The organism is Salinisphaera sp. LB1 (assembly GCF_003177035.1).
Lineage (GTDB): Bacteria > Pseudomonadota > Gammaproteobacteria > Nevskiales > Salinisphaeraceae > Salinisphaera.
In genome coordinates this window covers 1,142,904-1,604,276 of sequence record NZ_CP029488.1, presented here as the reverse complement: position 1 = coordinate 1,604,276, position 461,373 = coordinate 1,142,904, and the positions used below count along the sequence as shown (strand labels likewise).

Here is a 461,373-nt window from a genome sequence, read left to right as displayed (position 1 = left end):
CAGCACGAGATCGCCATAGCCCTGGGCGGCATTGCCGATGCTGATATGTCCTACGTTAACGCTAGAGGCAAACTTCTGATAAACACCCTGGTTACCGGCGGTTACGTTGAGCAGGCCGCCAGTCAGCGACCCCAGAAGGGGCCGGTCGGCGGCGGCTATACCGTCATTCGCATTCAGGGTCAGACCGTTGGAGATGATATTGCCCTGCAATCCTTCATTGATCGCGCCGCCGGCGTCAATTTCGGTCGGACCGCTGGGATTATAGATCTTACCGGCGATCAATACCGTGCTGGGGCTGGCGATATTTACCTGCCCCTGGGCATTGCCAGTGAACGATATTCCGATCGGATAATCCGCTTTCACCGAAGAAGTCAGATTCAACTGTGCCTGGGTGGGGTAGATGTACTCGAAGGCTCCACCCATCTTCCGCCCACTGCCGGTGTCGTAATAGCCGGTTTCCGGAAATCCGTAATTGCAGGTGCCCTTGTCGCAGCCGTGATAAATCACGTGCTCCACGGACGCTATATTATGACCATTGCCTAAGCCGGAAAATACGCCGTAGCTCGCAGTGCCGGTGATGCTTTCCTCGAATTCCGGCGCGTCAGCCGAGTTTCCGGGGGTGATGGTCACGCCGGTGAGCTTGTACTGCGGCGTATTGGTCGCGTTGTTGTTCGCGTCCTGATAGTGCCAGGGGGAAAAGGTTGTGAGCGTGGACAGATCCCGCGCCAGTTTGACCTGTTGCGTCCATTGATAGCGCAGGCCTGTTTCCGGCATGTACTCCAGATTGGCGGGTGCGCTGTTGTAGGAGGCGTCAAGATGCGCATTATCCACGGAGGCGGCGCCGTTGGAGTTGTCATATACATTGAGGCCTACTCCCTGCTGATCGATATACCAGTGGGTCTGGGCTATATCCTTCCCGTTCACTGAAAAAGTCTTTTCCGTGTCGGTGATCTTGATCTGACCCAACGTATTGCTGCCCGTGTTGATGTCACGCACCTCCACCGGCAGCGTGCTTTTACTGTCCACGGTGACGTGGCCGTAGCCGTCATTTATATTGATATTCCCAATTGTGGTGGTATTGACGATGCCACCGTTCAGCACCACGACACCCCCACCCGAGGCATTGATATTGTTCACCACGACGCGCTTGTTGGCCACGTCGTACTGCACTTGTGCCGGCAGGCCGGGTATGGAGGCCTGATTGACCGACCAGAGTTGTTGTCTGGTGCCATCCATCATGTAGTTCTGCGGCACATCCACGATGCCGCTGGACGCCGGCTGATCGCTTAGGTACTGATCGATATAATCCTGAAAATATGGGCTAACAGAGACCTGATAGTCTGTCGGACGCCCCGCGTCCAGTTCACCGGAAATATTGATGTCCTTACCGGTAATGGAAATAATTGCCGCAGAAATCAGTGAACCGCTGTCGCCACCGTTGCTGGGCGGTGCATTGTTGTTACTGGCGTTAAGGGCAAGTTGTTCCAGCTCGGGGAAGTAGGCGTCACCGGCATAGCCCTGCGGCAGGCCGCTATAGGCGCCGCCCACGGGACTCAAAGCCTTGGCAGTACCCTCGCTGCAGTCGGCCCCGGAAACAGCGGATGCGCACTGGCCCAGAAAGACGTAGGCCGACCCTGACGGTGTGTAGGTTGTACCGCTGCCGTCGGGGTCTTTGTCCCAAAACAGAATATTGTTGTCGTTCAGGGCCCTCCTGGTGAGCATGTTGTTGTACGAGCCGCCGAACATGGCATTGGCCACATAGTCCACCGCCTTGTTGGCGTTACCTAAATCTATCTGCCAGCTTGCAAAGACCCCGAGTGGGTCACTGCCGGCGTTGAGGACGCTGTTTGGCTTGTAGATGGCCACGGCGCCGTTGGGCGCAATCTCGGTGACCTGCAGGGCGGAGATGAGTGCGAACTGACCAATGGAACCGCTGGCGTTGGTGATGTTCACCTGGCCGGAATCGTTGGTCACGTTGCCGCCTATGAAAATGGCCGCGCCCTGATTCAATGTACTGGGATCGCCCGGCACTTTCACGACATTGTCACTGGTGTTGTTGATATTAATGACCGGCTTGGCGCTATCGGAAGTTGGCGTCAATTGCAGGGCTGTATCGCTGCTCTGCGAAGCCGCCCCGGTGAAGACAACCTGCCCGCCATCCGAACCCGGAATCTTGATACCGCCCAGAACCAGATAGTCGTCACTGGCGTTTTCGACGTTGATCTGTGGGCCGCCTTGGGCCGTGATATGGCCGCTACCGGAGAGCTGGTCGGCATGGACCGTTACGTTACCGCCAGCCGCGTAAAGAGAGCCCAGGGTGGTTGCTGAGGTCGGCCCCTGAGTCGTCGTCATGGCCAGGGAATCCAGCGGCGAGAGCTTATCGGCGGAGGGCTCGGTGGGGTTACTGCCGCTCGAGGATGTGTCGCCGCTGCCCCCAGTGCTTACCGCCTCGCCAGCCGTGCCTGCAGGCGAGACGCCTGTCGGCGGCTGAAGCGGGCCGGACTCGGTAGAGGTCGGGTCCGTATTGCCCCCCTGCGGATTGTTGGCATCAAAGCCGCTGGAATGAGCTTGAATGTAGTCCTGCGGTTGAAAATCATTCTGTTGGTAGTAATACAGCGGAGCTCCGTGATCGTGGGTCAGTCTTCCGTTGGCGCCGATGTTGACTTCGTCGTCGGCATAAATGCCGGCAGTGACCGATCCGTCGAGGGCCACGTCTCCGGAGTGCGCAGAGGTGGCATGACTATCGTGGTTAGTGACCGGGACGAAGCCCGCCTCGAACCCTTGGCCCGTGCCATCGGCATTCACGGCCGGCTGGCTCTCGTAGGCGCCCAGCGTGACATCGCCACCGCCGAGCAACTGGCTGCCGTTGCCCACATTGACGTGCGCATTGCTGGTTCCCTGTGTGGTCGCGCTGGCGGCCGGAATGGCGATGATGCCGCGCACGTAGGAGGCGGCCAGGGAATCAATGCTTAAGAGGGTCGGAATATTGCCAGCCGGGTCAAAACCGGCTGTCACGTTGATGGCGCCGAAGGCCAGCAGTTCGTCATTGCCGGCCAGGTTCACCGTCTGATCGGTACCGACGATGGTGCTGGCGTTGGCATCGCCCACGGCGCCGCCGCCGTAGGTATGATCCTCTGCATTCTCTGTGACCTCGCCCTGGGTGAAGGTGCCAAGCCCGACGTTGCCGCTGGCTACGAGCTTATCCGAATCGCCCAGCTGTACTTTGTTGTTTAAGGTCGCGCTGAGGCTGGACGCAGTACCGCTGCCACCCAACACGCCGCCTACATCCATAGTCACCGTGTCGTCGGCGTGCAGTATGCTGCTGGCCGTGATGATCACGTTGCCAACTCGGGCGAACGGATCGTTGCCGCTGGTATAGGAATAGCCGTCATACTGGGTCAGTAGTGCCTCGGCGACAGCCTGATCCAGTCCGGCATCCAACGTCACGCCATCAGCAACCAAGACATCGGCGTTGCCGGTCAGAACGGTTTTACTGGCCGCTGCAGCACCCGCTAGCACGCCCCCGCTGCCGCCGGTCACGGCAGCATCCGGATTATTATCCATGAAATGATTTTCGGCAGTGATCAGAATATTGCCGGTGGCGTAGAACTTGTTGCCCGCATCGATCTGCGTCAGCACCGTGCTGCTGGCGTCATTTTCTGCAAACGCCCCGCTGGCGCTGGCCGCACCCGCACTGCTTGAGTTGGCCGTGGCTGCATACTGGTCGGTATGCGCCGCATCCACTCCGATATTGCCGGCCGCCAACTCATTGCCCTGTGCAATGGTGGCCGTCACCGTAGAGTTATCAGCGGTGTTCGACGTGGCGGCATTGCCGGCGACCACCCCGCCACTGCCGGCAGTGGCATCGGAGACGTCCGTATCCGTTCCCACAGCCATTACATTCAGGTGGCCGCTGCGTGGCCCGGCCGAAGCGGTTTCTTGGCCGATGTTGGAAGCGCCCAGAGTCGCCGCAGTCGTGGTCTTTGCGTTGGCATGGGATACTGTGGCCCCCGATTCCGATGAAGCCCACGCCGACGCCGGTGGCCGAAGCCGACTGGTCGGTGGTGTTTATTGCGCTGATTGCCACCGCGCCCAGTGGCAGCCCCACGCCGTTGCCGGTTTGGGCGACTACCGTTGCATCTGATGAGGCCGCGGCCACGCTCGCATCGGCACCGAACAGCACCCCGCCGGCACCGCCCACGGCATGGGCATAGGCGCCGTGCTCATCAGTCAGCGGCGCATTCGTGGCCGCGACTTTAAGGGCAGTAGCGCCGGCGCCCTCGATCGTGGCTTCGTCCCCGATCATCGCAGTCACGGTGGGCGAATCCGCTGCTGTGGCGACCGACGCTCCCAGGCCCACATAGCCGCCAATACTCAGCCCGAATGCGTCGGCTTCGGTCTGTGGATGATCGGTAGCTTCCACATCCACACCACTGCTCCCGGCCGAAACAGAAGCGCTATGCCCCACACCCGCGGTCACTTTGGCCACATCGGAACTGTTGGCGTCCGCTGCGTTGGCCGCAGCCGTCAGCCCTGCCGCTACACCCGCCGCCCTGGCGACGGATGCACCGCCGTCACTGGCGTGCAGCGTAATGCCGTACAGCTGATCCGCGGTGGTATTCGAGCCGTCCAGGCTGATGCCTGTATCCGACTGGCTGTCTGCCGTAACGGTGCCGATTGCCGCGACGACGCTGCTGCTCTTTTTGGCCTGTGCCACGACAACGCCGGCGGCCAGACCGCCCACACTGGCGCCGCCACCGGTCGCGGTGACGCCGCTCTTGTCGTTGGCGTCTATCTCCAGCGTATTGGTGTCATTGCCATGAATCGTGCCCGCCACGTTGGCCTGTACCGTATTGTCGATCTCGGAGATTGCGACCGCGGCGCCGAGACCGACGCCGCCGGCAGCCCCCTGCACGGCGATGGTCTGCACCGCATAACGGTTGCCGTCATTGATCACCGGCAGGCCGGATATGCCGCCTTGCCCCTGACTGCTGTCGAGCCCGTTGAGCGCATCGGCAATGGTGCCGTTGTCCACCTCGGCGTCGATGAGTACGGTGCCGGTGGCATTGAGCACCGAATCGCTGTCCACCGTGGCGCCCACGGTATCGTAGACCAGTGTGAACCCCACCGCGCCGCCCGCCCCCAGGAAACCGCCGGCGGCCAGATTGCCGACGATGTTGGACACGGCATTGGTGTCCGTCGCCTGCACGGTGAGCCCAGCGCTGTCGACGTGACTGTGGGTGATATTCGCTGTCGTGCCGTCGGTGCCCTGATTCAGGTTGCCGTTACCGTCCAGCAGGGAAACCTGGCTGGCAGAGTTGACCTGAGTGAGCTCGCTGGAGGACAGCGTATTGCCAGTTTCATCACCGCTCACCGGCGAACTGGTGCCGAAGCTGCCCAGCTTGGACAACGTGCCGTCGCCGCCCTTGTTGAGTTCGTCGTTGGGGTCGTCGCCCTGGTCGTTGTTGGCCAGACTGCCCTGGCCGAAGACGATCACACCAGCGGCACCGCTGATGCCCAGATCTGCTCCAAGCGCCCCCGAAATAGTGGTCATGTTGATGGTCTTATCGCTTTCGGCAGTCACTGCAACCGCACCGCCCTTAGCGTTGACCTGACTGTTTTCGATGGCTGCGCTCACCTGGCTGTCGAGCACGATGACGTTGGCCGACGCGCCGGCTGCGTGCCCACCCCCACCCACCGCCACCGAGCCGGCCGTGGGCGAGAGATCCAGCGTTTCCTGGGCCGCCACCGTCACCGAGTGGGCCGCGTCGTCATTTGTATCCTGATCCAGCTGAACGCCGTTGAGATACGCGTTGGTATGGTTGCCGACCACGGTGACTGCGGCCATGCCTGCGATCGCGTCGCTGCCAGCCGAGGCGGTCAGGGTGGTGCTGCTCAGATTGGTGACGGAATCTGCCCGGACCGTCACGCTGCCCGGCACGTGCAGCGTCGTATCCGCGTTTTCGTCCCCGATATAGGCATCGGTGGTGTTGTTGCTGATGCCGAGCAGAAAAGTGCCCGCCAGTCCGGCAGCGCCGAAAGCGCCGGAGCCGCCGTCCAGGTTGGCGTCGTTTTCGCTCTTCGCCTTCACCGACAGACTGCCGGCGTTAATGGTGCTGGCGACCCAGGCCAGATCCGGGGGCGGGGTGGCGTTATCGACGGAGTCACCGACAACGTAGGCTTCGGTGTCGGCGTTGAACAGGTTGAGAATGCCGGTACCGGCGCCGCCCGTGATCGCAGCGGCCAGGCCCGCCGCGATGCCCACGGCGCGCTGGCTGGCCTCGGCGTCTATGCCGGTTTCACCTTTGCTGGTTAGGGTGACCCCGCTCAGATAGGCCTGGGTGGACTGGTCGAAAGCATTGACGTCGACCGCGCCGGCGGCGGCAACATCGCCTGTGCCGCCGGCGAAGCCGGCCACGAAGTTGGCAGCGTAGGTATGGCTGCTGCCGATGACGCTGACTCGCTGATCGGTGCCGGCGCGGTTCTGATCATCGCCCTGATTGATCTGGGCGTCCTGAATATAGGCCTGGGTCGTGCCGCCCAGCACGTTGGCGCCAATCATGGCCGACAGTGCCGCCGACCCCTCGGGATCGAACGACACGGCCAGGCTCAAGCCCAGTGTCGCCACGCTTTGCTGGCTGGCGGCGTTCACGGCCAGACCCGTGACGTTGACCGCGGCTTCGCTCAAATCCGGCGCGGCGTAGTCGCCACGGCTGTGGACCTGGGTGACATCCAGGCTGTCGGGGTGGGAGAGCTGGCCGCTGGCAACATTGAGCTGATCGCTGCTGTGCTTGGCCAGCGCGTTCACGTGGGTGTCTGTCCCGTCGATATAGGCCGACGTGGTGCCCTGCAGGTCGTTCACCACCAGGCCGAAGCCCAGTCCGGCCGTCACCCCGATCCCCAGACTGCCGGCGAAAACATCAATGCCCTGGCGGTTGTGCGCCGTGACGGCGACGTTGTCCTCGGCGGTCACGTCCGCGCCGCCGGTGATGTCCGCGGTGACCGAGCCGGTTTCTACATTCACCGCCACCGAGGCAGCACCGCCCACTTCGCCGCCACCCCCCACACCGGCAGCCAGGGTCTGGATATTGGCGCTGTTGGCGCTGTTCGGATTGCTGCTGTCCGCCGCTACTGTCACGTTCCTGGCGTGGTATGTACCCCCCGAAAGCTCGGCGGTCACGCCGTTGCCGATATGGTTGACCGCAACCGCGGCGCCGCCGCCGCCATCGGCCCCGACCCCGGCCGAATCCGCCGACGAGGTAATGGAGGAATCGTCACTGGCGCTGATCGTGGTGTCATTGCTGGTATCGTTAACAGCGACGTTGCTAACCTTGGCGCTAATAGTGTTACCGATGGTATTGGTCGTCGCTGCGCCGGCCAGCGCGACGCCGCCCGAACCCGCAGCGGCGACCGCCAGGGTCTGAATATCGCCGGAGGAATCCGCTCTGACGTCGGTGGTGCCCGCCACGTCCAGGGCCGACTTCTCCAGCGTCGCGCTGGTGGTATCAGTGATCGCGTTGAAGCCCGCGGCACCGCCCACGGCGCCATCGCCCGCGGCGAGGGCAACCGCGCCGGCAAGCGACTGGATGGTCGCGCTGTCCGTGGCCTTGACCGTCAGCGACTGCATGGATGCCTTGGTGGACAGCGCGATACCAGCCATCCCGCTAGCATCGGCGGTCGTGGTGTTGCCGATGAGGTTATCCGTCAACGAGCCTGCTGCGGCGAAGCCGTCGGAGACCGAGCCGCCCACGGAAATACCTTTGATTTTGCCGCTGCTGTCGGCAGTCACCTGCACGGCATCATTTATGTCCAGCTCGCTGTCCGCAAGGCTGGCCGCGGTATTGGCGGCAATGTTGTCGATGGAGAAGGCCGCGCCGACGCTACCCTCGCCCGCCGATGCGGCGATGCCGCCCGACAGTGTCTGGATGGTGGCGCTGTTGGTCGCATCCACGCCCAGGCTATGGGCAGTGACAGTGCTATTGCCCACCGTGGCGTGGGTATAAGTCTCGCGCAGATCAGCCAAAGGCGTGGCATCTTCCGTGCCGATGTCGTTGATGCTGAAAGAGCCCGCCAGGGCAATGCCGTCACCCACGGCGCCGGCCACCGCCGCCGACTCGATATCGCCGCTGGAACAGCCCTGAACCAGGACATTGGCGCTGACGGCGCTGTCGCAGCCGGTCGCGGTGTCGGAGCCGGTGGTAGTCACCTGGGAGTGGGTGATGCTGGCTTTCGTCTGGTTGCCGATTTCATTGAACGAGATCGCCACACCTGCCGCTGCACCGTTGGTGGCAATCGCTACGCTGCCGGCCAGTGTGTCGATCTGCGCGCTGTTGTCGGCGACCACTTTCAGGCTGGCGGCATTTATAGTGGTGGTGTTCGTGACCGCGGCCGAATCACCCACGGTGGCGGTGACGTTGTCATTGACCAGATTGGCGGTGGCCGAGCCCAGGCCGGCGAAATCGCCGTCGGACAGACTCAGCCCCACCCCCAGCCCGATTATGCGGGTGTCGTCGGTCGCCTCCACTGCCACCGCACCGCTGGTGGAGATATCCGCGTGCTCGATGCCGGCCGAGAAGGTATCGCCAATATCGTTGTAGGCGAAAGAGACGCCCACGTTGTTGGAGGACGCGCCGACCGCCCCGGCCACGGCAAAGATGGCCGTACCCTTGGCGTCATCGCCGCCAATCGCCGCGCCGGTGAAATCCACGAGTGAGACGATCGGATCGGCGGTGCCGCCGTCTATAATGTTGTCCAAATCGTCATCGGGGGCTTCACCGGCCCCGCGCACCGTCACGTCGCCGCCGATGTCGGTCAACGTCGCCGCACCACTGCTATCACCCTGAATCAGGCCTTTCGTAGTGTTGGTAATTTGGTTGACGACGAAGGCGCCTTCCAGACCGGTGCTCTTGCTTTGCGAACTGGCTTGAATCGTGGCCGCACCATCGGCGATGCGGCTGGCGGACAGGCCCTTTACCGAAACGTCGTTGTAGCCGTCCAGGCTGCCGCCCTGAAGCAGGGAGGAGGCGACATTTTTAATGTCGCTGTAGGTCACTGCGACACCCACGCCCCCCTTGCCGCCCACCGCCAGACTGCCGCCCCCGGCGCCGATGTCGGTGTGATCGTAGCCCGTGATAGTGACGTCGCCGCCGCCCGTGAGGCTGGAATCCGCCACTGTGGCGGCAGTCGTGTTCGTGACCTGGCTGATCGAAGCCGAACCCGCCACGGCGGCGCTGCTGTTGCCGCCGGAGGTATTAACCGACAGGCCCAGGCCCAGGTCCAGTTCGCTGCCACCGCTGAGCGCCTGTACCGTCACGTCCCCCGTATTGGAAAGGGTCGAGCCGCGAATCAGTGCGCGGGTGGGATTTTCGATGAGGCTATAGGCCACGGCCCCGGCGATACCGGCGCTGAAGTTGCTGCTGGAGTTCTTGGCCGAGGCTAGGGCGCCGGCGCCGCTGGCGCTGATCAGTTGGGTATTGTTGATGGCATTGACGGTGACTTCGCTGGCCGTGCCGGAGGCTGACTGGTGGACCGTCGCGCCGTCCAGGTCGGCGGTGGTGCCCAGTTTGGCCAGGTTCACCGTGGCGCTGCCGGAAACGGCCAACCCGAACTTGGGTTTTTTCTCGCTCCCACCGCCGCCGCTATCGCTCTGGCCTTCTTCCTTATTGGCGGAGCTGAACAGCTGGGTCAGCAGCGGCAAGCTGGAAAGGACGTTCTCCGGCGTGAAACCGCTGGTCTCGGAATCGGGATTGAAGAGGAAGTTCTGCGTCAGGTCGAGAAACACAGGACCTTTCTCACCCACGAGTTTGCCGGCACTTCCTCCGGAGCCGGAACCACCTCCGCCACTGCCGCCTTGACTGCCACCCTCCTTGTTGCTGCTGGAAGCCGCCGCGCCCGAGACCGCGATGGCGCCGCTACGCCCGTCCGTCCTGGCCTTGACCGTAAGTTTGGCAGTATTAACCGAGCCGCTGCCGACCGTGCCGGCGGTCAGGACAGCATCGGCGATATTGGGCGGTGTCGTCGCGGTGTCGCCCACAAACTGGGCATCCGCGCTGTTGTCGGCGATGTAGGCCGCGGTATCGGTCTTGAGGTTGTTGACGGCGATACCGACACCAACGCCCGCCGAGGAGCCCTGTGAAATAGCGCCGGCGATCGACCATGCGCCCAGCCCCTGATGCGCGCTGACATCCACGGCGTCGGCGTTGACATTGGCGGACGAATCGATGGAAGCATGGGTGTGATCGTCCACGTTTGCCATGGCGAAAATCACGTTGGCAGAGATACCCGACCCGCGCCCCGCGCTCGGTGTAATGGTGATGAGCTGATCCGTGGCGTCGGCGTCTACGGCCAGCGTAGAGGCCGTCACCGTTGCACCACTGCCGATACCGGCCAGCGTTGTGTTGTCGAAATTCACCAGGTCGACGCCGCCGCCCACCGAGGTGGCGCTGCCTTCGCCGCCGGTGCCGTTCAGGCTAAGCAGCTTGAAATTGCCGGCGTCGGTGATGACCTGCGCCAGGCTCTCAGCGGCGATGTCGACCGCAGCTTTCCATTTGAACTCGTCCTGGATTTCTTTGCTCGGATCGCTCTCGTCGGGGCCGATGTCCACCGTGGTGCTCCAGGTTGCGTGGTCGGCTGCGTTGCTGATGAGCTGGGCGCCAGTGCCCACCCAGGCGGTGGCGTCGTCGTTGACAGCGAGGAAGTTGACGGCACCGGAGACGCCCACATCGCCGGTGTCCGACTCGGCGTCGGCATAGCCGGTGGTAAGCGGGGCGCCGCTTTGCTTGAGATCATCGTAGATCGTGGACAGGGTCTCGGGCACATTGCTGAAATCGGAGACGCTGGCGAGGTCCCAGGGCAATTCCACATGGCTGCCCACACCAATGTGATCCGCCGTGATGTCGGCATCGTTGCCGATCAAGGCCTGGGCGTTGTTGTGGTACAGCCCCACGGCGACGGCCAGACTGATGGACAGATCAGCCGAATTGCCATCCCCGGAGGTGGTTTCCGAACCCGCCGAATTATGTACGTCCTCGCTGGTCGTGGCGGCGAGCACGGCCACCTGACCCGAGGCGTTCACGGTGGTATCGTCGCCGATTTTGGCGGTGGCTTTTTGAGTACTGTCCGTCAAGGCCACGGCAGAGCCCAGGCGCAAGCTGCTGGAATCCTCCGAGCCGCTGGTCTGACCGGTCTCACCGGCCGTGGACGTATCGGCCTTGGTGAAATAGTCGCTCAGCTTGCCTTCCAGAAACCCGGGCAGGTCACCTCCGCCGGAGCCCACGACATCGATGGGGCTCGAGCCGTCGGATTCGTTGCCGGCGGCGGTTTCCGTGCCTACTTCGGTCTTTGCTGTGCTGGAACTGGCATCCACGACGAGAGAGCCGATGGTATTGTCGGACGTGCCGAGATTGGCATTCTCCTCGGCGTCGGCGGCTGTATTAATAAAGGCCAGGGCCGCGGCCAGCCCCGCCGTGCTGCCGTCGGCGACGTCCACCTTGGCTTCCACCCCGAAACTGTTGCTGTTGTGGGCAAGCACGGTGACATTGCCGGCGCTGATGTCGGCGCCGGAGTCGATGGTGGCAGTGGCGTTGATATCGGCGGCGCCGATGGCGGCGGTGAGGCCCACGGTGCTCTGGCTGCCGCTGGCCTCGGCGGAAATTTCCAGTTCGTCGTTATTGATGGCCTTGAGGCTGAAATCCTGTCCGGCCTGCACGTTGGCGCTGGAGGCGACGGTGGCAGTGGCATGGCCGGTCACTTCGCCGAAGACGCCGGCGGCCAATACGCTGTTCTGGGTCAGTTCCAGGCTGTTCAGCGCGGACGTGGCTGCCTTGGTGTTGGTCTCGGCCTCAATGTCCACATGACCGTCGGCTTCTATATCGGCGGTTGCGCCAATACTGATTTTCGCATTGGCATTGGCTATTTCCACGCCTAACGGAGGTGGCGGCACGCCATTGCCGACGACCTTGGAGATGAGATCCGTCACGGCGGTCGGGATGCCCGTGACGCTGGCCACCTGATCCAGGGTATCGCTGATCGACTGTTTCAGGTCGCTGTAGTCCGCCGTGGCTTCGGAGCTGGCGGCGATATCGATATTGCCGCCCTTGAGCGTGCCGTTGACGGTGATGGCCGTCTCGGCATCGGCGAGCCCGAATGGCTGGTTGTCAGTGGCCTCGGCGGTGAGGCTGATATCCCCCGCGGTATACCCACCGCTGGCGAACGCGAGCAGTTGGGCGCCCGAGTTCAGGGTAATGATGGGCGCTTCGAGCGATATATTGCCGGAATCACCCTTCGACAGATCGGACACATCGTTGGGTGCCGCCTTGGCTGCCGACGAACCCGAATCGCTCGTCATGCGAGTGTTGATCACGCCGCCATTCTCGACAGTAATAGTGCCGGCCTTTATCTGTGTATAGACAGCCCCGTTGGTATTCACTTGTCCGCTGATGGTCAGATCATCAGGGTCGAACGACAGCAAACCACCCGTGCCTTTGGGCGCCGAGAGGTCGAAGCTGGCACCGGACAGCATTTCGCTGTGGATGGCGCTGACTTCCACGGTACCGCCATGCCCGCCTTGATCTCCACCACGGGCGCTGACCTGAAGATTATCGACCGTTGCGTCATGGCCAGCCAGAACGGTGATCGTGCCACCATCGCCGGTTGTACCCGCGTTGGCACTGATATCGGTGTTTTTCAGTCCCAAATCATGGCCGACCGTGACGGTTACGGCCCCACCATCGGCGTCGCTGCCCCAACGATCGGCCTGGATTGTGGCACCGTTGAGGGTCGCATCGCCGTCCGCCGCGACGAGCACGCTGCTACCGCCCGTGGTCTGAGCGCCGTCGGCTCGCAGGGTTCCGGATAAATGCACATCACTGGCGGCAATGATCTGGATGCCGCCGTCATTGCTGCGTGCCAGCATCGGCTGAGCCGCGGTCTGGCCGATATTAACCGCCGCGCCAGCGCTCAACGTGTCGGCGCCGGGTTGCTGCTGGATCAAGATGACGCCGGAGGCATCGACGGTACGCGCGTGAATCCGCACGCCGTGCGGGGCATTGACCTGACCCTTGATATCCACAGTCGCATCAGCCGCCTGCGGTGCCGTGCCGGCTTTAAGTGCGCTGACCGAGGCCGCGTTGATGATGCCGCTCGGGCCGATGACCCCGTCCACGAACTGCTGGGTCGGCGTACTCACCGACAGCGTGCCCACGTTCAGTACGCCCTCCGTGCCCACTAGCATACCGTGCGGGTCGGCAAAGAAGACGTGGCCGCCGAGCTCGCCGTTCTTGAGACTGTTGAGCGTACCGTTGATTAAAATCTTTCGGTCGTGAACCAGATTAATGAGGTTGTCAGTGCCGCCCGGTAGGTGCAGGTTGACGGTGCTGCCGTCGGCTTCTTCGAAGCGATGGAAGGAGTTGAAGCCGTCCTTGCCGCTGACGGTTTGCGTGTTGATGTCGGTGATCTGGCCGTGGACGTCCAGCCGGGTTTGGGTTCTACCGTCCGGGGTAATGACGTTCGGGCCGGCCCAAGCGGGAGCACTCACACCGAAGGAGGCCAGTATCGCGGCGGTCAGCGGCGCCAAGCGAAACGACGGCACACTGGTGACGACCGGCTGCGCCATATGGCGCGCGTGTCCACTGCGCGATTTTTTCTGCGCGGTTCGACAGATGCGGGCGATCTTGTTACTACGTTTCATCGTTATACCCCCCCCAGCCTAGACGTTCCACTGTCTCGGTCGGTTTTTGCTAATCAGTCACCGGGCAAATTAATTCTCTATTCAAATCAGGGTCTAAAGTTCTGGCGCTTAGGGTTGGAACGACGTGTCGCCCTCGGCCTTCAGCCGTTGAGACAACGCATCGACATTGGCCAGCGAAATCAGGTGGGCATAGATCCAGGCGAGCTCGCCGTTGACCAGCAATTGGCGCAGCGCGGCGTCCGTGAGCTCTTGCAGCTTGTTTTCGTTGATCACATGAAAACCACGCAGGGTGACCGGCTCACTGCCTTCGCCCATCCGGCTCTGGATGACTTTCGCTTCCAGCAGGCCGAGTTCGTTCAACCGCGCGACAAACGACTGCGTCCGTTTCATCTGCCCCTGGAAGTGACGCAAAAATGCGATGGCCCGGGTGAGGAACGCACCCTCGCTGCCATCGTCCTCGAACAGCAGCTCCCCTTCCTGCTCATTCAGGCCCGGATAGTGTTCATCCACGCAGACGGTGAAGTCTTCGCCGTTATCCTGTTCGGCAAGCACGAACGGATAGCGCCGCACAAATGCGGGGATATAGCCGCGGGGCCAGTCGCCGTCGGTGTCGACAAACAGGTTCTCGTCCGCCCGCAGCCCTAGCAGTACCGCGGGAACGCTATTTTCCGGCGCGTCGCCGGCAAACACGATCGGATAGTGGCGCGCCGCTTCGCTGAATTCAGCTGCGGCGATAGGAATGGAATTGGTCGCGCGCGCAAACTTATAACTGGCCGTCCCGGATTGCAGGCGCAGCCTAAGGTGCCTGTCGCGGTTCAAGGGTACCGGCTTTTCGTAAAACAGCAGTGCCTTGACCGGCGCTTGACGGCCCTCTTCAATTACCGGGTCAGATTCATTTGCGGTATTGCTCATAAACTCGCGTCCTATTCCAGCGACAACCCGGCCTCACCTGAGGGCTACGCGTACGCGCCGCCGATTGCCTGCATTGCATCAGTAATATCACGGTCCGGCACCAAGATAGCGGAAAATTCGGTTAAATTATTTCCGCCACGGCAAGCTGCGACCAAAAAATAGTCTTGGGAGCTTCTGGATCAAGACATAAGGGCACAAAGCCGCCCATGGCGCTCGATAGCACAAGCCTCCATAAACAATCTGTCTGCAATGAATGTCCAGACGCTGCGCAACAGCGGCGGCGTACTCAAGGCTGAAGCCCAACGGCTTGATGAACACCCCGCCACCGAGCCAGCACCTCAAGCTTGGTCCTAAGCAGAAACCAGAAGCGGCCCGACTGGTCGATGCCGACGCAGCCGGGACCCAAAGGCGTCGAATGGATCTCAAGCAGGTCATTCCGGGCCGCTACGGTGTCGATCTCGATGAGACCACAGAGACACTTACACAAGGAACTGGGCTTTGCCCACGTCAGCGTCCGATCGTCAGCTCGCACACCGCGAACCCAGCGCACCACGATCTCGTTTCGTCAGTCCCGAAAGTTTCCCGAGGAGCCTTAACATCAAGGTCTCGGGCTGAGGATGCACACTACAAATATTTCGCGGCCCGTCCGCCCACCGAACCATCACCACCGTGGCACACCCGCCACGCTCAACCGCACGTCCACCGCGCAATGTGCCTTGTTATCGATAATCTGTGGGACCCGGAGTCTGTCAACGTAGTTGACGCCTCGTTGCGCTGACGACGTGCTTTGCGTTTTCAGCGAACAGCCCTTGCAGGCGGAGCTCCAGTAACAGTGCAGCGTCTGGCCTTTTCCCACCGTGCTGAAACGCCAGATCAGTGTCGGACCGGCCGGGCAGCGATAGGTGTCGCTATCGGGTTCGTAGATGAAGTCGCGTGTGCCGAACCGGCATCGGGCCTGGCGGTTGGAAGTCTGCGGCTTGGGCACATGAACCTGGATGCCGGCCGTCTCGCAGGCCACGATCTGCTCGCCGTTGAAGTCACCGCGGTCGGCGACTACGGCAAGTTCATCGGTTTGCATCGCCGAACGGGCTCGATCCGCCATCGGCTGCAGTTGCGTGCGATCGTGGCCGACGTGGGTGACCTCATGATCGACGATCAGGTGATGTTCGGCATCGACGCCGATTGGACGTTGTAGCCCACCATCCCGGAGCCTTTACCACGCGTCGACATGGAGCGCGCATCCGGATCGGTCAATGAGATCTGCTGGTCGGGCGCCTCATCCATCGCCTTCGCCATGGCCTGCATGCGCTGCATTTCCGATCGCAGCGTGTCGATCTTGTTCCGAAGCCTTGTCGTTCGGACCTCAGTGGTATCGCTTTGGCGCTGGCGATCGGCACCGTCGAGTTCTGACAGGTAGCGGGCGACGCTGGCTTCGATCTGCTCGATGCGCCGCTTGACCTTGGTGCGGGTGCAGTTGCGCTCGAAGCCAAGATCGGCGAGGTCGAGGCTATCGACAGAATATTGACCACTCAGACCCGGTTATCTTCGGTAACGTAGTCATCAAGAGACGCTGGACGCAGCGTGCTCTGGGAACGATCCTTACCTACGACAAAACGACTATCCAGCGCTCCGCGCGCTCCTTGAGCAGGTTAGCCGGCGAAAGACGTTTTCACACAGCCTGGCCCCGGACCCCGAAGCGGCCCTTACAGACTTCGGCTCGCTCAGCCACCGTGCGGCTCGTGCTGCGGGCTTTACTGGCCAACCGCGCCAGCCGCGGCCGGAGGTGTGTTGCCCGCATTGCGCTACGCCGATGGCCATCATCGGGATCGCCTATCGACTGCGGCCCGATCCATAGATTGGGAAACGCGGACTCCTCGCCTACCGCAAGATCCGCCGGCCCCGTGCATCCACCGGCCACGAGCGATACCGGAGGACTCGATCTCCGATGAACGTCGCTGTTCTTCTGAGACGTCCTCCGGCGCTCGGCCGCGCTCGTCCCGCGATCGGTTTACAACACGCCAGCCTGTTTCGCTTTGTGCGTCGAAATCAAATCCATCAATTCGGGCGATAGGGTGTCGTAGGGTGGCAATCCCAGCTCGTTCAGGCGAGCGCGCACCGCATCCATCTGGTCGGGGTCGGCACCGGACTCGATGATTGAAGACACGAAGGCGGCAAACTGCGGGGGTTGCCAACCGTCGGCCTCGGAGAGTTCGGTGTGAATGAAATCCAATCCATGGAACGGGTGATTGGCATCTTCAATGTGGCCATACATATGCACGCCACAATCGCGACAGGCGTGCCGCTTGATCACCGCATCGGGATCAACCACCTGCAGTTTTTCAGCGTTGCGCGTCACTTCAACCGCGTCGCTGGGCACAACCGCCACCTGCGCAAACAATGCACCGTCCGGTTTCCAGCACTGCGTACAGCCACACACGTGGTTGTGGGCGCACTGGGAACTGACGGTGACTTCGACCGGATCGCTGCAGTGACACCTTAGCGTGCCGCCGGTAAACGATTCGTCCGCCGGGGTCATGCCCCGATCGACTTCGGGGTGGATCGATACACTCATAATGAGCCTCCGTTAGCTTCCATTAATTCAGAGTGCGCGCGCCCCCGATCGAACCAAGAGACGGCGATCCGGTCGAGTTCGCGCCGCAAAAACGTCAGTTGCTCGTCGATGAAACTTCCGATGAACCAACACCTGTGGTCATAGCTGGCCCGACGATTGATCCGGACGTCGGCGCCAATTGCGCGGGCCGCCTCTTCGGCCCGATGTGGTCCAAGCTACTCCTCAAGGAAATTGTCGTCGAGACTCTGCTCTACTCGGATCGACGGAAGCAGGGCCACATCCGATGTGGCACGAATCATCTCGCGCTGGCACTTGGCGCAAGAGGGCGCGTGCCGCAGCTGTCAGCCGTCAACATATCCGGCGCAGCCGCAGACAGACGCCGTCGCCCAGATCGAGCTCGATCGTCCAGCCGCTGGCGGACTCGGAAGCCACCAGTGACTCGGCCAGCGGCATGAACAACGCCTCGACCGGCGATGCCGGCGGCTCCAGCGCTGGAATGTCTTCAGCGCCAGTCCGTGCTCAGCACAGAATTCGGGCCGCTCTCCGCCTGCTGCGCGATCAGACACTGCCATTGTTCGAGTGAACGACGCCGCCGCACTGGACTCGTCATGAAATACTCCCCTTCGGTTGGAACGGGTCTCAGATTAGACACCCCGACAACCCGCGAGAAGCACGTCTCCGTTTGAGCGGTTGCAGTGCTGATGATGTCATGCACAACCTGGAATCGTTCAGGGAGACCTTGGCCACTCGAAAATAGCGAAACGCCGGCGCCGATCAGATGATCGTCGAGTGATCGCTGCATGGAGCCGGAAGACAACCAGCACGTTAGGGCGTATTCCAGCAGGCGAGGGTAACTCGGCGGCGTCTGTCAACGACCCGAAGCAGCCATCAGCCAAGTGTCCGTTGAACCATCCAAGACAGCGACCGGCTGCTCTGTATTTATGCGGGTTTGCGGGCGGGTGTTTCCGTAGGGTTTGCTGAACCCCCGATAGCTGCCTTGCGGTAGGTCTCAGACAGCCCCACAGGCGCGGGAGAACCACCCGCCCGCAACCCTTCATCTAATCAACCCGACCAGCCACGGCGGCCAGCGAACGGGCGCGGGCTTGGGTCACGCCGACAGCTGAAAAGTCGGCCGTCGACTCCCGGCCATCGACGGCAGCGCAAAGCTACGCCGATCCCGACCACCGATAGTCAGCAACGAATCAGCGCGACCGACCGCAATTTGACCACGGACAAACAGCCGGGGCCACGGGGGGATTACTCGCGGCGCATTTTTATCAATGAGGGCTCGTAAATTTGCGGCAGAAACAAACCGGGTCGAGCCGCCGTAGTGCAGTCGCCCCAGTGCGAAGGGTCAAGCGTGCATAAGTCGGCCTTCACGTCTTCGAGTCGGGCTTGTTCAACACGGGATCAGGTCGCGGCTACGGGCGACATATGCTTCCGTTAGCTGTGGCCTTACTGTCTGCTAATCCTCAAAACATAACTATCAATTCTTGTTTTTTTGATATTGAAAGCGATTCTGGCCTTCCCGGAGGTAATGATGAAGGGGCTGCCCTTCCGAATTTTCGCAAGCATTGAGTTCGATAAATGGAAGGCAGTGTTTCCAGCCAGTGTCTTCGCATAGGTTGCCATCATCTTTAAGCTCTTAGATCGATAGCCCGTGTTATTCACGTTGTAGCGCAGTTCAACCTCTTTTGCCATTTCATAGACGTCTCCGCTAACCATATACTGGTATGTCGATGGAAGGCTTGTGCTTGAATTTCGTGGCCCATATTCCTTCAGATCGGAAATACAGCCCCAGCCCATAAAATCATGGTGCCATCCATGCGTTGGCAGATACACAATAGCATCGCACAATCCATGTGGGTCATCGAATGAAGGTCCATTTGCTCCTTTCGAGTCGGCGAATGCCGAGTTACTCATTATTCCGATTCCCAAACAAACGACCAATGCAGCGGACGGAATGCATTTTGATACTCGATCTATTTTCATGGTTCCCCCTTCGATGGTGTAGACAAACCCTTATTCCGCCTACCGAATTTAAAAACAATGCCTTGACGGTAGGTCGGATTAGCGCGCAGCGCGTAATCCGACGCTCAATCGGCGAGTTCCGAGGCTCGGCTGTCGGATTACGGTGCAAGCACCTAATCCGACCTACATAACTGTCTGATATTGCGTTTATCACCGGCAGTTAATTTGTCTACACCCTCTTTTGAATCTCAAGCTAACGCCGAAGCTCTGTCACCGCCGGGGGCGGTCGCAGGCTGCGGAGGAAATTCGAGGCGCGGCAGGACTCTGGACAAACAACTGCAGCACCCTGTTAGCTGTTAGCAAGATTACTAAGTTCGATACCAAGCTGCTTCCAAATCTGCTGCACTTCCGTTTGCATCTCCTGACATTTCCGAAGTGCGTTAGTTGAATCAAGTACGTACCAGTCCCATTGAGATTGATAACCCACATCTGCCACATGCGACAATCTAACAAGCAAGTCGAATTTTTCTGGTTACTCAGGCTTGTATTGAGATAACATCCATTTGGAATACGCCTCAAATTGGATGTGTCCTCAGCTAAATGAGGAGGGTTACTACACATATTCTCCCGGCGACCGTCCAAAGTAATTCCTGCCATTACCAAGGGCAATTCTGGCTATCCTTTGGTCTGGGTTTGAAAAGACGTCTGGTATTGGTCGGATGAAATGCTCTACGAACCAGATGAACCCTCCCTTAGCCGTTGCAAAATCCTTAGTTTCTCCTTGAACCGCGGCACGGTTATAGCTTGCCCCACCGGACCTGTTCTTCTTAGGCTTGTCCCAAGTCGGGTACGTGGAATCAAGTTTCTGAAGCACCAAAAATCTTCGAATTCCTCGTGGCCTTTCTTTCTTACATTATTGAGTAGCGTAAGCAACCCCGATTTATCTTGTCGGTTTAGAATCTCTGCGAACTTCTCTTTATCCATGTCTATAAGTTACGAGTGCCAGCTAACGCCGAAGATCCATTCGCGCCACGCCGACGGGCCGAGCAGGAAAGCCAAAGCGAGACAGCGCTTTGAGCGGTCGACTGCAGCGAGTCGTTGGAGCCCAGACTACTTCACTCTCGTGACCATCCCGTTTTTGATTTCGATTACTCCGTCCATGGAATCTCCGTTTCCACTGCAGATCACTCGAATTTTGATCGTGCCGTCTGCTAAGGCGTAAGCATAGCTTCTGGAGCATGCCGATGGTATGGAAGCGAGAAACTTGTTCGCTTGAGCAACATCAGACTGGTTTGCGTTGGACGCATTTCGAACGCCTGCGGATGCAGCACCTTCACAAAGCAAAGCAACAGAAATAAAGGCTAGCTTGATCTTCAATTTTGTCTCCAATGGACAAGTCTGAGGTCGAGGTACTCTTAACGCATCTTGCCATGGATCGACGCATTGCGACATCGACGCGGAATGCGCCGCTGTTCCTTTACACAGCTAGGCACTGAGTTGCTGTCGATGGGTAACGTGCGCAATTGGCGCCCGGCGCGCATAACGGAGGCGTTGAGTGCTTCAAGAGGTCGCGCGCGGCCCCATTGCGGCTCTAACCGACGCGCAGCCGAAGGCGGCCGGGCTGGGTACCGGCTACCGATTCCGACGACCACAGACGGCCAATGAGTGGCGCTATGCGCGGATCTTGGTTCTGGAGGGCGGGCCGCTGGCCGGACTCCGGCGCGACGATTCGCAAGGCTGGGTCGGCAGCTACCTGAAACCGCCGATGCTATCGCGCAAGCGCAAGCGCAAGACGGGCGGCGCTGTTGAGCAAGAGTTTTTCGAAGCGCCCCCCTCTACGGTAGATGCGACGCGCATCAATTCAGCCGGGTACAGATCTGCGCGCGGGGACGTGCACCGACCTTTCAGCGTGTGGGGGAAACGTGTGGGGAACTGTCTAAACGCGTTCGGCTAACGCCCGGATTCAAACGACAAATCAGGGCTTCTGACCAATTGGCGTCCCCAGGGGATTCGACTCGATATAGCGTTTTCTTAATAGTCATCTGCATTTGCTATCGGCGAGTAACGGCGAAAACCGACCCAGAGCTGACATCTGCAACCTTGATTGAAACCGTTATTTCGCGGCCGAGTCGCCTAGGACATCTGACGACATACTGATACGTTACCGATTTGTTCAAACAAACAGCACCTTGAGTAGATTGTCGTCATGCTGACTTGGAAGCCGAAGACGAATAACGCTGAACAAAATGCACGCTATATCGTGTCCGCTGCGATGTGGCTGCATACCACCTTCTCGGAGGAGGTTTGGTTGTGGCGTGGTCAAGCACAGAAGAAGTACGGGATCGAACCCGGGGTGCATACTCGTGTTTTGAATACGAAGAAGTTCCCGCACACAGAAAATACTGTCGAGCACGCAACGGCTGGATTGCTCAATATTTCCAGGCGCATTGGACTTGACCGTCAGGGCGATACGAAGCTTCCCGATCTAGCAATGCTCGCCCATTTGCAACACCACGGTGCCGCTACGCCTCTCCTGGATGTGACTACAGATCCATTGATAGCTTTATGGATGATTGCATTCGCAAACGCAAAGGAACCAGGAAGTCTTGATGGAGTGTCGGGAATATTGTACGGAATTCGCAAACCACTGCCGGAGCTTTGGATTTCTCCACTTGATGCTCGTCCTTATAGCAGTAAGAACAGACCTTCGATCAGCGGGTCATTAGGTAATGCGGTTTGGTGGTATCAAGCTCCAGACGTCACTGAGCGGTTGAGGATTCAACGTGGCTCATTCTTACTGGGCCAGCTGCCCGATACGGTAGACCGAAAAATCACGACTATCCCACTAGACTCGGGAGAAACGTTGGAAAACCATTGGCTTAAGGAGCGAATGAAAAGGCGTGGTCAGCCATCCAATACTACTCGTGCCCGCAGTGATGTATTTGGAATAGTAGTCACAGGCTCAACAAAAAGACATCTGCGCAAGCTTTTAGAAGATAGGTCGGGCCTCTCGGTGGAAACCGTCTATCCGACGCCGTGGCATCGTCCCTTTATTGGCCAATTTGCAGAAGCCTATGGAAGGAACCGCCCGTTAGAACTAGACATTTAAGTCTTGCTCCCATGCAACCAAGCCCACAAATCCCCGCGAGCCAATCGGTCGAAGTATTAGCCTACAAAATGTCCGCTTCTGGCCGATATCTGGCGCTGCAGACGGTCTTCTCATCCGCGCTTAGCCGTTATCGCCGGGCGACTGCACTGCCACGTCTCGGCCGGCTCACTGTGCGACTACTTACTCAGGTGGTAACCAAGCAATCATTGCAGGGTCCGTGCAGAAAAATTTCCGCAACGGACCACCATAAATTTGTCGACATTTTCGACCCCTTTTAAAATCATATTGTTAGAGACGACATTGCGACGGTCTTTATTTTTTGTTTTCAACAAAGGATTCGAGCGGCAGCTCACTACTCCACGGTTACGCTTTTTGCCAAATTCCGGGGCTGATCCACATCCGTGCCCTTGGCGACGGCGACGTGGTAGGCGAGTAGCTGCAGCGGGATGGTGTAGGCGATCGGCGCGAGGATGTGCGGTACGTGGGGCATGTCGAGCACGGTGATGCCGGGCTCGGTATCGAGGCCGGAATTCTCATCGGCGAAGACATACAGCTTGCCGCCGCGGGCCCGGACTTCCTGCAGGTTGGATTTGACCTTCTCCAGCCATTCGTTGTTCGGTGCCACGGCCACGACCGGCATGTCTTCGTCGACCAGGGCCAGCGGGCCGTGCTTGAGTTCGCCCGCAGCGTAGGCTTCCGCGTGGAGATAGGAGATTTCCTTGAGCTTGAGCGCACCTTCCATGGCGATCGGGTACATCGGGCCGCGGCCGAGGAACAAGGCGTGCTGCTTGTCGACGAACTGTTCGGCTAGGTGGCTGATCGCGGTATCGAGTTCGAGCACACGGGTGACGGCGGCTTCTACGCCGCGAATATCATCGACCATGGCCTTCGCCCGCTCCGGGCCGCGCCCGAGCAGGCCGGTGAGCATGCGCAGGCACATGAGCTGGGTGGTGAAGGCTTTGGTGGAGGCCACCCCGATCTCGGGCCCGGCCCGCGTCATCATGACCAGGTCGGACTCGCGTGTCATCGAGGTTTCGGGCTTGTTGCAGATCGCCAGCGTGGCGAGATAGCCGGCGCCGGCGCCGAGGCTCTTGGCGTAGCGCAGCGCGGCGAGGGTATCGGCCGTTTCGCCCGACTGGCTGAGGGTGATGAACAGGCAGTTCCTGGGCACCACCGGGTCGCGGTAGCGATATTCACTGGCCAGTTCGACGCTGCAGGGAATACGCGCCTCCGCCTCGATCCAGTAGCGGGCGACCATGCCGGCATGGCTGCTGGTGCCGCAGGCCACGATATGGACGGCCTCGACGCGGGCGAACAGGCTTGCGGCCTCGGGGCCGATACTGGAGGCCAGCACGCCGTCGTCGGAAAGCCGGCCCTGCCAGGTTTCGGCCAGGGCGCGCGGCTGCTCGTGGATCTCCTTGAGCATGAAGTGCCGGTAGCCGCCCTTTTCGGTGGATTCGACCGAGAGCCCGGATTCCTGCACCGGCCGATCGAGTCTCTGGCCCTGGGCATCGGTGACTTCGAAATCGGCGGGCGTCAGCATCACGACATCGCCTTCCTCGAGGTAGACGAAGCGGCGCGTGACCGGCAACAAGGCGGCCACATCCGAAGCCACAAAATGCTCGCCGATCCCCACGCCGAGCACGAGCGGCGAGCCGCGGCGGGTCGCCACGAGCGTGTCCGGATCGCCGATGGCGACCACGGCGAGGGCGTAGGCGCCGTGCAGCTCGGCCACGGCGCGCCGCACCGCCTCGGTCAGCGTGGCGGAGGTCTGGCGATAGCTGTCGATGAGATGGGCGACGACTTCGGTGTCGGTTTCCGACTCGAAGCGATAGCCGGCGTCGCGCAGACGCGCGCGCAGCGCCTCGTGGTTCTCGATGATGCCGTTGTGCACCACCGCGATCCGATCGTTGGACACATGCGGGTGGGCGTTGATCTCGTTGACGCCGCCGTGGGTCGCCCAGCGCGTGTGGGCGATACCGAGCATGCCGGGGTTGTGCTGGCCCAGCCGCTGGGCCAACGCGGCCACCTTGCCAACCGCGCGGGTGCGCTCGATGCGGCCGTTGTCGACCAGCGCCATGCCGGCCGAGTCGTAGCCGCGATATTCGAGCCGGCGAAGCCCTTCGAGCAGGATGGGCGCGACGTCGCGCTGCGCACTGGCTCCCACGATTCCGCACATAGCTGTCTCCTGATACGCCTCTGGGCTACTGATGGCCTGGCGTGTGTTTCTTCGGCCGCTGCCAGCCGTCGAGCGTGGTCTGGCGGGCGCGTCCGACCGTGAGCTTGTCGGCCGGGGCGTTACGGGTCAGCGTGGTGCCGGCGCCGATGGTCGCGCCGCGCTCCACCGTGACCGGGGCGATCAGCTGGCAGTCGGAGCCGATGAAGGCGCCGTCGCCGATTCGGGTGACGTGCTTGTTCGCGCCGTCGTAGTTGCAGGTGATCACCCCGGCGCCGATGTTGACGTCGCGCCCCACCCGGGTGTCGCCGACATAGCTCAGGTGGTTGATCTTGCTGCCTTCGCCGATGTCGCTCTTTTTCGTCTCGACGAAATTGCCGATCTTCGCGCGGTCGGCCACACGGGTGTCCGGCCGCAGCCGGGCGAACGGGCCGATCTGGCAGCGAGCACCGATCTCGGCATGTTCGATCACGGTATGCGAAGCGATCTGGGTATGATCCTCGATCGTGCAGTGCCGCAGCACGCAGTTGGGGCCGATGGTCACCCCTTCGCCGAGCACCACGTCGCCTTCGATTACGACATTGACGTCGATCGCCGCATCGCGCCCGGCCCGCAGACTGCCGCGCAGGTCGAACCGGTCGGGATCGCGCAGCGTGAGCCCCTGGGCCATCAGGGTCTCGGCCTGGCGCCGTTGATACAGGCGCTCGGCCCGCGCGAGATCGAGCTTATTGTTGATGCCTTGCGTCTCGGCCGCGGTGCCGGCTTGGCCGGCCACCACGGGCACGCTATCCACGGCCGCCAGGCCGATGCAGTCGGTCAGATAGTATTCGCCCTGGGCATTGCGGTTGGTCAGCCGCGCCAGCCAGTCGCGCAGGTGGCGCGCCTGGGCACAAAGCAGGCCGGTGTTGGTCTCGTGAATATGCTTCTGCTCGCGAGTGGCGTCCTTGTCCTCGACGATACCAATCACGCGGTTGTCGTCGTTGCGCAGCACGCGCCCGTAGCCGGCGGGGTTGTCGAGCACCACGGTCAACAACGCCAGCTTGTTCTCACCCGCGGCCGAGACCAGATGCGACAGGGTTGCGGCCCGTACCAGCGGCACGTCGCCATAGAGTACGAGCACGCGCGCGTCGTCCGGGATGGCGTCCATCGCCTGGGCCACGGCATGACCGGTGCCGAGCTGCTCGGCCTGATGTACCCAATTGACGTCGAGATAGCCCAGTGCGGACTGCACGGCCTGGCCGCCGTGGCCATAGACGACGTGAATCCGCGCCGGCTCGAGTGTCTGGGCCGCCTCAACCACATGCTTGAGCAACGGCCGGTCGCCCAGCGGCTGCAGCACCTTGGGCAGGGCCGAATTCATGCGCTTACCCTGGCCGGCCGCCAGAATGACGATATGCAGACTCATGATGTGGTGCTCCCCCGAAGCGGCTCGCTGGCGCGACTATACCGCTGAAGCGGTGACCGACGTAAGCGCGGGCTGGCGCTGCAACCGCCCGACCACCCAGTCGGGCAGGATCTCGGCCGTCCACAGCGCGCGATGCAGCCAGTCCAGCCGCTGCGGGTCCGCGAGCAGATCCCGTTGCTCGCGCGCGTTCAGGCCGCCCGGCCCGTCGTCCAGCGCGCGCTGGGCCAGTTCGTCGCGATAGCGCGCCACCTCCGGATCCAGCCGCCGCGGGCTGCCCTGCAACCCGACATGCAACGCCGCCAGACTCGGATCGACGAGGACATCGGCGAAGTCCGCTGCCACGGTCTCGGCCTCGATCTCGATGACCCGGCGCAACTCGGCCGGGGGGTTCCATTCCTCGGGGATGAGCTGCAGTCCGTTGTTACGCATCCACACGCCGATATCCACGCGGGACGTGATCACGGTCACTACAGGGGCGCAGAACAGCGGCAACAGAATCGGCAGCAACCAGGGGAAAAAGCCCGGCGTGTAGATATACAGCACCGCCCCCCAGGCCGCCGCCAGCAGCATGCCCGGCAGATGAAACCGAAGGGCCGCCAGCCATGGCACCTGGGCGTCCGCGCGCTGCTGGCTGTTCCATTTCACCTGTTTGCCGATCAGCGTCGTGAATACGAACAGCGTATGCGACAGCATGCGCACCGGGGCCAGCAGCGATGTGAGCACGATTTCAATCAGCGTGGAACCGATCAGATTGCCGACGCCGCCGAAATCCTTCTGCTGCCCGCGCGCAATGATCATGGCCATGCCCAGAATCTTGGGCAGAAACAACACCACCATCGTGGCGCAGAACAGGCTGACCGCCCAGATCGGCTGCCAGACCGGCCACGACGGGAACAAGGCACCGGGCGAGGGAAAGTAATCCGGCGTCGTGATCGCTTCGAGCACGGCCTCGGTCGAGGACAGCACCAGAAACACGAACCAGATCGCCGCCGAGGTATAGGCCATCACCCCGTTGGCAAACAAGGCCCGGTGCGCCGGCGCGAGGTTGTCCGAAAACAGCAGGCGCAGATGCTGGATATTGCCCTGGCACCAGCGCCGGTCACGGCCCAGCTCGTCGATGAGCGTCGGCGGCACTTCCTCGTAGCTGCCTGGCAGATCGTAGGCGATGTACACGCCCCAGCCGGCACGCCGCATGAGCGCGGCCTCGACGAAGTCGTGCGACAGGATCTCGCCGGACAGCGCCCCTCGGCCCGGCAAGCGCGGCAACGCGCAGTGCGCCATGAACGGTGCGATGCGGATGATCGCGTTGTGGCCCCAGTAGTGGGCGTTGTCCAGATGCCAGTAGTGCAGCCCGGCGGCGAACATCCGACCGTACACGCGCGTGGCGAACTGCTGCACACGCGATAGGAAACTCGAGCGATTGACCGCGGTGGGCGGCGTCTGGATCAGACCCACGCTGGGGTTGGCCTGCATCCGGTCGACCAGGGCCGTGAGCGTGGAGCCCACCATGAGCGAATCCGCGTCGAGCACGATCATATAGCGGTAACGCCCGCCCCAGCGCCGGCAGAAATCGGCCAGGTTGCCGCTCTTGCGCTTCACACGGGCCCGGCGCCGGCGATAGAACAGACGATCGAATGCATCGAGCGCACGACAGGTTTGGGCCCAGGTGCGCTCCTCGGCAGCGATCGTGTCCGGCTTGACCGAGTCGCTCAGCACGAAGAAATCGAACTCGCCCAACCGGTCGGTCGCCTTCAACGACTCGTAGATGGCAGCCAGCCCGGCGAACGTCCGCGCGACATCCTCTTCGTAGATCGGCATCACGATCGCGGTTCGCGCATGGTCTGCGGCCGGCGCGGCGTCATCGGCCGAAATGAGATACTTGTCGCCCCGCCAGAGCACCAGAAAACCGGCCATGGCGGTCCAGAAACCGACCAGGATCCAGGCGAACAACAGTGCGGCCAGTGCCAGGATGACCGCTTCCAGCGGCGACCGGCCCTGATGTGGCAGCGTCGTGAGCATGTAGAAGGTGGCCCCGGCGGCCGGCAGTGCCACCAGGAAGAACAAAAAGACCTGCCGCAGGCGAACGATGTTGCGCAGCCGGCTGGGTACCGCCTTGGGCAGGCGCCGTCGGCGCTCCATGCTCGGCATGATGCGGCCGAGAAAGCGCCATGGGCGGCGATCCATGCTGGCCGGCGACATCGACCAACGACTCAGGCGCGGCATGGACGCACCGCGATAGCCGCCACCCCCGACCGCATGGCGCCGCTGCGCCAGCTGCGGGTAAGCCGCCTCAATGCGGGCGGCCAATTCGGCCTCCGCACCTTCGTCGCCATCACCGGCCAGCGCCTCGTAGAGTCGCGCGATCGCATCGGCCGTTGAGGCAGGGGCCGCCGCGGCGACGGCGGCGCGTAATTCGCGCTTGCGCGCCGACGCCAGATTCAACCCGGATAGATAGGCATCGACCCGGCCGAGCGGCGTATCGAAAGCTTCGTTCGTACAACTCACGGCGTGGCCAGCAGGTAGCTCCAGGTCTCGGTCAGGCCGCCGCCGTTGGCGTCGGCCAGATAGGCCCGCAGTTCCAGCGGCTTATCGAGGGCGCTGGTCGGCACCAGGAACGTCAGTCGCCAACCGCCGGTATGCGGATTACGCACAGCCTTGATGTTGTTGAGGGTGACGTCCCGCGAGGCATTGACCTTAGGCTGCACCGAGTTCGCGTCGGTGAGCTTGGAAAGTTCGCCGCCGACGAAATCGATCGCGACCCGCACCTGATTCTTCTGCTGGCCCGGCTTGACCGCAGCCACGCCCACGCGCGTGGCTACCGTATGGCCCAGCGAGTTGGGTACGGCCAGATCGCTCGACCACTTGATGTCATAGGCGAAGTGCAGCCGCTGGCCGGCCTTCACCGGGGCGGCCGGCACCCAGTACAACGAGATATTGTCGTTGACTTCGCTGTCCGACGGGATCTCCACCAGTTCGAGATGGCCCTTGCCCCAGTCGCCGTCGGGCGTCACCCAGGCGTTGGGCCGCTTCTGGTAGTCGTAGTTCAAATCCTGGTAATGATCGAACTTGCGATCCCGTTGCATGAGACCGAAGCCGCGCACATCGTTGGCATCGAACTGATTCATCCACAGCTTCTGCGGATTGACCAGCGGACGCCACAGCCACTCGCCGTTGGCCGACGAAATGACCATGCCATCGGAATCATGGGCCTCGGGACGGTAGTCCTTGAGGCGCGCGAGGCTATTCTCGCCCCAGGTGAACATGCTGGTCAGGGGGGCGATGCCGAGCTTGGCGATGTCCTTGCGGGTGAACAGCGTTTCCTCGACATGCGTGTGCGTGGCCTTGCCCGGCGTGATGACGAACTTGTAGGCGCCGGTCGCGCTCGGCGAATCCAGCAGCGCATACAGTGTCATCTGCTTGGATTTGTCGCCCGGATCGACCAGCCAGAACTGGGTGAAGTTCGGAAATTCCTCGCCCTTGTTGGTATTGCCGGTATCGATTGCCAGGCCGCGCGCGGACAGGCCGTAATGCTCGTCAGCGCCGAGCGCGCGGAAGTAAGAGGCGCCAAGAAAGGACACCACTTCGTCCATCTTGTGGGGATCGCCCAGTGTATGCAGCAGCTTGAAACCGGCGTATCCCAGATCGTCGGGCACTTTTTTCTTCAGGGCGTCGCTGGGATAGTTGAAGTCGTTCTTGTCGAACTTGACCGTCCGAGTTTTGCCATCCTTGATCACATGGATGGTGACCGCGTGATCGTAGTACGAACCCGGGTGATAAAACATGACCTGGAACGGCAGTTTCTGCTCGTGCCAGAGCGCATCGTCACGCTTGAAGGTGATCTCGGAGAGCTGGTCCGCGCTCAGGCTGGTAAGAAACTGCGGGACCTTGGCCGGCGCCTGGTAGGCCTTCTTCGACAACGCCTTGGCACGCTCGATCAGCTGGTCGTAGGAGAACGGGGCGCTGTTGCCGCTCTGATCCGTCGATTTGCTCTGGCCGTTGTTCTGGCCGTTGTTGTTGGCGCTCTGGCCCGCGTTCTTTTTCTTGTGGTCGCTCGTGGCGCCGGCCTTGTCGGCATCGGAGTGGACAGCGGTGCCGTTTTTTTGCGCGGACGCGCCGGCCGACTTGCCCTGATCCGAGCCGGCGGATTGACCCGTGTGATCGGCCGACGCATCGGCCGCGACCGCCAGCCCCGGCAACACGAGTCCCACACCCAGCAGCAGCACGCTGACACAGCGTGCGATACGCCGAGTTTGGATCGAAAAAATGCGCATGAAGACGAAATCCTTTGCTATGACGCAACGCCTGCTTGCCCAGGAGCGCAGCGCGGCCAATCGAGTGTCGTGCAGAGGCCGGAGCCAGCGATGGGCGGCCTATGACACGCGAAACCCGATGACCGGAAAATGAACGTGCCCCCATGGCCGCTGACTGTCATCGTTGCAACCCCAGAATAACCCGTGCCGCGACGCGCGCTGAACCGGGCCAGCGCGACGGTTGTCCTGAGCGGCGCAATCCAGCGCAAAAAGGCGGCATCTCGGTCCGGTCAGTCGCGCCCGAACCAATGGCCACGCAGCCGATCGACCATTGAGCCGAGCCGCGGCACCACCGCGCCAGCATTCTGGCGAATGCTCAGCGTCATCTGCATATCCGGGCGATCGTTGCTCGGGCCCCAGCCGGGCGACAAGTAGTCCACGCTGAATGCCACATTGTCCAACAAACCCGGAAAGCCCATGGCAAGCCCGGTGCGACTACCAAGTAAGCGGTCGTCATACTGACTGCCGCCGATGGAAAAGCTGGGCTGAAGCCGCGTCTGTAGGCCGGCTAGATTCAGGTTGCGGCTTGCCGAGACCTCCCAGAGACCGCCGTTGACCGGCATCGCATGGGGGGCGGCCACATCGCCCTGATACCAACCGAGCGCCGAGTCGACGTGCCAATCCCGCCAGCGACGCGTGCGTGACGCCAACTCAATCCACAGCGGCGTCCGGTGTTCGGTGTCGGAAACGCCGGCCTTGCCGAACTGCGCAATCAGCCGCCAGGGCCGGCCGAGGGCGGTCGGCGACGTCACGCCGCTCACGCGCCACTTATCCACCACCCCATACGGCGTCCCGGTGGCGATATCGCCCCGGTGCACCCTCAAGCTATTGCTGAGACGCCAACGGCGCCCCAGATCGTAGGTTCCGGACATTTCCATCCCGCGATCGCCGGCGGCAAGCGCACTGCCCCACGGGCTGTAGTCGTTGTCGGCCTGAAAGTAAGCGATACGATATCGACTTCGGCCGAAATCATGCGCGAATCCGACATGGGTTGCGCGCCCACCCAATGCCGAGCCGGCAGCGCCACTACTCGACAACTGATCGGTCTCCAGGGTCAGATCAGGCAGATACCAGCGATCACCCAGCGCGAGGCGGGTCTCGGCACGCATCAAGGTCTGGCTGCCGACATTGGCGCCGCGCGCCACCGTATGCATGGCGCCCACAGTCAAAAGCGGCGTGCCGTGGCGCGTACTACGCCATTGCAGGCCGCTGGTCAGATAGTGGTTGGCATCGTCGCTAAGCGAGTCGACGCCAAAAAACGCCGACGCGTCGCCGAGGCGCATGGGGCCGGCGGCCAGGTCGACGTCGCTTTCGCGGCCGTGGATCTGACGATTGAGACCGGGAGAGTCGAACACCGAAAATGTATCGACGCTGGCCGCGTGCGCGCTACCGAATACACAGAAAAACGCCACTGCCACAGCGGCAGAACCAGGACGAGCGGCCAGATCGGCGGAATACTTCATGGCGGGCACGGTACGCACCGCATATCAACACGCCGCCACAATATAATCCGGCCCGGCACCGTTCTCAACATGCCGGGTCGACCCAAGCGACTGATTCGCCGAGTTTAAGCGATTGCTCGGCGCTATCGTCCGCTACGTATCCGGCGCGCCATCTCAAGACGAGCAGCCGCTTCGGTAAGCTCGTTCCGGGCCCGCTCCATATCCACCTCGTCGGAGGCCTCCGACATCGCTTGCTCGGCGCGTTCCTTGGCTTTCTCCGCCTCGGCCTCGTCGATATCCTGGGCACGCTCGGCAGTATCGGCCATGACCGTGATCAGATGCGGCTGGACTTCGAGCAGGCCACCCGACACGAACACCTGCTCTTCGTCGTCGTTCTCGTCACGAATACGGAGATTGCCAGGCTTGAGGCGGGTCAGTAACGGCGCATGGCTCGGCATGATGCCGATCTCGCCCATTTCGGCGGGCGCGAACACGATGCTGGCCGAACCGGAGAAGATCTCGCCTTCCACGCTGACGACATCGACGTGAATTTTCATAACGCTTGCCTATGCCACGATTCAGGCAGCGGCCGCAGGTCGCGGCCGCCGTGCGACGAAGACGCCTGGATCAGGCCGCCTTCTCCTTCTTGGCCATGTCCTCGCCCTTGGCGACCGCTTCGTCGATGGTCCCGACCATGTAGAACGCCTGCTCGGGCAGATGATCGTACTCGCCGTCGACAATGCCCCGGAAACCGCGAATGGTCTCCGACAACGGCACATACTTGCCGGGCGCGCCGGTGAATACCTCGGCCACGAAGAACGGCTGCGACAGAAACCGCTCGATCTTGCGGGCACGCGATACGGCGAGTTTATCGTCTTCGGACAACTCGTCCATGCCCAGAATCGCGATGATGTCCTTCAATTCGCGATAACGCTGCAGCGTCTGCTGCACACCGCGCGCACAGTTGTAATGCTCGTTGCCGATGATGTTCGGATCAAGCTGACGCGAGGTCGAGTCCAGCGGATCAACCGCCGGGTAGATGCCGCGCTCGGCAATGGAGCGGGCCAGCACGACGGTGGCGTCCAGATGCGCGAACGTGGTCGCCGGAGACGGATCGGTCAGATCGTCCGCGGGCACATAGACGGCCTGCACGGAGGTGATCGAACCGGTCTTGGTCGAGGTGATGCGCTCCTGCAGCAGACCCATTTCCTCGGCCAGCGTTGGCTGGTAACCCACGGCCGACGGCATGCGGCCCAGCAGGGCCGAGACTTCGGTCCCGGCCAGCGTGTAACGATAGATGTTGTCGATGAACATCAGCACGTCGCGGCCTTCATCACGGAAGAACTCGGCCATGGTGAGGCCAGTCAGCGCGACGCGCAGGCGGTTCCCCGGCGGCTCGTTCATCTGGCCGTAGACCAGCGCCACCTTGTCCAGGACGTTCGACTCCTGCATCTCGAAATAGAAGTCGTTGCCCTCACGGGTGCGCTCGCCCACACCGGCAAACACCGAGTAGCCCGAGTGCTCCGCGGCGATGTTGCGGATGAGCTCCATCATGTTGACGGTCTTGCCCACGCCGGCGCCGCCGAACAGGCCGACCTTGCCACCCTTGGCGAACGGGCACAGCAAGTCGATGACCTTGATACCGGTCTCCAGCAACTCCTGGCTCCCGGCCTGTTCCTCGAACGTCGGCGGATCGCGGTGAATCGGCGCCGTGTCCTCGGCGCCGATGTCACCCTTGTTGTCGATCGGCTGGCCGAGCACATCCATGATGCGGCCCAGCGTCTTCTGGCCGACCGGCACCGAAATCGGATGCCCGGTGTTCTCGACTTCGCCGCCGCGGGTCAGGCCCTCGGTCACGCCCATCGCGATGCAGCGCACCACGCCATCGCCGATCTGTTGCTCGACCTCGAGCACCAGACCCGTCTCCCTGTGCTTGAGCGCATCGAAGATATTCGGCAGCGATTCGTGATCGAACTCGACGTCCACCACCGGGCCGATGATCTGTACGACTTTTCCAAGACTCATAGCGTTTCCTCAGACTGGGCAGCGTCGGCTGCCGCGTATCTTGTTCTTTCGTTGCGATGGCCCGCGTGGGCCGCTGCAGTCAGGAGACCGCGGCCGCGCCGGCCACGATTTCCGACAGTTCCTGGGTAATCGCCGCCTGGCGCTGTTTGTTGTACTCCAACTGCAGGTCGTCGATGATATCGCCGGCATTATCCGAGGCCGACTTCATCGCCACCATCCGCGCCGCCATTTCGCAGGCCACGTTCTCGACCGCCCCCTGGTAGACCTGCGACTCGACGAAGCGCACCAGAAGGTCATCCACAAGTCCATTGTCTTCGGGCTCGTAGATATAGTCCCAGCGATCCGGCAGTTCGTTGTCGTCGCTTTCCGCGACCGGCAGCAACTGCTGGCGATACGGGCGCTGGGTCATCGTGTTCACGAACTCGTTTCCCATGACGAACACACGATCGAGATTGCCTTCCCGGTAATCGTCGAGCATGACCTTGACCGTCCCGATCAGATCCTGCAGGTGCGGCCGGTCACCGAGATCCACCACATCGGCTCTGACCTTGGCAAAGCGCTTGAAAAAACTCAGCCCCTTACGCCCGATGACGACCAGGTCCACCTCGACGTTCTCGGCGTTCCAGTCGCGAATCTCGCCCAGAACACGGCGGAACAGGTTGATGTTCAGGCCGCCGCACAGACCGCGGTCGGTCGAAATCACGACGATCCCGACCCGCTTGGCTTCACGTTCGATCAGAAACTCGTGCCGGCCACCGATACTGGCCTTGGCGACATGCCCCACCGTACGCCGGATCTTCGCCGCGTACGGGCGCGCCGCCTCGACACGCTCCTGAGCCTTGCGCATCTTGGAGGCCGCGACCATCTCCATGGCCTTGGTGATCTTTTGCGTATTCTGAACGCTCTTGATCTTGGTCTTGACTTCCTTGGCACCGGCCATTTAGCGAACTCCGTTGAACGGCATCACGCGGCAGCGTTTCACCACGTGTGCGAATCCTTGAAGGACTTGAGCGCCGAATGCAGGCCGTCCTTGATCTCGTCCGAGTAGTCGCCCGTTTCGTTGATCTGGTCGACCAGCGCCTTCTGCTCAGAGGTCATGTACTGATGCAGCGCGGCTTCGAAATCCTGCACCTTGTCGGCATCGACATCGTCCAGATAGCCCTGCTCGGCGGCAAACAGCGATGACGCCATCAGCGCCACTGACAACGGCGAATACTGGTTCTGCACCATAAGCTGCGTGACGCGCTCACCATGCTCGAGCTGCTTGCGGGTTGTCTCATCGAGATCGGAGGCAAACTGCGCAAACGCGGCCAGCTCGCGGTACTGGGCCAGCGCCAGACGGATACCGCCGCCCAGCTTCTTGATGATCTTGGTCTGGGCCGAGCCGCCGACGCGCGAGACCGACAGACCGGCGTCCACCGCCGGGCGGGAGCCCGAGTTGAACTTGTCGGTATCCAGATAAATCTGGCCGTCGGTGATCGAGATCACGTTGGTCGGCACGAACGCGGACACGTCGCCGGCCTGGGTCTCGATGATCGGCAGCGCCGTGAGCGAGCCGGTCTTGCCCTTGACCTCGCCGTTCGTCAGCTGTTCGACGTAATCGGCATTGATCCGCGCGGCCCGCTCGAGCAAGCGGGAATGCAGATAGAACACGTCGCCCGGATAGGCTTCACGGCCCGGCGGGCGCCGCAGCAGCAGCGAGATCTGGCGATAGGCCACCGCCTGCTTGGACAGGTCGTCATAGACGATCAGGGCATCTTCGCCCTTGTCGCGGAAGTATTCGCCCATCGAGCAGCCGGCGTAAGGGGCCATGTACTGCAGCGCCGGCGAGATCGCCGCCCCCGCGGCCACCACGATGGTGTGCTCCATCGCGCCATGTTCCTCGAGCTTGCGCACGACGTTGGCAACCGAGCTGTTCTTCTGCCCGATGGCCACGTAAATGCACTTGATGCCCGTGCCCTTCTGGTTGATGATCGCGTCGATCGCAATCGCGCTCTTGCCGATCTGGCGGTCGCCGATGATCAGTTCGCGCTGGCCGCGACCGATCGGCACCATGGCGTCGATCGCCTTGAGCCCGGTCTGCACCGGCTGGTCGACCGACTGGCGTGCGATAACACCGGGCGCCACCTTCTCGATCGGCGACGTGCGGGTCGTGCCCAGCTCGCCCTTGCCATCGATCGGGTTGCCCAGCGGGTCGACCACGCGGCCGAGCAGTTCCTCGCCGACCGGCACTTCCAGCACCTTGCCGGTCGTCTTGACCTCGCAGCCTTCCGAGATGTGGCGGTAGTCGCCCATCAGCACGGCGCCGACCGAGTCACGTTCGAGGTTGAGCGCCAGCCCGTAGGTGCCGCCGGGGAATTCGAGCATCTCGCCCTGCATCGCGTTCGCCAGCCCGTGGATACGGGCGATGCCGTCGGCCAGGCTTACCAGCGTGCCGACATTGCGCGATTCGGTGACGGTCTCGAAGTTCTCGATCCGTTGCTTGATCAGATCCGAAATTTCCGCCGGATTGAGTTGCATTGATGTCTTCCTCTTTATCCTTCTCGCCGCGTGCGCCACGCGACGGCGTCCACCTTAATGGGCGAGAGACTGGCGCATTCGCGCGAGCTGGGCTGTCAACGAACCGTCGATCACGAGGTCACCGGCGCGAATCACCGCACCACCGATGACCGAATCGTCCTCGGCGAACGTCATCGAGATACGGCGGTTGAAATGCTTCTCGAGCGCCTGACCGAATGCCGTGCGCTGGCCCTCGGACAATGCCACGGCCGAGGTGATCTCCACGTCGAGCCGATCCTCGGCCGCCGCGCGCTCGGTCTCGAACAGCTCCGCAATCTCCGGCGCCAACGACAATCGATTGTTGTCGATCAACAGCCGCACGAAATTACGCGCCTGATCACCGAAGTCGGCCGCGCCGGTTTCGATGATGGCCTCGGCGAGTACCGTGTCGGAGACACGCGGATTGTTCATCAGCGCAGCGACCGACTCGTTGGCGACGATGGCGGACAACGCGGCCAGCGCATCCGACCATTGCGACAAGCCGTCGCCGCCGGATGCCTGAGCCAATTCGTAGACCGCCTCGGCGTAGGGCCGGGCCAGGGTGTAGCGCTCAGCCATGACTATCGGATCTCCGCCACGAGGTCGTCGATGATGTCGTTGTGCGCCTGGGCGTCGATCTCGCGCTTGAGGATGCGCTCGGCACCCGTGACCGCGAGTTCGCCGACTTCGCGACGCAGCTCTTCCTTGGCGGAAGCCACGGCCTGATCGATCTCTTCACGGGCGGCCGCAACGATGCGATCGCCTTCGGCGCGCGCATCGTTGCGCGCCTTGTCGAGCGTCTCGTTGGCCTGACGCTGCGCATTGGCGAGCAGCTCGCGGGCTTCTTCCTGCGCCTTGGCCAGACGCGACTCGGCCTCCTTGACGGCCTCGTCGAGTTCGAGCCGACCGCGTTCCGCCGCGGCCAGACCTTCGCTGATCTTCTGGCGACGCTCGTCGATCGTCTTCGTCACCGGCCCCCATAGCACCTTCTTGACAAAGAAGACGAGGGCCAGAAAGACCAGTATCTGGACGAACAGTGTTCCGGTAATAGCGACCATGACGCGCTCCGGGCTTAACCGCCGGCCAGGCTAGACAGCGTACCCACAAACGGGTTGGCGAACAGGAACCACATGGCCACACCGAACAGGATGAACGGGAAGGATTCCATGAGGCCGGCGAAGATGAACATGTTGACCATCAGCTGCGGACGCATCTCCGGCTGCCGGGCGATGCCTTCCAGCGCCTTCGAGGTGATCAGGCCCCAGCCGATCGCCGAGCCGAGACCGGCGGCGGCCAGCATGAGACCCACGGCGACGGCCGTCGCGGCGACGATCTCAGCAATTTGTTGTGGATCCGAATGCACGATTGCTACTCCTTATCGACGTTTCTTGGCTTAACGATGGACGAGATCGGCTTCCCTGTGCGACCCCGTCCCAGCGATGTTCGGATCTCGCGACCCGTTTCCTCTTGCCGGCACGGCGGCCGGCGCGACACCCGATGCCGACAACTCGTGGAGATCTGCCGGCGTGACTGTGGCTCTCCGGCCGCGTGCTCCGGCGGCCGGCGGTAACGACGCCGGGGAACGCCCGACGGGTGAAACCTTGTCAGTGATCCGTCTGCTGCGCCATCCCCAAATAGACGATTGACAGCACCGCAAAGATAAAGGCTTGCAGAACGCAGATCAGCAGATCGAACACACTCCAGACGAAACCGCCCACAAAGTGTAGCGGCGCCCACACCGCCACCATCGCGCTCGGCGGCGACAGGGCGGAAAGCGTGAGCATCGCCAGCAAGGCAAAGATCAGTTCACCGGCGAACATGTTACCGAACAGTCGCAGCGCCAGGCTGACCGGCTTGGACAAGTCATCGATCAACGTTGTGAGGATGTTCGCAGGGGCCGCGTATTTACCATATGGATGCGTCAGGAACCGCTTCACATAGCCCTTCATGCCGTTGGCACGCAGCTGGTAGTACACCATGATCACGAACACGACTATCGCCATCGCAAACGGTGTATCCAGCGCAGCGGTAGGCAGAATACGGAAATATACATGCTCGAAGCCGAGCAGATGACCGATGGCACCCAGTACACTCGGCACGAGATCAACCGGGATGAGGTCATTCAGATTCATCACGGTGACCCACAGAAAGATGGTCAGTGCCATCGCGCCAACAAAATCGTTGCGCTTGTGGAAGACCTGACCCACCTGGTCGCTGACGTATTCCACGCCAGCTTCCATGGCCATCTGAATGCCGCTCGGATCCTCGACGGTCAACCGCTTGCGCACGAACAGCGCGAGCAACGCCACCAGACCGGCGCAGATCAGCCCGACAATGATCAGATCAATCGTGAAGGCGCCGAAATCAAGCAGCCCGGACGGCTGGTGATCGGCCCCGCAGCCAACACACCAGTCGGTGAGATGATGCCTGATGTATTCAGCCGAACCGCTGCCGCTATTGGCCATCGTATCGTCTTCCCATCAATTCGAGCATGTATCGACGTAACGGCCCGGCCGCCAGGTAGTAGGCCAGCTGAGCCCCGCCGAACCCGATCAGCATCGGCACCGGCACAAAGCCGATCGCACCGATTCCGACCGCGAACGCGATACATACCATGATCATACGCTCAGCCGCACCCAGCACCAGCCATCGCATGGCGGTGTCCGAGCGCGACGCCTGACCGATTCGCCAGGCCAGCATCAACGTCATGATCAAAGCGACAAGCCCACCGTAGATCGCGGCTACGGCAGCGCTACTCCCATAAATCACGCTGACCAGGATCGCCACACATACAGCGGCGACCGACTGCATGAGCAGCAATCGAGTCACAACATTTCGCATCGATTGTCGCTCGCTGAGGCTGCGTTCCTGGACGCGCTATTCCCTTTGTTTGAGCCGCGAGGCTACCTTGTTTCACTCACGCATTTCAACAATTTTTCGGACCGCATTGAAGAAATTGCAAGTTCGCTCCAGTTGGCGCGCAGTTACGCGCACACTCCATGTGCATGACAGCCACATCGCTACCAGAACGGCCCCGATGTCACGCCGGGATGGTGTCAGTCGAAGCGCCCCACGAGCGCATCGAGCTCCTCGGCCGATTTATAGCGGATGACGACGCGGCCACCGCCGCGGCGATCGGGCTCGATGCGCACCCCGGCCTCCAGCCGTCTCGCCAGGCTCGACTCGAGCCGTTCCACGGTCGCGTCGCGTTCGGGTTGCGGCGCGGCAGGGGTTTCGCCGGAGAGCAGGGTTCGCACCAGCGACTCGGTCTGACGCACCGTCAGCCGCCGCGCGACGACGCGCTCGGCCGCCCGGGACTGGTCGTCGCCGGTCAGGGCGAGCAGCGCCCGGGCGTGCCCCATCTCGATCTCGCCGGCACGCAGACGATCGGCTACATCGACATTGAGATCCGCCAGCCGTAACAGATTGGACACCGACGCCCGCGACCGCCCGACCGCTTCGGCGCAGGCGGCATGGGTCATGCCGTATTCCTCGATCAGGCGCTTGAGCGCTGCCGAAATTTCCAGGGGATTGAGGTCCTCGCGCTGGATATTCTCGATCAGCGCGATCGCCATGGCCGCATCGTCGGCGAGCTCGCGCACCACCGCCGGCACCGTGGCCAGCCCGGCCATGCGCGACGCCCGCCAGCGCCGCTCGCCGGCGATGATCTCGTAGCGCTGCGGGTCGTCGTCGCGCCGGCGCACGACCAGCGGCTGCACCACGCCCTGGGCCCGGATCGAGGCCGCCAGCGCTTCCAGCGCGTCGGCGTCCATGTCGCGGCGCGGCTGATAGCGGCCGGGCGACAAATCGTCCAGCGCGACCTCGGTCAGGGCGCCGGACGCCGCCGCCTGTTCGTAGTCGTTCGCAAGCAGGGATTCCAGGCCCCGGCCGAGGCCCCGCTTCTTCTGTGCCATAAGCATCGCCCTGGTGGTCCGGCCCCGCCGCGCCTCATACGGCACGGCGATGGCCCGATCGGCTGTTGCAATCCATTGTAATAAACACGCCCCGGCCGTGATCCGGCCGATCCCCGCAGCCATGCCTGCCGCGGTTCGCGCGCCCGGCGCTAGCTCCTGCGCCGGCGCCCGAACAACGAGGATACCGCACGCCGGGCGCCGCCGGTCGGCGCGTCGACCACTTCGTTGTCGTCGCGACCCAGCAATTCGGCAGCCAACGCCCGGTAAGCGGTCGAGCCGGTGGCGCTGCTGTCGTATTCGAGCACCGACAAACCATGACTCGGCGCCTCGGCCAGGCGGACGTTGCGCGGGATCACGGTCTTGTAGACGGAATCGCCGAAATAATTGACCAACTGGGCCGAGACATCGCCGGTCAGGCGGTTGCGCCCGTCATACATGGTACGCAACACGCCCTCGACGGCCAGCTCGGGATTGATCCGCTGGCGCACGCTGTCGATCGTCTCGAGCAGCGCCGAGAGCCCTTCCAGTGCGTAATATTCACACTGCATGGGGATGATTACCCCGCGCGCGGCGACCAGCGCATTGACCGTGAGCATGGACAGCGCCGGCGGACAGTCAATGACGACATAATCGAAGCTGTCGGCGATCGAGGACAGCGCGTCCTTCAACGCGGACCGTCCGCCGCCGCGCTCGCGCAGCCCCACTTCGGCCGCCGTCATGTCGCCGTTGGCGCCCAACAGGTAAAACTTGCCATCGGCGACGACTTCCAGCGCCTCCGCCACGCCCTTGTCGCCGAGCAGGAAATCGCACACCGTTGCCTCGAGCGCGTTCTTGTCCACGCCCACGCCCATGGTGGCGTTGCCCTGGGCATCCATGTCGACCAGCAGCACGCGTTGCTCGGCCTCGGCCAGCGCGGCGGCCAGATTGATGGCGGTGGTGGTCTTGCCCACACCGCCCTTCTGGTTGGCTATGGCGATGATGTTGCTCATAAAAACAGCCTGGCGGTTGGCGCCGGGTTAAATGGCCCCGAGTCGTGTGCGAAACGAGTTTATCGTATGCGGGAACAGGCCGGGGCCGCCCCGCGCGCACCGCCTAGATCAGCCCGGGCTCGAGAATCGCGACATGTCGCTCCGCACCGAGCCCCGGCACGGTCACGCGCACGGTTTCGACATGCCGAAAGTCCAGCGGCAGGTCATCCATTTCGGCAGCCGGGTCGCGCCCCTTCATGAGCACGAAACGCCCGCCCGGCGCGATCAGATGGCCGGCGCCGCGCACCGTGTCGCCGGCGGTGGCGAACGCTCGCGTGACCACGCAGTCGAAACGCTGCGGCGGCCGGAAGTCCTCGACCCGCGACTGGACCACATCGACGCGCTCCAATCCGAGCTGGCGGCGCACATGGCGCAGAAACGTGGCCTTCTTGCGGTTCGATTCCACCAGCGTGACCGCGAGCCGCGGCCGGGCGATCGCCAGCACCAGCCCCGGCAACCCCGGCCCGGCGCCGACATCGGCGAGGTTCGCCCCCACCACGAAATCGGCAATGGCCAGACAATCCAGCAGATGCCGCGTGACCATCGCCTCCGGGTCACGCACGGCAGTGAGGTTATAGGTGGCGTTCCAGGTGTTCAGTTCGCGCAGATAAGCGACCAGACGATCGCGGACATCGCCGGCGCCCGCCATACCCAGGGCCTCCATGCCGGCGCCCAGCCGCTGTCCGCATGCGTCCCAGTCGGTCATGGCCATGGCGATCGATCCCCCGATGTGATCCGGCAAAGCCCGGCAGGATACCGGTTTTCAGACGGGCGCGGGACCGGCCTTGATCGCGCATGATCGCCGCCCGCTCGATCCGGCGATCCGGCCACGGACACACCGGCCAAGTCCGCGCGTCACCGCCGATCCGTGCCGCCCGCCGGGCTCACGATTCGCCGCGTGCTTCGATCTTGGCCCAGGTGTCGCGCAGGGCGACCACGCGATTGAACACCGGCGCCCCCGGCGAGTGGTCGTAGCGATCGGCGACGAAATAGCCGGTGCGCTCGAACTGCAGCCGGGTTTCCGGCGCGACCTCGGCCGCACCCGGCTCGATCCAGCAGCCGGGATGCACGCTCAGGGACAACGGATTCAGCCCGTCGAGCAGATCGTCCTCGCGGCCCGGGTTCTCGACCGAGAACAGGCGGTCATAGACCCGCACCAGCGCCTGCTTGCCGTGGCTGGCCGAAACCCAGTGGATGACGCCCTTGGGCTTGCTGCCATCCGCGGGATTGGCGCCGAGGGTATCGGGGTCGTAGGTGCAGTGCACCTCGACGATCTCACCGGCATCGTTCCTGACCACGTCGTGCGCCTCGATGACATAGGCATTGCGCAGCCGCACTTTCTTGCCGAGCACCAGCCGCTTGTACTTCTTGTTCGCCTGCTCGCGGAAATCCTCTTGCTCGATATAGATCTCGCGCGTCAACGGCAAGGCGCGCTCGCCCATGTCGTCGCGGTTGGGATGGCCCGACGCGGCCAGCGTCTCGACGCGGCCCTGCTCCCAATTGGTGATCACCACCTTCAACGGCTCGATCACGCACATCGCTCGCGCCGCGTTGGTGTTCAGGTCATCGCGGATCGCGTGTTCGAGCATGGCCGCGTCTACGGTGCCGCCGCTGCGCGACACCCCCACCATCTCGCAGAAACGCCGAATGGATTCCGGGCTATAGCCGCGCCGCCGAATACCGGCAATGGTCGGCATGCGCGGGTCGTCCCAGCCGTCGACGATGCCCTCGTCGACCAGCCGACGCAGCTTGCGCTTGCTGGTGATGGTGTAGTTGAGATTGACCCGGGCAAACTCGTACTGCACTGGCCGGCTCGGCACCGGCAGGTGCTCGATCAGCCAGTTGTACAGCGGGCGGTGATCCTCGAATTCCAGCGTGCAGATGGAATGCGTCACGCCCTCGATCGCATCGGACTGGCCGTGGGCGAAATCGTAGGAGGGATAGACGCACCACTTGTTGCCGGTCTGGTGATGGGCCTTGTTGCGGATGCGGTAGATCACCGGATCGCGCAGGTTGATGTTACCGGACGCCATGTCGATCTTCGCGCGCAGGCTGGCGGCACCTTCCGCGTAGTCGCCGTTCGCCATCGCTGCGAACATGGCCCGGCTCTCGGCCGGTTCGCGATCGCGGTAGGGGCTGTTGCGACCGGGCTCGGTGAGCGTGCCGCGGTACTCGCGGATCTGCTCGGGGGTGAGCTCGTCGACATAGGCCAGCCCGGCATCGATCAGGGTCAGGGCATAGTCGTAGAGCGTGTCGAAATAATCGGAGGTATAGCGCACCTCGCCGTCCCATTCGAAGCCCAGCCAGTGGATGTCGGCCTGAATGGAATCGATGTATTCCTGGTCCTCGGCGTCGGGATTGGTGTCATCGAAGCGCAATCGGCAGCGGCCATCGAAATATTCGGCCAGCCCGAAGTTGAGGCAGATCGAGGCGGCATGGCCGATGTGCAGATAACCGTTCGGCTCCGGCGGAAACCGGGTCACCACCTCGCCCTGATGCTCGCCCGAGGCGATCTGCTCGGCGATCAGCGTGCGCAGAAAATTGGTGCCGCCAGTCTTTTCGGCGGCGGCGTCGTGGGCGTTGTTGTTGCTCATAGCGACCGGCTCATCGTTACGCAGCGCGAAGATCGACGGGCATGGCGTCCCGTCACGAAACAGCGCCGAATTATAACGGGTTGTGCCTGATCCCTGGCGACACGGACACGCCCTACGCGCGCGGCGACACCGGTCGATGTCCATCGCCGACCGTACGTTCAATTGTTAATGAACGATTCATACAAACAGTATAAAGTCGATCTGAAATCACGAAACGGGCCGTAAGCGCGCCCAGGAGATCCCCATGAACAACCCCACCTCAACCCGCCGTTCGCGCGGGTTCGTGCGGCTGGCCGCGCCGCTGGCCGGCCTGGCGCTGCTCGGCGCCGGCATCGGCGCCGCCCAGGCGCATGATTTCGACCACCACGATCGGGCCAACGCGGACCTCCACCGTGATCGGACCGTTCATCGTGACCACGATCGCTATCGGGATTATGACCACCGCGACCATGGCGACCACCGCTATCATCACGAGGATCGCTACGGATGGCGCGGCGAGCGGCGCGATCACGATCACTACCGCCACGATTACCGGCGCTACCCGGATCATCGCTACGCCCGCGATGGCTGGTACGACCATGATCGCGACCGTGGCGTGTTCGGCCGCTGGTAAGTCGCGGAAAACGGCCGGCGGCCAATCCGGATCATCAGGATCGGGCGCCGGCCGCCCCCCGGAAAATAAGCGTGTTCCACGAAATCCGCCACCCTTGCGTAGCGGTCGTGCTCTAGTGTCCTTTCGTACACTTGCCGCGTTGGAGACCGCAAATCCGTCGAGACAAGGCGCGCGTCGCCGTATCGGCGCTCTGATTGATTTTATGGGCGGCCCAACCCGAAGGGCCAAGCGCCCCATGGTTGACAACACGACCGCAATTCAGCGTTGCAACTCGCTCGCTTAGACTCACTACGCCGCACTCGTGGCGCTGTCTTGCGGCAAAACAGCGCTTGGCGCCGACGAAACGGCAACAGGCCCTAGACCACGAACAAGTCGGTGAAATCGGGCACCGGCGTGGCCTCGGTCGTCGCCTGATCGGCCACGATTTCGTGGATGCGGGCCGCATTCTTGGGCGCGATCTTCAACGCAAGATTGGCTTCGAACTTCTTCTTCAATTCCGGAATGCCCTCGGCGCGACGTCGGCGATGGCCGATGGGGTAGTCCACCGACACCTTCTCGGTCGCCGAGCCATCGCTGAAAAACACCTGCACCGCGTTGCCGATGGCGCGCTTTTCAGCCTCGAGATATTCGCGGGTGAAGCGCGCGTTCTCGGTCACGGTCATCCTGTCGCGCAGGGCATCGATACGCGGATCGGCCGCGACTGCGTCCTCGTAATCGGCGGCGGTCAGACGGCCGAAGATCAGCGGCACGGCCACCATGTACTGCAGGCAATGGTCGCGATCGGCCGGATTGTCCAACGGGCCGGTCTTGTCGATGATGCGCACGCCGGATTCCTGGGTCTCGATCACGATCTTTTCGATATCGTCGAGCCGATCAGCCACCTCGGGATGCAGGGTGAGTGCCGCCTCGACCGCGGTCTGGGCATGGAATTCCGCCGGGAAGCTGATCTTGAACAGCACTTGTTCCATGACATAGCTGCCGAATTCCTGGCCGAGGGTGAGCGCCTCACCCCGGAACAGCGCGTCCTGGAAGCCCCAGGTCGGCGCGGTCAGCGCCGAGGGATAACCGATCTCGCCGCGCAGCACGCGCAGGGCCAGCAGGACACCCCTGGAAGTGGCATCGCCCGCGGCCCAGGACTTGCGCGGGCCGGTATTCGGGGCATGCCGATAGGTGCGCAGCGCGCCACCGTCGATAAAGGCATGCGACACCGCGTTGGTCACTTCTTGCTTGTTACCGCCGAGCATCCGCGTGACAACCGCGCAGGTGGCAATGCGCACGAGCAGCACGTGGTCGAGCCCGACGCGGTTGAAGCTGTTTTCCAGCGCCAGCACACCCTGGATCTCGTGTGCCTTGACCATGGCCACAAGCACGTCGCGCAGCGTCAGCGGTGCGTCACCCTTGGCGATATTGCGGCGCGAGACATAGTCGGCGACCGCGAGAATACCGCCGAGGTTGTCGGAGGGATGGCCCCATTCGGCGGCCAGCCAGGTGTCGTTGAAGTCCAGCCAGCGGATCATGCAGCCGATGTTGAAGGCGGCGGTAACCGGATCCAGCGCATAGGACGTACCCGGCACCCGGGCGCCGTGTTCGAGTGTGGCCCCTTCGACCACCGGCCCCATGAGTTTGGTGCAGGCCGGATAGGACAACGCCTGCAGGCCGCAGCCCAGGGTGTCGATCAGGCAGTAACGCGCAGTTTCCAGGGCTTCAGCGCTGTCGATCTCGACATCGCAGACATAATCCGCGATTTTTGTGAGAACGGTATCGAAGGGGACGCGTGAGGCGGAACGGATATCGTGACTCATAACACCTGCAGTTCGTTGTCGCCGGTTGGGCGGCTAGGATTCATCGGCACGGCCGGACGAGCGCTTCTTGGCTGTCGTGCCCCGGGGCTTGTTCTTCGCCGCATCGCCGCCGCGCCCGGTCTCGCTATTTCCGGCGGTCTTGCTGGGCGGGCTCTGGCGTTTCGACTGCGCCGGGCTCCCCGTCCGCCGGGGTTTCGCCGTCGTCTTGCCGCCCGATGTCCGCCGGGCTGCCGGCTTGTTGCCGACGGTTGCCGCCGGGCTCGCGGATGCGACGGCGGCCGGCGCCGCCTTCTCCGGGCCGTAGAGCTGGCGCAATTCGTCGAGCGCCTCGCCGGCATACACGGCGATATGCTGCAGCGAGGGCAGGCTGTCGCGGCAACCGATGAACCCGAAGCCAAGCGTGTCGGCATAGCCGTGCACGGTGATATTGAGCGCCTGCCCGTGGGTGACGAGCGATGTCGGATAGAAGGCTTCCATCTCGGCACCGTTGATGAACAACGGCTTGCGCGGCCCCGGCAGGTTGGACACCGTGACGTTGAACAGCGGACGCGTGCGCCCGGCCATACCCGAGACCAGGGACAGAATATACGGCGACATCAGGGCGATGGTGTACTGGGTGATCGCCGAGGCCGACAGTTTCTCCAGGCTCGTTTTCGCTGAACGTGTCGAGGCAGCGATCGTTTCGAAGCGTTTGCGGGTGTCGGGCTCGTCCGTAGCCAGGGTCGAGATGATGAAGGTGATCGCGTTGCCGTGTTCGTCTTCCTTATTGCTGTCGGCGGTGCGCACGGAGACCGGGATACCGGCGGTGAGCGACTTCTTCGGCAAGGCGTCGATCTCGATCAGATAACGCCGCAGCGCAGTGCCGCAGATCGTGAGCACGATGTCGTTGACCGTACCGCCGGCGCCCCGCGCCAAGCCCTTGAGCTCGGTCAGCGAATACAGCTGGGTGGCATAGCGACGGGGCGCGGTGATGCGGCCGTTGAGCACCGAACTGGGCGCAGCAAACGGCAGCCCCATCGCATTCTTGCCGGAACGCGCGGCGCGCAGCATATCGCGGACCACGCTGGCGAAACCCGACAGCGATGTGACCTGTTCGCTCGCGCCGGCGACGATCTGGGCCGCGGCCCGATACAGGCCGGGTTGATGTTCTTCCGGCGATTTTCGCCGGCGTTTTTTCGGCTCGATGGCCCAGAACGGCGGCCGCCCGCGGGTTTCGGCGGTGCCGTCGAGCGCGCGCGCCAGCAGCCGCATGCCGGCCACGCCATCGATCAACGAATGGTGGATCTTGAGATACAACGCAAAGCGCCGGTTTTCCAGCCCTTCGATCAGGTGACATTCCCAGGGCGGATAATCGAAATCGATCGGGTGGCTATGCAAGCGCGAGGTCAAGGTACCGAGTTCGACCTCGCCTCCCGGCGACGGCAATGCCGAATGCCGAAAATGATAGTCGACATCGATCTCGTCGAGCAGCTCCCACTCGGGCACTACCGTGCGCAGGCGGCCCGAGCGCAGGCGCTGATTCCACGGGCGATACGCGACCGAATAACGACGCCAGTGCGCGACCAGCCGCTCACAGAAATCCGCCGGTGCGTCGTCGGGCAGCCTGAACGTCAGCAGGCCGCCGACCTGCATCGGTGCGTTGGGGGTTTCCACATTGAGCCAAGCGGTATCCACCAGATTGAGTCGTTTCGTCTGCATCGCGCACCTCACGCACGCCACTGTTTTCTCGACCCCGGTTCCGATACGAACCGGTACTCAGATTCGAGCATACGCCGATCCCCGGTCGCGATATCGGGCCTTCGCCCGATAACGTGACCGCGTCGGCCGGCCCGGCTCAGCCCACCGCGGCCGTAATGAACAGGCCCACCGTGCAGGCCGTGGCGGCGAACCAGACCAGGCTGCGCAGGCTGGCGCGATCAGTGATATAGCACCAGCCGTAACCCAGCCGCAGCACGATGAACAATACCGCCAGGGTGTTGATCGCACTGATCGCGCCGCCGGCGATCGCGGCGATGATTACACCGGCGGCGAATGGCGGGAAAGCCTCGAAGCTATTGAGCTGGGCCCAGTAGGCACGTTTTTTCGCGCCCTGGGTGGCCTCCAGCCATTCACGCGGGTTGTGGTTTTCGCGCGGGCCCATCTTGCTTTCGCCGGCGAATTTCGCATAGCCGATGAAGGCCAGCGGCATGAAGGCGGCGATCAGAACACACCAGTAAGCCAGAATCATGGCATTCCCCCTTGTGGTTGTCGTTTTGCGGCGGGCCGCTCAGCCACGCGACTCGATCGGCACGAACTCGCGTGTCTCCGGCCCGACGTATTCCGCGCTCGGGCGGATCAGGCGATTGTCGGCGCGCTGCTCGAAAATATGCGCGCCCCAGCCGGTCAGACGCGAGATCACGAAGATCGGGGTGAACAGCTCGGTCGGAATGCCGAGGAAATGATAGGCCGTGGCGTGATAGAAGTCGGCGTTGGGGAACATGCCCTTTTCGTCCTGCATGACCTGCTCGAGCCGCTCCGAGATCGCGTACAGATTGCGCCGGCCGTCGTCGTCGCCGGCCAATTGCTCCGACCAGGCCTTGATGATGGGATTGCGCGGGTCGCCGGTCTTGTAGACGCGGTGGCCGAAGCCCATGATTTTTTCCTTGTTCGCCAGCATGCGGCGCAGGCCGGCCTCGGCGTCATCGGGATCGGAAAACGACTCGATCAGCGCCATGGCCTTTTCATTCGCACCGCCGTGCAGCGGCCCGCGCAAGGCGCCGATCGCGCCGACCACGGCCGAGTAGAAATCGGACAACGTCGCCGTGATCACCCGAGCGGTGAAGGTCGAGGCATTGAATTCGTGCTCGGCGTACAGAATCAGCGAGGTCGACATCGCCTTGACGGCTTCTTCGTCCGGGCGCACCCCGTGCAGCAGGTGCAGGAAGTGGGCGCCGATCTTGTCGTCGTCGGTCTCGACCTCGATGCGCTCGCCGGAATGCGTGAAGTGGTACCAGTACAACAGGATCGACGGGAAAGCCGCGAGCAGGCGATCGGCCACATCGTGCTGCTGGCCCTCGGGGTCGTTTTCCTGTTCGATGGTGCCGAGCACCGAGGCGCCGGTACGCATCACATCCATGGGATGGGTGTCGGCCGGCAACACTTCCAGCGCAATCTTCACCCCGTCGGGCAGGCCGCGCCGTGCCGCCAGACGCCGCTTGTAGTCGGCCAGCTGCGACCGCGTCGGCAGCGCCCCGTACAGCAGCAGATACGCCACTTCCTCGAACTCGGCACGGCGGGCCAGATCATCGATGGCATAGCCGCGATAGGTGAGTCCGACGCCGGCCTTGCCGACCGTACAGATCGCCGTCTTGCCGGCGGTTACGCCTGCCAGCCCCGCAGTATTCTGGCTCTCGGCCATGACAAATCTCCTCGTGTTTCGTGTATGCCGTGAATCAGCGTGTGACGTCGACCACGGTGCGACCGCTATGCTCTCCCGCGATGATCGCATCGCAGACGGCATGGACATCCTCCAGCCCGATCGTCTCATGGGCGATGCGATCGAGCTGTGCCGGCTTGAGCGCACCGGCCAGTTCGCCCCAGACGGCATCGCGGCGCGATGCCGGGCATTCCACGGAATTGATGCCGAGCAACGACACGCCGCGCAGAATGAAAGGCAGGACCGTCGTCTCCAGCCCGGGGCCGGCGGCCAGACCGATCGCCGCCACGTTACCGAACTGGACGATCTGGCCGAGCATGTCGGCGAGCACCCGGCCGCCCAGCGCATCGATCGCGCCGCCATAGCGCTCCTTGCCCAGCGGTTTGCCGCCGAGGTCCAGATCGGCCGGCGCGATCACGTCGTGGGCCCCCAGGTCGCGCAGCGCCCCGCCCTGGGCTTCGACCCGGCGCGTCACGGCGACCGGCGAGAATCCGGCCTGGGCCAGCATCTGGATGGCGAACATGCCGACACCGCCGGAAGCGCCGGTGACCAGGATCGGGCCGGCCGCCGGCGTCTGGAAATTATCCTGCAGCCGCGCGATCGCAAGGCCCGCAGTGAACCCGGCCGTGCCCAGCGCCATCGCCTGCCACAGCGTCAGGCCGTCCGGCAGCGCGGTCACGCAGTCCCCCGGTACGCGCACGGTCTCGGCCAGCCCGCCATCGCGCGTTTCGGACAACTGCCAGCCGGTCACCAGCACCGCGTCCCCGGGCGCGAAGCGCTCGTCCTCGCTCGCGTGGACCACGCCGGCCACGTCGATACCGGCATTGAGCGGCCGCTTGCGTGCGATCCGGCCCGCGCCGGTGATCGCCAGCGCATCCTTGTAGTTCAAACTCGAATAACGGGCCTCGATCACCACCGTCCCGGCGGTCAGCTCGGCCGGGTCCATCTCGGTGATCCGGCCGCGTGGGCCGTCGTCGGTGTCAATGATCCGCAGCGCTCTCACGGCGGGCTCCCGATGTGCAAGTAAAAACACTACTTTTTTAACACAGCAAGCCGGCGATCTGTTGCGCCGCTGCCCCGGACGAGCTCCGATGCGGCGGGACAAGGCCGCACGCCGCGCATTCACACGCCGTGCGGGCTCGATACCGCACGGGCCCGCGCGGGCAGGCTTGAGCGCGAATCAGGCTCGGCGTAGGCTTGCGGCATCATCCAACCACCGCTGATCTGCGATGAGCGACAACGTTTACAAATCCATCGAACTGACGGGCTCCTCCGAGACCAGCCAGGAAGATGCCGTGCGCAAGGCCGTCGCCGAAGCCGCCAAGACCATCAAGCACATGCGCTGGTTCCAGGTGGTGGATACCCGCGGCCACATCGACGGCGACGAAATCGCGCACTGGCAGGTGACCGTGAAGATCGGATTCACCCTCGATCACTGATCGAGCCATGTTGCCGAGGCGATGCCGATGAGCGACCAGCCCAGTCCCTGGCAGGGTGATCTTGACCGTGCCGATCTGATCGAGGCCAATGCGCCGCCCGATCCGCTCGCGCTTTTTGCCGACTGGTACGAGGCAGCGGCCGGATGCGGCCTGCGCGAGCCCACCGCGATGACCCTGGCCACGGTCGACCCGGATGGCACGCCGTCGGCGCGGATCGTGCTTCTGAAAGGCTTCGACGACACCGGCTTTCGGTTTTATACCAATTACGAGAGCCGCAAGGGCGCTGCGCTGGCCGCAAACCCGCAGGCCGCCCTGGTGTTCTGGTGGGAACCGATCGAGCGTCAGGTTCGGGTGACCGGCCCGGTCACCCGGCTCGATCCCGCCGTATCCGATGCCTATTTCGAGCGCCGCTCGCGTGGCAGCCGGCTCGGCGCGCATGCCTCCCCGCAGAGCCGGCCGCTGGCCGGGCGCGCCGAGCTGGAACAACGTCTGGCCGAGGCCGAAGCCCAGTTCCATGATCGCGAGGTGCCGCGCCCCAGCCACTGGGGCGGCTATCTCGTGGTGCCCGAAGCGATCGAGTTCTGGCAGGCCCGGCGCAGCCGTCTGCACGATCGACTACGCTATGTCCGGGACGCACAGGCCGGCTGGCACCTCGAACGCCTCGCGCCCTGATCGCGCACCCCCGATGCGTCCCGCCGCGCGGCCCACCCGGGCCGCCGTTGCCGTTTGGAGATGAAATGAGTCCGTTGCGTTTGGTTGCCCGGCTGGCTTGCCTGTTGTTCGTATTCATCACGGCACCGGCGCTGGCAGCGATGTACGACATGCCGCCGCCCGGATCGGATGTGATCGGCCACATTCAGCACATCAAGACCGAGAAATCCGACACGTTCGTGAAGCTGGCGCGCAAATACGACGTCGGCTACCGCGATCTGCGCGAGGCCAACCCGAACGTCGACCCCTGGCTGCCGGGCGACGGCACGCCGCTGGTGATCCCCACCGAGTACGTGCTGCCCAATGTGCCGCGCCGCGGCATCGTCATCAACCTGCCCGAGATGCGGATCTACTACTTCCCGCCCAAGGGCAGCCGGTATGCCGGCAAGGTGTTCACCTTCCCGGTCGGCATCGGTCGCCAGGGATGGGCCACGCCGGTAACCCATACCCACGTGGCGCAAAAAATCCCGCATCCGACCTGGACGCCACCGCCGTCGATCAAGGCCGAACACGCCAAGAAAGGCGACCCGCTCCCCGACGTCGTGCCCGCCGGCCCGAACAACCCGCTGGGCCAGTACGCGCTGCGCCTGGGCCTGCCCTCGTATCTGATTCACGGCACCAACAAGCCGGCCGGTATCGGCATGCACGTGTCGCACGGCTGCATCCGGCTGTTTCCGGAAGATATTGCCGCGCTGTTTTCGATGGTGTCGAAGGGCACACCGGTGAACATCGTCAGCGAGCCGTACAAAGTCGGCTGGAAGGGCCATACGCTGATGATGGAAGTGCACCCACCGAACCCGGAAGGCGGCAAGCCAGTGCAATCCTATACGCCCTGGGTTCAGGCGCTCATCGCGGCGACCAAAGATGAACCCAATGCGCCCGTGAACTGGAACAAGGCCGAGAAGGTCGTGCACGACGCCGATGGCATGCCGGAGGCGATCGGTACCGATCCGCACAAGCACGACCCGAATACCACCGCCCATGCCGATGCCGCCTCGCGTTGATCGCGCCTGGACACGGGCTTCGGCCCGCCGCGATAGCCACAAAAAAAGCCCCGCCAAAAGGCAGGGCTTTTCTCAAGCGGGTGGAACCCGCTGACGCGCGTGCTTACTTCTGCTGAGAAGTCTTGAACATACGCTCCATGCGCTGCGAGTTCGACTGCGCCATCGACTTCGCCTGGTTGGCCGTCTGCAGGGCCTGGTTGGCCGTCTGCTGAGCCTCATTGGCGGTCGACTGAGCCGATTCGGCCTTGCGCGTGGCCTGATCTACCTGCGATTTCAGCGCGCCATTCTGGCTGGCACAACCCGCGGCGGCCGCGACGATGCCGACAGCAAAGGCAGTCTTCAAAACCGTCTTGATCATAATAGCAACTCCTAATTATTGCTTTGCCCCGACCGGAAACCCCCGACCGTGCTGATTAAATCTAGCATAACTTCGTATCGTTGTTGATACGATCAGGCCTTCCGGCCCATGTCTTTTTAACCGAGGAGCACACGCATGAGCGACCGTCGGGTACACGAAACTGAAATTAAACTGAACAATGGCACCCGGCTCGGCCACCTCACACTGGATAACCCGTCGGCACTCAATGCCTTGCGTCTGGACATGGTCGAGGCCATCCAGGCTGCAGTCAAACGCTGGGAGGCTCGCGAGGATGTGGTTGCGATTCTGATCGATGCCGATTCGGACAAGGCTTTCTGCGCCGGCGGCGACGTCGTGAACCTGTACCGCTCGGCCATCGGCGACGCCGATCCGGACTATCCGCGCCACTTCTTCACGCATGAATACCAGCTCTGCCACGATCTGCACCGCCTGAAAACGCCGTGCATCGCGTGGGGGCACGGTATCGTCATGGGCGGCGGCATGGGCGTGTTCTCCGGCGCGAGCCACCGGGTGGTCACCGAAACCACGCGCCTGGCGATGCCCGAGATCAAGATCGGTTTGTTCCCAGACTGCGCGGCGACCTGGTTCTTCAATCGCCTGCCGCGTTATCTCGCCCGTTTCATTGCGCTGACCGGCGCCACGCTCAACGCCGCCGACAGCCTGTTCGCGGGGCTGGCGGATCACGCGATCGCGCATGCGGCCAAGCGCGACGTGATCGATGCGCTGACCGCGGTCGAGGACTGGTCGGATCCGCAGGCGGCGGTGGCCGATGTGCTCGGCCGCGCCGAAGGAAATCGGCCGGCCGCGACCGCCGGCGACGCCCGTCTGGTCACGCATCTGGACACCCTGCGCACGGCCGCCAACGGCCCCGATCTCGTCACGATCGTGGATCGCCTGTCGGCACTGGCCGAAGCCGAGGACCCCTGGCTGGCAGAAGCCGGGGCCAACATCGCCGCCGGCTGCCCGGTCACAGCCCATCTCGTGCATCGCCAGCTCGAGAGCGGCTGCTTCCTCTCGCTGGCCGAAGTCGCGCGCACGGAACTGGCCATGGCGCTGCAATGCTGCGCGCGTCCCGATTTACCGGAAGGCGTCCGCGCGCTGCTGGTCGACAAGGACCGTCAGCCCCGCTGGCGGTATGCGAGCGTGGCCGACGTGCCGCCCGATTACGTCGACGCGCATTTCCAGCCAGCCTGGAGCGGGGCTCACCCGTTGGCGGCGCTCTGAATGATGTCGAGCGCCGCGACTACGACGAACAGCTCAACACCAGACCGCGCGCCCAGTCCGGCGGCAGGCGCGCGTAGTCGGCGTGCTCGGGCTGTTCATCGAAGGGGCGGCGCAGAATCGCGTGCAAACGCTCGATTTCACCGTAGTCGCCCTGCTGAGCACGCTCGATGGCGTCCTGCGCCAGATAGTTGCGCAACACATACTTCGGATTGACCAGCCGCATGCGCTCGGCCCGTGGTGCGTCGTCGGCGTCGGTGGCGCCGAGCCGCGCCCGCCAGTCGGCCAGCCAGGACAGTGCCGCGTCGCGCTCGACGAATTCATCGACGAACGGGGCGCCCGTGGCCTTCGGGTCGGCCGAGACATGGCCGAGCGCACGAAATGTGCGCGTAAAGTCCGCACCGTCGGCCGCCATGATCCTGAGCAGCTGTTCGATCAAATCGGCATCGCCCTCGGCGCTATCGAACAGCCCCAGCTTGGCGCGCATGCGTGCTTGATACGCCTGGTCGTAAAGTCCGCGATAATCCGCGAGCAGTTGCTGGCCGATTTCCACCGCGGCTTCCGGCTCGTCGGCCAGCAGCGGCAGTATGGCCTGCACGAACCGGCCGAGATTCCACAGCCCCACCGCCGGCTGCTGGTTGTAGGCATAGCGGCCGGCTTCGTCGGTATGGTTGCAGATCCACTGCGGATCGAAGCTGTCCATGAAGCCGAACGGGCCGTAGTCCAGAGTCAGGCCGAGCACCGACATGTTGTCGGTGTTGAGCACGCCATGGCAGAAACCCACGGCCTGCCAGTCGGCCACCAGCTCCGCGGTCACGCCGATCACCTCCGCCACCCAGGCCCGGTAACGCTCGGCATTGCCGTCGATGGCGGCGATCCGGGGGTGGTGACTGGCGATGACGTGATCGGCCAACGGCGCGAGTTGGTCGAACTGACGGTTGTAGAACAGCATCTCGAAGCTGCCGAAGCGCACCAGCGAGGGCGCGACCCGGGTAAGTATCGCCGAGGTCTCGACCGTTTCCCGATAGACCGGCGCATCGCTGCCGACGATGGCCAGCGCGCGCGTGGTGGGAATGCCCAGCCCGGCCAGCGCCTCGCTGGCCAGATACTCCCGCACAGTCGAACGCAGCACGGCACGGCCATCGGCGAAGCGGGAATACGGCGTCCTGCCGGCGCCCTTGAGCTGAATGTCGTAACGCTGGCCGCGGGCGTTGACGACATCGCCCAGCGTGATCGCCCGACCATCGCCGAGCTGGCCCGCCCAGACGCCGAACTGGTGGCCGCCGTAGCGATGCGACACGGGCGACGCGCCGGCCGGCACGCGGTTGCCCGACAGTACCTCGGCATAGCCTTCCCGGCGCGCGCACTGGCCATCGATATCGAGCAGCGCCGCCACATCGTCGTTGAACACCACCGGGTACGGCGCGTCGATCGCGGTGGGCTGCTGGCGCGTGTACCACGGCTCACCCATCGCCGCGCCGTGATTACGCCAATCCAGCGCCCAGATGTCGGTTGTATCGCTGACTGTGCTCATGTTTCGACCCTTGCGGCGACGCCGCCATCACACAAGTCGTGGCCGCCGACATCGCCACGGCGCATCATTGGCTCTTACCGTCGCTGCCAGAACCAGCGCCGGCCGGCGGCATCTGGCAATACACGGCATCGGGATCGCCAGTGCCGTCATGGATGCGTACCAGTTTGGCGTTGGGCTGTTTGCGGCACTTTTCCTGCTGGTCGCGCAGCCGCGCCGCCTGAATGGTCTGGCTGTGTTCGTAGGCCTCCCGCGCGTCGCGCAGATGCGCGATGTCGTCCGACAACGGCTGACCGGCGCCCTTCGGCGCGCTCGGATCATACGGCGCGTTGGTGGCATCGAAGGCATCCACCGGGTTCTTGTACGGCCCCGGATGGCGCGGTGGCGGCGGATGGTTCATACAGGCCGTCAACATCAACGCCAGCATGGCCGCGGTCAATATGGTTATGGCGCCCCGGTTCATGGTCTTTCCCCGCGGAGTTGGGTTCTGTGTCAAGTCTAGGGCCTGTGGCCGTTTCGTACACGTGCAGCGTGGCCGCCCCAATCCTATCGGCCAAGGCGCAGGGCACCGGCCGCAGTCATTCTGCGGTCAAGCGCTGTAACGCCGAATGGCGCGATCTGGGCCTCCGGTCACGCCGAGTGACGACAGCCCGGGCCCAAACGCGCTAGGATGCGCCTCTTTTAACGCGAATCGAACCATGCATACGCTACACGTCTGCCGTGATTTCGACGCCGATGCGGCCACGATCTTCGACGTCGTCGCCGATCATGCCGGCTATGCCAACCTGCCCGGAGTGCGCGCCGCCTGGCTGCGCACGCCCGGCGAGACCGAGCGTGGCGGCGTCGGCGCGGAACGAGTGATCCAACTCCCCGGCATGCGCTTTATCGAACGCATCACCGAATACGAACCGGGCGAGTCGCTGGGCTACCGCATCATCGAATGCCCGCTGCCGATCGACCATATCGGCGCGCGCATCATGCTGCAGTCGCTGGGTACCGACGGCAACCGGACCCGCGTGCACTGGACGTCCCGCCTGCGCGGCACCACGCCCCTGGCCGCCGACCTTACCGCCGCAGTGTTCGCCACCCAGATGCGTCTGGCTTATCGCGGCGCGCTGGAAGTCTGGGCGCGCCGGCTGCGCGGCTGAGACCTATTCCAATAGGCTCCGCCCGACCGGTGGCTAATCTGCCGGGCCGCCCCCGTTGCGCTCTCGCAGGGCGTCGCGGATTTCGGTCAGCAACACTTCCTCGCGCGAGGGCGCGGGCGGCAGGCTCGGCGCATCAGCTTCCTTGCGCTTGAGCTTGTTGAGCAGGCGCACCACGACGAAGATGGCGAAGGCGATGATCACGAAATTGATCATCGTCTGGATGAAGCTGCCGTAATTGATCGTCACCGCGGGGTTGTGGCCCACAGCCTGTCGCAGCGTGACCTTGAGGTTGGCGAAGTCCACGCCGCCGATCACGATGCCCAGCGGCGGCGTGACGATATCGTTGACCAGCGACGTCACGATCTTGCCGAAGGCTCCGCCGACGACCACGCCGACCGCCAGGTCGATCACGTTGCCGCGCACCGCGAAACTCTTGAACTCGCTCCAGAAGCTCATGCTGGCTGTCCTGCCGGGATAACCGGCCGAGTGTAGCGCCGTTCGCGCGCCCGCGGGGTCAGTGCCAGCCGACCGGCTGGTAACCGCGCTCCCGCAGACAACGATCGACGTAGGCGCGATAGGCAGGCGCCGGGCCGCCGTCGTGATGGAATATGTCGCGTACCAGCCCGGCGGCGACGCCACCGGCTGCGCCGGCCGCCGCCCCGCGCGCCGCGTTGCCGTAGATCGCACCGGCGGCCGCGCCCCCGGCCCCGCCTACGGCGCCGTTTTCGACAGCACTGCGCCCGATGTGGCCCTTGGAATAATCCAGGCCGGCGTTGTGCGCCTGTTGCGTACAGGCCGCCACGGCCCGCTCGCCGCCCGGCGGCATGCCCCCGCCGTGGGCGTAGAGGACCGGCTTGTGGCTGGCGCAGCCGGACAGGCCGAGTACGGCCGTTGTCGTCATGATCAGTGCACAACGATTCCACATAGCAACAATCTCCAGCAACGACAGCGTCCGGACGACGCGATCAGGCGTAATGCGTTTTCAGATGCTCGGCGATGGCGGCCGGCTTGAACAGGGCATGTTCGGTATTCGGATCGATCATTGACGGCACCGGCGGGTGCGCGCCGTCGACACAATCGGGCGCGGCGCGGCGGATCCACGCCGCCGGCGCCGGCGCGTCGGCCAGCGCCTCGGGGCTGCGCAGTACATATGGCAACTCCAGGGCCGCCAGCAGACCGCGGACGGCCCCGGCATGCCTATCGCGTTCATCGCTGAACAACTCGAACAGCCATGCCGGCGGCAGGCGGCCGCGGTCGTCGGCCACCTGCATGCCGTACAGGTCGCGAACCCACGCACCGGCCGCCATGCCCAGCGCACCCGCGGCTGCGGGCGGCGCGCGGCGTGTATCCCGCCGATCGAGATGTCGGATGATGTCGCCGGATTCGTACAACACCGTGTCGGTATCGTCATCGACCAGCAGGGGAAACTGCTGGCGCCCGCCCACCGCTTCCGCCTGCGGCCGAAACCGTCGCCCGCCGCGCGGACACGGGAACACCACGGCATCGAGCACGCGATCCATCAGCGCTTCGCGTACCCGGCCGCAGAATGGGCAACCTTCATACTCGTACAGATACAGCATGCTTTCGATCATACCGCATGGCGCGGCGCATGCCCGGCGCCCGGCGGCTTGTTCGCCAGGCGCCGCCCCGCCACAATCGCCGCGCCACCGCCGGACGACGATCATGGACAAGCACGATTTCGATTACATCCTGCCCGAGGCGTCGATCGCCCAGGCACCGCTGGCCGAGCGCCGGGCCTCCCGTCTGCTCCGCCTCGACCGGCGCGACGGGACATGGGCCGACCGCCGGGTCGTGGATCTGCCCGAACTGCTCGGCCGCAACGACCTGCTGGTGTTCAACGACACGCGGGTACTGGCCGCGCGCATGCACGGCCGCAAGGCCACGGGCGGTGCGGTGGAGGTCATGCTCGAGCGTATCCTCGACAGCGCGCGCCTGACCGCCAAGATCCGGGCCAACAAACCCCCGCGCATCGACGCCGAAATCATCATCGGTGCAACTCGCCTGACCGTGGCCGCGCGGCACGGCGAGCTGTACACACTCGTACTGGCGGACCCGGCATCGTCGGTACACGACCTGCTCGATGCGCATGGCCACATGCCCCTGCCGCCCTATATCCGGCGGCCGGACGAAATCGCCGATCGCGAACGCTATCAAACGGTCTGGGCCCGTCATGACGGCGCCGTGGCTGCGCCCACGGCGGGCCTGCATTTCGACGCGGTGCTGCTGGACGCCCTGGCCGGGCGCGGTGTGGATTTCGGTACCGTCACGCTGCATGTGGGCTCGGGTACCTACCAGCGCCTGCGCGAAGGCGATGTGCGCGCGCAGCGGTTGCACGCCGAGCGTCTGCAGGTCGGCCAGGCCTTGTGCGATCAGGCCGCGGCGGCGCGCGCGGCCGGCGGGCGCGTGATCGCGGTCGGTACCACCGCCGTGCGCAGCCTGGAGACCGCGGCCCGCGCCCACAACGGCCGGCTCGGTCCGTACGCAGGTGAAACCCAGCTATTCCTGAAGCCCGGTGACGACTTCCACGCGGTGGACGCCATCTTCACCAACTTCCACGAACCACAGTCGAGCCTGTTGATGCTGGTATCGGCGTTTGCCGGCCGCGATAACGTGCTGGCCGCCTATGCCCACGCGGTGGAAGCGGGCTATCGCTTTCTCAGCTATGGCGACGCCATGTTCATCGCCTGAGCACGCATCACACCGCCGCGCCCCTTGACGCGACCGGTGTCAGGCCGACCAATCGTCGTGATCCGTATACTCCCGCGCTGGTCGAATATCCAACCCGGAGGCCCGCCTGTGGCGCACCACACACTGCCGTTTGGGTTATTGATCGGCATGCTGGCAGTGCTGCTGCTTGCGGGCCGGCTGCTGGCCGGGCTGATCCGGTGGGCGATCCGGCGCGCCACGCCGGCCACGCGCCGTATGGCTATCCGCACCGGAGACGCGCTGGTGCGCCGCCGGCCCGGGTTCGACGCGATCAGCCGCCGTTTCCCGCGTCCCCGCGCCTGGATCGCCGGGCGCTTGGCCACCGATCGCTTCACCGGGCTGCCGTTGACGCTGATCGTCGTCGCGGCCGGCACTCTGGTGGCACTCGGCAGCGATCTGGCCGAAGACGTGATCCAGCGCGAGCGGATCGTGCAGTTCGATGCCCGGGTAAACACGGCCCTGGCGCCGCTGCGTCACCCCGATCTGCTGCATGTATTCGCCGGGATCACCCATCTGGCCGACCTCACCACCCTGGTGGCGGTGGTGCTGGTGGCCACCGCCTTTCTCTGGGCCAACCACCGCCGAACCTATATTCCCGGCCTGCTGCTGACGGTACTCGGTTCGCAGGCGCTGACCTATGCCGGCAAATACGCCATCGATCGCCCGCGGCCAGAATTCCTGACTTTTGCCAGCGCGGCCACGCCCTCGTTCCCCAGCGGACACGCCACCGCGGCCATGGCGGTCTACGGTTTCATCGCCTATGCCATCGCGCGGGTGCGGCCCGATACCCGGCTGCGCTTCGAACTGGTCTACGGGTGCGGCGCGCTGATCGCTCTTATCGCGTTCAGTCGCCTGCTGCTGTCGGTGCATTTCGCCAGCGATGTGGCCGCCGGGCTGCTGGTCGGCGGCTTCTGGTTGCTGGCCGGTTTCGCGCTGACCGAGTACCTGAATGATCGCGCCGCCCGGCGCTGACGCATTCAGCGGCCGCCGGACTGTTCCCCGGCGGCCTCCACCTCGTCGCGCTCGAACAACGCTTCCAGTTCGGCCGCGGCTTCCCGCACGCGTTTTTCCAGCCGTTCCTGATCGTTGGCTACCTCGTAGTGCTCGGCCAGCCGTGCCTCGTCGTGGGCCTTGAATGTCTTCTGCACACGCTCGACTTCCGCGCGCGGCAGGCCGAGCGCGCGCATGGTGTCGCCGGCCAGCGCGATGCTGGAGAGAAACGTATCGCGCTGGAACACGGTCACGCCCAGATCCATCAACCTATAGGCATGCTGACGGTCGCGGGCCCGCGCGACGATGGTCAGATTCGGGAAATGGCTCTGCACCATGTGCACGGTCCGCAGCGAGACTTCGACATCGGCGATGGCCAGCACCAGCACACGTGCTTCCTCCGCGCGTGCGGCGCGCAGCATGTCGACCCGGGACGCATCGCCGTAATAGACCTTGGCGCCGAAGCGGCGCACGAAGTCCACCTGGGCCGGATTGGCCTCAAGCGCGACGAAGCCGATTCGCTTGGCCCGCAGCATGCGCGCCACGATGCCACCTACGCGGCCGAAGCCGGCGATGATCACCGGATGCTCGGATTCGGCGGGCGTTTCGTAGTCGGGCGTGTCGGCGGCCGGCGCGCGCCGGGCATTGAACCAGGCCACGCCCTGCACCGCGAATGGGGTAAGCACCATGGACAACGTCACCGTCGCCACCAGCACATCGGCTTCGGCCTGCACGAACAGATGCCCGGCCACGGCCGTCGACAGAATCACGAAGGCGAATTCACCGCCCTGGCCGAGATAGGCCGCCAGATTGCGCGAGGCGGCCCAGGACAGCCCGTGCCGACGCGCCAGGACCGCCAGCATCAAGCCCTTGATCGCCACCAGACCCAGCGTGAGCTCGATCAGATAGACCGGCTGCGAGGCGAACAGGCCGAGATTGATCGACATGCCCACCGCGATGAAGAACAGGCCGAGCAGCAGATCCTTGAACGGATCGACGTTGGCCTCGAGCTCATGGCGATATTCCGAGTCGGCCAGCAGCACGCCGGCCACAAACGCCCCAAGCGCCACTGAAATACCGGTGGCTTCCATGATCGCGGCGGTGCCGACCACGATCAACAGCGTCATGGCGATAAAGATTTCCTGCATGCGCGTGGCCGCCACCACGCGCAGCACCGGCTTGAGAACATAGTGACCACCGATGACCAGCCCGGCGATCACCGCCGCCACCTTGGCCGTTTTTTCGATCCCGCCGAGCAGCGTGACCTCGGCATGGCCGACCGACAGCAATGGCAGCAGTGCCAGAATCGGAATCACCGCCAGATCCTGGAACAACAGGATGGCGAAGGCCGAGCGGCCGTGGCGCGAGGTCAGCTCACCGCGTTCGCCGAGCATCTGCAGCGCAAACGCGGTCGATGACAATGCCAGCGAGAAGCCGGCCACGACAGCGGGTGCGGGCGGCAGGTGCATGATCCAGGTCGCGCCCAGCGACAGCACGACACCGCTCGCCAGAACCTGCAGTCCGCCGAGGCCGAGAATGGTCTTGCGCAGCGCCCAAAGACGGCGGGGCTGCATCTCCAGACCGATAATGAATAACAAAAAGACCACGCCGAACTCAGCCAGATGCAGTACCTCGTCGACCCGGCCGATCAGGCCCAGGCCCCACGGCGCGATCACCACCCCGGCGAGCAGATAACCGAGCACCGAGCCCAGGCGCAATTTCTGGGCGATCGGCACCGCGATGACCGCTGCCGCGAGAAACACCACCACTTCGACCAGCGACACGCTCAAAACGATTACTCCTGAATAGGCTGCGGCTAGCTTAGAGCCTGCCAAGGTTGGCCACGAGCCCCCGGGGCGGGCCGGCGCCGCACGCCCACCCCGCGTCAAATCACAGCAAGGCCCGGGCCAGGCGCGGCCCGCCAACGCGCATTCATACCGCACACCGGTGACGGTGTCATGGCGTCGCCGCCGGATTTCGGGCGCCCTGCCTGTTCCGGTCTGCGGGCCGCAGTCGATATCGAAGCATGCGGGGCTCGGGGCGAGACGCCGCCCGGGGCGTGGGCGCCGAGGGCGGCGATACCGTCGGGCTCGGGTTGCCCTTCATCCCCTGGGGCCTGTTGCCGTTTCACGCGACGCCGCGGGTAGCGCGCCCCCCAACGGTCTTTACTGGATACTGTAGCCGCCGTCGATGACCAGATTGGCGCCGTTGATCATGTCGGCGGCGTCGCTGGCCAGATACAGCGCACAACCGGCGATCTCTTCCGGGTAGACGAAGCGCCGCGCCGGAATCTTCTCCTTCATGCGCTCGCCGACCTCGCCGGCCCAGGCGCGGCGGCCCAGCTCGGTCAGCGCCACGGTCGGCGAGATGGCGTTGACGCGAACACCGCGCGGGCCCCATTCGGAGGCCAGGACCTTGGTCAGGCCGACCACCCCGGCCTTGCTGGTGCAGTAGGCCAGATGCTTGTCGAGCGCGACCTCGGCCGCCTGCGAGGCCATGTTGATGATGCGCCCGCCGCCGGCTTCGAGCATGTGCCGGCCCACGGTCTGGCACATCAGAAACACGCCTTTCAGGTTCACGTTCAGCGTGAGATCCCAATCCGCCTCGCTGAGATCCTCGGCCCAGTCCAGCGCCACCACACCGGCATTGTTGACCAGCACATCAATCCGACCGTATTCAGCCAACGCTTGAGCGACCGCCGCCTGTACATCGGCGCTGTCGGTCACATCCGCCTGGATGCCGATCGCCGACTCGGTGCCGATCGCGCGGGCCGTGGCTGCAACCTGTTCGCTGCGATCGACCAGCGCCACCCGCGCTCCTTTCTCGACATAGAGCTCGGCGATGGCCCGCCCGATGCCGGCCGCGCCCCCGGTGATCAGCGCGATCCGGCCCGCGAGCGCGAAGTTCTTGTCATAGCCTTGATATTCCATGGGAATCACCGCGTCAGAATTGCCCCATCGCCGGCCCAGGCACGGCCGATCCCGTACCGGAGCGAACCCGGCGAACGAGCGATCGATGTGGCGGGCGGCAACCGCGGCCGGGCTTCCGCTGGGAAACGACAGCCACGGCGCCGCCTAGGCGTTTACTGGTGGCCGTAGTGGCCGGAGGCCAGGTTCTTGTTGATCAACTCGGGCAGGCCGTCAATGAACTGCTGGCGGTTGTCGTACATCTGCTTCATGTACTGGTCGGCGTTGTCCTGGGTCACGACCGGCATGTGGATCATGATCTTGTCGGGCACCGACTGACCCCGCACCGCATTGACCGCGACCTGCAGGGCCATGCCGAGCTGTAACGGCGCGTTCTGCAGGTTGGTCACCAGCTGACGACCCGAGGCCACATTCTTCAGCCCGGCCTCGATGCCGTCCACGCCGACCACCGGCACGTTGGTGATCCGGCGCTGGCGCATGGCCCGGATCGCGCCCACCGCCATGTCGTCATTCTCCGAGATGATGCCGTCGATTTGGGTGCCATAGCGCGACAGCCAGGAGGCGGTGATGTTGTAGCCCTTCTCGCGCTTCCAGTCGCCCGGACGCTGGGCCAGCACCTTGATGCCTGAATGCTGCTTGAGCACGTTCTCGATGCCCTGGGTGCGGTCGATGGTCGCCGACTGGCCGAGCGGGCCCTTGAGGATCACCACGTTGCCCTTGCCGCCGATCTTTTTGACCAGCGCCTTGGTCTCGTTCTCGCCGGCCAGCACATCGTCCGGGCCGACATAGGAGGTCAGATATTGTTCACCGGGCGGGAAGATCTTCACGTTGGTGCCGATCACCTTGATACCCTTCGACTTGGCCTCCTTGATCTGCGGACCGAGCGCGGAGGAGTCGACCGGATCGATCACGATCGCATCCACATGCTGCCCGATGAACTGCTTGATCTGGGCCACCTGACTGGCGACCGAGCCGTCGGCGCTGGCCCAGCGCAGATCGACGTTGTCGGCCTTGGCCACCGCTTCGACGCCTTCCTTGCCCGACGAAACCCAGCCCGACATGCCATAGACAGTGAAGCCGACCGTGATCGGCTTGTCCTGCGCGGCCAGGCTCGGCCCGGCCATCGCCACGCAGCCCAGCGTCAATAGCGCGGCCGCAGCCCGCTTGAGGAATGATGATTTCATGAGGGTCCTCCTGTTTTCTCGCTCGAGATCACAGCCACAACGGCTGTGGTTTGTTGTAATCGATGCCATCCCGGCCGCTCAGACCAGCTTTCGCCGGCTGGCGATGGTGTCCAGAAAGACCGCCAGGATGATGATGAAACCGCGGATGATGTGTTGATAGAACGGCGAGACATTGAGAATCGTCAGGCCGTTGTCGATGGTGCCGAGCAGGATCACGCCGAACAGCGCGCCGGCGATCGAGCCGCGCCCGCCGGCCAGGCTGATGCCGCCGATCACGGGGGCGGCGATCGCGGTCAGCTCGTAGCCGGAGCCGGTCGAAGCGATGCCGGCGGTGATCTGGGCGGCCAGCAACACGCCGGCCAGCCCGGACAATCCACCGGAGATCACGAACGCCGAGATCAGCACACGCCGGATCGGCAGGCCGGCGACGAACGCCGCCTGGATATTGCCGCCCACGGCGTAGATGTAGCGGCCGAAGCGGGTCTTGGCCAGCACCAGCCACAGCAGCAGGAACACGATGAACATGATGTAGATCGGGATCGGAATCCCGAGATACGCGTTGATCGAGATATTGAGAAACGGATCGTTGTCGATCGAGATCTGCTGGCCGGCGCTGAAGACATAGCCGATGCCGAGCGCGATCGACAGCGTGCCGAGGGTCGCCACGAACGACGGAATATTGAGCAGGGCGACCGCGATCCCGTTGAAGGCCCCGATCAGCACGCCGGCCAACACGCCGCCCCCGATCGCGACCAGACACCAACCGACGCCGGAATGACCGGTCAGGATTACGGCCGCCACCACCCCGGCCAGACCCACGATGCTGCCCACCGACAGATCGATGCCGCCGGAAAGCACCACCACGCCCTCGCCGAAACCGATCAGGGCATAGACCGAGATCAGCATCAGGATGGAGATGATGTTGTAGAAGGAGATGAACTGCGGCTGCGCGATCGCCAGCGGAATGACGTAACAAGCGAACGCGATCCACACCACCAGCGAGGCCAGTCGCTGGCGATTGAACAGCACACGCCGACGCGCGGGCAGCGCCGCGGCCTCGGGGCTCGATGATGTCTGGGCTGTGCTCACGTGGGTCATCCTCTTTCTGATCCGTGCAATCGCGTCGTCGCGGTCACGCGCCGATCGCGGTCCGGACGATGTCGGCCTCGCGGAAATCGTTGCGTTCGAAGGTCCTGGCGATGAAACCGTCCTTGAACACGGCGATGCGATGCGACAGCGTCATCAGCTCCGGCAGTTCGGAGGACGACACCACGATCGCCACGCCCTCACGCGCCAGCTCGACGATGATTTCGTAGATGTCGGCCTTGGCACCGACGTCGATGCCACGCGTGGGCTCGTCCAGCAGCAACACCTTCGGCTCGTCGGCGATCAGGCAGCGCGCGACCAGCGCTTTCTGCTGATTACCGCCGGACAGCTGGGCCACCGACGAGCTCGTGGATTCATACTTGGTGCGCAGCGCTTCCAGCGCTTCGCGGGTCAGATCGTGCTCGCGGGCGGTCTTGAGCCAGCCGGCCAGCCCGGAGAAACGGCCGAGATTGGCCAGAATCGCGTTGGCCGCGATGCCCTGCGACATCACCAACCCGGATTCCTTGCGGCTTTCGGGGATATAGATCAGACCTCGGGCCAGCGAACGCGAGGGCGAACGCTCGGTATAGTTCGCGCCGTCCAGGCGCACCTGACCGCGCCGGGCCGGGTGCAACCCGTAGACGGACTTGAGAAACGCGGTGCGCCCGGCACCGGCAATGCCGGCCAGACCGACGATCTCGCCCGGGCGGATCGCGAAATCGAAGGGCTGCTCGGCGCCGCCGTCCGGCTGGCGCGTGGCATAGCCTGCCACCGCCAACGCTGGCGCAACGTCTTTAATTTCGGGCAGTACCAACCGCTGCTCGGCCAGCTTGCGGCCGACCATGGCGTCGACCACTTCGGCCGTGGACAGGTCACGGGCCGTGGCAGTCAGCGTGATTTCACCATCGCGCAGCACCGTGATGTCGTCGGCCATTTGCTCGACCTCGTCCATCTTGTGGGTGGTGAACACGACCGTCGTGCCGTCGGCGCGCAGGGTGTCGACGATCTCGAACAGATGCCGGGTTTCGTTGCTGGTCAGCGACGAGGTGGGCTCGTCGAGCAGCAGAATGCGCGGGCGGCGATGGTAGGCGCGGATGATCTCCACGATCTGGGCATAGGACAGACTGATCTGATCGACCCGGTCGCGGGCGTCGATCGGCACACCGAAGGCATCGATCGCGGCCTGCGCCTGGTCGAACATCCGGCGCGCCTGTAGATAGCCGATGCGCTTGGAGCCCGCGGTGAGTTCACGACCGAGGAAGATGTTGTCGGCCACCGTCAGATGCGGCACCAGCGACAATTCCTGGGTCACGATCTGAATGCCGCGGGCCTGACCGGCGCTGGGGGTGAATTCGCGCACGGCTTCACCATCGACCCGCAGCTCACCCGAGGACGGTGCGATCAGGCCCGCGATGATGTTGAGCAACGTCGACTTGCCGGCGCCGTTCTCGCCCATCAGCGCGGTCACGCGACCGGCCTGCAATGCGAGATCGATGCGATCGAGCACCGCCGTGGTGCCGAAGCTTTTGCCGATCTCCACACATTCGAGAATGTTCGCGGTCATCGCTGTCACGCGTGTTGCGTGTTCCTCCATTCGCCTTGCCGGCCAAACCGGCCCTCGTTTTCAACGTGTAGACCGCGCGTTCGCTACGAGCACGGGGCGTCGATCACGAATCCGTAGCGGCTGATTTCTTTTCTGCTCATAATAGCAACACATTGCTCATATGAGCGCTATGCCCTATTGGTCGCAGGCGCTATCCTTAGCGTCATGCCCATCGATCCCGACACCGGCGTCCTGGCTGCGACCGTCGCGCAGCGGTTTTATATCGACGGTGCGCCGAAGACCGTCATCGCCGAAGATCTCGGTCTGTCGCGCTTCAAGGTCGCTCGCCTGCTCAATCTCGCGGTCTCGGAGGGGATCGTGCGCTTCACCATCAAGGCGCCGCTGGCCTACGACACGCATCTGGCCCGCGACATCCAGCGGAAATTCGACCTCAAGCAGGTGATCGTGGTCCGCTCGTCCGAGCACGACCGCGAACCGGCCGCGATCCGCCAGCGCGTGGGCGCGGCGGCCGCGAACCTGCTCGGCGAACTGGTTTCGCCCGACGATGTGCTGGGCATCGGCTGGGGGCGCACGACCAGCGCCATGGCGCTGCAGATCGAACGGCTGGCGCGTTGCAGCGTGGTGCAGATGGGCGGCATCGTCGGCTCATCGAGCGAGAATTCGCTGGATGTCGTGCGCCGGGTGAGTGAAATCGGCGGCGGCGATGCGTACCCGATCTTCGTGCCGCTGGTGGTGGCCGACAAGACCACCGCCGACGGGCTGCGCAAGGAACCGAGTGTGGAAGCCGCGTTTCGCTTGTTCGGCTCGATCTCGGTCGCGGCGGTAGCTGTCGGCAGCTGGGACCCGCCGGCGTCACAGATGATGCAAAGCCTGAGTGCCGCCGACCGCCAGCGACTCAGGGAGGCCGGCGTGATCGCCGAAGTGCTGGGGACATTCATGCGCGCCGACGGGTCGCTGGTGACCCTGCTGGATGATCGCACCCTCGCACTCGGCTACCCGGACCTGTTGCGCATCCCCAACCTCATTCTCGCCGTGGGCGGTGCGGAAAAAGCCGATGCCCTGCTGGCGGTCTTTCGCGCCGGCATCGGCAAGACACTGGTCACCGACGACAGCCTCGCCCGCCGACTGCTCGCCGCCGACTGACCCCGGCCGTTGTTGTTGCAACCCCTGGCATGATGCCGCAAACGCTCGCATCATCAATGGTCGGCAATCCAACACCACAGCAACTCGGACGCCGGCCTGGGCTGGACTTCGCTTGAGTGCCGGGTCGTGACACGCTCGCGGCCGCTACGCCGTAGCAGCCGGCACGAGCGATCAACCGAATCGGACGGATGACTTCGATAAAAAAACAGAGAAGCCTGACAAGGCTCACGCAACTGCTCTTCGGCGCGGCGGAAACGCCCGAGCAGCGCATGCACCTGACGTTTCTGTTCTTCGCGCCCTGGGGCTGCTATTTCAGCGCCGTGTTCAACGCCGCGACTGGTATCACCGACACGCTTTACGTGGCGGTACTGTTAAGCATCGGGCTGGTGGTGCACGCGCTGTGGTTTCGCGCACGCCGAACCCTGCATACGCACGGCATGGCAGCACTGTTCTGTCTGTTGATGCTGTTCGTCATTCTGCCGTTGAGCTGGTTCTATAACGAGGGTGCCGACGGCCCGACCCTGTTGTTTTTTCTCCTGCTCGCGGCCTATGCGTTGGGCGCGATCGTGCTGCGCCCCTGGCAGCGCGCCGCCCTGATCGCCAGTTTCGTGGTCGTACCCACCGTGCTGCTGGTTACCGGCTATCGCCATCCAGCCTGGGTACCGGCCTATGCCGCCCCGCAACAGCGCCTGCTCGATCTGACCGTGTCCTACAACTTCTCGATCGTGCTGTTGCTTATCCTCATGGGCGGCTATTTCCGACGCTTCGAAAACGAGCACCGCGATGCCCGCGATTCGGCACGGCGTGACAGCCTCACCGGCCTGCTCAACCACGGCGCCTTCCACGGCGTACTCGATCAGTACGAGCTCGAACGCTCGCCGGACAACAGCGCCATGCTGCTCACCTACGATCTGGATCACTTCAAGCAGGTCAACGACAGCTACGGCCATGCCTATGGCGACGAGGTGCTGTGTCATTTCTCGCAGCTGCTGAACGAGACGGTCGCGGACTATGCAGGCGTCGCCGGCCGTTGCGGTGGCGAGGAATTCAATCTATTCATTCCGTACGCCACACGCGACGATATCGTCGCGCTGGACAGCCGGCTGCGCGAGCGCTGTATGAAACAGCCGCTGCGTCATGGGCCCATTTGTTTCAGTGGCGGCGCCGCGCTCGATTCCGCCGAGACTTTTTCCGTCGACGAATGGTTCGCACGCTCGGATACGGCTCTTTATGCCGCCAAGTCGGCCGGACGTAACCGCTCACTGTTCGATGACGGCCAGCCCATGGCGATAGTGTCGACGGACAGGCGATAAATCGATAATCCGGTCAACAAAAAAGCTAACTTCATCAGCTGTTTTCAACGCCTTCAAAAATAAAAGCCGGCGCTTCTCCGTCTTTTATTTTCAAAGGCTTCGCGGCCAATGGCCGCGGCGAGCATGCGGTCGCATACTCGCGCTACTAACCCGAAAAATCATCTATTTTTGTGCCGGGTTAACACAACAAGATCGCCCCGTGCCAAGTGACCTGCACCTTGCCGAAACGGCGGTAGCCCCGATGGCATGGCCGATGCGATTCGGCCGTCCGCCGGCACGGGCCGCGCTGTATCGCCGGGCCCGGCGCGCTACTCGATGATCGCAGCGAATCGGTCGTTGGCGCGCATGACCGCGCGGGCGAGCGCGTTGTCATAGCCGCGCCGCAGCAACGACTCCTCGGTCGCATACGATGCCGAGATGGTCTGGGCCGCCAACCAACGCAGTGGCTCCGGCTCCCAACGCCGCAGCAGGGCGTCGATCGCGACGTCGCGATGCGCCCAGGGCGCGCGCGTGCGCGGCGTATCCTGGCCCGCGATCAATTCGGCCGTGGTCCGGCCCATGAGATGCGAGGCCGCCACGCCTTCCCCGGCATAGCCGCCGGCAGTGGCCAGGCCGGTCTTCGAATCCAAGATCGCGTGCGGGCGAAAACGTCGCGACAAGCCCAGCGAGCCGCCCCAGCCGTGGGTGACGGCCAGATCGGCGGGCAGGCCGGGAAACAGATCGAGCAGCAGGCGCCGCCGCAGCTCGATATCGGCCGACGAAATCGCATGATCCTGTTTCGGCGCGCCGCCCAGCGGATAGGCCCCACGGGCCCCGAACACGAGCCGGCCGTCGCGACTGCGATGGCCGTAGTTGATCATGCGGCTGGCATCGCAGAAGGTCGGCCGGCCCGCCAGCCCGACACGAGCCCAGACGGCTTCCGAGAGCGGCTCGGTGGCGATCACCAGACTGCGCACCGACAATACGCGGTGCCCAAGCCCGGCCAGTTCGCCACTGTAGCCTTCGGTGGCCTGGACGATATGCCGCGCGCCGAACTGGGCGCCGACGTCGGTGATCACGTGATGCGGCGCCAGATAACGCACGCGGCTATGCTCGTGGATTGTCACGCCACGTCGTTCCGCGGCCCGGGCCAGCCCCTGCACCAGTTTCATCGGGTGCACGGTCGCGGTTTGGCGAAAGAACAACGCGCCGTAACCGCGGCGAAATACCGCGCGCTCGGCCAGCGCCGGACCGTCGAGCCAGAGACAATCCTCCGGCGCGTGGCCGAGTTCGATCAACGCGGCGCGATGCGCTTTCTGGATTGCGACCTGCTGGGGATAGCGCGCGGCGGCGTCCAGCGTGCCGCCCTTGTGGAAATCAGCCGCGATCGCCTCGCGCGCGGTCACGCGCCCGATCTGATCGACGTTGTCAGCCAGTTGGGCACAGATCGCGCGACGCGCGGGCGCATCCATATCCCCGACCAGGCGTTCCAGACCGGCGAGATTGCCGATCACCCAGCCGCCGTTGCGGCCCGAGGCACCGTGGCCGACGGTTTCGGCCTCCAGCACGACAATGTCGAGCGCCGGCCGGATGCCGGCCAGATAATAAGCGGTCCACAGCCCAGTGAAGCCGGCGCCGACGATGACGACATCGGCTTCGTGACGGCCCGCCGCCGGCGGCCGCGCTGCGGCATCGCCGGCACTGTCGACCCAGTAGTTGGAGGCGGCATCCGGGGTGGTCATGAAACCGGCCTCAACGAATGGTTTCGAGCAGCCGATACCAGGTCATGCCGAGCGCCAGCAGCGTGTTGCCGAAGCGCTCGCCGAACGGCACCCGGCCGTGCGGCAGGCCGGCGAAGGCATCGAACTCGGCGGCCTGGCCGTCAATCGCCTCGGCCAGCACGCTGGCGACGATATGCGAGGTGGCCACGCCGTGGCCGGAATAGCCCTGAGCGTAATACACGTTGTCGCCCGCCCCCGTACGACCGAGCATGGGCATGCGATTGGGCACGATGCCGGCCATCCCCTGCCATTGATAATCGATGGCCACGCCTGCGAGCGCCGGGAAGGTCGCTTCCAGTCGTGGCCGCAGATAAGCGGCGACATCCTCGGACTCGCGGCCAGAGTAGTTGGCTCCGCCGCCGAACAACAGTCGCCCATCGGCGGTGAGTCGGTAGTAATCGAGCACGAAACGGGTGTCGTAGACCGCCAGATCCTCGGGATTGATCCGATGCGCGGTCTCGCCGAGCGGCGCGGTGGTGACGATGCCGAGCGCGGCCGGGAACAGCTTGCCGGCCAGATCCCGGCGCGCCAGCTTGTGATAGGCACCGCCGGCCAGCACGACGGTATCCGCCGTGATCGAACCCTGCGCGGTCACCACGCGCGCGGGCGCCCCGTGCTGGATGTCGACCACCGGCGAGCCCTCGAAGATGGCCACGCCCTGATCGGCGGCGGCCCGCGCCTCGCCGCGCACGAGGTTCAGTGGATGCAGATGCAGATTGGCATCGTTGCGCAACGCGCCGTGGTAGAGCGGCGTATCAAGCAGTTCACGTAATTCGTCTTTTTCGATCCAGCGCACCCGATCGCCCATGCCACGGGCCTGGGCGGCTTTGAGGTCGGCCTTGAGCGCCGCCACGTGCCCCTGCTTCCAGGCCGCCTGCAGATGCCCGTGCTTGAGATCACAGTCAATGCCGTAGCGTTGGACGCGCTGCTCAATGATGCGCTGGCCGCGCCAGCGCAGATCCCAGACGAAGGCCTCAACATCGCCGCCCGGCACGTCGCGCAAGTGTTTCTTAAGCCCGGCCTCGCCGGACAGGCTGCCGGTGACCTGGCCGCCGTTGCGTCCGGACGCGCCCCAACCGATCCGGTTGGCCTCGATCAGCGCCACCGAGTGGCCGCGCTCGGCCAGTTCGAGCGCCGTCGCCACGCCGGTGAAACCACCGCCAACGACGGCCACATCAACTCGAAGATCGGCGTCCAGCCCTGGGTAGTCGCCGGGCTCGGCGATGGAGGCCGCGTAATAGGAACCGGGATAAGCTGCGGCCTGGCTAGCCATGTTCAAAGCCCGTGAGCACGTTGACGACGTTGACGCCGATCTCCTCGACCGCGTAGCCGCCTTCCATGAGAAACAGCGTGGGCCGGTTCATGCCGGCCAGGCGACGACCGTAGTCCGTGAAATCGTCTGAAGCGAGCTTGAAGCGGCCGATGGGGTCGCCCGCGAAGGTATCCACGCCCAGCGACACGATGACCAGATCGGGATCGTATTCGTCGATACCGTTCATGGCGGTCTCAAGCTCGGCCCGCCAGGCCGCGTAGCCCGAGCCGGGCGGCAGCGGATGGTTGCGATTAAAGCCCTCGCCGGCCCCGGCACCGATCTCGTCGGCGCGGCCGAGATAATGCGGGAACTCCTCCAGCGGATCGCAGTGCAGCGACACGAACAGCACATCGTCGCGTTCGTAGAGAATCTGCTGGGTGCCGTTGCCGTGGTGGTAGTCGACATCCAGGATCGCCACGCGCGCCGCACCCGCCTCTCGGGCGGCCTGGGCGGCGATGGCGGCATTGTTGAAAAAACAATAGCCGCCGTACTGGTCGACCGCCGCATGGTGGCCCGGCGGCCGGCACAGGCCGAAGGCGGCCTCGCCGGAGGCCTGGACATGATCGAGCGCGGTGAGCGCGATATCCACGCTCGCCCGGGCCGCTTCCCAGGTACCGGCCTCGATCGCGGTCTCGGCCGCCAGCGCGTAGTAGCCGAGCTTGCCGTCGATATGGCGGGGCACGAAGTCGCACCGGGTGCGGCGCGTCGGCCAGACCGTAGCGATCGCCTCGCCGGTATAGCCGGCCGCCCGCCAGTCGGCCCAGGCGTTTTCGACAAAATCGATGTACGCCGGATCGTGCACCGCGGCGATCGGCTCCAGTCCGTGCATGGTCGCGCCCCGGATCTCGCCGAGTCCGACCTCGCGGATACGAGCGGCGATCATGTCGACCCGTTCGGGGCATTCCAGCGGCGCGATCAGCCGCCCGCCGGCCAGCTCAGTGGTCGAACGCCGATTCTGCGTACGGTTGTCATGAAACGTCAGCATGCCGCAGGGCTCCATTGAAATCGGCGGCCGGATGGCCGCCGCGAATTTGTAAACAGGCCCACGCCGCAGCGACGGGCTGCCGGTGCATCAGACGCGCAGCAGCAGGTACTCCCGCTCCCAGGAACTGATCACCTTGAAGTGTGCGATCTCCTCGGTGCGCTTGACCGCCAGATAGGTATCGATGAAACGCTCGCCGAGCAACGCCTTGAGCGGCATGCAGTCGGCCAGGGCTTCCAGCGCCCGGCCCATGTCGGACGGCAGGCGATGGCCCCGGGCATGGGCCGAATCGGCCACCGGCGCACGCGGCTCGAGCTTGTCGCGAATGCCGAGATAACCACAGGCCAGCGATGCGGCAATGGCGAGATACGGATTCACGTCGGCCCCAGCGATACGGTTTTCCACGCGCTTGCCGCGACGCCCCGAATGCGGCACGCGCAGACCGACGGTGCGGTTGTCGTAGCCCCACTCGGTGTTGATCGGCGCCGAACCATTGGACAGATCGGGCATCAGGCGCCGATAGCTGTTCACGTTCGGCGCCAGCAGCGCCAGAGCGGGCGGCAGATAAGTCTGCATGCCGGCAATGAACTGATAGAACAACGCGGTCGGTTCGCCCGCCTCGTCGGCGAACGCGTTGTCGCCGCTGGCCACATCGACCAGGCTCTGATGAATATGCATCGAGCTGCCCGGTTCGTCCGCCATCGGCTTGGCCATGAACGTACCGTACATACCGTGGGCGAGTGCCACCTCGCGCAGGGTGCGCTTGAACAGGAACGCCTGGTCGGCCAGATCGAGCGGGTCGCCATGCTCGAAGTTGATCTCCATCTGGCCCGATCCTTCTTCGTGGATCAGGGTGTCGATGTCGAGCGACTCAGCCTCGCAGTAGTCGTACATATCCTCGAACAGCGGATCGAACTCGTTGACCGCGTCGATGCTGTAGGCACGCCGCGAGATCTCGCGCCGGCCCGAGCGGCCGGCCGGCGGCTGCAACGGATAGTCGGCATCCGTGTTGCGCTGGACGAGATAGAACTCCATTTCCGGCGCAATCACCGGCCGCAGGCCAAGCTCGTCGTACAAAGCAAGCACCCGTCGCAGCACGTAGCGCGGGCTGACCAGCACCGGCTCACCATTGAGATAACTGCATTCGTGGATGATCTGGGCCGTCGGCTCGCGCGCCCAGGGCACCAGGCGACAGGTCGACAGATCGGCGTCCAGCTGCATGTCCAGCTCAGCCGGATCGACGATTTCCTCGTCGTCTTCCGGATAATCGCCGGTCGCGGTCTGGATGAAGATGGAATCGGGCAACCGCGGACGTTCGCCGTTGAGGTAGCGGGCTGCCGGCATGATCTTGCCCTTGGCCTCGCCGGTGATGTCCGGCACCAGGCATTCGACCTCGCTGATGCGATTGGTGTTGAACCATTCGCGGATCTGCGGATCGCTCGTATCCTCGCTCATAAATCTCCCGGGTTTGCAGAGTCCGGGCCGGCGCGACGCCGGCCCGGTACCATCGCTAGCGCGACTGCACTTCCGTCCAGAGTTGCTGGACGAACTGCAGGTTGTCGCCTTCGATCGCCGGCGTGAAATGCAGACGCTTCATCTGCGCGTCGGTCGGCATGACCGGTGGCTGGGTCAGCGACTTGTCCAGATACGGCTTGGATGCCTTGTTCGGGCTGGCATAGGCGTTCCAGTTCGACAGCTCGGCGCCGATCTTGGCCTTCAGGATGAAGTTGATGAACTCATTGGCCAGCTTCGGATGCGGCGCATGGGCCGGAATCGCCATGTTGTCCACCCAGAGCTCGGCGCCTTCCTTGGGCACGACGAACTTGATGTTCTTGAAACCGTCCGGGTTCTGGCTCTTATCGAAGGCATAGTCGCCGTTATAGGCCATGCCGGCCGCGATATTGCCGCGCGCGAGCTGTTTCAATGTCGGCGTGGCGTCCTGGAAGCCACTAAAGTTGGACCGCTTCTTGGTCTTCAGGATGAGTTTGGCCGCCTTGGTCCACTTGTCGCGCCCTTGGCAGTCGTATTTGTAGCCGAGATAGGCACAGGCTGAACCGAACATCACCTGGGCGTCGGTACCGATCTCGAACGGATATTTCGAATTGGCCTTGGGATCGAACAGGATCGACCAGCTGGCCGGCTGTTTACCCAGGGTCTTCACGTTGTAGGCAATACCCGTGTCGCCCCACTGATAGGCGGCCGTGTACTTGCCCTTGGGATCGTAGCTGGTGTCCTTGAACCGCGACATGAGGTTGTCGTAGTTGGGAATCAGCTTCTTGTTGAGCGGCTGGATCAGCCCGGTATGGATAAGCCGCGGCACGTAGTAGTTCGACGGCACGACGATGTCGTACTGCGAGTCGCCGCCGGCACGCAGCTTGGCGAACATCTCGGGCTGTGAGTTGTAATAGCTCTGTACCACCTTGACGTGATACTTCGCCTCGAACTGCTTGATGATCTTCGGGTTCATGTACTGCGACCAGTTGAAGATGTACAACGTGTCGCTGTTGGCGGCGAACGCCGGTAGCGCGAATGCTGCGACGGTCGCGGCTGCAATCAGTCGGGTCAGGGGTCGGAGTTTTCTCATCATCGGGTCCTCGTGCTGCTTGTTGGGTGGGTCTTTCGGATACGGGTGACGTGAACTAGCGCGATTGAACTTCGCTCCAGAGTTGCTGGACGAACTGTAGCGAATCGCCCTTGAGCGCCGGCGTGTAGTGCAGACGCTTCATCTGAGCGGCAGTCGGCTGGCTCGGCGGGCGCTTGAGCGCCGGCTTCAGGTAAGGCTGGGCTGCCTTGTTGGGGCTGGCGTACCAGGTGAAATTCGACAGCGTCGCACCGTTCTTGCCATCGAGTATGAAGTTGATGAACTTGTTGGCGAGTTTGGCGTGCGGCGCCTTGTCCGGGATCGCCATGGTATCGACCCAAAGCTCGGCGCCCTCCTTGGGCACGACAAACTTCAGGTGCCTGTAGGCCTGCGGATTGTTCGCCTTGTCCTGGAGGTAATCGCCGTTGAAACTCACCCCCGCGGCCACGCTGCCGCGCGCGAGCTGGCGCAATACCGGCGTGCCATCCACGAAACCGGAAAAATTCGGGCGTTTCTTGGTTTTCAGCAACAGCTTCGCGGCCTGCTTCCAATTGTCGCGGCCGCGGCAGGCGTAGCCATGGCCCTGATAGGCGCACGCCGCCCCGGTCATGACCTGGGCATCGGTACCCATCGCAAACGGATACTTCGAGTTCGCCGTCGGATCGAACAGGATCGACCAGCTCGGCGGCTGCTTGCCCAGTTTTGCGGTGTTATAGACGATGCCGGTGTCGCCCCACTGGTAAGCCGCCGTATAGCGGCCCGTCGGATCGTAGGCCGGCTTTTGGAAGCGCGGCATCAAATTGTCGAAATTCGGGATCTCGGCCTTGTCGAGCGGCTGGATCAGGCCGCTCGCGATCAACCGCGGAATATAGTAATTCGAAGCCACGATCACGTCGTACTGGGCGTCGCCGCCGGCGCGCAGCTTGGCGAACATTTCCGGATTGGATTCGTAGAAATTCTGCACCACCTTGACGTGGTACTTGGCCTCGAACGCCTGGATCAGCTTGGGGCTGATGTAGTCGGACCAATTGAACAACACCAGCTTGTCGCCGTAAGGCGCAGCCTGGGCGCTAGCCAGACCGGCCAGGGCCAGCAATAGCGCCGGGACCAGTCGTTTGAGACCGCGCCAGCCGAGGCGGGCGGCCAGCGCAGACACGCGCCGGGTCTTGGATTCATTCATGTCGGCTACCGCTCCGGCGGCTGTGTGGTTCGGATACGGCCGGGTGCTTGTATATGGCATGGCATCGCCCCTAGCGCGACCGGATCTCGGTCCATAGCTGTTGGACGAATTGCAGATCATGGCCACGGATCGACGGCGTGAACTTGAGCACCTTCATCTCGGCCGGCGTGGGCATGATCGGCGGCTTGGACAATGCGGCATCCAGATACGGCTTGGAGGCCTGGTTGGGGCTGGCGTAGTAATTGAAATTCGACAGCTCGGCGCCGCGTTTGGCATCCAGCACGAAATTGATGAACTCGTTGGCGAGCTTCGGATGCGGTGCATGCGCCGGAACCGCCATATTGTCCACCCACAGCTCGGCGCCTTCGGCGGGCACCACGAACGTGGTGTTTTTCAGCCCCTGCGGATTATCGTGTTTCTCCGAGACATAATCGCCGTTATAGGTGAGCGCGGCGTCCACCGTGCCCCGGGCGAGCTGCTTGAGCACGGGCACGCCGTCACGAAAACCGTTGAAGTTGGATCGTTGCTTGGTCTTGAGCACCAGTTGCGCCGCCTGCTTCCAGTTGTCGTCGCCGTGGCAGGCATAGCCGTGGCCCTGGTAGGCGCAGGCCGCACCGAGCATCACCTGGGCATCGGTCATCATCGCGAAGGGATACTGCGGATTGTTCTTGGCATCGAACAGGATCGACCAGCTGGCGGGCTGCTGGCCCAGCTTCTTGGTGTTGTAGACGATGCCGGTATCGCCCCACTGATAGGCCGCGACGTACTTACCCTCGGGATCGTACGGGGGCTTTCTGAACCGCGGCATCAGGTTGTCGTAGTTCGGGATCAGCGTCTTGTCGAGCGGCTGGATCAGCCCGGTCGCGATCAGCCGCGGCACGTAGTAGTTCGACGGGAAGATCACGTCATACTGGGAATCACCGCCGGCCCGCAGCTTGGCGAACAACTCCGGATTGGAGTGATAGAAGTTGCGCACGATCTTGACGTGATACTGCTGCTCGAAGGCCGTGAGGATCTTCGGGCTCATGTATTGCGACCAGTTGTACAGATACAACTTCTTCGCCGGTTCGGCGCTCGCTGCGGTCGCGACCGTCAGCCCCAGCACCAGCACCAGCACTGCGGTCAGTACGATTCTATTGCAACGTCGTTTCATGACATGCCCCCGATCCCCTGGTTGAGAAACTAATCACTGGCCTGCGAGCGTGCGAGTCGCACGTACTGGAAAGCGAGCGCGATCGCGGCCGCCCCGAATACCGCCCCGATCATCAGCGTGGCAATCGCGTTGACCTCCGGCGTCACGCCCTTCTTGATCGCGCTCCAGATGAAGATCGGCAGCGTCGTACTTTCCGGGCCGGAGGTGAAGAAACTGATCACGAAATCGTCGATCGACAGCGTGAAGGCCAGGAAGAAGGCCGACACGATCGCCGGACGCAGCGTCGGCAGAATAAAGTACCAGGCCCGCTGCCAGCCGTTGGCATACAGATCGTGGCAGGCCTCGAACAGCATCGAGTCGAGCCCAACCAGCCGGGAGTAGATCAGCAGCGCCACGAACGGCACCTGGAAGCTGACGTGGGCAATCACCATCGTGCCCAGCCCCAGGTTGAACAGGCCGGTGGCGTTGCTGATCGAGGTGAAGAAGCTCATCTGCGAAATGCCGTAGACGATGTCGGGCATCACGATCGGCAGATAGACCAGCCAGACCAGCCAGCCCAGCCGACGGTGGCGATAGGTGTACATGCCGTAGCCCAACAGCGTGCCGATTACCGTGGCGATGATCGACGAGGTGATGGCCAGTGTCAGGCTGTTGTAGAAGGCATGGAGAATCGTTTCATTGGAGAACAGCGCGGCGTACCAGCGCAGCGATACGCCCGCGAAAACCGCTGACGAGTTGATGCTGTTGAACGAATACAGAGCGACCACGGCCAGCGGTGCGTAAAGAAAGAACAGCATCACGTACCAAAAGGCCTGGAGCCCCCGATTGAACCCACTCCCACTCATAGCACCACCTGCGAGTCACCGCCGAGTTTCTTGCCCAGGCGACGCAGCACCAGCAGGCCGAGCAACGTCGCGATGATCATGATCAAGGCACCCGCCGCACCCAGCGGCCAGTTCGAAGCCGCCGCGAACTGGCGGGCCACCAGATTGCCGAGCATCATCGACTTGCCGCCACCGAGCAACTCGGGAATGACGTACATGCCGAAAGCGGGAATCGAGACCAGCACGGTGCCGGCCAGCAGCCCGGGCAGGGTCTGCGGCAGCACGGCGTGGATGAAAGTCCGGATCGGCCCCGCGCGCAGATCGCGCGCCGCATCGATCTGGGCATAGTCGAGTTTCTCGAACACCGCGTACAGCGGCAGCACCATGAACGGCAGGAAGTTGTAGACCAGACCGACCACCACCGCGAACTTGGACGGGAACAACCCCATCTGCGGCGAGATCAGCCCCATGGAAGCCGCAAAATTGCTCACCGGCGAACCCGGCGACAGGATATTCATCCAACCGATCGCGCGGATGACCTGATTGGTCCATGACGGCACCACCACCGTCAGCAGCATGAGCGGGCGCATGCGGGCCGGCGCGCGGGTGATGTAATAGGCCACCGGATAGGCCATGGCGATCACCAGTCCGGTCGACAGCACGGTCTGCCAGATCGAACGGATCAGGGTATAGAGATTGCCCGGCGACCAGCCCAGGAAACCGAAGCCTGCCAACTCCTTGAAGGCTTCCAGTGTCAGCGGCATTCGCGGCAGGCCATAGGTGCCATTGGTCATGAACGCGATCGTCATCAGATAGGCGCTGGGCAGCACCAGAAAAACGACGATCCAGATCACGCCGGGCGAGATGACCGCGATCAGGTGGCCGGTATGGCTGGGCTCGCGGCGTTTGGGCGATTCGCTGCCGCGGGTCGCGAAGGCCCCCATGGTCCGTGTTTGTTTTGTGCTAGGCATGGAAGGTGACCGCTCCCGAGGTCTGTACGACGACCGCCACGCGCGTGCCGACATCGAACATCGGCTCGCCCACGTTGTTGCAGGTGGCCACGATCTCGGTGTCGCGGCCGAGATCGAGCGTGTACTCGGCGACGTGGCCGCGATAAACCCGTTCCTTGACGGTGGCGGGGAACACATTCGGACCGGGCTCGGCCTCCGCCTCGCGCAAGACGGTCATGGTCTCCGGCCGGATCAGGACATGACTGCCGCGCTCGAAATCGCCGGCCAGCCGGCCGCAGCAGATATCCAGCCCGGACGCGTCCTGGGCACGCACCTCGAACAGGTTCTGGTGGCCCATGAAACGGGCCACGAACAGGTTCTCGGGATGCTCGTAGAGCGCCTGCGGCGGGCCGACCTGCTGGATGCGGCCGTCATTGAGCACCGCCACCCGATCGCTCATGACCATCGCTTCCTGCTGGTCGTGGGTCACGAAGATGAAGGTCATGCCCAGCCGGCGCTGAATGCGCGACAGTTCGAGCTGTAGCTCACTGCGGAGTCCGGCGTCGAGCGCGGACAACGGCTCGTCGAGCAGCAGCACGTCGGGCTCATTGACCAGCGCCCGCGCGAGTGCGACGCGCTGACGCTGGCCGCCCGACAGCTGATCGACCCGCCGCCCGAGAAGCTCGCCGATCTTGATGAACTCGGCGGTCTCGGCCACGCGCCTTTTGATCTCGTCCTTGCTAACCCCGCGCATCTTCAACCCGAAGCCGATGTTCTCGCGCACGTCGAGGTGATTGAACAGCGCGTAGGACTGAAACACCGTATTCACGTTGCGCTTGTGCGCCGGTACATGGGTGACCGAGGCGCCGCCGATCTCGACCTCGCCATCGGTGGCGTTCTCCAGCCCCGCGATGATGCGAAGCAAGGTCGTCTTGCCACAGCCGGATGGTCCGAGCAGCGTGAAGAATTCACCGCCGCTGATCTTGAGATTGATCCCGCGCAGCGCGATCGAATCCGAGGCGAACTGCTTGCTCAGACCGTGCAACTCGATCGATGAGCCACTGCGGCCGGTGGCCTGGTTCTGCTGGGTCGTCGGCTCGGAGATTGCCGGTGCCGCTGCTGTCGACTGCCCTGTCATATCCGCCCTCATTTAGAGTAGATCCCGCATACGGTAGAAATTGGTCGCCAGTACCAGCAGCGGCGTACGCAGACGTTCGCCCCCCGGAAACCGGCGATGCGTGAGTCGGGTATAGAGATCGAAACGCTCGGACTGCCCGGCCACGGCCTCGCCGATCAGCTGCCCGGCCAATCCCGCAAGCGCCATGCCATGGCCGGAATAGCCTTGCGCATAGAACACGTTGTCGCCGATGCGCCCGAAATGCGGGGCGCGATTGCGGGTGACCCCGACCAATCCGCCCCAGCTGTAGTCGATGCCAATATTCTGCAGCGCCGGAAACAGCCGGCCGAGCTTGGCCTGCATGCGCTCATTGAGCCGCTTGGGCGGCTTTTTGCCGTAGCTGACCTGACCGCCATAGAGCATGCGCGGGCCATCCGCGGGCGCCGCGGATAATTGGTAGTAATCGAGTACGAAATTGGCATCCGAAACCGCGTCGTCGCCCGGCAGCGTCTCGGCTACCTGGGCCGGCGACAACGGCTCGGTCGCGATGATGTAGTTGCCCACCGGCATCAGATGGCCCGCCAGCTCGGGCGCAACATCGGCCGCCAGATAGGCATTGCCGCCCAGCACGACATGGTCGGCGGTCAGCGCGCCCTCGGGTGTATGCACGGTCGGCGTCCTGCCATGCACGATGCGCTCGACCGGCGATTGCTCATGCAGCGTCACACCGGCCTGCTGGGCCGCACGCGCCAGACCCAGCACATAATTCAACGGATGCAGGTGCCAGGATTCGGCATCGTACAACCCGCCGATATAGGACGGGCAACGCACGCGCGCGTTGAGCGCGTCACGATCGAGCAGGGTCAGGCCGTCATAGCCATAGACCTGCTGCATGTGCTTCTGTTCGGCCGCGAAGCCCTTCATGTGACGCGGCTTGAGCGCGGCATAGACCGCGCCATCGCGCAGATCGCAGTCGATGTCGTGACGCCGGATACGATCGACCGTCAGCCTGACCGCCTCGCGCGACATCTCGAACACCCGGCGGGCATCGTCGGTACCCAGCGCATCGACGAATGTCGCCATGGCGGTGCCGAACCCCGTCAGAATCTGGCCACCGGAGCGGCCCGACGCCCCCCAGCCGATGCGATTGGCCTCGACCAGCGCGACCGAATAGCCCCGCTCAGCCAGATGGAGCGCCGCCGAACAGCCGGTCACGCCCCCGCCCACGACGGCGACGTCGACGCGGCGTGAACCGGTCAGCGGCGGCGTGGACGCCAGCGTGATGCGCCGGCTGTCGCGGTAGTAGCTATCAACGTAGTCGCTCATAGAGATCTTTATTTGTGATCACAATCCAAACATGCCGCAATGTATGGCCGTCTGTCGAATCGCGGGCTCACGGTGCAAACATCGCTGCAATCGACACAAGACGGCCCGCCCGGGATGCACTAGCAAGCCCTGGACCAAGTCTCACAAGACCTCGCGCCGGCCGATTCGGCGCCAAAAGAGCGCTCGCCGGGCAGGATTTGCACTGTTATAGCGCATTTAGCGTCTTTTTGTGATCACAAAAAGGTCATAGGCCGCGCCCAATTGCCGTTGGCGCCCGCGGCGGCTCACTCTATGCTGAAGCAGGAAACGACACGAGTGGACGCATGGCCGGCTACGACCAATTGACACCTGCCACCGGCACGAATAATCGCCAACAAGCGATTTATTCCGCAGGACTGGCCGGGCGCCGGCCGGCGATTCCGGTCGAGCCGGGCGCGCTCGCCGCCGCGGCCGGGCGGCGCATGGCGCGGGTCGCGTACGCTTATATCGCTGGCGGCGCTTCAGCAGAAACCACCGTGGCGGCGAACCGGGCCGCGTTCGACGCGTGGCGGATCGTGCCGCGCATGCTCACCGACATCTCCTGCCGCGACACCGGGGTTTCATTATTCGGCCGCCGTTACCCGCATCCTTTCATGCTGGCACCGATCGGCGCGCTGGAACTGGCGCACCGCGACGCCGATGTGGGCGCGGCGCGCGCGGCCGCCGCCGCCGGTATCCCGGCGATTCTGTCGAGTCAGGCCAGCCGGCCGATGGAAGCCTGTGCCGCAGCCATGGACGCGCTTGCCCCCGGCGCGCCGCGCTGGTTCCAGCTGTACTGGCCGAAATCCGATGCATTGGCCGAATCGCTGATCGGCCGCGCCGAGGCCTGTGGCTGCGAAGCCCTCGTGGTGACGCTGGACACCCCGCTGCTGGGCTGGCGCCCGCGCGATCTCGATCTCGGGCATCTGCCTTTCCTGCGCGGACAGGGCCTCGCCCAGTACACCCACGACCCGGTATTCCAGGCCATGCTGACTGAATCATCCGCCGAGACCGATCGTCCGCCGATCACGCCGAAGCTGCTGGCCAATGTCCTGGCCAGCGCACGGCATTATCCGGGCTCGGCCTGGCGCGCGTTGCGCAGCGGCCGCGGCCTGGCCGCGGTACGCCAGTTCGTGGCCACCTACTCACGCCCGGACCTGCGCTGGTCCGACCTGGCATGGCTGCGCGAACACACCCGCTTGCCGATTCTGCTCAAGGGCGTCCTCTCGGCCGACGACGCACGACTCGCCGCCCAAGCCGGCATGGATGGCTTGATCGTATCCAATCACGGCGGCCGCCAGGTCGACGGGGCGATCGCCAGCCTGGACGCGCTGATCGCCATCCGCGGCGCCGCCCCCGATCTGACGCTGGTGCTGGATTCGGGCGTGCGCACCGGCGCCGACATCGTCAAGGCCTTGGCGCTGGGCGCGGACGCGGTCGCTATCGGCCGCCCCTATGCCTATGCGCTGGCACTGGCGGGCACGGGCGGAGTCGCCGAGTGGATCGCCAACACCGCGGCCGATTTCGAGCTCACCATGGCCCTGTCCGGCGCGCGCTCGGTGGACGACATCCGCTCAGGCACGGTCAGGCTGCAGACGCCGGGGCACGCATGATCGATCTGGCGCCGTGGCTGATCGGTCTGGCGATCGTCGCGCTGGTGTGGTGGCGCCAGATGGGCGCGCGCGCAACAGCCCGGCGCGCGGCCCAGAACGCCTGCGCCGAAGCCGAAGTGACCTTCATTGACGAACTGGCTTTCAAGCGTATTGGTCTGACCCGCGACAGCCACGGCAACTGGCGTCTGACCCGCCGCTACGGCTTCGAGTTCTATCGCCGCGGCGACCGGCGTTATGCGGGCACGGTCGAGATGTACGGCCAGCAGGTCCGACATGTCTACATGGGCCCGCGCCCATTATGAATAGACGCTCAGACGGCCTGGCGCGGATCGGTCGCGGCAACGCCCGGTTGCCCGCCATGACGCTCGCGCACCGCGGCCAGCGCGCGGTAGCCGGACATATCATGGAGTTCGCGGAAGACCACCCAGTCGAGCATGCAGTACACACAGATCGCCGGATAGTGCCAATGATCGAACGCACCGTCGGCGGCCGCCGTCTCAAGCCAGTCGAGGCAGGTCCGGATGCGCTCGCGGTGCCGGTTGTAGATCATCGCATCCTGGCTTGGGTCGAGTCCGGAACGCGCGGCCAGGAGCAAGGCCACGAAGGCATCGTTGGCGCCGTCGATCACGGTCAGTTGATTCTCTTCGCGCCAGCTTAGCGGGGCATGCCCCCGCTGCGCCGCCAGATAACGCTGGATGACCCGCGAGTCGAACAACGTCGTCTCGCCATCGATCAGGGTCGGAATCTTGAGTGTCGGATTATGGCGCGCCAGCTCAGCCTGGTCGGCGCCGTAGATCGCCAGATCGCGAAATTCGTAGTCGACGTCGACCAGCAGCAGGCGCGTGCGCCGAACGTCGGGCCTGTTGCCGCTTCGTGCGAGTCCGCGCCAAGCGCTGTTTTACGGCAAGACGAGGCGTAGCGAACGTGGCGTAGTCGTTCTACGTGAGAGAGCTACAACGCTGGATTGCCGCAAAACAGCGCTTGTCCCGAAGGGTTGGGCCGCAAATCGCACCCGGCGGCGTTACGAGCCTGGGTCGTGGCACGCCACGACGCGGCGGCTCGCGCCTTGCCGGACACGATTTGCGGTCTCCAACGCGGCGCTCGCACGAAACGGCAACAGGCCCCAGGCAAGAGAACCGATCAATTGCATGGCAAAAGCACGTGGGGATGATCGGGCCAGTCTACGCGGTCCGGCTCGGCGCGCTTACGACAGCGCCAAGGGCGGGCCGGCCGCGAGTCGCGTTGCCCGCGGCAGACGATTAAACTCGGCCCGAATTCTCCAAGCCCGTATTCGATGTCAACCCACGAAATCACGCTACGCTTTCTCGCCGAGCCTTCCGATGTGAATTTCGGCGGCAATGTCTTCGGCGGCAGTGTCATGAAATGGATCGACCACGCCGGTTATACCTGCGCCGCAAACTGGTCGCACAGCTACTGCGTGACGGCCTATGTCGGCGGCATCCGCTTCCTCAAGCCGATCCGGGTGGGCGATCTGGTCGAACTCAAGGCGGAGTTGATGCATACCGGCAACACCAGCATGCATATTTCGGTGAGCGTGTATGCACGCGACCCGAAATCGGACGATGCCCGCTTTACCACGCACTGCATTCTGGTGTTCGTCGCGGTTGACGGCGAAGGCCGGCCGACGAAGGTGCCGACCTTCACCCCGGATACGCCCCAGGGCCGCCGGCTCAACGACTATGCCCGCAAGATGATCGACCTGCGCCAGCGCATGCAGGACGAAGCGGCCGAGTTCCTGGACGAGATGGAAGCCCATGCGCACGACGACTGATCCGAAACCGCCGGGGAACCCACGACGCGGCGATCTGTCTGTTCCGGGAAGCATTCATAAGGCCAGCCCATGCAACGACGCACCCTGCTCAAGGCCTCTCTGGCGCTGACATCCCTCGGGCTGCCGGCGATTCCGGCCTTTGCCAAATCGCCGATTGAAAGCGGCCCGGGCCAGCCATTCTCCTTCCACTGGCTCAAGAGCAAGGCGCAGAGGATGTCGCGCTCGGCCTATCAGTCGCCGGCGGAAACACTACCCGACACGCTCGCCAGCCTGGCGCCCCTGAAGTATCAGAAGATCACGTACGACTGGCACGACGCGCTGTGGTCGTCGGATCCCAAGGTCGCCCTGCGGGTGCATTTCTTCCATGTCGGCATGCATTTCAATACACCGGTGCGCATGCACGATATCGACCCGGATACCGGCAGGGCGCATCCGATTCCCTTCAAGCCGGAATTGTTCAACTACGATCACAGCGGCGTGGATCCGAGCCAGCTCGAAGGCCATAACCTGGGATTCGCCGGCTGGCGGCTGGCGGTCCAGCCCTGGAGCGCGTACGCACACGAGGTCGCGTCGTTTCTGGGCGCGAGTTATTTTCGTGCGATCGACAAGAACAAGCAGTACGGCTTGTCGGCGCGCGGGCTGGCGATCGATACCGACGAGCCCGGCGGCGAGGAGTTTCCGGATTTCACCCAGTTCTGGTTCCAGCGGCCGAAGGACGGCTCCGAGCACGTAACAGTCTATGCGTTGCTGGATTCACCGAGCGCGACCGGGGCCTATCGCTTCAACATCGATGCCGGTAACGCCCAGGGCGTGATCATGGATATTTCGGCGCATGTCTATACGCGCAAGGCGATCAAGCGCCTGGGTATCGCGCCGATGACGAGCATGTATCTCAAGGGCACCGCTCAGGAAACCGCCCGCGATACGATCTATCCGCTCATGCACGACTCGGATCGGCTGTCGATGTGGCGCGGCAACGGGGAATGGATCTGCCGCCCGCTCTACAACCCGCCGACGATCCAGTTCAACACCTTCATGGACGAAAATCCGCGCGGTTTCGGCCTGGTCCAGCGCGATCACGATTTCAACGATTATCGCGACCCGGTCACCTGGTATAACCGCCGGCCGAGCCTGTGGCTCAAACCCACGAACAAATGGGGCAAGGGCCAGATCGCGCTCATGGAAATGCCCACGGTCGGCGAAACCGTGGACAACATCGTGGCGTTCTGGATTCCGGAAAAACCCGTGACCGCCGGCCGGCATCTGCACTATGACTACACACTGTACTGGTGGCCCGAACCACCCGTGTCACCCTCCCTGGCCACTGTGGACAAGACCTGGTCGGGCATGGGCAATGTCCAGGAAGGCTGGATTCCGGGCAACAAGTCACCCGACCAGTACGCCCGCCGCTTTGCGATCGATTTCGTCGGCTCGCCGCTGGACAAGCTGCCCGACGACGCCAACGTGACGGTCAATGTATCGGCCTCCAACGGCAAAATCAGTTATACCTCGACCCACGCCATGAAGCCGATCAACGGCTATCGCGCGGTCTTCGACTGGATGCCCACGAGCGACGCCACCACCCCGGTGACCCTCCGAGCCTATCTGGTCAACGGCAATCAGACGCTGACCGAGACCTGGCTTTACCAGTGGGTGCCGCCGGCGCCGCAGGACCGTCATTATTAGGGCCTGTTGCCGTTTCGTCCGAGTCCGCGCCAAGCGCTGTTTTGCGGCAAGACGAGGCGTAGTGCGCGCCGTGCAGTCACTCTGCACAAGCGGGCTACAACGCTGGATTGCCGCAAAACAGCGCTTGTCCCTTCGGGTTGGGCCGCAAATCGCGCCCGGCGGCGTTGCAAGTCTTGATCGTGGCACGCCACGACGCGGCGACTCGCGCCTTGCCGGACACGATTTGCGGTCTCCAACGCGGCGCTCGCACGAAACGGCAACAGGCCCTAGGGTCAGGCACGACATGATGGCGGCCGCGCGCTGCGTGATTCCGTCTTGGCATAGCGTGCCCCACCGATGACTGGCGCGTTATTGATCGCGGCCCGCGTCGTCGCCGGGCTGCTCGTCCTGCTGGTGGCGGGCTACGGCACCGGCGCGCTCTGGTTTCGCGGCCCCAACGCGCGCGCGCTACGCATCGCCTTGATCGCGGCCTGGTGGGCCACCGCGCTGGCCGGTCTTGCCGGGCTGATCGCCGCCGACCGGCTCGGTCCGGCCATCTTCGCGCTCGCCGGGCTGGCGTTCGCGCTGTGGTGGGCGCAGATCCGTCCGCGTTCGGACCGCCCCTGGGCCGACGACGTCGCGCGCGTGCTCCACGTGGAACGTCACGGCCCACAGGTCCGCCTGCACAACGTCCGCAACTTCGACTGGCGCACGCGCGACGACTACACCCCGCGCTGGGAAACGCGCGATTACGATCTCGACCAGCTCATTGCCGTGGATTTGGTGGCCTCGTACTGGATGGGACCGACGATCGCCCATACGCTGGTGTCCTTTGCCTTCGCCGATGGTCGGCACCTGGTATTTTCGGTCGAGGTCCGACGCTTGGCCGGCGAGGATTTTTCGGCCATCGGCGGCCTGTTCCGGCAATGTGAACTGGCCCTGGTGGCCGCCGACGAGCGGGATATCGTGCGCACCCGCACCACCGCGCGCCGCGAAGACGTTTATCTGTATCGCGTGGCGATGCCCCGGCACGCCATTCGTGCGCTGTTCGAGGCTTATCTGGATACTGCCGACACCCTGGAACACCGGCCGCGGTTCTATCACACGCTGACATCGAACTGCACGACGCTGGTCTACGACATGGTCAAGGCGATCGTACCCGGACTGCCCTGGAACTGGCGCCTTCTGGCCTCGGGTCATCTGCCCGAATATCTCTACGATCTCGGCGCGCTGGATACACGCCTGCCCCCGGCGGAACTGCGGCGTCGCGGCTGTATCAACGACGCCGCCATCGCCTCCGACATCGACGGCCACGCCAGCTCCGATTTCTCCGATGCGATCCGGCGGGGCCTGCCGGCGCCCGAGGGCTCGCCGGTCCCGCCGCCATAGGGCGAGCCCCGGGGCGACCGCGGCAGCGCATCGGCCGGTCGTGCTAGGCTCAGTAAGCACAAAGCGTATGCCGTGATCGACCGTGAAGGGCCGTCGATCGCTTCGAGCACGCTTTCGCCGGGCCGCTCCTGCTCAGTCGAGCGGCCCCCTGGGGACATCATCAATCGAAGGGGGATATGTGGATCGTTCATCCAGCCTACGTCTCGCCGCGGCGCTGATCGGCGCCAGCGCGCTCTGGTCCGGCCAGGCTCTGGCCCAGAGCAGCAGCAACACCAGCAAGGCACATCGCCTGCAGGCGATGCAGCAACAACTCCAGGCGCTCAAATCGCAACTCGCCACGCTCAAGCAAAAACAACATAACATGCCGGCCGAACCCTCGACCGACAACGCGTCGACCAGCGACCAAGCCAGCGCATCGAGCACCGCCCAGGCGAACAAACCCAAGCAGACATTGACGCTGGGCGGCGCATTCACCGCGGGCTACAAGCTCAAGCCCGACATGAAGAACCACCGCAGCAGCGGCGACGCGATCGCGGGCATCGCCGCGTTCAACGTTCACGGCACGGAGGGCAAGCTCTCCTACGGCGCCGAGTATCGCTGGTCGCCGACCGCCTTCGCCGATTCAAGTTATCTGCGCTACGGCTGGGCGGCCTACGACTTCGGCAAACACAGTCAGATCAAGGGCGGCATGTTCTATGTCCCCTTCGGCAACCTCAGGTTCGGCTACCAGACATTCTGGGGCAACCTGACCTACTACGCCGGCTTCACCGACAACCAGGCCGCCGGGCTGGGCTACAAGTACGAAAACGGTCCGTGGCGCCTCGACGTCGACGCCTTCAAGAACGACGATCTGGAACAGCACAGTCTGTACGGCTCCAATCCGTTCGATGGCTATCAGCAGGTCAACGGCGGCAATGTGCGCGCGGCCTATACCTTCAACCAGGGCACACATCACAGCGTGCAGGTCTCGGCCGCGGTACGCGGCGGCGAGTTGCAGGTGGGGGAAGACGCGCCCCATTACGGCACCCGCTGGGCCGCCACCGCGGCGGTCGACGCCGCGCTCGGGCCGTGGACGCTGCAGGGGCAGTATGTCGACTATCGCTACAATATCCCGGCCGGACGCTCCTATAACGACAATGCGTTGCCGACCGACGCCATCACGATGGAGAACTACGGCTTCGCCTACCAGATGCCGGCCTCCGGCCAGATCTTCGCGGCCAATGTGGCGCGGACCTTCAAGATCGGCTGGGGCGCGCTGCATTCGATCCAGCTGTACGACAACTACGCCTACCTGATGACCGGCGGCAGTGGTCGTTTCAACAGCGCCCTGCCCGGCAACGCGCCGAATCCGACCGGCGACATCCAGTTCAACGCGGTCGGCGCGGACTTCTCGTTCGGCATCCTGCAGGTCTGGGCGGATGTGCTGACCGGCAAGAACGCGGCCATGACATTCGACGGACCAAGCGACGGCAGCTGGAACACCCGCTACAACCTGCAGATGGGCCTCTACTTCAACGGCGACGTGATCAAGAACTAGGGCCTGCTACCATTGCGCCAAGCGCTGTTTTGCCGCAAAACAGCGCTTGGCGCGGACTCGCGCGAAACGGCAACAGGCCCCGGACGACCGGCTTTTTTCATGCGCCGCCGATAGGCCGCCGGCTGGTGGTAAACGCGGCTTTGCGTCAGCATCGCAGGCCAAGCATCGTCCGAACACCGATACCGATCATGCCTGACCGCCTCCGCATCGCCGTCATCGGCTACGGCACCGCCGGCCGCATCTTTCATGCGCCCCTGATCCACAGCACCCCGGATCTCGAACTGGCCGCCATCGTCACCGGAAACGCCGAGCGCGCCGCCGAGATTGGCGACCGATATCCCGGCGCGCGAGTGATCGCCGATACCGAAACGCTCTGGGCCCGGGCCAGCGCATTCGATGCCGTCGTCGTGGCCAGTCCGAACGGCTGGCATGCGGCGCATGCGCAAACCGCGATCGCGACCGGCCTGGCCGTGGTCGTGGACAAACCGCTGGCGGCTTCGGCCGATCAGGCGGAGACCCTGATCGCGGCGGCCCGCAACCGCGGCGTGGCGTTGACCGTGTTCCAGAACCGGCGCTGGGACGCCGATTTTCTGACCCTGCGGGCGCTGATCGAGGCCGGTCGGCTGGGCACGGTACGGCGCTTCGAATCCCGTTTCGAGCGCTGGCGGCCGGAACCCAAGCCCGGCTGGAAACGCGATGCCGCGCCCGATGCAGCCGGTGGCATCCTGTTCGACCTGGGCAGCCATCTGATCGACCAGGCCCTGACCCTGTTCGGCCCGGCTCGCGAGGTTTATGCCGAGCTCGATGCCGGTTATGCCGATTCGGCCGTGGACGATGATTCCTTCGTCGCCCTGAGGCACAGTTCAGGCGTGCGCTCGCATCTGTGGATGAGCAGCGTGGCGCCCGACCTCGGCCCGCGTTTACGCGTGCTCGGCGACAGAGCGGGCTTCGTGAAATACGGGCTCGATCCGCAGGAGGAGCGGCTGCGTGACGGCGCGGTACCCGGCCACGACGATTGGGGCACGGAGCCGGAAAACGCCTGGGGGCGGCTCGGTGCCGGCGAACAGTTCGCGACGATCCCCAGCCACGCGGGCGATTACCCCGCCTTCTATCGCCGGTTCGCCGCCGCGCTTCGCGAACAAAGCGCGATGCCGGTGGATCCCGGCGACGCCGTAGCCGGGCTCCGCGTGATCGAAGCCGCGCGTACCGCCGCGGCCGAACGCCGCGTGGTCAGCCTGTGAGCCGTTTCATCGCCCGATGAACCGCGCGACCGGCGCGCTCAGCCGCGCCGCCAGCGACGACGACGGGGTATCCCAAGCCGCCGGGTCGAGGCGCTCGACATGATCCACGAAACGCTGAGCACAGGCGGCCCACGAGTAGTCCAGCGCGAACGCACGGGCGTCTTCGGGCGACAGGGTCAGCGCGCCGCGCACGGCCGTGGCCAGATCATCGTCGAGACAGGCGACGTGCGGCGCGTGGCCGAGCACGTCGGCCGGGCCGGGTACCGGATAGGCCGCCACCGGCAGGCCGCTGGCCAGCGCCTCGAGCAGCACCAGACCATAGGTGTCGGTGCGGCTGGCGAACACGAACACATCGCCGGCGGCGTACCAGCGCGCCAGATCCTCGCCGGTCTGCCAACCGGCGAAAACCACATCCGGATAACGTCGCTTGAGCTCGGCGAGTTGCGGCCCATCGCCGACCACGACCTTGGTGCCCGGCACGTCCAGATCGAGGAAGTCGCCGATGTTCTTTTCCACCGCCACGCGCCCGACGTAGACCATGACCGGTTTCGGCCCATCGACGGCCATGGCGTCGTCGCGCGGCGCGAAGGCGCGGGCATCGACTCCGCGCGGCCATAGCACGGTATGGGTGATGCCATGGGTGGCCAGTTCATCGGCGAGCGTATCGGTGGTCACCAGAACCTGTTTCGCCGCCGCATGGAAACGGCGCATGAAGGCAAAGGTCAGCCGGCGCGGCACGCCCATGCGCATTTCCAGATACTGCGGGAAATGCGTGTGATACGAGGAGGTGAAGACCAACCCCTGACGTAGACAGTAGCGACGAGCAGCCTGGCCGAGCGGGCCCTCGGTGGCGATATGAATCGACTCCGGTCGCGCCTCGGCCAACCGGCGCCCGACCTGGGTGGCCGTCGCCAATGCCAACCGGATTTCCGGTTCGCCGGGACACGGCAGACTCCTAAAGCGATCCGGCGTGATCAGCGTGACTTCGTGGCCGAGCCGCGTCAGTTCGTCGAGCACCGTGGACAAGGTGCGAACCACGCCGTTGATCTGCGGATGCCAGGCATCGCTAACGAGTGCAATCTTCATGCGGAGGCCGCCCGGCGACGGCTCTCGCGCTCGGCGGGCATTTCATCGTCGGTCCCGCGTCCCCAGTAGAGTAGTTCCATACGTCCGGCGAAGTCCTCGGTCAGTGCAGTACAGGATTCCACCCAGTCGCCATCGTTGCAGTAATCGACGCCGTTGACCGTGCGCCGCGACGGGGTGTGGATATGGCCACAGATGATGCCGTCCAGGTCGCGTCGCCGGGCTTCGTCGGCCAGCGCCTCCTCGAAGCGGCCGATGAAGGCCACCGCGTTCTTGACCTGGTATTTCAAGAATGCCGACAGCGACCAGTAGGGATAGCCGAGCCGGCGGCGCATGGCGTTGAACCAGCTGTTGCCGACGATCACCCCGCGGTAGGCATAATCGCCCAGCACCGCGAGCCAGCGCGCCTCGGTGCAGACCGCATCGAAGGCATCGCCGTGAATCACCAGATACTGGCGCCCGTCGGCCGTCTTGTGCACACACTCGTTGCAGATCTCGATGCCGGCCAGATCCAGCGGCAGGTAATCGCGCAGCATTTCGTCGTGATTGCCGGGCACATAGACGATGCGGGTGCCGTGATCGCGGTGCAGGGAGAGCACCGCCTGGATCACGGCACTGTGGCTGGCCGGCCAGTACCAGGCTTTCTTGAGCGCCCAGGCATCGATGATGTCGCCCACCAGATACAGGGTGTCGCAGCGCACGGTGGCGAGGAAATCGAGCAGCCGCTCGGCGCGGCAACCGCGCGTGCCGAGATGGAAATCCGAGATCCAGACGCTGCGGTAACAGTGAAAGCCCCGGGGCGTCGCGGGCGACGGCCCACCGCTGGGGGCATAGATGCGAGTGGATCGGTCGTCGTGACGTACCGGGCGGGGGTCGAGGACGTCGTCAAACGACATGGCTGTGCCTCCACGCAGAACCTGTGCGCATATTGTCGACACCGCGTATGACCGCCATATGTCGTTTATTTAACGGCCGGATGACAGGTTCGGGTCGCGAAACACCCAACGACCGGCCAGCAGATAATTGCCCCACAGGCCGACCAGCGCGCCCGGCACCACGCTGAGCAACGGATGGGCCGCGCCGATGGCGGTGGCCGAAACCAGGCCGAGATAACAGCCGTAATTGACGATCACATTGACCGTGTTGACAGCCAGATAGCGCAGCCACTGATGCCAGCGCGCCCGATCGTCGCCGCTGACGAAGGTGAAGCGACGATTGATCAACCAGGCGGTACTGGCCGCCAGCGGAATCGATATCAGCCGCGCCCGTAGTGGCGCCATCTCCAGCCCGTGCACCAGCATGCCCAGAACGCTCATGTCCACGCCGAATGCGGTCAGACCGGCCAGGGCGAAGGAAAGCCAGCGCCGCAGCGCGCGCGTTTCGATGATCACGGGCAGCCCGCCACGCAGCGGCCGTGCCTCTCGAATCGATGACAGTTCCCGGTCAAGCATCCCCCAGACATAGCAGATCCACACGACAACGCGATGACTGTCATGCTCCGGTCATGTGAACGCGCGAGCCTCGGTGACATCCGCTCCAAGGAGGACCGACCATGTCGATCGCATCACGAAACAGCGCCCGTCGCATCCTGATTCTCGGTGGCGATGGCTTTTGCGGCTGGCCGACTGCGCTGCATCTGTCGGACGCCGGCTACGACGTGACCATCGTGGACAACCTCTCGCGCCGCATGATCGACGTGGAACTCGAGGTGGAATCGCTCACGCCCATCCGCCCGATGAGTGAGCGCCTGGCCGCCTGGGCCGAGGTCAGCGGGCGCGAGATCGGATTTCATCGCTTCGATGTCGCCCGCAATTATCAACGCATGGTCAATCTGCTGCTGGACTTCGAACCCGACGCGATCGTGCACTTCGCCGAGCAGCGGGCCGCACCCTACTCCATGAAATCGGCGGCCCACAAACGCTATACGGTGGACAACAACGTCGGCGCGACGCACAGCTTGCTGGCCGCCCTGGTCGAATCCGGCATCGATGCCCATGTGGTGCATCTGGGCACCATGGGCGTGTACGGCTATGGCAGCGCCGGCATGAAGATCCCCGAAGGGTATCTCAAGGTGCACGTCGAAACCGAAGCCGGGGCCATGGCCACCGACGAGATCCTGTACCCGGCCCACCCCGGCAGCGTCTACCATCTGACCAAGACCCAGGATCAGCTCACCTTCGCCTTCTACAACCGCAACGACGGCATTCGCGTCACCGATCTGCATCAGGGCATCGTCTGGGGCACCCAGACCGAGCAGACCGCGCGCGACGAACGCCTGATCAACCGCTTCGACTACGACGGCGACTACGGCACTGTGCTCAATCGTTTTCTGATGCAGGCCGCGATCGGGTACCCGCTGACCGTACACGGGACCGGCGGCCAGACCCGCGCCTTCATCCATATCCAGGATACGGTCCGCTGCATCGAACTGGCGATTGGCAATCCGCCGGCCATCGGCGAACGCGTGCGCATCCTCAACCAGATGACCGAAACCCATCGGGTGCGCGATCTCGCCGATCGCGTCGCCGCACTCACCGGTGCCCCCATCGACTACCTGCCCAATCCACGCGTCGAGGCGGCGGAAAACGATCTGCACGTCGCCAACGACACGCTGATCCAGCTCGGCCTGCGCCCGACCACGCTCGATACCGGCCTGTTCACCGAAGTCACCGACATCGCCGCGCGCTTCGCCCATCGCGCGGATACGCGGCGTATCGTGTGCCGCTCGGCCTGGCGCGCCGACCGCAGAACCGAGCCGACAACAACAGTGACCACCGCGCCGCCGGCGGCGTCGACCCCGGTATAGATCCCGGATCGCATCCCGGCGAATCAGCCTCTAGGCTGTGGTCATCAGCCATCATCATCCGGATCTGCCATGACCCTGCGTCTGAAGCCCGAAACACTGGCCTTCGACGACGACGGCCGCACGCCGAACAGTCGCCACCCGGTACTGATCCATCGCGGCTCGATGGCCGGCGACGACGATGAGGCGCTCGTGGCCGCGTTCGAAGCTGCCTTCGAGGCCCATGGCTGGCCGCCGCAATGGCGCGGCGGCGTATTCGCCTATCATCATTTTCATTCCAACGCGCACGAGGCCCTCGCCGTCTACGCCGGCGAGGCGGAACTCGTGCTCGGCGGTGAAGACGGGCGGCCGGTCCGCCTCGCGGCCGGGGACGTGCTGATCCTGCCGGCCGGCACCGGCCATTGCCGGGTCGCGGCCAGCAACGATTTCGCGTTGACCGCGGCCTATCCCGCCGGCCACGGCGACTGGGACCTGTGTCGGCCGGGCGAAACCGACCACGAGCGCGCGGTCGCGCGTATCGCCGAAGTGCCGACGCCGGCGACCGATCCCCTCACCGGCGGCGCACTGACCCGGCTCTGGGCCGGCTAGGGCCTCGGGCCTAGGCCCTAGATCGTCTGCCAGGCCTGAAGCTCGGGCGATGCGACAACCCCGCGTATGCGCGCCAGGGCATCGGCCAGCGCGGCGCGATCGCGTGCGGCGCTGAAACAGATGCGGATCGCCTGCGGCGCGGCCTCGCTGCCGACACAGAATGCTTCCGCCGCATTGACCTTGATGCGCTCGGCGGCCAGCCGCTCGACCACGCGCGCGGCGCGCTGCCCGGGCGGCAATTCCAGCCAGGCGTAGAAACCGCCAGCGCGCAGGCGCAGATCGAAGCCGGATAGTGCGGCGCGCGTCATCGCCGCGCGCGCGGCCAGTTCATCGAACTGTCGGGTCCGCACGCGATCGGCATCGCCGGAGGCGATCCAGTGGCCGACCACCGACGCGATCAACGGCGGCGGCATCCAGCTGATATTGCGCACGGCGGCCGAAACGCGCTCGCGAATCGCCGCGGGCACCCGCATGGCGCCCGAACGCAGGCCGCCCGACAGAATCTTGGAGACCGAGAACAGATACACCGTACGCTCGGGCGCCAGCCGGTACAGCGGCGTGCCACGTTCGGCCGCCGGCAGATGCTGGACGCCGTCCTCCACGATCCAGACCTCGCGTTCGCGCGCGAACGCGGCCAGTGCCGCACGGCGCGCTTCGTCGAGCCGGGCCGTGGTCGGATTCTGGTGCTCCGGCATGACGTAGAGCACATCGAACGGCTGCTGATCGTGCCGGGCGGCGAGCGTATCCACAGCCAGACCGTCTGCGTCGTGATCGAGCGCGACCAGGCGCTGGCCCAGCTGCCCGGCCACACTGATCAGCCCCGGATAGGTCAAACGCTCGGCCGCCACGCGCCGGCCCGGCCCCGCCAGCGTGCACAGGGCGATGAAGATACCGTTCATACCGCCCTGGTCGATGATCAACTCATCGGCGTCGACCGGCAGCCCGAGTTCGGTCATCCAGCGCGCATAGATGTTTCGATGCGCATCCAGCCCGCCTTCCGGCTGGTAATCGAGCGCATGGGCCAGCGCGGTCGGGTCGGCCTGAATGCCGGCAAGGGCGCGCCTCAGGCCGGCATCGCGTTCGGCATCGCCCGGCGGCATCGCGAGCGACAAATCAATCCAGCCGTCGTTCTCGCGTGTGACGCTGACATGCGAAAAACCCGGCGATTCGCGGCCGCCGCGCACATAAGTTCCGCTGCCGACGCGCGCTTCCACCCAGCCCTGACGCTCGGCTTCGCCATAGGCGCGCGTGATGGTGCCCACGGTGACGCCGAGCGCATGCGCCAGCCGCCGCTGCGGCGGCAGCCGGGTACCCGGGCCGAGCTCGCGCGATTCGATCGCCCGGCCAATCGCCGTGGCCAGTTGACGATAACGCGGCCCCTCGCCCGACAGCGTCGGCACCCAAATTGTCATGGTGACAATAAAATCATTGACGCCCTCCAATCGCGGCGTAACCTTCGAATTTCGCCAGAAATCATGCCGAAAACACTAAAATGCACCCATACAATATCATGAATACCCCGCCTAGCCCCCTGTCTTTCGCTTATCGGGCGTCGGCGCGGCGACGCGCCCCGAACCCGGCCCGCCGCCACCGCGTTGGCGCCGCGCCGCCCTCGGTCGCGCACCGGAGCCTGTCATGATCACGCCCACGGCCATGATTCCGGTAGCCCTGTTCGCACTGGCCACGGTAGGCACGCCCGGGCCGAACAACGTCATGTTGACGGCTTCGGGAGCGCGCTATGGCTATCGCCGGACGCTGACGCATATCGCCGGCATCCTCGGAGGCAGCGCCATGCTCTACATGGGGATGGCGTTCGGCCTTGGCGCATTGTTCCAGCGCTACGAGCTGCTGCAGTACGCCCTGCGCGCATTGGGCGCGGCTTATCTGCTGTATCTCGCCTGGCGTATTGCCAGCGCACCGCCGCCGAACCTGGATGTGGCCGGTGATGCCCGGCCCCTGTCATTCCTCGAGGCTGCGGCTTTCCAGTTCGCCAACCCCAAGGTCTGGGTGATGGGGCTGACGCTGACCGCCTCGTTTCTGCCGGAGCAGGGGCCGCTGTTGCTCAACGCCCTCGTGCTGACCGCGATCATGCTCGTCGTGGGCCTGCCCTGCCTGTCATTCTGGGCGGCGTTCGGCAGCGTGATCGGCCGCATACTCGGAACAGCCCGCGCCTGGCGCATATTCAACATCGTCATGGGCACACTGACCGCCGCCTGCGTCGGGTTCATCATCGTCGATTGAGCGGCGGCGCGAGCCGCTTGTACATGACCAGCGCATCGACGTCGCCGGCCTCGGGATGACAGAAGGCGCCCGGCAGGCGGCCGACGATCTCAAAGCCGTGCTTTTGCCACAGGCGCACAGCGCCAGCGTTGGTCTCGGCCACGAAGTTGTACTGCATGGCCCGAAAGCCGCGCGCAACCGCCTCGCGTTGCGAATGCTCGCACATCGCGCTTGCCCACCCGGCCCCGCGCGCGGCTTCGGCCACGACATAGCCACAATTGGCGACATGGGCACCCTGACCGGGCTGATTCGCCACCAGATAGTAGGTGGCCACAATTGTGCCGTTGTCCGCCTCGCCGACGAATGTTGCCGCGGGTTTGTTCATCCACGCCGCCCGGGCGTCGGCCTCGGCGATATCCGGCGGATAAGCATAGGTTCGGCCGGCCGCGAAGACCGGCGACAAGAGGCGCCAGAGCGCCGGCCAGTCGGCCGCCGTGGCAAGGCGTATCGAAGACATGACGAATCCACTCGTGAAGAAACGGGACCGGCCCGCGCCAGCATAGCGAAGATTCGAATCAATCGGCGGGCAGGCAAGCTGTGAACCCGGGTTGCTGTCGATAGCCGGGGCCCAGGGGCCGCCCCGGCGATTAACGGCCCGTTCATTAAAGCGATCCTGATCATTGCAGACTACGATCGGCCCAAATCACGTCCATGATCGCCAACGGCGCCCCGAAAGCGCCACAGCCCGCCGTGCCGGTGTACAGGGCATGTCCGGCGCGGCCATCGAACACCATAAGATATTGATTTAACGAGCGAGCTGCTGGGTGCAAATGACACACGAAATTTTTTTTAAACAAGGGTTGTCAAATTCGACTTTAGGCGTAGAATCGCCGGCGTCGACGGTAAATATCGATGGTTCAAGGCGTTTTTCGCCGGCCGCAGGCCAAACCCCATCGTTACCGTCGCATCGGGCTTGTCCCAAAGAGGCAATACTTGCTTATTCCTATTCGTTGATCGGCATCGGCAACGTGACACCGAGGGAAGCGGTTCACGTCAATGCGGATGCCGAAGATCACCGTGGGCCCGTGCAACCGCTGGCTCACCGAACATTCTTCTGGTTATTGAGGAGCATTGATGATGAACAACTTCAAGGTGAACATCGTGAACAGCCTTGTGGTCACCGGCCTGGTCGCCGCCTCCATGCTGATGCCGATCGTGGCCGCCGAACTGGCCCAGATGCCGAGCACCCCCGATCAGACGCCGGTCGCAGCGCAGACGGCGGCAGGCACGCATACCATCCGCTAAGCGGCTGCATCGGCCGAAGGCGCATGAAGATACCCGGCCCTGGCGCCGGGTATTTTTTGTCTGCGGGCGGTGAAGCGCGTGTCGTAGCGGTGAAATCCGCCGGCTCGGCCGCTGCCGGCAGGGCATCAAACCACCGAGGTCATGCCACCGTCGACGAAGATGTTCTGCCCGGATACGAAGTCCGAGGCGTTTGAACACAAATAGACCAGCGTGCCAATCAGTTCGTCGAGCCGGCCCCAGCGCGCGGCCGGGGTGCGTTTCCTGATCCAGGCATCGAAGTCGGCGTCCTGCCAGAGCGCGGTGTTCATGTCGGTCTGGAAGTAGCCCGGCGAGATGCAGTTGACCTGGATATTGTGGCGGGCCAGATCCGCCGCCATGCCCTGGGTCAGCATGGCCACGCCCCCCTTGGCGGCCGCATAGGGCGCAATCGTCTCGCGCGCCAGCTTCGACTGCACCGACCCGAGATTCACGATCTTGCCCGAGCCGCGTTCGCACATCGGCCCGGCCAGGGCGTGGGCTACATAGAACGCGCTCGACAGATTGGTCGCCACGACCGCATCCCAGTCGGCCGGCTCGAACTCGGCGAAGGGCGCGCGTTTCTGCAGGCCGGCGTTGTTGACCAGAATATCGGGCAGGCCATGGGCGGCGATCACCTCGGCGATCGCCTGTTTCACGGCGCTCGCATCGGTGACGTCGAAAGCCACGTGGGCCACCTCCGCACCGGTCTCACCGGCGAGCCGCTCAGCGGCGGCGGCCAGCTTGTGTGGATCGCGCCCGTGCAGGATCACGCGCGCGCCACGCTCGGCCAGGCCGCGCGCCAGTTCGGCGCCGAGTCCGCGCGAGGAGCCAGTGATCAACGCCAGCTTGCCCGCCACATCGAACAATGCATCGCGCATTAAACCCCTGGAAGATGAAGAAAATGGCATAGGCGATGACGAAGGCGACGATCGATTCTAGGACCTGTTGCCGTTTCGTGCGAGCGCCGCGTTGGAGACCGCAAATCGCGTCCGGCAAGGCGCGAGTCGCCGCGTCGTGGCGTGCCACGATCAAGACTTGCAACGCCGCCGGGCGCCCATGGTTATTTCATGGGCGGCCCAACCCTTCGAGACAAGCGCTGTTTTGCGGCAATCCAGCGTTGTAGCACGCTTGTGCAGAGTGACTGCACGGCGCGACGCGCCGCCTCGCCCCACACCCTATATTCCGAAGGGAACGCCTGTGCGCGACCATCCGATCGGCCCATCGCCGGGCGTCGCACCGACACCCACCAGCAGTGCGACCGAGGCCAGCGTGTCGCCGAAGCCCGCAAGCATGCCGTGGTGGAATACGACGGTAAAACGCGCCGCACGCTGCCCTGGAATTAGTCGCATTCCTGTTGGTTTTTGGTCATGGATACCCCGGGCCGCCGGCCCCGCGCCCGCATCATGAATTGTTCGAGCCCTGGGGACGGCTGCGATAGACGAACCGCCAGACCAGGTAAATCAACACGACGACAGTGGTGACACCGGCCGCGGTATACAGGCCGACCGGCCCGAAATGCGCCAGTGCCTGCTCGAAATGCTTGCCGAACCAGTAGGTGCCGAAGCCCCAGGCGCCGACCCAAAGCGCGGCCCCGATGGCGTTGTAGAGGGCGAAACGCGGCGCGGCCATGCAGCCGATGCCGGCCACGATGCCGTTGAGCTGGCGCAGGCCGACAAAGAAACGGGCCACGATCACGATGGCGCCGCCCCGGCGCTGGAAGAACCGCTCGATACGGGCCAGCCTGGCCTCCGTGATGCCGACGCGGGCACCATGACGCAACACGACCCGCCGCCCGCCGAAGCGACCGATCGCATAGCCGATGTTATCGCCGATCACCGCGCCCAGCCAGGCCGCGGGCAGCAGCAGCTCGATCGGCATCTTGCCCTGGGACGCCAGCAGGGCGGCGGAAATCAGCGCGGTTTCGCCGGGCACGGGGATGCCGAAGTCCTCGATCAGCACGAGCACGAAAATGGCCCACGGGCCGTAGTCCGAGATGATCTGAGTGATATCGAGCATGCCTGAGACTAACGTAAGCGGCGGGCGCGGCCATCGCGATCAATAGCGGGCACCCGCCAGGATGTCCGTCGAGAACGGGCGCCGAGTGTATCCCGCCGCGGATTCGTACCGTGATACGGGCCGACCACGGTTGCATCGGGTCTCCGCCCGTGCCGCCGGGCGGCGTCACGTCCCGATTATCCCGCCATGCTGTCCTGCGTGCCACCCGCTGAAAACGCTGGCGGCGAGCGCGTTCGAATCGACGCCACGATCGGCGCCCCGGCCCGGCCCGGATCCGCGCCCGGCGCCGTTTACCAGATCTCGACGCGTTGATCCTTCGGCCGGACCATGCGGTCGCCCGGCTTGCAATCGAAGGCGCGGGCGAAGGCCGGCATGTTCGACGGCGCCCCGATCGCACGATAGCGCATCGGCGAATGCGGGTCCGAGTTGAGCTGGACCTCGAGCGCCTTCGGCCGGCTGTGACCGCGCCAGACCCGGGCCCAGGACATGAAAAAGCGTTGTGCCTGGGTATACCCGTCGATTTTCATGCGCGCCTGGTTCGGGTGATGGGCCAGCGCGCTCTGCAGGGCATCGTAGGCCAGCGTCAGCCCAACCAGGTCGGCGATGTTCTCGCCCAGGGTAAGCTGGCCGTTGACGTGCAGTTCGGGCTTGTCCGGAATGGGTGTGTACTGGTTGAACTGATGCACGAGCTTTTGCGCGCGGGCCTCGAAGGCCTTGCGATCCGCCTCGGTCCACCAGTTGACCTGGTTACCGTCGCCGTCGAACTGACTGCCCTGATCGTCATAGCCGTGGCTCGACTCGTGTCCGATCACGGCACCGATGCCGCCATAGTTGACCGCGTCGTCGCCGCGGGCATAGAAGAACGGCGGCTGCAGAATGGCGGCCGGGAAGTTGATGGTGTTGTCAGTGGGGTTGTAGTAGGCATTGACCGTCTGCGGCGTCATGCCCCAGCGCCGGCGATCCCGCGGGCCGCCGACATAGGCCATTTCGTAGTCATGGTTGAACTTGGCCGCGCGTGCCATGTTGCCGTAAAAATCGTCGGCCGAGATCGACAGCCCATGCCAGGAACGCCAGTGCTCGGGATAGCCGATCTTGGGCAGGAATTTCGACCACTTGTCGAGGGCTTTCTGCCGGGTTGCGTCGCTCATCCAGTCGTTGTTCCGGATGCGCGTTTTCAGCGCCGCGCGGATGTTGTGCACCATCTGCTGGGCACGCGCCTTGGCTTGCGGCGGGAAGTACCGGGCGACATACAGCTGGCCCAGCGCCTGGCCCATGGCCTGGTTGACCGCAGCCAGCGTCTGCTTCCAGCGCGCCTGCTGCTCGGGCTGGCCATTGAGCGTGGTGCCGTAGAACGCGAAGTGGGCGTCGTTGAAGGGCTGCGACAGCAGGGGCGCGGCATCGTCGATCACATGGAAACGCAGATAGGCGCGCCATCGATCGAGCGGCGCATTGCCGAGCAGCTTGTCGAATTGCTTGAAGAATCGGGGCTGCGACAGGGAAAAGCCCCGCTTGATGTCAGCCCCCTGCGCGGCGAAGAAGGCCTTCCAGTCGAAATTCGGCGTGGCCCGGTTGGCCTCGGCCAGCGTCACGAAATGATACTGGTTCTTCGGATCACGCATCGCCACGCGCGACAGCGAATGCCTGGCCAGATCGGTTTCCAGAGCCATGGCCTTGCGGGCATCCGCGGCGGCGCGATCGTCGGATTCCCCGACCCGCCTGAACAGCGTCGTCATGTAATCGACATAGGCGGCGCGCTGATCGGCGTAAGCCTTGTCGGTGTAGTACCGCGGCGTCGGCAGACCGAGCCCGGCCTGATCGACATAGGCGATGATCCGGGTCGCGTTCCTGTAATCCGGGCTGGCACCGAGTTCGAACACCTGGCCCTGGCCCGCGGCGAACGCCCGGGTGAGATAGCGACTGAGCGCCTGGCGGCTGTCGATGGCCGCGATCCGCTTCAGGCGCGCCTCGATCGGCTGGTAACCGGCGTTGTCGATGGCGCGGGTATCCATGCCGGACTGATAGAGATGTCCGATCCTGGCCTCGATCGAGCCGGGCGAGGCCGTGTCGGCCCGGGCCGCGGCCTGTTCCACGATGCGGTGCTGATCGTCGAGACTCTTCTCGGCCAGCATGTTGAACGAACCCCAGCGGGTGTGATCGTCCGGGATCGGATTCGCGGCTACCCACGTCGCGTTCACGAACGTGTCGAGGTCCTGACAGGCGCTCACGCGGGTGTCGAGATTGCCGGTATCGAAGATCCGCTGCGCGGCGGACAGCCGCATGCCCGCGGCGTCGGGATCGGAAGCCTCGGCCGCGCAGACCTGGGTCATCATCAGCCCGAGCGTGATCGCCGCGGGCGCAAACGCCAGTCTTCGGATCATGATCATCCTTGTCATTGGCTGCGGACTCGCACGCAACGGCAGCAGGCCCCAGAGCATGCCAATTCGGGGGCCCGCCGGAGAACCGGGTTCGACCGGTCTCATAGTGACACGATCGCGGCCGTCAGGGTGCGTTCCTGTCGCCCGTTTCGGCGCCATCGTCGTGGGTGGCGCTGCGTTCGTCGAGCAGATCCTGAACCGAGTCGAGAATGGCCGCGGGCCGGAACGGATAGCGATCGACATCATCGCGGCTGGCAATGCCCGACAGGACCAGGATCGTATGCAGTCCGGCCTCGATGCCGGCGACGACATCGGTATCCATGCGATCGCCGATCATGCCGGTGCGCTCGGAATGCGCGCCGAGCTTGTTCATCGCCGAACGGAACATCATCGGATTGGGCTTGCCGACGTAGTAGGGCTCGCGCGTGGTGGCGGCGGTGATCAACGCCGCCACCGCGCCGGTCGCGGGCAGCACGCCCTCCGCGCTCGGCCCGGTCACGTCCGGATTGGTGGCGATGAAGCGCGCGCCGTTGTTGATCAAGCGGATCGCTTTCGTAATTGCCTCGAATGAATAGGTTCGGGTTTCACCGAGGACCACGAAATCCGGGTTGGTATCCGTCATGACGAAACCGGCTTCGTGCATCGCGGTGGTCAGGCCCGCCTCGCCGATGATGAAGGCCGAGCCCTGGGGCGCCTGCCCGGCCAGAAACGCCGCCGTGGCCATTGCCGAGGTCCAGATCTGGTCCTCCGGCACCTCGATGCCGTTGCGCGCCAGTCGAGCCGCCAGGTCGCGCGGGGTATAGATGGAGTTGTTGGTCAACACCAGAAACCGGATGTCACTGGCCCGCCACTGGTTGATCAGGTCGGCGGCGCCCGGCAGCGCCTTGTTCTCGTGCACGAGTACGCCGTCCATGTCGGTCAGCCAGCAATCGATCTTGCGCTTTGTCACGAAGCCCGTCCTCGTCATTGGTTTAATCATGCCGATCTGATCATACCGACTCGGTGCCGCAACCTGTCGCTACTGACCGTCTGCGCTCAAGTCCGCGCAACAGCAGGCGGTAAAAAGTTTTACCAAACAATCGAATTATACGGCGAATCAAACATTTATTCTCATCATGCCATAACCATTGATCAGCATGGGCTTGCGCGCCTCATACCATTGCGCCTAGGTTCCAGTATCCCGCGTAACAAACACCGTTCAGGAGGAATGATGAGGAAATTCATTTTTGCCGTAATCGCTGGCTCGCTGTTCTACGCCACCACGGCACTGGCCGCGGTCAACGTCAATACCGCCACGGTTGATCAACTGCAGACACTCGACGGCATCGGCAGCTTCAAGGCCCAGGCTATTGTCAAGGATCGCCAGGCCAATGGCGATTACGACAGCCTCGGCCAGCTGAGTCGCGTCAATGGCATCGGCGCCAAAACCATCGAAAGCCTGCGCTCGGAGGCGACCGTCAACGATGAATCGGCCGGCGCCGATACCGGCAGCTGAGCCGGCAAGAGGATCGGCCGGCCGGGCCGCACCGATCCTCTTCGGCCGCGAACTTGGGCTCCAGGATCGCCCGCGCATGTTTGTTGCCACCCGACAGGTCGCGCGGCAGGCAGCCGCCCCCGCGGGCGGCCGCGCCTCGGCCGGCGACTGAGCTCTGAGGCGCCGTTCGGCGCGGTCTCGTGCAAAACGGCCACAGGCACTAGACTGGATGACATGCCTACCCGATCCGGCAAACTCGTCATCGGCATTTCCTCGCGGGCCCTGTTCGACCTGGAAGCCAGCCATGCGGTCTTCGAGACCGAGGGCCGCGAGGCGTATTGCAGCTACCAGATCGAGCACGAGGAAGATGTGCTCGAGCCCGGCGTCGCCTTCGGGCTGGTGCGCAAGCTGTTGGCGCTCAACGATGCCGACCGCGAACGCGTGGAGGTGATCCTGCTGTCGCGCAACAGTGCGGACACCGGCCTGCGGGTGTTCAATTCCATCGCCCATCACGATCTGCCGATCAGCCGGGCGGCCTTTACCAGCGGCGACTCGCCCTGGCGTTACGTCTCGGCCTTCGGCGCCGATCTTTTTCTATCCGCCGACCCGGACGACGTGCGGGCGGCCCTGGCGGCCGGATGCGCCGCCGCCACAATCGTGCCGGGCCATTCCCGGGCGGCCGGCGAAGGCGTGCTCAAGATCGCCTTCGACGGCGATGCCGTGCTGTTCTCCGACGAAGCCGAGCGCATCTTCAAGCAGCACGGACTGGCCGCCTTCACCGAGGCCGAATCCGCGGCCGCCGCCCGCCCGCTGCCGGGCGGCCCGTTCAAGGCCTTTCTCGAAGCGCTGACCCATATTCAGAGCGAATTCGATCCCGATGATTGCCCGATCCGCACCGCGCTGGTGACTTCGCGCAGCGCCCCGGCACACGAGCGCGTGATTCGTACCCTGCGCGCCTGGCATATCCGCATCGATGAGGCGCTGTTTCTGGGCGGGATGGCCAAGGCCCAGTTCCTGCAGGCCTTCGGCGCCGACATCTTCTTCGACGACCAGGCCACCCACATCGGCCCGGCCTCCGGCCTGATGGCAGCCGGCCACGTACCGCACGGCGTGGCCAACGAGCCGTCGGCCACGGGTTAGACACCTGTCCACGCGCCGGCGTCTGAAACGGCAACAGGCGCCGGTGTCCGGTCACGCCCATTCATCAACGGACGTGACAGCCCCTCGATATCACGGTGGCCAAGATGTTTTGTAGAATCATCCCGCAAGCTGCGTATTTATCGCTCGTGTATCGACCACAGCCTCTTCGTACAGACGACGTGATGATCGCCGCTGTGGCCGGCGCGATGGCATGAACCTGTTCACGAGCCTGCTGGTGACGGCCGGTGCACTGACCGCTGTGGCGCTGATGATTCTCGGCCCGGGCTGGGCGCGCCGACATCCGGCGCTATCGGCGGCCGAGCGGCGCCGCCTGGGCCGATTGATGCCGTGGATTCGCCGCCTCGACGCTCGGCGCCTGGCCCGCCTGCAGCGTCGCACCGCGCATGTGCTGCGCGATACCGACCTGATCGCCGACTCGGGGCGCACCCTGAGCGCCGACCAGCGGCTGGCGCTGGCCGGCCAGATGGGCATGCTCTGTCTCGGCGCCCAGCCCAGCCAGACGCGCTTGCCCACCGAGATCGTCGTGCATGACGATCTCGACAGCGAATGGTCGGGGCCGCCTGTGACCGGCCTGCTGGAAGATCTCGGCGAAATGGCAACCGGCGACAGCTGGCGAACGCTGAGGCTGCATGTGTCGTGGCCGGCGGTGGTCGCTGCCCTGAACGGCGGGCCGCAGAATCCCATCGTGCGCCAAATCGCACGGCTGCATGATTTCGCCGTCCCCACGACCGTGGTCGCCGGCGGACTGACCTGGGGCGATGCGCTCGAACAACAATGGCGGCGCCTGCGCGAGACCGGCTCCAATCTGCTGCCGCTGGACGAGGACATCGCGCTCGACGCGTTCTTCGCCGAGGCGGCCGAGGCCTTCTTCCAGCGCGGCGAGGCCCTGGCCGGCGCCCATCCGGATCTGTATGCCGTACTGGCCGCCTATTTCGATATCGAAACGGCACACCGCCGGCCGGCCGGGCACCGCACGCCGACTATTCGTTCGTGATCCGGATCGTGCCGCTGCCGGGCAGTTGCTCCACGAAGCCGGCGCCGGCCAGTTTCGACGGCGTGTAGGCGCCGCCCTGGGGCGCTTCGCCCAGCAGCTTGCGCGCCAGTGCCAGGCTGGCATGGACGGTCACATCGTAGCCATTGGCCACATGGACCCGGCCGACCCGGACCGCCCCGGACGCGTTGCGCACTTCGCCCCACACATGGGTGCCATGGCGCGCCCGCTTGGCGGCATCCGGGCCGCGAATCCGGCCGGCACGCGCCTTGAGGAAATTGCGCACGGGTGACAGACCGAGCACCGGGCGCACCCAATTCAGCCATTTCACCTGGCGGATGCGCGCGGGCGATACCGGCATATAGACCGCCACATTGGGGATGCGGGTCGAATAATAAGCGGTGGCCACATCGCCCCAGGGGATCGTCATGGCCGGTTTCCGTCCATCGCCGAAATCGATAGTCCGGACGTCGGCCGCGATCGGCACTTTCACGATCCGGCCGCTGCGGCGCACGCGGCCGCCGCCGGCCAGACCATCGATCGAGGTCCGGGCCGTACCCGGTGACAGGCCGGAGCGCGAATCGAAGCCGAGCGCCAGTTCCGTGGCATCGAATAGCGCCTCTGCCAGGGCGGCGGCCAGGCAATCGGTGGGCACGACATCGAAGCCGGCGCCCGGACACAACACCGCGCCGGTTTCACGCGCATCGGCATCGCGGCCGAAGACATGCTCGAACACCTCGATCTCGCCGGTGATGTCGAGGTAGTGGGTGCCGGTCGCGATACAGGCCGCAACCATCGCCGGCGCGGTATCGACGAACGGCCCGGCGCAATGCAGCACGACATCGATGTCGGCGAGCTGACCGGCCACGGTGTCGCCCTCCAGATCGAATGGGCGGGCGTCGAGCCCGAGCGATTGCGCCAGCGCCGCGACCTTGGCCGCATTGCGGCCCGACAGTACCGGCGACAGCCCCTCGGATACCGCCTGGCGAGCGATCAATTCGCCGGTGTAGCCATAGGCACCGTAGATAAGGATACGATCGTGACTCATGTCGCTTCTCCGCTATGCGGTTTGAGCATCGAGCGCGCCATTTTCTCCACAGCGCGGAAGAACCATTCCGGCTGCAGCCGCTTCAATCGATATTGCCATCGCGTGTCGCGATGCGTCAGCACCAGGAAACGCCGCCTGGCCACGGCGTCGAAGATCTGATCGGCCACGTCTTCGGCGGTCACGCCGGAGCGCGCCATCAGTTTTGCCACCAGCGCGTCGCGCCCGGGCGCGGTGCTGCGAAACGAGTCCATCAGGTTGGTGGCAAAGAACGCCGGACAGGCCACGGTCACGCCCACGCCGTGACCGCATTCCTCGGCACGCAGGGTTTCCGACAACGACAACACGCCCGCCTTGGTCACATTGTAGGATGCCATGCCCGGTGCGTTGGCGATGGCGGCAAACGACGCCGTATTCACGATATGCCCACGTGAGGCGCGAAGCGCCGGGAGCGCCGCCCGGCAACCGCGCACCACCCCCATCAGGTTGATATCGACGATCCAGTCCCAGTCCGCCTGCGGCGTATCGGCGACCGTGCCGGACGCGGCCACGCCCGCGTTGTTGACGAACACATCCACCCCGCCCCATTCGGCGTCGAGCCGTACCATGAGTTGCGCGAAATCGGCGTCGCGCCGTGTATCCAGGGTCTGGGCCACGGCCTGGCCGCCGGCGTCGTTGACCTCGCCGGCGACACGGCGCGCACGCTCGGCCTGGATATCGGTCACCGCCACGCGCCAACCGGCCCGCGCATAACGCAGTGCCAGCGCACGACCGAGGCCGCTGCCCGCCCCCGTTATCGCCATGCGCTTGTGTGAGATCGGATGGTCACTCATATCTGACACGCGTTATTGTCACAATTACAAGCATACGCCAACGTATTGCCAATGTCTTGTCGGCGGGGCATGGTCGGCGGACAGCGCATTCGCAAAATACGAGGACAAGCCGATGAAGATCTATGAAACACGTCAGGCCCCCAATCCGCGCCGGCTGCGTATCTTTCTGGCGGAGAAGAACATCGACCTGGCGGAGTTCGAGATCGAACAACTGGACCTGGCGGCCGGCGACAACCTGTCGGCGCATTTCAAGGCCAAGAATCCGATGGGCGGCGTGCCGGTGCTCGAATTCGACGATGGCCAGTGCCTGTCGGAATCGATGGCGATCTGTCGTTACTTCGAGATCACCCATCCGGAGCCGCCGTTGATGGGCGACTCGGCCGAATCGCAGGCCATGATCGAGATGTGGAACCGGCGCATGGAATTGCATCTGCTGTTGCCGGTGGCGATGGCTTTCCGGCATACGACCGGCCATTTCTCCGATCGCGAGGCGGTTTTTCCCGATTACGGCGCCGATCGCGCCCAGGCCGCGCTGCGGATGTTCGATTTTCTCGACCAGCACCTGGCTACGCAGCCACATATTGCCGGCGACGACTACACAGTGGCCGATATCACCGCGCTGGCGGCGATCGATTTCGCCCGTGTCATCGACGTGCGCGTGGGCGATCGGCCGCATCTGGCGGCCTGGCACGACCGTGTTTCTGCCCGCCCCAGCGCGAAAGCATAGCGCCGCGCCAGGCGATCGCTTGGCGGGGCCGGCCACGCGGGATAGCATGCCGGCCTCGCCCTTTCGCTGGAACCGGTCGTGCGCCTGGAAGAACTTAGCCCGGAAGTCGTCGCCATCATCGTGGATATCGAAGGCACCGTCAGCGATGCGGCGTTCACCCGCGACGTGCTCATTCCCTACGCCGAGGCGCATCTCGGGCCCTGGATCGAGCGCCATGCCGAGCGCCCGGACGTGGCCGAAGCGCTCGAAGCGCTGGCGCAGGCGGCCGGCGAACCCGAGGTGGATGTCCCGCGGCTGATCGAGCTGGCCGAATTCGGCCTCGTCGAACGCGATTCCGGCCCGGTGGCGGCACTCTGTCATCTGCTCTGGCGGGATGCCTACCAGGCCTTCGAACTGACCGGCCACGTCTACGACGATGCCGTGGCCACGTTGCAATCCTGGGCCGACGACCATCGCACCCTGCTCACCTACTCGGCCGCCCCCGCCGAGGCGCAGCGCCTGCTATTCGCCTATAGCGACGCCGGCGATATCTCCGGGCTGTTTTCCGGCTTCTTCGACCGGCGCGTGGGCGCCAAGAAGAATGCCGACAGCTACACCGCGATCGCGCAGGCGCTCGGCGAGAACCCGGGGGCGCTGTTGTTCATCTCGGATACCGGCGGCGAACTCGATGCCGCCAAACAGGCCGGCCTGCAGACCTGCTGGATCGCCCGCGACGACGACACCCGCGAGAAGGCCGAGGCCAGCCAGGCGCACCCGAGCGTGGCCACGTTCTCGGAGATCGAACTGTTGTAGGGCGTATAACGCCCCATCGGCACGTGAATGGGCGGCGCTTCACCCTGCGATACGCGGGCGCCGGTATTCGGGTTGCCTGCCGTTGGATGGCCGCGGAATCGGCCACATGCCCGGCACGATGGGCACAGATGCAGTCGGCTATTAATCCGGCATCAAAACAGCCGACTTCATCCGCTGTTTTCAACGCCTTCAAAAATAAAAGCCGGCGCCTGTCCGTCTTTTATTTTCAAAGGCTTCGCGGCCGATGGCCGCGGCGAGCATGCGGTCGCATACTCGCGCTATTAACCCGAAAAATCATCTATTTTTGTGCCGGGTTAATAAGCCCGCGATCCGCCGAAAGCCGCCCCGCCGGCCGCCAGCGCACCGTCTGCCACCTGCTCGCGAGCGAACACACCCGCATCCAGAATCCAGTGGGTGATCAGCGCTGCCGGGGTGACGTCGAAGGCCGGATTGGCCACCGGCGCGTCGACCGGCGCCCAGCACAGATCGCCGGCCGGCCCGGCCACGCCGCGCACCTCGGCGGCCGCCCGCTGCTCGATCTCGATATCCGCGCCCGAGGCGCAGGCCGGATCAAGGGTGGTGTAGGGCGCGGCCACGGCAAACGGAATGCCATGATGGTGCGCGGCCACGGCCAGGCCATAGGTACCGATCTTGTTGGCGACATCGCCATTGGCCGCGATGCGATCGGCGCCGACGATGACGCGATCGACCTGGCCGCGCGCCATGAGGGCCGCGGCCATGTTGTCGGTGATCAAGGTATAGGGCACGCCCAGCGCGCCCAGCTCCCACGCCGTCAGGCGGCCGCCCTGGAGCAGGGGGCGCGTCTCATCCACCCATACCGCGATCGCCTTGCCCTGTTCGTGGGCACGGCGGAGCACACCCAGCGCCGTGCCGATGCCGATGGTGGCCAGCCCCCCGGTATTGCAGTGGGTCAGAATGCGTTCGCCGGGCGCGATCAACGCCGCGCCGTTTTCACCCATGGCGCTGCACAATGCCACATCGCCGTCGGCCAGATCGTCGGCGACCGCCACCAGCGCCGAGCGCCAGTCCGAGCCGGTCATGGCCCGGCGCAGTTCGGTCATGGCATTGGACAGATTGACCGCGGTGGGCCGGGCCGATCGCAGGGTTTCAATCGCTTCGAGCAACGTGTCGCGATCGTCGCCGGCCTCGGCGCGTACCGCGATCATCAGGGCCGCGGCGATCGCGATCAGCGGCGCGCCGCGCACCCGTAACGCCTGGATTGCCTCGACCATGGCCGCGACCGTGTCGATGGCGAGCCAGCGCTCGACGTGCGGCAATTGCGATTGATCCAGCAATGCCAGCTGCCCGCCGGTCACCGCCAAGCCCAGTCCGCGTCGATTACGCATGGCCGACCCCGGTCACGCCGTGCCGCCGACGCGCGCGAGCAGTTCGTCGGTCTTGTCCCGCAACAGCGGCTTGTCGCCGCGGGTTTCGACGTTGAGCCGGATCACCGGCTCGGTGTTCGACTTGCGCAGGTTGAAGCGCCAGTCGCCGAAGTCCATCGACAGGCCGTCGACGTGTTCCACGCTCTGGGCCGAATCGGCGTAATGGGCTTCCATCGCGGCCATCACTGCGTCGGCGTCCTCAACCTTGCGATTGATCTCGCCGGAGGCCGGGAACGCGGCAATGCGTTCTTCGACCAGGGTCGACAGGCCCTTGCCGGTCTCCGAGACCAGTTGCGCGATCACCAGCCACGGCAGATGGCCGTTGTCGGCATAGGAGAATTCGCGGAAATAGTGATGCGCGCTCATTTCGCCGCCGTACAGTGCGTCGCTCTCGCGCATGACCTGCTTCATGAACGAATGCCCGGATTTGGATTCCACCGCGCGTCCGCCGGCCTGCTCGACCTGGGCCAGCGTGTTCCAGACCAGGCGCGGGTCGTGGACAATGGCCTCGCCCGGATTCATCTTGAGCAGCATTTGGGCGATCAGGCCCACGATGTAGTAACCCTCGATGAACTCGCCGTGCTCATCGAAGAAAAAACAGCGATCGAAGTCGCCATCCCAGGCCACGCCGAAATCCGCACCCGCCTCACGCACCACCCGGGAGGTCGCCTCGCGGTTTTCGATCAGCAGCGGGTTGGGCACGCCGTTGGGCAGTTCGCCGTCGGGCTCGAACTGCATGCGCACGAACTCGAACGGTAGTTTCTCGGCGAGTTTTTCCACCACGAGACCGGCACAGCCGTTACCCGGGTTGACCACGATCTTGAGCGGCTGGAAATTCTCGGGCTTGATCTGGGCCAGCAAAAAGGCGACGTAATCGTCGCGCTGATCCAGCGTGCGCCGCACGCCGGGTGTGGCCGCCGGCGTGACATCGTCGTCGTGCACGCGGCGCTCGATGTCGGCCAGGCCTGTGTCCGCCGAGATCGGCTTGGCCTGTTCGCGCACGAACTTCAGGCCGTTGTAATCCTTCGGGTTGTGGCTGGCGGTGACCATCACGCCGCCGTCCGCGCCCTGCGAGAACACGCCGTAATAGACTTCCTCGGTGCCGCACAGCCCGATATCGAGCACATCGGCGCCGGCCGCGGTCAGGCCGTCGATCAGGGCATCGGCCAGTTCGGGGCTGGACAGGCGCATGTCGCGGCCCACTACCACCGTCTTCGCGCCCAGTTCGGCGACGAACGCCAGGCCGATGCGGCGCGCCACGCCGGCGTCGAGTTCATCGGGCACCCGCGCCCGGACGTCGTACGCCTTGAAAAACGGATAATACTGGCCCATCGGTAATGCTCCTTCAGTGTGGGGACGGTTCAGGCCCCTGTGCCCGGAGCCGCGCCGGTATCGTGTTCTTCCAGCTCGGGCCGCCCGTACACATCGTCGTAACGCACGATGTCGTCCTCGCCCAGATAGCTTCCCGATTGTACTTCGATCAGATCCAGTTCTACCTTGCCCGGGTTTTCCAGTCGATGAACGGCGCCCAGCGGGATATAGGTCGACTGGTTTTCCGTGAGCAGCATCTCGCGCTCGTCGCAGGTGACCTTGGCGGTACCGCGCACCACGATCCAGTGCTCGGCGCGGTGATGATGCGACTGCAGCGACAGGCGTCCGCCCGGCGTCACGCGGATATGCTTGACCTGGAAACGCGGCCCGGCCGCGATCTGCTGGTAGGACCCCCACGGCCGATACGACTTGCGATGCGCGGTGGCCTCGCTGCGGCCGGCGGCAGCCAGCTTGGCCACCAGGGCCTTGATATCCTGCTCGCGTGAGCGATCGGCCACCAGTACAGCGTCGGCGGTTTCGATGATGATCTGGTCGCGCGTGCCGAGCGCGGCCACCAGCCGACCTTCACTGCGCACCACGCAGTCATCGCTGTCCTCGAGCCAGACGTCGCCGGTCGCGCTGTTGCCGCGCGCATCCAGCCCGACGGCGCGGGCGACCGTGGTCCAGCTGCCCAGATCCGACCAGGCGGCATCCAGTTCAGCCATCACCGCGCGATCGGTCTTTTCCATCACCGCGTAGTCGATCGAATCGGCGCGCACGGCCTCGAAGCTGGCCTTGTCCAGGCGCAGGAAATCGATATCCGTGGTCGCCTTCTCGTAGGCCGCCGCGACCCCGTCGAAAATATCGCGTGCGTGCTCGGACAGTAGTTCCAGGTAGTCGCTCGCCCGGAACATGAACATGCCGCTGTTCCAGTAGTGATCGCCCGCGGCGAGAAACCGCTCGGCGGTTGCCACATCCGGCTTCTCGACGAAGGCATCGACCACGCGCACGCCCTCGGAAACCCGCGCCCCTGCGCGAATATAGCCATAGCCGGTTTCCGGGCGATCCGGCGCAACACCGAACAACGCCAGACGCCCGGCCCCGGTGGCCGCGCGAGCGCGCTCGATTGTGGCGACGAACGCCGCCTGATCGGCTACCGCATGATCGGTGGGCAGCACCAGCAGTTCGACATCCTCGCCATGCCGTGCACGGGCTTCGAAGGCGGCGGCCGCCACCGCCGCCGCGGTATTGCGCGGGGCCGGCTCCAGGATGATGCGGCCGTCGTGCCCGGCGGCGTGCATCTGTTCGGCGATCACGAAACGATGCGCTTCGCTGCCGATGGCCAGGGCATCGCCGAGATCGTCCAGCGTGCGCAGGCGCTCGAGCGTGGCCGACAACAGACTGGTCTCGCCGCCGGCCAGCGGCAGGAACTGCTTGGGTCGGCTCTGGCGCGAAGCCGGCCACAATCGCGTGCCGGTGCCGCCGGCCAGTAGTACGGGAATGAGCATGAGGACCCCTTGGATACGGTTCGAGCGTCTGAACGAGTCGAGCAGTCGCGGGCGCGACCGTCCGGCGATGCGCCGCTATGATACAAATGCGGCCGGGCAATGTGCGATGCGAGGCGCGGCAATCGAATCAACCGCTGGCGTTGGCACCCGCATGGCGCGAGCGAGCGATCAGATAATCCACCACCTTGAGCATGCGCTGATTGCTTCCGGCCAGGCGCCCGCTCGTCCAGTAGCGCCCGGCGACGCTGATGCTCGGCACCGCCATCACGGGATAGCGTTGCATGCGGGCCGTAATGGCCTGGACCTTCCGCTCGACCGCCGTACTGTGGTAGATCTTGTCGAAGCGTTGCCCGTTGACACCGTGGGCCACCATGAACCGGCGCATCTGGCCCTCGCTCGACAGCGGCTCACCGTCTTCGTGAATCGCGTCGAAGATCGGATCGTGCAATCGATCGACCACGCCGAGCTTCACCTCGGTGTAGTACAGCCGCGCGTAGGGCTGCGATCCGGGGCCGAACAATACCGGCACGCGGCTGAAATCGATCTTCGGATGCTGCTTGCGCCAGGCGTTGAGCTCGGGCTCGAAGTGAAAACAATGCGGGCAACTGTAGAGAAAGAACTCGGTCACCCGGACCGGGCCCTGACCGTTCGCCGGGCCGGCGGAATGCGCAACCTTGTAATCCTCGCCGGCCACATAGCGCGAAATCAGGCTTTGTGCCGACGCCGGCCCGCAGATGGCGAGGCCGACAAGGACCCACAGGGCGATCGATCGATTCAACATGGTTCTTTTCCCGTGATGAACGGCCAACAATGGGCCGAATTCGCGGCGTGACCGACGCCGGAGTACGCCAGCACTTACAATGGCCGTGCGCCGTCACACTACCAGCCTGATTGAATCGATGCCCGAACTCACCGCCCGCGACTTTCGAACCATGCATTTTCTGCTGTCGGCGCCCAAATTGTCGGCGTTGCCACCGGCGGATCGCTGCGAAATCGCTTTCGCCGGGCGCTCCAACGCCGGCAAGTCCAGTGCGCTCAACGCGCTCTGCGAACAGGGCAATCTGGCGCGAACCAGCAAGACGCCGGGACGGACCCAGGCGATCAATTTCTTCGAGAACGAGCGCCTGCGCTTCGCCGATCTGCCGGGCTACGGCTTCGCTCGGGTGCCGCCGGCGATCAAGGCTGAATGGGGGGCTCTGATCGAGGGCTATCTGGCCGAACGCGAAACCTTGAGCGGCGTGGTGCTGATCATGGACGCGCGCCGTCCGCTGCTGGACTTCGATCGCCAACTGATCGAATGGGGCGCGGCCTACGGTCTGGCGTTCCACCTAGTGCTGACCAAGGCCGACAAGCTCTCACGCAACGATCAACACAACATCCTCCGTCGGACCCGTGCGGCGGTCGATGGTGCCACCGCCCAGTTGTTCTCCTCGAGCAAACGCATCGGCATCGACGAAGCCCGCAAGGCGATTGCCCTGCTCGTGCCCGATGACGTGCCCGGCGAGCATGCCGACTGAGCCGCCGCGCAGACCGAGATCCGTTGTCGATCAGTACGTTCATCGAGCCATAACGACCACTTGTCGGCTAAACGGCGTCAGGAGTCGACCTCGACGATCATCTTGTGCGATAAAAGCAGTGCGGGTTACGCCCAGGGTATAAAAAAACCCTGGCGACGCGGGGAACGTCGCCAGGGCGATCAATCCGGCCTCTGGGGAGGGGAACGGATGTTACCGCTCAGGGAGAAAAGCGGGGCAGGTCTAGCCTATGCTTGGCCTACCGCACTGTAGACGCCGGGGCCGCACAGAAGTTCCGGCCGCTTCGCAAAAATTTCGACGCGCCGGAACACGCTCAAAAAAATGCCCCGACGGTCGGGGGAAACCGTCGGGGCGGATCCGGTCTTGGGGGGGGAACCGGATGTTACCGCTCAGGGAGAAAAGCGGGCAGGTCCAGCCTCAGCTTGGCCTGCAAGACTATAGACGCCGGAGCTGCGCAGAAGTTCCGGCCGCTTCGCAAAAAATTTTCGGCGCGCCGGAACACGCTCAAAAAAATGCCCCGACGGTCGGGGGAAACCGTCGGGGCGGATCCGGTCTTGGGGGGGAACCGGATGTTACCGCTCAGGGAGAAAAGCGGGCAGGTCCAGCCTCGGCTTGGCCTGCAAGACTATAGACGCCGGGGCAACGCAGAAGTTCCGGCCGCTTCGCAAAAAAATTCGGCGCGCCGGAACGTGCTCAAAAAAATGCCCCGACGGCCGGGGGAAACCGTCGGGGCGGATCCGGTCTTGGGGGGGAACCGGATATTACCGCTCAGGGAGAAAAGCGGGTAAGCGTTTCGCTTACATGGGCTGAGACTGCGGGCGGGCCGGAAAGTTTCAAAATAAATCCGGATTTTTTTCAACGCCTCGTCGCGTAAACCGTTCGATGCGGGCATCGTCGCGACCGACGCGAGAATGTGGAACAAAAAGAAGCCCCGACGGCAGGGGGAATTACCGTCGGGGCAAGCATTCCGGTTCTTGGGGGAAACCGGATTGGGGGTTACCGCTCAGGGAGAAAAGCGGGCAAGCAACAATGTGCTTGCAGGGAATAAGACCCTGCCCCCGGCGGGCAAGTTCCAGCCCGCGGCCAAAATTTTTTCAAAAAATTCCAAGCATCTGTAATCGCTCGATAAATTCGATGCGATTTTTTTCAGGCGGGCGGATCGCCGCATAAAAACGCGCCAAATTGTTCCGCCGGTTCGCCGGGCTTGTCAGTGCGCCTGCTGCCAGTTGTCCGCAATGCCGACCTCGGCGATCAATGGCACATCGAGCTCGGCGACCGCGCTCATGCGATCGGCGATGGCCTTACCCAGGCGCTCGCCCTCGGCTGCCGGCACCTCGAAGACCAGTTCGTCGTGTACCTGCATGATCATGCGCGCGTCCTCGCCGGTTTCTCGCAGCCAGGCATCGACCTCGATCATCGCTTTTTTGATCAGATCGGCGGCTGTGCCTTGTAGCGGGGCGTTGATCGCGGCCCGCTCCGCCCCCTGGCGGCGGGTGCCGTTGCGCGCATTGATCTCGGGCAGATAAAGACGACGTCCGAACAGCGTTTCAACATAGCCATCGGCCTTGGCGGCAGCTCGCGTTTGTTCCATATAGCGATGCACGCCGGCAAAGCGGTCGAAAAAACGATCAATATAAGCGCCCGCATCCTCGCGCGACAGTTCGAGTTGTTTGGCCAGACCATAGGCGGACATGCCGTACATCAGGCCGAAATTGATCGCCTTGGCCGCGCGCCGTTGGTTGACGCTCACTTGCTCGAGCGGCGTATCGAACACTTCGCTGGCCGTTGCCGCGTGCACGTCGCGCTGTTCGTTGAAGGCTGCAAGCAGCCCCGGATCACCCGACAGATGCGCCATGATGCGCAGTTCGATCTGGGAATAGTCGACCGCCAGGATCTTGTAGCCGGGCGGGGCGATGAAGGCTTCGCGGATACGGCGTCCGGCTTCGGTCCGGATGGGAATGTTCTGCAGGTTGGGGTCGGATGACGACAGCCGCCCGGTGGCCGTCACCGCCTGGTGGTAGCTGGTATGGATTCGCCCGGTGGCCGGGTTGATCAGTGTCGGCAACTTGTCGGCGTAGGTCGAGCGCAGCTTGGACAATTCACGCCAGGCCACGATATGCGCCGGCAGCGCGTGCTTGTCGGCCAGTTCGCGCAGCACGTCTTCGGCGGTCGACGGCGCGCCCTTGGGTGTCTTGCGGATCACCGGCAGTTCCAACCGGTCGAACAGAATTTCCTTGAGCTGGGCGGGTGAGCCCAGGTTGAACTCGCCGCCCGCCGCCGCAAAGGCCTGCTGCTCGATCTCGATCATGCGTTCGGCCATTTCGCCGGACACGCGCTTCAACAACTGGTCGTCGACCAGCACCCCGTTGGCCTCGACGCGCGCGAGCACCGGCATGAGCGGCATTTCGACCGTTTCATACAGTTCGAGCAGGCGGCCGGTCTGGCCCAGACGCGCATGCAGCAGCTGGTGCAGCTGCAACGTGACATCGGCGTCCTCGGCGGCATACGGCGTGGCCACATCCAGGGCGACCTGGTTGAAGCCGACCTGCTTGGCGCCCTTGCCGGCCACCTCCTCGAACTTGGTCGTCGTGCGCGCCAGATACTTCTGGGCCAGCGAATCCATGTCGTGGCGCGTGGCAGTGGAATCCAGCACATAGGATTCGAGCATGGTGTCCTGATCGGCGCCGGCGAGGTGCACGTTGTAGCGCGCGAGTACATTCAGGTCGTACTTGATGTGCTGGCCGAGCTTGCTGATGGCCGGATTCTCCAGCACACCGCGCACGCGATCGAGCACGATATTCATCGGCAGCTGGTCCGGCGCGCCCAGATAATTGTGGCCGACCGGCACATACCAGGCCTCGCCGGGCGTCACCGCAAACGACAGCCCGACCAGATTCGACTGCATCGCCGACAGGGCGTCGGTCTCGGTATCCACGCAGATCAGTTCGGCGGCCTCGAGTTTGGCCATCATGGCCTCGAGCGCATCGGTATCCAGCACGGTGTGGTAGTGCGTATCGACCGGCGCGCCCGGCGCATCGCCACCGTTGGCTGCTTCGGCCGGTGCGTCCAGTTCCTCCAGGAACTTGTTGAACTCGTAGCGGCGGAACAACGCGGCGAGGGCTTCGGTATCCGGTTCGCGGCGGGTCAGCTCGTCCGCAAGGCCGGCCAGATCCAGTTCGGTACGGATCGTCGCCAGATCCTGATAGAGCGGCAGTTGATCGAGCCGGGCGCGCAGATTCTCGGCCACCTTGCCGCCGATATCGTCGGCATGCTCGATCACGCCGGCGAGATTGCCGTAATTGATCAGCCACTTGACGGCGGTCTTGGGGCCAACCTTGTCGATCCCCGGAATGTTGTCGGAGGTATCGCCGACCAGGGCCAGATAATCGGTGATCAGCTCAGGCCCCACGCCGAACTTGTCGTGCACACGCGCCACATCCGTGCGCTTGTCCTGCATGGTGTCGAGCAATACGACACGCTCGTTGACGAGCTGGGCCATGTCCTTGTCGCCGGTGACAATCACCACCGGGCCGGGCTCACGCACCGCCAGCGTGCCGATCACATCGTCGGCCTCCACGCCGTCCATCTGCACGATCGGCAGGCCCATGGCGTGAATGACGTCGCGAATGCCCTCGAACTGGTCGGCCAGATCCGGTGGCACCGGCGGCCGGTTGGCCTTGTAGTCGGCGAACAGTTCGTTGCGGAACGTCGGCCCGCGCGGGTCGAAGACCACGACGATGCGATCCGAATCATATTCGCGCAGGAACTTGCGCAGCATATTGGTCATGCCATAGATCGCGCCGGTCGGCTGGCCTTCGGCATTGGTCAGCGGCGGCAGGACGTGAAAGGCGCGATACAGCCAGGACGAGCCGTCGATGAGGATCAGCGGGCCACGGGCATTGGATTCGGACATGACAAGATGCGTGCGAAACACGATACGAAGAGTGCGACCGACACTTTAAGAGCGCGACGCCTTCGGGTCCATTTGCACGGCATCGTTCCTTGTAAAACCTGTCCGCAGACCGGCGCAGATTCACGCAGATGGCGGGCGGTTGGCGTGTCGTCGTGGTGTTTGACGCTATCCGGGCCCGGGCCGGTTGGTGGCTTCGTTCCTGAAAGGTTATCCACAGATTTCACCGATGGCGGGCGGCTGGCGCGTTGTTGCGGCCTTCGGGGCGCCACAGCTTTCTCAGTACCGCCGTTCGTATTGCGACAGCAGCGCTCTGAAGGCCTACGACGGTCCGCCTATTGCGGCGGTTTCGTTCGTTACATTATCCGCAGATCAACGCAGATGGCGGTTATGGTTTCGATGCCATAACCGCCCGGGGCGCCATCGGCGATGGGCGCGTTGTTCCAAGGACGCTTAATGCCGACTGTCGAACCGTTTCGCGTTGTTTCACCCAGAATCGGCAGCGCTAGAAATCGCGGCGCCACGAAGACTGCAACGACGCATCAGCCGACCGCCATCTGCGTGAATCTGCGTCGATCTGCGGACAAAATATCCTGATGATGCACCCAAAGAAGCAGAAACGACTCAGGAAAAAGGCAGCCGTCGCTCGCCGCGCATGAGATCGGCCAGCGTTTCGCGGGCGCGGACTTCGTGCATCGCATCGTCCACGACCATGACCTCAGCCGCGCGCGGGCGGGCGTTGTAGTTCGAGGCCATGGTGAAGCCGTAGGCCCCGGCCGTACGCACCGCCAGCAGATCGCCCGCTGCCAGGGTGAGTTCACGCCCCTGGGCCAGGAAATCGCCGGTTTCGCAGATCGGGCCGACGATATCCCAGCTGCGTGTCTGACCGCCGTGCGTATTCATTTGCAACGGCACGACACGATGCCAGCCGGCATAGAGCGCGGGCCGGATCAGATCGTTCATGGCGGCGTCGACCACGGCGAAATGCTTGTCATCCTCGGCCGTTCCGGGCTTGAGTAGTGCCACCCGCGTGACCAGAATGCCGGCGTTGGCCACCAGCACGCGGCCCGGCTCCAGAATCAGCTTCAATGGGCGATCGCCCAGCATGTCCGCGATGGCGCTGGCGTATTCCGCCGGGGTCGGCGGCGTTTCGTCGCGATAGCATACGCCCAGACCGCCGCCGACATCGATATGCGAGAGTTCAATACCGCGCCCGGCCAGGCGATCGATCAGGTCGAGGACGCGACCGACCGCGTCGCGAAACGGCGAGAGTGTGGTCAGCTGCGAGCCGATATGACAATCCACGCCGATAGGCGCCAGACCGGCCCGGACCGCGGCATCGGCATACAGCGCTTCCGCCCGGTCGATGGCGATGCCGAACTTGTTTTCCTTCAAGCCGGTGGAGATATAGGGATGCGTCTGGGCATCCACATCCGGGTTCACGCGCAGGGAAATCGGCGCCACAACCCCCATGCGCTGAGCCAGGGCATCGATACACGCCAACTCCGCTTCGGACTCGACGTTGAAACAGGCGATACCGACTTCCAGTGCACGCTCGATCTCGTCGACGCGCTTGCCCACGCCCGAGAACACGACGCGTGCCGGATCGCCGCCGGCGGTGATCACGCGCTCCAATTCACCGACCGACACAATATCGAAACCGCTGCCCAGATCCGCCAGCACGCCCAGTACGCCGATGTTGCCGTTGGCCTTCACCGCGAAACAGATGTCGTGATCGATGCCCGCGAGCGCGTCGTCGAACACGCGATAATGACGCGACAGGGTCGCGGCGCTATAGACATAAGTGGGTGTGCCGAAACGTTGCACGATATCGGCCACCGGCACGTTTTCAGCGTAAAGCGCGCCGTCTCGGTACTCGAAATGATCCATCTACGGCTCGGCGCGGTTTGTGTTGGGCTGGCTCGACGCCGCCGGTGTGGTCGACGCCTTGTCGGCCCCGCGGCCGGAAGATTGCCCGGATTGGCCCGATGTCGGCGGTTTGATCAGCGGCTTGGGCGGGTTCGGGTTGTGGCCCGGCAGATACAGTGCGCCCTTCTGGCCGCAGCCGGCCAGCAAGAGGCCGGCCGCCACGGCAATGAACAGGGCCAGGATGACGGGCTTCATGCGCACACTCGTATTCCGGTTCCAGCCCGACAGTCTAACCCGCGCCCTGCCTAGACGCCCATGTGGCGTGCAAGAAACCGCAGGTGCTCGCCGATGAAGGTGGCGATGAAGAAATAACTGTGATCATAGCCGTCCCGCCGCCGGACCTCGACCGAGGCGCCGGCTTTCGTGGCGGCGGCCTCCAGTGCCTCGGGCTTGAGCTGTTCATCGAGAAAACCGTCGGCCAGCCCCTGCTCCAGCAACACCGGCGGCAGGGCCGCAGCGTGATCGGCATGGGTCAGAAGCAGGCTGGCATCATACTCGGCCCAGGCCTTGCGGTCATCGCCAAGATAGGTCGAAAAGGCTTTCTCGCCCCAGGGCACCTCGACCGGATTGCAGATCGCCGAAAACGCGGATATGGCCGCAAAGCGATCGGGGTTGCGCAGCCCGATCACCAGCGCGCCGTGACCGCCCATGGAATGCCCCGCGATCGCCTCACGCGACAGATCGATCTGCTCGCCGAAGCGATCGGCGAGCAGATCGGGCAGCTCGGTGACGACATAGTCGTACATCCGGTAATGACGCGACCAGGGCGCTTGACGGGCGTTGACGTAAAAGCCGGCGCCCTGGCCAAGATCATAGGCCGCGTCGTCGGCCACGTCCTCGCCACGCGGGCTGGTATCGGGCGCGACGATGGCGATGCCGAGTTCGGCGGCCACGGCCTGTGCGCCGGCCTTGTTGACGAAATTCTCGTCGGTGCAGGTGAGTCCCGACAACCAGTAGACCAGCGGCACGCGCCCGTGCTCGGCCGCCGGCGGCAGATACAGCGCGAACGTCATGTCACAGCCGCAGACGCTGGACGCATGGGTATAACGCCGCTGCCAGCCGCCGAAGGATTTGTGTTCGTCGATCTGTTTTACATCCATGCGGACCTCCCGGAGGCTCGCCTTGTTCAGAAATGCAGCACCGAACGAATGGCCTTGCCTTCGTGCAACAGGTCGAAGGCTTCGTTGATCTGCTCGAACTTGAGATTGTGGGTGACGAAATCGTCGATGTTGATATCGCCCGACATGTAACGGCCGACATAATCCGGCAGCTCGGTGCGGCCCTTCACGCCGCCGAAGGCGGAACCGCGCCAGACGCGCCCGGTCACCAGCTGGAACGGCCGCGTCTCGATGGTTTCGCCGGCACCGGCCACGCCAATGATGGTCGATTCGCCCCAGCCCTTGTGGCAGCACTCGAGCGCGGCGCGCATGACGTCGGTATTGCCGATGCACTCGAAGGAGTAGTCCACGCCACCGTCGGTCATGTCGATGATGACCTGCTGGATCGGATCGTCATAATCCTTCGGATTGACGAAATCGGTGGCGCCGAGCTGGCCGGCAAACTCGAACTTGCTCGGGTTCAGGTCGATGGCGATGATGCGCTCGGCACCGATCATCTTGGCGCCCTGGATCACCGACAGCCCGATCGCACCCAGGCCGAACACGGCCACTGTGGCGCCCGGCTCCACCTTGGCCGTGTTGTAGACCGCGCCAATACCGGTGGTGATGCCGCAGCCGAGCAGGCAGACCTTGTCCAGCGGGGCTTCGGGGCTGATCTTGGCCAGCGACACCTCGGGCACGACGGTGTATTCCGAGAACGTGGACGTACCCATGTAGTGGTACAGATCCTGGCCGTTCTGGGAAAAACGGGTGGTGCCGTCGGGCATCACGCCCTGGCCCTGGGTCTCGCGCACCGCACCACAGAGGTTGGTCTTGCCCGACTTGCAGAACTTGCACTCGCCGCATTCGGCCGTATACAGCGGGATCACATGATCGCCCGGCGCCACCGAGGTCACGCCAGCGCCGACGTCCTCGACGATACCGCCGCCTTCATGGCCCAGAATGCGCGGGAAAAAGCCTTCCGGATCCTTGCCCGACAGGGTATAGGCATCGGTATGACAAACGCCGGTGGCCACGATGCGCACCCGCACTTCGCCGGCCTTCGGGTCGGCCACGTCGATTTCTTCCACCGACAATGGCTTGCCGGCTTCCCAGGCGATCGCTGCGCGTGATTTCATCGGAACTCCAAACGACTCGGGGTCGTTGTTGTGTATATGACTGCGCCCGATACTATCGCAACTGGCCCATGCGTCGAAGGCCGCGTGTTGCTTTCGTCGCATTCCCGATCTTGCATGTCGCTCAGGGGCTGTCCAGACTTCGCCATCGGTACCCCCCGACGGACATGATCATGCTCGACTGCGTTGAAATCCAGCCACCGGCCGCGGCAACCGCCAGTGTCATCTGGTTGCACGGCCTCGGCGCCGACGGCAATGACTTCGTGCCCATCATCCCCGAACTGGGGCTTGGTGAGCAGCACGCGATTCGTTTCGTGTTCCCCAACGCGCCACAAAGACCGGTCACCGTGAACGGCGGCATGCGCATGCCGGCGTGGTACGACATCAAGGGCGTGGATATTGCCGACAAGCAGGATCGCGAAGGCATCGAGGCCAGCGCGGTCGAAATCGAAGCCCTGATCTCGCGCGAGATCGAGGCCGGCATCCCCGCTCACCGGATCGTGCTTGCGGGCTTTTCCCAGGGCGGAGCGGTTGCGCTGCATACCGGGCTGCGCCACGGCGCGCCGCTGGCCGGTATTATGGCGCTTTCAACTTATCTGCCGCTGCATGACGCCCTGGCCGCCGAAGCCAGCAACGCCAATCGGGGCGTCGCCATCTTCATGGCCCATGGCAGCGAAGATCCCGTCGTGCCCATCACGCTGGGGCGTAACAGCCGGGATCGGCTCGCCGAAGCCGGCTATGCGGTGGACTGGCACGAATATCCGATGGCACACCAGGTCTGCCTGCCCGAAATCGCAACCATTGGCCGCTGGCTGCGCGAACGCCTGGCATAAGAAGGCAACAGGGCAAACGAACTCATGATCCATACGCTGTGGCACCTGATCGCGCAATACGGCTATTTCGCGGTCGCGGCCGGCTGCTTTTTCGAGGGCGAGGCCTCGATTCTATTGGGCATGCTGGCAGCGAACAACGGTGTACTGACCGGTCACGGCGTCTGGCTTGCCGCGACAATCGGCACCCTTCTGGGCGACAACATCTGGTTTCACATCGGCCACAAAATGGGTCGGCCGGCGCTGGCCAAGCGCCCAAAATGGCATGCGCGCGCGACCCAGATCGAGGCCCTGCTGGAGCGCTACGGCGCGGTCGTCATGATCGGCTTTCGCTTTCTTTGGGCGATGCGTTCACTCACGCCGTTTGTGCTGGGCTCTCTGGGCGTCTCACCGTGGCGTTTCCTGTTCTACGATTTCATCGGCACGCTGATCTGGTCGACCACGGTCACCGTGATCGCGCATTACCTGGCCGACGCCATCGGCCAGGCAGTCAGCCATATCCAGAATGTCGAGCAGGCGCTGCTCGCGCTGGTGCTCGTGCTGGCCGGCATTGCCTGGCTGATCTACTACCTGCGGCGCCGGTCGCGCGAAAACCGGAACTGAACACTATTAACCCGGCACAAAATAGATGATTTGTCGGGTTAATAGCGCGAGTACGCGACCGCATGCTCATGCTCGCCGCGGCCATTGGCCGCGAAGCCTTCAAAAATAAAAGACGGGCAGGCGCCGGCTTTTATTTTTGCAGGCGTTGAAAACAGCTGATGAAGTCAGCTGTTTTGATGCCGGATTAATAACAGCCTATTGCAATAGGCTCTTAGTGATCGAATCTCCAGATGATATCGCCACCGGTAGCCTGGCTGCTCGATGAGGTCTCGAGTGTCCAGTGCGACGACAGGGTATAACGCATGGTGACGGTGGAGACCTGGTCGAACAGGCCGAGGCCGTAACCGATATACAACTTCGGCGACAGGTATTTGCCGACCGTAAACGCCGCTTCGCTACTGCTCTTGCCGGCGCCGGCGCCGATACCGACATTGTCCAGCCCCAGCTTGTTGCCGATGTTCTGCAATACCTTGTTGCTGCGAGAGGATCCCAGCGCCAGCGCGGCTCGGGCGACCAGACTCGACTGCTGCCCATTGGTGGCGTTCAGTGGCCGGCCGAGCAACAGCCAGGACAACTGTTCCGACTGGGTCATCGATGGATCGGAGAAGAGTTCGAGCTTCGGGTTCTTGATGCTGCCATGCACGTGCACGCCCACCGTCACATCCTTGGTCGGATAGCGCGCGGCCTTGATATCGACGCCGGGCTCGCTGACCGGGCCGCCGGCGAACACGATCTTGCCCTTCTGGATATCCAGATTCTGGCCGTAGGCCTGGTAGGACCCCTTGGTGATCTGGATCGCCCCGGTGCCGGTCGGCTCGTTTCCGGGCTGTTGGACCACGCGTAGGTTGCCCCCCAGATCGGCCTTCAGGCCGAAGCCATTGATATGTACTTTCTTGCCAAGTATGACGTTCACGTCGGCATGAATGGCGCGTGCCGCGACCTGGGTGGCCGGGGCCTTGTGGGTCACGATCACCTGGTCCGATGACGGCGCGGTCACGCCCGAAGCCGGCAAATTCTTCGGCGTGATCGCGGCCTGGGGAATGGTCACACTGCCGGTGACGTTCACGCGCGCGGGGGTGACGGCGACCTTGAGATCCGGGCTGACATAGGCCGTCACATCCGGGATGTGGGCAATCTGGAAATGATCGCCCTTGATCGCCAGATTGACGGTCTGACCGCGATTGGCCAGCGAAATATTGCCATTGGCGTTAAGCGTGCCGCCACCGGACTTGGCGGCCGCGGTGATGCCGATGGTGTTTCCCCGGCCCTGTGCCGCCAAACTCACGTCGGTCAGCGTCAACCCGGGCGTGACGAGAACGACCTTGGATGCATCCAGCCCCATACGGCCGCGAACGGTCGGTTTGGCGAGCGTCCCACCAAGCTGCATGTCGCCGGCGAAATGGCCGTCGAAGGTATCCACCTGGGGCGAAAGCTTGGCGAGGAATGCCATCGATGCGAGGCCGATATGCAGTCGGCCGTGCAACGGATGCTGTATCAGGCTGCCGGATCCGGAGGCGACACGGGCCTGCGCACGAATACCGTCACTGCCGGCCAGCGGCAGGTCGACGTCGGCGTGCATCCCATTGTTGGCCATCTTCGCCTTGATATGGCCGGGCTGCATATTCAGAACCTTCACCCTCTTGCTCTGGGCGTTGGCCATGCTGACCGTCCCGGCCGAGGTCTGTAGATTGGCGTTGACCTGGGGCGTGCCGCCCGTGGGCAGCTTGGCGTCGACCTGCCCCGAGACCGACCCGGTGACCTTCAGACCAGCCGGGAAGAAGTGCTTGGCATAGTCGTAGTTGAAATCGGAGAGTTTGACGTGGCCCTTGCTGCGCTTGGCGTCGTGACTGCCGGACAGGCACAGGCGGGCACTGCCCGAGGTCAGGCAGGCGTTTTCGATCGACTGAGCCTTGGCCGAAACAGACCCGGAGGCCGGCGAGGCCAGCGACCAGGGCGCAAGCTTGCCGTAACCGGCGGTCAGGCGGCGCAGCTTGAACTGCTCGCGGTCGCTCTTTTTGTTCAGTGAGCCCGTCAGTGCCAGATCGGCCCTGGCCGTGTCGCTGTCCAGCTTCAACGACAAACGATGCTTGGCCGGCGTGCCATCGAGATTCAGCGCGACCTTGCGGATCTTCTGGCCGGAGGCGTCGATCCCGTTTACGGTCAGATCGACCTTTGACTGCGTCGCTCCCGACCAATCCACCTTGGCGTTCATGTCGGCGGCCGCCACCTTGTCGCCGTAGGCATCGAGATGGTGCGCGGTGAGCTTGGCGGTGATGTCCGGCGCCTTGAAGCGGCCGGACACATGCCCGTCGGTCTGCAGGCTGCCGGCCAGCCCCGGCATGATCGTCGACAGATCGGTCGAATGAACCGACCATTGCCCGTCGAGCTTGGCGTTGGGCGTCCAGCCGAAGGTGCCGTTGACGTCGGCCGTGGCGGCGCCGGCGACCAGGTGCAGGGTATCGACCTTGACGTGGTTTCCCAGGTATTGCGCCTTTGCCTTCAGGTCCAGCGGCTGGTGCCGCAGGCTGCCATGGGCGGTCAGCGATTTCAGATCGGCATGGATCTGCTGGCCGACCCGGGTGGCGGTAACGTCGAGATTGAGATTGAAGTCGCCCGGGATGTTGGCCACGATCGCGCCCGGATTGATATGGCGGCCTTGCAAGTGAGCCCTCACATCGAGCTTGGGCGACCACCGCGTCCGGGCGTGGCCGGTGATATGGCCGGGCCCGCCGGAAATATCCAGCGATTTCAAATCGAACGCTTTCATGCTGCCGGACCCGCGGGCGGCGAGCTTGCCCTGGGTCTGGCCGACCACCTGCCACACCAGGTTGGTATTCAGATCGTAGTGGTCGAGACTGCCGGTCAGCCGAACCTTCCCTTGGCCGGACTTGTACGCTGGCTTGGCCGACAACGGCCAGGCCAGATTCGACCAGTTCACGGTCAGATTCATGTTGTTGCCGCTGGCCATGGCGACCGTCCCGTTGGCCGTAAGCTGGCCGTGGGTCGCCGGCACGCCGATCTTCAGATCATGGATGTCGATGGCCTGGGGTGTGTAGTGCAGACCGCCGTCCAGCGTTGCCTTGCCGTAGTCGGCGCTGTCGACGTGACCCGACAGCTGCAACCCGAGGTCGTCGATCGGGCCCTTGGCCTTGATCTCGGCATCCGCGGCGATCTGCGGCAGTGTCTTGCTGATCGCCTGGGTCTTCACGCCATGAGCCTGGAGCTCGGCGTCGATTGTCGGTTTGGACAGGGCGTCGGTGACGTGGCCGTTGAGCTTGAGGTTATAAGGCGCGGCGACGTTGGCGGCCAGCTGCAGGTCATCGAGTTTGCCGGTAATGTCGGCGGTCGCCGACAGCGGCGCATAGTGGGGCAGACGCAGATCCACCTTGGCGTGCAACTTGGTGTTGTAGCCGCTGTTCGGCGTGACCGCGGCATGCGCGTCCAGGTCGAACATCGGGCCGTGCCCGGTCACGGACTTAATGCGCCACTGGGCCTTGGCGAGGCGAGCGCCGGTTAATTGCAGACGATCAACCTTCACAGGTTTGGCCTTGGGCGCGGTCACGGCCGTGACGTGGGTGACCGCCACCCGGTCCACGATCACCGTGACCGGCAGATGGATCCGCTTCGGCATGGAGAACGGCTGGCTCGTCTGCCTGGGTTGTTTCGGCGTCGCCTGGGTGACGGTGTACTCGACGTTATGCACGTCCAGATGCTTGATATGGACGGTTCGATGCCAAATGGCCGAGAAGTCCATATCGAAATCGATCGAGCCGATATGCACTTTCATGGCATCGGTATCGTAATCGACGCCCCTGATGTGCAGCGGCCCGATCAGCCGGCCCTTGACCGAGGCGATGTGAATATCGGCGGGCATGAACTGTTTGGCCTGGCGCCAGGCAAACTCGGTGCCGCTACGCGTACCGCCGACCCAGCAGACCAGGCCAGCCAGAGCCAGAACCAGGACGAACAGAACCAGCAGCGCCCATTTGAGGACACGCCAGACACGCGAACGCCGGCGGCGCGGCCTGTTCGGTTCCGGTTGCCGCGTCTGTTCGGCGCTGTCTTGCGACTCACTCACAAATCGGGCCCGAGGCTGAAGTCGACGCGAACGCTGCTGCTCGAGTGATTCAATGGATGGGCCACATCGAGCCGCACCATGCCCACCGGCGACCCCCAGCGGAAACCGATACCGACACCTTTCCTGAACGAGAAGTTGCTGATGCTGTTCTCGACATCCCCCGCATCAAAGAAGGCCGCCACACCGAATTTCTTGTAGAAGAACCAGTCCCCCTCGATGCTGCCGGAGGCCAGATAGCGCCCGCCGATATCGTGATTTTTACTGTTGGTCGGACTGATCGACTGATAGGCATAGCCGCGCACGCTACCGGAGCCGCCGGCGAAGAAACGCTGGGAGGGCGGTACATTATTGAAATTGTTGGTCTCGATGGCACCCAACTCGGTGCGCAGCACAAGCCGCGTGGTGGACGTCATCGGCAGCACCGCATGGCCGGTGAAATCGGCTGATACAAAACTCGCGGTCGACAACAGGGCACTGCTGGCGCCATGCACATCCAGCGACAAGCTGACCCCCTTGCGCGTGAACATCAGATTGTCGGCTTTCTTCAATGTAATTTTGTAGCCTGGGTAGAGCAGTGTGCTTTGACGGTTGCCGTGCCCCAGATTGTAGTTCTCGCGCTCGAACTTGACATAAGCCCGCTTGCGGCCGAGGGCCCAGCTGGTGTCGCGGGTGGCACCCACACCGTAGATCGTTGACGTGATGTCGCCGAAATCCTGATTGCTGATCGTGGCGGTGAAACTGAGCTTATCCTTCGTGACATCGCCGATCGGGATGTCATAGGCCGACTGCAGGGTGCGCTGCACCTGCGAAAGACGCAGGTTGGTCCGGAACTGATGGCCATACCGGTTTATGTGCGGGAACTTCACACCGAGACCAAGCCGCGGGCCGGTATCGGTGCCGTAGCCAGCGGAGATCTTGTAGCTCTGCCCCTTGCTCGGTTTGGCCTTGACCGTCACCGGGACACGCAACTCGCCGATCGGTTCCAGCGGATGCCGTGGCGGGTAGAGCAAATCATAGAACCAACGATGCAGCGCCGGGGTACGCGTGGCCTGATCCCGCGGCGCCTGGATCTCGATCTGGCTGAAGTAGTCGGTATTCGAAAGCGCCAATTGCAGGTTGATCAACTGCTCGGCGTCGTAGGGCTGGCCCGGTTTGAAAGGCACATAGCGATGCAGGAACTTGTCGTTGAGCAAGTGCTGGTCGAAGGTGACCGGGCCGAAGTAATACCGTTCGCCGGTATCGAGCACGAGATCGATCTCGGCGGTGTTGTTCTTCGGGTTGACCCGGATCGCCGACTGGCTGAACTTCGCGTCCAGATAGCCGGCGTTGTAGGCCGCATTGTAGAGCGCGCTCTTGGTGTCCGAGTACTGGGATTCGATCAGACGCTTGCCTTGGGCCAGCTGGGTCGAATGCAGCGCCTTTTTGACCGCATCCAATCCACGACCGGGGCCCCGGACGTCGATATTCAGCTTGGTGATCTTGGTGGGCGGCCCATGCTTGATGTCGAATTTCGCCTTCCAGGTCTTGGAATCACTGCCGGGCTGCTTCAGCCGCTCGCTGATCCGGGGATTGAAATACCCGTAAGGCTGGAGCGCCTGCTTGATCTCTTTCGGTGCCAGTCGATACAGGCGTTTGATCTGATCGGGCGACCAGGGCTGCTTGTGCTTGCCGGCCACTGACAGCGACTTGCGCACATTGCTCTCGAGCGGGTCGCCGATACCCTTGATCTTGACGTCGACATCGTCGGCCAGCGCCCGGGGCACAAGCACCATGCCGGTGACCCCGATCACGGTGATACCGATTACCGTTGCAGCATACCAACGCGGGGAACCGTATTTCACAATGACTGCATAGCTTCATGACCGGCCGCTGCGTGCGCAACAAACCCGCTGTAATCAACGACTAACAAACCAGAGCCCAGGAACGAAAAAACGCTTGTGCGCAATCAAGCCTACCCCAGAAGCGGGCCGCATAGCGATACCGTCGACCCCGGTTGTGGCCACCGCCGATCACCGCCCCCGTGCCCGGGGGCGTCAAAGGTCTTCGAAATTCTCGATCGTCAGCGGCTCGAGATCCTCGACGTCCGAGATCCGCAGCACCCGGCTGTAGAAACTGCGCTCGGCTTCGATCGCGGTCATCACGTTATCGGCATTACGAAAACCGTGGCGTTCGGATTCAAAACGCACATAGGCCACGGGCACGCCGCGCTCGGAAAGCGCCGCGACCATGGATTCAGCCTGATCCGGCGGAACGACCTTGTCCTGGCCGCCCTGCAGGAACAGCACCGGGCAGGCGAGTTGATCGGCATGATATAGCGGCGAACGCGCAATCAATGTTTGTTCATCGCGACCGATCAGGCGTTCCAGATAACGTGATTCGAACTTGTGCGTGGAGGCCAGCAGCCGCTTGAGATCGCCGATGCCGTAGTAGCTGGCTCCCGCAGCCGCCAGGTCGGTGAAGGCCAGCACCGACAGCACGGTATAACCGCCGGCACTCGAGCCCGAAATGAGAACGCGCTCGGGATCGATGCGATCGGCCTCGGCCAGATGGGCGGCGCCGGTCTGGCAATCCTCGACGTCGGCCACGCCCCAGACACCATCGAGCGCCATTCGATAATCGCGCCCGTATCCCGTGCTGCCGCGGTAATTGACATCGAGCACGGCATAGCCGCGCGATGTCCAGTACTGGATCCGTGCATCGAGCGCGGTGTCGGTCGCGCCGGTGGGGCCGCCGTGGCACTTCAGAATCAGCGGAGGCCGCTCGTCGGACGGCGCCGTCCAGCGTTCGCTGGACGGGGGATAGAACAGCCCATGCGCGGTATCGCCGTCGCCGGTGGGCCAACTCAGCGGCTCCGGCCGCGACAGGGCGGCGTCGGCCGGCAGACTGTCGGCCGAGCGCAGCACTTCGCCCGAGCCTTCGAAATCCAGCCGCCGAATATGTTTGGCGCGCGACGGACTGGCCGCAACCACGGCGATCCGGTCGCCGAGCGCGGTGATCTGCTCGAAGAAATCGCTATCGTGACGCAGGCGATGGAACGCGCCGGACACCCGATCGACCTCGCCCAGATGCCAGACACCCGCCTGGGTGAGCAACGCGAACAAGCGGCCATCGTCGGTGAAGTCGTAGGTTGACTGGCCAAACACCCACTGCGGCACACCGAACTCACCGCGTTCGGCCGTCAGCGCCTCGAAACCAGCGGCACCCACACGCTCGCGATGAATATTCCACCAGTTGTCAATGTCGGCGACGATATGCAGACGCCCGTCCGGATCGAACACCGGCCCGAACAATGAGTTGTCGTTCGGTTGCCACAACGGCTGCGGCTCGCCGACATGGCCGTCGTCATCGATCGACGCCTGCCATAGCTCACTGACATCCCAGGGCATGTTCGGATGATTCCAGGCCAGCCAGACGAGCCGATCGGCATCGGGCGACAAGCGTGGGCTGGCATAGAAATCATGGCCCGAGGCGAGGGTATGCACACGGCCATCGCGATGCACACTCACAACGCGGGCCACCGGTTCGTCGAGCGCTTCGCCCAAATCCTCGGCGATGGCGATCAGGCGGCCGAATCGTGCGTCGTACTGCAGATCGGCGAAGCGGATATCGGCATCCGGGTCGGTGATCGCCGACAGATGCCCATCCGGGTCCCGCATCCAGATCGCCTGGTCGGCCGCATTGACGAACCATATGAAGCCGGCGTGGACGGCGAACGCGCCGCCACCATACTCATACACCGAACTACGCGCCGAAGCCGGCGCCTCCAGGCAGGAGACGGCGCCATGCTCGGATAACGTCATGATCGTGTTGCGGCCGGCTTCCTCGGGCCGGCTTTCCAGCCAGTATAGACGCGGACCTTCGGCGGCGCCGCGATCGACGCTCAGATCGGCAAACTTGCGGCCGGCAGCCGCGACATGGGCCGCGGAGATCGAGGACGGCCAACTGCCATAGGGACGAATCGGTTTCATGTGGAACCAACAGACCAGGATTGATGTATACGGTGCACGGGTTGGCCATGCTGAGCAAAGCCACGTTCGTAAAAATGCACCATACCGTCAGCGTAGCGCTGGATCACGGTCGAGGCGCGCGTGCCGTAGTGTTCGCCGGCGATGAAGGGCGGCGACAGGAATCTTTCCTGCGCGCGCGGCACGCCGGTATCCGGTAGCTCGGATTCGGCCGCGGCCGTGCGATCGGCTAGCAGATCGAACAGGGATTCGGCACCCGGGTTGCCGGCGGCGAGGCGCTGAGCCATGCCCTGTTCGGCGCGTTCGGTCTTGGGCCATCGCTCGCCCCAGTGGCCGTTGGAGACCGCGAAGATACCCGGCGGCAGATCGCGCACGCCAGCGCTGTCGCGATTGGACACAAAGCAAAGCCGCGCCGGATCGGCCACCAGCAGGTTGAAAGGGCCGTACGCGGCGCCGATCTCGGCCACCTGCTCAGCCCAGTCGCGCGCACCGGTGTCGGTGGCGAAATAATCGGCTACCAGCGACCCGCGCGACACCAGGTCGGTGGCGACAGTCGCACCCGGTTCGCGCACGTTGGTCACGGCCGCAACACGGCCGCGACGGTCCGCGCCGCACCAGGTGCCGCCGGCCCGCAGGTCACGTCCAGCGAACAGATCCGGCGGCGTCTGCCACCAATGCGCGGCCTCGGTCGGCCGCTCGTAGAATTCGTCTCGGTTGGCCGCGAATAGCAAGGGGCAGGCCGGGTCGACCTGCCAGGCCAGAACGATCAGACACATGGGTCCTCGCCATCGATCGATTCACAGGTCGACGACGCTATCATGCCCGTATGTTCGACCGGGATCAGGCGGGCTCATCCGACAGCGACAATTCCTTGATCTTTCGGGTCAGGGTATTCCGGCCCCAGCCGAGCAACCGGGCCGCTTCCTGGCGATGGCCGTCGGTATGGGCCAGTGCTGCGCGAATCATGACCCGCTCCAGCCGCGGTATGGCTTCGTCGAGCAGATGATCGGCGCCGGCCGCCAGGCGCTCGTCGGCCCAGCTCGACAGTTGCGCGTCCCATTCGCTTCGCGCCCCGGGCTGGCTGGGCGCGGTGTCGGGCGCGAGCCCGGCGGGCGCGGCGCTGCTCTCGGCGCCGAAGCCCATGGCCGACGGCATCTCCGCGGCGTCGGCGCGCGGGCGCAATTCGATCGGCAGGTCGTCGAGCACCACTTCACGCCCGGGCGCCATGACGGTCAGCCAGCGGCAGAGATTTTCCAGCTCGCGCACATTACCGGCCCAGTCGAGCCCGGTCAGGTATTCGCTGGCACCGCGGGACAGCGTCTTGACCTCCATGTCGAGTTCCCGCGCGGCACGCCCAAGGAAGAAATTCAGCAGCAGGGGGATATCCTCGCGACGCTCGCGCAACGGCGGCACGCGCAGTCGGATCACGTTCAGGCGATGAAACAGATCCTCGCGGAAATGGCCGCGTTTCACCTCGGCTTCGAGGTTCTGATTGGTGGCGGCAATGATGCGGACATCGACCTTGACCCCGACGTGACCGCCAACCCGATAGAACTGCCCATCCTGCAGCACGCGCAGCAAGCGGGTCTGCAGATCGGCCGGCATATCGCCGATTTCATCGAGAAACAGCGTGCCGCCATGGGCCTGCTCGAAACGGCCGCGGCGTTGACTGGCGGCGCCGGTGAACGCGCCTTTCTCGTGGCCGAAGAACTCGGATTCCATCAACTCCTTAGGAATCGCGGCCGTATTGACCGCGATGAACGGCCGGTCGGCGCGGGGGCTGTGTTCGTGCAGGGCATGCGCAACCAACTCCTTGCCGGTACCGGATTCACCGGTGATCAACACCGTGATATTGGAGGCCGACAGGCGCCCGATGGCGCGAAACACTTCCTGCATGGCCGGCGCTTCGCCGATGATGGTCGACTCGGCCGGCGCGCGCGATCCCGTCTTGTCGGCGGCACCGGTCTCGTCGGCGAGCATGGCGGCACGCTGGACCAGTTCGACCGCCTCGTCCAGGTCGAACGGCTTGGGCAGATATTCGAACGCGCCGCCGCGGTAGGATGACACCGCCGAATCCAGATCCGAGTGCGCGGTGATGATGATGACCGGCAGCTGCGGCTGCACCGCATGCACCCGTTCCAGTAGATCCAGCCCCGAAATGCCGGGCATGCGAATATCGGTGAGCAGGACGTCCGGCACGTTGTCTTCAATGGCGTCGAGCAACTCGGCGCCGCCGGCAAAACAGACCACGTCGATCGAGGCGGCCTTCAGCGCACGCTCGAGCACCCAGCGGATCGATTCGTCATCATCGACGACCCAGGCAGTGAGTTCAGCCATCGCTGGCCTCCATGGGCAGAAAGACGCTGAAGACGGTCTGGCCGGGGCGGCTTTCGCACTCGATCAGACCGTCGTGTAGATGGATTAAATACTGGGCGATGGGCAGCCCCATACCGGAGCCTTCCGCGCGCGAGCTGACCATCGGATGAAAGATGCGCGGTAGCAGATCGCGCGCAATACCGGGCCCGTTGTCGACCACGTCGACCCGGGTCACCAGCCGGTGTTTGACGCCGCTGATGGTGAACAGCCGCTGGGTGCGCGTGCGCAGCAGGATATTGCCGGAGCGGCCGAGCGCCGTGACCGCATTGCCAACCAGGTTGAAGAACGTCTGGATGAGCTGCTCACGGTCGGCACGGACCTCCGGGATGCTCGGATCGTAGTCGCGCTCGATCGTAATACCGGGCGGCAACTCGGTATCGATCAGTGCGCGCACATGCTCGAGGGGCTCGTGGATATTGAGCGGCTGCTTGTTCGGGGGCCGGCGCGGCCCGAGCAGACCGTCCACCAGGTTCTGCAACCGATCGGCCTCGCGGATGATGACGGTGGTGTATTCCTTGAGCTCGTCGTCGTCTATTTCGCGCTCGAGCAACTGGGCGGCGCCGCGCAGCCCGCCCAGCGGGTTCTTGATCTCGTGTGCCATGCCGCGAATCATTTCGCGATTGGCGAGATTCTGGATCCGCATCTGGTCGTCTCGCGAGATACGCAACTGGCGATCCAGGGACAGAAACTCCATCAGCAAGGCCGATTCGCCAGCCCGGTCAGTGAACGGCGTGACCGTGCAGTCCACGATCAGCGGATCGCCGCCGCCCGCACGCAGGTGCAGCTCGCGCTCGGTGTAGGCGGCCCCCTCGGTCAGCGCCGCAGTCAGTCGGCTGCGATGGTCGGCAAGATAGGGCAGCGCCTTGTCGAAAGCCTCCTGATCGCAGTGCCGGGCCGATACGCCGAACAGCATTTCGCTGGCCGTATTCAGATAAGTGACGTGCAGCCGGTCGTCCAGACACACGACCGCAGTCTTGAGATTGTCGAGGATCGTGTCGGGACGATGCTCGCTGTGTTCATCGGCACGCATGGCAGCTGTCTAGCAAGGTTCGGGCCACTGCGGGATACATCGAACGGCCAAACATCGACATCATTCAGCAGCTTAGGACGGCGGGCGGCGATTGCCCGTGTCCGGTGAGGATTGCGGCGGCGGCGCGTGGGCGCTGCGGTCGACGCGAAACGTGACGGCATCGCTGTGCTGGACGGCATGGCCGCGATAGAGCAGTGTGACGCTGAAGGTGTGCGGCCCGGCCGCGACATTCGACAACGTCAGGCGCGTGTTCCGCGTTGGGCCCGAGCCCACCGGCTTGCCGTCGAGCTTGTAGCGCAGCGATTCGCCATCGCCGAGCCCGGCGTTGTTGTCGTTGTTGTTGCCCACCACCACCGAAACCGGCACCTGGCCCTGTCGGCTGGTAAAGACCTGCCCCTCAGCGGGCGAGACCAGGTTCAGGGCGCGGGCGTCACCGCTGGGCGCCGCGCCGGATCCACCGGACCCCGTAGACGCCGGGCTTGCACCGCCATTGGGCATCCGTTTGAGTTGCACCGTCCTGGCCCCTGGCCGCGCGATATCGCTGTAGTGGCGCACGCCCTGCGCATCGGTCCAGGTATAGATCGTCGCCTGCGCCGGCAGCGCGATGGCCAGCCCCATCCAGACCGCGAGCCCACCCCATCGTCCTGGTCGTCGTGTTCGCATCGCGTATTCCATAAAAAAAGCGCATCCGTGGTGACGGATGCGCTTTTCGTGACCGCAGCGACCGCCACCGGCCGCTGCGTATGTCCTGCGGCCTAGCAGGAATAGTACATATCAAACTCGGCCGGATGGGTGCTCATTTTCAGGCGCAGCACTTCTTCCATCTTGAGATCGATGTAGCCGTCGATCAGATCGTCGGTGAACACGTCGCCCTTCTTGAGGAAGTCGCGATCGGCCGACAGCGACTGCAGCGCTTCTTCCAGCGACTGGGCCACGGTCGGAATCTTCTTCTCTTCTTCCGGCGGCAGGTCGTACAAGTCCTTGTCCATGGCTTCGCCCGGATGGATCTTGTTCTGGATACCGTCCAGGCCGGCCATCATCATGGCCGAGAAGGCAAAGTACGGGTTGGCGGTCGGGTCCGGGAAACGCACCTCGATGCGACGCGCCTTGGGGCTGGAGACCCAGGGAATACGAATCGACGCCGAGCGATTGCGCGCGGAATAGGCCAGCAGTACCGGCGCTTCGAAGCCCTTGACCAGGCGCTTATAGCTGTTGGTCGAGGCATTGGCGAAGGCGTTGATGGCCTTGGCGTGCTTGATGATGCCGCCGATGTAGTACAGCGCTTCCTCGGACAGGCCGCCGTATTCGTCGCCGGAAAAGATGTTCTTGCCATCCTTGGTCAGCGACTGATGCACGTGCATGCCGGAGCCATTGTCGCCGACCAGCGGCTTGGGCATGAAGGTGGCCGTCTTGCCGAAGGCGTGCGCGACGTTGGCCACGCAGTACTTGTAGATCAGCGTTTCGTCGGCCTTCTTGACCAGCGTGTTGAACAACATGCCGATCTCGCCCTGGCCGGCGGTGCCCACCTCGTGGTGGTGCACTTCGACGGTCAGCCCCATTTCCTCCATGGCGAGGCACATGGCCGAGCGGATGTCATGCTGGGAATCGACCGGCGGGACCGGCACATAACCGCCCTTGATCCCCGGCCGATGGCCCATGTTGCCTTCCGGATAGCGGGTCTCGCTGTTCCAGCAGGCTTCCTCGGAGTCGACGGCAAAGCCGGCGCCGCGCATCTCGTTGTGCCATTGCACCGAGTCGAAGATGAAGAATTCGGCTTCCGGGCCGAACAGGGCAGTATCGGCGATACCGGTCGAGGCCAGATACGCTTCCGCGCGCTTGGCGACGGTCCGCGGGTCGCGCTCGTAGCCCATCATGGTGTTGGGTTCGAGCACGTCACAGCGGATGTTGACGGTCGGCTCTTCGAAGAACGGGTCCAGCACAGCCGAATCGTCGTCCGGCATCATGACCATGTCGGACTCGTTGATGCCTTTCCAGCCATCGATCGACGAGCCGTCGAACATCTTGCCTTCTTCCATGAACTCTTCGTCGACGACATGCGCCGGCATGGTCATGTGCTGCTCTTTGCCACGCGCGTCGCAGAAACGAAAGTCCACGAATTTCGCTTCGGTCTTTTTGATCAGTTCGAGCGCCTTGCTACTCGCCATGATGACTCCTCATTGGGATGGGAACTCAGCTGTCCGGAATCGCCAGTACAACAGACGCACTATAAAGGCAGGTTCCGTGCCACGTCACCTGCGCCGATTCAAGGACCCGGGCGAACCCTAATGCACCACGACAAAGCCGAAAGCGCACCAAAAAAGAGCCGCGCTATATTGGTGCACTATTATGGTGCATAAGCTGCGCCCCAGCGATTACAGGCGTTCGGGTACAATCGCGGCCTGATCAAACGGTGCACTGGCATGGATTTCCAACAGCTCATTTTCGCGCTGCAGCAATACTGGGCCGAACGCGGCTGCGTCGTCGTGCAGCCTCTGGACATGCCGGTTGGCGCGGGCACGTTCCACACCGCAACGTTTCTGCGTTCGATCGGCCCGGAGCCCTGGCGTGCCGCGTACGTCCAGCCCTCCAGGCGACCCACGGACGGCCGCTACGGCAACAACCCCAATCGTCTACAGCACTATTATCAGTTTCAGGTGCTGCTGAAACCGTCGCCCAAGGATATCCAGGCCCAGTATCTCGGCTCGCTCGAAGCCCTTGGCCTGGACATGTCGATCCATGACGTCCGCTTTGTCGAGGACAACTGGGAATCGCCGACCCTGGGCGCCTGGGGGCTGGGCTGGGAAATCTGGCTGAACGGGATGGAGATCACCCAGTTCACTTATTTCCAGCAGGTGGGCGGACTGGACTGCCGCCCCGTCTCCGGCGAGATCACCTACGGCCTCGAGCGCATTGCGATGTATATCCAGAACGTGGAATCGGTCTACGATCTGGTGTGGTCAGCGTCGCCGTATGGCACGGTCTATTACGGCGATGTGTTTCATCAGAACGAAGTCGAGCAATCGACCTACAATTTCGAGCACGCGCCCGTGGCGGCGCTTTTCCGACGCTTTGACGAGCTCGAGGCGGAATGTCTGGCGCTGGTGAACTCGAATCTTCCGCTGCCGGCTTATGAACGCATGCTCGAGTGCTCGCACACCTTCAACCTGCTGGATGCCCGCCATGCCATTTCGGTAACGGAACGCCAGCGCTACATCCTGCGCGTGCGCACCCTGGCCCGGGCCGTGGCCAAAGGCTATTACGAGGCGCGCGAGGCACTCGGTTTCCCCATGCTCAACAAGGATAACGACGCGGCATGAGTGCAGACCTTCTGATCGAAATCGGCGTCGAGGAATTACCGCCGAAAGCGATGCATCCGCTGGCCGAGGCATTGGCCGACGGTCTGGCCGCGCAATTGGACCAGGCCGGACTGGCGCACGGTGCGGTGCGTTATCTGGCCACACCGCGGCGTCTGGCAGTCATCATTGCCGATACCGATGACACCAGCGCGGCCGAGCGCGTAGAGAAATTCGGCCCGACCGTGGCGATCGCCTACGATGACCAGGGCAATCCAACAAAGGCCGGCGAAGGCTTCGCCCGCTCGGTCGGCACGACCCTCGACGCGCTCGAAATCGAGGACAGCGACAAGGGGCGGCGCCTGGTTTATCGCGGCACCGCCCCGGGTCTCGCCCTCGGCGAACTGCTGCCGCCCGCGGTGGACGCGGCGCTCCGCGCCCTGCCGATTCCCAAGCGCATGCGTTGGGGCGATTCCGAGGCGGCCTTCGTACGCCCGGTGCATTGGGTCGTGGCGTTGCATGGCAGCGATATTCTGCCTTTGACGGTGTTTGGCGAAAGTGCTGACCGTTACACCCGCGGCCATCGTTTTCATTATCCCGAGACCATCGAGATCGCGGACGCGGCCAGCTACGTAGAGCGGCTACGCGATCCCGGATACGTGATCGTGGATATCGCCGAACGCCGGGCGCGAGTGCTAGAGGGCGTGGTGGCTGCCGCCCGGTCGCTGGGCGGCCACGCTTTGGTCGACGACGCGCTGGTGGCCGAGGTGACCGCACTGGTCGAGTGGCCGGTCGGCATTGCCGGACGCTTCGATGCGCGTTTTCTCGAGTTGCCGCGCGAGGTACTCGTGGCCACGCTGGAAGGACATCAGCGCTACTTCCCGGTCGAGGGTGACGACGGCGCGCTCCTGCCCGGTTTCGTCACGGTCGCCAATATCGAAAGCCGCGATCCGGCCCAGGTTGTCGCCGGTAATGAACGCGTGATCCGGCCGCGCCTGGCGGACGCGCTGTTCTTCTGGGAGCAGGACCGCCGTCAGGGTCTGGCCGCGCGTATCCCGGCACTGGAACGTGTCAGCTTTCAGCAGGCGCTCGGCACGCTGGCCGACAAGAGCCAACGCTTTGGCCGGCTCGCCGCCGAACTGGCGCCCGCGGTTGGCGCAGCGGCGGCCGACGTTGCACGTGCAGCCGAGCTCGCCAAGACCGATCTTCTCACCGAAATGGTCGACGAGTTCCCGGAACTCCAGGGTGTGATGGGCGGATATTATGCCGAGCTGGAGGGCGAATCCGAGGCCGTGGTCCGCGCGCTGCCCGAGCAATATGCGCCGGCCGGTGCCGGCGCGGCGATTGCGGCAACGCCGGTCGGACGCTGCATTGCACTCGCCGACCGTCTCGACACGCTGGCCGGCATCTTCGCCATCGGTAAGCGGCCGAGCGGCGACAAGGACCCGTTCGGCCTTCGACGCGCGGCGCTCGGGGTGCTGCGGACGTTGATCGAAGCGGGCATCGCCATCGACCTCAGGCATCTACTGGATACCGCCATTGCCATGCAGCCGGTGGACCCGCCCGAAGACACGGGCGAAGCACTGTGGATGTTTCACATGGAACGTCTACGTGGCTACTACATGGATCACGGCGTGCCGGCCGCGCATTTCGAATCGATTATGTCGCTCAATATCCCGGACATGCAGGATTTCGATCGCCGCGTGCGCGCTGTCGGCGATTTCGCGCAGCTGCCCGCCGCTGCCGTGGTGGGCGGTGCGCACAAACGCATCCGCAACATCCTCAGGCGTAACGCCGATGCCGACATCGCCGCGACGGCCGACCCCGCCGCCATGGTCGAACCGGCGGAAACGGCACTGCATGACCAGGCGACGGCGTGCGCGACCACGCTCGAGGCCGCCGCCCGCGAAGGTGATTATACCGGCGCCTTGTCCGCGCTGGCCCCGCTAGCTGAACCACTCGACGCGTTCTTCAACGACGTCATGGTGATGAGCGACGACCCGGCGCTCCAACGCAACCGCCTGGCGCTACTCGCGCAGATTGATCGCCTGTGCCGCCGCGTGGCCGATCTATCCTGTCTTTCGGTCGAATCTGCGTGATGCCGGTTTCCACGGCCATACTCGACCGTGACGGCGTGGTGAATCACGACAGCGACGCGTTCATCAAATCGCCCGCGGAATGGCAGCCGATCGCAGGCAGCCTCGAGGCCATCGCGCGGCTCAAGCACGCCGGCCTGCGCGTGGTGCTGGCCAGCAACCAATCCGGACTCGGCCGTGGCCTGTTCGATTACGACGACCTGTTCGCCATTCACGACAAGATGACACGGCATCTCGCCGAGCTCGGTGTCGCGCTCGATGGCATATTCTTCTGTCCGCATACCGCCGACGACGGCTGCCGTTGTCGCAAACCCCGGCCGGGGTTGCTTGAGGATATTCTGCGCCGCTGGAGCTTGAAGCCGCACGACTGCGTAATGATCGGGGACAGCGTCACCGATATTGAAGCCGCGCGCGCCGCCGGCATCGCGGGCTACGGCGTGCGCACCGGCAAACCGATTGACGACATGGATGGGCGCTGGCAGGGCATTGCGGTATACGACGACCTCTCGGCAGCGGTCGATCATCTGCTCTCGGCGCACACCCGCACCTGAGCCCCAGTAGCGCGCCTGCGCGGGTGCGCGTTACCGGCGCTGACGGCATATTCACCCGCGCGCAGGCGCTACGGCCCGTGAGCGCCGCCGGGCCAGCCGCCCAGACCCATGGTCCCACCGCCCGTAAAAAAGCCCTCAGCGGCAGCCGAGGGCTTTCAATACGGACACGGCCCGCCCCGTGGCGAGCGCTGTGTATCACACGTCCAGGTTTGAAACCATCAGCGCGTTGCGTTCGATGAACTCACGCCGCGGTTCCACGTGGTCGCCCATCAGGGTGGTGAAGATCTGATCCGCGCCGACGGCGTCGTCGATCTTGACCTGCATCAGGCGTCGGCTGTTCGGGTCCATGGTGGTTTCCCAGAGCTGTTCCGGGTTCATCTCCCCGAGCCCCTTGTAGCGCTGGACGTTCAGGCCCCGCTTGGCTTGTTCCAGCAGCCAGCGATAGGCTTCATCGAAGGTCGACACTGTCTGTTCCCGTTCGCCGCGCGTTACATAGGCGCCTTCGCCCAGCAACTGCAGCAGCTCCTGGCCGAGTGCCGAGATCCGTTTGTATTCCGGGCTGGTGAAGAAGTCTTCGTGCCAGACGAAAATATGCGGAATACCATGGCTATAACGCGTGACCTGCAGATGCAGGGGATGTTCGTCGTCGGCCGGGTGAATCTGCACCTCGTAGCGATGCCGCGGCTCGCCGCGCGCGTCGAGCCGCGCCTGGAGCGCGTCCGCCCAGCCCTGCATCCAGGCGACATCCGCGAACAGCGTCGGCGTAACGGGCTCCAGATAAGTCATTTCCGTGAGCGTCGCCGGATCGTACCGGCGCGTCAGCCGATCGATGTCTTCCAGCATGCGCGTGTAGCGGTGCGCCAGGTCGGACAGTGCGTCCTCGGCGATCGGCGGCGCGTCCGCACTCACGCGGAACTCGGCCTTGTTGAGCGCCAGGCGCAGCAGATAATTCGACAGTTCCTTGTCGTCCTTGACGTAGTACTCCTGCTTGCCCGACTTCACCTTGTACAGCGGCGGCTGGGCGATATAGATATAGCCCGCCTCGATCAGTTCGAACATCTGGCGGTAGAAGAACGTCAGCAGCAAGGTGCGAATATGTGAGCCGTCCACGTCCGCATCGGTCATGATGATGATGCGGTGATAGCGCAGCTTGCTCGGGTCGTATTCGTCACGCCCGATGCCGCATCCGAGCGCGGTAATCAGCGTGCCGACTTCGGCCGAAGACAGCATTTTGTCGAAACGCGCCTTTTCCACATTCAGGATCTTGCCCTTGAGCGGCAGAATGGCCTGATTGTGGCGATCGCGGCCTTGTTTGGCCGAGCCGCCGGCCGAATCGCCCTCGACCAGGAATAATTCGGATGCCGCCGGGTCCTTCTCCTGGCAGTCCGCCAGTTTTCCGGGCAGACCAGCGATGTCCAGAGCGCCCTTGCGGCGCGTCATGTCGCGCGCGCGGCGGGCGGCATCGCGCGCGCGCGCGGCATCGACCACCTTCGCCGCGATCAGCTTGGCTTCGCGTGGATTCTCCAGGAGGAAGTCACTGAGCTGCTCGCTGACGGATGATTCCACCGCCGCCCGTACCTCGGACGACACCAGCTTTTCTTTAGTTTGCGAGGAAAACTTCGGATCCGGCACTTTCACGGAAATGACCGCCGTGAGTCCCTCGCGGGCGTCATCGCCCGTCGGTGAAACCTTTTCCTTCTTGGCCAGCCCGGCGGACTCGATGTAACCATTGACGCTACGGGTCAGCGCACCGCGAAAGCCGGCGAGATGCGTGCCGCCGTCGCGTTGGGGAATATTGTTGGTATAGCAGAACACGCTCTCCTGATAGGAGTCGTTCCACTGCATCGCGACTTCGACCACGATATCGTCGCGCTCGGTGCTGAAGTAGAACACGGTATCGTGAAGCTGCGTCTTGTTCTCGTTGAGGTTTTGAACGAAAGCGCGGATGCCGCCTTCATATTCGAATACGACATCGCGTTCGCTGGCCTCCTCAACCAGGCGGATGCGAACACCCGAGTTCAGGAACGACAGCTCGCGCAGCCGCTTGGCGAGAATGTCGTAATTGAAGGCGATGTTCGTGAACACCTCCGGACTGGGGTGGAAATGGATCGACGTGCCGGTGGTGTCGGTCTCGCCGAGCGCCGCGAGCTCGTCCATGGGTTCGCCCATACTGTAGGTCTGGCGATACCGATGCCCATCGCGATGGATATTGAGTTCGAGCCGGTCCGACAGCGCGTTCACCACCGATACGCCGACACCGTGAAGACCGCCTGACACCTTGTAGGAGTTCGCGTCGAACTTTCCGCCAGCGTGCAGCACCGTCATGATGACTTCAGCGGCCGGCTTGCCCTCGCCCTCATGCATGTCGACGGGAATACCCCGGCCATCATCGGACACCGTAATGCTCTGATCGCGGTGAATGGTGACCAGAATTTCCTTGCAGTAGCCCGCCAGGGCCTCGTCAATGGCATTGTCGACGACTTCGAACACCATATGATGCAGCCCGGTGCCGTCATCGGTGTCGCCGATGTACATGCCCGGACGTTTGCGCACAGCTTCGAGCCCCTTCAGGACCTTGATACTGCTGGAGTTGTAATCGCCGTTGGAATCAGCCATCGAATCAACCCGAAGGTTAGAAATAAACACTTGATTTTAGCATGCCTGTCATGCTCGCGCCGGTGTGATGTATCCGTGTTCCACGTGAAACATTCGCTCGGGTCGCAATGTCTCGGGGATCAGCTCGGGACTGAGGAATGTCACAAAACACTGCACACCCAGTCGCGCGACCTCCTTGGCCAAAGCTGCGCGATAGCTTGCCCCCAGCTCTGCCGCCATGTCGTCAAGCAGGAGCACCGGCTCAATGCCGCGTGTCGACTGAAGGATATCCGCCTGGGCCAGTAGCAACCCCGCTGTGAGTAGTTTCTGTTGCCCGCGCGATACCCAGTCGCGCGCATTCATGGCGGCAATCGATATGCGGATATCGGCACGATGCGGTCCCTGTTGCGTAAACCCGGCACGGAGATCCTGTTCCAGGCTATCGATCAGGGCATAGCCGAAACCCTGATCGCCACGCCAGCCCGGATGGTAGGTGAACGTAATGTCCTGGTTTCCGAATAAGTTCCGTGTGGTCTCGGGAAGACGCCGCTTGATGTGCTCAAGATACTGCCGTCGACAGGCGTCAATAATTTCCCCCTGTTGCACCAATTCGGCATCCCAGGCGACCACCTGGTGTTTCGGCTGGCGCGCTCGCAACGCGCGATTGCGCTGTTTCAGCGCCCGACGATATCGGCGCCACGCCGGGAAAAAAGCGTGTTCCACGTGAAACACGCCCCAGTCGAGAAAATGTCGCCGGTATTTGGGGCCATGCTCCAGCAAGCGGTGCAGATTGGGATCGATGTGCTGCAACGGTAGAACGTTGATCAGGTCGAAGCGACGTGTCTCCGCCTGGTCGTCGAGTTTGATCTGGTACTTCGACCGGGAGGCATGACAACCAATTCGATGACGACTGCCCTGCCTGTCGGTCAGACGCGTACGAACGGTCAGTGCGTCGCTATCGTGTCGAACCGCCTGACCGAGCCGCGATTGGCGGAACGATTCGCCGCGGCCGAGTATATAGATCGCCTCCAGAAAGCTGGTCTTTCCCGAGGCGTTATCGCCGACGATACAGTTGATCCCCGGCGATACATCGACATCGCAGCGCTCGATACACCGGAAGTTCTCGATATGGAGCGACTCTAGCCGCACACGGATTTCCGGCTCTTGCTACAACCGCATGGGCATGACGACGTACCGGCTGTGGTCGTCGCCGACCGCCTGCAACAATCCGCTGCTGTCGGGTCCGGATAACGACAGCCGAAATTCGTCAGCCTGCATGGCGCCGAGTGCATCCAGCAAATAGCTGACATTGAAGCCGATTTCCATCGGCTCGTGATCGTAGCTGACTTCGATTTCGTCTTCGGCTTCTTCGCGTTCGACGTTCTGTGCCTGCAACTTCAGCGTGTGTTGCGACAGCGACAGACGCACGCCGCCGAATTTCTCGTTCGACAGAATAGCGGTACGCGACAGCGCCTGGCGGATCGTGTCTCGATTGGCAAGCATCTCGCGTTCCGGATTATCCGGAATCACGCGCTCGTAGTCGGGGAAGCGACCATCGATCAGTTTCGTGGTGAAATTGAGACCCGGTAGCTGCAGGCGTAGATGCTTGTTCGACAGCCACAAGGTAATTTCGGCTTCACTGTGGCCCAGCAGTCGGACCAGTTCGGTAATGGCCTTGCGCGGCACGATCGCCTGCTGAGCCTCCTCGATATCCAGATCGATGGGGGATTCGCTCATCGCCAGTCGGTGCCCGTCGGTGGCGACACAGCGAACATGATCGTGCCGAAGTGCCAGCAGGAGACCATTGAGATAGTAGCGCACGTCCTGATGCGCCATCGCGAAATGCGTGCGATCCAGCAATTGCTTGAGCATGCTTTCCGGCAGGTTGATGGCCTGGCCGGATTCGACTTCATCCAGATGCGGCCAATCCTGTGCCGACAGGCTGGACAACGTGAACCGCGATCGCCCCGACTGGATGCGCGTCTGATTGGCCTCTTGCCGACAGGTGATCTCAGCGTCTTCTGGCAGCCCTCGGCAGATGTCGAGCAACTTTCGGGCGGGAACGGCGAGCTCGCCCGGTTCCTCGATCACGGCTGGGCACTGGGTCACCAGCTCGAGCTCGAGGTCGGTCGCCGTAATCGTGAGCTGGTTGTTGTCGCCCTGTATCAGGACGTTCGACAGGATCGGCATGGTCTGTCTTCGTTCCACCACACCAATCACGGTCTGTAGCGCGGACAGAATATCTCTGCGTTGGACTGAGAACTGCATGGCTGGGGTCTCCGAACGGTCGCCGCCTTGTTGTCTTAAGTACTCAAAGAAAAGTTAGTAGTAGTCACAATAGCTGCTGTGACTTTCTGTTGATAACTCTATTTCTACTTATTATTCAAAGTCTTACTTTTCTTCTAATGTTGTTGCGAATAGGGTGGTGAAGTTGTTGTTGGCCTGTGGATTCATTGTGTGTGGTTTAGCGCGCCAAGGCCGGGATCGAGCCGAGGCTGCGGTTATGCACGACTTATACACAACTAGCTGGTGAGAATCCGGCTAAGGTTCACGTAGTCTTCATCCATCCGGGTATCGGTCTCGCGTAGTTCCTTGACCTTGCGGCAGGCGTGAAGAACCGTCGTATGATCGCGACCGCCGAAGCCCTGGCCGATTTCCGGCAGGCTGTGATTGGTGAGCTCCTTGGCCAGTGCCATCGCGAGCTGGCGAGGCCGTGCGATCGATCGCGTGCGTTTCTTGCCCAGCAGATCAGCCAGCCGGATCTTGAAGTACTCGGCGACGGTCTTCTGGATGTTCTCCAGCGTAACCAGACGGTCATACACCGCGAGCATGTCGTAGAGGGCCTGTTTGGCGAAGTCGACACTGATGGGCGCCCCGGTGATCTGCGCGGAGGCCTTCAAACGATGCAGCGCGCCTTCCAGGTCGCGTACGTTCGAACGCACGCGCTTGGCGATGAAGAACGCGACCTCCTGCGGCAGTTCCACGTTGTGCGCCTCGGCCTTGGACAGCAGGATGGCGACACGGGTCTCGAGTTCGGGCGGCTCAACGGCGACCGACAGCCCCCAGGAAAAGCGTGACTTGAGTCGATCCTCGAGTCCTTCCACTTCCTTTGGGAACCGGTCGCAGGTGATCACGATGCGCTGGTTCGCCTCGAGCAGGGAGTTGAACGTGTGGAAGAACTCCTCCTGCGACCGATCCTTGTTCGCGAAGAACTGGATATCGTCGATCAGCAGTGCCTCGAGCGTGCGGTAGTGCTCCTTGAACTGATCCATCCGGTTATGCCGGATCGCCGTGATCATTTCGTTGACGAAATGCTCGGAGCGGACGTACGCGATCCGGGCCCGCGGGTTGTTGGCCAGCAGCCGATGACCGACGCTCTGCATCAGATGGGTCTTGCCCAAGCCCACGCCGCCGTAGATCAGCAGCGGGTTGTAGGCCATGTTCTCCGGCTCGGCGGCCTGTTCGGCCGCGGCCCGGGCGATCTGGTTGGATTTGCCCTGGACGAACGACTCGAAGGTGTAGCGCGGATCGAGATTATGGCGTTTGGTATCGGTCAGGGTCGGGCCGTCGTCGACCTCCGCCGCATGGCTGCGTCGGCCGCCGCCCACCAGAACCCTGATCCGGCGCGGTTGCTCGCCGAGCTCGCTCAGTGCATTGGCGATGGGAGCCCGCAGCTCGCGCTCAACCTGATCGCGTACGACCTCATTGGGCGCCATGAGGTCCAGTCCGTCATCGCCGAAATGAGCCTCGAGCGGGCGCAGCCAGAGATTGACGTCTTTTTCGGGAAGTCGCGTCTCGATGTGGCTCAGACAACGCTGCCAGAGGGTATTCGCCAACTCGATCGCTCCATTGCGGCAAAACACGGCGTAACCCGCCGAGCTCGACGGCCCGACAAGATAACCCACTGACCACAACTTATCCACAGTGTTATGCCACCTTGCAAGCGAGCGCGGACGGGACTAGAATCCCGCGCTCTTTTCCTTGCAATGCGCCGACGCAGGCGCGAGCCGAGTCCGTTATGAAACGCACCTTTCAACCCAGCAATCTGCGTCGCAAGCGTACGCACGGCTTTCGTGCCCGTATGGCGACCAAAAACGGCCGTCGCGTTCTGGCCGCCCGTCGTGCCAAGGGGCGCAAGCGCCTGACGCCGTAACTCGTGGACGCGCGGCAGGCGACGTTTCCCCGCGCGGCGCGCCTGCTTCGACCGTCGCAGTACACGGCCGTGTTTGCGCGCGGCGAGAAGTTCGTCTGCGACGGCTTCGTGGTCATCGCCGCAAACAATGGCGAAGCGCATGCCCGGCTCGGGCTGGCGCTCGCCAAACGGCGCATCCGCCGTGCCGTGGATCGCAATCGCGTCAAACGGGTCGTCCGCGAGTCTTTCCGTCATGTGCGCCCCGATCTGCCGGCGACTGATATTGTCGTGCTCGCCCGCAGTCGCACGGCGACCATCGACAACGCATCGCTGACCGCGCAGCTGACCCGGATCTGGCAGCGGCTCGCGCGGCGCGCGCAATAGAGCCAACGTCAGGGATACACGCCTCGCATGGACAACATTCGCTTCGGGCTGCTGTGTGCGGCAGCCGTCATCTGCTTCTTTTTGTATCAGGCGTGGCAGACGGATTATGCGCCCGCCGGCCATGGCCAAACCGCGCAACACACCAGCCAGCAGACCGGGGCCAACGCCAATAATGGCGCCAATGGCTCCGACCTGCCGGATATCGGTGCGCCGTCCAGCCAGGGCTCGAGCACGGCCAGCAACGGCAGCGGTGGCAGCGGTGGCAGCGGCACGCCGGGGCCTGCTACTGCCGCGCCCGGTTCGGAGCCAACCCCGGTGTCCGATTCCGGACAGCAGGTGCATGTGGTCACCGATAAGCTCAACGTGACCATCAATACCCACGGCGGCGATCTGCGCCAGGTGGCGTTGCGCGGGGTGCCGCTGTCGGACAAGCATCCGAATACCAATCTGCGTCTGATCAACGACTCGCTGCCGGATTTCTTCATCGAGCAGAGCGGGCTGATCTCGCAGGGCGGCGACGCGCCGAATCACAACACGACCTATCAATCGGCGAAGAAGGAATATCACTTGGCCAAGGGTCAGGACACGCTGCGCGTGCCCCTGACCTGGACCGACCATAACGGCCACAAGGTCACCAAGATCTACGTCTTCCATCGCGGCAGTTACAAGATCGGTCTGGATCACAAGGTCGAGAACAAGTCGGCCAAGCCCTGGCAGTTGTCGCAGTACGTGCGTTACTGGCGCGCGCCGCACGAAAACACCGGTGACGTGCCGTTCTCGCATGCCTTCTTCGGGGTCGGCTGGTATCAGCACAAGAGCGGCAACGACTTTGCCTACCAGCAGCGCGGCCGCGGCGATCTTGCATCGAACAAGCTGTCACTGCATCAGCAGGGCGGCTGGATCGCCATGGTCCAGCACTACTTCATCGGCGCGGTCATTCCGCCGTCCGATGCCAAGGTTCGCCTGTTTGCCCGGCCCAAGTCCGTGCAGGGCGCCTCCGGTGGTTATGCCGCCGGTTTTGTGGGTCAGCAGCGCAGCGTCGCGCCGCACAGCGCGAGCGAGTTCAAGTCCACGCTGTTCGTCGGCCCGAAATACCAGGACCAGCTCGACGCTGTCGCGCCCGGCCTGGGCCTGACCGTGGACTACGGCTGGTTCTCGGTGCTGGCCCGTCCGATCTTCTGGGTACTGGATCACCTGCACTCGATCGTCGGCAACTGGGGCGTGTCCATTATCCTGTTGACGTTCCTGATCAAGGCGCTGTTCTACAAGCTCTCCGAGATTCAGTTCCGCGGCATGGCGCGCATGCGCAAGTTCCAGCCGCGCATGCAAAAGCTCAAGGAGCAGTACGGCGACGACAAGCAGGAATTGCAGAAACGGATGATGGAGCTCTACAAGAAAGAGGGCTTCAATCCGATGGCTGGCTGTTGGCCGCTGCTGGTGCAGATGCCGGTGTTCATCTCGCTGTACTGGGTGCTGCGTGAGTCGGTGGAGCTGCGCCACGCGCCGTTCGTGCTGTGGATTCAGGATCTGTCGGCGCCGGACCCCTACTTCATCCTGCCGATCATCTTCGGTCTGGTGATGTTCGCGCAGCAGAAGCTCAACGCGAATGTGGCGATGGACCCGATGCAGCAGCGCATCATGCAGATCATGCCCATCGGCATGGCGGTGTTCTTCTGCTTCTTCCCGGCCGGCCTGGTGCTGTATTGGTGCACTAACAGCCTGCTGACCATCGCTCAGCAGTGGTACATCTACCGCAAGCTGGACGCCGAGGGCCTGCATCAGGACGCGCCCAGCAAGAGCTGACTGCGGGGCGTGGGCGTGTTGAGGTTTCGTGCGAGCGCGGCGCGGGAGACCGCAAATTGTGTCCCGCAAGGCGCGATTCGCCGCGTCGTGGCGTGCCACGACCCAGACTCGCAACGCCGCAACACGCCCTAGATGAACGGCACCACAGCCAACGACACCATCGCCGCGCTGGCGAGCGCCGCCGGCCAGGCCGGCGTGGCGGTGGTGCGGGTCTCCGGGCCCGATGTGCCACGAATCGCGCGTTGCCTGATTGGCCGGTTGCCGGAACCGCGCCGGGCCGTGCTGGCACGGTTCACGGACGCCGCCGGAGAAACCATTGATCAGGGCGTGGCGCTGTATTTCGCTGCCCCGGCCTCGTTCACCGGCGAACATGTGCTCGAGCTGCAGGGCCACGGCAGTCCAGTTCTGGTCGATGAATTGCTGGCCCGGCTGGTGGCGCTGGGTGCGCGGCTGGCCGGCCCGGGCGAGTTCTCCCAGCGCGCCTTTCTCAACGACAAGCTCAGCCTGGATCAGGCCGAGGCGATCGCCGACGCCATCGCCGCCGGCAGCCGGGTCTCGGCGCGCGCGGCGATTCGTTCGCTGGAGGGCGCTTTCGCCCGCGAGATCGAGGCGTTGGTCGAGGCGCTCACCCGGCTGCGGGTCTATACCGAAGCCGCCATCGATTTCCCCGACGAGGACGACGTCGATTTTCTCGGCGACGGCGCGATCGAACGCCGGCTCGCGGCGATCACCGAGGACCTCGCGGCCCTGCGCGCCCGTGCGGTTCAGGGCGCGGGTTTTCGCGACGGGTTGCGGCTGGTCATCCTCGGCCGGCCGAACGTGGGCAAGTCCAGCCTGCTCAACCGGCTCGCCCGGCGCGAAACGGCCATCGTCACCGAAATCGCTGGCACCACGCGCGACGTGCTGCATGAGCAGCTGTCGATCGAGGGCCTGCCGCTGACCCTGGTCGATACCGCCGGCCTGCGCGAGACCGACGATCCGGTCGAGGCCGAGGGCGTGCGCCGGGCGCGCGCCGAGATCGCCGCCGCCGACCGCGTGCTGCTGGTGATCGACGACCAGGCCGGGCTGACCGCGGCCGATCGCGCGTTGCTGGACGAGATGCCGGAGGAAATGAGTGTCACCGTGGTCGCGAACAAAGCGGATCTGTCGGGTCAGCCGGCCGGCCCGACGCCTATCGCCGGCCGCGCGGGCGTTCGCGTGGCGGCGATCGACGGTCGTGGGTTCGAGGCGTTGGCGGCCCATCTGAAGTCGCTGGTCGGCATCGAAGGTGATGCCGAGCCGGCGTTCGTGGCCCGGCGCCGGCATCTGGCCGCGCTCGATCGTGCCGCCGCGGCACTGGCCCTGGGTCGCGAGCGGCTGGTGGTTGATGCGGCGGGCGATCTGCTGGCCGAAGAGCTTCGTCTGGCCCAGGCCGCGCTGGGCGAAATCACCGGCCAGGTCAGCAGCGACGACCTGCTCGGCGAAATCTTCTCCAGTTTCTGCATCGGTAAATAAACGGTTTTAGCGCGCCCCGAACCGGGTGCATAGTGCGTGGATCGTTCAGCTCAGCCGTTATTTGCTCATGCTAGGACATCCCCGCGCGCTCTACTTGATCTATCTGCTGTTCACCACGGCGGTCACCGTGGTGCTGGCGATCCTGGCACCCACAGGGTTATGGATCGCGGCGATCCTGGTGGCGCTGGCGATTCTCGGGGCGATGGATTTGCGCTCGCAACACAACGTGTTGCGCAATTTTCCCATCATCGGCCATCTGCGCTACATGATGGAATTCCTGCGCCCTGAGCTGCGCCAGTACTTCTTCGAATCCGAGACCAGCGGACGGCCGTTCAACCGCGAACAGCGCGAAGTCATCTACAAGCGCGCGCGGGGCGAACCCGATACCTCGCCCTTTGGCACCATGCGCGACTTCGAGGATGCGGGCTTTTCGTTCTCGCAGCACTCGATGGCGCCCAAGACGCTGGACGCGGCGCATGCGCGTATCACCATTGGCAACAGCCAGTGTGCCCAGCCCTACAGCTCCTCGCGTCTGAATATCTCGGCAATGAGTTTTGGTTCCCTGTCGGGCAACGCCGTGGGCGCGATGAACCGCGGTGCCAAGCTTGGCAACTTCGCCCAGGATACCGGTGAGGGCGCAATAAGCGACTATCATCGCGAACACGGGGGCGACCTGATCTGGGAGATCGCGTCGGCCTATTTCGGCTGCCGGCACAAGGACGGGTCGTTCAACGCCGACGAGTTCGCCGAGAAGGCGAATACCGAGCAGGTGAAGATGATCGAGATCAAGATCTCGCAGGGCGCCAAGCCGGCCCACGGCGGCCTGCTGCCGGGCAAGAAGGTGACCGCCGAGATCGCCCGGGTCCGTCAGATCGAACAGGGCCGGGACTGCCAGTCGCCCGCCACCCATCCCGAGTTCGACACGCCCCGGGGCCTGCTTGAGTTCATGCAGAAGCTGCGCGAGCTCACCCACGGCAAGCCGGTGGGCTTCAAGCTATGTCTGGGTCATCAGCACGAGTTCATGGGCATCTGCAAGGCGATGCTCGAGACCGGAATCACGCCGGACTTCATCACCGTGGACGGTGCCGAGGGCGGGACCGGGGCGGCCCCCACCGAGTTCGAGGACTTCATCGGCACTTACATCAACGAGGCGCTGCCGATTGTGAACAACTGCCTACGTGGTATCGGGTTGCGCGACGATATCGTCGTCATCGCCAGCGGCAAGGTGGCGATGGGCTACGACATGGTGGTCAAGCTCGCGCTCGGTGCCGACATGTGCAATGCGGCGCGTGGCTTCATGTTTTCCACCGGCTGCATCCAGTCGCGGCGCTGCCATACCGATACCTGTCCGACCGGCGTCGCGACCCAGGACCCTCGCCGCGCGAAGGCGCTGGAGGTGATGGGCAAGTCGCTGCAGGTGCGCAACTTCCATGATGCGACGATCAAGTCGTTCATGGACATCACCGGCGCGCTGGGGGTCTCATCGCCGGAAGAGCTCGCGCCGATCCATGTCTATCACCGGCCGCAATACGGTCCGGCCGAGACCTACGAACAAATGCATCCGACGGTCGCCCCGGGCGATTTTCTCAACGACCGGATTCCCGATGCCTACCGGCGCGACTGGCAGCGCGCCCGTGCCGATGCGTTCTGATCGGCTGCCTCCGGCACCGGCGGTGGGGCGATCCGAAACAGCACGGGCCAGTACTTGCCGGTGATATAGACGCGGTCCCTGCGGGCGTCGTAGGCAATGCCGTTGAGCACGTCCACCGACTCCGGCATGGCGTCGGCAAGCGCCGATGCATCGATCCGGTCGACCACATGCCCGTCGAGCGGGTCGATGCGCACGATGTCGTCGGTGAGCCAGACATTGGCCCAGATCAGCCCGTCGATCGTCTCCAGTTCGTTGAGATGCGTGACCGGCCGGCCGTGCTCGGTCACGGGCAGGCGGTGCCGGACGCTGAAATCCGAAGGATCGACGAACTGCAGCGTGGCGGAGCCGTTGCTCATCACCAGTTGCCTGCCGCAGCGGGTCAGCCCCCAACCCTCGCCGGCGTAATGAAACCGCCGGATCGGGCGAAGGGTGTCCGCGTCGTAGACAAAGCCGGTGCCGGATTTCCAGGTCAGCTGATACAGCCGGTTGCCGAACCTGGCCAGGCCTTCGCCGAAATATCGATCCGGCAACGCGTGCCGGGCCAGAATCCGGCCGTTCGCCAGATTCACGCGACGGACGTCCGAATGACCGTAATCGCCCGTGCTCTCGTAGAGCACCCCGCGGCTGATCAGCAGGCCTTCCGTGAAGGCCGAGCGATCATGCGGCAGTCGTGCCAGCGGCCGCGCCGTCTCGATCGGCGGCGGGCCCGCATGGCCGACCGCCGGAAGCAGTGCCAAGAGCATCGCGGCGATTGCCGCCGCCGTGCGTCGCGTCCGCCCCGAAAAGCCCGTCATGGCGAGGGCTAGACATCATGGATTGACCTGCCCGTCCTCAACATTGCGTGGGTTATGTTGGGGATGGGTTAAACCCCTGACACAGAGCCACATTGAGGAGGGCAGGTCATGAATGAGATTAGCATGGACGCCAATGAGACCCGGATCGCGCAGGCTGTGCTGGAACAGCGGGTGTCGACCGTCGCCGAATACGGCGTTTACGTCGGTCTAGACGTGCACAAGGACACGATTGCCGTGGCGGTCGCGCCGGCGGGACGCAGCAGTACGCCGGCCAGCTGGGGCGAGGTGGCCAACAAGCCCAAGACGATCGCCAAGCTCGTCGACCGTTTGACCACGGCTTTTGATGGCGAGGTGATCCTGTTTTGCTACGAGGCCGGGCCCTGTGGGTACGGGCTTTATCGCCAGCTCCTGAGTCTGGGCCATGATTGCCAAGTGGTGGCGCCGTCGCTGATTCCGCGCAAGCCCGGCGAGCGGATCAAGACGGATCGGCGCGATGCCCTCAAGTTGGCCACAACGCTGCGCAGCGGCGATCTGACCGCCGTGTGGGTGCCGGATGCCGAGCAGGAAGCGATGCGCGATCTCACCCGGGCGCGTGAGGATCTCAAGGCGATCGAACGCACGGCACGCCAACGCCTGGGTGCCTTCTTGCTGCGCCACGGGCACGTGTACCCCGGCAAGAGCCGCTGGACCCAGGCCCATTTTCGCTGGATCGAGCGGATCACCATGGCCACACCGGTTCAGCAGATCGTCTTGCAGGAATATGTGGATACCGTGATCGCGGCCCAGCGTCGCGTGGCCGCCCTGACCGGGCAGATGCGCCAAGCACTGGACAGCTGGTCGCTGCGGCCGGTGGTCGAGGCCCTGATGGCACTGCGCGGCGTGCAGATGATAACCGCCATGACTGTGCTCGCCGAGCTCGGCGATCTCACGCGCTTTGACTCGCCGAGCCAGCTGATGGCATATCTGGGCCTGGTGCCCAGCGAGCACTCGTCCGGTGGTTCACGACGCCAGGGCAGCATTACCAAGACAGGCAACGGCCATGTTCGGCGCGTGCTGGTCGAAGCCGCCTGGGCCTATCGATTCCCGGCGCGTAAAAGTGATGCCATCCAGCGGCGGGCCGAACAGACCAGTGACACCGTCCAAGCCATCGCTTGGCACGCCCAGAAGCGTTTATGCGGGCGTTATCGCCATCTGATCGGCGCCGGCAAGAACACGCCGCTGGCCACCACCGCGGTCGCACGCGAATTGGCCGGCTTTATCTGGGCCATCGCCTGCGAAGTACCGGTCAATCCAGCCGTAGCCGCGTAACCGCTCGGCCGTCACCCCCATTCACAACAGGAGGATTGAAACGCATGCCTTTGGATCAGGACACGGCCGGCCCGGTTGGAGAACCCTTGAGGACCCTATGGGGCACCCGGCCAATCCGCTTGATCCCCGCCACTAGAGCAAGGCAGCTCCGCGACGAAGACATGTCAGGTCGGTACCCAATCCACGTATATCAGAGTGATCTACCGTCGCAGCAGCCGCCCGTGTTCTGTTCCAAGGGCATACGTCAAAAGACATGATGAACGAATCACGAGTCGTAGTTGACAGGTCAATCCATATCAGGGTCATGGAACAAGCCGTCCCGCGGATGTTATGAAACCGCATGAGCGAGCCATCCCGGGCGGCCGTGGTCGACGCGGTCGCCTGCAGGGATTTGAGCCGGGCAAGCTGATGCCCGCGACGTGCTCATATTGAGTTCTGTCCGTTTGGTTCATATGTAGAAGGTAATTCTTCAGCAACGAGGACAGTTGTTATGACGCAATCCAGTGATAAATGGGAAGGTCGTTGGGAACGAGTCAAAGGCAAGGCCCGTGAGCATTTTGGTCGTCTGACCGATGACGACGTGGCACAGGCGCGCGGCAAGCGCGAGAACCTGCTCGGCAAGATCCAGGAAAAATACGGCGAGACCAAGGAAAAGGCCGAGGAAATGCTCAAGGACTTCGAGCGCCGCCATTTCTAGCGCCGACTGGACCCGGTGATTCAACGCAAGGCCGGTGGGGCGACCCGCCGGCTTTTTTATCGCCCGGCCTGGCGTGCTGCGGTGACCAGGGCTACGAACAGCCGGCGCGACGTTCGTTGGTAGATCAAGTACTCTGGGTGCCATTGCACGCCGACGATCGGCGCGCCTGTGTCGTGATCCTCGATTGCCTGCACAAAGCCGTCGGCATCGCGTGCGGTGACCCTCAGGCCCGTCCCGAGCCGCGCCATCGCCTGATGATGAAGCCCATTGACCCGGGCCCGCCGCGCGCCCACCAGCCGAGCCAGGCCGGAGGCCGAGCGGATCGCAATTGGCTTGCAGGGTAGCGGGTTCACCCGCGCCGAGGTGGCCCGGCGCCGGGCCGTTATATCAGTGTGCAGGCTGCCGCCGGCGGCGACGTTGAGCAGCTGTGCGCCGCGGCAGATGCCGAGAATCGGTCGATGTGCGGCGCGAGCGCTCCGGATCGCCGCGAGCTCGAACGCATCGCGCACCCGATCCGTGCCCCGATCGGTCTCGACAGCCGCGGCGTACCAGTCGGTCGCGATATCGTCACCGCCGCCGATCACGATGCCATCGATCCGGGCCGGCCAGGGGCGATTCGGCGTGGCGCGCACCGGCCGCCCGCCCGCGAGCACGATCGCAAGGCCCGCACACCACCAGCCTGGCGCCCACCGGCTGGCCTTGCCGGTCACGGCGATCCGCGGCCGGCTCATGGCAGGCTGCGTTCGAACTGTTCGCGCCAGCGACCGAAGGGATCGCCGAGCGGGGCGTCCAGCGTCGCGCAGTAGTCGGCGCATACCGCGCCGAGCCGCTCGCGATCGGCCGCCAGTTCCTCGACTACCCACCAGTGGTTCCACGCCGGATGCAGATCCCAGCCGGGCTTTTCGATCTCGCAGTTCGGCAGCCGGTAGTGCAGCGTCGGTCGGGCCTTGACCAGCGTGTCGCCGATCACCGCATCCACGCGCCCGGCGTCCAGCCAGGCGAACAGCGGCAGCATGTCCAGCGCCCGGTTGCGGCTGGCGTTGGCGGCCAGGTAATCATCGATCAGCGTGGCGAGGTCCGGCGCATAGTCCGCGTCGCAGATGCGCCGGGCATAGGCGCTATCGTAGGGCTGGATGTAGGGAAACACGCGCCGGCTGATGTCGATCTCGCTGACCTCTTTGAGCCAGTCGAAGGCCACGACAAACGCGCGCATGTAGTCCAGCAGCGTCGCGGCATCGGTGTCCGGCACCTCGATGTTGAAATGCAGGCCGAACGCATAGATCGCCGATACGTTGGTGCCGCGCGCGCCGGCCGCACGCAGATCCGCAATGAGCGGATGCAGTTCGTGTACTCGGTCGAGCGCGATCGGCGGCGCCACAATCTCCATGGGGACCACGTGCTTGGCCACTGCGCCCAGCAGATCGTCGGACAGCTGCGCAATCTCGTCCCAGAACCCCGAGCCGGCGTCCTGACGACCGCGCGCCTTGAGGTAGGCATAGTCCAGTTCGGCCGCGAAATCGCCGAACGCGGTATCGGCCACGGTGTATTCATACGCGCTATGCGGTACGATTCGACCGCCAAGCACGGACTGTATTCGCATCGCCATGCGCTCGATCGGCAGGCCGGTTAATTCAAGTTCCACGCCGAGCCGGCGCCCGACATGCGCTTGCGTATGGCGCCGCGAAGGCTGTTTCAACGGGGCATTGGCCGTATCGGCGACAGTCAGGCTCATGGGATCGTGCGGTGCAACATATTCAATACAGCGTTGAATATGCCAAGCCCGGGCCGGCGCGGCTAGTTGTCGCTATTCCGAGTGCGGGCGTAATATTTGCTCGCAACAGACCCACTTAAAAATGCTTTGTCGAAGGAGCATGGTATGGCTCAAGCGAGCGCCCACCCCGAGCATGTGGATGACGGCTCCGACGTCGATCCCCAGGAATCTGCGGAATGGCGCGATGCGCTTGACGCGGTCATTGAATACGAAGGCCCCGAGCGCGCGCATTTCCTGCTGGAGATGCTCATCGAGCGCTCCCGCCGCACCGGCGCCCAGATCCCCTATTCGCCGAACACGGCGTATGTGAACACCATTCCGCCGCATATGGAGGCCGCCTCGCCGGGCGACCCGGCCATCGAGTGGCGGATTCGTTCCTACATCCGCTGGAACGCCATGGCCATGGTGGTCCAGGCCAACCGGCACCACGCCGGCGTGGGCGGGCATATCGCCAGCTTCGCCTCGGCGGCCACGCTGTATGAAGTGGGCTTCAACCACTTCTTCCACGCCCCGAGCGAAGAACACGGCGGCGACCTGGTCTTCTTCCAGGGCCATTCCGCGCCGGGCTTCTACGCCCGCTCGTACCTGGAAGGCCGGCTGACCGAAGACCAGCTCTACAACTTCCGCGCCGAATCCACCGGCAAAGGGCTGTCGAGCTACCCGCACGCCTGGCTCATGCCCGACTACTGGCAGTTCGCCACCGTGTCGATGGGTATCGGCCCCATCAATGCGATCTACCAGGCGCGCTTCATGCGCTACATGGAGAATCGCGGCATCCAGAACACCGAGGGGCGCCACGTCTGGTGCTTCTGCGGCGACGGCGAGATGGACGAGCCCGAATCCAAGGGCGCCATCGGCATGGCCGCGCGCGAGAACCTCGACAACCTCATCTTCGTGGTCAATTGCAACCTGCAGCGCCTGGACGGCCCGGTGCGCGGCGACTCCAAGATCGTCGACGAGCTCGAAGGTTTCTTCCGCGGCGCTGGCTGGAATGTCATCAAGGTGCTCTGGGGGGCGTTGTGGGACGGCCTGTTCGCCCAGGACCACGACGGCCAGCTTGTCCAGTTGATGAACGAAACCGTCGACGGTGAATACCAGGCCTACAAGGCGCGCGGTGGCAAATACACGCGCGAGAAATTCTTCGGCAAGTATCCCGAGCTGGAGAAGATGGTCGCCTCGATGTCCGACGAGGACATCGGCCGGTTGAACCGTGGCGGCCATGACCCGCACAAGGTCTATGCCGCCTACCATCACGCGGTCAATCAGAAGAACGGCAAGCCGACGGTCATCCTGGCCAAGACGGTCAAGGGCTACGGCATGGGTGAGGCCGGCGAAGGCCAGAACATCACCCATCAACAGAAGAAGATGGCCGAGGACGCGCTCAAGGAATTCCGCGATCGCTTCGAGATCCCGATCTCGGACGACAAGATCGCCGATGCGCCCTTCTACAAGCCGGATGACGATTCCGAAGAGATCCAGTATCTCCATGCGCGCCGCAAGGAACTCGGCGGCTATCTGCCGCAGCGCCGCACCGAGGGCGACAAGCTCCAGATTCCGGAATTGTCCGCCTTCGACAAGCTGCTCCAGGGCTCGGGCGACCGCGAGATGGCCACGACCATGGTCTTCACGCGCATCCTGCAGATACTGACCCGCGACAAGCACATCAAGGACCGCGTCGTCCCGATCATTCCGGACGAGGCGCGCACCTTCGGCATGGAAGGCATGTTCCGCTCCCTGGGCATCTACTCGCCGGTGGGCCAGCTGTTCACGCCCGAGGATTCCGACCAGCTCGCCTTCTACAAGGAAGCCAAGGACGGCCAGATCCTGGAAGAAGGCATCACCGAAGCCGGAGCGATTTCGTCTTTCATTGCCGCGGCCACGTCGTACTCGAATCACGGCACGACGATGATCCCGTTCTATGCCTTCTATTCGATGTTCGGCTTCCAGCGTGTCGGCGACTTCTGCTGGGCCGCCGGCGACATGCGCGCCCGCGGCTTCATGATGGCCGGCACGGCTGGCCGCACCACTATCAACGGCGAGGGCCTGCAGCATCAGGACGGCCATTCGCACGTCATGTTCGAGTGCGTGCCCAACGCCAAGGCCTACGACCCGACCTTTTCCTACGAGATGGCGGTGATCATCCACCGAGGTCTGGTGGAGATGTACGAGGAAGGCCGCGACGTCTACTACTACCTCACGATGATGAACGAGAACTACAGCCACCCGGCGATGCCGGAAGGCGTGGAAGACGACATCATCGCCGGCATGTACAAGTTCTCCGAGTCGGGTACCGACAAGGACAAGCAGGTCAACCTGCTGGGTTGCGGCAGCATTCTTCGCGAAGCGATCGCCGCCGCCGAAATGCTGGAAGAGGAATACGACGTCGGCGCCACCGTGTGGAGCGCGCCGAGCTTCCCCGAGCTCAAGCGCGAAGGCGCCTCGGTCGAGCGCTGGAATATGCTGCATCCGGAACAGGAGCCGAAGCAGAGTTTCGTGGCCCGCAAGTTCGCCGACGCCAAGGGCCCGGCGATCGCGGCCACCGACTATGTCCGCGCCCTGCCCGAGATGATCCGGCCGTACATGCCGGTGGCTTACCACACGCTCGGCACCGACGGCTTCGGCCGCTCCGATACGCGCGAGGCGCTGCGCGAATTCTTCGAGGTCGATCGTCGCTGGATCACGGTCTGCGCGCTGAAGGCGCTGGCCGACGAAGGTAAGGTGGAACGCAAGGTCGTGGCCGACGCCATCAACAAGTACGGTATCGATCCGGAAAAGCCGGAACCGCTGACGCATTGATCCGCGCGTATCGCGAGGGGTAGAACGAACCAACCGAGACAAGACGACCGGATGTTTCATGTGAAACATCCGACTCGTCCAGCCAAGGAAACGCTTTATGGCGGCGCAGGAAATCAAGGTCCCGGATATCGGCGATTTCGACTCGGTCGAAGTCATCGAAGTGCTGGTCTCCGCGGGCGACACGGTTGAAAAGGAACAGCCTCTGATCACGCTCGAGTCCGACAAGGCGACACTGGAAGTGCCGTCGACGGTCGCTGGCAAGATCACCGAGCTGAAAGTCTCTGAGGGCAGCACCGTCTCCGAAGGCGACGTGATCGCCATGATCGAGGCCGACGACGACGCCGGCAGCGGCGACGACGCCGATGAAACCGGCGACAAGGCCGAAGCCGAGCAATCTTCGGAAGACGACGGCGCCGAACAAGCCAGCGCGGAAACGGGCAACGGCGGCGGCGAATCCGGCGGTGACACGATCGAGGTGAAGGTGCCGGACATCGGCGACTTCGATTCGGTCGAAGTCATCGAAGTGCTGGTAGCCGAGGGCGATACGGTCGAAAAGGAACAGCCGCTGATCACGCTGGAATCCGACAAGGCCACGCTTGAAGTGCCCTCCACGGCGGCCGGCCGGATCACCGGACTGAAGGTCGCCGAAGGCAGCACCGTCTCCGAAGGCGACGTCATCGCGCTGCTCGAATCCAGCGGCGGCGGCCAATCCTCGAGCGCTAAGACCCAGCCGCAATCCGGTGGCGATCGGCAGGCCGCCGGCTCGTCGCAATCCAAGTCGGGCAGCGACCAAGCGAAAAAACAGCGCGACGACAAGCACAGCGAAGAGCCGTCGACGTCGCGTTCGGGCACCGCGCACAAGGACGACGAGCCGCACGATGCCAGCCGTCGCGGCGGCGACCCGTCCCAGCTCAAGTCGGTGGATGAAGACCGCTTCGGCAAGGCCCATGCCTCGCCCAGTGTGCGCAAGTATGCCCGCGAGCTCGGCGCCGACCTCGGCCGTATCGAAGGCTCCGGCCACAAGGGCCGTATCACCTTTGAGGACGTGCAGTCCTACGTGAAAGGCGCGCTCGATCAAGTGCAGAGCGGCAAGAGTGCGGGGGCGGCCGCGCCGGCCGGCGGTGGCGGCGGCGTGCCCACCCAGCCGGACATCGACTTCAGCCAGTTTGGCGACGTCGAAATCACCGAGCTGTCCCGTATCCGCAAGATCTCGGCCAAGGCCGTGCACAAGAACTGGCTGCTGATTCCGCATGTCACCCAGTTCGACACCGCCGACATCACCGAGATGGAGCAATTCCGTCAGGCGAACAAGGAAAAAGCCAAGGCGGACGGCGTCAAGCTCACCCCGCTGGCGTTCCTGCTGAAAGCCTCAGCCGCTGCGCTGAAGGCCTTCCCGGATCTCAACAGCTCGCTCACGGCCGATGGCGAGTCCCTGGTGCACAAGAAATACGTGAACATCGCCGTGGCGGTGGATACCCCGGGCGGCCTGCTCATGCCGGTGATCAAGGATGTCGACAAGAAAGGCATCTACGAGATCGCGCGCGATCTCGACGACGTCTCGTCCCGCGCCCGCGACGGCAAGATCCGCGGCGACGACATGAAAGGCGCCTGCTTCTCGATCTCCAGCCTGGGCGGTGTCGGCGGTACGGCCTTCACGCCGATCGTCAACTCCCCCGAGGTCGGCATCCTGGGCGTGTCCAAGCACAGCTGGCAGCCGGTCTGGAACGGGTCCGAGTTCGAACCCCGGCTGATCCTGCCGTTGTCGTTCTCCTACGATCACCGCGTGATCGACGGCGCCAAGGCGGCGCGGATTACCGGCTACATCAGCGAGAAGCTGTCGGATCTGAGAACGTTATTGTTATAGGGCCGCGGCCAGTTCGTCGCAATCCGGCGTTGCGGCTCACTCGTGTAGCGCTGCTACACCGCGATCGCCACGCCTTGGCTTGCAACGAACTGACTCGCGCCGGGTCGACCGGATTTTCGTACGATTTCCGGTCGGCCCGATTACCAGAACGCAAGGATCGGCACGTAGTCGGTCGAAGGTGCTAAACCATGGCGCAGGAAATCAAGGTCCCGGATATTGGTGATTTCGACGCGGTCGAGATCATCGAAGTGCTTGTCGCCGAGGGCGACACGGTCGAAAAGGAACAGCCGCTGATCACGCTGGAATCCGACAAGGCCACGCTCGAAGTGCCCTCCACCGCGGCCGGCCGGATCACGAGCCTGAAAGTCGCCGAGGGCGATACGGTCTCGGAAGGCGATTTGATCGCCCTGATCGAAGCCGCGGACGCAGCGGATGAATCCGACAGCGATGGCGGCTCGGCCGGCGACACCGCCGGGGCCGACCAGCAATCCGATGAGCCTCGGGGCGCCGATAGCGCGGCCGACGAGTCCGAAGACAGCGGCAGCCAGGGCGAAGACGAAACCGTCGAGGTGAAGGTGCCCGACATCGGCGATTTCGATTTGGTCGAAGTCATCGAAGTGCTGGTGGCCGAAGGCGATACGGTGGAGGTTGAACAGCCCCTGATTACGCTGGAATCCGACAAGGCCACGCTGGAAGTCCCCTCCACCGCCGCCGGTACCATCCGCGAACTGAAGGTCAAAGAAGGCAGCACCGTATCCGAAGGCGACCTGATCGCCCTGGTGGCCTCGGCCGCAAGCGGCGGTGGCAAGGCGGCGAAGAGCGAATCCAAATCTGGCGGGGATAAGCCGGCCGGCGGCGACAGCGCCAAGGCCTCGTCCGGCGGCGCGTCGAAGTCCGAGTCCAAGGGCACCACGCCCGCCAGCGACCCCAAAAACGAAAAGCACAATTACGATTGCGATGTGCTCGTGCTGGGCTCCGGCCCGGGCGGCTACACCGCCGCCTTCCGTGCCGCAGACCTGGGCCTGAACGTCACCCTGGTCGAGCGCCACAGTGTGCTCGGCGGCGTCTGCCTCAACGTCGGCTGTATCCCATCCAAGGCCCTGCTCCACTCGGCCAAGGTGATTGAAGACGCCGCCAACATGGCCCGCCACGGTGTCAGCTTCGGCAAGCCCGAGATCGATCTCGAAAAACTGCTGGACTACAAGCAGTCCGTCATCGACCAGCTCACCGGCGGCCTGAAATCCATGGCATCCAAGCGCAAGGTGAACGTTGTCAACGGCACCGGCACCTTCGCCGACGACCACACGCTCAAGATCGACGGCAACGACGATACGAATCAGATCACCTTCAACAAGGCCATCATCGCGGTCGGTTCCGAGCCGGTCATGCTGCCCGGCTGGCCCGAAGACGAGCGCATCTGGACCTCCGAAGACGCCCTCTCGCCCGACGCAATCCCCGGCTCGCTGCTGGTCGTCGGCGGCGGCATCATCGGCTGCGAAATCGCCAACGTCTATGCCGCCCACGGCACCGAGGTCGATGTGGTCGAGATGACCGACAGCCTCATTCCGGGCGCCGACAAGGACCTCATCAAGCCGCTCACCAAGCGCATGAACAAGCGCTGCGGCAACATATGGGTCTCGACCAAGGTCACCGGCCTCAAAGCCAACAAGAAAGCGCTCAAGGCGACCTTCGAAGGCAAGGACGCGCCCGAATCCAAGAATTACGACCGCGTGCTGGTCGCCGTCGGCCGCAAGCCCAACGGCCACAAGATCGGCGCCGAGAACGCCGGCCTGGACGTCAACGAGCGCGGCTTCATCCCGGTCGACAAGCAGTGCCGCACGAACGTCGCGCACATCTTCGCCATCGGCGACGTCTCCGGCGAACCCCAGCTCGCCCATCGCGCCACCCACCAGGGCAAGGTCGCGGCCGAATGCTGCGCCGGCGAAAAAGCCGCCTTCGACGCCAAGTGCATCCCCTCGGTTGTCTACACCGATCCGGAAGTCGCCTGGACCGGCGTCACCGAAACCCAGGCCAAGAAGGAAGGCATCGAATACACCAAGAGCGCCTTCCCCTGGGCCGCCAACGGCCGCGCCATCGGCCTGGACGCCACCGACGGCAGCACCAAGCTGCTGTTCGGCGCCGACGGCCGCATCATCGGCGCCGGTGCCGTGGGCTCGGGCGCCGGCGACCTGATCGCCGAGACGTGTCTGGCGATCGAAATGGGCGCCGACGCCCACGACATCGGCCTTACGATCCACCCGCATCCGACGCTCGCCGAAACGGTCGGCATGGCGGCCGAAGCCGAGGCCGGGACGCTGACGGATCTGTATATTCCGAAGAAGAAAAAGTAGCGGCGTTACCGCCTGCTACTACTAAAGGTCGGCTCTTAGCCGGCCTTTTTTGTGGGCGGCGTTATTTACAGGCGGAGCGAAATTGCATAATGTCTGTATCAGGCAACGAGTAATCGTGTGCCGAGGGGGAAATCTTGACCGAGCTTGCCAACATTCATCCAGGTGAATGTGTTGCTTGAGGAATTTTTCAAGTCGATGGGGATTGGTGTGTCTCGATTTGCTGACAAGGCCGGCTTGTCGTTGGATAGCGTCAACCAATTCCTCGTTGGTCGACGAAGCTTGGGTTTAGCGGATTCGCACCGCTTCGCAAACTACTTCGGAACGTCGGCTTCGTTTTGGGTAGGTCTTCAGCGTGCTTTCGAGGATGAAGTCGACGCGCAACGCAAGACCTGACTCCAAATCTGTTGGCTATAGGCTTTTGAGTTGTTGTCATTTGCTAGGGCGAATTTTACGAGGGGGACTTCGATGCCTAAGAAGCTTGTCTTGTGCTGTGATGGTACTTGGGATACAGCCGATCAGCGGGAGGGTGGTGTTCTAACGCCATCGAATGTCGCGCGTATTCACAATGCGATTGCGGACCACTCCGCCGATGGTACGGAGCAGAGGAAGTACTATCACAGCGGTGTCGGAACTGAAGAGCATTGGTGGCAACGCGTAGCAGGGGGTGCGATGGGCATCGGGCTAGATAAGCACATCAAGGAAGCTTATCAATGGCTCGGGAACAACTATCAGCCAGAGGATCGAATCTACATTTTTGGGTTCAGCCGTGGTGCCTACACAGCTCGAAGCCTAGTTGGCATGATTCACTCGGTTGGATTGCTCAATCTAAGCCCGGTGACCGGGGATAAGGCGCGAGAGGACGTCGATAGAGCTTATTCGGCATATCGTGACGAAACAAACGCAGACAGCCAAAATGCCGAGTTTTTTGCCGAAGGCGCAAAACTACCGATCCACTTTCTTGGAGTCTGGGATACCGTCGGCGCTTTGGGCGTTCCAGATCATATGCATTTACTCGGCGTATTGGATGATCCGAAGCGCTATCAGTTTTTTAATACCAGACTGACGCCCGCCGTTAAGATTGCTCGCCATGCGGTCGCGATTGATGAGCGACGTGCTAGCTTCATGCCGACATTGTGGGAGGCGTCTACTCTCGAACAGCACCCAGATGCACGCCAAGTCTGGTTTCCTGGTGTGCATTGTGATGTAGGCGGAGGTTATAGAGAGACGGGTCTCTCGGATGGAGCGCTAGACTGGATGATTCACGAAGCACAACACGCAGAGCTCCAGTTTCGCCCTGGCATTGTTGAGGAACAGGACGGCAGGAAGGAAGTAATTCCGAATGCGTGGGATGTGCGGCATGATTCACTCACCGGCATTTTCGCGCACCTCCGAAACCAGCCAAGAAACGTTCCGCATCTTCGCAGTAAGAACGCGGAGGATATTTTCCATGAGTCGGCACTCGTCCGGCACGAACTACCCGCCTATCACTGAGCCGAGTTACTGGGCGACCAAGGTACTTGAACCTGGTGATAGCGAAACGATTTTGATTGAGGCTCAGGAGCGGTGGAATTCGACTGGGATCTACATGGAGCCCGGAACTCAGTACGAACTAACTGCCTCTGGAAAATGGGCGAATGGTGATGATGAAACGTCGCCAAACGGTGTTGGTGAAAAGCGGACATTGTCGACGTCGCTAATGGTTCACGTTAAGCACGGGATCGAAAAGCTCACCGGTGCAGTGGGCGATTGGTACCGGCAATTAACTGATGACCAGCATGCCGAACTCGTCGGTACTAGGCGTGATGGCGCAAACCCGTGGGGAGCACTGATTGGTGCAATTAGTGACTGTGGGAACCCGGGTCGAGATGGCACACCGGCTGAGCACACGACCTTCTTGATCGGTGAGTCGACAAGTTGGCCTCCCGCTGGAGAACAGAATGTTCAGTCTGGTTATCTGTATTGCTATATGAACGACGCTTGGTTGCTGTACGGCAATAATCAAGGTTCAATTAGGCTATCCATTAAGCGTATAGATGCCCAGTAGCGTGTTGAACCGCCCCGGGAATGCTGGAGACTCCAACTCTTGAGAGAATTGGAGCATGAAACAGCGGAAACCTTATTCCCCGGAAGTCCGTGAACGAGCGGTTCGCATGGTCTTTGAGCATCAGGCGGACTACAGCTCGCAGTGGGCGGCGATCGGTTCGATCGCCGGCAAGATCGGCTGTACGCCCGAGACGCTGCGCAGTTGGGTTCGCCAGGCCGAACGGGACCGCGGGCTGCGCAATGGCCAGAGCACGGAAGAGCGCGAGCGCATCAAGGCGCTTGAGCGTGAGAACCGTGAGTTGAAACGGGCCAATGAGATCCTGCGCAAGGCTTCGGCCTATTTTGCCCAGGCGGAGCTCGACCGCCGACACAAGTGATGGTGACGTTCATCGACGATTATCGCCGGGTCTACGGTGTCGGGCCGATCTGCCGTGTGCTGCCGATCGCACCGTCGACCTACTATGCCGCCAAGGCCCGGCAAACCGACCCGGCTCGCCGTTCGAAGCGGGACCGACGTGAGAGGGTCTTGAGCGACGCCATCCAGCAGGTCTGGGAGGCCAATCGTTGCGTCTATGGCGCCCGCAAAGTCTGGCTGCAGTTGCAGCGTGAGGGTTGGTCGGTGGCTCGGTGCACGGTCGAGCGTCTGATGCGTCAGATGGGCTTGCAAGGCGCTGTGCGCGGGCGCACGCCGAAAACGACCACTTCCGACCCCAACCAACCGAGCCCGGGCGACCACGTCCAGCGTGACTTCACAGCCGCCCGACCCGATCGGCTCTGGGTGGCCGATTTTACGTACTGCCCGACCCGGCACGGCTTTGTTTATGCAGCGTTTGTTATCGATGCGTTCGCGCGTCGCATTGTCGGCTGGCGCGTTTCGAGCGCCCCCAACACGGGCCTCGTGCTCGACGCGCTCGAGCAGGCCATCCATGACCGGCAACCCGGCCAGCGCCTGATTCAGCACACCGACCGCGGGGTGCAATACCTGTCAATTCGCTATAGCGAACGCCTGGCGGATGTCGGTATCACCCCGTCGGCCGGCCGCGTCGGCAGTTCATACGATAACGCGCTGGCCGAGACCGTGATCGGCCTGTTCAAGACGGAAGTCATCCGTCAGCACGACGGGCCGTGGCCTCACCTTGCCGCCGTCGAGTTCGCGGTGCTGGACTGGGTCGACTGGTTCAATAATCAGCGGCTGTTCGAGCCGATCGGTGATATGCCGCCGGCCGAGGCTGAAGCCAACTTCTATGACACAATCGCCGGGTCTGCCAAAGTGGCATGACTCAAACCCACGAGTCTCCGGTAAACCCGGGGCGGTTCATGTCTTAAACGTGACCTGTCAGTATATCGGCGCATCAGAGCGACGTCCTTGAAGCTTGGGTGATCAAATTTGTCAGGCTTAAGGAACGACTTGAGTGGCACGGTCTAAACCGTGGGCAGGCTAATACCTAACCCCTATAGCTTAATATTGACGCAAGTTATCTTGAGAATGATCCCTGAGGGCTCCGCTGCTGTATAAGCCTAGCTTCCGGTAGAAGTAAAGCAAAGCTAATGACGCCTAAAGTTTTATTCTCGTTCGTTCTTTTTCTTGGGTCATATGTGCCGCTAGCTTTGATTTTGCTAGTCAAAAACCTCTCAATTAGTTCGGAAAAGCTAAGATTTTGTCTTAATCTGGCTCAGAATAATTGTAATTTACCCCTTAAAAATCCGATTATAGCTTTATCTTTCGTTAGCATAACTTCACTTTCTTTGTTGATCACGGTTTTATTATTAAAGTCTATTCGCAAAAAAAGGACAATAGTAGTTAAACGCGTAGAGACTAGGTCGTCTGATTTAGTTAGCTACGTTTTTCCTTATATATTGGCTTTTATCAATCTAAACTATAGCGACCTTTTGGGAGTTCTTGGATTCGTTATTTTTTTGGCTCTTCTGCACTGACATGCGCTAGAGAGGGATGACTGCCGCCGACAAATCCGTTTCAATACAAGCTCCTACACAAATACAGAAGGGGTTTGTAGATGGCGGCAACCATCCCAAGTTGGATTGTTGGTCTGCGCGGGCAGTGCGTCAAGGGCGTGGCGTGGGACGAAGCTCGTGGCACGCTGGTGTTTCACTGCGACCGCGATCGCCGCTTCGTGCCGGTGGATCACCGGAGCGGCGCACGAGGCACCGTCAATCGACGGCTGCGTCGCGAGGTTCAGGATCTGCCGATCTGGGGCCGCTCAGTGACGCTCTCGATCGCGTACTGTCAGCTCAAGATCGGGGCGACGGATCGCCGTATGGAACGGCTGTCGTTCGTCGAGCCCGGCCATGGCTTCACACGCCGCTATGCGCGGTTTGTCAGCCAACTGGCTCGGCATATCAGCATCGCCGCCGTCGCGGCTTACACCGGCCTGGCGTGGCGTACGGTCAAGGCTATGGACGAACGGGCGTTGACGCGTGATCTGCCGGCTCTGGATCCTGGCGCACTGACCGGCCTGCGGCATCTGGGCGTCGACGAGGTCGCCCGCGCCAAGGGCCATGATTATCTGACCATCGTCTACGACCTCGAGTCCGGCGATCTGGTATGGGTCACCGAGGGCCGTCGCAAGGCCGGCCTGACGGCGTTTTTCGATCAGCTCGATGAGCCCGTTGCCCAGGGCATCGAGGCCGTAGCCATGGATATGTGGAAGCCCTTTGAACAGGCGGTGGCCGAGGCGTTGCCGAACGCCGCCATCGTCTTCGATCGCTTCCATGTCATGCAGCAGTATTCGAAGGTGATCGATACCGTCCGCCGAACCGAGTTCAAGCGGGCAACCCACGCCGACAAGCAGGTCTTGGTTGGCAGCCGTTATCTGCTGCTCAAAAACGCCGAACGCTTGAGCGATAGCCAGGCCGCGCGACTCGATCGGTTGCTCGCCGTCAATGGCCCGCTCAACGCAGTCTATGCCTTGAAAGAACAGCTCCAGCAACTGTGGCACGCCCCAGCGAGCTTCACCGTCATGGGCCAGCGCCTGGATGCCTGGTGTGCCTTGGCCGAGGCCACCGGGCTGGCCCCCATGAAACGCTTCGTGGCGATGCTACAGCGGCATCGCACCGGGATCTGCAACTACGCGGCCCACCCCATCACCACCGCCCGACTCGAAGGCGGCCACGTCGCGATCGGGTTGATCCGTAAACGCGCTCGCGGACTGCTCGATACCGAATACTTCAAACTCAAAATCCGGCAAAGCGCAACGCCCGAACCACCCCTTGGCCTGTACGCTCTGACCGGATGATTGGCTCAAACCATGTCACAAGAGCCATTTTTTTCTTGTGGCTATTTTGGATAACACATCGGGCTGGATTGATACTTCTTAACCCTTTGTTAGTTGTCTTAGGGTGGACTCTAAACGAAGTGGAATTTAAAAGTTTAGGAGGGGGGGAGTATAAGAAAAAAATTAGTATTGTCTAAAGTCGATATTTTGGTTGGTTCGAAGTATAGCTACAGTTCCGTTGGGCATGTTTTAGTAATCGGTAAAGAGATTGGGGAAAACGGTGAGTAGTCTCTGCGATCTTCACGAATTTAATCTGGATGAGTCGACGGTAACGCTTTGGATATTTAAGAAATCGGGCGGAAGCGAAGACCCAAAATTCACGGGACGATGGATTGAAACAGACCCTCTGCTAGACGCTCGGCTGAAGGAGTGTCTAGAGTCTGAGCGAGAGAAAATAACCGAAATCGATGCATATAGTTTATTAACGGATACTAATAGTAATAGCGCTCTAACTATCCCGTTGATTGAGACGCATATACCGAGAGTTGTTGAGGCAGTATCCGACGAGGAGGAGGCTAAAAAGATAAAAAAGTAAAGCATATTAAAAATGCTGATTTTTATATAATAAAAGTTGTAGACGATCAGGGCGGGGCTCTGCTCTCAGGAAGAAAGGTAGATAACAGTTGGTCGGCAAAGAAAATGATAGGTGGGATAAACACATTCTTCGTAGACGAGGAATTAACTCTCAACGAGCAGCCGGCTTTCAACATCTCGAAATATGTAGATTTTTTTATATTAGATGAAACTATATTCGTTCGGTCTAAAGGCTCCTTCGAAACGGTAGCGAGTTATAAAAACGCTCATAAACAGGATTTCGTTGATCTTATAGAGGAAAATGAGTTCAACGAAGTTTTTAGTGATTTAACTCATATAAGAGAATACGTTGGAAATAATAAAATGCAGTTGCGAAGAGCTTCTGCGATTAGGCAAAAAGGCCATTACAAGAATGCTCAGTTTATGGAAAACTTGAGATTAAACGCTCAACAGTATGGCTTAGATATCGAGTTCGACGAATTTAACCAAATTATTCCGACAGCTGAAAATTGTAGAGATATTTTTCAAGCTCTTTTGGATCATCGTTTGGCGTCAGGCTTCTCGCATAATATCTATGATGTGCCAGATGCATCCACAGTCGGTCGTCAACGTTAACGGAACAGACCGAGGGCATAGGCACTTGGGGGAAGGCGGATTCCACTCCAAAGCGCACCGGATAGGGGGTGGCACCGGCCGGTCGGCTAAAGGGCGCTGGTCTTCCTGTACGCCGCCATCGCGTGTCCAGCGCTGATGGGGTACGGGCGGTGAGGCCCAGCACTTGGCAGGCCGTTTCCAGGCGGGCACCCTGAGCCCGGGCTTGCTCGATCAGCGTGACGGCGTGTTGGCGATCCGGGGCGCTGATCATGACTCCTCGTCCCCCCAGATCGCCCGCGCTTTTTTTGACAGGGTCAACAGCGCGGCCGTCTCAGCCAAAGCGGCGTCCTTGCGTTTGAGTTCGCGCTCGAGATCGCGGATGCGGCGCCGCTGTTCCCGGGTCTGAGCCGCCTCCTGGCGCCGATCCTCGTGAGACAGGCTCGCTGCCTGCTCGCAGTCATGGCGCCAGCGCTGGAGCTGCTCGGGGAACAGCCCGCGTCGGCGACAGTATTCGGCGATCTGCTCGCCATTCATGGCCGCGCTCTCGACCACGGCCGCGAACTTGTCCTGGGATGACCAACCTTCGACACCCTGATCGCTGGCGTTGGGCAGACATCGCCCCTCGGCGCGGGCTTCCTTACGCCATTTGTAGAGGGTGGCGACCGGAATGCCTTCCTGGTCGGCGACCTCATAAGCACTGAGCGCGTGCGGTGGCAGCAGCTTGGCCACGACGGCTTGTCGGCGTTCCTCAGAATAACGAGGCATGACATTCTCCTATCGCCCTCTCGTTTAAGACAGTGTATTCGAAGGCACGATAGGTAGTCTGACAGTGAGGGGTACGAGGGAGAAGTTCCGGATGGGTTGCAGGCTGATTGCGATCTGGAAGAAGTGCATCGGCATGATGCGGCTTGAGCAGGTTGTCCACGACTCGTGGCCCGTCCCTATTATTTCTCTCTGCCGATCATATCGCCGGTCGCAAGCGTTGAAAGATCACATACACTACGTCAGAGCGTGCGCACACGCGTCGATACCACGCAGGCGATGGTTACCAGCACACAACCGGCGAATAAGAACAGCGTGGGCTGCGCCCGACCGGCCATGACCAGCGTAATGGCCGCAACGGCCGGCACCGCATAGGGCAATACGGGCACGATTCGCGGATGGCCATGTCGCACGACATGGCCCCAGGCAACAAAACCGAGCCCGTAGGGCCCGATACCGAGCATCGCACTGGCCACCCAAGCGCCGACCGTAGCAGGCCACACGAGTCCGCCGATGGCTGCCTGAAGCGCAAGGGCTGTGACCGCAGCGGCCGTGAAAAACGCAGGATAAGCCGACCCTACAGGGCGCGAATAGACTTGCAGGAACAGCGAATACGCAACCCAGCACAAGCCGGAAGCCAGACCGCCCACATAGCCCAGCCAAGCCCCCGGCGACGGTGCCTGCATCGAACCGTGCATGACAAACACGCCGGCCAATCCAAGCAACAGACTGACAAACGTCGTGGGCGCCGGCCGACGTCCGCTGTAAACGTCGCTCGCCATGGCAAACAGCAGCGGCCAGCTATAGGTAATCACAACCACCTGGGCGGCCGGCGCGTAGGCGAGCGCCGCGAAATAGAAGGCTGCGCCACCGATCAGGCCGGCTACCACGACCACCCACGCATACCAGCGATGATCACGCACCGCGGTCCTGAAAGCACCGTACGTACCGGGCAACAGACGACTGCTGGCCGCCGCGCCGGCCAGCGCAATGCCGGTCAGTTCGAGCGGCGGTATATTACCGGCCAACATCCGCAGCCAAGCCGTTAGTCCCCACAGCAGGACGACCACGCCGCTGAGAATGACGATACGCCAAGTGGGTTTGTAAAACGGATCGATCCCTCGCATATCGCATAGCCTCTTGTGGGATCAAGAAAAGCCCGAAGCCTATTCACCTGTTCGATAGTCGGGAGTGAACGGCAATATCTCGAGAGAACCGGACGGGCTCTTCGGTATCGCAACGTCGCTACGATGACCTTGCGAAAGCTATTCGTGAAACGATAATTTTTGAGGAATTCATCAATTTTTGTGATACCTCTTGCGACACCGAACCCTCGATCTCAAAGCGCTGCAAAGCTTCGTCACGGTCGTGTCGACCGGCAGTTTCACCACGGCCGCCCAGCAACTCAATTACTCGCAGTCGGCGGTGAGCATGCAGCTGCGTCGGCTTGAGTCCGAACTCGGTGTGGCCTTGCTGGCGCGCAATGCGCGAACGATCGAGCCCACTCGACCTGGTCGCGAAGTGCTTGGCTATGCGCGAGAAATGCTGCGGCTCAATGGCGAGTTGCGCGGGCGCCTGGCCGAACGCGAAGTCGCCGGTACCGTTCGACTCGGCCTGCCGGTAGATTACGCGCCGTATATTCCCGGCACGCTGACCCTATTTGCCGAACGTTATCCGTTGGTGGAAATGGAGGTACGGTCCGATCTCAGTGTGAATCTGATCGAGCAGACCCGCGCCGGCGATATCGATATGGCAATCGTGACCCGCGAGTCAGACGCCTCGGGCGGCGTCCGGCTCCGTCGCGAACCGCTGGTCTGGGTGTCAGCTCCTGGCGCCACCGCGCACCTGCAGAGCCCCCTGCCGCTCGCCCTGAGCCTGCAGGGCGTCTGTGCGTTCCGAACCGCGGCAACGGCACGCCTGGATGCTGCTGGTCGACGTTGGCGAACTGCTTATGAAAGTCAGGCATTCGCCACCCAGCGGATACCCGTGAGTGTCGGTCTCGCCGTGACCGTCGCGATACCGAGCTTGCTCGGCTCGGATCTTGAAATACTGGATCCCGACACGACAGGATTACCCGAACTACCGACCATGGATATTCGGCTACACCGCAGCCCGGGGCGGGCAAGCCGCGCGGCTGACTGCCTGGCCGAACTCTTGATCGAGCGTATTCGCGATCACCGGCACGTTGGGTAGCGGCCTGAAGAGCACAGCCGGGGTCACACAACCGATTTCAGGTCTTGCGATGTGCGTCAAGCGAAGATCTGCAGGTCATGCCGACTGAAGAAGTCAGCCGTGATTCGCGAACGCAAAAGCGGCCTTCGCCCCGTATCGTCAATGGGCTGACCATGCCGACTCGGTCCGTTCTCTGTTCCGACGCTTTTTAGCCAGCCGCGCCCGGTCGGCGTAATAATGACCGCATGACACGATCCGACCCGCGCCATCGTCCGCTGCCCAACGGGATTACCCGCGAGGTGCTCGAACGGGACGAATTACGCCAAGCGCTGGCCACGGCGCATCCGGATGTCGCGATGATCAGCGACGAGCAGATGCAGGACTCGATTCAGGCGATGCTGGCGCAGCGGCCGCCCGCCGCCGATCTCGACATGGGTGTATGGGTCTTCGGTTATGGGTCGCTGCTTTGGAACCCGTGCGTGCCGGTCGCGAAATGGCTCGACGTTCTGCTTTATGGTTTTCATCGCGATTTCCGCATTCGGCTGACGCATGGTCGCGGTTCGGCTGAAGCGCCGGGGTTGATGCTCGGCCTGGTGCCGGGCGGCTCCTGCCGGGGCATGGCGCTGCGGCTGCCGCCGGACGATCTGGAGCACGAGCTGCTGATGATCTGGCGGCGCGAAATGCTCACGGGAGTTTACACGCCGCGTTGGGTCACGCTATATGATCGTGGTGGCGCGTCGCTGCCGGCCATGACGTTCGTCGCCAACACCGCACACCACAGCTTCTGCGGGCGGCTGGAAGACTCGGCGGTGATCGATATGCTGGCTACCGGCCACGGCATGATCGGTTCGGCCGCGGAATATCTGAACAGCACCGTGGCCCATCTCGACGAGCAGGGTATCCACGATCATCGGCTGCGCTCGCTGCGTGCCCGGGTGAACGCGGCGGTTGTCGCGCGGAACGCCAGCGATTAACCGCCATCCGGCGTGAAGCTATAGGGATCAAGCTTACTCATTATCTAAAATGCAACTAAGAAATAAAAGACGTGCATAGACTTGCCTCTGGCGTGTTCGAACACCCAAGTGTTGCCTATATTTTTGACTTATGAGTAATAGGCCGCCCCGGGCAAGAACCGTGAGCGATCTATAAGCGTGTTCCTACGAGCCAGAAGCCGCGGTACCGACGGCTACGCTGCTCGCCTGGCGGGAACTACTGGCTGCAGCCGGTACCGGCCCAACGGGCGGTTTGGCAGTCATCTTGGCGTCCAGATGATCCGGCTTGATCGAATACTCGGCTCCGGACATATGGTTGATCGCCATCCCTGCCCACCCGTTCAAAAGAAATCGAACGCCCGCCGAATGGCGCGTATTGTGATGGAACGTCGCGACATACGGCAGATACCCCGAATGGGTCAGCCGAACGGTATGATCCGTCTTGCGGCTCATGGAGGCCTTGATCGGCGTATGGCCGATGGTCGTTCCGTCAAGACTTACTTGCGCATCCCCGGGCGTGCTTGAAATTTTCACGTCCTGGTGCGAGCCCTTCGTCATAGTGGCGCAGCCACTCAAGCCGATGGCAGAGATCGTGATCGCAACACTTTGAAAGATAGTTTTTTGAATGTGCATGCCTACGTCCTGGCCCCTTGTCTTCGCAGTCGCCCTAGGAATAGCGTTAAGAGTGTGGTGCATGAAAGTCAGTTCTTGTACCGTGCGTTCACTTGCTTACGAAAAGACGTATTCTCAGTCTCTCGCTCCGCAATCCCTCTCTTATCGGCCGATCGTCCCGATCCTTCAGCCTCCAGATCCATCGCCCCACAAGGCCGGGTGCATGAACCAGCCTCGCTGCGGTGACTCATGAGCGCCTGCTGGGCGCGCAGCGCGTGGTCAAGATCGTCGTCATCCACACGCGTCGGGGTCAGGTCTTGTAACGTGCGTAGCAAGTTCAAAGTGTCAGTTCGAACGGCGCTCAAGAGCTGCCGGCCCCGACTATCCTTGCCCATGCGGTTGGCTTCTTCGGCAACGTGGCGATACAGCAATTGTCGCGGCGCCGGCCTGAGCACCGACGCATCGACCTCTTTGGGCCGCGTATCCCGTTTCAGGTGCGATAGGTCGATTGCGAGACAGTCTGGCCGAATCTCCCGTATTCAGCGCGGTCTATTTCGTCTTTGGCATGCGTCGACGTGTATCTCCACAGCGATAAGTCCGTGGTCTTCGGTGAGCTCTATCACGGCATTGGCACGAAGCGCCGACGAAAGCGCCGCCTCGATCTGCGCGTTAGCCACCGGCGAGCCTATTGCCGGCACATGCCAGGCCTGTTCATGGGGTGCGCCGATACTATCGATGTTGCTGTGGCTGCTGCTGGACACCGGCGCGGCGAACGGCGCGTCGGCGCCTGCCGCAGCGATGAGAGACCGCTTGCCAACGCGATGCAGGATCGACTCGTCGGCGCCGTTGGTTTCGACAGCGTGATGAAAATACCACTGATAAACGTCGCTCTTCTGGGCGATGACCGGTTGGCCGCAAGCGATGCAGCTGCACTCGCAGTCCCGGCCGCGAGATACAGTCGGCACCTGGACTGGGCTGCCCGGCGTGATCGAGAGCCCAGCTGGTCTTGGTTCTTGGATGGCGTGGCTCGCGATCCATAACCAGTTGTAACCAAAGTATTTAAGGCTAACGAGACGCCAATATATCAGCTGAATGATATGGCTGTAATATCATCAGAAAAATAAAACCTAGAGATATCATTTGAATGATATTATTCTAGTATCATTAAAGCGAATAAATGCTGAGGTGTTTCTCGACATGAAAGTCACGACGCTGAAACAGCTTGGCGCCTTCATTCGTGACCAGCGCCGCCAGCGCAAGTGGACACAGAAGCAACTCGCAGACGCATCCGGGACACTGCAGTCCTGGTTATCGGGCGTTGAGAAGGGGAAAGGCAACCCCGAGTTCGGCAAGCTCATGGCCGTGTTGCGGGCGCTTGATGTGACGCTAGACCTTCATCGGCAAAGCGCCGGGCCTAAGCCTGTTCCGTGCCCGAATGCCAGTCCAGCCCAATTGGATCGCGCCAGCACGGTTCGACGCACGGCTTCTGGCGGACTGGACTCGTCTCGGCGTGACGGCCCCTCTCCGGCATCGGGGGGCATCGCTCGTGGGAGCGCGCAAGCACCGTCAGTGCAATCGCTTCGTGCCCGTTTCCAGAAGAGCGGCAAGAAGTAGCCGGCATGGAACAAACGGTCGAGATCTTCTTGAATGAAATCCGGATCGGTGCGGTCACCCGGCTGACCGGCGCCCGGTTCGAATTCGAGTACGACAAAACATATCTTGCGGACGAGGCCAACCATCCGCTGTCGCTGTCCATGCCGATGACCGCGGCTGTGCACCGCGATTCGCGCGGCGAGTCGATCGTGAGCAACTTCATGTGGGGATTGCTCCCCGATGATAGAGAGGTTCTGCGCCGATACGCGGCACATTTTGATGTACCCGAGGCCGATCCGCTCGCCTTACTCGAGGCCATTGGTGAGGATTGTCCGGGTGCGGTGAGTTTTGGAACGTCCGACCTGGGGCGAGGTTTGGGGCCGCTCGATGAAGCGGAAATGGCCGAAGTCGTCGATGGACTCAGGCGTGGTCGGACACCAGAGATTTTCGGTCGAAATCCCGGCTATTTTTCATTGGCCGGCGCCCAGCCGAAAACTGCCTTCGTTTATCGCGACGGCCAGTGGTACATGCCCGTCGGCGACGAGCCGAGCACGCATATCGTCAAGCCGGCGATGCGTGATCTTGATGACCAGCCGCTCAACGAGCATTTCTGTTTGCAGCTCGCGCGTGAGGTCGGCCTCGCTGCGCCGGAGTCATGGGTCGAGCGAATGGGCGCGGAGCAGGCAATCGTGGTCGAGCGATTCGATCGAATGACCGATGCCGGGCCTGAGACGCGTCGCATCCATATCGAGGATATGTGCCAGGCGCTGGGATATGCCCCGAGCCAGAAATACGAGGAGAACGGCGGCCCCGGCATCCGAGCTATCGGCGAACTTCTGCGTGACAACGCGACCGATCCTGCCGCGGACCTCGAACAGTTCATGCGGGCGGTGATGTTCAATGTGCTTGTATGCGGTACAGATGCCCACGCCAAGAACTACTCGATCTGGCATGTAACAGGGCCGCAACTCGCGCTCGCGCCACTCTACGACATCAACAGTGTCTACCCGTATTTTCTGCGACGGAATGACCGGAAGATGGCTATGGCAGTTCGCGGCAAAAAGGTTCAGCACAATATCCGTCCGGAACATTTCGTGGCCGATGGTGAGGCACTGGGTCTGTCGCCAGAACAGATTCGGGGATGGTTGGGCGATATGGCCGAACGGCTGCCGCAGCAGGCCCGGTGGACCCGTGATGAGATGCCTTATGAATCAACGGTCATTGATCTCATCGTCGATGAGATCGCGCGCTGCACAACACGTCTTCTCGGTCAGTTGCGCGGCCCGGCCGGGTGATGGGATCTGCAATACGCACTTCGGGTTGAACGCTTCGACGGCGAGCCGAACGCCTGATTCAGGATAGAAAACCACAGCTTTTTACCGTGCCGTGATATGTCCGGGACGGATCTTGTCTGATGCGTCACATGGCAATTCGATATCTGACCTTAAAAAGCGTCGTCCGCCGCGGGTCGGGCCGAGCCGTCGGCCCGCGGCGGACAAGTCATGCGCTTTTGCCGAGATAGGCTTCCTGCACTTCCGGCGAGGCCAGCAGGGCCGAGGCCTTGTCTTCGTGGACGATGCGGCCGACCTCCAGCACATAGCCACGGTCGGCGAGCTTGAGCGCGATGCGCGCGTTCTGCTCCACCACCAGCACGGTGACTCCCGAGTTGGCGATCTCGCGCAGCGCGGCGAAAATGCCCTTGACGATGAGTGGCGCCAGGCCGAGGCTCGGCTCGTCCAGCAGCAACAGGCGCGGTTTGGCCATCAGCGCCCGGCCGATGGCCAGCATTTGCTGTTCGCCGCCGGACAGGGTGCCGGCCAGTTGCGCGCGGCGCTCCTCCAGCTTGGGAAACATGCGGTAGACCTCGGCACGGGTGGTGCCGACTTCCGCTGGCGGCCGGGTATAGGCGCCGAGCCCGAGGTTCTCCTCGACCGTGAGGGTGCCGAACACGCGCCGGCCTTCCGGCGACTGGGCGATGCCCTTGCCGACGATCAGATCGGCGCGCACGCCCACCAGTTCCTCGTCGCGATAGACGATGGAGCCCGATTTCGGGCGCAGCAGACCGCTGAGCGAACGCATCAGCGTGGTCTTGCCCGCGCCGTTGGAGCCGAGAATGGCCACCACCTCGCCCTCGGCGACCCGCAGCGAGACGCCCTTCAGGGCCTCGATCTGGCCGTAGTTGACGTGGAGGTCGGATACCGTCAGAAGATCACTCATGCGGCCGCCTCGTCATCGTCGTCGTCAGCGCCCAGATAGGCTTCGATTACTTGCGGGTTGTTGCGCACCGAGGTGGGATCGCCTTCGGCGATTTTCTTGCCGAAGTTGATCACCACGATGTTGTCGGTGACCTTCATCACCACGTTCATGTCGTGCTCGACCAGCAGCACGGTGATGCCGGCCTCGCGAATGCCGAGAATGGTGTCGTTGAGCTCGGCCGATTCCTGGTCGTTGAGGCCAGCGGCCGGCTCGTCGAGGATGAGCAGCTCCGGACTGGCGGCCAGGGTACGCGCCATCTCCACCCGGCGCTGGATGCCGTAGGGCAGGGAAGTGGCCAGCTCGTGGGCCACATCGGTCAGATCCAGGCGCTCGATGATTTCCATGCAGTTTTCCCGCAGGGCGCGTTCCTCGCGCCGCTGCCCGGGCGTTGCGAGCAGGCTGGATAGCCAGCTCTGCCGGGTGCGCATGTGCTGGCCGGCCAGCACGTTTTCCAGCACGCTCATGCCGCTGAACAGGCGGATGGTCTGAAAGGTGCGCAAGATGCCGCAGTGGGCGACGCGATACGGCGGCAGACCGCTGATGCGCTCACCCTTCCAGCGCACCTCGCCGTCGGTGGGTTTGTACACCCCGGTGATGATGTTGAACACCGTGGTCTTGCCGGCCCCGTTGGGCCCGATCAGGCCGACGATCTGGCCCTTGTGCACGCTGAAATCGAGCTCGTCCACGGCGCGCAGGCCGCCGAAGCTGATGCCGACGTTGTCGAGGGTGAGTAGTGCGTTGCTGTCAGTCATTCCATGCGCCTGCGTCGGGGCCAGATACCCTGGGGACGGATCACCATCACCACGATCATGCCAATGCCGAACACGAAGTAGCGGTACTGGGCGAGTTCGCGAAATACCTGGGGTACGACGAACATGAGCACCGTGCCGAGCAGCACGCCGGGAATCGAGGCCTGACCGCCGACCAGTACGATCGCGAACAGGGTGACCGACTCGGTGAACACGAACGCGCCCGGCGAGACCACCGCCAGCTGGCTGGCGAACAGGGTGCCGGCGGCGCCGGCGACCCCGGCCCCCAGGGCGAAGGCGAGAATTTTGTAGTAGCGGGCGTTCACGCCCAGCGTGGTGGCCGCCAGCTCATCTTCCTTGAGATAGCGAAAGACGCGGCCGAGCCGGCTGTGCTCGAGGTTGTTCACCAGCAGCAGCACCAGCCCGAGCAGCACCCAGTCGACCAGGAAATTGCCGCCCTGGGACATAATGGCGTGGCCGAACAGGCTCGGCACGCCGATGCCGAAAATGCCATCCGGGCCGCCGGTGACGCCGCCGACATTATTGACCATCACCAGATGAAAGATCTGGCTGATGCCGATGGTGGCCACCAGCAGATAGTCGCCGCGCAGCTTGACGATCGGCGCGGCGAGCAGGCCGCCGACCAGCGCCGCGGTGATGATGGCCGGAATCATGCTCCATAGCACCGGCACGCCGTAGACCGTGTTCAGGATGGCGGTGACATAGGCGCCGATGCCGAAATACACGGCATGGCCCATGTCGAACATCCCGGCGCGGCCGAGCACGATGTCCTGGCTCAGGGCCACCACCGCATAAATGGCGAAAATGGCGAGAATGCTGATCCAGTTGGCGCCGAGCACGAAGGGCACGGCCAGACCGGCGACCCAGACGACCGGGCCCAGCCAGCGAAATATTTTTGTGTTCATACCTTCTCCGCCACGCGTTCGCCGAGAATGCCGGTGGGCCGGACGAGAAGAATCGCGATCAAAAGACCGAAGGTAATGGCCTCTTGCCAGGTGCTTGAGATGTAGCCGGCGGCCAGGGCGTTGAACAGACCGAGCAGCAAGCCCCCGAGCATGGCGCCGGGGATGTTGCCGATACCGCCGATGATGGCGGCGATGAAGGCGTTCAGGCCGTAGATCCAGCCCATGTCGAACACCGCCTGGCGATAGTAAAGGCCGATGAACAGCCCGCCGATCGCGCCCAGCGCGGGGCCGAGGATGAACACGCTCACGATCACCCGGTTGACGTTAATGCCCATCAGGCGCGCGGCGTCCTGATCGATGGCGGCCGCACGAATCGCGGTGCCGAAGCGGGTGCGATTGACGTAGAGATACAGGGCGCCCATCAGCGCCAGTGACACGACGATGATCAACAGCTGGGTGAAGGTCACCTGCACGCCATGGATGTTCCAGCTGATGCTCGGCAGGGAACCCTGCGGAAACACCAGGGTCTGCGGGCTCCAGATCAGCATCATGCCGTTTTCGAGCATCATCGAGGCGCCGAGCGCCGAGACCACCGCCGACAGCCGGTGCGCGCTGCGCAGCGGCCGGTAGGCGGTGAACTCCAGCAGCACCCCGGCGCAGGATACCGCCACCACCGCCCCCACGAAGGCCAGCCCGACCACCCAGACCGCGGGGGAGCCAGAGGCGCCCCCGAGGCTGGAGATCACGGTCAGGCCGATGAAGGCGCCGAGTACGCACAAGTCCCCATGTGCGAAGTTAATCAGCTTCAGAATGCCGTAGACCATCGTGTAGCCCAGCGCGATCAGGGCATAAATCCCGCCGACGGTCAGGCCGTTCACCAATTGCTGGCAAAACTCGCTCATGTGGTGCGTCCCGTGTGGTGAGCCAGGCGTCGATCAGCTGGCCGATGCGGAGGTCGGGTAGACCGTCTTGTAGCTGCCGTCGGCCTGCACTTCGAAGGCCTGGAAGGCGCTGCCGATACGCTCACCCTTGGACGAGAAGCTGATCGGGCCGGTGATGCCCGGGAACTTGTCGATCTTTTGGTGCAGGTAGGCTTCAACCTTCTTCGGGTTGAGGCTATGGGTTTCCTCGACCGCCTTCATCACCACGCGCATGCCGTCGGCGTTGGTCAGGGTGAAGATGCTGGGCGGAGCCTCGCCATAGGCTTTCTGGTAGGCGGCGAGGAACTCCTTGGCCGCCTTGTAGGGCAGATTCTCCGGCGCCGGCACGTTGACGATGATCGAACCCTGGGCGGCGTCGCCGGCGATCTTCGCAAACGCGACATTCTGGTTGGCGTCACCGCCGACGAAGGGCACGTTCATGCCGAGCTGCTTTTCCTGGGAGCGCAGCAGGCCGCCGTCGGAGTAGTAGCCCGAGAAGTAGATGACGTCCGGGTTCTTGGATTTGATATCGGTGAGTACCGAGGTGAAATCCTGCGAGCCGGAGTTGATGTAGGCGCGGGTAAGTACCTGGCCGCCATCGCTTTTGATTGCCTCGGCCACGGCGTCGCCCAGACCCTTCGAGAAGCTCGAATGGTCGGAGATCACCGCGATTCGCTGGTAGTGCTTGTGATTGACCAGGTACTCGCCGGTGAACTTGGCTTCGGCGCTGTTCGGCGGGGCATTGCGGAAGAAGGTCTTGAAGCCGCGCTGGGTGAGTTCGTCGGCGGTGCCATCGCTGGTCTGGATGACATTGGCGCGGGCGTAGATCGGCTGCGCCGCGGAGGCCGCGCCGGAGGTATAGCTGCCGATGACCGCGAACACCCCGGCGTTGGTCAGACGGCGTGCGCACAGCGCGGCCTGGGTAGCCTTGCCCTCGTCATCACACGCCTGCACCTTGATCTGCTTGCCGAGCAGGCCGCCCTTGGCGTTCTGTTCCTTGGCCAGCAATTTGACCGCTTTTTCTATGCCCTGACCCTCATTGGCATATTTACCCGTAATCGGCGCCTGCACGCCGAAAGTGACCGTACCCGCTGCCATCGCCAGCGATGACACCCCCATCGCAACGGCGGCTGCCGTTGCCAGAATCCCTTTATGCATCGGTGTGACCTCTCGTTATTAGAAGATTCAATATATAGGAAGTCACAATCAATGTTTCATGTATTGTGTATTATGCAGACACTTATCTGGCCTTTCGCACCGCGTGGATAGCCTGCGACAAACGTCATTGGCGCCTGCGAGCCCGGCGCGCCGCATGCCGCGATCTGATGCATTGAACATCTTGAAGTCAGCTCTGTGCTGTGTGCGAGGCAAGACCTGGCCACGGGTTGGTGGACCCCAACGTTGGGGCCAGCTGGATGAGGGGATAGCCCTTTCAAGTGCGCGAGCCGCGCGGGCGGTTCGGCGTCAGCCATTGTCGGCAAGGGGCGCAAAGAAACCTGGGGTCGGGTCTTGCGGCGTGCGTTACAGGTTCAAAACGTCAGTTCGAACGATGCCCAGGAGCTGCCGGCCTCGATCACCCGTGCCCCACGCAGTCGGTTTGTACGTCTAAGGGCTGTGGGCTCGTTGCTGTTCCAGCCGCTGGTGTTGACGCAGTCTTTGTTGCTCGCCGCGTTGCTGGAGTCGCAGTTGGGCGCGTTGTTGTTGCTGCTGATTTTGCAGGGTGCTTTGGCCTGCTTGCTGTTCGAGGCTGGGTGGGCCCGAGAGTGTGGGCCGTTGCAGATCAAGCTGGCGGCGGGCCCGTGTTTGCTGGCGTTGCAGACGTTCGGATTGCGCCTGTTGGCGGCGCTTCAACTGTTGCTGCTCGCACATCTGTTGTTGTACCCGCGTTTGTGCATGTGCCGCGCCGTGCGGCATCGAAAGATGTTGCGGCGGCCCGGGCTCATCGGATGCGACGGCCGTCGATGCCATGGCGGGCAGGAGAAAACCGAGGGTGGCTGCCGCCAGTAGCTGGCGGCGTGTCCGGCATTGCTTCATTGCGTCGATCTCCTGTATTCGAGACCATTGAGCCCGCCCGCACTCGGCGGTGTTACTCGTGTGTCGACAGTCCAGTTCCTGAACTGGTGCACCGGGTAGCGCTGGCGTTATCGCACGGATTGCGCATTTCATAAGAATTTGGAGTCGGGATTTTCGGGAACAACAGTTCGTTGAATATTTGCCTGCTCGCAGGGTCGGGGCGAGCAGGCGGGTTTGGCATCGGCGGTTAACGGAGGCGAGCCGACGTATGCGTTGCGGTCGACGCGCGCACCACGGCAGACAGGCGGCTACAGGCCGGTCCCATCTGGCGGCTCATCCAGCCGTATGTAGGCGCTCAGGTGGCGGGCCAGGTGACGGAATACAAGCCGGACGCGTTGCACGCGCCGCAGGTCTTCGTGCATGACCACCCACGTTTCGAGCGGGTAGCTCACCAGATCGGGAAGAATCCGCACCAGATCGGGAAAGCGGCGAGCCAGGGGCGCCTGGCACACGCCGATCCCCAGGCCGGCTCGGATGGCCGCGAGCTGCGCCATGTCACTGTCGGTCCGGTAGGCGAAGTCCTGTCGTTGTTCCGTGAGCCCCAGGGCGCGCATCGTACGGATACTCGCCGTTTCGGTGTCGAAGCCAATCCACGGGAAGCGGCGTAGATCGTCGAGGTCGGCGGGCATGCCGCGGCGTTCGATCAGATCCCGGCGTGCGTGCAAGCCAACCGTGATATGCCCGATGCGTTGGGCGATGAGCGCGTGTTGGGTCGGGCGTACCATCCGAATCGCGATGTCGGCCTCGCGATGCAGCATATCGGCGTTGTCATTGCTCAGGCTGAGTTCGATGGTCAGCGCGGGATGTTCGGCCATGAGTGACGTAAGCAGCGCGGGCAGCACTTCGACCCCCATGACCTCACTGGCGGTCACGCGTACCACGCCCGATATCTGATCGGCCGAGGCCGAGCCCGTGCGCGAAAAGGCGCGCGCGGCGTTGGCCATGGCGCGTGCCGGGGCGACCAAGTCGTGGGCGATCGCGGTTGGTTCGAGCCCGCTCGGGGAGCGGGTGAACAGGGCGGTGCCCAGCTCGTTTTCCAGCGCCTCTATGCGGCGGCGCACCGTGGGTTGCATCGCGTTCAGCGCCCGCGCCGCCGCCGACAGGCTGCCGGTATCGACGACGGCGAGAAACGCGCGATAGCGCTCCCAGTCGGTGTCATTCAAGCTGAAAAGGCTCGTTCATCATTGACGGACCGCTGGTTAGTGTTTGCCAATTCTAACCGAGGTTGTCCGCGCCTATCGTGAGCTTCTCTCATCGACCGGGATCGGCTCATGAATACAACAGGTCAGGCATTGGTATTGGGTGCAAGCGGTGGCGTTGGCGGCGCCATTGGGCGGGCGCTGCTTGCACACGGCTGGCGGGCGCGCGCCCTGGTTCGAGACCCCGGCAGTGCGGCGGCTGTGCGGTTACGTGCCGATGGCTTTGAAACGGTGACGGGCGATGCGCTGAATCGGCAAGCGGTGGCACAGGCAGCCACCGGAGCCCGCGTGATCGTGCATGCCGTCAACCCGCCGGGATATCGCCATTGGGACACCCAGGTATTGCCCATGTTGGATAACACCATCGCGGCGGCTCGTGCCCAGGGCGCGCGTATCTTTCTTCCCGGCACGATTTACAACTACGGGGCGGATGCGTTGCCGTTGCTGCACGAGACGTCGCCCCAGAACCCGCAGACCAGAAAAGGCAGGATTCGTGTCCGGATGGAAGCCAATCTCGCCGCGGCCGCCGCGGATGGCGTGCGCTCACTAATTGTGCGGGCCGGCGATTTTTACGGGCCGCGTGCGGGTAGCAGCTGGTTTTCCCAGGTTTTGGTCAAGCCCGGTAAGCCGCTGCGAAAAATTGTCTATCCGGGGCGGCCGGGTATCGGCCACAGCTGGGCCTACCTGCCCGACCTGGGGGAGGCCTTCGCCCGGTTCGCCGATCGTGAGCAAGAGTTGGAGCCGGCCGCGCGGTACCATTTTGCCGGCTACTATGATGTCGACAGTCACGGTATGACCGACAGCATTAAACGCGCCGCCGGCGCGCCCCATCTGCCGGTAAAGCGCTTTCCCTGGCGTTTGTTGTCGCCCCTGGCACCGTTCAACGCGACGCTGCGTGAAATGCGCGAAATCCGTTTTCACTGGCAAACCGATGCGCGCCTCGACAATACCGCGCTGACCGCGTTTCTCGGCGCCGAGCCGCGGACATCGCTGGACGACAGCGTGAGAGCGACCTTGCAGGGGTTGTCCGTGCTGTAGTGCTCAGGCGTATGTATTGATCTGCGTACCAACCGCGCTGCCTGTGGCCAGCGCGGGCTGCGCTGCCACCGACGACATCAGCTGGCTGAGCTGCGACGACTGACTATCGAGCGACTTGCGCAACAGATTCGCCTGTACGTTCTGGTTCTGGTTGTGTTGCTGTAGCGCGACCGCTGTATTGACTGTCGAATTCACGCTGCTCCCTGCGTTCATAATGTCACCTCATTCGTGCGACGACCGATGACCGGATGGACTTTATCGGCGTATATCGCGGGGATTTGAATCGGCCATGAGGTACCACGCTGTACCACCCGTCTCGGTCCGCGTCCTCGGCTGGGCCCGTGAATCGCGCGCTCGATCGGCCTTGCGCTCAAGATGCCGCCCCGGTCCGGAAAATGGCCGGCGTTGCATCATCGCCGGCCTCGGGCCCGAGGCCGATCGGCGCGGCCCGTGTTCCGGCATTCTTCAGCGCACGAATATCGCGACCCGAGTGCCCTGTAGCGCCCATTCCTCGTACTGTTTCGTGCGCTTTGTTACGCGTCATGCGCCGTATTGTCGGATACGGCGCGTTACCGCGCCGGGCCGGGCAATAAAGGTCGCCCGAAACCCATGACGCGAACTCACGTTGCAGGACACTCGGTTACCGCGGCATTCGATGCTCGAATTATCCGCTAATCGAGGCGAACGTTTAGCCCAAGGTGCCGGCGTCCCATCCCCAGCACGAGACACAAGGCTGCCAGGAACATGGGAAGTGAGCCGGGCTCCGGCACCGAGACCCCGGGCGAAACATAATCCAGTGCCTGCGTATGCGTGGCGACCGCCACGCCGTAGAACGCAGTGCCGCTCGAGCCCGGCGATCCGATGCCGTCACTCCACAAGCCCACAACGTCGCCATTACCCAGATTGAACAAGAGTCCGTATATATCCAGCAAACCGCCGTGAAACGGATAGTCGGTAGCCGTTTGCGGCGAGCCGCCCGGCCAGATCAGGTTGTCATACGTGAGATAGCCGTTGCTATTGGGCGATAAACCGGAAGCAACGGGAAACCGGCTGAAATCATGGGGGGCGAGCCGATTCGTGGGCTCCGGCGTCGCATTGTTGACCGCGACGAGCGAGGTGATGTTCTCGTTGGAGATATCGAGCCCGTTATTGGCGTCGGAAAACGTGCCGGAGATTCCGGTGATTTCATAGCCATCTGAATACAAGGCATCGGTCGCCGAGCCGTACGTCAACGCAAGTGCCCCACTGATGCCCGACGCACTGAAATTCAGATAAGTCACAGTGGCCAGCGCCGGTCCTGAAATCAGCAGCGACAGGCTCGCAAGGGCGGCAAGCCCGAAATGTTTTGGGGTCATGGAAATCTCCGGGTCGGTGAGGTTAGCGCAAGCGCCGATCCCCTGTTTTTTTAAGAGGCATGCTTCATAAGCAAATTCCTGTCCAGAAAATTTTACGAAATAAAAACATGGGGATGAATTTTTATCTCGTCCAATAAATATCAATGATGTAAGAAAAGCTGACGCTTCAAGGGACGGGGCGCTTGATCGCGAAGATTCTGCCGTCGGCCCGATCGGGGTTTTGGGCGGGTTCGGTCACCAAGCGGCATATCAATTACCCGTCTGGCTTTGGGTTGCCGACGTCACGCCTGCGTGCGATAAGCGCTACCACGGCATGGGCAAGCGGTCTGGATAACGCGCAATTTAATGGCGTTATATCCAAATCGCGGCGGGCGACTGCCGCGTGCATGCGCTGCAACCGGTTCCGGGACGGGGCTTGTGTCCGTATCCCGCGGCCAACACCCGAGATGACGGGTGCCGCAATCGCCAGTAAGTCTCTATCAGATTGAGAAAGTTTTATTTTTTTCAATTATATTATGCCATAAAACTATTTTATTAATATCTTCGTCATATTGTGAAACTAAGATAGCTGATCGGCGGGGTTGGGCTGGGGGTTACAAAGGTTCCAGCGCCTGGCGTTGGGGGAAGTAACGAGTAATGAGGATTGCCGTTCTTGTACGAAGACGGTGAATTGATAACGTTACCATTTTAGCGCTGCCCCCTTATCGGCCCTCTCCTTATATCGTTCTTGGGAAAATAAGGAAACGATGATGGTTTGCAAAGATAAACGCTGGGGCCTCGCGGCTGCGGCTCTGGTTCTCACGCTGTCGGCCTGTAACGACAATAGTAATAACAACGACAAGACCTATACGGAGCCGAGTGTCCCGCAAGGGGTCGGTTATATCCAGGCAGTCGACACGCCGCAGCTCGGATCGGGTGAACAGGCGGTTGTGGACAGCCATCTCGCGGAGACCAATAGTAATAGTTACGCGATCGCCTACAGCCCGACCTACGATCCGATGCTGCAGATCCTGAAGGGTTTCAACAAGATCTACATCCTGGGCGACCCGACCTGGTCGAATTATGGTTCGAACAAACTAAAAGCGGGCAGCCCGCAGGGCACGTACAGTTATATCGGCGTTGCGGGTGGCGGGACGAAACAGACCAACGACGTCCTGAGTACGGTTTCGTTCGATAACGCCCAAGTCCTCAACATGACGATTTGGAAAGAAAATTTCGATTACGTCAAAACACTGACCCGCACCGGGCAGAGCACCCCGGACGTCGACCGCTCCCAGGTGCAGGCGCAACGCGGCGCCTATCTCGACGACCAGCGCGAGAAGGGCTACAGCATCACCTCCGGGCTCGGGCCGCTGGCCCCCGCCTATCGCGTCGGCGCACACTCGGTGACGACGTTGTCAAGAGACAGTAGCAATCCGGATCAGATCGTTTACGATCCGGCTTCCGGCAACAAGACCTCATTTTCGATCACCGACAGCAACCACTTGATCAATTCGATCAGCGACGGGGGATCGGGTGGTACAAACTACGGCCAGACCGGTTACAACCTTGACGCGGTCGTTTCGTTACTGAGCGATATCGCGGGCTACGGAGCTTCGACCGAGGCGCCCAAGTATCATTTTGAATCGCCGCGCCCGTGGCGCATCAATGCCGGGGATTTTACGGTTGCCTCCTTCAACGGGCAGGACAAGAGCAGTCTGCAGAAACTGACCTGCTACAACCCGGACGGCACCACGCAGACGAAATATTTCGAAGAGCCGAGCGATCCGCTTGTCCGCGCCATTACCGGGCTGAAGTGCGCGCGACGTGCCGTATACACCGACAACGGCGATGGCACCTACAGTGGCGATTTCAACGGCACCGGCACCTGGAAATCCAGCCGTGCCAAGGATGCGGCTTTCCCCAGCGGTCATACCACCGAAGCCTATGACCGCGGCCTCGGCATGGCCTACGCGATCCCGCAACGCTACGCCGAAATGGTAGCCCGTGCGGCTGAGCTCGGTGAAAACCGGATCGTCGCCGCGATGCACTCGCCGCTGGATGTCATCGGTGGGCGCATCATGGGCGAGGCCGTGACGGCGGCGACGCTTTACGATCGCAGCAATCAGGACGCGGCCGACCAGGCGGTGGCGCAGGCCTACACATACTTCGGCGGCAAGGCGAAAACCGCCGGGTACGATTCCGTCTATGCTTGGGCGCATAGCGCCGACACTGTGGCAACCCACAGCGCCATGAAGGCGCGCTACAGGGCGTTTCTCACGTACGGCCTGAGCAAGCTGAACGAGCCGGCCAAGGCGCCGGAAGTACCCAAGGGCGCCGAAGTGTTGCTGCGGTCGCGTTTTCCCTATCTCGACGCGCAACAACGTCGGGCGGTTCTCGCCACCACCGAGGTCGCATCGAATTACCCCGTCATCGACCAGTCGCATGGCTGGGGGCGTCTGGATCTGGTGGCGGCGGCTGACGGGTACGGCGCGTTCGATGGTGATGTGGATGTCACCATGGACGGCACGAACCACAGCGGTTTTAATGCGGAAGACTATTGGCAGAACGACATATCGGGCCCCGGCCGGCTCCGCAAATATGGCACGGGCACGCTGCATTTGAACGGCGACAATTCATACAGCGGCGGCACATTGCTGGTCGACGGGGGCTTGGTGGCCAGTTCGGCCCGCGCCTTCGGCAGTAATACGCTCTATCAGCAGGGCGGAACGGTGGGCATAGCCATCAAGGCGGGCGCCGACCAGAACGCGAAGGGAGCCCTGAAAGTCGCCAGCTTCGTGCAAAAGGCCGGTACGCTCTCGCTCGATCTCACCGATCAGGCGCAGTTGCAGGTCTCCGGCAGCGCTTTCCTCGATGGCGGATCGCTGCTGCTCAAGGTGCCGACATTGACCGGGCAGACCCATTACACGGTGGTCACCGCCAATCACCTGGAAGGCCAGTTCACCCAGGCGACCGCCAGCGACGCGAGTGGCAAGACGTACAACGTGGCGTTGCAATACAGCCAGGGCGAGGTCGTTGCCACGATCAAACCCTGATCCAGCGCTTGACGTCGGAGCCCCGGTACGCCGGGGCTCCGACAGCGGCGCCAGGGCGGGCGAGGATGCCGCGATTGCCGTAGCATCCGGTCAGCGTGGGGAGTCTGCATTGGGCGTCAACCGTCAGGGTATGGCGCGAAACAGCGAATATCGTTGCTGTTGAGAGCCGCGCCATCCTCGACCCGTGTTCGCGAGTTCCGCATCCGGCTGACGCGGCCCGATTGATGCTCGGCGTCGTGGTGCCGAGCAGTTCCCGCCGTGGTCGTGCTATGGGCCCGCGGCTTCCGCCGAGGAATCTGGAACATGAGCTGCCGATAATCGGGCGGCGGGAAATGCGCACCAGAGTCTATGTCCCGCGGTTGGTCAATCTGGTAAGACCGCAATGGGCGGTCGCTGTCACCCCTTATCTCCGTGACCAACGAGCTGCCCCATCCGCCATAGATCATCGTCAACGGTCTCGAGCCAGTTTATCCACGATGTCGACGGCAATAGAGTGCCACGTGGTCGTCGCCCGCATGCTCGGCGTAATCAAATGCGGTGTGTTGCGGTTGATCGGTCTGAATCGGCCCTCTGTGACAACCCTGGGCACATGATCAGGATTGCGCGACTTTATCAGGGTATCCCGGACCCGGCTTGAGTTCGGCAGATTCCCAAGTTCTATTGCCGCTTCGTGCGCGTCCGCGCCTGTACGAGTCAAATACATCGGTAACACTGAGGGTGTAGACAAACCCTTACTCTGTCTAACGACTTGGAAAACAATGCCTTAGAAGTAGGTCGGATTAGCGCGCAGCGCGTAATCCGACGCTCAATCCGTGGGTTTTGAGGCTTGGCTGTCGGATTACGGTGCAAGCACCTAATCCGACCTACGTAACTGTCTGATATTGCGTTTATTACCGGCAGTTATTTTGTCTACACCCTCACTGTTGTACATGAACATGGGTTACACCCGAACGCGGCAGTAGCCGCCTTTGTGCTTGGGTAGCTCGATCCGGTCAAGGCGATAGAAGCTGAAGTACGCCTCCCATCGCGCTTCGTCGATCTGCTCCAGACCAATGTCTTGTCCGACGAGCAAATGAGAGACACACATAACGCGGTTTCCGATATAGATCAGGCCGCTGTGCGCCACCCGGCGCACGTCGAAATAGCCGGGATAATCGATGCCCGGTAGTCGAGCCAGGTAATCGCGCGTCGACGCTGATTGGCTGCCTGTGGGCGGATGGGTCAATGCACAATGGGCTGGCGCGTAGCACGCTTTGTATCGTGGTCATGGCTTTGACGGCTGCGCCCCTGATGACCGTGCTCGGCTACGGGCACGACGGATGGCATTCGGCCGATAGCAGTCATTTCGCGCGGAGGTTAATGGGTGGCCCGACTATCGCGACCGCGTCGGCGGTTACGGCGGCCCGCGCTTTACCGACTCAGGGCCGGACTTCGGAGATCACCGTGGTTTGGACCCATTTACTTGGGTGGTTCATTGCCTCGGCCATTCCGGGGAGGGGCCAATTGGATCGTCGACTACCCGGCCTGCGATCTCTATCCGTCGCCGCCCGGCTGTGGCTCGGTGTGCTAGCGATGATGCCCGCGTTCTCGACCTCGGTAGGGGACGGCATTGTCTACGCGGTGTTTTTCTAACCGTTCGCGGCCGGCCATCGTCGAAGCTGTGCTTATCCCTGAACGCCCGTGTGCGACGACCTACCAGTCGGCTGGTTTCCCGAGGGAATTCATGGGCAAGGCAGACCCCACTGTAATCACCGCCGGCATTTGTGCCGTTGTGAGGCTGGCACGACACCATTTCACCAGACGCTTTTTGACTTCGGCGGGTGGCAAATCTTCGTCGGAGGGCACGACATAGGCTTTAAGACGATCACCCTCGCCAGGTCGCATGAGCCGTACGTACGCTTGATCGATATCCGGATGACGGGCAATCTGCATAGCGATCCGGTCCGGATAAACATTATACCCCGCGACCTGAATAGCCTGATCCAGTCGCCCGCGTAGCTGATAGCGACGCGGATCGACCCAGTCAAAACGATCAGGCAACAACACGGTGTCAGACAGATCCCGGTTCCGGGCCAAGCGCGCCTTATCCGGTCCGACACGCCAGCGATTCATCAGTGTATAGGGATCGCTGCTATGCGACCGATAACCTATACCGGCCGTTTCGCTGGACCCATGTATTTCGATCATCGCCTTCAGGCCCTTGGCTTTGAGACGCGGAGTTATGTCGGCGTCCAATGGGCCGGTTGATGAGAGGCCGATACAGGACTCGGAAAACTGCGTTCCCGCTTGCGCCAGGGCGCGCCAAAACCAGGGAAAACCGACGATAAGATCACCGTCGCTGAAGCGTCCGGAGTGCGCTGTCAGCATTGCTTGCGGACGATCGAGTACCGGCAGATCCAAAACTGCGGGCAACACAATGCCGAACAGAAAGCCGTAAATGTGGTGCGTTGGGACACATACGACGACCCGCGCGATCGACTGGCCAAGATGAGCGGCGAATTCCGGCGCCAGATCCCGTACTTCGTCAAGTAAGTCGATCCATTCGTGACGATAGGTGACGGGCTCTCCTGTGCTGCCTGAGCTCGTAAATGCCAGCGCCTGAGCGCCGCTGTTTCGCGACTCCATCACCACATCGACCCAATCGCCGATCGTTTGTCCGCGCAACAGGTAATCTTCAAGCCCACTATCGGGTATTTGGAATAGTGTGCTGACGTCCATCGCCAGACTCATCAACTTGAGCGAGTCGATATTCAGTGCGGAGTTCGCTTCGTCGGCGCGAAGCGGGGTATCAAGGCCCATGTTAGCGAGCGGACCGAAATGACCCTGACCTCGGTCCGACCCATCGAGCTTGGCCGCGATTAGCGAAAACAGACAACGGCTTATAAAAGTCCGCCCAAGCATGCTCACGGCCTTTGACTCGTTCCGCGCCAATGCATTAAAGACGTTTGACGAATATCCAGTAACTGTCACCAGAGATCGCTTTCTTCATCTGGACTCTTACCTTGGTGGGTGTCATCTCGTAATCGAACGTATATTCGAAAACGGCACTTAAATCACCGTTACGCACGCCGTCGTCGAAGCGGCCTTTGAACTCCGGACGATTGGTGCACGGTGCGACGTCCCGAAAAAAGTTTTTCCCTATGACTTGCGAAGGGTCGCGGCCGGTTATTGCACCTTCGGCTGAGTTGTACTGCAGAATTTTTCCGCTGCCATCCAGTTGAATTGCGCCAAAAGCCATCTGGTCTATCTGCTTTTCCGACATCTTGGACAATGTATTTTCGATGTCGTCGGCACCAAACTTTACGATTTCCATAGCTATAATCCGATTTTATATAAGGAATTTTATTATGGCGCGATCGAAAAGATGCGCCGACCCTTATGTTGCCGCTGCTCAAGTCCTTTGGTTTTAAACGCGGCCGTCAGGCATAGGTATTGATCTGCGTTCCGACGGATCCGGTCGTTGCCAACGCCGGCTGTGTTTCCAGCGACGACATCAGCTGGCTCATCTGCGAGGCCTGGCTGTCGAGCGACTTGCGCAGCAGGTTCGTCTGCACGTCCTGGTTCTGGTTATGTTGCTGCAAAGCCATGGCGGTACTGACGGTCGAGTTCACGCTTCCTGCGTCCATGAGATTGTCTCCAAGCTCGGGAATGGTTAGCCGAAGTCGGTTTATCGGCGAGCGGCGGCTGAGCTTTAGCAATAAGGGCGATGCGTTTGCCGGGCGCCGTGTCGCGTTGCGATCAACCCGCGGGTGGGGCGTCCGCGTTATCCTGACCGCCCGACGCCTCACCCAGTGAGGCCTGATTCAACCCCGCAAAGGAGCGCCCCATGCGTTGGAATCATCCGGCTCACAACATTCCGATGGCGGCGAGCGACGCTGCCGGCGCCGGTAGCGCGGGCGATGCGCCGTTGATCGAACGCGAGCGGCTGTTCGGCAACCCGAGCCGCATACAGGGCCGGCTGAGCCCGGACGGCCGGTGGTTGTCGTGGATCGCCCCGTTCAACGACGTGCTCAATCTCTGGGTCGCGCCGGTCGATCGCCCGGATGAAGGACGGGCGCTGACCGACGAGCGCACCCGCCCGATCCGGAGCTATTTCTGGTCGCCGGACAGCCGGCAGCTGCTGTTCGTGAACGACCAGGGCGGCGACGAGAACTTCCGTCTGTTCGGTGTGGACGTAGAAAGCGCGGCCCAGCGTACCCTGACGCCGCAGGAAGGGGTACGGGTGCAAGTACTCGGCGTCAGCCGACACGTGCGCGACCATATCGTGGTGGGCATCAACGACCGCGATCCGCGCTGGCACGATGTCTATCGCCTGGATCTGGCCAGCGGCGAGCTGACGCTGGCGATGCATAACGACGGTTACGGCGGCTTTCTGGTGGATGAAAGCCTCGATATCCGCCTGGCGCAAAAGCCCCGTGAGGACGGCGGCGAGGATTTCTTTCGCGTGCGGGACGGCGCGGTGGCGGACGAGCCGTTGGTCAGCATCCGCTTCGAGGACAGCGCCAACACCGGCCCGGCGGGCTTCACTCGCGACGGCAACACGCTCTACTGGATCGACAGTCGCGGCCGCGATACCGCCGCGCTCGTCGCCCAGAATCTCGAAACCGGCGACATGCGCGAAATCGCCGCCTCGCCCAAGGCCGACGTGACCGGCGTGATGGCCGACCCCGAAACCCACGAAATCCAGGCCTGGGCCGTGGATTATCTGCGCACCGAGTGGCATGTGATCGACCCGGCCATCGGCGAGGATCTGGCGTTTCTGGACGAGCGGCTCGAAGGCGACGTGCACGTCACCTCGCGTACCGACGACGATCGCCGCTGGGTGGTGGTTAACGACCCGGTTACCGCGCCACCGGCAACCCATCTCTATGATCGCGACGCCGGGACGCTCACCACGCTGTTCGTCAGCCGCCCGGAACTGGTGGGCGCGCCGCTGGCCGGCATGACGCCGCTGGAGATCACCGCCCGCGACGGCCTGATGCTGACCGCCTATCTCACCTTGCCGCGCGGCAGCGGCGCCGAAGGCTTCACCGCGCCGGGCGAGCCGCTGCCGATGGTGCTGCTGGTGCACGGCGGCCCCTGGGCGCGGGACGACTATGGCAGCAACGGCTACCACCAGTGGCTGGCCAATCGCGGCTATGCGGTGCTGTCGGTGAACTATCGCGGCTCGACCGGTTTCGGCAAATCCTTCACCGCCGCTGGCGACGGCGAGTGGGGCGCCGCCATGCACGACGACCTGATCGACGCCGTGAACTGGGCGGTCGACAATCGTGTGGCCGACCCGAAGCGGGTGGCGATCATGGGTGGTTCCTACGGCGGCTATGCGGTGTTGGCCGGACTCACGCTGACGCCGGAAACCTTCGCCTGCGGTGTGGATATCGTCGGTCCGTCGAACCTCACCACCCTGCTGGAGAGCATCCCGCCCTACTGGGAAGCGGGTCGCCGCCAGATGTATCGGCGCATGGCCGACCCTGAAACCGAGGCCGGCCGCGCCTGGCTGGCCGAGCGCTCGCCGCTGACCTACGCCGATCGCATCGTTCGCCCGCTGTTGATCGGCCAGGGGGCCAACGACCCGCGCGTCAAACAGGCCGAGAGCGACCAGATCGTGAACGCGATGGCCGAGAAATCGATACCGGTCACTTACGTGCTGTTCCCCGACGAAGGCCACGGCTTTGCCCGCCCGGCCAACAACATCGCCTTCAACGCGATCACCGAGGCGTTTCTGGCCGAATACCTCGGCGGGCGTGCCGAGCCGATCGGCGACGCGCTGGCGCCGTCCACGGCGACCGTGCCCCACGGCGCCGATTACGCGCCCGGGTTAGCTGCGGCGTTGCAGACCGAGCCGCGCTGAGCGATGTGTGCGCGCGTGTGTCCACCGGGGCCACCGCCCCGCCACGCACGGGCACGGCCGCCCGTCCGGGCGTGCCCAGCGGGTCGCCGAAGCGCGCGGTAATTCGTCGTTTCCCGCGCGCTATGCTTCAGGCCCGCACCCGCAGGCGCCGGCGATGATGGAGGAAGGCGGGCAGCGTCAGGGTCAGGACACAGGCCAGGGTATACACGACGTGCAGCGCTGGGCTGCCCAGCTCGTCGAGCCGGAAGCCGATGCCCATGTCGAGATAGACCAGCAACACCTGGAACGTGAAAACCTGGATCGACGAACGGCCGAGATAATCCAGCCACGGCACCCGGGCCGTGCGCGACGCGAACCGCAACAGCCCGGCGGTGAGCAGCAGCAGGCCGAGTGTATCGAACAATCGCAGCCAACCCATCTTTGTGCTGTCGAGCGCCGGGTCCTGTGCGGAGAGGCCGATCGAGAGCAGGTCGTGGCGGGCCAGGCACAGGGCGCCGAGGAATACGAGCAGCGCCAACCACGCCGAGCGGGGCACCCGGCCGAGCGCACGCCGCACGGTATCGCGATAGCAGCCCAACATGAGCCCGAGCATCCACAGCAGCTGCCAGCACAGCAGATTGAAATGACCGGCGCGGTAGTCGCCCGTCAACAACGCGGTCAGCGACTCGCTGGGATGCAGCAGGCTGCCGAGCGCCCACGTGCCTATGCTCATGGCTGCCACGAGCCATGTATAGCCGCGCCGGATGCCCATCACGGCAAACGGCGTGACCAGCACGAACACCACGTACATGGGCAGAATATCGAAATAAGCGGGCTGGTTGACCATCGCGAACGACAGCAGATTCCAAACCCACGGATGGTGCATGGTTCCGCCCAGATGCCAGTACACGCCGAGCCGCGGAAATAACCAGGTCAACCCGACGAGCAGCCCCAGCGCGGCGATGTAGTAGCGATAAATCAGTGCCGCACGGCGGATCGAGGTACGGCGCAGCGTACGCAGGTCGGGCGCGCGCAGAACGTAAGCGAGCGCGAACATATAGCCGGAAAGAAAGACGAAACCTTCGGCCGCGGTCACGAATCCGAGCGGCGAATAACTGATGGCATATAGTGGCCCGCCGAGATGGTCGATCGTCATGATCACCAGCAGCAGACCGCGCAGGGTGTCGATGCGATTGTCACGCCCGGGGCGTGCGTGCTGTATAGCGGCCGGGGAATTGCCCGCTCCGTGAACGGTGGGCTGCGGGGCAGTACTTCGATCGATCGGGAGCGACCACAATGTCTGACCCACGGCCTGCAAAGACGACTTCCACACGATGGCTCCCAAGATAGCGCCCCAAGGCTGGCTAGCAACGGTTATGCCAAGCCCCCGATGCGCCGGCTTGGCGTCAATCCGCCGTGCCAAAGCCGCGAGGCCGACGGTTGGCGACGTAATAAAGACCGACGCCTCTCCGCCGCGGGGCGCGATAGAAACGTTTATAAATATCAGTTACCTGGAGTGGCAGGTGCGAGCCGGGTGGCGTCGATTCCGATGACAGGCAAAATGAGTACCGATCCCCATCGTCGCTTTTGTTCGGCCGTGATAAGACCGGCCAAGTCCATGAAAAACATAGGCTAATCGGCATCAATGCCGGTAGCGATCATGGGCGTCGCCGGGCAGTCGAAACGGTTTACAACGGCCCACGGTTGCGCCCCGCGACCGCGCCGGTCGGGCGCCAGCGTGTGAATCCCACGGCGTCGGATGGCAGCACGGCGCCGAAAGCAAACGCCGCGGGCCGGTTGTACTGCTGGTCGCGTAACTCTAAGACACGCCCTAGTCTTCCGGGCGGCTGAGCAGCTCGTCGCGAGCGGTGGCGCAACGATGGCAGGCATCGGCGCATACCGACGAGCAGCACTGGCGGCATTTCAGGCAAGCGGCGATGCAGTCGGCCAGCTCCTCGCTGAAGTCGACGGGGGTCGAATGCGTCTTGAGTCGTTGCTGAATCTGCATGACAGGCTCCTTGTCGTGGTCGGGTCGATGCAGAACCGCCATGCAAACGCGGGCCGCACGAGCCGGTCGATCGGCGCGATTCGACTACTTTGGGACCTGCCGCGTGCGCGAGCGGCGACTCGCGTGGTCGCCCGCCCGGGCGGCGCATCACCGCTGGCCGGGAATAGTAAGATGCGCCGGTCATTCGAAAATCCGGCGCGGGGAGTAAACGGGTACGGTCGCCGTCGCGTCTCAACGTGGAGCCGGTTGTGCAGATATGGGTCGATGCCGATGCGTGCCCGGTGGTGATCAAGCAGATCCTATTTCGGGCTCCCAAGCGGACCGGGATGCCGCTGACGCTGGTGGCGAATCAGCCGTTGCAGGTGCCGCGCCAGCCGCAGATCCAGGCGGTGCAGGTCGCGAGCGGATTCGACGTGGCGGACAACGAGATCGTCCAGCGCATGGCGGCCGGTGATCTGGTGACTACGGTCGATATTCCGCTGGCCGCCGAGGTCATCGCCACCGGCGGCCAGGCCCTGAGCCCGAGCGGCGAGATGTATTCGGCCGATGATATCGCGGCCAAACACACCATGCGCGATTTCATGGACACGCTGCGTGCCGGCGGTATTCACGGGGCCGGCCCGTGGGTGCTCGGCGAGAAGGAACGTCAGGCTTTCGTCAACGCGCTCTACCTCTAGCTGGCCGAGGCACGCCGCTAAGAGCCGATTTCAATAGGACGGTGTGCGCCCCGAAGGGCGGGGCTGAGCGGGCACCAGACCAGCGCAGACCCCGTCGCCCTATTGGACTAGGCCCTGAGCCGGTCGACGCGCGCCCGAAACGCTAAAATCACGCAGGATGGGCGCAGGCTAAAAAATATTCAATCGGATGAGGCGCCGGTTGGCGCTGGACCATGCGCCCTCGGGTGTCTATTCAAGATATTGTTTTTCTTTTATTTTTAGGCCATTCCGCCGCTGCCGGAGCGTGGATCGTCGGCTCCATGAGCCGATGATCCGGCCGATTCACGACATCGGTGCTCGTGTGTTGGTGTCGTGACGCGTATGCGTAGTCGCGCAGGCAGCTGCACTTATTAAATCGTAGTACCAAGAGTAAATTATGGCCAAAGGCACAGTGAAGTGGTTTAGCTCGAAGAAAGGCTTCGGCTTTATCGCTCCTGAAGATGGCAGCAAAGATCTGTTCGTCCATCATTCGGAAATAAAAATGCAGGGTTTCGCCTCGCTCGAGGACGGACAGGCAGTGGAATTCGAAGTCGGTGAGGGCAAGCAAGGCCCTTGCGCGACGAGCGTCGTCCCGCTTTAAGGCGCAGAACAATTTGAAGTAAAAATGGGCTGCGCAAGCAGCCCGTTTTTTTATGCCCGGCGTTCGGACGCGGGCTGAACTGCAGACCTCCGCTCAAATCGGAGCTCGCCCGCCGACGGTTCTGAAATTGCCGTAATATGCGCGGTCCGTGATTTCTCAAAGCAGGAGCTTTCCCATGGCCCAGGCCAGTGCCCGTCATATCCTCGTCGACAGCGAAGACAAGTGTGTCGAACTCAAGCAACAGATCGAAAACGGCGGCGATTTCGCCGAAGTCGCGCGTGAGCATTCGACGTGTCCGTCCGGCCGCAAGGGCGGCGAGCTCGGTACATTCGGCCCCGGCCAGATGGTGCGCGAGTTCGACGACGTGGTGTTCAGCGCCCCGCTCAACGAAGTTCAGGGGCCAGTGAAGACACAGTTCGGTTATCACCTGCTGGAAGTCACCGCGCGCGGTTGATGGCCCGGGGCCGGCCGCGTGTGTTGCGCGCCGGCTCATTCCCCGGCGGTGTCGTCGTTCAGCGCGAGGCGGCCGCTCAGCCGGGCGTCGAGTTCGGCAAAATCGGTATCGGCGTCCCGGGGCCAATCCACCGCCAGCGTCACGCCCCCGGCATGGTAGCGGGCGTCGATGATCCGGCCCTCGTGTTCGTCCAGCCAGCGCCGCACGGGTTGCTCGTCGGCAAAGGTCAGGTCGAGCGACAGTCGGCGCCTTGGCACGTGTTCCCGTATCGGCAGGTCGGCGACGAGCGCGCTGACCGTCTGGCCATAGGCGCGCGCCAGGCCGCCCGTGCCGAGCTTGATACCGCCGAAATAGCGTGTCACGACACAGGCGATGCGACCGAGGCCGCTACCCTCGATCACTTGATACATCGGCCGGCCGGCCGTGCCGCCGGGTTCGCCATCGTCCGAGAACCCGATCGCCCGATCGTCGCCCGGGGCGCCGGCGATCCAGGCTGAGCAATGATGCGAGGCGTCGGGATAGCGCTGACGTGCCAGCGCGATCAGCCGGTGCGCGTCGTCGACGCCGTCGATGCCGGCACACCAGCCGATGAAGCGGCTTTTCTGTATCTCGAGTGTTGCCGCATGGGGGGCATCGAGACTTGTCGCCGGCATGGGATAACGCATCGGAACTCCACAGCAATGAGTCCGGCGGCCCGATGGAATCGCGTCGGGCGGCCGCTATCGATCGCTTCTGGCGAATGCTAGGGCCTGCTGCCGCTTCGTGCGAGCGCCGCGTTGGAGACCGCAAATCGTGTCCGGCAAGGCGCGAGTCGCCGCGTCGTGGCGTGCCACGACCCAGACTCGCAACGCCGCAGGGCGCCCCTAGTAAATTTTTTATGGGCGGCCCAACCCTTCGGGACAAGCGCCCAATGATTGACGACACGACGGCAATCCAGCGTTGTAGCTCTCTCGCGTAGAACGACTACGCCACATTCGCTACGCCTCGTCTTGCCGCAAAACAGCGCTTGGCGCGGACTCGGACGAAACGGCAACAGACCCTGGCGGTTTTCGCACGGGATGTGGCGAGTGGCAGGTTGGTCCGGGAAGATGCCCGCCCGGGTGTTGACGGCGCCGCGGACGGCGTTGCGCAATCGGATGGCGGCGGCGCAACCGATTCGCCCGCCGGGCCCCGACTTTCGTATAGTCTGCGCTCCCTGTCCGGATATCCTCGAAGCCGTGATCACTCATCGTCGACGCGAGCGCGCGATTGCCATAGCACTGACGGGCCTGGCCGGCTATGTCGACGCCCTGGGCTTCATGACGCTGGGTGGGTACTTCATTGCCTTCATGAGCGGCAATACCACGCGGCTCGGGGTCGGCGCCGTGCGCAGTCTGTCGACGGCGTTCGTACCGGCCGTGGTCATCGCTTTGTTCGTGCTCGGCGTGATGATCGGGTCGCTGGTCAATCATCGGACCGGGGCCTGGCGCCGGTCCGCGGTGATGGCGCTGGTGACCGGTCTGCTGGCGCTGGCCGCCGGCTTTGCCGGTGCCGGCCTGATCTGGGGCGCGGTCGTCTGCATGGCGCTGGCCATGGGGGCCGAGAACACCGTCTTCGAGCGCAATGGCGAGGTCAGCCTGGGCGTGACCTACATGACCGGCACGCTGGTCAAGCTCGGCCAGCGGCTGATGGGCGTCCTGTTGGGTGGCGATCGCTGGGCTTGGGTCTGGTACTTCCTGCTCTGGGTCGGCCTGCTGTCGGGTACCGTGCTCGGCAGTTTCGCGTATCTGCGCTTCGGTCTGCAGAGTCTCTGGTTCGCGGTCGGGCTGGGCACGGTGTTGACCGGCCTGTTGCGCTGGTGGGCGCCGGCCGGCCATTGAACGCATGTGCCGGCCGGCGCCCGCCTGGGCGTGGTCTGCGCCCGGGTTATCGGGGGCCCTGTCCGGACAGCCCTTTTCGGCGCGGAGGACTCGCCTCAGATCCGCAACACGCCCTTCTTGAGGATAATGTTGCCGTACAGCCGCCGCTCACCGGTGGCGAGCACCGCGTAGGCTGCGCGGGTGCGGTCGTAGAAATCGAAGCGATCGATGCATTCGATCGGGATCTGCCGACCCTCCGCCGCGGCCAGCATGCGGTCGAATTCGGTGTAGAGCGCGGGTCGGCCATCGGGCGCGTCCATCGCCGCCGTGGGTGCGGCGACGAAGTCGTCCAGCGGGAGCAGGCTGAGCACGGCGGACAGCGTATCGGTGGCCGAGATGCCCGGGAGTTGCACCAGGCGTTTCGCCAGGGCGTCGGCCGGGAAATTGGCATCGACAATTGCCAGTTCGTCGCCATGGCCCATATCGGCGAGCAGGGCAAGCACGTCCCCCGTCAGCAGGGGATTGATGTGTTTGAGCATGGGCATTCCTTGCTGACCCGGCGGGATGTTGCGAGCCGGGCATGAATGTCGGGTCGAAGGTATTGCAAGCCGTCGACCTGCCGCGGCAACAGAGTGGTTCCGCGGTGTCAGTCTATCCGGTCATGGCCCGATGGCGGCAGCGGGATCACACCGGCGAGACGGCCGATGGCAACAGGCGGCACCCGGTGAGCCGGGATAAATCGCTGCGGCATCCCCGCTCAGCGGTAGCCCTTGAATTGGCGGTTAGCCCTGTTAGGCCCGCCTGTCTTGCCGCGCGCTGTGTCCTTGATGGACTTCAGGCGCTGCCGCGGCAGTTTCTGTTGTGATTTCTGCTTGGAGCCCATGCTGGCCTGGCCGGTATTGAAAGGCGTGAGTACCTGTTCGGTGCACAGAGTGTAGCCCGTTTTCCCGTCAACCGGCAGCGGCCGGCAGCCGTGGCTCATCGCCGTGGGGGGCGGTGCCGGTATCGCCGGAACACCAGCCAGGCGCGGCCATCGAAGGCTGTCATCCCAGCAGCGCATCGCCGCGTTTTCATCGCGCCGGCACGACAGAACCGCCCGCCGCAGCGGCGGGCGGTCCCGAGCCGTTGGCTAGGCCGTCACATTGATGTGCTGGCCGATGCTCTGGCCCGCGGCGTTCACGCGTGGGCCGGCCGTCGAAGCGGCCTGGGCGGGCTGGGCGCCCTGCTTGTCCGAATCGCCGTCGTGGTCCCGGGTGCCGGGCGCTTCCTGGGATTCGTTGGCCGAGTGCATTTGCATCTGCATCTGGGCCTGAGCAGCCAACTGGCTGCTTCCGGTCGCGGTAATACTCATCAGGTACTCCTGTTCGAATGGTTCGCGGCCACTTTGCCGCACTGTTGTATCGGCGGAAAACCTTTGAACCTGAATGGAAAATTAAATTTACGACATAAAAACGAATGGATAACGCGAAGCACACGATAAACGAACGCTTTTAAAACACATCGATTGGCGTCGACGCCCTCGCCGCGCGCGCGGCGGCTGTCCTGCGGCCGTAGCGAACTAGGGCGCGACGCGCCCGTTTTGATCTGACTCAACAACCGGGTTCGGGCGCGGGCGTAGGATTCGGGCTCATTGCTCGATTGACCGATTCACGGGGTCGTTTCATCACACGACATGAATAGGCTGGCCTCCCATCGTTTGACGCGTGGCGACCTCACCCGCGATGCGGTATTGCAGACCGCGATGACGGCGTTCGCCGAGGCGGGGTACGACCAGGTCAGCCTGCGCGCGCTGGCGATCCGGGCGGGGGTGAATCAATCGCTGATCGGTTATCACTTCGGCCACAAGCGGGGGCTGTATCAGGCTGTGTTCGTGGCGATTGCCGGGCAGGTACGGGCTCGGCTCGATCCCGAGATGACGCTCGTGGAATCCGCCCTGCATGATTCCGCACCCGGCGGACGCGGGCGGGAGGACGAATTTCGTGCGCTGTTTCGCTTGACGGACGGCTTGCTCGATCTGATGACCGATCCGGGCACGGATGCCTGGGCCCAATTGATCATCCGCGAACAACAGCAGCCGACCGAGGCGTTCGACGTGCTCTACAGCGGGTTCATGGACCGTCTGCTGACCCTGGTCGCGCGTCTGATCGGGCGGCTTCGCGGATCCATGCCGGCACCGGAGGCGCGGCTTTTGGCGTTCACCGTGCTCGGCCAGATTCTGGTGTTCCGCGTGGCGCGGGCCGGGGTATTGCGGGCGCTGGCCTGGTCGGACATCGACGCGGGCGCGGTCGAGGCGATTCGTGCCCGTCTGCACGGCAACCTGCGGGCGCTGCTGGCGGCGCCCGGTTCATGACGCGCTGGCGTCTGGGCGCCGCGCTGGCGTTGATCGCCGTGTTGCTTGTCGGCGCGGGCGGCCTGCTCTGGTGGATCTGGCCCGGGCACGGCGATCGCGGACTGCGTCTGTATGGCAATGTCGACATCCGCCAGGTCGAGCTGGCCTTTCGGCAACCCGGTCGTCTGGTATCGGTCGCGGTCGAGGAAGGCGATCGGGTCAAGGCTGGTCAGCAGGTCGCCGAACTCGATGCTAAGCCTTACCGCCAGGCGCTGGCCAAAGCAAATGCAGCGGTCGGGGCCGACGCGGCCGTACTGGCGAAACTGCAGGCCGGCAATCGCCCGCAGCGGATCGCCGAGGCCCGGGCCGGGGTTAAGCGGGCGCGGGCCGGCTATCGCAATGCCAAGCGCAACTACCACCGCGAGCGGTTGATGCGGGCATCGCACGCCGCGGCCCAGCGCGATCTGGACGCGGCGCGCGCCGCCCGCGATCAGGCCGCCGCCGAGCTGGCCGCGGCCACGCAAGCGCTGTCGTTGCAGCAGGCCGGCGCCCGCAGCGAGGACATTGCCGCGGCGCAGGCCACGCTCGCCGCTGCGCGGGCGGCCCGTGATCAGGCCCGGACCGCGCTCGGCGATACCCGGCTGCTGGCCCCGGCCGCGGCCACCGTACTGTCGCGGGTACGCGAGCCCGGGAGCATGGTCAGCGCCAGCACGCCGGTACTGACGCTCAACCTGCGCGATCCGGTCTACGTGCGCGCCTATGTCGACGAGCCGGATCTGGGCCGCATCGCCCCGGGGGCGGCAGTAACACTACAGACCGATTCTTCGAAACGGGTGTACCACGGGCGCATCGGCTTCATCGCGTCGCAGGCCGAATTCACGCCGAAGACCGTGGAGACGGCCCGGCTGCGGACCGATCTCGTCTATCGGCTGCGCATCGTGGTATCCGATGCCGACGAAGGCTTGCGCCAGGGCATGCCGGTCACCGTCGATGTTCTCGGCAAGGGACCGTGACATGGTCGAATCGCCATCCGAGCGCCCGGATCCGCCGGCCGACGATGCCGGCATCGAGATCATTGGTCTGAGCAAGCGTTTCGGCGACACCGTGGCGCTGGCCGGCCTCGATACTCGCATCCGCCCCGGTCGGCTCACGGGCCTGGTCGGGCCCGACGGCGCGGGCAAGACCACGCTGATGCGCATCCTCACCGGGCTGATGGCGCCCGACGCGGGCTGGGCGGTCGTGGCCGGTTGCGATGTCGTGGCCGACAACACGGCCGTGCATACGGTCACCGGCTACATGCCGCAGCGCTTCGGGCTGTACGAAGATTTGTCGGTGCGCGAAAACCTGCGCCTGTACGCCGAGCTGCGCGGGCTGACGGCGACGGCACACGATGACACCTTCGAACGCCTGCTGGCGTTCACCCGGCTCGAACCCTTCACCACACGCCTGGCCGGCAACCTCTCGGGCGGCATGAAACAGAAGCTGGGCCTGGCCTGTGCGCTGATGGCCCGGCCGCGGGTGCTGCTGCTCGACGAGCCGGGCGTCGGCGTCGACCCGCTCAGCCGCCAGGATCTGTGGCGCATGGTCGACGCGCTCACCGGCGAGGGCATGACCGTGGTCTGGTCCACGGCCTATCTGGACGAGGCCGAGCGCTGTGGGCAGGTGTTGCTGCTCAACGGCGGCCAGCTGGTCTACGATGGCCCGCCACAGGCACTGACCGAGCGCCTGACGGGCCGCAGTTTTCGTATCGATGGGGCCGCCGGCGAACGACGGGCCGTGCTGGCCGAGGCCCTCGATCTGGCCTCGGTCTGCGACGGCGTGATTCAGGGCAGCGCGGTGCGCGTGGTGCTGCGCGACGGCGCGGCCCGCGACCCGATCGACACCCTCGCGCGCAAGGCAGGCGCCCGCATCGCTCCGGTCGCGCCCCGCTTCGAGGATGCCTTCGTCGATCTGCTCGGCGGCGGGCCGGGTGGCACGTCGGCGCTGGCCGCCCGCATGGCGCCGGTGACGCGGGCGGAGCCGCACCCGGTGACCTGCCGGGGGCTGACGAAATGTTTCGGCGACTTCACCGCCACCGATGACGTCAGCTTCGCGGTGGCCCGCGGCGAGATCTTCGGTCTGCTCGGGCCCAACGGCGCCGGCAAGTCCACCACCTTCAAGATGCTCTGCGGTCTGCTCAAGCCGACCCGCGGCGAGGCGCGCGTGGCCAGTCTGGACCTGCGCCGGGCGGCCGGCGCGGCCAAGAGCCAGATCGGCTACATGGCCCAGAAGTTCTCGCTCTACGGCCTGTTGTCGGTGCGCCAGAACCTGGATTTCTTCGCCGGGGTGTATGGCCTCGACGGCGCGCGCCGTCGCGAACGCACGGCCGAAATGATCGAGATCTTCCAGCTCGCGCCGTATCTGGACGCGGCGCCGGAGTCGCTGCCGCTCGGCTACAAGCAGCGCCTGGCGATGGCCTGCGCCCTGATGCACAACCCGCCGGTACTGTTTCTCGACGAACCCACCTCGGGGGTGGACCCGATCACCCGGCGCGAATTCTGGACCCACATCAACGGCCTTGTGCGCCGCGGCGTGACCGTGATGGTGACCACCCATTTCATGGACGAGGCGGAATACTGCGACCGCGTCGCCCTGATGTATCAGGCCCGCTTGATTGCGCTCGACACCCCGGATGCACTCAAGCGCGCCGCGGCGACGTCCGCCTGCCCCGATCCGAGCATGGAGGCGGCGTTCATCCATCTCGTGCAGGCCGCGGATGCGCAGGATGAGGCGGCGCGGGCCGCGAGGTCATGAGGGCCCGGCGCGTCGGGCCCGGCGGCCGGTCGATCGCCGCGCCGCGCCGCTTCAACCGGCGCCGGCTGACAGCCCTGGTGCGCAAGGAAAGCCTGCAGCTGGTGCGCGACCCCTCGACCATTCTGATCGCCTTTGTCTTGCCCGTGGTTCTGTTGTTCCTGTTCGCCTACGCCGTATCGCTGGATGTGCGCGGCGTACGAATGGGTGTGGTGCTGCAATCCGACGCCGCGCCGGCCCAGTCGCTGGCCGCGGCCTTCGCCGGCACGCGTTATTTTCGCGTCCGCATGTTGCAAGACCGGCGCGGGGCCAACGCGCAACTGGTTTCGGGCGCGCTGCGCGGCTATGTCGTGATCCCGCAGGATTTCGCGCAACGCCTGGCGGCGCAGGGGCGCCGGCCATGGGTTCAGATCGTGACCGACGGCTCGCACCCCAACACGGCGAACTTCGTGGCCAACTATGCCCGCGGCGTGGTGAGCGACTGGCAAGCGCGGCAACCCGGGGCCGCTGCAAAGCCGCCGCCGATCACGCTGGTGCCGCGGTTCTGGTTCAACCCCGAGATCGACAGCCGGCGCGCCCTGATTCCCGGGGCGATTGCCATCGTGATGACAATCATCGGCACCCTGCTGACGGCGCTGGTGGTCGCCCGTGAGTGGGAGCGCGGCACCATGGAGGCGATCATGTCCACGCCGGCCTCGGTGGCCGAGATCCTGCTTGGCAAGCTGCTGCCGTATTTCGCCCTCGGTCTGGCCGCCACGCTCGTCGCCACGCTGCTCGCCGTATTCGTGTTCGACGTGCCGCTGCGCGGTTCGCCGTTGGCATTGCTGCTGTTGTCGATGGTGTTTCTGGTGCCCGCCCTCGGTCAGGGTTTGTTGATCTCGGCGCTGGCACGCAACCAGTTCGTGGCCGCACAGGTGGCATTGCTCACCGGTTTCCTGCCGGCCTTTCTGCTGTCGGGCTTCATTTACCCGATCGACTCCATGCCGTGGCCGATCCGGCTGTTGACCTGCATCGTGCCGGCGCGCTATTTCGTGACCGCGCTGCAGACGGTATTCCTGGCCGGCGACGTCTGGCCCCTGCTATTGCGCGATCTCGCCGCCATGCTCGCGATCGGCGCGGTGTTCTTCGGTCTCGCTCTGCGCCGTACGCACAAGAGTCTGGACCGGTGATGCGGCGCCTGTGCCATGCCCGGCTTCGGGCCCAGATCATCAAGGAATTGCTCAGCCTCCTACGCGATCCGCGCAGTCGTATCGTGCTGATCGTGCCGCCATTGATGCAGCTGCTGATCTTTTCCTTCGCCGCAACGCTGGAGTTGAACCACGTCGATCTGGCGGTCTACAACCGCGACACCGGGCGCGCCTCCCACGAGTTGCTGGCAGAGCTCGGCGCGGCCGGCTTTGTCGATCATCTGGTCATGGTGCACAGCCCGGCCGAGCGCCGCGCGCTGATCGACCGCGAGCGGGTGATTGCGGCCATCGAGATCCCGCCGGATTTCTCGCGTGATGTCGTCGCCGGGCGAACCGCCACCGCGCAGGTCATTCTCGATGGCCGGCAGGCGAATGCCGCCCGGATCACGCTCGGTTATCTCAACGAGATCGCTGCACGGACCGGGGCCGTGCTCGTTGCCGGCGGTTCGCACGCGCGCGACCCGACGGTCGTGCGTCATGGATTCAACCCCAATCTCATCTACCACTGGTATGTCGTGCCCAGCCTGTCCGGCATCCTCGCCACGATCATCGCGCTGATCGTGACCGCGCTGTCGATCGCCCGCGAGCGCGAGCTGGGCACCTTCGACCAGCTGATGGTCTCGCCGACCCCGACGTCCGAAATCATCATCGCCAAGACCGTCCCGGCACTGCTGATCGGTACGCTGCTCGGCCTGGTCATGATCGGCGTCGATGTGTTTTTGTTCAGCGTGCCGTTCCGGGGCTCGTTCGTGCTGCTGCTGATGAGCCTGGGGCTGCTGATCCTGTCGGTGGTCGGGATCGGGTTGATGATCTCGGCGATCGCCCGGACCCAGCAGCAGGCGATCCTCGGCGCCTTTGCGGTGGCCGTACCGATGGTGGTGCTGTCGGGATTTGCCACGCCGGTCGAGAACATGCCACGGGTGCTGCAGTGGGTAGCCGAGACCCTGCCGCTGACGCATTTCCTCGTGATCGTGCAGGGCTGCTTCGTCAAGGCGTTGCCGCCCGCGGTGGTATTCGCCGAGGCCTGGCCCATGGCGGTGATGGCACTGGTGACGCTGGGTTTCGCCCAGGCGTTCGTACGCCGCCGGCTCGGCTGATCCGCGCGGCCGCGGGCTTGCGGCGCCGGATGAAAACGGCCACCCGACCTATACCGCGCCCGCCTGCATGAAGTGTTGCAGCGCCGCCAGTTCGGGCTGCGAAATCTCGTGCCCGCCGGGTGTGATCACCGGCTCGACGGCTGCGCCCTGGCCCTGCAACCAGTCGATCAGGGCGTGAGTCAGCGCCGGCGGGCGGATCGGGTCGTGGGCGCCGGCGCTGATGAACACGGGCATGTCCGCCAACGCGGGCTGCGGGTCCGGCGTCCAGGGAATCAACGGATGCAGCAGCGCCACGCGTTCGAACAGACCTGGCTGGTTGAACATCACTGCCGCCAGGATATTGGCGCCGTTGGAATAGCCGAGCGCGTGGATCGGGCGGCCCGTGTGCGCGCTGCGCGTCGCGGCGATGAAGCCGGCCATGCGCTCGGTGCGTATCGCCAGATCGGCCATATCGTAGACGCCTTCGCCGGTGCGCCGGAAGAAGCGGTTGGCGCCGCCTTCGGAGACATCGCCGCGCGGCGCGACGATGCCGGCTCTGGGCAGCATCTCGCGGATCAGGCCGACGAACTGGTTCTCGTTACCGCCAGTGCCGTGAAAAGCCATGACGAGTGGCGCGCCGGGTTCGCCGGCAAAGCGATACGTGAAGTAGGCCGATGCCGTCATGGCGCGCTCCAGCAGGTCGCCGGGTGTTGCCTGGCGGCAGGGGTGTCAGTCGGTAACCGGTTCGAGGCGTGCCGCGATCCGCTCGCGATCGGGCTCGTAGCGATCCGGCAGTTTCAGTGCTTCGCCGAGATGCGCCCGGTCTTCATCACGGTCGAAACCCGGCTCGTTGGTGGCGATCTCGAACAGCACGCCGCCCGGCGTGCGGAAATAGATCGCCCAGAAATAATCGCGGTCGATGACGGGGGTGACCTGGTAGCCGGTATCCAGCAGGGCCTGGCGCACGTCGGCCTGGGCCGCGCGGTCGGGCACGGCGAAGGCGATATGGTGGACCGAGCCGGCACCCTGCCGGGCGGCGGGGGTGTCCGGCCGTACTTCGATATCGATCGTGTCCGCGCCGTTGCCGCCCGGCATGACGAACCGGGTGATATGGTCTTCGCGCTCGGCGCGCTCGTAGCCCATGAATTCGAGCAGCTCGGCGGTGGCGCCGTCGTCCTGCAGCCGAAGCCGCGCGCCGGCGAAACCGTGGATCGCCGATTCGTCCGGCACGCCGCCGCCGGCCCAGGCATCGCGCGTGTCGTCCGGGCGCTCGATCAACGCGAGCCCGTCGCCGTCCGGCCCGACAAAGCGCAGCCGGCGCTGGCCGAAGGTGGTATCCAGGGCCAGATCGGTGGCGCCGAGTTCGCTCAGGCGGTCGCTCCAGAACGCCAGTGCGCCGGGGGCGACGGCGAACTGGATCTCGCCGACTTCACCGGTGCCGGGCGCGCCGCGGGCCGCCCGCGGGAACGGGAAATAAGTCATCACCGTGCCGGGTGTGCCGACCTCGTCGCCGTAGTAGAGGTGATACACGCTGGGCTCGTCGAAATTTACGGTCTTCTTGACCCGGCGCAGACCGAGCGCGTCGGTGAAAAAACGATTGTTCCGGTTGGCATCGGCTGCCAGCGCGGTGATGTGATGCAGGCCCTGGATCTGCGTGATCATGCAAGTTGTCCCGCCGGTGTGATACCGGCTTCTGGAAGTATGCCGGTTAATCTAGCAACCTGGGTCGCTACAGAGAATTGGCATAATCATTTTTATACTATTGCGAAAGGCGCAATAATAGCGATGGACGATTTCAAGGCGCTGCGCACCTTCCTGCTCGCGGCCGAATGCCATAATTTCGCGGCCGTGGCACGCGAACTCGGGGTGACGCCGGCCTCTGTGACGCGCACGATCGCGGCACTGGAAGCCGATCTTGGAGTGCAGCTTTTCGTACGCACGACGCGCCGGGTCAGCCTGACCAGCGCGGGTGCCGCCTATGCCGCGCGGCTGCGCCCGGCGATGGCCGCGGTGGCCGAGGCCCGCCGCGAGCTGCTCGATGCCCATCGCGCGGATGCCGGCACGCTGCGGATCAATGCGCCCATGTCGTTCGGCATGCGCGTGTTGCCCGGCGTGCTGTCGGCGTTCCGCGCGCAGTATCCGAACATCCGAGCCGACATCTCTTTGTCGGACGAAATGATCGATATCGTGGAGGGCGAGTTCGATCTCGCCGTGCGCATTTCCGGCCCGCCGTCCGACAAGTTCACGATCTGGCGCAAGATTTGCCCGATCGATCGGTTTCTGGTCGCCGCCCCCGACACCTCGTTCGCTGCGGCTACGCACCCCAACGACCTGCCGCGCGATGCCTGTCTCGGCTTCAGCCCGGAGGGTCGAGCGGAAACCTGGCAGTTGTCGCACGGCACGACGCGCGTGGACATACCGGCGGGGCGGCCGATCTGCGCGAACAACGGCGAATTCCTCGCCGGCGTGGCCGCAGCGGGCGACGGCGTGGCGTTGCTGCCGGATTTCATCGTCGCCGACGCGCTTGAACAGCGGCGCCTGGTGCGCATCCTGCCGGCATGGGCGCCGTCGCCGATCTGGCTGACGCTCTACTACCCGCCTTACCAGCGCCTGCCGCCACGGGTGGCCGCTTTTTCCGATTTCTTCGAGGCTATGATGCAGGCCAAGCGAGGGGCCGCTTCGCCGTAGCGTGGGTTCCGCACCCGGCGCGCGCCTGTATTCTGGCGCGTAGAATTCATGGCCGAGGTGTACCTATGGCAATACGCAAGATCGCACGCATGGGACACCCCGTGTTGCGCCGCTCCACGACACCCGTGGCGGATGTGTCCGATTTTGAAATCAAGCGCCTGATCTCGGACATGAAGGACACCCTGGCGGACGCCGAGGGCGTCGGCCTGGCCGCACCGCAGGTGTATGTGTCCAGCGCGGTGATGATGTTCTTCGTACCGCCGTCGCGCGCGGCCGGTGACGAGGGCGTGCCGTTGACGGTGCTGATCAACCCCGGGATCGAGCCCATCGGCGAGGAACAGGTGGGCGGTTGGGAAGGCTGTCTGTCCATTCCCGGGCTGCAGGGTTATGTGCCGCGTTGGCAGCGCATCCGCTACCGCGGGCTGGACGAGGCCGGCGTGCCGATCGAGCGTGAAGCCGAGGGTTTTCATGCCCGCGTGGTCCAGCATGAATACGACCATCTGCAGGGCGTGCTCTATCCCGAGCGCATGACCGACATGACGCGCCTCGGCTTTGCCGAGGAGCTGATGCGCCATCCCATGGGCGACTCTGTGGAGCCCGAGTGAGTCGCGCGCTCCGGCGCACCGCCCCACCCGTTGCCGGGTGGGGCTTCGGAAGGCTGGATCAGTTCCAATGGGCGTGAAAGCTGCCGTCCTTGTCCACGCGCTCGAAGGTATGGGCGCCGAAGAAATCGCGCTGGGCCTGCAACAGGTTGGCTGGCAGGCGCTCGGCGCGGTAGCCGTCATAGTAGGCGATCGCCGAGGCGAAGCAGGGTACCGGCACGCCGGCCTTCACCGCCGTGCCCACCACCTCGCGCAGCGCCTCCTGATAGCGAGCGGCGATGTCCTTGAAGTATGGATCGAGCAGCAGGTTGGTTAGCTCGGGGTTGTGGGCGTAGGCATCGGTGATCTTCTGCAGGAAGCCCGCCCGGATAATGCAGCCGGCGCGGAAGATGCCGGCGATGGCGCCGTAGTCCAGTGGCCAGTCGTATTCCTCGGCGGCGGCGCGCATCTGGGCAAAGCCCTGGGCATAGGAAATGATCTTGGAGAAATAGAGCGCGCGGCGTACCGCCTCGATGAAGGCATCACGATCGCCGATATCGATCTTCGGGTCCGGCCCGTTGAGCTGCTTGGAGGCGGCGACGCGCTCGGTCTTGAGCGACGACAGCACGCGCGCGAACACCGATTCGGTGATCAACGGCAGCGGTACGCCGAGATCGAGCGCACTCTGGCTGGTCCACTTGCCCGTGCCCTTCTGGGCCGCGCGGTCGAGCACCATGTCGACCAGGTCGTTGCCGCTCGCGTCGTCTTTTTTCGTAAAGATCTGGGCGGTGATCTCGATCAGGTAGCTGTCGAGCTCGCCGGTATTCCATTCGGCGAAGGTCGCGGCCAGTTCGGCGTTGGACATGCCGGCCACGTGCTTGAGCATGGCGTAGCTCTCGGAGATGAGCTGCATGTCGCCGTATTCGATGCCGTTGTGCACCATCTTCACGTAGTGGCCGGCGCCGTCCGGGCCAATGTAGGTCACGCACGGCGTGCCGTCCGGCGCGCGGGCGGCGATCTCTTCGAGGATCGGCGCGACCCTATCGTAGGCTTCGCGCTGGCCGCCGGGCATGATCGACGGCCCCTTGAGCGCGCCTTGCTCGCCGCCGGACACGCCGGTGCCGATGAAGTGCAGGCCGGATTCGGCCAGTTCCTTGTTACGGCGGATGGTGTCCTGAAAGAAGGTGTTGCCGGCGTCGATGAGAATGTCGCCGTCCTCAAGCAGTGGCTTGAGCTGTTCGATCACCTTGTCGGTGCCGGTGCCGGCCTTGACCATCATCAGTATCCGGCGCGGTTTTTCCAGTGACGCCACGAATTCCTCGAGTGAGAAGGTCGGCACCAGATTGCGCCCCTTGGACTCTTCGATGATGTCGTCGGTTTTCTCGCGCGAGCGGTTGTAGACCGAGACGGCATAGCCGCGGGACTCGATGTTCAGCGCGATATTGCGGCCCATTACGGCCATGCCGATCACGCCGATCTTCTGTTTGCTCATGACAACGTCCAGTAGGGTAAACACAACGAAAATACCGAAAAACATCCGCGCTTGCCCGGCCCGATGTCCGTTCGGGCTGGTGCGCGAAGCGCGCGCCACGGCTTATCCATGGGATCATGCCCGGCTATGCCGGGGCGGCGGTCGCCGCATCGCTGCCCCCGACGGTTTTCGGGTGGAGAACGACGTGCAGATATGGGTGGATGCGGACGCTTGTCCGGTCGCGGTGAAACAGACGCTGTATCGCGCGGCCAGGCGCACCGGCATCGCGGTGACCCTGGTCGCCAATCGCCCGCTGCAGGTGCCTCGTCTGCCGCAGGTCAGCGCCGTGCAGGTGGCCCCGGGTTTTGACGTGGCGGACGACGAGATCGCCCAGCGTCTGGAAGCCGGTGATCTGGTCGTTACCTCGGATATCGCGCTGGCGGCGGCCGTGCTGGAACGGGGCGGCGCCGCGCTGAGCCCGCGCGGCGAGGTCTTCTCGGCCGATGACATTGCCGCCAAGCAGACCATGCGCGATTTCATGGATACCTTGCGGGGCAGCGGGATCCACGGCGGCGGCGCGCCGCCGCTGGGGCCGCGCGAACGCCAGGCGTTTGCCAACGCGCTGGATCGCTGGCTCGCACAGGCGCGCAAATCCTGAGCCGATCGCCCGTTCGCGCGCGGAATTTGCGCAACGATCCCGGTTTTTTGGCCGCCAGCGAAATAAATCGCAGGTCGATTTGTCGCCGGCCAGCGGCACCGGCGATGGCCGGCCCGGCATGGCGGGTACGGCGTCGTCGGGTATATAAATTACTGAAAAATATTGTTTATTTTTCGACAAGCATCGATGAAGCCGGGGTCGGGCCGGGCCTGCTGGCCGGCGAAATACCCGACTCGGCCGGTTGCCGTGCAATAAAGCGTTCGTGCATGCGCCGACATCCGCGTATGGTGGACACCGCAGGCAACTGCATTAATCAAAATCGGTTAGTTACCAAGAGTAAATTATGTCCAAAGGCACAGTGAAGTGGTTCAGTTCCGAAAAAGGCTTCGGCTTTATCGCTCCTGAAGACGGCAGCAACGATCTGTTCGTGCATCATTCCCAAATTCAGAGCGGCGGCGGTTTCGCCACGCTCAACGACGGCCAAGCGGTCGAGTTCGAAGTTGGCGAAGGCAAGAAGGGCCCCTGCGCCAACAACGTGGTCCCGCTCTAAGTAGCGATTCCACGCAGGAACGAAGACGGGCCGGGATTTTTCCCGGCCCGTTTTTTTTGCCTGGCGTTCCGGCATCGGCGCGACGCCGAGGGTTTGGCGCGCAGGGTGTCGATGAAACCACGCCCATAGGCGAACCCCGGCCGGCATCCCGGTCCGGAACCCCCGTGACGCCGGCATGGCTGTTGTCGCCCCGGGTGATATCGTTGACGGGCAGGCGGCAGGTCGCTTCGTACAACTCCCGGGTCAGCCCGCTCACCGGCCGTTACCCGTCCTTTGCCCGTGCTCTATATCGCCAGGGCGACTAGGGCGGAGATTACCGGGCAGGTCGCTGAGGTACCGCCGACCACCGCGTTTTTCTGTTGAAGGCGGATCGGGTAGCCGTCGGCGAGCCGACGGGCGAGATCCCCTACGATCAGCTCAAAGGTATGCTCAACCCGCGTTTTCTGACTGGCGGTGGCTGACGGTGCCCGAGTGCCTCACAGCCGAATCCACCAGGCGAGCCCGATCAGAACGACGTCGACGGCGACCAAAAGATAGGCATTCGTGATAAACCACGGATCGATCATCAACACCGTGCCGACCAACCAGGGCACGATCGCCTTCTGCCGGCTGCCGTAGGTGAAAAAGCCGAGCCCGACTGCGCCGAACAGTACGCTCCAGATCATTAATGCTGAATCGTTCATGCCGTGGCCGAACTGTGGACAGGAGCGATTAGGGTACGACAGTGCGCCGGTTTGCCGGCTATCGACCGGGGCCGCGCTTTCGGGCAATATCGCTTTGTCACCACTGCCGCCGCGCGGCTATTCCACTGCCCATGCATCCGTGTATGACCTGTGGCGCGTGCTGCGCCACGTATCGTGTGGCCTTTCACTGGCTGGAAACCGAGGCATCGCCGAGCCACGACGGCGTGCCGGTCGCCCTGACCGAAGCCCTCGACCCGCACCGTCTGGTCATGCGGGGAACGCGCAATACGCCGACGCGTTGTGTGGCCCTGGCAGCCGAGATCGGCCGCGCTGCGCACTGTCGTATCTATGAACGCCGGCCGAGCGTTTGCCGCGAGGTCGCGGCATCCTGGGAATTCGGGCAGGCCAGTCCGCAGTGCGACCGGGCGCGCTCGGCGCACGGGCTGGTGCCGCTGACGCCGGCCGCCTGGCCCGACCTGATGCGCCCCGCGGCAGCGGCCAACGAGCATGGCGGCTACCGCGACGACGAGCCGCCGTCGCCTGCCTGCCCGCCGTTCGCCGCCTAGCTCGCGCACCTGAAGCCGCAATGCCTTGATTTTACTTTTTATTTGCGCTCATTCGCGTGCATTTGCGGACAAAATGCCCGAGCGAATGCAGCCCGCTGTGTGTCCGACATAATCAAGACCGGCCTCGGAGGCCGGGTTCCGGCCGCCACGCGACGGCCGGCCGGCATGTTTCATGCTTTGGTACCGATGTCATATTGGCGAATGGGCGAATCGTCAACGCACGAAGTTCCCTGCTAATGTGATCACGAACCGGCGCCGCCGGATTCGGGGCCAAGTCAGAACGCCAGAACAGCTGGCCGGGATTGTCTGCGCGGGACGTCGATGCGTCGATGCGTCGCCGAGCGCCGCGGTCGTGCGTGCTGGCGATATCGTTCACCCCGGGTCCGTCGGCCGGCGACGATGAATCATTCAAGCCACAGCGGGAGCCCGAGCGATGAGCGAATCAGCCGACCATAATCCCACCCTGGAACGAAGCCTCGGGCTCGGTTCTGTGGTGCTCACCGGGGTGGCCTACATGGCGCCGATGATCGTGCTGGGCACGTTCGGCGTGGTGGCCGAGGCCTCCAACGGTACGGTGCCCACGGCCTACATCGTGACCCTGATCGCCATGCTGTTCACGGCGTACAGCTACGGCCGCATGGCGCGCGCCTATCCGGTCTCCGGTTCGGCCTATACCTATGTCGGCAAGGGCATCGGGCCCAAGCTCGGCTTTCTTGCCGGCTGGCTCATCCTGCTGGATTATTTCTTTCTGCCGTTGGTGATCTGGCTGATCGGCGCCGCGTTTCTCTCGCCCGAGTTTCCGGGAGTGCCGACCTGGGTGTGGATCGTCGCCTTCATTGGGCTGACCACGGCGCTCAACATCATCGGCATCAAAGTGGCCACGGGCGTGAATTTCGTGCTCATGGCATTCCAGATCCTGGTGCTGGTGATCTTCGTGGCCCTGAGCTTCGGCCATTTCTTCGCCGGCGATACCGGCGCCACGGCGCTCACGCCGTTTTTCAATCCGCACACGTCGGTGGCGGCGATCTCCGCGGGCGCGGCGCTGGCGGCTTATTCCTTCATCGGTTTCGATGCCGTGACCACGCTTACCGAGGAAACCAAGGATCCGAAGCGCAATATCCCGCGGGCGGTGATTATCACCGCGCTGATCGGCGGCGTCGTGTTCATTATCACCAGCTACGCGGTCGAACTGGCGCATCCGGGCACCCACTTCAAGGAAACCGACTCGGCGGCCTACGAGATCGCCATGACGATCGGCGGCAATCTGTTCGCCTCGCTGTTCATCGCCGGCATGGTTGTCACCCAGTTCGCATCGGGCATCGCCGCCCAGGCCACCGCCTCGCGCCTGTTGTTTGCCATGGGCCGCGACGGCGTGCTGCCCAGGCGCGTGTTCGCCTTCGTGGCGCCGAAGCTGCACACGCCGGTGTTCAGCATTGCGCTGATCGGCATCGTCGGCCTGGCCGCGATCGGCATGAGCGTGAGTACGTCGACCTCGTTCATCAATTTCGGGGCGTTCAGCGCCTTCACGCTGGTCAATCTGAGTGTGATCATGCACTTTTGGCGCGAGCGCTCGCATATCAGCGTCGGCAGCATCATCGGCTGGTTCATCGCCCCCTTGATCGGCGCGGCGATCGACGCCTATCTGTTGTTCAGCCTGGATACGCCGGCGCATGTGGTCGGCGGCATCTGGCTGGTGCTTGGCCTGGCCATGCTGGCCTGGCTGACGCGCGGCTTCACCCAGGCGCCGCCGGAGATGGCGATCGAGGAATGATGCGGACCCGCCCGCGGCCCGAACGGCCGCGGGCGGCATGTCGGTTGGCACAAGTCTGCAGGTCGACATCGGTGGATCGGCGCCCCGTGTCCCGGACTCGGGGTTTGTTGTTCATGCGCCGGCCATGGGGGCTGTAGTGGATCGACCGGTGTCGCGCCTACCCTGGGTCGGTATATTCCCGGGCCGCACGACGCCTCGTGATCGGTTCGGTGAAATCGATCCGGCCCGGCACCCGGCGCCGGGCTGCCTATCCCCGATTTGCAACTCGCCCGCGCGGTATCTCCAGGTATCGGAATCGGGCCCTTTTTCCACGAAATGCCTGCCACATGCGCCGGTATTGCGTGCTGAATTTTTTCTCGCCGCAGCTGCGGGAACAGGGGCCCGGTCGGGTCGTTCAAGACGGCATGCTTGGGGATGGCGCGTCGACGCGGCGCGATGTTTTCGGCGTGTCCACAGAACGCCTGATGCTGAATACGACAAAGATGGTACAGAGTTTGCTCGTATCAACGGGCATGCTCAATGTGACACCTTGATTAACTCGATAAACAGAATAAAGGGAGATTCCATGATCAATAAGAAATGGATCGCGGTCGCTGCTCTGGCCGCCGGCTGTGCACCATTGGCGGCCATGGCGGCGCAGACGCCGCTGCGTCTTGGTGCAGTACTCGCCTTGACCGGCGACCTGCAGTCCCAGGGCGTGCCGGGTCTGAACGGCGTCAAACTCGCGGCGCAGGAAATCAACGATGCCGGCGGCGTGCTTGGCTCGCCGGTCAAGATCTATTCGGGGGATACCCAGACCCTGCCGCAACCGGGGGTGGCGGCGGCGCAGAAGCTGGTGAATGCGAACAGTGTGGTGGGCCTGGTGGGCGCCATGTCCAGCGGCGTGACCATCCCGATCGCCCTGTCGGTAAGCAAGCCAAACCATATTCCACAGATTTCGACCGCGTCCACGTCGCCCAAGATCACCCATCTGGATGACGACGACTATTTGTTCCGCACCATTCCGTCAGATGCGTTCCAGGGCGTGGCGCTGGCCAAGGTCGTGCACGACGCCGGCGTGAACAAGGTCGGCATCATCTATGTCAACAACGACTACGGCGAAGGGCTGAAGGACGCCTTCGCCAAGGCCTACAAGGCCGATGGCGGCAGCGTCGTGGCCTCGGCCGCCTACGAGCAGAAACAGGCCTCCTACGATGCGGAAATCAGCCAGGCCTACGGCGACGGCTCGACCCAGTCGCTGGTGCTCATCGGCTATCCCGAGAACGGTCAGACGATCCTGCGTCAGTCGTTGGAAGGCGGTAAGTTCAACCGGTTCTTCTTCGCCGACGGCATGAAATCGACGGCGCTGGTGAAGAATCTGGGCGCGAAGTATCTCAACGGTTCGCTGGGCACGGTCCCGCAGGCGAATACCGATACGCCGGCGGCCAAGCATTTCGAGCAGGCGTACAAGAAGGCCTACGGTCAGCTGCCGCCGCAGCCCTATATCGACACCGCCTATGACGCGACCTATCTGCTCGCACTCGCCGCCGAGGACGCCAAGACGACGACCGATAGCAAGGCGATCAAGGATCATCTGCGCGACGTGGCGGATCCGCCCGGCGTCAAGATCTATCCCGGGCAATGGAAGAAGGCGGTCAAGCTGCTGCAGGCCGGCAAGAAAATAGACTATGTCGGTGCCGCCGGCGATGAGAACTTCGATCAGCATGGCGACGTCGCCGGCAGCTACGCGAAGTGGACCATCAAGAACGGCAAGATCCAGACGGTCAGTATCTTCACGCCGTCCAAGCAGTAGACGATCGACATCGACATCGCGATCGCAGACGACCCGACCCCGCTGGATCGGGTCGTCTGCGTTGGCGCGATGTGCCGAGGGCGCGCATCGTCGCCTCTCCGCGTGCAGGGCAGGTGGCGCGGGGCGGTGGTGGCGCGCGGTGTTCCGATTCGTTGAACGGGTCCCGCTTTGATAAAAATCGAGAAGATATCCAAGTCGTTCGGCGGTATTCGTGCCGTCAATGAATGCTCATTCGAGGTCGCCAAGGGCAGCATTACCGGGCTGATCGGGCCCAACGGCGCCGGCAAGTCCACCCTGTTCGGCATTGTCGCCGGCTTCATCAAGCCCGATTCGGGGCGGATCCTGCTCGATGGCGAGGACGTGGCCGGAGTCGCGCCGCACCGGCTGTTCCGGCGCGGCCTGGTGCGCACCTTTCAGACGCCGCATGAATTCTCGCGCATGACCATCCGCGAGAACCTGATGCTCGTGCCCGAAGGCCAGAGCGGCGAGAGTCTGCTGCAGTCCTGGCTGCACTGGGGGCAAGTCAAGGCTGAAGAGCGCGCGCTGCTGGACCGGGTCGACGATGTGCTCGGCTTTCTCAATCTCGCGCACGTGGCCGACGAGAAGGCGGGCAATGTCTCCGGCGGCCAGAAGAAGCTGCTCGAACTCGGTCGCACCATGATGACCGACGCGAAGGTGGTGCTGCTGGACGAGCCCGGCGCGGGGGTCAATCGTACGTTGCTGGCCACGCTGGCCGAGGCGATCGAGCGGCTCAATCGCGAGCGCGGCTATACCTTCTGCGTGATCGAGCACGACATGGACCTGATCGGACGCCTGTGCGATCCGGTGGTGGTCATGGCCAACGGTAGCGTGATCGCGGAGGGCGATTTCGACAGCGTGCGCAGTAACCGGCAGGTCATCGATGCCTATCTCGGCGGCGAGGCGGCCTGATGAGTGAGCGCAATCAACCCATGCTGGCGGTCGAGAAGGTCAGCGGTGGCTACGGCGACGTCGACATTCTTCACGCGGTGGACCTGGAAGTTCGGGCGGGCGAACTGGTGGTCATCGTCGGCCCCAACGGCGCCGGCAAGTCGACCCTGATGAAGGCCGCCTTCGGCCTCGTGCGGATCAATGCCGGCAGCGTGCGCCTGGCCGGTGAGGACATCACCAACGTCAGCCCGGACCGGCTGGTGCACAAGGGCATGTCGTACGTACCGCAGGAACGCAACGTGTTCCCGACGCTCAGCGTCCAGGAAAACCTGGAGATGGGCGCCTATATCCGCAAGGATGACGCGCGCCCGCAGATGGAGCGCATCTTCGATCTGTTCCCGCGCCTCAAGGAGCGCCGCCGCCAGCCGGCGGGGCTGATGTCAGGCGGCGAGCGCCAGATGGTGGCGATGGGCCGCGCGCTGATGATCGAGCCGAAGCTGCTTTTTCTCGACGAACCCACCGCCGGCCTGGCGCCGGCCTACGTGCATCAGGTGTTCGACTGGATCAAGGAGATCAATGCACAGAACATCAGCATTCTCATGGTGGAGCAGAACGCCAAGCAGGCGTTGCGCATCGCCGATCGCGGCTACGTGCTGGCTACCGGTCAGAACCGGCACGAGGATACCGGCCAGGCGCTGCTCGCCGATCCGGAAGTCGCGGACATGTTCCTGGGGGGACGATAGGGATGGACATACTGCAGCTGACCTACAACGGCATCGTGCTGGGCAGCATTCTGGCGCTCGGCGCGATCGGGCTGACCATGATCTTCGGCGTGCTGCGGTTTGCGCATTTCGCCCACGGGGATCTGATGACGGTGGGCGCCTACATCGCCTTCACCTTCGTCCACTGGCTGGGCTGGCCAATCTGGCTGGCCGCGATTCCGGCGATCATTCTGACCTCGGTGATCGCGGTGATTCTCGACCAGCTGTTCTACCGTCGCATGCGTCGGGTGGCGCCGGTGATCCTGCTGATCTCCTCGTTTGCGACCGCGCTCATGCTGCGCGCGCTTGTACAGATCATCTGGGGCCCGGACAACCAGGTTTACGAGACCGGCATCAGCATTCCCTACCGCGTGGCTGGCCTCGTGGTCACCCCGGACAGCCTCAAGGTACTCGTTGGCGCGGTGGTGATGGTGGTCGTGGTGCATCTTTTTCTCGCCCATACCAAGATGGGCAAGGCCATGCGCGCGATGAGCGATAACGTTGACCTGGCGCGGCTGTCGGGCGTGCCCGTCAAACGGGTGATCTTCTGGACCTGGGTGTTCGCCGGGGCGCTGACCGCGGTCGCCGGCATCCTGCTCGGCATGGACACCCGCCTGATCCCGACCATGGGCTGGAATACGCTGCTGCCGATCTTCGCCGCGACCATCCTGGGCGGCGTCGGTCGGCCCTATGGCGCTATTCTCGGCGGCCTCGTCATCGGTCTGGCGATGAATTATTCGGTGCTGATCATGCCTTCGGCCTACAAGCTCGCCGTGGCGTTCGTCATCATGATCGGCGTACTGATCCTCCGCCCGCAGGGCCTGCTCAAGGGCATCAGTCTATGAGTTACCTCGGTCTTTACCATTACGGCCTGTACTTTCTCGCCACGGCCGGCATCTTCGGCATTCTGGCCCTCGGCCTGAACCTGCAGTGGGGTCTGTCGGGGGTGTTCAACCTGGGCATCGCCGGCTTCTTTGCCATCGGGGCCTATGCCAGCGCGCTGCTGACCGGCGCGCCGGACCCGGGGCACTGGGGCGGCTTTTCACTGCCGCTGCCGGTGGGTGCGATCGCGGCGATGATCATCTCGGGGGCGGTGGCCCTTGTCATCGGCGCCGCCACGATCCGATTACGATCGGATTATCTCGCCATCGCAACGCTGGGCATCGCCGAAATCATCCGCCTGGTGATCAAGAACACCGGTGATCTGACCGGTGGCGTGCGCGGCATCGCCGGTATTCCGTCGCCGTTTCATGCCGACAGCCAGCTGGTGTTGCTGATTGTCGTGCTGGCGGTGATCGTTGTCCTCTACTGGCTGGTCGAGCGGGCGCGGGTATCGCCCTGGGGTCGCGTGCTGCGCGGCATCCGCGAGAATGAAGACGCCGCCATGGCGGCGGGCAAGTACGTCACGCGGTTTCGGCTCGAGGCATTCGTGGTCGGGTCGGCCTTCATGGGTCTCGGCGGCGCGCTCTATGCCAGCTCCATTGGCTTCATCAGCCCGGAAGCGTTCCGGCCGGAATACGGCACCTTCCTGATATGGGTGATGCTGATCGCCGGCGGCAGCGGCAACAACGTCGGCGTGTTGGTGGGCACCTTTCTGGTGTGGCTGGTCTGGTCGTTCTCCAGCCTGTTGACCGACCTCTTGCCCGGCGGGCTCGCCACCCAGGCCGGCGCCGTGCGGATCTTTCTGATCGGTCTGTTGCTGCAGGTCATTCTATTGGTCCGCCCGGAAGGCCTGTTTCCCGAAAAATCGCCCCGGTTGATCGGGCGACCCCGCACTGACGCCGAGAGCCGGCACACACCGGACGAAAGCTAACGCGCAGTCACGCCTTGCCTGTAGCCGTCGGATTCGACGTCTCGGTGTCGGGTCGGGATCGATTGGCTCGCGCGCCATGGCGCGCTCATGCGGCATCTGGGCTAGATACCATCTTGCCGCCTCCGCACCAAGGGGCTCATGTAGCGCCTTGGGGTTGATAGGGCGTCTGGTGCTTAAGCACGCCATACGCGAGATGGACGAGCTTGCGCATGGCGCCGCCGAGGGCGCTCATATCGCTTTTACCGCGTGCTGTTAAGCGTTGATACTGGGCCGCGATATCCGGGTTGTGTTTGGTGCTGACGATGGCGGCCATATAGAGCAGTTGTCGCAGTTTAGGATTACCGGCCTTGGATAGACGCGGCGGTCCATGGACCGAACTTCCCGAATCCCACGGCACCGGGATGACGCCGATGAAGGCCGCGGCTTGGCGGGCACTGGTGAAGTCGCGGCTTCGCAGTGTGGCCAGCAGGCGCCGCGATACGGTGGGGCCAATGCCGGGCACCGACTCTAATAAAGCGCGATCTTTTTTCAGCGCGGGATGGCGATCGAAATGATCGTCAATATCGCGCGTCAACCGATCGCGTTCGGCCCGTAGCGCGTCGAGCACCGTATCGATCGACGCGATGATCTCTTCGGCCTGAACGACCTCGGCCTTTTCCCGGCGATTGCGCTCGCGTTGAATATCCTTATCGAGCGCCTCAAGACGGGCGAGACGCGCCTTGAGTCCACGCACCGCCGCAGGTTCGGGTTGCCACAGCCGCGGGCGACGAGCCGCCCCATAGCGGGCCAGAACGACGCTGTCTTTCCGGTCGTTCTTGCCGCGCACTCCCAGGCTTTTGGCAAACTCCCGGACCTGCGCGGGGTTCATCACGGACACGCCCAAACCGGCCTCATAAAGCGCCTGAGCCAAGGCTTCGTGATAAATCCCGGTCGCTTCCATGATGATGTGGATTTGATCGGCCGGCGTGCCGGTCTGCTGCGCCAGCCAGTCCAATACAGCCGCGTGCCCCGCGGTGTCGTTGCCAAAGACCTTGGTCTTGACCTTGACCCGATCAGGATCCCGCAGCCAGGCACAGTCGAATTTGCGTTTACTGACGTCAATGCCGATGTAGACGGTCATCTCGTGCCTTCTCCTTGTTCGTGCAGTCTCACCGCGCCAGCGGGGACTTGGATACCATTCACGTTTGCGAGATGAAAAATCGGTCGGGGGCATGATCTAACGCGCAAGCTATAAGCTTCAGGGTCTGTGGATGCTCACCCGACCGAGCACCGCTGACTGGTAGCTAATCAGTCAGCTTCGGCAAGACACAAGGGCCTGTTGCCGTTTCGTGCGAGCGCCGCGTTGGAGACCGCAAATCGTGTTCGGCAAGGCGCGAGTCGCCGATCGTGGCGTGCCACGATCAAGACTTGCAACGCCGCCGAGCGCGATTTGCGGCCCAACCCTTCGGGACAAGCGCTGTTGTGCGGCAATCCAGCGTTGTAGCACGCTTGTGCAGAGTGACTGCACGGCGCGCACTACGCCTCGTCTTGCCGCACAACAGCGCTTGGCGCGGACTCGCACGAAACGGCAACAGGCCCTAGTCCGGCATACGGGGCACGGGCAGCCGCCAGCCGTGGCGCAGTGCCATGAACCGCAGGCCGAAGCATAGGGCGGCGCCCGCAATAGCCGTAGCCGCCGGCGGCAGCGCCAGAACCGCGCCGAGCACGACCATCGCGGCCCCCGCGAGCGCGGCCACCGCATAGAGTTCGGCGTGCAGCACTGCCGGAATACGCGCCAGTAGAACATCGCGCACGATGCCGCCGCCGATCCCGGTGAGCATGCCGAGCACGGCTGCCATGATCGGGTGGAGGCCGAAATCCAGCGCCTTGCGGGTGCCGACCACCGCGAACAAGGCCAGTCCGGCGGCATCGAAGATCGAGACCGGGCTCTGGATGCGTTCGATCAGGCGATGGCCGAAAAAAGCCACCAGCGCCGCGGTCAGCGATACCACCACATAGCGCCAATGACCGATCGCCGCCGGCGGCGCGGCGCCGATGAGCACGTCGCGCAGAATGCCGCCGGCGTTGCCGGCCGCGAACGCCAGTACGGCGACGCCGAAGATATCGAGCCGCTTGTTCACGCCGGCCATCGCGCCACTGATCGCGAACACGAATGTGCCCGCCAGATCCAGCACCGGTAGCAGATGGTTCACGCGCTGCGCCCGGTCGGCGCCTGCGGACGCTCATGGCCACTGTGTTGTCGAACCGCGAATCGCGCCACGCAGCCGGTCACGATCATCCGCACATCGTCGAACCGAGCCTCGAGTTCGTCGCGCAGGCCGACCAGGCTGTCGCCGACGTTGTCGAAGATGCCGCGCGCGTTGTACAGCGCCATCAGGCGCCTCGCCGCGGCCGAGCGACGTACACCCGCGGACAGGATGGTGGCGCCGAACAACACGCCACCCGGCGCCAGATAGGGGATCAGGTGATCGAAGGCCCGGGCCTTGTATGTCATCGGCCCGGGCAGGCAGTGCAGCAGATAGTTCATCGCGATCGAGCCGAAGGGCTCGGTCTCGACCGCGATCGGGGCCAGCACATCGACGCGCTCGGTGCGCGGTTCATGGCGGGCGACGCGCGCTGCGGCATGCGCCAGTGCCTCGGCGTTGAGGTCGAACAGCGTCAGACGCGGTCTGGGCACGGGAAAATGGCAATGATCGAGGAAATAACCGGTGCCGACGCCCACGTCGAGATGGGCGGCGGCCACGTGGCGATCGTAATCGGCGCGCAGTCTGGACGTCGGGCAGCGCCAGATCCAGCGGTTCGAGGCTCGCAGCACCAAGGTGTCGTAGCGTGCCAGATTGTGCCGGGTATAGACAGCCTGGCCGGCGTGCGAGGACGGGGTCGGTGCGTTCATGGCGTGGGCGCGTGCAGGGCGATCAGGTTCGCGCGCCACCCCGGCGCAGTCAAGGCCGGCGCCGGGTCGCACGGCAGCCGCCGCTCAAGGCAGCAACTCCGGCCGGAACAGGGCGCGCCGTTCGAGCGTCTCGCGCGACAATCGGAACACGCCGTTGCCGGTGTAGTGCAGCATCTCGGGCACTGGCGGGGTCGTCGCGACATGGGCCTTTACGATCTCGAATACAAAGAAATCGTAGCCCGCCACCAGGGTGTCGTCGTGTAATCGGCACTCGAAGCAGGCATGGCATTCGCCGATCAGCGGCACATCGACGTGCTCGGCCTCGGTCGCGGTCAAGCCGAAGGCGTCGAACTTGTCGATCTCCCGGCCGGTGGTGTTGCCGATACGACAGACCGTGTCGACCATATCGGCGCTCGGAACGTTGATCCCGCAGATGCCCGAATCGCGGATCAGGCGATGGCTGTGGTTGCCGCCCGAGATCATCAGCCCGACCAGCGAAGGCTGGAACGCGAGAATCGTGTGCCAGCCGAGCGTCATGATGTCGTGCTCGCCGCCATGGCGGCACGACAGCAGAACCACCGGCCCCGGTTCCAGATAGCGACGCGCCTGTGCCACCGGGAAATCCTGTTTGTCCGAAACCGTCATGTGCTGTGTTCCTGCGGAGAGACGCCGTTCGGTTTTAGCGGGATCGTGAAGGCCATGCAATGGCTCCGGCGCTGACTGCGGCACGCCGACGCCAGCGCGGTATCGACAATTACGACCGCCGCGCCAGCGCACGATATATCATGTAACACATTGAATGAAATTATCGCAGTCGCTTTTCGACGAGCCGGTTCATTCGTTCGAATTGCTTTTTGTTCGGCAACAGGGTAACTACTGTTTCCCTTGTGTACATGACGGTCCCAGGCCGTGACAGGAGATTTCGATGCGTTCCATGCAGCGCCCCACCCATCCTTCATTCATCGCCATCGGCCTGGTGGCCGGCGCGCTCGGCCTGATGGCTGCGGGCGTCGCGGTGGCGGCCGATACGAGTGACGCCCAGCCGTCGTCACAGACTGCCGGCACGGCGACTATGCACGAAAAGGCCGGAATGTCCGGCAGCAACACTATGACCTCGCGCATGGCGCCGACTCAGAATACGACCGGGTCGGGCGCCAATCCGGCCGCGAACAAGGCGCCCCAGAAAGGCGCCAACGCGATGAGCGGCGGCAGCGGCCAGATGAAATCCGGCGCCGGCAGCACGTCCATGCTGCCGCGGATGGCGCCCACGCAGAACACCAAGGGCTCCGGCCGCAATCCCAAGGCCAATAGCCTCAAGACCAAAAGTTAGCCCGGGTCTGTCGCTTATCCCAAGAGCCGGGTCATTCGCCCGGCTTTTTTTTTCGCCGCGGGCCGGCCAAGAAGCGGCAACGGCCACCCGTAGGTCCTAATCGGGCTTGTGGGGCCGGCGCTTGATACAACTCCAGATGCCTTGATAGTCGGGCGTCCAGCGATTCCGGCAGTACTGGGCGGCCTTGGCGGCCGGGTTGTCGGGCACGCGGCCCTGGTCCAGCCTCTTTTCGCTCAGATCGTGCCGGGCCAGGAATTGCCGGAACTGCAGCTGGTTGCGGTTCTGAAGCTGCTGGCAGAGCATATAGGCATCGCGATCATTGGGCCATTGCCGCAGGCAATACTGGCCCGAAGAAGTGGCCGCGGCGGCGCTTGCCGCGACCAGCATGGTGCCGATGACCAGCAATGCAGCCAGCCCCCGGCACGCGCGCTCGGCGTGGTTTGACCGTTGCGGCGTCAATAACCGGTTCATGCCCGTTTCCACCTGCCGGCGCCGTGGGAGCACGGCGCAGCCGCTAACGCATGTCTCATTGTCGGCAAGATGCGCCTTCCGCCGGCCCCTTGCAAGATGATGTGCCCGCCTGGGCCGTCGCTTCGCCGAAACGCACGCAAGTGCCATCCCAGTACAACACGCGATCGGCACGGGGCGCGCTGGCCACGATACGTTCGGCGTTTGGGCGGTCGGTGGCTTCCATCCAGGCGCGGGCCGCCGACGCGCTGCGGCCGAAGCGCATATGTCGGGCGACCAGCCAATCCTCGCGACGGGCGGTTTCGACATCGAGATACCAGACGGCGTCGAGTTCGGCGGCGACAGCTGGCCAGGGGGCTTCGTCCAGCAGCAGATAATTGCCTTCGGTGATGATCAGCGGTGTGTCCGGCGCCACCGCCAGACTGGCGGCGATCGGCTCCTCGATTTCGCGATAGAAACCCGGCGCATAGACGATCTCGCCGGTATCCGCCGCGGCACGGATTCGGGCCAGCAGGGCACGATAGCCGTCGCCGTCGAAGGTGTCCGGCGCCCCCTTGCGCTCAGCCCGGCCCAGGATCGTCAGTTGCCGCTGCGACAGATGAAATCCATCCATGGGGATATTGGCGGCCCGACCTGCCAGCGCGGCCGCCAGTGCCGCGGCCAGGGTCGACTTGCCCGAAGCGGGTGCGCCGACCAGCCCCAGTATCCGCCGCCCGGGCCCGGCGGCCAGGGCGCGCACGGCGGCGAGGACGGCCGGGTCGATGGCGATGCGTTGGTCGATTGTGGCGTGGCTCATGGCAGCTGTCCTGATGCGGGGCCGCGGCCCATTCGTCGCTTCAACGTCGAGTATGCCAAGCCGGGCCCGTGCCGCAAGCACCACTCGATGATGATGTGCAAGGCTCAGTCAAAGGCGTGAGGACGCGATTGCTCGCGCACCGGAAGCGGCAGTGCCTTGATTTTCCGCCTTGTTTGCGCTCACTCCCCGGTATTGGCGGGCAGTTATTCAGCCTGCGGTCTGTCGTACATCATCAAGACGGCCCATGTCATGGTCTTGCGGGGCGGTTTCTGCTGGCCGATATTGATCGGGTCATTCCGTCTGCAGCTTTTATCGTCATGTCGAACGCTACCGTCAACCCCTCGTCCGTGCCCGCCTCGGGCCGGGCCGCGCTGGTCACAGGCGGCGCCAGCGGCATCGGTTTCGCCGTTGCCGAAGCGCTCCGCGCGCGCGGCGACGAGGTACTCGTCGTGGACCTGCCGGCCGCCGACCACGGGTCTGTGGAAGCCCTGGGAGCGCATTTCTTCGCCGCCGATCTCACCGATGGCCAGGCCTGCCGCGATGCAGTGGCCGAAGCCGTGCGGCGCTTTGGCCGGCTGGATATTCTCGTCAACAATGCCGGTATCCAGCATGTGGCCGACATCGAATCGTTTCCGGAAGCGCGCTGGCGGATGATGCTGGATCTGATGCTTACCGCGCCGTTCGTGCTGACCCAGGCGGCCTGGCCGCACATGCGCGCCGCCGGCTGGGGGCGCGTTGTCAACATCGCCTCCATCCATGCCAAGGTCGCCTCGCCGGGCAAGGCGGCCTACGTGAGTGCCAAGCACGGGCTGATCGGTCTGACCCGGACCGCCGCGCTCGAGGGCGGCGCCCACGGCATCACCGTCAATGCATTGTGCCCGGCCTATGTCCGCAGCCGGCTGGTCCAGGATCAGGTCGCCGATCAGGCGCGTCTGCACGACATGAACGAAGAGGACGTCATTCGCGAGATCATGCTGGCCGGCGCGGCGATCAAGCGATTGATCGAGCCGAGCGAAGTGGCCGCGACGGTGGCGTATCTCGCCTCGGATGCCGCGGCGGCGGTGACCGGCGCGGCCTGGGGCATGGATCTCGGCTGGACTGCGCGCTGACCCCGGCGCGCTCGTCCGGGCTCAGCGTCCAAGCCGCAAACACCAGCGGCCGCCCGCGGGCTGCCGTTGGCTGCAGGAAACGACCGGCTTATTCGGCGATCATCACCGACTTGATATTGACGAACTCGCGCATGCCGAAGCCACCGTGCTCGCGGCCGTAGCCGCTGTCCTTGACGCCGCCGAAGGGCAGTTCCGGCTGGGCCATGTTGAAGCCGTTGACGTTGACCATGCCGGTGTCGAACAGGTCGCGGGCGATATGCGTGGCGCGGGCGCGATCGCCGGCGAACACGCCGCCGCCGAGGCCGAAGCGCGAATCGTTGGCAATACGGATCGCATCGGCCTCGTCGGCCGCCCGAATCAGCACCGCCACCGGGCCGAACAGTTCCTCCTCGTAGGCCGGCGTGCCGGCGGCGACGTCCTCGAGCAGGGTGACCGGGTAGAAGCTGCCGGGGCCTTCGGGCCTCTCGCCGCCGAGCGCGCAGGTCGCGCCTGCGGCGATGGAGCGCTGGACCTGATCGTGCAGATTGTCGCGCAGGTCGGCACGGGCCAGCGGCCCGAGCGCGGTGTTCGGATCGGTTGGGTCGCCGTACTCGATCGCCGAGAGCTGTTCGAACAACCGGCGGCGGAATTCGTCGTAGATTGCATCCACCACGATGAAACGCTTGGCCGCGATGCAGGTCTGGCCGGCGTTGTAGATTCGGCCCTGGACGCAGGCCGATACGGCCGTATCCAGATCGGCGTCCTCGAGAATCATGTAGGCGTCGTTGCTGCCCAGTTCGAGCACCGATTTTTTCAGACAGGCGCCGGCCTTGGCGCCGACCGCACGGCCGGCGGCCGGGCTGCCGGTCAGGGTAACGCCGCGCACATGGTCGTTCTCGATCAGACGCGCGGTCTGGTCGGTGTCGATCAGCAGCACCGTGAACACGCCCGCCGGCAGGCCGGCATCGGCGAACAACCGCTCCAGCGCGAGCGCGGTGCCCCAGACGTTGGGCGCGTGCTTGAGCAGCACCGCGTTGCCGGCAATGATGCTGGCGATGGCATAGCGCACGACCTGATAGACCGGGAAATTCCAGGGCTGGATGCCCAGGATCACGCCCATCGGCTGGTAGGTGATCAGGCCCTGGCCGCCGTCGAACTCGCGTTGTTCATCGCTCAGCACGTCGGCCGCGTGGTCGGCGCTGTAATCACAGATCGCCGCACACAGCCCGGTTTCCCCGCCGCACTGCGAGATCGGCTTGCCCATCTCGCGGGTCATCAACCCGGCCAGTTCATTCTCGCGTTCGCGCAGCAGCGCGCCGATGCGACGCACGATCTCGCCGCGTTCGGCCAGCGGCCGGGTTTTCCATTGTTCGAAGGCGGCATGGGCGGCGGCCACCTTGGCGTCGACGGTATCGTCGCTCATCAGGGGATAGGTCTCGATGACCTCGCCGGTCGCGGGATTGATGGTCTGAATGCTGCGTACCACGGTCGGTTCCGGTGCTGCGAATGGTCGGGTCAGTGTACGCCGGAAAATGTGATCACAAAATATGCGGGCTGTTGTTGGCGTGCCGGCGGTCCGCGTTCGATAATGCGGCGAAGACATACGGAGGGTGGCCATGACGACATTCTGGATCGTGATCGGGGTGGCCGTGGCGATCGCGATCGTGGCGATTGTGTTCTTCTGGTATCAGAACCAGCGCGCCAGGGTATCGATGCGCCGGGTCGATCGCAGCAAGCTCAGGAATCTCGACGAAGACGGCTGGGACGACTGGTAGCGCTCAGCCCACGGCCTCGGCCGGTTCGGCCAGCGGCGATTCGCCGTGCGCGAAGGCCTGAACATAGTCGGACAACGCCGAGGCGACCAGCTCCGCGCAGATTGCCGCCCGGATGACCAGCCGGCGTTCGGCCGGGTTAGTCCCTGCTTCACCGTGGGCCCGCAGACGTTCCGCCAGGCCGTGCATGGCGCGGGCGCGATCGCCGATCTGCGCGATCGAACCGGGGCGGCGCCCGGCGAACAGGTCGCGCAGGGCGTCCAGCTCGCCGCGAATATGCGCGTCCAGGCCGGGCGGCAGATTGATGCGCGCGGCGAGCACCACCAGCGAACGCGCTTCCAGTCCGATGTTGATGGCCGCCAGTACGGCCTGGCGCGCCGAGAAGCGGAACGGCTCCTCGATTTCATCGAGCGCCAGCGCATTCAGCCGGTCGTACATCCGGGTTTCGAAGCGTTCACGGCTGTGCCGCCCGCCGCCGGCCAACTCGTCGAATACGCCCAGCATCTGTTCGCGCAGCCGCTGGCGCGGCGATACCGGCAGTACCAGCCGGAAAGCGAGCACGGTCAGCCCGATCGCGCCGAAGATACCGAGCACGATCTGGATATAAGTGGTAAAGCTCGGCAGCGCGCCGTTCTGGACATGCACCAGCAGCGAGAACATCACCACCGAGATCCGCCCCGGCAGCGCCAGCCCCGGGTCGGGCACCGCCATCGCCAGCCCGCCCACGAAAACCACGGGCAGCATCGCCAGCATCAGCATGGCGTAGCTGTCGGCCTGCGGCAGGATCAGGAAGTCGATCACGAAGGCGGCCGCTGCGGCCATGGTCAGGCCCTTGGCAAACCCGCCGGCGGCCGCGACCGGATTGGGCAGGGTGGCGAAGATGGTGGTCAACGCCGACAGCAGAATCATCAGCAGCACGGCCGGCAGCTGGTCGTGGAACTGCACCCAGAACGCCCCGCCGAGCGACACGGCGGTGAGCGTGCGCAGGCTGTTGCGCAGGGCCTGACGCACGTCCATCGGCTGGCCGAATTCCGAGCGTCGGGAAATGTGATCACGCGGATGTTCGCGCTCGGCGATCAGCAGTCCGTGCGTGGTCATCGCGGCGCGGCCGCGGCTGGCCAGCCCCAGCGCGCGGTTGAGTACCACATAGTCGGGGAGGCTGCGGCGCCGACCGTGTTCGGCGGGCTGCTGGGCCAGCGCGCGGATGCGGGCATGGGCCGCGTCGAAGGCCTGCTTGGCCGCCTCGGCGTTCTCCGGCTGTTCCGACAGGCGCCGCGCCGGCTCGGCCAGCGATGCCACCGGCCGAGTATCGACGGTGTCGGTGCGCCCGGCCAGATAGATATGCAACGACGAAGTGGCGCTGATCAGCGACAGGATGTCGTAATCCAGCCGCCGGGCGATCCGGTCGAAATTGGAGAACTGTGGGGCCTCGTAGCGCACGTACTGGCGCGTCTGCTCGAGTGCCAGCGTCTGCGCCGCCAGCGCCTGCAGCGCGGGGTGCGGATCGTCCGCGCCGGCGGCGTGCCCGGGCGTGGCCGGCTGCCGTGGCGACAATGCGGCCAGTCCTTCGAACTCGCGTCCCACATTCCGCAGCAGCGCGATTCGGCTGTTGAAGTAGTTGCGCATGCCGGTGGGCGGGGCGAACAGCACATTGACCACGGCGGTGACCAGCGCCGCCAGCACGCATTCGGACACGCGCGCCACCGCGATATCGAACGGCGGCGCGGACAACGTGTGCGACAGCATCACCGTGACCCCGGCAATGAAACCGGCGATGGCGAAGCCATAGGACAGATTGTTGCGCAGCAGATTGGCCCAGAACGCACAGAAGGCCACCCAGATCGCCAGCGCGGCGGCGCTGAGCTCGTAGTACTGGCCGAAAAAACCCATGATCGCCAGGCCCGCGCAGCCGGCCACGATCGTGCCCGTGGCACGGGCGAAGCCGCGGGCCACGGCCATGCCCGGGACCGGCTGGATCATCACCGCCACCTCCAGCGAGGCCCAGTAGGGCCGGTCCAGCTGCAGCCACATCGACAGATAAAGCGCGAGTGCGATCGCCGTGCACAGCCGCAGCGAGAACAAGAGTTGGTCGATGGAAGGCGTGAGCAGCCAGGCCAGACGCGTCATGGCCGCTACTATGCCTGCGCCGCGGCGGTGGCGAAACGCGTCTCAGGCCTGCTGGGAGCGTGCCCGCTGCACGCTGAGCAGGGTCACGATACCGATGATCAGGGCCATGCCGACCAGTTGCAGCGGCGCGAGCGTATTGCCCAGCACGCCGACACCGAACAGCGCGGCGGTGACCGGCTCCATCATCGCCACCACCGAAGCCAGCACGGGCGAGGTATCGCGTAGTCCGGCAACATACAACGGAAATGACAGCCCGCCGCCGGCCAGCCCCAGGGCAACGAACAGTCCGACATCGGCGGACCCCAGCGCGGCGCCGGCGCGCCCGATATCGATCAGCGGCAGCAGTACCACCACGAATACCGCAAAGGCGATCGCCAGCACCGATGGCGGCCGGCCGTATCGGGTGGCCTGACCGAAGCCGAAGATGAACACGGCATAGGACAGCCCGCCGCCCAGTCCGGCGAGAATGCCGAGCCACGACAGCTTGGCCGGATCGACCTGGAAGACCCGGGTCAGCAGGACCACGCCGAGAATGATCAGCGCCAGCGCGAGCAGTCGCGGCCAGCGCAGACGCTCGGTACGCATGACGAGCGCAGCGAGATACACGTAAAGCGGCGCGGTATAGAGCAGCGTCGCGGCGACCGCCACGCTGGTATGCGCGATGCTGATGCAGTAAAACCCCAGATTGCCGGCGACGCCCACGCCGGCGATCGCCGACGCGGCGAGCATGCGCCAGTCCGGCCGGCGATACCGCCCCGGCGCCAGAAGCCACCAGCCCAGGATGAGCGCGCCGCCGATCAGGCCGCGGCAGAAGGCCACGAGCAGCGGTGCCCAGCCATGCTCGATGAGTAGACCGGACAGCCCGCCCGATAGGCCCCAGAACGCGGCCGCCGCGATGATCAACGGCGGGCCTGCCAGCCACCAAGCCATCGACATGCCCTGCATCAAGCCAGTGCGCCCATCCTGCCGCATCGGGCGCAGCGACTGAACCGAACAGGGCTGAACGCCGTTTTCAGCGGCGTTCAACGCGCCGGGCCCGGCCCGGCCCGATCAGATCAGATCAGAACTGCCACTGCATCACGATGGCGGTGGTGATCAGCAACGCCATGATCTGGTGGAACGCCACGATCGCGCCCGGGGCCTTGGGCTTGAGATTCACCGCCTGGAACAGCAGGAAGCCCACGCCCAGCTGCAGCAGAACCAGCGCGAAGGCAACCGGATAGGTCGGCATGTACCAGCCCAGCGTGCCGACCACCATTAGCCCGGCGATGCCATGCAGGGCCACGATCCATTGCGGCTTGCGCTCGGGCACGGTGAACTGGCCCAGCGCCTCGCCGAAGCCACGCCCACCGGTCACCACACCACCCATGAAGATGGCGAACAACAGCGGATGGGTCGGGATGATGATCTTCAGATACAGCCCGAGCCCGATGTTGGCGTGCGCCAGCGGCACCAGATAGGCCATGAACACCAGATAAGCGAGCAGGCCGTGGGTGCCGTGCACGATTGCCGGCGCGCGCCCGGCCAGCACATACAGCACGCCCATGCCGAACAGTGCCGTGGCCACGATCAAGCCGAGCCCGAGAAACATCTCGTAGACCGGATGCGTGATCGCGAGCGCGACGCCGACCAGGCCCACGAGTGTGGCCACCACACGGTGCGCGGCCTCCGGATCGCCGCGCAGCATGAGGACCACGATGTTCTTGGTATAAGGCCAGCGCGTGCCCAGCGCCAGGCCGAAACCGAAGCCCTCAACGATGCTGCCGAGCATGATCAGCACCACGGCGAACACGACCTGCGCGACCAGCAGCCCGTGGGCGATCTGGGCGCGCACGCCGCCGCCGAAGGTCAGCCCGTGGTACAGCCCGAGAATCACGCCTACCGCGAGCAGGCCGCCGATGGCCAGCCCCACCGCGCGCACCAGCCAGGTCAACTCGCCTTCGACCACGTGATGAGGGTCGGTCGAGGGATTGCGCGCTTGCTGCGCGGAACTCGCGTATTCGGAAGCCATGATATTCCTCGTCAGGATCAGTCGATGACGTCGGCCGGCGCTCGGGGCGGCCATGATGTATTCGATGCCTCGCGCGGGCAACTGGGACGACGCGTGGCTCGCACGTGGCGATCCGGGCGGCTCCGTGTGACCGTGCCCGCGGATATACGCGCGCGGTCGCGTTTCGGAGGCAATCGCCGCGTCATCCCGGGCGCCGGCAACCTATTATGCACCGCGTTGCCGCCGCCGACCGCGCCCGGCGGCGACTTACGGCGCGAGCCCGAGCGCGACACCATGGCCGATGGGCTTCGACGCCCGTGGCCGTGTGACGTAAGTCGTGCCCCAGGCCGCGATCCGGGCGCGCTCAGTGCATGGTCGGCGAGGGCGCGTCCGGATTGTCGATCAGGGCCTCGACGTCGGCCGGACTGAACACGTAGGTGGTGTTGCAGAAGTGGCACTGGGTCTCGATCTCGCCGCGTTCTTCGATCAGGCCGCGCAATTCATCGGCGCCGAGCTGGTGCAGGGCGACGCCGAAGCGCTCACGCGAGCAGGTGCAGGCGAACATCACCGGCGCCGGGTCGAACAGCCGCGGTTGTTCCTCGTGGAACAGCCGATACAGCACGTCGCGGGCGTCCAGGCCCGTGAGTTCGTCGTCGGTGATGGTGGCGGCGAGATGATTGAGCCGGTCCCAGGCATCCAGATCGGCATCCGCGGCCAGCGAGATTGATTCAGCCGGCAACTTCTGCAGCAGCAGACCGGCCGCGCCCTGATCGTCGGCCGCGAGCCAGAGCCGGGTCGGCAGTTGTTCGGACTGGGCGAAGTAGGTTTCCACGCAGCCGGCGATGCTCGGCTGGTCGAGGGCCACAATGCCCTGATAGCGCCGGCCTTCGCGCGGGTCGAGCGTGATCACCACCTTGCCGTCGCCGAGCAATCCGTGCAGCGACGTGTCGGCGAGGGCGGCCACGGCGTCGTGGTCGAAACGCGCGATGCCGCGCAGGCGCTGGGCGCGTTCGTGGTTGCCCGGATTGGATTCGGCCATCAACAGACTGACCGCACCGTTGCCGCGGATCTCGATGCCGAGGGTGCCGTCGAGCTTGATCGTAGCGGTCAGCAAGGCGCAGGCCGCCAGCAACTCGCCCAGCAGGCGCTGGATGGGCTCCGGATAATCGTGGTTGGCGAGTGCCTCGTGGTAGGTCGATTCGAGTCGGGCGATCTCGCCGCGAACGGCGGTGCCGTCGAAGAGAAAGCGTTGCAGTTGGTCGGCAGCCATGCGGTCGTGCTCCTGAAGCCTGTTGTCACGAAATAGGCGCTGCGAGTATGCGCAAGCTCGTCCATCTCGCTTATGGCGTGCTTAAGCACCAGACGCCCTATCAACCCCAAGGCGCTACATGAGCCCCTGGGTGCGGAGTCGGCAAGATGGTATCTATTAATCTGGCATCAAAACAGCTGACTTCATCAGCTGTTTTCAACGCCTTCAAAAATAAAAGCCGGCGCCTGTCCGTCTTTTATTTTTTGGAGGCTTCGCGGCCGATGGCCGCGGCGAGCATGCGGTCGCATACTCGCGCTATTACTAACCCGTTCAAAAGTAAAGCCACGTCACCTTGCGTATTGGCATTCGGGGTGACGGAAAAACGCAGCGACCTTGTCGGGCAGTTTTTGCAGGGAATGCAGGAGCGATCGCGCCTGCATCTTGAGTTCGTCCTTGCTCGCGATAGCACCGCGACCCAGCCGACTCTTCACATACCCCCACACCTGCTCATCCGGATTGAGCTCGGGCGAATAGCCCGGCAGGAAGAACAACTCGACGCGGCCGTCGAGGGCCTCCAGCGTCCGTCGGACGCGCTTGGCGCGATGCGTGGGATGGCCATCGACGATGAGAAAGACTTTTTCGTCCGCCGCCGTATCGGCGGCCAGGCGCTGGATGAATCCGGCAAAGACCTCGGCCGTGACCGTGCCCTCGACGAGCTGGAAACGCAGCGAGCCGCCGGGACTGATCGCCGACACGAGGTTGATCGAAAAGCGCGCTCCGGTGGCTTCAACAATCGGCGTTTCGCCTGTCGGCGCCCAGGTCGTGCCGGCGTGATAATCCGAGCGCACCCCGGATTCATCGGCAAAATAAATCCGCGCACGCTCGCGTTGGGCGCGCCGTCGAATCTCCGGATAGACCGTCTGCTTCCATTCGGCGACCGCCTCGGGTGATTGCTGCCAGGCCCGGCGTAGCGGGCGCTGCGGCGTAAAACCCAAGCGGCGGAGTACGCGGCCCACCGTCACGGCCGAAACCCGTACCCCACGCTCGCGACGCAGCAATTCCCGCACGATGTCGCGCGTCCACAAAGCAAACGCAAAGCGATACTGACGCGGGTCACTGTCCCGCAAGGCGCCGGACAGCCACTGTAGGTCGGCTGCAGTGAACTTGGTCGGCCGACCCGATTTCGCGCGATTGTAGAGCGCCTCTCGCCCCCCGTGATGGGCGCGTTCCAGCCACCGATACACGGTCCGGCGATTCACTCCCAACGCCTCGGCCATCGCCTCCGGACTTTCGCCTTGCGCGATTTGATCCACGGCCCGCAACCGAATCGCCTCTTTCGACTGCGCGTCCAGATGGCGGCCGTCATTGCTGCGCTTCGTGCTCATGATCACAGAACCTATCATATGAGGTTCTACTTATGAACGGATTAGTAACCCGAAAAATCATCCATTTTTTTGCCGGGTTAATAATATTCAACGGCGTCGGCCGTTCCGGGCGCCAGGCACTGGACGCAGTTGCGGCCCAGTTCCTTGCCGCGATACAGCGCGGCGTCGGCACGCGAGATGGTCTGGTCGACGCTTTCGCCGGCTTCCTGACGCGTGACGCCCACGGTGAGGGTCACCCGTAGATCGGCACCCGCGGCGGTCACCGGTCGATCCGCGGTCCGCGCACGCAACGTCTCCGCTACGTCGGCCGCGGTGGCGAGATCGAGCCCGGGCATGAGCACGAGAAACTCCTCGCCGCCCCAACGCGCCAGATGATCGTGGGCTCGCACACCGGTTTTCAGCCGTTCGCCGATCTCGCGCAGCACGCGATCGCCGGTCTCATGGCCGAACCGGTCATTGATGTCCTTGAACCGGTCGATATCGCAGAGCAACACGCCGATACCGTTGAGAACGCAGGATTGCGTCTCCAGAGCGTGCATCCACTGGGCGATCAGGCTACGCCGGTTGAGGAGGCCGGTCAGCGGATCGGTCGCCGCGATTGCGCCGAGCTGCTCGTGGGCACGATTTACCAGCCGGAAATAAAACAGGGCGGCGAACATGATGATCGCCAGTGTGCCCATCAGGTTGAGCACGTTGAGCGCCAGTACCAGCCCCGGGGCCAGCGGCGTCCACGGAGCCTGCTGCCCGCGCCAAAGCGAGTTGCCGAGCACGATCATTATGGCGCCCAGGATCAGCGCCCATCGGCGTGCCAGCGGCTGGATGTCGGCCAGCAGTAGCGCGGGCGGCACGAGAATCATGTAGTAGTAAAAACCCGTGCCCAGACCGATCCAGCACGAGGCCAGCACGCCGTGGCCGAGTGCTTCGAGCATGATCAGATAGAGCCATAGCGACAGCCGCGATTGGCGCTGGATGTTGACCGTCGCCAGCGCATAGAAGAGCACGCTGGCGACGTTGATCCAGGCCAGACCGTAGATGCCGGCCCAGCTCAACACCACCAGAAAGCCCAGGTGCAGGCCGCAGGCAATGCCCGACGCCCAGGCCATTACGCGATACAGCATTTGGCGCGGCGAGAGCCGATGGGTGAACAGGACGGCGGAACTCACGGCCGACATGAATACGCGAATGCTCCGATGAGAACGGCGCGGGCCCGGCAAGCCGCTGCGAAGCGCTTGCCCCGTCGGGTTGGGTCGCCCCTAAAATCAATCATGGCACCGATACCGCGTTGCGCGTCTTGTCTCGACGGATTTGCGGTCTCCAACGCGGCACGTGTACGAAACGGCAACGGGCCCTAACAACAAGCCTACGGTGTCAGCCGGGCTCAATACATGGCGGAAAACACCTAGCGCCCCGTTGTCGTGGCACACGATCCCGCCGGCAGCGGGGTGTCGATCAGGTCAGCCGGCCATGCGGGCTTCGCTGTCGCGCCACAGCGCCGCGGCAAGATCCATGTCGCGGGCGGCGGCCGTTGTCGGTGCCGGTTTGCGTTTGACGAAATATTCGCCGTTGAATTCGCGGGCTTTTTCGTCGGTCGCCAGCCAGATGCCGGTATCGGCGCCTGCAACCGGCCCGATCAGCACCGGCCCGAGCAGGCGCTGGATCGGCGTCGGCAGTTCGCGCCAAAGCCCGGTGGCGACCGGGCCGGGATGGAAGCAGTTGACCGTGACCCGCGTATCCGCCAATCGGCGCGCCAGTTCGCGCGTGAACAGAATGTTGGCGAGCTTGGCCTGACCATAGGCCAGCACCGCCGCCCAGTGCTTGCGCGGCGCGTCGAAGGTCTCGAAGCGCAGCCGGCCCAGCCGGTGCGCCAGTGATGCGGTAACCACGATCCGCCCGGCAGGCGCGGCCACGACCGCCTCGCGCAGCCGCTGCACTAGCCGAAAATGGCCGAAATGCATGATGCCGATCATGGCTTCCAGCCCGTTCGGCAACGAGCGCGTGCCCTGGGTGTATAGCCCGGCGTTGAGAATCAGAACGTCGATGGTCGGCATGCGCTGGAGCAGTTGTTCGGCGAAGCGGTCGATGTCGGCGAAATCGCCCAGATCCAGCGCCATCGCCTCGATCCGGGCCGCGGGATGTGCCTCGCGGATCGCGCTGGCCGTGGCCTGCGATTTGGCCAGATCGCGCGAGGCGATGATCACGTGATCGCCACGGGCAGCAAGCGTGGCCGCCATCTCGCGGCCGATGCCACTGTTGCCGCCGGTTATCAATACATTGCGCGCCATATCGAAGCCGCCCTGGCTGCGGATGTTGTATTCGAATATACAAACATATGCGGACGCCGCGTACATCACACGATTTGCGCGTCTCCAACGCGGCGCTCGCACGAAACGGCAACAGGCGCTAGGTGTCCTGTGCTGGCATCATGATTGTCCGCAAAAAACGAGGAGATCGACATGCTTGCCTGTGTGATTCATGGCGTCGGCGATCTGCGCCTCGACCAGGTGCCCGAGCGCAAGCTGGGCGCCCGCGAGGTGCGCCTGGCCTTGGCCTACGGCGGTATCTGCGGCTCCGACCTGCATTATTTCGCCGAGGGCCGGGCCGGCAATTCGATCCTGCGCGATCCCATGGTGCTGGGCCACGAACTGTCCGGACGGGTTGTGGAAACCGGCCAGGATGTCACCGATCTCGCCGTCGGCACGCCGGTGGCCGTCAATCCGGCGCTGTCCTGCGGTGTCTGCCGGATGTGCCGGGCCGGCCGCACGAACCTGTGTTTTTCCATGCGTTACATGGGCAGCGCGGCCTATCGCCCGCACACCGAGGGCGGTTTCGCCGAGCGCCCGGTGGTCGACCGCAGCCAGTGCGTCGTGCTGCCCGACGAGGCCGATCTGTCGCGTGCGGCGCTGGCCGAGCCGTACGCCATCGCCGCGCATGCCGTGAACCGGGCCGAGGTGGCCGGGGCGCGGGTGTTGGTTACCGGCGGCGGCACCATCGGTGCACTGACCGCAATCGCCGCCCTGCGCGCCGGCGCCGCGGGCGTGACCGTGGCCGATATCCAGCCGGCTGCGCGCGAACGTGTGGCCGATCTGGCCGATGTGGCGGTGCTGGACGCCGCAGACGAGGGCGCGATCGCGGCCATCGCCGCCGATCCGGCCTTCGACGTGGCGATCGAGGCGGCCGGGGCGGCGCCAGCGCTGAATACGGCCATGGCCTGTGTCGAGCCCGGCTCGCGCATCGTGCAGGTCGGGTTTCTGCCGACCGCCGGGGTGGATCTGAACCGTTTGCTCACGCGCGAGATCGAGCTACACGGCAGCTATCGCTTCGTTGACGAATTCGAGGGCGCCGTGGCCGCGGTGCTGGAAGACGATCGCCTGGCCTGCGCGATCACCGGCACCCATGCATTCGACGATGCCGAAGCCGCTTTTGCCAGTGCCGCCGACAAGACGTGCCATCTCAAGGTCATGATCGCGACCGAGAGCTAGATACCATCTAATGTCTTAGCGGGCCGCGCCGGGCTATGGCGCGCTTGCTACCATAATGTACGGATAGTTGGCGCCCGGCGCTGTTGCTAGCGTGCGGCGTTTGGCGATCGCGCGTCCGGGGCGCCGGGCACGGGCCGGGGAAACACGCATGACCGCGTCGTTCAGCCGCATACCCCAGCCATCGCTGGCGCTTCTGGCCCTGATGATGGCGGTCGGGCCGTTCGGGGATACCGAGTACACCCCGGCGATGCCCGACATCGCCCACGCGTTGTCGACCGATTATGGCCTGGTGCAGTTCACCATGGCGGCGTATCTGTTCGGCGATGCCGTCGGCGAGGTCTGTTACGGGCCGCTGTCGGATCGTTTCGGCCGTCGGCCGGTGGCGCTGGTGGGCGCCGGCATCCTGTCGCTGGGCGCGCTGCTGTGTCTGGTGAGCTTCTCGATCTGGCCGCTGATCGGCGGCCGGCTGATCCAGGGCATCGGCGCCTGCGCCGGCGGCGTGATGGCCAAGGCGATGGTGCGCGATGCCTTCGAAAGAGGCCGGCGCGAGCGCATTTACGCCAAGCTCAACGCGGCGTTCTCGCTGGCGCCGGCGGTCGGCCCGGTGGTCGGGAGCCTGATTGCGCACGCCATGAACTGGCACGTGAACTTCGCCGTGCTGCTGGGGCTGTCGCTGACGCTCTGGGCGCTGGTCTGGTTCTTCCTGCCGGAGACGAATTTCGAGCGCAATCCGCGCGCGCTCGAATGGTCGGGGCTCTGGCAGGCCTATCGCGAGCCGTTGGTCAACCCGGGTTTTCTGTTCCACGCCGGGCTGAGCGGCCTGTGCATCGGCGTGGTCTATAGCGCGCTCATCGGCGCCCCGGATCTGGTGATCAACGTGCTGCACCTGGGCAGTATCGCGGTGGTGATCGTGGCGCTGGTGGTCCTCGTCGGCTTTGCCGGCGGCGCCGGGGCCTGTGCCCTGGCCAGCAGCCGGCTGCGGGATCCCACGGTCATCGGCGCCGGGCTGGCGTTGTTGCTGATCGGCTCGCTGGCCTCGATGGCGGTGGCGTTCATCGTTGGCAAGCAGGGCAATCTGGCGGAATATCTCGGGCCGGTCGCGGTGTGTTTTCCGGGCATCGGCCTGATCATGCCGGTGTCGACGGCCCAGGCCATGGCGCCGTTCAAGGAGATCGCCGGGGCGGCGTCCTCGCTGCTGGGCTTCATGCGCATGCTGCTGGCCGCGCTCGGCACGATGGCGATGGCGCTGCTGCATCAGTCCAGCGTCTATGATATGCCCATCGTGTTTCTCGGGCTTACCGTGGCCGCGATCGTGGTATTCGCGTCGTTCCGTTTCACTGGGTCGGCCCGGCGCGAGCGGGCGCCACGGTAAGCCGGCTCGGGCAGGGCACGACGATATTCTGGCGGGCCGGTGGTCCGCTGCGGCATTATGGCGCTATTGTTCAGTATTGCGGAGGCGTGAATGCCGAGCCAGGGCAAGTCGCCTGACCGCGACACCCCGCGCCGGGAATGGCCGAGCGAGATTCCGGTGGCGGGGTGGATCGAGATCCTGCGCGGTGTGGCGCGCGGCATGGGACGCGATCAGGTGAGCATCGATGCCGCGGCGATCACGTTTCTGGCGTTGTTCGGTATCTTTTCGGCGGTCTCAGCGTTCGTGGCCTTCTATGGCCTGTATGCCAATCCGGCCAGCGTGGTGGCTGACATGCGCGCCCTGTCCGGTTTCGTGCCGGCGGATGTCGTGGTCTCCATGATCGGGCAGATGAAGACGCTGGCGAGCCGGGGCACGTCGACGCTTTGGGTGGCAGGTACGTTCAGCGGCCTGATCGCGCTGTGGTGCGCCGAGCAGGGTGTCGGTGTGCTGCTGCTCGCCCTGCATGCCGCGTATCGCGAGCGGCCCGAGTTCAGCTGGCGGCACGCGCTGCGTTCGCTGGGCCTTGCGGTGGCGGTGATCTGCGGGCTGGTGTTCGTGTCGGTGCTGGCGATCGGACTGCCGGAGATCGCCCGATCGATCTGGTCCTCACTGTGGATCGCCGAATGTCTGCGTGCGGTGGGCATGGCCTTGGGCGGACTGGTGCTGTTTTTCGGCTTGGCGGCCTTGTATCGCTGGGGGCCGGATCGCCGGCCGCCGCGCTGGCGCTGGGTCCGCGTGGGGGCGGGTGTTGTGGTTACATTCTGGACTATCGCTTCAAGCGTGTTCTCGGTGTTCCTGTCCTACTCGGATTCCTATACCACGCTGTATGGCTCGCTGTCCGGCGTGGTGCTGCTGCTCACGCTCACCTACGTCACCGTGCTGACCGTGCTGGTCGGCGGCGAAATCAACGCACAGCTTGAGGCCAAGTACGGGTCCTCGGCGGAATAGGCGCTTAGCCGGACGTATTACCCGGCAGATGCGGCTCTTCGCCGATCACGTCCTGGACATAGCTGAGCTGGATGATCACCGCGATCACCAGCGCGATCGGTGTCGCCAGCGCGATGCCCAGCACGCCGGCAGCCGCCCCGCCCAGCACCTGTACCGACAATAAAAAGGCCGGTGCGATCGAGGCCGCACGGCGCTGGATCAGCGGGGCGAGCAGATAGCCTTCGATGATGTGCAGCGCCAGGTACAGCGCGCCGACGTAAAACATCGGCCAGATGCCGTGCATGCCGGCGATCAGCAGCGCCGGAATCGCCGATACCAGCGCGCCGAGGTACGGAATGAAGGTGAGCAGGCCGGCCAGCAACGCCAGCGACATGGGGAACGGAATACCGATCGCCCACAGCCCGGCAAGGCTGCCGAGCCCGACCAGACTCATCGAGATGGCCCGCCCGGTCAGCCAGCGCCGCACGGCGTCGGTGGCCTCGTGAGCGATCATGTGGGCCCGGGTCTGGCGCGTCGGCGGAAACAGCCGCAACAGCCCGCTGTAGTAGAGCTTGGGTCTGAGCGCCAGATAAATGCCGATGATCAGTACCACGAACAGATCGGTCAGCGAGGTGATGGTCACCGACAGCGCGCTCGATAGCTCACTGGTGAGCTGCTCGCCCAGTGAATTGCCGGAGCCGGAGCCGCTGGCGCTGCTGTGCGATTGACCGAACAGATGCGCCGCGATCTGATAATGCTGCAGCTTGGCCTGGAGTTCATCGATCGACTGCGCGATCTGGTTCTGCAGCCGCGGCGCCTGTGAGGCGACGTTCATGGTGCCGAGCGTGGTGGCCGCCCCGGCCAGCAGCGCCATGATCGTAAGCACCGCGATCACCGCCGAATGGCGGGCCAGTCCGGTGACTTTCGACACCATGCGCGCCAGAGCGTCTAGCGCGACCGCAACCAGAAACGCCGAAAAAATCAGAAGCACGGCGTGGCCGACCGTCCACAGGAACCAGAGCAGGGCGATACTGCCGATGGCGGTCGCCGCCACGATCAGGCAGCGGCGCCAGAAATCGCGCAGATCCCGGGTCTCACGCCGCGAACGGCTCATCGCGGTCGGTTCCGTGGTGTTGTCGGCCATGCCAGCAGCCACTCGCATCGTTGCACTGTCAGGCTATCATCGCGCGGCGGCCACGTCCGGGTCATCCGGGCAACTGCCGAGGCGGCGTTACGAACCGGCTGTGGCACACTGCACGGCTGCTTCGACGCGTTGTTCGTCATGGCTCAACCGAACGCCGATACCGATGTCACGCTGCGCCGCATCCTCGCGCTCGCGCTGCCCGCGCTCGGCGTGCTGGCGGCCGAGCCGCTTTACGTGCTGATCGATACCGCCGTGGTGGGCCATCTCGGCGCGGTGCCGCTGGCCGGTCTCGCGCTCGGCGGCACCCTGCTGAGTGTCTTGACCAGCCAGTTGACGTTTTTGTCCTACGGCACTACGGCGCGGACATCCCGGCTCTATGGTGCCGGGCGGCGCGCCGACGCCGTGGCCGAGGGTGGGCAGGCGACCTGGCTGGCGATTGCGGTGGGAGTACTGGTGTTGGTGCTCGGCGAGATCTTTGCCCGCGACCTGGCCCGGCTGTTGGCCGGCCGGGCGCCGATCGCCAATGCCGCGGCCGAATGGCTGCGCATTGCGCTGCTCGGTGCGCCGGCGATCCTGATCACGCTGGCCGGCAACGGCTGGATGCGCGGCGTGCAGGATACGGTGCGGCCGCTGCGCTACGTGCTTGCGGCCAATATCGCCTCGGGCATCGCCTGCCCGATCCTGGTCTATCCGGTCGGTCTCGGGCTGGCGGGTTCGGCGATCGCCAATGTGCTGGCCCAGACCATCGCCGCGGTGCTTTTCGTGATGGCGTTGCTGCGCGAGCGCGCGATGCGCCGGCCGCGCCTGGCGGTCATGCGCGCCCAGATGGTGCTGGGGCGCGACCTGATTCTGCGCAGCGCCTCGTTCCAGATCTGTTTTCTGTCCGCGGCGGCGGTGGCGGCGCGCCATTCCGCCGCGGCCGCCGGCGCACACCAGATCGTCTACGAACTGTGGTCGTTCCTGTCGTTGATCCTCGACTCGCTGGCGATTGCCGCCCAGGCCCTGATCGGCGCGGCGCTGGGCGGCGACCGCACGGCCGACGCCCAGCGCGTGGCCGGGCGCATCACCGGCTATTCGCTGGCGCTCGGCATTGCGCTGGGCGGCGTGTTTGCGGCGGCTTACCCGGTGCTGCCGCATGTGTTCACCAGCGATACCGCCGTGCTGGCCCAGATTCCCTATGCCTGGTGGCTGTTCGTGGTCCAGCAGCCGGTGGCCGGCATTGTATTTGCGCTCGACGGGGTGCTGCTCGGGGCCGGCGATACCGCCTTCCTGCGGACCACGACGCTGGGCGCGGCACTGCTCGGCTTCCTGCCGTTGATCTGGCTGTCCTACGTCTTCGGCTGGGGGCTGTTCGGTATCTGGACCGGGCTGACCGTGTTCCTGCTCGCCAGGCTGGTGGCGACGGTGTGGCGGACGCATTCCGGCGTCTGGGCGGTCGGCGGGGCTTGAGGCGCGCGCCGTTCGGCCCTGCGGGCGCCCCGCGCTATCATGGCGCCGCCATTCGGCGGCTTGACCTGATCACGCCGTGTCCACGACACGTCAATTGAACCTCATCGACTGGATCTGCGAGGGGGCCGGCCTGGTGGGCATGGCGGCGGCGCTGGTGGCCTGTTCGCTGGCCTACAGCGTCAGTCCGCCGCTGGATTTCTGGGTGACGGTCGGGCTGTCACTGGCCGGTAATCTGCTCTACATCGTGCATGTGTTCGCGCGGCGTGCGACCGGCAACAGCGCGCTCACCTGGCGCGAGCTTGTACTGGCGACCCTCGTACCCATCGTGGCGCTTTTGGTGACGATCGTGATCGCGGGCGAGATCGGCGGCCTGTTCCACCTGCCGTTCGCCGGCGCGGACCGTAGAGGCATTTGATCAGGCTGTCGTCGAACAAGCGTTCGAGTTAGCCACGCCTGCGCGCGTTTCGCTTCCGTGCGTGGTTGCCCCGATGCCGGGGGATAGCCCCGGAAAATCCGACGAGCGGCGTTGTCCCTGATCCACGATCCATCCGATGAACGGTTCGCGCGATGCCGGCCACGCTTCGAGGCCACAATGCGGTGCTCACACGTCAGTGCGATACGGCCCGAAAGCCCGCCTCGCACGGCGGGCTCGATAAAGCCGAGTCGAGACTCGGGCTAGGCTTCCGGCTCGTAGCCCAGATTCAGCCCGAGCCGTTTCTTGACGGTTTGGGGGCATTGTAGAAGCGCCTAGGCATCGGTCGCGACCGCTATCGATCACCGCCGCGTCGTTGGTCTCATACACCGCCACCATCACCCGCTCGTCGTGGCCGGCTTTGACCGATGACCGAGTCGGGCCTAGGCGCAGGGCACACTCGTTTGACGAGCCGTGATTACTCGGCTGCGGAGCATCCGTTGAGCGATTTTTGGAAATCGGAATTATATCGATTTTATTCGTGCGGCCTAACACATGCTGCTTCAACTGCGATCACCGCAACATAACCGGAATTGCTCACAGACTCGCGCAACCGTTTCGACGCAGCTTACGTAATACTACTGAGAGAATTCAGCTGCTACTGCCGCTCGATTCGCTCCTTGCACATGCAAACGCATAATAAAGAAGGAGGATTTCATGACATCCATGTCGGTAGGTCAGTTTCACCTGGTTGGTATTTCGTTTTCGTTCTGTTTCTCGCTTATGGCTGCTGCGACAGCCTTTTTCTGGATTAATCGAGGCCAGGTCACGCCTAATTTCCGTGCAACCATTACCATCACAGGTCTCGTGACGTTAATTGCCGCGTACAACTACTTCCGCATGTTTCAAAGCTGGGAAGGCGCGTATCAAGTTGCTGACGGGACCGTCAAAGCCACCGGCGTGGCATTCAACGGCATGTTCCGCTATGCCGACTGGGTCGCCACGGTGCCGTTGTTACTGGTCGAGCTCATTTTGGTGATGCGGTTGCCACGTGAGGAAACGATCTCGCGGGCTACGCGCCTCAGCGTTCTTGCCGTGCTTATGATTGTGTTGGGCTATCCCGGTGAAGTGGCGTCGGCGACGTCGACACGTTGGATCTTCGGGATTCTGTCCATGCTGCCGTTCCTTTGGATCGTCTACGAGCTCTACTCCGGACTGGGTGATGCGATCTCGAAGCAGCCGGATGATGCACGCGGACTGGTCACGACGGCGCGTAACCTGACCGTGTATGTCTGGTTCTTCTATCCGGTCGTATATTTCGTCGGCGCCGTCGGCCTGGACGGGGCAACGGCAACCACCATCATTCAGATTGGGTACACCATTGCTGATCTGCTCGCTAAGGCTGCGTTCGGCGTACTGATCTACATGATTGCTGTCCGGAAGTCCGAGGCGGAGATGCGGTCTGGCGGAACTCAGCCCGCCGCCGCCGGGTAACCTAGCCAGGCGGGTCTCGGGGCGCAGCCGTGAGACCCGCGTTCCCGTCACAGCTTGCGTGGATCTGACATGTCGGAAATTACCGAGACATCCGAACGCGCGGTGAGTACCGCCAAAGTGGATGCCATAATCGATGCGATGTTGGGTTCGCTGCCGGCGGATGTTGCAGCCGCCGGACGCGCGCACCTCAAGGCCGGCGGTGGTCGGCTGCGAGCCAAGGTTGCCTTGGCAGCGGGAGAAGCGCTTGGCCTGGATCCTGCCCCTAGGTCGTCTATCGCGGCGGCCTGCGAACTGGTGCACAACGCAGCCCTGGTGCATGACGACCTACAGGATCGCGACTCGACCCGGCGAGGGAGCATCGCTGTCTGGCGAGCCCACGGCGAAGACACGGCTCTCATGCTAGGTGATTTCTTCCTATCCGCCGCGCATGCGGCGCTTGCTGCCAGCGGTTCTCCGAACGCTTGCGGTCAGCTGCATGCCGCCGTTGCCGAGACCATTACCGGACAGGCGGCCGACCGTGCTGCCTGCCATCTGCCGGTGTGGAACCTGGAACATTACGAGCAGATAGCGCGGCAGAAGTCCGGCGCTCTCATCTCCTTGGCACTCGCCGCCCCCCTTGCCGCAGCGGGATACTCCGACGCCATTGCGGGTGCTTACGACGCCGGTCGTCGTTTCGCTATCGGATATCAGATGCGTGATGATATCGCAGACGTTGATGACGACGCGGCACGACCCGGTCGCGCAGAACGTCTTAATGCCGTGTTCGTAATTGCACGTGCCCGCCAGCTGAGTCAATCCAAGGCCATTATTGCTTGTCGTTTGAGAGCCGTCGAACACTGCGAAGCAGCGCAAGCGTTGGCAGCCGCGCTCCCTGCCGGCGCTGGCGGTGCACTCGCAGAGGCGGCGCAACATCTCGCGCGCCCGCTAAGGCAAACTGCTGATGCTGCGTGATCGGGCAAAGGATCATTTCGTTTCCGCGTCGGTCGCTACTCGATCTGGCAATCAGGCGATCGTGGTGGGCGGCGGCTTCGGCGGTATCGCCGCCGCCCTTCGCTTGCGTGCCAAGGGCTACGCAGTTCGGCTAATCGACCGTTGTGCCCGCCTAGGTGGGCGCGCTCAGGTCTTCGAACGCGACGGATTTCGTTATGACGCCGGCCCAACCGTCCTGACCGCGCCCCAACTATTCGAGGAATTGTTCGCGCTCTTTGATAAACGACTGGCCGACTACGTCACGCTGGTCGCCCCCGATCCCTGGTATGCCTTCCGCTTCGCCGATGGCGAAACGCTGAAATACGGGCCAACGGAGGGGGCGACCGAGGCCGAGATTGCTCGCCTCAGTCCGACTGACGTCGACGGCTACCGCCGTCTGGGCGACGCAAGCCGCGCGATCTACGATGTTGCCTTCACCGGCTTGGCGCACAAGCCGTTCCACAATCCGTTGTTCATGTTGCGTCAAGTGCCGGCTCTGCTGCGTCTGCGCAGTTACGACAGCGTGTGGGACATGGTCTCACGGCACCTCAAGGATGACCGGCTGCGCCGGGCGTTCTCCATTCAGCCTCTTCTTCTCGGCGGTAACCCCTTCGATACCACGTCGATTTACGCAATGATCAATCATCTTGAGCGCGCCTACGGCGTCTGGTTCGCCATGGGTGGCACGGGTGCTCTGGTCGATGCATTGCACCGGCTGATGCAGGAGGTCGGGATCGCCGTGGAAACCGGCACCACAATCGAGCGTGTCAGTGTGGTTAACGGCCGTGTGACTGGGGTCATCCGCGCTGATGGCTCGGTCTCGGCCGCCGACGTGGTTATCGCCAACACCGATCCCGTGCGTCTTTATCGTGACCTGCTTCCACCCGGTACAGCCGGGCTGACGGCGCGCTTGCGTAACCGCACAGCGCGCCTATCGATGGGACTATACGTGCTGTATTTCGGGGCCCGCCGGCAATGGCCGGACGTCGCGCATCATACGGTATGGTTCGGCAGCCGCCACCGTGAGCTCCTGTCCGATATCTTCCACCGCGGCGTCCTCGCCGAAGATTTTTCACTCTATCTTCATCGTCCGACCGCGACCGACCCGACTTTCGCGCCGCCAGGGTGCGACAGCTTCTATGTCTTGTGCCCGGTACCCAACCAGCGCGCCGGAATCGATTGGTCGGTGGAGGGACCGCGCCTGCGCGATCGTATCGTCGCCGCGCTTGACGCTACGATCCTGCCCGGGCTGCGGGATACGATCTGTGCGGAATTCGCCAAGACGCCGGACGATTTCGAAACAGATTATTTGTCGGAGGCGGGCGCCGGCTTTTCGCTTTCGCCGTTTTTTACGCAATCGGCCTGGTTTCGCTACCACAACCGTGGGGAAGGGGTTCGCGGCCTCTACCTCGTAGGCGCGGGCACCCATCCGGGGGGCGGCGTGCCCGGCGTCATCAGCTCGGCTAAAGTGATTGGTTCGCTGGTGCCCGATCTGGCGCCGACGTCGTGAGCGACGCCGAACGCATCTTTACCCAGCACGCGCGCAGCTTCGCGCCGGCAACCCGACTTTTGCCACGCGCGGACCGCGAGCGCATCGCGCGGCTTTATGCGATCTGCCGGACCCTCGATGATCTTGCCGATCGCGACGGCAGCCGGGCCGCCGCACAGCGTCTCGCTCGAATCGAAGCCGAACTTCGTGGCACTACGGTAGTGACTGATCCGCTGGTCGTTGAAGCAGACAAACTTTTTGCTGGGGACTCTCAAAGCCGGGCTACTCTGGCGGATCTGACAGCCCGAGTGCTGCAGGACACCACCGGGGTGCAAATCAAGGACGATACTGAACTGCTCGATTACGCTTGGCACGTTGCTGGAACGGTGGGGCTGCTGTTCTGTGATCTCTACGGCATCCGGGCCGCCGAGGCCCGCGCACGTGCTGCCTCACTCGGCATTGCCATGCAGCTCACCAATATCGTCCGCGACGTGGGAGAGGACGCGCGCGCCGGTCGACGCTACCTGCCCGCCACTTGGTTGCCGGCATCCCCCGCGGAATTAGTCGATGCATCGCCGGCCGGCAGGGCCGAAGTCAGGGCAGCGATCCACAGGACGCTTGCACTGGCGGAGCGGCATTATTCCCACGGACTGTCGGGCCTGCCCGTACTACCGCTGCGAGTCAGGGTCACCGTCATGGTGGCGGCCGCTCTTTACCGAGCGATCGGCCGGCAGCTAGGCGGGCGTGGCGATCTCGCCCTCGATCGCCGTGTGCATGTTCCGCTTGGCACCAAGGTCGTGGTCGCATGCCGCGCTCTCATCTCACTCTTCCGCCCGGCCGGGGCTGTAACCGCGGAGTACCCTCATGCCGGATCCCGACCTGGACATATTAATTCTCGGCGGCGGCTGCGCCGGCCTTAGCCTCGCTTGTCGACTCTCGGGCGGTCGTTCGAGAGTGGGTATTGTGGAGACACGATCCCGCTATATCGAAGATCGCACATGGTGTCATTGGCACACCGCTTCCCATCCGTTTGATGGGTGCATCCGCAAACGCTGGGACCGGTGGCTTGTGAGCCGCCATGGCGCGATCACAATCCGCGGCGCGACCGATATGCCTTACGTCGCCATTTCCTCGTCGGCATTCTACGAAACCGCGCTGAGGTGCTGCGAGGACGGCAAGAACGTGCATCTGTGGCTTGGCACCACCGCGACGGATACCACCGGACATGCCGGCGCCTGGGCCGTGGAAACTTCGCGCGGTCGCCTGACCACTCGAACCCTCATAGACGCGCGCCCGCCCCGGATACCGCCGAACTACGGCCAATTCTTCCGTGGGGTAGAGATCCACACCGACCGCGCTCGCTTCGATCCGACGACCGTCGGGCTCATGCATTTTCGCCCGCCGCATGCCGGCGGCATAGATTTCGTTTACGTGCTTCCCTTCGCCTCGGACCGTGCCCTGGTCGAAGTGACCCGGTTCGGTTCGGCAAGGCCGTCAAGTGAATGGCTGAAAACGTGGCTCGCCGAAGAGTGCGACAGACTATCGGACGGAGCGACGACAGCGGTGCTGCGAGAAGAGGCAGGCGCATTGCCGATGCAGGCAGGGTACGGCGTCGCCAAGGGGCCGAGCCAAGGCTATGCCCGTATCGGCTTGGGGGGCGGTGCGGCGCGGCCTAGCACCGGCTATGCCTTCCAACGCATTCAGCGGATGTCCGACAGGCTCGCTGCGCAGATCCAAAGTTCCAGCGACACGCCATGGCTCGATCCGCGGCTGGACGGCGCCATCACCCGCGTCCTCGATCGTCTTTTCCTGCGAGTCATCCAATCAGCCCCGGAACGAGGCCCCGAGTTTTTCCATGCTCTTTTCGCCAACGCGCCGCCCGAACGGCTGGAGCGGTTTCTCGCGGGCTCCGTTGCGGCCGCCGACCGGCTTTCGGTGATTGCATCGCTGCCGCCGGCCTTCTTTCTGCGCTCGGCGCTACGCTCGTCATGAACGGGTCGCGACACACGATTGTTTTCCTGGCAATGGTGGTCGGGGTGATCTCATTGCTGGAACTCGCGTCTTTGCCGACAGCAACGCAACTATTGCTGCTGGCGCCGATCATTGCGGTTCTCGGATTGCCGCACGGTGCGCTCGATTTCGAGATCGCGCGGGCACTCTTTCCGCTCTCCAACATGAAAGCCGCCGCGCGGTTCGTGGCTATTTATCTGGGGGCCGCTGCCATGATGCTGAGCCTCTGGCTGATCGCGCCGGGCTTCGCCCTCGCAGCGTTCCTCGCGTATTCGGCGCTCCATTTCTCGGATGACTGGACCACCTCGGAGAAAGGCCGGGGCGCTATCGCTGGCGGGTTGCTCGCGGTCGCGCTTCCGGTCGCTACGCATCCGGAACAGGTTGCGGCCCTGTTTGCTTTTCTAGTGCCGGCGCCCGTGGCCGACATGGTGGCCAGAGGTGTGGCCGTCGTGGGCTGGATCGCCATACCGCTCGCCCTCCTGGCCGGGTATCGGCAAAGCACTACTGTCCGGACAGAATGGATCGCACTGGCCGCCTCTGCAATCCTGCTCCCACCACTGGTCCATTTCGCCGTTTATTTTTGTGGCTTACATTCCCCACGTCATTTTCGCAGCGTCGTACACACTCTCGGCTTGTCGACAGCCGCCGGCGTGCGGGCCGCGCTTTTGCCGACTACCGCAATCTTGCTCGCTTGCCTGATAGCCACGGGGTTCTTCCTCGCGCAACACGTCGACCTCGACACCACCCTGATGCGCTTGGTCTTCGTGACGCTCGCTTGCTTAACCGTTCCGCATATGCTGCTGGTCGACCGTCTGATACGACTGCGCTCGGCCGAATGACCAGTTGATCGGCCCCGTCGTTTTGGGATGGCATTCGCACCAAAGACGTCGTGTGAAGCGCCTATCGAGTTTCGGCTCATCCGGGCGGTACGATCAAAATGACGTGATCACTGTTGCGCCCAGGCCGACGAAATCGTTCATGTGCATCACCGGCTATTCGCTGGGGCTGGGCATTGTGTTGGGTGGCGTGTTTGCGGCGGCTTACCCGGTGCGGCCGGATGTGTTCACCAGCGATACGGCTTTTCTGCGGACCACGACGCTGGGCGCGGCACTGCTCGGCTTCCTGCCGCTGATCTGGCTGTCCTATGTCTTCGGCTGGGGGCTGTTGACCGTATTCCTGCTCGCCAGGCTGGTGGCGACGGTGTGGCGGACGCATTCCGGCGCGTGGGCGGTTGGCGGGGCCTGACGCGCGCGCCGTTCGGCCCTGCGGGCGCCCCGCGCTATCATGGCGCCGCCATTCGGCGGCTTGACCTGATCACGCCATGTCCACGACACGTCAATTGAACCTCATCGACTGGATCTGCGAGGGGGCCGGCCTGGTGGGCATGGCGGCGGCGCTGGTGGCCTGTTCGCTGGCCTACAGCGTCAGTCCGCCGCTGGATTTCTGGGTGACGGTCGGGCTGTCACTGGCCGGTAATCTGCTCTACATCGTGCATGTGTTCGCGCGGCGTGCGACCGGCAACAGCGCGCTCACCTGGCGCGAGCTGGTGCTGGCGACCCTGGTACCCATCGTGGCGCTGCTGGTGACGATCGTGATCGCGGGCGAGATCGGCGGCCTGTTCCACCTGCCGTTCGCCGGCTCCGCGAATACGCCGGCAAAACACGTCATCACGCTGTCGCCGAACCACGACTAGCACGTTGCGCGGCGATCCGCGGGCGGAAGCGGCGGGCGCGTCGGATGACCGGGCCGCGCTGACCGCCGATGGGCGCCGGTCGCGCCGGAACCCGCCGGCTTGTGAGTTCGCCGCCTCGTTTCCCGATTCTCCCGGAATTCGCTAGGTCCCTGATTTTTCCGGACTCGCCATTCGCGAGCATGTGCCCGGGCGATGCGTTGGGCGTGCCCCGGCGCGCGGTGCCGAGTGGGCAATGCTCAATCATATTGCCTTCAACTATTAAGCAAAAAAACTCTTGCCGTTATGACCGGTAGTAACAACTTGTGGGTGAAATCAGAAAAGCACCCGCTTCAGGAGCCAGATCATGTCGGATAGCCCCGCCAGCCCGGAAGAAGTTGAAAATAATAACCGTGCCGATGTGATCGATGCCCTGGATCGATCGCTGGCCATCATCGAATTCGCCCCCGATGGTCGGATTCTGGACGCCAATACGAATTTCCTGAATTTGATGGGCTATGAGCGCGAGGCGGTGGTGGGCGAGCATCACCGCCCGTTCTGCACCCCCGAGGATGCCGCCGATCATCGGTATGCCGAGTTCTGGCGCAAGCTCGGCCAGAAAGGTCAGTACGACAGCAACGAATACAGGCGTCTGGCCCGGGACGGGCGATCGGTATGGCTGCGCGCCACCTACAATCCGATCCTCGGCGACGACGGGCGTGTGCAGAAAGTGATCAAGTTCGCGACCGACATCACGGCGGATAAGCTGCGCAACGCCGAATTCGAGAGCAAGCTCAAGGCTATCGATCATTCGCAGGCGATTGCCGAGTTCGATCTCGAGGGCGTGGTGTTGACTGCCAACGAGCATTTTCTCGCCGCGATGGGCTATTCGCTTGATGAAGTCGTCGGTCGCCATCACCGCATGTTCTGTGAACCGGATTACGCGCGCAGTGACGCCTATGCCGAGTTCTGGGCCCGCCTGAAGGCCGGCGAGTTCATGGTCGACGAGTTCCGGCGGTGGGCCGGGATGGGAACGAAGTCTGGTTTCAGGCCAGCTACAATCCGGTTCTCGATGCCGACGGGCAGCCCTACAAGGTGGTCAAGTTCGCCACCGATGTAACTGAATCCCGGACCCGCAACATCGAATTTCGGGGCAAGGTCAATGCCATCGAGCGCTCGCAGTCGGTGGTCGAGTTCGACCTGTCCGGCAGCATTCTGGCCGCCAACGACAATTTTCTGGCGTTGATGGGCTATCGCCGCGACGAGTTGATCGGTCAGCATCATCGGCTGCTGTGCGAGCCCGCGTTTGTCACCAGCGCCGCCTACCGCGATTTCTGGAACGCGCTCGGCCGCGGCGAATTCTTTACCGACCGCTTCCTGCGGATCGGCCGCCACGGCCAGAAAGTCTGGCTCCGGGCCTCCTACAACCCGGTGCTGGATGCCGACGGCAAGCCCTACAAGGTGGTGAAGTTCGCCACCGACATCACCACGGTAGTCGAACGTGAAGCGCATATCGGCGAGCAGTCGGACGCCATGGCGGCCGCCATCAGTCAACTGGATGGCAGCATCCGTTCGGTGGTCGAGAATACCCGCGATGCGCGGGGCCAGGCGCAAGCCACCCGCGGCCAGGCGGAAAGCGGCACCCAGGCGATTGGCGACTCCACCGAGGCGATGCAGGCGATTCGCAAGTCCTCGGAGGACATCGCCGAAATTGTCGGTGTAATCGGCGAGATCGCCTCGCAGACCAATCTGCTGGCTTTTAACGCGGCAATCGAGGCCGCGCGGGCCGGCGAGCACGGGCTGGGGTTTTCGGTGGTGGCCGACGAAGTGCGCAAACTGGCAGAGAAATCGGCCGAGGCAACGCGCCAGATCAATCGCCTGATCACCGAGTCGCAGCGCCGCATCGACAGCGGGGCGCAGGTCGCCGACAAGGCACGCGATGCCTTCGGCCGGATCAGCGAAGGCGTGGTCTCGACCACCCAGGCGGTCGAGGATATCGCCGGTGCCACGGAGTCGCAGCTGGAGACCGCGCGGCACGTGGTCGAGCTCATCAGCGCGCTGACCGATAGCGCCAGCGGCGGGCGCGAGTCGCAGCCGGAAGCCGCGTCATGAGTGCGCTGAGTCTGGCCACCCTCGTTCTGGCCGGGACCGAGGTCGCGTTGGACAGCGATGCGTTGCAGGAGGTCGTCCCGTTGCCGGAACGGTTGGCGCCGGCGCCACAGGCGCCGGCCTGGTCGCTCGGCAGTTTCGTGCTGCGCGGCGCGCCGGTGCCGGTCATCGATTTCGCGCAACTGCTGGGCCTCGGCGGCGATCAGGCGCCGGCCCGGCGCCTGGTGGCCATCGTCGCCCGCGAGGGCCAGGTGTTCGGCTTCGCGGTCGACGGGGTGGGGCAAGTGCTGCGGGTCGCCGCCGCCGACTGCCACCGTGTGACCCAGTCGCACCGGGGCTGGTGCCCCGCATGTTCGCGCGCGACGGCGGCGAGGCGGTGTATGTACTGGATCTGGGCGCGGTATTCGCGCTCGAGAATCTGCTACAGGTGCAGCAGGGGACCGCGGCTGGCAGCGGCGAGCCCGCGACGGCCCGGGCGATGGCCGGCGAGGTGCGGGCGCTCGCTCTGCGCTGCGGCGAGCTGCGCGTGGCGCTGCCGCTGTCGGTGGTACACGAAATCACCCGTCGCGGGACGGTGATCGACCCGGCCATCGGCGCCCACGCCTACGTCGGCCACGTCGACTGGCGGGGCCGGCGGCTGGCCCTGCTCGATCCCGCCGCCCTGGTCGGCCGCCCGCGGCCGACCCGCGATCACGCCTTGATAGTTGTGGTCGAGCTGGACTGTGGCTGGCTGGCCCTGGCGGTCGACGAGGCGCTGGGCATTGTCGCCTGCGACGAAACCCGGCGGCGGACCGCCACGGACTCGGATCGCCTCCACAATCATGTCGCCGCACTCCTCGAGGACGAAGCGCTGGGCCCATTGTTGTTGCTCAATCATGCGCAGCTCGCGGCCAACGACGCGGTCGCAGCGTATGCGGCGCTCGCCCAGGGCATGACCGTTCGCGCCAAGGCCGTGAACGGCGCCGATGCCGTAAGCGCCGGCGAAGCCTGGACCCGTTTTGCCTATATGCATTTCACCGCGGCGGGCAAGCTCTCGGCCGCGGTGGAAGATATCGACGCGGTGACCGCCTATCCGGCGGACACCATGCCCTGTCCGGCGAGCGGGCCGTTTCAGGCGCGCTTTGTGCATGGCGGAAGCACGGTCATGCTGGCCGATTTGCGGGCCCTGTTGTGGCGCGGAACCCCGGCGGCGGCCGAGGCCGGCCGGGTGCTGATTGTCACCGTCGATGACGGCGCGGTCGGTTTTGTCGTGGACAGCGTCGAGGCCATCGCCTATATCGAGGCGCCGGTGGCGTCGTATTACGAGCACCGCGCCGGGCCGCGCTCCGACGGTGACGGTCTGGTGGGCTGCAAACGCCTGGTCCGGCTTGGCGTGGGCGCGCAGCAGCAGTTCCTGTCGGTGGTGCGGCTGCGCGATCTGGCCGCCATGCTGCTCGCCGAGCCGTCCCGCGTGCAGGCCGAGGTCTGACGGAGCCGGCTCGTCAAGCCGCGCACGGAACGACGGCCCGCCATCCGCGCGGCAGGCCGGTAGCCCTAAGAATTCATTTGAAAACCTGAAGACGGACACGCCGTGGCAACAGGCGCCAGGCTTTCGGGCTTTGTTTTCGCGAAGAAAAACAGTCCGCAGATCAACGCCGATGCGCACCGATGCGGTTATCGTTTCGCGGCATAGCGGATTTGAGGCGCTCACCGACGACGGAGTCGGCCCGAACATCGCATACGAAGGCTTTACGTGAATCCGCGAGCCCGCCGCGAATGGCCGGCCTATTGACTTCGCTTTCGAGAACTATCCGCAGATTACACGGATTTCGCAGATTATTAGGGCGCAGTGCGTGGCATCAATGCCTGCCGTTGTTGCTGCCGCATTCGGATACGCACCGGCGCCCGCTCTCTTTATTCCAATCTGTGCAATCTGCGTAATCTGTGGATAAAGGCCTTAAACAAGGGTTTTGAAACTCACTCTTAGGCTTCGGGCTCGTACCCCAGGTTCGGGCCCAGCCATTTTTCCGCGGTTTCCAGGTCCCAGCCCTTGCGTTCGGCATAGTCGCGGACCTGGTCCTTGGCCAGGCGGCCGACCACGAAATAGCGCGATTCCGGATGCGCGAAATACCAGCCGGATACCGCCGCGCCCGGCCACATGGCGCGGGATTCGGTGAGCTCGATGCCGGTATGGTTCTCCACGTCCAGTAAATCCCAGAGTGTGTCCTTGCCGGTGTGTTCGGGGCAGGCGGGATAACCGGGCGCGGGGCGGATGCCGGGGTATTTCTCGCCGATGAGATCGGCGTTGTTCAGATTCTCATCCGGCTGGTAGCCCCAGATCTCGGTGCGCACGTGGCGATGCATCCACTCGGCGAAGGCCTCGGCCAGCCGGTCGGCCAGGGCCTCGACCAGGATGGCGTTGTAATCGTCGTGTTCGGCCTTGAACTGCTCGACCTTTGCCGATGAGCCGAGCCCGGTGGTGACGGCGAAGCCGCCGATCCAGTCGTCGACGCCGGCGTCATGCGGGGCGACGAAGTCGGCCAGACTGCGGTTGGGCACGCCCTGGCGGTGCTCGGCCTGCTGGCGCAGTTGATGCACCACCGTGACCACCTCGGCGCGGTCGTCGGACAATACCTCGATGTCGTCGAAGTTGGCCGCGGTGCGCGCCGGGAAGATGCCGGCCACGCCGCGCGCGGTCAGCCATTGCTCGTTGACGATTCGCTTGAGCATGGCCTGGGCGTCGTCGAATAGCTTGCGCGCTTCCTTGCCCTTGTTCGGATCGTTGAGGATGTCCGGATAGCGGCCCTTCATCTCCCAGGACAAAAAGAACGGCGTCCAGTCGATGTATTCGATCAGTTCCTCGATCGGGAAATCGTCGAATTCATACAGGCCCGATACGTCATCGTGGGCGCCGTCGTCCGAGCCGTTCGCATGCGGTAGCGGCTGGCGCTGGGCGTATTTCGTCGCGCCCGGCAGTTTCGGGGCGGGCGGCGTGTAGGCCGACCAGTCGAGTTGGACCCGGTTGGCGCGTGCGGCCTCAAGTGACAGGAACTTGGTCTGGCGCTTGGCGGCATGCCGCTCGCGCATCTTGTCGTAGTCTTCCTTCAACTCGGCGACCAGTTTTTCGCGCGATGCATTGCCGACCATGCGCGAGGCCACCGGTACCGAGCGGGAGGCGTCCTTGACCCACATCACCGCCCCGTCGTAGGCGGGGTCGATCTTGACTGCGGTGTGGGCGCGCGAGGTGGTCGCGCCGCCGATCAGCAGCGGCGTGTTCATACCGCGGCGTTGCATTTCGGAGGCGACATTGACCATTTCGTCCAGCGACGGGGTGATCAGGCCGGACAGGCCGATGACGTCGGCGTTGTGTTTTTCGGCGGCGTTGAGGATGTCGGCCATCGGCACCATCACGCCGAGATCGATCACCTCGAAGTTGTTGCACTGGAGCACCACGCCGACGATGTTCTTGCCGATGTCGTGCACGTCGCCCTTGACGGTCGCCATGATGATGGTGCCGTTGTTTTTCGAGGCATCGCCGGACTTGGCTTTTTCCTCCTCGATGTAGGGGATCAGATGCGCCACCGCTTTTTTCATCACGCGGGCGGATTTGACCACCTGCGGCAGGAACATCTTGCCGGCGCCGAACAGATCGCCAACCACGTTCATGCCGTCCATGAGCGGGCCCTCGATCACCTCCAGCGGCTTGTCGGCTTTTTGCCGGGCCTCCTCGGTGTCCTCGACGGCATAGGTGTCGATGCCCTTGACCAGCGCGTGTTCCAGGCGTTTGCTCACCTCCCATTCGCGCCAGGCAAGATCCTCTGTGGAGGCCGCTTTCTTGCCGCCGCCCTTGTACTGCTCGGCCAGTTCCAGCAGGCGCTCGGTGGCGTCGTCGCGGCGGTTGAGCACCACGTCTTCGCAGGCCTCGCGCAGCTCCTCCGGGATATTGTCGTAGATCTCGAGCTGGCCGGCGTTGACGATCGCCATGTCCAGGCCTGCCGGAATGGCGTGGTAGAGAAACACCGAGTGCATGGCCTGGCGCACCCGCTCGTTGCCGCGAAACGAGAACGATACGTTCGACAGCCCGCCCGAGACATGACAGCCGGGGCAGGACTCGCGTACGCGTTTGGTCGCGTTGATGAAATCGACGGCGTAGTTGTTGTGTTCCTCGATGCCGGTGGCGATGGCGAAGATGTTGAGATCGAAGATGATGTCCTCGGGCGGGAAATCGAGTTCCTCGATCAGCATCTTGTACGCACGCTGGGCGATCTCGACCTTGCGATCCTCGGTGTCGGCCTGGCCGTCCTCGTCGAAGGCCATGACCACCACCGCGGCGCCGTAGTCCAGACACGCCTGGGCCTGTTCGAGGAATTTTTTCTCGCCTTCCTTGAGGGAGATGGAATTGACCATCCCCTTGCCCTGGATGCACTGCAGCCCGGCCTCGATGACCTCCCATTTCGAGGAGTCGATCATGATCGGCACGCGGGCGATGTCCGGCTCGCCGGCGATCAGGTTGAGGAACTTGCGCATGGCCGCGGCCGAGTCGAGCATGCCCTCGTCCATGTTGACGTCGATTACCTGGGCGCCGTTTTCGACCTGGTCGCGGGCGACCTCCAGCGCGGTGTCGTAGTCCTCTTCCTTGATCAGGCGCATGAACCGCTTGCTGCCGGTCACATTCGTGCGCTCGCCGATGTTGATGAAGTTGGTTGCTGAGGTCATAGAAGCGTTTTATCCGCAGATTGCGCAGATTTCACAGATTTAAAATGAATGGAGGGGTGAACCGTTCGACCGGATCAAGCGACGGTGCTGCAAGCTGTCCCGGCCGAAATTGAGCAGTAGCCCTTTTTCGATTCCCGAAGCCTTTAGATAGTTGACTACCTGCGACTGTTCGTTGCCCGACAGCTGGCTCAGGGCCTTCAGTTCTACGATCACATCTCCAAAACACACAAAGTCGGCGCGGTAGGCGCAGGAAAGCCTGTGCCCCTTGTAAGCGACCGTCAGCTCGGGCTCGCGCACGAACGGTATATCGCGCTCACCGAACTCGATCGCCAAAGCCTCGTGATAAACCGACTCCAAAAAGCCATTGCCGAGGGTTCGATGGACTTCCATCGCAGCTCCAATGATTGCGTAGGTCTCGGGATCTCGGCGGTCCATACAAAAATCTGCACAATCTGTGAAATCTGCGGATAGATATTCCAAACCCTAAGCAGAGGCGGTGAACGGCTCCAGGCCGGACAGGCGCATGGCCTGCTTGATCTCGGGCCGGCGGCGCGGGGCTTTGCCCGCCACGGCGTTCGCGATGGCGCCGATATGCTCCGGGGTGGAACCGCAGCAGCCGCCGGCCATGTTGAGCAGACCCGAGTCGGCCCATTCGCCGATGTGCTCGGCCATTTCGTCCGGCTGCAGGTCGTATTCGCCGAATTCGTTGGGCAGGCCGGCGTTGGGATAGGCGTGGGTGTAGCAGGGCGCGATGCGCGACAGCTCGGCGACGTACTGGCGCAGCGCGTCTGGGCCCAGCGCGCAGTTCAGCCCCATGGTGAGCGGCCGACCGTGGGCCACCGAGTTGTAGAAGGCCTCGGTGGTCTGGCCGGACAGGGTGCGGCCGGAGGCATCGGTGATGGTGCCGGAAATCATCAGCGGCACGTCGATACCGCGCTCGCGCATGAGCCTGCGCACGGCATAAATCGCCGCCTTGGCGTTGAGGGTGTCGAAGATGGTCTCCATCAGAATGATGTCGACGCCGCCTTCGAGCAAGGCCTCGGCGGCCTGGCCATAGGCGGTCGCCAGTTCGACGAAATCGGTGTTGCGCTTGCCGGGGTCGTTGACGTCCGGCGAGATCGAGGCCGTGCGGTTGGTCGGCCCGATCACCCCGGCCACGTACATCGGCTGCGTGTCGCTTTCGAATTCCTCGACCACCTCGCGGGCGAGTTTGGCGGCCTCGACGTTGAGCTCCACCGCCAGATCTTCCATGTGGTAGTCGGCCTGGGCGATCGTGGTCGACGAGAAGGTGTTCGTCGTAATGATATGGGCCCCGGCCTCGGCATACTGCCGGTGGATGCCCTTGATCAGATCCGGATAGGTCAGCGTCAGCAGGTCGTTGTTGCCCTGCAGATCGGAGGGCCAGTCGGCGAAGCGCTCGCCGCGGTATTCCGCCTCCGAGGGGCCATAGTTCTGGATCATGGTGCCCATGGCGCCGTCGATCACAAGAATCCGGTCGGCCAGAACGCGCTCGATGGCGTGTCGCGTGTCGCTCATATCACCCTGCAGCTCGCGAATAAGGATGGGAGTATATCCGCTTATCCGGATAAGCGAAAAATCCGCAAGCCCTGGCCGCAGGCCGCCCGCGGCCCGATTGGGCCCGTTGCCGGCGCCAAGCCCGGCTTGACGGCGTCTCGGGGGCTGCCTAGCATCGTCGCCGTGACAGGTGTCGCATCCACGGATGCGGTGAAACGGGAAGTCGGTGCGCGCGCAAGCGCCAAGCCGACACTGCCCCCGCAACGGTAGGCAGCGCCGTGTGGTAATTCACGGCGTCGCGCATTCCAGCCACTGAGGCGAACATCTTGCCTCGGGAAGGCCGCGCGCAGACATGGGTCTGACTGCAAGTCCGGAGACCGGCCTGGCACAGGGGGACCGTCGCCACACGCGATCGGTGCCGGCGCCTGTTCGCGCGCGGTCCGTTCGTCTTGCCCGGCGATGGTCAGCGACTTCGGCACGCGGACGGGCGTGCCCGCCGATCGAGACGACGACAATGCAGTTTCGCACCGGGCCCGCATTTGCGGCCCTGCTCGGGGTATCGTCTGCCTGGGGGGCGTCGCCGCCGCGGGCCGCGACCACCGATTTGAACCCGGTGGTGGTGACCGCCACGCGCACGCCGCAATCCCGGAACAGTACGCTGGCCGCTACCACGGTCATCACCCGGGCCGATATCGAGCGCAGCCAGGCCCAGAGTCTGGCCGAACTGCTCGGCGATACGCCGAGTCTGTCGATCGCCAACAACGGTGGCCCGGGCAAGGCGACATCGATTCACCTGCGCGGTACCGATGCCAGCCAGGTGGTGGTGCTGGTCGACGGCGTGCGCTGGGGCTCGGCCACCAGCGGTCAGGCGGCGATCCAGGATTTTCCGGTCTCCCAGATCCAGCGCATCGAGATCGTGCGCGGGCCGCGTTCCTCGCTGTACGGCGCCGATGCCGTCGGCGGCGTGATCCAGATCTTCACCCGCGACGGCAAGGGGGCCAAGGGCCGCGGGCCCACGCCTTACTTCTCGGTGACCGGTGGCAGCTACGACACCTGGAAAGGCCAGGGCGGCGTTTCGGGGGCGACGAAACGCCTACACTACAACTTCAGCGTGTCCGGCGAGTACACGGGCGGCTTCAATGCCTGTACCGGCCGGCCGTTCAGTTCGCCCAAGGGTGGCGCCGGCTGTTACGCCAACCAGCCCGACCGCGACGGCTACCACCGCGCGGACGGTTCGGCGAACGTCGGCTATACCTTCGATAACGGCTGGTCGGTGAACGGCCATTATCTTCGGTCCGATGGCCATGTCGAATACGACGGCCCTACGACTAACCAGTCGCACTCGGTGCAGGAAGTCTATGGCCTGAGCGTGGATGCGCCACTGGCCGATTTCTGGGATTCCAAGTTGCGCCTGTCGCGCAGTCGCGATCGGTCGAAAAACTATTTCGATGGCGATTATGTCAGCCGTTTCGACACGCGCCGCGATAGCGTCAGTTGGCAGAACGATTTCGTGCTCGCCAGACAGCAGAGCGCCACCCTCGGGGTGGATTATCGCCAGGACGCGGTCACCAGCTCGGCCGACTACAAGCAGAACAAGCGCGGCAACACCGGCGTGTTCGGCGAGTACCAGGGCCGCTTCGGCGCCCACGAGATCGATCTGGCCGCCCGCGACGACGACAACCAGGCCTATGGCAATCATGCCACCGGCTCGATCACCTACGGCTATCACGTCAACCCGACCTATACGCTGACCGCCGCCTACGGCAACGCCTTCAACGCACCGACCTTCAACGATCTCTACTATCCGTTTGACTCGAATCCCAATCTCAAACCGGAGAAGTCGCGCACGGGCGAAATCGGTCTCAAGGCCACGCCGGGTTGGGGGCATTGGGCGGTCCATGCCTACCAGACCGATATCAACGACGAGATCACGCTGGACGCCAACTACACACCACGCAACGTGAGTTCGGCGCGCATCCGCGGCGTGGAAGGCGAGGTGACGGCCTATCTCGGCCACTGGCGTATCGGCGCGAATGCCGACTGGCTGAACGCCGAGAATCGCGGGCGCGGGGCGAACCACGGCAACGATCTGGCGCGCCGCCCGAACTACTCGGCCTCGCTGCACGTCGACCGCGATCTGTCCGCGCGGTTCTCGATCGGCGCCCGTGCCAAGCTGGTCGGGTCGCGCTACAACGATCCGGCCAATACCGACAAGCTCGGTGGTTACGCGCTGTTCGGTCTGACAGGCGAAATGCGGGTGACCAAGGCGTGGAAAGTTCAGGCCAAGCTATCCAACATGTTCGATCGTCATTACCAGACCGTCGACTTCTACAACCAACCCGGGCGGGCGGTTTATGTCACCGTCAGCTATAGCCCGGGCCATATCTGAGCCAGCAAAGGCCATGTCATGAGCGAATCGAAAAGCGACGCCCGCCATAAGGCGACGATGCAGAAGCACAAGGAAAAAGTCGACGCCGGCATCCAGGCCGCGGATATCGAGCGCGGCGTGTTCGTGTTCATTACCGGCAAGGGCAAGGGCAAGTCGTCCTCGGCTTTCGGCATGGTGATGCGCGCACTCGGCTATGGCCAGAAGATCGGCGTGGTGCAGTTCATCAAGGGCGTGCAACTCTCCGGCGAGGAGATCTATCTGCGTGATCACTGCCCGCAGGTCGATTTTTACCAGATGGGCACGGGATTCACGTGGAACACCCAGGATCGCTCGGGCGATATCGAAGCCGCCGAGCGCACCTGGGCCCAGGTCGAGCCGATGTTGCAGGACCCGGCCTACGATCTGGTCGTCATCGACGAGCTGACCTATATGCTCGGCTACAAGTACCTGGACGAAGAGCTCGTACTGAACGCCATCGCCAACCGCCCGGTCGAGCAGTCAGTGATCGTCACCGGCCGCGGCGGCGGTTCGGGCCTGCGCGAACTGGCCGATACGGTGTCCGAGGTCGACAACGTCAAGCACGCCTTCAAGGCCGGCATCAAGGCCCGCGCCGGGGTGGATTACTGACCCCGCTTCGATTCGTTTTTCGATAAATCTGTCCGCAGATCGACGCCGCTCTACGCAGGTCTCAATATGTTTTTACAAAGCGGCTATCCGCAGATTTCACAGATTACGCAAATTTAAGAAACGTATGGCATCGCCTAGATCATGGCATCGAGGCTACAATCGATGCCGATTTAACAGCATCGGACGAGTCATTTGCTTTTGATCTGCGTGCATCTGCGTCGATCTGCGGACAGGTTCTCAAGGAAACAAGCCGAGGATTTCGAGCTGTCCTCAAGCCGAAAAACGCCTGCAATTAATCTACGAAATCTGCGGATGAGTGACTTAAAGAACGAAGCCTCGAATATGCCCGCAAGAACGAGCTGCAATCGACATTCCAGCTAAGCAGTGTCGGCCGAATCATCTGCCTTCCGATCTGCGTGCATCTGCGTCGATCTGCGGACAGGTTCCCAAGGAACGAAGCCGAATATTCTGAACTATCCTCAAGCCTGAAAACCGCCTGCAATTAATCTGCGAAATCTGCGGATGAATGACTTAAAGAACGAAGCCTCGAATATGCCCGCAAGAACGAGCTGCAATCGACATTCCGGCTAAGCAGTGTCGGCCGAATCATCTGCCTTTTGATCTGCGTGCATCTGCGTCGATCTGCGGACAGGTTCTCAAACAACGAAGCCGAGTATTTTGAACTGTCTTCAAACCGAAAACCGTCTGCAACCCATCGGTGCAATCCGTGAAATCTGTGGACGAATGACGTGAAGAACGGCCTCCCATGACAGCAAGGACGCTGATGATCCAGGGCACGACCTCGGACGCCGGCAAGTCGACGCTGGTGGCCGGGCTGGCGCGGGCGTATGCCCGGCGCGGCATGGCCGTGGCCCCGTTCAAGCCGCAGAACATGGCGCTCAACAGCGCGGTAACGGTCGATGGCGGCGAGATCGGCCGCTCGCAATACCTGCAGGCACAGGCCGCGCGCGTGGCGGCCACCACCGACATGAACCCGGTGCTGCTCAAGCCTGCCAGCGACATCGGCGCCCAGGTCATCATCCACGGCCATGCCGTCGGCGCGATGGATGCCGGCTGCTACCATGGCTACAAGCCACAGGCGATGGCGGCGGTGCGCGCCTCGCATGCGCGACTGGCCGCTGCCTACCCGCGTGTGCTGGTCGAGGGCGCCGGCAGCCCCGCCGAGATCAATCTGCGCGCGGGCGATATCGCCAACATGGGCTTCGCCGAGGCCGTGGATTGCCCGGTGATCCTGGTCGCCGACATCGACAAGGGCGGCGTGTTCGCCCAACTCGTGGGTACGCTGGCGTTGCTGTCGCCGTCTGAACGCGAACGCGTGGCGGGCTTCGTGATCAATCGCTTTCGCGGCGATATCGGTCTGCTGCAGCCGGGGCTGGATTGGCTGGAAGCGCGTACCGGCAAGCCGGTGTTCGGCGTGTTGCCCTACCTGGCGGGCCTGCATCTGGACGCCGAGGACGCGATCGATACCGGGCAGACGACCGCCGCCGATGCGCTCGTAGTACAGGTGCCGGTTACCCCTCGAATCAGCAACCACACCGATTTCGATGCCCTGCGCGCCCATCCGCGGGTCGATCTGCAGTTCGTCGGCCCCGGCGATACCCCGGGCCCGGCCGATCTGATCGTGCTGGCCGGCTCCAAGAACACCCGCGCCGACTGTGCCTGGCTGGTCAACGCCGGCTGGCCGGATCGCATCAAGCGCCATCTGCGCTATGGCGGCAAGCTGCTCGGCATTTGCGGCGGTTATCAGATGCTGGGCCGCGAAATCGCCGATCCGGACGGCGTCGAGGATCGACCAGGGACGACGGACGGCCTCGGCCTGCTCGACTTCACGACGCGGCTGGATACGAACAAGCATCTGCAGAATGTGACCGGCGCGCTGGCCGGCGGTGGCGCGGTCGCCGGCTATCGCATCCACTGCGGCGTGACCGCGAGGGCTGCGCTGGCACGGCCGTTTCTCCAGCTCGATGACGGCCCGGACGGCGCGCTTTCGGCCGACGGCCAGATCGCCGGCACCTATCTGCACGGCCTGTTCGATACCGGCGCCGGCTGCGACGCGATCCTGGCCTGGGCCGGGCTCGACGCGGCCGGTGCCGTCGATCAGGCCGAGCGCCGCGAGGCCAGCCTGGAACGCTTGGCGGATGCGGTCGAGGCGGCGATCGATCTGGAAGCCCTGCCATGAAGCCGCGCCTGTTGATCGTCATGCTGTGCGTGTTGCTGGCGGCGGCTTTTATGGCCGAGCTCGCCTTTGGCGCGGTGCGGCTGCCGATCGGTCAGGTTGTGGCCGCACTTTTCCATTTCCATGATCGCGTCGATCAGACCGCGCTCATCGTCAATGCGATCCGTCTGCCGCGGGCGCTGCTGACCGCGCTGGTCGGCGCGATCCTGGCAATTTCGGGTGCGGCCATGCAGGGCTTGTTTCGCAATCCGCTGGCCGATCCCTCATTGATCGGTGTCACCGCCGGGGCTTCGGCCGGAGCCAGCCTCGCGATCGTGTTCGGCGGCGCGCTGGCCGGTTTTGCCGGGCTGTCACTGGTGGCGCTGGCCGCGTTCGCGGGCGGCGCGGCGGCGGTGGTGCTGGTCTATGCGCTGGCCACCCGCGCCACCGGCACATCGGTGGCCACCATGCTGTTGGCCGGCATCGCGATATCCGCGCTGGCCGGCTCGCTCACCTCGCTGCTGGAGTTCTATGCCAGCAACGACATGCTGCGTCGTATCAGCCTGTGGCAGATGGGCGGGTTGGAAGGCGCCAACTGGCCGCGCGTGGGCCTGATCGCGGTCGCCGCCGCGGCCGTGCTGGCCGGCCTGCCGGCCCGGGCACGGGCCTTGAACGCATTGTTGCTGGGCGAATCCGAGGCCCGTCACCTGGGTTTCGCAGTAGACCGGACCAAGACCGTGTTGATCGTGCTGGTCGCCTTCGGCGTCGGTATTTCGGTGGCCCTGGCCGGGGCGATCGCCTTTGTCGGTCTGGTGGTGCCGCATATCGTGCGGCTGGCGATCGGGCCGGATCATCGCACGTTGTTGCCGGCCTCCGCCCTGGCCGGGGCGGTGCTGTTGCTGGCCGCCGATACCCTGGCCCGGGTGGTGGTCGCGCCGGCCGAGCTGCCGGTGGGGCTGCTGACCGCGCTGCTCGGCGCGCCGTTTTTCATCGTGTTGCTGCGCGGCACGCGGGATTACGCGCTGTGACGTTGGCGGTCGAAGAACTGGCGATCCGGCGTGGCGGTCGTGTTCTCATCGCCGGCGTGTCGTTTACGGTGGCGCCCGGCGAAATGCTGGCCGTGATCGGGGCCAACGGCGCCGGCAAGTCGACGCTGCTGCATGCGCTGGTGGGCGATCTGGCGCCATCCGCCGGGCGGGTGGCGTTCGACGGCCGCGCGCTGGGCGCCTTCGACCGGCGCGAACGCGCGCGGCGGATCGCCTTTCTGGCCCAGGCCAGCGCGCTGGCGTTTCCATTCACCGTGCGCGAGGTGATTGCGCTCGGCCGCAGCCCGCACGCCACCGGCCGCGCGGCGGATGCCGCGGTAATCGATGCCGTCGCCAAGGCCACGGATATCGCGCACCTCATGCCGCGTGCCTATACGCGCCTGTCCGGCGGCGAGAAGCAGCGCGTCCAGCTTGCCCGCGTACTGGCGCAGATCGGGTCGGCGGAGGACGCGGCGGCGCGGTTGCTGTTGCTGGACGAGCCGGTCGCGTCGCTCGATATCGGCCACCAGAGCCTGATCATGCGCAGCCTGCGTCGGTGCGCGGCCACCGGAGTCGCCATTGTCTTCGTCGGCCACGATGTCTCGCTGGCTGCCGCGCACGCCGACCGGCTGTTGGCCCTGGCCGAGGGCACTACCGTGGCCTGGGGTACACCGGCCGAGGTCGTGACCGAGGCCACGCTGGCCCGGGTCTTCGATGCCCAGACCCACGTCATCCCGCACCCGGTGACCGGCACCCCGGTGGTGCTGCATGATTGAGGCGATGCCGGGCCATCATCTGATTCTGGGCGGTGCGCGCAGCGGCAAGAGCGCATTCGCCGAGCGTGAAGCCCTTGCCACGGAGGCGAGCCGCTGGATCTATATTGCGACCGGCCAGGCGCACGACGCCGAGATGGCCGAACGCATCGCGCACCATCGCGCGCATCGAGATGCCCGTTGGCAAACCGTCGAAGCGCCGCTCGGGCTGGCGGATGCGATCGCTGCGTACGACGCCGTGGGCACAGTTGTTCTGGTCGATTGCCTCACGCTCTGGTTGAGCAATGCGCTGGCCGCCGACGCCTGGCCCGGCGAGCGCGATGCCCTGCTTCGGGCGCTGCCGGACTGTACGGCGCGCGTGCTGCTGGTTTCCAACGAAGTCGGCTCGGGCATTGTGCCGCTCGGCGAGCTTTCGCGTGCTTTCGTCGACGAGGCCGGGCGGTTGCATCAGGCCCTGGCGGGCCTGTGTTCGCGGGTTAGTCTCGTCGTGGCGGGGTTGCCTCTGGATTTGAAGCCGTTGTCGTCAAGGCCGTGAGTCGTCGTGCTTTCAAGTTGGCGGAAGGTTGGGGTTTCGCACTGCTGTGCGAGTCACGTTCGTTTGCTTGTCCAAACGAACGTAACCCAAGGAAAGGACACCCTGTCTTGCGCCGATGCTCCGCATCGGTGCCCTGCGCGGCTCCGGCCGCAAGCGGACCGCCGGAAACTCACCGCGCTGCGCGCGACTCAGACATCCGGCGGTCTTTTTCGCTTTCGGCCTCCACTGCTCGGCGCCGCGCCCAAGGGGCCCGATACAGGCACGACACGCCAAAACCGGGAAGTTGGCCTGGCTGTATTTTATCCCGTTACACGGTGACGGAGACGCGCAGCGGCGACGGGTGTCCGGCGCACTGCGCCGGTGCGGCAAGGTGTTTGAGGGCCGCCAAAGCGGCCCGAGTTTTTGCCGCATCCCGTCGTCGCGAGCATCGGAGTGAACCGGCGTCAGCCGGCGCCGTGTCGGGTGCCTTTTTCTTGGTTCCTTCTTTTGGGCACGCAAAAGAAGGAACTCGCACATCAGTGCGAAACCAAAGCCCTGGTCGCCGCAAAAAAATGTTCCGGCGCCGACACTCGAAAGCCAACCTCATCATCGTCGTCGGCTTGTCCGCATCAAATAGTTGCGTAGGTCGGATTAGGTGCTTGCACCGTAATCCGACAGTCGAGCCCCGGAACTCGCCGATTGAGCGTCGGATTACGCGCTGCGCGCTCATCCGACCTACCGTTGCTGTCGCCGCTGACATGAACCGTATTTCTTGCCTGGCGTCCACCAATACACGGGCACGGAACGCCAATAATTTTTCGAGCGTTGCGGATCCACGTGTTTCCGATCCTTTGAGGCTCGGGCTGGCTTATGTCGGAGTTCTGAAAGAAATTATCCACAGATCAACGCCGATGCGCGCCGATACAAGACCGGAAGATTGTCGATTGGGTCGAGTTGGCTCGCGCACTATTGGGCTATGCCGCGGCGCGAAAGACACTGGCCCTCGCACGCAATCATCGACGAGCCTTATCGCCCGTTGCACGCGCTGATCGTGAAGTCACTGATTTTCGATCTGCGTGTATCCGCGTCGATCTGCGGACGGTCTTGTTATTCGCGCTTCATTCGCGTGCATTCGCGAACCGGGTTTTCAACAGGAGCAATTCTCTATGCCTGATTTCGACTGGCTCTTCGAACCGGCCGCCCAGCCCGACGAGGCCGCCCGCGCGGCGGCGATCGAACGACAGAATCAGCTCACCAAGCCGCCGGGTTCGCTCGGCCGGCTGGAAACGCTGGCCACCGATTTCGCGGCCTGGCAGGGCGCGGACAAGCCCGTGCTGAATCGGATCGGGCTGGCGGTGTTCGCGGCCGATCACGGCGTGGCCGCGCAGGGCGTCTCGGCGTTTCCACAGGAAGTCACGGCCCAGATGGTGGCCAACTTCGCGGCCGGCGGCGCGGCGGTGGCCGTGCTCGCGCGCGAGGCCGGGGTCGACATGGCGGTGGTCAATCTGGGCACGGTAACGCCGACCGACGACGTGCCGGGGGTGGTCAATCATCGGCTGGCGTCGGGCACCGCGGATTTCACGTGCGGCCCGGCGATGGATGGCCCGACGCTGTCGGCCGCACTGCGGGCCGGCGCGGACCAAGTAAACGGGGATCTGTCGTTATTCGTGGGCGGCGAGATGGGCATTGCCAACACCACCAGCGCGGCGGCGGTGTTCGCGGCCCTGGCGGATCTGGACGGCGCGGCGACGGTCGGCCGCGGGACCGGGGTCGACGATGCCGGGCTGGCCGCCAAGCGGGCCGCCGTTGATGCCGGCCTGGCGCGACACCGCGAGCGCTGGGCGGCGCAATCCCTGCCCGATGCCGCGCTGGCGATCCTCGAATGTCTCGGCGGGCTGGAGATTGCCGCGCTCGCCGGCGCCTATATCGCGGCTGCGCAGCGCGGCGTGCCGGTGCTGGTCGACGGTTTCATCAGCAGCGTCGCCGCGCTGGCCGCGGTGCATCTGAATGCCGGTGTGGCCGGCTGGTTGATCTTCGGGCATCGTTCGGCGGAAGGCGGCCATGGCCGGGTGCTCGAAGCGCTGGCTGCCGAGCCGTTGCTTGATCTGGATATGCGGCTCGGCGAGGGCAGCGGGGCGATGGTCGCGCTGGGCGTGATTCGGTCCGCGCTGGCCGTTCACGGCAGAATGGCGACTTTTGCCGATGCGGGAGTAGCCGATAGTGCCTGATTTCGACATGACCACGACCACGGTCGACATCCTGCGCCACGCTGAATGCGAAGGGGGTCCGATCTTCCGTGGCTCGACGGACGTGGCCTTGTCCGAGGCCGGTTGGGCCCGGCTGCGCCGGGTGACCGGGCCGCTCGAGGGCTGGGATACGATCGTGACCTCGCCGATGCGTCGTTGCCGCGAATTCTCCGCCGAACTGGCCGCGGCCCGCGATGTGCCCTTGAACGTCGACGAGCGCTTCCGCGAGATGTATTTCGGCGACTGGGAAGGCGTGCTCATCGCCGACGTGTGGGCGAACCAGTCCGACGCCGCGCGCGCCTGGTATGTCGATCCGGAGAACAATACGCCGCCGAACGCCGAGCCGTTGCCGTCGATCCGAGCCCGGGTGGCCGAAGGCTGGACCGAGCTGGTGGCCGCGAACCGGGGCGGCCATGTGCTGCTGGTGTGCCATGGCGGGGTGATCCGCAATCTCGTGGCCCATGTGCTGGACCTGCCACTGGCGGCGACCAATCGTTTCGGCATGCCCTATGGCTGTCGCGCCCGGATCAGCATCACGCACGACGGCGAGTCGTCGATGCCGCGGCTGATGGGTTACAACCTCGACCGGGCATGAAACGCGCCGCCACGCCGCTTCTTCTGGCGCTGTCACTGCTGACCGTATTGCCGGTCGGCCGGTGGCTGCCCGCACGTATCCGGCCGGTCGATCAGGGGCGTTCGGTGGTCTGCTATCCGTTGGTGGGCCTCCTGATCGGTGGGGTGCTCGTGCTCGCAGAAGGCGTGTTGCGCGGTGCGGCGCCTCTGCTTGCCGCCGCGTTGTTGTTGGCGGTGTGGGTCGGTATCACCGGCGCATTGCATCTGGACGGCCTGGCCGACTGTGTCGACGCGGGCTGTGCCGGCCACCGCGACGCCTCGCGTATTCTCACGGTGATGAAGGACCCGGCCGCCGGGCCAATGGCGGTGGCCACGATCACGATCGTGTTGTTGGTCAAGTTCGCGGCCTTGGCGACATTGCTGCAGCACCGGGGCGCGATCGTCGGCTTGTTGCTTGCCGTGCCAATGCTGGCCCGTGCCGGTACCGCCGCGCTCATGGCCACCACGGCCTACCGCCGAGACCGGGGCATCGCCCGCGACCAGGCGGCCACCCGTCCGCGCGGGGCGATCACCCTGGGGATTGTCGTGGTGGCGGTGGCGGGCGCATGGCTATTGCCGCTGTCTCTCTGGACGTTGATGGTGCTGCTGGCCGGGGTGATCGTGTGGAGTTGGCGCCGGACCTGGCAGACCCGTATCGGCGGTTATACCGGCGACGTGGCCGGCGCGCTGATCGAACTGGTCGAGGCGGCGTCACTGGTGGCGGCGGCCTGGGGCCTGCCGTGGCATTGAGCCTGATGCTGGTCGCGGCACTGGTGGCCGATGCGGTGCTGGGCGAGCCGCGCCGGCGGCATCCGCTCGCGCTGTTCGGCCGTCTTGCCGATCGGGTGGAAGCGCGGTTCAATCACGGCCGTCGACGCAATGGCATGGTCGCGCTGATGGTGGGGCCGCCCACGCTGTTTGTCGGCGCATGCGTCGCCTGGGTTCCGAGCGGGCTGGCGTGGTTATTGGCGGGTCTGGTACTCGTGCTGGCGGTTGGGCGGGCCGGCTTGATCGAACACGCCGAGGCGGTGGCCCGTCCGCTCGCCACCGGCGATCTCGAAGGCGCCCGGCAACGCGTGGCCTGGCTCGTCAGCCGCGATACGGCGCAACTGGATGCCGCCGGCGTACGCGGCGCCCTGCTGGAGTCCGTGCTCGAAAACAGCAGCGATGCGATCTTCGCCTCGGTGTTCTGGTGCGTGTTCGGCGCCGCGGTGGCGGGCCCGGCAGGCGCCGCCGCGGCGGTACTCGCCCATCGGCTGGTCAATACCCTGGACGCGATGTGGGGCTATCGCACCCCCCGGTTCATTGCCTTCGGCTGGGCCGCGGCGCGCCTGGACGACGGCATGAACTGGCCGGCGGCACGGCTCACCGCGCTGGCTTTCGCGCTGGTCGGCGACACCCGCGCTGCATGGACCTGCTGGCGCGAACAGGCGGGCCGATGGTCCAGCCCGAACGCCGGCCCGGTGATGGCGGCCGGCGCCGGTGCGCTCGGTATCCGCCTCGGCGGCGGCGCCTGGTATCACGGCGCCTGGCGGGAACGGCCGGCGCTGGGTGGCGGGCGTACGCCGGAAGACGTCGATGTCGTACGCGCGCTGGGTCTGGCCGATCGGGCATTGGCCGTGATCGTGGTGGCCGTACTCCTGATGGACGGGCTATGGGCATGATCCACGGTGGCCAGCTGCGTGCCGCGGCTGCGCACTACGGCATTCCCCGGCATGAATGGCTGGATCTGTCGACCGGCATCGCGCCCTGGTCGTGGCCGGTACCGACGCTGCCCGCGGCTGTCTGGTCGCGCCTGCCGGAAGCCGATGATGGGCTGGTCGCCGCCGCGGCCGCCTACTATGGCTGTGCATCGGATTGGCTCGTGGCGTTGCCCGGTAGCCAGTTCGCCATTCGCGAGCTGCCGCGCCTGTGCGCGCCGGCCACCGTGGCCGTGCCCGCCGTGGGTTATACCGAGCACGCCGCCGCCTGGCGCGCGGCGGGCCATAGCCTCCGGTACTACCGCGATCTGGACGATCTCGAGTGATGCTGGCGGCGGTCGATCGTGCCGTGGTGCTCGATCCGAACAATCCGACCGGCGAGCGCGCCGGTCCGGATCGCCTGCGCCGAATCGCACTCGCGCTCGGCGCGGGCCGCCTCATCGTCGATGCAGCCTTCGCGGACGGGGACGAAGGCACGTCTTTCGATCCAGTTACACATGAGGCGATCGTGCTGCGATCGGTGGGCAAGTTCTTCGGACTGGCCGGCATCCGTCTCGGATTCGCTCTCGGCCACAAGGCCACGGTCGATGCATTGCGTCGCGCCGTGGCGCCCTGGGGCGTGGCGCATCCGACCCGCTGGATCGGCACGCGGGCGCTGGCCGACCGCGATTGGCAGATCGATCAGCGCGCCCGGATTCGAGATACGCAAGCCTGGCTCCGTGCGCGCCTCGTCGCCGCCTTCCCGCAACAACTCGTGGTCAGCGGCGGGTCGTTCGTGACCGTGTTCTTTTCGGCCGAGGGCGCGGCCGCCGCGGCGCACGCCGAGCTGGCATCTCGGGCCGTGTTCACCCGGCTCGGCGACAACCGGCGCTGGCTGCGTTTCGGACTGCCGCCGGAACACCAGCGCGAACGGCTCTCGGCTGCCCTGCGGCATGTCGACGGGGATACCAATCCATGACCGCGCAGCGCATGCGCCGCACGCGTCGGTGGGCTCTGCTCGGGTTGTTATCGCTGCTGGGGTGGCTGGCCGGATCGGCAGCCATGGCCGCGGCTGGCCCGGTTTCGGTTACCGATTTCACCGGGCATGAAGTCCGGCTGGCGCATCCCGCACGCCGGATCGTCGCCTTGACGCCCCATCTTGTGGAAAACTTGTTTACCGCGGGACTGGGCAATCGCGTGGTGGGAGCCGTACGTTATTCGAATTATCCCCCGGCGGCCCAGGGCATCCCGCGCGTGGGCGGCTACGATAGCCTCAGTCTCGAGGCGATCGTGGCGAAAAAGCCGGATCTGGTCGTCGCCTGGGCCGAGGGCGGCTCCCCCGACATCATCCGTCGGCTGCGGGCGCTGGGTATCGCCGTGTATGTCGATGATCCGCGTCGGCTGGCCGGCATTGCGCGCACCATTCGCGATCTGGGCGTGCTGGGCGGCACGGCCGATCACGCCGATCGCGCGGCTGCCGCCTTCGAACAGCGCATCGCGGGGCTGCGGCAACGCTACGCGCATCGCCGCCCGGTCTCGTTGTTCTGGGAGGTATGGTCGGACCCGCTGCGCACACTATCCAATGCCGGTATGACCGGCGCCGTGATCCGGCTGTGCGGCGGCCGCAACATCTTCGCCAAGGCCGCGACACTGGCGCCGCAGGTCAGTATCGAGTCGGTCATCGCGCGTGCACCACAGGCGATCGTGGCCTCGGGCGTGGCGCAGACCAAACCACAGTGGAAAGCCTATTGGCGGCAGTGGCCGGCCATCCCCGCGGTCGCCCACGATCATTTCGTGACCGTCCCGCCGGATCTCATTAGCCGGCCCACCGTACGACTGGCCGACGGCGCCGCCCAACTCTGCCGCAAACTCGCCCGCGTGCGCCGCGATCAAGTGCGGCCATAAGGCCGGTTTATCCACAGATTACGCGGGTTTTCACCGATTAAAAATGATAGTTGTCCGCAGATCGACGCAGATTAACGCAGATGTTAAGAAAAGGATGCATGACGCTTGTGCCGCGGCCGTATCGTGTGCGGCACGTCGAGAAAAAAGATTACAACTGCCTCTTAAAAAATCTGTGCAATCTGCGTAATCTGTGGATAGAAATGTGTCGTATCAGCGCGCGAGGAGCGATTACTGGCGCGTCATGGTCTCCCGGGCGGGGGTGTTCCGGAAGCGGGTTCATCCGCAGATTACGCAGATTTCACAGATTAAAAAACTGTGTTTTCCGCAGGTCGACGCAGATTAACGCAGATGCTAAGAAACGTGTGAATGGCGAGACTGGGTGCCGCATGTCAAGGACAAGTGCATACAACGGCCTCTAAAAAATCTGTGTAATCTGCGTAATCTGTGGATAGAAAACAGTGTGTCGTATCAGCGCGCAAGGAGCGATTACTCGCGCGTTATGGGCTCCTGGGCGGGGTTGTTCCGGAAGTGGATTTACCCGCAGATTTCACAGATTAAAAACGGTGTTTTCCGCAGATCGACGCAGATCTTGAGAAAAAGAATATCAATACGTGTGCCTTGGCCGTGTGTTCGCGTCATGTCGGGGAAGCATATTCGCAACGACCCCCAAGAATCCGCGTAATCTGTGGACAGAAAGGCGCGTCGTATCAGCACGATCACCCCGTGCCGGGGCGGTTTTAGCGGACACTGGATAAAGGGCGGCGGTCAGCTCAGTGCCAGCCAGACGCCGACGGCGGCGATCAGGGTGCCGGCGATGCGGTTCAGGAGGCGGACGTTGGAGCGTTTGGCGAGCATGGCGCGCGCGGCGGAACCGCCGCTGGCATAGAGGACGAGACAGGTCAGTTCCATCGCCAGAATCATCGACAGCATTAGCACCAGTTGCGGGGCGAGGGCCTGCTGGAAGTCGAGAAACGGCGGCAGCAGGGCGATGAAGAACGCCCAGCCCTTCGGGTTGGCGATGGCGGTAACCAGCCCCTGGGCCGCGAGCTGCGCTCGGGGCGGGGCGGCCTCGTCATTCTCGATCTCGGGAATCGCCAGATTGCCGCGCGAACGCCACATCTGGATACCGAGCCAGACCAGATACGCGCCGCCGACCCACTTGAAGACGGTGAACACGGCCGGGTAACGCATCAGGACGGTGGCCACGCCGATCACCGAAGCGACCGCGACCGTGGCCACGCCCGCCAGTTCGCCGATCCACATCCAGGCCGTGCGGCGAACCCCGACCGTCATGCCGAGGCTCAGCGACAACGTCATGCACAGCCCTGGCGTGAGCGATACGAGAAAGAACGTCGGCACGAATACCGACAGCATCGAGATCGTCATGGCGCGACGTGGTACACGTACGGGCCGCTCACTATACGGCGCGCCGGTCGATAACCCAATGATGGATCCGGCGCGGTCAGTCCTTGGCCCGAGCTGATGTATCTGACCTACGCGGCGGTCCTGAATCTGGCCAACGGCATGCATCTCTGGTTGTAGCGGCGAACCGCCGCGGTTGTCCTTTCCGCAGGCAGCCGCGGCATTTGTTGTCGCTCAGCGCTCGCCGGCCCGCAGCAGGGCCTTGATGTGGATGGCGGCGCTTGCCGCCAGCGCATCGAGGGCGTAACCCCCTTCGAGCAGGCTTACGACGCGGCTGTCGCAATAAAGATCGGCCACTTCGGTGATGCGCTGGGTGACCCACTCGAAATCCTCGGCCTCGAGCTGCAGGTCGGCCAGCGGGTCGGAGCGATGGGCGTCGAAGCCGGCCGACACCAGAATCAGCTGTGGTCTGGCCTCATCGAGTGCGGGCAGCCAGTCGCGCTCGATGGCACGCCGGAATACCGAGCCGCCGACACCCGCACGCAACGGTGTCTTGATCAGCTGGCCGGGGATGCTCTGGTCCGCTGTGAATGGAAACAACGGGTTCTGGTAGCTCGAGCAGAACAATACCCGCGGCTCATGGCGAAAGACATCTTCCGTGCCGTTGCCGTGATGTACGTCGAAATCGAGGATGGCGACACGTTCCAGGCCACCGACGGCCAGCGCGTGCGCGGCCGCGATCGCCACGTTATTGAAGAAGCAAAACCCCATCGCTCTGGCGTATTCGGCATGATGCCCGGGCGGGCGCACGGCGCAGAAGGCGTTGGCGGCCTCGCCGGCGAGTACGGCATCCACCGCTGCGATCCCGGCACCGGCGGCATGGCGCGCCGCGGGCAGGGTGTGCGGTGTCAGCGCGGTGTCGCCGTCGATCGGCACTTGCCCGGTCGTCGGCGCGCTGGCGAGCAGCTCGTCGACATAAAATTCGTCGTGCACGCGCTTGATGGCCTCGAGCGAGGCCTCGGGTGCAGCGCGCCGGTCGAGCGCGTCGGCAATGCCGACCACCTCCAGCCCCTGGTCGATCGCGGGCAGCCGGTCCGGCGCTTCCGGGTGGCCACGTCCCATATCGTGGGCGCGGCAGAGGTCATGGCGCGAGAAATAAGCCGTGGCCATGCGGGCGCCCCGATCGCCTAGCCGCGCCGCGGCGCAGTTCGCCGGTTATGGGCGAAGTCGTCGTGGCGGTTGTTGCCGACGGTGTCGGCCGCGGTGCCCGCCGCGGCCGCGACAGGCGTCGCCGTGCGGATCTGTCGAGTACGTGGCATGGCGGGCTCCCGCGGGGGCATTGTTCTCATTATTGGTACAGCGCGTGACCGCCGGCCTTGAACTGCTCGGCTTTTTCCTCGAGACCGGCCTCCAGCGCATCCTCGGGTGTGGCGATGCCGCGCTCGGCGGCGAATTCGCGCACTTCCTGGGAAATCCGCATCGAGCAGAACTTGGGCCCGCACATGGAACAGAAGTGGGCCACCTTGGCCGAGTCCTTGGGCAGGGTTTCGTCGTGGAATTCGCGCGCCTTCAACGGGTCCAGCCCGAGGTTGAACTGGTCCTCCCAGCGAAACTCGAAGCGGGCCTTGGACAGGGCGTTGTCACGAATCTGGGCACCCGGGTGGCCCTTGGCCAGATCGGCCGCGTGCGCCGCGATCTTGTAGGTGACGATGCCTTCGCGGACGTCGTCCTTGTCCGGCAGGCCGAGATGTTCCTTGGGCGTGACGTAGCAGAGCATGGCGGTGCCGTACCAGCCGATCTGGGCCGCGCCGATGGCGGAGGTGATGTGGTCATAGCCGGGGCCGATGTCGGTGGTCAGCGGGCCCAGGGTATAGAACGGCGCCTGGTGGCAGTCGGCCAGCTCGGCGTCCATGTTTTCCTTGATGCGTTGCATCGGCACATGGCCGGGGCCTTCGATCATCACCTGGACGTCGTGGGCCCAGGCGATCTGGGTCAGCTCGCCGAGCGTGCGCAGTTCGGCCATCTGGGCTTCGTCGTTGGCATCGGCGATCGCGCCGGGCCGCAGGCCGTCGCCTAGCGAGAACGCCACATCGTAGGCCTTCATGATCGCGCAGATATCTTCGAAATGCGTGTACAGAAAGCTCTCGGTGTGATGCGCCAGGCACCACTTGGCCATGATCGAGCCGCCGCGGGAGACGATGCCGGTGACGCGGTTGGCGGTCATCGGCACATAGGCCAGGCGCACGCCGGCATGGATGGTGAAATAGTCCACACCCTGCTCGGCCTGTTCGATGAGCGTGTCGCGGAACATCTCCCAGGTCAGGTCCTCGGCCTTGCCGTCGACCTTCTCCAGCGCCTGGTAGATCGGCACCGTACCGACCGGCACCGGCGCGTTGCGGATGATCCACTCCCGGGTTTCGTGGATGTGCTTGCCGGTGGACAGGTCCATGATGGTGTCGCCGCCCCAGCGGGTGGCCCAGACCATTTTCTCCACTTCCTCGGCGATCGAGCTGGTCACCGCCGAGGTGCCCATGTTGGCGTTGATCTTCACCCGGAAGTTGCGGCCGATGATCATCGGCTCGGATTCCGGGTGATTGATGTTGTTGGGGATGATGGCGCGCCCGGCCGCGATCTCGTCTCTGACGAACTCGGGGGTGACATGATCCGGCAGGTTCGCGCCGAAGCCTTCGCCCGCGTGCCGGCGCAGCAGCCGGGAGTCGCGAATTTCGTCGATGCGCGCGTTCTCGCGAATGGCGACGAATTCCATCTCGGGCGTGACGATGCCGCGCCGCGCATAATGCATCTGGCTGACGTTGACGCCGGCCCTGGCGCGGCGCGGGGCCCGCACATCGGGAAAACGCAGATGGCCGGTGGCGGCATCGGCCGCGCGATCCCGGCCGAACTCGGACGACAGGCCGGGCAATACCTCGGTGTCGCCGCGTTCCTCGATCCAGGTGGCCCGCAGCGCCGGCAGGCCGCGCCGCAGGTCGATCTCGGCACTCGGGTCGGTATACGGGCCAGAGCAGTCGTAGATCGTGATCGGCGGGTTCTTCTCCACGCCGAAGGTGGCCGGCGTGTTCGATTGCGCCACCTCGCGCATCGGCACGCGGATATCGGGCCGGCTGCCGGTGACATGAATCTTGTTCGAATTGGGAAACGGTACCCGCATCTCGTCGGCGAGACGCGCGGACACGGCCAGATCCTTGGGTACAGCACTCATGGTCGAACCCCGAGAGGAAACATCAAAAGATAAAATGGCAATCTAGCAAGGCGCGGGGCGCAATAAAACCGGCCGGGCCGCGACGCCACGACTGGTGCGGCATCGGCTAACCGTGCGCCCCCAGGACGGCGCTGTCCACGCATTCGGCACCGGCCGCGCGCATGGCCTGGATAGCCGCTTGTGTGTCGCCTTCGTGCATGTCCACGCCGCGCGTGCCGTCGACGATCAGCGTCACCGGAAAACCCTCGGCCAGTGCGTCCATTACCGTGAACTTCACGCAGACATCGGCCGCCAGACCCATCACGAACAATCGATCCGTGCCCAGACGGCGCAATACGTCCGCCAGATCGGTTTGCTGCCGGTGATCGTTGTCGTAAAAGGCCGAATAGCTGTCGATGCGGCGGTTTTCGCCCTTGCGCACGACATGGTCGATGTGTGCGACGTTCAGCGCCGAGGCGAAACTCGCGCCGGGGCTGCCCTGCACGCAATGTGCAGGCCAGAGAATCTGTTCCAGGCCGTCGACTTCGGTGACCTGGAACGGTTTGAAGCCGGCGTGCTGTTCGGCGAACGACAGATGATCCGCCGGATGCCAGTCCTGGCTGGCCACCACTGTGGAGAACCGCGGCATCAGGCGGTTGGCGACCGGCACCACGGCATCGCCGTCGGCTACGGCGAGCGCCCCGCCCGGCAGGAAATCGTTCTGGATATCGACCAGCAATAACGTATCGGTCATGACGAACCCTCCGATTGTCGCCCGTCATTATGACGCTGGGCGAGCCAATCGCGCAGGGCGTCGGTCGACTCGTCCAGATAATGATCGATCAGCGCCAGGTAATTCGGCCGCTCGGCGAAGTAGGCGAACTGGGCCTTGGCGTATTCGCGGATCGCGCCCAGCTCGGGCGAGGTGTCCACCCGGGTGCCGCCCTCGATGACCGGCTGCAGCAATTCGATATGCGGCGCGTCGGCGTCGAAGCGGTGCTCGTATTCTGCTACGCCACCGGCCCAGGCGGTCGACCACGACGCCTCGTCGTAGAGCAGGTCGGCGATCGGTTTGCCGTCGGCGTCGGTGAAACGACGCACCTGCTGCACGCCGGGGCGCGTCAGCTTGCCCGGGGTGTCGCTCATCTTCATGCGATATGACCAGCGCCCGGAATCCTCGCGGATGGCGGCAAGCTTGTACACACCGTCGAGTGCGGCGTCCGGTTGGGCGGTGGTCAGGCGGGTGCCGATGCCCCACAGCGCGATCGGTGCGCCGCGCGACTTCAGGTCGGCGATCGCGCGTTCGTCCAGGCTCGAGCTGGCCGCGATCCGGGCATCGGGAAAGCCGGCGGCATCCAGCCGGCGCCGGGCGCGCTTGGCCAGGTGCGCCAGATCGCCTGAATCCAGGCGGATGCCGGCCATTTCGTAGCCGTGTTCGCGCAGTTTATTGCCCGCGCGGATGGCGTTTTCGATGCCTTCCAGCGAGTTGTAGGTATCGACCAGAAATACGCAGTTGTTGGGCAGGGCGCGCGCATAGGCATCGAAGGCATCGATTTCGTGATCGAAGGCCATCACCCAGCCATGCGCGTGGGTGCCCGATACCGGAATGCCGAACAGCTGCCCGGCGAGTACGTTGGAGGTGCCGGCGCAGCCGCCGATGTAGGCCGCCCGCGCGGCCGAGACGCCGCCGTCGATGCCCTGGGCCTTGCGCAGACCGAAGTCCAGCACGCTGTCGCCTTCGGCGGCGTGGGCGATGCGCGCGGCCTTGGTGGCGACCAGGGTGGGGAAATTCATCAGATTGAGCAGCGCCGTCTCGAGCAGCTGGGCCTGGAGAATCGGCCCGGTCACGCGCAGCATCGGTTGATGCGGGAACACCGCCGTGCCTTCGGGGACGGCATCCACCCGGCCGGTGAAACGGAAATCCCGCAGATAATCGAGGAAGCCGTCATCGAACAAGGGTTCGCCGGCGTTGTCCTTGAGCGTGCCGAGGTAGGCGATATCCTCCTCAGTGAAGCGCAGGGCACAGATGTAATCGATGGCGGTTTCAATACCGCAGGCCAGCGCGAAGCCGTTGTCGAACGGCGCCTGGCGATAGAACAGATGATAGACCGCCTCGCGCTGACCGGTGCCGTTGAACCAGTGCGCATAGGCCATGGTCAGCTGGTAGAGATCGGTCAGCAGCGCGGGCGCGCGGCCGTAGAGTTTCTCGATTGCGGACATCGCGGCGTTCGTTGGGGCCGATCGCGCCGGCTGTGGCACCGGGCGATCGGTTAGGCTGTGTGGCGAAAATCCGGGCGGCATGCCGCCGGACGATCATCGCCCTGAATTACGTGCGCGGCCAGTTTACCCACATCCGCGCCTTGCAACACGAGGCCCGGCGTTTAGCCCGCCCCCGCCCATGAGTGAATCACGCCACCACCAGCAGAAAACCGGCCGCACGCCGTTGTCGTGGCGCCAGCGCCTGCGGGTCGCGCTTGCGGCGCCGCTGCTGCGGCTGCTCGCACGGGCCCTGCTGGCCACCTGTCGCAGCGCCGGTGTGCAGGGCGTGCATCACCTGGACGCGCTGATCGAAAACCAGCGCGCGGCCTTGTTGTGCTGCTGGCATCAGCGGCTGCCGTATTGTGCCGGCTGGCTTCTGGCCGCGCGATCACGCGGTCTGGCGCCGGGTTTTCTGGTCTCGCCCTCGCGCGACGGCGAACTGGTCGCTGCCGTGGTTGGCGGCCTGGGCGCGACCGTCCTGCGGGGGTCGGCGAACCGGACCGGAGCGCGCGCGTTCCGCGACATGTATGCCACCCTCAAGTCGGGCGTATCGCCGGTCATCGCCGCCGATGGCCCGCATGGGCCGGCGTGCCGGGCCAAGCCCGGAACCGCAATGCTGGCACAGATGACGCGGGCGCCGATGCTGCCGGTGAGCTTTGCCGCCGATCGCTACTGGCAGCTCGGCTCGTGGGACCGGATGATCATCCCCAAGCCCTTCGCGCGAGTGGTCATGATCATCGGCGAGCCGCTGGCCTGCAAGCGCGGCGACACGCCGGACGCCGCCGCCACCGAGCTGGGCGAGCGCCTTGATGCGCTCACCGCCGAGGCGGACGCACGGTGTGCGTCGCGCTGATCGGGGCGTTGCCCGTCTTCTTCGACACTCGGGCTACACTGCGCGCTTGAACTCCATGGATCGGCCCGGCCCCGGATGAACGCTCTCGATCGACGCCAGCGCATACTCGAATGGCTGCGCCTGAAGCGCCGGGTCACCGTGGCCTGGCTGGCGGAGCAGACCGGCGCGTCACTGGAGACGATCCGGCGCGATCTCGCGGGGCTCGCCAGCGAAGGCCTGGTCGAGAAATTCCACGGCGGTGCCGCCATACCGGACAACCCGGCCTACGAGAACGCGTTCGCGACCCGGATGTACGAACAGGTCGATGCGAAGACGGCGGTGGCCGAGACCGCCGCGGCGCTGTTCGCGGCCGGTGACAGCCTGTTCGTCGATACCGGCACCACCACGCTGCTGTTCGCGCGTGCTCTGGCCGGCCAGCGCGGACTGACCGTCATCACCAACTGCGTGCGGATCGCCCAGGCGCTGGGCGAGTCGGAGAATCGGGTGTTCCTCATTGGCGGCGAATACGAGCCGGACGCCCAGGAGGCGGTCGGTACCTTTGCTCAGGATCAGATCGCCCGGTTCAATGCGGCGCACGTGGTGATCACGGCCGGAGCGCTGGATGCGGGCGGCGTGATGGATTTCTCGCTCGCCGAAGCTGACGTGGCGCGCGCGATGATCGCCCAGGCCGATACCGTCACCGTGCTGGCCGATGCCAGCAAGCTGGGCCGGCGGGCGTTGTTCAAGGTGATCCCCTTGGCACGCATCGACCGGCTTGTGGTCGATGCCGAGCCCGACGCCGAGCTGCGCGATGTGCTCGATGAAGCCGGCGTGGCGCTCTACATCGCTGGCACGGTGTAGCCCAAGCCCGCTCGCCCGGGCGTCGCCATTCGGCGATCTTGCCGTATTGCACTGATTTGAAACGAACCGCCCGCCTCATGCGTTACATGTGGCAGGCGACCGCTTCGTGTCTGCTTCCGGTGCAGAGCATGATTGTGCAAGCGCACCTGGACTTTTTGTGGTTTTTATATTTACTTGGTGACCGAATTGTGAAATAACGGTCATAAGAGCCACATTGGTTGACGAGTGATCGTGGAATCCCGGGGAGAGCGCAGCGAAGGTATATACGATGTCGCCGTGATCGGCGGCGGTGTGGTCGGGTGCGCGGTTGCCCGGCGCTTCACGCTCGAAGGCGCCCGCGTTGTCCTGCTCGAAAAAGCGCACGACATCCTCGCCGGCGCCAGCAAGGGCAACAGCGCAATCCTGCATACCGGTTTCGACGCGCCCGAGGGCAGTCTGGAGCTGGCCTGCATGCAGGCGGGCTATGCCGAATACCGCGCGATCCACGAGTCCTTGAACCTGCCGTTGCTGGCCACCGGCGCCATCGTGGCGGCGTGGAGCGAGCACGACGAAGCTGAGCTCGATGCCATCGTGGCGCGGGCGCATGCCAACGGCGTGGACAACGTGCGGCGCATCGATCGCGCCGAAGTGCTGGCGCATGAGGCGCAGCTCAATCCGGCGGTGCGCGGCGGCGTGCTGGTGCCCGACGAGCATGTAATCGATCCGTGGTCGGCCCCGTTGGCGTATCTCACCCAGGCTATGGCCAACGGCGCCGAGGTGCGGCGCGACTGCGAGGTCACGAGCGGCGCGTTCGACGGCTTGGCCTGGCAGCTTGATACCAGCCGCGGCCGGATCGCCGCGGCTCAAGTCATCAACTGTGCTGGGCTGTACGGCGACTTGGTCGAACAAAGCCTGCTGGGCGAGGCACATATGCAGATCCGACCGCGCAAGGGCCAGTTCGTGGTCTTCGACAAGGCCGCGGCGGCGCTGGTGGATCATATCCTGCTGCCCGTGCCTCAGCCGCGCACCAAGGGCGTGGTGGTCACCCGCACGGCCTACGGCAACTTACTGGTCGGCCCGACCGCCGAGGAACAGGACGATCGCGAGCATGCCCGGGTCGATCGCGACACTCTCGAGGCGCTGATCGCGGCCGGTGCCGAACGCCTGCCGGCGCTAGCCGACATGCCGGTAACCGCGGTCTATGCCGGGCTGCGTCCGGCGACCGAAGACAAGGAGTATCGGATCCGTCACGAGCCGGCGCGCCACTGGCTCACGCTCGGCGGCGTCCGCTCGACCGGGCTGACCGCCGCGCTCGGCATTGCCGCCCACGCCTACGCGCTCTACCGCGAGCACGTCGAACACAGCCCGCTGGCATCGCCTGTGGTGCCAGCGGTGCCGAACATCGCCGAGCATCGACCGCGCGACTGGCAGACCGCCGGTTACGGCGAGATCGTCTGCCACTGCGAGTTGGTGACCCGGCGCGAGATTGAGGCCGCGCTGGCTTCGCCCCTGCCGCCGGGCGATATCGGCGGCCTCAAGCGGCGTACGCGAGCCTGCATGGGGCGCTGCCAGGGTTTCTACTGCGGCGCCCACGTGGCCCAGATCGCCGGCGATGCGCTGGCGACCCCGTTGTCGACGGGAGCGGCGCATGATCACTGAACTCGATTGCGACGTGGTGGTGATCGGTGCCGGCCCGGCCGGTCTGGCCGCGGCCACGGCATTGCGCCATGCGGGCGTGAACCGGGTACTCGTGTTCGAACGCGAGCCCGAAGCCGGCGGCATTTCGCGCCACTGCGCGCACCCGCCCTACGGCGTGCGCGAATACGGCCGGCTGATGACCGGGCCGCGCTATGCCCGACGCAACGTCGCTGCGGCCGAAGCCGCCGGGGTGGATATCCGTACGCGGCACACGGTGGTCGCCCTGCATCCCGGCGGCGGACTCGATCTGGCCACGCCCGATGGCGCGCTGCGCGTAGCCGCCCGGCGCGTGCTGCTGACCACCGGCGCGCGCGAGACGCCGCGCTCGGCCCGGCTGATCTCCGGCGATCGCCCGGTGGGCGTGATCAATACCGCGACCCTGCAATCGGCGCTGTATCTCGAACATTTCAAGCCGTTCGAGGCGCCGGTGATCGTCGGGACCGAGCTGGTGAGTTTGTCGGCGGTCATGAGCTGCCGGCGGGCCGGCATTCGCCCGGTCGCGGTGATCGAGCGCAACCCGCGTCCGACCGCGCGGTGGCCTCTCACCTTGTTCCCGCGCTTGTGCGGTATTCCCGTGCACTTGAATACAACACTCGCCGGCATCGAAGGCCGCGAGCGCGTTGAAGGCGTCCAGCTCGCCGGGCCCGACGGTACGATCTCTACGCTTGCCTGCGACGGCGTGCTGTTGACCGGCCACTTTACCAGCGAATCGAGCCTCGCACGACTGGCGCCGCATCTGGCGGTGGACGCTGCGAGCTCGGGGCCGGTGGTCGATCAATACGGGCGCTGCAGCGATCCGGCCTACTACGCCGCCGGCAATGTCCTGCGGCCGATCGAAACCGCCGGCTGGTCCTGGCGCGAAGGGCGCGCCGTGGCCGGCTTCATCGCCGCCGATCTGGACTACGGCTTGCCGGCGGCCGAGGAGTTCGTACCCGTGCGCGTGGCGCCGCCCGTGAAGTACTGCGTGCCGCAACGCTTGGTGCGCAGCGCGCGCCCCGGGCTGGCCGAGCTGCAGCTGCGGGTGACCGAACCGGTCCGCGGCACACTGACGGTCTCCGATGGCACCCGCCCGTTGTGGTGGGCCTCGGGGGCATTCTTGCCCGAGCGGCGCATCCGCATACCGCTCGGTGATCCGGCTTTTCTACGCGCGCCGGCTCTCGAAATCGGTTTCGAGAGTCCGCCGTAGCGAGGGCGTTTTCATTATCTAAATTGCCAGGGGGCAACCATGACCGATCAGAGAGTTTCGAGAGGTTCTGCCGGACCGGGCGCCGATGTCGCCGAATTCGGTTATACCCAGGCCATGCGACGCGGTACGCGATCCTTCGCTTCGTTCGCGGTTGCCTTCGCCTTCGTTTCCATTGCCACCGGCATCTTCACCACCTACGGGGCAGTGCTCCAGTCCTCCGGGCCGGCCGGCATCTGGACCTGGCCGGTCGCGGTGGTGGGCCAGCTCATGGTGGCGCTCTTGTTCGGCTCGCTGGCCGCGCGCATCCCGGTGACCGGCTATTCCTATCAATGGGTGTCGCGCCTGGCCAACCCGGTGCTCGGCTGGATCATGGGCTGGATCTCGTTCACCTTCCTGGCGATTGTGGTGGTCGCGGTCGACTACACCATCGCCTCCACCGTTCTGCCGGTGCTGTTGAACTACACCGGCACGCCGGGCAACGCTTGGTGGGTCACCGCAGTCGTGCTGGCCGGTCAGGCGCTGCTGGTGGCGTTCTCGACCCGCTGGACCGAACGGGTGAACAACGTCGCGGTGACCGCCGAACTGGTCGGCATGCTTTTGCTGGTGGTTCTGCTGCTGGCGGTGGGTGCGATCATGCGCGGGCTGGATTTTTCCAATCTGGTATCGACCGGATCGATCAGCCACGAAGGTTATTTCAGCTTCGGCAGTCTGCTCCACGTCGGCCCTTGGATGATGGGCACGCTGCTCGGCTCGTTCACCATCGTGGGTTTCGAGTCGGCCGCCAATCTGGCGGAGGAGACGGAGCAGCCGGCGCGCGTGGTGCCGCGTGCCATGGCCCAGGCCGTGATCGCCTCGGGCGTGCTTGGCTTCGCGTTCCTGATCGCGGTCACGCTGCTGGCGGGTGACCCGGTGGCCCTGGCCCAGTCGGCTACGCCGATAGCTGACGTGATCGCGCGTGTGCTCGGCCCGGTCGTGGGCACCGCGTTGCTGATCATGGTGGTGGTCGCCATCTTTGCCTGTGGCATGGTGATTCTCATGACCGGCGTGCGCCTCGTCTGGGCCATGTCGCGCGACGCCCGGTTCCCGGGACATGCCTTGTGGTCGCGCATCTCGCCGCGTTTCGGCACGCCGCTGGCGGCCACCGGGCTGGTGTTCGTGCTCGGCGAACTGCTGTTGGCGATCTTTGCGTTCCAGACCGATGCGCTGTTCGCGTTGTTCTCGGCGGCCACGCTGCTGCCGTCGGTGATCTATGCCGCTACCGTGCTGCTGTATATCGTCAAGCGCCGCGATCTGCCGCCCAGCAAGGGATTCACGCTCGGGCCTTTCGAGGTGCCGGTGATCGTACTGGCCTCGATCTGGCTGATCTTCGAACTGCTGATCTTCCGTGACATCTCCTTTTTGAGCTCCTGGGTGTATGTCGCGATCATGGTGGCCATCGGGGCGGTGTATCTCGGTTGGCTGCTGGCGAGCCGTGGCGGCACGGCTGGCCTGGCCATGCCGGACATGCATTCCGTAGACGCCGAGCTGGAGGCCGATGCCGCCAAGGCCGGAGCCCGGGGATGACGCGCGTTCTCGCCATCGATCAGGGCACTTCCGGCACCAAGGCGCTCGTGGTCGACGACGACGGCCGGATCTGCGGGGTGGCCGAACAGCCGGTCACGCCCGACTATCTTGCCGGCGGCGTGGTGGAGCAGGATCCGAAGGCCTTGCTGGATTCGGTGCTGGCGGCCGGCCGGGCCGCCCTGTCCGAGGCCGGTGTCGACGTGGATATCGTCACCCTCGCCAACCAGGGCGAGACGGTTCTGGCCTGGGACCCCGACACCGGTGCGCCGCTATCGAAGATGATTGTCTGGCAGGATCGACGCGCCGAGGGCATCTGCGGCGAGCTGGCTGCTCACGCCAAGCCGCTGGCCGAGAAAACTGGGCTGGTGCTCGATCCCTATTTCTCGGCGCCCAAGATGGCCTGGCTGCGGCGACACGTGACCCGCCAGGGCGTGGTCACGACCTCCGACAGCTGGCTGATCCATCAGTTGACGGGCGCGTTCGTCACCGATGTCACCACGGCCAGCCGGTCGGCGATCTGCGGTCTGGACGATCTGGCTTGGGATCGCGAACTGCTTGACTGGTTCGGGTTGGCCGACGAGCGCCTGCCGGAAATCGTGGCCTGCGACGAAATCGTGGGCATGACCGATGCCTTCGGACAATCCGTGCCGGTCGGCGGCCTGGTGGTGGACCAGCAGGCCGCGCTCGTCGGCGAGAACTGCCTGGCGCCGGGCGAGGCCAAATGCACGTTCGGCACCGGAGCCTTTGTTCTGGCCAATATCGGTGAGACGCCGACGCGGTCGACGAGCGGCCTCACGACATCGGCCGCCTGGCGCCTGCGCGATCGCAACCAGTACTGCGTGGACGGTCAGGTCTATACCGCGGCTTCGGCCGTTCGCTGGCTGGCGGAACTGGGCTGGATCGGCAGGGCCGCGGACCTGGACCAAGTCGCGGCCGAAACCTCACAGGGGGCGTTCTGCGTGCCGGCCTTCGCCGGCCTGGCCGCGCCCTGGTGGCGGCCCGAGGCGCGCGCCCGGTTCACGGGCATGAACCTCGCCACCTGGCCGTGCCATCTGGTGCTGGCGGTATTGGAAGGGATCGCGGCACAGGTTGCCGAGCTGACCGATCTTATCGGCACCGACGCAGGCCAACCCATCGAGCGGTTACGGGTCGATGGCGGGCTCACCCAGTCGCAACGGCTCATGCAGGCGGTGGCGGACCTCACCCAGAAGCCGCTCGAAGTGTATCCGCATGCCCACGCGACGCCGATGGGAGCGGCCGCGCTGGCGCGTATGGCGATCGATCCACACGACGAAATCCGGCTGGCCGATGCGGTCATCGACTGGCAGCCAAGCGTGGTGTACGAGCCGAGCTGGTCTGCTGATCGCGCCGAGACGTTCCGCGAAGCCTGGCGGGCGCAGATCGGCTGAAGGTGCACGGGTGTGCCTCAGGCCGCGGTTTCACGCGCCAGAAAGGCGGCCAGATCGTTGATCGTCGGATAGTCAAACAAGTCGTTGATTTCGATGGTATCCGGCCAGCGCGCCTCGATGCCTTCGTGGATCTGGGCCAGCTCCAGCGAGGAGAGTCCGATCTCGAACAGGTCGTCGCCGGGGCCGATTTGCTTGTCCGGGGCGACTTCATCACAGATGGCCTTGAGTTCGTCCGCGAGGCCGGCGCCAGCCGGCGCGTCGGCAGACGTATCGCGGGTTGCCATCAACGCATCCAGCTCGGCGACGACATCGTCGAAGCCGCCCTCGGCATAATCGCGGGCGAGGGTGGCGCGTTGCAGCTTGCCGCTGGTGGTCTTGGGGATCTGGCGCACCGGGATCACGTGATCCACCGCCAGGCCGGTGCCGTGATTCACGCGCTGCGCGACCGCGCGCGCGATGGGCACGAAATCCTCGGTATGGCCGCGAAAGACCACGAAAAACACCAGTTCGTCGGCGTCCGCGCCGGGCGCGCGCACGCCGGCCGCGGCGACCTTGTTCAGCTCCACGCCGTCGGCGGCCTGGGCGATGGCTTCCAGATCCTGGGGATAATGGTTGGCGCCGTTGATGAAGATGATGTCCTTGGCGCGCCCGGTGATGTACAGGTCGCCCGCATGCACGAAGCCGAGATCGCCCGTATCCAGCCAGCCGTCGCCGACCCGTGCCGCCGCATTGGCCGCGTCGTTGGCGTAATAGCCGGCGGTAACGTTGGGCCCGGCGATCCAGACCCGGCCGACCGTGTCCGCGCCCAGCGCTCGGCCGTCGGCATCGGCGATGCGCAGATCCGCGCCGACGACCGGGGTACCGAGATTCACCAGTTCGATGGCGTTGTCGGAATCGTCGAAGCGCACGGTGTCGCCGATGCCCAGCTCGCCGCGCGCGACCCTGACCGTGGACAGGCCGGCGCCGGCCGGCGGGAAGGTCGCCGCCAGGCTGGCCTCGGCCAGCCCGTAGACACAGAACATGACGTCGGGCGACAGGCCGGTCGGCGCGAGTGTTTCCAGAAATTCACGTGCCAGCGGCGCGGCGATCGGTTCGGCGCCGTTGTAGATCAGGCGGACATGCGACAGATCGATATCCGGCAAGCCCTTGGCGCTGATCGCGCGCAGTGTGTGGCGATAGCCGAAGTTCGGCGAACACAACAGCGTGGCTTTCTTCTCGGCCGCCTTGTCCAGCCACAGCAGTGGGCGCCGGGCGAACAGATCGGTCGCCATCAGGTGATGATTGAAGGCGTGGCAAAGCAACGTCAGATGGAACCCGATCAGGCCCATGTCGTGGGTCAGCGGCATCCAGGAGAGGGCGATTTCGTGCGCGCCGAATGCCGAGCCTTCGGTGATGGCCGCGATGTTGGCCAGTACGTTGGCATGGGTCAGCACCACACCCTTGGGATCGCCGGTCGAGCCCGAGGAGAACTGGATGAAAGCCGTGTCGTTGGCCGCCAGGGTGGCCTGCTCGGCGGCCTGCTCGACCGCCGGCGGCTCGTCCGACAACGCCGTTTCGGCCAGGCGTTCGCCGGCGGCGGCTGCGCCGTTGTTTTCGAAATAGCCGAGAATGCGCTCCATGTGCCGCGCGTCGGTGACTACGCGCGGCTCGTCCATGTGCGCCCAGACCTTGGCCAGCTTGGCCAGATGCGCATCGGTCGCCCCGGCGGCCACCGGCACCGGGATCAGCCCGCCGTAGATCGCCGCCCAATAGAACTGCACGAAGCGCAGGTTGTCGGCGATGTACAGAATGATCGGCTCGCCCGGCGCCGCGCCTTCGGCCTGTAGCACGGCCAGCATGCGCAGGGCGGCGCGCTTGAGCAGGCGATAACTCAGGCGGCGCTCGTCGTTGGCGCCGTCTATGAAGCCGATCTCGCCGTCGGTTTCGGCCGCGGCGTCGAGCGCGTCGGCCAGCGTATTGAACGAAGTCATAACGTGGGTCATTCGCGCCGCAAAGCGACGGGTTTGATTACCGGGGCGTCAATTGTAAATAAATTCCGTCCGCCGGCCGTAGATTGATTGCCGATTCGATCGCCGGCTCGCCGTCGCCGAGCCAGGTCGGGGTGAACCGGCGCAGCAGCGTGGCCAGATGCACGCGCATTTCGGTGGCGGCCAGATGCTCGCCGATACAATGCCGCGGGCCGGCCGCGAACGGCAGGTAGGCCAGGCGATGGCGCGGTTCATCCGCGCGTGCGAAGCGGTCGGGGTCGAAGCGTTCCGGGTCGCGCCAGTAGCCGGGATGACGCTGCAGCAAATAAGGGCTTACGAACAGCTGTGTACCGGCGGCGAGGGTGTGATCGCCGAGTCTCTGATCGGTCAGCGCGCGGCGCGACAGCAGCCAGCCCGGCGGATACAGCCGCAGCACCTCGGCCACGACCCGGTCGGTGTAGGCCAGCGTTTCGCGGTCGGCGCCGCCGGTCTCGCGCAGCCCGCTTTCGTCCGTCGCATCGACTTCGGCCTGCATGCGCGCGCAAACGTTGGGGTGGCGGGCGATCAGATACCAGGCGAAGGCCAGTGCGCTGGCAGTGGTTTCGTGGCCGGCCACGATCAGCGTCATGACTTCGTCGATGATGGCCGGGCGGCTCATCGGCTCGCCATCGCGATTGCGTGCGGCCAGCAGATGGCCGAGAAAATCGAAGTCTTTGCGCGGGCCTTCGGCTAATCGGCGCTCGATGATGGCGTCGACGGTCTGTTTCAGGCGATGAAAACGGGCGGCGAAACGCAGGTCGCGCGCCGGCTCCTCGGTCAGCAGCGCAAACGGATTGGCGCCGTCTTCCACCAGCCGGGCGTAGTCCGCGCCGAAGATCGACTTGAGCACGATCACGAGCGTGAGTTCGCTGGTATGACTTTCGGCCTCGAGCGTATCGCCGCGCTCGGCCACCTGCTGCCAGCGCTCGGCCAGCGCGAGATTCTCGGCCACGATCATGACGTTGAAATCGGCCAGACGGCGCGGGCGGAAGGCCGGCTGGATCAAGCGCCGCTGGCGGGTCCAGAAATCGCCCTCGCTGACCATGATGCCGTTGCCCAGCAGAATCTTGACACGGTCCAGCCCCATGCCTTTCGTATAGTCGTGGGCATGGCGGACGAGCACCTGCTGGGCCAGCGCCGGGTCGTTGACGATCCAGTGCGCGGGGCCGCCCCCGGTCGATGGCACGGCGAACAGATCGCCGTATTCGGCTTGCCAGGCCACGAGCTGCCGGCGGGTGGCATCATCCGGCGCCACCGGGAACGCGGTCGCCGGACCGGGCAGGCCGTCCGCCGTGGCATGATTGAGTGTCGACTCGTTGGATTCGCGCATCGCGGTCATGCCCGGCGCCTCGCCCCAAGTGCGATGCGATAGCCACAGCGAAACATCATGATTGCGTTAAATAATCATTTATGCTTGTAGTATACATCGTCCTCGATCCGGCGCGCGAGGCGCTTTTTGCCGAGCGTGCCGCGACCCGGGCGCCGCCGACCTATTGTGCGCGCGTCGAGGCGATGGGCAGTCCGGCGGCCCGAGCGCGGACGATGGCCGGATTGTGGCTGCTCGAACAGGGGCTTGCCCTCCTGGATCTGCCGTCGGACCGGATCGAGGGATTGGGCTTCGGCGCCGGGGGACGGCCGCAGTTCGCCGACGGGCCGTCCTTCAGTATTTCCCACAGCGGCCGGCTCGTGGCCTGCGCGGTCGACGCCGAGGGCGTCATCGGGCTCGACGTGGAGCAACGCCGCGACGGCATCTCGCCGCGGCTGCGGCGCTGGGTCGCGCCGGACGGCGATTTTTTCGCCGCCTGGTGTGCGCGCGAGGCAGCCGTCAAGGCGAGCGGGCGGGTCGGTCTGGCTCGCATTCGTGCCACGACCATCGATGGCGCGTTCGCCTGCCTGGACGGTCACCGCTGGCATCTGTTGCCGTTGTCGCTGGCGCCCGGTTATGCCGCCTGCCTCGCGACAGCGCGCACCGTGGCGCCGGCGGCGATCGAATGCGTCGACGCCGGCGATCGACTCAGCCGCGCTCGCGCCGGATGAAGTACAGGCCGGTGTAGATCTTGGGGTCGACCGGCAGGCCCTCGGTTTCGCGCGCGGCGAGCCAGTCGTCGATCCTGTCCAGGGCGACGGCATGCACGGTGATGTCTTCGCTGTCATCGCCGCCGCCGGGACCGACGCGCGCCAGATCGTGGGCGCGATAGAACCATTGCGTCTCGCCCGACAGGCCGGCGCTGGGCGGCCCTGCGGTCATGTATTCCAGCCGCGCCGGCCGATAGCCGGTTTCCTCTTCCAGTTCGCGCGCGGCGGCTACGGCCAGGGCTTCGTCTTCCTCGCCGGCAATATCGCCCACCAACCCGGCCGGCAATTCCAGCACGGGTCCGCCCAGCGCGGGGCGGGGCTGTTCCACCATGAGCAGTTCATCGTCGGGCGTCACGGCCACGATCACCACGGCCCCGCGCGCGTTGATCCGGTCGACGAATTCCCAGGTGTCGATGCGCTGGAGCCGCAGGTAGTCGCCTTCGTAGAGTATTTCGGTATCGGCCATCGGAGGGTTGGGTGAACAAACGATGGGCGGAGTTTAGGGCCTGTGGCCGTCTTACGCGACGCCATGCCGCAGCACGCCGCATATGGGCTTTGTTAAGCTTGCGCCGCACCGGCGCGCCCGCTCGATAGCGCATGCCGGTTTCCACAGCAACCGCCCGGGGCGAAATCCAGCATGAGCAAGGCAGCGCATCGTATTCTCATCGTCGGCGGCGGCGGCCGCGAGCACGCCCTGGCGTGGAAACTGGCGGCCTCGCCTCGGGTGGCGCATGTGTATGTCGCCCCCGGCAATGCCGGCACCGCCACCATGACCGATGTCAGTAATGTCGCGATTGGTGTGGACGAGCTCGACGCCCTGCGCGATTTCGCCCTCGACAACGCCGTTAGCCTGACCGTGGTCGGGCCCGAGGCGCCGCTGGCGATCGGCATCGTGGATATGTTCGAGGCGGCCGGGCTGGCCTGTTTCGGCCCGCGGCAGGCGGCGGCGGAACTCGAGGCCAGCAAGGCGTTTTCCAAGGATTTCCTGGCCCGTCATGCCATTCCCACTGCCGACTACGCCACCTTCGCGGATTACACGGCGGCCGCGGCCTATATCCAGGCGCGCGGCGCGCCGATCGTGATCAAGGCCGATGGCCTCGCCGCGGGCAAGGGCGTGACCCTGGCACACACGGTTGACGAGGCGCTGGCTTCGGCCCGCGACATGCTCGAGGACAACGCCTTCGGCGATGCTGGTGCGCGTATCGTGGTCGAGGAATTTCTCGCCGGCGAGGAAGCCAGCTTCATCGCCATGGTCGACGGCACGCATATCCTGCCGCTGGCCAGTTCACAGGATCACAAGGCCGCCTACGACGGCGATACCGGCCCGAACACCGGAGGCATGGGGGCGTATTCACCGGCGCCCGTGGTCACCGACGACATCGCCGAGCGCGTGATGAACGAAGTGATGCGCCCGACCGTGGCCGGGCTGGCCGCGGATGGCCGCCCGTTCACCGGATTCCTGTATGCCGGCCTGATGATCGACGAGACCGGCGCGCCGCGGGTGCTGGAGTTCAACGTCCGCATGGGCGACCCGGAAACCCAGCCGATCATGATGCGGCTGGAATCCGATCTGGTAGATCTGCTGGAAGCCGCCATCGCCGGGCAGCTCGATTCAGTGGACGCACGCTGGCGCGATGAAGTCGCGCTCGGCGTGGTCATGGCGGCGGGCGGTTACCCGGGCGCGTATGCCAAGGGCGATGTGATCGAAGGGCTCGACCGTGCCGTGGCCGAAGATGTCGAAGTCTTTCACGCCGGCACCGCGCTCGATGACGACGGCCGGGTGGTCACCAGCGGCGGCCGGGTGTTGTGCGTCTGCGCGCTCGGTGCCGACGTGGCCCAGGCCCAGGCCAAGGCTTATCGTGGCGTGGCCGCCATTGATTGGGCCCATGCCGCCTATCGCCGCGATATCGGCCATCGGGCGATCGATCGCCTGTAGCTGCCGGACAATTCGCGAAACCGAACCCTGGTGTTGTTTCGGAAGCGGGTTGATCCACAGATTAAAAACTGTGTTTTCCGCAGATTGACGCGGATGCCAAGAAACGGGTGAATGACGAGACTGGGTGCCTGATGTCGAGGACAAGGGCATACAACGGCCTCTTGAAATCTGTGCGATCTGCGTAATCTGTGGATAGAGCAAATGTGTCGTATCAGCTCGCGAGGGGCGATTACTCGCGTGTCATGGTTTCCCGGCCGGGGTTGTTCCGGAAGCGGGTTTATCCGCAGATTACGCAGATTTCACAGATTCGAAAATAATGCTTGTCCGCGGATCGACGCAGATTAGCGCAGATCTTGAGAAAAGGGCTCTTGTGACATGGTTTGAGCCAATCATCCGGTCAGAGCGTACAGGCCAAGGGGTGGTTCGGGCGTTGCGCTTTGCCGGATTTTGAGTTTGAAGTATTCGGTATCGAGCAGTCCGCGAGCGCGTTTACGGATCAACCCGATCGCGACGTGGCCGCCTTCGAGTCGGGCGGTGGTGATGGGGTGGGCCGCGTAGTTGCAGATCCCGGTGCGATGCCGCTGTAGCATCGCCACGAAGCGTTTCATGGGGGCCAGCCCGGTGGCCTCGGCCAAGGCACACCAGGCATCCAGGCGCTGGCCCATGACGGTGAAGCTCGCTGGGGCGTGCCACAGTTGCTGGAGCTGTTCTTTCAAGGCATAGACTGCGTTGAGCGGGCCATTGACGGCGAGCAACCGATCGAGTCGCGCGGCCTGGCTATCGCTCAAGCGTTCGGCGTTTTTGAGCAGCAGATAACGGCTGCCAACCAAGACCTGCTTGTCGGCGTGGGTTGCCCGCTTGAACTCGGTTCGGCGGACGGTATCGATCACCTTCGAATACTGCTGCATGACATGGAAGCGATCGAAGACGATGGCGGCGTTCGGCAACGCCTCGGCCACCGCCTGTTCAAAGGGCTTCCACATATCCATGGCTACGGCCTCGATGCCCTGGGCAACGGGCTCATCGAGCTGATCGAAAAACGCCGTCAGGCCGGCCTTGCGACGGCCCTCGGTGACCCATACCAGATCGCCGGACTCGAGGTCGTAGACGATGGTCAGATAATCATGGCCCTTGGCGCGGGCGACCTCGTCGACGCCCAGATGCCGCAGGCCGGTCAGTGCGCCAGGATCCAGAGCCGGCAGATCACGCGTCAACGCCCGTTCGTCCATAGCCTTGACCGTACGCCACGCCAGGCCGGTGTAAGCCGCGACGGCGGCGATGCTGATATGCCGAGCCAGTTGGCTGACAAACCGCGCATAGCGGCGTGTGAAGCCATGGCCGGGCTCGACGAACGACAGCCGTTCCATACGGCGATCCGTCGCCCCGATCTTGAGCTGACAGTACGCGATCGAGAGCGTCACTGAGCGGCCCCAGATCGGCAGATCCTGAACCTCGCGACGCAGCCGTCGATTGACGGTGCCTCGTGCGCCGCTCCGGTGATCCACCGGCACGAAGCGGCGATCGCGGTCGCAGTGAAACACCAGCGTGCCACGAGCTTCGTCCCACGCCACGCCCTTGACGCACTGCCCGCGCAGACCAACAATCCAACTTGGGATGGTTGCCGCCATCTACAAACCCCTTCTGTATTTGTGTAGGAGCTTGTATTGAAACGGATTTGTCGGCGGCAGTCATCCCTCTCTAGCGCATGTCAGTGCAGAAGAGCCGAGAAAAGGAATACGCCATGATCGCGGCTTGGCCCGTCTGTATGTGGTGTTTCCCGGGCGAGCGGTCTAATCGCCCCCGCGCCCCCCTCGCCATCTGCGTGATCTGTGTCGATCTGCGGATAGAAAACTGCGTCGTACCGGCACGCGAGGGGCGATTACTCGCGCGTCATGGTCTCCCGGGCGGGGGGTTATTCCGGAAGTGGATTTATCCGCAGATCGACGCAGATTAACGCAGATGCCAAGAAACGGGTGAATGACGAGACTGGGCGCCTCATGTCGAGGACAAGGGCATACAAAGGCCTCTTGAAATCTGTGCAATCTGCGTAATCTGTGGATAGAAAAACTGTGCCGTATCAGCTCGCGAGGGGCGATTACTCTCGCGTCATGGTCTGTTAGGCGGGCGGTGTTCCGGAAGCGGGTTTATCCGCAGATTTCACAGATTAGAAAATAATGCTTGTCCGCAGATCGGCGCAGATTAACGCGGATCAAAAATAGGCCGAACGCTTGTATTGCGTGCGCTCGCGTCATGCCGAGGAAGCGTACTTCGCAGCCACCTCTTAAAAATCTGCGTAATCTGCGCAATCTGTGCAATCTGTGGATAGATGCCTTCGGGCAATAGGAACAGCTGTGGTCGGTGACGCCCCGGCGCGTTTGTCGTGGGCACAAAAAAGCGGGCGCCGAAGCGCCCGCTTTAAGTCCGGCGAACCGCCCGGCGAGCCGGACGGTTGCGGGATCGCACTTACTTCTTGATCAGATCGCCGTCGAAGTAGAAGGCGGCGGTCAGATTGAAGCGGCCGTGCCAGTCGCCGTCGTTCTGGCCGACGAAAGCCATGCCGCCGTTCTTGGCCTCGATCCACTCTGCCCAGATATCCACCGGGCCGGCGAACATGGCGATGCCGGTGGTGTTTTCCTGGACGTCGCCGATACGGGCGCCCGTGTTGTCGTAGTCGCCGTAGCCGGAGTGCAGATAGCCGTAGTCGTTATAGACTTCGAAGCTGCTGATCGGGCCCATATTGCTGACGTTGAACGTCCGTCCCACGCTGGCCGAGTACAACTGACCCTTGGCCGGCATCCGATAGCCGTAGCCATAATCCTCGAACGGTACAGTCTGCGTCCGCCCCCCAGCGATATCACTCGGGATGTTGTACTTGTAGTCGACGAACTGGCCCTGCAGCACCCAGTTGCCCAGGTCGGCCTCGGCGGCCAGGGTACCGGCCCAGCGGGTGCCGTACTGGGTGTTGCCGTTGGTGTCGGTGTACTCGAGCTCGCCACCGCGGCCCGCGACCGACAGGTTCAGCGTATTGCCGCCGTTCAGCTTGATAGTGCGGCCCAGACGGGCGTTACCGCCGTTGACCAGACGGGCGCCGCTAACCGTGAAATCGTCGGTCTTGTCGTTGGGCGTGCCGTTGTTATTGGTGGTGCTGCTGCTGTTCGGGTTGGCGGCGTAGGTGGTCTGCTGGCCAAGGCCCTGATTCTTGAAGGCATCCAGGTCGAAGCGCCAGCCGTTATTCTCGTACTTGTACCCGATGCCGGCGGCCTGGTTGTCGGTGAAGCCGGCATAGTAGTTCAGGTTGCCCCAGAACGACTGGTAGCCGTACGGCAGGTTGCCGAAGGGCACCTGGAACATGCCGCCCTTGACCTGGCTGTTGTCGTTGGGGCCGAAGTCGTACGCGGCCCAGGCGTTATGCAGATACTGCCCCTTATTGAAGTTCACGTTGGACCAGCGATAATCGGCGGCGTAGGTGAGCTTGCCGTACTGGCCGGCCACGTTCAGGTCGAAGTAGTCGAGGATCAGATCCCCGGCACCGGCATTGTTACCGCCGTAATTCTTCTTCTGGTATTCCGCGACCACACCACCGCCGATGGTGAGCTTCTTGGTCGGGCCGGAAGACTGCGAGCTTGTGTTGGCCGGTGTCTCGCCTTTTAACTGCTGTTCCTGCTGGGTCTTCATGTCCTGCACCTGCTGCTGCAGCTGCTGGATCTGATCCTGCAGCTGTTGCAGGGTGGGCTGGCTGACACTGCTGTTGGCGGCGGCCTGTACCGACCACAGCGCGGTGCAACCGCACACGGCGAGTGCCAGGGTCTTGGCTGGATGTTGACGCATCATTATTCTCCCTACTCCCTTTTTAAAAAGCATTGTGCCGAACGAGGCGCTCGGATTTGCGAATCGTTTGGCGCTACCGCCGCAAAATGGCAATGGCGACCCACGACTACTGCGACGGATGAGCGATCGGTGTCAGGATCCGCCCCAGCGGCCCTGATCCGGCCGGCCGATCGACGATCGCGATCGACACACGACGCTGGCCAAAGCAACAGATCGCAACCGATTTCGACGTCCAACGAATTGCCCCCGTGGCAAGTAGTCCGCGAACTCCCTAGTTATTCGCGTTATCAACATACCACTAATGTACTAGCAATTTAAATCCCTGCGGATAAAAAACTTTAATGCCGCGTTTCCATACGCACTGGTGATGACCAATTTTTTTTACCTTTCACCGCAGCGGCTTACACTGGCCTGCCAATTCCGGCCGACGCAACGAGAGACGTGTATCCAGCATGCTGATCAAGCCGACCGAACGCGGTCTGTATTGCAGGGCCGGGGATTTCTACATCGATCCGTGGCGGCCGGTCGAACGCGCGTTGATCACGCATGCGCATGCCGATCACGCCCGCCCCGGGCACGGGCGCTACTGGACGGCGGCGCCCGGCGAGGCGTTGTTGCGGCATCGGCTGGGCGCCGACATCGATTGTTCCGGCGTTGCCTACGGCGAATCGCTGCGTTTCGGCGACGCGCAGGTGTCGTTCCATCCGGCGGGGCACATCCTCGGTTCGGCCCAGATCCGGGTCGAAGCGGGCGGCGAGGTATGGGTGGCGTCCGGCGATTACAAACGGGCGCATGACCCCACCTGCGCCGATTTCGAGCTCGTGCCCTGCGATACCTTCATTACCGAGGCCACGTTTGCGCTGCCGGTCTATCGCTGGTCGTCCAGCGCCGAGGTGGCGCGGGAGGTGGCCGCCTGGTGGCGCGACAACGCCGCCGCCGGGCGGGCCAGCGTGCTGTTCTGTTATGCGCTCGGCAAGGCCCAGCGGTTATTGGCCGAACTGGGCCAGCGCGATGATCTGCCGGCGGAAAGGGCGTTTCTACACGGCGCGCTGGTGCCCCTGACGCAGGTTTATCGCGCGGCCGGTATCGAAATGCTGGCCACCGAACCGGTTTCGGCGCAGCCCAAGGATCGTGATTGGTCCACGGCACTGGCGCTGGCGCCGCCCTCGGCGGCCGGTTCGCGCTGGATGCGCCGTTTCGGCGAGCATCGCAGCGGATTTGCCTCGGGCTGGATGCGGATTCGCGGCAACCGCCGCCGGCGCGGCTACGATCGGGGTTTCGTGCTGTCGGATCATGCCGACTGGCCGGGGCTGATCGATACCATCAAGGCCACCGGTGCCCGCCGCGTACTCGCGACCCATGGCCGCACGGATGTACTGGTGTCGTATCTGCGCCAGCGCGGCATCACGGCCGAGCCGCTGGTCACGGATTATGCCGACGGCCCGGAGCGCGAGGACAGCTGATGTGGGCGATTGCCACCCAGCGTACGCTATGATGATGCCATCGACTCGCCATCAACGAGAGGTCGATCATGGCTGTCGCAACATTTGCGATGGGATGCCTCTGGAAGCGGGAGCGGATCTTGCGCCGCATCCACGGGGTTGCGGCTACGGCGGTGGGCTACGTTGGCGGCGATGCGCTGAATCCAGTCGGCCCGCAAGTCGGCGCCGGTCTCACCGGCCGCGCCGAAGTGGTGCAGGAGTCGTACGACCCGGAGCGCATCGGTTACACGGTAGGGCTGGATGTGTGCTGGCAGCATCACGATCCGGACACCCGGGATCGACAGGGCGCGGACGTGGGACGCCCGTATCGGTCGGCGATGTTCACCCACGGCGATGCCGAGCGCGCCGCAGCGCGGGCCAGCCGGGACGCGCATCCGACGCAACGGAGCCGGCCGGTTGTGAGCGAAATCGAGCCGCTGCGGGCCCTCTATGGCGCCGAGGATTATCATCAGCGATTTATGGAAAAGACCGCTACGCTGTGTTGCTAGTCGACGCCCGGGCCCGGGCGTGCGTCGCAGGGGGCGAGCCCAAACGCTGGCGGCGACCGCCGCGCGGTCATTGAGATGGTGAGGCGTCGATCCGATGCGCCCAAAGTGCGCCGTGCGCGGCGGGCGCTGTCCCTGCCGGATCATGCCGAGGATCGAGCACGTCTGGCGTTGCATCGAATGGAACGGTCGCTGGTTCGCGCCCGGCTCGAGCGTCCGAATCTCCTGCCCGATGCCGACTACCAGAATCTACGCTATGCCATCGGCCTGGCGCGGCTCGGGCGTTTCCGGCCGTTCAATCAGCCGGACGGCTCGGAGGTCGATATCGATATGGCCCCGGTGCTGCCGCTGCGCGACTGGCTGCTCAATCATCTGCACGATCCGCTACGCCTGCCGTCGCCGGTCGAGGACAAGCTGGCAATCGCGCGCGAGGCGGCCGGCGTGGCCCGTTCGCGCGCCGCACGCGTACGCGCTGCCCTGCTGGATACGCATCGCGACGATTTCGACGCGGCCGCGCTCGATCGCGAGGCCGGCCAGCGCGCGCTGGTGGTTGTCGCCGGCGGGGGCGGCGGGGGCGGCTATGTCTATGCCGGCGCCTTCGCCTGCCTGGCCGAGGCCGGGTTGGTACCCGACTACATCGTTGGTAACTCGATGGGTGCGATCCTCGGTCTAATGCGGGCCCAGCACCGCTACGCGGATATCGACGAGCACATCGATTTCGCCGCCGGACTGAAAAAGAGCGATATCTATTCGGCCGCGCGCCGGCGGCGCAGCGAATTCTGTCTGGGCGGCCTGTTCCACCTGCATCTGACCGCGCTGCATCAACGGTTTGCCACCGGCAATCTGCGCCGCCCGCTGCGCCTGGACGAGCTGGATATCCCGCTGGACGTGATCGTCGCCGGGTTGAAGCGCCATTCGTATGAACGTCTGTCGCCCGAAATCCGGGCCGGGGAAGCACGCGCGGCGCGTCTGCTGCCGTTACCCGTGCGCGTGGCCTCGCGGCTGACGCGCATCCTGCAGTTCTTTCGCAGCGACATGGTGGTGCCGATCGTGCTCGGCCGCGATACCACCACGCGATCGCTGCATGCGGTGGATGCGGCCGGTTTCTCGGCGGCGGTGCCCTCGATCCTGCAATACGAGCCGGGCGCGCGCGCCGGGTCGACGCGCGAAATTCTTTCGCACCTCATGGCGTATCACGAACTCGTGGCGCTGGTGGATGGCGGTGTCGCCGACAACGTGCCCACCCGCGCGGCCTGGCGCGGTGTGGCGGCGGGCCGCGCCGGCGGCACCCGCAACGGTTATTACCTCGCCTTCGACTGTTTCCTGCCGCATGTCGATCCGAAGAACCTCTGGCTCTGGCCGATCACCCAGACCGTGCAGCGCCAGATGCGGGTGAACCGGGTCTATGCGGATACGATGGTGCGCTTCCAGCGCACCTTGTCGCCGACGAATCTGGTGCCCGGCCGGGCCGGGCTCGAACTGGCCGTGGCGTGGGGGCGGCAGGCCATGCAGGAAAAACTGCCGGAAGTGCGCGCCATGCTGGCACCGGCGACGCTCGACGCGGCCCCGGGGGCGCGATGAGCCTGAGCGAACACGTCGGCCGTCGCGAGACACCGGACCCGTTCGCCGTGGTCTCGGGCGATCGCAGCCTGACCGAGCGCCTGCTGCTGCTCTGGGATCTGGCCATCATCGGGCTGGTGACGATCAACCTGGCGTTGATCATCTTCGACACGCTGTTCGCCATCGCGCCGGTGGGCCATGCCGTCGGCGCGGTCTGGCCCAGTGCCCACGATTGGTATGCGCAGCATGTGCACCGGAATTTCACCGCCATCGATCTGGCGTTCGTCAGCGTGTTCGTGCTCGACGTGCTGGCGGGCTGGGTGTTGGCGATCGTGCAGCAGCGCTACCCGCGCTGGTATTTCTATCCGTTCGCGCGCTGGTTCGACGTGCTCGGCTGCATCCCGGTGGCCGGTTTTCGTTTTCTGCGCGCGCTGCGCGTGATCTCGATCGTGATGCGCCTGCAACGGCTCGGCGTAATCGATATCCGCGGCGGGTGGCTCTATCGCCAGCTGATGGTGTACTACGACATCGTGGTCGAGGAGATCTCGGACCGGGTCGTACTCAAGGTACTGACCGGCGTGCAGGACGAGATGAAGTCCGGCGGCCAGCAACTCTCGCGCCGGATCGTGCGCGATGTGATCGCGCCGCGGCGCCGTCCGTTGACCCGTGCGGCCAGCGCCCAGCTGGAGTACGCGATCGTGGCGGCCTACCGCGGCAATCGCGATCAGATCCAGGCCTATCTCGGTCGTATCGTGGGCCGGGCCGCGGATGCCAATCCGGCGCTGAACAACCTGGAACGCGTGCCGATGCTGGGGCGTTATGTTTCCGAGGCCATCGATGACGCTATCCGCGACACGGTCAACCAGGTGCTCGACGAAGCCGTGGACGGGCTGTCCTCGGAGGAATTCGACGCGCTCGTGGGCAACCTCGTCGAGGCGGCCATCGAGCGGTTGCTGGCCCAGGAGGTCGGCGCGGCCTCCTCGGAGATTCGCGATGTCACCATCGAGGTTCTCGAACTGGTCAAGGAACAGGTCGCCGTACAGCGCTGGCGCGCGCATTTCGAATAGCGCTAAAGTGAGCGCCGACGGCGCATGCGGTACGGATTCGGCCAGCGATGCACACAACCCGGGATCGATATCCGCTCATCGGCTTGATGATGCTCGTCATCCTGCTCGGCGGTTGCAAGATCGATTGGCTTGATGCGCTGGGTATCCACAAGCACAACGACAATACCGCCCGGGTCGGCAACACGAACGTGCCCGGTCTCGATGTCGCCGTCTCGGACTACGGGTTCGCCCAGACCTACGCCAATCTCGAACAAGCGATCGGCCGTAACAACTACTACCGCACGCTCAAGACGGATCTGCAGTCCGAGGCCGGCAACGCCGGTCGCAGTATCCGGCCGATACGCGTGATTCTGTACCAGGATCCCGGCCGGATGACGCCGCTGATTGCGGCCGATCGCCGCGCCGGACTGGATCTGCCGCCGGCGATGCTGGTCTATCAGGACAGCCGGAACAACGTCGGCGTGGCCTACAACAGCAGCGATTATCTGGCGGCACGCTACGACCTCGCGACTGCAAGGGACGCGCTCGACGGGCTGGGCCGGGACGAGGCGACGCTGGCGAACGATGCATCGGGCCAGGATATCTCGCGCACCGGCAGCGTCAGCAGTATCCGTCAGGGCGAGGGGCGGGTCGATCGCACCAGTGGCCACAATTTCGATACCACGCTCGCCAACCTGATCAACGCGATCAAGAACAACAGCAACCTGCAGCTACTGCAGCAGTTCGATCATCGGGCGGCCGCGCACAGTATCGGCAGCATGCTCGACGCCAACGATGACCCGTCCACCCTGGTGGTGTTCGATGCCGGCGCCGAACAGGCCCGGGTGATCGCCGGCGGGCAGACCGTGGCGGTCGATCTGCCGGCCCGCATTCTCGTTAGCCAGGGCACCGACGGCACAGTGCATGTGAGCTACAGTCAACCGAGCTATCTTGAGACCCGTCACAACGTCGCGGCTGCGAACGCCATCAGCGATTTCGACGGCACCCTCCGCAGCCTGGTCGGCAAGGCGGTCAATTAGGGGCTTGTGGCGGTGTCGACAAACCCCTGCTCCGTCTACCGGCTGTTAAAGACAATCATTTATCGGCAGGTCAGTTTGGTGCGTAGCGCGTACCCCGACGCTCAGTGCGTGGGTGCCGATGCTGACCTGCGGTCAGTCGGCAGGGCGGCCAGCGCCCGTGCCAGCCGGAGGTCGCGGCCATACAGGTCGCGGCGGAAATTGACCCCGTCGGCATTGACGAAGGCGGTCCAGTACATGAGATAGACCGGCAGCGGCCGGGCCAGGTTCACGCGCTGGCGCTGGCCCTGGTGCATGGCCCGTTCGATGCGGGTGGCGTCCCAGTCGTCGCGGCCGGCCAGCGCGAACCGGGCCAGCGCCAGCGGTCGGGCTACGCGCACGCAGCCGTGGCTGAGATCGCGCTGGTCGCGGTTGAACAGCTGGTCGGCGGGCGTGCTGTGCAGATACACCGCATAACGATTCGGAAACATGAATTTGACCAGTCCGAGCGCATTATCGGGGCCGCCGGCCTGGCGCACCTGCAAGCGGCCCGCGACGACCGCCTGCAGGTGTTCGGGCGTGATCGCGAGCGGCGTGGCATTGGGGCCGAAGGCGCGCACGATCTGGAAGTCGTGGCGCGCCATGTACTGCGGATCGCGCTGTGCGTGCGGAATGATTTCATCGACCGCAATATGGTGCGGCACGTTCCAGAACGGCCGGAAGATGAGATAGCGCATGCGATCGGCGAACACTGGCGTGGCGCGATTGTTGTAGGTGCCGCCGACGATGACTTTCATCGCTAGCGCGGTGGTGCCGTGGTCAACCGCCTTCAGCGAAAAACCGGGGATATTGACCGCAATGTAGCGAGCGCCGAAGTCGTCCGGCATCCAGCGCCAGCGTTCGAGGTTCAGTTTGAGCGTGTCGATGCGCGCGGCCACCGGCACATCCAGCGCCGTCAGCGTATTCGGACCGACGCGGCCATCGGCGTGCAGGCCGTGTCGCCGCTGGAAATGACGTACCGCATCTTCCAGGCGCGGCGTATAGCGATCCGCGCTGCCGGCCGTGGCCGGGGCATCGCCCAGGTCGCCGCCGATACGCAGGCGTTGGCGCAGCGCGGCAATACGCGGATCGTGCATGCCGGCGCGCAGGGTTGGCCCGGCGGCGATTCGCGGCCAGCCGCCACTCGCCTGAATCGCTCGATACTGCGCCAGCGCGGCGGCCAGCTGCCGATAGCGCGCGTGGGCGGGTTGCAGTGCATCAAGGATTCGGCCCGGGTCGTCGTCGTGCACGGCCGCGGTCAGGCGTTGGCGGTAGTTGTCGTCGGCCGCATGGTGACGCCAGTCGCTGCGAATCGACGCGTCGCGTACCCGGCCGCGGTTGATGTCGTGAGCCAGCTGCATGAAGGCGCGGCTGAGCGCGACGTCCTGATGCGCCAGCGCAGCCGGCGGACGCGCGCCCGGCGTCTGCAGCGCGGCCCAGTCGGTCGATCCGATGTAGTCGCGCCGGGACAGGCCCTGGGTGTCGATGTGCTCGAGATAATCGAGCAAGCGCGCGCCGGCCGGGCCCGGCTCGTATGTTTCAGTATCGAACCAGGCTGGGGCGTCGTCGCGCTGCCGGTAGAAGCGCAGCAGGGCCGCCCGGGTGGGATCAGCGTTCGTCGGCGCGGCCGCGAGCTGTTTACGGATCGCCTGTGCTATCGCGCCCGGGCGCTGGGCTTGTTTGTCGCTGCCGGCCTGGGGGCCACGGGGCGGGGCGCTGGCGCAGCCGGCCAGCAGTATTGCCACAAAAAGTCCGAGCCACGGGCGCGCCTGACCCCGGCGCAGACAGCGTCCCGTCATCGACGCGACCGCGTGCCGGCGTTTTCGATCTCGATCATCGGCCGGATCCGGCGCAGCCGCTCCTGCGGGTCGTCGGTGGTCAGCAGGTCGTGCTTGGTGGCCGCGTCGAAGGGCAGCAGCTCGGTCAGCCGGGCCGACAGCCAGCTGGCCGAATCGTAGTCGATCGAAGCGCTGTCGTAGGGCAGGCCAGCGTCGGCGATCAACGCGGCCACGATCTCCTTGAGCGGCGCGAATTCGATCGGGCAGGGGCCATCGCTGGTTTCGTCCACCGGCGTGACCTCGCCCCACCACAGGCCATTGGCGCTCTGGCGCGTATCTTCGATCGCCACCCGTGTATGGCCGTGCGCGGTAATACCCAGCGCGCCGTCGGACAGGCGGTCGAAATCGACGATCGATACGCGCGTGCCCATGGCGCGCGGTTCGGCGAAATCCCCGTGCCGCGCCGGACGGGCCGTACAGACCACGAAATCCTCCTGGCTGCGCATGCAGTGCGACACCATGTCCAGGTAGCGCGGCTCGAAGATGCGAAGCGGCAGGAGGCCCCCGGGGAAGACGACCGTGGACAGCGGAAACAGGGCATGTTCGGTATACGGCATGGTGATCGGGCCTCGCCTCGGTGGGCCGGCGCGGCCGGCCGCGGCATCTTCGTCTTGCTTGCAGTCTACGTGTAATCGCAGCGACCCGTTGCGTCGGGGTGACAGCGGCCGCTGCCCTCGCTATCTTCCCAGCGATGGCTGACAACATCGACAAGACCGACCCGGCGGTACGGCGCGAGATCGCGCAGCGTTTCACCGCGGCCATTCCGCACAACCACGCCATCGGGCTGGTGCTGGTCGATGCCGGCCCGCCCGCAGTGCATACCCGGCTGGCCTATCGCGAGGCCTTCCTGGGGGACGTGGAAGCCGGGCTGTGGCATACGGGGGTCGCGACCACGGCCGCCGATTCCAGCTGTGGCCTGGCGGCGTTTCTGGCCGTGCCGGGGCTCGAAGCGGTCGCCACGCTGGATCTGCGCATGGACTATCTGCGGCCGGCGGTGGCCGGGCGCGATCTGGACGTGGTCGCCCGCTGTCATCACGTTACCGGCCATGTCGCCTTCGTCACGGCCGTGCTGCATCAGGGCGATCCCGACCGGCCGACCGCGCGTTGCACGGCCAGTTTCATGCGCACCGGCGGATCGGTGCTCGCATGAGGCGTTCGCACGCGCCGCCCGATCGCAGCCTGTCCGACGCCGCTGCGCGACGATTGTGCGACGCGCGTGTCACCGGCGACTACGAGGCGCTGCTCGATGCCATTCCGTTCGCGCGTTTTCTCGGCCTGCGTGTCGTCGTCAACGGCGCGGCCCGTCGTTATGTCATGCCGTACCGCGACGCGCACATCGGCAATGCCGCCAAGCCCGCGCTGCATGGCGGTACGGTGGCCAGCGTCCTGGAACTGGCCATGCAACTCGAGACGCTGATCAGCCAGACCCAGCCGCGTCTACCCGATCCGGTGGATTTCACCATCGATTACTGGCGCGCCGCCGGGCCGGCCGACTGCCATGTGGCGGCGCGTGTGATCCGGGCCGGGCGGGCCGTCGCCCAGGTTCAGGCCGAATGCTGGCAGGACGATCGCGAGCGTCCGGTGGCCTTCGCCCGCTGCAATTTCATCATGCGGACGGGCGCGCCCGATCAGCGCGGGCCGAGTGCTCGTGCGAAATCGCCACAGCCTCTAAACTGACGCGCTCGTTATACCCGGAGGGTGAATATGGCTGACAAGCCCGAGGCGTTGGTCGCCGATCTACTGGCCCAGCTCGATCTGGAAGTGCTGGAGGATCGGCTGTTTCGCGGCAGTTCGCGTAATCTGGGCGGTCGCAGCGTGTTCGGCGGCCAGGTTGCCGGACAGGCCATGGTGGCGGCAACGCGTACGGTCGAGCCGGGCCGGCTCGCCCATTCCATGCACGGTTATTTCCTGCGCCCGGGCGATATGGACAAGGCCATCGTCTACGAAGTGGACAATATCCGCGACGGGCGCAGTTTCGCCGCGCGCCGCGTCCAGGCCATTCAGCACGGCCGTCCGATCTTTTCCATGCTGGCCTCCTTCCATGCCGCGGAGGACGGCTATGTGCACCAGGCCGAGATGCCGGACGTGCCCGGCCCGGAAGGCCTGGCCAGCCACGACGAACTGCGCCACGCCTGGGTCGACGCGCTCGACCGCGTGCCCGAGTCCCTGCGCGAGGCGGTCGGCCGGGAAGTCGCCATCGATCTGCGGCCGGTGCACCCCTGGAACATGCTGGCACCCGACCGGCGCGAGCCGAAGCAGTACGTCTGGTTTCGTGCCAAGGCGGCGCTGCCCGCCGATCAAGCCCTACACCGGGCGGTGCTGACCTATGCCAGCGATTTCAATCTGCTGACCACCGCCCAGCTGCCGCACGGTGTATCGTTCTTCACGCCCGGCATGCAGATGGCGAGCATCGATCACGCGCTGTGGTTTCACGGCGACCTGGCGGTCGACGATTGGCTGCTCTATGCCATGGACAGCCCCGGTGCCCAGGACGCGCGCGGCCTGTCGCGCGGCCTGATCTTCACGCGCGCGGGTCGGCTGGTCGCCTCGGTGGCACAGGAAGGGCTGATCCGGCATCGGCAGCAGTGATGGGCCTCGCCCCGTCACGATCGGCCGGGCCCGTGACGGCTCGGCCCCCGCTGGGCGGAAGAGGTGTGTTCCCGGCCGGATTGCCGGACCGGACGCGACTCAGCCGTGAGCGCCGTGGCGAGGGTCGGTGATTCCGGCCGGCCCATCGGCAGCGCCAGGCGTGCCGGGTAGATGGCCGAGCGCGGCCGAGATACGCGCGCCGGCCGCCCGCACCCGGGGCTGAACTTCTTCGGCCATGCGCTGACGGCCAAGCCGGCTGGCGGTGGCGGTCACGCTCAGGCCGGCGACCGGCTCGCCGCGGAAATTGCGGATCGCGGCGGCCACGCAGCGGATGCCCTCTTCGTGCTCTTCCATGTCGTAGGCGCAGCCGCGCCGGCGAATCGTTGCCAGTTCGGTGCGCAGTGCTGCCGGCGAGGTCAGCGTATGCGGCGTGTAGGCGATCGGCTCGAGCCCGGCGATCACGGCTTCGCGTTCGGCTTCCGGCCGTTCGGCGAGAACCGCCTTGCCGATGCCGGTGCAATACACCGGGGCGCGCTTGCCCACCGCCGAAAACAGGCGGATCGACTGCGTGCTTTCCAGCTTGTCGAGATAGATGATTTCGTCCCCCTCGAGCACGGCGAGATGGACGGTCTCGCCGAGTTCGGCCAGTAGCGCGGCCATTTCAGGGGCTGCGGCCCGCCGGATATCCAGCCCGGCCCAGGTTCCGGCGGCGAGCGAAAGCAGGCCGAACCCGGGGCGATAGCATCTATCCTCGGCGTCCAGCCGCACCAGCCCCTGGCCGCCCAGCGTCGCGAGCAGGCGGTTCACGGTCGCCTTTGGCAGCCCCGATGCGCGCACCACGTCGGAAAACCGGGGTGGCCGATCGGCGTCACAGATGATGCGCAACAGCCCGCAGGCCCGTTCGACGGAAATCGTCATATCGCCACTCGTTATTATTCGGGTCGGCGGAATAACCGACCCGAAATGTGAATCGGGCGGTTGCGTCGCGTCAAGCGTTATGGCGGATGGGCATAATTCGTATCGCTTAGGATGCACCGGGGTTGTACAGCATGAAATGGCGGCCCCAGCGGGATTTTCGATCGCCGATTTAATCGGGCGGACCACTTCCGGTGACCGGCGGCGATGGGCGATGTCGACGCACTGCGATACGCTGGCGTTCTGATTCCTGCCGGCCGCGTCATGGCTGACACCGACAAGATCGTCATCGCGCATCGCGGCGCGAGCGGCTACCTGCCCGAACATACGCTGGCCGGCTACGCCATGGCCTATGCGCTGGGCGCGGACTACATCGAGCCCGATCTGGTGTCGACCCGCGACGGCGAGCTGATCTGCTGCCACGATATTCATCTGGACCGGACGACCGACGTGGCCATGCGCTATCCCGGCCGCGCCCGCGGCGACGGACGCTGGTATGCCGCCGATTTCACCCTGGCGGAAGTCAAGACCCTGCAAGCGCGGGAGCGCGTCGACGAACACGGCGCGCGGGTGTTCCCGGGGCGGTTCGATGCCAATGCCCACGGTTTCACAGTGCCGGCTTTCACCGAACTGCTGGATCTGATCGCTGCCCTGAATCGCCAATCGGGGCGCCGTGTCGGCGTCTACCCCGAAACCAAGTCGCCGGAATTCCACGGCGCCGAAGGCCTCGCGCTGGAGCCGACGCTATTCGCGGTGCTGGCCGAATATGGTTATACCGGGCCGGACGCGCGCGTATTCTTGCAGAGTTTCTCGCCCACCAATCTGCGGCTGATGCGGCAGGAAATGAGCAGCGAACTGCCGATGATCCAGCTGATTGGCGACACCGCGCTCGAGGCCGACTGGATCACGCCGGCCGGACTCGACGCGATCGCGACCTATGCCAACGGCATCGGCCCGGACAAGTCATTGATTGTTGCCGGCAACGGAGCCCTGGTTCACAACGCCCACGAACGCGGCCTGCTCGTGCATCCATACACCTTCCGTGCCGACCAGCTCGGCGAAGGTTACCCCGATCTCGCAGCCGAACTCGCGGCCTATTATTTCGACTACGGCGTCGACGGCGTATTCACGGACTTCTGCGATATCGCGGTTCAGCTTCTTAATCCGAGCCCGGAACCCGACATGCTCAGCGCCGCCAGAGCCAGTTAGGCCGCGCCGCCCCGCGCAGCGATCACGCGCCATCGTGATCCCTGCGATCCCGCGAGCTCGGCGCCTGCCCTTTTACCAATCGATGTACGCCCCAGGCCAGCTCGGCCTCACTTCGTGGATTGCGTGGAAGCCCTGTTTTTACGGCGATCCGTAAGCGCGCACTCCGCTCGCCGACGCTGATACCCCAGCGTACTCGTGTTTGCCAGTCGCTGTTGGTGCCGGGCCATGCCGCCGCCGTTGGTGGTCCCATGTCTTGCGCAAGCTCGAAGGGTTTTGGGCGGTCGCCGGTTGCCAACGCGATGCTGTGTGTACAACGGCAACAGACCCCAGGTTCGTTTATCACAGAATTAATGTGACAGTTGTGGCTTAGACCAATCGCTAGGTGACATTTGCGAACAGTTCGATATGTTGTTTATAACGTTGTAAGCGTTACATCGAACAGATCTGATGTGGTGGTTGCGCCGGCAAGGCACGAGGGGCCATGGAACGACAGACCGAAATACTCGATTTCCTCTGCGAGCAGGAAACCGCCAGCGTCGGCGAGCTCGCCGATCATTTCGGTGTGAGTCGCATGACGATCCATCGCGACATCAGCCGGCTGGTCGATCTGCGATTCGCACGCAAGGTGCGTGGCGGGGTGACAGTTCTGCCGAGCGTGGTCTTCGAGAGCAATTATCACTACCGCGCCCGACGCAGTTCGGCCGACAAACGGGCACTGGCACGCCGGGTCGCCGAATTCATCGAGCCGGGCATGACGATCATGCTCGACGATAGTTCCACGACGGCGGCACTGGTTGAGTTTCTGCCGGAATGCCAGCCGTTGACGATCATCACGAACGCCGCAGCCCTGGTGGAGATGCTGCGCGACGACGACGGCTACACCGTGATCTGTCTTGGCGGCCGTTACGACGCGACCATGAACGCCTACCTCGGCATGACCTGCGATCTGGCGCTGGAACATCTCAGCGCCGATCTGGCCGTGTTCTCGGTCGCTGGCGTGCAGAAGGGGGCGGGTTATCTACAAGAGGATGCCCTGGTTCGGACCAAGCGCACCATGAAGGCCAGCGTCGAACGCAGCGTGCTGGCGTTCGATCATTCGAAGTTCGGTAAATCGGCGCTGCACAAGTTCGCCCGGCTGGATTCCTTCGATCATGTGCTGACGACCGCTGGCGCCGATCGGGTAGTGCTCGACGAACTCATCGCGGCGGGCGTGCCATTGGAGGTGGTCCCGAACTAGCGCATCGCGTTGACGGGTGCGAGCTTCGCCTGTGGCTCGCCATGTCGAGCCACGCCGGATCGCGGACACCACTTGATAATCGAATCTTGTTAGGTCTGCTGCAACTGCGAGAAAACGGAGGGAAAAATGAACGAATTCGATAACAACCACGCTGTGAAGAGCTGTCTTTCCACGGCCGGTATGAGCCGGCGAAAACTGCTGAAGATGGCCGGTCTCGGGGCGGCCTCGCTGCCATTTTGGGGCAGCAGTGCGCTGGCGATGGCCGAATCGCTCAAGGGCGCGAACATCAACGTCGAGATTCTCGGACTGGCCGGCTGGCCACCAAGCGCGATGTCGACCAAGATCGGCAATACGATGTTTGCGCCCTACGCCCAGAAGAAGCTGGGCTACCAGGTGCATTTCTCCAGCGCCCAGGCCCCGTTCGAACAGTTGTTCCAGAAGGCCGCGACCTCGCTGGCCACGCACTCGGCCGAATACAATCTGCTCATCAGCGATTCGCAATGGCTGGGGGCATTCGCCACCCCGGGCTGGATTCTCAAGCTCAACGACATCATCGACCAGAACCCGGATCTGAATATCGACTGGTATTCGGATATCGTCACTGACGGTTACATGGCTTATCCGCAGGGCGAAAAGAGTATCTATGGCCTGCCGCAGGAAGGCGATGTGATGGTGATGTATGTCCGCAAGGACATGCTCGAGGACCCGAAGGAAAAAGCCGCCTTCCAGAAGAAGTACAACAAGAAGCTGCCTCAGACCTTCGATGAGTTCGAGGCTCTGACCTGGGACGACTACAAGGACGTGATGGCGTTCTTCACGCGTCCCGACAAGAATCTGTATGGCATCGGGCTTCAGTATGCCAAGACCTACGATAACTTCTCCTGCTACTACTACCCGTTCGTGTTCTCCAAGGGCCAGCACATCTGGAACCCGAAGACGCGAAACGTACAGGGCATTCTCAACACCGAGCAGAACGCGAAATCGCTGGAAGAGTTCGTCGCCCTGCAAAAGTATTGCCCGCCTGGCTCCAACCAGGTCGGCATTCCGGAACTGGCCGATCTGTTCACCAAGGGCAAGGTGTTTTCCTGCATCCAGTGGGCGGCGATGGGCCCGACGATGATTCCGGACGATCTCCGCGGCAAGGTCATGGTGGTTCCACCGCCCGCGTTCCAGGTCAATGGCGAGAAGAAACGCACCTACACACTGGGTGGTCAACCCTGGGTGATCAATGCCTTCAACAGCAAGGAGCAGTTGGCGGCGGTCATCGATTTCCTGAAGTACTGGTACGCCAAGGACACGCAGCTCGAGTTCGCCAAGCGGGGCGGCAACCCGTGTGTGAAGTCGGTGCTGGAGTCCGATGGTTTCGATGACATCCAGCCGTGGTTCCGGGCCTACAAGTACATGTTGTCCGAGGGCCGTACCAAGGACTTCTGGCACGATCCGAACTACGCCAAGATGCTCGATGTCCAGCAGGAAGCGTTCACTGCCTATGCGGCCGGCAATGCCAAGGATCCGAAGCAGGTCCTGGATTACATCGCGTATCAACAGCAGAAGATTCTCCACGACGCGGGTGAAACCAAGCAGGCGCCGAAGGGGCCCGCGCCAAGCCTGAGCTAGTACGGGGCCACGGCCGGCCGGCGCTTCGGGCGATTCGTCGCCCGGCGCCGGCTGCGCCGTGATTACGCCGATCTGTCTGCTGGAAGAAATCCGCGATCATGAGTGCCAATTCAAACAGCGCTGTTCAAGTTGCCGGCGGCCGACGATCCTTCTCGGCCTTTATCAGTCATCATGGCTTTGTCTGGGGGCTGCTCGCGCCGGCGTTGATATTCTTCGCCATCTTTAACGTCATACCGCTGATCTGGATGGTGGGGCTCAGTTTCTACAACTACACCCTCACCACCGGCAGCCCGCCGATGTACACCGGGCTCGGCAATTACACGTCGCTGTTGGCCGACCTGTCCGATTGGTCGGCCTTCAGCCGGACGTTCATCTTCATGCTTCTGACGGTGTCGCTGTCGGGGTTGATCGGTTCGCTGCTGGGGCTGTTCTTCTGGGGTAGCAAGGGCCTGCCGGGACGGCGCGTGGCGTTGACCATGCTGTTTACACCGATGCTGCTCACGCCTGCTTCGGTGGGTGTCTTCTTCAAGTTGATGCTCAATCCCAACTTCGGCGTTATCAGCTATATCGCGCAATTATTCACCGGGGCACGCGTCGACTTTCTGTCCCATCAGCTGTCGGCCGAAGTCGTCGTGTTGCTGGTCGACGTCTGGATGTGGACGCCGTTCATGACGCTGATCACGCTCGCCGCGCTGGCCTCGGTGCCGCAGGCGGAGTTGGAAGCGGCCCGGGTGGACCGGTTGAGCTGGTTGGCGACCTTGAGGCGCGTCATATTTCCGCACGCCAAGTTCATACTGATGCTGGGACTGCTGCTGCGCACGATCGACGCCTTCAAGACCACCGATGTCGTGTTGTTGCTCACTCATGGCGGCCCCGGGGCATCGACGGAATTGCTGGGCATGCGGATCTACCGGCTCGGCTTCAATTCACTGGACATGGGTAGTGCATCGACGATGGGCGTGGTCGCACTGATCATCGCGATCGGATTTACCTCGCTGTATCTCTATGTGCTCAGTCTCAAACGGGTGGAGGCATAAGCATGGCCATGACCGAAAACAATCCGCGCGCGGGCGCCGCGGCTGGCCTGAAGCGAGCGGCCTATTACACAAGCCTATGGGCGATCGCGCTGATTTTCTTCCTGCCGGTGCTCTGGATCCTGTTGTCTTCGCTCAAATCGACCGACGAGATGTTGTCCAGCGTGCCCACCGTCATTTTCAGCCCGACGTTCGACAACATCGTGAACGCTCTCCATCGCCCGGAATTCATCCCGGCTTTGATCAACAGCGTCATTCTCTCGGTGGTCTCGGTCGTGCTGGCGGTGGTGGTGTCGTTCACGGCGGCCTACGCGATTTCGCGGTTCAAGCCGAAAGGCTCCGATTTTCTGATGTTCCTGCTGCTGAGCATGCGCATGGTCCCGGCGGCCGCGGTGATCATCCCGCTGTTTCTGATGTTTGTGCAGTTCCACTGGAAGGGCAGCTATCTTGGCCTGACCCTGTTCTACACCATGTATTCGATTCCCTTCTCGCTCTGGATTCTGAAAGGGTTTCTGGACGGTGTATCACAACGTTTCGACGAAACGGCGTTGATCTGCGGTGCCAATTATCTGCAGATCATGTTCGGCATCATCCTGCCGCAGGTGCGTCCCGCGTTGATTGCGGCGTTCATTTTCAACGTCATCTTCGTCTGGAACGAATTTCTCGTGAATTACATCGTCGGCGGTTCGTCGACGCAGAACGTCCCCGGCCTGCTCGCGACCGGCATGTATTCCGGTGGCAGCGTGGACTGGACGTTCATGGCGGCCACGACAACGATCTACATGATGCCGGTCATCGTCATGATCTTTTTCTTCCAGAAATATCTGCTGGTCGGGATGACCTTCGGAACGGTGCGAGGTGAGGTATGACCCGGGATACGTCCATGCCGGCTGCGTCGCGATTCATAAAGACGACCAAGACATGCCTGGCGATTCTGCTGCTGGCCTCGCTCGTGTTGATCGCGCAGCGCTCCAGCCGGCTCGTCTACGACATCGGGATTCTGCTGGTGATCGTCACCGTGCTCCTGGGGTTCACGTTCAACAATCTTCCCGAAGATTCGAGCTTCGCGGGCATCGTCAAGGGGTTGATCGTCACCTGGGTCATCACGGGCGCTGTCGTGGGCATCAGTATCTTCAGCGCGCCCTTCCTGACCATGCTCGGCCGTTAGGTGTTGCATGACTGAACGAAACAGCCTTTCCGTTACCGGGGTCAGAAAGAGCTTCGGGCGCGATCGCATACTCGAGGATGTCAATGTGGCGGCTGGCGAGGCGCAGTTGCTGGTGATCTGCGGCCTGCCGTCGACCGGCAAGACCACGCTGGCACGCGTTATCTGCGGGCTGGAGCAAGCCGATGCCGGCCAGGTGCATATCGCGGACCAGGATGTCACCGGGCTCAAACCGGCCGCCCGCAATATCGGCTATGTGCCGCAGTCTTTCGCCTTGTTCCCGAACATGTCGGTGTACAAGAACATCGCCTATCCCCTGCTTCGCGCAAGGCAGAAGAAAAGCGATATCGTCTCCCAGGTGCGTCACATGGCCGAAATGCTCGGCATCGACAGCCTGCTCGACAAGCGAGTCGACCAGATATCCGGAGGCCAGAAACAGCGGGTGGCCATTGCCCGTGGTCTGGTCAAGAAATGCGCCCTGTATGTGCTCGACGATCCGCTGGTCGGGCTGGATTTCAAGCTTCGCGAGCAGCTGGCCCTAGATCTGCGTCTGTTGCAGAAGCAGATCGGCGCGACCTTCGTGTATTTGACGGGCGACCCGCTTGAGCCGCTCATGCTCGGCGATAACGTGGCCGTGCTCGCGGGCGGTCGCATCCAGGAAACTGCCGCCGCGGTCGATGCCTATAAATCGCCGCAATCGGATGCCATGGCGCGCGTGCTCGGACTGCCGCGGGCGAATTTCGTCGAGGCCCCGATAACCGATGCGCGCCGCCGGGTCGCCTGCGATCTGTTCACGTTGGAGGTGGTGGATCCCGCCGCGCTGCCGCGCTCGGCCGACCGCATCCGGATGCTGATCCGGCCCGAGCATGTCGGATACGGGGACCCGCCGCCCGACGCCGTGCATTTTTCGGCCGAAGTGCGATTGATCGAGGACATCGGCGTCGATTCGGTCATTCATCTGCAGACCGCGGTGGGCAAGCTCGTTGCCTGCCTGCCGAGCGCCCGGGTCAGAGCGTCCGATGCGCTGCGTGGAACGGTTCGGATGTGGGTCCGGCCGGCCAGGATTCGCGCCTACGGCATCGATTCGGGAAGGGTTATGAAGTGTACGTTCCGGGCGAGTGAGCAATGAGCAAGATTGAACTGGAGTCCGTGACCAAACGCTATGGCTCGGTGGTCGCGGCGAATGCCATCAGTGCCGTTTTCGAGGAGTCTTCGCTGACGTGCCTGCTCGGCCCGTCCGGCTGCGGCAAGACCACCCTGTTGCGCATCATCGCCGGACTGGAGACGCCGGACGCCGGCCGCGTGCTGTTCGACGGCGAAGATGTGACGCATCTTTCCGTCGGGCGACGGGATATCGGCATGGTTTTTCAGTACCCGGTGGTCTATCGGGGCCTGACGATCTACGAAAACCTGGAATTGCCTCTGATGCAGGGCGGTGGCGGGAAGCTGTCTGCCCAGGAAAGACGCGAGCGGATCGATCAGCTGCTCTCGATACTGAATCTGACATCCAAGGCCAATCGCGTCGTGGATGGACTGGATAACGAGTCCCGCCAGAAAACCGCGGTGGGGCGTGCCGTGGTGCGCCGCCCGAAAGTGGTTATTTTCGATGAGCCCGTGACCAACGTCGCGGTCGACGCCAAGATCGAGATACAGCGCGGTATCAAGCAGCTTTCCCAGGAAATCGGCCAGACTATCCTGTACGTCACACATGATCAGACCGAGGCCATGACGCTGGCCGACAAGATCATACTCTTGCAGTCGGGCAACATCGTTGAAAGCGCGAATCCCGTCGATGTCTACAACAACCCCGAAAGCGCGTTCGGTGGCTATTTCCTGGGCTCGCCGGGGATGAACTTCATCGACGCGGCGGTGAAACGCATGGAACACGATGCATCGGCCCGGGTTGAGTGTTCGGTTCTGTCGGAGCCGTTGTGGATTCGCGCCGGCGATTCGGATAGCTGGATCGACGATGGCGCAGTCCGGGTCGGTATCCGGCCGGAAGAGATACGCATTGTGGAACCAGCCACGCCCGGAGCCATCCAGGGCCAAGTCAAGGCTGCGGCGCTAACCGGAGGAGGGCGTTGGTTTCTGGACTGCGTGACCGCAGCCGGCGATGAATTTAAGATGCTTTCGTCTGCCGACTATGATCTGAGCGAGCCGGACAAGGAGAATTGGTTCCTGTTCGATAAGTCGGTAGTGCGGCTGTATTCCGAAACAGGCCATCGGGTTGGGTTCGAGACCCTGCATCAGGAATGATCCCGCAAGTACAGAAGTATCTCGGTCCAGGAATTCGATAGTTAGTCAGTAAGCCGTTCGATCGCGTCGGCGGGTTAAACGCAACAGCCGTCTTCGAAAACACCGGAGCGGCGGGCGAATCGGCCGGCGCGCTACGATATCCCGCTTCAAGGGCAGGATCGCGATCCGCGGCGCATCGTCGGGTTCGTGCGACCTATGGACGCTCCTTGCGTGATTTGCTGAGACGTAGCTCGACGTTTGCGTGGGCAGCGCCGCGAGACGCAGGGTCCGCTCGTCACGAGGCGCTGCATCCGAATTTGCGGTTTGAAAATCACCGGTGCTTGCCCGCCGCGCTGCCGTCGTCAAGCCGTGGCAAACTGACATTCGACTTTCTCTATTTATCACTTCATGGGCACGAAAACTGCGGGCCGGCTCGGCCTGGCGGGCGGTATCTGTACGCTGCTGGGCGTCGGCCTGGCGCGTTTTGCGTATACGCCGCTGATCCCCGCGTTAGTCGATGCTGGATGGTTTTCGACCCGTGCCGCCGATTATCTCGGCGCGGTCAATCTTCTGGGCTATCTGGCGGGCGCGGTGCTGGCGCATCGCGTGACCGAGCGCTTCGGTGTACGTGCCGTGCTCGCGGCCAGTCTGGCTGTGACTGTTGCCAGCTTTTATGGTTGTGCGCTGGATTGGGGCGCGATCTGGTACGGGGTCTGGCGTCTGGCCTGTGGCGTGAGTGGGGCGATGCTGGTGGTCGTCGGCGTGCCGGCGGCGTTGTCGCGGGTGCAGCCGGGCGAGCGTGCCGGGACCGGCGCGCGCGTGTTTCTGGGCATCGGGCTCGGGATCGCGGTTAGCGGTACGCTGGTGCCGTGGTTGATCGATGTCGGCATCGCCGCGGCGTGGCTGGCCTTCGCGCTGGCCGGTACGGCTCTGGCCTTATGGAGCTGGTGGGCGGTATGGCGTGACCTGGCGCCGCTGGATCGTCACGCGGCGCATACCGGGCAGGCCGCGCCGTTGCCTGGCCTGACGTTGTCGCTGGTGATCGCCGCGTACGCGCTGGATGCGGCCGGATTCGTGCCGCACACCCTGTTCTGGGTCGATTACATCGCCCATGAGCTCGGCCGCGGGATCGCCGCCGGCGGACGCTACTGGATCGTGTTCGGTGCGGGGGCGATCTGCGGGCCGTTCGTGGCCGGCGCGCTGGCGCGCCGGCTCGGATTCCGCACCGCGCTGGCGGTCATCCTCGGCGTCAAGACGGCGGCCGTGGCGCTACCGCTGGCCTCCAGCGCGCCGGTGGCGCTTGGCGTGTCGTCGTTCGTGGTCGGCATGCTGGTGCCGGCCAGTGTCACGTTGACCTCCGGTTCGTTGGCCGAGCTCGCGCCGCCGCAGCGTCAGCAGCAGGTCTGGGGTTGGGCGACGCTTGCCTTCGCCGTGCTGCAGGCGGTCGCGGCCTACGGCATGTCCTCGGTTTACGACGATTGGGGCAGCTATCGGCCGTTGTTCGCGCTGGCGGCGGCCGCGCTCGCCGCGGGCACGATATCGGCCGCGCTGGCGGCGGCGCGGCACGACGGCTGAACGGCCTCAGCGACCTTTCGGCCGCCGGATGGCGGGCCGGAAGCCCGCGGGCTTGTCGACGATCCAGGCCACGAACTGGGCGATCTCGGGATGGGCCAGCAGATCGGCTCGGGTGTTGTACACCTCGGCGAGTGCCTTTTCGTCCAGTACGGCGTGGATGTGGCTGTGGCAGGGTCGGCAGAGGTGCAGGATACGGCCGAGACGATCGTCGCGATCGAAGCGTTTGCGGATGCGTTTGAGTCGATGCGTGCGGCGCGGAATCAGATGGTGTCTGGTGGTGCGCACGCCGTGTCGCCCGCACAGCTGGCACGGGCCGGTCATGCCGTTGGCGCGGGCCATGCCGGCGTCTCGCCGGGGCGCGGGCGGGCGTTCACGAGGTCGCGGGCAGGCCGGCCGTCTGTTCCAGTTCGTCGAGCGCGTCGCCAAGATATTTCAATAGATTCTGCATCGAGGGAAGCGCGCGCCGACAGGCCATCAGGCCGAACTCGAGCATGTCGCGATAACTGACGAGGCTGATGTTGAGCGCCTGGCCATCGAGCACGATCGACATCGGATACATGCCGAGCATCTCGGCGTCGCCGAAATACAGCGTGTTCTCCGGCCCCGGCACATTGGAGATGACCACGTTGAACGACTGACGGCTCGGGGCGAGGCCGGACAACAGGTTCAGCCCGGCCGGCGCGGTCATCGTGGCGACCACGGCCATGATCTGCTCGGCCGACATGCGTTTGTAGCGGCGTTTCCAGTAATCCACGCTGCGCTTGATCGCGGCCAGCCGCTCGGCCGGGTCGGCGATGTCGGTCGCCAGGTTGGCATAGATCAGGGCGACCCGGTTGCCGGTGGCGTCCTCGGTGTCATGCAGCGAGATCGGCAGCATGGCGATCAGCGGGGCCCGGGGCAGGGCGTCCTGGTCGATCAGGTAACGCCGTAGTGCGCTCGAGCATAGAGCGAGTACCACGTCGTTGACGGTGGCGCCGAAGGCGTCGGCGACGCCGCGGATTCGCGTCATCGAGTACCCCTGCGCCGCGAACCGGCGCGAGCCGCTGACCGGCCGGTTGAGAATGCAGGCCGGGGCCTCGGCCGGTCCGGTGAAGTCCGGGTCGTGGCGCGCGTCGTACCAGGCGTCGTACAGCGACCGCGCGGCGGCGGGCAGGGCCGCGGCTTGCCGATAGCTGCTCTGCAGCATGGCCACGCCCGCGGACCAGGGGCGCGGCCGTGTTTTCGCCTGTGGTGGGAGCTGCCAGGGCACGCGAAAATGCTCGCGACCGGGATCGATCGACAGAAAACGCCGCAGCACGCGCATGGCCGAAATGCCGTCCATCATCGAATGATGGAACTTGGTGTAGATGGCGAAGCGGTTGTCGGTCACGCCTTCGATGACATAGACCTCCCACAGCGGGCGTGCCCGATCGAGCAGGGCGGCGTGCAGCATGGAGACCAGTGCCAGCAGGTCGCGGATCGCGCCCGGCTCCGGCAGCGCCAGATGCCGCACGTGATATTCCATGTCGAAATCGTGATCGGCGCGCCAGAAAGGCTGGCCGAGGCGATACTTCAGTCGCTTGTCGAACGGTGGCTGGATCGCGTTCTGCGCGCGGGCGCGGTCGACCAGTTGATGTACGTAGTCGGCGGGCGCGTTGTCGGGAATGGAGAACAGCTGCAGGCCGCCGACGTGCATCGGCTGGTTGCGGCGCTCGAGGCGCAGAAAGATCTGGCTTATCGGATCGACAATCGACATGGATCGCCTGCGAGCAAAAGCGTTGCCGTCAGCCTAGCGTGCATCGGCAGCGTCTGCGAGCAAGACGGGCTACGACAGATCGATGGCATGCGCCTTTAGATCCGCCAGCGGCACGATCTCGAGCGCGGCTTCATGCGTGGCGGTCAGCGCCACGCGCGGCGGCACACCGGCTGCGAAGGCCTCGGCCCAGCGTGCGGCGCACAGGCACCAGCGATCATCCGCATCCAGCCCCGGGAAATCGAATGCCGGCCGTGGCGTGGCCAGATCGTTGCCACGTGCCGCCGAGAAGGCCAGAAAATCGTCGGTCATCACGGCACAGACCACGTGGCGGCCGGCGTCCTCCGGTCCGGTATGACAGAAGCCGTCGCGATAGAAGCCGGTGATCGGGGCATCGCAGCAACCGATCAACGGCTCGCCGAGTACGTTACGGGCGGTGGAGACGGGGGCGCGTGTGCTCATGACTGTTGCTGCATCTTCTGCGGCTGCATCGGCATCCGATCGATCGCATCGAGCAGGCCCTGGATATTGAGCTCACCCAGCTCGCTGGCCCTCAGCTTGCCCTTCTTGCCGAGCAGCACGGCCTGAAAGCCGCCTACGGTATGCCGTTTCGCCAGCGTGGATCGATCGGGCACGTTGTCGATGTTCGAGAGATTACGCATGCGATGTCTATCGGACCTGAATGGCCGGCCGGCGCGCCGAACGCGTGCCGGCCACCGGCGCGTTGTCGCGGCCGAAATAGCTGGTGACCACGGCCATCTTGCGTTCCGGGCCGGCATTGGCGCCCGCGGCATGGAACAACCCGGCATGGAAGAACAGGACATCGCCCGGCGCCAGCTCGGCGTATTCGGCGGTGGCGATCAGTTCGGCATTGGCCGGCAGATCCTCGCGCAGGAATTGGGCGTCGTCGAGCCGGTCCGCGCCAATCTCCATGCGGTGCGAGCCGGGCAGTAGACGCATGCAGCCGTTTTCCGGCGTTTCGTCGCCCAGCGCCAGCCAGGCATTGACCAGATGGGGTTGTGCAAACGACCAGTAGCGCAGATCGCGGTGCCAGGCCGTCGCCGAGGAATAGGCCGGGGCCTTGGTCATCACGCAATTGTGGTGGTTGGGTGTCAACCAGACCGTGGTGGAGTCCAGCAACTGAGCGACGATAGCCGTCAGCCGGTCGTCGGCCGCCCAATCGGCGAACCAGTGATCGCGATCAAAAGCGTCGAGCAACCGGCGAACGGTGTCGCCGCCCTCGGCCATACGCGAAGCCGGCGCGCCGGGATAGGCCACATCGGCCTCGTATTCAAGCGGTTCGACCGCGCGTTCCAGGTGGTCCAGTGCGATGCTGCGCATCGCGGCAATGCGCTCAGCATTGGCCAGCTGCCGCATGACGAGGAAGCCGTCGCGCGCGAACACTTCATTCTGCGCCGGCGTTAGACGCGGTTGCAGGGCGGTTTCGCTGGGCGTGGTCATGCACTTATTCTAGGGCCTGTTGCCGTTTCGTGCGAGTCCGCGCCAAGCGCTGTGTTGCGGCAAGACGAGGCGTAGTGCGCGCCGTGCAGTCACTCTGCACAAGCGTGCTACAACACTGGATTGCCGCAAAACAGCGCTTGTCCCTTCGGGTTGGGCCGCCCATAAAAAATTTACTAGGGGCGCCCGGCGGCGTTGCAAGTCTTGATCGTGGCACGCCACGACCGGCGACTCGCGCCTTGCCGGACACGATTTGTGGTCTCCAACGCGGCGCTCGCACGAAACGGCAACAGGCCCTGAAGTCGAAATCTGTGCTTGCCTACGCCCGAAAGCAGATTGTGGTTGCGGCATACGCCCCGGGGCGGCAAATTGCCGGGCTCCGGGGCGCGGTCGCGGTGTTGCGATCAGCTTCCCGATTGCGGTGCGGCGCCGACCGGGTGATGCAACAGATTCTGGTGCACGTGCTCGGCCTTGGGGTCGATACGGTGCCAGGTCTGGGTCTTGCCGAGCAGACTGATGCCGATGTAACCGCGCGCGTCGAGCGTGTCCGGTCCCTTGAGCGTGGCCTTCGCCTTATAGGTCTTGCCGCTATTCGGATCGTAGATGTGGCCGCCGTCGTATTCGCCGTGGCCCTGGTATTTCAGTCCGTGCAGGATCACGACGCCGAGCAGGCGACGCCCGCGCTTGTCGGGGTCGGGGTTTTTCGTGTCATAGCGGGGTTTGCCGCTGGCTGAGCCAACGATTCGGCCCGCATAACTGCCGCCGTTGTTGTACACCTGTACGTAGCCTCCGGTCTTGGTCTGCCAGACGCCAGTGATGTCGTTGGACTTGTAATTGGCCGCGGCGGCCGGCAGGGCGGCCATGAGCAGGCATAGAACGGTACTCAGAATGGTTAGGCGCATGGGGTTCTCCTCCCGTTGATTGTTTGTAGCGAAGGTGGCGCCGTGTGTCCGTACGGAAAATGAACGGCATCTTTTCAGATGCTATCCCGAGTTCACCGGCGTCGGCTACAGTTCGTCGCTCGGCTATTGCGTGCTCCGGCGTATGGTGCGGTGGGTGCGAACGGGCATAAAAAAACCGGCGCCGCGAACGACGCCGGTTTCGATGACGGGCCAAGGGCCGTCTTACATGCTGTTGTTCGACATGTCGTTGTTGCTCATCGAATTGCCACTCATGCTGTTACCGGACATGGTGTTACCGGACGTCGATCCACCCGACATGGCGTTCGAGCTCATGCTGTTGCTCGACATCGAGTTCGACGACATGCCGTTGTCGGAGGCGGTATTGCCGCTGTTGTTATTACCGCAGGCCGCCAGGCCGATCGACAGCAGAGCGGCAGCGGTAACCAGAATAACTTTCTTCATTTTCGATGCCTTCCTGAGGAAATTTGGCTTGAATGTACGCGCTATCCAGCTTGCGCGTCGATTCTGGATACGATTGTAGAGGCCGAGACCGACCGATCGCTGAACAGTGCGCGATAATGCGCTTGCATCCAGCGTGCCAGCGCGCGATGGTCCGGCTTGTTCAAAAGAACAGCCAGCGCGTCGATATCCTCGCCGCCACCGACAGCGGCCTGGCGTGCCAGTTGCGGGCGTTGCGATCGCACGAACGCGTCGGCATCGGCGTAGCGGGGCCCATCCGGCCGGGTCACGGAGGCGTGGCTGGTGGCCCGGCTGACATGCGCCACGCCCTTGAGCGTGGTCACGGAAGCCTGGCCGGCCCGCCGCGTCGTGCTTGAAAGCGCGGTGCAGCCGGCCAGCAGCAACAACGCGCTCATCAGGCCGATGACAACGATCGGCCGCCGATGCCGGGATTGGATCATGAAATGGAGCATAAACCCGACGCCAGCGCCTGTCGTGTGTGAGTTCGCGTCATGAATTTCGCCTGTATTTTCCTGCCTGGCAATGAGGCGGAAAAGTGGCGAAACCGCACGCTTGATTTGCGTAACCAGACCCTAGCGTGTTGTCTTGATACGCTCAAGCGCGGATCGGGGCTGTCGGGACCGCCAACCGCTGCCGGAGGCAGGTTTTGCGCATGAGACCGAATCGATTGTCGAGCGATTCAGCCGCGTGTCTGCGCACGCCCGCCGGCCGGTTCGAAGCCCTGCCGGATTTCGACTATCCGGCCGTTTGCACCGATGTCGGTGGCGGCGTGCAGATGGCGCACGTCGAGGCCGGCCCGCGCGGCGGCCGGCCGATCGTCCTGATGCACGGCGAGCCGACATGGGGCTTTGTTTATCGGTCCATGATCCGGCCGCTCGCGGCCGCGGGATATCGGGTGTTGGTGCCGGACCTGATCGGTTTCGGCCGTTCGGACAAGCCGGTGGCGATCGCCGCCCACAGTTATCGCGCCCATGTGGACTGGGTACGCGCCTGGTTGGATGCGCTGGGTCTGTCCGACATCACACTCTTCGCCCAGGATTGGGGCGCTCTGATCGGTCTGCGATTGTTGGCCGAGCAGACGGCGCGTTTTGCCAGGGTTTTCGTGGGCAACGGCTTTTTGCTGACCGGCGATGAACCGCGTCGGCCACTGATTTTTGCATGGCGGGCTTTCGCCCGGTATTCGCCGGTTTTCCCGATCGGCGCGATGTTGCAGGTCGGGACCCGGCGCTGGTTGTCACGTGCGGAAAGGGCTGCCTATGCCGCGCCGTTTCCCGATGCCCGCTACATGGCCGGGCCGCGGGCACTGCCGCGTCTTTTGCCCCTGTCGCCGCAGGATCCCGAGCATGCCGCCAACCGCGCGGCGTGGGCGTCGCTCGAACGCTTCGCGCGCCCCTTTCATACCTGTTTTTCCGATGGCGACCCGGTCACGCGCGGTGGCGATCGTGTCTTTCGCGAACGCGTTGCCGGCGCGGGCGCGGCGCGCCACTGCACCGTCCCCCGGGCCGGTCATTTCCTGCAGGAGGACGCCGGCGACACGATCGCGCGATTCATGCTCGCGCAGCTGCGTCGGCCGGATGATCGCTAGCCTTGTCGCGTACGCCGCCTGCCCGCAAGCGGCTCGAACACCACCGGTTCGACACGCCAGACGCCAGCTTCGGCGATGAGTTCGATATAGCCCGGCCCGCCGTAGGCGCGGCTCTTGCCGGCCGCGCCGGGGTTGAGCAGCCAGGGGGTGTCCCCGGTTTCCAACACGCGACGATGACTGTGGCCGCAGACCACCGCACGCGCATCGGGGAATTCGGCACGCAGACGGCGATGGCGTGTCCGCGCCGGCCATTGGTGGCCGTGCATCATCGCCAGTCGCCCGCCCGGCAGATCGCGACTCACCGCCTCGGGCCAGGGGGCGTCTGCCGGGTCGTTGTTGCCGGAGACGATGATCGTCTCGTCGGCGAGCGCCGCAAGTTCGGCGGCGATGCCGTCGCCGACGTCGCCGGCGTGCCAGATCAGCGCCGCGCCCGCCGCGGACTCGGCGATACGCGGGTCGAGAAAGCCGTGGGTGTCGGCCAGGATGACGATTCGCATCGGGGCAATATAGCAAGGGCTGGCTCGCTGCCACGCATGCACGCGCGATGCGTTTGTCGTAACCTTGGGCGCATGAAGACCTGGGCGCTGTACAGTCTGAAAGGTGGTGTCGGCAAGACGGCCGCCGCCGTCAACCTCGCTTACGAGGCGGCCGCGGCCGGCCGCCATGTGCTTCTCTGGGATCTCGACCCCCAGGGCGCGGCGAGCTGGTATTTCGGCATCGACGAACCGGCCGGCATCTCGGCCAAGAAGATCGTGGCCGGCAGTGTGCCGCTGGGTCGCTACGTACAGCCCACAGCCTACGAGCGGCTGTCGGTATTGCCGGGCGATCGGGGTTATCGCCAATGGGACGCCGAGATCCATGCGGCCAAGAGCCCGCGCAAGGTGCTGGAGCGGCTGATCGAACCGTTTTCCGAGACCTACTCGCTGCTGATTCTCGACTGCCCGCCGGGCATCGGCGCGCTGGCGACGGCGATCCTGCGGGCCGCGGATCGTGTGCTCGTGCCGGTCGTCCCCACGCCGCTGTCGCTGCGGGCGCTGGACGAGGTGCTGGAGCACATCGCGGAAAAGAAAGTCGGCAAGACCCGAGTGCGGCCGTTCTTTGCCATGGCGGATCGCCGCCGCCGCCTGCACCGACAGCTGATCGAACAACCGCCGGAGAGCATGGCCCAGGCGCCCGATGTATTCATCGATTACAGCAGCCATGTCGAACAGATGGGCACCCATCGTGCGCCCGTGCGCGCATTCGCGCCCCGCAGCCGCGCCGCCACCCAGTTCACCGAGCTGTACCGCGCGCTGGACTAGCATCCCGTAGCGTCAGTTCATCGCTCTGCTTCGGCGCTTTTTCGCGCCGCAAGCGTTATTAACCCGACACAAAAATAGATGATTTTTCGGGTTAATAGCGCGCGTATGCGACCGCATGCTTGCCGCGGCCATTGGCCGCGAAGCCTTTGAAAATAAAAGACGGACAAGCGCCGGCTTTTATTTTTGAAGGCGTTGAAAACAGCTGATGAAGTCAGCTGTTTTGTTGCCGGATTAATAACAGGCCCGCCGGCGCGGTGCCGTGTGAAACGGCAATAACCCTTAGAAATCCCGCCACTGGCCGGGCCTGAGGTCGCCGAGGTGCCAGCCGCCGATCGCGATGCGTACCAGGCGCAGCGTGGGCAGATCGACCGCGGCGGTCATGCGTCGGACCTGGCGGTTGCGGCCCTCGGTGATGGTGATCGCCAGCCATTGGGTCGGCACGGTCTTGCGATAGCGCACCGGCGGCTGGCGGGGCCAGAGCGTGGGCTCGTCCATGCACACGACATCGGCCGGCGCGGTCGGGCCGTCCTTGATCGTCGGACCGGCGCGCAGGGCGGCGAGTTGGTGCGCGTCCGGCATGCCTTCCACCTGCGCCCAGTAAGTCTTGGGCATCCCGCGTTGCGGCTGGGTGATCTTCGCGTTGAGCTTGCCGTTGTTGGTCAGCAGTAACAGCCCCTCGCTGTCGCGATCCAGCCGGCCGGCCGGGTAGACGCCCGGCACATCGACATAATCGGCCAGTGTCGTGCGGCCGGCATCGTCGGTGAACTGGGACAGCACGTCGAACGGTTTGTTGAGCCCAATCAGGCGCGTCGGTGCCGACGGGCGCGGGCGTTTTCGCCGCGGGGCGGTTTGGGACCGGGTCGGCACGAGCCGCTCAGCGCCCGATGATATGGCGGTAGCCGCCGGCCACCAGGGCGGCGAGATCGAGCTGTAGCGCGGACAGGCCGGCCTCCGGCGGGTAAGCCAGATACATCGATTGCCAGGCCGGGTGCCATTTTTCCTTGAATGCGCGCAGCCCCTTGTAGTTGTAGAAGCGGTTGCCGTGCTCGAAGGCAAGGCGGGCGAGCTGTTCGGCGGTGTTGGCCCACGGCGTGTCGCCCACGCCCGCCAGCGGCGCCATGCCGAGATTGAACCAGTGGTAGCCCATGGCCTGTGCCTCCTGCATCAGGCGCACGAACAGGAAATCCATGGTGCCGCCGGGCGCGCGCTCAAGATGACGCATCAGGTCGATCGAGAATTCCTCGCGATGCCCGTAGCTTGGCAGAATGCTGGCGAATGCGACCAGCACGCCATCGGCATCGCGCACCAGCGCCACCGGCGCACGCTGGATGTAGCGCTCATCGAAACGACCCAGCGAGAAGGCTTTTTCCGCGGGCTTTTCGCCGAGCCAATCATCCGACACGACGCGTAGCTCGCCCATCAACCCGCCATCGAACGGCGGCTCGCGCATCTCGAAGGTCAGACCCAGCCGATTGCCGCGGTTGATCGCGCCTCGCTTGTCTTCGTTGACCCGCCCCTTCATCGAAAAATTGACCAGATCGACGCGCCCGATTTCGCCCAGCTTGAACAGGGCGAAGCCGTGGTCCAGATAGTCCGACAGATAATCGGGGCCGACCTGGTAAAACACTGGTGTGCAATGCGCGGCTTCGGCGAAACGCCGGAAATCGGCGATCGCGGCGCGGCGCGCCTCGCTATCGCCGACGGGATCGCCGAGGGCGACCAGGCGGTTGCGAATGGCGGCGAAGCCGATCATGGCCCGGTCGCCGGCGCTGTAGCGCAGCGTCTTGTCGCCCAGCAGCATGAGATGGGAATAGCCGTTGGAGCCATGCCGACCGAGCCACTCGATCAGGGCATCCAGGTCGCTCGCCGTCGGCAGTTTCAGCTCGGGACGCGGCCAGCGCGGCCAGCTCCAGGCCATGAGCACAATCACGCTGATCAGCGCGATCATCAGCCCGCGCAGGAAACGCGGTCCATGCGCGCCGAAATTGAAGTGAAAGACGCTGGCGCCGTGCGCCGGGTAAAACGCCTGGCCGATAATGAAATAGACGGCGAGCGCAGCCGCGAGCGTGGCGAGCCACTGCCATTCGCCGAGTTGGCGGGCCAGGCTGCCGCGGCGGTCGAACGAGGCACGATTGAGCCAGAGCACGCCGGCCACTGCCGTCAGCATCAGGCTCGTACCCCAGTCCAGGCCGCGCAGCAGGCCGAACGCCGCGCCCGCGATGAGCAGACCGAGCGCCAGCCAGAGCGCGCGTGTCAACCGCAGCGACAGGCCGCGGGCCGCAAACACCAGTGTCAGGCCCACCGCCACGCTCGCCATGTGGCTGGCCTCGACCGCGCCCAGCGGCAACCAGGCGTGCAGCAGGCGCGTGTGGGCGATCAGGTTGGGGAACGCCGCGCCGGCCAGCAGTACCACGCCGCAGGCGGCGGTCAACCAGGCGAGCACGCGAATCCCCAGATCGACCACGCGTCCGACCGGCCAGGCCATGAGCTGGATCGCCGGATGCGTGCGGACCGTTTCGGCCATCCGGGTCGAGCGCAGTTCATTGGCGCCGAGTGCCAGCGCCACGATGAGCGGCACCAGATAATAAGCCACACGGTAGAGCACGAGCGCGGCCACCGCGGTGGCCGCATTGACGTCGTGCGCGGCCAGAAGCGCCACCAGCGTGACGTCGAATACGCCGAGCCCGCCGGGCAGGAAACTGAGCATGCCGAGCGTGGCCGCCAGCGCGAAGGCGGCGATCACGGCGGCCGGCGACACGTCGGCGCCGAGTACCGCCAGACAGCCCCACAGCAACGCGCCGGCGATCGCCCAGTCGATCACCGAGGCCGCCATGAAAACGGCGGCCTGCCAGGGGCGGATGCGTTCGATCGCCTGCAGCGGGCCGATGCGCAGCAGCGATGTCGTAGCGAGCGCGAAATACGCCGGCAGATAGAGTGCGATGACGCCGAGCGCGATCAGGACCAGCAGCTCCGGGACCGGCGTGGCCGCCAGGATCGCCGGACGCACGATCAGAGTCACCCAGGCCAGCGCCGACAAACCCAATGGCGAAGCGCTGGCTACCAGCGCCGCGTAGCGCACGGCGGCCGCGGTGGCCGCGCCGTCGCGCGTGAGCAGCAACACTCGCAGCCCGGAACCGGTGATGCCCGACAGGCTCGCGATGTTGTTGATGCCGTTGGCCAGCATGCCCAGGCGCAGACTGGTGGCCACGCGTCGGTCGAGCCCGATGAAGCGGGCCGCCAGCACGTCATAGCTCGACATGACCGCGATCGCAAACAGCCCGCCGAGGCCCAGTACCCCGAGCAGGGTCGGTGGCACGCTGGCCAGCGCATGCTGGATCGCGGCCAGGTTCACATGTCTCGATTCGACCAGCAGCAGCGCGGCAACGACCGCGATCAGCAGCAGCGGTGCGAACCGGCGCAGGCGTGCCGCGGTGGAACAGCGGTCGACTGAGGTATCGGACATGACGTCTTCCCGGGGGAGCCGTGGCCAGGCGCAAGGGCCTAGCGTGTGCGCGCATCGTACATGCCCCCGATTGTCGTTTGATGCCGGTGGCCGTTTTGCCTGAACGCGGATGCGGCGCGTGCCCTCGAAAATTTTTGTAAAGCCAAAGGCGACGCGATCAGCACGCCGGTTCAGGTCGGGCGCGGGGAGCGCGACCGCAGTGGGCGGCGACATGTCGCCGTGAAACGGGCCCGCGGTATCGCGCACCGGTGCGCCGGGGTTGATCCGGATCAATCGTGCGTCGCCGTCGAACGCCGACACTGGGCACTCGCTTTCGCCCACTGATCGAGGTGCTCATCATGTCGCAAACGATACTCGTGCCACTGGATCTCCACCAACCCGCGGTACTCGACCGCGTGTTCGAAGCCGTCGGTCGCCAGGTTCGCATCGAGCCGGCCACGGTGGTGTTGCTCAACGTGGAGCTCGGGCATTACGCCACCGCCTATCCGTACATGGATTCCGATTACGTGGCGCGTTATACCCGGCATGCCCGCAAGGAGCTCACCCGGATCGGCGAGGAACGGCTGGGCGACCGCTGCGACTGGCGCATCGAAGTTGAGCTCGGGCCGGTCGCCCGGACGATCGTGCGAGCCGCCGACCGGCTCGAGGCCGATCTGATCATCCTGGCCTCGCACAACCCGGTGGTCTGGGACGTGTTCCTGGGCAGCACCGCTGCCCAGGTGGTCAAGCACGCACGGCATTCGGTGCTGGTGGTCCGGCAAGCCAACGAGGTCGAAGAGGCTGCGTCGAAAGGGGCGAAAACCGAGCACGATACCGCCAGCTCGTCGGCTGGCTGAGACGTCCGGCGCCCGGGCCGCCTGTGCCGGATGCCACGCTCGATTTTTGCCGCCGTACCCTGCCTGCCGTTCGGCACGGGTCTGCCCGCGGGAGGCGGGCGACGGTATCGGTTACGGCGGCTGGCGGCTGACCTGCCAGCCGCCGCCGCTTTCCCGCTGATAGACCTGACGATAGCGCGCCCGGTCCCAGCCCGCGCTCCAGAATTCGACGCGTTCGGGGAGCAGACGATAGCCCTGCCACTGATCGGGCCGTGGCGGGTGTTCGAAGCTGTAATGCTGCCGGGTGCTGGCGATCCGCTCGGCCAGATTCTCGTCGTCGGTCGGGTCCGACATCGCGTCCAGGGCCGTGGCCACCAGCGCGCTCTCGCGCGGGCGTTTGCGCCATAGCAGGTCGGCGGTCGGTTCATCGAGCACTTCGCAGCGTCCCTCGACGACGGTTTGCTGCTCGATCTTGCGCCAGTAGAAACACAGCGCGGCGTAGGGGTTCCAGAGCAGTTGCCGGCCCTTGCCGCTGAACGTGTTGACGAAGAACGCGACGCCGTCGGGCAGCAGGTGAACGTAGACCGTGCGCGCCGATGGGCGGTTCAAAGCGGAATCCACCGTCGCCAGCGTGGCGGCCAACGGCTCGATCTCGCCGGCCTGGTAGGCGTGCTCGATCACGCGAGCGAGATCTGCCAGCGGATCGAGGCTGTCGTCGGTATGCATGATGAATCTGCCGCCGTGTACCGTGATGGCATGATGGCCCGGCGCGGGTGCGGCAGTCTTGATCCGGATCAAACGTGGGCCCGCCGCGCGGTGACGATGGACGCAGGGCCATCAGCGGGGGCGATCATGGCGCATAGAGAGTCTGCTACCGATCGATCCGGAACAAACGCCCGACCTGGACGATATCTTCGCGGCCGCGCTCGAACAGGCGGGCCTGCACGAAGTACGTTCATCGTTCTTGCTGCCGCGGCTGTCGGTGGGCTATTTCCCCTCGATCGAGCGCCGTTACATGCACAAGATCACGGGCGAGGCCCAGCGTCATCTGGATCGTATGGCTCAGGCGCGGCTGGGCACCCGATTCGCCTGGAGCGCCCATGTGCTGACTGGCTCGGCGGGCCGCATGATCGTGCATGCCGCCGACGACCACGAGGTCGACCTGGTCGTGATGGCCTCGCACAACCCGTGCCGTAGCGATGTGCTGCTGGGCAGCGTCGCCGGCTGGATGGTCCGGCATGCGCGGCACTCGGTTCTGGTCGTGCGGCCGGCGGCTTATTAACCCGGCACAAAAATAGATGATTTTTCGGGTTAATAGCGCGCGTATGCGACCGCATGCTCGCCGCGGCCATCGGCCGCGAAGCCTTTGAAAATAAAAGACGGACAGGCGCCGGCTTTTATTTTTGAAGGCGTTGAAAACAGCTGATCAAGTCAGCTGTTTTGATGCCGGATTCATAGCGCCGGTTCCAACCGACGCCTGGCGTTGCCCGCGGCAGCGGCCGCGGACCATCGACGCCGGCCCGGGGCGGGCCGTGGCGTGAAGGCGGCACGAACCCGGCAGGTCCTAACCCGACACCGACACCCGCTGTAGAAAGTCGCGGGTACGCTCGATGCGCGGCTGGCCGAGCACTTGTGCGGGGGCGCCCTGTTCGACGATGCGCCCGGCATCCATGAACACCACCCGGTCGGCGACTTCGCGCGCGAAACCCATTTCGTGAGTGACCACGATCATGGTCGTGCCGGCATCGGCGAGGCGCCGCATGACCGTCAGCACATCGCCGACCAGCTCGGGGTCGAGCGCCGATGTCGGTTCGTCGAACAGCATCAGAGCCGGGTCCATCGCCAGTGCCCGGGCGATCGCCACGCGCTGTTGCTGGCCGCCCGACAATTCGCTGGGATAGGCCGTGGCGCGATCGGCCAGACCGACCCATTCGAGCTGTTGCCGGGCCTTGCGCTCGGCATCCGCACGCTTGAGGCCGAGCACCGTGCGCAGGGCCAGCGCGCAGTTGTCGAGCACGTTGCGATGGGCGAACAGATTGAACTGCTGAAACACCATGCCGATCTGGCGCCGGGCGGCGTCGATATCGCAGTCTGGATCGGTGAGATCGACACCGGCGACGACGACGCGCCCGGCGTCCGGCGTTTCCAGCCGGTTCACGCAGCGCAGCAGGGTCGACTTGCCCGAGCCCGACGGCCCGATCACGCACACCACTTCGCCGCGCGCGACCGCCAGATCGATATCGTCGAGCACGCGTCTGCCGGCAAAGGTCTTGGCCACGCCGGCCAGTTCCACCAGGGCGGCGCTCATGCCGGGCGCCCGGCCGCGGCGCGTGCTTCCATGCGTCGCACCAGTAGCGACAGCGGCAGCGTGATGATCAGATAGCCGAGGCCGGCCACCACCAACGGCGTGATGTTGACGTGATTGTTCGCGGCGGCACGGCCGAACTTGGTCAGATCGAAATCGGCCGCCGACAGGCCGACGATGAACACCAGCGAGGAATCCTTGATCAGCATGATCAGTTCGTTGGTCAGGGGCGGAATCATCAGGCGGAACGCCTGTGGCAGGGTGATCTGGCGCAGGGTCTGCGCCGGTGTCAGGCCCAGCGAGCGGGCGGACTCGATCTGGCCGCGGGGCACGGCCAGAATACCGGCGCGGATGGTCTCGGCCATATAAGCGCTGCCGACGATGCCCAGCGCCGCCCAGACCGTACCGTAGGGTGAAAACGGGATGGCCAGTCCCTGGAACGCCAGCGGCAGCAGCGACAGCGCGATGAATACGATCAGCGCCGGCAGCCCGCGGAAGAACTCGATATAGAGCGTCGCCAGCCAGCGATAGGGCGCGACCTCGGACAAGCGCATCAGCGCCAGCAGGGTGCCGGCCGCCAGGCCGATCACGAAACCGCCGGCGCTGTAGACGAGCGTGTTCCACAACGCCCGCCACAGACCGTGGACGGCGGTGTTCACAATCAGCGCCGGATCGAAGAAGGTATGCCCGATCGTCGGCCAGTCGGCCATGTACGCGGCGAGGGCGAGTATGAGCGCGAGGACGATGTACTGGATCGCGCGGCGTCGACGCGCGCGCTGGCGCGGGCTGCGGCCGGCGGGTGCGGGCTGTCGGTCGGTCGCGGCCATGCCTTCGATCAGGGCGTGCTGGATGTCGGCGCGTGGCCGAACCAGTGGCGGTAACGGGCCGCGTAGGTGCCGTTGTTGCGGGCCTTGGCGAGCACGTCGTTCAATCGGCCGATCAGTTTGTCGGCGTTGTCGTTGTCCTTGGCGGCCATGAAGCCGTAGCGCTCGCCGGTATCGAAGGTCTGCGCGACCCGCGTGTCGGGGTTGCGGGCGGCGTAGTAAGCCATCGGGCCATTGTCGCCGATCGCGGCTGCCACCTTGCCGGCGCTCACGGCCGTGGTCATCAGCGCGAGATCATCGAACACCACGGGTGTGTAGTGGTATTGCTCGGCGTGTTTTTTCGCATACACCGCGCCGGTGGTGTCGGTCTGCATGCCGAGCCGCTTGTCGGCCAGATCGGCCAGACTCGACACGCCGGCCTTTCTGGAGACCAGCAGGGCCTGCGTCGCCTTGAAGTAAGGCGCGGAGAACTGCACCGCCTTCTTGCGGGCGGCGGTGATGGTCGCACCGCCCATCGCCAGATCGCATTTATGGGCCGCGAAGGCGGCACCGCTGGTGATCTGGTTCCAGTCCATGCTCACCACATCGAGTTTGACGCCGAGATTGTTCGCAAGCAGCCGCATGAGATCGACGTCGAAGCCGACTACCTTGCCGGCGTCGTTGGTGAACTCGAACGGCTTGTAGGGCAGGTGCGTGCACACCGTCAATTGCTGCCGATGGACCAGATGAATGCCGTCAACCGTCCCGCCCGACTGCTGGGAACAGGCGCCGAGCCCGAGCGTGAGCAGCAGCAGGGCCATGATCGGGAGAAGGCGGCGAAGCCGGCGGAATCGGATGGCGCGCAAGGGGTGTCCGGATTCGGTAAGGGAGTTGATGGCCTATCAGTTTGCCATAGACTGAGCATAAAGCCCGGCGCCATGATGTCGTCGCCGTCACGCTTGCGCCGCTCGGCATTGCCAACCCGGACGGGGCCGGGTGAAACGGCACGGGAGCCGGCGTAAACAGCGCTTGGGACTGCGACGCAAATAGCACACTATGTGGACTGCCTATGCACTTCGCGTGGTCGCCCGTTGGGGCTGGCCGCTCTCGACCACAGAACCTGATAGCGTCACGGCCGGCACCGGCGGCCGGCCATGATCGCCAACGCCGCCACGCGATAACCGGGCGCCGAAGCGGGCCCCGTGCCGCGTATTCCGTCCGCCCGACTCACCGACCGTATGCATTCCAACGATATCTCTTTCGTCCCGCTGCTGGTGGTCATCGCGCTGAGCTTCGCGGTGCCCGTGGCGCTGTCGCCGGTACGGCGTCTGGGCATCCCGGTGGTGGTCGGCGAGATCGCCGCCGGCATTCTGGTCGGCGACAGCGGCCTGCATCTGGTATCGCAGGATTTCGTGCTCAAGGTGTTGTCGGTGTTCGGCTTCGCCTACCTGATGTTCCTGTCCGGCCTGGAGATCGATTTCTCCGGCCTCGAGCCGCGCCGGGGCCTGCGCGCGAGCAAGGCCGGTGCCCGGCTCAAGCGCAATCCGTTCGTGATCGGTGGGGCGGCGTTCGCGCTCACCGCGCTGTGTTCGCTGGCTGCGGGGTTCTATCTGGCCGGTATCGGCCTGGTCGCACAGCCGTGGCTGATGGCGCTGATCCTGTCGACCACGTCGCTCGGCGTGGTGGCGCCGGTGCTCAAGGAACGCGGGCTGCTCGAAACCACTTATGGCCAGACCCTGCTGGTGGCGGCGCTGATCGCCGATTTCGTCACCATTCTGCTGGTCAGCGGCTACGCCATGCTGCGTGTGGGCGCGACCGTGGATCTGCTGCTGATCCTGGTGCTGCTGCTCGCCTTCGTCGCCGCCTGGCGCCTGGCCGAGCGCGCGCGCTCGCACCTGCCGGCCCAACGACTCATGCATGCCTTGTCCACCGCCACTTCGCAGATCCGCGTGCGTGGCTCGATGGCGTTGGCGCTGGTCTTCATCGCGCTGGCCGAGAGCCTCGGCATCGAGAACATTCTGGGGGCGTTTCTGGCCGGTGTGATCGTATCCATGCTGTCGGGCAGCGAGAGTTCGGTGCTGCGCGAGAAACTCGATGCGATCGGCTACGGTTTCTTCATCCCGATCTTTTTCATCATGGTCGGGGTCAAGTTCGACCTGCCGGCGCTGCTGTCCTCCGAGTCGCCCTGGGAGACGATCGGCGTGCTGGTGGTCGCGGCCTTCGGCGTCAAGCTGGTGGGCTCGCTGGTGTTCCGGCTGGCCTTCGGCTGGCGTGAAACCTTCGCCGCCAGCACGCTGCTCTCGGCGCGCCTGTCGCTGATCATCGCGGTGGCCGCGATCGGGGTGGAGATCGGTGTGATCTCGCCGGCGCTGGATGCCGCCATCATTCTGGTCGCCATCATCAGTTGCCTGATCTCGCCGATCGCCTTCAGCCGTCTGGCGCCGCGGCGCTACCAGGCGGCGCAGCAGACGCTGGTAATCGGCGACGATCGCGACAGCCGCGCCCTGGCCGCCCGGCTCGAACAGATGGGCCGCAACGTGCGCACCGTCACCGCGCTGCCGGCCGGCGAGAACGGCAACCCGCCATCGCGGGCGCGGCTGTCGGAATGCCTGCGCGACGCCGGTATAGAGCAGGCACAGACCGTGATCGCCATGGCCGACACCGACGAAGACAATCTGCAGCTCTGCCGCGTGGCGCGCGAGGTGCACGCCGTGCGCAAACTGCTGGCCTGGGTGCGCGATCCGGCTTACAACGCGCGGTTCCGGTCCGCCGATGTGCGCATCGTCAACCCGGCCTATGCCAAGCTGCTGTTGCTGGAGAGCATGGCGCTGGACGCCGGCCAGATCGACGGCCGCGTGCACGAGGACGACAGCCACGAGATCCGTATCGCCAAGCTGCAGAACAGTTGGCTCGCGGATCGCGAGCTGCGGCATCTGAATCTGCCGGAAGGCACGCGGGTGCTACGGATCGAGCGCCGCGGTGCGGTGCTCGAGGCCGAGCCTTCCACCCTGCTGCGGGTCAACGACACGCTGACCGTGGTCGGTGCCCGCGACGATGTCGACGCCGTAACGCGCCGGTTGGCGCGCCGTTGGTAGGACGAAGGCGCCCGGCCAACGAGCCGGCCGGGCGCCGCAGCGTCTTACGAGGCGCCGTTGCTGTTGTTGTTACCGGCGTTGGCGCCCTGACCGTTCTGGCCCTTGACCGCCATGCCGGCGTTGTATTTCGAGGCCGGCGCGAACTGGTTCAGTGTCTTCGTGAACACTTCGATCGTTTTCGGAATCTTCGTCGGCTGGAACGGCTTGCCATGCGCGGCCTGGGCGCCGTAGATCGCCTGGTTGGCGTCCCGGTCGCGTGCCAGCGTGGCGCCCTTGATCGCAGCCCCCGCGAAGCCGCCGGAACTGCTCAGGCGATAAGTGATGATCGGCGCCGGCGCGGTGTGCACGCTGGCGTGGGCGCCCGCGGGCCCGACTGTGGCCGAGGCTTGGGCGCCGATTTTGACGTTGCCGTCGCGGAGATCCTGCATGGCCTTGTCACTCATAAACAACATGACCACTTGCGTGACCTTGGCGCCGGCCTGAAAGCCGACGCTGCCGCCGGACAGGCTGTAGAAGGTCGGGGCGGTCCGATCCCAGTTGCCGGAATCGTCGCGGCAGGCCACCAAGCCATCGCCATTCTTGCCGGCCACCAGGAAGCCTTCCTTGAACACGCTCGGGAATACGCCGATGCAGTGGGCGCCGTTGAGTAGCGACTGCGGAATGCGCTCCTGCGCGGGTTTCTGCATCTGGCCCTGCAGCACACCGGCCGCGCTGTAGGCGAGCTGGGTGGGCGTGCCGGCATTCACGCTGGCGCCGGCGCTGACGTGCGTGCCGCCCTGGTCGTGAGCGCCGTTGTTCTGGGCCAGGGCCGGGGCACAGGTGAATGCCAGGGCGGCGGCCGAAACGGCCGCGGCTGAAAGCTGATGTTTGCGCACCATAACAATGCTCCGCGTTATAGAATCGAGGGCAGCTCGACATGCCTGCTGCGCGGTCGCGCTTTTCGCCATCGGCCGGCAGGGTCGCCGGCGCGGCGTCGATCGACGGCATGCTGGTCGGACGTTTAATGCACGCTATCAGCAGCGCCTGCGCCCGTTAATCCGTGCGGCTGACTACTGCGACTACGGGGATTCCTCTATTCGCCCTGCAGCCCGCGCACGCATTGCTTCGGGTGGCGGCGCGAGCTAATTGCCAAGTACGCGGATCGAGGGTGATTCATGCCGGGTTTACACGAGTTTCTGCTTTTTGTCGGCGCCGGGCTTTTGCTCAATATCACGCCGGGGGCCGACATGCTCTTTGTGGTCAGCAATGCCGGGCGTTATGGGTTGGTCCGCGGCATTATGGCCGCCTGGGGCGTGTTTGCCGGTACGCTGGTGCATATCACCCTCGCCGTGGTCGGGCTGTCGGCGCTGCTGGCGGCGTCAGCCACGGCCTTCGCGCTGGTGAAGTATGTGGGCGCGGGTTATCTGGTCTATCTCGGTCTGCGGCTGTTGCTGGCGCGTCGCCATGCGCCCGGACCGGCCAAGGCGCCGCGCGATCGCCTGCCGGCGCCCCGGCTGGCTGCGGTCTTCCGGCGCGGGCTGCTCATCAACGTGCTCAATCCCAAGATCGCGTTGTTTTTCCTGGCGTTCCTGCCGCAGTTCATCGATCCCGCGGCCGGCGATCGCACGCTGGCCTTCGCCGTGCTCGGGCTGACTTTCAACAGCACGGGAACGGCCGTGAACTGTCTGGCCGCGCTGGCTGCGGTCGGCGTGGGTCAGCTGCCTGCGGTGCGCGCGATCGGCCGTGTGGCGGAGCGGCTCGTGGGCGCGCTGTTCGTGGGGCTGGGGGTTCGGTTGGCCGTGGGCCACATGGACTGACGCGACCAGCGATCGACCGGTCCCGAGGCTTGGCGTCTGTCGGGACAGGCGCTTACTCGTCGGCTACGCGGTCCAGCTCGGCCAGATCGTCAGCGGTCAATTCCAGGGCGGTCGCTGCCAGGTTCTCGCGCAGGTGCTGCGGCGACGAGGTGCCCGGTATCAGCAGGATGTTGGGCGAGCGTTGCAGCAGCCAGGCCAGCGCGATCTGCATCGGCGTGACGTTCCGGCGGGCGGCGACCGCGTCGAGAATCCCGGACTGCAGCGGATTAAAGCCGCCAAGCGGGAAGAACGGCACGTAGGCGATGCCGTGGTCGGCGAGCTCGTCGATCAGGGCATCGTCGTCGCGATGGGCGAGATTGTAGAAGTTCTGCACGCAGACGATATCCATGATCGCCCGGGCCTCGGCGACCTGGGTCGGGGTAACGTTGCTGAGACCAATATGCCGCACCAGCCCTTCGCGCTGCAGCTCGGCCAGTACGTCCAGCGCTTCGGCGAGCGAGCCTTCGGCCGGCCCGTGGGCCGAGAACATCGCCCGCAGGTTCACGACATCGAGCGTCTCCAGCCCAAGGTGTTGGAGATTGTCATGCACGGCGCGCCACAGTTCGTCCGGCGCGAATGCCGGATTCCAGGCGCCATCCTCGCCGCGTTTCGCGCCGATCTTGGTAACGAGCGTGAGATCCGCCGGATAAGGATGCAGTGCCTCGCGAATCAGGTGGTTGGTGACGTGCGGGCCGTAGAAGTCCGAGGTGTCGATATGATCGACCCCGCCGGCGAGCGCCTGCTGCAGAACCGCGCGGGCGGTATCGGGGTCTTTGGGTGGCCCGAATACGCCCGGGCCGGCCAGCTGCATGGCGCCGTAGCCCATGCGTTTGACGCGGCGATCGCCGAGTGTATAAGTGCCGGCCTGGTCGATGTTCATGCGGGCGCATCTGGCGTGTAGAACGCGAGTCAGGTTAGACGGTGTGACCGCGTCCGACAATATTGCCGAGCGTCGGAACAAGCCTTGGCCGGCGGAAAGTGTGCGAGACTTGCGACGATGAAGACCGAGCCGGGTGTGTGCCATCGGATCAATCGCCGCATTCGGCCCATCGAAGCCGTGTGCCGATTCGCGGGCAGGGTGAGCTGAGCCGATGGTGTCGGGCGAACAGGCCGCCGGGACGGATCGCGCGGTCGGCCTTTGGGGCGCGGTAGCGATCGGTGTGGGCGGCATGGTGGGCGGCGGCATCTTCGCCGTGCTCGGCGAGGCGATGGCGCTGTCGCATGGCGCGACACCGGTGGCCTTTCTGGTTGGCGGCGTGATCGCGCTGGTCACGGCGGTGGCCTATGCGAAACTGTCGGTGGCCTATCCCAGCCGTGGCGGAACGGTGGCTTTCATCGATGCGGCCTTCGGCAACAATCTGTTGTCCGGCAGTGTCAATCTGATGCTGTGGCTGAGCTATCTGGTCACCATCGCCCTGTATGCCACCGCGTTTGCCTCCTATGCCGGTACCTTTTTCGGCTCCGGCCGCGGCGTGCTGCTCGAGCACGCCCTGATCAGTCTGGCGATCGTGCTGCCGACCGTGATCAATCTCGTCAGCGCGTCGCTGGTGAGTCGGTCCGAAACCGCGGTGGTGGCGCTCAAGATCGCGTTGCTGGCGATTGTGATCGTGTTCAGCGCGTCGCATGTGGATGCTTCCCGGCTCGCCCCCGCGCATTGGGGCTCGATGTTATCGATCGTCTCGGCCGGCATGATCATCTTCGTGGCCTACGAGGGCTTCGAGCTCATCGCGAACTCGGCCGAGGATATCCGCAACCCCGCGCGCAACCTGCCGCGCGCCTTTCTCATCGCGGTCGTGTCGGTGATCGCGCTCTATGTGCTGATCGCGATGATTGCCGTGGGTACGGTGCCCGAAGCCCAGGTGCTGGCGGTGCGCGACTACGTGCTCGCGGTGGCCGCCGAACCGGCGCTCGGCCGGGCCGGTTTCGTGCTGGTGGCGCTCGCCGCCGTGCTGGCCACGTTGTCCGCGATCAACGCCACGCTATATGGCAACGCCCGCTTGGGTTATGTGCTGGCGCGCGATGGCGTGCTGCCCAGCCGGTTCGATGCCGAACGCCACGGCCTGCCGATGACCGGCGTTCTGGCCACGGCCCTACTCAGCCTTTTTCTGGCCAATGCCATCGACTTGACCGATATCGCCATCATCGGCAGTGCGAGCTTTCTGCTGGTGTTCGCCCTGGTCAATGCCGCGGCCTGGCGGCTGGCCCCGCAAATCCATGGAGTGCGCGCGCTGCACGGGTTGGGGGTACTGTTATGCGCGATGGCGCTGGCTGTGCTGATTGGCCACACGTGGCGCAGCAATCCCGCCGGCGTGGCCGTCTTCGCCGGATTTATCGTCGTCGCCGTGCTGTTCGAATTCGTCTACGGACGCAGCGTGCGCGGTCATTTCCTGCAGCGCCGCTACCACTGAACAGATTCACCGGGCACACGCGCCGGGTCGTCAGCCCTTCGCACCGTCGTTCACGAATGCCTTGAAGGCATCGGCGTAATCCGGATGCCAACGCGACAACGGTGGGCGGTTCTCGACGATATCCCCGATCGCCCACTGCATGCGTTTTTCGTCGAGCCAGCGCGGGACGTCGTTGTCCGGGCAGAGGATGTAGAAATCGCCGGCATCGAGACGATCGAACATGAAGTCGGCGGTCTGTTCCGGGGTCCAGGCCGATTCCGGTTTTTCGGTCTCGCCCGGGCGGGTGAGCTGGGTGAACACGAAGCCAGGGATCAGCAGATGCGCGGTCAGCTCGCAGCCGTCGGTGTTGCGCAGTTCGTGCGCCAGCGCTTCGGTGAAGGCTTTCAGCCCGGCCTTGGCGGTGTTGTAGGCCGGATCGCCCGGCGGGGTGGTAATGCCCTGCTTGGAGCCGGTGTTGATGACCAGGCCAGGGCCGCTGCGCTCGAGCATCTTCGGCACGAATGTCTGGGTGCCGTGGATCGCGCCCCAGAGGTTGATGCCGATCACCTGGCGCCAGTTCTCGGCCGGGCCGAAGATGTGGCTGCCGGGCTGGACGCCGGCGTTGTTCATGAGCACATCGGTGCCGCCGAAGCGCGAGCGCACGACCGATTCCAGCGTGATGACCTGCTGCACGTCGGCGACATCCACGGCGTGGGTCATCACGTCGGCATCGTGATCCGCGCCGGCCGCCCGCACCGCGGCTTCGGCCTCGGCGAGACGCTCCATGTCGCGGTCCGCGATGCAGACATGCAGGCCACGCTTGGCGAAACCCTCGGCCGCGGCGCGGCCGATGCCGGCCGCGCCGCCGATCACCACGGCCACCTGGCCCGGTACCAGAGCGGGATGCGTCATGTCGATTGTCTCGTTTTTCGGGGTGTATCCACAGTTATGAGGGTAGACCCGGCCGGGGACAAGCAGCCCGGCTCACGACGAAGCCCGGATGCCGGTCGCATACGCGGACGGTCGCGACGTGCGCATCAGGCGAGCCATCTCGTCCAGGGTCTGCGCGTGTAAAGCGTTGGCCGGTTGGCCCGCGAGCACGGCGCCCCACGCCAGCTGCGGGTGCGCGCCGTGCGGGGGCGTGCTCAGAACTTGCAACGCGGCGGCGACGGCGTCCCGATCGTGGGTGTTGGCGGCCCGGTGAGCCAGCCAGTGGCCACGATAGCGCGCTGCGATGACATGGCTCACGGTAACCGGTTGCACCCTCAGCTCCGGCACACGACGCGCGAGGTAGCTGGCGCTGGGCGACCAGCATTCGAGTGCGGTCAGCGCGTCGTTCAGATCCGATGCCGGGTCGGGCTCGATGCGCCCGGCGGGGTAGGTCAGCAGCGTGCCGCCGGCGCGCAAATGCCGGGTGGCGGCACGCACCGCAAAGGCCCGACCGCCGCCGGCCGCGGCCACCATGATCAGGTGCTGCCGAAGGGCCGGCAGGGCATGGAACAGGGGGCGTTCGGCGACCAGTAGGCGGACGTCGTGTTCAGCCAGTCGCGACAACAGCGCCACCGCGTCAACCAGCCCGGGATGATTCGATACCAGCAGCAGCGGTTGGCCGGGCGCCGCCGGCTCGCCGTGTTGTGACACCGGGCCGGCCCACTGGCCGAGGCCCCAGGCGCAGGCGGCGGCCAGCCCGTCGCTGGCGATGCGGTCATCGAACTCGATCAGCTGCCGGGCGAACCCATCGATGCGGCGCGCCACCACGCGCAGCAAAAGGCGGCGCGGCAGCTGCGCCAGCCAACGCGAAGCCGAAAGCGCATCGAGCGCGTCCCGGCGGCAGATAGCGGCGACCCGGGCCATGCGGGCCGGACCGCCATCGGGCTCGCTCGGCGGACGTATGCAGGCGTCGCGGCGCAGATTGTCTCCTTGTTCATGCGCGAGATGTTGGCTCGGACACCCGGCGCCGGCATGGGTCGAGGCATGGCGCCCGACGTGCGGTTCGATGATGTCTTATTGCAGCGGCCGCGGCCCGCGCTGTCCAGTGTCGAAAGGTCTTGCATCCGTGGCGTGGGCGCGTGGTTTGACCCGCCCATGCGACTACTCGATGGTTTCGTCGGCGCGGCGCAGCGCGCTCAGGCTGGGCATGGGACGATTGCGCCACCGCAAATCGGCCGCATCGAGATCATAGACTCGTCCCGTCTCGGCCAGTTCGACGCCCGCGATCGCCCGATCGGTCGCCGGCCCGGTGGCGGCGCGAGCCCGGAGCGTCGTTGCCAGCCCGTTGCGCATCTCGGGATCGCCGTGGTTGAGATACACCGTTGCGGGACGTGTGGTCGCGGCATCGCGATTCCGCTCGAAGACAAAACGGGCGAGCGCCTCCACGTCGCCATGGCCGGAATAATAGTCGCCGAAGTCGACGATGCGTGCGCGGACGCGTTCGGGCTCGATGCGGGCGTTGCCCAGCGCCAGGGGCGTGTCGCTAGGCCATTCGCCGGCGGCGAGCTGGCGCAGGCGGCCGGCGCCGGTGTCGGGCGGGGCATAGCCGCAGAGCACGACGGTCGCGGCCGGATTGCTGATTTGATCGACGATGAAATCGACGATGCGCCCGCCCTGGCACATGCCGCTGCCGGCCAGTGCGATCAGGCGATTGAGCGCCGGATCGCGCATGGCACGCAGCGTACCGCCGGGCGCGCGGTTGTACTGCACGCGTTGCCAGAGCGCAGCCAGATGGGCGTCCACTTCGGTTTCCTCGCTCAGGCCGAGGCGCTCGGCCAGCAGGGGATTGCGGTAGGAGCGCGCGGCGGTGCCGCCGCCGCTGCCATCCGCGAGTGCGGCGCCGAAGACATCGGTCATGCGCACGGCCAGCGGCGCATCCAGCGACAGCCAGCGTGGCCGGCCCTGGGCATCCGGGCGGCCGATATCTGTCGTGCGTAGCACGTAGTCCAGGTCGAACAGCAGTTCCTGGGCACGATGGATGGCGAAACAGGGCGCGATCACCGGCCCGCCGCCACGGGCGTCGCTGTCGGCAAACAACTCGGACCACGCGAGCATGCGCGCGGCGAACGATTTGTAGTGCGCCGCGCGCGCCGGCTCAGCGCCGCGCGTGGATTCCACCACCATGTAATCGGCCGGGCCCGGCAGGGTCTGGCCGGCCAGCAGCGATTGGAACGGGTTGTCGGGCGTATTGCCGCCGATGTCGCCGCTGAACACGATCGAGCGTTCCATGCCCACGCGGCTGCGCCAGGTCACGGTCACCGCGACCGCGCCGAGAATATGCGCGCTGCGATGAAAGGTCAGCCACAGGCCGTGCAAGCGCAGGGCGCGATCGAAGGCGAAGTCCGGGCGCTTGTCGAGCGGCTGGAAATCGATCCGTTCGACGTCCGCCGCGTCGTATTCGTCGCTGAACTTCGCGGCGTCGAGCAGCGCCAGTTCGGTCAGCCCGGCGGTGGCCTCGGTGCAGTACACCGGGCCGCGGAATCCGGCACGGTGCAATTGCGGCAGCCGGCCGGTGTGGTCGCGATGGGCATGGGTGAGCACCACGAAATCCAGTTGCCGGGCGTCGAAGCCCAGTCTGGGCGCGCCGTCCGCGAATCCGGCGCCGCGCTCGGCGTGCGCGCCGCAGTCGATAAGAAAACGAACGCCGAGGCGCGCGTCGACCAGCAGGCTGGCCGAGCCGGTCACGCTCTCGGCGCCGCCGAGGAAGCTGAGTTGCATAGACACAGATGAAGCGTCGGTCCCGCCACGCAGGCGGCGGGAAAAGTCGATCTCTGCATCCTACCCGTGAACGCGCCGCCTGGATGCAGGCTTCGCCCCGGGCTCAGCCGTGGCCGTATTGCTTCACAAGCCCGGCGTTGACGCAGTTGCGCAGCCCCTCGCCGCGCAGGTAGCGGGTCAGGGTTTCGGTCGACAGCCGGCGTGCATCGGCACGGCTGGCCGGGCTGTACCAGGCGGCGTGCGGGGTGAGGATCAGCCGATCCTTGAGGCGTTCGTCGCCGCGTTCGATGGCGGTGAACAACGGCCGGTTCATGTCCGGCGGCTCCTCGGGCAGTACGTCCAGCGCGGCGCCGGCGATCCGGCCCTCGATAAGCGCGTCGTAGAGTGCATCGATATCTATGACGGCGCCGCGGGCGGTGTTGATCAGCACCGCGTGTTTCGGCATGCGCGCCAGCGCTTCGGCATCGATCAGGTGATGGGTCTGCTCGTTGAGCGGCGTATGCAGGGTGACGGCATCGCAGCTTTGCAGCAGTTCGGCCAGGCTGTCGACCCGCGACACGCCAACCGCGATCTCCTGGCCGCGCGGCAGCTCCGGATCGTAGGCGACCACTTCGATGCCGAAAGCCTTGGCGCGCAGCGCGGTGGCGGTGCCGATGCGCCCCAGCCCGACGATACCAAGACGGCTGCCGCGCACGCGCTCGACCTGCGGCGCGCCGGGCTTGAAGGCATCCACCGGCGCGCGTTGCAGGCGCTGGTCGTGAAACACCAGCCCGCGCCGGAAGGCCAGCAACATGCCGATGGCATGATCGGCGACTTCGCTGGTGCCGTAGTCCGGCGTGTTGCAGACCGGGATGCCGGCCGCCGCGGCGGCGTCCAGATCGATATGATCGAAACCGACCCCGGCGCGCACGATCACGCGGCAGTTGTCGAGTTTCGCGATCAGTTCGCGGTCGATGAATACTTCGTGCCAGACCAGCAGCGCATCGGCCGCTCGCCAGTACTGCTCGTCGACGCGCGCAGCGTCGCGTTCGCGAAAGATATCGAATGCGAAATCCGGGCCGGCGGTCTCGCGCTCGAGTTCGGCATCGTCGTCGTATTGGGCGTCGGGCGTGAGAATACGAAAGGTACGGCTCATCGGTGGTCCGTCGGATGGAGTTGGTGGGACCCGGGTTCGCGTTTTACTGGTACCACAGCACAAGTCCGGGGAAGAGAATGAACAGGAACAGCAGTGCAAACAGCACGCCGTAGTAGGGCAGCAGGCTGCGTGAGAGTTTCTCCATGCTGACGCCACCCACGCCACAACCGACATAGAGCACGGTGCCCACGGGCGGGGTGATCAGGCCGATGCCGAGTGCGAACGACATCAGCACGCCGAAATAAACCGGGTCGATGCCGAGCTTGGTCACCACCGGCGTCATCAACGGCGCGAGGATGACCATGGCCGGCGTCAGGTCCATGAAGAAACCAACCAGCAACAGCACCACCATGATGATCGCCAGCATCGGCAGACGTTGGTCGGTGAGGCTGGTCAACGCGGTCACGATTTCCTGCGGCACCATGTTGGCCGTGAGCAGCCAGGCGAGCACGTTGGCGAAGGCCAGCAGTAGCAACACCATGCCGGTGAGCTCGCCGGTCTGCATGCAGAGTTTGAAGAACTTCAGCGGCGTCAGGCTGCGATAGACAAACATCGAGAGGACGATGGCATACAGCAGCGCGATGGCCGAGCTTTCGGTCGGCGTGAAGATACCGCCGAGAATACCGCCGACGATAATCAGCGGCAGCATCAGTGCGGGCAGAGCGCCGAAGAACGAGTCGATGACCTCGCGTACCGAAAACGCCTGGGCGCGGCCGCTCTTGCGAGAAGTCAGGTAGGTTGTGGCCATCAGGCCGGCGGTGATCAACAGGCCCGGCACGATGCCCGCGAGAAACAGTTTGGATATCGACGTATTAGTAACCACGCCGAACAGGATCATCGGGATCGACGGCGGCACGATGATACCCACCACCGACGCCGCGACCACGATCGCGGTGGCGGCTGCGCCGGAATAGCCATGATCTTTCATCGGCTTGATCAGCATGCCGCCGATCGCCGAGGCGTCGGCTACGGCCGAACCGCTGATGCCGCCGAAAAACATCGAAGTCACCACGGCGATCTGGCCGAGCCCGCCGGCCATGAACCCCACCAGCGCACTGGCGAAACGCACCAGACGGTTGGCGATGCCGCCATGGCTCATCACCTCGCCGACCAGAATGAACAGCGGGATCGCCAGCAGGGGAAAAGAATCCAGTCCGTTGACCGATTGCTGGATGATGGGCGACAAGGCATAGCCGTAGTGAAACATCAGATAAATGCTCACGCTCGCCAGGCCGATGGCAACCGGAACGCCGATGGCCAGCAGGGCTAGCAGCCCGAACAACATACCCAGCATCAGCATGTCAGGCGCTCCGCGTCGCGCGCGCCAGCAGGCGCAGCAGGTCGGCGGTGTTGGCGAGGAACATAAAGGCCGCAAACACCACCATCGCAATGTACAGATAAGTCATGGGGATACCCAGCAACGGCGTTGAACTCACATAGCCGGATATCAATTGCAGATAGGCGAAGACGATGATCACGCAGATCATGTATACGATCGCGATCTTGATGAGCTCGAACACCGCCGCCACTCCGCCCGGCACGGCGTCCTTGAGAATGGCCACGGCAATATTCTGGCGACGCAGACAGGCGACGCCGGCGCCCAGCAGTACCGCCCAGATGAAGAAAAAGCGCGACATCTCGGCCGCCCAGTCGTAGGAGCTGTTGAGCACATAGCGTCCAAAGACATTGGCCGATACGCAGAAAAACACGGCAAGAACCAGACAGCCGACCACAATGGCCAACCCTGTCCGCAGATAGCCGATCCCGCTTTCGAAAATACATACGAACTGTTCAATCATGGGCGTGTCCTGATTCGTCCCGGTGACGCCATCTCGGCCGCTCCGATGAAAACGAGCCGGGCGGATACCCGGCTCGTCGCACAAGCAGCGATGGCGGAGGCCGTGCTACTGGCTGTTGCCGGCAATAGCCTGCGTATGGCCGGTGGCTTTCATGACGTTGTCGAACAGCGGCTCGCCGATCTGGCCCTTGAAGTCCTGATAGACCGGCATCGCCTTGTTGCGGAAGGCCGCGCGTTGCGCCTTGGTGAGTTCCGTGATCTTCAGGCCTTTCTTTTGCAGGTCCTGTTTCGCCTGATGGGCGATGTTCACTGCGGCCCGACGCTCGTAGTGGCCGGCCTGGACGGCCGCGGTCTTGACCAGCTTCTGGTATGGCTTCGGCAGCCGCTGGTAGAAGCGCTGCGACATCAGTGTAATGAACGGCGTGTAAACGTGACGCGTATCGGTTGCGTTCGACTGCACTTCATAGAACTTCGAGGTCAGGATCGTGATCCAGGGGTTCTCCTGCGCGTCCACCGTGCCCTGGTCCAGGGCCGTGAACAGTTCGGCGAACGACATCGGTGTCGGATTGGCGCCCAGCGTCTTCCAGATATCGAGCTGCACCGGGCTCTGCATCGTCCGGATCTTCAGCCCCTTGAGCTGGGATGGCTTGGAGATCGCGCCCTTGCTGTCGGTCAACTGCCGGAAACCGTTCTGTGCCCAGGCGAGCGCGACCAGTCCATTGTTCTGGTCGCTGAGCTGCTTGAGCAGTTTCTGGCCGACCGGCCCGTCGAGCACTTGATGGGCCTGCTTGGCCGAGGAGAAAAGAAACGGCAGATCGAACACCGCCAGCTTCGGCTGCATCTTGATCAGCGGCGAGGTCGAGGGCTGCGTCATTTCGAGGGTGCCGGACTGTAGCGCGCTGGTCATCTGCAGATCGCCGCCGAGCTGGGCGCTCGGAAAGATGTTGACCTTGATATGGCCACCACTACGCTGTTCCACGATCTTCTTGAAATACTCCACGCCCTGGTACTGCGCGCTTTCCTTGGCCAGGCCGATGCCGAACTTGATCGTGAACTGTTGATTGCTTTTGATCTTGACCGGGCTGCCGGTGACTTTCGGTATCGGCAGGAAATGCAGCGAATCGCTGCTGCTGTTGGAGGCAGCGCTGGCAGCACCGGCGGCGAGCACACCACCTATCAGGCCAGCGTATACGGCGGCATGCCGGGCGAACGTTATGATTTTCATGGCTCTCCTTCAGTGGTCTGGGATTCGCGATGAGCGAATCGTCACGTCGCATCTGGACATCCGCTACCGGGTAGCGTGTAGATCGGCGATTGGATGATCGGTTTTTATTGCGCTGCATGTTGACCATAGATGCACCCAAGCACGTCGACAATGCGCTTGCGACCAAAGTCTCGTCCCTGGTCTTAACGGGCGGGTCCGGCTTGACCCGCGGCAAATGGGAACGGTTTCAAGGCCTGCGGCCGGATCGGCGGCCGGATCGGCGGCCGGATCGGCGGCCGGATCGGCGGCCGGTTTGGCTGTGCCCGGCGGTCGTTATCGCTAGCCGATCGACCGGGGCGTGTCAGGCGTCGTTGCGCCCGAGTTGTACGGGCGCCGCGCCGCGACGGCCGCGAATGTGCGGTCCGGGGAAGCGTTCACCGGCGGCTCGGGCCAGAGCGTGCGGGCCAGCGTGCGTATCGGATAAGCGATTCATGACGCCATCCGGCGTACACATTCGCCTGCTCGAGCTGCTCGAAGCGGCCTGTCGGCGGCGTGGACCGCCGACCTGACTCGAGAAGCGCGCGATCTGCGCTATGCCGCCGCGCCGTGGTGTGCGGGCAGGGCGTCCGCTGCGGGCATGGGCGCGCTGTCTTCGCGCGTATCTTTCGGTCTCGGACTGTCGCTGTGCTCGTGTTCGTCGAGCGCGCGCGGATACAGTTCGAAGAACGCCACGCGTTCCTTGAGTGCACGCGCCTGTTCTTCGAGCGAGCGGCCGGCGGCCGCGGATTGTTCCACCAGGGCCGCGTTCTGCTGCGTGGCGCCGTCCATTTGCGAAACCGCCAGATTCACCTGCTCGACGCCGGAGGACTGCTCCTGGCTGGCCGCGGCGATCTCGGAGACGAGATCGCTGACCTTGTGTACGCTCACCACGATTTCATCCAGCATTTTGCCGGAGCGTGTGACCTGTTCGGCGCCGTCGGCGACCTTGCTGGCACTGTCGGCCACGAGCTTCTTGATATCGTCGGCCGCCGAGGCGCTGCGGCTGGCCAGGCTGCGGACCTCGGTGGCGACCACTGCGAAGCCGCGCCCCTGCTCGCCGGCCCGGGCGGCTTCCACCGACGCGTTGAGAGCCAGCAGGTTGGTCTGGAAGGCGATTTCGTCGATCAGGCCGACTATTTCGTTGATCTGGCTGCTGGATTGTTCGATCGCCTGCATCGAGGCCACGGCACGCGAGGCCACTTCGCTGCCCTCGCTGGCCTGGGTCCGTACGCTCTGGGCCACCTGATTGGCCTGCGCCGCATTGTCGGCGTTCTGCTTGACCGTGGAGGTCATCTGCTCCATCGAGGCCGCGGTCTGTTGCAGGCTCGCGGCCTGTTCCTGGGTGCGATTGCTGAGCTCGTCGTTGCCGGCCGCGATTTCATTGGCGCCGGCGGTGACTGAATCGGCCCGGTTGTCGACATCGCTGACCACGTCATACAGACGGGCGCGCATCGATTCGATGCCGTCGATCATGCCGCCGAATTCGTCGCGATAGGGGTTGTCGACGCGATCATGCAGCCGGCCCTCCGTGATCGCGGCGACGAACCCGCGGGCCGCGGCCAGCGGGCGCATGATGCCGGCCATCAGCCACAACATCACGAGCAACGCCAGTACGAACACGGCGGCCCCGGCGGCGATGATGGTGATCTGGGACTGGTGCGCCGAAGCCTGGGTGTCCGCGTAGGCATTGGCAGCGGCGCTACGCTGTGTTTTCCAGAGCTGGTGCAGTTGCTGGGCCAGCGTGTCGATAGGCTTGTGCAGCGATATACCGTAGATGCTGGTGGCCCCCATCATGTCGGCTTGCTTGAGACTGGACACGAAATCGCCAAGCGAGGCCTCGATTGTCTTGAGGTTCTTCTGGGCCTGGTCGGCCAGCTTTCGCTCCTTCGGGCTCGTGATCAAGGCGGGGTCGTAGGCTTTCCAGTCCTTATCCACTTGCTTTTGAATCGTGCCGATGTGGTCCGCCATGCGTTTCATGGCCAGGGCGTCGGGTTGCGAGGTCAGCAGTGTGCTGACCTGTGAGCGCAGATTGTTGACCTGCCGATTGAGGCTGGAAATCGTCTCGATGCCGGAGAGATTCTGGTTGTAGATCGCGGCCGTGTTATCCGCGGCACGACGAATCGACCAGACCGAAAGCGCGCTGAGCAGTACGATGAAGACCAGCGCCATCCCAAAGCCGATCGCGAGTTTTGCCCGCACACTTTTTCTCGGATTCAACATCGAAGATCTCCTCAGCGATTGTTTCTTTTATCGCCTTTTTTGTCAGTTTCGCGATATGCGCCGTTACGGCATCACAAGGCGCGACAGCCCTATGACCTACATCGGCAGCCGGAGTACAGACTTGAGCTTATAGGCGGGATTCGCGTATTCGGGTATCACCAAGAGCCTATTGGAATTGGCTCTTGGTGCCGCCGCAGAGGCCGGCCGGCGCGCGTATTCGAGGGCGCGTCGGCCCCGCGAATTGGTTAATCTGTCGGGCGAATCCGCGAACGACAGGCCGACCGTGCCCACGCTTTCCGCCTTGTACCGCTACCCGATCAAATCCACCGCCGGCGAGGCGCTGGACCGCGCGACGGTGACCGAGGAAGGCTTGTTGCGTGACCGCCGCTTCATGCTCGCCCGGCCCGACGGCAGCTTCGTCACGGCCCGTCGCTACGCCGGCCTGCAGCGGGTATTCGCCCGCTTCGACGGCGAGCAGCTGTTCGTGATGCACGATGACCATCCGGCCGTCAGCGAGTCGCGGCATGCCTTCGCGCGGCAGCCGTTCCAGACCGGGGTCTGGGGCGACGAATTTCCGGCGCTGACCACGACCCTGCGCCTCGATGCCTGGTTCAGCCGCATCGTCGACGAGCCCGTGCATCTGCTCTGGCTCGGTGATCGATCGAATCGTCACCGCGACTCGATCGGTGTCCGTGTGAGTTTTGCCGACGGTTACCCACTGCTGCTCACCGCCGAGGCGTCGCTTGCCGACGTCAACGCGCGTACCGACGGCAGCCACGTCATGGCGCAGTTCCGGCCCAATGTTGTCGTCGCCGACAGCGCGGCCTTCGCCGAGGACGGCTGGCAACGCATTCGTATCGGCGATGTCGTGTTCCGGGTGGACAAGCCTTGCGGGCGTTGCGTGATGATCACGGTGGATCCCGCCACCGGCGAGCGCCGGCCCGACGGCGAACCACTGCGCACCCTCGGCCGGTATCGCAGGCAGGGCAAGGATGTCTGTTTCGGCCAGAATCTCGTCGCCGAGAACAGTGGCGAGCTGCGGGTCGGACAGGGGGTCGAGATTCTCGAGTGAGCGAGCGCCGGTCGGCATATCGTGCGGCCCGGCCCATGCCGCCGGCTTTACGCCGGTTCAGCCGTGAGCGCCATCCGGAGGGACGATGCCGCCCGGCTTGCCGGCGAGCGGGCCGATCATCCTTGAAACGAAAGTTCGATCCGGCTCGGGGGCGCTTTGCTAGCGTTCGTCAGCCGTCGCCGCTGATGGCGACGGCGCTTGTCCTGCTCTGAACCCGCTGGATCGAATATGCCCCATGCCCCTGAAAGTGCCGTATCGCCAGCCCGGAATGCTCTGGTCAAGGTGCCGGAGATCACGATCTTCTTCTGGATCGTCAAGTTGCTGACCACTGGCATGGGCGAATCGACCTCGGATTTTCTGGTCTATCACATCAATCCGTATGTCGCGGTGGTGCTGGGCACGCTGGGCTTCGGCGTGTCGCTGTCGCTTCAGTTCGTCGTCAACCGTTACATCCCCTGGGTTTATTGGCTCGTGATTGTGATGATCGGGATCTTCGGCACCATGGTCGCGGACGTGGCCCATATCGTGCTCGGGGTGCCGTATTTCGTGTCGACGGCGGCGTTTGCCATGTCGCTTGTCGTCATATTCGCGCTCTGGGCGCGAGTCGAGGGCACGCTGTCGATCCACAGCATCTATACCACGCGCCGCGAAATATTCTACTGGGCGGCCATCATCGCGACGTTCGCCCTGGGGACGGCGGCCGGCGACATGACCGCGACGACCTTCGATCTGGGCTATTTCGACGCGACGCTTGTGTTTACCGGCGTGTTCATCCTGGCCGGCGCGGCCTGTGTACTGGCAAGCTCGGGTGTGAGCCGGATCCTGCTGTTCTGGCTGGTCTACATATTGACGCGGCCCGTGGGCGCCTCCTGTGCGGACTGGCTCGGCAAATCGCATCGGTTCGGCGGCATGGGGTACGGCGACGGGGTCGTGAGCGTCGCGCTGGGGCTGCTGATCGTCGTCTTCGTTGCCTACCTGACCGTGTCCGGAAAAGACCGGCGCGAAGAGGCTGTCGGACTCGGGGGCGTGGCGCCGGCGGGTGGATGACATCGACCGCCGAGGAGGCGGGCCGTCTCGCCCGGTGTAACAGCGGGACTTGGGCATCGGCCGGTGAGTCGCGCCGACGACGACGCCATGGCAGGTGGCAGGCAGGAAAAACCCCGGGCGATGAATACCGCCCGGGGTTTGCACGGCTGAGCTGCTTTAAGCTCAGCCCAGCGCGGGGCGTCCGCGACGCGGCAGGCGCCATTTGAAGACCCCGATCAACGCGAGGCCGGCGGCCAGTAGGCCGAGGCCGCTCGGCTCGGGCACCGGCTGTGCGCCGCCGACCGATGCGACGGTCAGGCGCAGGGCTCGATCCTGGCTGTTAGCCAAACCGACGTCCGCGATGTCGAATTGCCAGCCGGAGCCGAAATCAAGCCCCTGCAGCCCCAGGTTCGAGAGATTCTCGAAACTTTGGGCCAGCATCACGTCGAGCGTATCCCCGACTTGCAGGTTGTTGTTGGCCAGCAGGTTCAGGCCCAGCATGCTGCCGCTGCCAAAGTCGGCGATGCCGTCCACATTGACCTGGTCCGACGACTGGTTGCCGAAGATATCCAGGTACAGCGAACCGTTCAGAGCCAACGGCCCCTGCACACCGAGAGTGCCGACATCGCCATTGCCGTTGCCCGGCATCAATATGCCGCCCCTGGCAACTGTGGTGGCGCCGACCGAGCCGTGGCCAGCCAGCGTGGCGCCATCGTTGATAGTGACATTGCCGGCCAGTTTGGCCCCGTTGCCGGCGTGATTGCCCACGATCAGCTCACCGCTGCGCACTTGGGTGCGGCCGATATTCGTGTTGTTGCCGTTGAGCACCGTGGTGCCGGCGCCGACATTGAGTTGCTGGAAGTGGGTGGCATTGCCCGCGTAGGCGAACCGCTGGCCGGCGCCCGGGGTGATGGTCAGCGTGCTGTTGCCGCTACCCCCCGAGATGTCGCCCTGAACATGGGCCCGGCCACCGACGATACCGAGGGTCGAGTCGCCGCTGCCGAGATCGACGGCCTTGCCGCTGCCATCGGCCACGATCGTGCCGCTATTGGTCACCGTGGCATTGTTGCCGCCGGTGAAGATGGCCGCCTCGCTGCCGCCGCCCTCGATGGTGCCGCCAGCGAGATTGTCGATGGTCACCGTATGCTTGTTGGCCGCGCCTGTGACCGCGATGCCGGCCCCGGTCTGCCCCTGAATCAGGCCGCTGTTGGTCACCGATGAATCGGCAAAGATGCCTTGAATCGGAATCGGTTTGCCGGTATCAGGGCTCTTGTCGAGGCCGGCGAGCGTAATGCCGCGGCTAGGGTCCGCGCTGTTCTTGCCCACGATCGTGCCGCTGTTGACGATCTTGCCGCCGCCGACCGTGACGCCCTCGCTGGTCTCGCCGGCGGCGGCATTGAGCGACTGAATGGTGCCGGTATTGTTGATATCGACCAGCCCGTCGACATCGACCCCGTCGCCATCGCGATTAACGCCGTCGCCGCTGATCAGGCCGTGGTTGACCACCGTCACCTTTTCATTCGCGTTGAAACCATCGATATTGACGCCGGAGCCGTCGTCACCCTGGATCGTGCCGCCGGCGTTATTGGTGACGTGCATGACGAAGTCGCCGTTGGTCGACGTATCCGTATTGCCGCCGGTGATGCCGTGTCGCGCACCCTCGATCAGGCTGGTCGCGGCCGTGGCATCCGGGTGATTGACCACGGTCACGCCGCTGTTGTCCTGGGCATCGACGCCATCGGTGCCGTCCGTGCTATTCAAGGGATTCTTGGACTTGATGGTCCCTTCATTGTTCACCACGCCATCCACGCCCGGGCGTATGCCATCGGCATCGAAAGCGGTGATCACGCCGCCGGCATAGTTATCGACGGTGTTGCTCCCCTTGGTGATGTGATTGAAGTCGATCGCCTGTGCGCCGCCCTGGGAAATGTTCTTCGAATTGACCGTGCCGTAGTTCTTGAAGGTGACGTTGTTGCCCTTGTGCAACTGGATTGCATCGGCGTCCTTGCTTTGCAGCAGGGCCCCAGCTTCATTGACGACGGTCAGCGTGAGATTGCTGTTGTCATTGCGAATAGCGCGCCCGCTGCCTTGTTGATCGATCGTGCCGGCGTTGTCGAGCGTGGTGTTGCCGGATACCGTGATTCCGACTCTGTCACTGCTGGACGGAATGACGAGGCTGCCACCCGCCTTGATCGTGCCGCTCTGGCCGCCGGTCAGCGTCTGTGGGCTCGTCAGCGTCTGGCCCGGATCGATGGTGAATGAAGCGGCCAGCACGGCGGGGCTTTCCAGCGCGAGGCCGGCGGCGGTACAGATCACGGCCGCCACCATCGGAGACATGCGGTTATTCATTGTTTTTTAGGATATGGATATGGGCGCGAACCGCAAAGCAATATGCATGCCCTTTTTGTTTTCCGTTTAACTTGCTGGTTTTTAATAAAAAATATATTTGCTTGTCCCTGAGTGTCAGATTATTCGACCTCGTCATTTTGCAAATTTCAATGCATTATTAATATAAATGTCTTAAAAATGTCATATTAAAATATCTGACGGGCTGTAGCCCCGGCCAGGCCGTAGCCGGTCGCGATTGGCGCCGCCGGAAATACTTTTCTCACGCGGCGATTCGGTGTAATAAAAATCGACACCCTTCGGGCTGGCCGGCTGCGTAACCAGTCATTCGCAAACACTTTTGCCTTGACCGGAGCGTTCGCCATCCCCGTTCGCGCTAACGGGGCGATGCTCGCCACCTACGGCGTGTGCAAAGCCGTCGGTCCCGAACTACCGGTCAGCCGTCGCGTCAGCCGGTGGCAGCCGCAGAATTCCACTGTGCGCCGGGTCCGTATGCCGTGCGAAATGGCAGCTTGCCGGCAGCGACCGTTAATGCGGTGATTTAAGCCCGCCGGCCCCGCAGGGGCATCGATCAGACGGGCCCAGCCGCGGTCGACGCCGGCGCGCGCCGCTGGTCGCGCAGCGGGGTGGGGTTTCAGGCTGTCCGAGTTGCCCTATTGCGGCGAGTCGCGATCGCGGCGCCGAGCGCTTGGCGCGCGAGGGCGTCTCTGCCCGCCGCCCGCACAACGCCGACTCGGCCAATCACTCGATTATCAACCGGATTGGGCTCCTTTTTCTCGGCTACCCAGGAAAGTCGAGCCACCAGAATAGCGGCCCGGCCGAATAGCATTTCAGCCGGTTTCATTGACGGCGGGGGTAAGCCAGCGCATGCGGTGTCGCCTCCCGGCCGACTTTTTCGGGGACGCAAGGAGAGGGGTATGAGGATTTCCTATTATTTTCACCAGGGCGTGATCGCTGCCGTCATTCTGGCCGCGGGCACCGCCGCTGCGCAGGCCGGCACCACGCATGGCGCACCGTCGGCGAATCTCGACGTCTATCGGCTCGGCTATACCGCGACGCACTTTTATCGCCACGAGCATAGCTTCGATAGCCAGAAGGGCTGGATCAACGGGGTTGACCTCCAGAAGCTGTATATCGGCAACCATTTTTATTACGACAGCGATCTCGGTTACAGCGCCGGTAGCGCCCACTACGACGGCGGCGTTCAGTATGTGAACCCGAATACCGGCCAGCTCGACTCGCAGCCGTATTCGACCTCGATCGACGAAAAACTGCTGACGAGCCACGTCGACATGGGCCCGGTGTTTCACCTGGCAGGTGGCCGGGATGCGATCGTGCCGTTCGTCGGTATCGGTGTGCGCTACCACTACGATCACACGGGTACCGGGCGCGTGACGGTGCCGGGCCTCGGCTCGGGTCCGGTAGCGGCCAGCCGTGACGACCGGCTACAGGCGCAGGCGCGTTTCGGTGCGATGGACCGTTTCGCGATCACCCGCAGACTCGGCCTGGAACTGAAGGGACTGGCCACCTACAACTTCTACGGCACGCTCTCCAACAAGCGGTCTTCCGGAAAATACAAGGGCCACGACTGGGGCTATGTTGGCTCGGCCACCGCCGATTATCAGCTTACCCACCTGCTGGGCATCTACGCGCGTGCCAGTTACACCAAGGTGCACACCTCGCGTATCCAGCTGTCGCAGACATCCTACGAGCCCTCGGCCAGCAGTGGCGTCACTCGCCTGACGGTAGGCGCCCAGGCGCACTTCTAGACCACAGTTCGCGTCATGGATTTCGATCGATTTCTCGTGCCAGGCAAGGCGCGGTGATGAGCCCTATCGGGTTCATTGGGCTGGACCCCATCGATATCCGTAGGCGCGCCATCCCGGGCAGCAGGGCTCGACCGCAGATGACTGCGGCTGGGCCCTCTGTGCCTTGCCTGACTCGAATTGAGACCGCCAATGCGCCATTGCGTGCAATGACAGCAGGCTCGCAGCCACGGGAATGACCGAGGCGCCAACGAGGCCATTAAAAATCTGGTGTCAAGGAGCGCTCTGTTGTCGTTGGGCGTTGAATTCGCCGAGCAAACGTCCCCGTAGCCGGATGACGGCCATCGCCTGGGACGCCGATCGACCCGGCGCCGAGCCGAGCCGTAACCGGAAGCCACCGGCGTTAGCCGGCGGCGTATTTGCCACGAATGCTTTTAGGGCCTGTTGCCGCTTCGTGCGAGTCCGAGCCAAGCGCTGTTTTGCGGCAAGACGAGGCGTAGCGAACGTGGCGTAGTCGTTCTACGCGAGAGAGCTACAACGCTGAATTGCCGCAAAACAGCGCTTGTCCCGAAGGGTTGGGCCGCAAATCGCGCCCGGCGGCGTTGCGAGCCTGGGTCGTGGCACGCCACGACGCGGCGACTCGCGCCTTGCCGGACACGATTTGCGGTCTCCAACGCGGCGCTCGCACGAAGCGGCAACAGGCCCTAGCCCGAATCACTGCCGAGACGCCGGCCAGGACGGTCATCGTCCCGAGGATCTGCGGCAGCGAAATGCTTTCGTGGAGGAATAAATAACCGAATGCCAACACCGCAATCGGCAGCGCGTTCAAACTCAAGGCGGCTGCTGTCGGGCCGATTGTTCTGAGCGCACGGTTATAGAGGATAAACGCGACGAACGAGGGGCCGAGGCCGAGATAAAGTGCCGACCCGACAGCGGCTGGTGATAGGGATCCTGAGCCTCCGAGAACGAGCTGTTCGATGAGCGCAAGCGGGAGCAATGCAACCACAGCAGCCGCAGATAACGGAACCATGGCGGCCAGCGGCGGTAGTCCCGACAGGCCGTGAGTCGCAGCCATCGCGTAGACGATCCAGGCGCCGATTGCGAGCAGCATGACGAATACACCCGGAGACACCGTTCGCAAAAAGGCCATCGGCGCACCGTTTGTAACCACGATGATTGCGCCAACGACCGATACAAACACGCCGGCCCAGCCCAGATAACCCAGACGCTCCTGAAGCCGCAGCCATGCGGCGATTGCGGTGAAGATCGGGATCGATGCCTCGAGCACGGCGATCGAGGTCGTGCTGGCGGTATGCAGGGCCGCATAAAGCAACGCATTAAAAAGCCCGATGCCGGAGGCGCCGATGATAAACAGACGGCCTTTGTGCTGTCGAAATAGGTTAACCGAGCGCCAGGCCGGACCGCCAAAGCACACCAGCGATGCCGCAAAAGCGATGATCGAACGCAACAGCGCGAGGGTAAACGGCGGTATTGCCGGCACCGCCGCCTTGCCGACCAGAATATTGCCGGCAAACAACAGCACGACGACACTGATCGGTGCCAGTTCGCGTATCGAATGGTTCCATTTCATGGATCCAAAAGTACCGGATCCGAGAACGGCTCCGTCTTCAAGGAAATCTGCGGCGCCATCCAGAGTATTTGAGGGGGCGGTTTATTATCCATGCGTCGACCTCATCTGCTGGGTGCTCTTTCGGTGTAAGGCGGCCCTTTTTATTCGTGCTGGATAAGCCGTTCTGCTGATCATGTCGTCTTCAGCGATAACCGACCGAATACGCTCAAGATAATGCGGTAAGGCTTCTTGATACTCGTCGCTTTCGACCGCCGAGGGGTGGAAGCAAATACCTACATCAACGTTAACCGTTCCGGGGTTGCCGGCGTTGTCCGTATCCACCTCGGTGGACGAGGCCGCCCGCGTCATGGGTAACAATTATCTGACGATCGTATATGACCTGAGCTCGGGCGATCTGGTGTGGGTTGCCGAAGGGCGTAGCGCATCCGGCCTGACGGCGTTTTTCGGTCCGCTCGATGAGCCCGTAGCTCAAGGCATCGAGGCCGTGGCCGTGGATATGTGGGCGCCGTTCGTTCAAGCAGTGATCAAGGGGTTGCCCCAAGCCGCAATCGTGTCCGACCGCTTCCAGGCTATGCAACAGTATTCGAAGGTCATCGATACCGTCCGCCGAGCCGAGTTCAAACGATCAGCCGCTGACGAGAAGTACGGTTTGACCGGCAGCCGGTAGCTACTCTACACACAAACGCCGACCGCTTGAAGGCCGCGCGGCTTGATCAGTTGCTCGCTGTCAATGGCCCGCTCAACGCGGTCGATGCCTTGAAAAGAACAGCGCCGACAACTGTGCAATACCCCGGCGATCATCGCCGTCACGGGGCAATGTTTGGATCAATGGGGCGAGTTGTGGCCAATGCCACGGGCCTGGCCCTCATGAAACGCTTCGTGACGATGCTGCAGCAGCATCGCGCCGGCCTCTGCAACTATGCCGACCATCTCATCACAGCCGCCCGGCTCGTCGGAGACATGTCACTTGGCCTGATTTGAAAGCGCACTCGGGGACTACTCGATACCCAATACTTCAAGCTCAAAATCCGGCAGAGTGCAATTTCCGAACCGCCATTCGAGCTCTATGTGCTAACAGTGATTATTTGGCGTAAATGTTTGCACAAGAGCCGGATTTTGTACAAGCCGGGAAGTCTAGAGAGGGCTGGCTGTGGTGATAATATGTGGACTTCCAGTCTGATATTGGCACCAGCGCCGTATAACCATCCTTTCATAATTTTATGGCAACTTGAATCCCGTATTTATACGGGGTGGTTGCCACGGCAATTGCGCGCCAATTTGAGCTCGTTATTGAGTCCAATCACCAACGACACCAGCTGCTGTAACGTGGAAAAGGAGCTGGCCCGTATCGGCTTTTACGCGGGCTTTTATTGAGATCCGGTCCAGCGCAAGTCACAAATGTGATTGCCGAAAATTGCTCAACCGAAGAGATAGTCGTCATTTTTCTTCGTTCAATATATTATTTTATGAAATATAGAGGGTGTAGACAAACCATTGCTCTGTCTAACGACTTGGAAAACAATGCCTTAGAAGTAGGTCGGATTAGCGCGCAGCGCGTAATCCGACGCTCAATCCGTGGGTTTTGAGGCTTGACTGTCGGATTACGGTGCAAGCACCTAATCCGACCTACGTAACTGTCTGATATTGCGTTTATCACCGGCAGTTATTTTGTCTACACCCTCATAAATAGTAAAAAATTATAGAAATTTATAAATCGCTATGCGCAGGACAGTCCATGGCCAAGGCTAAGTTATCTGGAAATCCCTCGGCGCAAGTGATTCGTGCGCTCATTCAGCATAAGTATAAGATCTCCATATATTCCAAGTATCTAACCTATGCTCTGCCGGCCGAGGTCGTCGAGCTTGATCTGGATGCCGGCCGTATGGTGTTGGAGGCGCAATATAATGGTAGGGATATCGAAAACTACGTAAGCGATGGCCGCTTGAGTTTCGATATCGAAGCCTTGAACGCGTCGGAGCCTGGCGAACGAGAGGTTTACAGTATAAGCAATGTGGCGGCTAAGGCTCTTAAAACAGACAGCTCCATCTACCGCCTGGATTGCCAGTTGCCCGGATCGGTCTTTCTGGAAGAGAACCGTGGTGCGGTTCGCATCCCCTTCATTCTCGGTATGCAGGCCCGGGTCAGCGTCGAGGTTTATCCGCATGAACTGACCATTCCCGGGCGACTTCGAAATCTGTCAGCCGGCGGCTGTATGGTGGATATCGATATCGCGGAGAGCATCGCGATCAACGTCGGGCTGGTGATACCCGGGATCGCAATGGAATTCCCCAACGGCGACCGGTTCTTTTCCGAGGCGTGTATCCGTCACATGCGCCCGTTCGGCAACTACGGTCGCGCAGCCGTGGGCCTGCAGTTCGTCAACCTCACGACCGCGCAGCTTGAAGCTCTCTCCCAATACGTGTTGGAAGCGGAACGCGAAGCTGCTTATCGCACGGGCTCCAACGCCAAGGTCACGAGTCACTCACTCTTGTTCATTCCGGGAGCCAAGGAGAAAAGGATCTTGCAGCGCGAACAACAAGATCGCCAGAAGCGTGCTCGGCAATCTCCGATGGAGCGCGGTGTGCTCGAAATTGCTCATCAGCTTCAAATCGGCCTGATGTACATGAAGACGCGCGAGATCTTCCCTGAAGAAACGCTCTACGACTGTACCGACGCGTTGCTGTACCTGGTCTCCCAAGATCGCAAGGCCTTTCTCTATGCGCTCGCCTTTCTACGCGATGAACCAGACTGGGTACGTCATGCTATTCAGGTCGCCGGCCGACTTGCGGACATGATGCTGATGCGAGATCCCCATACGCCCCACGCCCGCGAGGCTGTACTGGGTGCGCTTCTGCACACTATGGGCAAGCCGCTCTTGATCAGCGAAGAGCTGCCGTCTCTTAAAGTTCACATGAAGCCTTATCAGAAAGAAATTCTGAAAAACCACGTGGCGAGTTTGCGGGATAAGCTCCAGGAACTGAAATGGTTTTCCAGTCCGGTCTGTCAGGATGTCTTGGAAAACGCGAATGAGCGCCTCGATGGCTCTGGTTATCCCGCCCGAAAAAGAAGCAGTCAGCTATCCGAGATAGTCAGGCTGGTATCGCTCCTCAAGATCGTCAACAAACTGACACACGAACGCAACGGCATCGCTCCGCGTCCCCCGCTTGACGCCTATCGCTGGGTTAACGAGGCATCTGCGGCTTTCGACAAAACCGTTCTCGTGGAGTATATCCAGAATTACGGCCTGTACCCGATCGGCAGCCTGGCGAAGTTTTCGGGTGGTTTTCTAGCCTGGATCGTGGATATCAACTCGAAAGGCGTGCCTGTTCGAGTCAATGTCGTGAAGAACCTGGCGTTCAAGGACACCAATATCGACAGCATTCTGGATACTGACGATTTTGCGCAGATAGGAAAGCTTGAGGGCGTGGTCAACCCGGCTGACTACGGTATCCCTAGGGTTCGCTCGCTGTAAGTGGGCAGGCTAAACATGACTTGATTAGGCTCGCGGGAGTGTTAGGGCCAGGTCTTTTTTTGCGCACAAAACAAGACCTGACCCTATTGCGCTGTGCGCACAAAACAAGACCTGACCCTATTGCGCTCTATTGCGCTGTGCGCCCGGCGCCCGGCGCCCGGCGCCTGTCGGCGCCGGTTGCCGTCGCTAATCGATCTCCGATATGGCGGCGCCCGGATAGCGCTTTTCGAACTCGTGGACCAGTCGACGCTTGTCCTTGATTATGGCCACGGCCAATGTCGGTGACAGGTCGCGGGTGATGGCCCGGAGTGCGTGCGAGGCAAGGCCAGTATCTGCCGGGTCTTGCTCGCCAGGCCAGTGGCGCCACTGTTGATAATCGTCCGCTATACCGCCGGCCCCGGGATCTGCAACTTGCGTGCGCCGGTCGGCAAGCTGTTCCTTAAAGCATTTGCCGGCACGATTGTAAATACACACCTGACGGGAAATATAGCCGCGGTATTGCCAGTCATTGTCAATGCACGCGGCTTCGATCCCGGTGGCGTAGGCGACCTGATAACACTCCGTCGCGCCGTCGCTGAAACGCAGCAGGAAATTGAAGGTTTCCGTGCGTATCGGCATCAAGAAGTCTTCGCCGGCATCACTTTGTCGGCGTGCGCGAAAAAAAGGTGAGCGAGGACTATTGCAGCGCGCGGCCCGCGGTCGTTGTTCTCGGCTCTGATTCGCCCAAGGTATCGGGTCGGAACCTGAGCTTCGACCGGCGTCGCTAGGGGAATCTCGTCGTGCACAGTTCATGTGTGCCCCCTGGGATTGGTTTGGCCGCTGGCCCGCCGCTTCGACAGGGTCTTAAATAGAACCATCAACGACCTTGCTTCGAAATTAATCGCTACATGGATTGAAAGCAAGTTTTAGTGGAAACTAAAAAAATCCGATCGGGGTACGTACGTCAACGTGATACGTGCTTTGTGCTCACTTCATGTTTGCGATTCCTCTTGCTGGAAAGCGAGACGTAACTGCGGCATCCTCGACGTTAAATGAGAAGTCCAAAAAACGCCCGCAACAAGGCGGGCGTTGACAGGCGCGAATTAACGACGCTCGGTTAATCAATGGACGCGGTCAGCTCCTTGAGCAAAAACGCAAAGATGAGCCCGGTTTCCTCCAGTGCGGCGAATCGCCCCGGCAGGCCGCCGTGTCCGGCCGCCATATGCGTTTTGAGCAACAGGGTGCGGTTGTCGGTTTTGGTCGCGCGTAGTCTGGCGACCCATTTGGCGGGTTCCCAGTAGGTTACGCGCGGGTCGGAGACACCGGCGATGGTCAGTACGGCCGGGTAATCCTGGGCGGAGACGTTCTGGTAGGGGCAGTAGCTGCGGATCGTTTCGAATGCCTGCGCGTCGTCGCGCGGGTTGCCCCATTCGGGCCACTCGGGCGGGGTGAGCGGCAGGGTATCGTCCAGCATGGTGTTGAGCGCGTCCACGAACGGCACGTCGGCGATCGCTGCCCCGAACAGTTCGGGACGCTGGTTGACGACCGCGCCGACCAGCATGCCGCCGGCGCTGCCGCCGTGGGCGGCGATCTTGCCGGGGGCGGTGTAGCCGGTTTCGCAGAGGTACTCGGCCACGCGAACGAAGTCGGCGAAGGTGTTGGGCTTTTTCTCCAGCTTGCCGTCGGCGTACCAGCGATAGCCGCGTTCCTTGCCGCCGCGGATGTGGGCGATGGCGTGCACGAAGCCACGGTCGATGAGCGAGAATCGCGTGGATGAGAAGGCGGCCGGCTCGGAGATGCCGTAGGCGCCGTAGCCGTGCAGAAGGCAGGGCGCGCTGCCGTCGATCGGGGTGTTTTTGTGGTGGGTGAGGGTGATCGGCACGTGCTGGCCGTCCGCGGTTTCGGCAGTCAGCCGGCGCACGATGTATTGCGCCGGGTCGAAGCCGCTCGGCACCTGGCGTTGCTTGCGCAGGATGCGTTCGCGGGTGTGCATGTCGTAGTCGAAGGTCTCGTCCGGCGTGTGCGGGGCGCTGTAGAGAAAGCGCAGCGTGGTGGTGTCGTATTCGTAGCCAGCGGCCATGCCCAGGCTGTAGGCCTCGTCCGCGAAGGCGATGGCGTGGTCTTCGCCGCTGTGCTTGTCGGTGATGACGATACGCGGCAGGGCGTCGGCGCGTTCCATGCGCACGCGATGGTGCGCGAACTCGGCGTGGTCGAGGATGAGCCGACCCGGCACGTGCGGCACGAGTTCTTCCCAGTGGTCGAAGTCCGGCGTGGCGACCGGCGCGCGCATGAGGCGGAAATCCTCGGCGTCGCCAGCGTTGGTGAGCAGGACGAAATACTCGCCGTTGTCGTCGTCCACGCTGTACTCACGGCCTGGCACACGTTCGGCGATCAGGCGCGGTGTGGCTTCGGGGTTGGCGGCCGGGATGAAGCGCGTTTCGCTGGTGGCGTGGTCGTGGGCGTGGATGAGCAGGTAGCGTGCGCTCTGGGTTTCGCCGAGGCCGACGAAAAAGCCGGGGTCGGATTCTTCGTAGATCAGCGTGGCATTGGCCGGCGGTTCGCCGAGCGTTAGGCGCCAGACGCGGCAGGGCCGGTGATTATCGTCGAGGGTGACGTAGAACAGCGTATTGCCGTCGGCCGACCAGGCGACGTTGCCGGTGGTGTTGTCGATCGGCGGCTGGATTTCGTCGCCGCTCGCGCCGTGTGGGTCGATGGCGCGAACGTGAATGGTGTAGGCCTCGGAGCCGCGGTCGTCGAGGGCGAAGGCGAGTTTGGCATGATCCGGGCTGTGGTCGACCGCACCGAGCGAGAAGTACGCGCGGCCTTCGGCCTCGGCGTCGCCGTCCAGCAGGGTCTGTTCGCCGGCCAACGGCTCGCCGGGTGCGGCGCCGCCGTCCGACGCGCGCGGCGCCCGACAGAAGATCGGGTGCTGGCCGCCTTCGCGAAAACGCAGGTAATAGACGTAGTCGCCGTCGGGCGTTGGCACGCTGGCGTCCACTTCGGCTATGCGGGCGCGCATTTCGGCGACGAGTTCGGCCTGCAGCTCGGTGGTATCGGCCATCGCGGCGTCGGTATAGGCGTTTTCGGCCTCGAGATAAGCGCGGATGTCGGCGTCGAGTTTGTCCGGATCGAGCATCGCCTCGCGCCAGTTCGGGTCGCGCAGCCAGGCGTAGTCGTCGTGCAGTGTCACGCCGTGGATAGTGGTCTGGCTGGGCTTGCGGGCCGCGATCGGCGGCTCGGCGGCGATGGTGTCGAGCGGTTCGGACATGGATCTCATCAGTGGTTGAAGCGGCGGCCGCCGCGGAGTGGCCTGCGGGATAAATGCGGGCTGGCCGCTGTGCTTCAAGGCGCGTGGCGACCCGAGGGATGGCTGACACAATACGCCAATCACGTGTTTGGCATCGCGGGCCGCAGGGCGCGATGATGAACGGCAAACACTTACAGACCCCGGTGCGATGCCATGCAGCGACAAATCGGCGAACTCGTCATCGAATGTGTTCAGGGCGATATCACGCGGCAGGACGATATCGATGTCATCGTCAACGCCGCCAACAAGCAATTGCAGGGCGGCGGTGGCGTGGACGGCGCGATCCATCGCGCGGCGGGTCCGGAACTGGTCAAGGCGAGCAAGGCGCTGGCGCCGATCGAGGCCGGCGAAGCCGTGATTACCGAGGCCTTCGATCTGCCCAACAATTGGGTGGTGCACTGTGCCGGACCGGTGTATTCGCATAACGCCGAGGTGCCGAAACAACTGGCAGCCTGCTATCGCAACGCACTGGCTCTGGCGGAAGACAAGCAGGCGGCGTCGATTGCCTTTCCCGCGATTTCGGCCGGCATCTACGGGTATCCGCTGGACAAAGCCGGCGCGATCGCCGTGCAGGCGGTGAGCGACCATGCACTGGCGGCGCTATCGCTCCAGCGCGTGCGCTTCGTGTTGTTTTCCGAGGAGGTATACGCGGCGTTTTCCGGGGCGCTGTCGGAACTGAGCTGATGCCGAATGGGGCGGTGCGGGTTGCCGGGTTGCACGTGGAACCGTTGCGCCCAAAGGCGAACGCCGCCGGGCGGCCTGCGGATCAGTTCAGCCGACCGCGGTGGCGATCCGTTCCACGGGCGCGGCCATGACATAGTCGTCCATCACGAAACCGTGGCCGATATCCTTCACATCTTCGTATTCGGTTTCGAAGCCGAGGCGTCGATAGGCGGTGATGGATTCGGCGTTGTGCCGGTTGACGCGAAGACGCAGCGTCGCGGCGCCGAACTCGCGGGCCTGGTCCGCCGCGCGCTGGACCAGCCGGCGGCCCACGCCGAGATTGCGCGCCTCGATATGCACGTAGAGCTTGTCGAGCCAGGCGGTGTCCGGGTCGTCCGCATCGGGCGAGACGGCGACGAAAGCCACGTAGCGTTCACCTCGACGCGCCAGGGTGAAGCGTGTGCCAGCCGCCATTTGTTCGTTGAGGGCGTGCTCGCTATAACCGCCATCGAGCATGTACTCGACCTGCTCCCGACCGATGATTGGCGTGTAGTGCTGGTGCCAGATAACGTGCGCCAGCGCCGAAAGCTCAAGCAGCAGGGCCGGGTTGTCGGCAGCGACGAGTTCGATATGATCCATCAGCGCTCGGTGTTGGTGTCGTGGGCAGCAGCAAGCCGTTCGCGGATGCGATCACTGTAGTCCGATTCGCGCAGCAGCGCGCGGCCGCGGGGCGACTGCGCCAGCCGCAACTCGATCCAGCGAGCGCGGCGGGTCAGTTCGCGGGCAGCGTCGGATTCGGGCAGTGTGCGCGCCAGGAGATCCTCGACCTCGCGCAGTTCGCGCCGGGTCTCGATCTCGGGTGGCACGTAGCCGGCGTTCTTCAGAAGCCGGTAGCCCGCGCGCAGATGCTCGGGTACGTTCGCGGCATCGTCGGCCGGCAAGGGCTTGCCCGCGCCGGGCAGGTCATCGAGTTCGCCGCGTTCAGCCGCCGCTTCGATGTGGGCGTCGGCCAGTCGGTCCAGTAGGCTCATGAACTCGTATTATACGCGGTTGCGGCGCCTGCGGCGGTAACGAGCAGCGCGCCCGGACTTGCGGGCCGGCCATCTGCGGTGTGCGGTACGACCGCTCGGGCCCGGGGTGCCCCGGGCAATCGACGATGGGCCGCAATGCCGGGCCGCAGCTCGCTGACACTGGCTGACTACGCTATGCTCGCGGTGCCTCGCCCGGTGGCAAAGCAGTCCCGGGTACGGTCACCTACGAAATGGCAACAGGCTCAAGTGATGGCGGAGTATCTTGCCCCGGCGCTGCACGGCGCTGACATCGTGGACACGGTCCAGGCCAACGGCCTGGAGCTGGCCTACGAACAGTTCGGACGCGACGACGATCCGGCGCTGGTGTTGATCATGGGGCTCGGCACCCAGCTCACCGCCTGGCCGGATGCGTTCTGTCGCGCCCTGGCCGACACCGGTCTGCGGGTGATCCGCTTCGATAATCGCGATATCGGCCTGTCGAGCAAGATGCGCGACACGCGCCGTTACGACTCGGTACGCCGGGCGTTTTTCAAGTCGTTGCTGGGCCGGGAGATCGAGACCCCGTACACCCTGGAAGACATGGCGGAGGACACGGTGGGGCTGCTGGTGGCGCTCGGTATTCGGCGCGCGCATCTGGTGGGGGCCTCCATGGGCGGAATGATCGCCCAGATCGTGGCCGCGACGCGCCCTGCGCGGGTGGCGTCGTTGACTTCGATCATGTCCAGTTCGGGCGCGCGCCATCTGCCGCGCGGGCGCTGGAAGGTGATGATGCGGCTGGCCAAGGCGCCGAAGAGCCGCGACCCGGACGCGATCGTTGCCCATCTCGCCAAGACCATGAGCCTGATCAGTAGCCCGAAGATGGGGCACAGTTACCACGACTGGGAGGCGGAAATCCGGCGCGCGGTCGAGCGCAGTTATTATCCGGCCGGCACCGCGCGCCAGACGCTGGCCGTGCTCGCCGCCCCGCCGCGCGACGATCTGCTGGGGGCGGTGCGCTGCCCGGCGCTGGTTATCCACGGCAGGGCCGACCCGTTGCTGCCGGTCAAGCATGGGCGCTCCACTGCCGAATGCCTGCCCAACGCGCGTTACGAGGAAATCCCCGGCATGGGCCACGATCTGCCGCCGCGCATGTTGCCGCGATTCGTGGACTGGATCAGCGAACTGGTGCATGAGGCCGAAGATCGTGCCGCAAAGTCACGACAAGAAAAACAGGCCCCGATGAACGCAAAGCCACGCGAATGAAAATGGAAAGGCGGCGAATGGTCGGGCGTCGGCAATGGGCGGCGCAGAATGAATCTACGCTGGCTGCGATGGTAGAAAACAGTCTGTAAAGCGACCGTCGATGAACCCGGGTCATGGTCTCGGCGCCGATTCGGCCCGAATCCGCCTGTCTTTGATTAGCGCCGGTCGCGCTCATTTGCAGACGATTTGGACAACAAATGCCCTTTGAAACGTTGCAAAGCCAAGGCCGGGCTCAGCCGAAATCGAATCCGATCTGGTCGCCGGCGGCGGGCGGTACACGGAACGCGCCGGTATCCAGCGTGAAGCGTTTGCCGTTGATGCCGGTCCGCTTGCAGGCCAGCGCAAAACGCCTGGCGATCAGGTCGGCATAGGTGCCGGTGCCGGTCATGCGCGTGCCCCAGGTGGCATCGTAGTCCGCGCCGCCGCGCATCTGCTGGATCAGGCTCATCACGTGTTGGGCGCGATCCGGATAGTGCTGGTCCAGCCATTCACGGAACAGGTGCTTGATCGCGTGCGGCAGGCGCAGCAGGACGTAACCGGCGCGCGTCGCCCCGGCCTCGGCTGCGGCGGTCATTAAGCTTTCCATCTCGGCATCGGTGATCATCGGAATCACGGGGGCGATGAGCGCGCCGGTGGGTACATCCGCCTCGGCGAGCGCAGCGATGGTGCGCAGCCGCTGGGCCGGTGCGGCCGCGCGGGGCTCCAGATGCCGCTTGAGTTCGTTGTCGAGGCTGGTCAGGCTGACGAACACACTGGCCAGATTGCGTGCCGCCATGTCGCCGATCAGGTCGAGATCGCGGGTGACGTGCGCGCCCTTGGTCACGATCGAGATTGGCTGGTTGAAGCGGTGGGCGACTTCCAGGATGGCGCGCGTGATGCCCAGATGCCGATCGTCCGGCTGGTACGGATCGGTGTTCGCGCCCAGCGTGATTGCCTCGCAACGATAGCGCGGGTGCCGGAGCTCGGCTTCGAACAGGGCCGCAGCTTCGGGCTTATAGTAGATCTCGGTTTCGAAATCCAGGCCCGCGGAATGATCGAGATATTCATGTGTGGGCCGGGCGAAGCAATAAATGCAGCCATGCGCGCAGCCCTTGTAGGGATTGATCGACGCGGAGAACGGCACGTCCGGCGATTCGTTGCGCGAGATCACGCGGCGCGTCGGATCGCGGTGCAGCTGCGTGGCCGGCGCGGTGTCGTCCTCGTCGGCCTGGTCGATCGTGTCCCAGCCGTCGTCGAAGTCCTCGCCGGCGGTGGCCGCGAACCGTGAGGCTGGATTGGTCAATGCCCCGCGGCCCTTGTGATGCGTTGCTCGGTGCGCCATATGAAGACTGTATGAATAAACAGCTCATATGGCAAGGCGATGCCGCGATTACCGCATAGCGTGTCGAATCACTCGGTCCGGCGTCCGTCGACCAGCGGATGTCGGCCGGGCAGTTTGAAGCGGTTCTTGCGCAGCTCGATCAGCTTGTCGACTTCCGCCGTGCTGAACTCGTGCGCGCCGCCGTACTGCGAGGCCAGATAGACCACCTTGGCGTAGTAGTCCAGTGCCTCCATCTTGAAGTGCGCGTTGTCGAGATCGGCGCCGTACGACAGGGCGCCGTGATTTTCCAGCAACAACGCGTCGTGGGTCTGGAGGTAGTCGGTGATGGCGTTCGGCAGGTCCATGGTCGAGGGCGTGCCATAGGGCGTGAGCGGTACCTCGCCGAGCAGAATGGTCGATTCGGGCATGATCTGCTGGGTGAGTGGCTTGCCGCAGATGGCGTGCACGGTGGCGTAGAGCGGGTGAGCATGTACCACCGCGTTCACGTCCGGCCGGTGCTGGTAGACATGCAGGTGCATGCGAATTTCAGACGACGGCTTGCGGCCGTTGTCGCCGATCGCCTGGCCGTCACGGTCGATCGTGCAGATCATGTCCGGCGTCATGAAGCCCTTGGACACGCCGGTCGGTGAGCAGAGGATGCGCTCGTCATCCAGCTTGACCGAAATGTTGCCGTCGTTGGCTGCCCCCATTTCGCGCTGGTACAGACGCTGGCCGATCGCACAGATGTGTTCGCGCAGCGCGTGTTCGGTGGTCGATACAGACATCAGGGATCCTGTGTGGAGCCGGCGGCGCCGGGTTGGTTTTAATTGGTGAATATGACTAATAAATAAAAAATAACAACGCAAAAAAAGGTTGTAATTTTGTTTGCGTTGTTATAGGCCTGAATCGCGGATAGTATTAACAATCATCGGTCCGCCCGGGTAGTGTATGTCGCACGCCGCGTGTTCGCAGACCGGGTCCGGGCGGCCCGGCCCCGTTCATTGCCTGGCCTTCGATTTCGGGGCCGGCAGTGGCCGCGCCATGCTCGGCCGGCTGGATACGCACGGGCTGGCGCTCGAGGAAATCCATCGTTTCGATACCGCCACCGTCATCGACGATGGTCAACTCTGCTGGGATCCGGAAGCGCTTTACGGCGGACTGGAAACCGGCTTGCGCGCCGCGCAGTCGCTCGGCCCGGTCCATGCCATCGGCATCGATGCCTGGGGCGTGGATTTCGGCCTGGTCGACGCCGACGGCCGTCTGCTGGGGCCGCCGTTGCATCATCGCAATGGCCACGGCAGCCGCGGGGTCGTGCGCGGTGTGTTGTCGCTGGACGACATGCATCGCCGAACCGGCGCCCAGAAGCTGGAACTGAATACGGTTTTTCAGCTTATCGATTTGCACGCCCGCCGGCCCGAGCGCATCGCCGCGGCCGACCGCCTGTTGCTGATGGCCGATTTGTTCTCGGCGCATCTGACCGGCCGGCAAACCAACGAATACACCCTCGCGACCACGACTGGCCTGTTCGATACGGTCCGCGGCGAATGGGCGTATGCGTTGATCGACGAACTCGGGCTGCCGCGACGGCTGTTCCGGCCGGTCGTCGTCCCCGGCGAGCTCTGCGGTGTACTGCGCCCGGCGCTGCGAGCGGCCGGCGGCGCGGCCACGCCGGTGGTGGCCGTCGGCGCTCACGATACCGCCAGCGCGGTGGCCGGGCTGGATCTCGCGGCGGATGAGGCGTTTCTCATCCTGGGTTCGTGGTCGCTGCTGGGGGTGGAGACCGGCGCGCCGACCCGCGATGCCCGTACGCTTGCCCATGGTTTCGGCAACGAAGGCGGGGTCTGCGGCACCCATCGCCTGATCACCAACATCAATGGGCTGTATCTGATTCAGATGCTGCGCCAGGCCTGGCGTGTCCGGCACGATGAGCGCCCGGAGTTCTCCGAGATCACGGCGGCGGCGCGCGCCGCGCGATCCCTCGGTTTACCCGCGTCCATGCGTATTGACCCAACTGATCGCCGTTTTTTCTCGCCCGACGACATCATGATGGCGATCGACGATTTCCTGGACGCCGGAGGGCACAGCCGACCGGCCGGACTCGGTGAATACGCGCTCGCTATCTATCGCGGGCTCGCCGACCAGATCGCGGGCGGCGTCGCCACGCTGGAACAGGAATTCGGGCGCCGGATCGGTGCGATCCATGTCTGCGGCGGCGGCAGCCAGGATGCGCTGTTGTGCGAATGTATCGTCGAGGCCGCCGGCAAACCGATACGCCACGGCGCGGTGGAGGCCTCGGCCTATGGCAACGTGCTGATGCAACTCGTCGGACTAGGCGCGGTGGACGATTTGCGCGCCGCGCGCGCCCTGCTCGGCGGGTCGTCGCGACGCGAGCAGGCCTGAGCGGTGCCGCTGGCTATACTGACAACATGCCGGCGGCGTTGGCCGTCGTCGGTTTGATGCTGATGTGTGGGGATGATGCTGCCCGCGGAACGAAAACAGAAAACCCTCGATGTGTTGCGGGCCGACGGCAAGGTCGGTGTGGCCGATCTGGCGGCGCGCTTTCGGGTCACCCGTGAAACGATACGCCGGGATCTGGAAAAGCTCGAGGCCGAAGGCGTGCTCGAGCGCACCCACGGGGGCGCGGTCGCCATCGTCGAGCGCAGTCAGGATTTGCCCTATCTCACCCGCGAGGCGGTCAATCGCGCGGCCAAGCAGCGCATCGCGCACAAGGCGGCGCCGCTCATTGCCGATGGCGATGCCGTCATGCTCGATTCCAGTTCCACCGTCTGCGAGATGCTGGGCGCGCTTGCCGGACGGCGCGATCTGCAATTGATCAGCAATTCCCTGCGCCTGGCCGCGGCGGGGGTAGAGAGCGACCATGCGTTGATCACGGTGGGTGGCGAGCTGCGCAAGAAGTCGTTGGCGTTCGTGGGTGGGCTGGCCGAGGAATCGCTGGCCCGTTTCAACGTGCATTGGGCGCTGATCGGTTGCAAGGCGCTGCACGCCGAAGCCGGCGTGCTCGAATCCAATCTCGATGAAGCCCAGATCAAGCGGGTCATGATGGCGCATGCCCGGCGAACCGCATTATTGGTCGATCACAGCAAGTTCGATCGCGATGCACTGGTCCAGATCTGTGCGTTGCCCGAAATCGACGTGGTGGTGACCGATCAAGTGCCGGGCCCGATCTGGATCGAACGCCTGGCAGCGCTGGGGGTGCGGCTGATCTATTAGATACCATCGCACACTCAGCACCAGGGGACTCATGTGGTGCCTCGGGGCTAATCGGGCGTCTGGTGTTTGAGTGCACCATGCGCGAGATGGATGAACTCGCGCACGGCTCACGCGGTTCAAACCGCTGACGGCGCCGGAGATGGTGGATGCATTGGGGCGGGATCAGGTCTATGTCAACGTCGCCGCCAGATGACTCCACGACGTCTGGCGGCGAGGCTACTGTCCGCGTTTGCCACCCGGTTGCTGGACAGCTTGGGCGAGCCTTGAATTCTCATATGTCGTGGTTGAGCGAATGCAGGCTCGCGGTCAGTTTTTTGATCCACGGGGCTTGAGCCTACCGGACATGCAACCGGCGCGGGCAGGACTCATGTGCATGAAAAAGGTACCGCGGGGTCGACGCCGACGTTTTGCGAGAAGCACCACGTTGTGGCTGTCGACCTCGCGGTTGGGGCATTACTTTAGCTCTTAGCCTTTGCAGGCGGCTTGGTGTCTAGGCGAGTGATCACCTCATTGGGAAAGTCAACCATCGTGAACGGCGTTAGGGCCTGCTTTTCGCTTTGGGGTTTCCCGCCGAAATATTCCGGGTTGATCAAGAGATAGCGACCCATGGAATCACTCACAGTTGCCTGGATAGCGCGGCCGAGCATCAAAACTGCCTTTCGCATAGTTTGGGCAATGTTCTCGGGCGCGGGCTGCAGGTCAGGTACCGTAATCGCGAGCTGTTTGCTGCTAGCATCAAGTTGATTCTCCAACTCATGTATCTTCTTGGCTATCTCTGCGAAATCGCTATTTGGAAGGTTTTTCTTCAACAGGGGTGAGCCCATTTCCCTTAAGGCAGCTGCAGCAACCACCTTTGCGGTATTGGCCGGGTCAAATGTGCCGGCCGACACATGCTCTTTCATCGCAGGCTCTAGGTGGTCTACCATTTCACGGTAACGTTTGCCGATCTGTCCAAGCTCGTTCGCGTACTGCTCCACAAGCTTCTTTTCGGCTTTCGTGTCTTTGGCTTCAATCGCCCCAAGGATTTTCGCCTCTACTGCAAAAAGGTGCTGCCTTCTCACCGCGATTTCTCGTGTTATTTCTGCCAACGCAGTGTAGTGCACGAATGCGCTGGGGACGCCACTCAGGGACGCGGGCAAATCGGGCTTAGTAGGTTTCGAGTACTCTTTGTCGGGATCGGGTGGGTCCTCGGCTATAGCTTCCATCGCTGCTGCGCTGATTTCGTGGACTGCTGCCGTGATCGCAGTCCACCGCAGGAAGGGAATAAACGACAAGGCTAGGTCCGTAACGCTCCAGCCGAGTTGGGCCACGGCACTAAATCCCCAGACCCACTTGTGATCCGGCACTCTCACATGGATCATGGCTTCGCGGGGCGCGCTGGTCAGAGGGTTACCGTAAGCGTCATGACCGGAGACTTCGACTCGGTAGCGATACCTCTTGGATTCGGGGCCTGTGACTATCTCGGCCGTCATCCAATGCCAGTCCTTCTTTGAGATACGGACGCGGTGGACTCCGCTTGATCGGGGTTCCAAGTGGATCGCCTCCGGTCCGCTCACTATAGGGGTCCAAGTCCCATCCCCTCCAACGTCCTGTTCACTCACGGTTAACTCATACGTCACAGGAGAGTTTTCTGGGTTCGGAACAGAGAAAGCGAGAAAATAAGGCTCGTTCCAGTTTGCAGCGTGGTGGATTATATCCCCGTGCTGGTCCAAGAAATGGATATCCTCGAGGGAACCTGGCTCACCGACTTGTATATGAACGGTATTGGACCACCCCTCTAGCAAGTAGATTCGCCGTCCGCCCCCTGGTCCTGGAAACGGTAATTCTCCAGGGACGTAGAGGGAAGCCTGGACGTTAATGATCGTTTCAGAGCGATTAAGTGCGTCTTGGATATAAGTCGGAAGACCGTTTAAGAGATCGTGCCTGGAGAGCGATGTATGGAACGGAAGCGTGCCGACCGATCGGTCGCTTATGCTTGTTATACCGTTGACACTGACGGAGTACTCTAGGGAAGTTCCACTGTCATCCCCATCGGGGTCGCATACAGCGAGGGCGATAGCGAAATCACCGCCGGGAGGGATGAATCGTCTTGATGAGCCGAGTGTTGCTTGAAACATAACGTTATCCCTTAATCTCGCTGGTCGGAGTGGGCTGTTTGACGACTTCGTGGCGCCGCTGGTATTCAGCAATACAGGATAAATAATCGGGGAAAGACCATTATTTCTAATCCAATAAAGCGACCGCGTATGAATGTCGACTGTCTGCTGTTTTCCTCCTGATAATACGAAGCCCGTGGCAGCGCGATACCCCTATTTAAGGGGGCTTTTGAATGTCACGTTCATTGCAGCGGATCTCCGGGCAAATGGAGGTGACTGAAGTCGAGCCGCCCGGCCAGCAGCGATGGTGCGACGGGACAGAAGGTGACAGGCGGGTGCCGTGAAAGCGTTGCGCCCCTTGTTTCCATTGACCGGGGCGGCGTTGGCACTCTGGACATGCAAGTCAGGCCGGCGCCGGCGAATACCTTGAGCGGGATTGAGCGGTTCCGGGGCAAGACCTCGATGTGGGGCATAGCGCGGGTAGACCGGCGCGCTATCGGCGCACAACAGAGCTTCGTTTTCGAGGTGGGATCGAGCGGCCGATAGTTGATCGTATCCAGCGCGTCGGATCGCGGGTAGGGAGCGTGCATGAGCCGCCTGATTGCAGATGACGGGCGCGGGCTTCGTTGACCGGGGCCTGCGGCCATTGCGGGATTTTTTTGTTCGGTTGCCGCGTCGGACGGCGTACACGTCTCCCGCGTGCTCGTGCACTATGGGCTATCGCTTGGCCTTGTGACGTCACAAGCAGATGAACGCGGTTGGGTGTCACGCGCTAGCCGTGATATTTCGAGGCGTTTTTGTAGTATTTATTGAAAATTCACTATTTTTAATGTAAATCCCGATCCGGGTAAGCCGTGCGCCGAATATGAACGGGGAATAGGCTGCCTCATGGCAGACTCATTCGCGGTGACACGAGCCATGTCACCCGAAGGTCGGCCTTGCCGAGTGAAAAAGGCTCGTTTATACCAATAAATAAAATAAACTGAGTGTAGCTTGAGCTCGGGGGATGGCGCGGTGGGAGGTTGCGGAATCGATGCGGCCTCGTTGGCCTGCCTGATTGAGACGCTGTACCAGGCGGTGGAGGATCCCGATGCCTGGCCCGGTGTCGTGCGTTTGTTGTGTCAATATCTGAACGCCGACTCGGGCCTGATCCGAGTCTATTCGCCGGACTGGGCCACGGTGGCGTTCACCGCCAGTTATGGCTTCGACTTCAGCTCCACTGCTGCTTACCCGCAGCATTTCGTGCACCTTGACCCGATCATCGGTGCGATCGAGAGGTCCGCCATGCCGCCGAACGATCTGGCTGTTGTACCGGAGCTGATTTTCGAGGCAGAGTCGGAGCGAGCGGCGTTCTACAGCGACGACCTGCCACCCCCTCCGGACAAGCGCCGTATCATGGGAGGCCATCTTTTCCTGGACGATGAAACACGGATCGTGATCGGCCTTCAGCGCTGCCATCTTCGGCAGCCCTTCGCGCTGGCTGACAAATTGTCGTTCCGTATTCTGATCCCGCATTTCCGGCAGGTTATTCGGCTGGGGCAGACATTGCGCCGCGCCAGGCTCGAGTCTTCGGCCGCGGCTCAAGCGCTCGACAACCTGAAAGTTGCGGTGTTTTTTCTGGACCGGCAGGGCAGCGTTCGATTTGCCAATGCACGGGCTGAAGCCGAAGTGCGCAGCGGTTTGCTGCTGACAATACGCGGGCGCCGACTGCACGCAGTGCAGCCCGGGCGTGACCGCATCCTGCAACAATTAGTGGCCGACGCCACCGCCTCTACGTCGGGTCTGCTGCCCGCGGATGGGGGCGTGCTGCGACTTGCGGCGCGCCACGAAGTCGGCCATACGGTGGTGGCCTTTGTCACACCTTGGCGGTACGCGTGCATGGCCACGGCCCCCTTGGGCCCGGGACTGACATCAGCGGTTTTCGTCGGGGCACCGGAGCGGCCTCGGTTGCAAGCCGCGGCGCTGGCGGGCGCCCTCGGTCTGACGGGCGCGGAAGCGCGGCTCGCGGCCCGGCTGGTCGAAACATGTGACCTGGCGAAGGCCGCCGACGCGGCCGGCGTGACCATAAGCACAGCGCGGAGTTATCTGAAAGCGATCTTCGAGAAAACGAGCTGCCGGAGCCAGCTTGAACTTGTGACCCTGATTCTCACCGGCCCCAGCGGATTATGGGGCCGTAAAACGGACGATCGGGGCAAAGTGCAGGCCATACCTGCCGGCAATCAAACTCTAGGAACCTATCCTTATTAATCCGGCATCAAAACAGCTGACTTCATCAGCTGTTTTCAACGCCTTAAAAAATAAAAGCCGGCGCCTTTACGTCTTTTTTTCAAAGAGGGTGTAGACAAACCCTTACTCTGTCTAACGACTTGGAAAACAATGCCTTAGAAGTAGGTCGGATTAGCGCGCAGCGCGTAATCCGACCTCAATCCGTGGGTTTTGAGGCTTGGCTGTCGGATTACGGTGCAAGCACCTAATCCGGCCTACGTAACTGTCTGATATTGCGTTTATTACCGGCAGTTATTTTGTCTACACCCTCAAAGGCGTAGCGGCCAATGACCGCGGCGAGCATGCGGTCGCATACTCGCGCTATTAACCCGAAAATTCATCTATTTTTTGCTGGCTTAATAAATAATATTCACTTTCAGTTTAACCTTGCGAAAAGTCATGATGGCGGCTACCACTGATTGAGTGCCACCAAGCTGCGTTCAAGCTTCTTGTAACGGGCCTGCTCGCCCCAGCGCACGAACCACGCCTATGGCCCTCCGGGCGTGCATCAGTGGGTGGCCGCCCGGCGCTGCTGGATACGCAGCATGAGGTTCTGCATCAACACGGCGGCGATCAGGATCAGGCCGATCAGACCGGATTGATAGACCGCGTTGAGGTTGTTGAAACTGAGTCCGTAGTCGACCAGCGCGATCACGAGCGTGGCGAGCGCGGTGCCGAGTACCGAGCCCTTGCCGCCAAAAATCGACGAGCCACCGAGCACCACGATGGCGATGCTGACGAGATTGTCCACCGCGCCGGCATCGGGACGCGCCGTGGTCAGGCGCGACGCACTGATCGCCCCGGACATCGCGGCCAGGACGCCAGCGATCACGAACGTTGCGATCTGGACGCGGCCGATGCGGATCCCAGTGAGCCGTGCGGCGAGTGCGTTGGTGCCGGTGAGATGCACCAGCCGGCCGAAGCGCGTACGCCATTGCACGATCGCCAGCACGACCAATATCGGCAGATAGATGGCGATGATCTGCAACGGAATGGTTGCGATGGTGCCCTGGCCGAGTACGTAGAACCCGTCCGGGAAGCCGCTGACATCGATGCCGCCCGTGATGACCAGCGCCACCCCGTTGAACGCGAACATGGTGGCCAGTGTGACGATAATGGCCGGCATGCGCAGCCACACCGTGGCGACGCCGTTGACCAGGCCGCAGACGAGCCCGACGCCCAGCCCGAGCGCGACCGCGAGAGGCCAGGGCACGCCGCCCACCATGGCCAGCCCCATCGTCACCTGGGCCAGGGCGAAGATCGCGCCGACCGACAGATCGATGCCGCCGGCATTGATCACGAACGTCTGGCCGAGCGCGATCAGGCCGATCTCGACCGCCAGTACGCCCATGGCGAACAGGTTGTCCAAGCTCCAGATGCCGGGCGCGCCAATGGTCACGCCGATAAGCGTGATGGCGCTGATGAGGATGAGTACCGGCGCCCGGCCGGTCCAGTCGATGCGATTCATGAACGCCTCAATCCGCCGCGCGTCGCATGGTGGCCGAGCCCACCGAGACGAGAATGATCACGCCGAGCACCACGCCCGACCAGAATGGCTGGATGTGCAGCAGCACTACGCCGTTGTCGACCAGCCCGACGAGAATCGCGCCCAGCAGGGTGCCGAACAGCGAGCCGCGCCCGCCGGTGAGCTCGGTGCCGCCGAGTACCACGGCCGCGATCACGGTCAGTTCGAAGCCGGTACCGGTGGTGGTCTGCACCATCGGGCTGTGGCCCAGGCTCATCAGCGCGGCGATACCGACCAGCACGCCGGTGAGCGTATAGGCGGCCAGCTTGATGCGTTCGACCGGGATACCGTTGAGGCGGGCCGCGTTTTCGTTGTTGCCGATCGCGAACACATGCCGGCCGCGCGGCAGTCGCGCGAGAAACACCATGCAGATCACCAGCGCGAGCAGCGAAATCCAGACCGCCACCGGAATCCCTAGCGGCTGGGTTAGCACCATGGTTTCGGTGACCGTCGGCGGGATCATGGTGATCCAGTGATTGCCGAGGAAGATGAAGGCGGCCGCGCGATAGACGCTAAGTGTGCCCAGTGTGGCAATCACCGGCGGCACGCGGCCATAGGTGATCAGCGCGCCGTTGACGAAGCCGAGGATGGCGCCGGCCGCGAGGAAGACCGGCGTGGCGGCAGCCAGGCCGACGCCGTGCTCGAAGGCCGTGCCACCGGCGACCGCGACCAGCCCCAGCATGGAGCCCACCGATACATCGATGCCGCCGGTGAGGATGATCACCGTCATGCCGACGGCGGGGACCAGCGTGATCGCGGTGGTGATCATCAGATTGGTCAGGTTCGAGGCGGCCCAGAAATTGCCATGCGAGCCGATGGCGATGCCGGCCGTGATCACGATCACGCCGACGATCAGCAGTAGCTCGCGGGCCGAGATGTTGATCCAGTTCAACCCGCGGAAACCAGCGGCGTTCGCGGCCATCAGTGCGTCTCCTCGGTGGTCTCGGCTTGCGGGCGCTTGGCGCCGGTCGCCGAACCAATGGCGGCGGCGAGTACGGTCTCGGCGGTGAACGGGCCGTGCTCGAAAGTTTCGGCGATATGCCCTTCGCGCATGACGATGATGCGATCGGCCACCGCCAGCACTTCGTCCAGATCGGAGGAGATCACGCCCACCGCCATACCGCGATCGGCCAGATGACGCACGAAACGATGGATCTCTTCCTTGGCGCCGATATCGATGCCGCGGGTCGGCTCGTCGAGAATCAGGGCTTTCAGCGGCAGGTTGGCCCAGCGCGAGAACAGCCCCTTCTGCTGGTTGCCGCCCGACAACGCGCCGATCGGGGTGTCCGCATCGGGGGCCTTGATGTTGTAGCGATTCATCAGGTCGGTGGTGAAGCGGCGCATGCCGGCCAGGTCGAGCAGATCGAGGGCGTTCGAGAAGCCGCCGAGCGCGTTCGACGTGAGATTCTGTTCCAGCGATTTGTCGAGAAACACGCCCTGGAATTGGCGATCTTCCGGCAGATAGCCCAGCCCCAGCTTGATCGCCTCGGCCGGGTGGCGCGGCCGGATGGTGTCGCCGTCCAGCTTTACCCTGCCCGCGCTGGGCCGCAGATGGCCGTAGATCGCCAGCGCGGCTTCGGATCGGCCCGAACCGACCAGCCCGTACAGGCCGGTGACACAACCGGCTGGCAGCTGCCAGCTGATGTCGTCGCAGTAGCCGTTCACGCTCAGATGCTCGACTTCGAGCATCGGCGGGTGGTCGCGCGCGTCGTCGGCGCCGGCTCGATCGCGTTCCCGGGCGCCGCCCTGTCCGCCGGTCATCAGCGACAGCATCTGCTGGGTGGAGATATCGTCGATGGCATAGGTGCCGCGGCGTTGGCCGTTGGTGAGCACGGTTACTTCGTCGGCGATCTGGTGCACTTCTTCCATGCGGTGGGTGATGTAGACGATTGCCGTACCGGCCGCGCGCAGTTCGCCGATGATCTGGAACAGGCGCGCGGTTTCCTCGCGCGACAGGATCGAGGTCGGCTCGTCGAAGATCAGCAGGCGCGTATTGCGTAGCAGTGCCTGGGTGATCAGCACCAGTTGTTGATAGCCAATCGACAGGCTCGACATGCGCCGCGAGAGAATCGAGGGCTGCAGGCGCAGGCGTTCCAGCAACGGGCTGGCGGCAGCGGTCATCGCGCGCTTGTCGAGCATGCCCGCCGTGCCGCGCAGCTCCTGGCCCATGAACAGGTTTTCCAGAACCGTCATATGTGGATAGACGGTAGGCTCCTGATACACGGCGGCAATGCCGAGTTCCTGGGCGTGGCGCGGCGAGTCGATTGCGACGGTCGCTTCGTCAACGCGGATCTCGCCGGTGGTGGGCGCGATCGCGCCGGTCAGGATCTTGATCAGCGTGGACTTGCCGGCGCCGTTCTCGCCGAGCAGCGCATGCACGCGGTTCGACTCGAAGCGGATATCGATGTTGTCCAGCGCGCGCACGCCGCCGAAGCGTTTGCCCACGCCACGCAGTTCGAAGCTCGCCATTTCGGCCCTCGTGGCTGACCAGCCGGCCGGCGCCAAACTGGCCGGCCGGGGGGGGTTCAGCGGATCAGAAATCCAGCTGGATGTTGGACTTGTCGATCACCATCGGCGGGCCGAGCAGCAGCGTCTTGGTCTGCGGGTTGTACTTGATCTTGTGGTCGAGGCCCGGCACGTCGTTGACCGGCTTGAACGACTTGCCGGCGAGGAGCTGCTTGACGCCCCAGCCGGTCAGGTAACCGAGATCGACCGGGTTCCACAGCACCACTTTCTTGACCGTGCCATTCATCACGTACGGCCGGATCGTGTTCGGATCGGAGATGCCGGTGACCACGATCTGACCTTTCTTGCCGGAGGTCAGCACCGCCTGGGCCGCGCCCGGCACGGCCGTGGTGTTGATGCCGACGATGCCGTCGAGATCCGGGTAGGCCGAAATCAGCTGGTTGGTGATGTTGGTGGCCTTGGTCACGTCCTCGCCGCCGTACTGCACGTCCACCAGCTTGATGTTCGGGTACTTGTCCTTCAGCCGCTCCTTCATGAACTTGATCCAGGTGTTCAGGTTGGTCGCGGTTGAGCCGCCCGAGACGAACGCGATCTTGCCCTTGGCCTGGCCGTTCTGCGCCTTGAGTTGCTCGGCCAGAACGTCGATCACCTTGTAACCGAGCGCCTTGTCGTTGACCTGGGATACGCGCAGCTGATTGCCCTGGGCGGCGACCTGCGAGTCGGTCGAATAGAACACGATGTGCTTCTTGCGGGCCTTTTTGACCATCGGGCCGAAGGCGGTGGGGCTGTTGGCGGCGACGCCGATTGCATCCACGCCCTGATTGATCAGGCTGGACACGATATTGACCTGCTGGGCCACGTCCGCCGAGCTCGGGCCCTGGTAGACGATCTTCATGTCGAACCGTTTGCCCGCCTTGTCCATGCCCTTCTTCATGGCCGCGAAGTAGGGGATGCCGACCAGCTTGGGTACGAAGGCGACGGTGTATTGCTTGGCCCAGACCGGGGCACTAAGCGTCAATGCGAGGGCCGTGCCGCCCAGCACGGCCCAACGCTTGCAGGATGTGAGACGCGACATACGGGATTCTCCTCCGATACTGACCGTGACGGCCGAATCTTTTTTTGTGTGGGATTTTCGATGCGATGGCCTTATCGACCTTTCGGTCTTGCCGGCTCGCTCTGCCCAGGACACGGCGCCAGGGCGCTGTGTCTACGGGCCCGAGAATCCTTCAATCGCCGCCTGGTGGAAATAAGGCGATAGTATGAGGGCCGTTTGTCGATAGCAAAAAAGTATCGGTTGCAACCTGTTTTTTATTGCGAAATCGGATCGAGTATTTTTGCTTTGGTCGCTATGGATGCCCTGTGGCTTCACGGTGCGATGGGTTGGCCGGCCCAGTCGAATAGCAGGCCGGTATCGTCGGGCGTGAGCCCGGCGATGACGCCGAGCAGGTGCTTCGCGGCCTGGTCGGGGCGTTGCAGTTGCCCCTCGGGTAGGCGTTTCTGAAATGGCTTGGACAGGCCGGTGTCCACAGTGCCCGGATGCAAACCGACGCAGATCAGGTTTTTCGAACGGCGTGCCAGTTCGATCGCGGCAGTGCGGGTGAACTGGTTCTGCGCGGCCTTGGACGCGCGATAGCCGTACCAGCCGCCGGTGCCGTTATCGGAGATCGAGCCGATGCGGGCCGAGATGCTGGCGATGACCGCGCGGTCGCCGTGCGTCATGAGGTCGTGGAAATGCTTGATCATCAACGCCGGGCCGATGGCATTGACCGTAAAGCTCGTGGCGAGATGGTTCGGGTCCAGCTCCGATAATTTCTTTTCCGGCCGGATACCGCGGGCTTCGTCGTGCAGCAGCCCGGCGCAGGTGATCATCAGATCGAGGCGCGGGTGGCGCTGGGCCGCCGCGACACGGGCAGCTTCGATGCTCGATTCATCGGTGATGTCGAGCGGCTGCAGCGCGAGCCGATCGCCGTAGCTGTCTCGTAAAGCCACCAGGTCGGCGCTGGATTCGGGATCGCGGGCCGTGGCGGTGACCACGGTCGTGTGATCGGTGAGCACGCGTCCAACCAGGGCCAGGCCAAGACCGCGCCCGCCGCCCTGGATGAGAATATGTTTTTCGGTCATCAATGCAGCGTCGAAACGGACCATGATTTGAGCTTACGATAGACGCCGCCCGGCCGATGCCGGCGCGGGCTATTGGATCAGCCAGTTCACGATGACGACGCGCGGTATTCCGGCGATGGCCGCCGCGACGATCTGGCCCCGGAACAGCGAGCGCAGGCCGGAGATCAACAGGGGCCTGGGCGGCCGAAGTTGATGCGCGCCTTCTACACGGCCCCTTGGTGCGGGCCGCGCGTCGGCAATCAGTGGCTCGGTTGCTGTGCGTTGGCCTTGTCCGACGGAATTTGTTCGGCGCGGGTCGGGATCGGCTTCTGCTGGGCACGCTGGTTCGTGGTGCCGTTGCCGGTAATGTCGATGTCCACTTCCACCATCATGCCGGGCGCCAGCTTCGGTTTCGGCCCCTGGTCGATTGCAATGCGCACGGGGATGCGCTGGGTGATCTTGGTGAAGTTGCCGGATGGATTGGGGTTGGGCAGCAGGGCGAACTGGTTGGTTGCGGCGCCGCCGATGACCTGCACGTGGCCCTTGTAGGTGGTGTTCGGCCGGGCATCGACCGAGATGTCGACCGGCTGGCCGACCGCCAGGTCGCTGATCTCGGTTTCCTTGATGTTGGCCTCAATCCAGACATCGCCGGGATCGTGCATCATCAAAATCGGCTGGCCGGCCGAGACGTATTCGTTCTGCTCGATGAAAGTCTTGTCGACGATGCCGTGAATCGGGCTCGTCACGGTCAGGTCGTCGATCTTGTTCTGCTCGTGCGCGCGCTTGGCCTTGGCCTGTTTGAGCTGGGTCTGCAGCACGTTGGGGTTGGTGATCCGGCCGCCGGCGAGCAGGCCGGTGCGGGCGTTGGCTACCGCCACCTGATCCTGCTGCACCTGGCTCTGGGCTTTCTTGTAGTCGGCCTGGGCGGAATGATAGTCGTAACGATAGATATCACGCTGTTTCTGCGTGCCGCCGTGGGCCTTGTACAGATTCTCGGCGCGCACGTAGTTGTCGTGGGCCTTCTCCATGCGCGACTTCGCGGCATGCATGGCCGCCGTGTCCGCGGCCAGCATGGCCTTGGCCGATTTCACGCCGCCGGCGATCTGCTGGTTGGCCAGCCGCAGTTGCGCCTGGATATTGGCGATCTGGGCATTGATCTGGTCGAGTTCCAGTTTATCCGGCGTGCTGTAGAGTTGCGCGATCTTGTCGCCCTGGGCCAGTTTGTCGCCCTCGATCAGGTCGAAGCCGGTCACCCGGCCGGCCAGCCGCGAGGAGGCCGTAATCTCGTGCGAGGCCACGTGCGCATCGTTTTCGCTGACGTGTGTGACGCGGTGGTACAGCCAGAAGCCCAGCCAGACCACGATCACCACCGCGGCGATGATGATGGCGACGAGCTTGAGCTGGCGCTTGCGCAGTGCCCCGAATCTGGGGTTCTCGCGAACGGACTGATTGTCTTTGGAGTCGGCCATAACGTGGTGGTGTCGTGTCGGAAACGGTTATTCGGCCCGGGCGGCGGCCCGCTGCTGCCCCCAACGGGATAGCAGATAGGACGGTACGATCACCGCGGCCAGCGCGGCGGCGACCATTAGAAAACAATCCTGATAGGCATAGATGGTCGCCCAGGTGGCATCCACCCGGGAGAGCATGTCGCTGGCGGCGGCCTGGCGATAGACGTCCGATGTGCCGGTGCGATGGGCGATTTCGCCGTACTGGCGCATGGCTTCCATGGCCATCGGGTTGCCCGGTGTGAGGCCCTGATGGGTCAGCTGGGCGCTGTGCAAGGCGGTGCGGCGGTCGATCATCGCCACCAGGGCGACGGTGCCGAAAGCGCCGCCGAGTTGCAGCGCGAAATTGATGGCACCGGAGCCGTAGCCGATCAGCCGCGGCGGTAGCGAGCCGATCGAGCGCGACAGCGTCGGCGGCGGCACGGTGGCCATGCCGGTGGCGACCAGCGCCATCGATAGGCTCAGATAGAAATACGAGGTGTCCCAGTCGGACTGGGCGAAGCGCCAGGTGGCGAAGGCGGTGATAGTGAGCGCGGGCACGGTGATCCAGTGTGTCGGGATCCGGTCGCTGAACCGCCCCACCAGCGGCACCAGCACGGCCAGCACGAAAGTCGAGGGCACGAACAGCTCGCCCGAGGTGATCGGGCTGTAGCTCAGAATCGCGTCCATGAATTGTGGCAGCAGATACATCACGCCATAGAAGGCGCCGCCGAACAGGAACAGTACGATCGAACCGGCCAGAAATTCGCGTGTCTTGAAGATATCCAGATCGAGAATCGGGCGTTCCTGGCGCGGCTCCCACCACACGAAGAACCCCGTGCCGACGATCGCGATCGCCTCCAGCCAATGGATGGCGGCGTCGCCCCAGCCCCAGCGCTGGCCGTTGGCGATGGCGGCCAGCGCGGTGAAGATGGCGATGAACAGCACCGTGGCGCCGATCCAGTCCAGCTTGGGTTTGCGTCCACTCTCTTCGCGATCGGGCAGGAAGATCAGGCCCATGAGGATCGCGGCCCCGCACACTGGCAACACGACGAAGAACACATAGCGCCAGTTGAAATGATCGACCAGATAGCCGCCCACCACGCTGGCCAGTGTCAGCGGCAGGCCCAGGCTCATGCCGTAGATGGCCGTGGCCAGCCCGCGTTTTTCCGGCGGGTAGACCGCGAACAGGGCCTCCAGCGCCACCGGCCGGATCACACCGGTCATCGCGCCCTGAATCACGCGCGCGGCGATGATCATGCTCATGCCGGTGGCCCAGCCGCCCATGAACGAGGCGGCAATGAATACCAGCAGCAGGCCAACATAGGTCTTGCGCTGGCCGAAGGCGGCCATCAGCCAAGGCGAGATCAGCAGTGTGACCGTGGTCGCCGCCAGAAATCCGGTCGACAACCACTGCACCTGCGACGCGCTCATGCCGAACGCGCCCTTGATATAGGGCGTGGCGACATTGACGATCGTGATCGACATGCCGAGCGCAACCAGGCCGAGCAGCACCGTGACGGTGACGTACAAGCGGTATTTGGGCCCGTAGCGCTCGAACATGGCCTCGACCTGGGTCATGAGACTCCGAGCGTGAAAGAGTGGCGGGAAACATTGTGTAGTATACAGAAAGACTGGAACGCATGCTTACCCGTGTCGGCCGGATTGGAACAGGAGCGAGCCGTGAACAAACTGCGGAGGGCAATAGGCGGCCTGCTGGCCGGCGTCGTGCTGACGGGGTTGGCTGGATGTGCGCATGCGCCGGCGAAGCCCGGCCCGGGCGCGGCACGCTTCGACAGCGCCCGTTATGATGTGGCGATGGTTTATCCGGCCACGCTCAAGGTCCGCCACGGATTCGCCAGCGGCTATTTTCTTCAGCAGCGCTGGAATCCGGATGCCGCCCACGGCGTGCCCGGCCAGGGCTTGCTCACGCTGACGCTGCCGCAATCGAACAAGCTCACGTCGGGCGAGCTGCGACTCGGCGCCAGCGACGCGAGCCAGGCGTTCCACCATTGCGCGCTGCCCGACGACGGCAACGCGGGCGCGGTTTCACGAGTCGTGATTGACGGCGTGACGTTCAAGCGCCGCGACACCGGCGATGCGGGCATGAACCACTACCTGATGCGGCACGCCTATCGCGGCGTCGCGCATGGCCATTGCTACGCCATCGATCTGATCGTCGATGGCACGAATCCTGGCGTCTATCCCGGCAATCCCACCCCGCCGATGACGAAAAAGACAGCCTTCAAGCGTCTGACGTCGTTACTTGATGGCCTGACCTTCTCCCGCTCCTGAACGCAAAAGACCGCCGGCAGGGCGGCGGTCGGTCCTATCCGGCGGGGATGTCGTGCGGCTTATTGATCGCCGCTGGGCTTGTGCTTCTCGGCGCTATGTTGAATGCTTTGGCCCGCATCCTTCATGTCGTGGCCGAAGCCCGCCATCGTGTTGCAGCCGGCCAGGCCGAAGGTGGCGGCGACGATGAGCAGCAAGCCGAATGTGATCTGTTTCATGGCGTACCCTTTCTTGAGTCATCTGGCCCTCGGCCCGGATGGTAACGCGCGAGGCATGATTTCCGAATTAGGCATGGCAATGCATGAACCGCGGCTGACGACTCCCCGGCCTCAGGTGGCCGAGCGTGGCGGCAATGCACGATCCTGCAATACCCGGCGCAGCACGAAGCTCGAATGGACGCCGGAAACGCCCGGTATGCGTGTGATGTGCTGCAGCAGCAGGCGCTGATAATCGTCCATATCGACCGCTGCGATACGCAGCAGATACTCGGCTTCCTGGCCGGTAATCAACAGGCATTCCTGGACCTCGGGCAGCTCGGCGATGCGGGTCTCGAATTCCTCGAATCGCTCCGGCGTGTGTTGGTCCATGCGGATCATCAACACCACGTTGAGGCCGTAGCCGAGCTTGCGATCGTCGACCGTGGCGCGATAGCCCGTGATCAGCCCGGCCGCTTCCAGTGCGCGCACCCGCCGCAGGCAGGGCGACGGTGACAGATTCACGCGTTCCGCCAGGGCCTGATTGCTGATCCGGCCCTCGGTCTGAAGAATTTCCAGGATGCGGCGGTCGAAGCGGTCGGGGAATTCGCTGTTTCGGTTATCGGCCATGGCGGCGCAATTTTATTCTATATGAGTTTGTGATCTGGGAATAATCTACCTTTAACCCGTGTCGGCGCGCCATAGTTGGCAATCATCTGCCGCGGCTGGGCGCGTATCATGAACTCATCGTCGGCGGCTGCCGGCGTTCGTATTCGTCAGGAGTTTCGTCATGTCCCGATTCGACCATCGCAAATACAAGCCGGCGCCGCGCGTGACCGGTTTCGATCGTACCTGGCCCGAGCGCGAGATCACCCGCGCGCCGATCTGGGTGAGTGAGGATCTCCGCGACGGCAATCAGGCGCTGCTCGAGCCGATGACGGTCGAGCAGAAACAGAAGCTGTGGCAGCTGCTGGTGGATATCGGCGTCAAGGAAATCATGGTCGGCTTTCCCTCGGCCAGCCAGCCGGACTACGACTTCGTGCGCTGGCTGATCGATGAAGACCAGATTCCCGAGGATGTCACCATCGCCGCGCTTACCCAGTGTCGCGACCATTTGATCGACAAGACCTTCGAATCGCTGGAAGGTGTGTCCAAGGCGATCATCCATCTGTACAACTCCACCTCGACCATTCAGCGCGAGCGCGTGTTCGAGATGGATCAGGACGGCATCATCGATATCGCCGTGGCGGGTGCCAAGCGCGTCAAGGCCAACGCGGAGGCGCGCCCCGGCGTGCACTGGCGGCTGGAATACTCGCCAGAGAGCTTCTCGCAGACCGAGGTCGATTTCTCGGTGCGCATCTGCGAGGCGGTGATGGATGTCTGGCAGCCCACGCCCGAGGACCGGATCATCTTCAATCTGCCGAACACGGTAGAGCAGGTCGGGCCGCATCATCATGCCGACCAGATCGAGTATTTCTGCCAGCACATCAGGAACCGCGATTCGGTGATCGTATCCGTGCACACGCACAACGATCGCGGCGGCGCGCTGGCCGCGGCCGAGCTGGCGATGCTGGCGGGCGCGGAGCGCGTCGAGGGTTGCCTGCTGGGCAACGGCGAGCGGACCGGCAACATGGATATCGTGGTGCTGGCGATGAATCTCTACGGCATGGGTGTGGACCCGGAGCTGGATCTGTCCAATCCGGACGAGATCATCAAGGTGGTGCATGAATGCACCGGCATCCCCCTGCATCCGCGCCATCCCTGGGTGGGCGAGTTGGTCTATACCGCCTTCTCCGGCAGCCACCAGGATGCGATCCGCAAGTCGCTGCGCAAACAGGGCGACGACGAGCCCTGGCAGGTGGCTTATCTGCCGATCGACCCGCGCGACATCGGTCGCGACTACCAGGCCGTGATCCGTGTGAACAGCCAGTCGGGCAAGGGCGGCATGGCCTTCCTGCTCGAGCGCGACTACGGCATCAACCTGCCGCGCTGGATGATGCTGGCGCTGGCGCCGCACGTACAGCGCGAGAGCGAGAAGGTCACCGGCGAGCTGGGCTCGGCCGCGATTCGTCACCTGCTGTTCGAACATTTCGATCGCCAGCATCCGGTGTCACTGGTGGACTACAGCGTGCGCCGTGTCGGTGAAGGCCAGAAGGTCTCAGTCACCCTGGCGCAGGATGGCCATCAGTTCACGCTCGAAGGCACGGGCAACGGGCCGTTGTCGGCCTTCGTGCATGCCTGGAACGACTACACGGGCGACGATATTGCCATCGCCGACTACGCCGAGCATGCGCTGACCTCGGGTTCGGACGCGAACGCGATCGCCTTCGTCCAGCTCAAGGCCGGCACCATCCGCATCCCGGCCGTGGCCGAGGATGCGGATACGCTGTCCGCTTCGATGAAAGCCATCATCAGCGCCATCAACCTCTCGCGCGAGAGCGACGAAACCGGTCAGCGCGGCGGCCTGGCGGCGCTGGCGAGCTGACGTTTCGCGGTCGACCCGGTGAGCCTCGGAGGTTTCTCCGGGGCTCTTTTTTTATCCACAGATCAACGCAGATTCACGCAGATAAAAGAGAACTTCATTATGTACGACACCCGGCTGGTTGAATAAGCGAGGGCGTTTGGTCCACAAATGCACGCGAATGAACGCAAATAAGAAAGAAGGTCAAGGCACTGACTGCTGCTTCAGGTGGGCGAGCAATCCCTTCGCCAAGCCTTTGACTGAACTTCGACATAATCAGGAACGAGCATACTGCTCGTGCGCGAACAGCCGGCGCCGTCATCCTCCGTCTTCATCTGCGTGAATCTGCGTCGATCTGCGGACCCATGCCTTCCGGAAAGAAGCGCTCGCGGAGGCAGTTGCTTCGCGGCGGCATGGTGCGTTTCGGAGGTTAATCCGGGGCTCTTTTTGTCCGCAGATCGACGCGGATCGACACAGATCGGAAGGCAGCGCTGATCGTGCGCGGCACTCCCAGCGCCGTCATCCCTTGTCTTCAGTCTGTGTGAATCGGTGTCAATCCGTGGATCAAAGCCTTCGGGAACGAAGCGCTAAGGCCGCAACGATTGGCGGACCGCGTGGTAGCCGATCAGCGCCCGAGATCGGCCGCGTTGTAGCAGGCCGGCATGGTTTCGCCGACCAGCCCGGCGATGAGGTTGTCCACCGCCAGCCGCGCCATGGCGTGTCGCGTTTCGGCGGTTGCGGAGCCGATATGGGGCAGCGCGACCACATCGTTGCGGCCGATCAGCGGATGCCCGGGACCGACCGGTTCGTCCTGAAACACATCCAGACCGGCCGCGCGGATGCCGCCGGCGTCGAGTGCCGCGACCAGCGCGTTTTCATCCACCACCGAGCCACGGGCGATGTTGATGAAGATCGCGTGCGGCGCCATCCGTTCGAATGCTTTTTCGTCGAACATATGATGGGTTTCGTCGGTGCCCGGCACGACGGCGCAGACGAAGTCCGAGTCCGCCAGGAGGTCATCGAATTCGACGTAGCGCAGGCCGATTTCAGCCTCGGCCCGGGGTTTGCGCGAGCGGTTGCTGTAGACGACTTCCATATTGAACCCGAAGGCGGCGCGCCGGGCGATGGCCTGGCCGATGCGGCCCATGCCGATGATGCCGAGGCGTTTGTGGTGCACATTGACACCGAACTGATCGCGCCCGATCGGCGCCGTCCATTGCCCGGCGCGGACCCATTCGGCCAGCTCGACCACGCGGCGCGCGGTGGCCAGGATGAGCGTCATCGCCGTGTCGGCGGTGGTGTCGGTGAGTACGTCCGGCGTATGCCCCAGCGCGATACCCTGGTTCGACAGCGCGTCGACGTCGTATTTGTCGACCCCGACAGACACGCTGGATAGCACCTTGAGGCGGCGCGCCTGATGAATGGTCGCGGCGGGCCAGTGCATGTTCACGCCGATGGCGCCGTCGGCGGTGGCCAGCGCATCGTCGAATCCGGGCGCGGCTGTCGGGTCCTCGTAGCCGGAAAAGTCGGCCAGCTGGTAGCGTTCGGCCAGCCGGCGCTTCTGGTCTTCGGGCAGGCTGTCGGAGAAGATCAGAACGGTCTGGGTCATGACGAGCAAGCGATTAATCCAGCCTGCAATCTAGCCCCTGGCGCGGTCGCGTCACAACACCGGGCCGCCCTGGGCCTACGCATCAATCCGGCATTGTGGCCGGCTTGCACGGCCGTCGACGCGTGTATCGCCGACAGGCGGCTGTTCGCGCGTCAGCGCCGGCCCAATGCATGCCGGGGCAGACCGGCCGTCCGCTAAGCGTCGTCTTCGGCTACCGGTTCGGCCCGGGGCGCAGACTGTGTCTTGTCGCCGCGGTTGGGCTTGAGTGTGGGGCGGGGCTTGCGCCGGCGCTCCATCTGGCGGGCCAGACGCGAGGAGCGCGCCACGTCGGACAGCGTCAGCACGCCCTGAACCTCGCGCGGGTGGGTCATGTTGCCGTCCGCAGTGACCAGCGCCACTTCGCAGTTGGCCGCACGCAGGCGACCGACGATGTCGAAGATCATGTCCTCGGCACCGACCACGATGTAGTCGGTTTCCATGTGCTCGTCGACCCAGCTGCGGATGCCGATGCCGCCGCGGCCCTTGAGCCGATAGTGGCGCCGCGAGGAGAAGATCGCCTGAATGTTCTGCTCGGCGTCGAGCACCAGAACATTGGGATGTTGTCGGCCGAAGCGCCGGAAACGCCGTCGGACCTCGGCCATGCCGCGCGTGCTGCCCACGCGAACGACCCGCGGATCGTAGAAATCCGAGGCCTTGCGCAGCATGAACAGGTTGGTTTCCAGCGAGCCGGGCACCGGGTGGTTGCGGCGCGTCAGCTTGAAGGTATAGATGGTGTCGGCCATCAGGAACTGGCGCACGCCATAGGCGATGGACACGATGATCACCATGGGGATGATCACGTGATAATCGCGCGTCATTTCGAAGATGATCACCAGCGCGGTGAGCGCGGCGCCGGTGGAGCCCGCCACCACGCCGGCCATGCCGAGCACGGCCATGGTCGCGACATCCAGGTGGAAGCCGGGCGCGACATGCTGCATGGCCACGGCAAACGCGCCGCCGAGCGTGGCGCCGAGATACAGCGCGGGCGAGAACACGCCGCCCGAGGCGCCGGAGCCGAGAGTGAGTGAGGTGGACAGCAGTTTGGCGCCGAACAACAGCAACAGCAGCCAGGGGTTGGTGAGCACGTCTTCCAGAATGTTCTGGATCGTGGCGTAGCCGACGCCTTCGACGTAGTAATGCCCGCCGTAGATCATGAATAGGTACATCATCACGCCGACGATGCCCATGCCGGCGACATGACGGACGTAGTCGTTCACCGGCAGCTTCTCGAAGCCTTCCTCGAACCAATAGATGCTGCGCGTGAACAGCCAGGCCGCCAGCCCGAGCAGCACGCCGAAGATGACATAGGTGACCAGCAGCTGGGGCGAATTGAGCACGAGCCCGTCGTTGCCGAGCGCCGGAATATTGAACGAGGGATTGGTGCCGAACAGGCTCTGGCCGACGAAAGCGGCCGAGCCCGTCGATAGCAGCACCGGGATCAGCGTGCGGCCCGAGGTCTCCGGCAGGATGATCTCGATGGCGAACAGTACACCGCCCAGCGGTGCGTTGAAGGTGGCGGTGATACCGGCAGCCGCGCCGGAGGCGATCAGCGTATTACGCTGCCATTCGCGCAGCAGCGCCAGCTGGCCGACGGTGGAGCCCAGCGCCGAGCCGATCTGGATGATCGGCCCCTCGCGGCCGACCGCGCCGCCGGTGGCGATCGAGATCGACGAGGCTACGGCCTTGGTGGCCGCCACCACCGGCCGGATGATGCCGCCCTTGTAATAGATGGCGTCGATGACTTCCGGGACGCCGTGGCCCTTCGCTTCGGGCGCGAAGGTTTTCACCAGCCAGGTCACGATCAACGCGCCGATCATCGGCACCGCGATGATCCACGGGCCCCAGGGGCTGGCCGCGGTGTGCTGGTTCGCATCGTAGGCGAAGGAGAACTGGCCGGCGAAGGCGAGATTGTGGAACAGGCCGATCAGCGCGCGAAACGCGCCGGCACCATAGCCCGCAGCAATCCCCACGCCCACGGCGAGCAGGCTGAGTATCAGGCTGGAGCGTTCGATCGTGCGTGGCCGGGCCACCGGGTCTCTCTTAATTGTCGGCGACGAAGGATCAACACCGGCCCGGCAGCGGGGGCGCGATCGACATCGTCGAGTGTGTGGATCTCGGCGGCGGCCCGGATTGGGCTACCGCGCGAAGCGCATCATACATTAATGAATGTCGGTTTTCTAAACGTCGCCGAAAATGCGAAAAATCGTGCCGTTTGTGCGGCCAAATACGTCATTATGCGGCTACCGCGCGGTCGCCTCGCGCGTTCCCGGGGCCGCGCGCCTCGTCCGATCGTCCAGTCGTGGCGCCGCCGCGTCCGTACTAAACTGACAATATGAGCGAGGCGGCGGGACAGAACAACGGTCCGGGCTGGCGCGAACGGCTGGCGCGCTGGGTGAGCCGTTGGCTGGCGACCGACGTGGAGCCCCGGCCGGCGCCGCGTACCGACTTCCAGCGTTTGAGCGAGCAACTGCGTCCGGCCGATGTGGTGCTGGTCGCGGGCCGCAGCCGTGTGGCCGGCGTGATCCAGACCGTAACGCTCAGCTCCTGGAGTCATGCGGCGCTGTACATCGGTCGCGCCGATGCGGTGGTGGATCGCGGTGTACGGCGCGCTATAGAGAATGCCGGCTGGCCCGCCGACACCCAGGTGCTGCTCGAGGCCGAGATGGGCGACGGGGTGCGCGTATCGCCGCTGGACCGTTATCGGGGCGAGCATTTGCGTATTTGTCGGCCGCGCGACATGTCCGCGGCCGATCGTGCGGCCGTGACGGCCTATGCCTGTGCGCGCTATGGCACGCCCTACGACATGCGGCAGATCTTCGACCTGCTGCGTTTCTTCCTGCCCTATGGTGTGTTGCCGCGGCATTGGCGGTCGACTCTGTTCGAGGCCGGCCACGGCGACATGATCCGCGCGATTTGTTCGACGCTGCTGGCCAACGCGTTTGCCAGCGTCCATTACCCGATCCTGCCGACCATTCATCGCGGTGAGCGCGGCGAGATGATATTCGTGCGCCGCAATGGGCGCTTGATCACGCCGCGCGATTTCGATTATTCGCCGTATTTCGACATCATCAAATACCCGTTTTTCGGCGACGACGTCGCTCGGTACCGCGATTTGACCTGGGATGACGACGCACCGCGCGCCTCGCGCCCAGTGGCCGGCCGCCGATCGATCAAATAGCGCGTCGGCGAGGCGGGTGCCGCTGATTGCGTATACTCATACGAGGGGTTTCGTGATCGAAAACCATGGTGTATCGCCGCAACGCGAATTACGTCGCATCCAGTCCGGCCGCCCGCGAGGATCGCCCGGAGCGTGGCGCGGACATGCCGGTGATGGGCTGGAACGACAGGCGCCTGCGTGTGTGCCACGCCGTTTCCGCCAACACCGTGTTCTGCATCCTGAGCTCGTGGGTGATCTCGATATGTGTACGGCTATCGAACACCTGTGCGACGACTTGCGGCTTGCTTGGCGCCGTGGTGTTGGTCGGGTTCTACCGCACCGTTGTCATCATGCGGGTCGGCGGCGAGATCAATGCCCGGCTCGCGTTCCAGGCCGCCGAGTACATTACGGTCAGCGGCAACAAGCCAATGGGTGAGCGCGGCGCGTTCGTAGCCAACAGCGTCGCCAGGCGCGCCCAGGCGATCGATTGCGACGGCCAGGACGAACGAGCTCCGCGATGACTGCAACGCGTCTCGATATTTCCAGCAGCGCCGAACCAGGCGCTACCCTGTGTCTGCGCGAGGCGACCGCGGTCGGACGGCCGGGCCACGCCGGTCGCGCCGTGCTGTTCGTCCACGGTGCGACCTACCCCGGCGTGATGTTCGATGTGCCCGGCGCCAGCTGGATGACGCGGGCCGTGGCCGATGGTTACGACGCGTACGCGCTGGATGTTCGGGGTTACGGTGGCTCGACCCGGCCGGACTGCATGGCTGAGCCGCCCGAGGCCGGTGCGCCGTTCTGCCGGGCAGAGGATGCGGCCCGCGACATCGCTGACGCGATCGCCGAAATTCAGCGTCGCGCCGGGGTGGTTTCGGTCGATGTCGTGGCCTGGTCATGGGGCACGATGACCACGGCCTGCCACATCGCGGCCGGGGATTCGGCGGTCCGCCGGCTGGTGCTGTTCGCTCCGGTCTACGGCACGAACAACCCGGATTGGGTCGATTGGCTTTCGGAGCCGGGCCAGCCCAATCGCTTGCGCCGGCTCGGCGCCTACCGGACCGAGTCGCAGGCCCAGGCCGACGCCCGCTGGGCGGCCCAGATCACCGCGGCTCGGGCCGATGCCTGGCGCGATCCGGCGGTGCTGACGGCCTGGTTCGAAGCCATGCGGGCCGATGAACCGGGCGATGTCGTGCGTGCGCCCAACGGCGTGCTGCTCGATCTGTGGTCAGCTTTCAATGGGCGGCCGCGCTACGACGCCGCCCGCATCCAGGTGCCGACCCTCGTGATTCGCGGTGGCGCCGACACCACGGCCACGCGGGCCGACGGCATGGCGCTGCTGGATGCATTGGGCACAAAGGAAAAATGCTACATCGAGATCGCCCATGCCAGCCACTTCGCACTGCTTGAGCATCGGCGGCATGTGTTATTCGACCAGGTCGCTGCGTTTCTCGACGGGTAGGCCCAGCACGCGGTCGCTGCCTGCCCGGGTCCTGCAGCATCAGTTCGCGCCCGGCATTTCGAGTGGTTGCCCGTACCGGGTAAGGCGTGGCAACGAGACTTATCGGCGACTGCTGGAATCATGAGGCAAGCGAGGGCGCGCTTCGGCCCAGCAATTCCCCATCCTCGCTGCCAAAAGCCGCGGGAATAGTGTCCGGCAGGTTGCCGGTGCGGCCGGTCATGAAGCCCGCGACCGGGCTGCCTGGACAGGCAGGCGTCGGTCCACGCCGACGCCTGCACTGTGCGCCCACGCCCCGGCGGTGATGACAGGCCGGGGCGTGGCTCGGGGTCAGTCGTCCAGATGCGCGCCGCGGCGTGAGACTTCGGCCAGCGCCGACAGGTCCTTGTCGCCGTCGCCCGCTGCCATTGCCTCGGCCAGGCGCTCGCGCGCGGTGGCGCCCATGGGCATGGGCACTTGTTCGGCGTGGGCTGCGGCCAGGGCGAGATCCACATCCTTGGCGCCGAGTGCCAGCTTGAAGCCTTCCGGGTTGTCGTACTCGCGCTTGCTCATCGCCGGGGCATAAGCCTGGTAGGCCGGGGCGGCGAATACCGAGCTGGTCACGATCTCCAGGAAATCACCGGGTTCGATGCCGTATTTGGCGGTGAGTGCGGCAGCCTCGCCCATGGTTTCCACTGCCGACATGAGCATGTAGTTGGTCGCCAGCTTCATGACGTTGGCCCGGTAGGGCTCATCGCCGGCCGGCCAGACCTTCGCCCCCATCGTCTCCAGCGCCGGACGCGCGGTCTCGATGGCTGCGTCCGGCCCGGCGGCCAGGATCTGCAGCTTGGCCGCCTTGGCCATGTCCGGCCGGCCGAGCACCGGTGCGGCGACATAGGCCCGGCCAGCGGATTGATGACGGGCCGCCATGTCGCGGCCAGTCGCGACCGAGACGGTGGCCATGTTCACATGCACGGTGTTCTCGCCCATGGCCTCGATCAGCCCGTGCTCTTCGACCACGGCCGCCAGCGCGGCATCGTCGGCCAGCATGGTGATCAACACGTCCGCCGTGGCGCAGTCGGCCGGCGAATCGGCCTGCGTCGCGCCCGCTTCGACCAGCGGCTGGCACTTGTCGGTGCTGCGGTTCCAGACCGTGACGTCGAAATCCGCGTTGATGAGATTGGTGGCCATGGCGCGCCCCATGGCGCCGAGTCCGATGAATCCGATTTTCATGATTTGATCCTGTGTTATATAGCGCCGCGCGCTGCGCGCCGCCGGAATGAATGAGTGACGTCCGAGTGCTCAGATCGTGGGTTGCCACACATGCGGCAGAAAGCGATAGCCCTCGCCGTCGGTCACGACATAGCCGATGCCGGGAAAATCCAGATGATGGCCGCCGACGAGTTCCTGCGACTCGGCCAGCTCGGCCATGATGGCGTGGCGCGTCGCGCGCGCCTGTGCGACATCGGTATCGAAGGCCACGCCCGCATCCGGGCAGGGGAACTGAATCTGCGGCATATGCACGATGTCGGTCCACAGCAGGATACGATCGTGGCCGGATTCGATGCGATAGCCGGAATGATCGGGCGTATGCCCTGGCAACGGCACGCGCGTGATGCCGGGCAGCACCGCGGTACCTTCCAGATGCTGCATTTGCGCGCCGACTGCGGCAATCACGCGGTGGGCGGCCTGGAACTGGCCGTGCTGGGCGTCGGAGACGTCCTCGGGAATCTCGCCGCCCCAGTAATCCAGCTCGCCGGTCGGTACCAGCACGGTGGCCTGCGGAAACACCGCGTTGTCGTCGGCATCGATCAGGCCGCCGACGTGATCCGGGTGCATGTGCGTGATCAGCACCGTGTCGATTGCCGACGGCGTCACCCCGATTGTTTGCAGATTTTCGAGCAGATAGGGACCGGCATCGCCGGCCAGGCCGCCGAGGCCGGTGTCGATCAGGATCTTCTGCGTACCGGTGTCCAGCAGATAAGCATTGAGGGTGATGCGCGGCGGCGTCGGGCGCCGGCTTTCGGCGTGCAGTCGGCGCACCTCGTTTTCGTCGATGTTCCGCGGCAGCGCGAAGCTGGCCTCCATCTGGGCATCGAGCAGGGTGGTGAGAACAAAATCGCCGATGCGCAGTTGGTGCACGTTGGCGGGTTGGGTTGTGCTCATGAAGCGGGATCGGCCGTTTGATTGCGGGCCGATCAGTTGTGGATGATGGGTTCCACGCTACAACACCCGGCCAGACCATGCATTTTACGGCGCCGGTGATCGGCTCACGCCGTCATCGTCCCGCACTACTTGACGGCGTCGGTCTCCAGCTCCGGCATCAGCACCACGCTTTCCTGCTCGTTTGGATCGGTGCGCGCAATCACCGCGCGGGCGGTTTCGCTGTCGCTGGGGTTGTAGGGCAGGTGCGGCACGTTCGCCGGGATATAGAAGAAATCGCCCGGCTCGACGACGGCGTGCTGATCGAGATGATCGCCGTACCAGCAGTGCGACACGCCTTCGAGCGCGTAGATTGCCGTTTCGTGGTGTTCGTGCTTGTGCGCCCTGGCGCGGGCGCCGGGCGGAATGGTCACGATCTGCATATGAATGCCGGTCGCGCCCACCGATTCGGCGGACACGCCCACGTTGTAGTCCAGTGCCTGCTTGCCGGTGATGGTGTCGCCGGCGCGTACGACGCGACAGGTGGGTTGATCGATTGCGCTCATATCGGCCCTTGCTCGACTGTCCGGGATGCCGATTCTAGAGGATATCAACCAGCCTGGCGTTGCGAACGATCAAGTCGGATGCTACCGATATCGGGAAGAGGGCCGGCATATCGGCCACGAACGCGGGTCGTGCGAATCTGCCGGCCATGGTTTGTATCGCAGGAGAAATCCGATGAGTGATTCGGTATCGAAATCTGGCAAGGCGGCCGGGATGGCCTTTGTTACGGGCGGCTCGCGCGGCATCGGGGCCGCCATCTGCCGGCAACTGGCCGCCGACGGCTATGCCGTGGCCGTGGGCTACGGGCACAACGAAGCCGCTGCGCAGTCGGTGGTGGCCGCGATTCGTGACGCCGGCGGCACGGCCGAGGCGGTTCATGTCGATGTCAGTGAACTCGACAGCATCGACGACCGGATCGGCGAGGCCGAAGCGGCGCTCGGCCGCTTGTCCGTCCTGGTTGCCAATGCGGGCGTCACGGGCGAGGCCCGGCGCGTGGATGAACAAAGCCTGGGCAATATCGAGGACGTGTTCCGGGTCAACGCCGTGGCGCCGATCGCCTGCGCGCAGGCCGCGGTACGCCGTCTTTCGACCCGTCACGGCGGCCAGGGCGGGGCGATCGTGATCATGTCGTCGGTGGCGGCCCATTCCGGGGGCGCCGGCGGTCTGGCCACCTATGGCGCCAGCAAGGGCGCAATGGAGACTTTCATCCTCGGTCTGGGCAAGGAGGTGGCGGACGAGGGCATCCGCGTTACCGGCGTGGCCCCCGGCATCATCGATACCGACATGCCGCCGGACGAGCTACGCGAGGCGGCCGAGACCGTGGTGCCGATGGGCCGGCTCGGCAAGCCGGCAGAAATTGCCGACGCCGTGTCCTGGCTGGTCTCGGACCGCGCTTCGTTCGTGACCGGCGAATCAGTGACCGTGTCCGGCGGTCGCTAGCCGCGGCAGGTGCTCAGGGCTGGGGCAGCCGCCGGGCCGCTCCAGCCTTGTACAGGCCCAGCAGTGTGGGCCGAATCGAAAGACGCACGGCGGGCCCGGCATGGCCGGTCTCCAGTTCGATCATGCGCTCGTAATAGAACTCGGCCTGCTCGATGTCGGCCTCGGCATCCCGAAGCCGCCGGCGGTGGAGCGGGTCGGACGGACGCGAGCCCAGATTGTGGCAATACGCGTGATAGCGCTGGCGTGCTTCGTCATAGGTCAGGCGCGCCGCGTTTTCACGCAAATACTTCATCCGGGTCGCGCGGTTACGCCGAACCATGAGGAATCGCAGCGCGATCAGAACGCCGACCACCACCAATACGCTTGTCATCTCTGCCTCAGAGAACCCACACAAAGCCGTCGATCGTGCGTAATAACGGCCCCGGGGCGGCATAGTTAATACTGTTTCCCGGTAAAAGACACGTTTTATTTTCGCCGCCGACTTGGCGGCCGGTCGGCGCTGTGCGCGACCGGCCGGATTCGAGTCTTTATCGGTCGTGAAACCCGGATGGCAGGCTGGGGGCCCGACGCGGCGCCGGGGTCGTTCAGCCGCCCAGCGTTTCCTCGAATAACGTCGACAAGCGCTTGTAATGACGGGCGTCGGCGGCTTCGTTGTAGACCGGCGCGTCGAACGCGGTGTAGCCGTGGCCGGCGCCCTTGTACAGTTCGGTGGTGAAGTCCACGCCGGCCGCCGCCATGGCGGCATCGAGCCGGCCGATCTGTTCCGGCGGCATCAGTTCATCGCCGTCGGCGTGGCCCAGATAGACACGGCCCCTGATCCGGTCGACCACGCCGAGCGGGCTGTTTTCGTCGCCCTCAACGGCAAGCCGGGCCGAATGGAAGCCGGCGGCCGCGGCTACGCGTTCAGGATGGGCTGCCGCCATGCGCAGGGCGAAGCCGCCGGTCATGCAATAGCCGACGACGCCGATACGGCTGCCGTCGAATTCGGGTTCGGCGTCGATCGCGGCGACCAGCGCCGCGAAGTCACGGGTCTGAGCTTCCGGCGTCAGGCGGCCGGCATATTCGAACAGCGTCGGCCGGACGTCTTCGTCGCGAAACGATTTGCCTTCGGGCACCACCGAGCCCACGGCGTCGCGGTAGTAGATGTTGGGCATGAGCACCGCATAGCCATCGTCGGCGATGGTCTGGGCCTTGTCGTGATAGCAGGGCCGCAAGCCGCCGATGTCGGTGAACAGCACGACAGCGGGCAGGGCGCCGTTCGCATCGTCGGGCGTGAAGATGTGGGCGTCGATCGAGCCGTCGGTGGCGTTGATATCGATTGCGCGGCTCATGGGTAAACTCCGAATGAAATGAGTGGCATCACGTGGGTTATAGGGCCTGTTGCCGTTTCGTGCGAGCGCCGTTTTGGAGACCGCAAATCGTGTCCGGCAAGGCGCGAGTCGCCGATCGTGGCGTGCCACGATCAAGACTTGCAACGCCGCCGGGCGCCCATAGTCAATTTTTTGGGCGGCCCAACCCTTCGGGACAAGCGCCCAACATATCAACAATACGACGGCAATCCAGCGTTGTAGCCCGCTTGTGCAGAGTGACTGCACGGCGCGCACTACGCCTCGTCTTGCCGCCCCCCAAGTAATTTTTCAGGAAGCGCTTGGCGCGGACTCGCACGAAACGGCAACAGGCCCTGGCCCATGCACCGGCATTCTGCAACGACCGCGCGGGCCTGTGGGGCCCGCGGTGGTCTCGACGGGGCAGTGTGGCTCAGGCCGGGGGCGTGGTCCGGTGCGATGCCGCGCTCCGTCGGCTGAGCCAGGCATCGACCGCGAAGCGCCCCGGGCCGGCGACGTACAGCGCCAGCAGGCCGCCGATGATTGCGATGTTCTTGTAGAAGTTGATTTCGTTGGCGTAGTGGTCGGCGCCGGTCATGGTCCAGTAGGGATGGCCGATGAGCGCAGTGCCCAATGTATAAAGCGCCATCAGCAGCGCCAGCGGGCGGGTCGCCGCGCCGAATGCAATGGCAAGCGCCACCGGTACTTCCATTATGACGGCAATCACTGCGGCGAGCGCCGGCAAGGGGGCGCCCGTGTGTTGCATGTAGGCCACGGTGCCGGCGAAGCCGACCAGCTTGCCCCAGCCGAAGAGCACGAACAGCCAGGCGATGAGTACGCGCGCGGCGAGCAGCAGCGGATCCTGGAAATGGGGTTTATGCAGTAGCCAGTTGTTCATGGCAGGCCTCGTTGCGGTGGTGGGTGGGCCGGCAGCGCCGCCGGAGCCCCTCAAGTTAAGCGCACGACGCTGCGACCGGAAGCCGGCATAATCTCAACACGGCGTTCTATTTGGAGAACGATGCGTGCATGATCTGGATGATCTGTTCTATTTTTCGCGTGTAGTCGAACATGGCGGCTTTTCGGCCGCGGCCCGCGCGCTTAAACAACCCAAATCCAAGCTGAGTCGGCGGGTTGCCGCACTCGAAATACGGCTTGGCGTGCGACTGGTCAACCGCGACACGCGCGGCATCTCGCTCACGCCGATCGGCGAGGCCTTCCATGCGCATTGCCGCACCATGCTGGATGCCGCGCGCTCCGCGTTCGAGACCGTCGAACAAAGCCAGGCCCAGCCGCGCGGCACGGTTCGCCTGAGTTGCCCGCCGGGGCTGTTGTATCTGCGGCTGGCGCCGTTGATCTCGGCCTTTCTGGCCCGTTATCCCGAAGTCAACCTGGAGATCGAGGCGGTGGCGCGACCGGTCGATCCCGTGCGTGAAGGTTTCGATGTGGCGTTGCGCGTGCGGACGACACCGTTGGCCGACAGCGATCTGAACATGCGCGCGATCGCGGCCAGCCCGCATCGGTTGATCGGCGCCCCAGAGTTGGTGGCGCATCTGCCGGGCCGCGCCACAGCGCCCGAGCGCGTCGACTGGCCGGCGCTGAGCGAAAGCCGCCCGGATGGCCGTTATTGTTGGTATCTAGAGAACACCGCCGGCCTGCGTTGCGAGATCGCCTACCGGCCGCGGCTGGTGACCGACGATATGTCGACCCTGCGCCGGGCGGCACTCGACGGTCTGGGCGTGGCGCAGCTGCCGATGCTGTTCGTCGGCGACGATCTCGCCGCCGGCCGGCTGGTCAATGTGCTCGCCGGCTGGGCGCCGCCCGACAAGCTGCTGCACGCCGTGTTCGCCTCGCGCCGCGGCCAGTTGCCGGCGGTACGCGCGCTGCTGGATTTTCTGGCCGAATCCATCGGACCGAGCGATTTCGCCCGCCGGCCCCCGGCGGGCGAGGTTAGCGGGCGTTCGACAGAATGAGGTGGGTGCCGAAACCGGCCAGTGCGATGCCCACGAGCCGGTCGAACGCCGTGCGGACCCGGCTGAACAGCGCCAGCGCCGGCGGCCGGCTCAGAACCAACGCGACAACCGCGTACCAGCTCGCCGAGATCAGGGCCATCATCACGACGGCCGCCAGACTCCAGCCGATCGAGGCCTGCGGCGGCATGACGGTGGCGAACAGGCTGGATACGAATACCGCGGTCTTGGGATTGGCCAGATTGGTGATCAATCCGGTGCGAAACAGTGCGCGCGCCGCAGGCTGGTCGTGAGCCCTCGGCGGGCCGTCGCCGGGGCGGGTCGAGGCGCGCAGCATAGCGAGGCCGAGCCCGATCAGATAAGCGCCGCCGACAAGTTTCAGGCCGATATAAGCCCAGGGCGCGGCCAGAAAAAGGCCGCGGATACCCAGAGCGCCGGCCAGCCCCCAGACGAGCGTGGCCGAGGCAATGCCCGCCACCGCGAACAGGCTCGCCCGGGCGCGATGGCGGGCGGCGGTACGCGCCACCAGCACGAAATTCGGCCCCGGTGATATCGCCGCCAGCAGCCAGAGGCTGCCGAGGGCTATGAACTGATGCATGGCTCGGCCCGGTTTCTCATCGAACGAACGATGCTTAGGCGCGGATGGCGCCGGGAGAATGTGTTCCAGCCGAGCGTTAGCGCTGAGTTGGCAGGGTGGGGCGATATCGTCGAACGCCAAAGCTCACCGGCCGCTTTGGAGCGCAGCGGTAAAGCGGTCAGGTGCAGCGCCTTGTTGGGCGATCATTACCAATCTACCAGCTCACCGGAACCGCCACCTTCAGATGGAAAATCCTTGAAGTGGGGTAAATTATCTACTATAGGGAGCACTGCGTGCTGACATTGAACGTGTAACTTTGGATTGAATTCCTTACTTGGCAATAGAAACGCGTTCACGCTCCGAAGACCCATTCTCGGGATCTCCGAAAAAAGATGGGTGCCGCAAGTCTCGCAACGCATTCTTTGAGTCGTCTTCACCACAATAGGAGTGGGCGTTCCGTGAACCACTCTAACCGCTGTTGCAGGGTAAGCGGATGATGCAACATATGCGGCACCATGAGCTGCTCGACAATCATCACAGTGACAATAGGCTTGCACGACCGGTTGCCCGGTGATCTCCAGGTCAATTTTACCGCAACGGCAATGCACATCTATTGTATTCAAGTTTTTCTCCTCTCAGTCCTTACTGACGCCTAACGTTTGGTTACGGTCGCCTGGCTCAATCAAAGCCACATGCCGCCCGCGGCCTCGATGCGCTCGCCGTCGATCCAGCGCGCGTCATCGGACAGTAGCATGGCCAAGCGCTGCTCGATCGCGGCCGCGAATGGCTCGATGATCTCGATGAGATCGAAACCCTGTTCGAGCACAGGCATAACGCGTTGTCGGGCCTGTTGCGGGTCGATGTCGGCCATGCGATGGCGCGTCATCTGCTGATCCCGGAATGGCCCGGCTTGCTCGCCGCCCATCCCGGCCTGGAACTCGAACTGTCGGTCAATGACGGACCGGCCGATCCGGTACGCGGCGGTCGCGTGCGGGACGCCCAGCTCATTGCCCGGCCGCTCGGCGATATGGTGATCGTCAACTGTGCCAGTCCGGGTTATCTGGCGCGCCATGGCACGCCGCGGTCCCCGGCCGATCTCGAAAACGGCCATCGCGTCGTGCAGTACGTGCCGTGCCTCGGCCTCGGCGAGCCGCTGCCACGCCGGAAATACGTCAGCGACGGACAGACGCATCATCTGCCGCTGCCGGGCGTGATTACGGTGAACAGTACGGTGCGTATACCGATGCCGGGCCGGGCTGGGGCTGATCCAGGTGCCGCGCGCCGGCGTGCAGTGGTTGCTGGACGCCGGCGAACTGATCGAGGTGATGCCCTGCCACCGCGCCGAGCCGATGCCGATCTCGTTCGTCTACCCGTATCGGCCCAATCTGTGGCGCCGCGTGCGGGGGTTCATGGACTGGCTGGGCCCGAAGATCCAGGCCTACTATCGGCTGGCGTGACGACAGAAACCGCCCCGGTCTCGCGGCTGCGCCGGTGCGAAGCGGGGTCGCTGCATCGGAAATCGTGGGTAGGGCGGTATGGTCGGTATGGTGGAAATATCGGGCGCGGCTGCTTGCCGCTGCTTTTTCTCCGACACGCGGATCGTGCTCGGCTAGGGAGATTGACGCAGATGCAGTTACGTGAAAGCAATATCGAAAGACTCGCCAGCGAAGACGTCTACGACGCACTCATCGTCGGCGGGGGCATCAACGGTGCGGTCAGCGCGGCAGCACTGTCGGGCAAGGGCGTCAAGACCGCGCTGATCGACCAGGGCGACTTTGCCGGTATGACCAGCATGTGGTCGTCCAACCTGATATGGGGCGGCATCAAGTACATGGAGTCGTACGACTTCAAGCTCGTGCGCGAGCTGTGTGTGTCGCGCAATCACCTGATCAAGCATTACCCGTCCACCGTGCAGGAAATCCGTTTCCTGACCACGATCACCAAGGGTTTCCGCTGGCATCCGCTGGTGCTCTGGGCCGGCACCTGGCTGTACTGGTTCTTCGGCAACTGCTTCACGAAGATTCCGCGGTTGCCGTCGCTCAAGCAGGTCAATAAAGAAGAACCGGTCATCGATACCCGGCCGGCCGTCGGCTGCTTCGAATATTCCGACGCTTACTTGCACGACAACGACGCACGGTTTGTCTTCAACTTCGTGCGGCTAGCCATGAACAGCGGCTGCGCCGCCGCCAACTACGTTGAATCCACGGGTGCAACGCGCGAGAACGGCATCTGGACCGTGCAGCTGCGCGACGTGATGACCGGCCGGGAATTCACCGCGAAAACCCGCACACTCATCAACGCCTGCGGCCCGTTGGCCGATCAATACAACCAGTCGACCGATAAGAAGACCGAGCACAGCCACGTGCTCTCGAAAGGCGTTCATCTGATCGTCGACCGGCTCACGCCCAACAAGCGCGTGCTGGCCTTCTTCGACGAAGACGGCCGTCTGTTCTTCGCCATTCCCATGGGCAACCGCACCTGTATCGGCACCACCGACACGCGCACCGACGACCCGCACGCCGCCATCACCGACGAAGACATCGACTTCGTACTGGACAACATCAACGCCCGGCTGGCGCTGGATAAACCGCTGGATCGCGACGACATCATCGCCACCCGCTGCGGCGTGCGCCCGCTGGCAGTGGAAAACAGCGGCGGCCAGGATCGCGATTTCCTGCAACTCTCCCGCAAGCACGAGATCGATTCCGACATTGAACAGGGCTACATCAGCATCTTCGGTGGCAAGCTCACCGATTGCGTGAACGTCGGCAACGAAATCACCGATCTGGTGAAACGGATGGGCATCGAAGTCCGCTACCCGAAATATCGCTGGTACGGCGAGCCGGTGGATTCCGTGCGCGACGAATTCTTCCATCAGGCCCGGCTCATGAACCTCGACGGCTACACCGACCCGGCCTCGTCCGAACCGCTGTCCACGCGGCTCTGGCGCCGCTACGCCGGCCATGCCATCGGCATTCTGGAAAATATCCGCGAAGACCCGCGCCAGGCCGAAATCCTCATCGAAGGCACCGAATACATCCGCGCCGAAGTCCGCCAGGCGGCCCGCCGCGAGATGATCACCAAACTCGAGGACTTCCTACGCCGCCGCTCCAAGATCAGCCTCGTCTCCCGCCAGGAAACCATCAAGAACTCCGCCGGCCTGCTCGAAGCCTGTGAGATCCTGTTCGGCGACGACGCCAGGATGCGCTTCGACGAATACTTCCGCGAGCACCCGGTGGTCAATGGCATCGCCAAGGACCCGTCCTCCGGCCAGGCCGCAGCGGATGATGCGCCCGACGCGACCGACGCCGCCAACGCTGCCCGCGAGCGCGAGCATGGGTTCGAGACGTTGAACTGGTAACAACGCTGTCTGCCAGTGAAGCTTGTTTAATTAGCAACGAGCTAAGTAAACGAAATCGCGAATCGCCTTATTAGCGTGGCGATCGCTGCGCTTCGGCACCGATGGATGACGCCGAGGCTATAGCCCGAGCCGCCCATCGATGCGTCATCGCGACGGGGGCGTGTCAATGTTCACCGAAAACGCCCCATCCGTGAGGGCGCGCCGAGCGTTTTCTCCACGAGGGGGAGTTGCGGGCCGACGCCAGATCAGCGCCGAAACCCGGCTTTTCAACTGATGTGCCAGGCGTGCTTGAGCCGTTTCACGGTGTGGTCCCATTTCGGTGTCTTGGGTTTGCAGACGGTGTTCTGATTCCCGAACAGGCCGGACTCGCTGACGGCGTGGGCCCTATCCACCGTCTTTTCCCACGCCACCGGCACCACATATTCGGCGTGTTCATCGTCGGCGTTGGCATCCAGGTCCGAATAAGTCTCGCTCAGTTCCATTTGATCCAGTGTGCGCGGGCCGTCGGCGGTGTCGAATTCGTATTGGTCGGCGCGGCAGCGCTCGCCGGTGACATGGCCGACGCCGACATAGCCGGTGCCGGGAATATTGACCCATACGCGATCGCCTTCAGACAGCAGGTCCAGGGTGCGTGAATACCACAGGGCGCCACCGCCGGCGATGAACCCCAGCCGACGGGCGTCCTCCCAGGGCATATCGCGGTCGAACGAGACATAGAACTCGCCGTTCCAGGGCTGTTTGCTCGTCCGGCTGATGACGCGCTTCTGGCTGTCCTCCGGATCGATCATCCACGCCCGGCTCAGGTAATGGTTGCCGGCGTCCTCGAATGCCGCGAAGAACAGCGCGTTGATCGCGATGTCGGCGTGGTCGTTTAGGTAGTTGATGATCCGCTCAGTGCTGGCGTCCAGTTTGGTGGCGACCACCACGAGTTGATGGGCGTTGTTGAGCTGAATATCGGTGCTATCGAGCGGCACGCCGAAGCGATGTTCGAAGGCGGCCTCCAGAGAATCGTGGGCCCGCCCGTAGCGCTCCGCGAACGCGCGATAGATCTCGCCGATCTGTGAGGCGTCCAGATCGACGACCCACGAGGCGTAATCGATCGCCTGGGCCACGACCTCGCGCGGCGTCTTGTTGCGCTTGAGTTCGATGATGATGACGTTGCCGTCACCGTCCAGTGCCAGCAAGTCGATAAACTTGTCGAAGTCGGTCCGTACCTGCCGGCCGATCAGTAGCCAGTCCGCGTCGAGGATGGCGATGTCGTGCATCACCTGTTCTTCGAGCAGCGACTCGTCGGCCAGCCCGCTCGGCCGGAGCTTCTCCGGCTTGTCGCCGATCTTCCAGATGCCTTGTTCGATGGCCATAGGTAGCGCTAGCGATTCGTAATTAATGAATGGCTTGTTCGACGACTGCTTCGGCCATTTGGCGGCGGCTCTCGCCGGCTTGCTTAACGTGAGCTTTGATTTGATCGCATAGCATCATAAGTTTGTCGCTCTGTTTAACTAGACGTTCCTGCTCTTCCAGTGGGGGTATTGGAATAGGCATTTTTCTCAAAGCTGAAAGCGAAAGCGTTTTTTGGGCGATACCGGTTACGGATCTTTCAACGTAGTCAAATGCAAGCTGGCTGCGTAGAAAAAGTAAGACGTAAGGTATTGGTGTAGCGTCTACTGACTTCAGAATTGCGATATGTCGTTGCACACAGAAGGCCTTATGCGACGTTACGGGTGCAGAGATGCCGTAAGACCCAGTTACCGTGTACAACAGGTCGTTTTTGCCGGGGCGACGGGCCCAATCCAGAGATTCGTAGTACTCGGACGGCACATGCCTGCAGCCGTGGAAGTTAATCGATCCCGTATTTACGTTGCCGATCGTTAGAAACGGTATTCCGGACGCTGATTTGGGAGGGGCTTGATGATCTCCGTCAGTTACGATCGCGAAAAGATCTTCTAGCACGCCCCACTGCCACCCTTTTGGAAGCGAGAATAGTTCGGCACTTTTTGATGATCTTCTTGATTGAGCTGGCTTCCGAATCTTATTTAGCTGTACTAGGGACTCTCGCTGTTCCGCTATTGCGTCTAATAAAACAGCAGGTGGTTCAGTATTTCCTGCTTGGTTCGTTAGCCGACCAGAAATCGCCAGCTGAATAACGCTTCGTTTGAGGCGTTCGACACTTTGTTCGGAAGTAAACAACGTGTCGAAGTGGGCGGCGAGGCGGGCCCAGTTGTCGGCCAGTTCATCGGCGTCTTGCGATTGCGTGAGCGTGTCGAGCAGGGCGTCGACGAGCGTTTCGTGAGCGGCGTGCTGATCGCGGGTCTGCTGCTCCAGCCGGTCGCAGAGCGCCATGAGTTCGTCGACTTTCTGGACGATGCGGTGTTGTTCGGCTAGTGGCGGTAACGGAATGGGGTCCGTGGCGAAAAAATCCTTTGGTAGTCGCTTCTGACCGGCGGTGCCTGTCATGCGCGCTTCGCCGCGAATAAGAAAACCGGGCGATTTCAAACAGTAGAGAATAAAAAAAGGATCGATTGTCGACCCGTATGGCCTCGCGACATGAAGTTCGGTCGTGCCCGCACCAATACCGTTGTGAAGGTTTCGAAAGACAGCCGCTTTGCTGTTTTCAAAGCAAGGGGTGATCTTTGCGAGCGCAATATCGCCATCGGCGAAATGCGTATAACCCTTTTTGATAGCTGACCACTGCCGCTTCTCTTGGCTATGTCCGCCGGTATGCGAAGTCGTTATCAGTGGCATCGGGATGAACGATACTTCTGTCTGATCTTCAGCCCTGTTCCTTGGGCTGATTTGAGCAATCGTGCCAAGCCGTGTCCATATCCAGTTCGAAGGTATATCGAACCTGGCTTCGTCTTCAGAAACCGCTGGTAGTTCTTTTGTTTTTTTGATCTGCCCGTCGGCTTGGAGCCGGGCTTTTTTCTCAGTTATTCGCTTCAACAACGTCTGGGCGGGTTCGTCGCTGTCGTGCTGCGCTACAAGCTTGCCGCGCACTGCAAGCTCGAGAATCAGTTCCCTCAGCTTCTTGATCCCGGTCGTCTCGACTTCACCGTTGCGAGCACGCCCGCCGGCCGACTTGCTCTTAACTACCCGCGTCCACAGATCCAGATGCTCGGTAATGAGCAGCTCCACACTCATGCCGAACGCCGCGCCTGCTCGGATTCGTCTTTAGGCGCCAGCGCTTCGCCCAGAATCGTCTTCAACTCGTCGCGCAGGGCCTGCATTTCGGCCTGTTGCTGTTCGTATCGCGCCAGCAGTTCGTCCGGGTCGTGGATTTCTTCTTCGATCTGGAACGGGTTCTTGATGTCCAGGTTGTAGTTGCGCGCGCGAATCTCGTCGATCGAAACTTTCCAGGCCTGTTCGGTTTCCACACGGGCCGCGAAGCCGTCGGCCTCGGTGCCCCACCAATCGATCTCGGTCTGGAATTCTTCGAACCGCATCGGTTTGGTTTTGCTGTAGTTCTTATAGCCCTCGGGATAGGGATGTTCGTAGTACCAGACGGTTTCGGTCGGTTGCCCCTTGGTGAAGAACATCAGGTTGGTCTTGATGCCGGTGTAGGGATTGAACACGCCGTTGGGCAGGCGAACGATGGTGTGCAGGTTGCACTCCTCGAGCAGTTTTTCCTTGAGGCGGGTTTTCATGCCTTCGCCGAACAGAAAGCCGTCAGGCAGCACGACCGCCGCACGACCGCCTTTCTTGAGCAGTTGCAGAAACAGGGTGAGGAACAGATCGGCCGTTTCGCGCGTGCGGAAGGCTTGCGGGAAGTTGTCCTCGACGCCGTCTTCTTCCATGCCGCCGAACGGGGGATTGGCGATGATCGTATCGACCCGGTGTTTCGGGCCCCAGCTGATCAGTGGGTAGGACAGGGCGTTGTCGTGCTTAATCTGGCTCGGCGTGTCGATGCCGTGGAGGATCAGGTTCGTGGTCGCGAGCAGGTGGGGCAGCGGTTTCTTTTCGATGCCGTGGATGGTGCTTGCGATCGTTTCTTCATCCTGCGGTGTCTGTACGTAGTTGCGGCGCTTGTGTTCGATCGCACCGGTGAGGAAGCCGCCGGTACCGCAGGCCGGGTCCATCACGGTTTCGTCCAGCTTCGGGTCGACGCGGTTGACCATGAACTCGGTCACGGCGCGCGGAGTATAGAACTCGCCCGCGTTGCCGGCGCTTTGCAGGTCCTTGAGGATCTGCTCGTAGAGATCGCCCAGCTCGTGGCGCTCGCTGGATTTGTTGAAGTCGACGCCGTCCTGAATCTTGTTGATGACCTGCCGCAGGAGCTGGCCGGACTTCATGTAGTTGTAGGCATCCTCGAAGACATTGCGGATGACCAGGCCGCGGTAATCGTTGCCCTGGGCCTGCAGGTTCTGCAGCCCGGGGAATAGCGTATTGTCGACGAAGGCCTTGAGCTTTTCGCCGGTATCGCCTTCCGGGTCAGCCGCCCAGTTGCGCCAGCGCAGGTGCTCCGGCAGCGGCGAGCGGTAGTCGTCGTCGAAGGTTTCCCACTCCTTCTCGCGATCATCGTAGATCTTGAGAAAGAGCATCCACACGAGCTGGCCGATGCGCTGGGCGTCCCCGTCGACGCCGACATCCTTGCGCATGATGTCCTGGATGGATTTGACGGTCGTGCTTATGGACATGACTTAATGCTCGAAGACGTGTTCGCGATGGTGTTGCAGATAGCTGTCGTGCGCTGTTTCGATGCTGCGCAGGCGCATATCCGCGGCGATACCGAAGGCCGCCGCGTTGGCGAAGTGACGGCTGATACGTATGGCGCCAGTCTCTTCGAAAGTGATCAGCCCAGCATCGAAAGCCGCGTCCAGGTTCGCGGTCAGTAACAGACCATTGTAAACGTCGAGGCGTTCCACGTTGGTCGAGACCCTCCAAGGTTTGGCGTGAGAGGCGCGGAGCATGGTGAGGTTCTCGGCGCCCGTGACCGCGCAGCCTGCCCAGTAGTCGATAAGCGATTTCCGGAACTTGCCCTGGCCGAGGCGGGCGTCGATAAGTGCCTTGCGAGTCGTGTTATCTGCGGGCAGATCGCGCCGCTGCTCCTCGATGTCGTCGAACGCGGTTGGGGCACCCCGATAGGCCGCCGGATCGATGACGGCAAGTAGCGCGTGCAAGGCTTCTTCCGACTCGACATTAGTCTCGTAGCCATACGTGATCGGCGTCTTCCCGGTGTGTAGACGTTTGGGATAGCCGGCCATATTCGAGTTGTGAAATGGGTCCGACCACTGAACTGACAGTCCATCAATCTTGTCGATGTCCGTGCTCTTCGCTGCTAGCGTCGGATTTAAGACAAGCGGTGCTTCGTGCGCGGCAGCCGTTCCATCCATTCCAGACGTCTTCAGGTAGACCCGTACGCCATTCGTCGTTTCCAATCCTTTTATACGTGGACGGTCGCGTTCAATCTTAAGCCCTGCCCGTTCTAGCGCGCGGCGTATCTGATGTGAGTCGAGCATTTAGGCATATAACTCCTGTTCGAGATCGCGTACCGCGGCGAGGTATTCTTCCTTGCCACCGAATGCGCCGAGCAATTCCATGGGCGAGCCCATCCGGCTGAAGGGATCGAGCTTTAGGACTTTCACGTCCTCGATGGGTTCGATGCCGGTATCAGTGTATTTGGTCAGCAGGGCCTCGAGGACGGCGCGACTGGCACCTTCGTAACGCTTGAAGTAGTCGTTCTTGCGCACTTGTTCGGCACGCTCGCGGCGACTCAACGGCGGCTGATCGTAGACGATATGGCAGATGACATCGAACGGGTCGGGTTCGGCGCCCAGTTTCTCACCGACATCCTCCATCAGGTCGTGCCAGAACACACCCTTCTCGGCCAATTCATCGATGATGGCCTGCTTGCGGTCGGCCGCTTTCCAGCGGTGCAGGAAGTCGTCGAGCGAGCTGAATTGCTCGCGAACCTTCTTGCGGGTGTAGTCCTTGAGGCTTTCGGTAATCAGCTTGCCGTCCGGGCCGAGATACTGGACGCGCTCGGCGACGACGTTTACTTCGACGTTATCCACCACATAGCGGGTACGGCCGGTAGTTTTTTGATTATCTGCGTTCCAGTCGGCATCGGTATCGTCGGAGTGCCATGCTTCGCCGGAATCGATGCCATAGTTTTCCGGCTCTTCGGCGATCGCAGGTGTGTCGGGGTTGGTTCCTTGCTCGTCATCAGGCACAACGGATTGGCCGGTGTCGGGCTCGTAAATCTTGACTGGGTCGCCGTCGAAGTCGCGGTCGGCAAACAGCTCGGTCGCTTTCTTGAAGTCCAGAATCGTGAACCAGTGTTTGTTGAACTCGTCGTTGATGCGCGTGCCGCGACCGATGATCTGCTTGAACTCGGTCATGGACTGAATGCGTTGGTCAAGTACGATGACCTTGCAGGTCTGGGCGTCGACGCCAGTTGTCATTAGCTTGCTGGTGGTCGCGATGACGGGGTAGGACTCTTCGGGGTTGATGAAGTTGTCGAGCTCTGCCTTGCCTTCGGTTTCGTCGCCGGTGATTCGCATCACGTACTTGCGATTTTCCCGTACCCGTTCCGGGTTGAGATTGATCAGCGCCTGGCGCATGCGCTCGGCGTGATCGATGTCTTCACAGAAGACGATGGTCTTTTGATATGGGTCGGTCCTGGCGAGGAACTCGGTTACTTTCGTTGCGACCGTGGTTGTGCGCTTTTCCAGTATCAGTTGGCGGTCGAAGTCTTTTAGGTTGTAAATACGGTCTTCGATGAGATGGCCGTGCTTGTCGGTCTGCCCATCCATCGGCCGCCAGCCTTGCAGATCCTTATCCAGATCGATGCGTACGACCTTGTAGGGGGCAAGAAACCCGTCCTCGATTCCCTGTTTGAGTGAGTAGGTGTAAATCGGCTCGCCGAAATAATCGATGTTGGAAACGGCTTTGGTTTCCTTCGGCGTCGCCGTGAGCCCGATATGCGTGGCGCTGGAAAAGTGGTCGAGAATCTGCCGCCAGGCCGAATCGGCGTCTGCGCTACCGCGGTGGCATTCGTCGATCACGATGAGATCGAAGAACTCCTGAGAGAACTGTTTGTAGATGTTCTTTTCTTCCTCGCTGCCTGATACGGCCTGGTAGAGGGCGAGATAGATCTCATAGGACTTGTCGACCGTGCGATTGGATACCTTGGTCATGGCCTGACCGAACGGTTTGAAGTCGTTGTTCTTGGCCTGGTTTACCAGCACGTTGCGGTCGGCGAGAAATAGGATGCGTTTCTTCTCCCCGGCTTTCCAGAGCCGCCAGATGATCTGGAAGGCGGTGAAAGTCTTGCCGGTGCCCGTTGCCATTACAAGGAGAATGCGATTCTGACCCTTGGCAATAGCTTCGACGGTGCGATTGATCGCTACGGTCTGATAGTAGCGGGGCGTTCTGCCGCTGCCGTCGTCGTAGTACGGTTCTTCCACAGCCGGCTGTGCAGCTTCGCCAATTCCCTTGTGTTGGCAGTAGCGCCGCCAGAGTTCGTCGGGTGATGGAAATTCGTCGAGCGTGAGTGGTGTTTCCGTATGCTCCGATAATCCGGTGCGATCGTGGAACAGAAAGCCGTCGCCGTTGCTTGTAAACACGAACGGTACGTCAAGAGCGTCGCTGTACGAAAGGGCCTGTTGCATGCCGTCGCCAAGCGCATGCGTGTTGTCTTTGGCTTCGATGACTGCGATGGGCTGGTTTTTCTGGTAACTCAGCACGTAGTCAGCGCGTCGGCGGCGCCCGCGTGCATGCAACCGCCCGCGTACAATAATGCGGCCTGCCGTGAACGAGAATTCCTCGCGGACCTGGGTCTGCAAATCCCAGCCAACGCGTTCGAGCGCCGGCGTAATGAATTTGGTGCAGATATCACGTTCGCTGAAGTCTGGCTTATTCAAGCCGTCCCCTCGGTCTAGTCCCCCGGAACCTGACTTTAACGTATTGTTGCGCCGCTGCGTGGCGCTGCATGCGTTTTAGAAACAAGCGTATGAGGCGTGTGCAACAGAAGGTTCGGGGGTGACGTCGGCCCGGAAGTCACGAATCCACGCGTCGTGCATCGGTCTACTCTAGCTGTCTGCAAAGCTGGGGCGGGATCGAAAACGCAGGCGTTGAGCAGGACGATGAACTGCATCAGTCGTCCATATTGTCGTCCTGAGCCTGCTCGGCGAGTTCCGCCAGCAGCTTTCTGCTTTCGGCCGCTGCTCCTGTTGATAGGTAAAGATATCTTCGTAATGGATATGGCGATGCGAGCCGGTTTTGGTGTGCTGGATTTCGCCAGCTTGCAGGAGCCTGATCAGATGGGGCCGGGAAACATTCAGCATATGGACCGACTGCTGCGTGGTGAGTTCTGCATGCGTCGGCACGATCGCGATCGCATGCCCTTCGGCCATAGCGGCCAGAAGATGACGCAGCAGGGCGAGGACTGCGTATTCGGCATCAGGTCACGACGTGGAAGAGGTTTCTGCGGCTATGCGTGTCTCGCGATGACGTCGTTGGAGTGTCAGTCAATTCGCGATAAACGAAACAGGCGATTCGTGTCCTGAGTTGGGCGCCTGAAATGGGGTGGTGGAACCGATTCGGCAGGCCTTGCATACAGGCTTTTAGGTGCGACGAAAACCGGCCTGAATCGGCACCAGCGCGGCGGCGGCCTCGTTTTGGTCGAATAGGGTCGGGTCGAAGTCGGAACCGATCGCTTCGAGCAGCATTTCGCCGTGCTCGTCCGCATGGCCGGCGAGGGCGGCCTTGAATGCCTCGTAACCGGGAATGCCGCCGATATCCTCGGGAGGACAGGCCATGGCGCCGTCCAGTACGCGAGGGCACGGGTTGGAGTTTTCCAGCCCGCTTTGTTCGACGACGATCCGGTGTTCCCATCCGTCGCCGAAGTCGTAGAGGTAGTGGAATTCGTTCTTCTTCAATCGCGCCACCAGCGTTTGCAGCTTCAGATTGGCTGCTTGCGCGACGTCATCCATGCCGGGAACACCGAACGGGTCAGGCTCGCCATAGCGACGCCCCTCACACTCGAATTCATAGAGGTGGTCATCTTCCCAGCCCATGACGAGCTGGATGACGTCGTGCAGGCGGCGCAGGTTGATCTGTGCCGGGACGAGCACACGTCGCCAGACGAGCGGGTCGGTGTGCAACAGTTCGATGCGAAGAACGATGTCGGTCATGCCAGGCTCCGGCAATCGATAGCGGCTTCCAGTGATGCCATTAGGCAGCGGTCGGCACGGTTATTACTGGCCCGGCGCCATATTTTTTATTGGCCGTATCGGAATCGGCGCCAGGCAATATGCGAGTGACCGCTGTGTATCCGTTACATAAAGAAGGTGGCTTGCGCTCCATGGTGGCGCAAAGCCCACAGGTTTGTCATGCCCCGGATCGACGATTGATCGGCTCTGAGCAATGCGCTTGGTCGGGGCAATTGAGGGCACGCTGCTTGCGACGCCTACGACGAAAGTTGTTGAACAATAGTCTTTCTGGATTGTTCAACAATTGCTAGATTCGATCGTGGGCTTTCCGGCTCGCCTATTCCCACTGGAGTGACACATGGCAGATGCGCTTTCGAACGGCCGGATGATGTCCGGGGCCAGGCGGACGGCGATGCTGGGCGCGGTGTTCCTGATGGCCACGAGCGCCATCGGGCCCGGGTTCATTACCCAGACCACGGTGTTCACGGTGCAGATGGGCGCGGCGTTCGCGTTCGCCATTCTCGTGTCGACGCTGCTGGATATTGCGGTGCAGCTCAATGTCTGGCGTGTGGTCGGCGTGTCGGGGCTGCGTACGCAGGAGCTCGGCAACCGGGTGGCGCCCGGGTTGGGCTGGTTTTTGTCGGCGCTGGTGTTTCTCGGCGGGGTGGTGTTCAACGTCGGTAACATCGCCGGTGCAGGGCTGGGCGCGAACGCCATGCTCGGCGTGGACCCCAAGATTGGCGGTGTGGTTTCGGCGGCAATCGCGGTGGGCATTTTCTCGATCCGCAAGGCCGGCGTGGCATTGGATCGTGTGGTGATGGGGCTCGGCGCGGTGATGATCGTGCTGATGCTCTATGTGGCGTTCGTATCCAGCCCGCCCCTGGGCGCCGCACTCACGAACACAGTGCTGCCGAGCCAGATCAATTTCCTGGTGATCACGACACTGGTCGGCGGCACGGTCGGCGGCTACATCACTTATGCCGGGGCGCACCGGCTACTGGATTCCGGTGCCAAAGGTCCGGAATATGCAGGCGAGATCGCCAGGAGTTCGGTGCTGAGCATCGTCATTACGGCCGTGATGCGGGCATTGTTGTTCCTGGCGATTCTGGGCGTGGTGGCGGGCGGTGCGCATATCGCCGGCGAGAACATGGCCGCGGATGCCTTCAAAGCGGCGGCCGGCGACATCGGCATGCGCGTGTTCGGCGTGGTGTTGTGGGCGGCGGCGCTCACTTCGGTGATTGGTGCGGCGTTCACGTCGGTATCGTTCATCACGCTGTCGAGCACCGCGCCGCGTACGCGCCAGTGGGTGACGGTGGTGTTCATCGTCTGCTGTGCCGCGATCTACGCCGCGCTCGGGCAGGCGCCGCAGGTGCTGTTGATTTTCGCCGGCGCCTTCAATGGGCTGATCTTGCCGGTGGGCTTCGGTCTGCTGCTGTGGGTGGCCTGGCGCCGGCCCGATCTGCTTGGCGGTTACGCGTATCCGCGTTGGCTGCTCGGCGTGGGGGCGATCGCCTGGCTGCTTACGTTGTTTCTGGGCGTCAGTTCGCTGGGCGGGCTGGAGAAGTTGATGGGCTGAGCCGGCGACGGCCGGCGGCGCGCGGCGCGCAAAACGCCGGCCCAACTCGACTGTAGTTTGGGTTAAATCGAGGAGGCTCGTGCTCAGCGGCCTCGATCGCGACACCTCGCTATTTGCCGCGTCCATCCCGTCATCGCGTTGCGGCCAAATGCCCGAGCAGTTCGGTTTCTGCCACGTCCAGATATTGGCGCAGGCGCTCGGCGGCGTCCTGCCGCCGGCCGGCGCGTAGCAGGGCGACCAGTTCGCCGTTGCGTTCGACGTAATGGCTGTGGAAGTCGGGCATGGACGCCATCGCGTGGAAGATCAGGCGCATTTCGGCCAGCACGCGTTCCATGAGCCGTTCGAGCGTGCGGCTGCCGGTGAGCGTGACGATCGCCTTGTGCAGCGCCTGGTTGGCGTCGGCCATGGCCGTGATGTCGCCGGCATCGCGGGCACGGTGCGCCTGATCGATGATCGCCGCCATATGTGCGAGCGCGTCTTCGCTCGGCTGGCCCCAGAGCACCGCGCCGGGTTCGATCGCACGGCGCACGTTGTAGATTTCGCGCACGTCGTCTGGGCCCGGTGAGGCGACGAACACGCCGCGGTTGGGGATGCGCCGCACGATCGATTCGGCCGCCAGCATGGTGAAGGCTTCGCGCAGCGTGTTGCGCGAAACCCCAAGAGCGGTCGCCAGCGCCTGTTCGGACAATCGCGAACCCGGCTTGAGCTGCCCATCGGCGATTCGCGTGCGCAGGATGCCCGCAACCCAGGCGCCGGTGTGGGCGTGTTCGGCCCGCGGCTGGTCGTCGATCGTGACTGGTGTGCTGTCGCGCAAATTCATGGTCCTGTTTCGGCGTTCTGGCGGCGAAAGCGCGATGCTACTCGATGCGGCCCAGCGCCTCGCCGTTGGTCACGCGATCGCCAGGCTGTTGTTCGCCGCGTGAAAACCGCCCGGCGCGCGGGGCGGCGACGGTGGTTTCCATTTTCATTGCTTCGAGCACGGCCAGCGCCTCGCCGGCGGCGACTTCGGCGCCGTCTTCGACCACCCATTTCACGAGATTGCCGCTGATGGAGGCGACGACCTGCGATTCGTCGGCCGCGTCCTCGCCGGCGTCCGGCGCCCCGCTCGCCGTGCTGTGCTGGCCGGGATGCATCAGGGCCGCATAGAGCGCAGCCGGCAGGCCAAGCTGTACCGCGCGGCCATCGACATCGATCGTCAGTTTTTGTCGCGTGCCATCCGGCGTGGCGGCCGCCAGCTCCGGCGACGCGGCCAGCCGCTGCCTGAATTCGGTCTCGATCCAGCTTGTGTGGACGTCGAAGGTGTGGGCATCGGTGAACGCCGGCTCGTTGAGCACGGCGCGATGAAAGGGCACGACGGTCGGCAGGCCTTTGATCACGAGCTCGTCCAGCGCGGCCCGGGCGCGTGCGAGCGCCTGAGGGCGCGTCTCACCATGCACAATCAGCTTGGCCAGCAGGGAGTCGAAGGTCTCCGGCACCACCGAGCCGGAGCGCACGCCGGTATCGATACGAATGCCGTGGCCGGTCGGTGCTTCGAAAGTTTCGACTGTGCCCGGGAACGGCAGGAACCCGCGCGCCGGGTCCTCGGCGTTGAGACGGAATTCGAAGGCATGGCCGCTCGGTTCGGGGTCCTCGGTCACGCGCAGTGCCTGGCCGTCGGCGATCCGAAACTGTTCGATCACCAGATCGATGCCGCTGGTGGCCTCGGTGACCGGATGCTCGACCTGAAGGCGGGTATTGACTTCGAGAAAGGAGATTTCGCCCTCGTGGCCGACCAGGTATTCGACGGTGCCGGCCCCGGTATAACCCGCCTCGCGGCAGATCGCCTTGGCCGAGCGATGGATTTCGGCGCGCTGCGCATCGCTGAGAAACGGCGCCGGGGCTTCCTCGACCAGCTTCTGGTTGCGCCGTTGCAGCGAGCAGTCGCGCGTGCCCACGACGATGATATGGCCGTGGGTATCGGCCAGGATCTGTGCTTCGACGTGCCGCGGTTTGTCGAGAAAGCGTTCCACGAAGCATTCGCCGAGGCCGAAGGCCGTCTTGCCCTCGCGCACCGCCGAATCGAAGGCGTCCTCGATATCCTCGGCGCGGCGCACGATCTTCATGCCGCGTCCGCCGCCGCCGAACGCTGCCTTGATGATAATCGGCAGCCCGTGTGCCTCGGCGAATTCGCGCACCGCATCGGCATTGTCGACCGGCCCGTTCGAGCCCGGCACCAGCGGTGCGCCGGTGGCGACCGCGATTTCGCGCGCGGTGACCTTGTTGCCGAGATCGCGAATCGCCTGTGGCGACGGCCCGATCCAGATCAGCCCGGCATCCATCACCGCCTGGGCGAAATCCGCGTTCTCGGAGAGAAAGCCGTAGCCCGGGTGTACCGCATCCGCGCCGGCGTGTTCAGCGACGTCCAGCAGTTTGTCGATATTCAGATACGTCTGTTCGCCGGTGGTCCCCTCGAGGCCGTAGGCGGCATCGGCCAGACGCACGTGCAGCGCATCGGCGTCGTTGTCGGCATAGACGGCCACCGAGGCGAGCTCAGCATCGCGGCAGGCCCGCACGATGCGTACGGCGATTTCGCCGCGGTTGGCGATCAGTACTTTCTTCATGGCGATTCCTCGGCCGGCGGTCGGCCGTCGTCCTGGTCGTCTTCGATCGGCGCCAGCGTGTCTGGATCGACCACCGCGAAGCGCACGGCCTCGCCCGGCGCGATCTGGGCGGCGAGGGGCAGGTCTTCGGCGATGACCACGGCGATCACCGGATAGCCGCCTGTAACCGGATGATCCTTCAGAAACAGCACGGGCAGGCCCGACGGCGGTATCTGCAGGGCGCCGGGCACCGTGCCCTCGCTCGGGAGTTCGCCGTCGCGGTCGCGCTCGAGTGCCGCGCCGTTGTCGTTGTCGGTGTCCAGATCCAGGCGTACGCCGACACGGTTGGACTGCTCGGTCGCGCGCCAGCGCTGGCGGGTGAAGCGCGCCCGGGTGGCGGGGCTGAACCAGTCGTCTCTGGGGCCGAGGACGATGCGCAGCGCGACGGTCTTGTCTTCGTCGCGCTCGGCGAGGGTCGTGGGTTCGGGTGCGCCGACGATATGCGACGGTCCGGCGGCCCCGACCGGCAGCACGCGGCCGGCGGCCAGCGGTTCGGGCCCGATGCCGGACAGGGCATCGTGCGAACGGCTCCCCAGCACGGCCGGTACATCGAGCCCGCCGCGCACGGCGATATAACTGCGCAGGCCCCGTTGCGGCGTAGCCAGCGTCAGTGTTTCGCTATCGTGCAGGGCGAACGGCGCCCGGAGCGGGGCCGTGCGCGGGCCGCGTTCGCTGTCGATCGTGGCTTGCGTGTCGGCGCCGGTCCGGGCCAGCGTTAGATCGCCGCGCGCACGGATCGTCAGGTCGCCCAGCAGGGTTTCGATCACCGCGTCGTCGGCCCGGTTGCCGACCAGCCGGTTGGCCTGGCGCGCCGCGGCTTCGTCGGCCGCCCCCGAGACCGATACGCCGAGATGGCTCAGCCCGGGCCGGCCGAGATCCTCGATCAGCGACTGCAGGCCGGGGTCCACGATCTCGAGGGCCGGTTTGGCGACGGTGTCCGGTGCCTCCGCGCGGGCTGTGGTCTCGTCACCCTGTTCGCGCTGCAGGCGGTCGACGGCTTTGTAGCGCACGAGATCGCCGGCCTGGATCAATGCCGGTTCCTCGCGCTCGATATCCCAGACGCGCGCATCGGTCCGGCCGATCAGCTGCCAGCCGCCGGGCGAGCGGCGCGGATACACGGCGCTGAACGGGCCGGCCAGGGCCACCGAGCCGGCCGGTACGGCGGTACGCGGCGAATCGCGGCGCGGTACATCGAGCGTGTCATCCTCGGCGGCGAGATACACGAAGCCCGGGGCGAAGCCGCTGAAGGCGGCGCGCCACGTCTGGCGCGTATGGGCTTCGATCACGCCGTCCACGCCAAGCCCGGTCAGTTCGGCCACGGTTTCCAGATCCTCGCCGTCGTAGACCACCTCGATCTCGACGGTCTTGCCGTCGGCCTGCTCGATCGGCGGAGCGTGGATGTCGTGCACGGCGGCGTGGGCCCGGGCCGCATTGCGGTGCGAGTCGCACTTGATCAGCAGCGTCTTCGCAGCCGGCACGAGATCGATCTGTCCGGGCAGGGGGCGATCGAGCAGATATGCATGCAGGGCAAGCACCTCGTCCAGCGTGTCCCGCTCGACCAGTACGGCCCGGCTGCCGACCCATCGTATGGGGCCGCCGCTCATACGAAGCTGCGGATCTCGATTCCGGCGTCCGCCAGCGCGCGACGCACGGCCGCGGCAGTCGCCACGGCATGCGGGCTGTCGCCGTGCACGCAGATGCTGGCCGCATCGACGTGGATTTCGGTGCCGTCGCGCGCGATCAGCACGCCCGCCTTCGCCAGCCGGATCATGTTGGCGGTGATGGTGTCGTCGTCCTCCAGTACTGCGTCTTTCTCGCGCCGCGAGACCAGCGTGCCATCGGCGTTGTAGGCGCGATCGGCGAAGGCCTCGACGATCCCGCGCAGGCCCTGATCTTCGGCTTTCTTGAGCACCACGGCACCCGGCAGGCCGAGCACAGGCAGGCTGCCGTCGTAGGCCCGGATCGCGTCGACGACGGCCTGGGCGTGCGCCTCGTGGGCCACGACGGCGTTGTAGAGCGCGCCGTGTGGTTTAACGTAGCGCACGCGCGCCCCGGCGGCCCGGGCGAACGCATCCAGCGCGCCGATCTGGTAGAGGATATCGTCGGCGAGTTCGCTTGCCGAGCAGTCGAGAAAGCGGCGGCCAAAGCCCGCGAGATCGCGATAGGACACGTGTGCGCCGATGGTCACGCCCGCGGCGACCGCGTCGCGACAGGTTTGGGCGAGCGTGGACGGGTCGCCGGCATGAAAGCCACAGGCTACATTGGCGCTGGACACCGATTCGAAGATCGCGGCATCGTCGCCGAGGTGCCAGCGGCCGAAGGATTCGCCCACGTCGCTGTTGATGTCGATGGCCGTCATCGCGAATAGCCTCTGCTGCGGTATCTTGCTAAACCATGCCTCAGCGTCTTAGATTGTTCAACAATCACGCGCGGCCCGGCACCGGGATATTCCCAAGCGGTGGCCGACGGCCCCATGTGTAAAACCGTGTGGCGTGCGTTTTTGTAGTCGTTGCGTTGTTAGGCGCGATGGAAGTTGGTCTCGATCGCGGCCGGATCGAGCCCGCAACAGCGACGCCGCGCACACTCGAATTAATGGCTGTGTTCGTTCCCCCAGCCCATGATTGAGTTGGATTACATGGTGCAGGCGGCGCCGATTGATCGGTGCCGGGACGAGCGTACCCAGTGATGCTATTCGACGGTGGTCAGCATGTGCATCACCAGCCGGATCATCACATCCTTATTGGCCGGGTCGGATTCGGCGACAAGCAATGTGAGCGCGGCCAGGCCGACGTCGTTGATGAGGACGTTGCCGTTGTTGTCCAGCAAGCGATTGTTGCGATACAGAAAATCGACGAACAGGAATGCCGCGCTGCGCTTGTTGCCATCGGCGAACGGGTGGTTCTTGATCACAAAGTAGAGCAGGTGGGCGGCCTTGGCTTCGATGGTGGGATAGGCGGGTTCGCCGAATACGCTCTGATCCAGATTGGTCAATAGGGCGTCGAAACCGTCGCCGCGTTCGCGGGCGAAAAGATCGGTGGCTTCGCCGCGCTCGATGAGATCGGCCTTGAGATCGGCAAGCGCCTTGCGCGCCTCGGCCAGGCTCGGCAGGCGTCCGCCAGTCTCGGCTCGTGGTTCGGTGAGCAGGCCTTCGTCGTAGCGCTGAAGCAGCAGAAAGGTTTGCGCGTAGCGGGTCGCGATATCGACCAGGCCGCGGCCTGTTGTGGCATCGAGCGCTGGGCTTTGGGCGGTCTGCCGCAGCAGCCGCATCGCGGCGTCGAGTTCCTGCGCGTTCGTTTCGAAGCGCTGTCGCGCGAGCGTCCAGCCTTGTACAAGGTGTTCGCGCAATACGCGCGTTGCCCATTGACGGAACTGTACGGCGCGCTTGGAATTGACGCGGTAGCCGACCGAGATGATGGCGTCGAGGTTGTAGTGTCGGATCTCTCGCCGGACCCGGCGTTTGCCTTCCTGGCGAACTACTAAGAAATCCTTAGTAGTTGCCGATGCCGCCAGTTCGCCGTCGGCGTATATGTTTTGCAGATGCATCAGCACGTTTTCCGGTGAGGTGCCGAATACCTCGCCCATCTGCCGTTGTGTCAGCCAAACCGTTTCTTGCGATGTGTCCAGTCGAACTTCGACGGATTTGTCATCGTCTTGATAGATCAGCAGCGGCGCTTGTTTGTTATCACTCATCCGCAGACGGCTCGCCCGAATAATTCACCACGCGACCCAGTTCGCAGCAAAACCCGCCACAATGCAATCGGCTGTTCCGGTTTACCGAACCGGTATCACCGTCAACGATCGCACCCCCTGGGCACCGCGTACCAGCACGCCCTCGATATCCGCCGTGGCCGATGGGCCGGTGTGGAAAACCGTGTAGCGGGCGGTTTTGTAGTCGTCGCGCCGGTAGGCCCGGTGCAGGTTGGTCTCGATCGCGGCCGGGTCGAGCAGGACGACGAGGTGCTGGGCGAGATAGGCCACGGCGTTGGCGGTGAGTTCGGCTTCGGTAAAGCACACGCTGCCGGTTTCGGCCACACCGAAGCGCGCGCGCAGCACGGCAACATCGACATCGTGCAGCGACGCCGGGGTGTCGTCGGCGCGGACGGGGCGGTTGCCTTTAATCTCGCCTACGTTCGAGGCGATGATGCTGTTGGCGTCGAGCCGGTCGGCGAGCGCCCGGCGCAGGGTGGCCTCAAGGGGCTCGCCCGCTTCCGGCTCGGCCCAGGCGCCGCCCATTTTTTCGAGCACGGCGATGAAGCGGCCTTGCAGGCCGGCCGTATCGGCCGGATAGTCGCCGTCGTAGTTCGGCACGTCGGGGGCTGGAGCCGAGAATTTGGGTTTGTTGGCGCGGATGTCGGCCAGGATTTCGTTGCGGCCTCTCATTCGCTATCTCCGCTCGCGCTTTCGGATTGGTCCATGCGATGTTTGCGATACCAGTCGTGGAAGCTGCCCTCGGCCGGCACTTCGGGCAGGTCGCGGACCTGGCCCCAGGCGTTGAGCTTGTTGTAGAGCGCCCAGTCGGGGAGATGCTTGAGCGCCGAGTGGGCGGATTTGATCGCCGTACGGTAGGCACGCGGCGAGGCCAGCGTACGCCCGGCGGCGGCGAGCGTGGATTTCTTGGTCCACGGGATCATGTCGTCCTCGGCCAGCACCTGGCGCCATTCGAAGATCTGCTCGTGGATGTTGATCTTGACCGGGCAGACATTGGTGCAGCTGCCGTTGAGCGTCGAGGCGAACGGCAGGTTGGAATAGCGATACGCGTCGATCGACGGGTCGAGAATCAGCCCGAGCGGGCCGGTGTAGGTCGCGCCGTAGGAGAGCCCGCCGGAGCGGCGAAACACCGGGCAGGTGTTCATGCAGGCCCCGCAGCGGATGCATTTCAGCGACGACCAGAAGCGTTCGTCCGCCAGGCGCTTCGAGCGACCGTTGTCGACCAGCACGATATGCATTTCGCCGCCCGACTTGGGCGCGCGAAAGTGCGAGGTGTACTGGGTGATCGGCGAGCCGAGAGCGGAGCGCGACAACAGCCGGATGAACACGCCCAGGTCGGAGAGCTTCGGCACGATCTTTTCGATGCCGATGGAGGCCACATGCAGATTCGGCACGTTGGCCGAGAGATCGGCGTTGCCTTCATTGGTACAAACCACGAAGCCGCCGGTTTCAGCGATGGCGAAGTTGGCGCCGGTCATGCCGGCATCGGCATCCAGAATCAGCGGGCGGGTGGCCTGGCGTTGCTGCTCGGTGAGGTAATGCGCGTCGTCGTTGTTCGGGTCGGAGCCGAGTGTCTTGGCGAACACCTGCGAGACGTCCGAGCGCATCTTGTGTACGGCGGGCACGACCACGTGGCTCGGGTCCTCTTTGTCGAGCTGCTGGATGCGCTCGCCGAGGTCGGTTTCGACGATATCGATGCCCACGCCTTCCATGTAATGGCGGAAGCCGCATTCCTCCATCAGCATCGACTTGGACTTGATGACCTTTTTCACGCCGTGGCGGGTAAAGATCTCGTGCACGATACGGTTGTGATCGGCGGCATCGCCGGCCCAGTGTACGTGCACGCCGTTGGCCGCCGCATTGTCGGCGAACTGCTCCAGGTACTTGTCGAGATGGGTCAGCGCATGGGTCTTGATCTGGCTGGCCAGATCACGCAGTTCCTCCCATTCCGGAATGGTTTCCATCGCCGTGTCGCGGCGCTGGCGCATGGCCCAGACGCGTTCGTCGTGCGATTGGGCGTGGACCGGAGAGTGCAGGAACTCGCGCGCCGCACCCGCGTGGTCGACTCGCTGGCCCGGGCGGGCCTTGGCCGGTTTCGGCTGGGCTTCGTGCACGGCCTCGGCGGAATTGAGGGTCTGGTTCGGATCGGGCGTACTCATGCCGCGCTCCCATTGAGGACTTCGGCGATGTGCTTGAACCGGATCGGCGCACCGATGCGTTTGGCGCAACCCTGCTGGTGCATCAGGCAGGAGGTATCGGCGGAGACTATGTACTCGGCGCCGGCGCGGCCATGATCGGCGATCTTGTCGCGGCCCATGCGGCCCGAGACTTCCGGCTCGGTAACCGAGAACGTGCCGCCGAAACCACAGCATTCATCCGGCCGGGCCGGGCTGACCAGCTCGATGCCCTCGACTTTTTCCAGCAAGGCGCGCGGCTTGGAAAAATCCGGCCCGCGCAGCTCGCTCGGTTTGCCGTGGCCGAGGTTGCGCAACGTGTTGCAGGAATCGTGGTAGCCGACCTTATGCGGGAATTTCGCCCAGGGAAAGGCGCCAACCTTCAATACGTCGTGCAGATACTCGACCAACTCGAACGTGTTGGCGCGCACGTGCTGGACCGCCGCGGTCTGCTCGACCGCGGTGAGGTTGTCGCGAATCTGGTGCACGCAGGAACCCGAAGGCGCCACGATCACGTCGTAAGCGGCGAAGTTGTCCACGAACAACTGCTCGGTCGCCGCGGCTTCCGCGTGGCAGCCGGAGTTGACCATCGGCTGGCCGCAGCAGGTCTGGTCGAACGGATAATCGACCGCGCAGCCAAAACGCTCCAGCAACTCGAGCGTGGCGATGCCGACCTGCGGATAGAAGGCGTCGATGAAACAGGGGACGAACAAACCGATGCGCATGAGCCACCATTACCGGGTGCGGAACAACCAGACTAGCGCGTCTGGCGCGAACGGCAATGGTCCCGACGCGCATCGGCCGATGCGATCCGTCATCCGGGAGATGCACATGTTTCGAAAAGACCGGCCGTAGCGGTGGCCACGGCCGGCGTCGAGGCGCCTATTTCGGCTTCGGCCCTTGCACGACGCGCACCAGGTCGCCCGGCCGGAACCACTTCTTCACGGCTGCCTGGATCTGTTTGGCATCGATGGACTGGTAAGCCCGGGCCGCGCGGTAGGGCTCGTTCAGCGGCTGGTCGAGTTCGACGCGTGACAGCAGCCCGTAGCCGATCGAGTCGGCGCCGGCTTCGTTGAGCGGCACCTGCCGGATCAGGCCGGCGCGGGCGCGGTGCAGTTCGTTGCTGGAGACCGGTACCTTGGCCATGCGCACCAGCGCCTGGCGAATCAGCTTGTCGGCTTCGTCGACCTTGTCCGGGTCGCTGCCATACTGGAAGGCAAGCTGGGTCCGGGTGCGCGAGGTATCGAGGCCCGACGACACGTAATAGACCAGCCCGCGCTGCACGCGCAGTTCGCGATACAGCCGGCTGGCGAAGGCGCCGCCGGTGAGCACCTGGTTGGCCATCTTCAGGGCACGATAGTCCGGCGCGTTGGGGGTCAGCCCGAGGGACTCGGCGAGCTGGACCGTATCCTGCGATTGCGACTTGTCGGGGACGTGGTGGAAGCTCGATTTATTGTCGCCGATCTTCGGCAGGGTCACGTCCGGCTTGGGACCGTGGGCCTGCCAGTCGCCGAAGGCACCGGCCACGGCCTTTTTGGCCCGATCGGGGCTGATGTCGCCCACCACCACGATCGTGGTCAGATCGGGGCGGAATACCTTGTGGTAATAGGCGGTGACATCGCTGTAGGTAAGCCCGGCGATCGATTTCGGCGTGGCGAAACGCAGCGCCGGGTCACCCTTCGGCAGGATGCCCTTTTTCATCGCCTGGTTGGCCTTGAAGTCCGGGCTGGCGATGGTGCCGGCCTGGGACGCCGCCGCGCGTTGCTGCAGGCGTTTGAAGGCAGGTTTGGGCAGGGCCGGGTGCAACTCGTTCTCGGCCAGCAGGTCGAGGCCCTTGTCGAAATGATCGGGCAGCACGGTGAGCGAGAAGTTGGTGCCGGCCGAGGCCTGGGCGCCGATGGCGTCGAGTGCCGCCTGGTAGGCCTTGCGATCGTGCCGGGTGGTGCCGAAGTCGAGCAGTTCGGAGACCACATCGCTCACGCCTTCCTGGTTCTTCGGCGTTTCCAGATCCGGCTCGTTGCGGATATGGCCGTAGACGTGCACCGCATGGACCGAGTTCGACGGCACCGTGATCAGCTTCACGCCGTTATCGAGCGTGGTTGCCACCGGTTTGATCGATTGCGCTGGCGTGGTGATCTTGGATAGCGGTTTGGCCGCCCAGTCCGGCAGTTTCACGTGGCCGACGTTCTTCGGCGAGAACGATTCGCTGCCGCCATAGCCGCCGCCGGTCTGCGGCGCGCCCGAGCCTTCCGGCTTGAGAATGGCCAGCACGCTCTGGTCCGGCTGGACCAGTTTGGCCAGCATCTTGTTCACGTCGGCCGCGGTGACGTTCTTGATCGCGGCCAGCTGATCGGCCGGCGATTGCAGGTGATCCACCGCCACGGCCTGGGTCCAGCGATGCGCCAGCCCCGAGATCGAATCGCGCGCGGCGGTGTCCTGGGTGACGAGCTGGCGCTTGGCGGCGGCGACCTGATCGGGGCTGATGCCGTGCTTGGCGATATTGCCGAGAATCGAGCGCATTTGCTTGACCAGCGCATCGGCATCCGCGCCCTTGGGAAACACGACATAGCTCACGCCGATCGAACCGAGCGCCGCCGGCAGGGTGGTGTAGCGCGCGGCCAGGCTCTTGCCGCTGGCCACCATCTGCGTGTAGAGCGGGCCGCGCGGATTGTTGAGCACGCTGGCCAGCACTTCGGTGGTGGCCATGGCCTGTGCATTGCGGCTGCCCGGCGCCCGCGAGCCGATCAGCGCGAAGCCGTAGCCGCTGTCGGTGGGCATGTGGATGGTCTTGGATTCGATCTTGCCGGGTTTGACCGGCTTGCGTTCGGGCAGTTTCTTGGACGGGATGCCGCCGAACAGATTCTTGGCCTCGGCCAGGATCTTGTCGGCGTCTACATTGCCGGCGACCACCAGCACCGCATTGTTCGGCGCATACCACTGGTCGTGGAAATGCTTGAGCATCTTGGCGGTCGTTTTGTTGAACGACGCGCGCGTGCCAAGCGCATCATGCGAGTAGGGCGTGCCCTGGTAGAGCGCTTCGCGCATGCGCTTGATCGCGACCTGGATCGGCGACGACATGTCCTGGCTGACTTCCTGCTCGATCGCGCCGCGCTCCTGTTTCCAGTCGGCGGGCTTGTCGAGCACGCTCTTCATGCGCTCGGCGTGCAGCCGCAGGGCCACGTCGGTGAACTGATTGGGGACGGTGAAGTAGTAGGTCGTCGAATCGTTGGTCGTGAACGCGTTCGATTGGCCGCCGAGCGCGGCGCTGATGCCGGCGATCTGCTGTGCCGACAAACCCTTCGCGCCGCGGAACATCATGTGCTCCTGGGCGTGGGCCATGCCGGGAAAGCCCTTCGGCGCTTCGCGCGAGCCCACCTTGTAGGTGAGCATCGTGGTCGCCACCGGCGCCAGGCGATCCGGCACCACGATCACCTGCAGGCCGTTGTCGAGCGTCTCGCGGGCGACCTGCGTGTGGCTCGGTGAATCGGCGGCACTCTTGGCCGGCGGCGCGGTTTGAGTCGAGGACGTATCGGCCCAGGCGGCCTGGGCGCTCGCCGCCACGACGGCCGCGGCGATCGGTAGAACGCACTTGAACATCAGAATTTTCCCTTGTGAACCGGTTGCCCGACGCATGAATCACCACGGTGTATCACGAAGCCCTACTAACCCGGCAAACGATCAGGGCTTCGGGCCGAGGATATCGGTCTGGGTGTCGCCGTGTGGCATGCCTTCGTGAATATCAGTCCTGCCCTTGAGCGTCACGCGTGACAATACCCGACGTACCGCAAACCCCGAGGCTGGCCATTTTCGTCGGCGTCCAGTTGTACGACCGCCGTGAGGCCGAGCGATGGGGCAGCGCCGGCGCGCGCCGTTGCGCGCAGGCTCAAAGACGCGACAGCAGCTCGGTCTTTTTAGCCTTGAACTCATCCTCTGTGAGCAGGCCGCGCTCGCGGAGCTCGCCGAGACGTTCGATGGCGGCGATGATATCGTCGCCGCCACGCCGGTTCGATGACGATGACGGCCCCGTGGAAGGCTCGTCCGTCTTTGTCGTCGGATTGTCGATCGGGGTCAGCGAGGCGAGATCGATGGTGCCGTTCTGGCTGGTGAACTGGATGTTGCCATGGCTGTGGCCCTGCTGCTGCGCCACCCCCGTTATGCGGTGATCGCCCGTATCGAAGATCTGGAGCTGGCCGTGCCGCATCAAGGCCAGGCGGTGCTGGTCAGCGAACCAGGCATAGTGCAGATCACCCTGGCTGCCGGTCGCGGTCGGTGTGCCCAGGTATTCCGGCCAGGCCGGCGCCCCGGCCTGCGGGCTGCGCTCGGTCAGCGGGCCGTCGGCTGCGTAGACACCGGCGATCTCGCTGCATAGGGCGTCGACCCGTGCCCGCAGGCTGTGGTTGAAGGGCTCGCTGAGCATGATCATGCCACCCTGCATCCATTGGCCCGGGCCGCCGAACTCGGGATGATCGAACGCCGCCATGCCGCCCCAGCCGGCGTCGACCGTACGGATCATGTGGCGGACGGCGTCTCTGCTGAAGCCGTGCCGCTGGGCCAGATCCGCGGCGATCTGCTCGGTATGGGGTTTGAGGCGGGACATGGTGCGTCGCAGCGGGTTCTGATCATCCCAGTGTAGGGACGATCGAGGCGCGGCGCGATGCTTTCGCGCCGCACCGGCCAGCTCAGACGCCGCCGTCGACGTCGAGAAAGGCGCCGGTGGTGAACTCGGCTTCGCTGAGGTACAGAATCGCTTCGGCGATATCCTCGGGCGTGCCGACGCGGCCGAGCGGAATCCGGGCCGCCGCCTGTTGCGGCTTGTCCGGCTGGCCGCCGCTGGCGTGGATTTCGGTGTCGATGACGCCCGGGCGCACGGCATTGACGCGGATATTCTCGCTGGCGACTTCTCGCGCCAGGCCCTCGGTGAAGGTGTCGATCGCGCCCTTGGAGGCGCCGTAGTCTATATACGTACCGGCGCCGCCGCCCCCGCCGGCGTGGCTGGCTGCGGACGACACGTTCACGATCACCCCGCCAGCGCCGCCGTGGGCGGTGCCCATGCGCCGGATCGCCTCGCGGGCGCAGATAAACGGGCCGACCACGTTGATCTTCATCATCCGCTCGACGCGCGCCGCGCTCATATCGGCCACCGCGCTCGGCTTGTCCACGATGCCGGCATTGTTGACCAGCGCGGTGACCGGGCCGAGACGTTCATCGACCGCCTCGAACAGGGCCACCACGTCGTCCTCGTTGGATACATCGGCCTGCACCGCGATGGCGCGCCCGCCGTCCTTCTCGATCGCCGTGACCACGGCTTCGGCCGCTTCCCGATTGCCGCGGAAGTTCACGGCCACGGCATAGCCGTATTTGGCCGCCATCAACGAGGTCGCGGCACCGATACCCCGGCTGCCGCCGGTGACGATCATCACTTTATCCATGAGATGGGTCTGGTTTGGTTTGATCGCGCCAGACTAAGCCAGTGGTGTCGGGCTGACCAGCACACGCCGCGACATCTCAGACGCCGCGCCAGAACATGACGGCGGTCATGGCGGCGCCGATCGCCACAATACCGATGCGGTGCCAGCGTGGGTTGATCGTGTCACCGGCAGTGGCGCCGACCCATCCGCCGATCAGCGCGCCGCTGGCCATGAGGGCCGCCAGGCGCCAGTGCACGAGCCCGAACGCAGCGTAGGTGATCACGGAAATAATGGTCAGCACGGCCGAGGTGACCGCCTTCATCGCCACCGAGGACAACAGGCGCTTCTGGCCCAACAGGCCGAGCACGGCAATCATGATGATACCGACGCCGCCGTTGAAGTAGCCGCCGTAGGCACAGGTGAGATACAGCCCGGGTACCGCCACCCAGCGCGGTGCGCGGCGGTCGCGGGTCGCCCGTTTGATCCAGGGCCCGGCGGCGAAGATCAGCGTGGCCGCGGCCATGAGCCAGGGTACGATTGCTGCGAATGCACGGTTGCCCGTCGCCAGCAGCAAGGCTGCGCCGCTCACCCCGCCAGCCGCGGCGATTGCGATCATGGCGGCCAGGTTCAGCCCCGGCGGGGCCTCGACACTGCGCCGCAGGCGAAACAGCGTGGTGACGTAGCCCGGTAGCACCGCGCTCGCGCTGGTAGCGTTGGCGGCGGTGGGCGGCAGGCCGTAGAACAGCAGGGCCGGCAGGGTGATAAAGCTGCCGCCGCCGGCCAGGGCGTTGAGGGCGCCGGCGGCGAGTGCGGCGCCGAAAAGCAGGATCCATTCCATGGCGTGTCCCCGATGTCCAGAAAGCGGCCAGCGCCGCCGTGCCGGAAAGCTACGGATTCCAAGGGGCGGTGCCGACACGTCAGCCTTGGCCTTGAATCCCGCATGAGTTGGCCACGATTATGCCCGGTCTGTTTGAGGGCGCGAGCGCGCGCATCGAGGCCGCGCTCGATCTGGCCCGGATTCCCCGGGATGTCGCCCGTCGGCGGGCTCAGCCGGATGCCACGCGCATTGACAACGCGGCTCCGTGCGGCCGGATATTCTCGCCAACGTCGGCGGGGTGCCGGTAAGCCACGTCGAGTGGGGGGGGGGGGAGTCGCCAGGCCCGGTACTCGGACGACTCAGACCGTCGCCGCGCGGCTCGACGATCGCATGGTCGAAGCCACCCGGCCCCGGCCGACTGCGCCAAAAACGACGGCGTCGACCTGCGCAACGCGGCCTGCATCATGGCGCTCGAGACGATCAACCAGCCCACCGCGACGGCCGGCACCGGCGAGTTCTTCCGCGCCGGGCGGGGAATTGAAATAACGCGGGCACGAAGCCGGGCGTGCGTGATGGCTGTGATTTTTGCGTCGCACGCCATGCGAGCCTCGCGATCGTGTTCACGGGCCGTTACGACTTATGGAGTGTATGGCGCCACGCGCGCCTTGCGTATATTAAATCCAGGATGCGTACATGTGTACGCTTTGTGAACATCAACCTGGAGGCGGGCCCGCGGCGAATGCATCCGGGGCTCGGCGATGTACGCCATGCGACACGATTCCCGATACGAAACCTTCATCGTTGGCCTGATGTTTCTAACCTGGGGCACGGTTTTTCTGGACCGTATGGCCGAGCTCTATCTGGCCCCGTTCATTGCCAAGGACTTTCATCTCAGCGCCGGCCAGATTGGCGAGCTGGCCAGTATTCTGGCGATCACCTGGGCGGTGTCGTCGTTTGTCTTCGGTGCCGTTTCCGACCGCTTTGGCCGCAAGCCGGTGCTGGTGCCGGCAGTGTTCGCCTTCGCGGGGCTTTCCTGGTTGTGCGGCGCGGCGCGCAACTTCTTCGACATGCTGATTCTGCGCGGCGCCGTGGGTGTCGCCGAAGGCCCGTGCTGGTCGGTGATGAACACGCTGGTGGAAAAGGCCTCGCATCCGAAGCGACGTGGCCGCAACACGGGGATTGTCGTCTCCGCGGCCGCGCTGATCGGTTTTGCGGTGGCGCCGGTACTGACGACGCAGATCGCTTCCCGTTTCGGCTGGCGCTGGGCATTCGTGGTGGCCGGTGCGCCGGGTGTGATTCTGGCCATCGTGATCTGGCTGTTCGTGCGCGAGCCCCGCGACGCCGGTCAGGTCGAGGCCGCAGCCTCGGCGCCGGTCAGGCCGCGGGTGCGCGACTTCCTGGCCTTGCTCAAGTACCGCAATATCCAACTGGCCGCGATCGGTAACATCGGCTTCGTCGGCTGGTTGATTCTCTACAACACTTTTTGTCCGCTCTACATCATTCATGTAGCCGGCCAGCCGCCGACGACCGCCGGCTTTCTCATGGGCGCCGCCGGGCTGGGCAGCTTCTTCATCGGCTGTGCGGTCGCCACGGTGTCCGATTGGATCGGCCGGCGGGCGACCCTGCTGGTCTCGGCACCGCTTTGCACCGTGCTGCCGCTGATCCTGCTCTGGCCGCCGATGTATGGTCATCTCTGGTTGTTGGCGGCCGTATTGTTCGTCTCCCAGGCGGGGCAGGCGGTCGCGGCGATCGTCATGGTGCTGGTTCCGACCGAAACGGCGCCGCCGAACATGGCAGCGGCCGCGATCGGTGTCGTCACCCTGTTTGGCGAGATCGTCGGCGGTGCGGTGGCGCCCACGGCAGCGGGCGACCTGGCGGACAGTTTTCCGTCGCTGGGCCTGGCCATCCCCTTGCTGATGGCGGCGGCCGGTTCGATGCTGGTCTTCGTGGTCGCGTTGTTTATGAAGGAAACGGCCCAATTTGCCCAGCGTCGAGATGAGCTGGCAGCCGCTCATACATAGCTCGCGCGTGTTCGCGCCATGGATTGCGAGTGGTTTTCGTGCCGGGCGGCCGCGGTGATGAGCCGTATTAATGAATACAGCGAATGGCTGCCACGCCGCTTGGCGCGAATTGTGCCGACAGCGGGCGATGAATGACGCGACCGCGCAACGCATGTGTGTGCCGTATATCGGCCGCGTCCATCGATAATCGACGGCGCCTGGCGTACGCGGGGTGAAGAGCCGCCGGTTGAGCTATGGCGGCCATTGAGCCAAGGGCGGCGGCGGGCAGGCCTGTCATCGATTGGTACGGGCGATCCGATGCCCCGGTTCTATAGCTTCAGGGCATGACGGCCGTCTGCAATCCCGCGTTCTTCATTGTTGTTTCTTCAAGATCGTCTTCATCAGTTTGCCGCTGGCATTGCGGGGCAGTGCGTCGATAATGTGGAAGCGTTTCGGCACCTTGTAGCCGGCGAGAAGCGTCTTGCAGTAGCGGGATAGCGCGTCGGGATCGAGGCGGGCGCCCGGGGCCGGCACGATATAGGCATGCCCGACTTCGCCCCAGGTGTCGTCCGCTACGCCGACGACGGCGGCCTCGCTCACATCGGCATGGCCGAGCAGGGCGTTTTCCACCTCGGCCGGAAAGACGTTTTCCCCGCCGGAGATGAACATGTCCTTCTTGCGGTCCTTGATGGTCATGTGCCCGCGGGCATCGGCCTGGCCGATATCGCCGGTGCGCAGCCAGCCATCGCGGGTGAACGCCCGGGCGGTTTCCTCGGGACGGTTCCAGTAGCCCGGCGTCACGTTGGGGCCGCGCACCAGAATCTCGCCGGGTTCGCCCGGCGCGACATCGTTTTCTTCCGCGTCGACCAGGCGGATCGCCACGAACGGCGGCGGCAAGCCGACGCCGCCGGCGGTTTGGTCGATCAGCCCGGGCTCAAGCGGTACGTGCATGATCGTTCCGGCCTCGGTCATGCCGAAGCCATTCGAGACCTGAATACCGCGTTCGAGCCACCAGCGCACCTGGTATGGCGATATCGGCGAGCCGCCGGTGAACAGGGCCCGTAGATGATGCCAGCGCGAGGGTTTGAAATTGGGCTGCTCGGTGAGCATGGCGGCCATTTTGGGGACGCAGAAGTAATGCGTGGTGCCGGTGTCGGCATCGGCGAGTAACGCGTTGGTGCGCTGGGGGTCGAAGCCCGGCGCGATATGCAGCGCGCCGCCGAACAGTAAGGGGGCCCGGATGCTCGGCAACAGGCCGATGACGTGGAACATCGGCGCATCGCACAGGAACACGCTGTTCCGGGATACATGGCCGATGATGCCGAAGTTGACGGCGGTCGCGTAGATATTCTCGCCGGTGATCATCACGCCTTTCGGTCGGCCCGAGGTGCCCGAGGTGTAGAGAATGATTTTCGTGATATCGCCCGGCAGTGGCGCAAGGCGTGGTGATGGCGGGCAGGCCGCGATCTCGCCTGCCAGATCGGTCGTGTCAATCGCTTTGGCACCCGCGGGCAGGGCGGGCTGCTGTTCCCGCGGGTCCATCGCGACCAGTCGGGGCTGGCAATCCGCCAGAATCGTGGTCAGTTCGGCCGTCGACAGTCGATAGTTCAGCGGCACGAAAATCGCGCCCAACCGTTCGGTGGCCATATTGAGGATGAGTAGATCGGCGCTGTTGCGCGCGATCACCGCGATGCGCTCGCCGGCATGGACGGCGGGCTGTTGTTGCAACCAGGTGACCGCCTGCTGGATATTGCGGTCCAGTTCGGCATAACTCCAGCGCCGGTCGGTGGCGATGTCCCGGCAAGCGAGGCGCTCGGGTTGTCCGCGGGCATGCAGGGCGATCGGGTCGGGTGTGTCCCATTGCGACATGGCGTGTGTCCCTATTTCTTCGATGCGGTCGACGGGCCGTACTCGTCTGGCGGCAGTCCGCCGGCGCCCGGGGTGACGGTTGGTCAAACCGGGTCGCCCCGGCTTGTCTGGCGGGCTCCGGCGCCCCCCGGGCGGCACGCCGAATGGCAACCAGACGCGGGGGCGAACGCTATGCGAGGTTGTCGCGGCTCAGCTCCGTCGATAGCTCTCCAGGCCGGGCTTGATCGATTTGTCGTCAAGGAACTGCTTCAGCCCCTGTTCGCGGCCATGCTCGGGATCGCGATGGCTGGACTGGTCGATCTTGGCGTACAAGTAGTCTTCGTTCTGTTCCCAGGTCAGTTCGCGGCAACGCTTGAAGCCAGTCTTGGCATAGCGCAGCGCGACCGGGTTCTTGTCCACGAGCAGGCCCGCCAGTTCGGTGACGGCGTCGCGCAACTGTCCGATCGGGACGCTGCGGTTGACCAGCCCCATCGCGGCGGCTTCGGTGCCGGTGAAGGTTTCGCCGGTCATGATGTAGTACAGCGCCTCGCGGTGGCCGATGGTATCGGCCAGGGCCTTGCTGACCAGGTTGCCCGGCGGGATGCCCCAGTTGATCTCGGACAGGCCAAACACGGCTTCATCCGCGGCGATGGCCAGATCACAGGCCACCAGCGGCGAGAAGCCGCCGCCGAAACACCAGCCGTTGACCATGGCAATGGTGGGCTTGGCGTACATGCGCAGCAGTTTCCATTGCCACTGGGAACAATCACGACGAATCCGCTCCTGGACGATCTCGGGCTGGGCATCGATCTCACGGAAGTACTCCTTGAGATCCATGCCCGCCGTCCACGACTCACCGGCGCCGGTGAGCACGACGACGCGGGCATCGCCGTCAAGCTCCAGCGTTTCGAGTACATCGATCATCTCCCGATTGAGCGTCGGGTTCATGGCGTTGCGCTTGTCCGGGCGGTTGAGCGTGACCCACGCAATCCCCGATTCATCGACGTCCACCTGTACGGTGCTCCAGCGGTCCTTGTAATCGCTCATAAGTCCTCCTGTTTGAATGCTTCATGGTTTCACGACAAACAAGTTATTTAATATAACTAATACGTCGTATGCATGCGACCCTGCTGTTTTTGCGGCAATCCAGCGTTGGTGCTGTATTACGTAGAATGACTACGCCACGTTCGCGACGCCTCGTCTTGCCGCTCCTGGTAATTTTTCAGGAAGCGCCTGGCGCGGACTCGCACGAAACGGCAACAGGCCCTAGTCTTCCGCACGCCATGCGTTTTTTGTCGAGACCGCGATGACCGATCCCTTACCTGCATCCCCTGCCCTGACATACGTCTGCCGGCTGGAGGTCGACATCGGCGTGCCGAGGGATTTCGGTGTTAATCCGCAAGGACGTCGGCGGTTCGTTCCGATCGATGGCGGGCGCGTCGTCGGGCCGTACTTGAATGGGCGGATACTGCCGGGGGGCGGTGACTGGCAAACTGTGCGCAACGACGGCGTGGTGGATCTGCGCGCTCAGTACGCGATCGAACTCACCGATGGCACGCTGGTCGAGATGGACAACGCCGGCCTGCGGCATGCCGATGCCGGCCCTGGCCAGGGCCCGGGTGAATCAACGACCTACTTTCAGACCAGCGCGCGTCTGAATGTTGCGGCGGGCCCGTACGAATGGTTGACGCGAACAGTTTTCGTGGCGGGGGCCGAACGCTTCGCCTATCAAGTCACGGTCGAATTGTTCGCGGTCGGCAACGTTTTCATGTGAGCGGAGGGCAGAGGTGAATCGAAATTTGGCATCAAAGCGGCGATCGTCGACCGGCGGGGGCCGGGACGAGGCTTTGGATGACAGCGGGCTGCGTGAACTGGTCGGTTACCAGCTCAAGCGCGCGGACCTGGCCATGCAGAAGCTTTTCGCCCAGGAGATTGGCGAGCCGTTTCAGCTGCGCCAGATCGAGTTTTCGGTGCTGGTGCTTCTGGCCTGCAACGAACGCCTCACGCACAAGCGGGTCAGTGCGGCGCTGGGCGTTGCCCCATCGAATATGGTGAGCGTGATGAGTGCGCTGGAGGCGCGTGGTCTCGTGATACGCCGCCGGAATCCCACCGATGGTCGATCTTCCTTCTGGCAGATCACCGAAGCGGGCGCGACGCTCGAGCACCGCGCTGTACTTGCGGTGCGCGCAATGGAAATGACCCGTTTCGGCATCAAAGACGAACAAGCGCGTCGCGATCTCGCGGGCTCGCTTGACAGTCTCTGGGCAAGCGAATAGCTATGTCCCGCGCGCCGACTTGAGCAGACTCGCCACGGTGGTCAGCACGAGCACGCCGACGATGATCGACAATGACAGCCAGATCGGGATCGCGGGGATCGCGGTTACGGGTTGCCCGCCGTTGATGAAGGGTAGCTGGTTGCCGCGCAATGCTTCGAAAATCAGTTTGATGCCGATGAAGCCGAGGATCGCCGCCAGCCCCAGCGACAGATAGACCAGCCGGTTGAGCAGCCCGCCGAGCAGGAAATAGAGCTGGATCAGGCCGAGCAGGGCGAAGGCGTTGGCGGTGAACACGATATAGGGCTGCTTGGTAAGCCCGTAGATCGCCGGAATGGAGTCGAGTGCGAACAGGATATCGGTGGCGCCGATCGCGATCATGACGATCAGCATCGGCGTGATCAGGCGCTTGCCGTTCTTGACGATCGTCAGCTTCGACTGGTTGTACTCGTCGGTGGCCGGCAGATGGTTCTGTACGGCGCGCACGAGGAAATTGGGCTCGTATGTCTCGCTCTGCTCGTGTGAGGACATCGCCACGCTATAGGCGGTGTAGAGCAGGAACAGCCCGAAGATATAGAACACCCAGGAGAAATGCTCGATTGCGGCGGCGCCGAGCGCGATGAAGATCGCCCGCAGGACCAGCGCGATGATCACGCCTACCAGCAGCACCTTCTGCTGGTAGGCCTTGGGGACATCGAACGCGGCCATGATGATGACGAAGACGAACAGATTGTCTACCGACAGGCTTTTTTCGGTCACGTAGCCCGCCAGGTATTCGACGCCGTGATCGTGGCCCCAGACGAACCAGAGGCCGGCACCGAAGACGAGCGCGATGATTACGTAGAAGATCGACCAGCCGCCGGCCTCCTTCGCGGAAGGTTCGTGCGGCGTGCGCACGTGGGCGAAGAAATCGAAGATGAGCAGGGCCGCGATACCGGCGATGGTGGCGGCCCAGACCCAGACAGGTACGTCCATAGAGTAGTCTCTTTACGCTGACTTACGCGCGTTCGGTACGCGCGTGGGCAGCTTACGTGAGCATAACGGCGCGTGCAGTCATGCTTTCTTGATAGGCTTGTCGCGCGGGGATTCTCGTTGTCCGGCAAGCGGTTTATCCTAATGCTGATGAATACCGCCCGCTCCGACTCTCATCGCTGGATCTGTGTGTACTGCGGCTCGCGTGACGGTGTCGATGCGCGTTATCGCCAGGCCGCTGGTGTGCTCGGCACCGTCCTGGCCCGGGCCGGTATCGGGCTGGTCTACGGTGGCGCGCGCGTCGGCCTCATGGGCGCCGTGGCCGATGCCGCGCTTGCCGCCGGTGGCGCCGTGCTGGGCGTGATCCCGCGCGGGCTGGCCGACCGCGAGGTGGCGCACCACGGGGTCAGCGAACTGCGCGTTGTGGAGACCATGCACCAGCGCAAACTCGCCATGATCGAGGCCGCCGACGGTTTCATCGCCATGCCGGGCGGTTTCGGCACGCTCGAGGAGTTGTTCGAAGTATTGACCTGGCACCAGATCGGTTGGCACGACAAGCCGGCCGGCCTGCTCGACGTGGCCGGGTTCTATCAACCGCTCATCGCCTGCATGAATCACATGCGCGACCAGGGCTTCGTCGGCCCCGAGCATGTCTCGCGCATCGCCGTGGCCGAGAATGCCGAATCCCTGGTCGAACAGGTGATCGCCCGACTGCCCGGCGCAGCCTGACCCGGTGGCCCGCCCGATTGCGCCGCCCGAGGCGCTGCGTCATGACCTCAATGCCTTCGTCGCGGTGGATGTGGAAACCGCGAACGGCGATGCGGGCAGCATCTGCCAGATCGGTTTCGCGCGGTTCGCCGACGGGCGGCTGGTGGATAACTGGTCGTGGTTGGTGCATCCGCAGACGTATTTCTCGGCCGGCAATATCGCAATCCACGGCATCCGCCCGGGCGATGTCACCCACGCCCCGGACTGGGCGGGCATCCATGATGCCGTGGCCGCGGCGCTGACCGGGCAGATCGTGGTCTCCCACACGGCCTTCGATGTGACCGCCATCACGCGGGCCTGTCTCGCGCACGGCTGCCCACCGATCGAAGCACGCTGGCTGGATTCAGTGCGCGTGGCGCGGCGCGCCTTCCCCGAACTCAAGAGCCGCGGTGGCCATGGCCTGGCCAGTCTCAAACGGCATCTTCGTTTGCAGTTCGCGCACCACGATGCCGGCGAAGACGCCCGCGCCGCCGGCGAAGTGGTGACGGCCGCCGTCGCGGCCACCGGGCTGAGTGTGACCGACTGGCTCACCGCGGCCCACCGGCCGACGGCTGTCGCGGTCACCGAACGAGATCAGCGCCCCGGGGGCTGACGGGGCCGCGCCGTGTGAAACGGCAACAGGCCCTGGAAAGGCAGCGCGGAACGTTCTTGTAACAGATCGATGGCTTCATTGATCTGCTCGACCGATAACGCTTGCCGGCCTGCCGGGCGATCGCGGCGCGTGATTTTCTTGAGCCTATTGATCGTCGGGGCGGCCGGTGTCCACGCTATGGCGGCTCGTATCGATGGTCAGACGGCCGTTGTGAATACGCGAGACGCAGGCGCACATGCGTTTTTCGGATTTTTTCTGGCGGGTGCTGTAGAACACGTCTCGATGATCGAGGTCACCGGTATGGTCGAGCACATCGATGGTGCACAGGCCGCATTCGCCGTGTTCGCAGTCGTAGAGAATGTCGTCGATACCCTGCGCTCGAAGCGCCTGCAGTAGCGATTGTTCGCGGCCGACCGTCAGCGTGACGTCGCGATTGGCCACGCGTACGTCAAACGGTGTATCGGGAAATCGGCCACTGCTGGCAAACGTTTCGAACCGGAAGCGATCATGGGGCCGGCCGCTGGCCAGCCACTGGCCGAGGAAATCCTCGCGCAGGGATTGCGGGCCGCAGATGTAGAGTTCGGCCTGCGGGTCCAGGTTTGCCAGCGCTTTGCGGGGGTCGAGGCGCTGGTTGTCTTCAGTCACAAACAACGTCAGCCGGTCGCCCAGCCATTGCTGGAGTTCTTCCACGAACGCGAGCTGGCTGCGCGAACGCGCGGTATACAGGAGCCGGACGTTCGACTTGTTCCGGAGCAGTGCCCTGGCCATGCCATAGATCGGCGTGATGCCGATGCCGCCGGCGACCAGCAGGACTTCCGGCGCGCGATAGGACAAGGGGAAGCGATCCTTGGGTTCGGACACGCGCAATTGTGCGCCGGCCTGCAACGACCATAGATACCGCGAGCCGCCATGGCCGTTGGGGCGATTCTTGACCGCGATACGATAGCGGCCGCCCTCGCTGGCGTCGCCGACCAGCGAAAAGGAACGGTACTGTGGCTTGTCGTCGACCAGGACTTCGACATCGAGATGACTGCCGGGTTGATGCGGCGTCACACCGTCGGCGGGTTCGATTTCGAACAGTCTGACGTCCGTGGCCACGTCCCGGGTCCGGGCCAGGGTCGCGGTGGTGAAATATTGATGGGTGGCCATGGAGGGCTCCGAGATGGGTTACGCGTTCTTGACCAGTTGCAGGCCGGGTAAGCGGTGTTCCGCGCGGTCGTGATCGAGCACGATTTGCAGGTTGCGCCTCGCACACCGTGAATGTTCACGTGCCAGAGCTTCAGCCCGGCTGCCTTCACCGGCTTCGATCGCCTCGAGCATGCCGTGATGCTGGTCCTGTGCCACCGTTATGATGTGGTGCGCTTCCGGAATTGCGGCCTGGGCCATCACGAAGGCATTGGGCGAGGCAAATGGCAGCCGGACGATACGGTTGAGCGATTCGGCGATCACCGGGCTCCCGGCCAGGTTCAACAACTCGCTGTGAAAGCACTCATTGCCTTCCGTATAAGCCGCGAAGTCATCCTCGTTCAGTTCGCTCTTTGCCAGCACATCGTCCAGTTGCGCCACCGCGCGCGTCAGCGGCCCGAGAGCCGCGCGTGTCGGTCGAGCCTCGGCGGCGAAGCGGGCCGCCACGCCTTCCAGCGTGCCGCGCAACTCGATCGCATCGAACAAGTCTTTTTTCGAGAACGTGCGAATCTGGTAGCCGCCGGACGGGAGGGGCTCGATCAACCCTTCATGCTCGAGCTTGACCAGCGCGACGCGTATCGGCGTGCGGGATACAGCGATGCGATCGACGAGCATGGGTTCAGACAAGCGTTCGTCGATCGACAACTCGCCTTCCAGGATCATTTCCCGCAGGCGCAATAATGCTTTAGTGCTCTGCTGCACGAGTCGCTCCTAGCCGGCTGCGGCGGTTTGATCGACAGGACGAATCGCGGGCTCGGCCGCCAGCCGCTGCTCGATCAGACGACGCGCCCAGAGGGCGCCGGCATCGATATTCAAGTGATAGAACGGGGCGCGGCTATTGCGCTTGATTGCCGCCTGCTGCGCTTCGAGCACTTCCACGTCTTGTTCATACACGCCGGACTCACCGTTGACATGGGCCGTGTGTAGATCGTCGGTCCACTGGGGGTCGTCGATATGGTGGTCGCGTACGAAGTTCCAGAAGTAGTGACAGGTCGTTTCGGTTTCCGGCGTGATCGCCGCCAGGAAATAGCCGGTCACCCCCTTGGAACGGTCGCCTTCCGGGGCGCCCGTGCCGGCCTCGGCGACCCCGACATCGCCCACCACGGTGGACGGGGCTTCGAACCGGATTTGGTGCCAACGATCCACCGGCACATCGCGGCCAAGCTGCCAGGCCCAGAACGGCGGCGCATCGTTGTTCAGCATCCAGCGCGTCATGGTGACGAACTGCTCGTCATGCTCGACCTCGAAGGGGGTGCGCGTGATGGCATCGTGGCCGATGCTGCCGGCATGCACGAAGGTCTCATGGGTCAGATCCATGAGGTTGTCGATCAATAAGCGATAGTTGCAGCCCAGGCTGTAGAAGGTGCCGCCGCGACCGGCCAGCGCCGGATCGTCATTCCAGTGGAAATCGGGCACGAGGTCGGGATCGGCCAGCGCCGGATTGCCCGTCCAGACCCAGACCAGGGCGTGGCGCTCCACGACCGGAAAATGCCGCACACAGGCCGACGGATTGACCGTCTCCTGGGCCGGCATGTACGTGCAGCGGCCATCGCTATCGAATTTCAGGCCGTGATAGCCGCACATCACCTGATCGCCATCGAGCTTGCCCATCGACAACGGCAGCAGCCGATGCCAGCAGGCATCCTCAAGGGCCGTGACCTCCCCATCGGTTTTGCGGTAGAGCACCAGATCGCGCTCGCAGACCGTGCGGGCGGTCAGGGCATGCTCGACCTCGTGGCCCCAGGCCGCGGCATACCAGGCATTGCGGGGATAGCTGCGTTCGGTCTCCGACATCATCGGTCTCCTCCGGTATCGCAAGCGATATCGGCTGTATTCAGAATGTATACAGGTTGATATCGAAATTACCGCGCGACGTCAAAACCGTCTACAGAAGTATGCTTTTAATGTGTTTATCTAAAACAATTAGTTAGCCAACTATTTCGGCCTTTTTGCCTGATTTTTTAAGACCAAAGTACTAAGCCGTGACCTGGTCCTCGCTCTCGGACTCTTGCAAATTGTATACACAAGCCGGCTTGATCGGCAGGCCATGGTGGCGTGACCGCAGCTGAAGTGGGGGTAACGGGACGCGACAGCTGTTGCAGGCCGCATTCATATCCCGCTCCGGCGCCGTTTATCGCCGCGAGCGGACGAAAGGCGGGCTATGCTAGCCGCGCAAATATGGCGGCTGTGCCGGACTCGGCATGATGCCCCTGGCATGGGCTCTGCCAGCTTTTGTATTCGAGGTGGGCGATCACGGGAATTTGTCGCTACGACTATTAGTTTACGACAAACGGCGAGTTGTATTGCGATCACGTCTCGCCGATATTTGTTCGCATCGCGTAACGTGATCCGTATTGCGAACATGAGTATTGCTCATCGGATCTCCTCTCGGCGCGACAAAGGATGCGTCCCGCACCTTGGGAAGGGCGGGACTTGAGTGCGAATACGGCGTGCACCGTGATGCCAGCCGGTCGCTAGAAATCAGCAAGTCAGAGGGGTATTCAGCACATGAAAAACACAATGCGACTCCACAGCGCCGGAAACGAATCAGGGCATGTCGCGGGAATGAGGGCCGGGTTGCCGGTCTTGTACAGCGCCTCGGTCGCAGCATTGACGGCCCTTTCTTTTCTGAGCGCCCCGGCGCTGGCCAGTGAAGGCGGCGCGACCCACTATCCAACCGACATCAACACCATTGGCGCCGCCTATGCCCCGCCGCCGGGTACGCTCGAGCTGTACAACTACACCACCGCGCAGTGGAGCCATACCCTGGCCAATAACCACGGCAACGAAACCGTGCCCGGGTTTTCGTTTCATGCGGATGTAGACGCGTTGCGCACGCTTTATACCTTCAAACAGCCGATCGGTCCGTTTCATTTCGTCCTGGGCGGCGTTCTCAACATCAACCATTTGAAGCTGGATGTCGGGCCCGCCTCCCGCTCGGTGACGAATCTGGGCGATATCGATGCCGAGACGTTGTTGTCCTATCACACGCCGGACCATCGGCTGTTTCTCTTGTTCGGCCTGGATACCTATGCCCCGACTGGCCGCTACAACAAGACCAAGTTGATCAGTACCGGTCTGAATTATTGGTCGTTCGATCCGAACGTCGTGTTCACCTATCACGCCACCCGCAAAATCACCTTCAACGGCCAAGCGCTGCTGGAGTTCAACACCGAGAACAACGCGACCCACTACCAGTCGGGGGATATGTTCAATCTCGACTATGGCATGAATTACCGTGCCTTTGCCGATCGCCCCGAGTCGTCATTTGTTCATCATCTCGGTTTCGGCATCGTCGGAAACTATCTCAAGCAATTCACCGACGACACGGTGGACGGAAACACGGTGGGGCCGGGCGGTCATCGCGGCGAGGAGTTTTCCATCGGGCCGCAGGTCTCCTACGACTGGCGCTTCGGTGGCATTGCGTTCAAGTTCGAACACGATGTCGTGGTGCGCAATCGGCCGAGTATCAACGCGGTCTGGGTTCAATTCGCGGTGCCGCTGCTGGGGGCGCCCAAGCACGGCTAGCGGTCACCACACGGGTCTTGTCACCACGGGCGGCGGCCCACCGGCCGCCCGCGCTTTTTCCGCCCGGTGGCGGTGCGCAAGGTCGGGCTATGCCCAGACCTTGCGCGCGGTTTCGACCACGCGTTCGAGTTTGGCCCACTGGTCATCCTCGGTGAGCGCATTGCCTTCGACCGTGCTGGAAAAGCCGCATTGCGGGGAGAGGCAGAGCTGGTTGAGATCGACGTAGGCCGCCGCTTCGTCGATACGTTTGGCCAGGGCGTCCATCGATTCCAGTTCGGGCGTCTTGGACGAGACCAGGCCGAGCACGACCGTCTTGTTATCCGGCACATGCCGCAACGGGGCGAAATCGCCGGAGCGCTCGTCGTCATATTCCAGGAAATAGGCGTCCACCGCGAGTTCATTGAACAGCACTTCGGCCACCGGCTCGTAACCGCCCTGGGCGAACCAGGTGCTGCGATAGTTGCCGCGACAGAGATGAATGCCGACGGTCAGGTCGTCGGGCCGGCCGGTGAGTGCTGCGTTGATCAGTTCGGCATACTGCTTCGGCAGGGTGTTGGGGTCCTCCCCGCGCTCCTTGGCAGCTGCGCGCATGTCCGGGTCGCAGAGATAGGCCAGGTTGGTGTCGTCGAGCTGGATATGGCGACAGCCGGCGCGGTACAGCGCATCGATCTCGTCGCGGTAGCAGGCGGCCAGATCGTCGAAGAAGGCGTCCATTTCCGGATAGGCCTCGATATCGATTGCCGCCCGACCGCCGCGGAAATGCACCATCGTCGGCGACGGGATGGAGACTTTGGGGATGGCGCGGGCTTGCGAGGCCAGAAATTCGTAATCGGCAACCTGGATCGGGCGGGCGTGGGACAGCTTGCCCGTGACCGATAACTGCGGTGGCGTAAAACCGTCTGCGGAGGCCTTGGCGCTCTTGTTGGCCGCGATGCCGCCGGTCACGGAGACACCGTCGAGCTGTTTCAGAAAATCCAGATGGAAATAGGCGCGGCGGAATTCGCCGTCGGTGACATCTTGCAGCCCCACGGACTCCTGCTTGCGTACGGCATCGGCGATAGCCCGGTCTTCGACCTCGCGCAGGGCGGCGGCATCGATCTCGCCGTTGGCCAGGCGCTGGCGGGCTTCGAGTACGGCCTGCGGGCGCAGCAGGCTGCCGACGTGTTCGGCTCGAAACGGGGGATTGATATGACGCATGGGATTCTCCTGTGGGTCGCCTACGGTTCGAGTTTGGCGAACGGCAGGCCGACGTAGTTTTCCGCGATCGTCGTGCGACCGGCCTTGGAATTCAAGTAGTAGCCGAGTTCGGCCTGCTGGATGCGGGTGTCGAAGTCTTCGGTTGCCGAGAACTTGTGCAGATTCGTGGTCATCCACCAGGAGAACCGCTCGGTCTTCCAGATTCGTGATAAACACGTTGCCGAATAACATTCGAGCAGGTCGGTCCGACTATCGTCGTAGATGCGCCGGAACAGGTGATAGGCCGTGTTGACGTCCGCAATCGCAAGGTTCAGCCCCTTGGCACCGGTCGGCGGCACGATATGGGCGGCATCGCCAAGCAGGAGCAGGCGGCCGTGCTGCATCGGCTCGGTCACAGAACTGCTCAGCGGCGCGACCGACTTGTCGATCGACTCGCCGGTGACGAGCGTATCGGCTACGTTCTGTGGCAAGCGGCGCTTGAGTTCGGTCCAGAATTCGTCGTCGCTCCAGTTGTCGGGCGATTCCGTATCGGCGACCTGAATATAGTAGCGGCTGCGGGTGGGCGAGCGCATGCTGCACAGGGCAAAGCCGCGCTCATGGGTGGCGTAGATGAGTTCGTCGGCCACCGGCGGCGTGTCGGCCATCACGCCCAGCCAGCCGAGCGGGTATTTGCGCTCGAAGATCTTGAGCCGATCCGCTGGAATACAGCCGCGGGAAACACCGTGGGAACCGTCGCAGCCCGCGATATAGGCGCAGTCGAGCCGATATTCGTGACCGGCGTGCTCGAAGGTGACATACGGTGCATCGGTATCGATCGCATGCGGCTGGACGTTGTCGGCTTCGTACCAGGTGGTCGCGCCGATGCCCTCGCGGGCGTTCATGAGATCGCGGGTGACCTCGGTCTGTCCATAGACCGTGACATGCTTGCCGTCGGCCAGTTCGGGCAGGTCGATGCGGACGCGCTCGCCGGCGAAGGCGATGTCGAATCCGGTGTGGACGAGCCCGTGGGCGTCGAGGTTGTCCGACACGCCGGCCTCGCGCAGCAGATCGACCGTGCCCTGCTCCAGCACGCCGGCGCGAATGCGGCCGAGCACATAGTCGGCCGACCGGCGCTCGAGAATTACGTTGTCGATCCCGGCGTTGGCCAATAGCTGGCCGAGCAACAGCCCGGACGGGCCGGCGCCGATAATGGCGACCTGGGTTTTCATTTTTTCTCCCGTGGTAGCGTCGGGGGCATGAGCCCGGCGGCAGCGTTCGCGTGTTGTCGTGCTAGAAGTCGAAGAACACGGTCTCGTCACGGCCCTGAAGACGGATCACGAATTCGTAGACCGGCTCGCCGTCTTCACTGTCCTCGACCCGTGACGCGATCAGCGTGCGCCGGCGCTCGGTCGGCACTCGGTTGAGAAACGGACAGACCGCGTTGGCCTCGCCTTCATCGTCGAAATACAGCCGCGTATGCAGATGGATGTTGATGCCGCGGGCGAAGATCATGAGGTTGATGTGCGGCGCCATCTCCGGGCCGTCGGGATGGGACAGGCGGCCCGGCTTGATGGTGGTGAACGACCACCAGCCGGCCTGGTCCACGCCCATGCCGGGGGCAGCCCGGCCGAGACTGTTGAAAGCGTTGTCGAAGGAAAAATCCGTGACGTAGCGCCCGTGCGCATCGGCCTGCCAGGCCTCGACCAGCACGTCGTCCACCGGCACCTCATTGCCGTCGAGGACCAGGCCTCTGATATGCATGCGCGGGCCATCGGCGTCGGCCCTGGCCATGACGTTGACGATCTCGTGCTCGCGCTCCGGCAGGCCGGCCACGTTCAGGGCCAGGCCGATATGCACGTAGGGCCCGGCGGTCTGCGACGGCGATTCGCGCAGGAACACGCTTTCGGGCTCCAGCGGCTGGCGGTGGTTGTACTGCTGCATGGCGGGCTCCTAGAAGTTCTCGAAAAAGGTCTGCAGTGCGCCGCGGGTGACGATGTCGAAGCGATACACGAGACAGTCGAAGGAGCGCGAGCGGGCCATGTCGAGCCGCGAAGTCAGCGTTTCGATGGCGTCGGCATCGCGGATCGTGTTCACGATCGGACAGAAAGGAATCAGCGGGTCGCCCTCGAAATACAGCTGGGTAATCAGCCGGGTCGAGATCGATGGCCCCATCACCGAGATATGGATGTGGGCCGGTCGCCAGGAGTTCGGGTCGTTCGGCCAGGGGTAGGGGCCGGGCTTGATCGTGCGAAAGCGATACCAGCCGCCTTCGTCGGTGACCGTGCGGCCAACGCCGCCGAAATTCGGATCCAGCGGTGCGGCATAGCTGTCCTTCTTATGCCGATAGCGGCCGCCGGCATTGGCCTGCCACATCTCGACCAGCGTATGCGGCACCGGCTTGCCGAATTGATCGATTACCCGGCCGTAGACCTGGATGCGTTCGCCCACCGGCAGACCGTCGCGGTCGGTGCTTTCGCGGTAGTTGTTGAGCAGGTCGTTGTCATAAGGCCCGAGAGCCAGGCTTTGAAAATCCGGACCGGTGATTTCGGAGGCGCTCGGGGTCTGAATGGCCATCAACGCCTGGCGCGGTGAACGGGCAACCGAGGTCTTGTAGCCGGGCGCATACGCGGGTGGATGCCAGTTCCGGTCGCGCATGACGAAGGCGGTGTGTTCGTTGGCTGCCATTGGATCGTTCCTCTGCTCCGGGGTGGCCGGAAGCCCTCGGCCGTGGAGAATCGAAACTGCCGTGGCGGGCGAGCCGCGCCAATTGAAAAGTACGCTGCCTATATACCCGTCTGGTTATGTGACCAGGTTGTTGGCCCAGTTCACACCGGGGTATTCGGCGGCGGTGGATCGCAGGCAATCGCAGAGCTGGCGGGCTGCGAGCGACATCGGCTGGCTGCTGTTCACGGCGAATCCGACCGAGCCCCCGCGAATCTCCACCGGCGAGTCGACTACGACCATTTGATAAGTGGTTACGGGCGCCCGGGCCGTGTCGGCCGGGGTCACCCAGACCGCATCGCTGCGCAGCACATAGGCCTGCGACAGCGGCAGCGAGAGGGTCTCGATGGCGTGGGGCGGGTCGATCGATTGCTCCACCCAGTATCGCTCGACCTGTTCACGCAGGGTGGTGCCGCGCGGCGGGATCACCCATGAGTAATGGGTGAAGGTTTCGAGGCTGGGCGCGCCGCGGGTGTCCAGCGCCGGATGGCCGGAGCGGACCACCACGATCATCGGCTCGTAGTACAGATGTTCGAAAGTCAGGTCACGGATTTCCTGGGCTTCGCTCATGCGGCCGATCACCAGATCGAGCTCGCCGAGCCGCAGCCGGGTGAGCAGGGCCGCACTCGTGCCCGTGTCTACTTCGACTCTCAGATCCGGTTGGCCGCGATGCAGCGCGGTCAGCGTCTCCGGCAGCAGGCCGCCTTCGACGTTGGACAATGCGCCGATACGGATCACGGTTTCCGGCGCTTCGCTGCGCACCGCCTCGATGCCTTCGTCGATCGAGCGCAGGGCCGGGGCGGTATAGCGCAGGAGGGTGCGGCCCGCGGGGGTGAGTGTTACGCCGCGCGGGCCGCGTTCGAACAGCACCACGCCCAGATTCGTCTCCAGTTCGCGGATGGTCTTCGACATGCCCGGCTGGGTGATCGACAGCGCCTCGGCCGCCGAGGCGAACTGGCCGTGCCGGGCGACCGCCGCGAAGGCGGCCAGATGGCGCAGTTTGATCGGCGAGTGGATCATGGCGTTCAGCGTAATGTAATCGGGCGGTCGTGCCGTGCACTGTGCGCGGCCGCCTCTCGGCAGCGACAGCGTTGCGGGCGGATGGGCCGTAATGGCTGGAAACGACCGCCGATGCCGTCAGGGCGAACCGAGCATCAGGATGGGCTTGAGGGTTTCGCCCTTCTCGCTATCCGCGGCGGCCTGATTGATTTCCTCGAAATCGTAGTAGCGTACGAGTTTGTCGAACGGGAACCGCCCTTCGAGATAGAGATCGACCAGCTTGGGAATGAAAGTCCGGGCCACGCTGTCGCCTTCGACGATGCCGCGAATCTGTTTGCCGCCGATCAGCAGGTCGTTGACGTCGAAATGGGTCTCCTCGCCGAGCGGCGGGGCGCCGACCGCGCCGATGACGCCGCGTTTGCCCAGACTGTCGATGCCCTGGCGAAACACGCTCGTGTTGCCGGTGGATTCAACCGCGTAGTCGACACCACCGCCGCTGACTTTGCGGATGGTCGCCACGGGGTCCTCGTTGCGGGCGTTGATGACGTGGGTGGCCCCGAGTTCGCGAGCCAGAGCCAGCCGGGATTCGATGATATCCACGGCAATGATTTCGGCGGCCCCGGCGACCCGGGCGGCCATGATCGCGGACTGACCGACAGCGCCCGCGCCGAATACGGCGATCCGGCTGCCCGGCGCCACTGCCAGGGAATTCATCACCGCGCCGGCTCCGGTCTGGATGCCGCAGCCCAGGGGGCCGAGCAGGGCCAGCGGGGCCTCATCGGGCACGCGGACCGCATTGTTTTCCCGACACAGGGCATAGGTCGCGAACGACGACTGGCTGAAGAAATGATCGTTGACCGGCGCGCCATGATCGTCGGTCAGCGCGTGTCCGCCGTCCGGGCCGGCGCCGCCGAAGTTGCGGGCAAAGAAGTCCTTGCAGTAGCTCGGCGCACCGTCGTCGCAATTGGCGCAGTCGCCACAGTGGCCATAGGAGAGCACGACATGGTCGCCGGGTTTCAGGTGGCCCACATCCGGGCCGATGGCCTCGACCACACCGGCGCCCTCATGGCCCAGTACCGCCGGTAACGGGACGGGATAGAGCTGGTCGCGCACAATCAGGTCGGTATGACACAGGCCGGTGGCGACGATGCGCACACGCACCTCATCGCCGACCGGGGCGCGCAGATGCAGGGTCCGGATATCGAAAGGCGCCCCGCGGCTGGGGGTCACGGCGGCCCGCACTGTCCGGGGTTGGTTGCTGTCGGTCATGGTGTACTCCGTGATTGTCTGTCGTCGCTGGCGATCACGCCGACCACGCCCACGGCACGGCGCCCGGCCAGACTGAGTCGACCGGGCTTGGACGGCACGACTTCGCCATGACTTTGCGAAGGCAGGCTCGTGGTTTGGTTAAGACTCTTGATGCTGTTCTGGGTTTCGAATTCGGCCTGGCCGCGGGGCGAAGCGCTTTCGTGACCGAGCCAATCCACGGTGCTGGCTTGCCTCGTTTCGGCCAGTTCGGTTGCCCGCCGAAATGCCGCCGCGTGCTGCTCGCAGGGTCGGGCGGCCCAATCGCGTTGGCGCCGGCATGCGGTGGCGGCTGATGTGGTCACTTGTGCCGTGCTGGCGCGGCCGACCGTGCCGAGGCGCCGGCCGGTCACGGGCGACAGCGTGTCCGGACTGGATCGCCAGTCGCCGTCGAACAGACAGCCGTTCCAGTCGATCTCGGCAAATAAATCGGCATGGCGCATCGGGGACGTCTCGGGCTCGTGCGCCTCTCTCATGGGCAGAGGCGTTTAGTTATGGCCTGTAACGATATCCTCGTGTCCACTATCGGACCATCATCCGAAGGATTGAGCTGCCGTTGCTACGACCGGCAGGCGTGCCGCCTCCGGTCATGGCGTCAGGCGGTTGTGTCGGATTCGCCGATCGCTTGCCCCCAAGCGTGTTGCTTGGCCAGTTTGAACGCATGGTTGGCGGCTGGCACGCCCGCATAGATGGCCACATGCATCAATGTCTGGCGCAGCTGGGCCTCGGACAAACCGATACGCTTGGCGGTCTCCAGATGCAGTTCCAGTTCGCCGTCGCGGCCGAGCGCGGCGAGCACCGCCAGGGTGATCATGCTGCGCTCGGGCCGGGTCAGATCGGTATTGCCCCAGAGCTCGCCCCAGGCCAGACGCGTGATCATGTCCTGAAAGGGGGCGTCCAGGGTGGTCGCATTGTTCGAGGCGCGCTCGACGTGCTCGGCGCCCAGTACCGACTTGCGGATCGCCAGACCGTCGTCGTAGCTGGCCGGCGCTCGCGTGCTACCGGCCGAGAGCGCGTCGCCCAGCCACGCGACGAAGCGTTCCGGCGCTTCGACGGCCGGCACATGGCCCACACCGTCGAGCACGGTCTGTCGGCTGTCCGGCAGCTCATGGGCAAGGGCCGATAGTGTGTCTGGCGGGGTTGCGCCGTCATCGGCGCCGGTCAGCAGATGCACACAACGGTCGACGCCGTTTAGGTTGCCGCGGAAATCGGCCTCGGCGAGCAGTTCGCACAGCCGGGCATAGGATTCGTCGTCGCCGCGGGTAAGCTGGGTCTGCCAGCCGGAAACTGATGCCGGATGGGCTGTCTTGAAGATCGGGCCGAACCAGCGATCGACCAGTTCCGGCGCCATGGCGGCCAGTCCTTCGTCGCGTACCCGGGCGGCGCGCTGATGCCAGAGGTCCGGCTGGCCGATGACCGCGCCCGTATTGGTCAAGGCAATCCGCCCGAGACGCTGGGGCGCCCGGCGCAGGAGGGCCTGGCCGACGACGCCCCCGATCGAGGTGCCCACGAAATGCGCGCGTTCGATATTCAGCGCATCAAGCAAGGCCACGGCCTCGCCCGCCAGATCGTCGGCGGATAGCGCGCCGGCCGCGGCCGCACTCGCGCCATGACCCGGCAGATCCCAGGTGATTAGCCGGAAACGGCCGGCCAGGGCGGAGATCACCTCGTCCCAGACGGCCTGGGTCATACCCAGCGGATGGGCCAGGAGCACCGCCGGCGCGGATTTCGGGCCGGTGTCGCGATAGGCGACGGCGCGGCCTTGGATGTCGACGAATGGCATGGGGCCTCCGAAAGTTGTGATCGTTCGCGTGTTTCCTTCTTCATTTATCCACAGATGGACGCAGATTCACGCAGATCGAAAAAAGAAGATGCGGACAGGGCGGCCCACGCCTCCATCGGTGGTCATCTGTAGACGGGCTTTTCGTCAAT

Annotated in this window: 402 protein-coding genes, 3 pseudogenes, 1 riboswitch and 1 other annotated feature (1 of these 407 cut by a window edge); of the genes and pseudogenes, 171 read left to right on the top strand and 234 right to left on the bottom strand. The window is 64.0% G+C overall.

Going from position 1 to position 461,373, the window contains the following annotated elements:
* The 3 genes from SALB1_RS07195 to SALB1_RS07185 form a co-directional block, all read right to left on the bottom strand.
* On the bottom strand, positions 1 to 3,897 hold the 5' portion of the coding sequence (locus tag SALB1_RS07195) for a hypothetical protein (protein ID WP_109993252.1). It extends 2,346 nt beyond the left edge of the window; the window shows 3,897 of its 6,243 coding nt (coding positions 1–3,897); the start codon lies at positions 3,895 to 3,897; the stop codon falls past the left edge of the window.
* On the bottom strand, positions 3,806 to 13,687 hold the full coding sequence (locus tag SALB1_RS07190) for a leukotoxin LktA family filamentous adhesin (protein WP_109993251.1): 9,882 nt from the start codon (positions 13,685 to 13,687) through the stop codon (positions 3,806 to 3,808). The genes SALB1_RS07195 and SALB1_RS07190 overlap by 92 nt, the downstream gene beginning before the upstream one ends.
* A gap of 108 nt (positions 13,688 to 13,795) precedes the next feature.
* Positions 13,796 to 14,599, bottom strand: a complete 804-nt coding sequence (locus SALB1_RS07185; RefSeq protein ID WP_109993250.1) for a SapC family protein — start codon at positions 14,597 to 14,599, stop codon at positions 13,796 to 13,798.
* 832 nt (positions 14,600 to 15,431) lie between these two features.
* Between SALB1_RS07185 and SALB1_RS18720 the strand changes: the two genes are divergently transcribed.
* Positions 15,432 to 15,794 carry a hypothetical protein gene (locus tag SALB1_RS18720; protein ID WP_145961265.1) on the top strand — a complete coding sequence of 121 codons (363 nt, stop codon included), beginning with the start codon at positions 15,432 to 15,434 and terminating at the stop codon, positions 15,792 to 15,794.
* Here SALB1_RS18720 and SALB1_RS19005 read toward each other — a convergent pair.
* The 4 genes from SALB1_RS19005 to SALB1_RS18710 form a co-directional block, all read right to left on the bottom strand.
* On the bottom strand, positions 15,755 to 15,913 hold the full coding sequence (locus tag SALB1_RS19005) for a hypothetical protein (RefSeq protein ID WP_158590664.1): 159 nt from the start codon (positions 15,911 to 15,913) through the stop codon (positions 15,755 to 15,757). The genes SALB1_RS18720 and SALB1_RS19005 overlap by 40 nt on opposite strands.
* Positions 15,914 to 16,607: 694 nt before the next feature.
* Positions 16,608 to 17,171 carry an S-(hydroxymethyl)glutathione synthase gene (gene gfa, locus SALB1_RS07165; protein WP_109993246.1) on the bottom strand — a complete coding sequence of 188 codons (564 nt, stop codon included), beginning with the start codon at positions 17,169 to 17,171 and terminating at the stop codon, positions 16,608 to 16,610.
* A gap of 1,455 nt (positions 17,172 to 18,626) precedes the next feature.
* A complete protein-coding gene (locus SALB1_RS18715) occupies positions 18,627 to 19,163 on the bottom strand; it encodes a hypothetical protein (RefSeq protein ID WP_145961264.1) in 537 nt (178 codons plus the stop codon).
* A gap of 1,089 nt (positions 19,164 to 20,252) precedes the next feature.
* Positions 20,253 to 20,519 carry a hypothetical protein gene (locus tag SALB1_RS18710; RefSeq protein ID WP_145961263.1) on the bottom strand — a complete coding sequence of 89 codons (267 nt, stop codon included), beginning with the start codon at positions 20,517 to 20,519 and terminating at the stop codon, positions 20,253 to 20,255.
* A 178-nt stretch (positions 20,520 to 20,697) separates the two neighbouring features.
* Here SALB1_RS18710 and SALB1_RS07155 point away from each other — a divergent pair, with 178 nt between their 5' ends.
* On the top strand, positions 20,698 to 21,096 hold the full coding sequence (locus SALB1_RS07155) for a hypothetical protein (protein WP_109993244.1): 399 nt from the start codon (positions 20,698 to 20,700) through the stop codon (positions 21,094 to 21,096).
* Positions 21,097 to 21,348: 252 nt separating this feature from the next.
* Positions 21,349 to 22,251 (top strand): FRG domain-containing protein, encoded by a 903-nt coding sequence (locus SALB1_RS07150; RefSeq protein ID WP_109993243.1) that lies wholly within the window; start codon positions 21,349 to 21,351, stop codon positions 22,249 to 22,251.
* 352 nt (positions 22,252 to 22,603) lie between these two features.
* On the opposite strand, the gene glmS is transcribed toward SALB1_RS07150, so the two are convergent.
* The 18 genes from glmS to SALB1_RS07060 form a co-directional block, all read right to left on the bottom strand.
* Complete coding sequence (gene glmS, locus SALB1_RS07145) at positions 22,604 to 24,430, bottom strand: glutamine--fructose-6-phosphate transaminase (isomerizing) (RefSeq protein ID WP_109993242.1); 1,827 nt, start codon at positions 24,428 to 24,430, stop codon at positions 22,604 to 22,606.
* Between the two features lie 25 nt (positions 24,431 to 24,455).
* Positions 24,456 to 25,835 carry a bifunctional UDP-N-acetylglucosamine diphosphorylase/glucosamine-1-phosphate N-acetyltransferase GlmU gene (gene glmU, locus SALB1_RS07140; RefSeq protein WP_109993241.1) on the bottom strand — a complete coding sequence of 460 codons (1,380 nt, stop codon included), beginning with the start codon at positions 25,833 to 25,835 and terminating at the stop codon, positions 24,456 to 24,458.
* Between the two features lie 33 nt (positions 25,836 to 25,868).
* Positions 25,869 to 28,337, bottom strand: coding sequence for a glucans biosynthesis glucosyltransferase MdoH (mdoH, locus tag SALB1_RS07135; RefSeq protein ID WP_109993240.1), 2,469 nt, complete (start codon positions 28,335 to 28,337; stop codon positions 25,869 to 25,871).
* Positions 28,334 to 30,103 carry a glucan biosynthesis protein gene (locus tag SALB1_RS07130; protein ID WP_109993239.1) on the bottom strand — a complete coding sequence of 590 codons (1,770 nt, stop codon included), beginning with the start codon at positions 30,101 to 30,103 and terminating at the stop codon, positions 28,334 to 28,336. The genes mdoH and SALB1_RS07130 overlap by 4 nt, the downstream gene beginning before the upstream one ends.
* A gap of 269 nt (positions 30,104 to 30,372) precedes the next feature.
* Positions 30,373 to 31,605: a hypothetical protein gene (locus tag SALB1_RS07125; protein WP_109993238.1), complete on the bottom strand. Its 1,233-nt coding sequence runs from the start codon at positions 31,603 to 31,605 to the stop codon at positions 30,373 to 30,375.
* Between the two features lie 122 nt (positions 31,606 to 31,727).
* Positions 31,728 to 32,141 carry a F0F1 ATP synthase subunit epsilon gene (locus tag SALB1_RS07120; RefSeq protein WP_109993237.1) on the bottom strand — a complete coding sequence of 138 codons (414 nt, stop codon included), beginning with the start codon at positions 32,139 to 32,141 and terminating at the stop codon, positions 31,728 to 31,730.
* A gap of 70 nt (positions 32,142 to 32,211) precedes the next feature.
* Entirely contained in the window at positions 32,212 to 33,609 is a 1,398-nt protein-coding gene (atpD, locus tag SALB1_RS07115) for a F0F1 ATP synthase subunit beta (RefSeq protein WP_109993236.1), read from the bottom strand.
* Between the two features lie 79 nt (positions 33,610 to 33,688).
* Positions 33,689 to 34,549, bottom strand: coding sequence for a F0F1 ATP synthase subunit gamma (atpG, locus tag SALB1_RS07110; RefSeq protein WP_109993235.1), 861 nt, complete (start codon positions 34,547 to 34,549; stop codon positions 33,689 to 33,691).
* A 38-nt stretch (positions 34,550 to 34,587) separates the two neighbouring features.
* Entirely contained in the window at positions 34,588 to 36,129 is a 1,542-nt protein-coding gene (gene atpA, locus SALB1_RS07105; protein ID WP_109993234.1) for a F0F1 ATP synthase subunit alpha, read from the bottom strand.
* A 54-nt stretch (positions 36,130 to 36,183) separates the two neighbouring features.
* A complete protein-coding gene (locus SALB1_RS07100; RefSeq protein ID WP_109993233.1) occupies positions 36,184 to 36,726 on the bottom strand; it encodes a F0F1 ATP synthase subunit delta in 543 nt (180 codons plus the stop codon).
* A gap of 2 nt (positions 36,727 to 36,728) precedes the next feature.
* Entirely contained in the window at positions 36,729 to 37,205 is a 477-nt protein-coding gene (locus SALB1_RS07095) for a F0F1 ATP synthase subunit B (protein WP_109993232.1), read from the bottom strand.
* A 14-nt stretch (positions 37,206 to 37,219) separates the two neighbouring features.
* Positions 37,220 to 37,510: a F0F1 ATP synthase subunit C gene (atpE, locus tag SALB1_RS07090; protein ID WP_370453234.1), complete on the bottom strand. Its 291-nt coding sequence runs from the start codon at positions 37,508 to 37,510 to the stop codon at positions 37,220 to 37,222.
* 241 nt (positions 37,511 to 37,751) lie between these two features.
* A complete protein-coding gene (atpB, locus tag SALB1_RS07085) occupies positions 37,752 to 38,612 on the bottom strand; it encodes a F0F1 ATP synthase subunit A (protein ID WP_109993231.1) in 861 nt (286 codons plus the stop codon).
* The gene (locus tag SALB1_RS07080) at positions 38,602 to 38,976 is read right to left on the bottom strand and encodes an ATP synthase subunit I (RefSeq protein ID WP_158590663.1); all 375 of its coding nucleotides are present in this window, start codon (positions 38,974 to 38,976) and stop codon (positions 38,602 to 38,604) included. The genes atpB and SALB1_RS07080 overlap by 11 nt, the downstream gene beginning before the upstream one ends.
* A gap of 227 nt (positions 38,977 to 39,203) precedes the next feature.
* A complete protein-coding gene (locus SALB1_RS07075; protein ID WP_109993229.1) occupies positions 39,204 to 40,061 on the bottom strand; it encodes a ParB/RepB/Spo0J family partition protein in 858 nt (285 codons plus the stop codon).
* A gap of 149 nt (positions 40,062 to 40,210) precedes the next feature.
* The gene (locus SALB1_RS07070; protein WP_109993228.1) at positions 40,211 to 41,050 is read right to left on the bottom strand and encodes a ParA family protein; all 840 of its coding nucleotides are present in this window, start codon (positions 41,048 to 41,050) and stop codon (positions 40,211 to 40,213) included.
* A 103-nt stretch (positions 41,051 to 41,153) separates the two neighbouring features.
* Positions 41,154 to 41,801, bottom strand: coding sequence for a 16S rRNA (guanine(527)-N(7))-methyltransferase RsmG (gene rsmG, locus SALB1_RS07065; RefSeq protein WP_199678717.1), 648 nt, complete (start codon positions 41,799 to 41,801; stop codon positions 41,154 to 41,156).
* Positions 41,802 to 41,973: 172 nt separating this feature from the next.
* Positions 41,974 to 43,683, bottom strand: a complete 1,710-nt coding sequence (locus SALB1_RS07060; protein ID WP_109993227.1) for a glutamine--tRNA ligase/YqeY domain fusion protein — start codon at positions 43,681 to 43,683, stop codon at positions 41,974 to 41,976.
* A gap of 244 nt (positions 43,684 to 43,927) precedes the next feature.
* On the opposite strand from SALB1_RS07060, the gene SALB1_RS07055 reads away from it, so the two are divergent.
* Positions 43,928 to 44,296 (top strand): hypothetical protein, encoded by a 369-nt coding sequence (locus SALB1_RS07055; RefSeq protein ID WP_109993226.1) that lies wholly within the window; start codon positions 43,928 to 43,930, stop codon positions 44,294 to 44,296.
* Between the two features lie 356 nt (positions 44,297 to 44,652).
* Here SALB1_RS07055 and prpD read toward each other — a convergent pair whose 3' ends face one another.
* The 5 genes from prpD to SALB1_RS07030 all read right to left on the bottom strand — a co-directional run bounded on the left by prpD (position 44,653) and on the right by SALB1_RS07030 (position 50,516).
* Positions 44,653 to 46,098: a 2-methylcitrate dehydratase gene (gene prpD, locus SALB1_RS07050; RefSeq protein WP_109993225.1), complete on the bottom strand. Its 1,446-nt coding sequence runs from the start codon at positions 46,096 to 46,098 to the stop codon at positions 44,653 to 44,655.
* Positions 46,099 to 46,131: 33 nt separating this feature from the next.
* A complete protein-coding gene (locus SALB1_RS07045) occupies positions 46,132 to 47,796 on the bottom strand; it encodes a wax ester/triacylglycerol synthase family O-acyltransferase (RefSeq protein WP_109993224.1) in 1,665 nt (554 codons plus the stop codon).
* A gap of 136 nt (positions 47,797 to 47,932) precedes the next feature.
* Positions 47,933 to 48,325 (bottom strand): MAPEG family protein, encoded by a 393-nt coding sequence (locus tag SALB1_RS07040; RefSeq protein WP_109993223.1) that lies wholly within the window; start codon positions 48,323 to 48,325, stop codon positions 47,933 to 47,935.
* Positions 48,326 to 48,364: 39 nt separating this feature from the next.
* Positions 48,365 to 49,495, bottom strand: a complete 1,131-nt coding sequence (prpC, locus tag SALB1_RS07035) for a 2-methylcitrate synthase (protein WP_109993222.1) — start codon at positions 49,493 to 49,495, stop codon at positions 48,365 to 48,367.
* A 34-nt stretch (positions 49,496 to 49,529) separates the two neighbouring features.
* Positions 49,530 to 50,516 (bottom strand): acryloyl-CoA reductase, encoded by a 987-nt coding sequence (locus SALB1_RS07030; protein ID WP_109993221.1) that lies wholly within the window; start codon positions 50,514 to 50,516, stop codon positions 49,530 to 49,532.
* 226 nt (positions 50,517 to 50,742) lie between these two features.
* Between SALB1_RS07030 and SALB1_RS07025 the strand changes: the two genes are divergently transcribed.
* From SALB1_RS07025 to SALB1_RS07015, 3 genes are all read left to right on the top strand, one after another.
* Complete coding sequence (locus SALB1_RS07025) at positions 50,743 to 50,952, top strand: dodecin (protein ID WP_109993220.1); 210 nt, start codon at positions 50,743 to 50,745, stop codon at positions 50,950 to 50,952.
* Between the two features lie 27 nt (positions 50,953 to 50,979).
* Positions 50,980 to 51,624, top strand: coding sequence for a pyridoxamine 5'-phosphate oxidase (pdxH, locus tag SALB1_RS07020; RefSeq protein ID WP_109995316.1), 645 nt, complete (start codon positions 50,980 to 50,982; stop codon positions 51,622 to 51,624).
* 65 nt (positions 51,625 to 51,689) lie between these two features.
* Positions 51,690 to 52,667, top strand: a complete 978-nt coding sequence (locus SALB1_RS07015) for a L,D-transpeptidase family protein (protein ID WP_109993219.1) — start codon at positions 51,690 to 51,692, stop codon at positions 52,665 to 52,667.
* A 103-nt stretch (positions 52,668 to 52,770) separates the two neighbouring features.
* Here the strand turns inward: SALB1_RS07015 and SALB1_RS07010 are convergent, their stop codons facing one another.
* Entirely contained in the window at positions 52,771 to 53,025 is a 255-nt protein-coding gene (locus SALB1_RS07010) for an Lpp/OprI family alanine-zipper lipoprotein (RefSeq protein WP_109993218.1), read from the bottom strand.
* 135 nt (positions 53,026 to 53,160) lie between these two features.
* Between SALB1_RS07010 and SALB1_RS07005 the strand changes: the two genes are divergently transcribed.
* Entirely contained in the window at positions 53,161 to 54,270 is a 1,110-nt protein-coding gene (locus tag SALB1_RS07005; RefSeq protein WP_109993217.1) for an enoyl-CoA hydratase/isomerase family protein, read from the top strand.
* Between the two features lie 19 nt (positions 54,271 to 54,289).
* Here SALB1_RS07005 and SALB1_RS07000 read toward each other — a convergent pair whose 3' ends face one another.
* Both SALB1_RS07000 and SALB1_RS06995 read right to left on the bottom strand, forming a co-directional pair.
* Positions 54,290 to 55,801, bottom strand: a complete 1,512-nt coding sequence (locus tag SALB1_RS07000; RefSeq protein ID WP_109993216.1) for a YdiU family protein — start codon at positions 55,799 to 55,801, stop codon at positions 54,290 to 54,292.
* Positions 55,802 to 55,865: 64 nt separating this feature from the next.
* Positions 55,866 to 56,261 carry a hypothetical protein gene (locus SALB1_RS06995; protein WP_145961262.1) on the bottom strand — a complete coding sequence of 132 codons (396 nt, stop codon included), beginning with the start codon at positions 56,259 to 56,261 and terminating at the stop codon, positions 55,866 to 55,868.
* Positions 56,262 to 56,496: 235 nt separating this feature from the next.
* Between SALB1_RS06995 and SALB1_RS06990 the strand changes: the two genes are divergently transcribed.
* Positions 56,497 to 56,946, top strand: a complete 450-nt coding sequence (locus SALB1_RS06990) for an SRPBCC family protein (protein ID WP_158590662.1) — start codon at positions 56,497 to 56,499, stop codon at positions 56,944 to 56,946.
* Between the two features lie 33 nt (positions 56,947 to 56,979).
* On the opposite strand, the gene mscL is transcribed toward SALB1_RS06990, so the two are convergent.
* The 3 genes from mscL to SALB1_RS06975 form a co-directional block, all read right to left on the bottom strand.
* Entirely contained in the window at positions 56,980 to 57,402 is a 423-nt protein-coding gene (mscL, locus tag SALB1_RS06985) for a large-conductance mechanosensitive channel protein MscL (RefSeq protein WP_109993213.1), read from the bottom strand.
* A 58-nt stretch (positions 57,403 to 57,460) separates the two neighbouring features.
* On the bottom strand, positions 57,461 to 57,847 hold the full coding sequence (locus SALB1_RS06980; RefSeq protein WP_158590661.1) for a hypothetical protein: 387 nt from the start codon (positions 57,845 to 57,847) through the stop codon (positions 57,461 to 57,463).
* A 64-nt stretch (positions 57,848 to 57,911) separates the two neighbouring features.
* On the bottom strand, positions 57,912 to 58,538 hold the full coding sequence (locus tag SALB1_RS06975) for a glutathione S-transferase N-terminal domain-containing protein (RefSeq protein ID WP_158590660.1): 627 nt from the start codon (positions 58,536 to 58,538) through the stop codon (positions 57,912 to 57,914).
* A gap of 91 nt (positions 58,539 to 58,629) precedes the next feature.
* Here SALB1_RS06975 and queA point away from each other — a divergent pair, with 91 nt between their 5' ends.
* Together queA and SALB1_RS06965 are read left to right on the top strand one after the other, a co-directional pair.
* Positions 58,630 to 59,655, top strand: a complete 1,026-nt coding sequence (gene queA, locus SALB1_RS06970) for a tRNA preQ1(34) S-adenosylmethionine ribosyltransferase-isomerase QueA (protein WP_109993210.1) — start codon at positions 58,630 to 58,632, stop codon at positions 59,653 to 59,655.
* A gap of 108 nt (positions 59,656 to 59,763) precedes the next feature.
* Positions 59,764 to 60,645: a phosphatase PAP2 family protein gene (locus SALB1_RS06965; protein ID WP_255414518.1), complete on the top strand. Its 882-nt coding sequence runs from the start codon at positions 59,764 to 59,766 to the stop codon at positions 60,643 to 60,645.
* A 5-nt stretch (positions 60,646 to 60,650) separates the two neighbouring features.
* On the opposite strand, the gene SALB1_RS06960 is transcribed toward SALB1_RS06965, so the two are convergent.
* From SALB1_RS06960 to SALB1_RS06940, 5 genes are all read right to left on the bottom strand, one after another.
* A complete protein-coding gene (locus SALB1_RS06960) occupies positions 60,651 to 62,447 on the bottom strand; it encodes a monovalent cation:proton antiporter-2 (CPA2) family protein (RefSeq protein WP_109995315.1) in 1,797 nt (598 codons plus the stop codon).
* A 381-nt stretch (positions 62,448 to 62,828) separates the two neighbouring features.
* Positions 62,829 to 63,599 carry an SDR family oxidoreductase gene (locus tag SALB1_RS06955; RefSeq protein ID WP_370453248.1) on the bottom strand — a complete coding sequence of 257 codons (771 nt, stop codon included), beginning with the start codon at positions 63,597 to 63,599 and terminating at the stop codon, positions 62,829 to 62,831.
* 146 nt (positions 63,600 to 63,745) lie between these two features.
* Positions 63,746 to 64,774, bottom strand: a complete 1,029-nt coding sequence (locus SALB1_RS06950; RefSeq protein WP_158590659.1) for a substrate-binding domain-containing protein — start codon at positions 64,772 to 64,774, stop codon at positions 63,746 to 63,748.
* Positions 64,775 to 64,852: 78 nt separating this feature from the next.
* Entirely contained in the window at positions 64,853 to 65,863 is a 1,011-nt protein-coding gene (locus tag SALB1_RS06945; RefSeq protein ID WP_158590658.1) for an ABC transporter permease, read from the bottom strand.
* A 43-nt stretch (positions 65,864 to 65,906) separates the two neighbouring features.
* Positions 65,907 to 67,424, bottom strand: a complete 1,518-nt coding sequence (locus SALB1_RS06940) for a sugar ABC transporter ATP-binding protein (RefSeq protein WP_158590657.1) — start codon at positions 67,422 to 67,424, stop codon at positions 65,907 to 65,909.
* A gap of 204 nt (positions 67,425 to 67,628) precedes the next feature.
* Between SALB1_RS06940 and SALB1_RS06935 the strand changes: the two genes are divergently transcribed.
* Both SALB1_RS06935 and SALB1_RS06930 read left to right on the top strand, forming a co-directional pair.
* The gene (locus SALB1_RS06935; protein ID WP_109993204.1) at positions 67,629 to 68,567 is read left to right on the top strand and encodes a sugar-binding transcriptional regulator; all 939 of its coding nucleotides are present in this window, start codon (positions 67,629 to 67,631) and stop codon (positions 68,565 to 68,567) included.
* A 188-nt stretch (positions 68,568 to 68,755) separates the two neighbouring features.
* Positions 68,756 to 69,880 carry a diguanylate cyclase gene (locus SALB1_RS06930; protein ID WP_109993203.1) on the top strand — a complete coding sequence of 375 codons (1,125 nt, stop codon included), beginning with the start codon at positions 68,756 to 68,758 and terminating at the stop codon, positions 69,878 to 69,880.
* A gap of 308 nt (positions 69,881 to 70,188) precedes the next feature.
* Here SALB1_RS06930 and SALB1_RS06925 read toward each other — a convergent pair whose 3' ends face one another.
* The 11 genes from SALB1_RS06925 to SALB1_RS06875 form a co-directional block, all read right to left on the bottom strand.
* On the bottom strand, positions 70,189 to 71,601 hold the full coding sequence (locus SALB1_RS06925; RefSeq protein WP_109993202.1) for an FAD-binding oxidoreductase: 1,413 nt from the start codon (positions 71,599 to 71,601) through the stop codon (positions 70,189 to 70,191).
* A 10-nt stretch (positions 71,602 to 71,611) separates the two neighbouring features.
* Positions 71,612 to 72,913 (bottom strand): FAD-binding oxidoreductase, encoded by a 1,302-nt coding sequence (locus SALB1_RS06920; RefSeq protein ID WP_109993201.1) that lies wholly within the window; start codon positions 72,911 to 72,913, stop codon positions 71,612 to 71,614.
* Positions 72,906 to 73,937, bottom strand: a complete 1,032-nt coding sequence (locus tag SALB1_RS06915; RefSeq protein WP_109993200.1) for a histone deacetylase family protein — start codon at positions 73,935 to 73,937, stop codon at positions 72,906 to 72,908. Before SALB1_RS06915 ends, SALB1_RS06920 begins: the two co-directional genes overlap by 8 nt.
* Positions 73,938 to 74,024: 87 nt before the next feature.
* Complete coding sequence (locus tag SALB1_RS06910; protein WP_109993199.1) at positions 74,025 to 75,389, bottom strand: glutamine synthetase family protein; 1,365 nt, start codon at positions 75,387 to 75,389, stop codon at positions 74,025 to 74,027.
* Positions 75,390 to 75,444: 55 nt separating this feature from the next.
* Positions 75,445 to 76,518, bottom strand: coding sequence for a PotD/PotF family extracellular solute-binding protein (locus SALB1_RS06905; RefSeq protein ID WP_109995314.1), 1,074 nt, complete (start codon positions 76,516 to 76,518; stop codon positions 75,445 to 75,447).
* Between the two features lie 55 nt (positions 76,519 to 76,573).
* Positions 76,574 to 77,755 (bottom strand): PotD/PotF family extracellular solute-binding protein, encoded by a 1,182-nt coding sequence (locus SALB1_RS06900; RefSeq protein ID WP_199678715.1) that lies wholly within the window; start codon positions 77,753 to 77,755, stop codon positions 76,574 to 76,576.
* Between the two features lie 10 nt (positions 77,756 to 77,765).
* The gene (locus tag SALB1_RS06895) at positions 77,766 to 78,848 is read right to left on the bottom strand and encodes a PotD/PotF family extracellular solute-binding protein (RefSeq protein WP_109993197.1); all 1,083 of its coding nucleotides are present in this window, start codon (positions 78,846 to 78,848) and stop codon (positions 77,766 to 77,768) included.
* Positions 78,849 to 78,877: 29 nt separating this feature from the next.
* Positions 78,878 to 79,693 (bottom strand): ABC transporter permease, encoded by an 816-nt coding sequence (locus SALB1_RS06890; RefSeq protein WP_109993196.1) that lies wholly within the window; start codon positions 79,691 to 79,693, stop codon positions 78,878 to 78,880.
* Positions 79,690 to 80,643 carry an ABC transporter permease gene (locus SALB1_RS06885; protein WP_199678714.1) on the bottom strand — a complete coding sequence of 318 codons (954 nt, stop codon included), beginning with the start codon at positions 80,641 to 80,643 and terminating at the stop codon, positions 79,690 to 79,692. The genes SALB1_RS06890 and SALB1_RS06885 overlap by 4 nt, the downstream gene beginning before the upstream one ends.
* Positions 80,636 to 81,760 (bottom strand): ABC transporter ATP-binding protein, encoded by a 1,125-nt coding sequence (locus SALB1_RS06880; RefSeq protein ID WP_109993194.1) that lies wholly within the window; start codon positions 81,758 to 81,760, stop codon positions 80,636 to 80,638. Before SALB1_RS06880 ends, SALB1_RS06885 begins: the two co-directional genes overlap by 8 nt.
* A gap of 12 nt (positions 81,761 to 81,772) precedes the next feature.
* A complete protein-coding gene (locus tag SALB1_RS06875) occupies positions 81,773 to 83,065 on the bottom strand; it encodes an FAD-binding oxidoreductase (protein WP_109993193.1) in 1,293 nt (430 codons plus the stop codon).
* A 323-nt stretch (positions 83,066 to 83,388) separates the two neighbouring features.
* On the opposite strand from SALB1_RS06875, the gene SALB1_RS06870 reads away from it, so the two are divergent.
* Positions 83,389 to 84,696, top strand: a complete 1,308-nt coding sequence (locus SALB1_RS06870) for an alpha-hydroxy-acid oxidizing protein (protein ID WP_109993192.1) — start codon at positions 83,389 to 83,391, stop codon at positions 84,694 to 84,696.
* A complete protein-coding gene (locus SALB1_RS06865) occupies positions 84,693 to 84,998 on the top strand; it encodes a DUF3301 domain-containing protein (protein WP_109993191.1) in 306 nt (101 codons plus the stop codon). Before SALB1_RS06870 ends, SALB1_RS06865 begins: the two co-directional genes overlap by 4 nt.
* An 8-nt stretch (positions 84,999 to 85,006) precedes the next feature.
* Here the strand turns inward: SALB1_RS06865 and SALB1_RS06860 are convergent, their stop codons facing one another.
* Positions 85,007 to 85,531, bottom strand: coding sequence for a glutathione S-transferase family protein (locus SALB1_RS06860; RefSeq protein ID WP_370453247.1), 525 nt, complete (start codon positions 85,529 to 85,531; stop codon positions 85,007 to 85,009).
* Between the two features lie 459 nt (positions 85,532 to 85,990).
* Between SALB1_RS06860 and SALB1_RS06855 the strand changes: the two genes are divergently transcribed.
* From SALB1_RS06855 to SALB1_RS06835, 5 genes are all read left to right on the top strand, one after another.
* The gene (locus SALB1_RS06855; protein ID WP_109993189.1) at positions 85,991 to 86,488 is read left to right on the top strand and encodes an acyl-CoA thioesterase; all 498 of its coding nucleotides are present in this window, start codon (positions 85,991 to 85,993) and stop codon (positions 86,486 to 86,488) included.
* Positions 86,489 to 86,557: 69 nt separating this feature from the next.
* Complete coding sequence (locus SALB1_RS06850; protein WP_109993188.1) at positions 86,558 to 88,174, top strand: glucan biosynthesis protein; 1,617 nt, start codon at positions 86,558 to 86,560, stop codon at positions 88,172 to 88,174.
* A gap of 336 nt (positions 88,175 to 88,510) precedes the next feature.
* Positions 88,511 to 89,542 (top strand): DUF4105 domain-containing protein, encoded by a 1,032-nt coding sequence (locus tag SALB1_RS06845; RefSeq protein WP_109993187.1) that lies wholly within the window; start codon positions 88,511 to 88,513, stop codon positions 89,540 to 89,542.
* A gap of 178 nt (positions 89,543 to 89,720) precedes the next feature.
* Positions 89,721 to 91,079, top strand: coding sequence for a hypothetical protein (locus SALB1_RS06840; RefSeq protein WP_109993186.1), 1,359 nt, complete (start codon positions 89,721 to 89,723; stop codon positions 91,077 to 91,079).
* 188 nt (positions 91,080 to 91,267) lie between these two features.
* Complete coding sequence (locus tag SALB1_RS06835) at positions 91,268 to 92,320, top strand: Gfo/Idh/MocA family oxidoreductase (RefSeq protein WP_109993185.1); 1,053 nt, start codon at positions 91,268 to 91,270, stop codon at positions 92,318 to 92,320.
* Positions 92,321 to 92,326: 6 nt separating this feature from the next.
* Here the strand turns inward: SALB1_RS06835 and SALB1_RS06830 are convergent, their stop codons facing one another.
* The 3 genes from SALB1_RS06830 to SALB1_RS06820 all read right to left on the bottom strand — a co-directional run bounded on the left by SALB1_RS06830 (position 92,327) and on the right by SALB1_RS06820 (position 94,854).
* On the bottom strand, positions 92,327 to 93,406 hold the full coding sequence (locus tag SALB1_RS06830) for a glycosyltransferase family 1 protein (RefSeq protein ID WP_109993184.1): 1,080 nt from the start codon (positions 93,404 to 93,406) through the stop codon (positions 92,327 to 92,329).
* Positions 93,403 to 94,299: a UDP-2,3-diacylglucosamine diphosphatase gene (locus tag SALB1_RS06825; protein WP_109993183.1), complete on the bottom strand. Its 897-nt coding sequence runs from the start codon at positions 94,297 to 94,299 to the stop codon at positions 93,403 to 93,405. Before SALB1_RS06825 ends, SALB1_RS06830 begins: the two co-directional genes overlap by 4 nt.
* A gap of 69 nt (positions 94,300 to 94,368) precedes the next feature.
* Complete coding sequence (locus SALB1_RS06820) at positions 94,369 to 94,854, bottom strand: GtrA family protein (RefSeq protein ID WP_109993182.1); 486 nt, start codon at positions 94,852 to 94,854, stop codon at positions 94,369 to 94,371.
* Positions 94,855 to 94,955: 101 nt separating this feature from the next.
* Between SALB1_RS06820 and SALB1_RS06815 the strand changes: the two genes are divergently transcribed.
* Together SALB1_RS06815 and SALB1_RS06810 are read left to right on the top strand one after the other, a co-directional pair.
* Positions 94,956 to 96,209 (top strand): NAD-dependent epimerase/dehydratase family protein, encoded by a 1,254-nt coding sequence (locus tag SALB1_RS06815; RefSeq protein ID WP_109993181.1) that lies wholly within the window; start codon positions 94,956 to 94,958, stop codon positions 96,207 to 96,209.
* Positions 96,210 to 96,278: 69 nt separating this feature from the next.
* Positions 96,279 to 96,794, top strand: a complete 516-nt coding sequence (locus SALB1_RS06810; protein ID WP_109993180.1) for a cupin domain-containing protein — start codon at positions 96,279 to 96,281, stop codon at positions 96,792 to 96,794.
* Between the two features lie 17 nt (positions 96,795 to 96,811).
* On the opposite strand, the gene SALB1_RS06805 is transcribed toward SALB1_RS06810, so the two are convergent.
* Complete coding sequence (locus SALB1_RS06805) at positions 96,812 to 98,206, bottom strand: PLP-dependent aminotransferase family protein (protein WP_109995313.1); 1,395 nt, start codon at positions 98,204 to 98,206, stop codon at positions 96,812 to 96,814.
* Between the two features lie 223 nt (positions 98,207 to 98,429).
* Between SALB1_RS06805 and SALB1_RS06800 the strand changes: the two genes are divergently transcribed.
* Entirely contained in the window at positions 98,430 to 99,035 is a 606-nt protein-coding gene (locus SALB1_RS06800; RefSeq protein ID WP_109993179.1) for a LysE family translocator, read from the top strand.
* On the opposite strand, the gene SALB1_RS06795 is transcribed toward SALB1_RS06800, so the two are convergent.
* Entirely contained in the window at positions 99,022 to 99,531 is a 510-nt protein-coding gene (locus tag SALB1_RS06795; RefSeq protein WP_109993178.1) for a GNAT family N-acetyltransferase, read from the bottom strand. The genes SALB1_RS06800 and SALB1_RS06795 overlap by 14 nt on opposite strands.
* A 620-nt stretch (positions 99,532 to 100,151) precedes the next feature.
* On the opposite strand from SALB1_RS06795, the gene SALB1_RS19000 reads away from it, so the two are divergent.
* A complete protein-coding gene (locus tag SALB1_RS19000; RefSeq protein WP_158590656.1) occupies positions 100,152 to 100,319 on the top strand; it encodes a hypothetical protein in 168 nt (55 codons plus the stop codon).
* A 125-nt stretch (positions 100,320 to 100,444) separates the two neighbouring features.
* On the opposite strand, the gene SALB1_RS06790 is transcribed toward SALB1_RS19000, so the two are convergent.
* The 5 genes from SALB1_RS06790 to SALB1_RS06775 form a co-directional block, all read right to left on the bottom strand.
* Complete coding sequence (locus SALB1_RS06790) at positions 100,445 to 101,215, bottom strand: SDR family oxidoreductase (RefSeq protein ID WP_109993177.1); 771 nt, start codon at positions 101,213 to 101,215, stop codon at positions 100,445 to 100,447.
* Positions 101,216 to 101,512: 297 nt separating this feature from the next.
* A complete protein-coding gene (locus SALB1_RS18995; RefSeq protein ID WP_158590655.1) occupies positions 101,513 to 101,686 on the bottom strand; it encodes a hypothetical protein in 174 nt (57 codons plus the stop codon).
* Between the two features lie 52 nt (positions 101,687 to 101,738).
* On the bottom strand, positions 101,739 to 102,353 hold the full coding sequence (locus tag SALB1_RS06785) for a DedA family protein (protein WP_109993176.1): 615 nt from the start codon (positions 102,351 to 102,353) through the stop codon (positions 101,739 to 101,741).
* A gap of 290 nt (positions 102,354 to 102,643) precedes the next feature.
* Entirely contained in the window at positions 102,644 to 104,731 is a 2,088-nt protein-coding gene (locus tag SALB1_RS06780; protein ID WP_199678713.1) for a M13 family metallopeptidase, read from the bottom strand.
* Between the two features lie 121 nt (positions 104,732 to 104,852).
* Positions 104,853 to 105,677, bottom strand: coding sequence for an HAD-IIA family hydrolase (locus SALB1_RS06775; protein WP_255414516.1), 825 nt, complete (start codon positions 105,675 to 105,677; stop codon positions 104,853 to 104,855).
* A gap of 261 nt (positions 105,678 to 105,938) precedes the next feature.
* Here SALB1_RS06775 and SALB1_RS06770 point away from each other — a divergent pair, with 261 nt between their 5' ends.
* From SALB1_RS06770 to SALB1_RS06760, 3 genes are all read left to right on the top strand, one after another.
* On the top strand, positions 105,939 to 106,223 hold the full coding sequence (locus SALB1_RS06770; RefSeq protein WP_109995311.1) for a ComEA family DNA-binding protein: 285 nt from the start codon (positions 105,939 to 105,941) through the stop codon (positions 106,221 to 106,223).
* 213 nt (positions 106,224 to 106,436) lie between these two features.
* Positions 106,437 to 107,342: a 5'-nucleotidase gene (locus tag SALB1_RS06765; protein ID WP_109993174.1), complete on the top strand. Its 906-nt coding sequence runs from the start codon at positions 106,437 to 106,439 to the stop codon at positions 107,340 to 107,342.
* 211 nt (positions 107,343 to 107,553) lie between these two features.
* On the top strand, positions 107,554 to 108,357 hold the full coding sequence (locus tag SALB1_RS06760; RefSeq protein WP_109993173.1) for a zinc-dependent peptidase: 804 nt from the start codon (positions 107,554 to 107,556) through the stop codon (positions 108,355 to 108,357).
* Here the strand turns inward: SALB1_RS06760 and SALB1_RS06755 are convergent.
* Both SALB1_RS06755 and SALB1_RS06750 read right to left on the bottom strand, forming a co-directional pair.
* Positions 108,344 to 109,402 (bottom strand): trans-acting enoyl reductase family protein, encoded by a 1,059-nt coding sequence (locus SALB1_RS06755; RefSeq protein WP_109993172.1) that lies wholly within the window; start codon positions 109,400 to 109,402, stop codon positions 108,344 to 108,346. The two genes, SALB1_RS06760 and SALB1_RS06755, sit on opposite strands and share 14 nt — an antisense overlap.
* A complete protein-coding gene (locus SALB1_RS06750; RefSeq protein WP_109993171.1) occupies positions 109,399 to 110,232 on the bottom strand; it encodes an SDR family oxidoreductase in 834 nt (277 codons plus the stop codon). The genes SALB1_RS06755 and SALB1_RS06750 overlap by 4 nt, the downstream gene beginning before the upstream one ends.
* A 112-nt stretch (positions 110,233 to 110,344) precedes the next feature.
* Here SALB1_RS06750 and SALB1_RS06745 point away from each other — a divergent pair, with 112 nt between their 5' ends.
* Positions 110,345 to 110,959 (top strand): glutathione S-transferase family protein, encoded by a 615-nt coding sequence (locus SALB1_RS06745; protein WP_109993170.1) that lies wholly within the window; start codon positions 110,345 to 110,347, stop codon positions 110,957 to 110,959.
* 78 nt (positions 110,960 to 111,037) lie between these two features.
* Complete coding sequence (gene mtnC / locus SALB1_RS06740; RefSeq protein WP_255414515.1) at positions 111,038 to 111,751, top strand: acireductone synthase; 714 nt, start codon at positions 111,038 to 111,040, stop codon at positions 111,749 to 111,751.
* A gap of 314 nt (positions 111,752 to 112,065) precedes the next feature.
* On the opposite strand, the gene mtnA is transcribed toward mtnC, so the two are convergent.
* From mtnA to SALB1_RS06720, 4 genes are all read right to left on the bottom strand, one after another.
* The gene (gene mtnA / locus SALB1_RS06735) at positions 112,066 to 113,118 is read right to left on the bottom strand and encodes an S-methyl-5-thioribose-1-phosphate isomerase (protein ID WP_109993168.1); all 1,053 of its coding nucleotides are present in this window, start codon (positions 113,116 to 113,118) and stop codon (positions 112,066 to 112,068) included.
* Between the two features lie 12 nt (positions 113,119 to 113,130).
* Positions 113,131 to 114,489, bottom strand: coding sequence for a phosphomannomutase (locus SALB1_RS06730; RefSeq protein WP_109993167.1), 1,359 nt, complete (start codon positions 114,487 to 114,489; stop codon positions 113,131 to 113,133).
* Positions 114,490 to 114,518: 29 nt separating this feature from the next.
* Positions 114,519 to 115,976: a mannose-1-phosphate guanylyltransferase/mannose-6-phosphate isomerase gene (locus SALB1_RS06725; protein WP_109993166.1), complete on the bottom strand. Its 1,458-nt coding sequence runs from the start codon at positions 115,974 to 115,976 to the stop codon at positions 114,519 to 114,521.
* Positions 115,977 to 116,103: 127 nt separating this feature from the next.
* Positions 116,104 to 116,757 carry a thiol:disulfide interchange protein DsbA/DsbL gene (locus SALB1_RS06720; RefSeq protein ID WP_109993165.1) on the bottom strand — a complete coding sequence of 218 codons (654 nt, stop codon included), beginning with the start codon at positions 116,755 to 116,757 and terminating at the stop codon, positions 116,104 to 116,106.
* Between the two features lie 118 nt (positions 116,758 to 116,875).
* Here SALB1_RS06720 and yihA point away from each other — a divergent pair, with 118 nt between their 5' ends.
* Positions 116,876 to 117,493, top strand: coding sequence for a ribosome biogenesis GTP-binding protein YihA/YsxC (gene yihA, locus SALB1_RS06715; protein ID WP_255414514.1), 618 nt, complete (start codon positions 116,876 to 116,878; stop codon positions 117,491 to 117,493).
* Between the two features lie 1,225 nt (positions 117,494 to 118,718).
* Here yihA and polA read toward each other — a convergent pair.
* The 5 genes from polA to SALB1_RS06690 form a co-directional block, all read right to left on the bottom strand.
* Positions 118,719 to 121,424, bottom strand: coding sequence for a DNA polymerase I (gene polA, locus SALB1_RS06710; protein WP_109993164.1), 2,706 nt, complete (start codon positions 121,422 to 121,424; stop codon positions 118,719 to 118,721).
* 621 nt (positions 121,425 to 122,045) lie between these two features.
* The gene (lysA, locus tag SALB1_RS06705; protein ID WP_109993163.1) at positions 122,046 to 123,311 is read right to left on the bottom strand and encodes a diaminopimelate decarboxylase; all 1,266 of its coding nucleotides are present in this window, start codon (positions 123,309 to 123,311) and stop codon (positions 122,046 to 122,048) included.
* The gene (locus SALB1_RS06700) at positions 123,312 to 123,545 is read right to left on the bottom strand and encodes a lipoprotein (protein WP_109993162.1); all 234 of its coding nucleotides are present in this window, start codon (positions 123,543 to 123,545) and stop codon (positions 123,312 to 123,314) included.
* A 50-nt stretch (positions 123,546 to 123,595) separates the two neighbouring features.
* Positions 123,596 to 124,450 carry an S-formylglutathione hydrolase gene (gene fghA, locus SALB1_RS06695; protein WP_109993161.1) on the bottom strand — a complete coding sequence of 285 codons (855 nt, stop codon included), beginning with the start codon at positions 124,448 to 124,450 and terminating at the stop codon, positions 123,596 to 123,598.
* Between the two features lie 26 nt (positions 124,451 to 124,476).
* Positions 124,477 to 125,586, bottom strand: coding sequence for an S-(hydroxymethyl)glutathione dehydrogenase/class III alcohol dehydrogenase (locus tag SALB1_RS06690; protein ID WP_109993160.1), 1,110 nt, complete (start codon positions 125,584 to 125,586; stop codon positions 124,477 to 124,479).
* A gap of 170 nt (positions 125,587 to 125,756) precedes the next feature.
* Here SALB1_RS06690 and SALB1_RS06685 point away from each other — a divergent pair, with 170 nt between their 5' ends.
* A complete protein-coding gene (locus SALB1_RS06685) occupies positions 125,757 to 126,416 on the top strand; it encodes an alpha/beta hydrolase (protein ID WP_109995309.1) in 660 nt (219 codons plus the stop codon).
* Positions 126,417 to 126,440: 24 nt separating this feature from the next.
* A complete protein-coding gene (locus tag SALB1_RS06680) occupies positions 126,441 to 127,016 on the top strand; it encodes a DedA family protein (protein ID WP_109993159.1) in 576 nt (191 codons plus the stop codon).
* 211 nt (positions 127,017 to 127,227) lie between these two features.
* Here the strand turns inward: SALB1_RS06680 and SALB1_RS06675 are convergent, their stop codons facing one another.
* The 8 genes from SALB1_RS06675 to glnA form a co-directional block, all read right to left on the bottom strand.
* Entirely contained in the window at positions 127,228 to 131,094 is a 3,867-nt protein-coding gene (locus SALB1_RS06675) for a translocation/assembly module TamB domain-containing protein (protein ID WP_109993158.1), read from the bottom strand.
* Complete coding sequence (locus SALB1_RS06670; RefSeq protein ID WP_145961260.1) at positions 131,091 to 132,935, bottom strand: autotransporter assembly complex family protein; 1,845 nt, start codon at positions 132,933 to 132,935, stop codon at positions 131,091 to 131,093. The genes SALB1_RS06675 and SALB1_RS06670 overlap by 4 nt, the downstream gene beginning before the upstream one ends.
* A 192-nt stretch (positions 132,936 to 133,127) precedes the next feature.
* Positions 133,128 to 135,062, bottom strand: a complete 1,935-nt coding sequence (locus tag SALB1_RS06665; RefSeq protein ID WP_109993156.1) for a prolyl oligopeptidase family serine peptidase — start codon at positions 135,060 to 135,062, stop codon at positions 133,128 to 133,130.
* Entirely contained in the window at positions 135,059 to 135,835 is a 777-nt protein-coding gene (locus tag SALB1_RS06660) for an NRDE family protein (protein WP_109993155.1), read from the bottom strand. The genes SALB1_RS06665 and SALB1_RS06660 overlap by 4 nt, the downstream gene beginning before the upstream one ends.
* 64 nt (positions 135,836 to 135,899) lie before the next feature.
* On the bottom strand, positions 135,900 to 137,396 hold the full coding sequence (gene ntrC / locus SALB1_RS06655) for a nitrogen regulation protein NR(I) (RefSeq protein ID WP_109993154.1): 1,497 nt from the start codon (positions 137,394 to 137,396) through the stop codon (positions 135,900 to 135,902).
* Positions 137,389 to 138,465, bottom strand: a complete 1,077-nt coding sequence (gene glnL, locus SALB1_RS06650; protein WP_109993153.1) for a nitrogen regulation protein NR(II) — start codon at positions 138,463 to 138,465, stop codon at positions 137,389 to 137,391. The genes ntrC and glnL overlap by 8 nt, the downstream gene beginning before the upstream one ends.
* Before the next feature lie 72 nt (positions 138,466 to 138,537).
* The gene (locus SALB1_RS06645; protein WP_158590654.1) at positions 138,538 to 139,083 is read right to left on the bottom strand and encodes a DUF4124 domain-containing protein; all 546 of its coding nucleotides are present in this window, start codon (positions 139,081 to 139,083) and stop codon (positions 138,538 to 138,540) included.
* Between the two features lie 137 nt (positions 139,084 to 139,220).
* On the bottom strand, positions 139,221 to 140,630 hold the full coding sequence (gene glnA, locus SALB1_RS06640; RefSeq protein ID WP_109993151.1) for a glutamate--ammonia ligase: 1,410 nt from the start codon (positions 140,628 to 140,630) through the stop codon (positions 139,221 to 139,223).
* Between the two features lie 255 nt (positions 140,631 to 140,885).
* Here glnA and glyQ point away from each other — a divergent pair, with 255 nt between their 5' ends.
* The 3 genes from glyQ to gmhB are packed head-to-tail and all read left to right on the top strand — an operon-like array spanning position 140,886 to position 144,405.
* Positions 140,886 to 141,782 (top strand): glycine--tRNA ligase subunit alpha, encoded by an 897-nt coding sequence (glyQ, locus tag SALB1_RS06635; protein WP_109993150.1) that lies wholly within the window; start codon positions 140,886 to 140,888, stop codon positions 141,780 to 141,782.
* Positions 141,779 to 143,857: a glycine--tRNA ligase subunit beta gene (gene glyS / locus SALB1_RS06630; protein ID WP_109993149.1), complete on the top strand. Its 2,079-nt coding sequence runs from the start codon at positions 141,779 to 141,781 to the stop codon at positions 143,855 to 143,857. Before glyQ ends, glyS begins: the two co-directional genes overlap by 4 nt.
* The gene (gmhB, locus tag SALB1_RS06625; RefSeq protein ID WP_109993148.1) at positions 143,857 to 144,405 is read left to right on the top strand and encodes a D-glycero-beta-D-manno-heptose 1,7-bisphosphate 7-phosphatase; all 549 of its coding nucleotides are present in this window, start codon (positions 143,857 to 143,859) and stop codon (positions 144,403 to 144,405) included. Before glyS ends, gmhB begins: the two co-directional genes overlap by 1 nt.
* Positions 144,406 to 144,600: 195 nt before the next feature.
* Here the strand turns inward: gmhB and gyrB are convergent, their stop codons facing one another.
* The 4 genes from gyrB to dnaA form a co-directional block, all read right to left on the bottom strand.
* Positions 144,601 to 147,021, bottom strand: coding sequence for a DNA topoisomerase (ATP-hydrolyzing) subunit B (gyrB, locus tag SALB1_RS06620; protein WP_109993147.1), 2,421 nt, complete (start codon positions 147,019 to 147,021; stop codon positions 144,601 to 144,603).
* A 48-nt stretch (positions 147,022 to 147,069) separates the two neighbouring features.
* Positions 147,070 to 148,149 carry a DNA replication/repair protein RecF gene (gene recF, locus SALB1_RS06615; protein WP_158590653.1) on the bottom strand — a complete coding sequence of 360 codons (1,080 nt, stop codon included), beginning with the start codon at positions 148,147 to 148,149 and terminating at the stop codon, positions 147,070 to 147,072.
* Between the two features lie 18 nt (positions 148,150 to 148,167).
* Positions 148,168 to 149,268, bottom strand: a complete 1,101-nt coding sequence (gene dnaN, locus SALB1_RS06610) for a DNA polymerase III subunit beta (RefSeq protein ID WP_109993145.1) — start codon at positions 149,266 to 149,268, stop codon at positions 148,168 to 148,170.
* Positions 149,269 to 149,522: 254 nt separating this feature from the next.
* Positions 149,523 to 150,836 (bottom strand): chromosomal replication initiator protein DnaA, encoded by a 1,314-nt coding sequence (dnaA, locus tag SALB1_RS06605; protein ID WP_109995308.1) that lies wholly within the window; start codon positions 150,834 to 150,836, stop codon positions 149,523 to 149,525.
* 182 nt (positions 150,837 to 151,018) lie between these two features.
* Here dnaA and rpmH point away from each other — a divergent pair, with 182 nt between their 5' ends.
* The 5 genes from rpmH (at position 151,019) to SALB1_RS06580 (ending at position 156,464) form a co-directional block, all read left to right on the top strand.
* Positions 151,019 to 151,153, top strand: coding sequence for a 50S ribosomal protein L34 (gene rpmH / locus SALB1_RS06600; RefSeq protein WP_037337617.1), 135 nt, complete (start codon positions 151,019 to 151,021; stop codon positions 151,151 to 151,153).
* 3 nt (positions 151,154 to 151,156) lie between these two features.
* Positions 151,157 to 151,516, top strand: coding sequence for a ribonuclease P protein component (gene rnpA / locus SALB1_RS06595; RefSeq protein ID WP_109993144.1), 360 nt, complete (start codon positions 151,157 to 151,159; stop codon positions 151,514 to 151,516).
* A 27-nt stretch (positions 151,517 to 151,543) separates the two neighbouring features.
* Entirely contained in the window at positions 151,544 to 153,319 is a 1,776-nt protein-coding gene (yidC, locus tag SALB1_RS06590) for a membrane protein insertase YidC (protein ID WP_109993143.1), read from the top strand.
* Positions 153,320 to 153,451: 132 nt separating this feature from the next.
* The gene (gene mnmE / locus SALB1_RS06585) at positions 153,452 to 154,813 is read left to right on the top strand and encodes a tRNA uridine-5-carboxymethylaminomethyl(34) synthesis GTPase MnmE (protein ID WP_109993142.1); all 1,362 of its coding nucleotides are present in this window, start codon (positions 153,452 to 153,454) and stop codon (positions 154,811 to 154,813) included.
* A gap of 67 nt (positions 154,814 to 154,880) precedes the next feature.
* Positions 154,881 to 156,464 carry an FMN-binding glutamate synthase family protein gene (locus tag SALB1_RS06580; protein WP_109993141.1) on the top strand — a complete coding sequence of 528 codons (1,584 nt, stop codon included), beginning with the start codon at positions 154,881 to 154,883 and terminating at the stop codon, positions 156,462 to 156,464.
* Here the strand turns inward: SALB1_RS06580 and SALB1_RS06575 are convergent.
* Positions 156,422 to 157,207, bottom strand: coding sequence for a glutaminyl-peptide cyclotransferase (locus tag SALB1_RS06575; protein WP_370453233.1), 786 nt, complete (start codon positions 157,205 to 157,207; stop codon positions 156,422 to 156,424). The two genes, SALB1_RS06580 and SALB1_RS06575, sit on opposite strands and share 43 nt — an antisense overlap.
* A gap of 159 nt (positions 157,208 to 157,366) precedes the next feature.
* Here SALB1_RS06575 and SALB1_RS06570 point away from each other — a divergent pair, with 159 nt between their 5' ends.
* Together SALB1_RS06570 and SALB1_RS06565 are read left to right on the top strand one after the other, a co-directional pair.
* Positions 157,367 to 158,566 (top strand): IS110 family transposase, encoded by a 1,200-nt coding sequence (locus SALB1_RS06570; protein ID WP_255414403.1) that lies wholly within the window; start codon positions 157,367 to 157,369, stop codon positions 158,564 to 158,566.
* Positions 158,567 to 159,056: 490 nt separating this feature from the next.
* Positions 159,057 to 159,263, top strand: coding sequence for a CsbD family protein (locus SALB1_RS06565; RefSeq protein WP_109993139.1), 207 nt, complete (start codon positions 159,057 to 159,059; stop codon positions 159,261 to 159,263).
* Positions 159,264 to 159,319: 56 nt separating this feature from the next.
* Here SALB1_RS06565 and SALB1_RS06560 read toward each other — a convergent pair whose 3' ends face one another.
* Together SALB1_RS06560 and SALB1_RS06555 are read right to left on the bottom strand one after the other, a co-directional pair.
* A complete protein-coding gene (locus SALB1_RS06560) occupies positions 159,320 to 159,994 on the bottom strand; it encodes a gamma-glutamyl-gamma-aminobutyrate hydrolase family protein (protein ID WP_109993138.1) in 675 nt (224 codons plus the stop codon).
* Positions 159,991 to 160,995, bottom strand: coding sequence for an amidoligase family protein (locus tag SALB1_RS06555; protein ID WP_109993137.1), 1,005 nt, complete (start codon positions 160,993 to 160,995; stop codon positions 159,991 to 159,993). Before SALB1_RS06555 ends, SALB1_RS06560 begins: the two co-directional genes overlap by 4 nt.
* 144 nt (positions 160,996 to 161,139) lie before the next feature.
* Between SALB1_RS06555 and aceE the strand changes: the two genes are divergently transcribed.
* The 9 genes from aceE to SALB1_RS06515 all read left to right on the top strand — a co-directional run bounded on the left by aceE (position 161,140) and on the right by SALB1_RS06515 (position 174,530).
* Positions 161,140 to 163,830 carry a pyruvate dehydrogenase (acetyl-transferring), homodimeric type gene (gene aceE / locus SALB1_RS06550; RefSeq protein WP_179950713.1) on the top strand — a complete coding sequence of 897 codons (2,691 nt, stop codon included), beginning with the start codon at positions 161,140 to 161,142 and terminating at the stop codon, positions 163,828 to 163,830.
* A gap of 97 nt (positions 163,831 to 163,927) precedes the next feature.
* Positions 163,928 to 165,694, top strand: a complete 1,767-nt coding sequence (locus SALB1_RS06545) for a dihydrolipoyllysine-residue acetyltransferase (RefSeq protein WP_109993136.1) — start codon at positions 163,928 to 163,930, stop codon at positions 165,692 to 165,694.
* Positions 165,695 to 165,882: 188 nt separating this feature from the next.
* A complete protein-coding gene (gene lpdA, locus SALB1_RS19850; protein ID WP_109993135.1) occupies positions 165,883 to 168,045 on the top strand; it encodes a dihydrolipoyl dehydrogenase in 2,163 nt (720 codons plus the stop codon).
* 171 nt (positions 168,046 to 168,216) lie between these two features.
* Positions 168,217 to 168,438, top strand: coding sequence for a hypothetical protein (locus SALB1_RS06535; protein ID WP_145961259.1), 222 nt, complete (start codon positions 168,217 to 168,219; stop codon positions 168,436 to 168,438).
* Between the two features lie 72 nt (positions 168,439 to 168,510).
* Positions 168,511 to 169,536 (top strand): DUF2235 domain-containing protein, encoded by a 1,026-nt coding sequence (locus tag SALB1_RS06530; RefSeq protein ID WP_109993133.1) that lies wholly within the window; start codon positions 168,511 to 168,513, stop codon positions 169,534 to 169,536.
* Entirely contained in the window at positions 169,493 to 170,089 is a 597-nt protein-coding gene (locus tag SALB1_RS18705) for a hypothetical protein (RefSeq protein WP_145961258.1), read from the top strand. Before SALB1_RS06530 ends, SALB1_RS18705 begins: the two co-directional genes overlap by 44 nt.
* A 55-nt stretch (positions 170,090 to 170,144) precedes the next feature.
* Positions 170,145 to 171,367 (top strand): IS3 family transposase gene (locus tag SALB1_RS06525; RefSeq protein WP_109993132.1). Its coding sequence is split into 2 segments (ribosomal slippage): positions 170,145 to 170,430 and positions 170,430 to 171,367, totalling 1,224 coding nucleotides; the frame shifts between segments, so codons are not numbered across the junction.
* Positions 170,423 to 170,539: a sequence feature (AL1L pseudoknot), on the top strand. It overlaps the preceding gene by 117 nt.
* Before the next feature lie 736 nt (positions 171,368 to 172,103).
* A complete protein-coding gene (locus SALB1_RS06520) occupies positions 172,104 to 173,342 on the top strand; it encodes an ISL3 family transposase (protein WP_199678594.1) in 1,239 nt (412 codons plus the stop codon).
* 579 nt (positions 173,343 to 173,921) lie between these two features.
* Positions 173,922 to 174,530 (top strand): Kiwa anti-phage protein KwaB-like domain-containing protein, encoded by a 609-nt coding sequence (locus SALB1_RS06515; protein WP_109993131.1) that lies wholly within the window; start codon positions 173,922 to 173,924, stop codon positions 174,528 to 174,530.
* 246 nt (positions 174,531 to 174,776) lie between these two features.
* Here SALB1_RS06515 and SALB1_RS06510 read toward each other — a convergent pair whose 3' ends face one another.
* Positions 174,777 to 175,274 (bottom strand): transposase, encoded by a 498-nt coding sequence (locus SALB1_RS06510; RefSeq protein ID WP_109993130.1) that lies wholly within the window; start codon positions 175,272 to 175,274, stop codon positions 174,777 to 174,779.
* 239 nt (positions 175,275 to 175,513) lie between these two features.
* Positions 175,514 to 176,398 (bottom strand): DMT family transporter, encoded by an 885-nt coding sequence (locus tag SALB1_RS06505; protein ID WP_109993129.1) that lies wholly within the window; start codon positions 176,396 to 176,398, stop codon positions 175,514 to 175,516.
* Positions 176,399 to 176,588: 190 nt separating this feature from the next.
* On the opposite strand from SALB1_RS06505, the gene SALB1_RS06500 reads away from it, so the two are divergent.
* Entirely contained in the window at positions 176,589 to 177,464 is an 876-nt protein-coding gene (locus tag SALB1_RS06500) for a LysR family transcriptional regulator (RefSeq protein ID WP_109993128.1), read from the top strand.
* A 224-nt stretch (positions 177,465 to 177,688) separates the two neighbouring features.
* Positions 177,689 to 178,417 carry a gamma-glutamylcyclotransferase gene (locus SALB1_RS06495; RefSeq protein WP_109993127.1) on the top strand — a complete coding sequence of 243 codons (729 nt, stop codon included), beginning with the start codon at positions 177,689 to 177,691 and terminating at the stop codon, positions 178,415 to 178,417.
* Positions 178,418 to 178,600: 183 nt separating this feature from the next.
* Here the strand turns inward: SALB1_RS06495 and SALB1_RS06490 are convergent, their stop codons facing one another.
* Complete coding sequence (locus tag SALB1_RS06490) at positions 178,601 to 179,068, bottom strand: PEGA domain-containing protein (protein WP_158590652.1); 468 nt, start codon at positions 179,066 to 179,068, stop codon at positions 178,601 to 178,603.
* A 518-nt stretch (positions 179,069 to 179,586) separates the two neighbouring features.
* A complete protein-coding gene (locus tag SALB1_RS06480; RefSeq protein WP_109993124.1) occupies positions 179,587 to 180,012 on the bottom strand; it encodes a hypothetical protein in 426 nt (141 codons plus the stop codon).
* A 175-nt stretch (positions 180,013 to 180,187) separates the two neighbouring features.
* Here SALB1_RS06480 and SALB1_RS06475 point away from each other — a divergent pair, with 175 nt between their 5' ends.
* Together SALB1_RS06475 and SALB1_RS06470 are read left to right on the top strand one after the other, a co-directional pair.
* On the top strand, positions 180,188 to 180,661 hold the full coding sequence (locus tag SALB1_RS06475; RefSeq protein ID WP_145961257.1) for a helix-turn-helix domain-containing protein: 474 nt from the start codon (positions 180,188 to 180,190) through the stop codon (positions 180,659 to 180,661).
* Between the two features lie 5 nt (positions 180,662 to 180,666).
* Positions 180,667 to 181,935: a type II toxin-antitoxin system HipA family toxin gene (locus tag SALB1_RS06470; protein ID WP_109993122.1), complete on the top strand. Its 1,269-nt coding sequence runs from the start codon at positions 180,667 to 180,669 to the stop codon at positions 181,933 to 181,935.
* A gap of 205 nt (positions 181,936 to 182,140) precedes the next feature.
* Here the strand turns inward: SALB1_RS06470 and SALB1_RS06465 are convergent, their stop codons facing one another.
* Genes SALB1_RS06465 through SALB1_RS06445 form a run of 5 tightly spaced genes read right to left on the bottom strand, consistent with a single transcriptional unit; the run spans position 182,141 to position 186,649 of the window.
* Entirely contained in the window at positions 182,141 to 182,857 is a 717-nt protein-coding gene (locus SALB1_RS06465; RefSeq protein ID WP_109993121.1) for an ABC transporter ATP-binding protein, read from the bottom strand.
* A complete protein-coding gene (locus tag SALB1_RS06460; protein WP_109993120.1) occupies positions 182,854 to 183,648 on the bottom strand; it encodes an ABC transporter ATP-binding protein in 795 nt (264 codons plus the stop codon). The genes SALB1_RS06465 and SALB1_RS06460 overlap by 4 nt, the downstream gene beginning before the upstream one ends.
* Complete coding sequence (locus tag SALB1_RS06455) at positions 183,645 to 184,571, bottom strand: branched-chain amino acid ABC transporter permease (protein ID WP_109993119.1); 927 nt, start codon at positions 184,569 to 184,571, stop codon at positions 183,645 to 183,647. The genes SALB1_RS06460 and SALB1_RS06455 overlap by 4 nt, the downstream gene beginning before the upstream one ends.
* Complete coding sequence (locus tag SALB1_RS06450; RefSeq protein ID WP_109993118.1) at positions 184,568 to 185,473, bottom strand: branched-chain amino acid ABC transporter permease; 906 nt, start codon at positions 185,471 to 185,473, stop codon at positions 184,568 to 184,570. The genes SALB1_RS06455 and SALB1_RS06450 overlap by 4 nt, the downstream gene beginning before the upstream one ends.
* 33 nt (positions 185,474 to 185,506) lie before the next feature.
* Positions 185,507 to 186,649, bottom strand: coding sequence for a branched-chain amino acid ABC transporter substrate-binding protein (locus SALB1_RS06445; protein ID WP_109993117.1), 1,143 nt, complete (start codon positions 186,647 to 186,649; stop codon positions 185,507 to 185,509).
* Between the two features lie 465 nt (positions 186,650 to 187,114).
* Here SALB1_RS06445 and SALB1_RS06440 point away from each other — a divergent pair, with 465 nt between their 5' ends.
* Positions 187,115 to 187,498, top strand: coding sequence for a hypothetical protein (locus SALB1_RS06440; RefSeq protein ID WP_147420760.1), 384 nt, complete (start codon positions 187,115 to 187,117; stop codon positions 187,496 to 187,498).
* 314 nt (positions 187,499 to 187,812) lie between these two features.
* Here the strand turns inward: SALB1_RS06440 and SALB1_RS06435 are convergent, their stop codons facing one another.
* Positions 187,813 to 188,727, bottom strand: coding sequence for a LysR family transcriptional regulator (locus SALB1_RS06435; RefSeq protein WP_109993115.1), 915 nt, complete (start codon positions 188,725 to 188,727; stop codon positions 187,813 to 187,815).
* Positions 188,728 to 188,835: 108 nt separating this feature from the next.
* Here SALB1_RS06435 and SALB1_RS06430 point away from each other — a divergent pair, with 108 nt between their 5' ends.
* Complete coding sequence (locus tag SALB1_RS06430) at positions 188,836 to 189,801, top strand: NAD(P)H-binding protein (protein WP_109993114.1); 966 nt, start codon at positions 188,836 to 188,838, stop codon at positions 189,799 to 189,801.
* A 3-nt stretch (positions 189,802 to 189,804) separates the two neighbouring features.
* Here SALB1_RS06430 and SALB1_RS06425 read toward each other — a convergent pair whose 3' ends face one another.
* Positions 189,805 to 190,014 carry a putative motility protein gene (locus tag SALB1_RS06425; protein WP_109993113.1) on the bottom strand — a complete coding sequence of 70 codons (210 nt, stop codon included), beginning with the start codon at positions 190,012 to 190,014 and terminating at the stop codon, positions 189,805 to 189,807.
* A gap of 458 nt (positions 190,015 to 190,472) precedes the next feature.
* Positions 190,473 to 191,156 carry a PEP-CTERM sorting domain-containing protein gene (locus tag SALB1_RS06420; RefSeq protein ID WP_109993112.1) on the bottom strand — a complete coding sequence of 228 codons (684 nt, stop codon included), beginning with the start codon at positions 191,154 to 191,156 and terminating at the stop codon, positions 190,473 to 190,475.
* Positions 191,157 to 191,905: 749 nt separating this feature from the next.
* On the opposite strand from SALB1_RS06420, the gene SALB1_RS06415 reads away from it, so the two are divergent.
* The gene (locus SALB1_RS06415) at positions 191,906 to 194,191 is read left to right on the top strand and encodes a phosphatase PAP2 family protein (protein WP_145961256.1); all 2,286 of its coding nucleotides are present in this window, start codon (positions 191,906 to 191,908) and stop codon (positions 194,189 to 194,191) included.
* Between the two features lie 940 nt (positions 194,192 to 195,131).
* Here SALB1_RS06415 and SALB1_RS06405 read toward each other — a convergent pair.
* From SALB1_RS06405 to SALB1_RS06385, 4 genes are all read right to left on the bottom strand, one after another.
* Positions 195,132 to 195,416: a hypothetical protein gene (locus tag SALB1_RS06405; protein WP_109993109.1), complete on the bottom strand. Its 285-nt coding sequence runs from the start codon at positions 195,414 to 195,416 to the stop codon at positions 195,132 to 195,134.
* 467 nt (positions 195,417 to 195,883) lie between these two features.
* A complete protein-coding gene (locus SALB1_RS06395; protein WP_158590651.1) occupies positions 195,884 to 196,990 on the bottom strand; it encodes a hypothetical protein in 1,107 nt (368 codons plus the stop codon).
* A 136-nt stretch (positions 196,991 to 197,126) separates the two neighbouring features.
* Positions 197,127 to 197,504, bottom strand: coding sequence for a photoactive yellow protein (pyp, locus tag SALB1_RS06390; RefSeq protein ID WP_109993106.1), 378 nt, complete (start codon positions 197,502 to 197,504; stop codon positions 197,127 to 197,129).
* Positions 197,505 to 197,610: 106 nt separating this feature from the next.
* A complete protein-coding gene (locus tag SALB1_RS06385) occupies positions 197,611 to 197,817 on the bottom strand; it encodes a putative motility protein (protein ID WP_109993105.1) in 207 nt (68 codons plus the stop codon).
* Positions 197,818 to 198,017: 200 nt separating this feature from the next.
* On the opposite strand from SALB1_RS06385, the gene SALB1_RS06380 reads away from it, so the two are divergent.
* On the top strand, positions 198,018 to 200,042 hold the full coding sequence (locus tag SALB1_RS06380; RefSeq protein WP_109993104.1) for a S9 family peptidase: 2,025 nt from the start codon (positions 198,018 to 198,020) through the stop codon (positions 200,040 to 200,042).
* Positions 200,043 to 200,169: 127 nt separating this feature from the next.
* Here SALB1_RS06380 and SALB1_RS06375 read toward each other — a convergent pair whose 3' ends face one another.
* A complete protein-coding gene (locus tag SALB1_RS06375; protein ID WP_145961254.1) occupies positions 200,170 to 201,354 on the bottom strand; it encodes an OpgC family protein in 1,185 nt (394 codons plus the stop codon).
* Between the two features lie 498 nt (positions 201,355 to 201,852).
* Positions 201,853 to 202,029: a hypothetical protein gene (locus SALB1_RS18990; RefSeq protein WP_158590650.1), complete on the bottom strand. Its 177-nt coding sequence runs from the start codon at positions 202,027 to 202,029 to the stop codon at positions 201,853 to 201,855.
* Between the two features lie 248 nt (positions 202,030 to 202,277).
* On the opposite strand from SALB1_RS18990, the gene SALB1_RS06365 reads away from it, so the two are divergent.
* The 3 genes from SALB1_RS06365 to SALB1_RS06355 all read left to right on the top strand — a co-directional run bounded on the left by SALB1_RS06365 (position 202,278) and on the right by SALB1_RS06355 (position 203,779).
* On the top strand, positions 202,278 to 202,706 hold the full coding sequence (locus SALB1_RS06365; RefSeq protein ID WP_109995305.1) for a YaiI/YqxD family protein: 429 nt from the start codon (positions 202,278 to 202,280) through the stop codon (positions 202,704 to 202,706).
* A gap of 415 nt (positions 202,707 to 203,121) precedes the next feature.
* Positions 203,122 to 203,325, top strand: a complete 204-nt coding sequence (locus SALB1_RS06360; protein ID WP_109993101.1) for a cold-shock protein — start codon at positions 203,122 to 203,124, stop codon at positions 203,323 to 203,325.
* Between the two features lie 175 nt (positions 203,326 to 203,500).
* Positions 203,501 to 203,779 carry a peptidylprolyl isomerase gene (locus SALB1_RS06355; protein ID WP_109993100.1) on the top strand — a complete coding sequence of 93 codons (279 nt, stop codon included), beginning with the start codon at positions 203,501 to 203,503 and terminating at the stop codon, positions 203,777 to 203,779.
* Between the two features lie 35 nt (positions 203,780 to 203,814).
* Here SALB1_RS06355 and SALB1_RS06350 read toward each other — a convergent pair whose 3' ends face one another.
* Positions 203,815 to 204,444, bottom strand: a complete 630-nt coding sequence (locus tag SALB1_RS06350; protein ID WP_109993099.1) for a YigZ family protein — start codon at positions 204,442 to 204,444, stop codon at positions 203,815 to 203,817.
* Between the two features lie 552 nt (positions 204,445 to 204,996).
* Here SALB1_RS06350 and SALB1_RS06345 point away from each other — a divergent pair.
* Positions 204,997 to 205,638: a YoaK family protein gene (locus tag SALB1_RS06345; RefSeq protein ID WP_109995304.1), complete on the top strand. Its 642-nt coding sequence runs from the start codon at positions 204,997 to 204,999 to the stop codon at positions 205,636 to 205,638.
* Positions 205,639 to 205,733: 95 nt separating this feature from the next.
* On the opposite strand, the gene SALB1_RS06340 is transcribed toward SALB1_RS06345, so the two are convergent.
* From SALB1_RS06340 to SALB1_RS06335, 3 genes are all read right to left on the bottom strand, one after another.
* Entirely contained in the window at positions 205,734 to 206,156 is a 423-nt protein-coding gene (locus tag SALB1_RS06340) for an RbsD/FucU family protein (protein WP_109995303.1), read from the bottom strand.
* Positions 206,157 to 206,374: 218 nt separating this feature from the next.
* The gene (locus tag SALB1_RS18700; RefSeq protein ID WP_145961253.1) at positions 206,375 to 206,599 is read right to left on the bottom strand and encodes a hypothetical protein; all 225 of its coding nucleotides are present in this window, start codon (positions 206,597 to 206,599) and stop codon (positions 206,375 to 206,377) included.
* A 147-nt stretch (positions 206,600 to 206,746) separates the two neighbouring features.
* Positions 206,747 to 206,968 carry a hypothetical protein gene (locus SALB1_RS06335; protein ID WP_109993098.1) on the bottom strand — a complete coding sequence of 74 codons (222 nt, stop codon included), beginning with the start codon at positions 206,966 to 206,968 and terminating at the stop codon, positions 206,747 to 206,749.
* A 321-nt stretch (positions 206,969 to 207,289) separates the two neighbouring features.
* Between SALB1_RS06335 and SALB1_RS06330 the strand changes: the two genes are divergently transcribed.
* Genes SALB1_RS06330 through SALB1_RS06310 form a run of 5 tightly spaced genes read left to right on the top strand, consistent with a single transcriptional unit; the run spans position 207,290 to position 213,020 of the window.
* Positions 207,290 to 207,967, top strand: a complete 678-nt coding sequence (locus tag SALB1_RS06330) for a CerR family C-terminal domain-containing protein (protein WP_109993097.1) — start codon at positions 207,290 to 207,292, stop codon at positions 207,965 to 207,967.
* Entirely contained in the window at positions 207,964 to 208,959 is a 996-nt protein-coding gene (hlyD, locus tag SALB1_RS06325) for a secretion protein HlyD (protein ID WP_109993096.1), read from the top strand. The genes SALB1_RS06330 and hlyD overlap by 4 nt, the downstream gene beginning before the upstream one ends.
* Position 208,960: 1 nt before the next feature.
* Positions 208,961 to 210,739, top strand: a complete 1,779-nt coding sequence (locus SALB1_RS06320) for an ATP-binding cassette domain-containing protein (protein ID WP_109993095.1) — start codon at positions 208,961 to 208,963, stop codon at positions 210,737 to 210,739.
* The gene (locus tag SALB1_RS06315; protein WP_109993094.1) at positions 210,736 to 211,905 is read left to right on the top strand and encodes an ABC transporter permease; all 1,170 of its coding nucleotides are present in this window, start codon (positions 210,736 to 210,738) and stop codon (positions 211,903 to 211,905) included. Before SALB1_RS06320 ends, SALB1_RS06315 begins: the two co-directional genes overlap by 4 nt.
* Positions 211,905 to 213,020 carry an ABC transporter permease gene (locus SALB1_RS06310; protein ID WP_109993093.1) on the top strand — a complete coding sequence of 372 codons (1,116 nt, stop codon included), beginning with the start codon at positions 211,905 to 211,907 and terminating at the stop codon, positions 213,018 to 213,020. Before SALB1_RS06315 ends, SALB1_RS06310 begins: the two co-directional genes overlap by 1 nt.
* A 48-nt stretch (positions 213,021 to 213,068) precedes the next feature.
* Here the strand turns inward: SALB1_RS06310 and SALB1_RS06305 are convergent, their stop codons facing one another.
* Both SALB1_RS06305 and SALB1_RS06300 read right to left on the bottom strand, forming a co-directional pair.
* Positions 213,069 to 213,683: an alpha/beta hydrolase gene (locus SALB1_RS06305; protein WP_109993092.1), complete on the bottom strand. Its 615-nt coding sequence runs from the start codon at positions 213,681 to 213,683 to the stop codon at positions 213,069 to 213,071.
* A gap of 45 nt (positions 213,684 to 213,728) precedes the next feature.
* Entirely contained in the window at positions 213,729 to 214,661 is a 933-nt protein-coding gene (locus SALB1_RS06300) for a ring-cleaving dioxygenase (RefSeq protein WP_109993091.1), read from the bottom strand.
* 123 nt (positions 214,662 to 214,784) lie between these two features.
* Here SALB1_RS06300 and SALB1_RS06295 point away from each other — a divergent pair, with 123 nt between their 5' ends.
* Positions 214,785 to 215,687: a LysR family transcriptional regulator gene (locus SALB1_RS06295; RefSeq protein ID WP_109993090.1), complete on the top strand. Its 903-nt coding sequence runs from the start codon at positions 214,785 to 214,787 to the stop codon at positions 215,685 to 215,687.
* A 65-nt stretch (positions 215,688 to 215,752) separates the two neighbouring features.
* On the top strand, positions 215,753 to 216,292 hold the full coding sequence (def, locus tag SALB1_RS06290) for a peptide deformylase (protein ID WP_109993089.1): 540 nt from the start codon (positions 215,753 to 215,755) through the stop codon (positions 216,290 to 216,292).
* 58 nt (positions 216,293 to 216,350) lie between these two features.
* Here def and gndA read toward each other — a convergent pair whose 3' ends face one another.
* Positions 216,351 to 217,760: an NADP-dependent phosphogluconate dehydrogenase gene (gene gndA, locus SALB1_RS06285; protein WP_109995302.1), complete on the bottom strand. Its 1,410-nt coding sequence runs from the start codon at positions 217,758 to 217,760 to the stop codon at positions 216,351 to 216,353.
* 184 nt (positions 217,761 to 217,944) lie between these two features.
* Between gndA and SALB1_RS06280 the strand changes: the two genes are divergently transcribed.
* Complete coding sequence (locus SALB1_RS06280; protein WP_109995301.1) at positions 217,945 to 218,397, top strand: YaiI/YqxD family protein; 453 nt, start codon at positions 217,945 to 217,947, stop codon at positions 218,395 to 218,397.
* 343 nt (positions 218,398 to 218,740) lie between these two features.
* Positions 218,741 to 218,947: a cold-shock protein gene (locus tag SALB1_RS06275; protein WP_109993088.1), complete on the top strand. Its 207-nt coding sequence runs from the start codon at positions 218,741 to 218,743 to the stop codon at positions 218,945 to 218,947.
* A 476-nt stretch (positions 218,948 to 219,423) separates the two neighbouring features.
* Here SALB1_RS06275 and SALB1_RS06270 read toward each other — a convergent pair whose 3' ends face one another.
* Positions 219,424 to 219,630, bottom strand: coding sequence for a hypothetical protein (locus SALB1_RS06270; protein ID WP_109993087.1), 207 nt, complete (start codon positions 219,628 to 219,630; stop codon positions 219,424 to 219,426).
* A gap of 131 nt (positions 219,631 to 219,761) precedes the next feature.
* Here SALB1_RS06270 and SALB1_RS06265 point away from each other — a divergent pair, with 131 nt between their 5' ends.
* The 7 genes from SALB1_RS06265 to SALB1_RS06230 all read left to right on the top strand — a co-directional run bounded on the left by SALB1_RS06265 (position 219,762) and on the right by SALB1_RS06230 (position 227,242).
* The gene (locus SALB1_RS06265) at positions 219,762 to 220,196 is read left to right on the top strand and encodes a YkgJ family cysteine cluster protein (RefSeq protein WP_179950712.1); all 435 of its coding nucleotides are present in this window, start codon (positions 219,762 to 219,764) and stop codon (positions 220,194 to 220,196) included.
* 433 nt (positions 220,197 to 220,629) lie between these two features.
* Positions 220,630 to 221,967, top strand: a complete 1,338-nt coding sequence (locus SALB1_RS06260) for an APC family permease (protein WP_109993086.1) — start codon at positions 220,630 to 220,632, stop codon at positions 221,965 to 221,967.
* Positions 221,968 to 222,532: 565 nt separating this feature from the next.
* On the top strand, positions 222,533 to 223,759 hold the full coding sequence (locus SALB1_RS06250) for an ABC transporter substrate-binding protein (RefSeq protein WP_109993084.1): 1,227 nt from the start codon (positions 222,533 to 222,535) through the stop codon (positions 223,757 to 223,759).
* A gap of 168 nt (positions 223,760 to 223,927) precedes the next feature.
* Positions 223,928 to 224,689 carry an ABC transporter ATP-binding protein gene (locus tag SALB1_RS06245; protein WP_109993083.1) on the top strand — a complete coding sequence of 254 codons (762 nt, stop codon included), beginning with the start codon at positions 223,928 to 223,930 and terminating at the stop codon, positions 224,687 to 224,689.
* Positions 224,689 to 225,411, top strand: coding sequence for an ABC transporter ATP-binding protein (locus SALB1_RS06240; protein ID WP_109993082.1), 723 nt, complete (start codon positions 224,689 to 224,691; stop codon positions 225,409 to 225,411). Before SALB1_RS06245 ends, SALB1_RS06240 begins: the two co-directional genes overlap by 1 nt.
* A gap of 2 nt (positions 225,412 to 225,413) precedes the next feature.
* Positions 225,414 to 226,274 carry a branched-chain amino acid ABC transporter permease gene (locus tag SALB1_RS06235; protein ID WP_109993081.1) on the top strand — a complete coding sequence of 287 codons (861 nt, stop codon included), beginning with the start codon at positions 225,414 to 225,416 and terminating at the stop codon, positions 226,272 to 226,274.
* Positions 226,271 to 227,242, top strand: a complete 972-nt coding sequence (locus SALB1_RS06230) for a branched-chain amino acid ABC transporter permease (RefSeq protein WP_109993080.1) — start codon at positions 226,271 to 226,273, stop codon at positions 227,240 to 227,242. The genes SALB1_RS06235 and SALB1_RS06230 overlap by 4 nt, the downstream gene beginning before the upstream one ends.
* Positions 227,243 to 227,378: 136 nt before the next feature.
* Here the strand turns inward: SALB1_RS06230 and SALB1_RS06225 are convergent, their stop codons facing one another.
* The 4 genes from SALB1_RS06225 to SALB1_RS06210 form a co-directional block, all read right to left on the bottom strand.
* Complete coding sequence (locus tag SALB1_RS06225) at positions 227,379 to 228,362, bottom strand: IS110 family transposase (RefSeq protein WP_109993079.1); 984 nt, start codon at positions 228,360 to 228,362, stop codon at positions 227,379 to 227,381.
* A 457-nt stretch (positions 228,363 to 228,819) separates the two neighbouring features.
* Positions 228,820 to 229,434, bottom strand: a complete 615-nt coding sequence (locus tag SALB1_RS06220; protein WP_109993078.1) for a trimeric intracellular cation channel family protein — start codon at positions 229,432 to 229,434, stop codon at positions 228,820 to 228,822.
* Positions 229,431 to 230,135, bottom strand: a complete 705-nt coding sequence (locus SALB1_RS06215; RefSeq protein ID WP_109993077.1) for a class I SAM-dependent methyltransferase — start codon at positions 230,133 to 230,135, stop codon at positions 229,431 to 229,433. Before SALB1_RS06215 ends, SALB1_RS06220 begins: the two co-directional genes overlap by 4 nt.
* A gap of 84 nt (positions 230,136 to 230,219) precedes the next feature.
* On the bottom strand, positions 230,220 to 230,780 hold the full coding sequence (locus SALB1_RS06210) for a flavin reductase family protein (protein WP_109993076.1): 561 nt from the start codon (positions 230,778 to 230,780) through the stop codon (positions 230,220 to 230,222).
* 280 nt (positions 230,781 to 231,060) lie between these two features.
* Between SALB1_RS06210 and SALB1_RS06205 the strand changes: the two genes are divergently transcribed.
* Positions 231,061 to 231,465, top strand: coding sequence for a hypothetical protein (locus tag SALB1_RS06205; RefSeq protein ID WP_145961252.1), 405 nt, complete (start codon positions 231,061 to 231,063; stop codon positions 231,463 to 231,465).
* Between the two features lie 96 nt (positions 231,466 to 231,561).
* Here SALB1_RS06205 and SALB1_RS06200 read toward each other — a convergent pair whose 3' ends face one another.
* Both SALB1_RS06200 and SALB1_RS06195 read right to left on the bottom strand, forming a co-directional pair.
* Entirely contained in the window at positions 231,562 to 231,936 is a 375-nt protein-coding gene (locus SALB1_RS06200; protein WP_145961251.1) for a hypothetical protein, read from the bottom strand.
* Positions 231,937 to 231,991: 55 nt separating this feature from the next.
* Positions 231,992 to 232,729, bottom strand: a complete 738-nt coding sequence (locus tag SALB1_RS06195) for a nucleoside/nucleotide kinase family protein (protein ID WP_109993073.1) — start codon at positions 232,727 to 232,729, stop codon at positions 231,992 to 231,994.
* A gap of 317 nt (positions 232,730 to 233,046) precedes the next feature.
* Between SALB1_RS06195 and SALB1_RS06190 the strand changes: the two genes are divergently transcribed.
* Positions 233,047 to 233,838, top strand: coding sequence for a 3-hydroxybutyrate dehydrogenase (locus SALB1_RS06190; protein WP_109993072.1), 792 nt, complete (start codon positions 233,047 to 233,049; stop codon positions 233,836 to 233,838).
* 88 nt (positions 233,839 to 233,926) lie between these two features.
* Here SALB1_RS06190 and SALB1_RS06185 read toward each other — a convergent pair whose 3' ends face one another.
* Positions 233,927 to 235,303: an NAD-dependent succinate-semialdehyde dehydrogenase gene (locus SALB1_RS06185; RefSeq protein WP_109993071.1), complete on the bottom strand. Its 1,377-nt coding sequence runs from the start codon at positions 235,301 to 235,303 to the stop codon at positions 233,927 to 233,929.
* A 130-nt stretch (positions 235,304 to 235,433) separates the two neighbouring features.
* Between SALB1_RS06185 and SALB1_RS18985 the strand changes: the two genes are divergently transcribed.
* The gene (locus SALB1_RS18985; RefSeq protein ID WP_158590649.1) at positions 235,434 to 235,592 is read left to right on the top strand and encodes a hypothetical protein; all 159 of its coding nucleotides are present in this window, start codon (positions 235,434 to 235,436) and stop codon (positions 235,590 to 235,592) included.
* Between the two features lie 3 nt (positions 235,593 to 235,595).
* Here SALB1_RS18985 and SALB1_RS06180 read toward each other — a convergent pair whose 3' ends face one another.
* From SALB1_RS06180 to SALB1_RS06150, 7 genes are all read right to left on the bottom strand, one after another.
* Positions 235,596 to 237,716 carry an FUSC family protein gene (locus SALB1_RS06180; RefSeq protein ID WP_109993070.1) on the bottom strand — a complete coding sequence of 707 codons (2,121 nt, stop codon included), beginning with the start codon at positions 237,714 to 237,716 and terminating at the stop codon, positions 235,596 to 235,598.
* A gap of 42 nt (positions 237,717 to 237,758) precedes the next feature.
* Positions 237,759 to 238,652 carry a DMT family transporter gene (locus SALB1_RS06175; RefSeq protein WP_222843060.1) on the bottom strand — a complete coding sequence of 298 codons (894 nt, stop codon included), beginning with the start codon at positions 238,650 to 238,652 and terminating at the stop codon, positions 237,759 to 237,761.
* Positions 238,653 to 238,776: 124 nt separating this feature from the next.
* Complete coding sequence (locus SALB1_RS06170) at positions 238,777 to 239,727, bottom strand: cytochrome C oxidase assembly protein (protein ID WP_179950711.1); 951 nt, start codon at positions 239,725 to 239,727, stop codon at positions 238,777 to 238,779.
* Between the two features lie 343 nt (positions 239,728 to 240,070).
* Positions 240,071 to 240,976, bottom strand: coding sequence for an Hsp33 family molecular chaperone HslO (gene hslO / locus SALB1_RS06165; protein ID WP_109993069.1), 906 nt, complete (start codon positions 240,974 to 240,976; stop codon positions 240,071 to 240,073).
* A 326-nt stretch (positions 240,977 to 241,302) separates the two neighbouring features.
* Positions 241,303 to 242,340: an IS630 family transposase gene (locus SALB1_RS06160; RefSeq protein WP_109993068.1), complete on the bottom strand. Its 1,038-nt coding sequence runs from the start codon at positions 242,338 to 242,340 to the stop codon at positions 241,303 to 241,305.
* 77 nt (positions 242,341 to 242,417) lie between these two features.
* The gene (locus SALB1_RS06155) at positions 242,418 to 243,503 is read right to left on the bottom strand and encodes a GGDEF domain-containing protein (RefSeq protein WP_158590648.1); all 1,086 of its coding nucleotides are present in this window, start codon (positions 243,501 to 243,503) and stop codon (positions 242,418 to 242,420) included.
* A 291-nt stretch (positions 243,504 to 243,794) separates the two neighbouring features.
* The gene (locus SALB1_RS06150) at positions 243,795 to 244,688 is read right to left on the bottom strand and encodes an SDR family NAD(P)-dependent oxidoreductase (protein ID WP_109993066.1); all 894 of its coding nucleotides are present in this window, start codon (positions 244,686 to 244,688) and stop codon (positions 243,795 to 243,797) included.
* Positions 244,689 to 244,793: 105 nt separating this feature from the next.
* Between SALB1_RS06150 and SALB1_RS06145 the strand changes: the two genes are divergently transcribed.
* From SALB1_RS06145 to SALB1_RS06135, 3 genes are all read left to right on the top strand, one after another.
* Positions 244,794 to 245,819 (top strand): alcohol dehydrogenase catalytic domain-containing protein, encoded by a 1,026-nt coding sequence (locus tag SALB1_RS06145; RefSeq protein WP_109995297.1) that lies wholly within the window; start codon positions 244,794 to 244,796, stop codon positions 245,817 to 245,819.
* A 148-nt stretch (positions 245,820 to 245,967) separates the two neighbouring features.
* Positions 245,968 to 247,191, top strand: coding sequence for a multidrug effflux MFS transporter (locus tag SALB1_RS06140; RefSeq protein WP_109993065.1), 1,224 nt, complete (start codon positions 245,968 to 245,970; stop codon positions 247,189 to 247,191).
* Between the two features lie 90 nt (positions 247,192 to 247,281).
* The gene (locus SALB1_RS06135; protein ID WP_109993064.1) at positions 247,282 to 248,178 is read left to right on the top strand and encodes a YihY/virulence factor BrkB family protein; all 897 of its coding nucleotides are present in this window, start codon (positions 247,282 to 247,284) and stop codon (positions 248,176 to 248,178) included.
* 4 nt (positions 248,179 to 248,182) lie between these two features.
* Here the strand turns inward: SALB1_RS06135 and SALB1_RS06130 are convergent, their stop codons facing one another.
* On the bottom strand, positions 248,183 to 249,319 hold the full coding sequence (locus SALB1_RS06130) for an AI-2E family transporter (protein WP_109993063.1): 1,137 nt from the start codon (positions 249,317 to 249,319) through the stop codon (positions 248,183 to 248,185).
* 120 nt (positions 249,320 to 249,439) lie between these two features.
* Between SALB1_RS06130 and SALB1_RS06125 the strand changes: the two genes are divergently transcribed.
* The 14 genes and pseudogenes from SALB1_RS06125 (at position 249,440) to SALB1_RS06065 (ending at position 262,370) form a co-directional block, all read left to right on the top strand.
* The gene (locus SALB1_RS06125; protein WP_109993062.1) at positions 249,440 to 250,750 is read left to right on the top strand and encodes an MATE family efflux transporter; all 1,311 of its coding nucleotides are present in this window, start codon (positions 249,440 to 249,442) and stop codon (positions 250,748 to 250,750) included.
* 76 nt (positions 250,751 to 250,826) lie between these two features.
* Positions 250,827 to 251,165, top strand: coding sequence for a hypothetical protein (locus tag SALB1_RS06120; protein WP_145961249.1), 339 nt, complete (start codon positions 250,827 to 250,829; stop codon positions 251,163 to 251,165).
* 714 nt (positions 251,166 to 251,879) lie between these two features.
* Positions 251,880 to 252,656 carry a bacteriorhodopsin-like gene (locus SALB1_RS06115; protein ID WP_109993060.1) on the top strand — a complete coding sequence of 259 codons (777 nt, stop codon included), beginning with the start codon at positions 251,880 to 251,882 and terminating at the stop codon, positions 252,654 to 252,656.
* A 69-nt stretch (positions 252,657 to 252,725) separates the two neighbouring features.
* Positions 252,726 to 253,607, top strand: coding sequence for a polyprenyl synthetase family protein (locus tag SALB1_RS06110; protein WP_109993059.1), 882 nt, complete (start codon positions 252,726 to 252,728; stop codon positions 253,605 to 253,607).
* On the top strand, positions 253,597 to 255,135 hold the full coding sequence (gene crtI / locus SALB1_RS06105) for a phytoene desaturase family protein (protein ID WP_109993058.1): 1,539 nt from the start codon (positions 253,597 to 253,599) through the stop codon (positions 255,133 to 255,135). Before SALB1_RS06110 ends, crtI begins: the two co-directional genes overlap by 11 nt.
* Positions 255,132 to 256,034 (top strand): squalene/phytoene synthase family protein, encoded by a 903-nt coding sequence (locus SALB1_RS06100; protein WP_109993057.1) that lies wholly within the window; start codon positions 255,132 to 255,134, stop codon positions 256,032 to 256,034. The genes crtI and SALB1_RS06100 overlap by 4 nt, the downstream gene beginning before the upstream one ends.
* Positions 255,979 to 257,106, top strand: a complete 1,128-nt coding sequence (locus SALB1_RS06095) for a lycopene cyclase family protein (protein ID WP_109993056.1) — start codon at positions 255,979 to 255,981, stop codon at positions 257,104 to 257,106. Before SALB1_RS06100 ends, SALB1_RS06095 begins: the two co-directional genes overlap by 56 nt.
* Positions 257,103 to 257,963 carry a Brp/Blh family beta-carotene 15,15'-dioxygenase gene (locus SALB1_RS06090; protein WP_109993055.1) on the top strand — a complete coding sequence of 287 codons (861 nt, stop codon included), beginning with the start codon at positions 257,103 to 257,105 and terminating at the stop codon, positions 257,961 to 257,963. Before SALB1_RS06095 ends, SALB1_RS06090 begins: the two co-directional genes overlap by 4 nt.
* Positions 257,964 to 258,102: 139 nt before the next feature.
* A complete protein-coding gene (locus tag SALB1_RS18980) occupies positions 258,103 to 258,369 on the top strand; it encodes a hypothetical protein (protein WP_179950710.1) in 267 nt (88 codons plus the stop codon).
* 76 nt (positions 258,370 to 258,445) lie between these two features.
* Positions 258,446 to 258,817 (top strand): hypothetical protein, encoded by a 372-nt coding sequence (locus tag SALB1_RS06080; RefSeq protein WP_109993054.1) that lies wholly within the window; start codon positions 258,446 to 258,448, stop codon positions 258,815 to 258,817.
* A 343-nt stretch (positions 258,818 to 259,160) separates the two neighbouring features.
* On the top strand, positions 259,161 to 259,913 hold the full coding sequence (locus tag SALB1_RS18690; protein WP_145961248.1) for a PAS domain-containing protein: 753 nt from the start codon (positions 259,161 to 259,163) through the stop codon (positions 259,911 to 259,913).
* Positions 259,811 to 260,905 (top strand): methyl-accepting chemotaxis protein, encoded by a 1,095-nt coding sequence (locus SALB1_RS19695; RefSeq protein ID WP_158590645.1) that lies wholly within the window; start codon positions 259,811 to 259,813, stop codon positions 260,903 to 260,905. Before SALB1_RS18690 ends, SALB1_RS19695 begins: the two co-directional genes overlap by 103 nt.
* Positions 260,902 to 261,216, top strand: a pseudogene (locus tag SALB1_RS19845) (chemotaxis protein CheW); the annotation flags it as partial. The gene SALB1_RS19695 and the pseudogene SALB1_RS19845, both read left to right, overlap by 4 nt.
* 35 nt (positions 261,217 to 261,251) lie before the next feature.
* Complete coding sequence (locus tag SALB1_RS06065; protein ID WP_109993052.1) at positions 261,252 to 262,370, top strand: chemotaxis protein CheW; 1,119 nt, start codon at positions 261,252 to 261,254, stop codon at positions 262,368 to 262,370.
* Between the two features lie 494 nt (positions 262,371 to 262,864).
* Here SALB1_RS06065 and metH read toward each other — a convergent pair.
* The 3 genes and pseudogenes from metH to SALB1_RS06050 form a co-directional block, all read right to left on the bottom strand.
* Positions 262,865 to 265,600 (bottom strand): annotated as a pseudogene (gene metH / locus SALB1_RS06060) (methionine synthase); the annotation flags it as partial.
* A 36-nt stretch (positions 265,601 to 265,636) separates the two neighbouring features.
* Positions 265,637 to 266,032 (bottom strand): GxxExxY protein, encoded by a 396-nt coding sequence (locus SALB1_RS06055; protein WP_109993050.1) that lies wholly within the window; start codon positions 266,030 to 266,032, stop codon positions 265,637 to 265,639.
* 48 nt (positions 266,033 to 266,080) lie between these two features.
* Entirely contained in the window at positions 266,081 to 267,133 is a 1,053-nt protein-coding gene (locus SALB1_RS06050) for a homocysteine S-methyltransferase family protein (RefSeq protein ID WP_109993049.1), read from the bottom strand.
* Between the two features lie 150 nt (positions 267,134 to 267,283).
* A riboswitch (cobalamin riboswitch) is annotated at positions 267,284 to 267,513 on the top strand.
* A gap of 113 nt (positions 267,514 to 267,626) precedes the next feature.
* On the opposite strand from SALB1_RS06050, the gene SALB1_RS06045 reads away from it, so the two are divergent.
* From SALB1_RS06045 to SALB1_RS05975, 13 genes are all read left to right on the top strand, one after another.
* Positions 267,627 to 269,501, top strand: coding sequence for a TonB-dependent receptor domain-containing protein (locus SALB1_RS06045; protein WP_109993048.1), 1,875 nt, complete (start codon positions 267,627 to 267,629; stop codon positions 269,499 to 269,501).
* 18 nt (positions 269,502 to 269,519) lie between these two features.
* The gene (gene cobO / locus SALB1_RS06040; protein ID WP_109993047.1) at positions 269,520 to 270,128 is read left to right on the top strand and encodes a cob(I)yrinic acid a,c-diamide adenosyltransferase; all 609 of its coding nucleotides are present in this window, start codon (positions 269,520 to 269,522) and stop codon (positions 270,126 to 270,128) included.
* A 766-nt stretch (positions 270,129 to 270,894) separates the two neighbouring features.
* A complete protein-coding gene (locus SALB1_RS06035) occupies positions 270,895 to 272,328 on the top strand; it encodes a cobyric acid synthase (protein WP_255414512.1) in 1,434 nt (477 codons plus the stop codon).
* Entirely contained in the window at positions 272,325 to 273,332 is a 1,008-nt protein-coding gene (locus SALB1_RS06030; protein ID WP_109993045.1) for an iron ABC transporter permease, read from the top strand. Before SALB1_RS06035 ends, SALB1_RS06030 begins: the two co-directional genes overlap by 4 nt.
* The gene (locus tag SALB1_RS06025) at positions 273,329 to 274,105 is read left to right on the top strand and encodes a heme ABC transporter ATP-binding protein (RefSeq protein WP_255414511.1); all 777 of its coding nucleotides are present in this window, start codon (positions 273,329 to 273,331) and stop codon (positions 274,103 to 274,105) included. Before SALB1_RS06030 ends, SALB1_RS06025 begins: the two co-directional genes overlap by 4 nt.
* Positions 274,098 to 274,637: a bifunctional adenosylcobinamide kinase/adenosylcobinamide-phosphate guanylyltransferase gene (gene cobU / locus SALB1_RS06020; protein ID WP_255414510.1), complete on the top strand. Its 540-nt coding sequence runs from the start codon at positions 274,098 to 274,100 to the stop codon at positions 274,635 to 274,637. Before SALB1_RS06025 ends, cobU begins: the two co-directional genes overlap by 8 nt.
* Positions 274,638 to 275,782: 1,145 nt before the next feature.
* The gene (gene cobT / locus SALB1_RS06005; protein WP_109993041.1) at positions 275,783 to 276,844 is read left to right on the top strand and encodes a nicotinate-nucleotide--dimethylbenzimidazole phosphoribosyltransferase; all 1,062 of its coding nucleotides are present in this window, start codon (positions 275,783 to 275,785) and stop codon (positions 276,842 to 276,844) included.
* Positions 276,837 to 277,457 carry a histidine phosphatase family protein gene (locus SALB1_RS06000; protein ID WP_145961247.1) on the top strand — a complete coding sequence of 207 codons (621 nt, stop codon included), beginning with the start codon at positions 276,837 to 276,839 and terminating at the stop codon, positions 277,455 to 277,457. The genes cobT and SALB1_RS06000 overlap by 8 nt, the downstream gene beginning before the upstream one ends.
* Positions 277,454 to 278,224: an adenosylcobinamide-GDP ribazoletransferase gene (locus tag SALB1_RS05995; protein WP_109993039.1), complete on the top strand. Its 771-nt coding sequence runs from the start codon at positions 277,454 to 277,456 to the stop codon at positions 278,222 to 278,224. The genes SALB1_RS06000 and SALB1_RS05995 overlap by 4 nt, the downstream gene beginning before the upstream one ends.
* A complete protein-coding gene (gene cbiB / locus SALB1_RS05990; RefSeq protein ID WP_199678709.1) occupies positions 278,215 to 279,138 on the top strand; it encodes an adenosylcobinamide-phosphate synthase CbiB in 924 nt (307 codons plus the stop codon). Before SALB1_RS05995 ends, cbiB begins: the two co-directional genes overlap by 10 nt.
* Positions 279,129 to 279,500, top strand: coding sequence for a hypothetical protein (locus SALB1_RS05985; protein WP_109993037.1), 372 nt, complete (start codon positions 279,129 to 279,131; stop codon positions 279,498 to 279,500). The genes cbiB and SALB1_RS05985 overlap by 10 nt, the downstream gene beginning before the upstream one ends.
* On the top strand, positions 279,500 to 280,132 hold the full coding sequence (locus SALB1_RS05980) for an aminotransferase class I/II-fold pyridoxal phosphate-dependent enzyme (protein WP_109993036.1): 633 nt from the start codon (positions 279,500 to 279,502) through the stop codon (positions 280,130 to 280,132). The genes SALB1_RS05985 and SALB1_RS05980 overlap by 1 nt, the downstream gene beginning before the upstream one ends.
* Positions 280,129 to 281,058 carry a cobalamin-binding protein gene (locus SALB1_RS05975; RefSeq protein WP_109993035.1) on the top strand — a complete coding sequence of 310 codons (930 nt, stop codon included), beginning with the start codon at positions 280,129 to 280,131 and terminating at the stop codon, positions 281,056 to 281,058. Before SALB1_RS05980 ends, SALB1_RS05975 begins: the two co-directional genes overlap by 4 nt.
* Before the next feature lie 765 nt (positions 281,059 to 281,823).
* Here the strand turns inward: SALB1_RS05975 and SALB1_RS05970 are convergent.
* From SALB1_RS05970 to SALB1_RS05950, 6 genes are all read right to left on the bottom strand, one after another.
* Positions 281,824 to 282,444, bottom strand: coding sequence for a LysE family translocator (locus tag SALB1_RS05970; RefSeq protein WP_109993034.1), 621 nt, complete (start codon positions 282,442 to 282,444; stop codon positions 281,824 to 281,826).
* Positions 282,445 to 282,654: 210 nt separating this feature from the next.
* The gene (locus tag SALB1_RS05965; RefSeq protein ID WP_179950709.1) at positions 282,655 to 283,590 is read right to left on the bottom strand and encodes a histone deacetylase family protein; all 936 of its coding nucleotides are present in this window, start codon (positions 283,588 to 283,590) and stop codon (positions 282,655 to 282,657) included.
* A gap of 17 nt (positions 283,591 to 283,607) precedes the next feature.
* The gene (locus tag SALB1_RS19435; RefSeq protein WP_255414509.1) at positions 283,608 to 283,739 is read right to left on the bottom strand and encodes a hypothetical protein; all 132 of its coding nucleotides are present in this window, start codon (positions 283,737 to 283,739) and stop codon (positions 283,608 to 283,610) included.
* 29 nt (positions 283,740 to 283,768) lie between these two features.
* Positions 283,769 to 285,640, bottom strand: coding sequence for a phosphomethylpyrimidine synthase ThiC (thiC, locus tag SALB1_RS05960; RefSeq protein WP_109993033.1), 1,872 nt, complete (start codon positions 285,638 to 285,640; stop codon positions 283,769 to 283,771).
* Between the two features lie 106 nt (positions 285,641 to 285,746).
* Positions 285,747 to 286,373, bottom strand: a complete 627-nt coding sequence (gene pncA, locus SALB1_RS05955) for a bifunctional nicotinamidase/pyrazinamidase (RefSeq protein WP_109993032.1) — start codon at positions 286,371 to 286,373, stop codon at positions 285,747 to 285,749.
* A complete protein-coding gene (locus SALB1_RS05950; protein WP_109993031.1) occupies positions 286,370 to 287,839 on the bottom strand; it encodes a nicotinate phosphoribosyltransferase in 1,470 nt (489 codons plus the stop codon). Before SALB1_RS05950 ends, pncA begins: the two co-directional genes overlap by 4 nt.
* 178 nt (positions 287,840 to 288,017) lie before the next feature.
* Between SALB1_RS05950 and SALB1_RS05945 the strand changes: the two genes are divergently transcribed.
* The 6 genes from SALB1_RS05945 (at position 288,018) to SALB1_RS05920 (ending at position 295,406) form a co-directional block, all read left to right on the top strand.
* Positions 288,018 to 288,731 carry a lysophospholipid acyltransferase family protein gene (locus tag SALB1_RS05945; protein ID WP_158590643.1) on the top strand — a complete coding sequence of 238 codons (714 nt, stop codon included), beginning with the start codon at positions 288,018 to 288,020 and terminating at the stop codon, positions 288,729 to 288,731.
* A gap of 75 nt (positions 288,732 to 288,806) precedes the next feature.
* The gene (locus tag SALB1_RS05940) at positions 288,807 to 289,571 is read left to right on the top strand and encodes a DeoR/GlpR family DNA-binding transcription regulator (RefSeq protein ID WP_109993029.1); all 765 of its coding nucleotides are present in this window, start codon (positions 288,807 to 288,809) and stop codon (positions 289,569 to 289,571) included.
* 231 nt (positions 289,572 to 289,802) lie between these two features.
* On the top strand, positions 289,803 to 291,209 hold the full coding sequence (locus tag SALB1_RS05935) for an NAD(P)/FAD-dependent oxidoreductase (RefSeq protein WP_199678708.1): 1,407 nt from the start codon (positions 289,803 to 289,805) through the stop codon (positions 291,207 to 291,209).
* Positions 291,199 to 292,434, top strand: coding sequence for an NAD(P)/FAD-dependent oxidoreductase (locus tag SALB1_RS05930; RefSeq protein WP_109993028.1), 1,236 nt, complete (start codon positions 291,199 to 291,201; stop codon positions 292,432 to 292,434). Before SALB1_RS05935 ends, SALB1_RS05930 begins: the two co-directional genes overlap by 11 nt.
* 39 nt (positions 292,435 to 292,473) lie before the next feature.
* Positions 292,474 to 293,997: an amino acid permease gene (locus SALB1_RS05925; protein ID WP_109993027.1), complete on the top strand. Its 1,524-nt coding sequence runs from the start codon at positions 292,474 to 292,476 to the stop codon at positions 293,995 to 293,997.
* Complete coding sequence (locus tag SALB1_RS05920; RefSeq protein ID WP_109993026.1) at positions 293,994 to 295,406, top strand: FGGY family carbohydrate kinase; 1,413 nt, start codon at positions 293,994 to 293,996, stop codon at positions 295,404 to 295,406. The genes SALB1_RS05925 and SALB1_RS05920 overlap by 4 nt, the downstream gene beginning before the upstream one ends.
* Positions 295,407 to 295,423: 17 nt before the next feature.
* Here the strand turns inward: SALB1_RS05920 and SALB1_RS05915 are convergent, their stop codons facing one another.
* Entirely contained in the window at positions 295,424 to 297,376 is a 1,953-nt protein-coding gene (locus SALB1_RS05915) for an AMP-binding protein (protein WP_158590642.1), read from the bottom strand.
* Positions 297,377 to 297,413: 37 nt separating this feature from the next.
* Positions 297,414 to 298,751, bottom strand: a complete 1,338-nt coding sequence (locus tag SALB1_RS05910; RefSeq protein ID WP_109993024.1) for a cytochrome P450 — start codon at positions 298,749 to 298,751, stop codon at positions 297,414 to 297,416.
* A gap of 71 nt (positions 298,752 to 298,822) precedes the next feature.
* Here SALB1_RS05910 and SALB1_RS05905 point away from each other — a divergent pair, with 71 nt between their 5' ends.
* Positions 298,823 to 299,449, top strand: coding sequence for a 4'-phosphopantetheinyl transferase superfamily protein (locus SALB1_RS05905; RefSeq protein ID WP_109993023.1), 627 nt, complete (start codon positions 298,823 to 298,825; stop codon positions 299,447 to 299,449).
* Here the strand turns inward: SALB1_RS05905 and SALB1_RS05900 are convergent.
* Positions 299,427 to 299,954: an NUDIX hydrolase gene (locus SALB1_RS05900; protein ID WP_109993022.1), complete on the bottom strand. Its 528-nt coding sequence runs from the start codon at positions 299,952 to 299,954 to the stop codon at positions 299,427 to 299,429. The genes SALB1_RS05905 and SALB1_RS05900 overlap by 23 nt on opposite strands.
* 171 nt (positions 299,955 to 300,125) lie before the next feature.
* Here SALB1_RS05900 and purD point away from each other — a divergent pair, with 171 nt between their 5' ends.
* Positions 300,126 to 301,424, top strand: a complete 1,299-nt coding sequence (purD, locus tag SALB1_RS05895) for a phosphoribosylamine--glycine ligase (protein WP_109993021.1) — start codon at positions 300,126 to 300,128, stop codon at positions 301,422 to 301,424.
* A 389-nt stretch (positions 301,425 to 301,813) separates the two neighbouring features.
* Here purD and SALB1_RS05890 read toward each other — a convergent pair whose 3' ends face one another.
* On the bottom strand, positions 301,814 to 303,052 hold the full coding sequence (locus SALB1_RS05890) for an ISL3 family transposase (protein ID WP_199678594.1): 1,239 nt from the start codon (positions 303,050 to 303,052) through the stop codon (positions 301,814 to 301,816).
* An 835-nt stretch (positions 303,053 to 303,887) separates the two neighbouring features.
* Positions 303,888 to 305,252, bottom strand: coding sequence for a hypothetical protein (locus SALB1_RS05885; RefSeq protein ID WP_145961246.1), 1,365 nt, complete (start codon positions 305,250 to 305,252; stop codon positions 303,888 to 303,890).
* A 452-nt stretch (positions 305,253 to 305,704) separates the two neighbouring features.
* On the opposite strand from SALB1_RS05885, the gene SALB1_RS05880 reads away from it, so the two are divergent.
* From SALB1_RS05880 to SALB1_RS05860, 5 genes are all read left to right on the top strand, one after another.
* The gene (locus SALB1_RS05880; protein WP_109993019.1) at positions 305,705 to 306,715 is read left to right on the top strand and encodes a ligase-associated DNA damage response exonuclease; all 1,011 of its coding nucleotides are present in this window, start codon (positions 305,705 to 305,707) and stop codon (positions 306,713 to 306,715) included.
* 68 nt (positions 306,716 to 306,783) lie between these two features.
* Positions 306,784 to 307,242: a peptide-methionine (S)-S-oxide reductase MsrA gene (gene msrA / locus SALB1_RS05875; RefSeq protein WP_109993018.1), complete on the top strand. Its 459-nt coding sequence runs from the start codon at positions 306,784 to 306,786 to the stop codon at positions 307,240 to 307,242.
* 78 nt (positions 307,243 to 307,320) lie between these two features.
* Positions 307,321 to 308,820, top strand: a complete 1,500-nt coding sequence (locus tag SALB1_RS05870; protein ID WP_255414508.1) for a patatin-like phospholipase family protein — start codon at positions 307,321 to 307,323, stop codon at positions 308,818 to 308,820.
* Positions 308,817 to 309,866: a preprotein translocase subunit SecA gene (locus SALB1_RS05865; protein WP_109993016.1), complete on the top strand. Its 1,050-nt coding sequence runs from the start codon at positions 308,817 to 308,819 to the stop codon at positions 309,864 to 309,866. The genes SALB1_RS05870 and SALB1_RS05865 overlap by 4 nt, the downstream gene beginning before the upstream one ends.
* A gap of 47 nt (positions 309,867 to 309,913) precedes the next feature.
* On the top strand, positions 309,914 to 310,885 hold the full coding sequence (locus SALB1_RS05860) for a DUF302 domain-containing protein (protein ID WP_109993015.1): 972 nt from the start codon (positions 309,914 to 309,916) through the stop codon (positions 310,883 to 310,885).
* A gap of 101 nt (positions 310,886 to 310,986) precedes the next feature.
* Here SALB1_RS05860 and SALB1_RS05855 read toward each other — a convergent pair whose 3' ends face one another.
* Together SALB1_RS05855 and SALB1_RS05850 are read right to left on the bottom strand one after the other, a co-directional pair.
* Positions 310,987 to 312,645, bottom strand: a complete 1,659-nt coding sequence (locus SALB1_RS05855) for a murein L,D-transpeptidase (protein WP_158590641.1) — start codon at positions 312,643 to 312,645, stop codon at positions 310,987 to 310,989.
* A 50-nt stretch (positions 312,646 to 312,695) separates the two neighbouring features.
* Positions 312,696 to 313,295 carry an LON peptidase substrate-binding domain-containing protein gene (locus SALB1_RS05850; RefSeq protein ID WP_109993013.1) on the bottom strand — a complete coding sequence of 200 codons (600 nt, stop codon included), beginning with the start codon at positions 313,293 to 313,295 and terminating at the stop codon, positions 312,696 to 312,698.
* A gap of 134 nt (positions 313,296 to 313,429) precedes the next feature.
* Here SALB1_RS05850 and SALB1_RS05845 point away from each other — a divergent pair, with 134 nt between their 5' ends.
* The 3 genes from SALB1_RS05845 to tesB are packed head-to-tail and all read left to right on the top strand — an operon-like array spanning position 313,430 to position 315,327.
* A complete protein-coding gene (locus tag SALB1_RS05845) occupies positions 313,430 to 313,888 on the top strand; it encodes a PaaI family thioesterase (protein WP_109993012.1) in 459 nt (152 codons plus the stop codon).
* Positions 313,885 to 314,415, top strand: coding sequence for a PaaI family thioesterase (locus SALB1_RS05840; protein WP_109993011.1), 531 nt, complete (start codon positions 313,885 to 313,887; stop codon positions 314,413 to 314,415). The genes SALB1_RS05845 and SALB1_RS05840 overlap by 4 nt, the downstream gene beginning before the upstream one ends.
* 27 nt (positions 314,416 to 314,442) lie before the next feature.
* Positions 314,443 to 315,327: an acyl-CoA thioesterase II gene (tesB, locus tag SALB1_RS05835; protein WP_109993010.1), complete on the top strand. Its 885-nt coding sequence runs from the start codon at positions 314,443 to 314,445 to the stop codon at positions 315,325 to 315,327.
* A 99-nt stretch (positions 315,328 to 315,426) separates the two neighbouring features.
* Here tesB and SALB1_RS05830 read toward each other — a convergent pair whose 3' ends face one another.
* Positions 315,427 to 316,245 carry an IclR family transcriptional regulator gene (locus SALB1_RS05830; protein WP_109993009.1) on the bottom strand — a complete coding sequence of 273 codons (819 nt, stop codon included), beginning with the start codon at positions 316,243 to 316,245 and terminating at the stop codon, positions 315,427 to 315,429.
* A gap of 261 nt (positions 316,246 to 316,506) precedes the next feature.
* On the opposite strand from SALB1_RS05830, the gene glpQ reads away from it, so the two are divergent.
* The 9 genes from glpQ (at position 316,507) to SALB1_RS05785 (ending at position 326,314) form a co-directional block, all read left to right on the top strand.
* Positions 316,507 to 317,451, top strand: coding sequence for a glycerophosphodiester phosphodiesterase (glpQ, locus tag SALB1_RS05825; protein WP_255414506.1), 945 nt, complete (start codon positions 316,507 to 316,509; stop codon positions 317,449 to 317,451).
* Positions 317,452 to 317,932: 481 nt separating this feature from the next.
* Entirely contained in the window at positions 317,933 to 318,688 is a 756-nt protein-coding gene (locus tag SALB1_RS05820; protein ID WP_109993007.1) for a DeoR/GlpR family DNA-binding transcription regulator, read from the top strand.
* A 126-nt stretch (positions 318,689 to 318,814) separates the two neighbouring features.
* The gene (locus SALB1_RS05815) at positions 318,815 to 320,305 is read left to right on the top strand and encodes an extracellular solute-binding protein (protein ID WP_109993006.1); all 1,491 of its coding nucleotides are present in this window, start codon (positions 318,815 to 318,817) and stop codon (positions 320,303 to 320,305) included.
* Positions 320,306 to 320,403: 98 nt separating this feature from the next.
* A complete protein-coding gene (locus tag SALB1_RS05810; protein WP_109993005.1) occupies positions 320,404 to 321,342 on the top strand; it encodes a carbohydrate ABC transporter permease in 939 nt (312 codons plus the stop codon).
* Positions 321,343 to 321,344: 2 nt separating this feature from the next.
* On the top strand, positions 321,345 to 322,208 hold the full coding sequence (locus tag SALB1_RS05805; protein WP_199678707.1) for a carbohydrate ABC transporter permease: 864 nt from the start codon (positions 321,345 to 321,347) through the stop codon (positions 322,206 to 322,208).
* A complete protein-coding gene (locus SALB1_RS05800) occupies positions 322,205 to 322,507 on the top strand; it encodes a hypothetical protein (protein WP_109993004.1) in 303 nt (100 codons plus the stop codon). Before SALB1_RS05805 ends, SALB1_RS05800 begins: the two co-directional genes overlap by 4 nt.
* A gap of 7 nt (positions 322,508 to 322,514) precedes the next feature.
* The gene (locus tag SALB1_RS05795) at positions 322,515 to 323,633 is read left to right on the top strand and encodes an ABC transporter ATP-binding protein (protein ID WP_109993003.1); all 1,119 of its coding nucleotides are present in this window, start codon (positions 322,515 to 322,517) and stop codon (positions 323,631 to 323,633) included.
* Entirely contained in the window at positions 323,630 to 324,760 is a 1,131-nt protein-coding gene (locus SALB1_RS05790; protein ID WP_109993002.1) for an ABC transporter ATP-binding protein, read from the top strand. Before SALB1_RS05795 ends, SALB1_RS05790 begins: the two co-directional genes overlap by 4 nt.
* A 387-nt stretch (positions 324,761 to 325,147) precedes the next feature.
* Positions 325,148 to 326,314 carry a YbfB/YjiJ family MFS transporter gene (locus tag SALB1_RS05785; protein ID WP_109993001.1) on the top strand — a complete coding sequence of 389 codons (1,167 nt, stop codon included), beginning with the start codon at positions 325,148 to 325,150 and terminating at the stop codon, positions 326,312 to 326,314.
* Between the two features lie 6 nt (positions 326,315 to 326,320).
* Here SALB1_RS05785 and SALB1_RS05780 read toward each other — a convergent pair whose 3' ends face one another.
* The 8 genes from SALB1_RS05780 to SALB1_RS05745 all read right to left on the bottom strand — a co-directional run bounded on the left by SALB1_RS05780 (position 326,321) and on the right by SALB1_RS05745 (position 331,326).
* Positions 326,321 to 326,653: a hypothetical protein gene (locus SALB1_RS05780; RefSeq protein ID WP_109993000.1), complete on the bottom strand. Its 333-nt coding sequence runs from the start codon at positions 326,651 to 326,653 to the stop codon at positions 326,321 to 326,323.
* Positions 326,654 to 326,684: 31 nt separating this feature from the next.
* Positions 326,685 to 328,049 (bottom strand): wax ester/triacylglycerol synthase family O-acyltransferase, encoded by a 1,365-nt coding sequence (locus tag SALB1_RS05775; protein ID WP_109992999.1) that lies wholly within the window; start codon positions 328,047 to 328,049, stop codon positions 326,685 to 326,687.
* A 69-nt stretch (positions 328,050 to 328,118) separates the two neighbouring features.
* On the bottom strand, positions 328,119 to 328,508 hold the full coding sequence (locus SALB1_RS05770) for a DUF2237 family protein (RefSeq protein ID WP_109992998.1): 390 nt from the start codon (positions 328,506 to 328,508) through the stop codon (positions 328,119 to 328,121).
* Positions 328,505 to 328,708: a DUF4174 domain-containing protein gene (locus SALB1_RS05765; RefSeq protein WP_109992997.1), complete on the bottom strand. Its 204-nt coding sequence runs from the start codon at positions 328,706 to 328,708 to the stop codon at positions 328,505 to 328,507. Before SALB1_RS05765 ends, SALB1_RS05770 begins: the two co-directional genes overlap by 4 nt.
* Before the next feature lie 7 nt (positions 328,709 to 328,715).
* The gene (locus SALB1_RS05760) at positions 328,716 to 329,507 is read right to left on the bottom strand and encodes a phytanoyl-CoA dioxygenase family protein (RefSeq protein WP_109992996.1); all 792 of its coding nucleotides are present in this window, start codon (positions 329,505 to 329,507) and stop codon (positions 328,716 to 328,718) included.
* 401 nt (positions 329,508 to 329,908) lie between these two features.
* Complete coding sequence (locus tag SALB1_RS05755) at positions 329,909 to 330,406, bottom strand: DUF2147 domain-containing protein (protein ID WP_109992995.1); 498 nt, start codon at positions 330,404 to 330,406, stop codon at positions 329,909 to 329,911.
* A 222-nt stretch (positions 330,407 to 330,628) separates the two neighbouring features.
* Entirely contained in the window at positions 330,629 to 330,868 is a 240-nt protein-coding gene (locus SALB1_RS05750) for a hypothetical protein (protein ID WP_109992994.1), read from the bottom strand.
* Between the two features lie 41 nt (positions 330,869 to 330,909).
* Positions 330,910 to 331,326 (bottom strand): DUF3015 family protein, encoded by a 417-nt coding sequence (locus tag SALB1_RS05745; RefSeq protein WP_109992993.1) that lies wholly within the window; start codon positions 331,324 to 331,326, stop codon positions 330,910 to 330,912.
* Positions 331,327 to 331,538: 212 nt separating this feature from the next.
* Between SALB1_RS05745 and SALB1_RS05740 the strand changes: the two genes are divergently transcribed.
* Positions 331,539 to 332,471 (top strand): haloalkane dehalogenase, encoded by a 933-nt coding sequence (locus SALB1_RS05740; protein ID WP_109992992.1) that lies wholly within the window; start codon positions 331,539 to 331,541, stop codon positions 332,469 to 332,471.
* Here SALB1_RS05740 and SALB1_RS05735 read toward each other — a convergent pair.
* Positions 332,468 to 332,968: a metallophosphoesterase gene (locus SALB1_RS05735; RefSeq protein ID WP_109992991.1), complete on the bottom strand. Its 501-nt coding sequence runs from the start codon at positions 332,966 to 332,968 to the stop codon at positions 332,468 to 332,470. The two genes, SALB1_RS05740 and SALB1_RS05735, sit on opposite strands and share 4 nt — an antisense overlap.
* Before the next feature lie 72 nt (positions 332,969 to 333,040).
* Between SALB1_RS05735 and SALB1_RS05730 the strand changes: the two genes are divergently transcribed.
* Entirely contained in the window at positions 333,041 to 333,772 is a 732-nt protein-coding gene (locus tag SALB1_RS05730; RefSeq protein ID WP_109992990.1) for a ParA family protein, read from the top strand.
* Positions 333,773 to 334,051: 279 nt separating this feature from the next.
* Here the strand turns inward: SALB1_RS05730 and SALB1_RS05725 are convergent, their stop codons facing one another.
* Positions 334,052 to 334,639: a pseudouridine synthase gene (locus SALB1_RS05725; RefSeq protein ID WP_109992989.1), complete on the bottom strand. Its 588-nt coding sequence runs from the start codon at positions 334,637 to 334,639 to the stop codon at positions 334,052 to 334,054.
* 7 nt (positions 334,640 to 334,646) lie between these two features.
* The gene (gene mprF, locus SALB1_RS05720) at positions 334,647 to 337,235 is read right to left on the bottom strand and encodes a bifunctional lysylphosphatidylglycerol flippase/synthetase MprF (RefSeq protein WP_158590640.1); all 2,589 of its coding nucleotides are present in this window, start codon (positions 337,233 to 337,235) and stop codon (positions 334,647 to 334,649) included.
* 338 nt (positions 337,236 to 337,573) lie between these two features.
* Between mprF and SALB1_RS05715 the strand changes: the two genes are divergently transcribed.
* Positions 337,574 to 338,071: a universal stress protein gene (locus SALB1_RS05715; RefSeq protein ID WP_109992987.1), complete on the top strand. Its 498-nt coding sequence runs from the start codon at positions 337,574 to 337,576 to the stop codon at positions 338,069 to 338,071.
* 111 nt (positions 338,072 to 338,182) lie between these two features.
* Here SALB1_RS05715 and SALB1_RS05710 read toward each other — a convergent pair whose 3' ends face one another.
* Positions 338,183 to 338,776 (bottom strand): pyridoxal 5'-phosphate synthase, encoded by a 594-nt coding sequence (locus SALB1_RS05710; protein ID WP_145961245.1) that lies wholly within the window; start codon positions 338,774 to 338,776, stop codon positions 338,183 to 338,185.
* Between the two features lie 238 nt (positions 338,777 to 339,014).
* Here SALB1_RS05710 and SALB1_RS05705 point away from each other — a divergent pair, with 238 nt between their 5' ends.
* Positions 339,015 to 339,332, top strand: coding sequence for a universal stress protein (locus SALB1_RS05705; RefSeq protein WP_120247042.1), 318 nt, complete (start codon positions 339,015 to 339,017; stop codon positions 339,330 to 339,332).
* 282 nt (positions 339,333 to 339,614) lie between these two features.
* Here SALB1_RS05705 and SALB1_RS05700 read toward each other — a convergent pair whose 3' ends face one another.
* From SALB1_RS05700 to SALB1_RS05690, 3 genes are read right to left on the bottom strand one after another with little or no spacing between them, the layout of a single operon-like run.
* Positions 339,615 to 340,358, bottom strand: a complete 744-nt coding sequence (locus SALB1_RS05700) for an amino acid ABC transporter ATP-binding protein (RefSeq protein ID WP_109992985.1) — start codon at positions 340,356 to 340,358, stop codon at positions 339,615 to 339,617.
* Complete coding sequence (locus SALB1_RS05695; RefSeq protein ID WP_109992984.1) at positions 340,355 to 341,182, bottom strand: amino acid ABC transporter permease; 828 nt, start codon at positions 341,180 to 341,182, stop codon at positions 340,355 to 340,357. The genes SALB1_RS05700 and SALB1_RS05695 overlap by 4 nt, the downstream gene beginning before the upstream one ends.
* Before the next feature lie 8 nt (positions 341,183 to 341,190).
* A complete protein-coding gene (locus SALB1_RS05690; protein WP_109995291.1) occupies positions 341,191 to 341,979 on the bottom strand; it encodes an ABC transporter substrate-binding protein in 789 nt (262 codons plus the stop codon).
* Positions 341,980 to 342,360: 381 nt separating this feature from the next.
* On the opposite strand from SALB1_RS05690, the gene SALB1_RS05685 reads away from it, so the two are divergent.
* Positions 342,361 to 344,253: a monovalent cation:proton antiporter family protein gene (locus SALB1_RS05685; protein ID WP_147420759.1), complete on the top strand. Its 1,893-nt coding sequence runs from the start codon at positions 342,361 to 342,363 to the stop codon at positions 344,251 to 344,253.
* A 44-nt stretch (positions 344,254 to 344,297) separates the two neighbouring features.
* Here SALB1_RS05685 and SALB1_RS05680 read toward each other — a convergent pair whose 3' ends face one another.
* Positions 344,298 to 345,131 carry a lipid-binding SYLF domain-containing protein gene (locus SALB1_RS05680; protein WP_158590639.1) on the bottom strand — a complete coding sequence of 278 codons (834 nt, stop codon included), beginning with the start codon at positions 345,129 to 345,131 and terminating at the stop codon, positions 344,298 to 344,300.
* Positions 345,132 to 345,407: 276 nt separating this feature from the next.
* Between SALB1_RS05680 and SALB1_RS05675 the strand changes: the two genes are divergently transcribed.
* The gene (locus SALB1_RS05675; RefSeq protein WP_109992981.1) at positions 345,408 to 346,049 is read left to right on the top strand and encodes a LysE family translocator; all 642 of its coding nucleotides are present in this window, start codon (positions 345,408 to 345,410) and stop codon (positions 346,047 to 346,049) included.
* 52 nt (positions 346,050 to 346,101) lie between these two features.
* On the opposite strand, the gene SALB1_RS05670 is transcribed toward SALB1_RS05675, so the two are convergent.
* Positions 346,102 to 346,968 carry an aldo/keto reductase family oxidoreductase gene (locus tag SALB1_RS05670; RefSeq protein WP_109992980.1) on the bottom strand — a complete coding sequence of 289 codons (867 nt, stop codon included), beginning with the start codon at positions 346,966 to 346,968 and terminating at the stop codon, positions 346,102 to 346,104.
* Between the two features lie 211 nt (positions 346,969 to 347,179).
* Between SALB1_RS05670 and SALB1_RS05665 the strand changes: the two genes are divergently transcribed.
* Complete coding sequence (locus SALB1_RS05665) at positions 347,180 to 348,496, top strand: APC family permease (protein ID WP_109992979.1); 1,317 nt, start codon at positions 347,180 to 347,182, stop codon at positions 348,494 to 348,496.
* Between the two features lie 30 nt (positions 348,497 to 348,526).
* Here the strand turns inward: SALB1_RS05665 and SALB1_RS05660 are convergent, their stop codons facing one another.
* The 8 genes from SALB1_RS05660 to SALB1_RS05625 form a co-directional block, all read right to left on the bottom strand.
* A complete protein-coding gene (locus SALB1_RS05660; protein WP_109992978.1) occupies positions 348,527 to 349,387 on the bottom strand; it encodes an SDR family oxidoreductase in 861 nt (286 codons plus the stop codon).
* A 72-nt stretch (positions 349,388 to 349,459) separates the two neighbouring features.
* Positions 349,460 to 350,329, bottom strand: coding sequence for a hypothetical protein (locus SALB1_RS05655; protein WP_109992977.1), 870 nt, complete (start codon positions 350,327 to 350,329; stop codon positions 349,460 to 349,462).
* A 237-nt stretch (positions 350,330 to 350,566) separates the two neighbouring features.
* Positions 350,567 to 352,183, bottom strand: coding sequence for an MBL fold metallo-hydrolase (locus tag SALB1_RS05650; RefSeq protein WP_109992976.1), 1,617 nt, complete (start codon positions 352,181 to 352,183; stop codon positions 350,567 to 350,569).
* A gap of 103 nt (positions 352,184 to 352,286) precedes the next feature.
* Entirely contained in the window at positions 352,287 to 353,318 is a 1,032-nt protein-coding gene (locus SALB1_RS05645; protein WP_109992975.1) for a C-terminal binding protein, read from the bottom strand.
* A 43-nt stretch (positions 353,319 to 353,361) separates the two neighbouring features.
* Entirely contained in the window at positions 353,362 to 354,618 is a 1,257-nt protein-coding gene (locus tag SALB1_RS05640; RefSeq protein WP_109992974.1) for a TRAP transporter large permease, read from the bottom strand.
* Between the two features lies 1 nt (position 354,619).
* A complete protein-coding gene (locus SALB1_RS05635; protein ID WP_109992973.1) occupies positions 354,620 to 355,117 on the bottom strand; it encodes a TRAP transporter small permease in 498 nt (165 codons plus the stop codon).
* 105 nt (positions 355,118 to 355,222) lie between these two features.
* On the bottom strand, positions 355,223 to 356,341 hold the full coding sequence (locus SALB1_RS05630; RefSeq protein WP_109992972.1) for a TRAP transporter substrate-binding protein: 1,119 nt from the start codon (positions 356,339 to 356,341) through the stop codon (positions 355,223 to 355,225).
* 570 nt (positions 356,342 to 356,911) lie between these two features.
* Positions 356,912 to 358,579, bottom strand: coding sequence for a methyl-accepting chemotaxis protein (locus tag SALB1_RS05625; RefSeq protein ID WP_109992971.1), 1,668 nt, complete (start codon positions 358,577 to 358,579; stop codon positions 356,912 to 356,914).
* 283 nt (positions 358,580 to 358,862) lie between these two features.
* On the opposite strand from SALB1_RS05625, the gene SALB1_RS05620 reads away from it, so the two are divergent.
* Complete coding sequence (locus SALB1_RS05620; RefSeq protein ID WP_109995290.1) at positions 358,863 to 359,651, top strand: MOSC domain-containing protein; 789 nt, start codon at positions 358,863 to 358,865, stop codon at positions 359,649 to 359,651.
* Between the two features lie 228 nt (positions 359,652 to 359,879).
* Positions 359,880 to 360,698, top strand: coding sequence for a hypothetical protein (locus tag SALB1_RS05615; RefSeq protein WP_199678705.1), 819 nt, complete (start codon positions 359,880 to 359,882; stop codon positions 360,696 to 360,698).
* A 162-nt stretch (positions 360,699 to 360,860) separates the two neighbouring features.
* Here the strand turns inward: SALB1_RS05615 and SALB1_RS05610 are convergent, their stop codons facing one another.
* The gene (locus tag SALB1_RS05610; protein WP_145961244.1) at positions 360,861 to 363,014 is read right to left on the bottom strand and encodes a PEP-CTERM sorting domain-containing protein; all 2,154 of its coding nucleotides are present in this window, start codon (positions 363,012 to 363,014) and stop codon (positions 360,861 to 360,863) included.
* A gap of 926 nt (positions 363,015 to 363,940) precedes the next feature.
* Here SALB1_RS05610 and SALB1_RS05605 point away from each other — a divergent pair.
* Positions 363,941 to 364,792: a TonB-dependent receptor gene (locus SALB1_RS05605; RefSeq protein ID WP_109992969.1), complete on the top strand. Its 852-nt coding sequence runs from the start codon at positions 363,941 to 363,943 to the stop codon at positions 364,790 to 364,792.
* Between the two features lie 529 nt (positions 364,793 to 365,321).
* On the opposite strand, the gene SALB1_RS05600 is transcribed toward SALB1_RS05605, so the two are convergent.
* A complete protein-coding gene (locus tag SALB1_RS05600; RefSeq protein WP_109992968.1) occupies positions 365,322 to 366,380 on the bottom strand; it encodes a DMT family transporter in 1,059 nt (352 codons plus the stop codon).
* Between the two features lie 325 nt (positions 366,381 to 366,705).
* Here SALB1_RS05600 and SALB1_RS05595 point away from each other — a divergent pair, with 325 nt between their 5' ends.
* The 3 genes from SALB1_RS05595 (at position 366,706) to SALB1_RS05590 (ending at position 369,852) form a co-directional block, all read left to right on the top strand.
* Entirely contained in the window at positions 366,706 to 367,047 is a 342-nt protein-coding gene (locus SALB1_RS05595; protein WP_145961243.1) for a transposase, read from the top strand.
* Between the two features lie 26 nt (positions 367,048 to 367,073).
* Positions 367,074 to 367,361 carry a transposase gene (locus SALB1_RS18680; protein ID WP_145961242.1) on the top strand — a complete coding sequence of 96 codons (288 nt, stop codon included), beginning with the start codon at positions 367,074 to 367,076 and terminating at the stop codon, positions 367,359 to 367,361.
* Between the two features lie 754 nt (positions 367,362 to 368,115).
* Complete coding sequence (locus SALB1_RS05590; RefSeq protein ID WP_109992966.1) at positions 368,116 to 369,852, top strand: PilZ domain-containing protein; 1,737 nt, start codon at positions 368,116 to 368,118, stop codon at positions 369,850 to 369,852.
* 186 nt (positions 369,853 to 370,038) lie between these two features.
* Here SALB1_RS05590 and SALB1_RS05585 read toward each other — a convergent pair whose 3' ends face one another.
* Together SALB1_RS05585 and SALB1_RS05580 are read right to left on the bottom strand one after the other, a co-directional pair.
* Complete coding sequence (locus tag SALB1_RS05585; protein WP_145961241.1) at positions 370,039 to 370,470, bottom strand: hypothetical protein; 432 nt, start codon at positions 370,468 to 370,470, stop codon at positions 370,039 to 370,041.
* A gap of 478 nt (positions 370,471 to 370,948) precedes the next feature.
* Positions 370,949 to 373,099 (bottom strand): S9 family peptidase, encoded by a 2,151-nt coding sequence (locus SALB1_RS05580; protein WP_109992964.1) that lies wholly within the window; start codon positions 373,097 to 373,099, stop codon positions 370,949 to 370,951.
* A 192-nt stretch (positions 373,100 to 373,291) separates the two neighbouring features.
* Between SALB1_RS05580 and SALB1_RS05575 the strand changes: the two genes are divergently transcribed.
* A complete protein-coding gene (locus SALB1_RS05575) occupies positions 373,292 to 373,822 on the top strand; it encodes an O-acetyl-ADP-ribose deacetylase (RefSeq protein ID WP_109992963.1) in 531 nt (176 codons plus the stop codon).
* Positions 373,823 to 373,909: 87 nt separating this feature from the next.
* On the opposite strand, the gene SALB1_RS05570 is transcribed toward SALB1_RS05575, so the two are convergent.
* Together SALB1_RS05570 and SALB1_RS05565 are read right to left on the bottom strand one after the other, a co-directional pair.
* A complete protein-coding gene (locus SALB1_RS05570) occupies positions 373,910 to 374,440 on the bottom strand; it encodes an N-acetyltransferase (protein ID WP_109992962.1) in 531 nt (176 codons plus the stop codon).
* The gene (locus SALB1_RS05565; RefSeq protein WP_109992961.1) at positions 374,440 to 374,832 is read right to left on the bottom strand and encodes a DnaJ family domain-containing protein; all 393 of its coding nucleotides are present in this window, start codon (positions 374,830 to 374,832) and stop codon (positions 374,440 to 374,442) included. Before SALB1_RS05565 ends, SALB1_RS05570 begins: the two co-directional genes overlap by 1 nt.
* A 249-nt stretch (positions 374,833 to 375,081) precedes the next feature.
* Here SALB1_RS05565 and SALB1_RS05560 point away from each other — a divergent pair, with 249 nt between their 5' ends.
* On the top strand, positions 375,082 to 376,074 hold the full coding sequence (locus SALB1_RS05560; RefSeq protein ID WP_109992960.1) for an alpha/beta fold hydrolase: 993 nt from the start codon (positions 375,082 to 375,084) through the stop codon (positions 376,072 to 376,074).
* A 232-nt stretch (positions 376,075 to 376,306) separates the two neighbouring features.
* On the opposite strand, the gene SALB1_RS05555 is transcribed toward SALB1_RS05560, so the two are convergent.
* Complete coding sequence (locus tag SALB1_RS05555) at positions 376,307 to 377,395, bottom strand: PA0069 family radical SAM protein (RefSeq protein ID WP_109992959.1); 1,089 nt, start codon at positions 377,393 to 377,395, stop codon at positions 376,307 to 376,309.
* Between the two features lie 68 nt (positions 377,396 to 377,463).
* Entirely contained in the window at positions 377,464 to 378,159 is a 696-nt protein-coding gene (locus tag SALB1_RS05550) for a class II aldolase/adducin family protein (protein ID WP_109992958.1), read from the bottom strand.
* 163 nt (positions 378,160 to 378,322) lie between these two features.
* On the opposite strand from SALB1_RS05550, the gene SALB1_RS05545 reads away from it, so the two are divergent.
* A complete protein-coding gene (locus tag SALB1_RS05545) occupies positions 378,323 to 379,774 on the top strand; it encodes a rhamnulokinase family protein (protein ID WP_109992957.1) in 1,452 nt (483 codons plus the stop codon).
* Positions 379,775 to 379,849: 75 nt separating this feature from the next.
* The gene (locus SALB1_RS05540; RefSeq protein WP_158590638.1) at positions 379,850 to 380,605 is read left to right on the top strand and encodes a DeoR/GlpR family DNA-binding transcription regulator; all 756 of its coding nucleotides are present in this window, start codon (positions 379,850 to 379,852) and stop codon (positions 380,603 to 380,605) included.
* A 458-nt stretch (positions 380,606 to 381,063) separates the two neighbouring features.
* Here SALB1_RS05540 and SALB1_RS05535 read toward each other — a convergent pair whose 3' ends face one another.
* Positions 381,064 to 382,722: a hypothetical protein gene (locus SALB1_RS05535; RefSeq protein ID WP_145961240.1), complete on the bottom strand. Its 1,659-nt coding sequence runs from the start codon at positions 382,720 to 382,722 to the stop codon at positions 381,064 to 381,066.
* A 972-nt stretch (positions 382,723 to 383,694) separates the two neighbouring features.
* On the opposite strand from SALB1_RS05535, the gene SALB1_RS05530 reads away from it, so the two are divergent.
* On the top strand, positions 383,695 to 384,948 hold the full coding sequence (locus SALB1_RS05530; protein ID WP_145961239.1) for a hypothetical protein: 1,254 nt from the start codon (positions 383,695 to 383,697) through the stop codon (positions 384,946 to 384,948).
* Positions 384,949 to 385,474: 526 nt separating this feature from the next.
* Here the strand turns inward: SALB1_RS05530 and SALB1_RS05525 are convergent.
* The 7 genes from SALB1_RS05525 to SALB1_RS05495 form a co-directional block, all read right to left on the bottom strand.
* Complete coding sequence (locus SALB1_RS05525; protein ID WP_109992953.1) at positions 385,475 to 386,434, bottom strand: ABC transporter permease; 960 nt, start codon at positions 386,432 to 386,434, stop codon at positions 385,475 to 385,477.
* 7 nt (positions 386,435 to 386,441) lie between these two features.
* Complete coding sequence (locus SALB1_RS05520) at positions 386,442 to 387,413, bottom strand: ABC transporter permease (protein ID WP_109992952.1); 972 nt, start codon at positions 387,411 to 387,413, stop codon at positions 386,442 to 386,444.
* Positions 387,413 to 388,960, bottom strand: a complete 1,548-nt coding sequence (locus SALB1_RS05515) for a sugar ABC transporter ATP-binding protein (RefSeq protein ID WP_109992951.1) — start codon at positions 388,958 to 388,960, stop codon at positions 387,413 to 387,415. The genes SALB1_RS05520 and SALB1_RS05515 overlap by 1 nt, the downstream gene beginning before the upstream one ends.
* A 64-nt stretch (positions 388,961 to 389,024) precedes the next feature.
* Positions 389,025 to 390,032, bottom strand: coding sequence for an autoinducer 2 ABC transporter substrate-binding protein (locus SALB1_RS05510; RefSeq protein WP_109992950.1), 1,008 nt, complete (start codon positions 390,030 to 390,032; stop codon positions 389,025 to 389,027).
* A 290-nt stretch (positions 390,033 to 390,322) separates the two neighbouring features.
* Positions 390,323 to 391,078, bottom strand: a complete 756-nt coding sequence (locus tag SALB1_RS05505) for an SDR family oxidoreductase (protein ID WP_109995288.1) — start codon at positions 391,076 to 391,078, stop codon at positions 390,323 to 390,325.
* 239 nt (positions 391,079 to 391,317) lie between these two features.
* The gene (locus tag SALB1_RS05500) at positions 391,318 to 392,526 is read right to left on the bottom strand and encodes an HlyD family secretion protein (protein ID WP_109992949.1); all 1,209 of its coding nucleotides are present in this window, start codon (positions 392,524 to 392,526) and stop codon (positions 391,318 to 391,320) included.
* A gap of 27 nt (positions 392,527 to 392,553) precedes the next feature.
* On the bottom strand, positions 392,554 to 394,122 hold the full coding sequence (locus SALB1_RS05495) for a DHA2 family efflux MFS transporter permease subunit (RefSeq protein WP_109992948.1): 1,569 nt from the start codon (positions 394,120 to 394,122) through the stop codon (positions 392,554 to 392,556).
* A gap of 12 nt (positions 394,123 to 394,134) precedes the next feature.
* On the opposite strand from SALB1_RS05495, the gene SALB1_RS05490 reads away from it, so the two are divergent.
* On the top strand, positions 394,135 to 394,836 hold the full coding sequence (locus tag SALB1_RS05490) for a hypothetical protein (protein WP_145961238.1): 702 nt from the start codon (positions 394,135 to 394,137) through the stop codon (positions 394,834 to 394,836).
* A 59-nt stretch (positions 394,837 to 394,895) separates the two neighbouring features.
* On the opposite strand, the gene SALB1_RS05485 is transcribed toward SALB1_RS05490, so the two are convergent.
* Together SALB1_RS05485 and SALB1_RS05480 are read right to left on the bottom strand one after the other, a co-directional pair.
* Positions 394,896 to 395,051, bottom strand: a complete 156-nt coding sequence (locus tag SALB1_RS05485; protein WP_109992946.1) for an entericidin A/B family lipoprotein — start codon at positions 395,049 to 395,051, stop codon at positions 394,896 to 394,898.
* 111 nt (positions 395,052 to 395,162) lie between these two features.
* A complete protein-coding gene (locus SALB1_RS05480; protein ID WP_109992945.1) occupies positions 395,163 to 395,657 on the bottom strand; it encodes an Lrp/AsnC family transcriptional regulator in 495 nt (164 codons plus the stop codon).
* Positions 395,658 to 395,817: 160 nt separating this feature from the next.
* Here SALB1_RS05480 and SALB1_RS05475 point away from each other — a divergent pair, with 160 nt between their 5' ends.
* A complete protein-coding gene (locus SALB1_RS05475; protein ID WP_109992944.1) occupies positions 395,818 to 397,512 on the top strand; it encodes a 2-isopropylmalate synthase in 1,695 nt (564 codons plus the stop codon).
* 601 nt (positions 397,513 to 398,113) lie between these two features.
* Here SALB1_RS05475 and SALB1_RS05470 read toward each other — a convergent pair.
* Together SALB1_RS05470 and SALB1_RS05465 are read right to left on the bottom strand one after the other, a co-directional pair.
* Positions 398,114 to 399,097 (bottom strand): D-glycerate dehydrogenase, encoded by a 984-nt coding sequence (locus tag SALB1_RS05470; RefSeq protein WP_109992943.1) that lies wholly within the window; start codon positions 399,095 to 399,097, stop codon positions 398,114 to 398,116.
* A 194-nt stretch (positions 399,098 to 399,291) separates the two neighbouring features.
* The gene (locus SALB1_RS05465) at positions 399,292 to 401,166 is read right to left on the bottom strand and encodes a chloride channel protein (protein WP_109992942.1); all 1,875 of its coding nucleotides are present in this window, start codon (positions 401,164 to 401,166) and stop codon (positions 399,292 to 399,294) included.
* Between the two features lie 302 nt (positions 401,167 to 401,468).
* Between SALB1_RS05465 and SALB1_RS05460 the strand changes: the two genes are divergently transcribed.
* From SALB1_RS05460 to SALB1_RS05450, 3 genes are all read left to right on the top strand, one after another.
* Positions 401,469 to 402,314 carry a YiiX/YebB-like N1pC/P60 family cysteine hydrolase gene (locus SALB1_RS05460; protein WP_109992941.1) on the top strand — a complete coding sequence of 282 codons (846 nt, stop codon included), beginning with the start codon at positions 401,469 to 401,471 and terminating at the stop codon, positions 402,312 to 402,314.
* Between the two features lie 65 nt (positions 402,315 to 402,379).
* Complete coding sequence (locus SALB1_RS05455; RefSeq protein WP_109992940.1) at positions 402,380 to 402,814, top strand: hypothetical protein; 435 nt, start codon at positions 402,380 to 402,382, stop codon at positions 402,812 to 402,814.
* On the top strand, positions 402,811 to 403,752 hold the full coding sequence (locus tag SALB1_RS05450) for an alpha/beta hydrolase (protein WP_109992939.1): 942 nt from the start codon (positions 402,811 to 402,813) through the stop codon (positions 403,750 to 403,752). The genes SALB1_RS05455 and SALB1_RS05450 overlap by 4 nt, the downstream gene beginning before the upstream one ends.
* Positions 403,753 to 404,079: 327 nt before the next feature.
* Here SALB1_RS05450 and SALB1_RS05445 read toward each other — a convergent pair whose 3' ends face one another.
* The 3 genes from SALB1_RS05445 to SALB1_RS05435 form a co-directional block, all read right to left on the bottom strand.
* On the bottom strand, positions 404,080 to 404,961 hold the full coding sequence (locus SALB1_RS05445) for an NAD(P)-dependent oxidoreductase (protein ID WP_109992938.1): 882 nt from the start codon (positions 404,959 to 404,961) through the stop codon (positions 404,080 to 404,082).
* A 69-nt stretch (positions 404,962 to 405,030) separates the two neighbouring features.
* Entirely contained in the window at positions 405,031 to 405,894 is an 864-nt protein-coding gene (locus SALB1_RS05440) for an MBL fold metallo-hydrolase (protein ID WP_109992937.1), read from the bottom strand.
* Between the two features lie 125 nt (positions 405,895 to 406,019).
* Positions 406,020 to 406,436, bottom strand: coding sequence for a cupin domain-containing protein (locus SALB1_RS05435; protein ID WP_109992936.1), 417 nt, complete (start codon positions 406,434 to 406,436; stop codon positions 406,020 to 406,022).
* Between the two features lie 172 nt (positions 406,437 to 406,608).
* Between SALB1_RS05435 and SALB1_RS05430 the strand changes: the two genes are divergently transcribed.
* The gene (locus tag SALB1_RS05430; RefSeq protein WP_109992935.1) at positions 406,609 to 407,373 is read left to right on the top strand and encodes an SDR family NAD(P)-dependent oxidoreductase; all 765 of its coding nucleotides are present in this window, start codon (positions 406,609 to 406,611) and stop codon (positions 407,371 to 407,373) included.
* A 13-nt stretch (positions 407,374 to 407,386) separates the two neighbouring features.
* Here the strand turns inward: SALB1_RS05430 and SALB1_RS05425 are convergent, their stop codons facing one another.
* The 3 genes from SALB1_RS05425 to SALB1_RS05415 form a co-directional block, all read right to left on the bottom strand.
* Positions 407,387 to 407,743, bottom strand: coding sequence for a hypothetical protein (locus SALB1_RS05425; RefSeq protein ID WP_109992934.1), 357 nt, complete (start codon positions 407,741 to 407,743; stop codon positions 407,387 to 407,389).
* 214 nt (positions 407,744 to 407,957) lie between these two features.
* Complete coding sequence (locus SALB1_RS05420) at positions 407,958 to 408,968, bottom strand: dienelactone hydrolase family protein (protein WP_255414505.1); 1,011 nt, start codon at positions 408,966 to 408,968, stop codon at positions 407,958 to 407,960.
* Positions 408,969 to 409,131: 163 nt separating this feature from the next.
* Positions 409,132 to 409,596 (bottom strand): DoxX family protein, encoded by a 465-nt coding sequence (locus tag SALB1_RS05415; RefSeq protein ID WP_109992932.1) that lies wholly within the window; start codon positions 409,594 to 409,596, stop codon positions 409,132 to 409,134.
* A 124-nt stretch (positions 409,597 to 409,720) separates the two neighbouring features.
* Here SALB1_RS05415 and SALB1_RS05410 point away from each other — a divergent pair, with 124 nt between their 5' ends.
* Positions 409,721 to 410,668 carry a LysR substrate-binding domain-containing protein gene (locus SALB1_RS05410; RefSeq protein ID WP_109992931.1) on the top strand — a complete coding sequence of 316 codons (948 nt, stop codon included), beginning with the start codon at positions 409,721 to 409,723 and terminating at the stop codon, positions 410,666 to 410,668.
* Here SALB1_RS05410 and SALB1_RS05405 read toward each other — a convergent pair.
* The 3 genes from SALB1_RS05405 to SALB1_RS18675 form a co-directional block, all read right to left on the bottom strand.
* On the bottom strand, positions 410,646 to 411,263 hold the full coding sequence (locus tag SALB1_RS05405) for a LysE family translocator (RefSeq protein ID WP_109992930.1): 618 nt from the start codon (positions 411,261 to 411,263) through the stop codon (positions 410,646 to 410,648). The two genes, SALB1_RS05410 and SALB1_RS05405, sit on opposite strands and share 23 nt — an antisense overlap.
* 185 nt (positions 411,264 to 411,448) lie before the next feature.
* The gene (locus tag SALB1_RS19840; protein WP_370453246.1) at positions 411,449 to 411,799 is read right to left on the bottom strand and encodes a GFA family protein; all 351 of its coding nucleotides are present in this window, start codon (positions 411,797 to 411,799) and stop codon (positions 411,449 to 411,451) included.
* A 125-nt stretch (positions 411,800 to 411,924) separates the two neighbouring features.
* Complete coding sequence (locus SALB1_RS18675; RefSeq protein ID WP_145961237.1) at positions 411,925 to 412,128, bottom strand: hypothetical protein; 204 nt, start codon at positions 412,126 to 412,128, stop codon at positions 411,925 to 411,927.
* Here SALB1_RS18675 and SALB1_RS19835 point away from each other — a divergent pair.
* Positions 412,117 to 412,308, top strand: a pseudogene (locus SALB1_RS19835) (LysR family transcriptional regulator); the annotation flags it as partial. The gene SALB1_RS18675 and the pseudogene SALB1_RS19835 overlap by 12 nt on opposite strands.
* A gap of 561 nt (positions 412,309 to 412,869) precedes the next feature.
* Positions 412,870 to 414,603 (top strand): FAD-dependent oxidoreductase, encoded by a 1,734-nt coding sequence (locus SALB1_RS05395; protein WP_370453245.1) that lies wholly within the window; start codon positions 412,870 to 412,872, stop codon positions 414,601 to 414,603.
* A gap of 266 nt (positions 414,604 to 414,869) precedes the next feature.
* Here SALB1_RS05395 and SALB1_RS05390 read toward each other — a convergent pair whose 3' ends face one another.
* The 7 genes from SALB1_RS05390 to SALB1_RS05360 form a co-directional block, all read right to left on the bottom strand.
* Positions 414,870 to 415,964 carry a hypothetical protein gene (locus tag SALB1_RS05390; RefSeq protein WP_109992927.1) on the bottom strand — a complete coding sequence of 365 codons (1,095 nt, stop codon included), beginning with the start codon at positions 415,962 to 415,964 and terminating at the stop codon, positions 414,870 to 414,872.
* Positions 415,965 to 415,986: 22 nt separating this feature from the next.
* Positions 415,987 to 417,741: a restriction endonuclease subunit S gene (locus SALB1_RS05385; RefSeq protein ID WP_109992926.1), complete on the bottom strand. Its 1,755-nt coding sequence runs from the start codon at positions 417,739 to 417,741 to the stop codon at positions 415,987 to 415,989.
* Positions 417,738 to 419,234 carry a class I SAM-dependent DNA methyltransferase gene (locus tag SALB1_RS05380; protein WP_109992925.1) on the bottom strand — a complete coding sequence of 499 codons (1,497 nt, stop codon included), beginning with the start codon at positions 419,232 to 419,234 and terminating at the stop codon, positions 417,738 to 417,740. Before SALB1_RS05380 ends, SALB1_RS05385 begins: the two co-directional genes overlap by 4 nt.
* 3 nt (positions 419,235 to 419,237) lie before the next feature.
* On the bottom strand, positions 419,238 to 420,056 hold the full coding sequence (locus tag SALB1_RS05375) for an HNH endonuclease (protein ID WP_109992924.1): 819 nt from the start codon (positions 420,054 to 420,056) through the stop codon (positions 419,238 to 419,240).
* Positions 420,057 to 422,462, bottom strand: coding sequence for an EcoAI/FtnUII family type I restriction enzme subunit R (hsdR, locus tag SALB1_RS05370; protein ID WP_109992923.1), 2,406 nt, complete (start codon positions 422,460 to 422,462; stop codon positions 420,057 to 420,059).
* A gap of 168 nt (positions 422,463 to 422,630) precedes the next feature.
* The gene (locus SALB1_RS05365; RefSeq protein ID WP_109992922.1) at positions 422,631 to 422,954 is read right to left on the bottom strand and encodes a helix-turn-helix domain-containing protein; all 324 of its coding nucleotides are present in this window, start codon (positions 422,952 to 422,954) and stop codon (positions 422,631 to 422,633) included.
* Positions 422,955 to 423,164: 210 nt separating this feature from the next.
* Complete coding sequence (locus SALB1_RS05360) at positions 423,165 to 423,734, bottom strand: plasmid pRiA4b ORF-3 family protein (RefSeq protein ID WP_179950708.1); 570 nt, start codon at positions 423,732 to 423,734, stop codon at positions 423,165 to 423,167.
* Between the two features lie 376 nt (positions 423,735 to 424,110).
* Here SALB1_RS05360 and SALB1_RS05355 point away from each other — a divergent pair, with 376 nt between their 5' ends.
* Positions 424,111 to 425,328 carry an NRAMP family divalent metal transporter gene (locus SALB1_RS05355; RefSeq protein WP_199678704.1) on the top strand — a complete coding sequence of 406 codons (1,218 nt, stop codon included), beginning with the start codon at positions 424,111 to 424,113 and terminating at the stop codon, positions 425,326 to 425,328.
* 130 nt (positions 425,329 to 425,458) lie between these two features.
* Here SALB1_RS05355 and SALB1_RS05350 read toward each other — a convergent pair whose 3' ends face one another.
* The 12 genes from SALB1_RS05350 to SALB1_RS05295 form a co-directional block, all read right to left on the bottom strand.
* A complete protein-coding gene (locus tag SALB1_RS05350) occupies positions 425,459 to 426,148 on the bottom strand; it encodes a GntR family transcriptional regulator (protein WP_109992919.1) in 690 nt (229 codons plus the stop codon).
* Positions 426,149 to 426,185: 37 nt separating this feature from the next.
* Positions 426,186 to 427,928, bottom strand: a complete 1,743-nt coding sequence (locus SALB1_RS05345) for a biotin carboxylase N-terminal domain-containing protein (RefSeq protein ID WP_109992918.1) — start codon at positions 427,926 to 427,928, stop codon at positions 426,186 to 426,188.
* Positions 427,925 to 429,571: a 5-oxoprolinase/urea amidolyase family protein gene (locus tag SALB1_RS05340; protein WP_109992917.1), complete on the bottom strand. Its 1,647-nt coding sequence runs from the start codon at positions 429,569 to 429,571 to the stop codon at positions 427,925 to 427,927. The genes SALB1_RS05345 and SALB1_RS05340 overlap by 4 nt, the downstream gene beginning before the upstream one ends.
* Entirely contained in the window at positions 429,568 to 430,326 is a 759-nt protein-coding gene (locus tag SALB1_RS05335; RefSeq protein ID WP_109992916.1) for a LamB/YcsF family protein, read from the bottom strand. Before SALB1_RS05335 ends, SALB1_RS05340 begins: the two co-directional genes overlap by 4 nt.
* A gap of 329 nt (positions 430,327 to 430,655) precedes the next feature.
* A complete protein-coding gene (gene rhuM / locus SALB1_RS05330) occupies positions 430,656 to 431,657 on the bottom strand; it encodes a virulence protein RhuM/Fic/DOC family protein (RefSeq protein WP_109992915.1) in 1,002 nt (333 codons plus the stop codon).
* Positions 431,658 to 431,738: 81 nt separating this feature from the next.
* Positions 431,739 to 432,347 (bottom strand): LUD domain-containing protein, encoded by a 609-nt coding sequence (locus tag SALB1_RS05325; RefSeq protein WP_109992914.1) that lies wholly within the window; start codon positions 432,345 to 432,347, stop codon positions 431,739 to 431,741.
* The gene (locus SALB1_RS05320) at positions 432,344 to 433,834 is read right to left on the bottom strand and encodes a lactate utilization protein B (protein WP_109992913.1); all 1,491 of its coding nucleotides are present in this window, start codon (positions 433,832 to 433,834) and stop codon (positions 432,344 to 432,346) included. Before SALB1_RS05320 ends, SALB1_RS05325 begins: the two co-directional genes overlap by 4 nt.
* Positions 433,831 to 434,574 (bottom strand): (Fe-S)-binding protein, encoded by a 744-nt coding sequence (locus SALB1_RS05315; protein ID WP_109992912.1) that lies wholly within the window; start codon positions 434,572 to 434,574, stop codon positions 433,831 to 433,833. The genes SALB1_RS05320 and SALB1_RS05315 overlap by 4 nt, the downstream gene beginning before the upstream one ends.
* Positions 434,575 to 434,731: 157 nt before the next feature.
* Entirely contained in the window at positions 434,732 to 437,446 is a 2,715-nt protein-coding gene (locus SALB1_RS05310; RefSeq protein WP_158590635.1) for a pitrilysin family protein, read from the bottom strand.
* A gap of 286 nt (positions 437,447 to 437,732) precedes the next feature.
* Positions 437,733 to 438,446, bottom strand: coding sequence for an SHOCT domain-containing protein (locus SALB1_RS05305; RefSeq protein WP_109992910.1), 714 nt, complete (start codon positions 438,444 to 438,446; stop codon positions 437,733 to 437,735).
* An 82-nt stretch (positions 438,447 to 438,528) separates the two neighbouring features.
* A complete protein-coding gene (locus tag SALB1_RS05300; RefSeq protein WP_109992909.1) occupies positions 438,529 to 439,278 on the bottom strand; it encodes an SDR family oxidoreductase in 750 nt (249 codons plus the stop codon).
* Between the two features lie 76 nt (positions 439,279 to 439,354).
* Positions 439,355 to 440,095 (bottom strand): sulfite exporter TauE/SafE family protein, encoded by a 741-nt coding sequence (locus tag SALB1_RS05295; RefSeq protein WP_109992908.1) that lies wholly within the window; start codon positions 440,093 to 440,095, stop codon positions 439,355 to 439,357.
* A gap of 746 nt (positions 440,096 to 440,841) precedes the next feature.
* On the opposite strand from SALB1_RS05295, the gene SALB1_RS05285 reads away from it, so the two are divergent.
* The gene (locus SALB1_RS05285) at positions 440,842 to 442,095 is read left to right on the top strand and encodes an MFS transporter (RefSeq protein ID WP_109995287.1); all 1,254 of its coding nucleotides are present in this window, start codon (positions 440,842 to 440,844) and stop codon (positions 442,093 to 442,095) included.
* Positions 442,096 to 442,446: 351 nt separating this feature from the next.
* Here the strand turns inward: SALB1_RS05285 and SALB1_RS05280 are convergent, their stop codons facing one another.
* Positions 442,447 to 443,943, bottom strand: a complete 1,497-nt coding sequence (locus tag SALB1_RS05280; protein ID WP_109992906.1) for an AMP-binding protein — start codon at positions 443,941 to 443,943, stop codon at positions 442,447 to 442,449.
* A 189-nt stretch (positions 443,944 to 444,132) separates the two neighbouring features.
* Positions 444,133 to 444,969, bottom strand: a complete 837-nt coding sequence (locus SALB1_RS05275; protein WP_109992905.1) for a p-hydroxycinnamoyl CoA hydratase/lyase — start codon at positions 444,967 to 444,969, stop codon at positions 444,133 to 444,135.
* Between the two features lie 259 nt (positions 444,970 to 445,228).
* On the opposite strand from SALB1_RS05275, the gene SALB1_RS05270 reads away from it, so the two are divergent.
* Entirely contained in the window at positions 445,229 to 445,696 is a 468-nt protein-coding gene (locus SALB1_RS05270; protein WP_109992904.1) for a DUF3237 family protein, read from the top strand.
* A 73-nt stretch (positions 445,697 to 445,769) separates the two neighbouring features.
* Positions 445,770 to 446,198, top strand: coding sequence for a MarR family winged helix-turn-helix transcriptional regulator (locus SALB1_RS05265; RefSeq protein ID WP_109992903.1), 429 nt, complete (start codon positions 445,770 to 445,772; stop codon positions 446,196 to 446,198).
* Here the strand turns inward: SALB1_RS05265 and SALB1_RS05260 are convergent, their stop codons facing one another.
* Positions 446,199 to 447,170 carry a TerC family protein gene (locus SALB1_RS05260; protein WP_109992902.1) on the bottom strand — a complete coding sequence of 324 codons (972 nt, stop codon included), beginning with the start codon at positions 447,168 to 447,170 and terminating at the stop codon, positions 446,199 to 446,201.
* A 147-nt stretch (positions 447,171 to 447,317) separates the two neighbouring features.
* Here SALB1_RS05260 and SALB1_RS05255 point away from each other — a divergent pair, with 147 nt between their 5' ends.
* A complete protein-coding gene (locus SALB1_RS05255) occupies positions 447,318 to 447,896 on the top strand; it encodes a TIGR00730 family Rossman fold protein (RefSeq protein WP_109995286.1) in 579 nt (192 codons plus the stop codon).
* A 4-nt stretch (positions 447,897 to 447,900) separates the two neighbouring features.
* Entirely contained in the window at positions 447,901 to 448,527 is a 627-nt protein-coding gene (locus tag SALB1_RS05250; RefSeq protein ID WP_109992901.1) for an exonuclease domain-containing protein, read from the top strand.
* A gap of 144 nt (positions 448,528 to 448,671) precedes the next feature.
* On the opposite strand, the gene SALB1_RS05245 is transcribed toward SALB1_RS05250, so the two are convergent.
* From SALB1_RS05245 to SALB1_RS05235, 3 genes are read right to left on the bottom strand one after another with little or no spacing between them, the layout of a single operon-like run.
* Positions 448,672 to 449,676: a PDR/VanB family oxidoreductase gene (locus SALB1_RS05245; RefSeq protein WP_109992900.1), complete on the bottom strand. Its 1,005-nt coding sequence runs from the start codon at positions 449,674 to 449,676 to the stop codon at positions 448,672 to 448,674.
* Between the two features lie 18 nt (positions 449,677 to 449,694).
* A complete protein-coding gene (locus SALB1_RS05240) occupies positions 449,695 to 450,414 on the bottom strand; it encodes a GntR family transcriptional regulator (protein WP_199678702.1) in 720 nt (239 codons plus the stop codon).
* Positions 450,415 to 450,423: 9 nt separating this feature from the next.
* Positions 450,424 to 451,506, bottom strand: a complete 1,083-nt coding sequence (locus tag SALB1_RS05235; RefSeq protein WP_109995285.1) for an aromatic ring-hydroxylating dioxygenase subunit alpha — start codon at positions 451,504 to 451,506, stop codon at positions 450,424 to 450,426.
* A gap of 816 nt (positions 451,507 to 452,322) precedes the next feature.
* On the opposite strand from SALB1_RS05235, the gene SALB1_RS05230 reads away from it, so the two are divergent.
* Positions 452,323 to 453,240, top strand: coding sequence for a transporter (locus SALB1_RS05230; RefSeq protein WP_158590634.1), 918 nt, complete (start codon positions 452,323 to 452,325; stop codon positions 453,238 to 453,240).
* 87 nt (positions 453,241 to 453,327) lie between these two features.
* Here SALB1_RS05230 and SALB1_RS05225 read toward each other — a convergent pair whose 3' ends face one another.
* From SALB1_RS05225 to SALB1_RS05190, 8 genes are all read right to left on the bottom strand, one after another.
* Complete coding sequence (locus SALB1_RS05225) at positions 453,328 to 454,437, bottom strand: 5-methyltetrahydropteroyltriglutamate--homocysteine S-methyltransferase (protein ID WP_109992897.1); 1,110 nt, start codon at positions 454,435 to 454,437, stop codon at positions 453,328 to 453,330.
* Between the two features lie 20 nt (positions 454,438 to 454,457).
* Positions 454,458 to 455,645 (bottom strand): 4-hydroxybenzoate 3-monooxygenase, encoded by a 1,188-nt coding sequence (gene pobA / locus SALB1_RS05220; protein ID WP_109992896.1) that lies wholly within the window; start codon positions 455,643 to 455,645, stop codon positions 454,458 to 454,460.
* 61 nt (positions 455,646 to 455,706) lie between these two features.
* Entirely contained in the window at positions 455,707 to 456,357 is a 651-nt protein-coding gene (gene pcaG / locus SALB1_RS05215; protein WP_109992895.1) for a protocatechuate 3,4-dioxygenase subunit alpha, read from the bottom strand.
* 9 nt (positions 456,358 to 456,366) lie between these two features.
* Positions 456,367 to 457,101, bottom strand: a complete 735-nt coding sequence (gene pcaH / locus SALB1_RS05210) for a protocatechuate 3,4-dioxygenase subunit beta (protein WP_109992894.1) — start codon at positions 457,099 to 457,101, stop codon at positions 456,367 to 456,369.
* 114 nt (positions 457,102 to 457,215) lie between these two features.
* On the bottom strand, positions 457,216 to 458,157 hold the full coding sequence (locus SALB1_RS05205; protein ID WP_109992893.1) for a LysR substrate-binding domain-containing protein: 942 nt from the start codon (positions 458,155 to 458,157) through the stop codon (positions 457,216 to 457,218).
* A 117-nt stretch (positions 458,158 to 458,274) separates the two neighbouring features.
* A complete protein-coding gene (locus SALB1_RS05200; RefSeq protein WP_109992892.1) occupies positions 458,275 to 459,405 on the bottom strand; it encodes an NAD(P)-dependent alcohol dehydrogenase in 1,131 nt (376 codons plus the stop codon).
* On the bottom strand, positions 459,402 to 459,917 hold the full coding sequence (locus SALB1_RS05195) for an aldehyde dehydrogenase family protein (protein WP_109992891.1): 516 nt from the start codon (positions 459,915 to 459,917) through the stop codon (positions 459,402 to 459,404). The genes SALB1_RS05200 and SALB1_RS05195 overlap by 4 nt, the downstream gene beginning before the upstream one ends.
* Before the next feature lie 119 nt (positions 459,918 to 460,036).
* Positions 460,037 to 461,224: an alpha/beta fold hydrolase gene (locus SALB1_RS05190; RefSeq protein ID WP_109992890.1), complete on the bottom strand. Its 1,188-nt coding sequence runs from the start codon at positions 461,222 to 461,224 to the stop codon at positions 460,037 to 460,039.
* Between the last annotated feature and the right edge of the window lie 149 nt (positions 461,225 to 461,373).

Bases quoted from the DNA above. Each gene is read 5' to 3' on its own strand.
- SALB1_RS07190 (WP_109993251.1), bottom strand. From the start codon at position 13,687: ATGAAACGTAGTAACAAGATCGCCCGCATCTGTCGAACCGCGCAGAAA.
- SALB1_RS07185 (WP_109993250.1), bottom strand. From the start codon at position 14,599: ATGAGCAATACCGCAAATGAATCTGACCCGGTAATTGAAGAGGGCCGT.
- SALB1_RS19005 (WP_158590664.1), bottom strand. From the start codon at position 15,913: ATGCAGCGCATGCAGGCCATGGCGAAGGCGATGGATGAGGCGCCCGAC.
- gfa (WP_109993246.1), bottom strand. From the start codon at position 17,171: ATGAGTGTATCGATCCACCCCGAAGTCGATCGGGGCATGACCCCGGCG.
- SALB1_RS18715 (WP_145961264.1), bottom strand. From the start codon at position 19,163: ATGAAAATAGATCGAGTATCAAAATGCATTCCGTCCGCTGCATTGGTC.
- SALB1_RS07150 (WP_109993243.1), top strand. From the start codon at position 21,349: ATGCTGACTTGGAAGCCGAAGACGAATAACGCTGAACAAAATGCACGC.
- glmS (WP_109993242.1), bottom strand. From the start codon at position 24,430: ATGTGCGGAATCGTGGGAGCCAGTGCGCAGCGCGACGTCGCGCCCATC.
- SALB1_RS07130 (WP_109993239.1), bottom strand. From the start codon at position 30,103: ATGCGCATTTTTTCGATCCAAACTCGGCGTATCGCACGCTGTGTCAGC.
- SALB1_RS07125 (WP_109993238.1), bottom strand. From the start codon at position 31,605: ATGAAGTATTCCGCCGATCTGGCCGCTCGTCCTGGTTCTGCCGCTGTG.
- SALB1_RS07120 (WP_109993237.1), bottom strand. From the start codon at position 32,141: ATGAAAATTCACGTCGATGTCGTCAGCGTGGAAGGCGAGATCTTCTCC.
- atpD (WP_109993236.1), bottom strand. From the start codon at position 33,609: ATGAGTCTTGGAAAAGTCGTACAGATCATCGGCCCGGTGGTGGACGTC.
- atpG (WP_109993235.1), bottom strand. From the start codon at position 34,549: ATGGCCGGTGCCAAGGAAGTCAAGACCAAGATCAAGAGCGTTCAGAAT.
- atpA (WP_109993234.1), bottom strand. From the start codon at position 36,129: ATGCAACTCAATCCGGCGGAAATTTCGGATCTGATCAAGCAACGGATC.
- SALB1_RS07100 (WP_109993233.1), bottom strand. From the start codon at position 36,726: ATGGCTGAGCGCTACACCCTGGCCCGGCCCTACGCCGAGGCGGTCTAC.
- SALB1_RS07095 (WP_109993232.1), bottom strand. From the start codon at position 37,205: ATGGTCGCTATTACCGGAACACTGTTCGTCCAGATACTGGTCTTTCTG.
- atpB (WP_109993231.1), bottom strand. From the start codon at position 38,612: ATGGCCAATAGCGGCAGCGGTTCGGCTGAATACATCAGGCATCATCTC.
- SALB1_RS07075 (WP_109993229.1), bottom strand. From the start codon at position 40,061: ATGGCACAGAAGAAGCGGGGCCTCGGCCGGGGCCTGGAATCCCTGCTT.
- SALB1_RS07070 (WP_109993228.1), bottom strand. From the start codon at position 41,050: ATGAGCAACATCATCGCCATAGCCAACCAGAAGGGCGGTGTGGGCAAG.
- rsmG (WP_199678717.1), bottom strand. From the start codon at position 41,801: ATGGCCATGACCGACTGGGACGCATGCGGACAGCGGCTGGGCGCCGGC.
- SALB1_RS07060 (WP_109993227.1), bottom strand. From the start codon at position 43,683: ATGAGCAACAACAACGCCCACGACGCCGCCGCCGAAAAGACTGGCGGC.
- SALB1_RS07055 (WP_109993226.1), top strand. From the start codon at position 43,928: ATGAACAACCCCACCTCAACCCGCCGTTCGCGCGGGTTCGTGCGGCTG.
- prpD (WP_109993225.1), bottom strand. From the start codon at position 46,098: ATGAGTCACGATATCCGTTCCGCCTCACGCGTCCCCTTCGATACCGTT.
- SALB1_RS07045 (WP_109993224.1), bottom strand. From the start codon at position 47,796: ATGCAGACGAAACGACTCAATCTGGTGGATACCGCTTGGCTCAATGTG.
- SALB1_RS07040 (WP_109993223.1), bottom strand. From the start codon at position 48,325: ATGATTCTGGCTTACTGGTGTGTTCTGATCGCCGCCTTCATGCCGCTG.
- prpC (WP_109993222.1), bottom strand. From the start codon at position 49,495: ATGGCCGAGAGCCAGAATACTGCGGGGCTGGCAGGCGTAACCGCCGGC.
- SALB1_RS07025 (WP_109993220.1), top strand. From the start codon at position 50,743: ATGAGCGACAACGTTTACAAATCCATCGAACTGACGGGCTCCTCCGAG.
- pdxH (WP_109995316.1), top strand. From the start codon at position 50,980: ATGAGCGACCAGCCCAGTCCCTGGCAGGGTGATCTTGACCGTGCCGAT.
- SALB1_RS07015 (WP_109993219.1), top strand. From the start codon at position 51,690: ATGAGTCCGTTGCGTTTGGTTGCCCGGCTGGCTTGCCTGTTGTTCGTA.
- SALB1_RS07010 (WP_109993218.1), bottom strand. From the start codon at position 53,025: ATGATCAAGACGGTTTTGAAGACTGCCTTTGCTGTCGGCATCGTCGCG.
- SALB1_RS07005 (WP_109993217.1), top strand. From the start codon at position 53,161: ATGAGCGACCGTCGGGTACACGAAACTGAAATTAAACTGAACAATGGC.
- SALB1_RS07000 (WP_109993216.1), bottom strand. From the start codon at position 55,801: ATGAGCACAGTCAGCGATACAACCGACATCTGGGCGCTGGATTGGCGT.
- SALB1_RS06995 (WP_145961262.1), bottom strand. From the start codon at position 56,261: ATGAACCGGGGCGCCATAACCATATTGACCGCGGCCATGCTGGCGTTG.
- SALB1_RS06990 (WP_158590662.1), top strand. From the start codon at position 56,497: ATGCATACGCTACACGTCTGCCGTGATTTCGACGCCGATGCGGCCACG.
- mscL (WP_109993213.1), bottom strand. From the start codon at position 57,402: ATGAGCTTCTGGAGCGAGTTCAAGAGTTTCGCGGTGCGCGGCAACGTG.
- SALB1_RS06980 (WP_158590661.1), bottom strand. From the start codon at position 57,847: ATGACGACAACGGCCGTACTCGGCCTGTCCGGCTGCGCCAGCCACAAG.
- SALB1_RS06975 (WP_158590660.1), bottom strand. From the start codon at position 58,538: ATGATCGAAAGCATGCTGTATCTGTACGAGTATGAAGGTTGCCCATTC.
- queA (WP_109993210.1), top strand. From the start codon at position 58,630: ATGGACAAGCACGATTTCGATTACATCCTGCCCGAGGCGTCGATCGCC.
- SALB1_RS06950 (WP_158590659.1), bottom strand. From the start codon at position 64,774: ATGAAATCATCATTCCTCAAGCGGGCTGCGGCCGCGCTATTGACGCTG.
- SALB1_RS06940 (WP_158590657.1), bottom strand. From the start codon at position 67,424: ATGACCGCGAACATTCTCGAATGTGTGGAGATCGGCAAAAGCTTCGGC.
- SALB1_RS06935 (WP_109993204.1), top strand. From the start codon at position 67,629: ATGCCCATCGATCCCGACACCGGCGTCCTGGCTGCGACCGTCGCGCAG.
- SALB1_RS06930 (WP_109993203.1), top strand. From the start codon at position 68,756: ATGACTTCGATAAAAAAACAGAGAAGCCTGACAAGGCTCACGCAACTG.
- SALB1_RS06925 (WP_109993202.1), bottom strand. From the start codon at position 71,601: ATGACCACCCCGGATGCCGCCTCCAACTACTGGGTCGACAGTGCCGGC.
- SALB1_RS06920 (WP_109993201.1), bottom strand. From the start codon at position 72,913: ATGGCTAGCCAGGCCGCAGCTTATCCCGGTTCCTATTACGCGGCCTCC.
- SALB1_RS06915 (WP_109993200.1), bottom strand. From the start codon at position 73,937: ATGCTGACGTTTCATGACAACCGTACGCAGAATCGGCGTTCGACCACT.
- SALB1_RS06910 (WP_109993199.1), bottom strand. From the start codon at position 75,389: ATGAGCGAGGATACGAGCGATCCGCAGATCCGCGAATGGTTCAACACC.
- SALB1_RS06905 (WP_109995314.1), bottom strand. From the start codon at position 76,518: ATGAGAAAACTCCGACCCCTGACCCGACTGATTGCAGCCGCGACCGTC.
- SALB1_RS06900 (WP_199678715.1), bottom strand. From the start codon at position 77,755: ATGCCATATACAAGCACCCGGCCGTATCCGAACCACACAGCCGCCGGA.
- SALB1_RS06895 (WP_109993197.1), bottom strand. From the start codon at position 78,848: ATGAAACGACGTTGCAATAGAATCGTACTGACCGCAGTGCTGGTGCTG.
- SALB1_RS06890 (WP_109993196.1), bottom strand. From the start codon at position 79,693: ATGAGTGGGAGTGGGTTCAATCGGGGGCTCCAGGCCTTTTGGTACGTG.
- SALB1_RS06885 (WP_199678714.1), bottom strand. From the start codon at position 80,643: ATGCCTAGCACAAAACAAACACGGACCATGGGGGCCTTCGCGACCCGC.
- SALB1_RS06880 (WP_109993194.1), bottom strand. From the start codon at position 81,760: ATGACAGGGCAGTCGACAGCAGCGGCACCGGCAATCTCCGAGCCGACG.
- SALB1_RS06875 (WP_109993193.1), bottom strand. From the start codon at position 83,065: ATGAGCGACTACGTTGATAGCTACTACCGCGACAGCCGGCGCATCACG.
- SALB1_RS06870 (WP_109993192.1), top strand. From the start codon at position 83,389: ATGGCCGGCTACGACCAATTGACACCTGCCACCGGCACGAATAATCGC.
- SALB1_RS06865 (WP_109993191.1), top strand. From the start codon at position 84,693: ATGATCGATCTGGCGCCGTGGCTGATCGGTCTGGCGATCGTCGCGCTG.
- SALB1_RS06855 (WP_109993189.1), top strand. From the start codon at position 85,991: ATGTCAACCCACGAAATCACGCTACGCTTTCTCGCCGAGCCTTCCGAT.
- SALB1_RS06850 (WP_109993188.1), top strand. From the start codon at position 86,558: ATGCAACGACGCACCCTGCTCAAGGCCTCTCTGGCGCTGACATCCCTC.
- SALB1_RS06845 (WP_109993187.1), top strand. From the start codon at position 88,511: ATGACTGGCGCGTTATTGATCGCGGCCCGCGTCGTCGCCGGGCTGCTC.
- SALB1_RS06835 (WP_109993185.1), top strand. From the start codon at position 91,268: ATGCCTGACCGCCTCCGCATCGCCGTCATCGGCTACGGCACCGCCGGC.
- SALB1_RS06830 (WP_109993184.1), bottom strand. From the start codon at position 93,406: ATGAAGATTGCACTCGTTAGCGATGCCTGGCATCCGCAGATCAACGGC.
- SALB1_RS06825 (WP_109993183.1), bottom strand. From the start codon at position 94,299: ATGTCGTTTGACGACGTCCTCGACCCCCGCCCGGTACGTCACGACGAC.
- SALB1_RS06820 (WP_109993182.1), bottom strand. From the start codon at position 94,854: ATGCTTGACCGGGAACTGTCATCGATTCGAGAGGCACGGCCGCTGCGT.
- SALB1_RS06815 (WP_109993181.1), top strand. From the start codon at position 94,956: ATGTCGATCGCATCACGAAACAGCGCCCGTCGCATCCTGATTCTCGGT.
- SALB1_RS06810 (WP_109993180.1), top strand. From the start codon at position 96,279: ATGACCCTGCGTCTGAAGCCCGAAACACTGGCCTTCGACGACGACGGC.
- SALB1_RS06805 (WP_109995313.1), bottom strand. From the start codon at position 98,206: ATGACAATTTGGGTGCCGACGCTGTCGGGCGAGGGGCCGCGTTATCGT.
- SALB1_RS06800 (WP_109993179.1), top strand. From the start codon at position 98,430: ATGATCACGCCCACGGCCATGATTCCGGTAGCCCTGTTCGCACTGGCC.
- SALB1_RS06795 (WP_109993178.1), bottom strand. From the start codon at position 99,531: ATGTCTTCGATACGCCTTGCCACGGCGGCCGACTGGCCGGCGCTCTGG.
- SALB1_RS19000 (WP_158590656.1), top strand. From the start codon at position 100,152: ATGAACAACTTCAAGGTGAACATCGTGAACAGCCTTGTGGTCACCGGC.
- SALB1_RS06790 (WP_109993177.1), bottom strand. From the start codon at position 101,215: ATGCGCGATGCATTGTTCGATGTGGCGGGCAAGCTGGCGTTGATCACT.
- SALB1_RS18995 (WP_158590655.1), bottom strand. From the start codon at position 101,686: ATGCGACTAATTCCAGGGCAGCGTGCGGCGCGTTTTACCGTCGTATTC.
- SALB1_RS06785 (WP_109993176.1), bottom strand. From the start codon at position 102,353: ATGCTCGATATCACTCAGATCATCTCGGACTACGGCCCGTGGGCCATT.
- SALB1_RS06780 (WP_199678713.1), bottom strand. From the start codon at position 104,731: ATGATCCGAAGACTGGCGTTTGCGCCCGCGGCGATCACGCTCGGGCTG.
- SALB1_RS06770 (WP_109995311.1), top strand. From the start codon at position 105,939: ATGAGGAAATTCATTTTTGCCGTAATCGCTGGCTCGCTGTTCTACGCC.
- SALB1_RS06765 (WP_109993174.1), top strand. From the start codon at position 106,437: ATGCCTACCCGATCCGGCAAACTCGTCATCGGCATTTCCTCGCGGGCC.
- SALB1_RS06760 (WP_109993173.1), top strand. From the start codon at position 107,554: ATGAACCTGTTCACGAGCCTGCTGGTGACGGCCGGTGCACTGACCGCT.
- SALB1_RS06755 (WP_109993172.1), bottom strand. From the start codon at position 109,402: ATGAGTCACGATCGTATCCTTATCTACGGTGCCTATGGCTACACCGGC.
- SALB1_RS06750 (WP_109993171.1), bottom strand. From the start codon at position 110,232: ATGAGTGACCATCCGATCTCACACAAGCGCATGGCGATAACGGGGGCG.
- SALB1_RS06745 (WP_109993170.1), top strand. From the start codon at position 110,345: ATGAAGATCTATGAAACACGTCAGGCCCCCAATCCGCGCCGGCTGCGT.
- mtnA (WP_109993168.1), bottom strand. From the start codon at position 113,118: ATGCGTAATCGACGCGGACTGGGCTTGGCGGTGACCGGCGGGCAGCTG.
- SALB1_RS06730 (WP_109993167.1), bottom strand. From the start codon at position 114,489: ATGGGCCAGTATTATCCGTTTTTCAAGGCGTACGACGTCCGGGCGCGG.
- SALB1_RS06725 (WP_109993166.1), bottom strand. From the start codon at position 115,976: ATGCTCATTCCCGTACTACTGGCCGGCGGCACCGGCACGCGATTGTGG.
- SALB1_RS06720 (WP_109993165.1), bottom strand. From the start codon at position 116,757: ATGTTGAATCGATCGATCGCCCTGTGGGTCCTTGTCGGCCTCGCCATC.
- yihA (WP_255414514.1), top strand. From the start codon at position 116,876: ATGCCCGAACTCACCGCCCGCGACTTTCGAACCATGCATTTTCTGCTG.
- polA (WP_109993164.1), bottom strand. From the start codon at position 121,424: ATGTCCGAATCCAATGCCCGTGGCCCGCTGATCCTCATCGACGGCTCG.
- lysA (WP_109993163.1), bottom strand. From the start codon at position 123,311: ATGGATCATTTCGAGTACCGAGACGGCGCGCTTTACGCTGAAAACGTG.
- SALB1_RS06700 (WP_109993162.1), bottom strand. From the start codon at position 123,545: ATGAAGCCCGTCATCCTGGCCCTGTTCATTGCCGTGGCGGCCGGCCTC.
- fghA (WP_109993161.1), bottom strand. From the start codon at position 124,450: ATGGATGTAAAACAGATCGACGAACACAAATCCTTCGGCGGCTGGCAG.
- SALB1_RS06690 (WP_109993160.1), bottom strand. From the start codon at position 125,586: ATGAAATCACGCGCAGCGATCGCCTGGGAAGCCGGCAAGCCATTGTCG.
- SALB1_RS06685 (WP_109995309.1), top strand. From the start codon at position 125,757: ATGCTCGACTGCGTTGAAATCCAGCCACCGGCCGCGGCAACCGCCAGT.
- SALB1_RS06680 (WP_109993159.1), top strand. From the start codon at position 126,441: ATGATCCATACGCTGTGGCACCTGATCGCGCAATACGGCTATTTCGCG.
- SALB1_RS06665 (WP_109993156.1), bottom strand. From the start codon at position 135,062: ATGAAACCGATTCGTCCCTATGGCAGTTGGCCGTCCTCGATCTCCGCG.
- SALB1_RS06660 (WP_109993155.1), bottom strand. From the start codon at position 135,835: ATGTGTCTGATCGTTCTGGCCTGGCAGGTCGACCCGGCCTGCCCCTTG.
- ntrC (WP_109993154.1), bottom strand. From the start codon at position 137,396: ATGGCTGAACTCACTGCCTGGGTCGTCGATGATGACGAATCGATCCGC.
- glnL (WP_109993153.1), bottom strand. From the start codon at position 138,465: ATGCGTGCCGATGAACACAGCGAGCATCGTCCCGACACGATCCTCGAC.
- SALB1_RS06645 (WP_158590654.1), bottom strand. From the start codon at position 139,083: ATGGGGCTGGCCATCGCGCTGCCGGCGCAGGCGACGATCTATACCTGG.
- glnA (WP_109993151.1), bottom strand. From the start codon at position 140,630: ATGGCGAGTAGCAAGGCGCTCGAACTGATCAAAAAGACCGAAGCGAAA.
- glyQ (WP_109993150.1), top strand. From the start codon at position 140,886: ATGGATTTCCAACAGCTCATTTTCGCGCTGCAGCAATACTGGGCCGAA.
- glyS (WP_109993149.1), top strand. From the start codon at position 141,779: ATGAGTGCAGACCTTCTGATCGAAATCGGCGTCGAGGAATTACCGCCG.
- gmhB (WP_109993148.1), top strand. From the start codon at position 143,857: ATGCCGGTTTCCACGGCCATACTCGACCGTGACGGCGTGGTGAATCAC.
- gyrB (WP_109993147.1), bottom strand. From the start codon at position 147,021: ATGGCTGATTCCAACGGCGATTACAACTCCAGCAGTATCAAGGTCCTG.
- dnaN (WP_109993145.1), bottom strand. From the start codon at position 149,268: ATGCAGTTCTCAGTCCAACGCAGAGATATTCTGTCCGCGCTACAGACC.
- rpmH (WP_037337617.1), top strand. From the start codon at position 151,019: ATGAAACGCACCTTTCAACCCAGCAATCTGCGTCGCAAGCGTACGCAC.
- yidC (WP_109993143.1), top strand. From the start codon at position 151,544: ATGGACAACATTCGCTTCGGGCTGCTGTGTGCGGCAGCCGTCATCTGC.
- mnmE (WP_109993142.1), top strand. From the start codon at position 153,452: ATGAACGGCACCACAGCCAACGACACCATCGCCGCGCTGGCGAGCGCC.
- SALB1_RS06580 (WP_109993141.1), top strand. From the start codon at position 154,881: ATGCTAGGACATCCCCGCGCGCTCTACTTGATCTATCTGCTGTTCACC.
- SALB1_RS06575 (WP_370453233.1), bottom strand. From the start codon at position 157,207: ATGCTCTTGGCACTGCTTCCGGCGGTCGGCCATGCGGGCCCGCCGCCG.
- SALB1_RS06570 (WP_255414403.1), top strand. From the start codon at position 157,367: ATGAATGAGATTAGCATGGACGCCAATGAGACCCGGATCGCGCAGGCT.
- SALB1_RS06565 (WP_109993139.1), top strand. From the start codon at position 159,057: ATGACGCAATCCAGTGATAAATGGGAAGGTCGTTGGGAACGAGTCAAA.
- SALB1_RS06560 (WP_109993138.1), bottom strand. From the start codon at position 159,994: ATGAGCCGGCCGCGGATCGCCGTGACCGGCAAGGCCAGCCGGTGGGCG.
- SALB1_RS06555 (WP_109993137.1), bottom strand. From the start codon at position 160,995: ATGAGCCTGACTGTCGCCGATACGGCCAATGCCCCGTTGAAACAGCCT.
- aceE (WP_179950713.1), top strand. From the start codon at position 161,140: ATGGCTCAAGCGAGCGCCCACCCCGAGCATGTGGATGACGGCTCCGAC.
- SALB1_RS06545 (WP_109993136.1), top strand. From the start codon at position 163,928: ATGGCGGCGCAGGAAATCAAGGTCCCGGATATCGGCGATTTCGACTCG.
- lpdA (WP_109993135.1), top strand. From the start codon at position 165,883: ATGGCGCAGGAAATCAAGGTCCCGGATATTGGTGATTTCGACGCGGTC.
- SALB1_RS06530 (WP_109993133.1), top strand. From the start codon at position 168,511: ATGCCTAAGAAGCTTGTCTTGTGCTGTGATGGTACTTGGGATACAGCC.
- SALB1_RS18705 (WP_145961258.1), top strand. From the start codon at position 169,493: ATGAGTCGGCACTCGTCCGGCACGAACTACCCGCCTATCACTGAGCCG.
- SALB1_RS06520 (WP_199678594.1), top strand. From the start codon at position 172,104: ATGGCGGCAACCATCCCAAGTTGGATTGTTGGTCTGCGCGGGCAGTGC.
- SALB1_RS06510 (WP_109993130.1), bottom strand. From the start codon at position 175,274: ATGCCTCGTTATTCTGAGGAACGCCGACAAGCCGTCGTGGCCAAGCTG.
- SALB1_RS06505 (WP_109993129.1), bottom strand. From the start codon at position 176,398: ATGCGAGGGATCGATCCGTTTTACAAACCCACTTGGCGTATCGTCATT.
- SALB1_RS06495 (WP_109993127.1), top strand. From the start codon at position 177,689: ATGACACGATCCGACCCGCGCCATCGTCCGCTGCCCAACGGGATTACC.
- SALB1_RS06490 (WP_158590652.1), bottom strand. From the start codon at position 179,068: ATGCACATTCAAAAAACTATCTTTCAAAGTGTTGCGATCACGATCTCT.
- SALB1_RS06470 (WP_109993122.1), top strand. From the start codon at position 180,667: ATGGAACAAACGGTCGAGATCTTCTTGAATGAAATCCGGATCGGTGCG.
- SALB1_RS06465 (WP_109993121.1), bottom strand. From the start codon at position 182,857: ATGAGTGATCTTCTGACGGTATCCGACCTCCACGTCAACTACGGCCAG.
- SALB1_RS06460 (WP_109993120.1), bottom strand. From the start codon at position 183,648: ATGACTGACAGCAACGCACTACTCACCCTCGACAACGTCGGCATCAGC.
- SALB1_RS06455 (WP_109993119.1), bottom strand. From the start codon at position 184,571: ATGAACACAAAAATATTTCGCTGGCTGGGCCCGGTCGTCTGGGTCGCC.
- SALB1_RS06450 (WP_109993118.1), bottom strand. From the start codon at position 185,473: ATGAGCGAGTTTTGCCAGCAATTGGTGAACGGCCTGACCGTCGGCGGG.
- SALB1_RS06445 (WP_109993117.1), bottom strand. From the start codon at position 186,649: ATGCATAAAGGGATTCTGGCAACGGCAGCCGCCGTTGCGATGGGGGTG.
- SALB1_RS06430 (WP_109993114.1), top strand. From the start codon at position 188,836: ATGAATACAACAGGTCAGGCATTGGTATTGGGTGCAAGCGGTGGCGTT.
- SALB1_RS06425 (WP_109993113.1), bottom strand. From the start codon at position 190,014: ATGAACGCAGGGAGCAGCGTGAATTCGACAGTCAATACAGCGGTCGCG.
- SALB1_RS06420 (WP_109993112.1), bottom strand. From the start codon at position 191,156: ATGACCCCAAAACATTTCGGGCTTGCCGCCCTTGCGAGCCTGTCGCTG.
- SALB1_RS06415 (WP_145961256.1), top strand. From the start codon at position 191,906: ATGGTTTGCAAAGATAAACGCTGGGGCCTCGCGGCTGCGGCTCTGGTT.
- SALB1_RS06395 (WP_158590651.1), bottom strand. From the start codon at position 196,990: ATGGGCCTTGATACCCCGCTTCGCGCCGACGAAGCGAACTCCGCACTG.
- pyp (WP_109993106.1), bottom strand. From the start codon at position 197,504: ATGGAAATCGTAAAGTTTGGTGCCGACGACATCGAAAATACATTGTCC.
- SALB1_RS06385 (WP_109993105.1), bottom strand. From the start codon at position 197,817: ATGGACGCAGGAAGCGTGAACTCGACCGTCAGTACCGCCATGGCTTTG.
- SALB1_RS06380 (WP_109993104.1), top strand. From the start codon at position 198,018: ATGCGTTGGAATCATCCGGCTCACAACATTCCGATGGCGGCGAGCGAC.
- SALB1_RS18990 (WP_158590650.1), bottom strand. From the start codon at position 202,029: ATGCAGATTCAGCAACGACTCAAGACGCATTCGACCCCCGTCGACTTC.
- SALB1_RS06360 (WP_109993101.1), top strand. From the start codon at position 203,122: ATGGCCAAAGGCACAGTGAAGTGGTTTAGCTCGAAGAAAGGCTTCGGC.
- SALB1_RS06355 (WP_109993100.1), top strand. From the start codon at position 203,501: ATGGCCCAGGCCAGTGCCCGTCATATCCTCGTCGACAGCGAAGACAAG.
- SALB1_RS06350 (WP_109993099.1), bottom strand. From the start codon at position 204,444: ATGCGTTATCCCATGCCGGCGACAAGTCTCGATGCCCCCCATGCGGCA.
- SALB1_RS06340 (WP_109995303.1), bottom strand. From the start codon at position 206,156: ATGCTCAAACACATCAATCCCCTGCTGACGGGGGACGTGCTTGCCCTG.
- SALB1_RS18700 (WP_145961253.1), bottom strand. From the start codon at position 206,599: ATGAGCCACGGCTGCCGGCCGCTGCCGGTTGACGGGAAAACGGGCTAC.
- SALB1_RS06335 (WP_109993098.1), bottom strand. From the start codon at position 206,968: ATGAGTATTACCGCGACCGGAAGCAGCCAGTTGGCTGCTCAGGCCCAG.
- SALB1_RS06330 (WP_109993097.1), top strand. From the start codon at position 207,290: ATGAATAGGCTGGCCTCCCATCGTTTGACGCGTGGCGACCTCACCCGC.
- hlyD (WP_109993096.1), top strand. From the start codon at position 207,964: ATGACGCGCTGGCGTCTGGGCGCCGCGCTGGCGTTGATCGCCGTGTTG.
- SALB1_RS06320 (WP_109993095.1), top strand. From the start codon at position 208,961: ATGGTCGAATCGCCATCCGAGCGCCCGGATCCGCCGGCCGACGATGCC.
- SALB1_RS06315 (WP_109993094.1), top strand. From the start codon at position 210,736: ATGAGGGCCCGGCGCGTCGGGCCCGGCGGCCGGTCGATCGCCGCGCCG.
- SALB1_RS06310 (WP_109993093.1), top strand. From the start codon at position 211,905: ATGCGGCGCCTGTGCCATGCCCGGCTTCGGGCCCAGATCATCAAGGAA.
- SALB1_RS06305 (WP_109993092.1), bottom strand. From the start codon at position 213,683: ATGACGGCATCGGCCTACTTCACGTATCGCTTTGCCGGCGAACCCGGC.
- SALB1_RS06300 (WP_109993091.1), bottom strand. From the start codon at position 214,661: ATGATCACGCAGATCCAGGGCCTGCATCACATCACCGCGCTGGCAGCC.
- SALB1_RS06295 (WP_109993090.1), top strand. From the start codon at position 214,785: ATGGACGATTTCAAGGCGCTGCGCACCTTCCTGCTCGCGGCCGAATGC.
- def (WP_109993089.1), top strand. From the start codon at position 215,753: ATGGCAATACGCAAGATCGCACGCATGGGACACCCCGTGTTGCGCCGC.
- gndA (WP_109995302.1), bottom strand. From the start codon at position 217,760: ATGAGCAAACAGAAGATCGGCGTGATCGGCATGGCCGTAATGGGCCGC.
- SALB1_RS06275 (WP_109993088.1), top strand. From the start codon at position 218,741: ATGTCCAAAGGCACAGTGAAGTGGTTCAGTTCCGAAAAAGGCTTCGGC.
- SALB1_RS06270 (WP_109993087.1), bottom strand. From the start codon at position 219,630: ATGAACGATTCAGCATTAATGATCTGGAGCGTACTGTTCGGCGCAGTC.
- SALB1_RS06265 (WP_179950712.1), top strand. From the start codon at position 219,762: ATGCATCCGTGTATGACCTGTGGCGCGTGCTGCGCCACGTATCGTGTG.
- SALB1_RS06260 (WP_109993086.1), top strand. From the start codon at position 220,630: ATGAGCGAATCAGCCGACCATAATCCCACCCTGGAACGAAGCCTCGGG.
- SALB1_RS06250 (WP_109993084.1), top strand. From the start codon at position 222,533: ATGATCAATAAGAAATGGATCGCGGTCGCTGCTCTGGCCGCCGGCTGT.
- SALB1_RS06240 (WP_109993082.1), top strand. From the start codon at position 224,689: ATGAGTGAGCGCAATCAACCCATGCTGGCGGTCGAGAAGGTCAGCGGT.
- SALB1_RS06235 (WP_109993081.1), top strand. From the start codon at position 225,414: ATGGACATACTGCAGCTGACCTACAACGGCATCGTGCTGGGCAGCATT.
- SALB1_RS06230 (WP_109993080.1), top strand. From the start codon at position 226,271: ATGAGTTACCTCGGTCTTTACCATTACGGCCTGTACTTTCTCGCCACG.
- SALB1_RS06225 (WP_109993079.1), bottom strand. From the start codon at position 228,362: ATGACCGTCTACATCGGCATTGACGTCAGTAAACGCAAATTCGACTGT.
- SALB1_RS06215 (WP_109993077.1), bottom strand. From the start codon at position 230,135: ATGAACGCACCGACCCCGTCCTCGCACGCCGGCCAGGCTGTCTATACC.
- SALB1_RS06210 (WP_109993076.1), bottom strand. From the start codon at position 230,780: ATGACGGTTTCGGACAAACAGGATTTCCCGGTGGCACAGGCGCGTCGC.
- SALB1_RS06205 (WP_145961252.1), top strand. From the start codon at position 231,061: ATGCGTTCCATGCAGCGCCCCACCCATCCTTCATTCATCGCCATCGGC.
- SALB1_RS06200 (WP_145961251.1), bottom strand. From the start codon at position 231,936: ATGAACCGGTTATTGACGCCGCAACGGTCAAACCACGCCGAGCGCGCG.
- SALB1_RS06195 (WP_109993073.1), bottom strand. From the start codon at position 232,729: ATGAGCCACGCCACAATCGACCAACGCATCGCCATCGACCCGGCCGTC.
- SALB1_RS06190 (WP_109993072.1), top strand. From the start codon at position 233,047: ATGTCGAACGCTACCGTCAACCCCTCGTCCGTGCCCGCCTCGGGCCGG.
- SALB1_RS18985 (WP_158590649.1), top strand. From the start codon at position 235,434: ATGACGACATTCTGGATCGTGATCGGGGTGGCCGTGGCGATCGCGATC.
- SALB1_RS06180 (WP_109993070.1), bottom strand. From the start codon at position 237,716: ATGACGCGTCTGGCCTGGCTGCTCACGCCTTCCATCGACCAACTCTTG.
- SALB1_RS06175 (WP_222843060.1), bottom strand. From the start codon at position 238,652: ATGTCGATGGCTTGGTGGCTGGCAGGCCCGCCGTTGATCATCGCGGCG.
- SALB1_RS06170 (WP_179950711.1), bottom strand. From the start codon at position 239,727: ATGGCTTCCGAATACGCGAGTTCCGCGCAGCAAGCGCGCAATCCCTCG.
- hslO (WP_109993069.1), bottom strand. From the start codon at position 240,976: ATGGCTGCCGACCAACTGCAACGCTTTCTCTTCGACGGCACCGCCGTT.
- SALB1_RS06160 (WP_109993068.1), bottom strand. From the start codon at position 242,340: ATGAGCACGAAGCGCAGCAATGACGGCCGCCATCTGGACGCGCAGTCG.
- SALB1_RS06150 (WP_109993066.1), bottom strand. From the start codon at position 244,688: ATGTACGCGGCGTCCGCATATGTTTGTATATTCGAATACAACATCCGC.
- SALB1_RS06145 (WP_109995297.1), top strand. From the start codon at position 244,794: ATGCTTGCCTGTGTGATTCATGGCGTCGGCGATCTGCGCCTCGACCAG.
- SALB1_RS06140 (WP_109993065.1), top strand. From the start codon at position 245,968: ATGACCGCGTCGTTCAGCCGCATACCCCAGCCATCGCTGGCGCTTCTG.
- SALB1_RS06135 (WP_109993064.1), top strand. From the start codon at position 247,282: ATGCCGAGCCAGGGCAAGTCGCCTGACCGCGACACCCCGCGCCGGGAA.
- SALB1_RS06130 (WP_109993063.1), bottom strand. From the start codon at position 249,319: ATGCGAGTGGCTGCTGGCATGGCCGACAACACCACGGAACCGACCGCG.
- SALB1_RS06125 (WP_109993062.1), top strand. From the start codon at position 249,440: ATGGCTCAACCGAACGCCGATACCGATGTCACGCTGCGCCGCATCCTC.
- SALB1_RS06115 (WP_109993060.1), top strand. From the start codon at position 251,880: ATGACATCCATGTCGGTAGGTCAGTTTCACCTGGTTGGTATTTCGTTT.
- SALB1_RS06110 (WP_109993059.1), top strand. From the start codon at position 252,726: ATGTCGGAAATTACCGAGACATCCGAACGCGCGGTGAGTACCGCCAAA.
- crtI (WP_109993058.1), top strand. From the start codon at position 253,597: ATGCTGCGTGATCGGGCAAAGGATCATTTCGTTTCCGCGTCGGTCGCT.
- SALB1_RS06095 (WP_109993056.1), top strand. From the start codon at position 255,979: ATGCCGGATCCCGACCTGGACATATTAATTCTCGGCGGCGGCTGCGCC.
- SALB1_RS06090 (WP_109993055.1), top strand. From the start codon at position 257,103: ATGAACGGGTCGCGACACACGATTGTTTTCCTGGCAATGGTGGTCGGG.
- SALB1_RS18980 (WP_179950710.1), top strand. From the start codon at position 258,103: ATGTGCATCACCGGCTATTCGCTGGGGCTGGGCATTGTGTTGGGTGGC.
- SALB1_RS06080 (WP_109993054.1), top strand. From the start codon at position 258,446: ATGTCCACGACACGTCAATTGAACCTCATCGACTGGATCTGCGAGGGG.
- SALB1_RS18690 (WP_145961248.1), top strand. From the start codon at position 259,161: ATGTCGGATAGCCCCGCCAGCCCGGAAGAAGTTGAAAATAATAACCGT.
- SALB1_RS06065 (WP_109993052.1), top strand. From the start codon at position 261,252: ATGTTCGCGCGCGACGGCGGCGAGGCGGTGTATGTACTGGATCTGGGC.
- SALB1_RS06055 (WP_109993050.1), bottom strand. From the start codon at position 266,032: ATGGACCGCCGAGATCCCGAGACCTACGCAATCATTGGAGCTGCGATG.
- SALB1_RS06050 (WP_109993049.1), bottom strand. From the start codon at position 267,133: ATGAGCGACACGCGACACGCCATCGAGCGCGTTCTGGCCGACCGGATT.
- SALB1_RS06045 (WP_109993048.1), top strand. From the start codon at position 267,627: ATGCAGTTTCGCACCGGGCCCGCATTTGCGGCCCTGCTCGGGGTATCG.
- cobO (WP_109993047.1), top strand. From the start codon at position 269,520: ATGAGCGAATCGAAAAGCGACGCCCGCCATAAGGCGACGATGCAGAAG.
- SALB1_RS06035 (WP_255414512.1), top strand. From the start codon at position 270,895: ATGACAGCAAGGACGCTGATGATCCAGGGCACGACCTCGGACGCCGGC.
- SALB1_RS06030 (WP_109993045.1), top strand. From the start codon at position 272,325: ATGAAGCCGCGCCTGTTGATCGTCATGCTGTGCGTGTTGCTGGCGGCG.
- cobU (WP_255414510.1), top strand. From the start codon at position 274,098: ATGATTGAGGCGATGCCGGGCCATCATCTGATTCTGGGCGGTGCGCGC.
- cobT (WP_109993041.1), top strand. From the start codon at position 275,783: ATGCCTGATTTCGACTGGCTCTTCGAACCGGCCGCCCAGCCCGACGAG.
- SALB1_RS05995 (WP_109993039.1), top strand. From the start codon at position 277,454: ATGAAACGCGCCGCCACGCCGCTTCTTCTGGCGCTGTCACTGCTGACC.
- SALB1_RS05985 (WP_109993037.1), top strand. From the start codon at position 279,129: ATGGGCATGATCCACGGTGGCCAGCTGCGTGCCGCGGCTGCGCACTAC.
- SALB1_RS05980 (WP_109993036.1), top strand. From the start codon at position 279,500: ATGCTGGCGGCGGTCGATCGTGCCGTGGTGCTCGATCCGAACAATCCG.
- SALB1_RS05975 (WP_109993035.1), top strand. From the start codon at position 280,129: ATGACCGCGCAGCGCATGCGCCGCACGCGTCGGTGGGCTCTGCTCGGG.
- SALB1_RS05970 (WP_109993034.1), bottom strand. From the start codon at position 282,444: ATGACGATCTCGATGCTGTCGGTATTCGTGCCGACGTTCTTTCTCGTA.
- SALB1_RS05965 (WP_179950709.1), bottom strand. From the start codon at position 283,590: ATGGCCACGGCTTATTTCTCGCGCCATGACCTCTGCCGCGCCCACGAT.
- SALB1_RS19435 (WP_255414509.1), bottom strand. From the start codon at position 283,739: ATGCCACGTACTCGACAGATCCGCACGGCGACGCCTGTCGCGGCCGCG.
- thiC (WP_109993033.1), bottom strand. From the start codon at position 285,640: ATGAGTGCTGTACCCAAGGATCTGGCCGTGTCCGCGCGTCTCGCCGAC.
- pncA (WP_109993032.1), bottom strand. From the start codon at position 286,373: ATGACCGATACGTTATTGCTGGTCGATATCCAGAACGATTTCCTGCCG.
- SALB1_RS05950 (WP_109993031.1), bottom strand. From the start codon at position 287,839: ATGTCCGCAATCGAGAAACTCTACGGCCGCGCGCCCGCGCTGCTGACC.
- SALB1_RS05945 (WP_158590643.1), top strand. From the start codon at position 288,018: ATGAGTGAATCACGCCACCACCAGCAGAAAACCGGCCGCACGCCGTTG.
- SALB1_RS05940 (WP_109993029.1), top strand. From the start codon at position 288,807: ATGAACGCTCTCGATCGACGCCAGCGCATACTCGAATGGCTGCGCCTG.
- SALB1_RS05930 (WP_109993028.1), top strand. From the start codon at position 291,199: ATGATCACTGAACTCGATTGCGACGTGGTGGTGATCGGTGCCGGCCCG.
- SALB1_RS05925 (WP_109993027.1), top strand. From the start codon at position 292,474: ATGACCGATCAGAGAGTTTCGAGAGGTTCTGCCGGACCGGGCGCCGAT.
- SALB1_RS05920 (WP_109993026.1), top strand. From the start codon at position 293,994: ATGACGCGCGTTCTCGCCATCGATCAGGGCACTTCCGGCACCAAGGCG.
- SALB1_RS05915 (WP_158590642.1), bottom strand. From the start codon at position 297,376: ATGACTTCGTTCAATACGCTGGCCGACGCGCTCGACGCCGCGGCCGAA.
- SALB1_RS05910 (WP_109993024.1), bottom strand. From the start codon at position 298,751: ATGACCGCGATGCGCGAATCCAACGAGTCGACACTCAATCATGCCACG.
- SALB1_RS05905 (WP_109993023.1), top strand. From the start codon at position 298,823: ATGCTTGTAGTATACATCGTCCTCGATCCGGCGCGCGAGGCGCTTTTT.
- SALB1_RS05900 (WP_109993022.1), bottom strand. From the start codon at position 299,954: ATGGCCGATACCGAAATACTCTACGAAGGCGACTACCTGCGGCTCCAG.
- purD (WP_109993021.1), top strand. From the start codon at position 300,126: ATGAGCAAGGCAGCGCATCGTATTCTCATCGTCGGCGGCGGCGGCCGC.
- SALB1_RS05890 (WP_199678594.1), bottom strand. From the start codon at position 303,052: ATGGCGGCAACCATCCCAAGTTGGATTGTTGGTCTGCGCGGGCAGTGC.
- SALB1_RS05885 (WP_145961246.1), bottom strand. From the start codon at position 305,252: ATGCGTCAACATCCAGCCAAGACCCTGGCACTCGCCGTGTGCGGTTGC.
- SALB1_RS05880 (WP_109993019.1), top strand. From the start codon at position 305,705: ATGCTGATCAAGCCGACCGAACGCGGTCTGTATTGCAGGGCCGGGGAT.
- msrA (WP_109993018.1), top strand. From the start codon at position 306,784: ATGGCTGTCGCAACATTTGCGATGGGATGCCTCTGGAAGCGGGAGCGG.
- SALB1_RS05865 (WP_109993016.1), top strand. From the start codon at position 308,817: ATGAGCCTGAGCGAACACGTCGGCCGTCGCGAGACACCGGACCCGTTC.
- SALB1_RS05860 (WP_109993015.1), top strand. From the start codon at position 309,914: ATGCACACAACCCGGGATCGATATCCGCTCATCGGCTTGATGATGCTC.
- SALB1_RS05850 (WP_109993013.1), bottom strand. From the start codon at position 313,295: ATGCCGTATACCGAACATGCCCTGTTTCCGCTGTCCACGGTCGTCTTC.
- SALB1_RS05845 (WP_109993012.1), top strand. From the start codon at position 313,430: ATGGCTGACAACATCGACAAGACCGACCCGGCGGTACGGCGCGAGATC.
- SALB1_RS05840 (WP_109993011.1), top strand. From the start codon at position 313,885: ATGAGGCGTTCGCACGCGCCGCCCGATCGCAGCCTGTCCGACGCCGCT.
- tesB (WP_109993010.1), top strand. From the start codon at position 314,443: ATGGCTGACAAGCCCGAGGCGTTGGTCGCCGATCTACTGGCCCAGCTC.
- SALB1_RS05830 (WP_109993009.1), bottom strand. From the start codon at position 316,245: ATGACGATTTCCGTCGAACGGGCCTGCGGGCTGTTGCGCATCATCTGT.
- glpQ (WP_255414506.1), top strand. From the start codon at position 316,507: ATGGCTGACACCGACAAGATCGTCATCGCGCATCGCGGCGCGAGCGGC.
- SALB1_RS05820 (WP_109993007.1), top strand. From the start codon at position 317,933: ATGGAACGACAGACCGAAATACTCGATTTCCTCTGCGAGCAGGAAACC.
- SALB1_RS05815 (WP_109993006.1), top strand. From the start codon at position 318,815: ATGAACGAATTCGATAACAACCACGCTGTGAAGAGCTGTCTTTCCACG.
- SALB1_RS05810 (WP_109993005.1), top strand. From the start codon at position 320,404: ATGAGTGCCAATTCAAACAGCGCTGTTCAAGTTGCCGGCGGCCGACGA.
- SALB1_RS05805 (WP_199678707.1), top strand. From the start codon at position 321,345: ATGGCCATGACCGAAAACAATCCGCGCGCGGGCGCCGCGGCTGGCCTG.
- SALB1_RS05800 (WP_109993004.1), top strand. From the start codon at position 322,205: ATGACCCGGGATACGTCCATGCCGGCTGCGTCGCGATTCATAAAGACG.
- SALB1_RS05795 (WP_109993003.1), top strand. From the start codon at position 322,515: ATGACTGAACGAAACAGCCTTTCCGTTACCGGGGTCAGAAAGAGCTTC.
- SALB1_RS05790 (WP_109993002.1), top strand. From the start codon at position 323,630: ATGAGCAAGATTGAACTGGAGTCCGTGACCAAACGCTATGGCTCGGTG.
- SALB1_RS05785 (WP_109993001.1), top strand. From the start codon at position 325,148: ATGGGCACGAAAACTGCGGGCCGGCTCGGCCTGGCGGGCGGTATCTGT.
- SALB1_RS05780 (WP_109993000.1), bottom strand. From the start codon at position 326,653: ATGGCCCGCGCCAACGGCATGACCGGCCCGTGCCAGCTGTGCGGGCGA.
- SALB1_RS05775 (WP_109992999.1), bottom strand. From the start codon at position 328,049: ATGTCGATTGTCGATCCGATAAGCCAGATCTTTCTGCGCCTCGAGCGC.
- SALB1_RS05770 (WP_109992998.1), bottom strand. From the start codon at position 328,508: ATGAGCACACGCGCCCCCGTCTCCACCGCCCGTAACGTACTCGGCGAG.
- SALB1_RS05765 (WP_109992997.1), bottom strand. From the start codon at position 328,708: ATGCGTAATCTCTCGAACATCGACAACGTGCCCGATCGATCCACGCTG.
- SALB1_RS05760 (WP_109992996.1), bottom strand. From the start codon at position 329,507: ATGACCACGCCCAGCGAAACCGCCCTGCAACCGCGTCTAACGCCGGCG.
- SALB1_RS05755 (WP_109992995.1), bottom strand. From the start codon at position 330,406: ATGCGCCTAACCATTCTGAGTACCGTTCTATGCCTGCTCATGGCCGCC.
- SALB1_RS05750 (WP_109992994.1), bottom strand. From the start codon at position 330,868: ATGAAGAAAGTTATTCTGGTTACCGCTGCCGCTCTGCTGTCGATCGGC.
- SALB1_RS05745 (WP_109992993.1), bottom strand. From the start codon at position 331,326: ATGATCCAATCCCGGCATCGGCGGCCGATCGTTGTCATCGGCCTGATG.
- SALB1_RS05740 (WP_109992992.1), top strand. From the start codon at position 331,539: ATGAGACCGAATCGATTGTCGAGCGATTCAGCCGCGTGTCTGCGCACG.
- SALB1_RS05735 (WP_109992991.1), bottom strand. From the start codon at position 332,968: ATGCGAATCGTCATCCTGGCCGACACCCACGGCTTTCTCGACCCGCGT.
- SALB1_RS05730 (WP_109992990.1), top strand. From the start codon at position 333,041: ATGAAGACCTGGGCGCTGTACAGTCTGAAAGGTGGTGTCGGCAAGACG.
- mprF (WP_158590640.1), bottom strand. From the start codon at position 337,235: ATGTCCGATACCTCAGTCGACCGCTGTTCCACCGCGGCACGCCTGCGC.
- SALB1_RS05715 (WP_109992987.1), top strand. From the start codon at position 337,574: ATGTCGCAAACGATACTCGTGCCACTGGATCTCCACCAACCCGCGGTA.
- SALB1_RS05710 (WP_145961245.1), bottom strand. From the start codon at position 338,776: ATGCATACCGACGACAGCCTCGATCCGCTGGCAGATCTCGCTCGCGTG.
- SALB1_RS05700 (WP_109992985.1), bottom strand. From the start codon at position 340,358: ATGAGCGCCGCCCTGGTGGAACTGGCCGGCGTGGCCAAGACCTTTGCC.
- SALB1_RS05695 (WP_109992984.1), bottom strand. From the start codon at position 341,182: ATGGCCGCGACCGACCGACAGCCCGCACCCGCCGGCCGCAGCCCGCGC.
- SALB1_RS05690 (WP_109995291.1), bottom strand. From the start codon at position 341,979: ATGGCCCTGCTGCTGCTCACGCTCGGGCTCGGCGCCTGTTCCCAGCAG.
- SALB1_RS05680 (WP_158590639.1), bottom strand. From the start codon at position 345,131: ATGGTGCGCAAACATCAGCTTTCAGCCGCGGCCGTTTCGGCCGCCGCC.
- SALB1_RS05675 (WP_109992981.1), top strand. From the start codon at position 345,408: ATGCCGGGTTTACACGAGTTTCTGCTTTTTGTCGGCGCCGGGCTTTTG.
- SALB1_RS05670 (WP_109992980.1), bottom strand. From the start codon at position 346,968: ATGAACATCGACCAGGCCGGCACTTATACACTCGGCGATCGCCGCGTC.
- SALB1_RS05665 (WP_109992979.1), top strand. From the start codon at position 347,180: ATGGTGTCGGGCGAACAGGCCGCCGGGACGGATCGCGCGGTCGGCCTT.
- SALB1_RS05660 (WP_109992978.1), bottom strand. From the start codon at position 349,387: ATGACGCATCCCGCTCTGGTACCGGGCCAGGTGGCCGTGGTGATCGGC.
- SALB1_RS05655 (WP_109992977.1), bottom strand. From the start codon at position 350,329: ATGGCCCGGGTCGCCGCTATCTGCCGCCGGGACGCGCTCGATGCGCTT.
- SALB1_RS05650 (WP_109992976.1), bottom strand. From the start codon at position 352,183: ATGCAACTCAGCTTCCTCGGCGGCGCCGAGAGCGTGACCGGCTCGGCC.
- SALB1_RS05645 (WP_109992975.1), bottom strand. From the start codon at position 353,318: ATGAGCCGTACCTTTCGTATTCTCACGCCCGACGCCCAATACGACGAC.
- SALB1_RS05640 (WP_109992974.1), bottom strand. From the start codon at position 354,618: ATGCTGATGCTGGGTATGTTGTTCGGGCTGCTAGCCCTGCTGGCCATC.
- SALB1_RS05635 (WP_109992973.1), bottom strand. From the start codon at position 355,117: ATGATTGAACAGTTCGTATGTATTTTCGAAAGCGGGATCGGCTATCTG.
- SALB1_RS05630 (WP_109992972.1), bottom strand. From the start codon at position 356,341: ATGAAAATCATAACGTTCGCCCGGCATGCCGCCGTATACGCTGGCCTG.
- SALB1_RS05625 (WP_109992971.1), bottom strand. From the start codon at position 358,579: ATGTTGAATCCGAGAAAAAGTGTGCGGGCAAAACTCGCGATCGGCTTT.
- SALB1_RS05615 (WP_199678705.1), top strand. From the start codon at position 359,880: ATGCCCCATGCCCCTGAAAGTGCCGTATCGCCAGCCCGGAATGCTCTG.
- SALB1_RS05610 (WP_145961244.1), bottom strand. From the start codon at position 363,014: ATGTCTCCGATGGTGGCGGCCGTGATCTGTACCGCCGCCGGCCTCGCG.
- SALB1_RS05605 (WP_109992969.1), top strand. From the start codon at position 363,941: ATGAGGATTTCCTATTATTTTCACCAGGGCGTGATCGCTGCCGTCATT.
- SALB1_RS05600 (WP_109992968.1), bottom strand. From the start codon at position 366,380: ATGAAATGGAACCATTCGATACGCGAACTGGCACCGATCAGTGTCGTC.
- SALB1_RS05590 (WP_109992966.1), top strand. From the start codon at position 368,116: ATGGCCAAGGCTAAGTTATCTGGAAATCCCTCGGCGCAAGTGATTCGT.
- SALB1_RS05585 (WP_145961241.1), bottom strand. From the start codon at position 370,470: ATGCCGATACGCACGGAAACCTTCAATTTCCTGCTGCGTTTCAGCGAC.
- SALB1_RS05580 (WP_109992964.1), bottom strand. From the start codon at position 373,099: ATGTCCGAACCGCTCGACACCATCGCCGCCGAGCCGCCGATCGCGGCC.
- SALB1_RS05575 (WP_109992963.1), top strand. From the start codon at position 373,292: ATGCAGCGACAAATCGGCGAACTCGTCATCGAATGTGTTCAGGGCGAT.
- SALB1_RS05570 (WP_109992962.1), bottom strand. From the start codon at position 374,440: ATGGATCATATCGAACTCGTCGCTGCCGACAACCCGGCCCTGCTGCTT.
- SALB1_RS05565 (WP_109992961.1), bottom strand. From the start codon at position 374,832: ATGAGCCTACTGGACCGACTGGCCGACGCCCACATCGAAGCGGCGGCT.
- SALB1_RS05560 (WP_109992960.1), top strand. From the start codon at position 375,082: ATGGCGGAGTATCTTGCCCCGGCGCTGCACGGCGCTGACATCGTGGAC.
- SALB1_RS05555 (WP_109992959.1), bottom strand. From the start codon at position 377,395: ATGGCGCACCGAGCAACGCATCACAAGGGCCGCGGGGCATTGACCAAT.
- SALB1_RS05550 (WP_109992958.1), bottom strand. From the start codon at position 378,159: ATGTCTGTATCGACCACCGAACACGCGCTGCGCGAACACATCTGTGCG.
- SALB1_RS05545 (WP_109992957.1), top strand. From the start codon at position 378,323: ATGTCGCACGCCGCGTGTTCGCAGACCGGGTCCGGGCGGCCCGGCCCC.
- SALB1_RS05540 (WP_158590638.1), top strand. From the start codon at position 379,850: ATGCTGCCCGCGGAACGAAAACAGAAAACCCTCGATGTGTTGCGGGCC.
- SALB1_RS05535 (WP_145961240.1), bottom strand. From the start codon at position 382,722: ATGTTTCAAGCAACACTCGGCTCATCAAGACGATTCATCCCTCCCGGC.
- SALB1_RS05525 (WP_109992953.1), bottom strand. From the start codon at position 386,434: ATGAATCGCATCGACTGGACCGGCCGGGCGCCGGTACTCATCCTCATC.
- SALB1_RS05520 (WP_109992952.1), bottom strand. From the start codon at position 387,413: ATGGCCGCGAACGCCGCTGGTTTCCGCGGGTTGAACTGGATCAACATC.
- SALB1_RS05515 (WP_109992951.1), bottom strand. From the start codon at position 388,960: ATGGCGAGCTTCGAACTGCGTGGCGTGGGCAAACGCTTCGGCGGCGTG.
- SALB1_RS05510 (WP_109992950.1), bottom strand. From the start codon at position 390,032: ATGTCGCGTCTCACATCCTGCAAGCGTTGGGCCGTGCTGGGCGGCACG.
- SALB1_RS05505 (WP_109995288.1), bottom strand. From the start codon at position 391,078: ATGACCGAAAAACATATTCTCATCCAGGGCGGCGGGCGCGGTCTTGGC.
- SALB1_RS05500 (WP_109992949.1), bottom strand. From the start codon at position 392,526: ATGGCCGACTCCAAAGACAATCAGTCCGTTCGCGAGAACCCCAGATTC.
- SALB1_RS05495 (WP_109992948.1), bottom strand. From the start codon at position 394,122: ATGACCCAGGTCGAGGCCATGTTCGAGCGCTACGGGCCCAAATACCGC.
- SALB1_RS05485 (WP_109992946.1), bottom strand. From the start codon at position 395,051: ATGAAACAGATCACATTCGGCTTGCTGCTCATCGTCGCCGCCACCTTC.
- SALB1_RS05480 (WP_109992945.1), bottom strand. From the start codon at position 395,657: ATGGCCGATAACCGAAACAGCGAATTCCCCGACCGCTTCGACCGCCGC.
- SALB1_RS05475 (WP_109992944.1), top strand. From the start codon at position 395,818: ATGTCCCGATTCGACCATCGCAAATACAAGCCGGCGCCGCGCGTGACC.
- SALB1_RS05470 (WP_109992943.1), bottom strand. From the start codon at position 399,097: ATGACCCAGACCGTTCTGATCTTCTCCGACAGCCTGCCCGAAGACCAG.
- SALB1_RS05460 (WP_109992941.1), top strand. From the start codon at position 401,469: ATGAGCGAGGCGGCGGGACAGAACAACGGTCCGGGCTGGCGCGAACGG.
- SALB1_RS05455 (WP_109992940.1), top strand. From the start codon at position 402,380: ATGGTGTATCGCCGCAACGCGAATTACGTCGCATCCAGTCCGGCCGCC.
- SALB1_RS05450 (WP_109992939.1), top strand. From the start codon at position 402,811: ATGACTGCAACGCGTCTCGATATTTCCAGCAGCGCCGAACCAGGCGCT.
- SALB1_RS05445 (WP_109992938.1), bottom strand. From the start codon at position 404,961: ATGAAAATCGGATTCATCGGACTCGGCGCCATGGGGCGCGCCATGGCC.
- SALB1_RS05440 (WP_109992937.1), bottom strand. From the start codon at position 405,894: ATGAGCACAACCCAACCCGCCAACGTGCACCAACTGCGCATCGGCGAT.
- SALB1_RS05435 (WP_109992936.1), bottom strand. From the start codon at position 406,436: ATGAGCGCAATCGATCAACCCACCTGTCGCGTCGTACGCGCCGGCGAC.
- SALB1_RS05430 (WP_109992935.1), top strand. From the start codon at position 406,609: ATGAGTGATTCGGTATCGAAATCTGGCAAGGCGGCCGGGATGGCCTTT.
- SALB1_RS05425 (WP_109992934.1), bottom strand. From the start codon at position 407,743: ATGACAAGCGTATTGGTGGTGGTCGGCGTTCTGATCGCGCTGCGATTC.
- SALB1_RS05415 (WP_109992932.1), bottom strand. From the start codon at position 409,596: ATGAACAACTGGCTACTGCATAAACCCCATTTCCAGGATCCGCTGCTG.
- SALB1_RS05405 (WP_109992930.1), bottom strand. From the start codon at position 411,263: ATGCATCAGTTCATAGCCCTCGGCAGCCTCTGGCTGCTGGCGGCGATA.
- SALB1_RS18675 (WP_145961237.1), bottom strand. From the start codon at position 412,128: ATGACGCGCCATCGCATGGCCGACATCGACCCGCAACAGGCCCGACAA.
- SALB1_RS05395 (WP_370453245.1), top strand. From the start codon at position 412,870: ATGCAGTTACGTGAAAGCAATATCGAAAGACTCGCCAGCGAAGACGTC.
- SALB1_RS05390 (WP_109992927.1), bottom strand. From the start codon at position 415,964: ATGGCCATCGAACAAGGCATCTGGAAGATCGGCGACAAGCCGGAGAAG.
- SALB1_RS05385 (WP_109992926.1), bottom strand. From the start codon at position 417,741: ATGAGTGTGGAGCTGCTCATTACCGAGCATCTGGATCTGTGGACGCGG.
- SALB1_RS05380 (WP_109992925.1), bottom strand. From the start codon at position 419,234: ATGTCCATAAGCACGACCGTCAAATCCATCCAGGACATCATGCGCAAG.
- SALB1_RS05375 (WP_109992924.1), bottom strand. From the start codon at position 420,056: ATGCTCGACTCACATCAGATACGCCGCGCGCTAGAACGGGCAGGGCTT.
- SALB1_RS05365 (WP_109992922.1), bottom strand. From the start codon at position 422,954: ATGGCCGAAGGGCATGCGATCGCGATCGTGCCGACGCATGCAGAACTC.
- SALB1_RS05360 (WP_179950708.1), bottom strand. From the start codon at position 423,734: ATGACCGACATCGTTCTTCGCATCGAACTGTTGCACACCGACCCGCTC.
- SALB1_RS05355 (WP_199678704.1), top strand. From the start codon at position 424,111: ATGGCAGATGCGCTTTCGAACGGCCGGATGATGTCCGGGGCCAGGCGG.
- SALB1_RS05350 (WP_109992919.1), bottom strand. From the start codon at position 426,148: ATGAATTTGCGCGACAGCACACCAGTCACGATCGACGACCAGCCGCGG.
- SALB1_RS05345 (WP_109992918.1), bottom strand. From the start codon at position 427,928: ATGAAGAAAGTACTGATCGCCAACCGCGGCGAAATCGCCGTACGCATC.
- SALB1_RS05340 (WP_109992917.1), bottom strand. From the start codon at position 429,571: ATGAGCGGCGGCCCCATACGATGGGTCGGCAGCCGGGCCGTACTGGTC.
- SALB1_RS05335 (WP_109992916.1), bottom strand. From the start codon at position 430,326: ATGACGGCCATCGACATCAACAGCGACGTGGGCGAATCCTTCGGCCGC.
- rhuM (WP_109992915.1), bottom strand. From the start codon at position 431,657: ATGAGTGATAACAAACAAGCGCCGCTGCTGATCTATCAAGACGATGAC.
- SALB1_RS05325 (WP_109992914.1), bottom strand. From the start codon at position 432,347: ATGAGAGGCCGCAACGAAATCCTGGCCGACATCCGCGCCAACAAACCC.
- SALB1_RS05320 (WP_109992913.1), bottom strand. From the start codon at position 433,834: ATGAGTACGCCCGATCCGAACCAGACCCTCAATTCCGCCGAGGCCGTG.
- SALB1_RS05315 (WP_109992912.1), bottom strand. From the start codon at position 434,574: ATGCGCATCGGTTTGTTCGTCCCCTGTTTCATCGACGCCTTCTATCCG.
- SALB1_RS05310 (WP_158590635.1), bottom strand. From the start codon at position 437,446: ATGTTCAAGTGCGTTCTACCGATCGCCGCGGCCGTCGTGGCGGCGAGC.
- SALB1_RS05305 (WP_109992910.1), bottom strand. From the start codon at position 438,446: ATGTCCCGCCTCAAACCCCATACCGAGCAGATCGCCGCGGATCTGGCC.
- SALB1_RS05300 (WP_109992909.1), bottom strand. From the start codon at position 439,278: ATGGATAAAGTGATGATCGTCACCGGCGGCAGCCGGGGTATCGGTGCC.
- SALB1_RS05295 (WP_109992908.1), bottom strand. From the start codon at position 440,095: ATGGAATGGATCCTGCTTTTCGGCGCCGCACTCGCCGCCGGCGCCCTC.
- SALB1_RS05285 (WP_109995287.1), top strand. From the start codon at position 440,842: ATGCGACACGATTCCCGATACGAAACCTTCATCGTTGGCCTGATGTTT.
- SALB1_RS05280 (WP_109992906.1), bottom strand. From the start codon at position 443,943: ATGTCGCAATGGGACACACCCGACCCGATCGCCCTGCATGCCCGCGGA.
- SALB1_RS05275 (WP_109992905.1), bottom strand. From the start codon at position 444,969: ATGAGCGATTACAAGGACCGCTGGAGCACCGTACAGGTGGACGTCGAT.
- SALB1_RS05270 (WP_109992904.1), top strand. From the start codon at position 445,229: ATGACCGATCCCTTACCTGCATCCCCTGCCCTGACATACGTCTGCCGG.
- SALB1_RS05260 (WP_109992902.1), bottom strand. From the start codon at position 447,170: ATGGACGTACCTGTCTGGGTCTGGGCCGCCACCATCGCCGGTATCGCG.
- SALB1_RS05255 (WP_109995286.1), top strand. From the start codon at position 447,318: ATGAATACCGCCCGCTCCGACTCTCATCGCTGGATCTGTGTGTACTGC.
- SALB1_RS05245 (WP_109992900.1), bottom strand. From the start codon at position 449,676: ATGGCCACCCATCAATATTTCACCACCGCGACCCTGGCCCGGACCCGG.
- SALB1_RS05235 (WP_109995285.1), bottom strand. From the start codon at position 451,506: ATGTCGGAGACCGAACGCAGCTATCCCCGCAATGCCTGGTATGCCGCG.
- SALB1_RS05225 (WP_109992897.1), bottom strand. From the start codon at position 454,437: ATGCGTCATATCAATCCCCCGTTTCGAGCCGAACACGTCGGCAGCCTG.
- pobA (WP_109992896.1), bottom strand. From the start codon at position 455,645: ATGAAAACCCAGGTCGCCATTATCGGCGCCGGCCCGTCCGGGCTGTTG.
- pcaG (WP_109992895.1), bottom strand. From the start codon at position 456,357: ATGCAGCAGTACAACCACCGCCAGCCGCTGGAGCCCGAAAGCGTGTTC.
- pcaH (WP_109992894.1), bottom strand. From the start codon at position 457,101: ATGGCAGCCAACGAACACACCGCCTTCGTCATGCGCGACCGGAACTGG.
- SALB1_RS05205 (WP_109992893.1), bottom strand. From the start codon at position 458,157: ATGATCCACTCGCCGATCAAACTGCGCCATCTGGCCGCCTTCGCGGCG.
- SALB1_RS05200 (WP_109992892.1), bottom strand. From the start codon at position 459,405: ATGACCGACAGCAACCAACCCCGGACAGTGCGGGCCGCCGTGACCCCC.
- SALB1_RS05195 (WP_109992891.1), bottom strand. From the start codon at position 459,917: ATGAGAGAGGCGCACGAGCCCGAGACGTCCCCGATGCGCCATGCCGAT.
- SALB1_RS05190 (WP_109992890.1), bottom strand. From the start codon at position 461,224: ATGCCATTCGTCGACATCCAAGGCCGCGCCGTCGCCTATCGCGACACC.